This is a genomic window from Mycobacterium sp. SMC-16, assembly GCF_046250085.1.
Classification (GTDB): Bacteria; Actinomycetota; Actinomycetes; order Mycobacteriales; family Mycobacteriaceae; genus Mycobacterium; species Mycobacterium phocaicum.
Window position 1 is genome coordinate 2,612,562 of the sequence record NZ_CP176427.1, and the last position, 459,109, is coordinate 3,071,670.

The following is a 459,109-nucleotide window of genomic DNA, read 5'->3' on the forward strand; positions in this document are numbered from 1 at the left end:
TCCGACCACCAGGTGCACGTCCGGTACAAGAACCGGTACGGCCGCACGCGTTCCTATTACGCCGACTTCGAAGGCGTGCTGGCGTTCCTGCAGCGCCGCATGGAGCAGACCGAATCCGAGCAGATGAAGGAGCGCTACGAGGGCTTCATGCGGGACATCCCGTGCCCCGAGTGCGCCGGCACCCGCCTCAAGCCGGAGATTCTGGCCGTGACCCTGTCCGCGGATGACGACGCGAAATCCATTGCGCAGGTGTGTGATCTGTCCATCTCGGACTGCTCGACGTTCCTCAATGCGCTGACCCTCGGTACGCGCGAGCAGGCCATCGCCGGCCAGGTGCTCAAAGAGGTGCAGTCGCGGTTGGGCTTCCTGCTCGACGTCGGCCTCGACTACCTGACCCTGTCCCGGGCCGCGGGCACACTGTCCGGCGGTGAGGCACAGCGCATCCGGCTCGCCACCCAGATCGGTTCGGGCCTGGTCGGTGTTCTCTACGTGCTCGACGAGCCGTCCATCGGCCTGCACCAGCGCGACAACCGCCGGCTCATCGACACCCTGGTCCGGTTGCGCGACCTCGGCAACACGCTGATCGTCGTCGAGCACGACCTCGACACCATCGCGCACGCCGACTGGGTCGTCGACATCGGTCCCGCGGCGGGTGAGCACGGTGGCCAGATCGTGCACAGCGGCACCTACAAGGACCTGCTGAAGAACACGAAATCGCTTACCGGCGCCTATCTTTCGGGCCGGGAAGAGATCGAGGTCCCGGCCATCCGCCGACCCGTCGATCGCAAGCGGCAGATCACCGTCGTCGGCGCGCGCGAGCACAACCTCAAAGAGGTCGACGTGGCGTTCCCGCTGGGTGTGCTGACGTCGGTCACCGGGGTCTCGGGTTCGGGCAAGTCGACGCTGGTCAACGACATCCTCGCGACCGTCATGGCCAACAAGCTCAACGGCGCCCGCCAGGTGCCGGGTCGGCACACCCGGATCAACGGTCTCGACCAGTTGGACAAGCTGGTACGGGTCGACCAGTCGCCGATCGGCCGCACCCCGCGATCGAACCCGGCGACCTACACCGGTGTGTTCGACAAGATCCGCACGCTGTTCGCGGCCACGACCGAGGCAAAGGTTCGCGGCTACCAGCCCGGCCGATTCTCGTTCAACGTCAAAGGTGGCCGCTGCGAGGCGTGTTCGGGTGACGGCACCATCAAGATCGAGATGAACTTCCTGCCGGACGTGTACGTGCCGTGCGAGGTGTGCCAGGGCGCCCGGTACAACCGGGAGACCCTGGAGGTGCACTACAAGGGCAAGACCATCTCCGAGGTCCTCGACATGCCCATCGAGGAGGCCACCGAGTTCTTCGAGCCCATCAGCTCGATCCACCGGTACCTCAAGACGCTCGTCGACGTGGGCCTGGGCTACGTGCGGTTGGGCCAGCCCGCCCCGACGTTGTCCGGTGGTGAGGCGCAGCGCGTGAAGCTGGCCGCCGAACTGCAGAAGCGCTCCACCGGGCGCACCGTCTACATCCTCGATGAGCCCACCACCGGCCTGCATTTCGAGGACATCCGCAAGCTGCTCAAGGTGATCAACGGCCTGGTAGACAAGGGCAACACGGTGATCGTCATCGAGCACAACCTCGACGTCATCAAGACCTCGGACTGGATCGTGGACATGGGCCCCGAAGGTGGCGCCGGCGGCGGCACCGTCGTGGTGTCCGGCACCCCGGAAGACGTCGCGGCGACACCGGACAGCTACACCGGGCAGTTCCTCGCCGAGTTGCTGCCGACTGTCGTGCCGGATCCGCCGAAGACCAAGCGGCGCAAGGTGAGTGCCTAGCGAGACAGGGCGACGCTCAGCGGTGACGGGAAGCGCGGCTTGACGCGCACCCCGTCGAGCCAGTCGGTCAGCTCGGAAGCCTTGCGCTGCAGGACCTTCCGGGCGGGCGCGCCGACGTCTTCGACGAACTCCAGCTGCACCCGGCCAGCCACGTCCTGACCCCAGGCGCCGACGACGCGACCGTCCCACCACACCGTGGGGCCGGCATTGCCGGAACGGTCGAACAATTGGCCCGCATGCGGGCCGAGGTACCAGGACCGGGCCTGCCAACCCATGACGGTCGGGTCCAGCCCGGGCAGTAGTGCGCCCCAGGACGGAACCGGGGGAGTGGCGGCGAGATCGTCGGGCAGGGCGAACCCGATGTCGTCGCAGCCTTCCAGCGCGACCTCGACGGCATCGATGGCGTGTAGCCCCTCGCGGGCCCACGACAGCGTCTGGCCGAACCACCATTTGATATCGGCGGCGGTGGCCGGGCCGAAGGTGCGCAGCCAGGCCGTCAGTACTGCCACGCGGGCTTCGTCGGCCGGAAGGGCAGCGGCCCCATCCGGCAGCCAGTGCGACGCCGAGGACCACAGTGGCCGCGACGTCGTCCACATGCCGTCGTTGGGACCGCGCAGGATGTGCCCCTGCGCGGACAGCACGGTCATCACCCGTGGCGCGACGGGAGTGGTTCCGCCCCAGGTCTTTCCGGGTGCCGGATTCCAGCTGCCCGCCAGCTCGGGCAACGCGGCCCGGAGCGCACCGGTGCCGGCCGTCAAACCTGCTTCCAGGTGCCCACGCACCGCAGCCGCGGCGCGCTCCAGCCACGCCTCGCCGTCGGCCGCGATACCGGCTTTCTCGACATCGCCGATCAGCCGCTTGCGTTCGGTGGCCGCCACGCGATCGCTCGCGGCGGCCTGGACCGCGGGCAGGTCTGCGGTGTGCACCACCCACAGCGTCCGGCGCATCGCCATGTGCTTGACCAGGTGCCTGTCCTGGTACAGCGCGGCATCGAGATCGGTGACGGCGAAACCGGGCAGCCGCGCCCACAGCGACAGGTACGGGGTGGCGGGATCGGTGCCGTGCAGACCGACCAGTGCCCGGGTCACCTCGGCGGGACTCGCCGCCGCAGCGCTCAAAAAATGACGTTGCGCCAAGCGATTGCGGCGCTCGGCAATCGTGAAGGTACGCAAGTCAGTCGTCGTGCATCGAGCGACGAATCTGCTCGAGGCGTTCGGCGGCAGCCTTCTGGCGCGCTTCGTACTGTTCCTCGACCGACCGGCCCTCCGGGGTGTCCGCGGCCAGCTCGGCCGAGCCGATCGCGGTGCCGTACCGATTCTCGATCTTGTCGCGCACCGACTCGAAGGTCGGGACCCCGTCGGGGGTGTAGCCGGGATCGACGGGCGGCGACACCGGCAACGGTGCGGGCGCCGGATCCAATGGCACGATCTCGGCGTCGATGGGCTCGTTTTCGGCCATGGCTTCACCGTACCGCGCCGGAAACTTGGGATCGGTAGCCGCGGCGCCCGCGTGTACTTGCCGCACGACGACGCCACTGGGGCGTCGGACTGAGGAAGGAAAGCTCCCGCACATGAAGACCAATGGCATGAACATCAAGCGCACTCTGGCCGCCGGTGTCGGCTTGCTGGCCGTGGGCGCCACCCTGATCGGCTGCTCGAGCGACAAAGAGGCAGGCCCGAAGGCGTCCGGCCCGGGTTCGGTGACGGGTGGCGGCAACACCGTCGTCAAGGTCGAGGGCCAGGACCTGGCCGGCCTGGACCTGAAGTCGGTGACCTGCGTGAAGCAGGGCGGCAGCATCAACATCGCCAGCGCACCCATCGGTGGCGGCGCGCAGGGCCTCGGCGTCGTCATGACCGACGCCTCGCCGCCGAAGGTGCAGTCTCTCGGCCTTGTGGTCGACGGCAACGCGCTCGCGGTGTCGGAGATGGGCGGCATGAAGACCGGTTCGGCCGACGTCAAGGTCGACGGCAGCACCTACACGATCACCGGGCAGGCCGCCGGTGCCGACATGAAGAACCCGATGGCGGGGATGATCTCGAAGAACTTCGAGATCAAGGTGTCCTGCGGCTGACATGTCCGCAAGGGCCACAAGGACGGCGGGTGCATCCCTTGCGCCCGCCGTCCGACTTATGATGCGGCCGTGTCGATCACCGGCGAACTCGCCCGCTCCCGCGCGCTGATGTTCGCCGCCGACGAGCCGACAGCCAGAGAACTGCTGCTGTCGCTGATGCCCGCCATCGAAGCGGCCGACCGCGACGACCAGATGCTCGAGGTCTTCGCGCAGCTCGGCGAGATCTATCTGATCCGCAGCGCCCTGGACGGCGTGCGCGAATGTATCCGGCGCATCGATGACTGCCTCGACATCTACGCCTCGATCCTGGCCGGCCGCGCGCCGGCCGAGATCGTGGCGCAGATGACCATGACGCCGGAGGACGCGGACCACATGCTCAGCCGCTACCGGCGCCGGGCCACCTTTCTGCGGACCGGCCTGGCCGCCGCCATCGGAGACCATGAAGGGGCGGCGCTGTCCCTGACCGCGCTGGACGGCCCGTCCTCGTACCCGGATCTTGACGACGAACACACCTACCTCCTGACCCACGCCCGGATCCTGTGCGCGCTCGCGTTGTGCGACGACGATCTGCACGTCCGCGCGGTGCCGTTGTGGGACGGGGTGCTGGCCACGATCGCGACACCCGCCGACGACCCACAGCGCGAATATCTCTGGCTCACCGGTGCTCTCGGCTACGCGCGGTTCTGCATCGAAACCGGCAAGGTCGACGAGGCCTTGCCGTGGCTGCGCCGCGCGGAGGCCAGGGCACAGGCGCGTGGCTGGGAATTTGCCACCGCCCGAGCCCAATTGGAGCGGGCGGCGGTGAGCTGGCTGGCCGGCGACCAGCAGGGGACCGAGGCGCTCGTCACCGCGGCGTATCCGGAGATCGCCCGGCAGGCGCGGGCTCACGAGGTGTCGCGCTGCTGGCTGTACTTCGGGCTGACCCGGCTGGCCGCCGGTGCCCTGCAGGCCGCCGATGAATGCTGGGGCCACGCCGAACGGCACTGGCGTGAGCTCGGTAAGCCCCTGCACGTGCACCGTATCTTGTTGCAGCGCAGCTGGATCGCCGTCTTCCGGGGCCGATACGACGAGGCTCGCGCATTGATCGATCAGGCCCGGGCGTGCCTGGATTCCTCGCCGCGCAGCAGCTGGCTGCAGTATGCGCGGCTGGATGACCAGCTCGGCACCGTCTGGCGCGCGGAGGGACTCGCGGACCTCGGCTTCGACGCCGCCGGCGATCCCGCCGACACGTGGGCGCAGGCCGAAGCCCGCTACCGCGGCGGGCTCGGGACGTGGTCCGCCGAACCGGGTACCGACCAATACCGTTCCGGCATGGACAAATTGGCGGCCGCCGCCGACCTGAAGTTGCCGGCCGCGCTGGCCGTCGACTCGGTGCGCTACTCGATCACCGACGCGGACGCGCGGGCCCGCTGGGCTGCGGGGGTGGCCGCACCTCTGCTGGCCGGAGCGTTCGCCGTGGCCTGGGAATCGCAGGACCCGGCACTGGTAAGTGAATTGATCGAATATCACAGCGCCCGCGGCGCGTTCAGCGTGGATGCGGCGACGGGTGCCACGACGGAGTGGGCCTCGGCCACGACGGCGGCCGCGCCGGTTCTCGATGTCGACGAACTGGCCTCGGTCGCTTCCGGTCCGGTTGCGGTGGGGGCCGCCGGCCTCATCCGGCTCGGGCCGCTGCCGCCGCTGCAGATGGAACCCGGCGGCGAGCCGGTGCTGGCGCGCTACCGTGAGCTGGCGCGGTCGCGCTACGGCCGCGCGGTCATCGCCGATCAGGAGGCGTGGTCGACATGCCCGTAACCGAGGACACCACAACGATGTTGGTGCTCCGCTTCGCCGACATCGGGAGCGCGACGTACGTCAGCCTGCGGGTGGTCGGCTCACCCGAGCGTCTGGTCACCTGGATGGTGGCCGAGGACGTTCTTCTCGCGGTGATCGCTGCTCTGGCCGAAGCACTCCCGGATCCGCTTGAGGGTGAGCAACTTTCCGCGGCATTGACCCGGTCCCTGGCGACCGGCCCGTTCGCCGCGGTGGCGCGCGAGCGGGAACTCGCCCGGCTCCTCGGGGCACTGCTCCCCGACGAAGCGTGGGATCTGCTGCGGCAGTACACCGGCGACCCCGAGCTACCGGTGCTCTTCGTATCGCCGAGTGCCCGCTTGAGCCGGGTGCCATGGGGCCTGCTCGCGCAGCCCAGCGGCACTGCCGACCAACGCCTGATCGAACTCGCCGACCTGCTGCTGGCGGTGCCTGCGAACATCGCGAACGCGCCGCGCAGACAATCACTGCCGGCCGGCGGACAGCCCCTTCTGCTGCTGGACCCGAAAGTGCCCGGCCAGCGGCCGGATTCAGCGCTCGGCTCGGTGCTGGGCCGGCCAGCGCCGGACACGGAGCTGGCCCGGCACTTCGGCGAGCGACCAGCACTGCCGGCGGTCACCGCCCCGGTGGAGCTCTTCCGCCGGGCCGACGCCGACCGGCACTGGCTGGCCACCCAATTGGCGCAGCAGCCGTCACGGCTGGTGTACGTCGGGCATGCCAGTGCCGCCCCCGACCGCGACGGGTCGGCAGAGCAGGCGGCCCTGCATCTGGCTGAGCCCGAGCCGCTGACCGCCGCCGACATCATGGTGATGGGCCTGCCGATCCCGCCCCGCGTCGCGCTTGTGGCCTGCGCATCCGGCGCCGACTACCGGTTCGACGAGGCCACCGGTCTGGTCGCGGCGATGATTCTCGGTGGCGCACAGGTGGTTACCGCGACGCTCTGGTCCCTGCCCACGGCTGCCGGCTACCGGACGGCGACAGCCACCGACGGCGACCCCATGGCAGAGGCGATCATCGCCGTCGACACCGCACACGAGTCGGCAACCCCGGCCCGCGCTGTGAACCACTGGCAGCGAGAGTGCCTGCGCCGCTGGCGGACCGGCGGCGCCGCATTGAGCCCGGTCTACTGGGCTGCCATGATGTCCTTCACCGTCGATGGAGCGCGCTGATGACTGCTGGGCCACAGCCACGTCGCGCCGTCATCGATGCCGCGTGGCGCGAGATCGGGCCCGGTCTCGAACTGCTGAGCAGCCCCGACGGCGGCCCGTTGAGCCGCGCGGTGAAGCGCATCGTCGATCCGCTGGTGCTTCGGCTGCGCGCACACCCCGAGTACTCGGCGCCCGTCGTTGCCGCCGACATCGCCGACGAGATGCGTCAGGTCATCATCGACCACGCGGTCCAGTTGCGCGCTGCGGCGCAGTGGTTCGCACTGCTGAAGGCGCAGCGCCGGCGCGACCGGATCACTACCGGCAACGCCCAGGAGCTCTACTTCCCGGTGTGTTTCGAACTGGCCGCGACCAGAGGTGAACCGGGACAGGATGATTCAGGCGTCGTCGTGGCAGCGCTGCGCGACGTGCACGGCGACCGCGACCGCACCGCGGTCGAGCGGCTGCACGAGTACCTCGCCGATCCCGCGGTGCTGGAAACGTTGTCGCGTCAGCTCGATGCCGGCTGGGACGACGTCACGGCGGGTGACGCATCGTGGGAGCCGTTCCTCGCCGGGCTCACCACGGTCCTCGGGCCGTCCGGCGGTCACAACGCCGATGCTGCGCGCCAACGGGTCTGGACCGCACTGATCGGTGACACCGCCCCGTACAACTTCGGCGCCCGGATGCGCGACGCCGCGGCCGCCGCGCCGTGGTCGGTCGATCAGATCGGGTTGTGCGCTGCCGCACCGCAATCGAAGCCGGCGGTCACCGGCTCCCGCGCGGCAGAACGTCCCCTCGACCGCAGCATCGTCGACCGGGTTCGGGCGACGCTCCGTCGTGCCCTCGATCGCGACGAGTTGCCGGACCTGCCGACCCTGTGTGCCGAAGAGGCGGACCGCGCGGCCTCGCCGTGGGGGCTCCTGGCCGAGGACAACCAGGCCACCCTCGTCGCCGGCATCGAGGTCGGGGTGGACCTGGCGCCGCTCGAGGTGAATCACCGGACGCGCTACCACCTTTCGGGTCAGATCCAGGCGCGGCTCCGCAAAGAGGCGTACGTGCTGCACGCCCGCCGGTATCTGATCGACGGCGGCCCGGTCCACCCGCGGCAGCAGCAGGTGGTGGACGACCTGGCGGCGTTCGTGCGTCCCTATGTCTCGCGGTTGTGGGCCCGGCTGCACGGCCGTGACGTCTGGCAGGAATCCTGCGACGACGCGGGCGAGGTACGGGGCCTGCTGGACGGGGTCGCCCGTTCGGTGAGCCTCGATCATCGGCAGCGCATCAAGGCGATGCTGGAATTGGAGGCGGCCGGATGAAACTCACTGTCGAGTCCGGATTGTGGGCTTTGGGCTCCGAGGTCGCGCCACCGCCCGAGGTGGCGGTACTCGAGGTCAGCGGCGCGGTCCTCGCGTGGACGATCCACGACCCGGCGCAGGCGGTCCGCATCACGTTCACGGATCTGCCTGCGGCCGACTGGTTGTGGCGGCTGGTCGGGGAAGCCGGACACGTCGCGGTGGTGACCGCCGCCGAGACCGCCGACGTCGTGCCGCTGCCCGAACCCCTTGCCGCCCTTCGCCGCCTGGCGGTCGGACACTGGTTACGGCGGTGGTGGCCGGCCAGTGCCCGCGACGGCATCGGCCCGCTGGACGCCGCCGTGCTGGACGCCGAGGTGGCGCTCGCGACGGCGGCGCTGCAGGACTATTTCTCCGAGGACACCCTGGATTCGGATATCGCCGGGCTCCTGGCACCGCATCGCGAGGCCCTGGCGAGGACGACGGCCGCCGGGGATCCCCGGATTCTCGACCTCGTCCGCAGCTGCGTCGGACTCGCCGACGAATCGGGGCTCGGGGACTGGTCGGAAGTCCTTGCGGGCCAGGGACCGCCGCGGCAGGACGACTATGCGCTCGCGGCCGGGCAGCCCGGCGCCGGCGGCGACGGTGCCATCGCGAACGGCGTCGCATCGGTCTCGTGGACCGCGGTGCCACCACGGACTTTCGATGCGGCCGAGGGCACCATCGACTGGTCGGTGCGGGCGCGTGACGGTGCGGTCGTCGCCGACATCCGCGTGGCCACCATCGGTCCCGCGGACGGAATCCCGGTGCGCCTGGACTCGGGTTCGATCACCGGCGACGGCACACTCGACATCGACGGAAACGCCACCCTGCCGCTGCCGGCCACCGAAACCCAGGCGTGGGGCCATGATTGGACGGACACCACCGTGACGGTGGGTGCCGGGGCCGGCGAGACGGAAGCGGTTCGGGACCGGGTCCGGCGCTACGTGCGGGCCCGGCTCGCGGCGCCCGGCCCCGACGCGTTCCTCGCCGAGATCCTCGCCGCCGAAGCCGACTACTAGGTCACCGACGCGCGGCCTCGACCGGCATGGCCGGCGCCGTCGCACTGGGCAACGGCAGTCGCGGCACGTCCGGTGTCCCGAGTTGACCGGCCAGCCACGGCAGCGCTGCGCTGAACGCCTGCGCGGCGAACGGCCAGTCGTGCTTGCCCGGCTGTTCGACCACCGCGCACCGGATGCCACGGCTGCTACCGACGCCGCACAGCGAATGTGCCGCAACCGTTTGCGCGGGCAGCGCGCTGCGGGACAGTTCGGGTCCGTTGATGTCGTACCAGGCCGCGATGTCGTCGTAGGTACGACGGGACATCACCGTCATCGGGTCCCAGTCGGCGTATCTGGCGGTGCTGCCACCGAACAGCCGTTGCACGGTCTGTGGCCGGTCACCGGCGTTGGGTGCGATGTCGCCGGCGATGTCCTGGAACGCGCTGAACAGATCGGGATGCATCACCGCCAGGTCCACCGCGCAGGTGCCACCCATGGACCAGCCGACGATGCCGCGGTGGCGGCGGTCGGTGCTCACCCCGTAGTTGGTGGCCATGAAGGGCAGCACGTCCTTGATCAGGTGATCGGCAGAGTTGCCGCGGGGCCCGTTGACGCACTCGGTGTCGTTGTTGAAGGAACCGCCCGGGTCGACGAACACCAGCACGGGGGCGTTGCCGTGATGCGCGGCCGCGAAGTCGTCGACCGTCTTGATCGCGTTGCCGGCCCGCAGCCAGTCGGCGGGGGTGTTGAATTCGCCGCCGATCATCATCACCATCGGCAGCGGGGGCGGCGGGTTGCTGGCAAACCACGCCGGCGGTAGGTACACGTACTCGTCGCGGTGTTTGAATCCCGATGCGGCCGAGCCGGTTTGGACCGCAACGACACTGCCCTTGCTCGGTATCTGCCGGGCCTTCTGCATCGCGACCACGGTTTCGGGCCGCGTCTGGTTGGGCAGCGGCGCTGAATTGACCTGCTCCCACGCGGTGTCGAGATTTGGGAAGTACCCGACCCAGGTGTTGAGCGTCAGTCCGGTGGACAACACACACAGCGGCACCGAAAGCACCGCGAGCCCGCGGCGCCACCAGCGGGTGGCGTGCCAGCCGACGATCAGCAGCACCACGGCGGCACCGGTGACCGCGGTCCAGATCCAGAGCCGCGTCGGTGCCGGTCCGTCGGACCAGCCCTGCGATGCCATGACCCAGCGTGCGGCGGCGGTCAGCAGCAAGCCGGACACGGCGGCGAAGGGCAGCCAGACGGCGCGCCACCGGCTGTTACGCCAGCCGACCGCGAGGATCAATACCGCCACTGCGAGGGCCTGGACGGTGAAGGGCAGCCAGCCGTGCATCAACGAAACATGTTGCTCGCCATAGAGCCCGGCGTTCGTCGCCCCGATCGTCACGACGTCAGCGTGCCGCGCGAAGCTGGGAGGCTCCTGTGTTCAGCGGGGCTTCGCGAGCGGGAACGGCAGCGTCTCGCGGATGCTGCGCCCGGTGATCAGCATGACGACGCGGTCGACACCCATACCGAGGCCACCGGTCGGCGGCATCGCGTATTCCATGGCCTGCAGGAAGTCCTCGTCCAGCTCCATGGCCTCGGGATCGCCGCCGGAGGCCAGCAGTGACTGTTCCTCGAGCCGCCGGCGCTGTTCCACCGGATCGGTCAGCTCGCTGTACGCGGTGCCGAGTTCGACACCCCAGGCCACCAGGTCCCAACGTTCGGCAACGCCCGGGATGCTGCGGTGCGGTCGGGTCAGCGGCGATACAGAGGTGGGGAAGTCCTTGTAGAACGTCGGTGCCTCGGTGCGGTCTTCGACGAGGTGTTCGTAGAGCTCCAGTACGATGGCCCCGGCGTCCCAATGGGTCCGGTACGGGATCGTCGCGCCGTCGCACAGCTTGCGCAGCGTCGCCACGTCGGTCTCCGGGGTGATGTGCTCGCCCAGCGCTTCGGACACCGCGTCGTGCACCGTCTTGACCGGCCAGATGCCCGAGATGTCAACGGGCACAAGGCTGCCGTCGGGTCCAGGGCGCATGACCACCTGGGTGCCGTTGGCCGCGGCCGCGGCGTTCTGGATGATCTCGCGGCAGCCGTCGATCCAGACGTTGTAATCGGCGTGCGCCTGGTACGCCTCCAGCAGGGTGAACTCGGGGTTGTGGCTGAAGTCCACACCCTCGTTGCGGAACGCGCGGCCCAGCTCGAAGACGCGCTCGACGCCACCCACGCACAGTCGCTTCAGGTACAGCTCGGGCGCGATGCGCAGATACAGATCCAGGTCGTAGGCGTTGATGTGGGTCTCGAACGGCCGGGCGTTCGCGCCACCGTGAATCTGCTGCAGGATCGGGGTCTCGACCTCCAGGAAACCCTTGCCCACCAAGGTTTCCCGGATGGCGTGCAGCACCCGGCTGCGCGCGGTGATCAACTCCCGCGACTCGGTGTTGATGGCCAGGTCCAGGTACCGGGTGCGGACGCGGGCCTCGGGGTCGGTCAGGCCCTTCCACTTGTCGGGCAGCGGTCGCAGGCACTTGCCGATCAGCCGCCAGCTGTGCACCAGCACCGACACCGTGCCGTTGCGGCTGGTGCCCATGACGCCGGAGACCTCGATGAGGTCACCGAGGTCGATGGCGCCGGTGAATTCGGTCACGGTGCTGCCGGTCAGAAGTGAATTGTCCAGCAGCAGTTGGACTTCGCCGGACCAGTCGCGCAGTTGCGCGAACAGCACGCCGCCGTAGTCGCGCAGCCGCAGCACACGTCCGGCGACGCAGACGGCGGTGTCGGCGGTTGCCTGCACCGCCTCGGCGACCGTGTGGCTGGGCGCCTGCCCGACGGGGTAGGCGTCGATGCCGCCCGCCTGCAGCGCCTGCAGCTTGGCCATCCGGACCCGCACCTGGTCGGGCAGGCGGCGAGCGTCGGCGGTGTCGGAGGCCCCGGCCGCGAGGTCGGCCACATCGGGTGCACTGCCGTCGGCGTGCAACCGCCCCGAATCGATCAGATTCTTGGGGGCCGCGGTGTGGTGGCCGGTGTGGGGCTGCTCGTCGCGCCGGGAGAACGGCAACACCAGGAAGCCCTCGGCGATCACCGAGGCGACGCCGACGCGCGGGATCAGCCGCGCGTCTTCGTAGCAGGCGTAGCGCGGCACCCACTCGGGCAGGTACCTCATGTTGGAGCGGTACAGCGTCTCCAGCTGCCACCAGCGGGAGAAGAAGATCAGCAGCGCACGCCACAGACGCAGGATCGGGCCGGCGCCCAGCTGCGAACCCTGCTCGAAGGCCGAGCGGAACATCGCGAAGTTCAGCGAAATCCGGGTGACGCCAATCTCTTCCGAGCGCTGGCACAGCTCGCTCACCATCAGTTCGATGGTGCCGTTGGGGGAGGCGGGGGAGCGGCGCATGAGGTCCAGCGAAACCCCGTTGTTGCCCCACGGCACCAGCGACAGCATGGCGACGACCTGGCCGTCACCCTGAACGGCCTCCACCAGCAGGCAGTCGCCGTCGGCGGCGTCGCCGAGGCGGCCCAGCGCCATCGAGAAGCCGCGCTCGGTCTCGGTGTCGCGCCAGGCGTCGGCATGCGTGATGACCTGAGCCATCTCGTCGGCGCTGATGTCGCGGTGCCGGCGCATGCGCACCGTCAGCCCGGCGCGCCGGGCGCGGGTGACGGCCTGGCGGACGGCCCGCATGTCCGGGCCCGACAGCCGGAAGTTCTGCGGATGCAGGATGGCTTCGTCACCGAGCTGCAGGGCGTTCAAGCCGCCCTGTCGATAAGCCTCGGCGCCCGTCGAGCTGGCGCCCATGACGCCGGGTGCCCAGCCGTAGGTCTGGCACAGGGCCAACCACGCGTCGATGGCCGCCGGCCAGGCCCGGGGGTCGCCGACGGGATCACCACTGGCCAGGCAGACGCCCACCTCGACGCGGTAGGTGATGGCCGCGCGGCCGTTGGGCGCGAAGACCACGGCCTTGTCGCGGCGGGTGGCGAAGTAACCGAGTGAGTCGTTCTTGCCCCACAGTTCGAGCAGGCCGCGGATCGCGGACTCGTCCTCGCCGGTGAGGGCGTTCTCGGCGCGCTGCGACTGGAACAGCACGATCGCGGCAACCATCAACGCCACCGCGCCGAAGAGGCCGAACAGCGCGTTGAGGAACGCGTGCGGATGCCCGCCCTCGAACGCTTCCTTGCCGACCGCGGCGAAACCGCTGACTCGGTTCACGGCGTAGGCCAGCCGGTAATCGGGGTCCAGCGGCGGCCGGCCGGGGAACATCTCCAGCAGGCCCCAGGCCGCCAGGATGCCGACGGCCATACCCGCGACCAGCGTGAGGGCCGCCTTCAGTAGCGCGCCGCGACGAACCTTGGCCCAGAACTGGTTTCGTGACAGCAGCAGCAGGACGATGACGCCGATGTGGAACACCAGGCCCAGTGCCTCGCCGAAATCCTCGACGACGGTCGGGACGTCGTCCGGGAAGTTGTCGGACAGCAGGCCGTAGATGTTCCAGCCGATGTGGCCGACCATGTAGATCAGCAGGATCCACCAGGCGATCCGCTTGCGCGCCGCCAGCGCGGCGGCCAGCAGGACCAGCACGAACGACCAGGCGAAGCTGGTGTCCGGGAAGTTGAACAGGTAGTCGTTGACGAACTCGCGGGGGATGTGGATCATCCACCGGATCAGCGGCGACAGACTGGCGAACAGCGACAGCGTCGCGACGACACCGACGGTCCAGCCGGCGACGGCCGGCACCCATCCCAATGTCGTCGGGCGCTGCTGCGATCTGCTCGGCGTCAACGTCATAAGTTCGGACAATATGCGGTGAAACCTGGAAGTGTCTGCACAGCCCCTGAGCTACCAGACCGGGCCGGTGTACTTCTCGCCCGGACCCTGCCCGGGCTCGTCCGGCGCGACGCTCGCCTCGCGGAACGCCAGCTGCAGGCTCTTGAGGCCGTCCCGGACCGGGCCGGCGTGCAGTCCCAGATACTCGGCCGAGGCCTGAACCAGGCCGGCCAGCGCGGTGATGAGGCGACGGGCCTCGTCGAGATCGCGGTGCGGGCTCTCGTCGGGATCGGCGTCGGCCAGCCCGAGCTTCTCGGCGGCCGCGCTCATCAGCATGACGGCGGCGCGGGTGATCACCTCGACGGCGGGGATCTCGGCGAGCTCGCGCACCTGGTCACTGGTTAGGTTCGGGTCGGTCATGACTGCTAGAGTGTCATGCGCGACCGTCCTGGCTTACGTCAGGACAGCAAGTGGAGTCCCACTCCCACCGTCGGCCTCGCGGCTTGACGGTCCGGTCACAGGCACATTGTGCCTGTTCTGCGTTGTGCGCAGACGGCGTGAGCCGTGATCGGTCGGCATTGGGCCCTGCTATATGCAGGGCTTTTCTGTTCATGCGAACAGATGGCTGAGCCGGGTGTGACCTCTACTGAACAAGTAATGGAACAACCCGGGAGGCCCCATCAGCACTGAGACACGCGTCAACGAGCGCATTCGCGTACCTGAAGTTCGGTTGATCGGACCGAACGGCGAGCAGGTAGGGATCGTGCGCATCGAAGATGCCCTCCGCGTCGCCCAGGACGCCGATCTCGACCTTGTCGAAGTTGCGCCAGGCGCCAAGCCGCCGGTCTGCAAGATCATGGACTACGGCAAGTTCAAATACGAGACGGCTCAGAAAGCACGTGAGTCTCGCAAGAACCAGCAGCAGACCGTCGTCAAGGAACAGAAGCTGCGTCCCAAGATCGACGACCACGACTACGAGACCAAAAAGGGTCACGTCGTCCGCTTCCTCGAAGCAGGGTCGAAGGTCAAGGTGACCATCATGTTCCGCGGACGTGAGCAGTCGCGGCCCGAACTGGGCTACCGACTCCTGCAGCGGCTGGGCGCCGACGTCGCCGAATACGGCTTCATCGAGACGTCCGCCAAGCAGGACGGCCGCAACATGACGATGGTGCTGGCTCCGCACCGCGGCGCGAAGACTCGCGCCAAGGCGGCGCACGACGCCGACGCGCCGGCCGGACGGCCGGCCCCTGCGGCACCTGAATCTGACGCAACCGCGTAACAGCAGTCGCGATCGCTCGCAGCGGCCTCAAGCCGCCGCGAGCGACCGCATGGAAAGAAACTGAGGACACATGCCCAAGGCCAAGACCCACAGTGGCGCATCGAAGCGGTTCCGCAAGACCGGAACCGGCAAGATCGTGCGCCAGAAGGCCAACCGCCGCCACCTGATGGAGCACAAGGCCACCAAGCGCACCCGTCGTCTCGACGGTCGCGCCGTGGTTGCTGCCAACGACACCGCGCGTGTCGCCAAGATGCTGGCCGGCTAGTACCGCCGGCTCCCCTGAACATCGAAGGATAAGGAAAACTCATGGCACGCGTGAAGCGCGCACTGAACGCTCAGAAGAAGCGGCGCACAGTACTGAAGGCCTCGAAGGGTTACCGCGGGCAGCGCTCGCGGCTCTACCGCAAGGCCAAGGAGCAGCAGCTCCATTCGTTGACCTACGCCTACCGCGACCGTCGCGCCCGCAAGGGTGACTTCCGCAAGCTGTGGATCACGCGTATCAACGCCGCGGCTCGCGAGAACGGCGTCACCTACAACCGCCTGATCCAGGGCCTGAAGCTGGCCGGCGTCGAGGTCGACCGCAAGAACCTGTCGGAGATCGCCATCAGCGATCCCGCCGCGTTCACCGCGCTGGTCGAGGTGGCCAAGGCCGCTCTGCCTGCTGACGTCAACGCCCCGTCCGGAGAGGCTGCCTGAGTCTGACTACAGACTCAGCGCTCACCGAGCGATCTGCCCGGGTGGTCGCTGCAGCCAAGCTGCAGCGCCACGTCGGGCGCAAACGCGCCGGGCGCTTCCTTGCCGAGGGACCCAACCTCGTCGAGGCAGCGCTGCGGCGCGGACTTGTTTCTGAGGTCTTCGCGACGGCCGCCGCGCTGGAGCGCTTCGGCGCACTGCTGGACGGTGCCCCGGTCGCGGTGATCACCGAGAAGGCCGCAAAGGCGTTGTCGGAGACCGTGACGCCCGTCGGGCTCATCGCCGTGTGCGCGCTGCCCGAGACGTCGTTGGCGGACGTGCTGGCGGCAGAGCCACGGTTGCTCGCGGTGCCGGTCGGCATGTCCGAGCCCGGCAATGCCGGCACGCTGATCCGCATCGCCGACGCCATGGGCGCCGACGCCGTGGTGTTCGCCGGGCACAGCGTCGACCCCTACAACGGGAAGTGCCTGCGGTCCTCGGCGGGCAGTATCTTCTCGCTGCCGGTCGTGGTGGATCCCGATGCGGCCGCGGTGGTTTCAGCGATTCGGGCCGGCGGCATCGAGGTGCTCGCGACGGCGCTGGACGCCTCCGTCGACATCCGCTCCGCCGACCTGTCGGCACGTACCGCGTGGCTGTTCGGACCCGAGGCGCACGGCCTGCCCGACGAGGTCATGGCGCTGGCATCGCAGCGGGTGCACATCCCGATGCGGGGGAGCGCCGAGAGCCTCAACGTGGCAGCCGCAGCGTCGATCTGCCTGTACGAGAGCTCCCGGGCCCACTCCTGATCCGGCCTCAGGCGAGCAGCCCCTTGGCGACGTGCGTGATCTGCACCTCGTTGCTGCCGGCGTAGATCATCAGCGACTTGGCGTCACGCGCCAGCTGCTCGACGCGGTACTCGGTCATGTAGCCGTTGCCACCGAACAACTGGATCGCGTCCATCGCGACGTCGGTGGCGGCCTGCGAGCAGTACCACTTCATCGCCGACGCCTCGGCCAGCGGAATCTGGCGGCCGGCCTGGCCGGACTCGATGACGCGGAACAGCATGTTGCGCACGTTCATTCGCGCCACCTCCATGCTGGCCAGCTTGAGCTGGATCAGCTGGAACTGCCCGATCTCCTTGCCCCACAACGTGCGGGTCTTGGCGTAGTCGATGCACAGCCGCAGACATTCCTCGATGATGCCCAGCGACATGGACACCACGCCGACGCGTTCGGCCGAGAAGCTCGACCGGGCGCTGTCGCGGCCGTCGCCGGCCTTGTTCTCCTCGGTCTCGCCGAGCAGCCGGTCGCGGCCCAGCCGCACGTTGTTGAAGAACAGCTCGCCGGTACGCGAGGAGTGAATACCCATCTTGCGGAACGGCTTCGACTGGACGAAGCCCTCCATGCCGCGGTCCAGCACGAAGGTCAGTACCTTGCGGTCGCGCTTGTCGGCCCCGTCACCCTCGTCCAGCTTGGCGTAGACGACGACGACGTCGGCGTCGGGACCGTTGGTGATGAAGGTCTTCTGGCCGTTGAGGATGTAGTCGTCGCCGTCACGCACGACGTAGGACTTCATGCCACCGAAAGCATCTGAGCCCGAATCGGGTTCGGTGATGGCCCAGGCGCCGACCTTCTCGTAGGTCACCAGTCCGGGCAGCCAACGCTCCTGCTGGGCCAACGTGCCGCGGCTCTGGATGGTGGGCACCGTCAGACCCAGGCTGACGCCCACGCCCGTCACCAGACCCGAACTGACCCGGCACAATTCGCTGATCAGCACCATGCCCATGCCGGCCTGGTCGGGTCCGCCGCCGAACATCCCGCCGGACGCCCGGGGCTTGCCGTCCGAGGCCTCACCGGACCGCAGTCGGGACAGCCGCCGCTCCAGCGACTCCTTGGCCATGACGTCGATTCCGAAGGTGGCGAACAGCTTCCGGATGATCGGGTAGGGCTCCATGTCGCCGCCCTCGAGCTCGTCGAGGTGCGGGCGGATTTCCTTGTCCACGAACTCGCGAACGGCGTCGCGCACGGCAATATCGACGTCGGACCAATCAAGCATGTATTCAGGCAGCCTTTCCGGACACTGAGCGGCCCGCGCGCGGACGCAGACCGGCCAACGAGAACGTGGTGTGCACCAGTGACCCGGCGCGTTCCATCAACGATTTGTGACGTGGCACATAATGCATCGGCAGGCCCCAGCGGTCTTTCGGCGGGGCCATGAATCCCGGCGCCTCGACCAGTGGTGCGTCGGCCGGCACGCGCCCGGCGGCCCGGCGGTAGGCGGCCAATGCCCTTGGGTGCAAACGGATTTCGTCAGGGACGGCGAGGAAAGCGAGTTCGACGGCCTTGCCCAGCAGCCGCAGCACCACCTCGTCGCCGGGCGTCCAGCGCATGCCGGCCCGCTCCCGGACCGCGGGGTCGAACACGCCGGCCGCCACCCATCGCTGCCCGGCCACCAATGGCTTGAACATCTGGTCCCACACCGGGGTCGGCATCAGGACGAACCACGGCTTGGGAATCCGGATGGTGAAGATGTCAAGGGTGGCCCGGTTGACCTCCAATTCCTCGGAACACTTGTGCTCCCAATAGGTTTGGAAGTCCTCCCAGGTCTCCGGGACCGGCCGCATGCTCATGCCGTACATCCGGTACCACTGCACGTGCTCGTCGAACAGCTGGCGCTTCTCGGCTTCGGTCAGCCCACCGCAGAAGTACTCGGCGGTCTTCAGGATCAGCATGAAGAACGTCGCATGGGCCCAGTAGAAGGTCTCCGGGTTCAGCGCGTGATAGCGGCGGCCGTCGTGGTCGACGCCCTTGATGGTCTCGTGATAACCGCGGATCTGGGCGCCGGTGTCGGCGGCGCGGTCGCCGTCGTAGACCACGCCCATGATCGGGTACACCGAGCGGGCGACCCGCTGCAACGGTTCCCGCAGCAGGATCGAGTGATCCTCCACGCCGGCACCCAGCTCGGGATACATGTTCTGGATCGCGCCGATCCACACGCCGAGGATGCCGGTGCGCAGGTCGCCGAAGTACTTCCAGGTCAGTGATTCCGGGCCGAGTGGTTCGGCGACGGGTGTCGTCCGTGGGGTCATGGTGGCCTCGCTCAACGTTGATACCGAGGGTTCTGTGTCGTCACGATAATCGTGACAACGTATGTTGTCCACGATTTGGCGCCGGTGTCGCGGTGACCGTTACAGAGCGTCCATCGGGTCGCCATAAGTCGGTGACCAGCCGGTTTTGCGACGCGCGCCCAGGGTCGTTGCCGGTGCTGCGGACCGCCACCTAGGGTGGCGTCGTGGAAGTCGAATCGTTCGAAGAACGATCCGACGGTGTCGGAGAGATCGGCCCGGCCGCACACGCCGGGCCAGGATCAAGTGGACCGTTGGGGTGGTTGCAGAACACCAATCACAGTCCGGCTGTCATCGGATTCATCCGACGGGCGCGCCGTGCACTGCCGGGGGACCCGGAATTCGGTGACCCGCTGTCGGTCGCCGGCGTCGGTGGGCCCAGCGCGGCCGCCCGTGCCGCCGATCGGTTGCTCCCTCGTGGTGGGGCGTCCCACGAGGTGAGTCTTGCGGGGCTGCAGGTGTGGCAGGCCCTCACAGAGAGGGTGTCCGGACGCCCGGCGAACCCCGAAGTGACCATCGTCTTCACCGATCTCGTCGGCTTCTCCAAATGGTCGCTGAGTGTTGGCGACGAGACCACGCTGCGGCTGTTGCGCCGGGTGGCTCAGGTCTTCGAGCCACCACTGCTGGAATCGGGCGGCCACATCGTCAAACGCATGGGCGACGGCTCCATGGCGGTGTTCAGTAATCCGGTCACCGCGCTGCGATCGGTGATCCGCGCGCTCGATGCGCTCAAAGACGTCGAGATCGACGGGTACCACCCCAGGATGCGCGCCGGCATCCACACCGGACGGCCGCAGCGCATCGGGTCGGACCTGCTCGGCGTCGACGTCAACATCGCGGCGCGCGTCATGGAGCGGGCCACCAAGGGCGGCTTGATCATCTCGCAGTCCACGCTCGACCGGATCGACCAGCAGTACCTCGACGCCCTGGGTGTGACACCCAAGAAGGTGCGCAAGCAGCTGTTCGCCGCCAAGGCGTCGGGTGTGCCCGAGGACCTGTCGATGTACTGGATCAGGCAGCGCAAGGACGCCGGATCCGAACCCGACGACGGGGAGCTCGCTGAGGCCTAGGATCGGCCCGGTGCGGCGCCGCCTGTCCCGCGTTCCGGTCACCGTCGTCTACGCCGCGCTGTTGGTCGTCGTCACCGTGACCCTGGCGGCGCTCGGCCCGGCGGTGCATGACCGGGTGGTCGGGTACGCCAGTACCAATTTGCACAATCTCGGCGCTGGCCGAATCGACACGCTGTTCGCCAGTGCGCTCATCGCTGATGACGGCCGGTTCTTCCTGTGGCTGCCCGGACTCATCTGCCTGCTCGCTGTCGCCGAACTGGCCTGGCGCAGCCGCCGCCTGCTGGCGGTGTTCCTCGTCGGCCATATCGGAACGACGCTCGTCGTCGCGGCCGGGTTGGTGGCCGCCGTCGAGCTGGGGTGGCTGCCGTGGTCGATCAGCCGGGTTGCCGATGTCGGGGTCAGCTACGGGGTGTTGACGGTGGTCGGAGCGCTGACCGCGGTCGTGCCCGCCCGCCTCAGAGCGGTGTGGCTCGCGTGGTGGCTGGCCGGTTCGGTCGCCGTTCTCGCGGTCAGCGACGACTTCACGGAAGCCGGTCACGTGGTCGCGCTGGCGCTGGGTCTGGTGCTCGCGCGGCGCCTGGCCGCGCCGGTGCGCTGGACGCCGGCGCAGGGCGCCCTGTTCGGCGTGGGCGCGTGCTTCGGCTACGCCGTACTGGTCCACACACCGGAGCTGGCAGTGGTCGGGGTCCCTGCGAGTGCGGTGGGCGCGGCGCTCGTCGCTATGATCTCCGGGTGGCTGAGCAGGGTGAAGAACTAACGGAAGCAGCATTGACCGCGGCGGTCGACGCCGCCCGTCTCGCCTTCGAACAGGCCGCTGACCTCGACGCCCTGGCGCGCGCCAAGACCGAGCACCTCGGGGACAAGGCGCCCATCGCGCTGGCCCGTCAGGCACTGGGCACCTTGGCCAAGGAAGACCGCGCCGACGCCGGCAAGCGCGTCAACGTCGCCCGTAGCGCCGCGCAGCAGGCGTACGACGACCGCATCGTGGTGCTGCGCGCCGAACGCGACGCCGCCGCCCTGGTCGCCGAGCGCATCGACGTGACGTTGCCGACCACCCGGCAGCCCATCGGCGCCCGGCACCCGATCACGATCCTGGCCGAGAACGTCGCCGACACCTTCGTCGCGATGGGCTGGGAGCTGGCCGAAGGGCCCGAGGTCGAGACCGAGCAGTTCAACTTCGACGCGCTGAACTTCCCGCCGGACCACCCCGCGCGCAGCGAGCAGGATACGTTCCACATCGCGCCCGAGGGCTCACGGCAGGTGCTGCGCACCCACACGTCGCCGGTGCAGATCCGCGCCCTGCTGGACCGCGAACTGCCGGTCTACATCGTGTCGATCGGCCGCACCTTCCGCACCGACGAACTCGACGCCACCCACACCCCGGTGTTCCACCAGGTCGAGGGACTGGCCGTCGACAAGGGTCTGACGATGGCCAACCTGCGCGGCACCCTTGATGCGCTGGCGCGTGCCCAGTTCGGCCCCGAGGGGCGCACCCGGTTCCGTCCGCACTTCTTCCCGTTCACCGAGCCGTCGGCCGAGGTCGACGTCTGGTTCCCGGACAAGAAGGGCGGTCCCGGCTGGGTGGAATGGGGCGGCTGCGGCATGGTCAACCCGAATGTGTTGCGGGCCTGCGGTATTGACCCCGACGAGTACTCCGGATTTGCCTTCGGTATGGGATTGGAGCGAACCCTGCAGTTCCGCAACGGAATTCCCGATATGCGCGACATGGTGGAGGGCGACGTGCGCTTCTCCCTGCCGTTCGGGGTGGGTGCCTGATGCGCGTTCCCTACAGCTGGCTGCGGGAAGCCGTCCAGGCCGGGGCGCCGGGCTGGGACGTGTCGCCGGAAGAGCTGGAAGCCGCCTTCATCCGGATCGGCCACGAGGTCGAGGACGTCATCGCCGCGGGGCCGGTCACCGGTCCGCTGACGGTCGGTCGCGTCGTCGAGATCGAGGAACTGACCGAGTTCAAGAAGCCCATCCGGGCCTGCAAGGTCGACGTGGGTGAGGCGCAGCCGCGCGACATCGTCTGCGGCGCACGCAACTTCGCCGTCGGCGACCTCGTCGTGGCGGCCCTGCCCGGCACGGTGCTGCCCGGCGAGTTCAAGATCGCGACCCGCAAGACCTACGGCCGGGTGTCCGACGGCATGATCTGCTCGGCCGCCGAATTGAACTTCGGCTCCGACCATTCCGGCATCATCGTGCTGCCGCCGGGCACCGCGGAGCCGGGCGCTTCGGGCGCCGAGGTACTGGGCCTGGACGACGTGGTGTTCGACCTCGCCATCACCCCGGATCGCGGCTACTGCCTCTCGATCCGCGGCATGGCGCGCGAGATCGCCTGCGCCTTCGACCTGGATTTCGTCGACCCCGCCGACGTGCCGGCCCTGCCCGCCGAGGGCGAGGCCTGGCCGTTGACGGTCCAGCCCGGCACCGGTGTGCAGCGTTTCGGGCTGCGCCCCGTCGTCGGCATCGACCCGACGGCGGTGTCGCCGTGGTGGCTGCAGCGGCGCCTGCTGCTGTCCGGTATCCGCGCCATCTCGCCGGCCGTCGACGTCACCAATTACGTGATGCTCGAGCTCGGCCACCCGATGCACGCCCACGACCGCAAGCTGATCACCGGCGGCTTCGACGTGCGCTTCGCCAACCCGGGGGAGACCGTCGTCACCCTCGATGATGTTGAGCGCAAACTGGATCCGGGCGACGTCCTGATCGTCGACGACGTGGCCACCGCGGCCATCGGCGGCGTCATGGGCGCCGGCACCACCGAGGTCCGCGACACCACCACTGACGTGCTGCTCGAAGCGGCAGTCTGGGATCCGGCCGCGGTGTCGCGCACCCAGCGCCGCCTGCACCTCGTGAGCGAGGCCAGCCGCCGCTACGAGCGGTCTGTCGACCCCGCGATCTCCCGGGCCGCGCTGGACCGCTGTGCCGCGTTGCTGGCCGAAATCGCCGGTGGCACCGTCGAACCCACTCTCACGGATTGGCGTGCCGAGCACACCGCACCGGACTGGTCGCAGCCGCCCGTCGCCATCGCCGTCGATTTGCCCGACCGCATCGCCGGCGTCAGCTACCCCGACGGCACCACGGCCCGTCGCCTCATGCAGATCGGCGCGCACGTCACCGTGTCCGGTGCTTCCGCCACCGTCGTGCCGCCGAGCTGGCGACCCGACATGAAGCAGCCCGCCGACCTGGTCGAGGAAGTGCTGCGGCTCGAAGGACTCGACGGCATCCCGTCGGTGCTCCCGCAGGCACCCGCCGGCCGCGGCCTGACGGCGGCACAGCAGCGTCGCCGCGCCATCGGTAAGTCGTTGGCGCTCAACGGCTTCGTCGAGGTGCTGCCGACGCCGTTCCTGCCTGCCGGTGTGCTGGACGCCTGGGATCTGCCGGCCGACGACCCGCGCCGCGCCACGATCTCGGTGCTCAACCCGCTCGAAGCCGACCGGCCCGCACTGGCCACCACGCTACTGCCGGGCCTGCTGGAGGCGTTGGTGCGCAACGTGTCTCGCGGTGCCGCCGATGTCGCGCTGTTCGGTATCGAGCAGGTCGTGCAGGCCACGCCGCACACCAAGGCCCTGGCGCCGATCCCGGTGGACCGGCGCCCGACCGAAGCCGAGCTCGCCGAGATCGACCAGGCCCTGCCGTACCAGCCGCTGCATGTCGCCGCGGTGCTCACCGGCCTGCGTGAGCCGGCCGGCCCGTGGGGTCCGGGTCGTGTCGTCGAGGCGACCGACGCTCTGGAGACCGTGCAGATCATCGCCCGGGCGTGCGGCGTCGAGGTGACGCTGCGGTCGGCCCAGGAACTGCCGTGGCACCCGGGCCGCTGTGCCGAGGTGCTCGTCGGTGACACCGTCGTCGGCTACGCCGGCCAGCTGCACCCGGCCGTCATCGAGCGGACAGGTCTGCCGAAGGGCACCTGCGCGGTCGAACTGAACCTGGATGCCATCCCGGTCGTCGAGCGCGCCATCGTGCCGTCGGTGTCGCCGTACCCGGCGGTGTTCCAGGACGTCAGCCTCATCGTCGCCGACGACGTGGCGGCCCAGGCCGTGGTCGACGTCGTGCGCGAGGGTGCGGGCGGACTCCTGGAAGACGCGCGGCTGTTCGACGTCTACACCGGCCCGCAGATCGGGGAGGGTCGCAAATCCCTGACCCTGGCCCTGCGGTTCCGGGCGCCAGATCGGACACTGACCGAGGACGAGGCCAGCGCGGCTCGCGACGCCGCGGTCGCCCTGGCCACCGAGCGTCTCGGCGCCGAGCACCGGCGCTAATTCGACTTACCGCGAGCGGGCGTGTTTGTACGCAGACACGCCGCCTGCGGCGTGCATTTTGGGGCCGCTCGCCGGAGCTGCGTGCGCATCGTAGGCATCGGTCAGATCATTGTTGTTGGCCCAACACGGTGTGCAGTTGATTGCGGTTGGTGATGCCGAGCTTGGGGAACATCTTGTAAAGGTGGGCCGCAACGGTTCGGTGTGAAACGTAGATGCGGTCGGCGATCTCCCTGTTGGTCAGCCCTGCGGCGGCCAACTGAGCGATCTGAAGTTCTTGGGAGGTCAGGTCGGAGGCCGGGCCCTGACGAAGAGTCCCGGCAGGGGTGGCCACGCCTGCCGCACGCAGCTCGGCGGCGGCCCGATCGACGAGCGGTGCCGCGCCGGCGGCGTCGAACACGGCCAGCGCCGACGACAGATGGGTGCGCGCCTCGGTGATCCGGCGCTGTCTGCGCAGCCATTGCCCATATGCCAGATGCGTTCGGGCCGTTTCGAGTTCGGCATCCGCGTCATCTCCGGCGGTCAGAGCTGCCAGAAAATGGTCCTGTGCCGCATCATCGGTCTGGGCCAACAGCGCGTGTGCGCGATGCGCGAGCATCAACTCCAGGCCGGTCCCCAGCTGTCGCGCCTGATCCTCGATCTCCGCGAGCAGCGGTCGCACCAGTTCGGCTCGGTCGCTGCCGGCCGCGGCCTCGGCGAGATCGGCGACGGCCCACCGCTGGGATGTCCTGTGCCCGGTCATTTTCAGTAGGTGTCCCAATGCCTCGGCCGGATCGGCGGTAAACAGTGACAACAGGCCCGCTGCCCAGTGCGCGTCGTCATGCCACAGGATCGCGGGATCGGGAGCCAGCAGTCGACGGGCGGTGGCTATGGTCTCGTGGGCCTGGTCGAACCGGCCCTGCCATACCTGCACCCGGGCCAGGGTGGCCGCCGCCGAGGCCGCGGTCATCGGTAGCTTGATGTCCCGGGCCAGCCGCAGCGCATTCTCGGCCGCGATGGCCGCGGCCTGGATTCGGCCCTCTTGCAACAGCAGGTGCGACGCGCCGCGCTGACTCTCGCATTCGTCGGCGGCTGACCCTGAGGTCCTGGACCTGCTCTGGACCAGCTTCCAGCACTGCATGGCATGCGTGCGGTCGGCGACCGCCTCGGCGGCGAACCCGAGCGCCATCAACAGCAAGGGGTCGTCGGCAACCTCGTTTACGAACCGGGGCAGACGGGTGCGTAGGGCCTGACCCGCGCCGGTGTCGTCCAGCAACGCCATTGCCATGCATACCGCCGGATCGTCCGCGCCGCGATCGAGGCGGCTGATGGCCGCGACGATGTCGCGACGGGGCTCCTCGGCGAGGCCGTGCATGCGGCACTCGATGGCTGCAGCCCACAGCAACCGACGCTGTGCGGCGTCGCCGTCCGTGAACTTGCCGGCGAGCGCCACGAGTTCGGTCGCCGACTGGCCCGATAGCGCAGCGGTCGCATTGAGGACGAATCGGGTGATGGCCAATTGCTCTGCGCTGCAATGCTTGGCACCGAGATTCTCGGCTTCGCCGAGAATGCTGATGGACTCGGCGGTCAGTCCGGAGCTGCGGGCGATCTCGGCCGCTTCGGTCAACCGGCGCACCCGAGAAGACGGTTCTGGGGACAGCACGGCCGCCCGGCGCAGGGCCGCGGCGGATTCGGCGCCGGCACCGCGCGCATGGGCGTGCCGCGCGGCGCCTTCCAAAGCTGTGGCAACTTGCTCATCGGTGCCGAATGTGGCTTCCGCGCGGTGCCATGCCGCGCGGACCAGGTCCACCGTCGCGTCGGCGAGTGCCCGGTGGACGACTGTCCTCGTGGACAGCGGAGCTGCGCCATAGACCGTCGATCGGATCAACGGATGGCGGACGTGGATCCGGTCGCCGCCCGCCCTGATCAGGCCCGCCCGCTCGAGCGGGGCCAATTCATCGGTGAGTACCAGGCCGAGTAGATCAGCTGCGACGTCGATGTCACGTAGCTGGCCATCACTGGCCGAGATCAATAGCAGCAGCAGGCGGCCGTTGTCGGTCAGGTCGTCGAGCTGGGACAGGAAAGCTCGTTCGACCCGGCGGGTCGTGGGCAGCGGCTCACCGGAGAAGGTGGCGCTGCTGCCGCGCTCGCTCAGGGCGCCGGACAGTTCGATGACTGCCAGCGGGTTGCCGCCTGCCTGCTCGAGTACCCGTTGCTGGAGCAGGGCGTCTGCGTGCTGGGCGGTGGTGCTCAACAGTTGACGGGCATGTTCGGGAGCCAAGGGACCCAATGACAATCGAGGCAGACCGTCCAGATATGCGGTGGCGCCATCGAGCCCCGTACGTTCGGCGCACAACATCATCAGCGGTGCATTACTGAGCCGGCGCGCCACGAACGCCAAAACCTCCAGCGAAGACTGGTCCAGCCACTGGACGTCATCGATGATCAGGACGATTCGGCGTCGGTTCGCCGATTCTTCGAGGAGTCCGAGTACCGCCAGGCTGACCATCAGCCGATCTGGCGTCGGGCCTTCGGCCAGGCCAAAAGCGGTCAGCAGGGCCGTGCGCTGGCGGGGTGGTAATGCCGGGGTGTGGTCGAGCACCGGGTGGATGAGTTCGTGGATGCCGGCGAAACCCACTTCGCTCTGGCTCTGCAGGCCCGAACAGCCCAGCCTGCTGTAGCCGTTGGCCACCGCCCAGTCGGCGATCGCCGATAGCAACGTGGACTTGCCGATACCTGCCTCACCGTCGACGACAAGCGCTGCGCCATTTGTAGAGATCGCGGCGAGCGTGTCGGTGACGCTCGACAACTCGGTTGACCGACCGATTATCACCGTTGCCAAGCTAGCAGTCTGAATTGGCATTGCCAACCCAGGTATGGTGTGAGGATGCGCACCGACCCGTGGTCCGACGACGCCTGCCCGATAGCCCGCACGATGGCGGTGCTGGGGCAGCGGTGGGCCATCCTGATCGTCCGCGAGGCATTGCTGGGGCGGTCCCGGTTCTCCGAATTCCGCGAGCAGCTCGGGGTGGCCTCCGATGTACTCAGCGCGCGGCTGGCCGAGTTGGTGGCCGCCGGCATCCTGGAGGTCGAGGATTATCGGGAGCCCGGCGAGCGTACGCGCAGTCGCTACGTGCTCACCGACGCCGGACACGATCTGGTGACAGTGCTCGCCGCGATGGGGCAGTGGGGCCGCAAACACCGGGTCACCACCAAACGCAGCGGCTACCGGTTCATCGAGAAATCCACCGGCGAGCATGCGCTGGTGGTCTTTCAGCGGCACGACGGCATCGGTGTACCCATCCGTGACGTGACACTCATCGACCCGCTCAGCTCCGAATGAAGTCCAGCAGATCTCGATTCAACTGCTGCTGATAGTCGCCATGAATACCGTGGGGGGCACCCGGATTACACCCGTAGGGTGCCGTACCGCACCAGCTCGATCGATTTCGACGCCGCATCGTGGATCGGGACGATCTGATCGTCGTCGCCGTGGGCGATCAGGATCGGCGCTTCGAGGGCCCGCAGATCCCCGGTCAGGTCGGTCTCCGAGAACGCCTTCACGCAGTCGTACGCCGATGCGAGCCCCGCCTGCATGCCCTGGCGCCAGAACTGGTCGATCAGTCCCTGGGAGACGGTGGCACCGTCCCGGTTGAAACCGTAGAACGCGACCGCGAGTTCCCGCCAGTACCCGGATCGGTTGTCCAGTACGCGGGCCCGGATGTCGTCGAACGCCGACAGCGGTGTGCCCTCAGGGTTTTCCGCTGATGCCACCATCACGGGAGGCACCGCGCCGACCGTGATCACCTTGCGCACCCGGCCTGCGCCGTGGCGTGCCGCATACCGCACCACCTCGCCACCACCGGTGGAATGCCCCACAACGACGACGTCGGACAATCGGAGTCCGTTGATCAGCGCCGCCAGGTCTGCGGCGTAGGTGTCCATATCGTTGCCAGACCACGTCTGCTCGGACCGGCCGTGCCCCCGACGGTCGTGGGCGATGGCACGGAAACCGTTGTCGGCGAGGAGTTTCAGTTCCACATCCCACGCGTCGGCGCTGAGCGGCCAGCCATGACTGAAGACCACCGCCGGCCCGGATCCCCAGTCCTTGTAGTACAGCTGCGCCCCGTCGGAGCCCTCGATGAATGGCATGGGTGCCAGTCTGGCCTCAGCTGTCAGACGCGGCCATCAGTCAAACGACCATCGCGACACGCGGGCCCTCGTCCGCATACCCCCGTAGTCAATTGACGGATACCGGGAGCCGGGCCGAGAACGCAGGCTGGTGACAACGACGACAGCAGGGAGACACCACATGACGGAAGCCTCCACCGCGGTGGGCGCTGCGCACGCCGCCAACCTGGACATCGAGGTCGACGGTGAACGGTTCGCCTACCGGCGCTTCGGTGGTCCTTCGGCCACGGTGCCGCCACTGGTGCTGCTTCAGCATTTTCGCGGCAATCTCGATTACTGGGACCCAGCATTCCTGGACGTGCTCGCGGCCGACCGTGAGGTGATCACCGTCGACCTGCGCGGCGTCGGAGGCTCCACTGGCGCCACACCCGACAACATCGCGGACATGGCGCGCGACGCCCTCCGGTTCATCGACGCGCTCGGCCTGAAATCCGTTGATCTGCTCGGTTTTTCACTCGGCGGTCACATCGCCCAGGAGATCGCGCTGGTGCGTCCGCGATTGCCGCGCCGGCTGGTGCTCGCCGGCACGGCGCCGCAGGGTGCTCCCGATCTGCACAGGTGGTCCGAGGACGTCTACGCCTACGCCTGTGCCGACGAGATCACCGCCGAAGGATTCATCGCGCTCTTCTTTTCCGGCTCCGAGAAGAGCGTCCAGCGCGGTTGGGAGTACCTGGCGCGCACCCACGCTCGAGACACCGACCGTGACGCCGAAACCACTCTGGCCTGTCGTGACGCGCAGTACCAGGCGCTGATGACTTGGGGCATACCGGAATCGTCGAAGCTGGAACGGCTTTCGGCCATCACCCAACCGACGCTTGTCGCCAACGGCGACAACGACACCATGATGTCGACCAAGAACAGTTACTTGTTGGCCGAGAGGATCCGCGGCGCCCAACTGCGCATCTATCCCGATGCAGACCACGGATTCCTCGACCAGTATCCGGTCGAGTTCGGCCAGCACGTCCGCCAATTCCTCGGCCGCTAAGGAGAATTCATGACCGACCTGCTCACCTCTGTGCTGAATGCCTACGGCGGCGTCGACCGTTGGCGGGAGTTGACCTCGGTCACCGCGCGCAAACGGTTCGGGGGCGCCATCTGGGACATCAAGGCCGTACCCGGCATCGTCGACGACGGTGAGATCACGGTCTGGATCAAAGACCAACGCACCTCGCTGTCGCCTTTCACTGCGCCCGATTTGAAGACCGCCTACACGCCGCAACGGGTCGGTATCGAGACAACAGCCGGGGACATCGTCGAGATGCTCGACGATCCCAGAGCATCGTTCGCCGGGCATACTCTCGAAACACCGTGGAGCACATTGCAATTGGCGTACTTCACCGGGTACGCCATGTGGACCTACACGGCCGAGCCGTTCAATCTCACCTTTCCCGGTGTGCGTACCGCAGAGGGCGAATCCTGGACCGAGGACGGCCAGCAATGGCGCACCCTGCACGTCGACTACCCCGACGCGATCGCCACCCACAGTCCCCACCAGATCCTGTACATCGATTCCGACGGACTGATTCGACGTCGCGACTACCAGGTCGACATTGCCGGGGGATCCCCGGGCGCTCACTACGTTTCGGATTTCGATGAGATCGGCGGTCTGGTCATCCCACGCACCCGGATGATCTACGTCCGCGACGCCGACAACCACCCGCTACCGGAGCAACTCGTGGTGTCCATCGAACTGACCGATATCACCGTCAACTGAAGGGAATGCCCATGACATATTTGTCCGATCAAGCAGAGGATCGCTTCGTCGGGGGCCCTGACGGCGAACGTTTCCACTACCGCCGATTCGGGAGGACCGGCGGAGTCCCGCTGGTGCTGTGCATGCGCCTGCGCGGAACTGTCGACCATTGGGATCCACAACTGCTCGATGCGCTGGCCGCCGAACGTGAGGTCATCGTCTTCGACAATCGGGGGACCAGCCTCTCCAGCGGTGCCGCGCCGACCACCATCGACGGGCTTGCAGACGGCGGTATCGCGTTCATCCGGGCGCTCGGGCTGACCGAGGTCGACGTGCTGGGATGGTCGTTGGGTGGCATTGTCGCCCAGGGCATTGCGTTGCGTGCACCGGAATTGGTGCGTCGGCTGGTGGTCGCGGGCAGCACGCCGGCAGGAGTGCCGGACCAGCCGGCCCCCGGGCCCCGGGTGGGGGAGATTCTCGGCCACCCCGTCAACGACGATGAGGACTACCTGTACCTGTTCTTCCCCGAAACCGATCAGGGTCGTGCCGCCGGACTGGCTTCATTGCGGCGCTTGGACACTCGGTTGCTGCAGTCCCAGGCCGCGGTGCAAGGGGACACCTATCGGGCCCAGTTGAGTGCCATCGCCGCGTTCGGTGGTTACTACCTGCGGCTGGCCGAACTGAAGCTGCCGGTGCTGGTCGTCAACGGTGCCCATGACGTGATGATCAATTCCTATGCGACCTACGCGATGTCGCAGCAACTGCCGGATGCCAAGGTGGTGCTCTACAGCGACGCCGGCCACGGATTCCTGTTCCAGCACATCGCGGATTTCGCGCACGACGTCAACCGGTTCCTGGGATGAGCGCCATGAGAGCTGTCAGCCAGGACGAACTCGGCGGGCCCGAGGTGCTACACGTGGTCGAGATCGACCGTCCTACACCAGGAATTGGGCAGATTCTGGTCCGGGTGCACGCCGCCGGTGTGAACCCGGTTGACGGGGTGAACCGTCAGAGCGGGGTACTCGTCGGGGCGACACCGTTCGTCCTGGGCTGGGATGTGTCCGGCACTGTCGAAGCCGTGGGTTTCGGCGTCACCCTCTACCGGCCCGGTGACGAGGTGTTCGGCCTGTTGCCATTCCCTCTGGGGCACGGCGCCTATGCCGACTATGTCGTCGCTCCGACTCGGGTGTTCGTGCCGAAACCGGCGAACCTCGACCATGTTCAGGCCGCCGCGTTGCCGCTGGCCGGGTTGACGGCCTACCAGGCACTGGTGGACACCGCCGGCATCGGAGAGGGCACCCGGGTGCTGATCACCGCCCCGGCCGGCGGGGTGGGACATCTGGCGGTGCAGATCGCCAAGGCATTCGGCGCGTATGTCATCGGACTGGCGTCACCCGATAACGTCGAGATAGTGACCGGCCTCGGCGCCGATGAGGTGATCGACTACACCACAACCGATTTCGCGACGGTGCTCAGCGATGTGGATGTGGTGTTCGACCTCATTGGTAACGACTATCAGCGCAAGGCGCTGCAGGTGCTCAAACCCGGCGGCACGCTGGTCTCGTCGCTGCCGCAGTCTCTGCCGGAGGTCGTCGCCGACGCTGTCGCGCGAGGTATCCGGCCGGCCGGACTGTTCGTCGAGGCCGACCGGCTGGGCATGACTGCGCTGGCAGAGCTTGCCGGCCGCGGGGCGCTGGTCCCGACGATCGCGGCCACCTTCCCGCTGGAACAGGCCGGGCAGGCGCAGTCCTACCGTGTCAGGACCGGCAAGGTGGTGTTGACCCTGTGATGGCGAACGAAGCTGGAACCGACGTCGTGGAGAGCACGGCGATCGAAGCCGATCTGCTCGTCATCGGTTTCGGTAAGGGTGGCAAGACGCTGGCCGGTGACGTCGGCCGGACAGGCCAACGGGTGGTCCTGGTCGAGCAGGCGGCGCAGATGTTCGGCGGCACCTGCATCAACACCGGTTGCGTGCCGACGAAGTCGATGGTCCATCAGGGCGAGAAGAACGCCGCGACAAACCTCCCGGGTGAACTGGCTTATGCCGCAGCGGTTGCCGCAACAGAGCGGTTGACCGCGGGGCTTCGTGCGGCCAACCTCGCTGCACTGGAAAGCATTCCGTCGGTCACGGTGCTGATCGGCACCGCCATGTTCGTAGATGCCAACACGGTGCAGGTCAGTTGTGATGCAGGTGCCGTGACGGTGAGCGCTCGTCAGATCGTCATCGGAACCGGGGCGCGCGCCGGCACCGCGGAGATACCCGGCCTGGCTGCTTGTCCGGTGGCCGTCACCAACGTCGAGCTGTTGCATCAGGCGGCTCGCCCGGAACGCCTCGTCGTTCTCGGTGGTGGATTCATCGGCCTCGAATTCGCGTCGATGTATGCCGCGTTCGGCTGCTCGGTCACGGTCCTCGAGAGGAATCCGGCAGTGCTCGCAAGCGAGGAGCCTGAGATCGCGGACATGGCGCGTTCACTGCTGTTCGCGCGCGGCGTAGATATCCAAACCGGCGCCGATGTCGTCGACGTGCAGACGATCCTCCGTCCCGGAGCCGCGCCGATGGCTCGTGTTCGGTACCTGCGCGATGGACGACCGGTGAGTGTCGACGCCGACACTGTTCTCGTCGCGCTCGGGCGCACCCCGAACACGGCTGCATTGCGCCTCGACCGGGCGGGAGTCGAGACGACCGACAGGGGTGCAGTGGTCGTCGATGACTACCGTCGAACCACCGTGCCGCACATCTTCGCCGTCGGTGATGTCACTGGGGGACCCCAATTCACCTATATCTCACTCGATGACTACCGCATCGTCGCCGACCAGCTATCCGGGGTCGATGAACCGCGGCGGGCGTCGCAGCGAACGGCAGTGCCTACGTGTCTCTTCCTCACCCCGCCGCTGGCCCGGGTGGGATTGACCGAGTCGCAGGCGCGCATTGCGGGTCACGACGTCCTCGTCGCCGCAAGTCCGGTCGCAAATCTCGCAACCGTGGCCCGTGCACGTATCGTCGAACAGACCGAAGGAATGATGAAGGTCGTCGTCGATGCCACCACCGGCAAGATTCTCGGCACCACACTGTGGTGTCATGACGCCCAGGAAGTGATCAACATCGTCGCACTGGCGATGCGGCACGGTATCACCGCGCGTGCACTGCGCGACGAGATCTACACGCACCCTTCGATGTCGGAGTGCTTCAACCAGCTACTGGGACTATTGGCCTGAGCGCATTGCCCGGTGCGGGCGGTGCCCGCGCAACCACGCGAGGCACCGCCGCTACCGACTACCCGGCGTCGGCCATCGTCAGGACCACCCGAAAGCGCGCTTCATTGCGCATCATCCGGTCGTAACCGGCGGCCGCATCCCGCAGCGGCATCGGTTCAACCCACGGCCGAATGCCATGCAGGGCAGCGAATTCCAGGGTGTCTTCGGTATCCGCTGCGGTACCGGCAGGATGTCCATGAATGGTGCCTGAGGCGTTGATCAGTTGTAGCGGAGTGATGTCGAGTGGTTCGGCGAGCACGGCAAGCGTGAGTACCTCACCGTGTGGCGCGAGGCCGTCGCCCGCAACGCTGATCGCGGTCCGATTGGTGGCCGTCGCCGCCACCACCCGCGCGCCACCGAGCTTGCGCAGTTCGGCGGCCACGTCGGCGGCGGTCGAATCGATGTAATGGTGAGCGCCCAATTGATAAGCCATATCGGCCTTTTCGGCGCCGCGTGCGATGGCCACGGTCCGGAATCCCATGCGTGCGGCGAACTGCACGCCCAGGTGACCCAGTCCGCCGATGCCCAAGACGGCGACCACGTCGCCTGGGCGTGCACCACTGTGGCGCAGCGAATTGAACATCGTCACTCCGGCGCACGCGAGTGGTGCGGCTTCGACGGCGGTGAGGGCGTCGGGGATCCGTGCCAGTCCGGACTGGTGCACGAGCAGCATCTCGGCATAGCCGCCCGGAAACCCGGCCCCGGTCACCTTCGAGCGCGTGCAGTGCACGAAATCACCGCGGCGACAGCGGGAACAGCTCCCGCAGTAATACCCGAACCAGCCGACTGCGACGCGGTCGCCGATCTGCCAGTCGAGCACTCCGGGCCCGACCGCCACGATGTGACCGGCGACCTCATGACCGGGCGTCACCGGAAAGACCGTGTCGGGCAGGTGGCCCGCGGCGATCTGAGAGTCCGAATGGCACACGCCGCAGGCTTCGACGCGGACCAACACCTCGCCGTCGCCGGGTTCGTGCACCGGCCGGTCCGCGAGTGTGATTGCACCACCGGGTTCGGTGACCTCGACGCTCCGGTATGTGGCGACCATGAATGTGACTCCTTTGCGACAGAAACGGATCAGGCGGGGGTGGCGACGTCGAGCACCACGCGGAACCGGGCGCGGCCGGACATCATCCGGTCATACGCACGGGGTGCTTCGGTGAAAGGCATGGGCTCTACGAGCGGCGCGATCTGGTGCGTGAGGCTGAACGCCAGGTTGTCTTCGTTGTCGATCGCAGAACCGGTCAGACTGCCGAGGATGCTGCGGCCCCCGAAGATCAGGTCGGATGTGTGAACAGGCAGCGGCTCGGGGGATGCCCCGACAACGACCAAACGTCCGCGGGGCCGCAGTCCGGCGACCAACCCTGCCATCGACGGTCCGCTCGACGCCGTCGCGATGACGGCGGCGGCACCGCCGAGTGCGTTGAGCGTCGATGCGACATGTTCGGTTGAGCTGTCGATGAAGTGGTCGGCGCCCAATGTCTTTGCCAGCTCCTCCTTCCCGGTGCCGCGCGCGACGGCGGCGACCTGGAATCCCATCTTCTTTGCGTACTGGATGCCGAGATGGCCGAGCCCGCCGATGCCTTGGATCGCCACCAAGCTGTTCAGCGGTGGCCCAGCGGCGCGTATCGCGTTGAACACTGTGACACCCGCGCAGAGCAGCGGGGCTGCGGTGATCGCGTCGAAACCGTCTGGGACACGGACCAATCCGGTGGACCGGGCGTACATGATCTCGGCATAGCCGCCGTCTGTGGTGGTACCCGGCTGTGGTTGATCACTGCAGTTGACGAAGTCTCCGCGGCGGCAGAAGTCGCACTGCCCGCACTGCCCGCCGAGAAACCCCACTCCGACGCGGTCACCGGCCTGCCAGCGTGGATCGACGCCGGTGCCGACAGCGTCGATGATGCCGATCACCTCATGTCCCGGCACCACCGGTTCCTGCGGGTCGGTTCGCTGCCCCTCCACGGCGAGCACGTCGCTGTGGCACACCCCGCAGGCCAACACGCGGATGCGGACCTGCCCATGGTCCGGCTCCCGAAGTTCCCGTTCCACGAGGGTGAATTGCCGCTGTCCGGTCACCTGATACGCCCGATATGCCGTCACCACGTCAGGACATCAACCCGGACCGAATCGCGGTATCCGCACGGTGACCGTCGTTTGGCGTGCGGCGGGCGTGACGGTTTTTCAAGTGATCTGGCCAGATTGGCAAGGGTTGTCCGCCGCGGCCGGCAGTCAGATTACTTATGCCGCGCTTCGCGATGCACGGCGAGAATCACCGGCATGAACGAATTGTCGAGCGCTGAAATGGCATTGGCCGCGATTCTCCCGGTGCTGGCCGCCGCCGTCGGCGAGAGTGTGCGATTGCCGACGCCCTGCCCGGGATTCGATGTGGCCGCGCTGGCGGATCATCTGGCGGGAACTGTGACAATGGTGGGCGAGGCGGCTGGGGCGCAGGTTTTCGTCACGCAGAACGCGGGCATCGGGACACGCATCTCGCAGACCACGAATTCGGTGATCGACGCCTGGCGCGCTCGGGGCACGGAAGGCGACGCGATGTTCGCCGGCAGGGTCATGCCCGCGCACCTGGCGTTGGGAGTGCTGTCGGTCGAGTTGGTGGTGCACGGTTGGGACTTCGCGCAGGCACTGGCACGCCCGCTGGCTGTCGCCGCCGCACACGCCGACTTCGTGCTCTCGCTTGCACAGCGCATCATCACCCCGGACAGTCGGCGTACTGCGGGGTTCGACCCTCAGGTACCGGTAACCACCGATGCCGAGGCTCTTGATCGCTTGGTCGCTTTCACCGGGCGTCATCCGCGACAACACGTTGCGTGACTCCAGAAGGCGCAGTAATTGGTTTGCAAGTTGATGCATAACCATGCAGAATCGCTTGTATGACTTCTGTGGCGGTGGCCGGCGCCAGTGGGTATGCCGGCGGCGAGATTCTGCGGCTCCTGCTGGGCCATCCGGCCTACGCCGACGGTCGCCTCACCATCGGTGCGCTGACTGCCGCGGGTAACGCCGGCACCACGGTCGGTGACCATCACCCGCACCTGCTGCCCATCGCGCAGCAGGTGCTGCAGCCCACCGAGGTCGACGTTCTCGCCGGGCACGACGTCGTCTTCCTGGGTCTGCCGCACGGACATTCGGCCGCGCTCGCGCAGCAACTCGGCCCGGACACCCTGATCATCGACTGCGGCGCCGACTTCCGGCTCACCGACGCCGCCGCGTGGGAGAAGTTCTACGGCTCCGAGCACGCCGGCAGCTGGCCCTACGGCCTGCCTGAACTGCCGGGCGGCCGGGACAAGCTCGTCGGCACCAAACGCATCGCGGTACCGGGCTGCTACCCGACCTCGGCGCTGCTGGCTCTCGTCCCCGCCGTCGCGGCCGGGCTCGTCGAGCCCAACGTCACCGTCGTGGCGGTCAGCGGCACCTCGGGCGCCGGCAAGTCCGGCAAGGTCGACCTGTCGGCCGCCGAGGTCATCGGCTCGGCCCGGGCCTACAACGTCGGCGGCGCGCACCGGCACACCCCGGAGATCGCCCAGGGCCTGCGCGCCGTCACCGACAAGGACGTGACGGTCTCGTTCACCCCGGTGCTGATCCCGACATCGCGCGGCATCCTCGCGACGTGCACCGCGCGCACCACGGCGTCCGTCGAGGAGATCCGCGCGGCGTACGAAAAGGCTTATGCCAGTGAGCCGTTCATCCACCTGCTGCCGGAAGGACAGCTGCCCAAGACCGGTTCGGTCGTGGGCAGCAACGCCGCGCAGATCGCCGTCGCGGTCGACGAGGACGCGAAGACCCTTGTCGCTCTGTGCGCCATCGACAACCTGACCAAGGGCACCGGCGGCGCGGCAGTACAGTCCATGAACATCGCGCTCGGCTGGCCGGAAACCGAAGGACTATCCACCGTGGGAGTAGCACCGTGACCGACACCCCGTCCCTGCATCGCAACCAGGGCGTCACCGCGCCGGAAGGCTTCCGGGCAGCCGGAATCGCAGCCGGCATCAAGGCTTCCGGGAAACCGGACCTGGCGCTGGTGTTCAACGAGGGACCCGACCTGTCGGCCGCCGGGGTCTTCACCCGCAACAAGGTGCGGGCCGCTCCCGTGCAGTGGAGCGAACAGGTCCTCAAGAGCGGCCGGTTGCGGACGGTCATCCTGAACTCCGGTGGCGCCAACGCCTGTACCGGCCCGGGCGGTTTTCAGGACACCCACCAGACCGCCGAGGCCGTCGCCGCCGCGCTGAGTGACTGGGGCACCGAGACCGGGGCCATCGAGGTCGCGGTGTGTTCGACGGGCCTGATCGGGGATCGGCTCCCGATGGACAAGGTGCTGGCCGGTGTCACCGAGATCGTGCATGAGATGGCCGGTGGGCTGTCGGGCGGTGACGAGGCCGCGCGGGCCATCATGACCACCGACACCGTGCCGAAACAGGTTGCGCTGCACCACCCGGGCAAGTGGACCATCGGTGCCATGGCCAAGGGTGCCGGGATGATGGCGCCGTCGCTGGCGACCATGCTGGTGGTCATCACCACCGACGCCGTCGCCGACGCTGAAGCGCTGAACCTCGCCCTCAAGAACGCGGCCGGCAGAACCTTCGACCGGCTCGACATCGACGGCAGCTGCTCCACCAACGACACGGTGCTGCTGCTGTCGTCCGGCGCCAGCGAAATCCGGCCCAGCCAAAGCGAATTGGATGAGGCGGTCCTCGCCGTCTGTGACGACCTGTGCGCGCAGCTGCAGGCCGACGCCGAAGGCGTCACCAAGCGCATCGCGATCACCGTCAAGGGCGCGGCCAGTGAGGACGACGCCCTCGTGGGTGCCCGAGCGCTGGCGCGCGACAGCCTCGTGAAGACCGCGCTGTTCGGGTCCGATCCCAACTGGGGCCGGGTCCTGGCCGCCATCGGCATCGCGCCCATCGAACTCGTGGCGGACCGGATCAGCGTGTCGTTCAACGGTTCCGCGGTGTGCATCGACGGTGCCGGCGCGCCAGGTGCCCGCGACGTCGACCTCTCGGGCGCCGACATCGAGGTCGTCGTCGACCTGCAGATCGGCGAGCACGAGGCCACCATCCGGACCACCGACCTCTCGCACGCCTACGTCGAAGAGAACTCGGCGTACAGCTCATGAGCACGGCCGGGCTCTCGACCGCGGTGAAGGCGGCGGTGCTTGCCGAGGCGCTGCCGTGGCTCAAGCAGCTGCACGGCAAGATCGTCGTGGTCAAGTACGGCGGCAACGCCATGACCGACGACACCCTCAAGGCGGCCTTCGCCGCCGACATGGCGTTCCTGCGCAACTGCGGCATCCAGCCGGTGGTCGTGCACGGCGGTGGTCCGCAGATCAGCGCGATGCTGAAACGCCTTGGTATCGAAGGTGATTTCAAGGGCGGCTTCCGCGTCACCACGCCCGAGGTCCTCGACGTCGCCCGGATGGTGCTGTTCGGGCAGGTCGGCCGCGAGCTCGTCGGGCTGATCAACGCCCACGGCCCGTACGCGGTCGGCATCACCGGTGAGGACGCACAGCTGTTCACCGCGGTGCGGCGCAGCGTGACGGTCGACGGCGTGCCCACCGACATCGGTCTGGTCGGCGACGTCGAACACGTCAACGCCGAGGCCATCCTGGATCTCATCGACGCGGGCCGGATTCCGGTGGTGTCCACCATCGCTCCCGACGCCGACGGCGTGGTGCACAACATCAACGCCGACACCGCCGCGGCCGCAGTCGCCGAAGCGCTCGGCGCCGAGAAGCTGCTGATGCTCACCGACGTCGAAGGCCTGTACACCGACTGGCCGGACCGCACCTCGCTGGTCACCGAAATCGACACCGCCGCACTGGCACAACTCTTGCCGAAGCTCGAATCCGGCATGGTGCCCAAGATCGAGGCATGCCTGCGGGCCGTGGAGAACGGTGTCCCGAGCGCGCACGTCATCGACGGCCGGGTCGAACACTGTGTCCTCGTCGAGCTGTTCACCGACGAGGGCACCGGAACCAAGGTCGTGTCACCCGCATGAAGGGAACCGAAGCAATGCAAGCCCGTTGGCAAGCGGTGATGACCAACAACTACGGCACGCCGCCCGTCGCGCTGGTCAGCGGCGACGGCGCCGTGGTCACCGACGCGGACGGCAAGAGCTACGTCGACTTCCTGGCCGGCATCGCGGTGAACGTGCTGGGACATCGTCATCCGGCGGTGATCGAGGCCGTCACCACGCAGCTGAACACGCTGGGCCACACCTCGAATCTGTACGCCACCGAACCGGGTATCGCGCTGGCCGAAGCCTTGGTGGCCCAGCTCGACGCGCCGGCGCGAGTCTTCTTCTGCAACTCCGGCGCCGAAGCCAACGAAGCCGCGTTCAAGATCAGCCGGCTCACCGGCCGCACCAAAATCGTTGCGGCCCAAGGGGCGTTCCACGGCCGCACCATGGGCTCGCTGGCCCTGACCGGCCAGCCCGGTAAGCAGGGGCCGTTCCTGCCGCTGCCCGGTGACGTCACCCACGTGCCGTACGGCGACGTCGAGGCGCTCGAAGCGGCCGTGACCGACGAGACCGCGGCGGTGTTCCTCGAACCGATCATGGGCGAGGGCGGCGTCGTCACCCCGCCGGCCGGCTACCTGGTCAAGGCACGAGAGCTCACCGCGAAACATGGTGCGCTGCTGGTGCTCGACGAGGTGCAGACGGGAATCGGCCGCACGGGCGCGTTCTACGCGCACCAGCACGACGGCATCACGCCCGACGTCATCACGCTGGCCAAGGGCCTCGGCGGCGGTCTGCCCGTCGGCGCCTGCATCGCCATCGGCGATGCGGCCGAACTGCTGCAGCCGGGCATGCACGGCAGCACCTTCGGTGGTAACCCGGTGTGCACGGCTGCGGGCCTGGCGGTCGTCAAGACCCTCGCCGATGACGACCTCGTGCACCGCGCCGACTCCGCCGGCAAGACGCTGGCACACGGTATCGAGGAGCTGAACCACCCGCTGGTCGACCACGTGCGTGGCCGCGGGCTATTGCTCGGCGTCGTCCTGACCGCGCCGCAGGCCAAGGCTGTCGAGAACGCCGCGCGCGACGCGGGTTTCCTCGTCAACGCCGCGGCTGCCGACGTCGTGCGGCTGGCGCCGCCGCTGGTCATCACCGACGCGCAGATCGACGCGTTCCTGACCGCCCTACCCACCGTTCTCGACACCGCAGCAGGGGAGTCCAAGTGATCCGCCATTTTCTCCGTGACGACGATCTGACGCCTGAAGAGCAGGCCGAGGTCCTCGCGCTGGCCGCCGAACTCAAGAAGGCGCCGTTCAGCCGTCGTCCGCTCGAGGGCCCGCGGGGCATCGCCGTCATCTTCGAGAAGAACTCCACCCGCACCCGCTTCTCGTTCGAGATGGGCATCGCCCAGCTCGGCGGGCACGCTGTCGTCGTCGACGGTCGCAGCACGCAGCTGGGCCGCGAGGAGACCCTCGAGGACACCGGCGCCGTGCTGTCGCGCTACGTCGACGGCATCGTCTGGCGCACGTTCGCGCAGGAGCGCCTGACGGCCATGGCGTCGGGCGCGACCGTACCGATCGTCAACGCCCTGTCCGACGAGTTCCACCCCTGCCAGGTGCTGGCCGATCTGCAGACCATCGCCGAGCGCAAGGGCAAGCTGGCCGGGCTCAACATGAGCTACCTCGGCGACGGCGCCAACAACATGGCGCACTCGCTGATGGTCGGCGGCGTCACGGCCGGCCTCAACGTGACCATCGCCGCGCCGAAGGGCTTCGAGCCCGACCCGCAGTTCGTCGAGGCCGCCAAGAAGCGCGCGGCGGAGACGGGCGCGACCGTCACCGTCACCACCGACCCGCAGGCCGCCGCCGACGGCGCCGACGTCCTCGTCACCGACACCTGGACCTCGATGGGCCAGGAGAACGACGGCCTGGACCGCGTGCGGCCGTTCCGCCCGTTCCAGGTCAACACCGCGCTGCTGGGCCGCGCCAACGATGACGCCGTGGTGCTGCACTGCCTGCCGGCGCACCGCGGGGACGAGATCACCGACGAGGTGATCGACGGCCCGCAGAGCGCGGTGTTCGACGAGGCCGAGAACCGTCTGCACGCGCAGAAGGCCATGCTGGTCTGGCTGTTGGAGCACAACGCACGATGACCGCACCGACCCGGGCCGGACGACAGTCGCGCATCGTGGCGCTGCTGTCGGCGAACCCGGTGCGCAGCCAGACCGAACTCGCGGCCCTGCTCGCCGCGGAGGGCATCGACGTCACCCAGGCCACGCTGTCGCGGGACCTGGAGGAACTCGGTGCGGTCAAGCTGCGCGGCGCCGACGGCGGCACCGGCGTCTACGTCGTCCCCGAGGACGGCAGCCCCGTCAAAGGCGTCTCGGGCGGCACCGAGCGGCTGTCCCGACTGCTCGGCGAGCTGCTGGTGTCCACCGACGCCAGCGCCAACCTGGCGGTGTTACGTACGCCACCTGGGGCGGCGCAGTACCTGGCCAGTGCAATAGATCGGGCGGCTCTGCCTTATGTTGTGGGCACGATCGCCGGTGATGACACCCTTTTGGTTGTCGCCCGCGAACCGATGAGCGGCGCCGAGCTCGCCGCCACCTTCGAGAACCTGTAGCAGTACTAGAACAAGGAGATTGACACATGTCCGAGCGCGTCATCCTGGCGTATTCCGGCGGTCTGGACACTTCGGTCGCGATCAGCTGGATCGGCAAGGAGACCGGCAAAGACGTCGTCGCCGTGGCCATCGACCTGGGCCAGGGCGGCGAGGACATGGAGGTGGTGCGTCAGCGTGCCATCGATTGCGGCGCCGTCGAGGCCGTGGTTGTCGATGCGCGCGACGAGTTCGCCGACGAGTACTGCCTGCCCACCATCAAGGCCAACGCGCTGTACATGGACCGGTACCCTCTGGTGTCGGCGATCTCGCGCCCGCTGATCGTCAAGCACCTGGTCGAGGCGGCCCGCAGCCATGGCGGCACCGTCGTCGCGCACGGCTGCACCGGCAAGGGCAATGACCAGGTCCGCTTCGAGGTCGGCTTCAACACCCTGGCCCCCGAGCTGGAGGTCATCGCCCCGGTCCGCGACTACGCCTGGACCCGCGAGAAGGCCATCGCCTTCGCGCAGGAGAACGACATCCCGATCAACGTCACCAAGAAGTCGCCGTTCTCGATCGACCAGAACGTCTGGGGCCGCGCCGTCGAGACCGGCTTCCTCGAGGACCTGTGGAACGCCCCGACCAAGGACGTCTACGACTACACCGAGGACCCGACGGTCCACTTCAACACCCCTGACGAGCTGATCGTCAGCTTCGACAAGGGCCGCCCCGTCGCCATCGACGGCCGCCCCCTGAGCGTGCTGCAGATCATCCAGGAGCTCAACTCCCGCGCCGGTGCGCAGGGCGTCGGCCGCCTGGACGTCGTCGAGGACCGTCTGGTCGGCATCAAGTCCCGCGAGATCTACGAGGCCCCGGGCGCCATGGTGCTGATCACCGCGCACACCGAGCTCGAGCACGTCTGCCTGGAGCGCGAGCTCGGCCGCTACAAGCGCGGCGTGGACCGCAAGTGGGGCGAGCTGACGTACGACGGCCTCTGGTACAGCCCGCTGAAGGCCTCGCTGGAGGCGTTCGTCGAGCACACCCAGCAGCACGTCTCCGGCGACATCCGCCTCGTCCTGCACGGTGGCCACATCTCGGTCAACGGCCGTCGCTCGGGTGAGTCGCTCTACGACTTCAACCTCGCCACCTACGACGAGGGCGACAGCTTCGACCAGAGCGCGGCCAAGGGCTTCGTCCAGCTGCACGGCCTGAGCTCCAAGATCTCCGCCAAGCGCGACCTGGGTCTGTAAATGTCGGGCAGCACGACCAACGAAGGTTCGCTGTGGGGTGGCCGGTTCGCCTCCGGACCGTCCGACGCGCTTGCCGCCCTGAGCAAGTCGACGCACTTCGACTGGGCGCTGGCGCCCTATGACGTCACCGCGTCCAAGGCGCACGCCCGCGTGCTGCACAACGCCGGGTTGCTCACCGACGAGCAGCGCGACGGACTGCTGGCCGGGCTGGACAGCCTGGGGAACGACGTCGCCGACGGCTCCTTCGGGCCACTGCCGACGGACGAGGACGTGCACGGCGCGCTGGAGCGCGGTCTGATCGACCGCGTCGGTGACGACCTCGGTGGCCGGTTGCGCGCCGGCCGGTCCCGCAACGACCAGGTGGCCACGCTGTTCCGCATGTGGCTGCGCGACGCCATCAAGACCGTCGGCAACGGCGTGCTCGACGTGGCGGCCGCGCTGGCCGGCCAGGCCGAGGCGCACCCGACGGCGATCATGCCCGGCAAGACGCACCTGCAGTCGGCGCAGCCCGTGCTGTTGGCCCACCACCTGCTCGCGCACGCGCACCCACTGCTGCGCGACGCCGACCGGCTGCTGGATCTGGACAAGCGGGCCGCGGTGTCGCCCTACGGATCCGGTGCGCTCGCCGGTAGCTCGCTCGGCCTGAACCCTGACGCCATCGCCGCGGATCTGGGATTCCATGCGGCCGCGGACAATTCGATCGACGCCACGTCGTCGCGTGACTTCGCCGCCGAGGCGGCTTTCGTCTTTGCGATGATCGCCGTGGATCTGTCTCGGCTGTCCGAGGACATCATCCTCTGGAGCACAACGGAATTCGGCTACGTCAAGCTGCACGACTCCTGGTCGACCGGCAGCTCGATCATGCCGCAGAAGAAGAATCCCGACATCGCCGAACTGGCGCGTGGCAAGTCCGGCCGCCTCATCGGCAACCTGGCCGGTCTGCTGGCGACGCTCAAGGCACAGCCGCTGGCCTACAACCGGGATCTGCAGGAGGACAAGGAGCCGGTCTTCGACTCCGTCGCGCAGCTCGAGCTGCTGCTGCCCGCGATGGCCGGCCTGGTCGGCACCCTGACGTTCGACACCGACCGGATGGCGGCGCTGGCGCCGCTCGGTTACACGCTGGCCACCGACATCGCCGAATGGATGGTGCGCCAAGGCATTCCGTTCCGCATCGCGCACGAGGCGGCAGGCGCGGCGGTCAAGGCCGCCGAGGCCAGGGGAGTCGGACTGGAAGAACTCGCGGCCGACGAGCTCGCGGGCATCCATCCGGGGCTCACCGCCGAGGTACGGGACGTCCTTACCATCGCCGGTTCGGTCGACTCCCGTGATGCCCGCGGTGGCACCGCGCCGGCCCGGGTCGCCGAGCAGCTCACCATCGTTCGGGATCGGGCGGCGCAACTGCGGTCGCAGCTGGGGTAGGCGCCGGTGGACGTCGAGGCGGTGGTGCTGCGGGCCCAACTGCTCGGCGACGTCGGCCAGTGGCAAGCCGCCGCGGACCTGTTGTCGTCCGCCCTTGCCGAGCACCCACACGACGGACAGCTGCTCGCGGCATTCGCCGTCGCGGCCTACAACGTCGGAGATCTGGACCGTGCCCGCGCCGCGGCAGAGGCGGCGACAGCGCAACACGACACGTCGCTGTCGGCGTTGCAGGTCCTGGCGCGCGTCAGCCTCTCGGTGAGCCGCACCGCGGACGCGGTCCGGTATGCCCGCCGGGCTGCAGGCGCGCATCCCCATGACGCCGACGCGCACATGCTCCTGGCGACCTGCCTGGCGCAGGTGCCGGATCGGCGTGCCGCGCTGGCGGCCCTGGATCGAGCGTTGGAACTCGAATCCCATGACGCTGAGCTGTTCTTGGCCGCGGCACGCGTGGCCCGCCGGTGCGGTGACGACCGTGCTGCGCAATTCATCGCCACCGGATTGGACCTCGATCCAGCCAATGCCGATCTGCAAACCGAGGCCGCCGCGGCTCGGACTTTCGCCGGTGAGCGCGTGGCGGGTCTGTCCGCGGTTCTGGTCGACGCACCCACCCACGACGCAGCGCGACACACTCTCGCGCAGACCGTGTGGGGCACCATCGCGCGGCTTGCCAGTGGCGTGTGGATCTATACGTTGGCGGTGGTCCTGTTCTCCGCGTGGGTGCCGCCGTCGGCGTTGCGTCATCTGGCGCCGGTGTTGATGGCGCCGCTGCTGGTGCACTGGACTCGCACCTTCTTCCGGGTGCGCAAGCAGCTTCCGCGCGGCTACCTGGCCCGGCGTCTGCGGCACAGTCCGATTGCGTTGGCCGGCATCGGATTGGCCGCATTCGCCGCGATGATCGCCACCTTGGCACCCGTGCTGATCGTCGTCGGATGGAGCCCGGACGGGGTACGCCTCGGGTACTACGCCCTGATCGCCGCGTGCCTGCTGGCTGGGCTCGCGCACGTCATGGTGACCATCGGGCGCCTTCGGAGCGACCGCGACGTGAGTCTGGGCGACCATCTGGCCGAGCAATCGGGCTACTGGTTGGTCTGGCTGCTCGGCTTGGGGCTGCCGGTCGGCCTCGGGTGGGCGTGTTACCCATTGGCAGCGCAGCCCGGCGCGCTGTGGTTCGCGCTGATGGTGCTGCCGATCGTGTTCGGGGTCCGCTGCATGGAGTACATCGTGGCGCTGGCCGGCCGGGGTCTGCGGTGGCCGGGGTATGTCATGGCGGCGCTGTTCCTCGCCGGTTGTGTGTGGCTCGTCTTCTGGTGCGGTTACCGCGCGGCGAGCATCGATTTCGTGTATCGGCCGGGCCTGTTGTCACCCGGCCGCTGAAGCAGCCGACACCGCCGATCGGTTGCGGGCCGCCTGCAGGGCTGAGCCAGTCCGCGGCCGTAGGCTCATGCGGTGCCAGTTCGCAGCCGCGCCGCCGTCTACGCCAGACGTCGCAAACGCCGGATGGCGAAGGTCGACCACGACCTGACGACACAGCAGTGGGCTGTCCTGCAAGAGATTTGGGGTGGTTGTGCCTACTGCGGCGCGGACGACGCCGACCTGCAGAAGGACTGCGTGCAGCCCATCTCCCGCGGCGGGCGGTACACGCTCGACAACGTGGTGCCGGCGTGCCGGTCGTGCAACGCCAGCAAGTGCAATGCCGAAGTCACCGGCTGGTTACGCCGAAAGAAGTTGGACGAGGGCAGGTTTCTGCTCCGGAAGGCCACCATCGCCAGGGAACTGGCGCAATACGCCGACTCCTGACGCCGCCCGACGCCTACGCTGAGCCGATGGCCGCTACGCAGACGCCCGAAGTGCGCCTGGCGGAGCTCGTCGCCTCGCTCTCGCTCGCCACCGATCTCGGTCTGGGACAGCCGCAGGAGCATGTGTTGCGCCAGACGGTCATCGCGACGCGCCTGGCCGCGGCCGCGGGCATGGCGCCCGAGCTTCAGGCCGCTGCCTTCTATGTGTCGCTACTGGCCTGGATGGGATGTGTTGCCGACTCGCACGAGCTGGCGCACTGGTTCGGCGACGACCTCCAGATGCGGGCCGACAGCTACCAGGTGGACAAGGCCGGACCCGGCATGGCGCGGTTTCTGCTGGGCCACCTCGCGCAAGGGCAGCCGGCGTTGCAGCGCATCACCATGGTCGGCCGCTTCCTGGCCCAGGGCGTCGCCGAGATGCCGAAACTGTTTGTCAGCCACTGTCAGACGGCCAGCGACATCGCGGACCGCTTGGACCTGCCGCCCGAGGTGCGCGCCGCACTGCTCGACGCCTTCGAGCGCTGGGACGGCAAGGGTGTGCCGGGCCGGGCCCGGGGTACGCAGATCCAGCCGGTGACGCGCGTCGTCCACATCGCCGACGACGCCGAGGTGCACCACCGCACCGGCGGCGTCGACGGCGCGCTGGAGATGTTGCGCAGCCGCCGGGGGACCGAGTTCGACCCCGAGCTGGTGGACGTGTGCTGTGCCCGGTCCGACGAGATCTTCGGGGGACTCGACACCGTCGACGCCTGGGCCTCGGTGATCGGAGGCTGCGCGTCGCTCGATCGCACCATCCCCGACGCCGAATTGACCGCGGTGTTGCGGGTCTTCGCCGACTACGCCGACCTGAAATCGCCCTGGTTCCTGGGCTATTCACGCCGCGTCGCCGAACTCACCGCAGCGGCGGCCAGAGCGGCCGGACTCAGTGCCGACGACGTCGCCCTCGCCGAACGCGCGGCGTTGGTACACCGGATCGGGGCCATCGGTGTCTCGACGGGCATCTGGAACAAGCCGGGTCCCTTGACCATTGCCGAACGCGAGCGCGTTCGCACCGTCCCGTATCTCACCGAACGGGTGCTGTGCCGGCAGCCGCGGCTGTGCGAGATCGGCGCGGTCGCCGCGGCCGGCCATGAACGCATGGACGGCAGCGGGTACCCACGCGGGCTCACCGGCACGGCGATCCCGGCGCCGGCCCGGCTCCTGGCCGCCGCGGCGGTCTACCAGGCACTCGGCGAGGATCGTCCGCACCGGACCGCGTTGGCACGCGCCGACCGCGCCGAAGCCCTGCGCGCGGAGGTCACCGCAGGGCGGCTCGACGGCGCCGCAGTCGGCGCGGTGCTGACCGCCGCGGGCTGCCGGCCCACCCGCCGGACCCCACTCGTCGCCGGTCTGACCGGCCGCGAACTCGAAGTCCTCGAGCAACTGGTCCGTGGTTCATCGAATCGGCAGATCGCCCAACACCTTTCGATCACGCCACGCACCGTCGGCACTCACGTCGAACACATCTACACCAAGATCGGGGTGTCGACGCGCGGTGCCGCCGCGATGTTCGCCATGCACCACGGATTGGTCAGCGCCGCCGAATAGATCGGGTATTCACCCGATGTGCCGAGGCGCCGGCGGGCCGTAGAACCGATACATGAGCAACGACATCGGCACGGGATGGGCTGTGGCGGGCGCCTTCCTGGAGGCTTTCGCCGGCCGGGATTTCGCGGCGCTCGCCGAATGCCTAGATCCCGAGGTACATTTCCGCGCCCTGATCCCGCCCGGCCTCGTCGACGTGACCGGCGCCGACGACACCGTCGAGCGCTTCCGGCACTGGTTCGGCGCCGACACCTTCGAACTGGTCGATGCTTCCGTCGGCCGCGTCGGCGACCGCGTCGCGCTGAGCTGGCGGGTTCGCACCTCGCCACCGGGCGACCCGACCGCCGTCAAGATCGTCGAGCAGCGCCTGTTCGCCGCCGCCGATGACCGCATCCGTTCAATCGACTTGCTGTGCTCAGGATTTCAGCCCGAACAGAAGGAGAACCGCTCATGAGCTCGAAAGTGGCGATCAGCCTCACCACCGGTCTGGAGGACGCCGAGAAGGTCACCATCGCCCTGCTCATGGCCGTCGGCGCGGCCGAACAGGGACACCCGACGATGATGTTCCTGGCCAAGGAAGCCGTGCGCCTCGCCCAACCGGGATTCGCGCTCGGCGTCGCATGCGACGGCTGCCCACCACTGCCTGACCTGATGGCCCGCTACGCCGCCGCCGGCGGCAAGTTCCTCATCTGCCCGATCTGCTTCAACGCCAAAGCCCTTGACGCCGAACACATCGTGGCCAACGCGGACCTCGGCGGCACCATCCCGCTGTGGCAGTGGATCGGCGACGAACCGGCCACCACGTTCAGCTACTGACGTCCTCGGACAACTCCATCCAGCGGTCCTCGAGTTCGGTCACTTCACCTTCGAGCTCGCGCAGCGAGCCCGTGAGGCGTTGCAGCCCTTCGTAATCGCCTTGGTCATGCTCAGCCAGACGCTGGTGTGCCGTGTCGATCTGGCCGGAGAGTTTCTCCAGTCGCCGCTCGATGGCGGTGAGTTCCTTCTGCGCCGCGCGCAGCTCGGCGCCGGACAAGCCCCCGGCTGAGCCGGCGGCCGCCACCGCCGCCGGCTTTGTCACCGCCGCACCGGTCTGCGCCGCGTGCGAGGCCCGCAGCCGCAGGTACTCGTCGACCCCGCCGGGCAGGTGGCGCAGACGACCGCCGAGGATGCCGAACTGTTGATCGGTGACGCGCTCCAGGAAGTACCGGTCGTGGCTGACGACGATCAGCGTGCCGGGCCAGGAGTCCAGCAGGTCCTCCATGGCCGCCAGCATGTCGGTGTCCAGGTCGTTGGTCGGCTCGTCGAGGATCAGCACGTTTGGCTGTTCCAGCAGGATCAGGAGCAGCTGCAGCCGGCGCTGCTGCCCACCGGACAGGTCCTTCACGGGGGTGGACAGCTGAGCACTGGCGAAGCCGAGACGCTCCAGCAGCTGGCTGGGGCTGAGTTCCTGTGCCTTGGAACCGGATCCGAACGTGTAGGTGGTGGCGAGCCGGCTGAGCACCACCCGTACGGGCTCATCGAGATGCTCGGCGAGCTTCTCCACACCCTGGGTGAGCGCGGCGATCTGCACCGTCTTGCCGTGCTTGACCCGGCCTTCGGTCGGCTCGACCGACCCGTCGATCAACCCGAGCAGCGTCGACTTGCCGGCGCCGTTGACGCCGAGGATGCCGGTGCGCTCGCCCGGCGCGATGCGCCACTCGACGTCCTGCAACACCTGCCTCTCGCCGTAGGTCACCGACGCGTCCAGGATGTCGACGACCTGCTTGCCGAGGCGTGTCACGGCCAGCGACTGCAGCGCCACCTTGTCGCGGATCTCGGGCACATCGGCGATCAGCGCGTTGGCGGCGTCGATGCGGAACTTCGGCTTCGACGTGCGCGCGGGTGCGCCGCGGCGCAGCCACGCGAGTTCTTTCCGGGCCAGGTTCTGCCGCCGGGCCTCAGAGGCGGCCGCCTGCCGGTCGCGCTCCACGCGCTGCAGGATGTACGCCGCGTAGCCGCCCTCGAACGGTTCGACGATGCGGTCGTGCACCTCCCAGGTCGCGGTACAGACCTCGTCGAGGAACCACCGGTCGTGGGTGACGACGAGCAAGCCGCCGGCGTTGGCGGCCCAGCGCTTCTTCAGATGCGCGGCCAGCCAGGTGATCGCTTCGACGTCGAGGTGGTTGGTCGGCTCGTCGAGGATCAGGACGTCGTGGTCGCCGGCGAGCAGACGGGCCAGGGCCACGCGGCGGCGCTGTCCGCCCGACAGCGTGCCGATCACCGCGTTCCAGTCGAGGTCGCCGAGCAGCCCGGCGATGACGTCGCGGCCGCGCGCATCGCCGGCCCATTCGTGCTCGGGGACGTCGCCGACGACGGCATGCCCGACGGTGTCGGTGTGGTCGAGGGTGTCGGCCTGGTCGAGCATCCCGATCCGGACGCCGCCGCGCACCGTCACCCGCCCGGAGTCGGGCTTGAGCCGGCCGCCCAGCATTGCCAGCAAACTGGATTTGCCGTCGCCGTTACGGCCGACGATGCCGATCCGGTCGCCCTCCTCGATCCCGACCGTCAGCGAATCGAAAACCACACGGGTCGGAAATTCCAGATGCAGGGCTTCGGCCCCGAGTAGATGCGCCATCAGGCGCAGATTCTAGGCGTCGGCCGCAGGTGCCTCTGCCACGCCGTAACCACGAGGTAACCAGCGCGTTGTGCCATGATGGCGTCGTAATCGGGGGATTTGTACTTATTTGACCAAAAGGGAGTACCCGGTGGTGGACTTTTCGGTGATCACCGGGCCGGTGGAGCGGTTGGTAGCTACCGCTCAAAACGGCCTGGAAGTGCTGCGCTATGGCGGTTTGGAGACGGGCGCCGTGCCGTCGCCGTTCCAGATCGTCGAGAGCGTGCCGATGTACCGCCTGCGGCGCTACTTCCCGCCGGACGCGCGTCCTGGCGCGGCGCCGGCCGGTTCGCCGGTGCTGATGGTGCATCCGATGATGATGTCCGCCGACATGTGGGACGTGACGCGCGACGACGGCGCCGTCGGCATCCTGCACGCCGCCGGCCTCGACCCGTGGGTCATCGACTTCGGCTCGCCGGATCAGGTGGAGGGCGGCATGGACCGCAACCTGGCCGACCATGTGGTGGGGCTCAGTGCGGCCATCGACACCGTCAAGGAGACCACCGGCAAAGACGTCCACCTGGCCGGCTATTCGCAGGGTGGCATGTTCGCCTACCAGACCGCCGCGTACCGGCAGTCCCGCGATCTGGCCAGCATCATCGCCTTCGGGTCCCCGGTGGACACGCTGGCCGCACTGCCGATGAACATGCCGGCGAACCTGGCATCGGGCGTCGCGGACTTCATGGCCGACCATGTCTTCAGCCGCCTCAACATCCCGGGTTGGCTGGCGCGCAACGGTTTTCAGATGCTGGACCCGATCAAGACCGCGCAGTCGCGCCTCGACTTCTTGCGCCAGCTGCATGACCGTGAAGCGTTGTTGCCGCGCGAGCAGCAGCGCCGGTTCCTGGCCAGCGAGGGCTGGATCGCCTGGTCCGGCCCGGCCATCGCGGAGCTGCTCAAGCAGTTCATCGCGCACAACCGCATGATGACCGGCGGCTTCGCCATCCACGGCAATCTGGTGACGCTGTCCGACATCACCTGCCCGGTCCTCGCCGTGGTCGGCGAAGTCGACGACATCGGTCAGCCCGCCGCGGTGCGCGGTATCAAGCGCGCCGCCCCGGAGGCCGACGTCTACGAATACCTCATTCGCGTCGGGCATTTCGGTCTCGTCGTGGGTTCCAAGGCCGCCGGCCAGAGCTGGCCGACGGTGGCGTCGTGGGTCAAGTGGCTCGACGCCGGCGGACCGATGCCTGCCGACGTGGTACCGATGCCGTTGCAGTCCGAACTGCCGCGCGAGTCGGTGCCGCTGGCGATCCGCGTGGCCCACGGTGCCGCAGCCGCGACGGAGATGGCGTTCAGTCTCGCCAACACCGCGGCCGACGCCGTGGTGACGGCCGGTAAGTCGACGCGGGCGCTGGCCATCGAGACCGTCCGGACCCTGCCGCGGCTGGCCCGTCTCGGCCAGATCAACGACCACACGCGAATCTCGTTGGGCCGCATCATCTGTGAGCAGGCCCAGGGCGCGCCGGACGGTGAGTTCCTGCTGTTCGACGGCCGCGTGCACACCTACGAGGCAGTGGACCGCCGCATCAACAACGTCGTCCGCGGACTGATCGAAGTCGGTGTGCGGCAGGGCGTTCGGGTCGGCGTGTTGATGGAGACCCGCCCCAGTGCGCTCGTCGCCATCGCGGCGCTGTCGCGTCTCGGCGCGGTGGCCGTCCTGATGCCGCCCGATGCCGACCTGGCCGTCGCCGCCCGCCTCGGTGGCGTCACCGACATCATCTCGGACCCGGCGAATCTCGATGCGGCCCGGCGGCTTCGGACGCGCGTGCTGGTGCTCGGTGGCGGCGAGAACCGCGATCTGCACCTGACCGACGACGCCGACGTCGTCGACATGGAACAGATCGACCCCGACGTCGTCGAGCTGCCCGGCTGGTACCGGCCCAACCCCGGCTACGCGCAGGACCTGGCCTACATCGCGTTCGCGAACGTCGGCGGCGAGCTGGTGGCCCGGCAGATCACCAACTTCCGCTGGGCGCTGTCGGCATTCGGCACCGCATCGGCGGCCAACCTGGGCCGCGGCGACACCGTCTACTGCCTGACGCCGCTGCACCACCAGTCCGGCCTGCTGGTCTCGCTCGGCGGCGCCGTCGTCGGCGGTGCGCGCATCGCGCTGTCCCGTGGTCTGCGGCCCGACCGCTTCGTGCACGAACTGCGGCAGTACGGCGTCACCGTGGTGTCCTACACGTGGGCGATGCTGCGCGACGTCATCGACGACGCGTCGTTCGTGATCAACGGAACCCACCCGGTGCGCCTGTTCATCGGCTCAGGCATGCCGGCCGGGTTGTGGCGCCGTGTCGAGGAGGCGTTCCAGCCCGCACATGTCCTGGAGTTCTTCACCACGACCGATGGTCAGGCCGTGCTGGCCAACGTGTCGGGCGCCAAGATCGGCAGTGAGGGCCGGCCATTGCCGGGCGGCGGTCAGATCGCGTTGGCCGCCTACGACGTCGACGACGACCTCATCCTCGAGGGCGACGACGGCTTCGTGGCGCTCGCCGAGCCCAACGAGGTGGGTGTGCTGCTGGCCAAGCCGCGTGGGCCTGTCGACCCGACCGCGTCGGTCAAGCGTGGTGTCTTCGCGCCGGGGGACACCTGGGTATCGACCGAGTTCCTGTTCCGCCGCGACGACGACGGCGACTACTGGATGGTCGACAACCGCCGTTCGGTCATCCGCACTCCGCGCGGCGTCGTGTTCGGCAAGGAGGTCGGCAATGCGCTCGGCCGTCTCGACGCGGTCGACATCGCCGTCACCTACCGAGTGCCGGTTGCCGATCGGGAGCTGGCGGTCACGGCGTTGAGCCTGCGTCCGGGTGGCAGTGTGCTGCCCGCCGACCTCCGTGAGGCGTTGGCCGAGCTGCCGGTCGGCGTGGTGCCGGACCTCATCCACGTGGTGCCGGAGCTGGCGCTCAACGCGTCGTATCGCCCGGTGCTGGCCGAACTGCGGGCCGCCGGCGTGCCCGAATCGACGGACAACTCGTGGCAGTTCGACGTCGACAGCGACTCGTTCGTGCCCTTCACCGCGGCCGCCCAGGCCGAGTTGACCGGGACGAGCAGTCTGTCGTGACAGCCTGCCGGTCCTGGTCGTCGCTGTTAGGCTGCGGTTTGTCAGTCGGGGTTCACGCCGTCGGGCGCAGATATCGAATGGAGAACGCATGACGTCACACACCAGCCGGAGGCGGCGTGGTGTTGCCGGCGCGATTCTGGCGGGAGCTGTGGCTGCCGGGATGATGATCACTCCTGCCGCGGCACACGCCGACATTCTGGACGACCTGGACGCCCAGTACGACATCGGTGCCAGCGGCGGTGATCTCTCGAAGCTGCTCCACACCGCGCTCAAGCTGCGTTCGCAGGGCTTCGGTCCGTCGCGGGGCAACCTCGCCGATATCGAGGCGGCGCTCGACCAGCGTCCCAACCAGGTGCCGCTGATCCATGCGCTGCAGGACACGGTGAAGTTCCAGAAGCGCAATCAGGCGCGCGCCGCCGGCGCGAAGCCGCAGAACCCCATCGTCATCGGTGGTCCGGGTGGCCTGCCGCCTGGCCTGGTGCCGGGTACCGGTGGCTCGCAGATTCCGTTGGGTGGCTGACGCACGGTGATCGACGAAGCGCTGCGCGCGATTTTGGTGTGCCCGCAGGACCGGGGTGAGTTGCTGCTGGTCGGGGACGAATGCCTGTACAACCCGCGGTTGCGCCGCGCGTACCGGATCGACGCTGGGGTACCGGTGCTGCTCATCGACGAGGCGGTCGACGTCACCGACGACGCCGAGCATCAGCGACTGCTCGCAGCTGCCCAGCGTTAGCTCAGGGCCGGCAGGTCGCCGGTGAGGTAGCGCTGGAGGTTGGGCGCGATCGTTTCCGCGATCTGTTGCACGGGAAGCGATCTGAACGGCTCCAGTTGCAGGATGTAGCGGGCCATCACGACGCCCATCAGCTGGGAAGCGACGAACTGCACGCGGGTTCGTCCCGTGCCGGGCGGATTGTCAACCCGCGCACCGACTTCGGCGGTGATCACGTCTTCCAGGAAAATCCGGATCAGGTTGACGTCGTCGCCCGCGAGCATCGAGCGCAACGCCGCGATGAATCCCACGCCGAGCTCCGAATCCCAGATCGGGAACAACAGCGACGGCAGGGTGTGGCCGAGTTCGTCGACGGGGGTCTCCCGTAACGGGCCCAGCACCATCTGCGGATCGATGGGAATGTGCACTGCCGCTGCGAACAGCTGCTGCTTGGTCCCGAAGTAGTGATGCACCAGCGCCGCGTCGACGCCGGCGGCAGCGGCGATCGCCCGCACCGACGTGTTGTTGAAACCGTTGCGGGCGAACAGGTCCCGCGCACACGACAGGATCGTCTCCTTGGTGTCCGAGGTTCCGGTGGGACGACCGGGCGGCTTGCGGCGCGGCCGCGGCTGTGTCGTGGTCATGGGGTCCGACGACGCAGGGTCGCGGCGGCCAGGCACATGGTGACGACCGCGAACGCGATCACGATCACGATGTCGCGCATTGTGGTGCCGGTGATGTCGGGGTGGCCGGCCACCTGCTGGAGAGCTTCGAGCGCGTAGGTCGCGGGTAGTGCGTCACTTATCCACCGTAACCAGTCGGGCAGCATTTCGCGGGGAACGATGATGCCGCACAACAGCAGTTGCGGCACGATCACCACCGGCATGAACTGCACGGCCTGGAACTCGGTACGCGCGAACGCACTGCACAACAGGCCCAGTCCGACGCCGAGCACCGCGTTGATGATCGCGATCAGGAAGACCAGGGCGGGACTGCCCGCGGTGTCGAACCCGAGGAACCAGAACGAGACCAGGCAGGCCAGCGTCGCCTGGGCGGCCGCGGCCACCGAGAATGCCGATCCGTAGGCGGCCAGCAGATCCAATCGGCGCAGGGGAGTGGTCAGGATCCGTTCCAACGTGCCCGAAACCCGTTCGCGCTGCATGGTTATCGAGGTGATCAGGAACATGACGATCAGCGGGAAGACGCCGAGCAGGATCAGACAGGCGTTGTTGAACGGCGACAGCGTGCCGGGACGGTGCGGCAGATCGTCGAACATGAAGTACATCAACGTGATGACGGCGCTCGGCACCACCAGGATCATCGCCATGCTGCGATGGTCGGCGGCGAGCTGACGCAGGATGCGGGCCGTCGTGGCCAGGTAGGGCTGCAGCGTCAGCCGGCTCTGGCCGCGGTGCTGCGCCGGATGACGGTCAGGAACGCTTCCTCCAGCGACGAACATCCGGTGTCCTCTCGTAGTTGGGTGGGCGTGGTGTGTGCGAGCAGACGGCCGTCGCGCATCAGCAGCAGTTCGCCGCAGTGATCGGCCTCGTCCATCACATGGCTGGACACCAGCAGGGTGGTGCCGCCGCGGGCCAGTCGGTCGAACTGGTCCCAGAGGTCGACCCGCAGGACCGGGTCCAGGCCGACCGTCGGTTCGTCGAGCACCAGCAGGTCAGGTTTGGACACCAATGCGCAGGCCAATGAGGCGCGCGTCCGCTGCCCACCGGACATGTTGCCGCACAACGCCGTTCGGTGATCCTCCAGGCCGACGGCAGTGATCGCCTCGTCGGCCGCGGTCTTGCACGAGCCCGTCAGCGCCGCGAAATACCGCACGTTGTCGATGACGCGCAGATCGTTGTAGACCGTCGGCTCCTGCGTCACGTACCCGACGCGGCGGCGCAGGTCGGCCGATCCGCCGGGTTTCCCGAGCACGGTGACCGTGCCGTTCGTGATGATCTGTGTACCGACGATGGCGCGCATCAGGGTGGTCTTGCCGCAGCCGGAGGGGCCGAGCAAGCCGGTGATGCTGCCACGCCGGACCTGCAGGGACACGTCGTCGATGGCGCGCCGCTTACCGCGGACCACGGTCAGGTTCTCGATCCGAATTGCCACGTCAGCGGCATGACCATTTAATTCACCAACCGATGAACTCATCATAGGATGAATAATCCGCTCATGGCGACGACGTGTCAACGGCCGGCTCGGACCGGGCAGAATGGCGGGCCATGAGTGCCGAGCTACTCGCCGTCGATCCGGTGACCGCGGCTCGACGGCTGCTCGGCGCCACGTTGTACGGCCGGGGCGTCGTCGCGACCGTGGTCGAGGTCGAGGCCTATGGCGGCCCACCATCGGGACCCTGGCCGGACGCGGCTGCGCACTCGTTCCGTGGGCCGACGCCCCGGAGCTCGGTGATGTTCGGGCCGGCCGGGCACTTGTACACCTACCGCAGTCATGGAATCCATGTGTGCGCCAACGTGGTTTGTTGCACTGATGGCGTGGCCGGTGCCGTACTGCTCCGTGCGGCTCGCATCGTCGGTGGTGACGGTGTGGCCGCGAGTCGGCGGCGGGCCGGCATCACGCCCGCGGCGTACGCCCGGGGCCCGGGCAATCTGTGCGAGGCGCTCGGAATCACCTTGGCGGACAACGGCATTGACCTGATGGATCGCCGATCACCGGTTCGGATCGAACTTAATCCGCCGCAGGAGGCGAGCGCCGGGCCGCGAGTGGGCGTCAGTCAGGCCGCCGACCGCCCATGGCGGTTCTGGTTGCCGGGTACCCCTGAAGTGTCGAACTACCGGCGCAGTCCCCGGGCGCCGGCACTGGGCGACAGCGACTGATGGCGGTGGCCGACCTGCTATAGGGGAAGATCGACGTCGTGAGTACTGGCATCCTCGATGAACTGGACTGGCGCGGCCTGATCGCGCAATCGACCGACCGCGAAGCGCTCGCCGCCGCGACGACGGATGGGCCGCTCACGCTCTATGCCGGCTTCGACCCGACCGCACCCAGCCTGCACGCCGGACACCTGGTTCCCCTGCTCACGCTGCGGCGATTCCAGCAGGCCGGCCACCGACCCATCGTGCTGGCCGGCGGTGCCACCGGCATGATCGGCGATCCCCGCGACAACGGTGAGCGGACGATGAACACCGCCGACACCGTCGCCGACTGGGCCGAACGTATTCGCGGTCAGCTGGAGCGCTTCGTCGAGTTCAACGACTCCGGCAACGGTGCGATCGTCGAGAACAACCTGTCCTGGACCGGGCCGATGTCGGCCATCGAGTTCCTGCGTGACCTGGGCAAACACTTCTCGGTCAACGTCATGCTCGACCGCGACACCATCAAGCGGCGCCTCGAAGGCGACGGCATCTCCTACACCGAGTTCAGCTACATGCTCCTGCAGGCCAACGACTTCGTCGAGCTGTACAAGAAGCACGGCTGCAGTCTGCAGGTCGGCGGCTCTGACCAGTGGGGGAACATCATCGCGGGCGTCCGCCTGGTGCGCCAGAAGCTGGGCGCGACCGCACATGCGCTGACGGTTCCGCTCGTCACCTCGGCCGACGGAAAGAAGTTCGGCAAGTCGACCGGCGGCGGCAATCTGTGGCTCGATCCGGAGCTGACCAGCCCATATGCCTGGTACCAGTACTTCGTGAACGCGGCCGACGCCGATGTCGTGGGCTACCTGCGCTGGTTCACCTTCCTGTCCGCCGACGAGCTCGGTGAACTCGCGATCGCTACCGCGGAGCGTCCGCACGAGCGGGCTGCGCAGCGCCGGCTGGCTCGGGAGCTGACCACGTTGGTGCACGGTCAGGCGGCGACCGACGCCGTCGAGCTGGCGAGTCAGGCGCTGTTCGGCCGCGCCGAGCTGGCGGATCTCGATGAGTCGACGCTGTCGGCGGCGCTGACCGAGGCCAGTAATGGCCAGGTCGCGGAGCTGGCACCAGGTGGTCCGGACGGGATCACCGATCTGTTGGTTGCGACGGGGCTGTCGAAGAGTCGTGGGGAAGCGCGCCGGACGGTCGCCGAAGGCGGCGTCTACGTGAACAACGCACGAGTGGAAAGCGACGAGTGGGTACCACAGCAGTCGGACTTTCTCGGTGAGCGCTGGCTGGTGTTGCGGCGTGGCAAGCGCCACATCGCAGGGGTGCGGCGGGTTGGCGGCTCCGGCCAGGTGTGACGCCCCCTCTGACCAGGGGAAACGTTCCGCTGACCTGGCGATTTGACTCGCTGTTAGCCCTGCCGTAACTTATTCCAGGTCAGAGCGACACGGACAAGCGCCGGAGAGCGAAGACCAAATCCGAGAGTAACACCCATTAAGTTGGGAGTTCCTCACTGCCCGCACTACGGACCGCGGCTTTTAGCCGCGGGTTTGTTGCGCGGTCAGGCCGGGCGTGTTGTTTGAGAACTCAATAGTGTGTTTGGTGGTTTTTGTTTGTTGTTTTTTGACCATGCCTCGTGTTTTCCCGTTTGTGGGGTGTGGTTGTTTTTTGATGCCAGTTTGTTTGGTGTCTTTTGTTTAGGTCAGATTGTTCTGAACTTGAAATTCTGCTCTGTCTTTGGATGGGGAGTTTTTGTTTGGAGAGTTTGATCCTGGCTCAGGACGAACGCTGGCGGCGTGCTTAACACATGCAAGTCGAACGGAAAGGCCCTTCGGGGTACTCGAGTGGCGAACGGGTGAGTAACACGTGGGTGATCTGCCCTGCACTTTGGGATAAGCCTGGGAAACTGGGTCTAATACCGAATAGGACCACGCGCTTCATGGTGTGTGGTGGAAAGCTTTTGCGGTGTGGGATGGGCCCGCGGCCTATCAGCTTGTTGGTGGGGTAATGGCCTACCAAGGCGACGACGGGTAGCCGGCCTGAGAGGGTGACCGGCCACACTGGGACTGAGATACGGCCCAGACTCCTACGGGAGGCAGCAGTGGGGAATATTGCACAATGGGCGCAAGCCTGATGCAGCGACGCCGCGTGAGGGATGACGGCCTTCGGGTTGTAAACCTCTTTCAATAGGGACGAAGCGTGAGTGACGGTACCTATAGAAGAAGCACCGGCCAACTACGTGCCAGCAGCCGCGGTAATACGTAGGGTGCGAGCGTTGTCCGGAATTACTGGGCGTAAAGAGCTCGTAGGTGGTTTGTCGCGTTGTTCGTGAAAACTCACAGCTTAACTGTGGGCGTGCGGGCGATACGGGCAGACTAGAGTACTGCAGGGGAGACTGGAATTCCTGGTGTAGCGGTGGAATGCGCAGATATCAGGAGGAACACCGGTGGCGAAGGCGGGTCTCTGGGCAGTAACTGACGCTGAGGAGCGAAAGCGTGGGGAGCGAACAGGATTAGATACCCTGGTAGTCCACGCCGTAAACGGTGGGTACTAGGTGTGGGTTCCTTCCTTGGGATCCGTGCCGTAGCTAACGCATTAAGTACCCCGCCTGGGGAGTACGGCCGCAAGGCTAAAACTCAAAGGAATTGACGGGGGCCCGCACAAGCGGCGGAGCATGTGGATTAATTCGATGCAACGCGAAGAACCTTACCTGGGTTTGACATGCACAGGACGCCGGCAGAGATGTCGGTTCCCTTGTGGCCTGTGTGCAGGTGGTGCATGGCTGTCGTCAGCTCGTGTCGTGAGATGTTGGGTTAAGTCCCGCAACGAGCGCAACCCTTGTCCTATGTTGCCAGCGGGTTATGCCGGGGACTCGTAGGAGACTGCCGGGGTCAACTCGGAGGAAGGTGGGGATGACGTCAAGTCATCATGCCCCTTATGTCCAGGGCTTCACACATGCTACAATGGCCGGTACAAAGGGCTGCGATGCCGTGAGGTGGAGCGAATCCTTTCAAAGCCGGTCTCAGTTCGGATCGGGGTCTGCAACTCGACCCCGTGAAGTCGGAGTCGCTAGTAATCGCAGATCAGCAACGCTGCGGTGAATACGTTCCCGGGCCTTGTACACACCGCCCGTCACGTCATGAAAGTCGGTAACACCCGAAGCCGGTGGCCTAACCCTTGTGGAGGGAGCCGTCGAAGGTGGGATCGGCGATTGGGACGAAGTCGTAACAAGGTAGCCGTACCGGAAGGTGCGGCTGGATCACCTCCTTTCTAAGGAGCACCATTTACATGCCCTGATCCAGGGTTTCCCCCATCCCCGCAACAGTGCGGGACTTGGTGGTTGGGATTGTCGCCGGCGCCTGTAGTGGGCTTGTCCGGCGGGTGCATATGACGACAAACGTGCGGCCGGCTGGAAAGCGTTGGTCGTGAAGAATTGCCAGACACACTGTTGGGTCCTGAGACAACAGGCCCGTTCGCTCCCCTCCTCATGTGGGGGTGGGAGACACCGCTCCGTTGGGGGTGGTGGGGGTTGTTGTTGCCTCACCGGTTTTGGTGGTGGGGTGTGGTGTTTGATTCGTGGATAGTGGTTGCGAGCATCTAACGCGCGCAGTATTGGTTGCCGGCGGCTTTCGGGTCGTTGGTTTTTCCTTCTGTGTGTGTTGATGTGCAATTTTGATTCTTGTTTATCAATTGGTTTTTGTGCGTAAGTGTTTAAGGGCGCATGGTGGATGCCTTGGCATCAGAGGCCGATGAAGGACGTAGGAGGCTGCGATAAGCCTCGGGGAGCTGCCAACCGAGCGTTGATCCGAGGATGTCCGAATGGGGAAACCCAGCACGAGTTATGTCGTGTTACCCACGCTTGAATATATAGGGTGTGGGAGGTAACGCGGGGAAGTGAAACATCTCAGTACCCGTAGGAAGAGAAAACAATTGTGATTCCGTGAGTAGTGGCGAGCGAAAGCGGATGAGGCTAAACCGTATGCATGTGATACCGGGTAGGGGTTGTGTGTGCGGGGTTGTGGGACCTATCTTTCCAGGGCTATCCCTCTGGAGGGCAGTAAGAAAATGTCGTGGTTAACGGAAGTGGCTTGGGATGGCCTGCCGTAGAGGGTGAGAGTCCCGTACGTGAAAACCCGATGTCTGCCTTGATGGTGTTCCCGAGTAGCAGCGGGCCCGTGAAATCTGCTGTGAATCTGCCGAGACCACTCGGTAAGCCTAAATACCTTCTGATGACCGATAGCGGATTAGTACCGTGAGGGAATGGTGAAAAGTACCCCGGGAGGGGAGTGAAATAGTACCTGAAACCGTGTGCCTACAATCCGTCAGAGCCCTCCTTTGGTGGGGTGATGGCGTGCCTTTTGAAGAATGAGCCTGCGAGTCAGGGACATGTCGCGAGGTTAACCCGTGGGGGGTAGCCGTAGCGAAAGCGAGTCTGAATAGGGCGTATCCCGTAAGGGTGTAGTGGCATGTTCTGGACCCGAAGCGGAGTGATCTACCCATGGCCAGGGTGAAGCGCGGGTAAGACCGCGTGGAGGCCCGAACCCACTTAGGTTGAAGACTGAGGGGATGAGCTGTGGGTAGGGGTGAAAGGCCAATCAAACTCCGTGATAGCTGGTTCTCCCCGAAATGCATTTAGGTGCAGCGTTGCGTGTTTCTTGCCGGAGGTAGAGCTACTGGATGGCCGATGGGCCTCACCAGGTTACTGACGTCAGCCAAACTCCGAATGCCGGTAAGACAAAAGCGTGGCAGTGAGACGGCGGGGGATAAGCTCCGTGCGTCGAGAGGGAAACAGCCCAGATCGCCGACTAAGGCCCCTAAGCGTGTGCTAAGTGGAAAAGGATGTGCAGTCGCGAAGACAACCAGGAGGTTGGCTTAGAAGCAGCCACCCTTGAAAGAGTGCGTAATAGCTCACTGGTCAAGTGATTGTGCGCCGATAATGTAGCGGGGCTCAAGCACACCGCCGAAGTCGCGGCATCCGCAAGGATGGGTAGGGGAGCGTCCTGCATCCGGTGAAGCAGCCGAGTGATCGAGTTGTGGAGGGTGTGGGAGTGAGAATGCAGGCATGAGTAGCGAATAGGCAAGTGAGAACCTTGCCCGCCGAAAGACCAAGGGTTCCTGGGGCAGGCCAGTCCGCCCAGGGTGAGTCGGGACCTAAGGCGAGGCCGACAGGCGTAGTCGATGGACAACGGGTTGATATTCCCGTACCCGTGTGTGTGCGTCCGTGATGAATCCATTGTGCTAACCATCCAAATGGCACGTGATGATCCTTTCGGGGATCACGTGTTGCCGGCTGCGTGGGACCCTGGTGGGTAGTAGTCAAGCGATGGGGTGACGCAGGAAGGTAGCCGTACCGGTCAGTGGTAATACCGGGGTAAGCCTGTAGGACGAACGATAGGCAAATCCGTCGTTCATATGTCTGAGAGGTGATGCATAGCCGAGTGAGGCGAATTCGGTGATCCTATGCTGCCAAGAAAAGCCTCTAGCGAGTGCACACATGGCCCGTACCCCAAACCAACACAGGTGGTCAGGTAGAGAATACTAAGGCGTACGAGTTAACTATGGTTAAGGAACTCGGCAAAATGCCCCCGTAACTTCGGGAGAAGGGGGACCTCCATACCGTCAAGGCCCTTGCGGCCGGCAGCGGGAGGGGGTGGCACAAACCAGTGAGAAGCGACTGTTTACTAAAAACACAGGTCCGTGCGAAGTCGCAAGACGATGTATACGGACTGACGCCTGCCCGGTGCTGGAAGGTTAAGAGGACCTGTTAACTCCTTCGGGGGTGAAGCGGAGAATTTAAGCCCCAGTAAACGGCGGTGGTAACTATAACCATCCTAAGGTAGCGAAATTCCTTGTCGGGTAAGTTCCGACCTGCACGAATGGCGTAACGACTTCTCAACTGTCTCAACCATAGACTCGGCGAAATTGCACTACGAGTAAAGATGCTCGTTACGCGCGGCAGGACGAAAAGACCCCGGGACCTTCACTACAACTTGGTATTGGAGTTCGGTACGGTTTGTGTAGGATAGGTGGGAGACTGTGAAGCGCACACGCCAGTGTGTGTGGAGTCGTTGTTGAAATACCACTCTGATCGTATTGGGCTTCTAACCTCGGACCGTCTATCCGGTCCAGGGACAGTGCCTGGTGGGTAGTTTAACTGGGGCGGTTGCCTCCTAAAATGTAACGGAGGCGCCCAAAGGTTCCCTCAACCTGGACGGCAATCAGGTGTTGAGTGTAAGTGCACAAGGGAGCTTGACTGCGAGACCTACAAGTCGAGCAGGGACGAAAGTCGGGACTAGTGATCCGGCACCCCCGAGTGGAAGGGGTGTCGCTCAACGGATAAAAGGTACCCCGGGGATAACAGGCTGATCTTCCCCAAGAGTCCATATCGACGGGATGGTTTGGCACCTCGATGTCGGCTCGTCGCATCCTGGGGCTGGAGCAGGTCCCAAGGGTTGGGCTGTTCGCCCATTAAAGCGGCACGCGAGCTGGGTTTAGAACGTCGTGAGACAGTTCGGTCTCTATCCGCCGCGCGCGTCAGAAACTTGAGGAAACCTGTCCCTAGTACGAGAGGACCGGGACGGACGAACCTCTGGTCTACCAGTTGTCCCACCAGGGGCACCGCTGGATAGCTACGTTCGGACAGGATAACCGCTGAAAGCATCTAAGCGGGAAACCTCTTCCAAGACCAGGTTTCTCACCCTTTTAGAGGGATAAGGCCCCCCGCAGACCACGGGATCGATAGACCAGACCTGCACACTTAGCAATAAGTTTAGGGAACTGGCACTAACCGGCCGAAAACTTACACACACCCAAAAAACCAGTGCGTAAGCAAGAACATTGCACATCAACGTGCCCGCAACCACACCACAATCAGAGTCGAACAGACCACACCCCACCACCAAACAACCCCCCTCCCGGGGATTGTCACGGCCGGTAGAGGATTAAATAAATAGAGTTACGGCGGCAACAGCGGCAGGGAAACGCCCGGTCCCATCCCGAACCCGGAAGCTAAGCCTGCCAGCGCCGATGATACTGCCCTGCACGGGCGGAAAAGTAGGACACCGCCGAACACAAATTAGGAATCACCCCCCACATTTATGTGGGGGGTGATTCTATTTGAGGAATTTCCATTTCTCGGCTCGGAAATGTGCCCCGGGCCGGCAGCCGATTGCTTCGGTGCCGGTGCCCCGAGGGCGAGTTTCGCGAGCAAAGTTCGGCCGGTGACAGATCGGGCCGTATTCTGACCTGAGATTTCGTAGGGAAAGGTTCCAGTGGTCGACAACAGGCAGGGCGGCGATCGTCGCCCCTCGCGCAGAGACGACGGCGACGCACGACGGGGGCAGCGCCCTCAGCGTGACCGCACGCAGGCCCCCCGACGCCCCGGTTCAGATCGGAACGGCCGGCCGCCGCAGTTCCGTGACGAAGCGTCGGATCGCCCGTCTGGTCCCCGGCTGCCCGACGACGTCGAAGCCAAGCAGCTTTCGCCCGAGGTCCGTCGTGAACTGACGACCCTCGACAAGGCGACCGCGGACTACGTGGCCAAACACCTCGTCATGGCCGGCGACCTGCTGGAAGAAGATCCGGAAGCGGCTCTCGAGCATGCACGTGCCGCGCGGAACCGGGCGTCGCGGATCGCGGCGATCCGTGAGGCTGTCGGTATCGCGGCCTATCACTGTGGTGACTGGGCGCAGGCCCTGTCGGAGTTGCGTGCGGCCCGACGGATGGGCAGCAAGTCCCCGCTGTTGGCCCTGATCGCCGACTGCGAGCGGGGTGTCGGCCGCCCCGAGCGCGCCATCGAGTTGGGCCGCAGTCCTGAAGCCGAGCAGCTCACCGGTGACGACGCCGACGAACTCAAGATCGTCCTGGCCGGTGCGCGGTGCGACCTGGGCCAGCCGGCGCAGGCGTTGGCGCTGCTGTCGAACCCACCGTTGGATTCCACTCGGACGGGCCAGACCGCGGCTCGCCTGTTCTACGTGTATGCCGAGACACTGCTGGCCCTCGACCGCAAGAACGACGCACTCCAGTGGTTCCTGCACGCGGCGGCCGCGGACCTGGAAGGCGTCACGGACGCCGAGGACCGCGTCGCCGAATTGGGCTGACGTGGCGACGCTGGCTCAGCTGCACGACTGTCTGCTCCTGGATCTCGACGGCACCGTCTTCCGTGGTCATGAGGCCACCGAAGGTGCTGTCGATGCCCTTGCCGCGATCACGTCCCGCAAGCTCTACGTGACCAACAATGCGTCTCGAACCCCGGCCGAGGTGGCCGACCATCTCGATGCGCTCGGTTTCTCCGCGCACGCGGATGACGTGGTGACGAGTGCCCAGAGCGCGGCGCATCTGTTGGCGCTGCAACTACCCGCCGGCGCCAAGGTGCTGGTCATCGGAACCGAAGCGCTGGCTGCCGAGGTCACCAATGTCGGTCTGGAGCCCGTGCGGCAGTTCAGCGACGACCCGGTCGCGGTGGTCCAGGGCCATTCGCCCCAGACCGGTTGGGCCGACCTCGCCGAAGCCGCGCTGACCATCCGGGCCGGTGGCCTCTGGGTGGCGGCGAACAGCGACAAGACGCTGCCGTCGGAGCGGGGACTGCTGCCGGGGAACGGCTCGATGGTCGCCGCACTGCAGACCGCCACCGAACAGGTGCCGCAGGTCGCCGGCAAGCCGCAGCCGACGTTGATGAACGACGCTCTGGCCCGCGGCCGGTACGAGGCCCCGTTGGTCGTCGGGGACCGGCTCGACACCGACATCGCGGGGGCCAACGCCGCCGGCCTGCCCAGCCTGATGGTGCTGACCGGCGTGAACAGCGCAGCCGACATGGTGCATGCCATCCCTGCCGAGCGCCCTGACTTCCTGGCGCCCGATCTGCGCTCGTTGGCTGTGTCCTCGGATGCCTTGCGTGTCGGGCCGCATCCCGGGTGGCGGGTCGAGATGTCGGGCAACGATGTCACCGTGCACGCCACCGGCGAATCCGTCGGCGACGAGTTGTCGGTGGTCCGCGCGACGGCCGGCGCCGTGTGGGCGGGTGCCGTCTCCGGCCGCGTGCGGATCACCGCGGGGGACGACACGGCACGTGCCGCATTGGATCGGTGGTCGCTGCTCGACGGCACCGATCCGCTAGCGTGAACATCGCTATGAGTACCGATCCTGACCAGATCCGCGAAGATATCGCGGTCCTGCTGTCCCATCTGCCGGATCTGTCCGGTGAGGGTGATGAGACGCCGGACCTCGAGGCTGTCGCGGCGGGTTTGGACCACGCCCACAATCTGCTGGTCCGGGCCCTGGAATCGGTCGAGAAGGGGTGAAGAGCACGTGACGCGACGCGCACGTGTTGATGCCGAACTCGTCCGGCGGGGGCTTGCCCGGTCTCGTCAACAAGCTGCCGAACTGATCGAGGCCGGCCGCGTGACGATCGACGGCATGCGGGCATCGAAGGCATCGACGGCCGTCACACCCGCGGCCAATCTCCTGGTCGCCGAATCCACCGAACGCAGCTGGGTGTCCCGTGGTGCCCACAAACTGATCGGTGCCCTCGATGCGTTCGGCGTGTCACCCGAGGGACGGCGTTGCCTGGACGCCGGTGCGTCCACCGGTGGATTCACCGAAGTGCTGCTCGACCGCGGAGCACGCGAGATCGTCGCGGCCGATGTCGGTTACGGGCAGCTGGCCTGGTCGTTGCGGTCCGACGATCGGGTCATCGTGATGGAGCGGACGAACGTGCGGGAGCTGACGGCCGAGGCCATCGGCGGTCCGGTCGACTTGGTGGTGGCCGATCTGTCCTTCATCTCGCTGGCCACCGTCCTACCGGCACTGACCGCATGTGCGTCGGACCTAGCCGATATCGTTCCCATGGTGAAGCCGCAGTTCGAGGTGGGCAAGGACCGGGTCGGGGCCGGTGGTGTGGTGTCCGACCCGGAATTGCGTGCCGACGCGGTGTTGACCGTCGCGCGGCGGGCCGCCGAACTCGGCTGGCATGCGGTGGACGTCACGGCCAGCCCATTGCCCGGCCCGTCCGGCAACGTCGAGTACTTCCTGCGACTGCGGACCACCACTGATCAGCCGCTGAAGGACGACGCCCTGGTCGCAGCCGTCGGCCGCGCGGTTGCCGAGGGGCCGCAGTGACGCGCGAACGCACCGTCCTGCTGGTGATCCACACCGGCCGCGACGAAGCCACCGAAACCGCAACCCGGGTCGAAAAAGTGCTGGGCGACAACGGAATCGGTTTACGCGTGCTCGCGGCCGAGGCCGTCGACCGCGGTGCGCTACACCTGGCACCGGACCACATGCGGGAAATGGGTGTCGACATCACGGTCGTCGACCCGGACAGCCACGCGGCCGAGGGCTGTGAGCTGGTCCTGGTGCTCGGCGGCGACGGCACCTTCCTGCGGGCCGCCGAATTGGCCCGCAATGCCGAGATCCCGGTGGTCGGAGTGAACCTCGGACACATCGGGTTCCTGGCGGAAGCCGAGGCCGAGGCCATCGATCACGTGCTCGAGCGCATCATCAACAAGGACTACCGGGTCGAAGAGCGGATGACGCTCGACATCGGGGTGCGCGTCGACGGCGAGATCGTGCAGCGTGGCTGGGCGCTCAACGAAGCCAGCCTGGAGAAGACCAGCCGGTTCGGCGTGCTGAACGTGGTCCTTGAGGTCGACGGCCGCCCGGTATCGGCGTTCGGCTGCGACGGGGTACTGGTTTCGGCCCCGACCGGCTCGACGGCGTATGCCTTCTCGGCGGGTGGCCCGATTCTGTGGCCGGACCTGGAAGCAATCCTGGTGGTACCCAACAACGCTCACGCCCTGTTCGCCCGCCCCATGGTGACCAGCCCCGACGCATCGATCGCGATCGAGGTCGAAGCAGGCAACAATGACGCCATGGTGTTCTGCGACGGCCGTCGCCAGATGGTGGTCCCGGCGGGCGGCCGGCTGGAGGTCACCCGGTGTGACACCTCGCTGAAATGGGTTCGTCTCGACAGCGCCCCGTTCTCTGATCGTTTGGTGCGCAAGTTCCGGTTGCCGGTGAAAGGGTGGCGCGGCCAGTAATGCTGACCGAGATTCGCATCGAGGCGCTGGGCGCCATCAGTGCGGCCACTGCCGAATTCGGCCGTGGTCTGACTGTGCTGACCGGGGAGACCGGCACCGGTAAGACCATGGTGGTCACCAGCCTGCACCTGCTGGGTGGCGCCCGCGCCGATCCCAGCCGGGTGCGGTCGGGTTCGGCCCGCGCCGTCGTCGAAGGCCGTTTCACCACAACCGAACTCGGTGACGGGGTGTCCGAGCGCGTCGACGGGATTCTGGAGGCCTCCGGCGCGGACCGCGACGACGACGGCAGCGTCATCGCCGCGCGGTCGGTGAGCAAGGACGGGCCGTCGCGTGCGTACCTGGGTGGGCGCAGTGTGCCGGCGAAGTCGCTTGCGACGTTCACCACCGAACTGCTGGCCCTGCACGGACAGAACGACCAGCTGCGTCTCATGCGCCCCGACGAGCAGCGCGGCGCACTGGACCGCTACGTCGACGTGACGGGGCTGCTGGCCAAGTACCGCAAGCTGCGGGACGAATGGCTCACCGCCCGAAGGGATTTGATCGACCGGCGCAACCGTGCGCGGGATCTCGCCATGGAGGCCGACCGGCTGCAGTTCGGTCTGGGAGAGATCGACGCGGTCGCGCCGGAAGCCGGCGAGGACGACGCATTGGTGGCCGATATCCGCCGGCTGTCCGAATTGGACGCGCTGCGGGACGCGGCCCAGACCGCACGCGCCGCGCTGTCGGGGGAACTCGGCGACGGTCCGTCGGACGACGCGGCCTCGGCACTCGATGCTGCGGCGCAGGCCAAGTCTGTGTTGTCGGCGACGGATGACTCCGTGCTGCGCGCCCTGGGCGACCGGCTGGGTGAGGCACTCGCGGTGATCGGTGATGTGTCCGGCGAACTCGGCGACTACCTTTCCGAGTTGCCCAGCGACGCAAGCACTTTGGAATCCAAGCTGGCGCGCCAGGCAGAGCTGCGCAACCTCACGCGCAAGTACGCCGCCGATATAGACGGGGTACTGCAGTGGGCCGCCGACGCCCGGCAGCGGCTGTCCCAGCTCGACGTCTCCGAAGAGGCCCTGGCTGAACTGCAGAAGCAGGTCGACGAACGGCACGACAAGGTCGTGCTGGCTGCCGCCGAGGTCACCAAGGCCCGCACCAAGGCATCGAAGTCGCTGGCGAAGGCCGTCACCGCCGAGCTCGCCGGCCTGGCGATGGGTGGCGCCGGATTCAGCATCACGGTGTCGCCGCTGGAGGCACGCGCCGACGACAGCGCACCGCTGACGCTGCCCGACGGCACCGCCGTGCACGCCGGCCACGATGGCGTCGACGCCGTCGAGTTCGGTTTCACGCCGCACAGCGGTTCGGACGTGCTGCCGCTGGCCAAGAGCGCGTCCGGTGGTGAGTTGTCGCGCGTGATGCTGGCGCTCGAAGTCGTGTTGTCGGCGTCCGCCGAGGGCACCACCATGGTGTTCGACGAGGTCGACGCCGGTGTCGGTGGCCGCGCCGCCGTGCAGATCGGCAAGCGCCTGGCCCGGCTGGCCCGCACCCACCAGGTCATTGTCGTGACGCACCTACCGCAGGTCGCGGCGTACGGCGACGTGCACCTGGTGGTGGAGAGCGGCCCGAAGTCGAGCCGCGTGGTCCGCCTCGAGGACGACGACCGGGTCGCCGAGCTGGCCCGCATGTTGGCCGGACTCGGCGACACCGACAGTGGTCGCGCGCATGCCCGCGAGCTGCTCGAGGCGGCGCAGCAGGAGCACGCCGCGCCGTAGACGTCAGGCGGGGTTGGCGGGCGAGAGCTCTGCCTGACCCCACCGCAGCGGACTGACGTCGCTCAGCTCGACCACTTCGTCGACCGTGAACTCCACCGAACATTGCGGGCCGTCGTCCCAGATGATCTCCGCGGTGCCCGTCAGCTGCAGGGTGTTCCCGGTCTGCCAGTCCGGGATCAGCAGTCCACAGCGAGGATTGGCGCTGATGTTGCCCAGCGTCATGAACATCGAGTTGCCGCGGTAGTCCGGCCACCGCAGCCGGTTCGGCGAAAGCACCTGCAGGAACCCGGGATTGCCGCCGCGGTGCGACGCGTCGGCGTTTCCGTCAGGATCGGCCGATCCGATGAAGAAGGTGTCGGTGCGGCCGACGATCTGCTGCAGGCGCTCGTCGAGGACCTCGGCGTGGCGGACAGTCGGGCGGTGCGTCGCCTCGGCGACACCCGCTATGTGCCGGCGCGAGATGTACTTCGGGCAGTTCGAGTACACCTGGTCGGGATGGATGCGCAGGCCGTCTGCGGTGGGTCGGGCCTGCCCATTCACCCGCATCCGGCGGCGGGTCTGCGGTTCGATTGCGATCATGCCGACCTGTTCATCCGGCCTGCGGAGAACCTCGTGGAGCGGGTCACCCGGTACCGGTAGAGCGCCGACCGCGATGGTCCCGTCTGCGTCGGCGTGCATGAACCCGGCCGGACCGGTGACCAGGCTGGCCCACACCCGGCCCGCGTCGTCGGTCGCGGCGAGCACGACCATCGGCTGTTCGGCCAGGAAGGCCGCCGCGGCGGCCGGAATCTCCGTACGGATCATCCGGCCGACGCGGACAGCGATCTCCGCCTGGCCCATGCGCCGCTGCACTTCCAGTTCACCGGCGTGGTAGGCAGTCACGGCGCGACTCAGAAGAATCCGCAGGTGGGGGCGGCGCCGCTCGGTGCCGGCGCGCTCTCGGCGCCGCCCGGCGCGTAGATCTCGAGCCGGATGCCGTCGGGATCGGTGAAGAAGATGCCGCCCGAGGCCGCGCCCTCTCCGTGCGCCACCACGCCGTCGTGCGCGAACGTCACGCCCAGCTCTTTGAGCGCGGCCTCCACGGTCTGGACCTGCTCGATGGTGTCGACCTGGAAGGACAGGTGGTGCAGGCCCGGGCTTCGGGTGGAGAACGCGCCGTCGCTCTGCTGCCACAGGGTCAGCCGCAGGGTGCCTTCGGAACCCAGGAAGGCGAAGCGGTGGTCGCCGTCGTCGCTGATACCCAGTTGTTCGAAACCCAGAGCGCGCCGGTAGAAGTCGACGGATCGCGACAGGTCGGTGACGTTGAGCCCGACGTGGCCGGGCGCGAGCTTGGGTGTGATGGCAGTGGTCATCGATTCCTCCGGTGTAACTGTTTATCTGACATTTGAAGGTTAGAATCGGAGTCGCAACGTGTCAACCACTAAAATTAAAATAGACGGTTAGTGGACTATCGGGAGGCTGTCGATGCAGGAGAGGCGGTTAATCTCAGCTATGCGTGATCCGCGCCCGCACGTCGGCGAACCTCTGGCGCTGGACCTGCTGAACACCCGGTGGATGTCAGCGGAGGGGCCGCAGGATCTCCTGATCGACGTGGCAGGACTCCGATGCTGGCTGGTGGCCAATGATCTCGATGACCGTTGCACAGCCGACGAAAAGACCCGTGCGGCGCTGGTGCGGGCGCGGGAGGCGATCCTGCAGGTGGTCGCCGACGGCTCGGCCGACGACTTGAACGCGGTCCTGGGCCACGGGCGTATCCGGCGGTCGCTCGCCGACTCGGGGCCGCAGGATGACGTGGATGTGTCGCGATCCGAATGGCTCCCCGGCTGGCTCGCCGCCGACAACCTCCTGCAGCTGCTGGCCGAATCGGCCGGCCGCATCAAGCAGTGCGCGCATCCGCATTGCGTCCTGTGGTTCTACGACACGTCGAAGAACGGCACGCGGCGTTGGCACTCGATGACCACGTGCGGCAACCGCGCCAAGGCGGCTCGGCACTATGCGGCGAAGCGAGATTGAGACCATTCGGCTGTTACGGATGTGACAAAAGAAAACTTCTGAGGCTGTTGTTACGGCGCGCCTCCACCTCTACTTGAGGGTTCATCGACAGAATCGACGCATGAAGATGGCAGCGCTGCTCACCCGAAATGCCGGACCCAAGCCGGGCGTGACTGGAACCGCCCGCGTTGACCGTGACATCGACCGACTGCTGCGACGCGTCGGTCCGGGGGACATCGTCATCCTCGATGCACTCGACCTCGACCGCATCACCGCCGACGCGCTGGTGGAGGCCGAGGTCGCCGCAGTCGTCAACGCATCGTCGTCGATCTCCGGCCGCTATCCGAACCTCGGGCCGGAAGTGCTTGTCGCCAACGGGGTTACGTTGATCGACGAGACCGGGCCCGAGGTCTTCAAGAAGGTCAAGGACGGCGCCAAGGTGCGGCTGCACAACGGCGGCATCTACAACGGAGACCGCCGCCTGGTCCTCGGCAACGAGCGTAACGACGAGCAGATCCACGAGATGATGCACGAGGCCAAGAGCGGCCTCGTGGCGCATCTGGAGGCCTTCGCCGGCAACACCATCGAGTTCATCCGCAGTGAGAGCCCGTTGCTGATCGACGGTATGGGCATCCCCGACATCGACGTCGACGTGAACCGCCGGCACGTCGTGGTGGTGACCGACGACCCGAGCGCCGAGGGCGACCTGAAGGCCATCAAGCCGTTCATCAAGGAGTACCAGCCGGTGCTCGTCGGTGTCGGCGCCGGCGCGGACACGCTGCGCAAGGCGGGCTACCGGCCCGCGCTGATCGTCGGCGATCCCGAGGACATGAGCGCCGACGTGCTGCGGTCGGGCGCCCAGGTGGTGCTTCCGGCCGACGCCGACGGCCACGCCAAAGGCCTTGAGCGCATCCAGGATCTGGGCGTCGGGGCCATGACCTTCCCGGCCGCCGGTTCGGCCGCCGATCTGGCGCTGCTCCTCGTCGACCACCATGGTGCCGCGCTGATCGTCACCGCCGGCCACCGCGCCAACATCGAAGAGTTCTTCGACCGCACGCGGCAGTCCAGCACCCCGTCGACGTTCCTCACCCGCCTGAAGGTGGGGGAGAAGCTGGTGGACGCGAAAGCCGTTGCGACGCTGTACCGTAGCCGGGTTTCCGGCGGCGCCATCGCGCTGCTGGTGCTGGCGATGCTGGTCGCCGTCATCGTCGCGCTGTACGTCGCGCGCGCCGACGCCACCGTCCTGCACCTGGTGACCGACTACTGGAACCGCTTCCTGCTGTGGGCCCAGGGTCTGGTGAGCTAGCTCCGGACGATGATCTCCCTACGCTCGCATGCGATCTCACTGGCCGCGGTGTTCCTGGCGCTGGCCATCGGGGTGATGCTCGGTTCCGGTCTGTTGTCCAACACGCTGCTGTCCGGACTGCGTGACGACAAACACGAGTTGCAGAACCAGATCAACGGCCTCACCGACGAGAAGAACGCGCTGAACCAGAAACTCAGTGCGGCAGGCGAGTTCGATGCCCAGATGTCGCCGCGCATGGTGCACGACGCGCTGGCGGGCAAATCGGTCGTGGTGTTCCGCACCCCGGACGCCGCCACCGACGACGTCGACGCGGCCGCGAAACTGATTGCGGCCGCAGGGGGTTCGGTGACCGGGACCATCGCGCTCACGCAGCAGTTCGTGGACGCCAACGCCTCGGAGAAGCTGCTGTCGGTGGTGAACTCACCGATCGTGCCGGCCGGACGTCAGCTCAGCACCCGGACCGTCGACCAGGGCTCGCAGGCCGGTGATCTGCTGGGCATCACGCTGCTGCGGGACCGTAACCCCGCGGTCCTGCCCGTCGACGACATGCAGCGCGACACCGTGCTCGCGACGCTGCGCGACACCGGGTTCATCACATATGGCTCTCAGCGCATCGGGGTCGCCGACAGCGCGCTGATCGTCACCGGCGGCGCCCTGGGTGACGACGCCGGCAACCGTGGGGCCACGGTGGCCCGCCTGGCCTCGGGCCTGGCGCCGCACGGCGCGGGCACGGTGGTGGCGGGCCGGGACGGCTGCGCGTCCGGCACCGCGGCCGTCGCCGTCGTGCGCTCCGATGCCGGGCTGTCCGGTGCGGTCGGCACCGTCGACGACATCAACAGCCAGGCCGGCCGGATCACCGCCGTCCTGGCGCTGCAGCAACTCATCGCCGGCGGTCATCCGGCGCAACTCGGGATCGGTCGCGGCGCCAGCTCGGTGACGGTCCTGCAGTAAAGCGAGCCGTGGCGACCGTCACCGGCGCGTCAGTCCCAGCTCGGGCCGGTCGGTGATAGGGTGAAATTCCGTGGGTCGGCAGGCCCCAGGTAGCTCAACCGCTACGTTGCCCCATCACCACGGAGGTCGTTCTTGGCATCGCTACGCAGGCACCCACAGGCCGCGACGAAGCACATTTTTGTCAGCGGCGGGGTCGCTTCCTCGCTCGGTAAAGGTCTGACCGCCAGCAGTCTCGGCCAATTGCTCACCGCGCGTGGTCTGCACGTGACGATGCAGAAGCTGGACCCGTACCTCAACGTCGATCCCGGCACCATGAACCCGTTCCAGCACGGCGAGGTCTTCGTCACCGAGGACGGCGCCGAGACCGACCTCGACATCGGCCACTACGAGCGCTTCCTGGACCGCAACCTGTCGCGCTCGGCCAACGTCACCACCGGTCAGGTGTACTCGGAGGTCATCGCAAAGGAGCGTCGCGGTGACTACCTCGGCGACACCGTCCAGGTGATTCCGCACATCACCGACGAGATCAAGAGCCGCATCCTCGAGATGGCGCTGCCCGACGCCAAGGGCAAGCGCCCCGACGTGGTCATCACCGAAATCGGCGGCACCGTAGGCGATATCGAGTCGCAGCCGTTCCTGGAGGCGGCCCGCCAGGTTCGCCACGACGTCGGCCGGGAGAACGTCTTCTTCCTGCACGTGTCACTGGTGCCGTACCTGGCGCCGTCGGGCGAGCTGAAGACCAAGCCGACGCAGCACTCGGTGGCCGCGCTGCGCAGCATCGGTATCACCCCCGACGCGCTGATCCTGCGCTGCGACCGCGACGTGCCGGAGCCGCTGAAGAACAAGATCGCGCTGATGTGCGACGTCGACATCGACGGCGTCATCTCGACGCCCGACGCCCCGTCGATCTACGACATCCCCAAGGTGCTGCACCGCGAGGAGCTCGACGCCTACGTGGTGCGCCGGCTGAACCTGCCGTTCCGCGACGTGGACTGGTCGGAGTGGGACGACCTGCTGCGCCGCGTGCACGAGCCCAAGGAGACGGTGCGTATCGCCTTGGTGGGCAAGTACATCGACCTGTCCGACGCCTACCTGTCGGTGGCCGAGGCGCTGCGTGCCGGCGGGTTCGCCCACCACTCGAAGGTCGAGATCCGCTGGGTCGCCTCGGATGACTGCGAGACCGAGCAGGGTGCGGCCGCCGCGCTCGGCGACGTGCACGGCGTGCTGATCCCGGGTGGCTTCGGCATCCGCGGTATCGAGGGCAAGCTCGGCGCCATCAGCTACGCCCGCCGTCAGCGGCTGCCGCTGCTGGGCCTGTGCCTCGGGTTGCAGTGCATCGTCATCGAGGCCGCCCGGTCCGTCGGCATCAGCGGCGCCAACTCGGCGGAGTTCGACGAGCACACGCCCGACCCGGTGATCGCCACCATGGCCGACCAGCTCGACGCCGTGGCCGGCGAGGCCGACCTCGGCGGCACCATGCGCCTCGGCGCGTATCCGGCGGTGCTGCAGGCGGATTCGATCGTGGCCAAGGCCTACGACGCGACCGAGGTCTCGGAACGCCACCGGCACCGCTACGAAGTGAACAACGCCTACCGTGACCGCATCTCGGAGAGCGGGCTGAAGTTCTCCGGCACCTCGCCGGACGGTCAGCTGGTCGAGTTCGTCGAGTACGACGCCGATCTGCACCCGTTCCTGGTCGGCACGCAGGCGCACCCGGAGCTCAAGAGCCGCCCGACGCGTCCGCACCCGCTGTTCGCGTCGTTCATCGGGGCGGCGCTGGACTACAAGGCCGCCGAACGCCTGCCGCTCGAGGAGATCGACTCCGAGGTGCACGGCGCCGGATCGCATGCGGAGGGTTCGGACGAGGATGCCGAGCAGCTGCAAGAATCCCGTGGCTGACCACGATTTCGCCACGCTGTCGAGCGAAACCGTCTATGTAGGAAAGATTTTCGCGTTGCGGGCCGACGAGGTCGCGATGCCCGGTGGTGGCTCGGCGCGCCGTGAGGTGGTCGAGCACTACGGGGCGGTCGCGGTCGTCGCGCTCGATGAAGACGGCAACCTGGTACTGGTGTACCAATACCGGCACCCGATCGGGCGGCGGCTGTGGGAGCTGCCCGCCGGGCTGCTGGACATGGGCGACGAGCCCGCGCACGTAACCGCGGCGCGGGAACTCGAAGAGGAAACCGGCCTGGCCGCCGCGCACTGGCAGACCCTGATCGACGTCGACTCGACGCCCGGATTCAGCGACGAGAGCGTACGGATCTTCCTGGCCACCGGGCTGACCGAGATCGGCCGGCCGCATGCGCACGACGAAGAAGCCGACCTGGTGGTCAAGCGGGTGCCGCTGGGCGATGCCGTGCAGATGGTGTTCACCGGCGAGATCGTCAATGCCCTTGCGGTGGCCGGGATTCTGGCCGCCGCGCACCGGCCGGCCGAGTTGCGAGCGGCCGACGCGCCCTGGATCGACCGCCCGACCGCATTCCGCAGCCGGCGGGAACAAGGCTGATGACGCCGGCTCCGGCGGGGGTCCGCTCACGGCTGGAGGTGCAGGTCCAGGGCTACCTGAACCACCTCAGCATCGAGCGGGGCGTCGCGGCCAACACGCTGAGTTCCTACCGGCGTGACATCCGCCGGTACACCGCCCACCTGGCCGGCCGCGGTATCGACGACCTCGGTGCCGTCACCGAAACCGACGTCAGCGAATTCCTCGTCGCGCTGCGGCAGGGCGATCCGGAGAACGGCGTCGCCGCCTTGTCCTCGGTCTCGGCGGCGCGGGCCGTCATCGCGGTGCGCGGGCTGCACAAGTTCGCCGCCGCCGAAGGGCTCGCCGACATCGACGTCGCGCGTGGCGTGAAGCCGCCGACGCCGGGCCGGCGGCTGCCCAAGAGCCTCAGCTACGACGACGTCATCGCGCTGCTGGACGGCGCGGGCGGCGACAGCGACGCCGACAATCCACTGACATTGCGCAACCGGGCGCTGCTGGAGCTGCTGTATTCGACCGGGGCCCGCATCTCCGAGGCCGTCGGCCTCGATCGCGACGACGTCGACACCGAGTCCCGGTCGGTGATGCTGCACGGCAAGGGCGGCAAGCAGCGGCTGGTACCCATCGGCCGGCCCGCCGTCACGGCGCTGGACGCCTACCTGGTGCGGGGCCGGCCCGAGCTGGCGCGCCGCGGCAAGGGCACGCCCGCCATCTTCCTCAACGCGCGCGGCGGCCGGTTGTCGCGGCAGAGTGCGTGGCAGGTGCTGCAGGATGCCGCCGAGCGGGCCGGTATCACGGCCGCGGTCTCGCCGCACACGCTGCGCCACTCGTTCGCCACGCACCTGCTCGAAGGCGGCGCGGACGTACGCGTCGTGCAGGAACTGCTCGGCCACGCGTCGGTCACCACGACGCAGATCTACACGCTCGTGACGGTCAGCGCACTGCGCGAAGTGTGGGCCGGGGCGCACCCGCGCGCCAGGTGAGGATGACGATCGGCCGGGGCTAGCATCCGGTCATGGCCTTCTACGACGTCATCGAGACGACCGGCAAGGTGATCGACGCCGTCGGTGTGGCGGTGATCGTCGGTGGTGCGGTGCTCGCGCTGGCCGCGACGGTCGGCCGGATCCGCGGCGAGGGCGGCGCCTATGACGCGTTCCGGCGGCAGCTGGGCCGCTCGATCCTGCTGGGCCTCGAATTTCTCGTCGCCGCCGACATCATCCGCACGGTGGCCGTCACGCCGACCGCACAGAGCGTTGCGGTGCTGGCCGGCATCGTCGCGATCCGAACGTTCCTGAGTTTCTCGCTGCAGGTCGAGATGACCGGCTCGTGGCCGTGGCAACGCCCGGTCAAGGCAGCGGACGACGGTCAGCCCAAGTAGTCCGATTCGAGCACCAGGTCGGGCAGCGTCTTCTGGTACTCGACGTGGGTGGGGTGTTCCCGGGTGCGCCAGAGCCTGCCCTCCTGGTCCCGCATGTACGCGCGGTACGCGGGAGCGCCGGGCACCTTGACGTTGTCCGCCACGACGACAGCACCGCGGTGCAGCCAACCCCGCGCCAGGATCGACTCCAGATCCTTGAGGTAGGCCGCCTTGTCGTGGTCGATGAACACGAAATCGAGGTTGCCCGGCCCGAATCCACAACCGGCGAGGCGGTCGAGCGTCGCGCCGCCGTCGCCGATGGTGCCGACGACGCAGGTGATCCGGTCCGCGACACCGGCGTGGGTCCAGATGCGGCGGGCGATCTCCGCATTGTCGGCAGACAATTCGACGGTGAAGACGTGTGCGTCCGGCGCAGTGCGGGCCATCAACAGGGCGCTGTAGCCGCAGTAGGTGCCCAGTTCGAGGATGCGCGTCGGGTTGGCACGGATGAGCGCGGACTCGAGGAGTTGGCCTTTTTCGTCGCCGACGTTGACCAACATCGACTGTTCCCGGGCGAACGTGTCGATGGTCGCGAGGACATGATCGATGTCGCCGCGGCGGGCGTTGGCTTCCACGTAGGCCGCGGCGGCGGCCTCACGGCCGTCACCCCACTGCCCGGTCTGGACGAACTTTCTCATCCCGAGCGCCATCCGGACCAATGACCACCGCTGCTTCCAGCTCATGGCAGTCACATTAGGACAGCGGGTCTGCCGTCGTCAGCGGCGTGGCACCGTTAAACTTGCCCGGATGTTCGCTATGGGAGTCACGCCGCTGATCGGCGACGCATGACCGATGTCCCAACAGGCGTGGGGGGCCTGAGCTCGGTGGAACCGGTTTCGATGCCGCTTGATGTCGATGGCGCGTCCGCGACCGCAGATCCGGAACCCGCGATCGGCCTGACCGGACGTCCCGCGCGACACATCCCCGAGCCCAAGCCCAAGAGTGTGCACGGCCCGGCCAAGGTCATCGCGATGTGCAACCAGAAGGGCGGCGTCGGCAAGACCACGTCGACCATCAATCTGGGCGCCAGCCTGGCCGAATACGGCCGTCGCGTGCTGCTGGTCGACCTCGATCCGCAGGGCGCGCTGTCCGCCGGCCTCGGCGTCCCGCACTACGAGCTCGAGCACACCGTGCACAACCTGCTCGTCGAGCCGCGGGTGTCGATCGACGACGTGCTGATCAACACCCGGGTCAAGGGCCTGGACCTGGTCCCCAGCAACATCGACCTGTCGGCCGCCGAGATTCAGCTGGTCAACGAGGTCGGCCGCGAGCAGACGCTGTCGCGCGCGCTGTACCCCGTGCTGGACCGCTACGACTACGTGCTGATCGACTGCCAGCCGTCGCTCGGACTGCTCACGGTGAACGGCCTGGCGTGCGCCGACGGCGTGATCATCCCGACCGAATGCGAGTTCTTCTCGCTGCGTGGCCTCGCGTTGCTGACCGACACCGTCGACAAGGTCCGCGACCGGCTGAACCCCAAGCTCGACATCAGCGGCATCCTGATCACCCGGTACGACAACCGCACCGTCAACGCGCGTGAGGTCATGGCCCGGGTGGTGGAGCGCTTCGGCGATCTGGTGTTCGACACCGTCATCAGCCGCACCGTGCGCTTCCCGGAGACCAGCGTCGCCGGTGAACCGATCACCACCTGGGCCCCGAAATCCGGTGGCGCCCAGGCGTACCGGGCGTTGGCTGCTGAGGTCATCGACCGGTTCGGCGCGTGATTGCCGAGGCCGACGTCGCTGGCGGTGAAGTGACCGGGCAAGAGGACGCCAAGAAACCGGGGTTCCAGGTCCGGCTGACCAACTTCGAGGGCCCCTTCGACCTGCTGCTGCAGCTGATCTTCGCGCACCGGCTGGACGTCACCGAGGTCGCGTTGCACCAGGTCACCGACGAGTTCATCGCGTACACCAAGGCGATCGGCAGCCAGCTTGAGCTGGATGAGACGACGGCATTCCTGGTCGTGGCCGCCACGCTCCTGGACCTGAAGGCCGCCCGGCTGCTGCCCGCTGCCGAAGTCCACGACGAGGACGACCTGGCACTGCTCGAAGTGCGCGACCTGCTGTTCGCGCGGCTGCTGCAGTACCGGGCGTTCAAGCACGTCGCGCTGATGTTCGCCGAGCTCGAGGCCGCGGCGATGCGCAGCTACCCGCGGGCCGTCACGCTCGAGGACCGGTTCACCGAGCTGCTGCCCGAGGTGATGCTGGGCGTCGACGCCGACCGGTTCGCCCAGATCGCGGCGGCCGCGTTCACACCGCGTCCGGTGCCGTCGCTGCGCGTCGATCACCTGCACGTGCAGGCGGTGTCGGTGCCCGAGCAGGCCATGAAACTGATGGGGCTGCTGGAGAGTCGCGGCGTCGGGGAGTGGGCGTCGTTCACCGATCTGGTCGCCGACTGCGACGGCGGCATGGAGATCGTCGGCCGGTTCCTGGCGCTGTTAGAGCTCTACCGTGCCAAGGCGGTAAACTTCGAGCAGATTGAACCGCTTGGAGTGCTGCAAGTTTCGTGGACCGGTGAGCGGCCGACGAACGAGCATCTGGCAGCGGCGGTGGAAGAAGACCAATGACGGACAACGACGCGGTGATCGCCGCGGATAGCAGCGTGGGCGAGGACGTCGAGCCTGACGCCGGTGTGACCGACGCGGCCGCTGTCGCCGAAGGTGACGAACTCGACACCGAGATCAGCGATGACGAGCTCGGGTGCGCTCTGGAGGCCCTGCTGCTGGTGGTCGATACCCCGGCCCCGGTCGACTCTCTGGCCTCCGCGCTGGACGAGACGATCGAGCGGGTCGAGGACAAGCTGCGCCGGATGGCCGCCGAGCTGGCCGAGCGCGGCAGCGGCATCGACCTGCGCGAGGCCGGCGGCGGCTGGCGGATGTACACCCGCGCCCGGTACGCGCCCTACGTCGAGCGGCTCATCCTCGACGGCGCCCGGTCCAAGCTGACCCGGGCGGCGCTGGAGACCCTGGCAGTCGTGGCCTACCGGCAGCCGGTGACGCGCGCCCGGGTGAGTGCGGTGCGTGGCGTGAACGTCGATGCCGTCATGCGGACCCTCGCGGCGCGCGGGCTGATCATCGAAGCCGGCACCGATGCCGACAGTGGCGCAACGACTTTCGCCACGACGGAATTGTTCCTGGAGCGGCTCGGTTTGACCTCGCTGAGCGAGCTGCCGGAACTCGCCCCGCTGTTGCCTGATGTCGACGTCATCGACGACATCACCGAGACGCTCTCTGAGGAGCCGCGTTTCGCCAAACTCGGCGGAACCCCTGTGCCGGCTGCGGAGCCGGCCAAATTCGACGTAGATCGGGACTGACATGGCCAACGAAGAAGGCGTGCGACTGCAGAAGGTGTTGTCGCAGGCGGGAATTGCCTCTCGCCGCGTCGCCGAGCGGATGATCCTGGACGGGCGGGTGGAGGTCGACGGCCAGATCGTCACCGAGCTCGGCACGCGGGTGCACCCCGATCGGCAGGTCGTCCGGGTCGACGGCACCCGCGTCCTCGTCGACGAGGACCTGGTGTACCTCGCGCTGAACAAGCCAAAAGGCATGCACTCCACCATGTCTGACGACCAGGGCCGTCCCTGCATCGGTGACTTGGTCGAGCATCGCGTGCGCGGCAACAAGAAGCTCTTCCACGTCGGCCGGCTCGACGCCGACACCGAAGGGCTGATCCTGCTGACCAACGACGGCGAGCTGGCGCACCGGCTGATGCACCCGCGGTACGAAGTGTCCAAGACGTACCTGGCGACCGTGCAGGGGACCGTGCCCCGCGGGTTGGGCAAGAAGGTCCGCGAGGGCGTGGAACTGGACGACGGCCCGGTCTATGTCGACGAATTCGCGGTGGTCGACATGGTCGCCGGTAAGTCGTTGGTGAAGATCGTGCTGCACGAGGGCCGCAATCGCCTCGTGCGCCGGTTGATGGCCGAGGTGGGTTTCCCGGTGAAGGAACTGGTGCGCACGCACATCGGCACAGTGGCGCTGGGGGACCAGCGGGTCAACAGCCTGCGGGCACTGACGCGCAAGGAAGTCGGCGAGCTGTACCAGGCGGTGGGCCTGTGAACGCCCTCGTCATTGCCATCGACGGCCCAGCGGGAACCGGGAAGTCCTCGGTGTCAACGGGTTTGGCGCACGCACTCGGCGCCAACCACATCAACACCGGTGCGATGTACCGGATCGTGACGCTCGCGGTGCTGCGGGCCGGCATCGACCCGGCCGACGCCGACGCCGTCGTCGCGGTGTGTGAGAAGACCGAGTTCTCCGTCAGCTTCGACCCGGACCACGACACGTCGTACCTTGCCGGCGAGGACGTTTCGGACGAGATTCGCGGCGACGCGGTGACTCTCGCGGTATCGGCCGTGTCGGCGATCCCGGCCGTGCGGACGCTGCTGGTGCGGCGGCAGCGTGAGCTGATCGCGGCGGCCGGCTCGGTCGTCGTCGAGGGGCGCGACATCGGCACCGTCGTCAAGCCCGACGCCGATCTCAAGATTTTCCTGACCGCCTCGGCCGAGGAGCGGGCCCGTCGGCGCAATGCGCAGAACGTCGCAAACGGCTCGGGTGACAACTACGAAGCGGTGCTTGCCGACGTGCAGCGCCGGGACCATCTGGACTCGACGCGCGCGGTCTCGCCACTGCAGGCGGCCGACGATGCGATCGTCGTCGATTCCAGCGATATGACCCAGGATGATGTGGTGGCACATCTGCTGGATCTCGTGCAGCAGAAGGTAGGTGTGCGTCAATGAGCGACGACGACGGTGTGTGGTTCGACGAAGGTGACTGGGAAATCGGCTCGGAGGGATTCGAGGCCGAGGTCGACGAGTACGCCGGGCCCCCGCCCGTGGTGGCCGTGGTCGGCCGCCCGAATGTCGGCAAATCGACTCTGGTGAACCGCATCTTGGGCCGTCGCGAAGCGGTGGTGCAGGACATCCCGGGCGTGACCCGCGACCGCGTGTCGTACGACGCGCAGTGGGTCGGGCGCCGGTTCGTGGTGCAGGACACCGGCGGTTGGGAACCCGACGCCAAGGGCCTGCAGATGCTGGTCGCCGAGCAGGCCACCGTGGCCATGCGCACCGCCGACGCGATCATTCTCGTGGTCGACGCGGTGGTCGGGGCAACCTCGGCCGACGAGGCCGCGGCCAAGCGGTTGCAGCGCTCCGGCAAGCCGGTCTTCTTGGCGGCCAACAAGGTTGACAACGAGAAGGTCGAATCCGAGGCGGCGGCGCTCTGGTCGCTGGGGCTGGGACAGCCACACTCGATCAGTGCGATGCACGGCCGTGGCGTGGCAGACCTGCTCGACAGCGTGCTCGAGGTGCTGCCCGAGGTCTCCGAGATGTCCGGTGGGACAGGCGGTCCGCGCCGTGTCGCGCTGGTCGGCAAGCCCAATGTCGGTAAGAGTTCGCTGCTGAACAAGCTGTCGGGCGACGAGCGGTCCGTCGTGCACGACGTCGCCGGCACCACGGTGGACCCGGTCGACTCGCTGATCGAGTTGGACGGCAAGACTTGGCGTTTCGTCGACACGGCCGGTCTGCGCCGCAAGGTCGGCCAGGCCAGCGGGCACGAGTTCTACGCCTCGGTCCGCACGCACGGCGCGATCGACGCCGCCGAGGTCGCGATCATGCTGATCGACGCCTCCCAGCCGCTGACCGAACAGGACCTGCGGGTGCTGTCGATGGTCATCGAGGCCGGGCGCGCACTGGTCATCGCGTTCAACAAGTGGGACCTGGTCGACGAAGACCGGCGCTACCTGCTGGACAAGGAGATCGAGCGCGAGCTGGTGCAGGTGCAGTGGGCTCCGCGCGTGAACATCTCGGCGAAAACGGGTCGGGCCGTGCAGAAGTTGGTACCGGCGCTGGAGTCCTCGCTGGCGTCGTGGGACGCCCGTATCCCGACCGGGCGGCTCAACACCTTCCTCAAGGAGATCGTGGCCGCCACACCGCCGCCGGTGCGCGGTGGCAAGCAGCCGCGCATCCTGTTCGCCACGCAGGCGGCCTCGCGACCGCCGACCTTCGTGCTGTTCACCACGGGCTTCCTGGAGGCCGGCTACCGCCGCTTCCTGGAGCGCCGGCTGCGTGAAGAGTTCGGCTTCGAAGGCAGCCCGATCAAGATCAATGTGCGGGTGCGCGAGAAGCGCGGGGCCAAGCGCTAGCCGCCGACTCGCCGCCGGACCCGTTTAGGGTCCGGCGGGAGGTCTGAGGTAGGCTTTCCAACCGTTGCCGGTTCGTCCGGCAGCGCCGCGGGCTGTGGCGCAGCTTGGTAGCGCACTTGACTGGGGGTCAAGTGGTCGCAGGTTCAAATCCTGTCAGCCCGACAAAGTTTTTGCAGGTCAAAGGCCTCGCGGTGGCCCCGATGGCGCCGTCTCACCGCCGCACCCACCCGAGGACACCTTGATGGCGATCGCCGATGTTTCTGCCTACGTGCACCTCAGCAGTGAGGACGTCGAAGAGATCGGCTACGAACTCGACGTGATCCGCCGGGACGTCGAGGAGTCGCTCGGGGCGAAGGACTCGGCGTACATCCGGCGGGTGATCCATTTTCAGCGGGCGCTCGATGTCGCGGCGCGGCTGATGATCGCCGGCAGCCGGTCCAAGATTGGCTGGGTCGCCGGCACGTGCGCGCTGGCGTATGCGAAGTCCGTCGAGAACATGGAGCTGGGCCACAACATCTCCCACGGCCAGTGGGATTGGATGAACGACCCGGAAATCCACTCCAATACCTGGGAGTGGGACATGGTCGGACATTCCGCGCAGTGGCGGTACTCGCACAACTATCGGCATCACGTCTACACCAACGTGCTCGGCATGGACGAGGACATCGGTTACCGCCTGCTACGGGTGACGACCGACCAGGCGTGGCGGTGGGCGCATTTGTTCACCCCGCTTGGAAACCTGGTGCTGGCAGCGACGTTCGAATGGGGTATCGCCCTGCACGGCCTGCACTCGGAGCGGCTCCGGGGTGAGACGCCAGACGCTGTCGCGGTGGAGAAGCGGAAGTTTCTCGCCAAGAGCGCGCGCCAGCTGGGCAAGGACTATGTGTTCTTCCCGGCGCTGAGCCTGCGCCGGTGGCGTCGCACGCTGGCTGCCAATGCCGTCGCGAATGTGCTGCGGAACCTGTGGGTGTACGTGAACATCGTTTGCGGGCACATCCCCGACGGGGCCGAGACGTTCGACCCCGCGGTGGTCAAGGACGAAACTCGCGGCGAATGGTATCTGCGACAAATTCTCGGGACGGCGAACTTCAACGCAAGCCCGCTGCTGGCGTTCTCGGGTGGGCACCTGTGCTACCAGATCGAGCATCACCTGTTCCCTGATCTGCCGAGCAACCGGTTGCCTGAAGTGAGCGTCCGGGTGCGGGAACTGTGCGCGAAGTACGACCTGCCCTACAACACGGCATCGCTTCCGCGCCAGTACTTTCGGACGCAACGGATCATCCACGGGTTGGCGCTGCCCACCTGGCTGCTGCGTGTGGGACGGCGGCGCGACTAGCCTGACGCCATGACCGTGAACTCGAAAGTTTCGCGCTCCTGGCTGCTCGTCAACCCGTCTCGCGAACCCGACCTCGGGGCAGTCCTGGCGACGACACAATGCGACGAGGTCATTCTGGATCTCGAAGACGCCGTCGCTCCCGATGAGAAGGAGGGGGCTCGGGAGCGGGTCGTCGAGTTCCTGAACGCCGGGGCGCGGGCATGGGTCCGGGTCAATGATGCGTCGAGCGATTTCTGGTCTGCCGACTGCCGTGCGCTGGCGGAGTGCCGCGGGGTCAAGGGCGTTGTGCTGGCCAAGACCGAGGGCGGAAATCACATGTGGGACACCGCGAACCGGCTCGGCGGTGAGTCGCCGGTGATCGCATTGATCGAGACGGCGCGCGGGCTGGCGCGCGTGCACGACATCGCCGCGGCGCGACCGTGCTTTCGCATCGCGTTCGGCGTCAACGACTACACGCTGGACATCGGGGTCGAGCAGGACCCGTTGGCGCTGGCCTACAGCCGCTCGCAGCTGGTCATCGCGTCGCGCGCCGCGCACATCCCGGGTCCGATCGACGGGCCCACCCGCGATCCAGATCAGCTGGCCGAGGGCGTGGCGCTCACCCGGCAGATGGGTATGACGGGCAAGCTCGCGTTGCGCTCGTCCGATGCCGAGACCATCAACGCCGGACTGAGCCCGTCCGAAGCCGACATCGGCTGGGCCCGCGAGTTCGTCGAGCAGTTCAACGCGCGCGGCGGAAAACCGAAGGACGGCAGCGACTTACCCCGATTGAACCGCGCCCGGATCATTCTGGAGAAGGCACGCCAACTCCGGCTGATACCGGACTGAACGCCGCAGCGGAACGGCGCCGTCAGGTCAGCGGCACCCACCCGCGCGGGTCGACATCCGTGGGTACGGCACGGACGTAGAAGCAGTTGCTGAATCCCATTGCACCTTCGCAATGGTTGAAGATGCCGTTGCCGTCGGCTTGCCCGTCGCAGTATCCGCCCCAGGGGGTGTTGAAGCATTGTCCTGGTGTGGCGTGGGCTACGCCGATGGGGCTGAGTGCGAACGCGGCGGCAGCGATTGCGATTGCGATTTTCATCAGCCCATCCCTCCTTCTGTCATGAGGTTTGATCTGTCGCGAGGCTCTGGTGAGTTGCCGTCACCGGGCCCATATAAATTCCGATGGTAGGCCGACTTCCGGAGTGCCGGCACCGTTATGTGTGCAGGCAAACAGCCTCTCCAGCGGACTTCCGAGACAGCTGTGACGCATGAGGTGGAAGGGGATTCTGTGCCGGCGCGAGGGCGCAATTGCCCAAGCCGCCAACAGGTTTCGGTGCGGGCACCGTCTGCTGCTCGACGACGTCCAGTTTCGGCGACGCGGCCGGCCATGACCTACGCGCAGCCCGCCACCGCGGGGTCGCGTACGTTCTTAGAGAATTACAGCCGAGTACCCAGCCCAGCATTCGACGAAAGCCATCATGTCCCAGGACCAGAACACAGACGTTCCACCGAACCACCTCTCCATCGATCCGCGCAGCCCCTTCTACAACGAAGAGGCGCTCATCCGTGGCGTCGGCATTCGCTTCAACGGCGCCGAGAAGACCAACGTGTACGAATACGACGTGGCGGAGGGCTGGGTGCGGGTGGAGGTCCCGACCGCCAAGGATCGTCGCGGCAACCCGATGGTCGTCAAGCTCAACGGCACGGTTGAACCGTATTTCCGCACCTAGCAAGTAGCTGAACCCCGGTGGATATCTCTGCTGCGCCGACCATCACGGCGGCGGTCCCTGGGTCCTTCGAGTGGGATGTGTTCCATGAGCGTCATCCGAAACTGATTCGTCAGGTACTGGACTCGTCGCCGTACACCTCGGCCGAAGAGGCGAAGCTGCAACAGCTGCTCGCCGAGAGCACCACCGGCGTCCTCGCGCCGTTGCCCGAGACCGCGCACGACCGGCAGGAGTGGCTCGTCTGGGGCGAGCACCTCTACGGACGACCGTGGGGTGAGGTGCCATTCCTGTGGAGCGAGAGTTACTTCTACCGCCGATTGCTCGGGGCCCTCGGCTACTTCGGGACGGGCACCTGGCGCAGCATCGACCCGTTCGCTCCGGCCAAGAACGCCGAGTTGACGGGACCGGAGGTCGACCGAGAACTGAGCGCCTTCGCCGACCTGGCGGACGGGTCGGACGACCGGCGGCACGAGGCACTCCTGGTCGCCGCGCTGTGGGGCAACCGCGCCGACCTCAGTTTCCAGCTGCAGCTGAACACCGCCGGCGCGGACGCCCAGTCGGAGGGCATCCTCGTCGACGACAGCGCGTTGCTGTGGTCTGCCCTCACGTCGCGGGACAACGCGGTCGTCTGCGTGGTCGCCGACAACGCCGGACGCGAGCTGTTGGCGGATCTCGTCCTGGCCGACAGCCTGCTCGGTCAGCGCTTGGCGGCCGAGATCGTGCTGTACGTCAAGCCGCATCCGTACTACGTGTCGGATGCGACCATGGCCGACGTCCTGGCGGTCATCGGGCGCCTGCGGGCCGAGTCCCGGCCGCAGCTGAGCGAGATCGGTGACCGGCTCTGGGCCGCTGTGCGTAGCGGCCGACTCCAGGTGCGCACCCACAAGTTCTTCTGCGCGCCTCTGTCCTTCCATGACATGCCCGACGACCTCGCCGCCGAATTCGCGACCGCCACGATGACCGTGATGAAAGGCGACCTCAACTACCGGCGCCTCGTCGGAGACCGATACTGGCCCGCGACAACACCGTTCGACCACACCGTCGACTATTTCCCGTCTGCGGTCACGGCCCTCCGGACGTTGAAATCGGAAGTTGTCGTGGGTCTGACGGCGGAGCAACTCGCAGGTCTGGATGAGAGTGGACAGCCGTGGCGGACCAGCGGCAGGCACGCGTTGATCCAAGTTCACGAGCCGTAGCGCGCCGCATACGCTGGCCGGTGTGATCGAGGACCAGAACGAGGACGACGACGGCGAGCTCCAGATCAGCGGCCCGGTGCAACTCCGTCGCGAGCGGTGCGCCACCACGACCGCCGATCAGCGCCTGCTGGACCGGCGCGGACCCAGCGATTGGGTGCACACCGATCCGTGGCGGGTGATGCGCATCCAGGGCGAGTTCGTCGTGGGCTTCGACGCCCTTGCCGAGATGCCCAGGGCCGTCACGGTTTTCGGCTCTGCCCGGACGACACCCCATTCGCCCGAATACCGGTTGGGTGAGGAGTTGGGCGTGGCGCTGGTGCGGGCCGGCTACGCGGTGATCACCGGGGGCGGCCCGGGGGCGATGGAAGCGGCCAACCGCGGGGCCAGCGAGTCCGGCGGCTACTCGGTCGGTCTGGGCATCGAGCTGCCCTTCGAACAGCGCCTCAACCACTGGGTCGATCTCGGGATCAACTTCCGCTACTTCTTCGTGCGCAAGACGATGTTCGTCAAATACGCGCAGGCGTTCGTGTGCCTGCCCGGCGGATTCGGCACGCTCGACGAACTGTTCGAAGCCCTGACCCTCGTCCAGACCCGCAAGGTCACCGCGTTTCCGATCATCATGCTGGGCGTCGACTACTGGTCGGGCCTGATCGACTGGATCCGCAACACGATGCTGGCCGAAGGCAAGATCTCCGAATCCGACCTGGACCTGATCCACTGCACCGACAGCGTGGCCGAAGCGGTGGACATCATCGTCGCGTCGGCGCGCTAGCCGGGCCGTCCTCAGTCGCGCTTCGTCTCGTAACGCAGCAGGACGGTGCCGCAGGGAAAGGTGTGGTTCTCCAACAGTCGCAACGAGATCCACGAGGGCAGCGCCGGGAAGAACGGGGTGCCGCCGCCGACCGCGGTGGGCACGAGCACGATCCGGAACTCGTCGACCAGCCCGGCCTGCACGACGGGCGCGGCGAGCGTCGCGCCGGCCACCTCCAGATTGCCGTCGGTTTCGGCTTTGAGTTTCGTCACCACCTCGACCGGGTCGCCGCGTTCCAGGCGGGCATTCCAGTCGACGGAATCCAGGGTGCGCGAGAACACGACCTTTGGCATATCGCGCCAGATGCGGGCGAAGTCGACGATCATCGGCCCGGCGTCGGGATCGGCGTCGGCGGTCGGCCAGTACGCGGACATGAGCTCGTAGAGCCGCCGGCCGTAGAACGACAGGGCCGTCTCGCGCTCGAAGTCGTTCCAGTACTGGTGCAGTTCGTCGCTCGGTTCGGACCAGTCGATGCTGCCCTGTGCGTCCGCGATGTATCCGTCCACCGACACGTTGAAGCCGTAGATGAGTCTGCCCATGTAGATCAGACTGCACGCGGAGGCAAGACTCATCGGTTGGGAACAGGGCGCTTCTCAGCCGAGCAGTTCCACAGACCTCTGGAGATCGGTCACCAGGTCCCGGTAGGCGGCGTCGCGGTCGGGCGACGGCAGGCGCAGGATCGAGGAGGGGTGCGCGGTGGCGATGGCCACGGTGTCGTGGTCGGGGACCGTGTCGGGCGGTAGCTGCAGCGTCTCGCCGCGATGCTGGGTGAGGCGAAAGTCGTTGCCCAGGAGCGACTGTGCAGCCGTCGCGCCGAGCAACACGACCACATGGGGTTCGACGGTGCGCAGCTCGGCCAGCAGCCAGGGTCGGCAGGCGACCACCTCGGTTCGGTTGGGCTTCTGGTGGATTCGGCGCTTGCCGCGATCGGTGGCCTTGAACTTGAAATGCTTGACCGCGTTGGTCACGTACAGCCGGCCGCGGTCGATCCCGGCGTCGCCGAGCGCGCGGTCGAGAAGGCGGCCGGCCGGCCCGACGAACGGTTGACCGCGACGGTCCTCCACATCACCGGGCTGTTCGCCGACCAACATGATCGCGGCTGCATCGTCGCCGGCGCCGAACACGGTCTGCTGCGCGTGTTGGTACAGCCCGCATCCGTGACACTCGCCGGCCGCCGTGCGTAGCGCCGGGATGTTGAGCACCCCGGGAAGATAATCGGCTGCGCTGGTTTCGGGCATGCTCTTGATTACCCGGACTCGAACGAGCCAATCGTGCCGTCCGCCGGCGCGGCGCGCGCCTACCGCAGGGACTCGGCGCGCTTCTTGACGCCGTCGGTCATGCCGCCGAAGCCCTTCTTGAGGGCACGGCCCATGATGCCGGCGACGATCGGTGACACGGGGCCGAACAGCTGGAAGTGCGAGTCGTACCGGGTGCGGCCGTCGGGCAGCGGCGTCAGGCGATGCGAGCGCTCGCTGCGGAGCAGCCCCAGCGGGGCGGGCTTCATGTTGTAGCTGAACTCGACGCCCGGGGTGAAAGTGTTGATGAACTCGCGCTGCTTCTTGGGCGGACCGATCAGCACCACCTTCATATCGATCGGGCTGCCGGGCTCGAACGTCGACGAGCACTCGGTGACGAAAGGATTCCACTCGCCGTAGCTGGCCCCGTCGGTGAGCACCTGCCAGACCACCTCGGCCGGTGCGTCGATCTCTACTGACCTGTCAATCGCGAAACTCACAGACACACCGTACGGGAGCGGGTGTACACCTGCCGACAACTGTCCACTCATCGGCGGGACGCAGCGGCAGCACCTCAGGCGGCTCGGGTCCGCTCCTTCTGCGCTTCGGCCGCGATGTTCTTGATCATGCCCGTGAAGATGATGCCGTGAAACGGCATCAGGGCATACCAATACAGCCGTCCGGCAAGGCCTTTGGGAAAGAAGATGGCGCGTTGGTGGAGTCGGGTGGAATCCCCGCGGGCCTGCAGTTCCCATTGCAGCCAGGCTTTCCCGGGGGCGCGCATCTCGGCGCGCAGCCGCAGCAGGTGCGGCCGTTCGATGCGCTCGACGCGCCAGAAGTCGAGGGCGTCGCCGGTGTAGAGGGTGTTCGGGTTGCGCCGGCCGCGGGCCAGGCCGACACCCCCGGTCAGGACGTCGAGCCACCCGCGGATGGTCCAGGCGAGCGGAAACGAGTACCAACCCCGTTCGCCGCCGATGCCCTCGACGACCCGCCACACCTGGTCGATGGCGGCATCGCTGTCGATGCTGCGGTCGTCGGTGTAGATGGCGTCGCCGGTCCAGCTGGGATCGGAGGGCAGGGGATCGGCGGGTGCGCCGGTCGGCGAGGCGTTGGCCCACGTGGTTTCCACTTCGCCGTTCTTGATGCGCCGCAGCGCCAGCCTGACCGCTTCGCGGTATCCGGTGGTACCGCCGGGTGGGGGCGGGATGACGGCATCGATGTCGTGCTCGGCGACCACGGCGTCGGTGCTCAGGGACTCGATCAGGGCGCGGCCGATCTGCGGTGGAACCGGGGTCACCAGCCCTATCCACAATCCGGCGAGTTTGGGTGTGAGAACCGGCAGGACCAGGATTCGGCGTTTGGCCAGTCCGGCGACGTCGGCATAGATCTGCATCATCTCGCCGTAGCGCAGGACGTCGGGGCCGCCGATGTCGTAGGTGCGGGAGCTCGGTAGCTCGGCGGTGGCGGCGGCCAGCAGGTAGTAGAGGACGTCGCGGATGGCGATGGGCTGGATGCGGTTGTTGACCCAGCGCGGCGTTGTCATCACGGGTAGCCGGTTGGTCAGGTGGCGGATCATTTCGAAAGACGCCGAACCGGAACCGATGACGACGCCGGCCTGCAGCACGAAGGCCGGGACACCGGAATTGATCAGGATTTCTCCGACCTGGCTGCGAGACCGTAGGTGGGGGGACAGCCGATCGGATGCAGTGTGCAGTCCGCTGAGGTAGACGATGCGTTTGACGTTGGCGCCGCGCGCCGCGGCCGCGAGATTCTCCGCGCTCCGGCGTTCGGCTTCGCTGAATTCGCCGTGGTTACCCATCGAATGCACGAGGTAGTAGATGACGTCGATGTCGCGGCAGGCGTCCCCGAGGGTGTCGGCGTCGGTGAGGTCACCTCGCACCACCTCCACGTCGGCCGCCCAGGGCACGTCACTGATCTTGTCCGGGTTGCGCGCCATCACCCGTACCCGGTGACCGGCCTCGATGACGCGCGGCACCAAACGCCCGCCGATGTATCCGGTGGCGCCCGTGACCAGCACGCGCAACGACGGGGTGGGTTGATCCGCGTCTGTCACAAACTCTCCTCGGCTACGGCGGCACGCTGACCGTTACGACATTCCCGTAACCGCCAGTTCCTACTCAGTGATTCGGAGACGGGCCGCGCGCGGATGGTCGGCCTTCGATGCAGATTGTTTACTTCGAACGCGGATGGGGCATTCCGGTGCGGACATGCCGTATGTGCGGTGTCCGTCTTGGAAAGGTCCGACCATATGACGATCGATTACGACAGCCCGCAGCAGCTGGTGCGCACGCCGCAGCAGGTCAGTGAATTCATCTGTACCCGTTGCATTCACGTTCGACAGCTCAGCGAACTGGCGGCTGATCGATCGCTGGGCCGCATTTGTCGCGAGTGCGCCTGATCGAGATCTGCTGGTCGGCCGACTCGACCCGCCCGCGCTAGCCTGGCGACCATGTCCAGCACGTTTTTCGACAACCCCGTCGTGCGCGCCCTCAACAAGGCTGCGGTCGGTCTGACCACCCTTCCTGTCGTCGGCGGCATCGTCGGACGCAGCCTTGTCGAGATCCGCTACACGGGTCGCAAGTCGGGGCGCAGCTTCCAGACGCCCGTGAACTACCGGCTGTCCGATGACGAGGTCGTCATCGGTGTGATGTCCCCGGACTCCAAGAGTTGGTGGCGCAATTTTCTCGGCGATGGCGGCCCCATCACGCTGCTCAACTTTCGCGGCACCGACCGGGTGGGACACGCGACCGCGTCGCGCGACGACAAAGGACGGGTCACAGTCCGGGTCAAGCTGGACTGAGCGTCGACTCGACGCCCTCAGTTGACCCGAGCGCATGAACGCCGCGGCGGTGAAGTGGCATGATCCCGGTGTCGACATCCGCAGGAGGCGAGAACGTGCCGCTGGCTCATGTCCCGGGTACCGCCGGTCTGGCGATCGGGATCGGAGACCCCGCCGGCGATGACGCCGAGGTCTGGTTGCAGCAAGCGACTTTCACGTTGGTCGACCGCCCATGCGCGGACCGCAGAACCGTGCAGGTGCCCGATGTCGACGCGGCGCTGGCGCAGATCACCGAACGCGTCGAGTCGTGGCCGCAGACGGCCGCGGTGTGCGACGACGTACTGCGGGCGTTCGACCCAGCAGCGCCGACGTTCGCCGGGATCATCACCGAATCGCTGGCGTATTCGACGTTGCAGTCCGGCGCGGAGTTCGCCCGTTGGCTGGCCGAGCGCGGACCGAAAACCGTTCCGCTGCTCCCGGATCCGGTGGTGTCGGATCGCGACGGCGACACGCTGCACGTGGCCTTCAACCGCCCGCAGCGGCACAACGCGTTCTCGACCGATGCGCGGGCGGCACTTCTCGAGGCGCTGGAGGTCGCTCGTCTGGACACCTCGGTGACCGCCCTGGTGCTCACCGGGAACGGCCCGTCCTTCTGCAGCGGCGGCGACCTCGCCGAATTCGGGACGTTCGACGATCCGGCGTCGGCACACCTGGCCCGCACACGCTTCAGCCCGGCCCTGGTACTCGACGAGATCACCGCGCGATTGGGCGCGGCGTGCCAGGCCGTGGTTCACGGCCAGGTGCTGGGTAGCGGCCTGGAGATGGCCGCGTTCTGCGGGCACGTCACCTGCCACCCGGACGCCACCCTCGGCCTGCCGGAGCTGGCACTGGGACTGATCCCCGGCGCGGGCGGCACGGTGAGCATCACCCGCCGGATCGGCCGCTGGCGCACAGCGTATTTGGTGCTGTCCGGGGCGACGATCGACGCGGCGACGGCGCTGGACTGGGGCTTGGTCGATGCGGTTCGTGCGTGAGTGACGAGGCGGCGCGGGACTGGTCGGCCAGCGGGTTGGCCGCGCTGACGGGCCTACCCGACGGGCCACCGGACGTCAGTCGTGCGGCGGTATTGAGTCGGGCTGGGGCGGTCGCGTCCACGCTGTCCGGGCAACTCGGCATCGCGGTTGATGCCGCGGAACTCCTCGCGGGACGGGCCGCGTTGTCGGGACTGCACCGGCGGGGACGGATCAGCGCCGGGGGCGCCACGCGGCTGATCGCCGGCAGGGACGGCTGGTTCGCCCTGACGCTGGCGCGGCCTGACGACGTCGCTGCGGTGCCGGCGCTCCTCGAATCCGAGGTGCCGGTTGAGCATGTGTGGTCGGCGATCATCGAGTGGGCCGGTCGTCGCCAGGTCGCCGCTGTCGCCGAGCCCTCACGTCTGCTGGGCCTTCCGGTCGGCGTGCAGGCGGAGACCACCGCCTCCGCACCGGTGGTGCGTCGACACGGCGCCCGAAACCCATTCCAGGACTACGGCCGGTTGCTTGTGGTCGACCTGTCCTCGATGTGGGCAGGCCCGCTGTGTGGGCAGCTGCTGGCCCGGGCCGGCGCGACGGTGATCAAGGTGGAGAGCCCGTCGCGGCCGGATGGCACCCGGCAGGGCGAACCACGATTCTTCGACTGGATGAACGCCGGAAAGCTCTGCTGTGCTGCTGATTTCGGCCAGCCGGCGGAGCTGCGACAGTTGTTGGCGGTGGCCGATGTGGTGATCGAATCGTCGCGCCCGGACGCACTGGTACACCGGGGCCTGGGGCCGGAAGACATCCCGGCGCGGGATGGCCGGGTGTGGCTGCGGGTCACCGGCCACGGTACGGAAGGGGCCCACGCCCACTGGGTGGGCTTCGGTGATGATGCCGCGGTCTCCGGTGGTCTGGTCGGCTCCGATCCGGCGGGCAGCGGGCCCGTGTTCTGCGGTGACGCGATAGCCGATCCGCTGACGGGGATGCATGCCGCGCTTGCGATGGCGGAATCGCTGCGGCGCGGTGGTGGAGAGGTCATCGAGATCGCGCTGGCAGCGGTGGCGGCCGAGTACGCCGCGCTACCCCTGACAGCCGGTGACTGCATAGGTCGGGCGGCCGAGCCGATGGCGCCGGCGTTGACGTCGCGGGCCGGAGAGCTGGGCGCGGACAACCAGCGGGTGCGGGACATCGTGCGCGAAAGGGCTTCTGGGACATGCTGATTCAACGAGCCACGATGCTCGACGGCCGCACTGTCGATATCCGGCTGGGCCGGCGGATCGAGGCCCTTGCGGACAGCCTCAAGCCGATCGCCGGCGAGGACATTCTCGACGCGGCCGGCGGCACCGTCATCCCGGGGCTCCACGACCATCATGTTCACCTGCGTTCGGCGGCAGCGGCATTGACGTCAGTGCGGGTGGGCCCGGGGGAGGTGCGCAGCCGCGACGCGCTGCGTGCGGTCCTGGCGCAGGCCGACGTCGGCGTGGACGGTTGGATTCGGGCGGTCGGCTATCACGAGGCCGTCGCCGGCCCACTGGATCGTGCAGTGCTGGACGAGGTGTCACCGAATGTGCCGGTGCGCATCCAGCACCGGAGCGGGGTGCTGTGGACACTGAACTCGGTGGGGTTGATAGCCGTCGGCCTGCCCGACCACCCCGACGGCCGGTTGCGGAGCGCGGACCCGGGCTGGACGCACGCGTTGCAGCGCAACGACGCCGGGCTCGGCGAGATCAGCCGGCGTCTCTCCGCGTTCGGTGTCACCGGTGTCACCGACGCGACCCCCGACCTCACCGCCGAGGATGTGCTGGACTTCGCCGAGGCGCGCCGCCACGGCGAACTGCGCCAGCGCGTCGAAGTCCTGGCACCCGCCAAGCGCATTCTGCACGACGACGATCTGGACCTCGACGCACTCGCCGACTGGATCGCCGCTCGGCACAGTCAGGGCGGAATCGTTGCGCTGCATTGTGTTACGGCCATGCAACTGGTCGTCACGATTGCCGCCCTGCGACAGGCGGGGGCGCGCGCCGGGGATCGCATCGAGCACGGCGCCGTCATCCCCGACGACTGTCTTGGCGAGTTGCGTGATCTCGGCGTGCTGGTGGTGACCCAGCCGAACTTCGTCGCCGAGCGCGGCGAGCAGTACCTCACCGACGTACCCGCAGACGAGCATCGCCAGCTGTGGCGCGTGGCGTCGCTGTGCGGCGCGCAGATACCCGTCGCGCTGTCCACCGATATGCCGTTCGGGGATGCCGATCCGTGGGCGGCGATGCGTGCCGCGGTGCACCGCAGCACGCCCGCCGGCAGCGTGCTCGGGGCGAATGAAAGCATCGACGCCGCAACGGCATTGGGCATGTTCCTCGGCACACCCGAGCAGCCGCACCTGCCCCGGCAGCTGACGATGGGCATGCCTGCGGACCTGTGCCTGCTGGCCGCCCCACCGCGCGACGTCCTGGCCGCGCTGGACGCCTCGCTGGTGGCGGCCACCGTCTACGACGGCGCGGTGGTGTACCAGGCGGGCTAGTGCGCCGGTTCGAGAACCTCGTCGTCGAGCACTCGGCTCAGCAGGTCCTGGCGGGCCTCGACGTACTGCGTCTTCAAGGTTTCGACCAGCTGCGCGACGGTGAGGCGTTCCTTGATGCTGCCCACACCCTGACCGGCGCCCCAGATGTCCTTCCACGCCTTCGCGTCGGTGTTCCCGCCGGAGCCGAAATTCATTGCGGAGGCATCGGATTCGGGCAGGTTGTCCGGATCCAGGCCCTGAGCGACGATGCTGCCGCGAAGGTAGTTGCCGTGCACGCCGGTGAACAGGTTACTATAGACGATCTGGGATGCGGTGGAGTCGACGATCATCTGCTTGTACTCGGGCACCGCGTTGGCCTCGTCGGTGGACAGGAAAGCCGAACCGACATAAGCGAAGTCGGCTCCCGCGGCGAGCGCGGCAAGAATGGACCGGCCGTGGGCGATGGCGCCCGACAGCAGCAGCGGACCGTCGAACCACTCGCGGATCTCGCGAACCAGCGCGAACGGGGACTGGGTGCCGGCGTGGCCGCCGGCGCCGGCCGCGACGGCGATGATGCCGTCGGCGCCCTTGTCGATGGCCTTGTGCGCGAACTCATTGTTGATGATGTCGTGCAGCACGATGCCGCCGTAGGAGTGCACCGCGTCGTTGATCTCGGGTCGTGCGCCGAGCGAGGTGATCACGATCGGGACCTTGTGCTCGACGATGACGCTCATGTCGTGTTCGAGCCGGTCATTGGACCGGTGCACGATCTGGTTGACGGCGAACGGCGCGACGATGGCGTCGGGATTGGCGAGTGCGTACGCGGCGTTCGACTCTTCGATCTCATCCAGCCAATCGCCGAGCAGGCTCGAGGGCCGGGCGTTCAGCGCGGGAAACGAGCCGATGACACCGGCCTGGCACTCCGCCTTCACCAGTTCGGGTCCCGAGCACAGGAACAACGGCGACGCGACCACCGGCAGGGACAGGCGCTGTGCGAGGACGGGAGGCAGACCCATGGTGATAGCCCTTCGAATCGGAAACCGTGGTTGTGCAGGACTTTAGCCGTGCCGTGCGGGTTATGCAACTAGTGGCATAATCGAGCGGGGTGGCTGGCCGATTGATGAGGATGATCCTCGAACCTGTTGGCAATGGGATGAATTCGGCAACGTTCGGTGGTCGGCCAGATCGCCACCGCGGCTTTATGCAACAGTTTGGATAACGGTCGTGACAGAACTATTGCTGCGCTCCGCCGGCGGCAACCCGACTGGACCTACGATCACGCCATGTCGCTGCAATTCGCCATCCTGACCGCGCTCACGGAGCGGGCATCGACCGGTATCGAACTCACCCGCCGGTTCGATCGGGCATTCGGCTACTTCTGGCCGGCGACGCACCAGCAGATCTACCGGGAACTCGACAAGCTCAAGAACTCTGGGCTCGCCGAGGCCTCGACTCCCGACCGCCCCGAGCGCGGCCAGCCCAAGCGATTCAGCATCACGCCGGCCGGCCGGCGGGCTCTCGGCGAATGGCTGTGTGGCATCGACGATCCCGCGCCGGAGCGCATGGCCATCGCTGTGCGCGTGCGTGCAGCCGCAGCACTCGGTGAGACCGGGGCCGTGCGTGCCGGTATCGCCCACCACCTTGCCGTGCACGAAGCGATGCTGGCCAACTACCGCGAGATCGATGCCCGCGACTTCGCGGCCCCGGTCGCCGACGCCGACGTACTCCGCCACCTCGTGTTGAAAGCGGGTTTGCGTACGGAGCAAGCCTGGGTGGACTGGTGCCGCGAAGCACTGGACGTGCTGGACAGGCTCACGTCGTCCGACGCCCGCACCTGAGGGCTACGCGGCGGGCTTCTGCCAGAGGAGTAGGTAACGCCAGAAGAGCAGGCGCCGCACGTGGGCGCCCGGAAGAAGCTCGGCCGTCTGTGCGGCGACTTCGCGCGTCGTCAGCGGTGGATCCAGGACCACCGGCATCGCGTCGTGATCGGGCGTCTTGGCGAACCCGGTGCCGGTCTTCAGCAGCCGTTCCGCGCGAAACCGGACACCGAGCGCGCGATGCGCGAGCGCAGCCGCGAGCTCCTGCGGCCACTCCCGCCGCAGGTCGGTTCGAGGCAGCGCGATCGCCGCGAGGACGCCGCCCGGCCGCAGTGCTCCGGCCAGCTGGGGCAGCACGGTGTCGAGTGGCATGTGGTGCAGTGCGCTGATGGACACGATCGCGTCGTAGCCGGTCGCCGGCAGCCCGTCGGTCAGCACGTCGGCCTGAACGCAGTTCACGTTCGTCGGCGTCCGGCGCCGCGCCTCGGTGATCATCACTGCCGAACGGTCAACCGCGTCGACGCGGTCGCTGCGCTGGGCGAGCTGGACGGCGAATCCGCCGGCTCCGCAGCCGACGTCCAGGACACGTCGGCACCGCGGCGGTAGGTGCTGCAGTAGCAAGCCCTGGTAATAGGCGTTGTGGTCCCAGTCGAGCAGGCTGCGCGCGTTGGCCACCGCCGGCGTCACACCCGCGCGGCGACCCGAACCGGGATGGGACCTTTGGCGACCGTCGTGTACGGCGATTCGAGTGGGAAGTCGTCGTGCAACGACTCGATACGGTTCGACCGCACGATGGTGGCCAACGCGAGTGTCGTCACCAGCATCGCGAAATGCTCACCGATGCAGGACCGCGGGCCCGCGGCAAACGGGATGAACTGCCACCGGTCGCGGGTCTTGGCGTTCTCCGGGCCGAACCGGTCGGGGTCGAAGGCCAGCGGGTGGTCCCACAACGTCGGGTCCCGGTGCACGGCACTGATGCCGATGGCCACGATGCTGCCGGCTTCGACGCGGTGGCCGTCCACCACCATGTCCTGCAGCGCCGTCCGGCCGACACCGGCCGCCGGCGGGCACAGCCGCAGCGACTCGTTGAGTACCTGCGCGGTGTAGGTGAGCCGGGGCACGTCGTCGGGGGTCAGCTCCCGGTCACCGATCGCGGCGACCTCGGCCGCCACGCGATCCTGCATCTCGGGATGACGCCCGAGCTGCCACAAGGCGTACGTCAGCGTCGTCGCCGTCGTGTCGTGGCCCGCCAGCATGAAGATGAGCAGGTCGTTGCAGATGTCGTCGTCGGACAGCTGCCGGCCGGTGTCGGGGTCCGAAGCCGCGAGCAGCGCCTTGACCAGCGGCGCATCGCGATCCGGATTCGCCCGGCAGTCCTGCAGGACGTCCATGGTCATCTTGCGCATCCGGGCGACGGCGGCACGTGCGCGACGGCGTCCCGGCGTCGGGAGCCACTTCGGCGCCTTGACCGGTCGCAGAGCGCGATCGGCCGTGTAACGCGAGGCCACATGCATGTTCTCGGCGATGGTGTTGCCGTGCTCGTTGATATCGAGACCGAGAATCGAGTAGCCGAGGGAGCGCATGGCGAGCCGGCGGCACTCGGCGTCGAGGTCGACGTCTCGAGCGTCACGCCAGCGGTCGGCGATCGACTGAGCGGCCTGGGACATGTGTCCGCCGAACCGGTCGACGTGCTGCTTGGTGAACACCGGCTGCAGGGCGCGCCGGCGCGGCGGCCAGGCGCTGTTCGGCAGGACGAAGAGATTGTCGCCGACCACGTTGCGCACTTCTTCGTGGATCGTGGAGCGCTCGGCGAGGTTGTCGGTGCGGCCCAGCACGTCGCGGATCCCGGCGGGAGAGGTGACGAGCACGATGGGCGGCGCGACGCGCTTGGGTACGACGGCGATGCGGCTGACGGGCCCGCCGGCTTCACTCAGCAGGACCAGCCCGGTGTGCAGTTGCCGGGTGGCGAACAACTGCCGGAACGGCAGCGGATTCTTCGGCGCGAGCGGCAGCGTGCCCACGTCGCGGGCGTCGATGGTTGCAGTCATGTCAATAAGAATTATGCCGCGCCCGGTGCGCGTGGTCGAGAGATTCTTCGGACAGGTGCTGCCGAGTCGCCGGCCGACCCGCGGCCCGGCAGCGACGCCGCACACCCCCGGCCGGTGAGTGACTTTTGGCCGTAGCACCGGGTAGTCGGCGTCCGTACCGTTGAAGGTGTCGGAATTGCACCTTCGTCTGGAGCGGACCCCATGACCGAGTTATCTCCTCGCCCTTACATTTTGGTCGGCATCGATGGCTCGCGGTCATCGTTGGAAGCGCTGCTCTGGGCCATCGGTGAGGCACAGCTGCGTAATTTGCCATTGCGGCTGGTTCACGCCGTCGACTACGGCAATTTCGTCATGGGCTTCAATCCGGGCGCCTCGGAGAGCTTCTTCAAGTTCGTGGAGACGTCGGGCCAGAACTTCCTCAACGAAGCCAGGGAGCGGGTGCAGGCGCTCGCGCCCGAGGTGGAGGTGTCCGTCCACAATCTCGTCGGCCGCCCCGCACAGCTGCTGGAGGAACAGTCGAAGGACGCCTTCCTGACCGTTGTCGGATCCAGTGGGCTGCACGGATTCACCGGCCTGGTCGCGGGGTCGGTGGCGGTGTCACTGACCGCGCACGGCCACAGCCCCGTCGTCGTGGTCCGCGCCCCCGGCCAGCATGCCGGTGGACCCGTCGTCGTGGGGATCAGCGGTGCGCCCGACAGTGAGGAGGCGATCGGCTGGGCCTTCCAGGAGGCGTCACTGCGCGGTGCGAAACTGCTCGCCGTTCTTGTATCGAGTTATGTGCCAGCCTATTTCGACTACATCGAACCCACGTGGGAAGAGCTGCCGGGACCGGCCCGTGAGGACCAGCAGGCGATGTTGCTGGCCGAACGGTTGGCCGGATGGCAGGAGAAGTTCCCCGAAGTCACGGTCCGTCGCGTGGTCGCTGCCGGCCACCCCGGGCACGTCCTGCTGGGCTACGCGCAGCGCGCGCAGTTGATCGTCACCGGCACCCGCGGACACGGAAACGTGGCCGGGTGGTTCCTCGGGTCGACGAGTCACCGGCTGGTTCAGCATGCCGAGTGCCCGGTGCTGGTCGCCCGCCCGCAGGCCCGGTAGTCAGACCGTTGACAGGGCAGGTGGCCGTTCGCGGTCACCTGCCCTCAGACATTTCACGCCCGCGCAACGAGCACAGACGGATTGTCGGAGTTGGAGTCCGCGTGAGAGCCGACGATCTTCACCAGCTCAGCGGCCTCGCGGGCGCCGACAACGACCACGCTGATCGGTTCGGGCGTCGTCCGGAGGAATCGCATGAAACTGGTCGCGACGGGTACCGTCGAGATGTACACGTCGGGGTAGAGGTCGTGCCACACCGCGCAACGACGCAGTAACTCCTGGCGGGCGCTCATCCCGGTCTCGGGCGGACACACGCCTACCGCGAGAATGGGCCGTCCACGTAATTGCGCCTCGGCGACCGCCGCGGCCAGCACGTCGTGATTCTCTTCCCAATCATTGACCTCGACAACGATCGACCCCGCCGGGAGCCGTCGGCGCGGTGCATAACTGCGGACCACGGCGGCCGGGCACTCCGCGCCCTCGGCCACACCCGCCGCGGTCGATCCCAGCAGCGCCTTTGCGAAGCGGCCGATCCCGACGGAGCCGACGCACACCATGGCAGCGTGGCGGGATTCGCTGACCAACACGGCCGTTGGGTCGCCCACTACAACGGCGGTCTCGATCTTGACCTGCGCGGCGGTGTCGTCGATGGCGGCGTGCGCCGCGCGTAGACAGGTGCGTGCGTATTCGATGGTCATCCGATCCGAGCGCTGCGGGCCTTGCACGCAACTCACCAGCCGTAGCGGCACATCTCGGGCGATGGCCTCGGCGACCGCCCAGTGCGCGGCGTACACGGCAGCTGTCGAACCGTCGATGCCGACCACGACGGAGTCGCCACTGTGGGCCTCGATCATCTTGTCTCCCGGTGCTTTTGGCGTGCTCCGCAGTGGTCTGCCAGGGCGTGCGGAACCGTAGATGTGTCATCGAATCCTCACGCGGGTAAGCATTCGGAGTCGAGGGCACATAGGCCCTCGGGCCGCCGCATGAGTCACCAGGGTCGACGGCATGGAGCGGTGGCGAGTGGTCACTCAACGAGTGACTTTCGGCCATAGCAGCCGATGGGCCGCACTCGTACCGTCGTGGCATCGGACAATAGCGTCATCGGAGGACAACGTGACCGAATTATCGCCCCGTCCTTACATTTTGGTCGGAATCGATGGATCCAGCTCATCGTTGATGGCCCTGAACTGGGCCGTCAACGAAGCACAGTTGCGCAACCTTCCGCTCCGGTTGGTGCACGCCGTCGACTTCGAGAGTTTTGCGATGGGGTTCAATCCGGGTGCCTCGGAGGGGTTCTTCAAATACCTGGAGACGACCGGCCAGCGTTTCCTCGATGAAGCAATGGACCACGTGCAGGTGCTGGACCCTGACCTCGAGGTGACCCTGTCCAGGGTGGCCGGGCGTCCGGCGCGGGTGTTGGCAGAGCTGTCCAAGGACGCGTTCCTGACTGTCGTGGGTTCAACGGGACTGAACGCGTTCACGGGTCTGTTGGCCGGCTCGGTGTCGGTCTCGTTGACTGCACACGGACACAGTCCGGTTGTCGTGGTCCGTGCGCCCGGGGTTCCCGTCACGGGATCCGTCGTGGTGGGGATCAGCGGCTCTCCGGACTGCGAAGAGGCGATCGCCTGGGCATTCGAAGAAGCCTCGATGCGCGGTGCAGAACTCGTCGCCGTGCTCGTCTGGAGCTATATGCCGGCCTACTTCTACTACGAAGAACCGCCTTGGAATGATCTGGCCGGACGCGCTCGAGAGGAACAGCAGGAGATGCTGTTGGCTGAACGACTGGCAGGGTGGCAGGACAAGTTCCCCGATGTCGTGGTCCGTCGCATCACGGCGATCGGCAACCCGGGGCAGGTCCTCCTGAGCCACGCCCAGCGTGCCCAGTTGGTCGTCACGGGAAGTCGTGGCCGCGGAGACGCCACCGGACTGCTGCTCGGGTCCACCAGTCACAAACTGATTCACCAGGCGAATTGCCCGGTGCTCGTTGCTCGGCCGCACGCTCGCGAGTCCACCCGATGACCAGCGCCACACGTCAGCTGAGCAATTCGTCACCGGCTACCCGCCTGCGATCGGTCGATGCGTACTGGCGCGCGGCGAACTATCTCACGGCCGGTCAGATCTACCTGATGGGCAACCCGCTGCTGCGAACACCATTGGCCCGACAGGACATCAAGCCCCGTCCGTTGGGCCACTGGGGCACTTCGCCCGGGCTGAACTTCATCTACGCGCACGTGAATCGCGCCATCATCGAGCACGATCTCGACGCGATGTACGTCATCGGTCCCGGTCATGGCGGGCCCGCGCTGTTCGCGAATGCCTGGCTCGAGGGCAGCTACAGCCGAACTCGTCCCGACATCACCCGTGATGGCCACGGGATGGCGACATTGTTCCGCGAATTTTCTTTTCCCGGTGGCGTTCCCAGTCATGTGGCGCCTGAAGTTCCGGGCTCCATTCACGAGGGTGGCGAGCTCGGGTACTCCCTGGCGCACGCCTACGGTGCGGCGCTCGACAACCCGAACCTGTTGGTGGCGTGCGTAATCGGCGACGGCGAAGCAGAGACCGGCCCGCTCGCGGCCAGCTGGCATTCCAACAAGTTCATCAACCCGGCGACCGACGGCGCAGTCCTGCCGATCCTGCACCTCAATGGATACAAGATCGCCAATCCGACGGTCCTGGCCCGGATCACCGACGCTGAACTCGACTGTCTGTTGCGGGGATACGGGCACCATCCGATCTACGTCAGCGGTGACGATCCGCACCAGCTGCATCAGGACATGGCGGCGGCACTGGATCGCGTCGTGGCGATGATCGACGAAATCCGGACTGCGGCGCGCGTGGCCTCGGCGCCGGCGCGCCCGCAGTGGCCCATGATCGTGCTGCGGACACCGAAAGGCTGGACCGGACCACGATGGGTGGACGGCCTGCCCGTCGAGGGCACGTGGCGTTCGCATCAGGTGCCCCTCGCCGACGTCCGTACCGACCCCGAACATCGTCGACAGTTCATGGACTGGCTGCACTCCTACCGCCCCGACGAACTGTTCGATGAAACAGGTTGTCCCACAGCGCTGGTCACCGATAACGTGCCGGCGCCCGAACATCGGATGGGTGCGAACCCTCATGCCAACGGTGGCCTGTTGCTGACACCGTTGCACCTGCCGGCCGCCAGGGAATTCGCCGTGTCCACGGTCAGGCCCGGCGACACGACGGCAGAACCGACCAGGGTGCTCGGCAAGTATCTGCGTGAGGTCATGGTGCGCAACGCCGGCTACCGCAACTTCAGGTTGTTCGGACCCGACGAGACCGCGTCGAACCGGCTCGGTGCGGTATACGAGGTCAGCGACAAACAGTGGAGCGCCACGGTTCTGCCGAGCGATGAGCATCTGGCTCGCGACGGGCGCGTGCTCGAAGTCCTGTCGGAGCACATGTGCCAGGGCTGGCTGGAAGGCTATCTGCTGACGGGGCGCCATGGCCTGCTCAACAGTTACGAGGCCTTCGCCCACGTCGTCGACTCGATGGTGAACCAGCATGCCAAGTGGCTCAAGGTAAGTCGGCAGTTGCCGTGGCGTGCGCCGATCGCGTCCCTGAACTACCTGATCACGTCGCACGTATGGCGTCAGGACCACAACGGCTTCTCGCACCAGGACCCCGGTTTCATCGACCATGTCGCCAACAAGCGCGCCGAGATCGCCCGCATCTACCTGCCGCCGGATGCCAACACCTTGCTGTCGGTGGCAGCGCATTGCCTGGCCAGCCGGGACTACATCAACGTGATCGTCGCCGGGAAGAATGACGCTCCGGTGTGGCTGACGGCAGAGCAGGCGGCGGTGCACTGCGCACGCGGCGCGGACATCTTCGAATGGGCCAGCACGGACGGAGGCTCGGTCCCGGACGTGGTGCTGGGCTGTGCGGGCGACGTGCCGACTCTCGAGGTGCTCGCCGCCGTATCGATACTGCGAAAGCACTTGCCGGAGATAAAAATCCGCGTCGTCAACGTGGTCGACCTGTTCCGCCTCCAGTCGAACACCCAACATTCGCACGGCATGACCGATGCGGAGTACGACACACTGTTCACCACCGATCGGCCCGTGATCTTCGCCTACCACGGCTACCCGTCGTTGATTCACCGGCTGACCTACCGTCGCCGCAACCATCAGCACATGCACGTGCGCGGATATCTGGAAGAGGGCTCGACGACAACGCCCTTCGACATGCTGGTGCTGAACAAGATGGATCGCTTCCAACTGGTGATCGACGCCATCGACCTGATGCCCGGACTCGATGGTCCGGCGGTGCGCACACTGCGCGCGGACATGGTGGCGGCTCATGACCGCCACCGAGAGTGGATCCGGACGCACGGTGAGGATCTGCCCGAGGTCACGGACTGGCGTTGGGAGCCCATCGGTGGCTGAGGGTGCCAGGCCGTCGGTCGCCCATGGCGACCCGCAATTCAGTGCGGAAGCGAACTGACCACTGATCGTCGAGTGGCCGGGCTTGTGGCGCGCGCGACGACGAAAGTCAACGTCAGGAGAAACGTGCCGACAAGGGCAACATGGATGCGCTCGAACAGCCCCGTCCAATCTGTGTCCGCGAGCGCAGTGCCGATTTCGATGCCGCCGAGTATCGCTCCGATTGCCGCACAGGTGAGGCCCGCCGATCCCAGATGACGCGTGGCCGGCCGACTGCTCAACGCAATGCCATACGCCGCCATCGCGAACAGGACCGCGGTGAAACCGACGACGCCGGAGACGGTGTGCAACTGAGACAGCTGTGTCGACAATGCGGCGTGATCGGCTGCCCAGCACCGGGGGTCGACCGACGGGGCGCAGCTCATGGGGGACAGGGCGTCGACGATCGAAGTGGCGGCGGCAACCGCCAGCGCTGTGCTCCCGAGTCGCATCGGTGACGAGGGGTGCCAGATGACCAGGACGCCCGCGAGTATCGCGAGGCCGATGCCGGCGACCAGGTCACCGATCCGGAAGACCTGGTAGTACGGTTGGCCGGCGACTGCCAGCTCACTGATGTAGGACCGGGTGGGGCTCAGCGGAGACCCGACGACCCATTGAAGCGGGAAGTCGCAGTAACCGAGGAGTCCGGCGAGCACGGCGACAGTCCAGGGTCGTAGTGCCGGCCGGAACCTGGTGTAGGTCACCGTCGCAGCCATACCCTCAGCCCGATCTCGAGAAACCTGGTCAGGCCGCGGGTTCCGGGGTGCAGGTCCCCACCGGAGTCGACTCAGCCCGTTCCTTGATCCCGAGCAGCATGCCGCGAACCGTCAGCGATATCACCGGACCGGCCGCTTCGGTGACGAAGACCTGGCCGGGGTGACGGAGTCCCGCCCTGGTGCGCACCAGCAGGCGGCACTGGTCATCCCAATGGGGTTCGAGATGGAAGGACCACACCGCGTCCCACGGGAAATCCGGCGGTGTCCCACGCAGCACGATCGCCCGCTTGTCGACGACGCTCGCGACCCGCAGCAGGACGCCCCCGCGTCGGCCGAGCCATCCCGGCGGGGTGAGGCGCACCGGGTTGCCGGGTTCGAGTCGTTGCCATTCCGGACGGATGGCGTGGTCGCCGTGGTAGTCGCGACTGAGCAGGCTTTCCAGCGTTTCATAGGTATAGAAACCGGCGCGGTCCTCGCCGAGTTGCATCAGCCAGGGCCACACGACGCGCACCGGTGCGTCGATCAAGATGCCCTCGGTCGACTGCAGCGCAGGTGAGCGCACGAGCTCGTCACCCGGCAATCGTCTTGCGCATTCTTCCTTTGTCGTACCCCAGTTGCGGTAGTACCGGCGTGCCGCGTACAGCAGTGCCGCACCGCAGACCGCGGCCTCGGCAATGTGTGTCCTCGTCATAGGACGACTGTGCGCTCAGCGGGCTGCGGCGACTAGGGTCTTGGGTCCTCAGCTTGACCGCCGCCGGTGATCCACGCCCTGGCGTCTTCGACCCGGCCTTCGGGAAACGGCCGGATCTCCGCAGCGATGAAATGCGCAACCAGGTGCTGTGCAATGCCTGCCATCGGTGAATCGGTCACGACGGCAACCTTTTTCACGTGTTGGTGATGGTCATGGACGAATCGCAGGTGGGTCACCATCGCGCCGAAACTGTCCCACCCCGGGAAACGGGGAGCATCGATGATCAGGCCGGCAAGGTCGTCGCCGTGCTCGATCTTCGGGTCGACGGTGTGGGCGAGCGCGGCGAAATCGCCGGTGCTCAAGGGTGATTCGGGACGAATGGTGAGGATCGAGTTGTCCGAGTCCCATTGCTGATCGATCACGGTCCAGTCCTTCGCTGTGGGTCGCGGCATAACGCGTTGCGCGACAGAGGGTAACGCCTGGGTCTAGCCGCTGAGCAGCATCAGGTTGCCCAGCCGGCGGGTGTGCGTCGCAGCAGACGCGACGGCGATCAGGTGAGTGATTCCGTGCTCGATGCCGCGGGCGAGTTCGTCAGCCTCGAGCTCGGCGTCGTAGTCACCGATGACGCCGAACGTCAGGCGGTCGGCGTAGCTCATGATGGCGATACCGGTGCGCATTCCCATCGCAATCGGGGGCACCGGCACGAGCGCGGCGATCTTTCGGCCCATCAAGCGCATTCGCCGGTTCGGGCCGGGGACGTTCGTCGTCACGGCCACGACGCCGTGTTGCGGCAGCCGGCCCAAAAGCCGCACGGCAGAAGCCATCACCGGAAACGGAATCAGATTGGCTGCGGCAACCACGAAGGAGCCGGCTTGGCGCTGCCCACTGCCTTTCGCTGTCGTCAGCCTCTTGTGGACCAGCCGAAGCTGTTCGAGCGGATCCGGCCGATCAACGGGTAGGTCCGGCAGCAACACAGAAACCCGGTTGTCGGGCACGTGGAGTAGTTCGGCCGGCCGGACGGAAACCGGCACGACGGTGCGGATCGGCCCGGCCGAAGGTTGCATGTCGTGCTGCAGCATCGCGGACCGGAAACCGTCGGTGATGGCAGCCAGAGCCACGTCGTTGACCGTGACGCTGAACCGTTTGGCGACCATCCGGACATCCTGCAGCGAGACCTCGACAGCACTGAATCGGCGCATGTCGCTGAGTTGACCGTTGAGGGGTTGAGTCGACGTGGTGAGCACGCCGGCCACGAGTTGAGCGGCCCCGAACGCCATCCGCACCCCACTGCGCGCCGTCGACCGCACCATCCGCCACGCATCAGTGCCGAGCGTGATCGGATTGAAGGCGCGCGACGGACGCTGGTCCGATACCGAAGGGAGGTTGGGGATTTCATCGTGGTCCGCCCACTGGTTGTCGCAGATGCCTGCGAGCATCGCTGTCGCCGCGACACCGTCGGCGATGCAGTGGTGCAGCTTCACCACGATCGCCCAGCGACCATCAGCCAGACCGTCCAGCATCCACGCTTCCCACAATGGCCGGGATCTGTCGAGGCGGCGCTCCATCAAGCCCGCCACCGCGCGATGAACCGCGGTGTCATCACCGGGCGCTGTGACGGTGAGCCGGCGGACGTGATGGGTGATGTCGAAATTGGTTGCCGGTACCCATTCCGGCGCACTGAGGTCGAGCGGATAGGAGTGCAACACCTGTCGGCAGCGGGGGAGGGTGGCGCAGCGCTCGTCGAGCACTGCCTGCAGTTCGGCGAAGTCCGGTGCTGGGCCCTCCATGATGGCGACCACCGCGACGGCAAGATTGGCATGACTGTCGGAATCCTCCGCCTGCAGGAATCCGGCATCGAGAGCGGTGAGCTGGTTGTCGTTCATCGATGTCCTTTACGGGCCGGCCCGCCAACGGTGCGGTATTCGCGAATGATGTTGCGCCTGTCGGCGGTTCGAGAGCAGGGCTGATGGACCGCGGTCGTAGGGACCTTCGGCACCTGCCACGCCCGCCGTGGCTGGTAGAGCCGAGTGTCGTTGGTGCGCGTCAAGACTCGGAAGGCACGGCGACGGACGGGGCTGAGCGCCGATCCGGCGACCATCCGATGACGGTGAGATACAGCCCGGCCAGTCCGGTGACGATCACGCCGGCCTGCCACCACGGTGCGCCGGCCAGCACCTCCTGTCCCGTCGTGAGGTACGCCCCGGGGAACGTCATCAACGCCACACCCTTGAGTACCGTCAACCAGCCCAGGACCGACACGGTAGCGGCGGCAGCTCCGCGCCAGTATGGGTGCAGTGTGACGACGACAAGTCCCATCGGTAAGACGAACGCGCCGGTGATCCAGGGCCATACGGAGTTGTCCCCGAACGTGTGCAGCAGTGTCTTGACGTAATCGGCCCGGGTGACGAGTGAAGCGGCCGCGACGACGAGGTAGGGCCCGAGCACCCGGGCGAACATCCGGGTGCGGTGCGCGATCATCGATCCGCCTCCTCGTCGCTAGCTGCCTGTGAGCCCATCGCCGGGTTGTCTTCGTGCAGAAGGGAAATGACGTCCGTCAGCGCTCGGCGCGGGGTCGCGGGCAGCGGATCGGCGTTGAGGGGTGCCCAGCCGACCCGGATGAGCATCTGCGGGAACAACTCGTCGCCGAAAACGTCCGACCGGACGATGGCTCGGCATGCGGGATTCTCCAATGCCTCTGTGACTGGGCACGTTGACAGTCCCTGTGCGGTGGCAGTCAGCAGAACTGCGCTCGTTGCTTCGCCGGCCCGCAGTCGATCGATCGGAGCGTCGGTCGTGGTGCCGAGCGCCAGTAGCGAACCGTTGTCATCGGTGGCCGTCGTACCTGCGGCCTGGTTGAGCACGGGTCCGGCGAAGATGCGGCTGGGCAGCGCGGCGCTGTGGTCGGGTGTGGGCGTACTTCGAGCGGGCACTCCGGCGACGGACGCGTAGCGCCCGCTCCAGACCGTCAGTTCGGTGAGATAGTCCGGATCGTGCACATGATGCGAAACAGCTTGGCGCAGTGCATTTGTGAGGACGTCATTGAGCTTCACCCGGCGGAGTCCGATGCCCAGACGGGCGGCACGCGCGGTCATCAGAGCGATGTCGCCGAGTGGCACGGGCCAGCCGCTGTAGTAGCGCCTGTCGGTTCTGCGCCGCGGAATCGCGGCGGCGAGCGCGATGTCGGGTTGCTCCGGGGTGCAGGGCGTCAACTCGATCGCGGCGAGATGATCGGGTTCGGCCGGATTGGGGAATCTGCGCACCGCCGGCTGCCAGCCCAGCGCGTGGAAGGCCACGGTCGCGTGGTGCAGGGCCGCACCGCAACTGATCAACAGGTCGCGTCCGTCTGGGTCGGTATGAATCAGGTGCAGTGACGACTCCGCATACAGGTGCACACTGTTCGAGCCGATCCGCCACCGCCACGGCTGCGTGTTGTGGACCGAGGGGGCACGCGTTGCCAGCGCCATGGCTGCGCAAATCGTCTGATGATCGGGGAACGTCTCGGACATCTGATTCACCTCGCAAGACCTGTCGTCGAGATCGACGCGGAGCGATTCAGGTCGCGCCCACTGCTCGTTTCTCATACGACGATCCTGCAGGTGGCCCGACACGAGCGACAGAGCATTACGTCACTTGCCGTAGGGCCTTTGCCGACGAGCGCGTGCGGTGGAGCGGGCCTGTCTTCGTTGGCGGCCAAGGGCAGTGGTCCTCGACGGCTGACTCGCCCGTCAGGGCAGCGGCGCCCACCACCGCAGGACTGTGCCGGCGTCGACGCCGGGTTCGAGGGTCATGTCGCCGCCGGTGTCCTGCGCCCGTCGGCGAAGGTTCGCGAGGCCACTTTCGGTGATTCCCTCGGGCAGCCCCTGACCATTGTCGGCGACCTCGATACGCAAGTCGTTGTCGACGTTGACGGTGACGCTCACGGCGCTGGCCTTACCGTGACGAACGGCGTTGCTCACCGCTTCGCGGACGACGGCCTCGGCGTGATCGGCCAGATCGGGTTCGATGACCGAGAGCGGACCGTCGTAGCGGACCGTGGTGTGCAGTTCGTGGCTGGAGAAGGAGGCGACAGCGGCATCGAGGCGCTGACGTAACCGGGTGGTGGAGGCGGTGCTGCCGTGCAGATCGAAGATCGCCGTGCGGATTTCGGTGATCACTTCCTGGAGGTCGTCGACGCAGTCGGTGATGCGCCGCTGCACATCGCTGGACTTGGCGCGTGGGATCGCGCCCTGGAGCGTGAGACCGACCGCGAACAGTCGCTGGATGACGTGATCGTGCAGGTCGCGGGCGATGCGGTCACGATCTGCCAGCACGTCCAGCTCGCGCTTCTGACGCTGGCTGGCAGCCAGCTGCCAGGCGAGCGCGGCCTGGTCGGCGAACGCGGCCATCGTGTCCAGCTGATCCGGAGTGAAGTCCGGCCGGCCCGCACGCCGCAGCACGATCAGCACCCCGATGACGCTCTCGGTGGTGCGCAGGGGCAGCACCAGTGCCGACGTCATGTCGACCGCTATCGCTTCGGGCAACTCCGCGGCCCGGCAGATCAGGGGCGTCCGATCGTGAAACGCCCGGCCGATGGGTCCGTCGGCCCCCAGTGCCCCCAGCGATGCGTGGACATCGCCGACGACGTCGATGACCTGGAGTTCGGTGATCTCGCTACTCGGCGCATCGTCGTCCTCGGGAACCGCGATCAGCGTCGCATCCGCGTCTGTCAGGGAGCGTGCTTCCGCCGCGATCTGGCGGAACACCCGCGACGGCTCGGTTCCGGACAGCAGGGCGGTACCGATGTCGCGGGTGGCCTCGATCCAGGCCTGGCGTTGCTGCGACTGGCGGTAGAGCCGTGCGTTGTCGATGGCGATGCCGGCCGCCGCGGCCAGCGCTTGGGCGAGCACTTCGTCGTCTTCGCTGAAGGGCTGCCCGGACGCCTTCTCGGTCAGATACAGGTTGCCGAAGACTTCGTCGCGGATGCGCACCGGTACACCGAGGAACGTACGCATGGGCGGGTGGTTCTCGGGAAACCCCACCGAGGCAGGGTGGGTGCGAATGTCTTCCAGCCGAATGGGTTTGGGCTCGTCGATCAGTACGCCGAGCACGCCGCGCCCTTGGGGAAGCGGGCCGATCTTGCAGCGGGTTTCCTCATCGATGCCCTCGTAGACGAATTCGACGAGCTCGTGGTCGGTGCCCCGTACCCCGAGGGCGCCGTACCTGGCGTCGATCAGCTCGATCGCGGTGTGCACGATGGTGCGCAGCGTCTCGTCCAGTTCGAGACCGGACGTGACCGTGAGCATCGCCTCGACCAGACCGTCGAGCCGGTCACGGCCCTCGATGATCTGTTCGACGCGGTCCTGAACCTCGGTGAGGAGTTCACGCAGCCGGAGCCCAGAGAGTGGCGCTCGCAGCGGATGGCCGGCGCTGCTGTCTTGGCGTGTCACATGGGTGATTCTGCCATCGCGGCAGTCGCGCGCCAGGAATTTGACGCCGCGGGCATATCAGTCGTCAGAGCGCCGCGGCCGGTCCAGCTTCGACACGAACACCGCGGCCTGGGTGCGACGTTCCATGCCGAGTTTGGCGAGCAGCCGCGACACGTAGTTCTTGACCGTCTTCTCCGCCAGGAACATTCGGGCGGCAATCTGCTTGTTGGTCAAGCCTTCACCGAGCAGATCCAACAGCACCCGTTCCTGATCGGTCAGGCCCGAAAGTGGGTCGGACCGCTCGGCGGCGTTGCGAAGCTTCGCCATCAACGCCGCGGCGGCACGATTGTCCAGCAGGGACCGGCCGGCACCGACGGCCTTGATCGCCTCGGCCAGTTCCATGCCCTTGATGTCCTTGATGACATATCCGCTCGCGCCGGCCAGGACCGCGTCGAGCATGGCCTCGTCAGAGGTGAACGACGTCAACATCAGGCACCGCAGTTCGGGCAGCCGCGACAGCAGATCGCGGCACAGCTCGATGCCGTTGCCGTCCGGCAGACGCACATCGAGGACGGCGACATCGGGCCTGAGCGCGGGAATCTGCGCCATCGCATGCGCCACGGTGCCGGCCTCGCCGATGACCTGCAGATCGGGGTCCGCACTCAACAGGTCGATGAGTCCACGGCGCACGACTTCATGATCATCGACGAGGAATACTGTGACCATTCGCGTGCCCTTCTGCGCGCCACCGGCGTGCTTTCAGTGTTGACGTCCTGTCCATGACGATAGGCCAGGCTCCGGCTACAGGCGCTGATTATGTTGGCAGATCAGTGCCGTGCAGTTCACCTGGGGCGAGGCCGAACGTGCGGTTCCCACGATCTCACCCATCCCAGGTCTGCGATGTCTGCCGATCACCAGCAACTGGATCGAATCGGCTTGGCGATCAAGATAATTCATCGTAGAACCACGGATTGCGACAGGGTTGAACTCGACGTCCGGGTTGGCCAGGCGGTGCCGGGCCAGACGTCGGTCCAGACGTGCCTGCACGCCTTCGTCGTGCACTTTGTCCCGTCCGTCCGACGGTGCCGTCTGCCGCACCGCGAGCACCGTCAGGGGCGCCCGGCGCAGCCGGGCCTCGCTGATCCCGGCCTCGAGAACCACGGCGCTGTCGGGACTTTCATCGACCTCGACAACGACGTGCCGGGGCTGCATCACCCCATGGTGGTTGCCGCTACGGACGATGGCCACCGGGCACGGTGCGGACGTGGCCAATGTCGCCGCGGTGGAACCGAGTCGGTGCCCCGTGGCATGCGCGATGCCGAGCGAGCCGAGACACAGCAGATCGGCAGATCGGCTGGCGTCCAACAGGACACGGGAGGGATGCCCTTGCAGTACTTCCCACTCCACTTTGACCGGCTTCTCGGTGGACTCCACCGCGACCAGCGCGCGCCGCACGGAGACGTCGGCGCACGCCAGGTCTTGAGCTTCCTGCTGAGGATCGACGGCACCATGACCCCGTGGCTCGACCACGTACAGCAGGCGCAGGGGCACATCGCGACTGACGGCTTCATCGACCGCCCACAAGGCAGCGTCGACCGACCACCGCGAGCCGTCGATGCCGACCACGACGGCCGATGACGGTGAAGCTGACTTGTACATCTCCACACTCTCCTGACTCCACCGAGCTGACTATTCGTCGACGGTAGGTGTGATGGCGGTGTCGGCGGCAGGGGCATTGGTCCCTAGTCACCGGTCACAGTGACCTCTTGAGCCAGGCCGCTCGACCGCGACCATGGGTCCATGTGCCCTAGTGAACGGCCGAGGTGACGTGCCATCGTCGATCACATGAAGATGCAGCCGGCTACCGGTTTCGCGCTTGCCGCCGCGCTGTGCGTAGCGGGCCGACTGATGCGGAAGCGGGCTGCCGAACCCGGTGCTCCGTCGTCACTTCCGATCGTCAGGGCCATGTGGCCGGAAGCGGAAGACATCCGTCAGGTGGCGTCGCGGTGTCGGTGGCGGGACGTCCTCCAGGGCTGGGGCGGTGCCGATGCGGACCAACACCTGGGGCAGCGGGTGACCGGTGAGCGTGCTGATGATGTCGCGGGTGGCCGGGTGCTCGGTCAGATGGGTGAGCGTGCAACTGGCTAGGCCCGCGACGGTGGCTTCCAGCAGCACTGTCGACAATGTCTCGCCGCACGCCAGGACGTCCTCGCGGGTGTCGCCGAGAGCGGAGACGACCACCACGACGGCCTGGTCATCGCCGGTGTGTGGTCGTCGCTCGCGCGCATGGATCACCGGGAAAGAGCGTCCGATGTCCACCCGGTCGCTTTCTGCGGCCGAGATCAACGCACTGTGCGGGACGCCGGTCGTGGCTTCGAAAGAGGCGGTCCACCAATCTAATTCGGCGTGATAGGTGGCATCGTACATCCGGAGCACGTCGGTCAGGTGTGACGCCTCAGCCAGTTCGGTGCGTTGCTGGGCGGCCAGGACGTCAATCCGGGTGGGGCGATTGCCCACCGCCTGCCGCAGCAGATTTTCCAGTGCCTTCCGGTCGTCGACGGCGCCGAACGGAAGTCGGTCGGTTCGTCGGCTCAATATTGCGTCCGCTGCCCGCCGTTGTGCCGGAGTGACGTCGCGGGCCGGGCGGAAGCGGATGTTCGCGAGGTGCTGATGGTTGTCCGGATCGGGAAAGCGGTCGACCTTGGTGGTCCAACCGGTTGCGGCCATCGCCACCCTGAGATGATCCAATGCCGCGCCGCAGCTCAACAGTGCCTGGCGCCCTGAACGGTCGGTGGTGAGCAGCCGGTCGGTATCGAGGTACAGCTTCAGCGTGGCGGCTTCGAGAACCCATTTCCACGGCTGGCTGTTGTGGATCGACGGTGCCCGGCAGGCCAGAAGCACCGCACCTTCGATTTCCGCGAGGGGAATGGTGGCTTTCGTCATGAGGCGTCCTTCACGGCAGCAGGGACGTGCACCTTGAAGCCTGCGGCGGTGTGGACGCTGCGCACAGGGTCGGAAGTCATCAGTAGCGCAGCCGCCGCAGCTTTCCCGGCAGAGCATTTTTCGGACCTCCCCAGGGACCTTCGACACTAGGCCCGGTGCAGGCGGTGCGGTCAGATGTCTTCGGAGATCGACGGATCTCCGGACCACTACGGCACAAGGACTTCCGATGAACACCCAGGCAACAGTCAATCCGGTCGTGGTCGGTATCGACGGGTCCAAACATGCGCGGCGTGCGGCCCGGTGGGCTGCACTCGAGGCGGCGAGCCGCGACACCACTTTGCGGCTGGTCCACGTCATCGACGCGGAAGAACCTGACCGTCAGCAGAGCATCCACCGGGCGCAGCACGCGTTGCACAAGGCCTGGAAAGCGGTGGCCGACACGCACATCGACGTCAAGCTGGAGTCGGAGATACTCTCCGGCAGTCCGGCTGACTGCCTTGCCGAAGAATCCCGCCGTGCGGCGCTGGTGTGCGTCGGCGACCGCGGAACGCACGACACGCCGGATGCACCCCGCGGATCCACGGCCGTCGAGCTGGCCCGCAACGCTCCGGGCACGGTAGCGATCATCCGCCGGACACACCGAGAGTTCGACCATCGCAAATGGATCGTGGCCGTACTGGACGAATCAGCCTCCGCCACGGCCGTACTCAAGGCTGCCAAGGCGGACTCGGCATGGCGGGATGCGCCGGTCCTGATGTTGGAGCCCTGGTCGCATTCGGGTGAGCCGGCCGATGTCAGGCATCCGGTGCATGTCGCTCTGGCGCGATACCTGAGAGCCGCGGCCAACGCTCATCTCGAGTCGGTCACGCTGGCGATGCCGGGACATCTGGGCAACTTGTTACGGCAGAGTGCGTGCATCGACCAGCTCGTCATCGTGCCCGGCGACGACACGGAACTGGTGGCGGAACTGACCAGTGACGATATGCGCAAGACCTTGAAAGGTTCGGACTGCACGCTGTTGTTCGTCCGGCCATCTCATCGCGTACCGAATGGTGATGTTACCGCCCGTCAACAGAATTCGATCGAGCTGTCGGCGGCGCAGCCATGACCGTGCTACATCAGCCGGGCTGCAACACCGCGCGTCCGGACTGGATCACCGGGGTTGCGGCGAAACTTGCTCTTCGAGAGGGGCGCCACGACAGTGCGCGGGACATGGAGATCATGGGCTGGTGCCGGGAGGCTGCGATGCAGTTCGTGGACGCTCGTATTCGGGCGTTCGTCCCGCTGTTGGTCGAGCGCATCGTGAGCGACCGCATCCGCCGGGAACGTGATCGGCGCCGCTAGAACAACCGGGCAATTGGCTGCCGGGCAGACGCACGACGCGCGGGTGGCTCGCGGCGGGTTGGTTATCTGCGGGGAGAAATCTCGATGGCGAACGACGCTTGCTGACGCCGGGTGATCCAAACGCCGAACTCGCTGAGCGGCCCCAACAGCCAGTACTTGCGGTTCATGATCTTGCGCACTCTTGGACTGTCCGCGAAGTCGAGGATCCGCGCGGTGCCCTCGACCGCGGGCGCTCCCGGCGTGAGCTTGCCGCGAACATCGCAGGGCTGCAACGTGACTGAGGCATTGCGGCGTATACGTTTGACCTTATACGCGCCGACTTCGGAGAAGAAGTAAAGCTTGCCGTCGTCAGGGGCGATCCAGACCCGCGACGACACCGGAGTGCCGTCCTTGCGGTAGCTCGTGAACAACACGTAGTTCGCCCGGCCCACGGAGTCCCACTCGGTGCTCATCCGTCCACCATGCCGCACTCCTCATCGTGGCAGGGAAGTGGCGCCGCGAACACGGGCTTGTGTGCCACATTCCGCCCCGATTTGACACACAAACTCAGTCTCGGGGGCAAACACGCAACTTGTTCTTGGACCGCTGTCTACCCTCTTGGCTAACCGACAACCGGAGGAGGCCGCGATGCCGCTCAACCCCAAGGACTCGTTCGACGCCGCACGCGACGTCGCCGTGCATTCCGTGGAGAAGGCGTCGGACATCGTCGACAATGCCGCGGACATCATCAGAGGCGAAGTCACAGAAGGTATTTCCGGAATCGTTCAGAACTCCGTCGACATCGGCCGGCACGCGGTCGAGACGCTCAAGGAGGTCGTCACCGGAGGCGGTGTCGATACCGACGCCGAAGCGTGATCCTGTTTTCCAGCGAATGATCGCTGGCCGGGGATAGGGTGCGGGCGACAATGGCCGGCGAGTCCCTGGGAAGGACGGACGATGAAGGTTCTGGTGACCGGGGGGACGGGCTTTGTCGGTGCGCATATCGTCGCCGCGCTGATCCGGGACGGACACGAGGTGCGGATGCTGGTGCGCCGGGCCGAGCAGGTGTCGATATCGCTTGAACCGCTGGGTGTTTCGGTGGATGACATCGTCGTCGGTGATGTGCTGGACCCCGAGGTGGTCGCCGCGGGACTCGACGGCGTGGACGCCGTCGTGCACGCCGCTGCGGTATTCAGTCTCGACGCGCGCCGGGCCGCCGAGATCACCCGGACCAACCTGCGCGCAACGGAATTGGTGGTGGGCGGTGCGGTGGAGCACGGCCTGGATCCCATCGTGCACATCTCGTCGACGGTGGCCCTCACCTGCCGCGACGGCGGCGGGCCCGACCTGCCGCTGGGCGACGTCGACCGGCCCTACGCCAAGTCCAAACGTGAATCAGAGGTACAGATTCGGGCGCTGCAGTCGACCGGGGCGCCCGTGGTGGCGGTGTATCCCGGCGGCGTGTTGGGGCCGCACGATCCATACCTGGGAACGCAGTCCGAGCTGTTCGCGTGGATCGTGAAGGGCTGGCTTCCGGTGTGGCCGACGGGCGGTGCCCACTATGTCGACGTCCGCGACACTGCCGATGTGGTCGCCGCATGCCTGGTGCCGGGCCGAGGTCCGCGCCGCTACGTGGTGCCCGGGCATCACCTCACCGGCGACCTGATGCACGGCACGCTGCACAAGATCACCGGACGGTGGCTGCCGTTCGTGACCACACCGTCCATCGTGGCCAAGCCCTTCAGCCGGTTCGTGGAGCTGTTCAACAAGGTGTTGCCCGACAGCGTGCACCTGCCGGCGGACGTCGAGACCGTCGAACTCGCCGAACGCGACACCCGCTTCGACACGTCGCCCACCACCGAGGACCTCGGCATCGTCGCCCGGCCGTTCGAGGAGACTGCCCGCGACACCCTGTTGTGGCTCATCGAAATCGGCGCGCTGGCAAGCAGATACGCCGGAAACCTGCGCTGAGCTAGTGTCCTGCGCCGGGAATTCGTTGAAGATATGAACCGAGTCGTTCGAAGATCTCGTCGGCGGTCTTGGTCCAGTTGAACGGGCGGGGGTTGTCGTTCCAGTCTGCGATCCACTCGCGAATGTCCTTCTCGAGGGCCTGAATTGAGCGGTGAACGCCGCGGCGCAGTTTCTGGTCGGTGAGTAACCCGAACCACCGCTCGACCTGGTTGAGCCACGACGAGTAGGTCGGGGTGAAGTGCATGTGGAATCGGGGATGGGCGGCAAGCCATTTGGTTACTGTCGGCGATTTGTGCGTCGAGTAGTTGTCGCAGATCAGATGGACGTCCAGGTCAGCGGGCACGGTGTTGTCCAACTTGGTCAAGAACTTCTTGAACTCGATCGCGCGGTGCCGGCGGTGAATCGAGCCGTAGACCTCGCCGGTGGCCACATCCAGGGCGGCGAACAAGGTGGTGATTCCGTGCCGCACGTAGTCATGGGTGCGGCGCTCGGGCATGCCGGGCATCATCGGCAGCACCGGCGCGCTGCGATCCAAGGCCTGGATCTGCGATTTTTCATCGACGCAGAGCACCAGTGCCTTCTCCGGCGGGTCCAGATACAACCCCACGACGTCACGGACCTTGTCGACGAACTGCGGGTCGTTGCTGATCTTGAAGGTGTCCACCTGATGCGGCTTGAGGCCGAACGACTTCCAGATCCGTCCGACCGTTGACTTCGACAACCCGGTCTCAGCCGCCATCGAAGACCGCGACCAGTGCGTGGCGCCTTTGGGTTGACGCTCCAACGTGGCCACGATCAGCTGCTCGACCGCCTCGTCGGTGATCTTGCGCGGCGCACCAGGACGCGGCTCATCGGCCAGACCCTCCAGTCGCGCCTCCAGGAACCGTCCACGCCATTTGCCGACCGTTTGCGGCCACACACCTTCATCAGCGGCGACTTCCTTGTTGGATTTCCCTGCCGCGCAACCCAACACGATCCGACAACGTTGGGCCAACGCCTGCGAGGACTTCGATCGACGGGCCCACCGCTGCAACGTCTCACGTTCGTCGTCGGTCAACACCAACTCGACTACCGGCCTACCCCTGGTTCCCACCCGCCAATTCTACAATTAATCAACTAATTTACGGCGCAGGACACTAGGGCGTCGCGGTCGCGGCGGCGGCCCGGTCGGTGAGCAGGTCGTAGATCGGGCGGGACCCGAGCGCGATGGCGACCAGCAGCGCCGTCGCGCAGGCACCGAGCATCGGCGGCAGTTGGTTGGTGCTGCCCGTGAGCTCGGTGGCGAGGATGAGTCCCGTCACCGGCGCCTGGACGGTGGCTGTGAAGAACGCCGCCATGCCGATGAGGGCCAGTGCGGCCGGGGCGGGTGCTGAATGCGGCGCCAGCTGCGTCGCGATCAGGCCGACGATCAATCCGACATCGGCGCCGAGGACGAGCATCGGCGCGAACAGACCGCCGGGCGTGCCCGCCGCATACGAGACGACACCGAGGATGAACCGCAGCACCAGCACCGCGGTGACGGCACCGATGGCACCGTGGCCGAGCAGCGCCTCCTGGGTGAGCTGGTCACCCCCACCGGCAAGGTCGGGGGAGTACCAGACCAGTACCCCGACACCGGCGCCGATGAGCGCGGCCCGGACCTCGACCGGCCACCGGCTGGTGTCGGCGGTGCGCAGGCCGAACATGATGGCCTTGTTGTAGAGGACGCCCAGCACGCCGGCGATGACGCCGACGGCCAATACCCACCAGGAGCCGGCCAGCTGCGGATCGGCCAGGGGCGGCACCTGGAATTCACTGCCGGAGCCGACGAACGGGAGGGCCGCCATGAACCCGGACGCGGACGCGATGAGGGTGGCCACCGTGGTGCGCGGGTCGAAGCGCTTGACGAGTTCTTCCAGGACGAAGACACCGCCGGCGATCGGCGCGTTGAACGCGGTCGCCAAGCCGGCGGCAGCTCCGGCGGCGGCGAGGACGCGAAGGTCGGCTTGGGAGCGCCGCGTCGCCGAGGAGACGATGATGGCGATGGACCCACCCATCTGCACCGACGGTCCTTCGCGCCCGAGGGCGAGGCCGGACCCGAGGGACAGCAACCCACCGACGTACTTGATCGGGAGGATTCTGAAGCGGCCCGGCTCGGCGCGGCCGGCGACGACAGCCTCGACGCGGGGGATGCCACTGCCCTCGGCGTGCGGTTCCACACGGCAGACCAACGACGCGGCCACCGCGGTGCAGACGGCGCAGATGGCCACGACAACGATGGGGCCCCACCAACTTCCGTGCGACCAGTGCGACAGCGAGGTGCGCCACTGCGTCGCGTAGTCGAGCAGCGCCCGGAAGCTGCCTGCCGTCAGACCGGTCAACGCACCGACGACTGCCGCGGCGAGGACGAACCCGATGACGTTGCCGGCGCGTCCCTTATCCATCACAGCCCACCACGGGCGACCAACTGCGCGGCGATGACATTGCGCTGGATTTCGTTGGTGCCCTCGCCGACGATCATCAGCGGGGCGTCGCGGAAGTAGCGTTCGACGTCGTATTCGGTGGAATAGCCATAGCCACCGTGGATTCGGACGGCGTTGAGCGCGATCTCCATGGCGATCTCGGACGCGAACAGCTTGGCCATGCCGGCCTCCATGTCGCTGCGCTCGCCACTGTCGTAGCGTTCGGCGGCATACCGCGTCAGCTGGCGCGCGGCCGTGAGTTTGGTGGCCATGTCCGCCAGGTAATTGCCGACCGACTGGTGTTTCCAGATCGGCAGACCGAAGCTCTCGCGCTCCTGCGCGTATTTGAGCGCGTCCTCCAGCGCGGCGGTGGCGACGCCGAGGGCCCGCGAGGCGACCTGAATCCGGCCCGTCTCAAGGCCTTTCATCATCTGACCGAAACCCCTGCCCGGCTCGCCACCGAGGGTCGAGGACGCGGGCGTGCGGTAGCCGTCGAACGTCAGCTCGCAGGATTCGACGCCCTTGTAGCCCAGCTTGGGCAGATCACGTGACACCGTCAGCCCGGGGCCGTGCTCGACGAGTACCACCGAAATGCCTTTGTGCCGTGGCTCGACGGTGGGATCGGTCTTGCACAGCAGCGCGATCAGGCCCGACCGGCGCGCATTGCTGATCCACGTCTTGGACCCGCTGATCACCAGGTCGTCACCATCGCGGCGCGCGACGGTCGACATGTTCTGCAGATCCGAGCCGCCGCCCGGTTCGGTGAGGGCCATGGTTGCGCGCAGCTCGCCGGTGGCCATGCGCGGCAGGTACGTCTGCCTCTGCGCCTCGGTGCCGAACAGGCCGATCAGCTTGGCCACCACGGTGTGCCCGCCCATGGCGCCGGCGAGGCTCATCCAGCCGCGTGAAAGTTCCTGCGTCACTTCGACATAACACGGCATCGACACCGGGGAGCCGCCGTATTCCTCGGGGATGGCCAGCCCGTAGATGCCGATCTGCTTCATCTGCTCGATCCACGCCTCGGGGTAGGTGTTGGCGTGTTCGACGTCGCGCACCGTGGGCTTGACGTCGCGGTCGATGAACGCGCGCACGGTTTCGACGAGCAGGGCCTCTTCGTCGGTCAGGTGAGTGGACACGGGCACTACCTTGCCAGGGTCGTGCCGGTCACGAAGCCGGTCGGTCTAGGCGAGTTTGCGGTGCGCGGCCTGCTCGACGAACAGCGGGATGAAGTCCCGCACTGTGTGATCGTGGAAATCGGCGTGGATCCGGCGCACCACGGCCGTCACGGTCCGGGGGTCGATGTTCGGATAGGTGATGGTCAATTGCGCCACCAGCGCGTCGATGGCGGCGTACTCGGCTGCACGCGTGGTCGTGGGATCAACCTCGGCCTCGACGTCGATCTCGACCAGGTCGGTGGCCTGGTGCTCGATCGCGAACGCGTCGAACGCGGCGACCACGCGTTCGGGCGTGGCATCGGGGTGCTCGCGGGCCAGCGCGTCGAGCGCAATCCAGCAGGTGGGGCCCAGAATCGTGGTGGGTGGCGGCCGTTCTCCCCGCGTGATGGCCGCGGTGAGCAGATCCCGGAAGGTCTGCTCGGCGAGGCTCGTGGGTTCTTCGGACATGCCAGCGACTGTACGGACCGATGGTTACCGCCAGGCGACGCGCACGTGAGATCGACTTTTCACACCACGGGGTGGGACAGGCGCGGTCGGTGACCGGTGATCGCACCCACAATCGGCGGCGACTGTCGACAAAGGAGCGCGGATGTACCTGCACATCGACCCCACCGAGGTCCCACCAGCAGTCGAGGTGCGGGAACCGGATGACTTCACGGCCTTCAAGGTGGTCGTCGAGGTGCCCGAGCACGCCTGGGTTGCGCCGGATGTACTGACCGCCCTGGCCGGCCGCGGTGACGACGACGCGTGGCGGCAGAATCTGGCCGGGATGCTGGCATACGCCGCGAGCAAGGGCTGGTGTGACGACGCCGGACGGGTCCGGGCGCACGTCGAGGTGACTAGCGCAGCACCGCACCGGGATTGAGAATGCCCTGTGGATCGAGTGCGTCCTTGATGCGCCGCGTCAGGGCCATGACGTCGTCGCCCAACTGATTGGGCAGCCAGTCCCGCTTGAGGCGTCCGACGCCGTGCTCGCCGGTGATGGTGCCGCCGAGCCCGATGGCCAGCTCCATGATGCGGGCGAACGCGCGCTCGGCGCGGTCGGTGGCGTCGGGATCGGTGGGGTCGTACACGATTATCGGATGCGTGTTGCCGTCGCCGGCGTGCGCCACCATGTAGATCTGCACATCGCAGGTGTCGGCGATGTCCTCGACCCCGGTGACCAACGCCGGCAGTTGCGGGATCGGGACGCCCACGTCCTCGAGCAACAAGCTGCCCAGCTTCTCGACCGCGCCGAACATGCCGCGGCGGGCGGCGGTGAACGCGGCTCCCTCGGCCGGATCGTCCGTGGCGAAAACCTCTGTGGCGCAACACTTCTCGCATTTGCTGACCATGGTCGCCACTTCCGCCGCGGCGGCTCCCGGCGCATCGGACTGCATCAACAACATGGCCCGGGCGGACCGGTCCAGACCCATCCGCATGTGGTCCTCGGCGGCGTTGATGCTCGCGTGGTCCATGAATTCCAGCATCGCCGGCCGGATTTCAGCGGTGATGGCGACCACCGCGTTGGCGGCGTCCTCGACGGAGTCGAACAGGGCCACCACGGTCGACGCGGGCGGTTGCGCCGGGATCAACCGCAGCGTGAGCTCGGTGATGACGCCCAGAATGCCCTCGGACCCGATGAACAATTTCGTCAACGCCAGTCCTGCAACGTCTTTCAGCAGCGGGCCACCGAGCCGTAGCGCCGTGCCGTCGGCCAGCACCACCTCCATGCCGAGCACGTAATCACCGGTGACGCCGTACTTCACGCAACACAGACCGCCCGCGTTGGTCGCTGCGTTGCCGCCGATCGACGAGATGTCGATGGACGACGGGTCCGGCGGATACCACAGGCCGTGTTGGGCGGCCGCGCGCTTGACCTCGGTGTTGGTCAGGCCCGGCTGCACCACCGCGGTCCGGGTGGCCGGATCGATCCGGATGTCCCGCATCCGTTCGGTGCTGAGCACGACGGAACCGTCGACGGCGTCGGCCCCGCCGGACAGGCCCGATCCGGCGCCGCGCGGCACCACGGCGACATGGTGTTCGGCGGCCCACCGCAACACCTGCTGAACGTCAGCGGTACTGGCGGGACGCACCACGGCGACGGGGGTGCCGGCGTGCGGATCGGCTGCCGAATCCCGGCGGTAGCGCTCGATGATGTCGGAATCGGTGATCAGCGCGCCGTCGGGCAATTCATCGGCGAGACGGTTCAGGGCGGCGTGCATCGTCGGACTGTATCGAGATCACGGCCCCGATGGACCGAACTGGTCCGCTGGGCGGATTTGTCGACGTTGCCTGCATCGACACCACGGCGGGCCTACGATTTGCCCGTGTTGCTCACCGAGGGTCAGGTTTTCGCCGGTTACACCATCCGGCGGAAACTCGGCGCGGGCGGGATGGGCAGTGTGTACCTCGCTTCGCATCCGCGTCTGCCGCGGCTGGACGCCGTGAAGGTGCTGTCGGCCGAGCTGACGTCGGATCCGGAGTACGGACCGCGGTTTCTGCGCGAAGCGGACCTGGTGTCCACGCTGTCGCATCCCAACATCCTCGGCGTCCACGACCGCGGCGAGTGCGACGGCCAGCTCTGGATTTCGATGGACTACGTGGCCGGGACCGATGCCGCACAGCTGCTGCGCGAGCACTATCCCGCCGGCATGCCGCCCGAGGTGGCGCTCCCCATCATCCATGCCGTGGCCTCGGCGCTGGACCATGCGCACCGGCGGGGGCTGCTGCACCGAGATGTGAAGCCGGCCAACATCTTGCTGGATGCCGAGACCTCCCGCATCTACCTCGCCGACTTCGGGATCGCCCGGCCCATGAATGACTCGGCGGGGCTCACCGCGACCAACATGGCGGTAGGGACGGTCGCGTACGCGGCGCCGGAGCAGCTCCGGGGCGAGGGGATGGACGGCCGCACGGATCAATACGCCTTGGCGTGCACGGCATTCCAGCTCCTCACCGGGAACCCGCCGTACGCCGACAGCAACCCGGCGGTGGTCATCACCAAGCACGTCACCGCACCGGCGCCGTCGCTGGGGGAGCACCGGCCCGAACTCCGTGGCCTGGATCCGGTCCTGGCGCGGGCCATGTCGAAGACGCCTGCGGCGCGTTTCGCCAGCTGCGGTGAGTTCGCGCAGGCCCTGCAGCAGCAGTCCCGCCAACCAATGCCGATGGCCACCAACGACTTCCGCAATCAGCAGACCATGGCCGCGCCGGCACCCCCACCGTCCACACGGCACGCACCGCAGCCGCTGAACCTGCCGCCACAGCAGTTCACCTCGCCACCGCCGCGGTCGTCACGGTCCGGGGCGCTCATTGCGGTCCTGGCGGTGGTCGCCCTGTTGGTCGTCGCCGGCGTGGTGTTCGCCGGGGTGCAACTGTTCGGGGGTGGCGACCACCCGATCGGGACGCCGCCGACGCACACCATGTCGCCGACAGCCGCGGGTACCGGCTTCAGCGGCAGGTACCGCGCCGAATACGGCCCGGCCACCGATCTCCAGGGCACGGCGATCCCCGGCGGACCCGCGATCACGGGCCAATGGGACGTGCGGTCGTCGTGCGGCGCCAACGGGTGCATCGCCAACGCGTCGTACACCGGAAAGAGCGCCGTCCCCGTGGTGTCGAACATGACGTTCGACCAGATCTCGGGCGACTGGGTCGCCGTCGGGACCGGGGCCGTGAAATGTACCGACGCACCGGGTGAGGCGCCGACCGAGGTGTGGGTGGTCTTCACGTTGACCCCCAAGCCCGACGGCACCTTGACCGGTGAGACGACGCGCAGCGCCGTCAACGGCTGCAGCAGCGTGAAGCGGACAGTTACCTTCACCCGCACCGGTGACGGCGAGTTGAGCGGCGTGTCCGACCCCGCCGGTCTGCCGCCGCGCACCACATCACCGGCCTCGACATTGCACGGCCGCTACCACGAGAACATCGTGTACACGGTCGGCGGCTTCGGCCCGGGGGCGCCGGATCTGCAGGTCCGTACGCAGTGCCTGCGCACGGGAGACCGGTGCATCAGCGCTTTCCACGCGATGGACGGTGTGGTCACGCTGATCTTCGCCGCGGGTAAGTGGACGCGTACCGAGGAGGGCACCGTCCCGTGCGCGCTCGGGGGGACCACGCACGTCAAGATCATCGCGGAATATCCGCTACCGACCGATCTTCAGGATCCGATCCCGACGCTGGAGGGTCGAGGCACCAACACTTCGACCGGCGGCGAATGCAAGGGTGGCGATTTCACCGACAAGTTCGTACGCACCGGGGACTGACTGCGATTTGCGTTCCGGAAGTGCCGATCGGGCGGCGGACTCGGGCCGGCCGATTTAAGCTGACCACCAGCGATTTCGCCCAGATCATCCGGGCGCTGCGTGGTGACGAGTTCTCGGGGAGCTGACCATGGCTGAGCCGCCGGTGATCGAGATCCGCGAATGGGGCCGGCCCGCTCGCCGGATGACGCTCAGCAGGCCGGTGCAGTTCGGCCGCGAGTGCGACGGCGTCAACCTCGCCGACAGTGAGGTGTCCCGCCGCCATCTGCGCCTGGTTCCGACGCCGACGGCGCTGTCGGTCGTCGACCTCGGCAGCAGCAATGGCAGCACCGTCAACGGGGTGCCGCTGACCGGACGGGGCACGCTGTCGACCGGCGACGTGATCCGCTTGGGACGCACGGAGATTCTCGTCGTACACGCTCCGAAGCTGTCGAGTGGGGAGCCGGCGCCGGTCGCCACGGCCGCCCACGACCCCACCCGGACCATGCAGGTGATCAAGCTCGTCGACGTCCCGGTCCCGGCGGCCGCGACGGCCGAGGTCCGGCCGGCGGGGCTGCGGCTGGCCGAGCGGGCCCTGGGCATCGATCCGACCGGAACCCGGGACCTGTTCCCGTCGTATGCCGAACTGCCGCACAAGATTTCGCGCCGGACATGGCTCGGGATCCGGGTCATCAGCGTACTGGCGTATCTCGCGGTGGTGGTGACACTGTTCGTCCGGCCGGCCGCGGGACTGTTCGTCTTCTTCCGCGTCATCGTGCCGCTGTGGCCGGCGTTGTTCTTCATCGCGCCAGGGGTGTGGCGCAATATCTGCCCACTGTCGGCGTCGAATCAACTGCCCCGGGTGGCCGGGTTCAGCCGGGCGGCCACCGCGCCCGGCCGGTGGACGCGCAACAGCTTCCTGATCGCCGCCGGCCTGTTCTTCGGTATCGCGGGAGCGCGATTGGCCGGCCTGGACCGCAGCGGACCGGCGATGGGCGTGGTGCTGGCCGTCATCATCGCGTCGGCGTTCGCCGGTGGGTTTCTGCTCAAAGGCAAGAGCGGCTGGTGTTCCAGCATCTGCCCGCTGCTGCCGCTGCAGCGCACGTATGGGCAGACGCCGTACGTCACCTCGCCGAACAGTCACTGTGAGTCCTGTCTGGGCTGCGCGAAGAACTGCTACGACTTCAAACCCCGGGCGGCCTGGCAGGCCGACATGGCGGACCCCGAGCCGCGGTGGAGTGCGCCGCGTGTGCTGTTCGCCGCCGCGCTACCGGGATTCATCATCGGCTTCTTCACCGTGCATGCCCAGCAGGGCGGTATGGCGACCGAAAAGTACGGTGTGCTGGCGCTTTTCGTGTTGGTGAGTGTCGGGCTGTGCTATGTGCTGCAGGCCGTCACGCCGCTGAGTCAGGCGATGGTGACGGCGATCTTCGCCGCCGTGGCGATCAATTCGTACTACTGGTTCTCCGGTCCCATCATCGCCGACTCGGTGCGGCAGATCACCGGTGTGGACGCGCCGTGGCTGCGGTGGCCCATCATCGTGGCGATCGCGTTGCTGACGGTGTGGTGGCTGGCCCGAACGCGGGTCAGCGAGTTGCAGTTCGCGTATGTCAGCGGCGCGCGGCCCGAACCGGTGCTGTTGAACCAGCCGAAGGTGCCGGCGCGCGCTGGCGGCGACGCCGGCGAAACAGGCGCTGTGCGAGTGCGTTTCGAGTCAGACGCCGAGCCCGTCGCGGCGGACGTCGGGATGAGTCTGCTCGACGTCGCGGAAAGCAGCGGACAGCCGATCGAGGCGGGCTGCCGGATGGGCGTGTGTGGTGCCGACCCCGTGTCGATCGTCGCGGGGATGAGCTGCCTGTCGCCGGCGGAAGCCGACGAACTCAAGACGCTGAACCGGCTGGGCCTGGGCAAGTCCAGCAGGATGGCGTGCTGCGCCCGGATCCAGCGCGGCCATGATGGCGGTGTCACGGTGTCACTTACGCCCGAGCGCGCCGACACCGCGGCCAGCGGGCCGGTCAGCTATGACCGCTCGATCGTCAGCATCGTGGTGATCGGCAACGGCATCGCGGGGGTGACGGCCGCGGACTTCCTGCGCCGGGGCCACCCCGACTGCGAAATCCATCTGGTGGGAGCCGAACCGCACGGTCTGTACAACCGCATGGGCATCTCGCGACTGGTGTACGGCCGGTCGGCGATGCAGGGGCTGTACCTGCTGCCCGAGCAGTGGTACGACGACCACGGGGTCACCGCCTGGCTGAACACGTGGGCGTCCGGCATCCATCTGCGTTCGCGGGTGGTGCGGCTGGGCACCGGCGAGACGCTGCCGTACGACAGGCTGATCCTGGCGATGGGGTCCAGCGCCGCGGTACCCGACATTCCCGGCCTGAACCGGCCCGGAAGCGTCGTGTTGCGTTCGGCTGCTGACGCCATGCGGATCCGCGCGTACGTGCAGGAACGGCGGGCCCGGCACGCCGTGGTGGCCGGCGGCGGCCTGCTGGGGCTCGAGGCGGCATACTGCCTGCACCAACTCGGGCTGCAGGTGACCGTCTTGGAACGCGGCACGCGGCTGCTGAGCAAGCAGATCGACGCACGCTGCTCGCAGCTCGTGGCCGAGCATTTCGCCCGCGCCGGCATCACCATCGCGCACAAGGCGGAAACCGCGGAAGTGCGTGGCGCCCCCGCCGTCACCGGCGTGCGGTTCAAGGACGGCCGCATCCTGTCGTGCGAGTTGTTCCTGGCCGCCACGGGCATCCGTCCCAACATCGAATTGGCAAGGGACGCAGGCCTACCCGTCGGCAAAGGGGTCGTGGTCGACGACCGCATGCAGACCCGGGTACCCGGCGTCTACGCCGCCGGTGATGTCGCCGAGCACGGCGGCCGCGTGCTCGGCCTGTGGCCGGTGGCGACCGAACAGGCCGAGGCGGCGGCGGTCAACGCGCTGGGCGGCGACCGGACCGTGCCGGTCGAGACGCCGCCGACGATCCTCAAAGGTGTTGAACTGGAGCTCTTTTCGATCGGCCCGGTGGACCCCGGCGCAGGTGACGAGGTGGTGGTCATCGATCGGCCGGCGGTCCCGTCCTACCGCAGGCTGGTGGTGTCGAAGGGCCGCGCGGTCGGGGCGACGGTGCTGGGCCACCACCCGGCCGACCTCGCGGCCGCGCAGAAAGCGGTCCGCGAGCAGCGCCGCGTCGGTCCGGTGGCGCTGGGGGTGCTGCGGACGGGGAACTGGGCCATTCTGTCCGATGCCGACAGACTCGCCTACTGACTCTGGGCCGGCACCTGGTAGGTGAGAATCTTCTGGCCTATCCGCAGGTAGCAGCCAGGTAGCAACTCGACAGGCTGGTCGCCGATCTGCGTCCAGGTCTGGTCTCCGGGCGCCGCGATGTGGGTCCCACCGACGGTTTGCGCGTCGCGGACCAGAACCATGCCGCCGTTGACGGTCACATAGGCGTGGACGCGCGACACCTGCGGGTCGTCGGGCAGGTTGATCGGCGATGCGGCCCCGCTCACCACCGCGGGGTCGATCAGCGGATTGCGGCCGATGATGTACGTGCGGTCCAACGGGTACACGGCGCCGTCATCGGCGGTCAGGATTCCGGTGACCGGACGGGCGCGGGTGGTCGCGGGGGCCGGCTGAGGTGCCTGCTGCGCGGCGGACCGCGCGAGTATCGACTGCAGTACGAAGCCGCCGCCGGGCACCACGCCGGCGACCAGATCGGTATCCGCGCAGGGTACGAATGTCGTTGCGGCGCCGCAGATCGTGATCCGGTCGAACCAGGGCGCGACCGGTTCGTCGACCAGCGGCCGGCCGCCACTGCCGAGACGCCGCTGACCGCCGCCCGCCTCGACGTCGGCGATCACCTCGCCGCGCACGATCAGGTGCAGACTGTCGCCGGCCGGTACCAGCGCGCCGAACGCCGGCACGGTGTCGGAGTCCGGACCGTGGGCTAGTCCGGCGAGCGCCTGAGGCAATGCCTGCGGCGCGACGGTGGCGAGCAGCTGCAGGAGCGGGCGGGCCCGGGCGCCATCGGGGAGGTATGTCAGCACGTCGCCGAATCGGGCGACCAGACCTTCTCCGCGGCCGATGGCCACGTAGTGCTGCTTCTGTTCCACCTTGTCGCCGCCTCGGTAGGTTGCCGCAGATGCTGATGATAAGTCAGCGTCGGACCCCGTGCCATGCGGCGATTCACCTGCGGCGGCGCGTGCTCGTGCCCGTCATCAGGTCCCGGCAGTGTCCCTGAGTTCAATCACGGTGGCGATCTGCCGTCGGCTACTGAACTCAGGGACCTCGGACGGCCTCAGACGGTACCTGGCTTCAATCGCGGTGGCCGTGAGCACCTCGTCGTTGACTTCACGGATCGCCGTCGTCTTCCAGGTAGCTGCAACGACACAACGGGTGCCTGCAGGAGCGACAAAGGTGCAGGTCAGACCCGACGATGGAAACACTCCGCAATACCGGGCCGCCGACCTGAAAGGAAGCACCGACCATGAAGATCACCGTCAAGCACTTCGCGCCCTGGCTGGCTGCTGTCGCCGCCGTCGGAGCTCTCGCCATGGCACCCGTCGCCGCCGCAGACCACGACGAAGCCGACCCGACTGCCGGCGCGCTGGATCAGCCTCTCTGATCGCGCGCCCGGCGACCGGCCCGGCTCCACCAGATCAGTGTTTCTGCCTTCCAAGGCTTTTCGACGAGAAGGCGGTATCGAGGGGTGACACTGGCGGGAGCCGGGCCGTTTCGGCTGCTCGGTGTAGTCAGGCGATGAGGGCGCGGATCGCGTCGCCCGACAGATCGAGTTTCGGCAGGAACCGCGGTGGTGAGTCACTCAGGTCGGCGACGGGCAGGTCGGTGAAGGTCGAGGTCAGGATGGCCATCACGGTGGCGGTGCCGGCGTGGGAGTTCAGTTGCGCGACAAGGTCGAAGCCGCTCTCCTCACCGAGGTTCACGTCGACCAGCGCGATATCCGGCCGGAGTCGTTCGACGGTGTGCAGCCCGTCCGAGATGGATTGCGCGGTGCCGACGACGTCGATACCGCCCTGCCGCAGGAGTGCCGTCGCCGCGGCCAGGTAGTCGGCGTTGTCGTCGACGATGACGCATCGCAGAGATTGGCGGTTCGTCATGACTGCATTGTCTCCCGGGTGATGGCGTCCGGGCATTCCTGCTAGCTGCCATCTGTGCCGGCGACGGCGGTCTCTTTCAGCGGCATCTCCGCGACGAGCGTGGTCCCGACACCGGCGGTGCTGGACAGGCGCAACTTGCCGCCGAGGGCGGCCACCCGGTCCTCCAGACCGAGCAGGCCGCTACCGGCGTCGAGGGACGCGCCGCCGACCCCGTCGTCGGTGACCGTGATGCGCAACGATGTCGCGTCGGTGTCGACGTGCACGGTGACCACCGACGCCTGCGCGTGCTTGGCGGCGTTGGTGAGAGCTTCGGCGACGGTGTAGTAGGCGGCGATCTCGACGGCCTGGGGCAGCCGCACCGGGACATCGACGTCGACCTCGACGGGCAACGGCGCGCGCCGGCCGAGGTCACGCAGTGCCGGACGCAGTCCGCCGCGCGACAGGATCGCCGGATGCACCCCGTGCGCGAGTTCGCGCAGCTCGTCGCTCGCGGTGCGCAGGCCGTCGCCGATGCCGGCGATGCGGGAACGCAGCTCGGCGGGATCGTCCGGGATCGCCATCTGGAGGGTTCGAACCTGCAGGGCCAGCGTGACGAGCCGCTGTTGGGCACCGTCATGCAGGTCGCGTTCGATACCGCGCCGCGCGTTGTCGGAAGCGGTGACGATACGGGCCCGGGAGGCGACGAGCTCGGCGCGCGCGTGCGCGTTCGCGATGGCCGTGCCGATGAGTTCGGCGAAGTCCCTCAGGCAGTCTTCGGTGTCGGCGGGGAGCGCGTCCGGACCGGATGTGCCGACAATCATTGCGCCCCAGAGCTGTCCGTCGACCGTGATGGGTACGCCGACGCACGCCTGTAGCCCGAGATCACGGACGAGCGCCGCCGTCGAACCGCCGGCGTCGTCGTGGGTGTCCTTGCGCGCGGGACCGCCGGTTGAACGCACCATCGCGATGACGTCGTCGCCATCGACGGCGAATGTGGTCCCGACGGCGATCGTGGTGAGTCCCGGTTCGTCGTGTGCGGCAACAAGAGTCGCGGTGCCCTCGGACTCGTACCGGACGAGCCCGGCGTTGCGGACATGCAGCACCGCGGCGACTTCATCGGCCACACCCGACAGGACGTCGGACGGCGACCTGCCTTCGGCGATCTGGGTCGCGACCCGTCGCAGTGCGCCCTGCTGGTCGGCGAGTTCGCGCACGCGCTCGGTGGCCGCGCTGGCGACCTGCCAGCTCTGGTGCGCGTCACGGGCGCGGGTACGGAGTTGCCAGCCAAGGACATTGGCGAGCCCGGCGATGGGCAGGAACACCGAGAGCGTGAGAACGTCGATCGGCTTGAGGGGCAGGAGCGGGCCGCCGTCCAGATGCACCTGCAGGTAGGCGACGGCACTGGCGACAGTGGTGAGCAGCGACAGACCGAGGCCCCAGCCCGCGCTCATGATCAGCACGCCGAACATGAACACGATGGCGTAGGTGCTGTGCGGCGGCGGGTCTCGCAGAAGCCGAACCACCCCGACCTCGCCGGCGATCAGGCCGGTGGCGACCAGCAGCCCGACGTACCACGGCGGGGTGGAGACAGCCGGATTCCATCGTGCCGGATTCATCGGCCGCCTCCCGTCTGGTCACCTGGTTCGGTCATCGAACCCTAACCGCGGTCGGGACCGCGCCGGCGGCCAGTTGACCGACGTGTCAGAACGACTGGTCGATGTGGCCTGCCGGCGCGTTCGAGTTGTGCTCGCCGTTCTGGTACTGGCTGTAGGAATCGGTACCGGAGGGGACGGTCGGGTTGGTGTCGGCGGCGGCGACAGGCGCCACCACGAGTGCCCCGCCGACCGCGGCGATGGACAACCACACGGTGATGCGCTTCAGGGAGTTCTTCATGATCGGGGCTCGCTTTCGGTCGGACGGGAGGGTGGGGGCAGGGCAGGTCAGTGGTTGCGGAACAACAGGAAGCCGTAGTCGCCGCCGAACGGCTGCTGCAACTGCCCGGCTTCCTGCGCCGCCGGGCCGGGTGTCGCCACGATCTGGGCGTTGCCGTTGCTCTGGGTGACGGAGGATCCGGTGGGCAGGGTGGCGGCCGCCGCGGTCGGGGCGGCGACGATGGCCAGGGCCGCCGCCGCGGTCGCGGCCAGCGGGATGATCCGGGTGCGGGTGATGTGCATTGTCCTCTACCAGCTTTCGTTGTTCTGATGTCTGTGGTTGGCCGTGTCCGGCTGCTCTTCAGATTGCTCCGGAACGTCGTCGGCGTCGTCGATGCCAGCGCCCAATTCGGGGGTAGGGCTAGCTGCAATACGGGCCCCCTGCCAGTGGGCCCGGGACCGATTCACAGGACTGCGGGCGACGCTGGACGGCGGCCAGGCAAGATGAACGCAATGAGCGGCACGTCCGGCGTCTGACGGCACGGCGGCCAGGGGTCGAGACGAACAGGACATACGTGGACGCAGTGGGTGCACGGGAGGGGACGCGCGTCGTCGTCGCCGATGACGACGTGTTGCTTCGGGAAGGTGTGGCGAGCCTGCTGACCGGCGCGGGTTTCACCGTCGTCGGGCAGGCCGGTGACAGTGGCGAGCTGCTCGCCTTGGTCCGGGACACGGTCCCCGACCTGGTGGTGACCGATATCCGGATGCCGCCCACCCACACGACCGAGGGCCTGGACGCCGCCAAGGTGATCCGCGGCGAGTTGCCCGACGTTGCGATCCTCGTGCTGTCGGCGCATGTCGACGTCGAGCACGCGATGGAACTGCTCAGCGGCGGCCAGCGCATCGGCTATCTGCTCAAGAGTCGCGTCATCGACGTGACCGACTTCCTCGAGACACTGCACCGCATCACGGGTGGCGCGTCGGTGGTGGACCCCGCCCTCGTGCAGGAACTGTTCGCGGCTCAGCGCCGGGAAGATCCGCTGGCGGTGTTGACCGAACGCGAGCACGAGGTGCTGGCCCTGATGGCGGAGGGCCGGTCGAACGCCGGCATCGCGCATCAGCTCTGGGTGACCGAAGGCACCGTCGAGAAGCACGTGCGCAGCATTCTCAGCAAGCTGAACCTGCCCGACACCGGCGAAGATCACCGCCGCGTGCTGGCCGTCATCACCTTCCTGGATTCGCGCTGACCGGCGGGGTCGCCAGGCCGCCCAGTGCCCAGATGGTCAGGTAGGCCAGCCCGAAGAACGCGGCGACCGCCAGCCCGACCCCGGTCGACTGCACGTAGGACAGCGGTGCGCGCACCCACTCGAACGTGGCGGCCACGACGGCGTGGGGCCGGGTGACCAGATCCCAGGAGTTCCAGCGCTGGAACCGGCCGATCACCACGCCGATCGCACACAGCCCCACGGACGTGACCACGGTCAGCCAGCCCCAGATCGGGCCGAACTCGTGGTCGATCCGCCTGTGCACCAGCAGCAGCGACACGGTGCCGAGCAGGATGCCGGTCCACGCCGCGAACCCGTACTGCAGGACGTGGCGCCACAGCTCATCCTGCTCACCCAGATGCACCAGGTCGGTGACGAGGTATGGCGCGTTCGGCAGGAACGCGAGCCAGCCCAGCCCCAGCGGAAGCAGCCAGCGGCGCCGCGTCACCGCGGCGAAGGCGGCGGCGAAGAGCATCGGGATCCAGGCCAGGAACATGTTCCAGACCAGGAACCACGTCGGGTAGGACAGTGGCGCCGCCGGATCGGTGACCCCGAGGACCAGCGTCAGGGCGGTGGTGGCGAGCAGGGCGGCGACCAGCAGGTACCCGCGGAAATCGATCACCCGACCAGTGTGCCTGCGATTCGGGCGAGTTTCGGGTTCGAGGTTTCACCCGGTCGGGACCGGGGTATGTGAACCGGCGAGGGCAGCGCCTGCCCGGAGCTGATCGAGCGGAGCCATGGAGAGGAGCAGTCCTTGACGGACGCGAGCGACAACTCAATACGGTCGATTCGACGTGCGGCGGCGATCGGTACCGAGGCGCCGACGGCAGCGGGCGTTTGCATGATCTGCGCGTCATCCCGCTATCCAACGAGGTAGTGGCACAGACATTTTGACGAGGTTAGTCGGCTACCGCGGAAGGCGGTAGCCGGCTAACCGGACCCTGCATCACGAAATCGATTGGAAATCAACAGGAAACTCCAGATGACGCTGCCGGAGCGGGGTCTGCGGGGCGGGTACTTTCGTGTCCGTCAATCGGATCGCTGACCACTCCGCGAGCAAACATATTGCAACAGAACAAATTTGAATCATCCGCACGTCGACGGTGCGCATCGGGTACGGTGGAACCGGAGACGTCCACCAAGGGAGCTGACTTCCACCATGTGCGGCATTGCCGGCGAAATCGCCTGGGGCCGTGGTGCTGATCTGGCGGCGGTTGCTGCCATGACCGACCGCATGGCACCGCGGGGCCCGGACAGTAGCGGATTGTGGGTGCGGGACGGGGTGGCGTTGGGTCACCGGCGTCTGGCCATCATCGATCTGTCCAGTCACGGACACCAACCCATGCATGATCCGGAGCTCGGCCTCACCGTCGTCTTCAATGGGTGTATCTACAACTATCCCCAACTGCGCCAGGAACTTTCGAGCAAGGGCTACCGCTTCTTCTCGCACAGCGACACCGAGGTGGTGCTGAAGGGATACCAGGAGTGGGGCGAGCGCGTCGTCGAGCACCTGTACGGGATGTTCGCCTTCGCGGTCGCGGAGATCGAGTCCGGCCGGGTACTGCTGGCGCGTGACCGCCTCGGGGTCAAGCCCCTGTACTGGTGCGAGGCCGCCGGGGGAGCGCTGCGCTTCGCGTCGTCGCTGCCGGCGCTGGTGGCCGCAGGCGGCGTCGACACCGATCTCGATCCTGTTGCGCTGCAACACTATCTGAGCTTCCACTCCGTCGTGCCCGCGCCGCGCACCATCCTGCGCGGCGTGCAGAAGCCCCGCCGGGCACTGTCATGCGCATCGAACGCGATGGCACGCGCACGGAGACGACCTACTGGGAACCCGTTTTCGAGCGGTCGCTCGAGCGGGCCGACTGGACCGAGAACGACTGGCGGGACGCCGTGCTGGCGGCGCTGCGCACCGCGGTCGAACGCCGGCTGGTCGCCGACGTGCCGGTGGGCTGCCTGCTGTCCGGTGGCCTGGACTCCAGCTTGATCGTGGGGCTGCTCGCCGAAGCCGGCCAGCACGGCCTGGCCACCTTCTCCATCGGGTTCGAATCCGCGGGTGGTGAGGAAGGCGACGAGTTCAAGTACTCGGACATCATCGCCCGCCAGTTCGATACCGACCATCACCAGATCCGCATCGACTCCGCACGCATGCTGCCTGCACTCTCCGGCGCCATCGAGGCCATGAGCGAGCCCATGATGAGCCACGACTGCGTGGCGTTCTACCTGTTGTCGCAGGAGGTCAGCCAACATGTGAAGGTCGTGCAGTCCGGCCAGGGGGCCGACGAGATCTTCGCCGGCTACCACTGGTACCCGCCGATGGCGAGTGCGGCCGACAATAACCCGGTCGACGCGCTGCAACGCTACCGCGCCGCGTTCTTCGACCGCAGCCACGACGCGGTCAACCGGCTGCTGCAGCCCCAGTGGCGGCTCGAGCACGACTCCGCGGGCGCGTTCGCGCTGCAGAACTTCAGCCATCCCGGGGCGGCCACCGCGACCGACCGGGCGCTGCGGCTCGACACCACGGTCATGCTCGTCGACGACCCGGTCAAACGCGTCGACAACATGACCATGGCCTGGGGTCTGGAAGGTCGCGTGCCGTTCCTCGACCACGAGCTGGTCGAGCTCGCGGCGACGTGCCCGCCCGAACTCAAGACCGCGCAGGACGGCAAGGGCGTGCTGAAAGACGCTGCGCGCAAGGTGATTCCGGCCGATGTCATCGATCGGCCCAAGGGCTACTTCCCGGTGCCCGCACTCAAGCACCTCGCCGGCCCCTATCTCGAGCTGGTCCGCGACGCGCTGCACAGCCAGGCCGCGCGCGATCGTGGTCTGTTCGCCCCCGAAGCGGTCGCCGGGATGTTCGACGATCCCAACGGCAATCTCACGCCACTGCGCGGGAATCCGTTGTGGCAGATCGGACTGCTGGAACTCTGGCTCGCCAACCACGTCGACGGAGTGGCCCGATGATGACACCGCAGACCAGCGATATGGCCGAGGGCGTCGTACAGGACATGGGTTGGGGGCGGCTGGTTTTCGGCCAGACGTTCCGCGATCCCGACGAGTTCGGCACAGCGCTGCGGGAGGAGGGCAGCGGCCGCCGCGACATCGGGATGTACCTCGACGCGCCGCACGTCTTCGTGGCGCTGCACGCCCACGAGTTCTTCATCGACCCGAGTTTCACCTACCGGCTCGACCTCACCACGCCCATGCAGTACCGGCCGCCCGATGTTCCGGGATTGACGGTCCGGCAGGTGAATTCGATCGAGGACTGCATCGCGATCAACCACATCTACGTGCGGTGCCACATGGTGCCGGCCGACAGCGACCTGATGTGGAGCAACAGTCAGGACGCGCCGCACGTGGTGTATCTGGTCGCCGTGGACGACGAGACCGGGCAGGTGGTCGGCACGGTCACCGGCATCGATCACTGCCAGCTGTTCGGGGATCGGGAGAACGGCTCCAGCCTGTGGTGCCTGGCGGTCGAGCCGACCGTCACCCGGCCCGGAACCGGCGGCCTGCTGGTGCGCTCGCTGATCGAGGAGTTCATCCGGCGGGGACGGTCGCAGATGGATCTGTCGGTGCTGCACAACAACGACGGCGCGATCGCGCTGTACGAGCGCATCGGCTTCACCCGGGTGCCCGCCGCACTCGGGATCAAACGCAAGAATGCCATCAACGAACCGCTGTTCGCCCCGGTGCGGCCGGAAGAGCAACTGGGACAACTGAACCCGTATGCGCGGATCATCGCCGACGAGGCGATTCTGCGGGGCATCGCAGTGGACGTGCTCGACGCTCAGGGCGGCTACCTCCGGCTCACGCACGGTGGCACCAGCATCGTCACCCGCGAATCGTTGTCCGAGCTGACCAGTGCGGTGGCGATGAGCCGGTGTGACGACAAGCGGGTCGCCAGGGCGGTCGTCGCGGAGGCGGGTATCCGGGTGCCGGAGGGCTGCACCGCGACTTTCACCGACGAAGACTGCCGTTTCCTGGAGAAGGTGGGCTCAGCCGTCGTCAAACCGGCGCGGGGCGAACAGGGCGCGGGCATCACGGTCGGCGTCACCAACCCCGACGACCTGAACCGCGCGATCGGCCTGGCCATGCAGCACTGCCCCGACGTGCTCATCGAAGAGTGTTGCGAGGGTGAAGATTTGCGCATCGTCGTCATCGACGGCAAGGTGATCGCCGCGGCCATCCGCCGACCGCCCGAGGTGATCGGCACCGGCACCCACACCATCCGCCAGCTCATCGAAGCGCAGAGCCGGCGCCGGTCGGTGGCCACGCACGGGGAATCGGTGATCCCGCTGGACAGCGTCACCGAAGACACCGTGCACAAGGCGGGCTGGCAGCTGGACGACGTGCTGCCCGCCAACGAACGCCTGATCGTGCGCCACACGGCGAACCTGCACACCGGCGGGACGATTCACGACGTCACCGACGAGCTCAACCCCACGCTGGCGAAAGTGGCGGTCGACGCGGCGGCGGCGATCGAGATTCCGGTGACCGGAATCGATCTGATCGTGCCGACGGTGTGCGGCGAGGAGTACGTGTTCATCGAAGCCAATGAGCGGCCGGGCCTGGCCAATCACGAGCCGCGGCCGACAGCGCAGGCGTTCATCGATCTGCTGTTCCCGCGTACCGCGGCCACCCCGTGGGCCTGGCATCCCGACCCGATCGAGCAGCACTGAGTGCTGTTTCGCAGAACCATTGTGGTCGTTGGACAACGTGATGTGAACTGGAGAAATGATGACTGAGCCCGACGATGCCGAAAACGTGACGATGTCGCCGGACGACCGCATTTGGATGGTCGACACGCTGTTGGCGTTGCTACAGACGCCGAGCCCATCGGGGCGCACCGACGCCGTGATGCAACTGATCGGTCAAACGCTGACCAAACTCGGTGTCCCGTTCACCCTGACGCGGCGCGGTGCACTCATCGCCGAACTGCCAGGGCGGTCGCAGACCACCGACCGCGCCATCGTGGTGCACGCCGACACCATCGGGTGCATGGTGCGCGAACTCAAGGACAACGGGCGGCTGGCGCTGGTGCCCGTCGGCACCTTCTCGGCGCGATTCGCCACCGGTGCCCGGGTCCGCATCCTGCCCGACGACAACGACCAGTTCTTCACCGGAACCGTGATGCCCCTCAAGGCGAGCGGCCATGCGTTCGGTGACGAGATCGATACGCAGCCGACCGGTTGGGACGACGTCGAGGTCCGCGTCGACCGCAGCGTCTCGTCGCGCGCGGACCTCGAGCAGCTGGGGCTCAACGTCGGCGATTTCGTCGCGTTGGTCGCCAGCCCCGAGCTGACGGAGGACGGCTTCGTCGTCTCCCGGCACCTGGACGGAAAGGCCGGCGTCGCCATCGCACTGACGCTGGCGAAGGTCGTCGCCGAGCGCAACATCGTGCTACCGCACCGGACCACGCTCATGGTGACGATCACCGAGGAAGTCGGCCACGGCGCCAGTCACGGCCTGCCGCCCGACGTCGCGGAACTGGTGTCGGTGGACAACGCGGTGTGCGCACCCGGCCAGCAGTCCCTCGAACACGGCGTCACCATCCCGATGGCCGACATGCACGGGCCGTTCGACTATTACCTGACCCGCAAGTTGTGCAAGCTGGCGCAGGAAAAGGGAATCACCCACGCCCGCGACATCTTTCGCTACTACCGCTCGGATGTGGCGGCGGCCATCGAAGCCGGCGCCGCCACCCGGGCAGCCCTCGTGGGATTCGGGCTCGACGGCAGTCACGGCTGGGAACGCACCCATCTCGATTCGCTCGAGGCGACGTATCTGCTGCTGTACAGCTGGCTCCGGACGCCGCTGACGTTCGCGATGTGGGATGCCCAGCCGTTCGGCGATCTGGAAGATTTCCCCGCCGAGCAGGCCGCGGCCAGCGAGCAGTGGGTGCCACTGTCGCGCGGCGACTTCGCCGACCCGGGCGCGGCGTCACAAGGCCACCATTGGCCGCCCGAAGAGGGCAGCGCCGACGTCACCCCGCACTGATTCGGGCGCAATCGGCGGGTTTACTCCGCCGCGGATTGGGTAGCAGAAGCTGGAACACCGGCCGGACAACATTGGAGGGGGATTTTCATGACACCGCCGTCGACGCCAGCCACCGATGACGTCATCGACTACGTCAAGGCCCAGCACCTGACCACGCGCGAGCTGTTCGGCAAGACGCTGCGCGCGGCCGACGTCACCACGCGCCGGCGGCACTTTGCGGCGCTGCGCGCGGCGCTCACCGCGCAGGAAGTGAGCGAGGAGCTGCTGGTCCACCCGAGGGTCCGGCGTGGACGGGTCGTCGAGTCGCTGCGCGGCGAGACGGACGACACCAAGGAACTGCTGGACCAGATGGCGCGGCTGGATCCGGCGTCGGCAGAATTCGAGACCGCCCTGACGGACCTGCAGCAGGCCACCGAAGACCACACCCAGCGCGTCGAAGCCGAGGAATTCCCCCTGCTGACCCGCCGGTGATCAGCGCGGCGCGGCCTGCTCGACGCGGGCTTGCGCTGGAGAGCGGCCGAGCTTGCTCATGACGAATTGTGCTGCCTGGTCGGCCATTCCGTTGTCCGAGTACGCCATATGGGCGGCGTTGTCACCGCCGCCCGTCGAGCACACCGGGTCATCGGCGATGCACAGGTCGAGGGTCTTCGACACATACCGCGAACCCACCGTGATCGGGGGCGCGCCCGTGTAGACCATCTGCAGGAAGCCGGACGACGGTTTGCCGAACAGCACGACCGCCGCCACGTGGTCTGCCACGAATGCCGGCATCGGGCCGGTGATGCCCATCGGCAGGGTGACACCGGCGGGGACGGCGTCCTCGGTGATGTAGGCCGCCACCGCCGCGCCCTGGGAGTATCCGCCCAGCACGATCTTGGTGGTGGGACAGATGGACGCGGTGCTCTGGACTCTGTTGGTGGCGTCGACGACGCCGTCGGCGGCGGTAGCGAAGTCGAGCGACGCCGGGTAGTCCACGGGGGACACGTCGACCGTGCGGCCCGCGGCCCGTGCGGTGAGCGCGTCGACAAAGGCCTGGCCGGGCGTGCCCACGCCCGGCGGTTCCATGGTGCCGCGCGCGAACACCACTTGAACATCAGGGCAGGGTTGCGCAGCTGCCGGGGCGCCGCCGGCCGGCACCGCCAGCATCAGGGAGGTCAGGGGCACCGCGGCGGCGATGCAGCACGTGATGGTCTTCATGACGGAATCCACCGATCCTCGGCTCACCGGTCGGATCGCTCCATTGCGGTCGACGAATACGGCGTAGTTACCCCGCGACCTGAAGAGCTAAACCAACGATGACATCACTCGTCCGGCGCGGGCCGGAGAAACCGTTCGCCGAATTGCCGGCGGCCGCTGTTCGCCGCCGGCCTGGCGCCATGGTCTGCCGCCTGCGCGCAATGCTCGCAGCAATACTGCCGGCCGTCGATCCGCAACGCGTGGCCCAAGATTCGGCATCCGCAGTGGTGGCATGTCGGCGCCACCATGGTGGCCATGCATTCGATGCAGTCGAAGCTGGCGGTGCGCCCGTTCCAATTCACGGTGAACGACTGGTCGCAATCTGTTCCGCAGGTAATGCACACCGACATCAAAAGAGCCGTTCCTGTCAAAGGTTTTCAAGTGCTGCTCATTGCCGACCCCGGGCATACCCTGGGCGGTTCTCGGCGAAACCTGTTCCAGCAGAAAAGTTTTTCGTGCTCTGACCAGGTGTTATGGCCGGTTGGTGCGGCGTCGCGGTGGTGCCCCGATGGCTTCGGCGGTATGGTCGGTTACAGCGTCCAGATGGCGCGGTTGCTTAGACCGAAGCGACAGCAGCTGAGAGCTACCTGTGCGGCATGCGGCCGCGGTCCAGATCAGGGCACGGCCGTGTGGATGCCGTAGGTAGCGATCGGTGACGGCAGATTGCCGGTCCACCTGACAGGTGGAAACAACACGCATGCACGGCGCCGAGTCTAGGCTCGGCCAGCCGGATCTCCCGATGTGTGTTGTGGGCCCGGGGAAGGCACGTCATGTCAAATTCGTTGCTGGAGAAGCGTTTACCTGATGGAGCCCGGCACGCCGACGAATATGCGGATGTCCCGGAATTGTTGGCGGAGCTACGCGCGCTGCCGGCGGAATCCGACGAATTCGCTCGGCGGCGCGAACAGATCGTGTTGCGGTGCTGCCCGTTGGCGGACCGGCTGGCGCGTCATTTCGATGGCCGCGGAGAAAACCTCGATGACCTCGTTCAGGTTGCCCGGGTTGGGCTGATCCAGGCGATCAACCGTTTCGATCCGGACAACGGGGCGGGTTTTGTGGCGTTCGCAGTCCCGACGATCATGGGGGAGTTGCGCCGGCATTTCCGCGACTATGGCTGGAAAGTCCACGTGCCGAGGAGCATTCGCGACATCCGTCAGCAGATCAAGGGCGCGACAACGGAACTGACGCAGCGGTTGGGGCGGTCGCCGAACACCAGTGAGCTGGCGGACGCGTTGTCCGTTTCGCCGGAACAGATCATCGAAGGCCTGTTGGCGGCCAATGCTTATCAGCCGCAGTCGCTCGACATGCCCGTCGTCGACAATGACGACAATCCGCAGTCGCTCTCCGACCTGCTCGGTGATGTCGACGAAGGATTCGAGCGGATCACCGACCGCGAATCGGTCAAGCCGGTGCTGCAATCGCTGCCGGTCCGCGAACAACGCATCCTCTATCTGCGGTTCTTCGCAGCCAAGACGCAGCGCCAGATCGCGGACACGATCGGCGTCTCGCAGATGCATGTCTCGCGGATCCTGGAACGGACGCTGCGGGAGATTCGCGAACAGGTCGCGCAGAGCTGACGTCCCGAAGGTCGCGCAATTGCTCGACGCGCCGGTGCGCCAAGGACTTTCGCCCCGAGAGCACCAGCGTCGTCGATCGTCTGTTGGTCGCTGAGCTGGGTCTCAGTGACGATCAGCCGTGGCCACCGCCGCACCCGACTCCGGGAATACAGCCGCTACCGCCGGGAATGCCGCCGGGACCGGCGTTGACGCCACCGGAGCCACAGGCTGTGCCCCATTGAGTGGGCACGCAACCGGCACCTCCCGGGCCGCCTCCGGGACCACCGTTCACACCACCGGAACCGCACTGGCCGTTGACTCAACCACCGCCACCCGGGCCGGGGCCGGGATCATCGGCGGGCTGCAATGGGTAGCTGGTCAGTACCGGATGGGCGCCGACGGTGCTCGGCACGATATCGGCTGACACGAATGAGGCGGCCACGCCGGCCGTTGCGAACGCGCCGGCCGCCAACAGGGGAATCATTTTGTCGGTGAACATGTCTGGTTCATTGCCGCCTTACGGCGCAGTCAAACATCGGGGCCGTCAGATTCGCGGGATCGGTCGTCCGCGCATGCGGGCGGGAAGCTACTACGTTGTGTCGTAGGTCACGTGGGCTTGAACTTGCATTGATCATGCTTATTTAAATAGCCTGGCTGACAGGTGGAAGACGGGCATCGAAGCCTTCGATCCAGGTCGCGCCGACGCATTCACGACGAAATGAGAGGTTCTGCCATGTTGTCCACGTCCGCGTTGTCCCCGGCCCATGCCGAGGTCGTCAAGGCCACCCTGCCGGTGGTCGGGGGTGCGATCGGCGAGATCACGCCGGTCTTCTACCGTCGCCTGTTCGCGGCACATCCCGAATTGGAGCGGGACCTGTTCAACCGCGGCAACCAGGCGAACGGCTCGCAGCAGAAGGCATTGGCGGGGTCGGTCGCGATGTACGCCACGCTGCTCGTCGACCCTGATGCGCCCGGTGCGGACGTCATCGAGCGGATCGCGCACAAGCATGCGTCCCTGGGTGTGGCGCCGGAGCAGTACCCGGTGGTCTATGAGCACCTGTTCGCGGCGATCGTCGAGGTGCTCGGCGCCGACGTCGTCACCGCGGACGTTGCCGAGGCGTGGACCGCGGTGTACTGGTCGATGGCCGACATGCTGATCGGCCGCGAACGTGAGTTGTACGAGGCGGCCGGCACCGATCCGGAGCATGTCTGGATGCCCGTCAAGGTTGTCGACAGGGTGCAGCAGTCACCGGTGACCGTGGCCTTCGGGCTCGCCGCCGTCGATGGCGGCAAGCTTCCGGATTTTGCGCCGGGACAGTACATTTCGGTGGCGGTGCAGCTGCCCGACGGGGCGCGGCAGATTCGTCAGTACAGCCTGTCGCACGCCGGCGCCGACGACCGGTGGCGCATCTCGGTGCGCCGCGACGGCGCGGTGTCGTCGTACCTGCACGAGTACGTGTTCGAAGGTGACGTGCTGCAGGTCTCGCACCCCTTCGGGGACATCACCCTGGACAGTCCGGCGGAGACACCGCTGTTGCTGATCTCGGCGGGCATCGGCATCACGCCGGTGCTGGGCATGCTGTACTTCATCGCGGCCGAGCAGCCGGGACGCCCCGTGACCGTCGTGCACTGCGAACGCACCCGTGCCAGTCACGCCCACCGTGCCGAACTCGCCGATCTGGTCGCACAGATTCCCGGTGCCGCGCTGCACACGTGGTACGACGGGCTGCCTGACGGCTATCCGCTGACCGAACCGGATCGTCGCGGCCGAATTGACCTGAGCGCCATCGAGTTTCCGTCCGACGCCAACGTCTACATCTGTGGGCCGACGCCATTCATGGAAGCGGCGGTCCGGCAGCTGGGCGAAGCCGGTGTGCCGCGGGACCGCATCTGGTTCGAAGCGTTCAGCCCGCTGGCCGTCTAGCGTCGTCGCTGATGAGTACGCCGGCTGCGATCCAGATCGCCATCACCTTCGTCTGGTTGGGGATGGTGCTCGCCATCTCCTTCCTGGAGGCGCCACTCAAATTCCGCGCGCCGAACGTCACACTGCAGATCGGCCTCGGCATCGGGCGCCTGGTGTTCCGCGCGCTGAACACCGTCGAGCTGGTGTTCGCCGCGGCAATTGTGCTCGCAGCCTTGATGAATCGGCCGCCGATCGCCGTCACGGCCGCGTTTGCCGCGGCCGTGGCGGCATTGGCGGTGCAACTGGTTGCGGTGCGGCCGCGGCTGAACCGCCGCTCCGACGAGGTGCTGGCCGGGCGCGAAGGCCCGCGGTCCCGCATGCACCACGTCTACGTGGTGCTGGAGTTGATCAAGGTCGTCGCGCTTCTCGTCGCGGGTATCTGTTTGCTCTGACGAGGATGTCGGAGGCGCTACGTAACCTGGGCGCATGATGCAGCAAGTGCACTTCTTCACCCTGGCCACGGTCGATCTCGATGCCACCCGGCAGTTCTACGGCGCGCTGGGCTGGGTGCCGGCGCTCGATGTGCCGGGGGAGATCATCTTCTATCAGACGGCCCCGGGCCAGCTGCTCGGGTTCTTCCTCGCGGACAAGTTCAACGCCGACCTCGCACAGGCTGCCGACCACTCACAGGTCAGCGGAATCACGTTGGCGCACAACGTCGGCAGCCAGGACGAGGTCGTCGAACTGGCGGCCGCCGTGATCGCCGCCGGCGGCACCACGCTCAAGCCGCCCCAACCCGGACAGTTCGGCGGCGTGTTCCACGCGCATGTCCAGGACCCGAACGGCGTGATCTGGGAGATCGCACACAATCCGAACTGGCGCGTCAACGCCGACGGCACCGTCAGCCTGAGCTGACCCGCTACATCTTGATGGCGGGCAGGAGCCGGATCAGGTTCCAGGTCCGGTTGCGGCGCGCGCAGAGGCTCGAGATGCCCAGTGCGCCGAGCCAGATGCACACCAGCACGATGATCGCCTGCCACAGCCGGCCGTCGATGCCGCCGAGGATCAGTTGACGGAGTCCGTTGACGCCGAAGGTCATCGGATCGAACTTGTGCATGACCTGGAACGGTCTGGACGTCGTCTCGACCGGGTACATGCCGCCGGCACTGACCATCTGCAGCATCAGCAGCGCCATGATCAACACGCGACCGACCGCCGGTCCGACCAGCGCGTTGATGGCCTGCGTCGCGGCGACGAACGCCACGGACACCAGCACCATGAACGCCAGCATCGCCACCGGATGCGCCACCTCCATGCCGAGGGCGAACCGCACCACGCAGTACAGGATGACCGACTGTCCCAGGGCGAGCACCGCCGCGGGCAGATAGCTCGCCAGCACCACGCGGATGGCCAGCACCTCTGCGGCGATCGGGCGGTTCTGCAACGGCCGCAACACCATCCACAGCACGAGCGCGCCGAAGAACAGTGCCAGCGTCAGGAAGAACGGGGCCATGCCGGTGGCGAAGTTGGGGGCGCCGTTCTCGTGTGAGGACTCCAGATTCACCGGGCCGCCGATGGTGTCGGCGATGGCCTGCTTCTGCTGCTCCGTCCACGTCGGCACCTGCTTGGCGCCGTCGGCGAGCTTGGTGGCCAATTCGTGGTTGCCGTCCTTGAGCTGCACGGTGCCGGACTTCAACTGGCGCGCCCCGTCATCGAGTTGCACTATGCCACTTGCCAATTGCGCGTTTCCGCTGGCCAGTTGCTGAGCGCCGTTGCGCAGTTGGTTCAGCTTGTCGGTGAGCTGCTGACCGCTGCTGCCCACCTGGTCCAACGCCGTTCGCAGCGGGCTGCCGGGGGAGCGCAGTGTCTCGGTCATCGAGATCGCGGCATTGCGGCCGTCGGTGATCTGCTGACGGATCTGTGGCGTGAACTGATGGCCGTTCAGCTGGTCCTGGACGCCGCGCAGCGTGTTGACCGCGCCGACCGAGACGGGGTCCTGGTTCACCGAAAGTTGTTGGATCACCGAACCGATCGCCGCCGCCGCGGTGTCCTGTGCGGTGGCCAGGGCGCCGGCCTGATCGGCGGCCTGCTCGAGTGCCGTCGCGCTCTGCTGCAACTGTTCGGTGCTCCCGCCGACCTGTGACAGGGCCTTGGTCACCTTCAACAGAGGGTCGGTGGCCTGGGTGATGCCGGAAGAGAGTTGTTTGGCTCCCGCGGACAGCTTGGCCGAGCCGTTGCGGGCGTCGTCGAGGCCGCCGACCAATTTGCCCGCGCCGGTATCGACCTGCGCGGCACCGTCGGCCAGTTTCTGCGCCCCGTCGGCCGCCTGTTTGATGCCGGTTCCGGACGAAACCACCACGGACAGAATCTGATTGACCGCCTGGCCGGAGATGCGGGTCGACACCGCGTTGAGCACCTGGCTGGTGGCCGTGCGGCCGATGGTCGAGGAGATGTAGTTGTTGGCGTCGTTGTACACCGCGATCAGCTGGGCCTTCTGGGGATTGCCGCTGACGGGTGAGGCGATGGCCTCGCTGAAGTTCTCCGGGAGCTCCAGCATGAAGTAGAACTTGCCGTGCTCGACGCCGTCGCGCGCCTCCTTGTCGCTCACCACGTGCCAGTCCAGGCTGTGATCGGCCGTCAGGCTCTTGGCGATCTCGTCGCCCGCGTTGACATGGACGCCCTCTACGACGGCGCCGCGGTCGGCGTTCACCAGGGCCACCGGCATCTTGTTGACCTGGCCGAACGGATCCCAGAACGCCCACAGGTACAGCGCGCCGTACACCAGCGGCAGCAGCATCAGCACCACGATGGCGGCACGCGTCATGCGGCTGCGGCCGAATCGTTTGATCTCCGAGCCGAATGCGAGTCCAGCAAGCATGGTCAGGCCTTTCCGGTGTGCATGCGGCGGTCATGCAGAACGTGGTCGGGGGCGTCGTCGCCCAGCGGATTGGTCACCCCGACGACGACGGTGCGGTGTTCGGCCAGGGCGCCGAGCCGCTGCACGGCGAGGGCACGGCGTTCGTTGTCGCGGACCTGCTCGAGGTCGCCGACGATCAGCACCGGCCGGTCGGACATCAACGCCAGGGTGATGCGCAGCAGGAAGAGTTCGAGATCGGAGAGCTCGATGATGAAGGTCTTCGGTGACAACAGCGGTAGGTCGTCGCCGAAGACCGCAGTCATCTCCGGGACGTCCGACTGGACCGGGACCCAGGCCGGGAACGGCGACACCCAGCGGCGCTGTTCGGTGAGCACGGTCTGCACCGTCACCATGTCTTCCAGGTCGTCGATGTCGGCGAACGCGGCGATGGCACAGTGCTTCCGGATGCCGCGCGGCCCCGTCGCGCCGTTGACGGTGACGGTCCCGTGGGTCGGCTTGAGCCGGCCGGCGAGCGACAGCAACAACGTGTGCTGAGCCGGACCGCCGGGCATCTGAATGGCGTGGAAACCCGGCCGCAGCTGCAGGTCGACATCAGAGAACAGCGGGCCGTGTTCGCCGACGACAGCGAGACCCTCCGCGGTGATCACCGGCGGGCTGTCCGCTGCGTCGGGGGCGGCCGTCGTCTCGTCGTCCATTGCTGCTCATCTCCGGGGTCGAAGTAACGATGGCCAGTAAATCAGCGTGCCGGGGCAGAAACTCCGATAGCGGCGTTCTCGCAGGTGTGATGTCACGCGGGATCCGTGCCGATATGCCGTGGCGGACACAAGCGTCTGGGCGGCTTCGCGGATCGCTTGCAGGTAATGTCTGTGCGGCTCGTCACTCGACGTCTGTCAAGAACTAAATTCTTGATATAGGGCAGCCATGATTTCGTGTACGAGAGTCCCATTGTTATTGTTCCGTTATGCATCGCTTCGGGGGCGTTCTGGCAGCGTGTCTGCTCATCGGTTCATTGCTTGCGGGAATGCCCGCAGCCCATGCGGACGGCGACGAGCCGCAGTACGCCGAGTTCTATCTGCCGCCTGATCCACTGCCACCGGGCAAGCCCGGTGATCTGATCCGGACCGAGCCGTCGCGTCTGGTGCTCGAACCGTCGGGCCAACTCGGCGCCATCATGGCGACCGGGACGCGAATCATGTACCGCAGCACCGACGCCCGCGGAAATCCCGTCGCCGTGACCGGCACCTACTTCGAGCCGTACAACGACTGGCCGGGCAAGGGACCACGGCCGCTCATCAGCTACGCGGTCGGCACCCAGGGCCAGGGCAATCAGTGTGCGCCGTCGCGGCAGTTCAACCAGGGCATCCACTACTCGGGTGGCTGGGACATCATGGTCAACTACGAAGAGGCGTTCATCGCCACGATGGTCGCCCGCGGTTTCGCGATCGTGATGACCGACTACGAGGGTCTCGGCACCCCGGGGATGCACACGTACGTCAACCGCGTCGCGGAGGCCGCCGCGGTACTCGACGCCGCGCGCGCCGCCAAGAAGCTGCCGGGCACCTCACTGGATCCCGATGGGCCGGTTGCCTTCTGGGGTTACTCGCAGGGCGGCGGGGCCGCGGCATCGGCGGCCGAACTGGCGTCGACCTATGCGCCGGAACTGCACGTCGTGGGCACCTACGCCGGGGCGCCGGTGGCCGACCTCAAGGAACTGTTCCCGTACACCGATGGCAGTGCGTTGGTCGGCGTGGTCGGCTACGCGCTCAACGGTGAGATCTACGCCTACCCGGAGTTCGCAGACCTGATCCGCTCCAAGCTGACCCAGCGCGGCAAGGACATGCTGGAGAGCGTGTCGAGGCAGTGCGTCGGGCAGACCATCGTCGACTTCATGTTCCGGCACCTGCAGCCGTATTTCACCGAGGACATCAACGTGCTGATCGAGGAAGAGCCGTTCAAGTCGCTGTTCGAGATGCAGAAGCTCGGCAAGTACAAGCCCAACGCCCCGGTGCTGATCAACAGCAACCGATACGACCCGCTCGTGCCGTGGACGGCCGCCAATCAACTGGGCCGGGACTGGTGCGACAAGGGCGCCGACGTCGAGTTCCGCACCAACGAGGAACCGCCGTTCCTGAACAAGCTGGTGATCAACCACGCCTTGCCGATGCTGGTCGACGGCGAGCCGGCGATGCAGTGGATCGCGGCGCGGTTCAACGGTGAACCCACGGCGCCGAACTGTGGGACGTACTGAGCCGACGGCTCAGTCGCTGCCCGCGGCCGAGGCGCGGATGACCCGGTCGCGGCCGCGGCTCTTCGCCTCGTACATCGCCACGTCGGCGCGGTGGATGGCCGATCGCAACCCCGCCTTGTGCCCGAGTTGAGACACCCCGATGCTCACCGTTCCCGCGAGAACAGCGTCGTTGTGGCTGAAGGTCGCGGCGGCGAACGCCACCCGGAGCCGGTCGGCGATGACCGCCGCCTGGCTTTCGTCCACGCCGGGCAGCATGGCGCAGAATTCCTCGCCGCCGATCCGGGCCAACAGGTCGCCGCTGCGCAGGTTCGACCGTGCCACGCACGCGAATTCGGACAGCAGCCGATCGCCGGCCTCGTGTCCGAAGACATCGTTGACGGCCTTGAATTCGTCCAGATCCATCACGATGACCGAGCACCGCAGCTGCCGTGCGACGCATTCCTCGGCGAGGCGCTGCGCCTGGATCATGAAACCGGCGCGGTTCAGCGTGCGGGTGAGCGAGTCGAGCATGGCCGCGTCGGCCAGTTGATCCTCGAGCCGCTCCCACCCCATCAGCGACAGACACAGGTTGATGGCCATGACCGCAAAAGCGAAGAAGAGCATCGGAAACGACACGGCCGGGGCGGTCGTGGCGAACTGGACGGCGCCGGCGTCGAGATGGAGGCTGACCGAACGCGCCACGGTCGCCGCGGCCGCAACGACGTACAGGCCGATCAGGATGCGGCGTGACGCCAGGCGCTCGACGCGCTGGGCTTTGATGCCGTCGACGACGCTCAGTGCGAAATACCCGGCCAGCACCAGGGCGGTCAGCGACACGCGGGCCGGGATGCTGACGGTGAACGGCGGTATCAGCTGGAACGCCGCCAGTACCGCCAGGGGTCCCGCAGCCATCAGGCGGCCGCGGACCGGCTGTCCGTTGAAGGCGCACAGGCCACCCCAGATCAACGACCAGCAGGTGATGATCAGGACGTTCGACACCGTCACCGACAACACCTCGGGCACCAGCCCGCGCGCGCTCAGCAGCCCGGCGCCGACCGCACCTGCGAAGTTGCCCGCACCCCAGAGCTGCACCGCCGGGTGTCGCCGCTTACCGGCCCCCACCCAGACATGCAGCAACCCGAAGATCAGGGCGGTCATGGAGACGACCATCCACAGGGTGCGCACGTCGGGATTCATGTCGCGCTATCGGGTGCGCCAGGCGGCGTGCGGCGTCGGGATCGGCTGAGGCATAGCGCAAACTTACTCGCCGCTGCCGACGGCTGTCGGCAGCATTGGGTAGGGTCCTGCCCGTGAATTTGAGCGTCAAGTCTGTCGTCAAGTCCGTGAACGCCCGCCTGGCCGAAGAGTTGGCCGTCGCCGAAGGTCGGGTTGACGCCGCGGTACGGCTGCTGGACGAAGGCGCGACCGTGCCGTTCATCGCGCGTTACCGCAAGGAAGTCACCGGCAGCCTCGACGACGGCCAGCTCCGCACGCTGGAGGAGCGGCTCCGGTACCTGCGCGAACTGGATCAGCGGCGCGACGCCGTGCTGGCCTCGATCGAAGAACAGGGCAAGCTGACCGACGACCTCAAGGCGGCGCTGCTGGCCGCCGAGACGAAGTCGCGGGTCGAAGACATCTACCTGCCGTACAAGCCCAAGCGCCGCACCAAGGCCCAGATCGCCCGCGAGGCCGGCCTGGAGCCCCTGGCCGACCAGCTGCTCGCCGATCCGACGCTCAACCCCGATGACGTGGCCGCCGAGTTCCTGGGTGAGGAGGTGGCCGACGTTGCCGCCGCACTCGACGGGGCGCGCCACATCCTGGTCGAGCGGGTCTCGGAGGACGCCGAACTCGTCGGCGCGGTGCGCGAGAAGTTCTGGTCCGACGGCACCCTCACGACCAAGCCGTGGTCTGAAGAGGCGGCGAAAAGCCCTGCTGCGCAGAAGTTCCGCGACTACTTCGAGTACTCCGAGCCGCTGGAGGACATGCCGTCCCACCGCGTGCTGGCGGTGCTGCGCGGCGAGAAGGAAGAAGCACTGTCGCTGAACTTCGACGGCGGCGACGAGACGCTGTACCAGGCCATGATCGCGCAGTCGCTCGGTGTCGACATGGGCGCCGGCGGCGCCGCCACACCGTGGCTGACCGCCACGGTGGGCTGGGCCTGGCGCACCAAGCTGATGTTCTCGGCCGCCGTCGACGCCCGGATCCGGCTGCGGCAGCGCGCCGAGGAGGACGCCGTCGCCGTATTCGCCAAGAACCTCAAGGACCTGCTGCTGGCCGCGCCCGCCGGGACGCGCGCCACCCTCGGGCTCGACCCCGGGTTCCGCACCGGTGTGAAGGTCGCGGTCGTGGATGGCACCGGCAAGGTCGTCGACACCTGCGCCATCTACCCGCACCAGCCCCAGAACAAGTGGAACGACGCCAAGGCGACGCTGGCCGCCCTCGTCGCGCGGCACAATGTCGAACTGATTGCCATCGGAAACGGCACCGCGTCCCGCGAAACCGATGCGCTGGCAACCGAACTCATCGCCGACCTCAAGGCGGCGGGAGCGTCCGGGCCCAAGCGCCTGCCGACCAAGGCCATGGTCAGCGAGGCGGGTGCCTCGGTGTACTCGGCGTCGGCCTACGCCGCCCATGAGTTGCCCGAGCTGGACGTCACGCTGCGCGGCGCGGTCTCGATCGCCCGGCGCCTGCAGGACCCGCTCGCCGAGCTGGTCAAGATCGAGCCGAAGTCCATCGGTGTCGGGCAGTACCAGCACGACGTGACGCCCGGAACTCTGGCCCGCAGCCTCGACGCGGTGGTCGAGGACGCCGTGAACGCCGTCGGCGTCGACCTCAACACGGCCTCGGTGCCACTACTTGCCAAGGTCTCCGGCGTGACCGAATCTCTCGCCGAATCGATCGTGTCGCACCGTGACAAGACCGGACCGTTCCGCAGCCGCGCCGGCTTGCTCGACGTTCCGCGCCTGGGCCCCAAGGCCTTTGAGCAGTGCGCCGGCTTCCTGCGCATCCGTGAAGGCGACGACCCGCTGGACGCCTCGGGCGTGCACCCCGAGGCCTACCCGGTGGTGCGGCGCATCCTGGACCGCGCAGGCGTCACTCTCGCCGAACTGATCGGTGACGAGCGCAAGCTGCGGGCGCTCAAGCCGGGCGACTTCGCCGACGAACGATTCGGCATCCCCACCGTGACCGACATCCTGGGCGAACTGGAGAAGCCGGGCCGCGACCCGCGCCCCGCGTTCTCGACCGCGACTTTCGCGGCCGGCGTCGAGAAGGTGTCCGACCTCAAGGTCGGCATGGTGCTGGAAGGCGTGGTGACGAATGTGGCCGCCTTCGGCGCCTTCGTGGACGTCGGCGTGCACCAGGACGGTCTGGTGCACGTGTCGGCGATGGCCGACCGGTTCGTCTCCGACCCGCACGAGGTGGTCAAGTCCGGTCAGGTCGTCAAGGTCAAGGTGCTCGAGGTCGACGTCGAGCGGCAGCGCATCGGGCTCAGCCTGCGACTGAATGACGATCCGCAGCGCACCCGCGACGGCAAGCGGCCCGAGTCGGGCAGCGGGCCCCGGCGCGACGGCGGTCAGCCGCGCGGACGCGACGGCGGCAACCGCGGCGGTAATGGTGGCGGCAACGGAGGCGGCCAGAATCGCGGTCAGAATCAGGACCGTGGCCGTAATCCGCAGCGCGGCAACGGCGGTGGCCGCCGCGAGTCGGCGCCGTCGGGCTCGATGGCCGACGCGCTGCGCAAGGCGGGTTTCGGTAAGTAGCGCCGTTCTCGCGAGCTGGGGTTACCTCCAGCTCGCGAGAAGCGATCAGGAATCGAGAAGCAACGGCGATCGGCGCCCGGTTAGCGTGTGGACATGCCCAGCAGAACGCATGCCGCTGACAGCCATGACCTCATCCGCGTAGTCGGTGCCCGGGAGAACAACCTCAAGGACATCAGCGTCGAGATCCCCAAGCGGCGCCTGACGGTGTTCACCGGCGTGTCCGGCTCCGGCAAGAGCTCGCTGGTGTTCGACACCATCGCCGCGGAATCGCAACGGCTGATCAACGAGACCTACAGCGCTTTCGTCCAGGGGTTCATGCCGTCGCAGGCCCGCCCCGATGTCGACGTGCTGGAGGGGCTGACCACCGCGATCATCGTCGATCAGGAACGGATCGGCTCCGACCCGCGCTCCACGGTCGGCACGGCCACCGATACGGGGGCGCTGCTGCGCATCCTGTTCAGCCGGATCGGCGAGCCGAACATCGGTTCACCACAAGCTTTTTCATTCAACGTCGCCTCCATCAGCGGGGCCGGCGCGGTGACCATGGAGCGTGGCGGACGTACCGTCAAGGAGCGGCGTGACTTCAACATCGTGGGCGGCATGTGTCTGCGGTGCGAGGGCCGCGGCGCGGTCAACGACATCGACCTCACCGCGCTGTACGACGACAGCAAGTCGATCAACGAGGGCGCCATCACCATTCCCGGCTTCAGCATGGACGGCTGGTACGGCCGAATCTTCAACGGTTGCGGCTTCTTCGATGCCGACAAGCCGATCAAGAAGTTCACCAAGAAGGAACTCGACGCCCTGCTGCACAAGGAAGCGACCAAGATCAAGGTCGACGGCGTCAACCTCACCTATCTGGGTCTTCTCCCGCAGATCAAGAAGTCGTTCCTGAGCAAGGACGTCGAAGCGATGCAGCCGCACATCCGGGCGTTCGTCGAGCGGGCGGTCACCTTCACGACGTGCCCCGAGTGCGCGGGCACCCGGCTGTCGGAGCTGGCGCGCTCGTCAAAGATCAAGGGCGTCAACATCGCTGAGGCCTGCGCCATGCAAATCACCGACCTGGCCGAATGGGTGGGCGCGTTGGCCGACGACAAGCGTCTCGGCGCCGGCGTGGCGCCGCTGTTGGCGACGTTGCGCCACACCCTCGACTCGTTCGTCGGGATCGGGCTGGGTTATCTGTCGCTGGCACGGCCCGCCGGTACGCTGTCCGGCGGAGAGGCGCAGCGGGTCAAAATGATTCGTCATCTCGGCTCGGCGCTGACCGACGTCACCTACGTGTTCGACGAGCCGACCATCGGCCTGCATCCCCACGACATCACCCGGATGAACGAACTGCTGATCCAGTTGCGGGACAAGGGAAATACCGTACTGGTCGTCGAACACAAGCCGGAAGTGATCGCCATCGCCGACCACGTGGTCGACCTCGGCCCCGAGGCGGGCTCGGGTGGCGGCCAAGTGGTCTACGAAGGCACGGTGAAGGGGCTGCGTGATAGCGGCAGCATCACCGGGCGGCACCTCGACGACCGGGCGGCGCTGAAGGAATCGGCGCGAGAAGCCAACGGCGCGTTGGAGATTCGCGGCGCCGATACCAACAATCTGCAGAACGTCGACGTGGACATCCCGCTCGGCGTGCTCGCCGTGATCACAGGCGTGGCGGGCTCGGGCAAGAGCTCCCTGATCGATGGTTCGGTGGCCGGGCGCGAGGGCGTCGTCACCATCGATCAGGCGCCGATCCGGGGATCGCGACGCAGCAACCCCGCCACCTACACCGGACTGCTCGACCACATCCGTAAGGCGTTCGCGAAGGCCAATGACGTCAAACCCGCACTGTTCAGCTCGAATTCGGAAGGCGCCTGCCCGGCGTGCAACGGCGCCGGGGTCATCTACACCGACCTGGGCGTGATGGCGACCGTCGAATCCCGCTGTGAAGAGTGCGAAGGCAGGCGGTTCGGCGCCTCGGTGCTCGAATACACCCTCGGCGGGCAGAACATCGCCGAAGTGCTGGCCATGCCCGTCGCCGACGCGGAGCGGTTCTTCTCCGACGGTGACGCAAAAGTGCCGGCCGCCCAGAAAATCCTCGCGCGGATGGTGGATGTCGGGCTGGGCTACCTGACGCTCGGGCAGCCACTGACCACGCTGTCCGGCGGCGAGCGGCAACGACTCAAGCTCGCCGCGCAGATGGGGGAGAAGGGCGACGTCTACATCCTGGACGAGCCGACCACCGGCCTGCACCTGGCAGACGTCGAGCAGCTGCTGGCGCTGCTCGACCGGATTGTCGACGGCGGTAAGTCCGTCATCGTCATCGAACATCACCAGGCCGTCATGGCGCACGCCGACTGGATCATCGACCTGGGTCCCGGCGCAGGTCACGACGGCGGCCGGGTGATCTTCGAGGGTTCGCCGGCAGATCTGGTCGCGGCAGGCAAGACACTCACCGGATCGCACCTGGCCGACTACGTCAAATAGCAGTCAGGGCTGCTACCGCTGAGCGGTCGCAGCCCTGACTGTGAAGCAGAGGGGTCGTTGAACGGTTAGGCGGGCATCTCCGGGCCCTCAGGGGCCGGAGCGGGAGCTTCGGGAGCCGGCGCCGGGGCCTCGGGGGCGGGCGCAAAATTGGCGGCTTCGACGATCTCCGGGGCCGGGAGGTCGGCCGGACCCGCCGGAGGCGCCAGCGGGGCGTCCAAGGGGCCGTCCAGGGGCAGATCGGCGGGGATGTCCTCACCAGGCGCCATGGGCAGGTGCATGTGGTGGGTGAACTGGCGCTGGAAGGCGCCGCCGCCACCGATCCGGACACCGCCGCCCTCGCCGCTGGACACCGGGGTGCCGTCCGGCAGGGTGACGGCCGTGTGGCCGCCGTTCCAGCCGATGTTCAGCGCGCCCGGCGCGGTGCCGGGCAGGAAGCCACGGGCCCGCAGCGCGGCCTCTTCGTTGCCGGTGTTGAACCGGCTGCCGTAGACGGGACGGCCGGTGGCCGCGTTGGCCACCCAGGAGGCCAGTCCGGAGCAGTCGGTGCCGCGTGCCGTGTCTCCACCGGAGATGTACGGCGTACCCGAAACCTGGTTGACCAAAGCCAGCAGCGATGCGGTCGCAATAGCAAACATGACGACGAACGCTAGCAACGGAAAATCGCGACGGTCAAAATACTGTGGCTGCCATCACGTTTCGCGAATCCTGTGGTGTGCGTTACATCCCGGTTTATTCGCATCATGTTGGGGCAGAGGCGATTTCGCGTATTCGCAGGTGAATGCACAAAACATACTGCCATACACAGCTTTTGCGCAAATGCAAGGTCGCAACGGTCGTCGCGTGGTCGTGACCAGCTAATTCCGAAACGGCTCTGCGAGGCGTTTGTGTGGTTTTGGCGCCGATTTCGACGCCGGGCCGGGCAGCTCGTGCCGCCGATTCGGCGGGAACTGGCTGATCATCTGAAACGGTCAAGTTACGGTGGGTCGATGTGGCTGTCGCGGTCCCGGTTCGAGCTGAGGGAAGAGGTGCCGGCGGCACCGGACGACGTCCGCACCTTCTATACAGATCTGGCGAACATGAAGCTGGTCCATCCACTCGTCGTGGCGGTGGACTGTCTCGCCGATCAGCAGGATGCGCGGGGCCGCCGTCGTGACTACCGGGTGCGAGATCGCATCCCATTCGGCCCGTTCAGTCTGGGTGTGACCTACCGGGCGACGGTGCTGATGGCGCCCGACGGCGTCGTGCACACCGAAGCGCGCCAATTTCCGTCAGTGCGACTCAACGGCACCGTCACCTTTGCGCCTGCCGGCGCCGGCACCGCCGTCACCGAGGCTGTAGATATAGAGGCGCCTTTTCCGCTCATGGCCTTCACTGCTGCGCAGGCGGAGAAAGCGCACGCGGCGATGCTGGCGACCATTCGGCGTCATTTCGAGGCAAGTTCGGGCTGATCCAGGCTGCTGGATGGGGTGCCGTGCTGGATGGCCGGATTTCCCTTGCCTTGCCGGCGACGTTCTGGAAAAACTTTGGTCACTTTGTTTTCACTGGTTGCAGTGGGTAACTAGTGGCTCATTCGTCACAGCGAATTGTCGGTGATTCGAACTAGTGTTCGATGTATGGGATTGACCGATCCAGCCGCTGTCGAGGAGGCCTACGCCGCCTACGAAGCGGCGCACGCTCGGCTCGCGTCCCTGGACTACACCGGTCTGGACGTGCGGACATTGCTGGAGTTGCAATCCCGCCGCGAAACCCTGAAGTGCGCCGCCGAAGCCGTCGATCACCAGATTCTGGCCGCCGCGCAAACCCAGGCCACGGCCAAGGAGATCGGGGCCAAAGACTGGCCTGAGGTGCTGCATGTGCGGCACCGCATCAGCCGGGAGGAGGCCCGCCGCCGGGTCCGCGACACGGATAATTTGGGCCCGCGCTCGGCCATCACCGGGGAGCCACTTGGTCCGGTGTGGGAACTGGTCGCCGCCGCCCTCGCGGAGGGCGCGATCAACAGTGAGCACGTCGCGGTGATCACCTGGTTCTTCGGCAAGCTGCCGCTGTGGGCGGCCGACCCGATCACCGTCGCCCAGTGCGAGACCGATCTGGTGGCCGATGCGAGGGTCAAAACCCCCGAAGACCTGCGGCGCGCGGCGGCGGACTTGTTGTACCGGCTGGATCAGGACGGCCCCGAACCTCACGACGACGAACCCGACCCGAAACGCTCATTCGTGATGAGTAAGCAGCGGCCCGACGGCCGTACCGACGTCACCGCCCAACTCGACCCCGAAGGCCGGGCCTACTGGGAAGTGCTGTTCGACAAGTACGCCGCCCCGGGCATGTGCAGCCCCGCCGACCCACAGCCCTGCTACTCCGGTACCCCCACCCAAGAGCAGATCGACGCGGATACCCGCACCCTGGCGCAGCGCCAGTACGACGCGTTCACGTTCGTGGGCCGGATGATGCTCGCTACCGGGACATCGGGTGTGCACAACGGGTTCCCGGTCGCGGTGGTCGCCAACTGCACCGTCACCGACCTGGAAAAGCGCACCGGAATGGCGCTCACCCACACCGGCACGAAACTGCCGATCAGGGATTTGATCCGGATGGCCGCCCAGGGCTCGGACAACTACCTCGCGGTGTTCGATGAGCACACCGGTCAACCCCTGTATCTGGGTCGGGCGGCCCGCACCGCCAGCACCGCCCAACGCCTCGCACTGTTCGGCCGCGACCACGGCTGCACCCGACCCAACTGCACCGCCCCTGCCTCGCGCTCCCAGGCCCATCACATCAGCAACTGGCGCGATGACGGACTGACCAACATCGACACCATGACCCTGGCCTGCGGCCGCGACAACCGCCTCGTCGATACCGGCGGCTGGAGCACCACCATGGGCCCCGACGGCAGAACCCACTGGACCCCACCACCACTACTCGACGTCGGCCAACCCAGGACGAACCAGTCTCACCACCCGACGCTCTACCCGGCCGAGAGCGGCGACGAGGGCGGCGAAAGCGACAGGCCCGCAAGCTGATACGGCGCACTGAGCTGGTCGCGCCGGGCCGGCGCGCGCCTTGGGTGGGATCGACGGCGCCGTCGCGTGAGCCGCAGGACTGCGGCACCACGCTGCGCGGCGCCACCGACTACCAGCGGATGACGACAACCACGAGAGGCGAAGATGTTGCGTTGCAGCCGAATTGGCTACGCATTACCGCCAGAGGTAGGAAGCCGACGGCAGTTCACCAGCGCTGAGTGCGCGGTGTGGCGATCAGGCCGGGTGGCGTGGTCAGGTGCCGCTCCGGTCGGGCGGTGGTCAGGCGCCGAACCGGTCAGGCCGGGAGACGGTCAGCTCGGGAAGAACCCGTCACCGGTCTTGAAGCCGGGCTGCCAGCCGGCGGGGCCGAGGCACAGCAGCGGGCGGCCGTCGGGGGCCTGCGCCGCGGTCTGCGGGCCCGGGCACGGAGAACCGATGTCCTTCACACCCTGGATCGCATAGGAGTAGCCCCAGAATCCGGTGTCGACCGGCGGCCACTGGTTGGGAATCCAGTGGCAGGCCATCGATGCGCCGCCCGGGCCGCGGCCGAAGATGAAGATGTCGTGGTTGTCGCATGGTGCGCCGTTCACGGCCTGGTAGTTCATGCCGGGGACGTCGGTGGGGTAGCGGCCGGGATCGTCGCTGCCGCCCAGTGCCGGATCGGCGCTCGCGAACGGTGCCAGCCCGATGGCGGTTCCGGCGATCGCTGCGGCCACCGTCAGTACCCGAAACATCCTGGTCATCTCCCCTCGCACTACTGTCACACGACAATGTGGCAAAGCGTAGCGTGTCAGCCGCGTCGCCGGGGATATTGTCGGCAGGTCAATATCAGTAGGGTTCGTGCCGCGCCGTCTGCTCGTCGTCGTGTGGCGGGGGACCGGCCTGCTCCGGCGCGTCCAACACGCTCACCCCGATGCCGTAGGGCAGGAATCTGACCTTGCGACACGGATCGGTGTTGTTCTTGTTGGCTCGCAGGGCCTCCAGTTCGGAGGGGTAGACCTCCTCGACGTGCGCCCCGCCGTCCGCGGCCACGGTGTACACCACCCACACGCCGTCGCCCGTGTCTCCGGTGGTCTCGGGCTGCGTGGCGTGCCGCGGCGTCCGGGTCAGGTCGTTCACCACGTTGGCCCAGGCGGCACCGCGGCCGAGGCGGTCGAACACGCCGCGGATGCCCTCGCCCGTCTCACGCAGGACGCGGTCGAACTCTTCCGGATCAATGCCGAACGGGCCGTTGTTGCTCATACCGACCAGTGTGCGCGACTTCGGCGACATCTGCCACGACGATGCGGTCGGCCATCCCCTCGCAGCCGAACTCGGCGGTGGTGGACGATGGAGGCATGTCCGTACCGCAATCGCCGACCCGCGACGACCTCCTTGCCACCGTCGAGCGCTCGCCCGCCGCCACGGCCGCGCACGACAAGGCCGCCTGGGTGGGTCTGTTCAGCGCCGATGGCCGGGTCGAGGACCCGGTCGGCTCGCGGCCGCACGTCGGGCACCGCGCCATCGGGCAGTTCTACGACACCTTCATCGGGCCGCGCACCATCGTGTTCCACCGGGACGCCGACATCGTGCTGGGCAACACCGTCGTGCGCGACCTGGAGCTCGAAGTGCACATGGGTAGCACGGTGCAGCTGCGCATTCCGGTTTATCTGCAGTACGACGTGGTGACCGAGGGCTCCGACCCGTCGCTGAAAATATCTCGGCTGCAAGCATTTTGGGAGCTGCCCGGGATGGTGGCCCAGTTCGTGCGCTGCGGTGCCGCGGCGCTGCCGGCAGGTTTGGGGCTCTCGGCGGCGCTGTTGCGCAACCAGGGCCCCGGCGGAGCGGTGGGTTTTCTCGGCGGCCTGCGCACCGGAGGGACACGAGCAAAGCGCGCGCTCACGGGGCTGCTGGCCGACGCCGCGACGGGCGACGAGCTGGCGGTCAAGCGGCGGCTCAGCGAGCCGGTGCAGATCACCCGTGGCTCCGAGGCCCGGCTCAGCGTCTCCGAACTGGTCGAGGAGCTCTCCGGATGCCGCGTACAGAAGGTGATCGCCGCGGGCAGGTATGTCCTGGCCGGCGTCCACCGGGACGGCTACCGCGGTGTGGTCATCGCGGAGCTGGCTCTCGCAGGCCGGGGCATCATCGGCCTGCGACTCTTTGCCGAATGAAGCCGCCAGTTGCCGCTGCTTCCGTCCCCGACATGAGAACGTAGTCACACCATGCCAGTGCAACCACAACACGAATACATGTCCTACGAGGAATTCGGTCGACGATTCTTCGAGGTCGCCGTCAGTGAGGAACGTGTCGCGGACGCGATCGGAGGCATCGCCGGTGAGGCCTTCGACATGGGTCCCATCGCCCAGGGTCCCGGCGGACTCGCGAAGGTGACCGCGCGCGTGCAGATCAAGCACCCCGTGGTGGCCCGGACGCTCGGTGAGGAGATCACCTTTGCAATCCGCATCCCGCTGGAAATCGACATGACGCTCGACCTGCGCATCGACCGCCCCCGGTTCATGGTGTTCGGTGAGATCAACCTGACCGCGACCGCGCGGGCCGCGCACCCGCTGCTGCTGGTCATCGACGTCAAGACGCCGCGGTCGTCGGACATCGCCATCCACGTCACGTCGTCGTCGATCCGCGCGGAGCTGCTGCGCATCGTCGGCAACGTCGACGGCGAGATCCGGCGGTTCATCGCCCACCATGTCGCAGGCGAGATCAACAGCGCAGATGCCAAGGTCATCGACATCGGAACGAGGATCGCGAGCGCCTGGACGGGCGTCTGAGACGGCCGCGAGGCGGCACCGGCAACCTGCGTCCCCTATGATGAGGGCATCATGAAGAGCACATTCGGTACCGCCATCGCAATCGCAGCTACCACCGCCGGCATCGTGGGCAGCCTCGTCTCGGCCGGTCCGGCCAGCGCCGATGCGGGTGTCGACGCCTTCAACAACGCGCTCAGCAACGCCGACATGATGCTGCCGAGCGGCTCTGATCCGGTCGCCCTGGGCCAGTCGGTGTGCCCGATGCTCGCTCAGCCCGGCCAGACCCTGGCCGACGCCGCGGCCAAGGTCGCCGACACGTCCGGCATGTCGCTGGGGCCGGCGACGATGTTCACCGGCTTCGCGATCTCGTCGTTCTGCCCGGGGGTCGTCGGTGCTCTCGGACGTGGCGAATCGCCGCTGCCGCTCGGGCTACTCGGCCTCGGATAGAGCGGGTCGGGCGTCGAGCGGCGCCATGACCGGGCGCTTCGGCTCGAGCCCCTTGCCCCGAGAACTGCCCAGCGTGTGCCGCCACACCCAGGGCATCAGCATGTTCTGCGCCCACATCAGTTGGGAGTACATCCGCTCGCGCAGTCGCGGCAGGACGAGCTCGCCCTCGACCTCTGCCCAGCGGTGATCGCTGCCGGGCAAACCCAGCGCCTCGGCCGCGGCGTCGGCGAACAGCTGATGGCCGTGCGGGGAGCCGTGTACCCGGTCGATGGCCCAGGTCGCGGGGTCCAACATCGACGTGGCCGCAGACAGGTCGACCAGCCGGAAACCGAAGTGGGCCGAGTCGGTCCGGATCACCTCGTTGATCCGGCGCAGCCGGCCGCTCAGCACCCGTCCGACCGGCAGGATGCGGGCGATATCGGGGAACGTCGTCGTGACGACGGTCGCGCCGGTGGCGGCGAGCTCGGTATGTACGCGCCGCATGTCCTCCAGCGCTTTGTCGAAGCTGCGTACCGGCCGCGTGACGTCGTTCATCCCGATGCAGCTGGTGATGAGGTCGGGGTTCATGTCCCGGGCCAGCGGCAGCTGCCGGTCCAGCACGTCACTGATGCGGCGGCCCCGCACCGCGAGGTTCGCGTAGTGGAGTCCGGGCTGTAATGCGTTGAGTCGCCACGCCAGGCGGTCGGCGAAACCGTGGATCCCGGTGTTGTCATCGCCGTCCAACAGGCCCTCGGTCTGGCTGTCGCCGAGCGCGACGTATCGGGAGTAGCCGATGGTCACGACCGTGACTGTAATGAAGGATCGGCAGAACTTCAGCGCAGCGGATCAGCCCGGCCAGATCACGTCGAGCGGACGGCCCACCACGCTGAGTTGGTTGATCACCTCGTCCAGCACGGCGCGTGGCAGGTCGAACCGCCACTCCGGCAGCGTCGCCCCGACCCGCACCACACCCGGACCGACCTCCACCGAGGTCAGGGTCATGCCGTACGGCAGTTCGGGCAGCCGCACCGGGTACGCCGGCGCGAGCCCGGGCACGGGCACCCGGGCAGAGCCCAGCGTCAGGCCGCGGGGCTTGAGCCACAGCGTGTTGCCGTGGAGCTGGGGATCGACCTCGACGACCCCGGAGCGGAAGCGTGACAACCGGATTCGGGCGACGCCGTCCTCGCCGATCTCGGTGCTGATGCGCGGTTCGGCGGCCCGGATCAGCTCGTCGAGCGAGTCGGACGGGACCTCCACCGTCAGCTCGACGGGTGCGGCGGCCAGCATCGGTGGCACCGAGGGCCGGATGTGCAGGTTGTTCAGCTTCGCCGATATCGAATTGAGCACGGTGCCAGCCCATTTCACCTTGTGTGCGGTGATGTCGACGGTGCCGATGTGGCCGACGGCGAAGATGCCGGCATCCCACCGGGAATCGAACTCGGCCACGGTGAGTGCCAGGTCGCTGGTGGCCAGGCGGACGGTGATCCGGCGCCCGATCACGAGCGGCCGCACCGTCAGCAACGCCGTCCGGTAGGCGGCGGCCGCCCCGGTGCTCACCGGCAGCACCGCGGCGGTCGACACCACCGAGGTGAACAGATCGAGCGGTCGGAGCGGGTCCCACCGGCGCGGCGGACGCGTCATGGGCTCCAGCATGCCTGGATCTGCCGCCCGGGCACCACTCGGCGCCCGGGGCACGGGCTCCCGGTAGCGTCGAGTCGTGGCTGAGTCTGATGAGCTGTACCGGCAGCGCGACCGAGCTGATTCCTTCGGTGGGGCCGCCCGGTCCTATGACCGACATCGGCCACGCTACCCGGAGGCCATGCTCGACGAACTGGTCAGGACGGGTTCGGGCCGGGTGCTCGACGTCGGCGCCGGGACCGGGATCGCGTCCCGCCAACTGATCGCCCACGGGGCGGAACTGGTTGCGCTGGAACCGGATCCGAGAATGGCCGAGATCGCCGCCGAGCACGGCGTGACGGTCGAGGTGGCCACCTTCGAGGACTGGGACGACGCCGGCCGGACGTTCGACGTCGTGTTGTTCGCCCAGTCGTTCCACTGGGTCGACCCGGCCGCGGCGCTGCCGAAGATCCGCCGGTTGCTCGCCCCGGGCGGGCGGCTGGCGCTGGCCTGGAACCGGCTGTTCCCGGTCCAGCCGTCGCGTGCCGACTTCGCCGAGGTGTACCGCGACTTCCTCGATGCCGCTTCACCTTTGGTGACCGCGACGCCCACCGGAGGGACCGGCTCGGGCATGGACAGCGACGACGTGGTGGCCGACCTGGAGGCCGCCGGATTCACGGTGCGGCAGCTGACCTACGCCCGTGGTGAGCAGTACAGCCGCGAGCAGTGGCTGGATCTGGTGTTCACCTACTCGAACCACCTCGTGCTGCCCGCCGACCGGGCCGCGGAGCTGCGGACCCGGCTGGCTGCGGTGATCGGCGACGGCGGGGTTCAGGTCGGCGGCGACACACTGCTGATCCTGGCGCAGCCGAGGTAGGTCGCCGCTAGTCGCGGAGGCGGCGGATGGGCCGGGTCTCGATGGCGTTGAGAGTCAGCGCACGGCGGCGAATCCGCCAGCCGTCGCCGCTCGGCGCGTACTCGTCGTCGTACCGCAGGTGCCACAGCAGATCGGTGACGTCGCCGTCGGCACCGCGGGTCCAGTGATGGGCGACGCACGTGATGCGGCCCCGCGCGTGGTCCGTGGCGTCGGTGTAGACCTCGCCCACGATCTCGTGCTGGGTTCGGGCGACACCCGACAGGGCGGCCATCGCGGCGCGCACCCCGTCGTGCCCCTGCTCGCGCCGAACCGGGTCGAGCGATCGGGGCGGGTCCGGGAGGACCAATTCCGCTGTGCTGGTGAAGAGTTCGACGACGTCGTCGAACCGGCGGTCATCGACGGCCGCGGCGTAGCGGTGCACCAGGTCCATCAGTGCCAGCCGGTCGGCCACCGTCAGCGGCACGGCGTCAGCCCGAGTCGCTCGGCGCACGCCGACAGCGTGTCCCTGGCCTCGTCGATGTCGGTGACCGGTGGCATGGCCAGCACGATACGGTCGGCCCCGAGCTCCGCGAGCCGGCCCGCCCGGTCGGCGTCGACCTTGGGTACCAGGTGCCCGAGGGAGAGTTCGAGGGCGTCGGGGTCCCGACCGGCCCGCTCGGCCGATTCCCGCATCAGCGCGATCAACCCCGACAGTTCCGCACCGGCGACGCCGAGGGGCTGCAAACCGTCGCCGCGCCGGCCGGCCCGCCGGGCCGCGGCCCGGCTGTGCCCGCCGATGTGGATCGGTATCGGAGAAACCGGCTTGGGATAGCAGGCTGCGTGGGCGAATTGGAAGAACTCACCGGAATGGGTGGCACCGCCCGGCTGGTCCGACCACAGCAGCCGCAGCACGTCGATCTGCTCGTCGGCCCGGCGGCCGCGGTCGTCGAACGGCGCCCCGCATGCCTCGATCTCCTCGCGCAGCCAGCCCATGCCGACGGCCAGGCGAATCCGCCCGCCGGACAACGCATTCAGCGTGGCGACCCGCTTGGCCAGCACCACCGGGTGGTGGTTGGGCAGCACCAGCACGCCGGTCGCCAGACCCAGTGTGGTGGTCTGCCCGGCCAGGAATGTCAGCAGCTCCAGTGGATCCGGGACCGCGCAGTCGGCGGGAATGTCCACCCGCCCCGAGGCGTCGTACGGATACACACTCGAGTACTCGGTCAGCAGCACCGTATGTTCCACGGCCACAATGGATTCGAAGCCGCAGCTCTCCAGGTGGCGGGCGAACTGCGTCATCCAGACCGGATCGGCGGTGACGCCGGCCGCGACCGGGGCGACCACGGCGAACCTGGGTGACATCAGCGTCTCCGCTCGCTACGACGAATCTCTTCCCAGCACTGCAGTCGCGTCATGCCGGTCTGCTCCATGCACTCGCGGATCGGCGTTTCCTGTTCCGGCGCAGGCGTTTCCGTGGTGGTCGGGGCGGTCGGGGTCACCGTCGGCGGGGCAGTGGTGGTCTCGACCGTGACGGTGCTGGTTACCGTCTCCTCGGTGGGTGCGGCCGGAGACTCGGTGGGCGCCTCGGTGGGCGACGGCACGGTCGTCGTGGTGGTCACCGGAGGAGCCGTGGTGGTCGTCGCCGCGGGACGGGGCGCTGCCGGCTGTTCGTCCTTGGCGCGGGTGAACTCGATGGCCGCGAAGACGAGTGCGGCGATCAACAGCACCGTGAGCACGACGGGCAGCACGAGCGAGCGGCGCGACCGGGTGGACTTGTCGGCGTGCAGGACCTGCGTCTGGTCGGACGTTGCGGGCGCCAAGATGGTGGCATCCGCGCCCGCAGCGCCCAACCCGTGCTGAAGGGCGCGGGCGAAATCGGCGCACTTGTCGAACCGGTCCCTGGGATCCTTGGCGAGTGCCTTGGCCAGCACCGGATCCAGGGCGGTGAGATCAGGCCGGCGCTGTGAGAGCGAAGGCGGGGGAGCGCTGAGGTGCTTGCCGATGATCACCGCGGCATTCGAGTTCTCGAACGGCGGCGCGCCGGTGAAGAGCTGAAATGCCGTGGCCGCCAACGCATATTGGTCGGCGCGACCGTCGATGACGCTGCCCGTCAGTTGCTCGGGAGCGGCGTAGAAAACGGTGCCGACGGTCATGTTCGTCGCCGTCAGCCCCACGGAATCGTTGGCGCACCGCGCAATGCCGAAGTCCGCCAACTTGATTCGCCGGCTCGCCGGATCGGTGTCGCTGATCAGGATGTTGGCCGGCTTGACGTCGCGGTGCAGCAGGTCGTGCTGGTGCGCGTAGTCGAGCGCATCGGCGACGGCGCTGATGATCGCGACCGCCTGATCGTCGGATACGCCGCCGGCGCTCCGGAGCAGCCGGCTGACATCGGTGCCATCCACGTACTCCATCGAGATCCACAACTGGCCGTCGAACTCGCCGCGGTCATACACCCCGACGATGTTCGGATGCGACAACGCGGCGGTCAGATCCGCTTCGCGCAGGAACCTCTCGCGGAACTCCTGATTGGTCGACATCTCGGGCCGCAGGACCTTGAGCGCGTCCTGCCGGGGGAGTCGCGGGTGCTGGGCGACGTAGACCTCGCCCATTCCGCCCGAACCCAGGCACCGGACGATGGTGTACCCGGCGAAATCGGTCCCCTCGGCCATTGGCATTGGGGCATCGTAAACCGGTGCCGTCAGGCCTCGGCTAAAGGTCCAGCGTCAGCGGGCCGTCGCCCTGGGCGCGCGACACGCAGATCAGCGCCTGCCCGGCATCGCGTTCGGTCTCGGTCAGCAGGCCGTCGCGGTGGTCGACCGCACCGGCGAGCACCTTCACCCGGCACGTGCCGCAGAAGCCCTGTTGACACGAATACGGGGCGTGCACACCGGCTTTGATCAGCGCCGTCAGCAAGGTTTCGTCGGCCGCGACGGCGACGGTCTGCCCCGTCGAGGCGACCTCGACCTTGAACTCGTGGCCGTCGGTCACCGGCGGCGCGGCAAAGCGCTCGAAGTGCAGTTCGATGTCGTCGGCCCCGACGAGCCGGGCCCGGATGGCATTGAGCATCGGAGCCGGCCCACACGTGTACACCGAGGTGCCCGGCCGGCAGTCGCCCAGCAGGTCGTCGGCGGTCGGCAGCCCGTCGACGTCGTCGGTGCGGATCTGCACCCGGTCACCGAACCGCGCCAGCTCCTCCAGGAAGGGCAGGCTGTCGCGGCTGCGGCCGACGTAGAGCATCGACCAGTCGATGCCGAACTGCTCGGCACGCGCCAACATGGGCAGGATCGGCGTGATACCGATACCACCGGCGATGAACCGGAGCGTGCGGGTCGGCGAGCCGAAACCCGGGACCGCCAGCGGGAACGCGTTGCGCGGACCCTTGGTGGTGATCACGTCGCCGACGCTGAGCTGGTGTGCCTCGATGGAGCCACCACCGCCATCGGGTATGCGCCGCACGGCAATTCGGTACGCGCCCTGCTCATCCGGATCGCCGCACAGCGAGTACTGGCGGACCAGACCGCTGGGCAGGTGGATGTCCAGGTGCGAACCCGGGTGCCAGCGGGGCAGCTCCGAACCGTCGGCACTGACGAACGTCAACGCCACCACGTCTTGGTCGTGCGCGACCACCTGACGGTCGGCGATCTTCAGCGCGATGGTGCGTTCGACGACGACGGGGACCGGCGGCTTGCGCAGCCGTGTCGACACCCAGAACGTGCTGGTGACCACGGCGTCGGCCAGCGTGATCAGCGCGTCGTGCCGGAGCAGGCCCATCACGCTGGGCGGCGCCAGCCGTGACCGGAAGCGGCGCGTCTTCACGGGTGTGCGGCGCGGGCGGCGGGCGAGGCAGCGAGATACGCCACGGCCTGCGCGGTCGAGCCCATTTCTTCCGGGCTGTAGTTCGGCTTGAAGTACACCAGCGTCTGGGTCAGCAGCAGGTTGCGGTACTTCGGCAGCAGGCCCAGTTTGGAGTCGCGCATGCGGAGGCGCTGCGATTTCCACCAGCCGAGCTTGAGCTGCGGGTCACTCTTGACCAGGAACCGCATGCCGCGCTGGAAGAACACGTACATCAGGACCGCGACGACGCTCATGGCGCGGATGCGATCGAAGTAGCTGTTGCGGAAGTACATCGCGACTTCGTGAGCCACCGAGCGGTGCTCGACTTCCTCGGCGCCGTGCCAGCGGAACAGGTCCACCATGACGGGATCGGCGTCGTGGTCGTCCCACGTGCAGTTCAGGACGAAGTCGCCGAGCACGGCGGTGTAGTGCTCGACGGCCGCGATGAACCACAGCCGCTCGATGAGGTTGTTCATCTTGCGGCGCGGATCGTCGGTCTTGGCCGGAGCGAGGATTTCCTCGAAGACGAACTCGACCTGGTCGAGCAGCGGCGTGACATTCATGCCGCTGTTCACCAGGTAGTCGTTCATGACGGTGTCGTGCGCCTCGGCGTGCATGGCCTCCTGGCCGATGAAACCGCGGACGTCGTCGGCGAGCTTCGGATCCTTGATCAGCGGCAGCGCCTCGTTGAAGGTCTCGATGAACCAGCGCTCGCCGGCCGGCAGCAGGATGTTCAACAGATTCACCACGTGCGAGGCGACAGGGTGGCCGGGAATCCATGACATCGGCTTGTCCGCGGTCTCGAAAGCCACGTTGCGGGCCTGGATCTGCACCGGGCCCGGGTCGACCTCGTGAGCGAAACGCTGTGGTTGCAGCATGGAAAAGCTACCTCCGGATCCTCAAGCATCGTTGCAAGTGGATTCAGTGTAAGCGTTTTATGTGGGAACGGCGGTACTGGGTTTTGCCGCGAGACGACGAAACGGCATCCCAGCAGGCATAAACAGTGTGTTGACCTGCGGAGATGCCGTCTCGGCAAAGGGTTACATACCGGGGATGGACATGCCCGGCTGCGGGCCGACAGGCGTCGCCTGCACCGTCGTCACGCCGTTGGCGCCGACGTTCGGGCCCTTCGGAGCACCGGGCGCCCCTGCGGGGGCGCCGCCACCGGCCGCAGGCGCACCGGCGGAGGCGTTCTCGACGGCCTTGGTGGTGCAGTTCAGCATGAGGATGACGCGGCCGTGGCTGCCCATCTTCTCCTGATCGACGATGCACTGCGCCTGCGGCACATCGCTGCCGACCGAGCCGCCGAACGTGGCCCGGACGCCCTGGCTCTTGAGAATCGACACGGCGCGTGCGTAGGACTCGCCGACCACATTCATGGAGTTCGAACCGCCGGGATCCGACGCGGCCACCGACGAGCCGAACATCGCGGTGGCACCCACCGCCACCGCACCTGCTGCCACGGCACCTGCCGTCAGCATCTTCAGCTTCTTCACCTGACCTCCTCGAGTACAGCGAAGATAGCGCAGATGGCGGGGTGGAGAAACTCGAATCAACTCAATCCCGGCGTCACCGCGTCGGCCATCACCTGCGCCAACGCGACCGCACGGGGATCGGAAAACAGGTCTTCGAGGAGAATTTTCCGGCCGTCGGGACCCGTCAGCGGCACCCGCCAGTTCGGATATTCGTCGGTGGTGCCGGGCTGATTCTGGGTCCGCACGTCGCCGACGGCGTCGGGCAGCGCCAGCGCCAGCAGTCGCGACGGGGTGCGGGTGAGGTACCGGTACAGCGCGAGGACGATCTGGTCGGCATCGATCGCCTCGGGTGCGTTCGGCGGTAGCAACCCCGCCGCCCGTAGCACGTCCAGCCAGTGCTGCTGATCGGCACGATCGGCCGCGACCTCTTCTTTGTAGGGGCGGGTCAGCAGCCCCAGGTCGCGGCGCAGGCGCAGATGTGCGCCGGCCAGGTAGCCGGCCGTCGGCGGCAGGTCATGCGTCGTCACCGCCGACAGGCAGTATTCGCGCCATCGTGGCGCGGGCAGCGGTCCGCCGTCCTGATCGGCCTCGAACCACAGGATCGAAGTGCCGAGCAGGCCGCGGTCGCGCAGGTAGTCGCGAACCCACGGCTCGACGGTCCCCAGGTCCTCGCCGACCACGACCGCACCGGCCCGGTGTGCCTCCAGCGCCACGATGCCGATCATCGCCTCGTGGTCGTAGTGGACGTAGGTGCCGTCGACCGGCGTCGCACCGTTGGGAATCCACCACAGCCGGAAGAGGCCGATGATGTGGTCGATGCGGACCCCGCCGGCATGCCGCAGCACCGCCCTGACCACGGCGCGGAACGGCTCGTAGGCGCGCTCCATGAGTTCGTCCGGCCGCCACGGCGGCTGCGACCAGTCCTGCCCCAGCTGATTGAACTCGTCGGGCGGCGCCCCGCCCGACACCCCGGTGGCCAGCACATCCTGCAGGGCCCAGGCATCGGCGCCGCCCGGATCCACACCGACCGCCAGATCGTGCACGATGCCCAGCGACATCCCCGTCTGCACCGCGGTGGCCTGCGCGGCGGTCAGCTGGTCATCGAGCTGCCACTGCAGCCACCGGTGGAAATCGATACGGCTGCTGTGCTTTTCGGCGAACGCCCGCACCGCGGGATGGTCCGGGTGCTGGAACTCCGCCGGCCAGTCGCGCCAGTCGTCACCGTGTTTCTCGGCCAGCACGCACCACGTCGCGAAGTCGTCGAGCGTGCGGCCGGTCCGTTGCCGGTAGGCGTCGTAGGCGACGGCCCGGCCAGCCGAGCGAGTGGCCCGGTACACCTCCTTGAGGGCATTGCGCTTCGACTTCCAGGCCGCATCGCGGTCGATGAACTCGTTCTTGTCGGCGCGGGACTGGGCGTCGGCCCGGGCTTTGCGCAGCGTGGCCGGTGTGCGGACGGCGGTGTATTCGGGGATGGCCTGCACCCGCAGATAGAGCGGGTTGGCGAACTGGCGCGAGGTCGGCAGATAGGGCGACGGCTCCATGGGCGCCACCGGGCCGGCGGCGTGCAACGGGTTCACCAGGATGAAATCGGCGTGGTACCGCGCGGCCGACCACACGGCGAGGTCGGCGAGGTCCGTGAGATCGCCCGTGCCCCAAGAGTTCTGCGAACGCACGCTGTAGAGCTGCGTCGCCAGACCCCAGGCCCGGCCACTGCCCAGGCGGCTCGGCAGCGTCAGCGCATCGGGGGTGACGATCAGGACGGCGTCGGCGTCCGCGGCGGTGCCGGCCTGGACGTGCAGCCGGTGGTAGCCCAGCGGGAGATCGGCCGGCAGTTCGAAGGTGGCCTCGCCCACCAGCCGGCCATCGAGATCGAATGGCGGCCGGTTGTTCTCCAGCTGGCGTAGTCCGGCCCGCACCGAGCCGTCCTCCAGCCGGATCCACACGCCGACGGGGGCGCCGTGGGTGACATGGACCCAGAAACTCGACGGCTGGCCGGCCCGGGCGACGATGGTGGGGGACAGGGTGCGCTGCCAGTACGCGCGTTCGTGGTCGGCCAGGGCCGCCGCGCATGCGTCCTCGGAATCGGCAGGCATGCCCAGCGCCGCGAGGACAGCGACCAGCGTGGTCGCGGCGACGGCGTGTTGCGCGCCGCTCCAGTCGATGTACTCGGTGGCCACACCGTGGCGTCGGGCGAGCTCGACGAGCGACGCGGTGCGTTCAGTCATGCGCGCCATCTTGCCGGGATTCGGCGCACCATGGGAGCTGAGCGCGGACTGTCACGAACCCGGCCGGCGTGCGGTACGCGTCCGGATACGCTGCGCGAGGAGGTGTCGACGTGAGTTCCGATCTGCTGTCCGACGTGCTGCCCACCATGCTGCACGACCCGGTCTCGTACGCCATCCCGTTCTTCGTGGTGGCGCTGCTGCTGGAATGGGGCGCGGCCCGCAAGCTTGCGTACGACGAGCAGCAGCAGCGGCCGCCGTCGGGCGCGTACCTGCGCGCCGACGCCTGGGCCAGCATCTGGATGGGCGCGGTGTCGCTGTTCACCAGCGGTGTGCTGAATTTCCTCGCGCTGGTCGGCTACGCGGCGCTGTACGTGTATGTCGCGCCGTGGCAGCTGCCGGCCGACGCCTGGTACACGTGGGTGATCGCCATCCTCGGGGTCGACCTGATCTATTACACCTACCACCGCATGGCCCACCGGGTGCGGCTGTTCTGGGCCACCCACCAGGCGCACCATTCCAGCGAGTACTTCAACCTGTCCACCGCGCTGCGGCAGAAGTGGAATCCGTCCGGCGACCTGGCGATGAAGGCGGTACTACCGGCACTGGGCGTGCCGCCCTGGATCGTGTTCGCAAGTTTCTCGCTGAACCTGGTGTACCAGTACTGGATTCACACCGAGCGCATCGGAAAGCTCTGGCGGCCAATCGAATTTCTCTTCAACACGCCGTCGCACCACCGTGTGCACCACGGTAGGGACCAGCAGTACCTCGACAAGAACTATGGCGGCATCCTGATCATCTGGGACCGGATGTTCGGCAGCTTCACGCCGGAGACCGCGCGGCCGAACTACGGATTGACCAAACCTGTTGGCACGTACGACATCTGGAAACTGCAGACGCATGAATATGTCTCGATGGTCCGAGATGTGCGTCAGGCCAACGGGTTCGGGAATCGGATGGGCTACGTTTTCGGCCCGCCCGGATGGCAGCCGGCAGGACCCGGGCCCGGACCGGTTCGCTGACGCGGGCGTCAACGCTGTCGGAACGCTGTGATTTCTCGGCGATAACTCATTGTTTGCCAACTGTTTTGATTTCGGCGAGCGCAAACGCTGGCGTTCCCCGGAACCGTCGGTACTGTCGATGAGCGACAGGGGTGAATCGAACCAAAGGAGCAGGACTTTCATGGGTGACACACTTCAGAAGGGCGAGAAGCTCGAGGTCGGCCAGTCGCTGACGTCGAACAACGGTGCGTACCGGCTGGTGCTGCAGGACGACGGCAACCTGGTGCTGTACGCAGGGGAGCAGTCCGTGTGGGCCACCGCCACCGACGGCCAGGACGTCAAGCGCGCCGAGGTGCAGGAGGACGGCAACTTCGTGCTGTACACCCCGGACAAGCCGGTGTGGGCCAGCCAGACCGCCGGTGCCGACAATGTCCGCCTCGTGCTGCAGGATGACCGCAACCTGGTCCTCTACAGCGGCGACGACGCCAAGTGGTCGTCGGAGACGCACACCGACGAGGTGCCTGCGGCGCCGGTCGAAGCCGCGCCGGAGCCGGCGCCCGAACCCGAGGTGGCGGCCGAGCCCGCCGCCGCCGAGGTCATCGCCGAGCCCGAGCCCGCCCCGGCGCCCGAGCCGCCGGCGGCGCGCACCTACACCGTGCAGTCCGGTGACACCCTGTGGGCCATCGCCGAGCAGTTCTACGGTGACGGCAACCGCTACCCGGAGATCGCCGGTGCCAGCGGAATCGACAACCCCGACCTGATTCAGCCCGGTCAGCTCCTGACCATCCCCTGACCTGGACAGAGCCTGGCGGCCCGGATCGAGAGATCCGGGCCGCCAGTGCGTTTCAACGTCCGATTTCGCGGGCAGTTTGTTTGCTGGTGCAGGGCGGCCGCCGGTCGCCGGGGGCGGGGGCTTTCCCGTCCCGCGTTCGGGTTTGCGGGGTAGGCTGGCGCGACGTCCGTCCCGAGGTGATGGGAGCAAGGTCATGTTTGTGGGGGGTTTGCGGGCCGCGGTAGTAGCCGCGGTCGCCGTGCCGATGTTCGCCGTGGGCGCCCCGGCGCCGATCGCGTCGGCTGATCCCGGAGTGCTCGTCTATCCGGGCATGGAGATTCACCAGGGCACGACGCGCTGCACGCTGGGTTATGTGGACCCGGTCGCGCGGACCGGCTACACCGCAGGTCACTGCCGTGGCAACGGCCCGGTGACCGACAAGGACGGCCGCTTCATCGGCACCATGATCACGTTCCGGGACAACACGCCGGACGGCGCCACGATCGCGACCGATCATCAGATCTCCGACTGGGAGTCCATCAACATCGCCGGCGACGTCATGGTGAACAACATCCTGCCGGGCGGGCGGATGCTCGTCACCGATCCGGCGGTGAATCCGCAGCGCGGCGCCCCGGTCTGCCACTTCGGTGTCGTCACCGGTGAGACGTGCGGCACCGTCGACGCCGTGAACAACGGCTGGTTCACCATGTCCAACGGCATCGTCAGCCAGAAGGGCGACTCCGGCGGGCCGGTCTACACCGTCACCCCGGACAACCGGGCGGTCCTCGTCGGCGTCTTCAACAGCACGTGGGGCCATTTCCCCGCGGCCGTCTCCTGGAGCGCGACAGATCAGCAGACCAATGACGCCGTCGTGCAGCAGGCCTCCGACGGCTGACGCGCTGTTGCGTTGATATGTAACCCTTGACTTATATAAGTCGCGGCTATAACTTGGCGTGGTGCACGCCTTCGATGTCCTGGGGGACCCGGTTCGCCGCCGGATCCTGGAACTGCTGGCGCACGGTGAACAGACCGCGGGCGCCATCGCGACGACCATCCAGGCCGAGTTCTCCATCAGCCAACCGGCGGTATCGCAACATCTGAAGGTGCTGCGCGACAACGGTTTCGCCAGTGTGCGCCCGGACGGTCAGCGGCGGCTTTATGCCGTGGACGGCCGGGGCATGCAGGACATCGACAACTGGCTGGCCGGGTTCCGCCAGTTCTGGCGACCGCATCTGGACGCGCTGGCCACCGAGGTGGCGCGCGGAAAACTCAACCGCAAGGGGGAGTCATGATCGACGTCACCGCACAGATCAACGCAGTGGAACGCAGGGTCGGCACGCGGACGTGGCAGGCGGGCGAGGCCCGCGTCGTCACGATCAGTCAGACGTATCCGACCGACGTGGCGGACCTGTGGGACGCCTGTACCAATCGGGACCGGATTCCGCGGTGGTTCCTGCCGGTCACCGGCGACCTCACGGTCGGTGGCGCGTTTCAGCTGGAGGGCAACGCCGGCGGCACGGTGCTGACATGCGATCCGCCACGCACCTTCACCGCCACCTGGGAGTGCAACGGCCAGGTCAGCTGGATCGAGCTGCGAATCCTCGACGCCGGCGACGGTTCGGCGCGTCTGGAGCTCGACCACATCGCCTCCGCCGATGACGACGAGTTCTGGGCGCAGTACGGTCCCAGCGCCGTCGGTATGGGCTGGGACGGCGCGCTTCTCGGGCTGGCCATCCACACGTCGACGGGGGAGGCCATCGATCCGTCGTTCGGTCCGCAGTGGACCGTGAGCGACGAGGGTCGCCGGTTCACGCGCGAATCGGGCGCGGCCTGGTGTGCAGCAGATATCGCCGGCGGCACCGATCCGGGGCAGGCGCGCGCCGCGTCGGCCCGGTGCATCGCGGCGTACCTCGGCGTCGACGAAAACGGCTAGAAACTAGAACACGTTCTAGCCATGGTCCCGACTCGACGTTATTGTCTAGTCGATCACTGATCAGACACGTGTCCAGGTTGCCGGATTCGACCGCGCCGGACACCACTCGAGACCGGCCCAGGAGAGACGATGCAAACAGTGCCCGAGACCGTGAACGCCGCCGACGTCACCGAATGGTCCGACGAGGCCGACGTCGTGGTGATCGGCTTCGGTATCGCCGGTGGCTGTGCCGCGGTCAGCGCTGCGGCCGCGGGCGCCAAGGTCCTCGTGCTGGAGAAGGCGGCCGGCGCGGGCGGCACGACGTCCATGGCAGGTGGCCATTTCTACCTGGGTGGCGGCACGGCGGTGCAGCAGGCCACCGGCCACGACGACACTGCCGACGAGATGTACAAGTACCTGGTCGCCGTCGCCCACGACCCCGAGCACGACAAGATCCGCGCCTACTGCGACGGCAGCGTCGAGCACTTCAACTGGTTGGAGGACTTGGGCTTCCAGTTCGAGCGCAGCTACTACCCGGGCAAGGTGGTGGTGCCGCCGGGCACCGAGGGGCTGTCCTACACCGGCAACGAGAAGGTGTGGCCGTTCTGCGAGCAGGCCAAGGCCGCGCCGCGCGGGCACTCGGTCCCGGTGCCGGGTGAATTGGGCGGGGCCGACATGGTCATCAAGCTGCTGCTGAAACGCGCCGACGAGCTCGGCGTCGAGATGCGCTACGAGACCGGCGCGACCAACCTCGTGGTGGACGACGCCGGCGCCGTGGTCGGTGTCCGCTGGAAGAACTTCGGCGTGACCGGCACCGTCAAGGCCGGCGCGGTGGTCATCGCCGCGGGCGGTTTCGCGATGAACCCGGAAATGGTCGCCGAACACACGCCGGCGCTGGGCCAGAAGCGAAAGACCAAGCACCACGGCGAAGTCGAGCCCTACATCCTGGGCAACCCGAACGACGACGGGCTGGGCATCAAGCTCGGCGTGTCGGTCGGCGGTGTGGCCAAGAACCTCGACCAGCTGTTCATCACCGCGGCCGCCTACCCGCCGGAAATCCTGCTCACCGGCGTCATCGTCAACCAGGACGGCCGGCGCTTCGTCAACGAGGACTCCTACCATTCGCGCACATCGGCTTTCGTGCTCGAGCAGCCCGACCAGGTGGCGTATCTGATCGTGGACGAAGCGCACACCGAGATGCCGGCCATGCCGTTGATCCGGTTCATCGACGGCTGGGAGACGATCGCGGAAATGGAAGCGGCACTGGGCATTCCGGCCGGCAACCTAGCGGCGACGCTGGAGCGCTACAACGCCAATGCCGCGACCGGCGCGGACCCCGACTTCCACAAGCAGCCGGATTACGTTGCGGCCCAGGACAATGGGCCGTGGGCGGCGTTCGACCTGTCGCTCGGCCGGGCCCTGTACTCCGGGTTCACCATGGGCGGACTGTCGGTCAGCATCGACGGCGAGGTGCTGCGCGCCGACGGCAGCGCGGTGCCGGGCCTGTACGCCGCGGGCGCCTGCGCGTCGAACATCGCGCAGGACGGCAAGGGCTATGCCAGCGGCACCCAGCTGGGTGAAGGATCGTTCTTCGGCCGCCGGGCCGGAACCCACGCCGCCACCCGCTGATCAGACGCGGGCGGGTGCGCCGTCCTCGTCCTCGATCCGGGTGAGCCGCCAGGTGCCGTCGCCCAGCAGTTCCAGCTCCTGCTGGTGGTGCTGCTCGACGGTGCTGCGGTGGCTGACGCTGACCACGGTGGTATCGGGCAGTTCGGTCCGAACCAGTTGGTACAGCATCATTTCCAGGCCCTCGTCGAGTGCTGACGTGGACTCGTCGAAGAACACGGCTTTCGGCCGGGTCAGCAGCACGCGGGCGAAGGCGACGCGCTGCTGCTCGCCCGGGGACAGCACCTTGGCCCAGTCGTCCACCTCGTCGAGACGGTTCGCCAGGTGCGGCAGCGCGACCTTGCGCAGGACCTCCTGCAGGTCCTCGTCGGTGTGGGTCCCGACCTTGCTGGGGTAGGACACCACCGCGCGCAGATCGCCGAGGGGCACATACGGCAGCTGGGACAGGAACAGCGTCTCGTTCTCGTCCATCGGGAAGTGCATGGCGCCGTGACAGAACGGCCACAGCTTGGCCAGGCTGCGCAGCAGGGTCGTCTTGCCGCTGCCGGACGGGCCGGTGACCACCAGTGCTTCGCCGGGGTACAGGCACAGGTCGAGCGGAGCGATGAGCTCGCGGCCGTCCGGGGTGCTCACGGTGACCTTCTCCAGCGTGATGGTGTCGTCGGGGCAGTCCTCGGTGGCGAGCTCGGGCAGGTGCCGGGCCGCGTCGTTGGCCGTCACCAGGCCGTGCAGACGGATGATGGCGGCGCGGTAGCCGGCGAACTGGTCGTACACGTTGCGGAAGAAGGACAGTCCGTCCTGGATGCTGCCGAACGCCGACGCCGTCTGGTTCATGTCGCCGAGCTTGATCTCGCCGGCGAGGAAACGCGGGAACTGCAGGACGTACGGCAGCGGCACGATGATCTGGCTCATCGACAGGTTCCAGCCGTTGAGGCCGATCATCCGGTTCACGTAGCGCTTGTAGTTGTCGACGACCGGTGCGAACAGCCGGCGCAGACCCGTCCGCTCGGCGAGCTCACCGTGGTAGAACGCGACAGCCTCGGCCGCGTCGCGCATGCGCACGAGCGCGTAGCGGAACGCCGCGTTGAAGCGTTCGTTGTCGAACGACAGCCAGATGATCGGACGGCCGATCCAGAACGCGACGACCGATGCGATCAGGACATAACCGAGGCCGATCCAGAACATCGCCTTGGGGATGGTGAGGCCCGCGATGGTCAGGGTGCCCGACAGGTTCCACAGAATCGCGGTGAACGAAAGCATCGATGCGATGGCGTTGATGGCGCCGAACAACAACGTCGAGGTGGTCATGTTGTTGGGCGTGTTGGGCAGTGGTCCCACGCCGGCGGTGAAGATGTCGATATCGCTCTGGATGCGCTGGTCCGGGTTGTCGATGGTGTCGTCGATGAACCGCGACCGGTAGTACGCCTTGCCGTCGAGCCAGTCGCCGGTGAGCCGGTCGGTCAGCCAGGCGCGCCACCGCAGGATGAACCGCTGCGTCATGAACAGGTCGAGCATGATGCGGCAGACGTGCAGCACGGCCAGCAGCGAGAAGATGCCGATCGACATCCAGAAGCCATGGGCGCCCGAGTCTTTGACCGCCTGGTCGTGACCGGCCAGGCCGGAGGCCACCACCTGGAAGCTCGTCATCAGATCGTTGCTCTGATAGCTGAAGAGCACGGTGAGCCGCACGCCCGTGATCACCGACAACAGCAGTGCCGCCAGCCACAGCCACACGATGATGCTGTCGCGGCCGACGAAGTACGCGCCCGTGATGCGCCAGAACTGCCTACCCCAGACCGTGAACCGGCCGATGGCGGTCACCACCACCAGCGTCGATACCGCAGCGATCAGCCAGGCTTTCGCGATCCACCACAGCGAGGTCGTGAGCTCACTGCCCCATTCGAGGGTCGGGGTGAACAAATCCATCCCCGCAAGGTACCCGTGCTCTGTTGACGTGCGCGCTGCGACAGGCATGGACGTGAGACGCCGGTCACCTTCTGCAGGTCTCCGGCAGGTGGATGGTTGCAGAAGTGCCGCCGGACCGGACCGGTACCTTTGACCTGTGGCGAAAACGAGCACCGCGAAATCCGGCCGGCTGAGCAGCAAGTTCTGGAAGCTGCTCGGTGCCTCCACCGACAAGAACCAGAACCGATCGATGAATCAGGTTCGGGCGTCGGCCGAATTCGACGACAAGGCCGCGGGGCTGGACGACGAGCAGATCACCAAGGCCGCCAAGCTGCTCGAGCTGTCCGAGCTCGCCGATGCCGCCGACATCCCGCAGTTCCTGGCGATCGCCCGCGAGGCCGCAGAGCGCACGACGGGCCTGCGCCCGTTCGACGTTCAGCTCCTCGGCGCGCTGCGCATGATGGCCGGCGACGTCGTCGAGATGGCCACCGGTGAGGGCAAGACCCTGGCCGGCGCCATCGCCGCTGCCGGTTACGCGCTGGCGGGACGGCACGTGCACGTCATCTCGGTCAACGACTACCTGGCCCGCCGTGACGCCGAGTGGATGGGACCGCTGCTGGCCGCCATGGGCCTGACGGTCGGCTGGATCACCGCCGAGTCGACGGCCGCCGAGCGGCGCGCCGCCTACGAATGCGACGTCACCTACGCCTCGGTCAACGAGATCGGGTTCGACGTGCTGCGCGACCAGCTCGTCACCCACGTCGACGACCTGGTGTCGCCGCGGCCCGACGTCGCACTCATCGACGAGGCCGACTCCGTCCTGGTCGACGAGGCGCTGGTGCCGCTGGTGCTCGCCGGCACCACGCACCGCGAGACCCCGCGCATGGAGATCATCCGGCTGGTCGGGGAGATGACCTCCGAGAACCGGGTCGACGACTCGCTGCAGTACTACGACACCGACGCCGACCGCCGCAACGTGCACCTCACCGACGCCGGCGCGCGCAAGCTCGAGAAGGCGCTCGGCGGCATCGACCTGTACTCCGAGGAGCACATCGGCACCACCCTGACCGAGGTCAACGTCGCCCTGCACGCCCACGTGCTGCTGCAGCGCGACGTGCACTACATCGTGCGGGACAACGCCGTTCACCTCATCAACGCCTCGCGCGGCCGCATCGCGTCGCTGCAGCGCTGGCCCGACGGCCTGCAGGCCGCCGTCGAGGCCAAGGAAGGCATCGAGACCACCGAGACGGGCGAGGTGCTCGACACCATCACCGTCCAGGCCCTCATCAACCGGTACCCGACGGTGTGCGGCATGACCGGTACCGCGCTGGCCGCCGGTGAGCAGCTGCGCCAGTTCTACCGGCTCGGGGTGTCGCCGATTCCGCCGAACACGCCGAACATCCGCGAGGACGAGGCCGACCGCGTCTACATCACCGCGGCTGCCAAGAACCAGGCCGTCATCGAGCACATCCAGGAGATCCACGCGACCGGTCAGCCGGTGCTGGTCGGTACCCGCGACGTCGCCGAATCCGAAGAGCTGCACGCGAAGCTGGTCAAGGCCGGCGTGCCCGCCGTCGTGCTGAACGCCAAGAACGACGAGGAAGAAGCCGCCGTCATCGCCGAGGCCGGCAAGCTCGCGACCGTCACCGTGTCCACCCAGATGGCCGGCCGCGGCACCGACATCCGCCTCGGCGGCTCCGACGAAGCCGACCACGACGCCGTCGCCGAGCTGGGCGGCCTGCACGTCATCGGCACCGGCCGGCACCACACCGAGCGCCTCGACAATCAGCTGCGCGGCCGCGCCGGCCGCCAGGGCGACCCGGGTTCGTCGGTGTTCTTCTCCAGCTGGGAGGACGACGTCGTCGTCTCGCACCTGGAGCCGGAAAAGCTGCCGATGCAGACCGATGAGGACGGCCGGATCATCAGTGACCGCGCCGGCCAGATGCTCGAGCACGCCCAGCGCGTCGCCGAGGGCCGGCTGCTGGACGTCCACGCCAACACCTGGCGCTACAACCAGCTCACCGCGCAGCAGCGCGCGATCATCGTGGAACGCCGAGAGACGTTGCTGCGCACCACAACCGCGCGTGACGAACTCAAGGAGCTGGCGCCGGACCGGTACCAGGAACTGGTCGACGAGGTCGGTGAGGACGAGCTCGAGCGCATCTGCCGGCTGATCATGCTGTACCACCTCGACCGCGGCTGGGCCGACCACCTGGCCTACCTGTCCGACATCCGCGAGAGCATCCACCTGCGCGCGCTGGGACGTCAGGACCCGCTCGACGAGTTCCACCGCATGGCGGTCGACGCGTTCGCGTCGCTGGCGGCCGACGCCATCGAGGCCGCGCAACAGACCTTCGAGACGGCCAACGTGCTGGCGGACGAGCCCGGCCTGGATCTGTCCAAGCTGGCGCGCCCGACGTCGACGTGGACGTACATGATTCACGACAACCCGCTGGCGGACGACACGATGGCAGCGCTGAGCCTGCCCGGGGTATTCCGTTAGGTTTAGTCGCATGACGACCAGCGATCCGGAAGCCGGCGCGGCCGACCGGGTGCTGACGATTCCCAACGCGCTCAGCGCGTTGCGGTTGCTGCTGGTCCCGGTGTTCCTGTACCTGCTGTTGTCGGCGCACGCGAACGGCTGGGCCGTCGCGATCCTGATGTTCAGCGGCTTCTCGGACTGGGCCGACGGCAAGATCGCGCGCCTGGTGCCGAACCAGTCGTCGCGGCTGGGCGAGCTGCTGGACCCGCTGGTCGACCGGATCTACATGCTCGTCGTGCCGGTCGCACTGGCGATCGCGCACGTCGTGCCGTGGTGGTTCGTGCTGACCCTGATCGGCCGTGACGCCGTGCTGGCGGCCACGCTGCCGCTGTTGCGCGGCCGCGGGCTGACGGCGCTGCCCGTCACCTACATCGGCAAGGCCGCGACGTTCGCGCTGATGTCCGGGTTCCCGCTGGTGTTGCTGGGGCAGTGGCCCGACGCCTGGAGCCGGGTGGTGCTGGCCTGCGGTTGGGCGTTCCTGGTGTGGGGCATGGCCATGTATCTGTGGTCGGCGGTGCTGTACCTGATCCAGGTGTCGATGGTGCTGCGGGATCTGCCGCCGATGACGAGGTCCGCCGCGTGACTGAAGCCGGGACTCCCCGGGACCGGGCGCTGGGCGGCTACTGGCCGGAGGCCGGCCGCAACAGTCACGTCGCCGACGAGCCGGTCCGGATTCCGGTGCCGTCGCTGCTGCGTTCGCTGCTCACCGACCACCTGGACCCCGGTTACGCCGCTGCGGCCGAGCGCCGTGCCGCCGCGGGCGACGGTGCCCGGCGCAGCCGCCCCCGGTTCGCCGACGGCGCCTGGCTGCTGGTCGGCGTCGCCGCGGTGTCGGTGGTATTCGTGACGGCGGCGCAGCATGCGGTGTCGATGGCTCCGGCCAACGACCAGACTCAACACGTGCTGTCGGCCAACGCGCGCACCGCCGAGGAGCGGACGCGCGACAGCACCGCCACCCGCGACGCGCTGGCCGGCCAGGTCGAGGCTGCACGCCGCAGCCGGCTGGCCGGCGACGCGAAAGGCCGTGAACTGCTGGCCGCCCTGGAACAGGCCGAGTTCGGTGCCGGCGTGACCGCGGTGACCGGACCCGGCCTCACCGTCACCGTCACCGAGCCGCCGCCCAGCCCGAACCTGTCCGACGTGTCCAAGCAGAGGGTTGCCGGTAGCCCGCAGATCATCCTGGACCGGGACCTGCAGCTGGCCGTCAACTCATTGTGGGCGGCCGGTGCCGAGGCGGTCTCCGTCGGAGGTGTGCGGATCGGGCCGAACGTGACCATGCGGCAGGCCGGCGGTGGCATCCTCGTCGACAACCAGCCGGTCGCCAGCCCTTACGTGATCGTCGCCATCGGGCCGCCGCACGCCATGCAGGAGGTGTTCGAGCAGACGCCCGCCATGCAGCGGCTGATGCTGCTCGCCCAGTCGTACGGGGTGGGCATCAGCGTCCAGACCCGGGACCGGCTCACGGTGTCGGCCGCGTCGGTACGAGATGTCAACTTCGCCAAGGAGATCGGACCAAAGTGAGCAGGGGTACATGATCGGGATCGCGGCACTGGTGGTCGGCATCGTGGTGGGATTGATCTTCCACCCGAGCGTGCCCGAAGCCGTCCAGCCGTATCTGCCGATCGCCGTGGTGGCGGCGCTGGACGCGGTGTTCGGGGGATTGCGGGCCTACCTGGAGCGCATATTCGATGCGAAGGTCTTCGTGATCTCGTTCGTCTTCAACGTCCTGGTCGCCGCGGTGATCGTGTACGTGGGCGACCAACTGGGCGTGGGCACGCAGCTGTCCACCGCGATCATCGTGGTGCTCGGTATCCGCATCTTCGGCAACGCTGCGGCGCTGCGCCGCAGGTTGTTCGGGGCGTGACGGTGCTGGGGCGAGCGGAGCGACGGGGAAAACGACAGCATGGCTGACGAACAGCACGCGAACGAGCACCACGCGGACGAGGAACACCACGGGCGCCACGAGCTGCCCGACGGCGTCCCGGCGCGGCTGCCGCGCACCCGCTCGCAGTTGATGTTCGGCGCGCTGGCCGTGCTGCTGTGCGCCCTGCTCGGGGTGGCCATCGCGACGCAGGTGCGTCAGACCGAATCGGGCGACGCCCTTGACACCGCGCGGCCCGCCGACCTGCTGGTGCTGCTCGACTCGCTGCAGCAGCGCGAGGCGTCCCTCAACACCGAGGTGGCCGACCTGCAGAAGACGCTGTCGTCGCTGCAGGCGTCGGGCAACAGTGATCAGGCCGCCATCGAGAACGCGCAGGCGCGGCTGCGGGCCCTGTCGATCCTGATCGGCACGGTCGCGGCCACCGGCCCGGGCGTCACCATCGCCATCCAGGACATCGCGCCCGGCGTGTCGCCGGAGACCTTGCTCGACGTCATCAACGAGCTGCGCGCCGCCGGTGCCGAGGCCATCGAAATCCGGTCCGGCGGCGGTGACCAGCAGACCGCGGTGCGGGTCGGGGTCGACACCTGGGTGACCGGCACCGCGGGCGCGCTGGTGGTCGACAACGTGACCATGAACCCGCCGTATTCCATTCTCGCCATTGGTGATCCGCCGACGCTGGCGGCCGCGATGAACATCCCGGGCGGGGCGATGGACAGTGTGAAACGGGTTGGCGGCACAATGACCGTGCAACAGGCCGACACGATCGACGTGAGTGCCTTGCGGCAACCGAAACCGCGCCAATACGCTCAGCCCGTCAAGTAGACGCCGGGTCTGATCGTGGAGCCGTATCGTATGTACCCCATCAACACACTGACCTGAAACTGCAAGGAGCGTCGTGAGCGAAACGCCAGCCGATCTGCTGTACACCACCGAGCACGAATGGGTGCGCCGTACCGGCGAGGGCACCGTGCGGGTCGGAATCACCGATTTCGCGCAGGGCGCGCTGGGTGACGTGGTCTACGTCGATCTGCCCGAGGTCGGTACCACCGTGGCCGCCGGCGACGTGTTCGGCGAGGTCGAGTCGCCCAAGACGACCTCGGAGCTGTACGCCCCCATCGCCGCGAAAATCGTTGCGGTCAACGGTGATCTGGAAGGCTCGCCCGACCTGGTCAACTCCGATCCGTACGACGCCGGCTGGCTCATCGAACTGCAGGCCGACGCGGCCGAACTGGACGGCCAGCTCGCCGGTCTGCTCGACGCGGACGGCTACCGGGCGACCCTTGACGACTGACCCTTTTGTTAGGGTGCTGCGGTCCGGTTCGGCCGCGGCGACACCAAAGTCGGCTCGGCGGATCCGGCGGTGGCGGGCACACTGGCCCGCGCCGCGCGGTACGGTCAATAGTGAGACCTACGCGACATCGATGACTGCTGGCAGCACCTGCCGGCTGGTCGTGCAAAAGAGCGCCACAGCAGCCAGTAGAGGAGCAGCGCGTGACGGATAACGACAGCGGTTCGGGGACTGATTTCGGGTCCGAGGAGGCAACGGTGGAGACCACATCGGTCTTCCGTGCGGACTTCCTCAATGAGCTCGACGCCCCGGCTTCGACGAGCGGCACGAGTGCCGTCTCCGGAGTTGAAGGACTGCCGGTGGGCTCGGCCCTGCTGGTGGTCAAGCGCGGGCCGAATGCCGGCTCGCGATTCCTGCTGGATCAGCCGAGCACCTCGGCGGGCCGTCATCCCGACAGCGACATCTTCCTCGACGACGTGACGGTGAGCCGTCGCCACGCCGAGTTCCGGCTCGAGTCCGGCGAGTTCCAGGTGGTCGACGTCGGCAGCCTCAACGGCACCTACGTCAACCGCGAGCCCGTCGACTCGGCGGTGCTGGCCAACGGGGACGAGGTCCAGATCGGCAAGTTCCGCCTGGTGTTCCTGACCGGCCCCAAGACCGACGACAGCTCGGCTGGTTAGACCGGCGGTCAGTCCATGACGCAGCCCGACCGCAGTGCAGTGGCCGGGATGTCGATCGGAGCAGTGTTCGATCTGCTCCGGCCAGACTTCCCGGATGTGACCATCTCCAAGATCCGGTTCCTGGAGGAACAGGGTTTGGTCACGCCCGAACGCACTGGGTCGGGCTACCGTCGTTTCACGGCCTATGACTGTGCGCGGCTGCGGTTCATCCTGTCCGCGCAACGCGATCAGTACCTGCCCCTCAAGGTCATCAAGGCCCAGCTGGACGCCCAGCCCGACGGCGCGCTGCCGTCGAACGGATCCGCTTACGGCGTACCGAAACTGGTGCCCGATCCCGACAGCGACCGGGCTGGTGGCCCGGCGGACGTCGCGCCGGCCCAGGTCCGGCTCAGCCGTGAGGATCTGCTGCGGCGCTCCGGCATCAAACCCGAGCTTCTCGTCGCACTGGTCAAGAGCGGCGTCATCATCCCCGGCCCGGCCGGGTTCTTCGACGAACACGCCGTGGTCATCGCCCAATGTGCCCATGCGCTGGGCGAATACGGCGTCGAACCGCGGCATCTGCGGGCCTTCCGGTCCGCGGCCGACCGGCAGTCGGATCTGATCGCCCAGATCGCCGGCCCCATCGGCAAAGCCGGCAACGCCGGGGCCCGTGACCGGGCCGACGAACTCGCCCGCGAAGTCGCGGCGCTGGCCATCACCCTGCACACCTCGCTGATCAAGTCTGCGGTGCGCGACGTTCTCGATCGCTGAGGACTAGACTCGAATTCGTTGATGGCACACGGATTGCGGAGGGCAGACGCAGATGGGCGAGGTTCGTGTGGTCGGCATTCGGGTGGAGCAGCCGCAGAACCAACCCGTGCTGTTGCTCCGCGAATCCGACGGTGATCGGTACCTGCCGATCTGGATCGGGCAGTCCGAGGCGGCAGCCATCGCGCTCGAGCAGCAGGGCGTGTCACCGGCGCGTCCCCTGACGCATGACCTCATCCGCGATCTGATTGCCGCGCTTGGGCATTCGCTGCGTGAGGTCCGCATCGTGGATCTGCAGGAAGGCACCTTCTACGCCGACCTGGTGTTTGACCGCGACATCACCGTCTCGGCGCGGCCGTCGGACTCGGTGGCCATCGCCCTGCGCATGGGCGTGCCGATCTACGTGGAGGAAGCGGTGCTGGCCGAAGCCGGTCTGCTGATCCCGGACGAGAGCGACGAGGAATCGTCGGGCGGCGCCGTGCGGGAGGACGAGGTCGAGAAGTTCAAGGAGTTCCTCGACAGTATTTCGCCGGACGATTTCAAGGCCACCTAGAAGGTTTGGCGGCCGGTCCGTGTGGGCGTTATCACGGATGCATCTCAGTTAGGTCAGCGCGTGTCGACACTCGGTGCGCCGTTTGCAGATTCGATGAATCCGCGCCACATACTTTCCTCGTTCTGGCAATAGTCCGAATGGCGGCACCGCCGCCGATGGGCTGAAGTGGCCCGGCGGGAAGCGTATGCTCGACACATTCGAGCAGCGGACATGCCCGCCGAGCAGCAGTGGCCGCCAGGCAGGGTTAGTTCGATCGGCGAGAGGATCAGGCAGTGGGCGACGAGACGCCACGTCAAGAGCAGTTGGACCTGACGACCAACGGCGCGCCTGAGCAGGCCGCCCCGACGCCGGCTCCCGTGCCGGTGCAGGCAGGCCTGTTCCCTGACGAGTCTGTGCCCGACGAACTGGTCGGCTACCGCGGGCCGAGCGCCTGCCAGATCGCCGGCATCACCTACCGCCAGCTCGACTACTGGGCCCGCACCTCGCTGGTCGTCCCGTCGATCCGGGGCGCCGCCGGCTCCGGCAGCCAGCGCCTGTACTCGTTCAAGGACATCCTGGTCCTCAAGATCGTCAAGCGTCTGCTCGACACCGGCATCTCGCTGCACAACATCCGCGTCGCGGTCGACCACCTGCGCCAGCGCGGCGTCCACGACCTGGCCAACATCACGCTGTTCTCCGACGGCACCACGGTGTACGAGTGCACGTCCGCCGAAGAGGTCGTCGACCTGCTGCAGGGCGGCCAGGGCGTGTTCGGCATCGCGGTCTCGGGTGCCATGCGTGAGCTGACCGGCGCCATCGCCGACTTCCCGGGCGAGCGCGCCGACGGCGGCGAGTCCATCGCCGCACCCGAGGACGAGCTGGCATCGCGCCGCAAGCAGCGCGACCGCAAGATCGGCTGAGCTCCGTCTGTTCGCGGCCTGTGGTGACTGACCGGTAGACTGGCGCGCGCATCGTCCCTGCGCGGGAGAGTTCTGTGGCCGCCAGCCATGGACGCCGAAGGAGCAATACCTCTCCATCAACCTCTCAGGCCCCCGGACCGCGCCGGAGCCCGATGCCTCTGGAAAGTGGCGAGCTGTGACTCGCCCGCCCATGGGGAAAGGCCGACCACCGTCGGGCCGAATCTCTCAGGCACCGACGACAGAGGGGGAGGGAACCCCCTAACGTCTGGAGACGCCGTCATGACCGACCGCACGTCCCGTTCCTCTGCCGAGCACCACCAGCTTCGCTTCGTCGACCGGCACATCGGTCCGGATGCCGACGCGGTGGCCACCATGCTCGGGGTCATCGGCGTCGACTCCCTGGAAGAGCTCGCCGCCAAGGCGCTGCCCGCGGGCATTCTCGACGCGCTGTCCAGCGTCGGCCTGGCCCCCGGCCTCGACGAGCTGGCCGCCCCGGCCTCGGAAGAGCAGTCGCTGGCCGAGCTGCGCGCACTGGCCGAGACCAACACCGTCGCGGTGTCGATGATCGGTCAGGGCTACTTCGACACCCTGACCCCGGCGGTGCTGCGCCGCAACATTCTCGAGAACCCGGCCTGGTACACGGCCTACACGCCGTACCAGCCGGAGATCAGCCAGGGCCGCCTCGAGGCCCTGCTCAACTTCCAGACCATGGTCACCGACCTGACCGGCATGGAGATCGCCAACGCCTCCATGCTCGACGAGGCCACCGCCGCGGCAGAGGCCATGACGCTGATGCACCGCGCGGTCAAGGGCGACTGCCGTCGCCTGGCCGTCGACGTCGACATCTACCCACAGACGGCGGCCGTGCTGGCGACCCGCGCCGAGCCGCTGAACATCGAGATCGTCACCGCCGACCTGCGCGACGGCCTGCCCGAGGGCGAGTTCTTCGGCGTCATCGCCCAGGTGCCGGGGGCCAGCGGATGCGTCAATGACTGGAGTCGACTGGTCGAACAGGCCCATGAGCGCGGCGCGCTCGTCGCGCTCGGCGCCGACCTGCTGGCGCTGACGCTCGTCACCCCGCCCGGGGAGATCGGCGCCGACGTCGCGTTCGGCACCACGCAGCGTTTCGGGGTGCCGATGGGCTTCGGCGGTCCGCACGCCGGCTACCTGGCCGTGCACGGCAAGCACGCCCGCCAGCTGCCCGGGCGCCTGGTCGGCGTCTCGGTCGACGCCGACGGCGCCAAGGCCTACCGGCTGAGCCTGCAGACGCGTGAACAGCACATCCGCCGTGACCGGGCCACCAGCAACATCTGTACCGCCCAGGTGCTGCTCGCGGTGATCGCCGCGATGTACGCCAGCTACCACGGGCCGCGCGGCCTGACCGCCATTGCGCACCGGGTGCACGGCCACGCCCTCGCGGTGGCCATGGGCCTGAAGGAGGCCGGCGTCGAGGTCGTCCATGCCGGGTTCTTCGACACCGTCCTGGCCCGCGTGCCCGGCAAGGCCGAGCAGGTGCAGGCGGCCGCCAAGGACCGCGGCATCAACGTCTGGCTGGTCGACGCCGACCACATCTCGGTGTCGTGCGACGAGGCGACCACCGCCGATCACATCGACGCGGTGCTCGCGGCGTTCGGCGCGACCCGCGGCGGCCACCACTGGAACGGCCCGGAAATCCATACGCGCACTTCGGAATTCCTCACCCACCCGGCCTTCTCGCGGTACCGCACCGAGACCGAGATGATGCGCTACCTGCGCTCGCTCGCCGACAAGGACATCGCGCTGGACCGCAGCATGATCCCGCTGGGCTCATGCACCATGAAGCTCAACGCGGCCGCCGAGATGGAACCCATCACCTGGACCGAGTTCGCGCAGCAGCATCCGTTCGCCCCGGCCTCGGACACCCCGGGCCTGCGCAAGCTGATCGCTGACGTCGAGTCCTGGCTGGTCAGCATCACCGGCTACGACTTGGTGTCGCTGCAGCCCAACGCCGGCTCGCAGGGGGAGTACGCCGGTCTGCTGGCCATCCGCGCCTACCACGAGGCCCGCGGCGAAGCCGGCCGCAACATCTGCCTGATCCCGTCGAGCGCGCACGGCACCAACGCCGCGTCGGCCGCCATGGTCGGCATGAAGGTCGTCGTCGTGGCGTGCCGGGAGAACGGTGACGTCGACCTGGACGATCTGCGCGCCAAGGTCGCCGAGCACGCCAGTGACCTCGCCGCGCTGATGATCACCTACCCGTCCACGCATGGGGTCTACGAGCACGACGTCGCCGACATCTGCGCCGCGGTGCACGACGCCGGCGGTCAGGTGTACGTCGACGGTGCCAACCTCAACGCGATCGTCGGGCTGGCCCGGCCCGGCAAGTTCGGCGGCGACGTCAGCCACCTGAACCTGCACAAGACGTTCTGCATCCCGCACGGCGGTGGCGGTCCGGGCGTCGGCCCGGTGGCCGTGCGCTCGCACCTCGCGCCGTACCTGCCCGGCCACCCGTTGGCCGCCGAACTCGCCGACGATCACACCGTGTCGGCGGCGCCGTACGGCTCGGCGTCGATCCTGCCGATCACGTGGGCATACATCCGGATGATGGGCGCGGCGGGCCTGCGCGCGGCCACGCTGACCGCGATCGCCTCGGCCAACTACATTGCACGCCGCCTCGACGAGCACTACCCGGTGCTGTACACCGGCGAGAACGGCATGGTCGCCCACGAGTGCATCCTGGACCTGCGGGCCATCACCAAGGCCACCGGCGTCACCGTCGACGACGTGGCAAAGCGCTTGGCGGACTACGGTTTCCACGCGCCGACCATGAGCTTCCCGGTGGCCGGCACGCTGATGGTCGAGCCCACCGAGAGCGAGAGCCTCACCGAGGTCGACGCCTTCATCGCCGCGATGATCGCGATCAAGGCCGAGATCGACCAGGTCGGTTCCGGTGAGTGGCCGGCGGACGACAACCCGCTGCACAACGCGCCGCACACCGCCGAGTGCCTGCTGGTCGACGAGTGGAAGCACCCGTACACCCGCGAGCATGCCGCCTACCCGCTGGGCAAGGGCTTCCGGCCGAAGGTGTGGCCGCCCGTGCGCCGCATCGACGGCGCGTTCGGTGACCGCAACCTCGTCTGCTCCTGCCCGCCGATCGAGGCTTTCGCCTAGTCACGGTCTGTGCAAAAACGTCCCGCTCAGAGCTTCTGAGCGGGACGTTTTTGTACGTACGCAGCGGCGTGTCGCGTACAGACACGGCCGCTCGCGAAAAGGAACCAGCTAGGGCAGGGCAGCGGCGACGGCGTTGGCCAGTTCCGGCGCCGCAGAGGTCGGCATGCCGGTGAATGTGCCGCCGGTGAGCTGCGCGACGGCCTGCCACGTCGAGCCGTCCGAGTCGCCACCGATGTCGATGACGTTGACCGCCACCGGGCGGGCCGGATCGAACGCCGACTTGATGTAGTCCTGCAGGCCCTGGCCGTCCAGTGACTGGTCGGTGTGCGGGCCGGACGTGATCAGCAGGATCGAATTCGCCTGGCCGTCGACGTATTTCGACATGGCGTCGCCGTAGAGCATGCGCAGCGTCGTGAACGAGACGTGACCGCCGCCCGACGAGCTCTGGTTGTTCAGGTTCGAGATCAGCTGCGACGCATGCGCCTGGTCGCTCAGCGGAGCCGCCGGAATCTCGTTGCGGCCCGATACCCCGTCGAACGTCCACAGCCCCACCGAGCTGTTCGGCGACATCGCCTTGAGTCGGTCCATGAGCGCTGTGGTCACATTGCCGAGGCGGGTCTTGGCGCCGTCGCTGGTGGGCATCGACTGGTCCAGCATGATCGTCACGGCGGCGGCCTTCGACGTGCCGCCGACGGCATTGGCCAGCGTGGCGCGCGTGCCCGGATCGCCGACCGACAGGGCGTCGGACAGGGAGCCGAGGTTCACCACGTCGTTCTTCGGGGGATTGCCGCCGTCGACGCGGAAGCCGGCCTTGGACAGCTCGGCGAGCTGTTCGGGCTTGCGCAGGAAGCGTTCGAACTCGCTGGCCGCGGTGACCGCCTCGTGCGACAGGCCCTCGCCGGCGAGCAGCACGGCCGGGTAGTCGGCGACCGCCGGCGCGCCGGGCGGCAGCCAGGCCGCCAACTTGCCCTTGGCGTTGTCGGTGCGTTGCGACCGCTGGTAGAGCTGCTGTTCGGTGGTGACGACCGCGTGCACCGGCGCCGTGGCCGGGTCACTCGCGGAGATCAGCGCGTCCAGCGCCGTAGAGGCCTTCGGGTCCGCGAGCTTCGGCTGCGCGGCCGTCAACCGGTGTACCGCACCGGCGCCGGCGTTGACCGGACCACCATTGGCCGCCGCGGCGGCGACGGCCTCGGCGGCCAGATACGCCGCGTCACTGTTGTCGGCGGTCGGCACGGCGAGCCGCAGCGAACCCCAGCCCGGCAGGCTCAGGCCGTCCAGCGCCGTCGGCGTCGTCTGCAGGGCCGGCAGCGTGCCCCAATTCTGCTGTGACAGCGCATCTTTGAGCTGCGGCCGGACCGCCAACAGCACCGGCGAGGTCGCCAGCGACTTGGCGTCACCGCTGACCGCCTGCTCACCGGCGCCGGCCACCAGCCGGGCTGCCGACACCGAGCTGGCCGGAACCCACAACGCGGGCCGGGGCCCGAGGTTCGACGGCCACTTGTTCACCACGCCGTCGACGACGGTGGTCGGATCGCTCGCCTTGACCTCGACCTTGACGCACTTGTCGCCGATGGGCGCGGCGGACTGGCTGTACTTGCCGGCCAGCGAGTTGAGCGCGTCGGAGATCGACGGGTCGGCCAGCACGGGGACGCTGACCGAGCCGGACACGCACCGCGCCGAGGCCTCGCGGCTGCGGTCGGACAACACGCTGCCGAAGAAGCGCCACAGGATCACCGCGGCGACGACGACCACGACGGTCACGAGCGCGGCGATGACGCCGACGCTGACGCCGCGGCGCTTGGTCTGGATGGCCCGGTGGCTCCCGGTCCATTCGCCGCCCTCCCAGTCGCCGCCGTGCGAGCGGACCGAAGCCCGGCGCGGGACGGACGGGAACGCCTGGGTGATGCTGTCGGCGCCGGTGAGGTCGGGCTGGTCCGAGTAATCGGGTTCGCCGTAGCCGGCGTCGGGCTCGTCGGTCTCGTACCGATCGCCGTTGTCGGCCGGCGGTGTGGCGGGGGGTGGGGTGGCAGCACGCGGGGTGTCGGCAGGAGGCATCCCATGCATCTCGGCCCAGTCGTCCGGCACCCGGAATCCCATCGCGCCGGTCGCGGTGTCGTCGGCTTCCGGGATGTCCGGCGACAACGCGTCGTAGTCAGAGATCGCGTCGTCGCGTGACTCGTCGGCGTTCGATTCGTCGTCGTCGGGAGCTCTGTGCCTACCCATTGGTGTCTGCTCCTGGTGTCGGCGTGCAATCGGCGGACCCGTGTCGAGTGACGCGGGCCCGCCGAATTTTAATCAACGATGATGGGAGAGTTGACCGTTCACGAACCGGCGTGTGCGGCCTTGAACTCCCGCCGGCGCCGATGCAGGATCGGCTCGGTGTAACCGTTGGGCTGTGCGCAACCCTCGAGGATCAGCTCCTGCGCGGCCTGGAAGGCGATGCTGCCCTCCGGGTCCGGGGCCATCGGCAGGTACGCCGGGTCGCCCGCGTTCTGCTCGTCGACCACCGCGGCCATGCGGCGCAGGCTCGCCTTCACGTCGTCCTCGGTGATGACGCCGTGCCGCAGCCAGTTCGCCAGCAGCTGGCTGGAGATGCGCAGCGTCGCGCGGTCCTCCATGAGGGCGACGTTGTGGATGTCCGGCACCTTGGAGCAGCCGACACCCTGGTCGATCCAGCGCACGACGTAGCCGAGGATCGACTGGCAGTTGTTGTCGACCTCTTCGTGGATCTCTTCGGGCGCCCAGGCCAGTTCCTTGGCCAGCGGGATGGTCAGCAGTTCGGCGCGGGTGGTGCGCTTCTTGCCGGCCAGCTCTTCCTGCACCTCGCGCACGTCCACCTGGTGGTAGTGCATGGCGTGCAGGGTGGCGCCGGTGGGCGACGGCACCCACGCGGTGGTGGCGCCGGCCTGCGGCTGGGAGATCTTCTGCTTGACCATCTCGGCCATCAGGTCGGTCATGGCCCACATGCCCTTACCGATCTGGGCGCGGCCGGCGAGGCCGTCGGCCAGACCGGCGTCGACGTTGGCGTCCTCGTAGGCCTTGATCCAGGTCTGGGACTTCATGGCGCCCTTGCGGACCATCGGGCCCGCCTCCATCGAGGTGTGGATCTCGTCGCCGGTGCGGTCCAGGAAGCCGGTGTTGATGAACACCACGCGGTCGGCGGCGGCCTTGATACAAGCGTTGAGATTGACCGTGGTGCGGCGCTCCTCGTCCATGATGCCGACCTTGATGGTGGCCGCGGGCAGGCCAAGGACGTCCTCGACACGGCTGAAGAGCTCGCAGGTGAACGCGACCTCTTCGGGGCCGTGCATCTTGGGCTTCACGATGTAGATGGAACCGGTGCGGCTGTTGGTCAGCTCGCCGTTCTCCTCGGACGACTTCAGGCCGTGCATGGCGATCAGGCTGGTGAACAGCGCGTCCTGGATGCCCTCGGGGATTTCGTTGCCGTCGGCGTCCACGATGGCGTCGTTGGTCATCAGGTGACCGACGTTGCGGACGAACAGCAGGCTGCGACCCGGCAGGACCAGTTCGCCCTCGCCGTCGGGCGTGGTGAAGACGCGGTCCGGGTTCAGGGTGCGGGTGAAGGTCTTGCCACCCTTGCTGACCTCTTCGGTCAGGTCGCCCTTGTTCAGGCCCAGCCAGTTGCGGTAGCCCAGCACCTTGTCGTCGGCGTCGACGGCCGCGACGGAGTCCTCGAAGTCCATGATCGTGGTGATCGCGGACTCCAGCACGACGTCCTTGATGCCGGCCTTGTCGGTCGAGCCGATGGGCGACGACGGGTCGACCAGAATCTCGATGTGCAGGCCGTGGTGGACCAGCAGCACCGACCACGCCGAGTCGCCGAGCTTGCCGGTGTATCCGACGAACTCTTCGGGGCTGGCCAGCCCGCTCGACAGCCCGTCGCCAAGTTCGGCCTGCAGTTGGTGCTCGTCGTCGATCTTCAGACCGGTGATGTCGGCCCACGAGCCGGACGCCAGCGGGACGGCCTCGTCCAGGAAGCCGCGGGCGTAGGCGATCACCTTGTCGCCACGCACCTTGTTGTAGCCGCCCTTGCCGGCCTCGGCGCCGCCCTCGTCGGAGATGACGTCGGTGCCGTACAGCGCGTCGTACAGCGACCCCCAGCGGGCGTTGGCGGCGTTGAGCGCGAACCGGGCGTTCAGGATCGGCACGACCAACTGCGGTCCCGCGGTGCTGGTGATCTCCGGGTCCACGCCCGAGGTCCGGATGCAGAACTCGCCCGGCTCCGGCTGCAGGTAGCCGATCTCGGTGAGGAATTCCTCGTAGGAGTTCTTGAACTCATCGGTGTCGACGGGATCGATGACCCGGGCCCGGTGCCACTTGTCGATCTGCGCCTGCAGATCGTCGCGGCGGGCCAGCAGCTCCTGGTTCTTCGGGGTCAGGTCGGTGACGACCTTGTCGACACCCGCCCAGAAGCTGTCCGGATCGACCCCGGTGCCGGGGAGAGCCTCGTTGGTGATGAAGTCGTGCAGTACGCGGGCCACCCGCAGATTTCCCACCGTCACACGATCAGTCATTTTCTTCTTCCTCCTAAGCAGCCCACACGGCGACCATCCACTTTACCCGTGGGTAACCGCAGCTCACCGGCGTGTCGGCCAATGAGAACCCGGTCACACCGTCATTGCGGTGCCGAGCCGGGCAAACCGATGGCCGGGACACCGGGCGTGTGCAGGCGTCCGGCCAGCCACGGCAGGGCCGCCGCGAATACCTCTGCGGCACTGGGGAACGTGTGGTCACCGCCGTGCGGGACCACCGAGCACTCGATACCGGCGGCGCTCACCAACGCGCACATGTAGGTGGCGACGGCGGTATGGCTTTCCGGATTGTCCGGCGGCTGCACATTCGTCGGCGCGCCGGCCTGCGCGGGTTGATACACCACCGGCCCGTTCTCCGACACCGCGAACCAGCCGGCGACGCCGGTGTACGGGCCGTGCGCCCGCACCACGGTCGCCGGATCGAACTGGGCGAATGCCGCCGCGTCACCGCCGAACAGCCGCGCGATGGTCTGGGGTTCCGAGCCGGCGTTGGGCCCGACCTGGCCGTCCATGTCGACGAAGGTCTGGAACAGCTCGGGGTGCATGACCGTGGTCATCACCGCGCACGTGCCACCGGCGGACCAGCCGACGATGCCCCACCGCGATGGGTCCGGGCTCGCCGAGAACGTCGAAGTGACAAACGGCACAACATCTTTGGTGAGATGATCGGCGGCCATACCGCGGGGCCCGTTGACGCATTCGGTGTCGTTGGAGAACTGGCCGCTGGTGTCGACGAAAACCAGGATCGGCGCGTTGCCGCCGTGGGCGGCCGCGAAATCGTCGGCGGTGCGCTGGGCGCCGCCTGCCGTCGGCCAGTCGGCGGGCCACCCGAACTCGCCGCCCACCATGACCACCGCCGGCAGCTGCGGGGCGTCCTTGGCGAACCAGGCGGGCGGCAGGTAGACCAGCTCCGGACGACTGCGGAAGCCCGACGCGGTGGTGGGGATCTGCACCGACACGAGGACACCACGGTCCGGATGTTCGCCGGAGCGGCGCATGTTCAGTGCGGTCTCCAGGTCGATCTCGCCGCGCAACTCGGCGCCGGTGGCGCGCTGCCACAGGGCCTCGACCGTCGGCAGGTACCCGGTCCACGTATTCACCGCCAGGCCCGCGCACACCGCGCACAGCGGCACCACGGCGACGGCCACCGCCCGGCGCCACCAGTGCAGGCCCGGCCACCCCGCGACGGCCACGACGAGTGCCACCCCGGTCAGCACGATCCACACCCACAGGGACGTCGGGGCCGGCCCGCCGGCGAGGCCCTGGTCGGAGATGAACCAGCTGCACGCCAGCGCCAGGACGACACCGGTGCCGACGGCCACCGGGAGCCACAGCCGCAGCCAGCGCGGAGACCGCCGCCCGACGGCGACGACGAGCGCCAGCACCGTCACCACCTGGATCAGGGTCGGCAGCCAGCCGTCGAGCAGGCCGATGTTCATTCGGCGTCCCCGAGGTCCGCCGGCGGCGGGGGCGCGGGCTGCTGATGATGCGGCGCCTCGGTCTCGGCGGCGGTCTGTTCGGCGGTCGAGGTCACCTCTTCGGTGTCCGAGCCCGACTGCTCGGTGTCGGTGTCGTCGGAGTGCGAACTGGCCGTCGACGTCGGTGTGGTCGACGTCGGGGTCGCGCCGGGGCAGGTGTTCGGCGCGGGCACCCCGTTGAACCGGTCGGTGATCCAGCCCAGCGCGTCGGCTTCGTCGGGCTGGACGTAGTCGATGACGTCGCCCATGGCGCAGGCTCGTTCGACGGCCGCCGCGGTCTGTTCCGGCGGCACGAGCCCGTCGGGTGCTCCCGGGGTGATCAGCATCGGCGCGGCGGCCGGCGCCTGCGGCAGCGTCGCCTTGCGCAGGTAACCGCGCAACGCATCGGCCGCGGCCGGTGTCGTCGGGCCGAGGTCGTTCGGCCCCAGCGAATCCAGCACGCCGGTGCGGTCGGCGACCGCCGGGCCGCGGCAGGCCGACAGCGTGTCCCAGTGGTCGCGGGCGGCGCCGCGGCGGTAGTCCTCGATGGGGAATCCGGGGTAGGCCTGCGGCATGATCGCGAGGTACTGCTGCAGCATCAGCTGCTGGTCGCGGTTCAGGTTCCCGGCGGCCGACGCGTCGGCCAGCCATTCCAGCGCCGCGGTCGGGGCCAGCGCGACCGCGCCCTGCGGACGGAGGCCGCCGCCGTAGTCGGTGGCCAGCTCCGCGGCCGCCCAGGCTGCTTGTCCGCCCTGCCCGGTGCCGACGGCGACCCAGCTGGTGGACGCGGCGGAGACCAGTTTGCGCGTCGCCCGCGCCAGGTCGATCAGGTTGAAGCCCTCGGTCGTGGAGTCCAGATACGGGTGATAGGTCTCGTCGAGGCCGATGCCCTGATAGTCGGTGATCGCCACGAGGTAGCCGGCGCCGACCATGAGCCGCACGGTCGGCAGCAGGCCCAGCAGGCTCGGAGACGACGACGGCGCGCAGTCGGACTTGATGCCGCTGCCCGGGTTGGCGAGCGCGATGATGCGCCAGCCGCCCTCGGGCGGCTGGCCCTTCGGCAGGAACACCGAGCCCGTCACCTTCGGGTGACTGTCGTTGATGCCCGACGTGGAGACGTAGGTGATCCGCGCGGAGATGGCGGTCAGCCCGGCCAGTTCGGGGTCGACGGTCGTCAGCGGCTGCGCGGCGACGAGCGTGCCGGGGCCGGCGCCGCTGTAGTCGCCCGGCAACACCTGACCGCTGCGCTGCGTGCCGCGCCCGGGCGCCTCATCGGAGCAGCCGGCGACGGTCAGCACGGCAGCCAGGGCCACGGCCGCGATGCGCAGCATGCGCCGGGCCGTCACAGCAGGCCGCCGTCGGTGTCGTATTCGAGCAATGTCCGGCACCCGGCCAGTAGCGAGTCCCGCAGCGGCACAGCGAGATTGGCGATGTCCTGCTGACGGCGCACATACTCGGCGCGGCCTGCGGGGTCCTCGATGGCGATGGGCTCGATGCCGTAGTCGCTCAGGTCGTACGGGCTGGCCTGCATGTCGAGGACGCGTGCGTCCGCCGCGAGGTCAAGGCAATCCATCAACAGATTCGACTCCAGCAAAGGTCCGAGCTTGTAGCTCCATTTGTACAGATCCATGTTCGCGTGCACACAGCCCGGCTGCTCGGTGGCCGTTTGGGCGTGTCGCGTCAGGGCATCTGCGTTCCGTGGAACAGCGGCGTCGGTGAAGAACCGGAAGGCATCGAAGTGGGTGCACCGCAACGGCATCGACTCGACCACGGCATCGGTGTCCGCCGCGCTCAGCCGCAGCGGCACCTGGGCGTGCCGTACCTCGTGAGCGCGGTACACCATGGCCCATTCGTGCAGGCCGAAACAGTTCAGCCGCGCCGGGCGCGCGGCCGTCGCAGCCAACAGGTCGGCGACGAACCCGACGGTCTCGCGGCGGGTGGCGAGGTACTCGGGCGTCACCGTCACGGCGTCGCCGCGCCCGCCGTACCCGGCCCGGTCGGCGAATCGCAGCGCGCCGGGGCCGGTCAGCGCTCGGCCGAAACCCGGGTGCCAGCGTCGCAGCTGCCGGGGTTTGAGGCTGTAGTACGTGAACAGGAAGTCCCACACCGGGTGCGGCTCGCCGGCCCGCATCCGTCGCTCGTGTGGCGCCAGGAAGGCGTCGACGCGGTCGAGGTAGCGCTGTTCTTGCGGTGCCCAGTCGTCCTCGCCCAGGACCCGAAGTGGCGCGCACACATTGTCAGACACGGTGGGTACCGTCACGCACCACGCCGACGAGGTCTTCGACCAGGTCTTCCAGCGCCACCATCGCGGTGACGTAGCCGTCGGTCGTCACCAGCGACAGGTGACTGTTGTTGCGGCGCAGCCACGACAGCGCGTCGGCCACCGGCAGCGTCGAGGCCACCATGGGCAGCGGGCGCACCATGGACCGGTCGAGCACCGCGTCGTTGTCGTCCATGCACGGCAGCACGTCCTTGATGTGCAGGTAGCCGAGGTAGGCGCTGTGCCCGTCGGTGACCGGGAACCGGGAGTAGCCCGTCTCGCGCAGTGCCTGGGCCACCGCACCCACCGTCGGGCCGGTACCGGGCGCGGCGATCGGCACCGCGCGGATGTCCTGCAGCGGTATCGCGACGTCCTTGACCGTCCGGGTCCGGATGTCCAGCGCGCGCTTGAGCCGGACGTGTTCCTCGGCGTCGAGCAGCCCCTCCGACAGCGACTCGGTGAGCATCTCGGACAGTTCGACCGACGAGACCGTGACGTCCAGTTCGTCCTTGGGCTCCACCCCGAGCAGGCGCAGCGTGCTGTTGGCGCACCAGTTGTAGAAGATGACGAACGGCCGGGCGATGCTCATGTAGACCAGATACGGCGGGATCAGCAGCATCGCGGCCTTCTCGGGCCCGGCGATGGCGATGTTCTTGGGCACCATCTCGCCCAGCAGTACGTGCACTGTCACCACGATCGCCAGGGAGACGCCGAACGACACCGTGTGCAGCACCGTGTCGGGCACGCCGACCGCGTCGAAGGGCTCCTCGAGCAGGTGCGCGACGGCCGGTTCACCGACGCGGCCCAGCAGGATCGAGCAGATGGTGATGCCGAGCTGAGCGCCGGCCAGCATCATCGACAGTCGCTCACCTGCCCGGAGCACGGTGACCGCGCTGCGCTTGCCCTGTTCGGCCAGCGCCTGCAACCGGTCGCGCCGCGCCGAGATGAGCGCGAACTCGGCGCCCACGAAGAACGCGTTGGCGCCCAGCAGCACCATGGTCAGCAGGATGCCGAGGACGTCATTCATGGTCGGCTCCCGACTCCTCGGCGCCCAGCTCGGTGAGTTCGAGCTGGTCGATGCGCCGGCCGTCCATCCGGATCACGGTGGCCTTCCAGTGCACCGGGTCCAGTTCGGGGTTGTCCGGGTCGAATTCGGTCAGGACGACGGTGTCGCCGACGTCCGGGATGTGGCCGAGCTCCTTGAGCACCAGGCCGCCGATGGTCTCGTAGTCGCCTTCGGGCGCGCGGAACGGGGTTTCGGTGTCGACCTCGTCGATGCGCATCAGACCGGACACCAGCCAGCCGTCGCGCACCTCGACGACGTCGGGGGTGGCGTCGTCGTGTTCGTCGCGGACGTCGCCGACGATCTCCTCGATGAGGTCCTCGACGGTGACCATGCCGGCGGTGCCGCCGTATTCGTCGACCACCAGTGCGGTCTGGACGCCGTTGGCCCGGATCTGGGTCATCACCGCATCACCGTCGAGGGTCGACGGCACCGTCGGGACGGGCCGGGCCAGCTGCGCCAGCCGGGTGCCGGCCCGCAGCTCGACGGGTATCGCGAAGACCTGTTTGACGTGCACGATGCCGACGGTCTCGTCGAGGTCGCCGGCGACGATCGGGAAGCGCGAGAACCCGGTGCGGATGGCCGTCTCGATGAGGTCGGCGACGGTGTCGGTGACCTCCAGCGACTCGATCATGGACCGCGGCGTCATCAGCTCCTCGGCGGTGCGGCCGCCGAATTGCAGGGAGCGGTCGATCAATTCGGCCGTCTGCGGGTCCAGTGATCCGCTCTCGGCGGAGTTGCGCACGAGCGCCAGCAGCTCCTGCGCGGACCGCGCCGAGCGGAGTTCCTCGGCGGGCTCGACCCCGAGCCGGCGCAGCACCCAGTTGGCGGTGCCGTTGGTCAGCTTGATCACGGGGGAGAAGACGAGGGAGAAGAACCACTGCAGCGGCACGGTGGCGCGTGCGGTCGGTACCGGCCGGGCCACGGCGAGGTTCTTGGGCACCAGTTCGCCGAACACCATCGACACCGACGTGGCGATCAGCAACGCGAGCGTCAGGGCCACCGCGTCGGTGAACTTCTCGGGCAGTCCGACGGCGCGCAGCGGACCGTGCAGCAGCCGCGCCACCACGGGCTCGGCGAGATAACCGGTGATCAGCGTCGTGATCGAGATGCCGATCTGGGCACCCGACAACTGGAAGGACAGGTTGCGGTGCGCGGTGCGGACGATGCCGTCGCGGCGCCCGCCGTCGCGGGCGTTGGCCTCGACGGTGCTGCGCTCGAGCGCGGTCAGGGAGAACTCGGCGGCGACGAAGATCGCCGTCCCGAGGGTCAGCAGGATGAACGCGGCCAGGCTCGCGATGGTCAGCGCGGTGGTCACCGTGCACCACCGCTCGGGGCGCCGGGCTGACGGCCCGGCCGGCTACTGGGAGGTTCGGAGTCGATGGACTCGGGACCCGGCTCGGGGAGTGCCTGATCGGCCTGGCACGCTCCCGCCTGGCTCGGGACGGTCAACGCCCCAACGGGTGCCTGCGGCACGTGCTCCCTTTCGCTGAATCGGTATCGACGGCCGACCGACGCCTGCTGCGTTCGGCGGCCGTAGGCCAATGGTAGCTGGTCGGCCCTTTCGGACCTGCTCACCAACCCGTCGGCAGCGGGTGCCCTTCGGCGAATCCCGCGGCCGACTGCACCCCGAGCACCACCTTCTCGTGCAGTTCGGCCAGGTTTGCCGCGCCGACGTAGGTACACGTGCTGCGGACGCCGGAGGTGATGTGGTCGAGCAGGTCCTCGACGCCGCCGCGGACCGGGTCCAGCGCCATCTTGGACGACGAGATGCCCTCTTCGAACAGGGCCTTGCGGGCGCGGTCGAACGCACCGTCACCGGCCGTGCGCGCTGCCACCGCGCGCTTGGAGGCCATGCCGAAGCTCTCCTTGTAGACGCGGCCCTCGCGGTCCATCAGCAGGTCGCCGGGCGACTCGTACGTGCCGGCGAACCACGAGCCGATCATGACATTAGAGGCACCTGCGGCCAGCGCCAGTGCCACGTCGCGCGGGTGCCGGACGCCGCCGTCGGCCCATACGTGGCCGCCGAGTTCCTTTGCCGCCGCGGCACATTCGACGACGGCGGAGAACTGCGGACGGCCCACGCCGGTCATCATGCGGGTGGTGCACATGGCACCCGGGCCGACGCCCACCTTGACGATGGACGCGCCCGCGTTGATCAGGTCGCGGGTGCCGGCGCCCGACACCACGTTGCCGGCCGCCAGCGGCAGGCCGAGATCCAGCGCGGCCACCGCCGACAGGGCGTCGAGCATCTTGGCCTGGTGCCCGTGCGCGGTGTCGACGACCAGGACGTCCACACCGGCTTCGGCCAGCGCCCGCGCCTTGGCGGCGACGTCACCGTTGATGCCGACGGCCGCCGCGATCCGGAGCCGGCCCTGGGCGTCGACGGCGGGGGTGTAGATACCGGTGCGGATGGCCCCCGTGCGGGTGAGCACACCGGCCAGCGAACCGTCGGCGTTGGTGAGCACCGCGACACCGGTCTGCGAGTGCTCCAGCAGGTCGAACACCTTGCGGGGTTCGGTGCCCGCCGGCGCGGACACGAAATCGGTGCTCGCCACGTCGCGGACCCGCGCGAACCGGTCCACTCCGGCGCAGCCCGCCTCGGTGACCAGGCCGAGCGGCCGGCCGCCGTCGAGGACCACCGCCGCGCCGTGCGCCCGCTTGTGGATCAGGGCCAGCGCATCCGAGACCGCGTCGTCGGGGGCGAGCACGACCGGGGTGTCGACCACCAGGTCGCGGCTCTTGACGAAGTCGACGGTGCCCCGGACCGCATCGATGGGCAGGTCCTGCGGCAGCACGACGATGCCGCCGCGGCGGGCCACGGTCTCGGCCATCCGGCGACCGGCGACCGCGGTCATGTTGGCGACGACGATCGGGATGGTGGTGCCCGTGCCGTCGGTGGTGGCCAGGTCGACGTCGAAGCGAGACGTCAGTTCCGAGCGCCCAGGGACCACGAAGACGTCGTTGTAGGTCAGGTCATACGGGGGCCGGTGGCCGTCGAGAAACTGCACGCCTCCAGCCTAGGCCTCGACCTCGGTACGGTCGCCGCTCCAGAGGGTGTGGAACTTCTTGCCCTCGGGCGCGTCGGTGCGGCCGTAGGTGTGGGCGCCGAAGAAGTCGCGCAGGCCCTGCGTCAGCGCGGCGGGCAGCCGTTCGGTGCGCAGCGCGTCGTAGTACGACAGCGACGACGCGAAGCCCGGGACCGGGATGCCCAGCTCGGTGGCCGTCACGACGACGCGGCGCCAGCTGTCGATGCCCGACTCGACCGCGCTACGGAAGTACGGCGCCGCCAGCAGGGTGGCGAGTTCCGGTTCGGCGTCGAACGCGTCCTTGATCCGGTTCAGGAACTTGGCGCGGATGATGCAGCCGCCACGCCAGATGGTGGCCAGGTCGCCGGGCTTGACGTTCCAGCCGTATTCGGCGCTGCCGGCCTCGATCTGGTTGAAGCCCTGCGCATACGCGACGATCTTGGAGGCGTACAGCGCCTGCCGCACGTCCTCGATGAATTTCGTGGCGTCGCTGGGCTTTTCGCCGAGGTGGCCCGAGGCCAGGCCGACCGTCGCGCGCCGCTGCGGCACCGAGCCCGACAGGGCGCGGGCGAAAACGGCCTCGGCGATGCCGGTGATGGGGATGCCGAGGTCCAGCGCCGACTTGACGGTCCAGCGGCCGGTGCCCTTCTGCTCGGCCTCGTCGACGATGACGTCGACCAGCGGCTTGCCGGTCTTGGCGTCGACCTGCTTGAGCACCTCGGCGGTGATCTCGATCAGGTAGCTGTCCAGGTCGCCCTTGTTCCACTCGGCGAACACGTCGGCGATCTCGCCGGCCGCCATGCCGAGGCCGTCGCGCAGCAGCTGGTAGGCCTCGCCGATGAGCTGCATGTCGGAGTACTCGATGCCGTTGTGCACCATCTTGACGAAGTGGCCGGCGCCGTCGGGACCGATGTGCGTGCAGCACGGGACGCCGTCGACGTGCGCGGAGATCTCTTCGAGCAGCGGCCCGAGCGAGACGTACGACTCGGCGGGCCCGCCCGGCATGATCGACGGGCCGTTGAGTGCGCCCTCCTCGCCACCGGAGATGCCTGCGCCGACGAAGTGCAGGCCGCGCTCGCGGATGGCCTTTTCGCGGCGGATGGTGTCGGTGTACAGCGCATTGCCACCGTCGATGATGATGTCGCCGGGCTCCATGGCGTCGGCGAGCTCGTTGATGACGGCGTCGGTCGGGTCGCCGGCCTTGACCATGATGATCACGCGGCGCGGCTTCTCGAGCGCGTCGAGGAACTCGGCGATGGTCTCGCTGCGGACGAACTTGCCCTCCGCGCCGTGCTCGGCCAGCAGCGCGTCGGTCTTGGCGACGGAGCGGTTGTGCAGCGCGACGGTGTAGCCGTGGCGGGCGAAGTTACGGGCGAGATTGGAGCCCATGACGGCCAGGCCGGTGACCCCGATCTGGGCGGTAGCGGTGGTTGATTCCGGGTTTCCCGACGAGCTCACGGCTGGCCCTTTCGTTGTTTGGTTGTGGCGCACAGCATTTCGGACCGGCCGGGGCCGGCGCGGCGTCATCCGCCACCGAAGCTGATGCTGCCAGTCGCAAAGTCTACGAGAAGAACAACCGGTGCAATTCAGTGAGCCAGGGCACTGCCACGGCGACGGTCGGTACGACCAGGACGGCGGCGGCCGCCAGGTACGCGGCGGCGGCCACCCACGAGCTGTTGGGTTCGCCGGCCAGGCGCTGCACCCGCAGGACGGTGGTCGGCCCGCCGGCGGCGAGGGCGCCCTTGGGCGCCCGCCCGGACGCGCAGGCCACGAGGGCGCGGGCCAGCGGCGTGGGGCCGGTGGCCCGGACGGCGGCGTCGTCGGCGAGCAGTTCGATGAGGAAGCGGACCGCGTCGAGGGCGCTGGCGCTCCGGACGAAGCGGGGGAAGGCGGCGTGCACGGCGATGAACATCTCGAGCACCAGGTCGTGTCGGGCGCGCAGGTGTGCGTGTTCGTGGCTGAGGATGGCGGCGATCTCGCTGTCATCGAGGTGCTTGAGCGCACCTTCACTGAGCACGACGCGGCTGCGGACGCCGGGCAGGCAGTAGGCGAGGGGCTGCTGGACGTCGAGGATGCGCAGGCCGTGGCCGATCAGATGCCGGGCCTGGGGTGCGGGTGCGGTGTCCCGCGAACAGTCGAGGAGGTCGACGATCATCCGGTGGTGGGCGCGCCGCCGCCGGGTCGCGATGGCGACCTGGACGAAGGCGATGGCCAGGCGCGCGCCGACGACGAGGGTCAGCGCGAAGACCGCGACGTGCGTGATCCACAGCGGCCAGCCCATGACGCTGATCTCGCTGGTCGCGGTGGTTGTCGGCTTGCCGTCTGGGCCGGGCGCGAAGAGCCTGCTCGCGACGGCGATACCGGCGCTGAACGCGGACAACACCGCGGCGATGGCGATGGATTGCCACAACACGATCGCGGCCCGGGGGGCCCGCTGTGGCCACGAAGCGCGTGCCAGCAAGTCGGGGACCGGCCCGACCAGCATCAGCGCTACGAAGGAGAAGGCCAGAGCGGACACGCGCTTAGTGTCTCTCAGGCGGTGCCGGAATTGCCAGTCGCCGGTGGGATTCGGTGCTTGGCTTCCAACTCATCGAGGGCGCGCCGGAGCGCGTCGGCCTCGTCGACGCCGACGCGTTCGACGAAATGCACCAGCGCCGCGACGCGGCTGCCGGAGTCCGCGGCCTGGTCGAGGGCGTCGACCATCAGCCCGGCGACCAGCTCGTCGCGGCCGTGGGTAGGTGCGTAGCGGTGCGCGCGGTCGTCACGATGCTGGACGACCAGATTCTTCTTCGCCAGGCGCTGCAGCACCGTCATGATCGTGGTGTAGGCCAGGTCCCGGCGCTCCGCGAGGGCTTCATGCACCTGACGCACGGTCTGTGGCTCACGCGAGGACCACAGGTGGTCCATCGCCTCGCGCTCAAGCTCGCCCAGTCGCGTCAATTTCGCCATGTCCTATTTCACTCTTTCGGCAGTGTTTCCAGGGTACTACGCATTTACTACCGTGCGTCGTATCCATTTCGGATGTTCTCCCCAACGCCCCGGCGGAGCGTTGGGGTTCCCGGTCAGGGCCATTTTTCGGCCACTTGTGAGTCCCGTCACAGCGGTTTACATCTCGCGGGTCGTCACTATAGTAAGGCTAACCTAACCTAAGGATGTGTTCATGCCCTCCGCTGTGATTGACCCACTGATCGCCACGATGGACATCCGCCGGATGCTTCCTCTGCACGAGTCGAGCCGCCGGCTGCGCGAGTTGTGCCCCGGCGATCCTCGGGTCTACGGCGTCGCGGTGATGGACGACATCTCACGGCGCCGGTGGTGGCCGCTCGCCGAAGCCGTGACGGGTGACCGCCTGCAGACGATGTACGACACGGCGGTAGGCGACACCGGCAGCGAGGCGGTGGCTGCCCAGCAGGTGGCGGCGATGCTGGCGCACGTCGTCGTCGGACGGGTCGTGCCGCTGCTGGTGTTGGAAGGCCGGGCCTGGGATCCGGGCCTGGAGAACCTGTGGGTCCACATCGACTCGGAAGGCGGCATCGACTGGGTCGGCGTCGCGGACCCCACGCTGCGGGTGCTGCCCGGGGACCCGGTGTTCGGCGGCCGGGGCGTGCCGGCGACGCGCCGGATCGGGGAGGGCGTCGTCGCGTTCCCCGGCGAGGAGGCGCTCGCCACGTGGTTGGCCCACCGGTGCCACCGCGCGCTGAATCCGCTGTTCGCGAAGCTGTTCGACGTCAGTGGTGGCCTGCTGGCGGTGTCGGCGATGTGGCACATCGTCGGCGCGTCCGTGGTCAGCACGGCGACCCAGGTGCCGCTGTTGGCCGGGGTGGGCGAGGCCGACGGTATGCGGCGCGCGCAGGCGGTGCTGGACACCCTCGTCGGGTTTGGTGTGCCGGTGCGCGGGCTCGATCGGGTGCAGCTGGCAAGGGCTTGCTAATTAGGCAAGCCTTGCCTATTCTTTAGGAGTCGAAAGACCACCGGACCGCGCCGGAATCCTGAGGGCTGCAGTGATTCCCGGTCCATTCGAAGAGCAGGCCCCGCACCATCGGTGCGGGGCCTGCTCGCTTTCGTGCCACCCGGGTGTCCAGACCGCCGCCGCCGGCGCTCGTGTAGACAGCTATTCGTGACGACATCTGCGCCTGAGGGCCTGGGCAAGGGCTTTGACAACGAAATCGGACTGACCTACCTGGAGATCACGCCGGACGGTGGCCGCGCCCAGCTGACCATCACCGACAAGATTCTGCAGCCGTGGGGGATCGTGCACGGGGGTGTCTACTGCGCCATCGTCGAGGGCCTGGCCAGTGTGTCCGGCCACGTCTGGCTCGCCGAACACGGTGGCGGCACCGTCGTCGGCGTCAACAACAACACCGACTTTCTCCGCGCGCTCAAGGCCGGAACCGTCACCGCCACCTCGATGCCGATCCACCGGGGCCGGCGCCAGCAGTTGTGGCTCGTCACCATCACCGACGAGGACGATCGGCCCGTCGCGCGGGGTCAGGTGCGGCTGCAGAATCTCGAGGGCTGAGCCCCCGGGGTGCGGTGAGGGGCCGAAAACTCCCGCCCGACATGCCATTCCCGGCGTGCCGTGGCAATATCGCCCCTTATGCGTTTGACGCCGCATGAGCAAGAACGCCTGCTGATTTCGTACGCCGCCGAACTGGCGCGCCGACGGCAGGCCCGAGGGTTGCGCCTCAATCACCCCGAAGCCGTCGCGGTGATCACCGATCACTTGATGGAGGGCGCCCGCGACGGGCGGACCGTCGCGGAGCTGATGGCCAGCGGCCGTGAGGTGCTCAGTCGCGACGACGTCATGGAGGGGGTCCCGGAGATGCTGCCCGACGTCCAGGTGGAGGCCACCTTTCCGGATGGCACCAAACTCGTCACCGTCCACTACCCGATCGCCTGAGGCCCGACGATGACCGAGCGCGCGACTGCCGAAGGAACGGGGCTGGTCCCCGGCGAAATCCTCTATGGCGACGGCGATATCGCCATCAATGCCGGTGCGCAGCGGCTGACCCTCGACGTGGTGAACACCGGCGACCGGCCGGTGCAGGTCGGCAGCCACGTGCATTTCCCGCAGGCCAATTCCGCGTTGGACTTCGACCGGGCCGCGGCGCACGGCTACCGGCTCGACGTGCCGGCGGGCACCGCGATCAGATTCGAACCCGGTGTGGCCCAGCGGGTTGCCCTGGTACCGCTGGGTGGGACGCGTGAGGTGTACGGGCTGTCGCTGACGCCGCCCGGAAAGCTGGATGGCTGATGAGCGCTCGCGCGACGAACGGACGGCACGTATGAGTTCCCTATCCCGCGCCCGGTATGCGGCGCTCTTCGGGCCGACGACGGGCGACCGGATTCGCCTGGCGGACACCGATCTGCTGATCGAGATCACCGAGGACCTCAGTGGCGGTCCCGGGCTGTCGGGCGACGAGGCCGTCTTCGGCGGCGGCAAGGTGCTGCGCGAGTCGATGGGCCAGGCGCGTACGACGCGGGCCGACGGTGCGCCGGACACCGTGATCACCGGCGCGATCATCATCGACTACTGGGGAATCATCAAGGCCGACATCGGGATTCGGGACGGCCGCATCGTCGCCATCGGTAAGGCCGGCAACCCCGACATCATGTCCGGGGTGCACCCCGATCTGGTGGTGGGGCCGTCCACCGAGATCATCGCCGGAAACGGACGCATCCTCACCGCGGGCGGCATCGACTGTCACGTGCACTTCATCTGTCCGCAGCTGCTGGAGGAGGCGATCGGCGGCGGCATCACCACCATGATCGGTGGCGGTACAGGGCCGGCCGAGGGCAGCAAGGCCACCACCGTCACGCCCGGCGCCTGGCATCTCGGGCGCATGCTGCAGGCGCTCGACGGCTGGCCGATGAACATCCTGTTGCTCGGCAAGGGCAACACCATCAACCCCGACTCCATGTGGGAGCAATTGCGCGGTGGCGCAGCCGGTTTCAAGCTGCACGAGGACTGGGGCACGACACCGGCCACCATCGACGCCTGCCTGCGGGTGGCCGAGGAGGCCGACGTGCAGGTGGCCCTGCACTCCGACACCCTCAATGAGATGGGTTTCGTCGAGGACACCCTGGCCGCCATCGCCGGCCGGGCCATCCACGCGTACCACACCGAGGGCGCCGGCGGCGGCCACGCGCCCGACATCATCACGGTGGCCAGCCATCCGAACGTGATGCCCAGCTCGACCAACCCGACGCGGCCCCACACCGTCAACACCCTCGACGAACACCTCGACATGCTGATGGTGTGCCACCACCTCAACGCCGCCGTGCCGGAGGATTTGGCGTTCGCGGAGAGCCGGATTCGGCCGTCGACCATCGCCGCCGAGGACCTGCTGCACGACATCGGCGCCATCTCGATGATCGGCAGTGACAGCCAGGCCATGGGGCGCATCGGCGAGGTGGTGATGCGGACGTGGCAGACGGCGCACGTGATGAAGAAGCGCCGCGGGCCGCTGCCCGGCGACGGCGCGGCCGACAACAACAGGGTCCGCCGCTACGTCGCGAAGTACACCATCTGCCCGGCGGTGACCCACGGTATCGATCACGAGCTGGGTTCGGTGGAGGTCGGCAAGCTGGCCGACCTGGTGCTCTGGGAGCCCGCGTTCTTCGGCGTCCGTCCGCACCTGGTGCTCAAGGGCGGCGCGATCGCCTGGGCGGCGATGGGCGACGCCAACGCCTCGATCCCGACGCCGCAGCCCGTCCTGCCGCGGCCGATGTTCGGCGCGCACCCGACGGTGGCGGCGGGTCTGGCGGTGCACTTCGTCTCGCCCACCGCGATCGAAGACGACCTCGCGGCCCGACTCGGCTTGCGGCGCAGGCTCGTTCCGGTCAAGAACGTCCGTGGCCGGGGCAAGGCAGACCTGCCGCTCAACGACGCCATGCCCGACATCCGCGTCGATCCCGACACCTTCACCGTCCGCATCGACGGTGAGGTCTGGCAGGAACAGCCCGCCGCCGAGCTGCCCATGGCGCAGAGATACTTCCTGTTCTGATGGATGGTGGTTTGGCCACCCTGCTGGCGCTGGCGGATTCGCGGTTGCCGACCGGCGGGCACGTGCACTCCGGCGGCGTCGAGGAGGCGGTCACCAGCGGACTGGTGACCGACGTCGTGACATTGCGGGCGTACCTGCGCCGGCGCATCCGGACCCAGGGGCTCGTCACCGCCTCGATCGCGGCGGCGGTCCACAGCGGGCTCGACCCGGTGGTCGCCGACCGCGAAACCGACGCGCGCACACCGGCTCCCGCCGCGCGGCAGGCCTCCCGGGCGCAGGGGCGTGGGCTGCTGCGGCTGGCGCGCCGGGTCTGGCCGGACACCGACTGGCAGAGTGTGGGCACCCGGCCGCACCTCGCGGTGGCCTCGGGCGTGGTCGGGCGCGTCAGTGGCCTCGACCCCGAACGGACCTGCGCCACAGTCGTTTACACCACCATGACGGGCTCCGCGACGGCGGCGCAACGCCTGCTCGCGCTCGACCCTGCCGACGTCGCCGCACTCACCTTCGAGCTGTCGGGGCTGTGCGACGCGACCGCCGCCGAAGCCGCGAAGGGTATCGCGGACCTGTCCGATCCACTGCTCGACGTCCTGGCGCAACGGCACGCCGGCCGCGACCGTCCCCTGTTCGCCTCTTGAGCCGAAAGGTCCACCATGCCACCACATTTCATCGACGGTCAGCCGCACCATCACCACGACCGGCCCAAGCGCGAGCGGCAACCCGGTGAGCCGCTGCGCATCGGCGTCGGGGGCCCTGTCGGCTCCGGTAAGACGGCACTGGTGGCCGCGTTGTGCCGGCAACTGCGCGACGAGCTGTCGCTGGCGGTGCTGACCAACGACATCTACACCACCGAGGACGCCGACTTCCTGCGCCGGCACGCCGTGCTGCCCGACGAGCGGATCGCCGCGGTGCAGACCGGCGGCTGCCCGCACACCGCGATTCGCGACGACATCACCGCGAACCTCGACGCCATCGACGATCTCATCGAGGGCAACGACAAGCTCGACCTCATCCTCGTCGAGTCCGGGGGAGACAACCTGACCGCGACGTTCTCCTCGGGTCTGGTCGACGTGCAGATCTTCGTCGTCGACGTGGCCGGCGGTGACAAGGTGCCGCGCAAGGGCGGGCCCGGCGTCACGTACTCGGATCTGCTGGTGGTCAACAAGACCGATCTCGCGCCGATGGTGGGTGCCGACCTGGACGTCATGCGGCGCGACGCGGGCCAGGTGCGCGGTGACCGCCCGACGGTGCTGATCTCGCTCACCGAGGACCCGGCGGCGTCGTTGGTGCAGGCCTGGGTACGCGAGCAACTCGCCGGCGCCGGGGTGACGAACGCCTGAGTCATGCACACCCAGGTTCTGATCGTCGCGGCCCCCGGCCGGGGCCCGCGCATCGAGTGCGTCGGCGGGGTGGCCGCGCGCCGCACCGCGCCCGACGCCGTCCACCTGGTGTCCACGGCCGCAACGCCGTTGGGCGGTGACACCATCGACGTGCGCGTCGTCGTGGAGGTGGGTGCCCGGCTGCGGGTGCGCAGTGTCGCCGCGATGGTGGTGCTGCCCGGCGCGACGTCGATGCAGTCCCACTCGGAGTGGGAGCTCGAGGTGGCGGGGGAGCTCGATCTGGACCCGGAGCCGACCGTCGTCGCCGGCGGCAGCCGCCATCAGGCTACGACGCGGCTGCAGATCGCCGAGGCGGGCCGGGTGCGGCTGCGCGAACGGGTGCAGGTCGGGCGGGCCGGCGAACAGCAGGGATTCTGGGAGGGCGCACTGCACGTCGATCACGATGCGCTGCCGGTGGTGCGGCACCGCGTCGAACTCGGCGCCGGTGCGGTCGGAGACGACGAGATCGCCACCGCACGCGCCTATGTCAGCGAATTTCGGTACCCCGAAAGCGATTTCGGCGTGGTTCGCACCGCTGAGCGATACGAACCACGCCGAGATCAGGTGGTCATGGCCCTGGCCGACGGAGGTTGCCTGTCGGCCTGGCAGGGACCGCGTCTCTGATCAGGAAGCCACCGGGTCGGGCGTGGCTTGGACCGACGACGCGATCTCTTCCAATTCACCGATTCGGGTGCGGGCGTAGGCCTGCTGCTCGGTGATGGTCAGCTGACCGCGCTGACGGCTCATGAACGTCACCGTCCACGACAGCAGGGTGGCGATCTTGGTCTTGAAGCCCACCAGGTAGATCAGGTGCAGCCCGAGCCAGGCCAGCCAGGCGATGAAGCCGCCGAATTCGAGCTTGGCCTTCTCCCCGAGCGGGATCTGCGCGACGGCGTTCCACTTGGAGACGGTGGCCATCGAGCCCTTGTCGAAGTACGAGAACGGTTCGCGCGGCTTGGGTTTGGTGCCGTGCGCGCGGGCCTTGGCCTCGTTCTTCAAGATCGCGGCGACGTGCTTGCCGCCCTGGATGGCGCCCTGCGCCATGCCCGGGACACCGTCGACGAAGGCCATGTCGCCGACGACGAAGACGTTCGGGTGGCCCGGGACCGAGAGGTCCGGGTTCACCTTGACGCGGCCGGCCCGGTCGATCTCGACGTCCGACTGGTTGGCCAGGTCGCGGCCCAGCGGGCTGGCCTGCACGCCGGCGGACCACACCTTGCATGCCGACTCGATGCGCCGGATGGTGCCGTCCTTGTCCTTGACGGTGATGCCGTTGCGGTCGACGTCGGTGACCATGGCGTTGAGCTGAATCTCGACGCCCATCTTCTCGAGCCGGTTCTTGGCCTTCAGGCCCAGCTTCTCGCCCATGGGCGGCAGCACCGCGGGCGCGGCGTCGAGCAGGATGACCTTGGCCTCGGACGGGTCGATGTGCCGGAAGCTGCCCTTGAGCGTCTGGTCGGACAGCTCCTGGATCTGGCCGGCCATCTCGACGCCGGTCGGGCCGGCGCCGACGACCACGAAGGTCAGCAGCTTCTTGCGGCGCTCGGGATCGCTCGACCGCTCGGCCTGCTCGAACGCACCCAGGATGCGGCCGCGCAGCTCGAGCGCGTCGTCGATGGTCTTCATGCCCGGCGCCCACTCGGCGAAGTGGTCGTTGCCGAAGTACGACTGACCGGCGCCGGCGGCGATGATCAGGCTGTCGTACGGCGTGCTGTAGGTGTGGCCCAGCAGGATCGAGTCGACGGTCTGGTTCTCCAGGTCGATGTGCGTCACGTCGCCGAGCAGCACCTGGGCGTTCTTCTGCTTGCGAAGGATCAGTCGGGTCGGTGGGGCGATCTCACCTTCGGAGATGATGCCCGTCGCCACCTGATACAGCAGGGGCTGGAAGAGGTGGTGGGTGGTACGGGCGATCAGCTTGATGTCGACATCAGCGTGCTTGAGGGCTTTGGCACTGGTCAGGCCACCGAAGCCCGAACCGATGATGACGACCTTGTGGCGATCCGTTGCCGTAGCTCCGGGGTGAACCATGTTGAGGGGCTCCTCGACGTACTACTACAAGACTGTTTACATCCACCAGGCTAGTCGTAGCTGAATCGATCAATGCAGTGAGATGCCCCACCGGGCCCACTTTTCACCTGACCTGCAGGTTCACTTCGCCAGTAGCGGCCTGAGCAATTCCGCGACGGCGGTGATGCCGCCTGGCTGATAACCGTTGAGGCTCGTAACCGGGCTGATGATGACGCCGTCGATGCCCGCATCGAGCACCTTGGTCTTGATCTGGTCGGCCACCTGCTCCGGGCTGCCGTAGACGGCCTGCTGCTTGAAATCATCGGGGATGACGTCGGCGGTGACGTTCTCGTCGATGATCGCGATGGCGAGGTGGCTGGTCTCCAACGTGGCGGGGTCGCGGCCAATCTTCTCGCAGGCCTCTTTGACCACCTGCACCTTGCGGGGCAGCTCGTCGAAGCCCGCGATGACGTTGAGGTGGTCGAAGTGCTTGGCGGCCAACGGAATGGTCTTCTTCTCGCCGCTCCCGCCGATCATCAGCGGGATGTGGTCGCGGAAGCGCGGCTCTGCCATCGCCTCACGCGTCCGGTAGTACTTGCCCTCGACGGTGGGCCGTTCCCCGGCGAGCATGGGCAGGATGATCTCGAGCGCCTCGTCCAGCTTGTTGAACCGGTCGGTGAACGTCCCGAACTCATAGCCCAGTGAATCGTGCTCGAGTTCGAACCAGCCGGTGCCGATGCCCAGGACGGCGCGGCCCTGACTGATGACGTCGAGCGTGGTGATGGCCTTGGCCAGCAATGTCGGGTTGCGGTAGGTGTTGCCCGTGACCAGCGTGCCGAGCTGCACCTTCTCGGTGGCCACGGCGAGCCCGCCGAGGGCGGTGTAGGCCTCGAGCATCGGCTGGTCGGGGGTGCCGATCATCGGCAGCTGATAGAAGTGGTCCATCACGAAGACCGAGTCGAAGCCCGCGGCCTCGGCTTCCTGCGCCTGGGCGATGACGGTCGGGTACAGCTCGCTGACACCGGTGCCGTAGGAGAAATTGGGGATCTGCAAAGCGAATCGAATCGTCACGATTCGACCCTAGTCACCAACCATGTTGCCGCGTCGCGGTTTTCGCCGGGCGCGAAGCCCGGGCGAATCGGGAATAAATCCTCGGGTCAGGCGAAGGTCGCGAGCGCGCCTGCGCTCACGTGCAGCGTCTCGCCGGTGATGTGGCGGGCGGCGGGCGTGGTCAGGAAGAGCGCGAGCTTGGTCAGCTCGGAACCGACGGTCGCGCCGCTGGTCTCGACGCCGTCGTAGCCCGCTTCGGAGCCACGGCCGGCGGCGACCACGTTGATGGTGATGCCGCGGATGCCGAAGTGCTCGGCCTGCCCGGCGGTCCAGTTGGACACGGCCGCCTTGATCGCGGCGTCGGCGGTGCCGTCCTTGGGGCACTCCGGCACGACGGTCACGATGGCACCGCCGGAACGCATCTGGTCGCCGAGGATCTGGACGGTCAGCACGGCCGACAGCAGCGAGGAGTCGAGGGTGTTGCGCCACACGGCGGCGTGCTCGGCCAGGGTGTAGGTGCGCGGGTCGCCGGCGGACCAGACCGGAGCCGGGACGTTCACGATGGTGTCGAGGTGCTGCGGCAGCTTGTCGCGCATCTGCTCCAGCGCGGCGCCGTCGGTGTTGTCCAGCACGATCGACTCGACTTCGAGTTCTTTGGCGGCCACTTCGAGCTCGTCGCGGCGGGCGCCGGCGATGACGACGTTGTGCCCGGCGTCGCGGAATCCTTCGGCGATGACGCGGCCGAGGTCGGTGTCGCCTCCGGTGACCAGAACGTCCATGAGCAGGGCCTCCTCGTGTGCAACGCTGAACGCGGTTGCGGCCATGTTACTGGACAGTAGCTAGCTGACGAAACTCGCCACGCGGAGGAATGGGCCCTAGGGTTTGGCGAATGTGGCTCATGCGCAAGTTGATGCGTGCTGTGGCGGTGTTGGCGCTGTTCGGCAGTGTGAGCGCGCTCTCCGCGTGTGATTCGGGTTCGAAACCGTCGGGCCCTGTGGTCAACGTCTACGCGGCCGCGTCCCTCAAGCAGGCGTTCACCGCGCTCGCCGACCGCTACGAGAAGGACAACCCGGGCGCGGACGTGCAGTTCAACTTCGCGGGCTCGTCATCGTTGGTGGAACAGTTGACGCAGGGGGCCAAGGCCGACGTGTTCGCCTCGGCCGACGCCAACAACATGACCAAGGCGGCCAAGGCCGGGTTGCTCGCGGGCACCCCGGTGAACTTCGCATCCAACACGCTGGTCATCGTGACCCCGCCGGGTAATCCCAAGCAGGTCAACAACTTCGGTGACCTGGCCCGGCCCGGGCTGAACGTCGTGGTGTGTGCCCGTCAGGTGCCGTGCGGCACGGCGGCGCGGAAGGTGGAGAAGATCGCCGGCGTGGAACTCAAGCCCGTCAGCGAGGAGACGTCGGTGACCGACGTGCTGAACAAGGTCACCAGCGGCCAGGCCGACGCCGGCCTCGTCTATGAGACCGACGCCAGATCGGCAGGTGACAAGGTGTCCAAGGTCGACATCCCGCAGGCGGCGTCGGCGGTGAACATCTACCCGATCGGGGTGCTGAAGTCATCGGCCGACGCGGCGGCCGCCCAGCGGTTCGTCGACCTGGTCACGAGTGACACGGGCCGCCAGACCCTGGCGCAGTTCGGGTTCGCGAAGCCTTGAACCCTGGGCTGCCGCGCTGGATCTACGTCCCCGCGGCACTGGGTGCGTGGTTCGTCGTCCTGCCGCTGATCGCGGTCGCGGCGAAGGTCGACTGGTCACGGTTCCTTGAGCTGATCAGCAGCGAGTCGTCGGTGATCGCGCTGGTCCTGAGCCTCAAGACCGCAGCCGCCAGCACCGTGCTGTGTGTGTTGCTGGGGGTGCCGATGGCACTGGTCCTGGCGCGCAGCGGGTCGCGCGTGGTGCGCTGGACCCGCCCGCTGATCCTGCTGCCGCTGGTGTTGCCGCCCGTCGTCGGCGGTATTGCGCTGCTGTACGCCTTCGGCCGCCTCGGGCTGATCGGCAGGTACCTCGACGCCGCGGGGGTGCACATCGCCTTCTCGACGACGGCGGTCGTGCTGGCGCAGACGTTCGTCTCACTGCCGTTTCTGGTGATCGCCCTGGAAGGGGCGGCCCGGACGGCCGGGTCGCAGTACGAGGCGGTCGCGGCGACGCTGGGCGCCCGCCCGACCACGGTGTGGCGCCGGGTCACGCTGCCGATGCTGGCGCCCGGCCTGGTGTCGGGTGCGGTGCTGGCCTTTGCGCGGTCGCTGGGGGAGTTCGGCGCCACGCTGACGTTCGCCGGCTCCCGTCAGGGCGTGACGCGCACGCTGCCGCTGGAGATCTATCTGCAGCGCGAGGCCGATGCCGACGCGGCCGTGGCGTTGTCGCTGGTGCTGGTCGTGGTCGCGGCCGTCGTGGTGCTGGCGATGGGTGGCGCCCGGTTCAGTCACGGGCCTTTCGAGGCGGAGGGCCGGCAGTGACGGGCGGTCTCGCGGTACGCGCGATCATCGAGGCTCGCGGCATCGACGTGGAGTTCGACGTCGCCGCAGGCGAGGTGCTGGCCGTCGTCGGACCCAACGGCGCGGGAAAGTCCAGTGTGCTGCACGTGATCGCCGGTCTGCTGCGGCCCGACGCGGGCACCGTGAGGGTGGGCGAGCGCCTGCTGACCGACGCGGCATCGGGCGTGCACGTCGCGGTGCACAACCGGCGGGTCGGCCTGCTGCTGCAGGACCCGGCGCTGTTTCCGCACCTGACGGTCGCCGGCAACGTGGCCTTCGGGCCACAGGCCCGCCATCTCCACCGCCGGGGCGCACACACCGAGGCGCGGCGGACGGCCGGACGCTGGCTGGGTGAGGTCGGTGCCGCCGAACTGGCCGATCGCCGGCCGGGCCAGTTGTCGGGTGGTCAGGCGCAGCGCGTCGCACTGGCCCGAGCGCTTGCCGCCGAACCTGACGTGCTGCTGCTCGACGAACCGCTCTCCGGTCTGGACGTCACGGCCGCCTCGGCGATGCGCCGCCTGCTGCGTGGCGTCCTGGGGACGGGCGGGCGCAGTTCGGTGCTGGTGAGTCACGATCTTCTCGACGTCGTCACGTTGGCGGATCGGATCGTGGTCATCGAGGGCGGCCGCATCGTCGAATCGGGCGCCGTCGCCGACGTGCTGACCGCGCCGCGGACGGCGTTCGGGGCGCGGTTCGCGGGCGTGAATCTGGTCAGTGGGCGCGCCGGTGACGACGGCGGTTCGGTGCTGGCCGCGGGGCAGACATGGCGCGGAGTGTGGGGGCCTGCCGTGACGCCGGGCGGTCCGGCGATCGCGGTGTTCGCTCCGGCGGCGGTGTCGGTGTGCCGGGAGCGGCCCGCCGATGACGTCAATGTCGTCGCGGTCGGGGTCGCGGAGCTGGATCACCGTGGACCGGTCATCCGCGTTCGTGCCGAGGCTACGGACGACGGCGGCGGGGGTCTGGCGGCCGACATCAGCGCGGAGGTGGCGGCTGGTCTACGGCTGATTCCGGGGGAACAGGTGTACTTCGGCGTCGATCCGCGGGACGTGGCGATTCGGCCCGCCTGACGGCACGCCCGGAGCGTCCCGGGCCACGGCGGGGCACCGCGGCGCCTCAGCAACCGAGCGATATTGCCGTGGTCTGTCCGGATACCGGAAGCGAGCTAACCAACTCGCGAGGGAATTAGCCGCAACTCGCACTTGCGTCACGCCGGTAACACTGTATTTTCGTCCCCATGCGACACCCGGATGCGCGGACAAGTGCCCGCAAACGCCTTCCGAAATCACTGACTGCTGCTGTGGCAGGTGCGGCGGCCGCGGCGATCGCGCTGCCGAGCGCGATCTCGTATGCCGACCCGGTGCCGCCAGCTCCTGCGCCCGCCCCGGCGCCTGCTCCGGCACCCGCCCCGGCCGGGGAACCGGCACCTGCTGCGCCTCCGGCGGTCGACGCTCCGCCGCCGCCCGCAGTGGACCCGGCCGCACCGCCGGCCGACCCCAATGCACCGCCGCCACCTCCCGCGGCTCCCGGCGCACCGGCCGTACCGCCGGCCCCGGGCACCGCTGCGGGTGCGGCTCCGGCTGCCGCCCCAGCGCCGCCGGCTGAGCCCGGCCGGGTCAACAACGACGCCGGTGGCTTCAGTTACGTTGTGCCGCAAGGCTGGAAGATCGCCGACGCGACGCAGCTGTCCTACGGTCAGGCGCTGCTGACCAAGGCCCCGGCCGCGGGTTCGGAGCAGGCCCCGAGTGACACCAGCGTGCTGCTGGGCCGTCTGGACCTGAAGCTGTTCGCCGGCGCCGAGTCGGACAACGGCAAGGCCGCCAACCGGTTGGCCTCGGACATGGGCGAGTTCTTCATGCCCTTCCCCGGCACCCGTGTCGGCCAGGAGACCACGGCGCTGACCGCCGGCGGGCTGCCGGGCGCGGCATCGTTCTACGAGGTCAAGTTCACCGACACCGGCAAGCCCAACGGCCAGATCTGGGCGGGCGTCGTCGGCAACCCGCCGCCGGACGCCACCATCCGCAGCCAGCGCAACCCGCAGCGGTGGTTCGTCGTGTGGCTGGGTTCGGGCAACCACCCGGTCGACAAGGCCGCCGCCGTGACGCTGGCGCAGTCCATCCGCCCGTGGAACCCGCCGCCTCCGCCGCCGGTCGATCCGAACGCGCCGCCCAAGCCCGCCGATCCGGCCCACCCGATGGTCGGCGTGCCGGTGCCGGTGACGAACGCGCCGCCGGAGATGGCCCCGGCCGGATAGTCGCCCAAAGAATTGAGGACCGTGCCCAACCGGGCGCGGTCCTCAATTCTTTTCGGTTCGGTTTCTATGTCGTGCTCTTCGACTTCACGAAGCGGTAGATGAGCACCAGGATCACCGCGCCGACCAGCGCGCCCCAGAAGGAGTGCTCAATCGGCGGGCGGAAATCGAGCTTGTGGGGCGCGTAGACAACACTGCTCAACGTGCCGCCGACATAGCCGCCGGCGATGCCCAGCACGCACGTGAGAATCCACCCCATCTCGTCCTTGCCGGGTACGACGAACCGGGCGATGGCTCCGACGATGAGGCCGAGAAGGATCAACCAGACGATGTGCATCATTGTCATGACCTTTCGATTGACTGATACATCTCGAGGCTAGCCCGGTTCGGCGCACGACAAACACGTCTGAAACGCAGCAATCTGGTGACGGTTCGGGGGCCAGTCGCGGGGCGGGGCGGCCTAGCTGAAATGCCAGACCGCGGCCGCGGCGAGTGCGCCCATGCCGTTCAGCGACCAGTGCAACGCGATCGGCGCGAGCAGGCTGCCGGAGCGGCGCCGCAGCCAGCTGAAGACGAATCCCGCGGCAGCGGTGGCGACGACGGCCATGGCCACGCCGGCGATCATGCCGACCACCCCGCCACCGAGAACCCGGGTGAATCCGACGTTACTGCTGGTCAGGCCCAGCGAGGTCGCGATGTGCCAGAGCCCGAACAGCAGCGAGCCGGCGGCGGCCACACCGCGGAACCCCCAGGCCCGGTCGAGCGTGCCGTGCAGTACGCCGCGGAAGGCCAGCTCCTCGGGGATCACGGTCTGCAGCGGAATGATGATCATCGAGGCCAGTAGGGCGCCGGAGATCGTCGCGTAGTGGTTGTTGAGGAACATCGGCCGGGTCCACGGCAGCAGCACGCCGGCGGCGATCACCGACCCGACGAGCAGGATCGCACCGAGCGCGTAGCGCATGCCGGTCCGCCAGTGCGCGCGGCCGAGACCGAGCTCGGTCCAACCGAGACCCCGTTTCCGGACCAGGGCCACCAGGCCGAGCGCCGCGAGCGGCACGACGACGATGTTCGCCCAGGGGGTCGTGAAGTGGGCCAGCAGGTTGGTCGCGACCAGGACGGCCACCACGACGGCCACATCGATGTAGACGCGCGGGTGCCGCACGGCTGGTGAGCCGGTCGGTAGGCAGGGTGCAGCGGCGGCTGCCGAGGCGTCGATCATCTGTGCCCAGTGTACTGATATGGGGCAATGGGCCAGGTCACAACAGTTGGCGACGATTGCCGGACTGGAGCACGACGACAGCACGGCATTCAGCGACGGTCCTTCCACTGTCGGTATTCCGCGGGCAGACACACCGCGCAAGGGCGGTATCCGGCAGCGGCGGCGGTGTCTTCGTCGGCGAAGAACACCCGGTGGGTGCGGTAGCCGCCGGCGGCGATGGCGCGCAGTGCCGATGGGCAGTCGAGGCGCCCATAGAGCTTGCTGCGCCGGTGGCCGCCCAGGCGCCCCGGCTCCGCGCTGGGATAGGGGCGGCCGTGGGCATCGATGAGGGTGTAACTGCTCACGCCGCGTCGTGGAAGATCAGGCCCAGCGTCATGCGGGATCCTGAGCGCAGGGTCGAAACACCATGGCGCACAGGGCCGACGGCCCATCCGCGTTTCGATGCCACCGGCCGCTCGCGGGTGGTGATGACCAGCCCGTGGCCGAACGGAATGGAGAGGGCCGAGCCGCGCGACTGAGCGCGCGGCCGCTGCTCGTAGAGGAGGAACTCGCCGCCGGTGTAGTCGACCTCCGGCCGGGTCAGGTTGATGACGACCTGGAGCGGAAAGACCAAGTCCCCATACAGATCCTGGTGCAGGGCGCACCAGCCGCCGGCGCCGTACTTCAGCAGCAGCGCGGTGGTCCGCGTCTGGCCCGCCCGGTGGCAGGTCTCCAGCCAGTCGTCGAAGCTGTCGGGCCACGGCGGGTCGCGGCGTAACCTCGTCCACCAGTCCCGGGCGATCGGCAGCAGCCGCGGGTAGAGGGCGTACTTGAGCTCGGTGACGATCTCGGGATAGGGCCGGTGGAAGTAACGGTACTGGCCTTCGCCGAACCGGTAGCGGGCCATGTCGATGGTCGACCGGAATCGGGTCGCATCGGGGTAGATCGCCGCGAGTCCGGCGGCCTCGGCCGGGGCGACGAGAGGTCCGGTCAGCGCGCCGCCGACGGTCTCGAGCTCGGTGCGGACGGCTGCCCAATCGGTGGCGGCGACGCGCTGCTGCCAGACGTTCACGCCGCAGCCTCCAGATCGAGCAGCAGACGCTTGGCCGCCGGGCCACCGAGGTAGCCGCCCATCCCGCCGTCGCTGCGGACCACCCGGTGGCATGGAACCACCACGGGCAGAGGGTTTTTCGCGCATGCCGTGCCCACGGCGCGGACCGCTCTGGGGCTGCCGGCCAGTGCGGCGACGGCGGCATAGCTGGCGGTCTGCCCATAGCCGATCTCCGGCAGGTGGTGCAGCACCGCGGCGCGGAATCCGGCGGCCAGCCGCCAGTCCAGCGGGACGTCGAAGGTCCGACGGGCGCGGGTGAAGTACTCGTCGAGTTCGCGGGCCACCGCGTCGAGCCGGGCCGGCGCCTGCAGGATGCGCGGGCTCACCTTGTCGGCGAGCTGCTGCAGCACGGCGTCATGGTCTTCGACGGCATAGGCGACGCGGATCAGGCCGTGGTCGGTGGCTGCCAGCAGCAGCGGCCCGACGGGGCTGTCGACCGTGCGGTACGCGACGTCGAGGACCCCTTCGCGCTGGGCGGCGGCCGCCAGCCGGTTGTGCAATTCAGCCATCCGGCCCGGGTCGATGTCGGTGCTGCGCGTCAGGTCGCTGGTGATGGTTTCGGCGTTATTCATGGGTGTCTCTTTTCCCGAGCGCCGTGACTCCGATGAGTTCGGCGCGGTAAGCGCGTCGTAGCGTGGCGATGCCGTCGCTGGCGGCGCGGCGGGCGGCCGCGGCGGTGCCGCCGAGAATCTCGGCGATCTCGTTGTAGGGCAGGCCCCCGAGGTAGTGGTAGGCCACGGCGTGCTTCTGTTTGGGTGGCAGCCCGTCTACCGCGGCCGCGAGATCGTCGAAGTCGCGGACGTCGCCGGGACGTGCCGGCTCGGGCACGACGTCGGTGGGAATCGGCTGGCGCGTCCGCGTTCGGGTGATGTCGATGGCCTTGTGGTGCGCGATGGTCACCAGCCAGGCCTCGAGATTCGCGTCCACCGGCAGATCGGGGTAGGCCTTCAGGGCCGCCAGGAACGTCTCCGACCAGGCGTCGTCGGCGTCGTGTGCGCCGACGATGGCGCAACAGACCCGAAAGACCGTCGTGCCATGGTCACGCACCACGGTCTCGAAGGGCGGTTTGGCTTTCACACCCAGTAGACGCTCCGTCGTCGGCATTTGTGAGGTCTCGATCCTCACCGATTTACCGATGCTAGGTGGCGCGGGTGGCCCGTCTAGTTGGTCGACGGTGTGGGTGGTGGTTCGAAGGGTTGGTACCACCACCATTGGGCGCGTTCCCCGGTCGGTCCGGGGCACGGCGGCACATCAGGGCGGGCTGTGGTGGGTGGCCGCGCAAGGGATCCACCGTCCAGTTGTCGGCCCGCGGCATCGGTGACGACCAGCCGATCGGCCGGACCGGTGATGGTGATGACCCGCTGGTGATGCATCCGGTGGTGATACGGGCACACCAGCACCAGGTTGTGCAGCTCGGTTTCCCCGCCGTTCTCCCAATGAATGATGTGATGCGCGTGCAAGCCGCGGGTGGCCCCGCACCCGGGGACCCGACAGCAGCGGTCGCGATGCTCCAGCGCGCGACGCAACCGACGACTGATGGTGCGGGTGCTGCGCCCGGCCCCGATCGGCTGACCATGTTTCTCGAGCCACACCTCGCACGTGGCGTCGCACAACAGCAGCCGGCGTTCCTCATCGGTGAGCACCGACCCCAGATGCAAGGCGGCCGTGCGCTGTTCGAGGTCCATGTGCGCCACGACGGTGGTGCGCTGCCCGTGCGGCCGCCGTGCCACGTCGGCGTCCCAGCCGGCCTCGACCACACTCATGAACGCATCCACACCGTTCGGGAACGGCGGTGCCTGCTCCGACACTTCCCCTTCGGGGTCTTCGTGGTCGCGTTTCCAGTCCGCCACCAACGCATCCTGATGCGACGCCATCGCCGCATCGAACTTCGCCGCCTCCAACTTCGGCAGCCGGATCTTGTACGTGACCGAGCCGTCGTCGTGGCTGGTCTTGGCGATCGACCGCGGCGCCTCGGGCTTCGATTCCGGCTCGGGCTCGGGGCGCGGTTCCAGTTTCACCGCAGTCCGCAACTGCGTGACCGTGGCGGATTCGGCGAACTGCGCGTAATGCTCATCAGAACCCTCGCCGGCATGCTCGGCGACCACCCCGACCTGATCCAGCGACAACCGGCCCGCACGCATCGCCTCAGCGCAGCGCGGGAACTCCTCCAGCCGGTGCGCCACCGCCACCATCACTTCCGCATTACGCGGCGACACACCGGTTTTCCACGCCATCATCGACGCCATCGACCGGGCACCGGTGGCACCCCAGAGCCCGTCACGGTCGATCTCGGCGGCAATCTGCACCAGCCGTGCGTCGATCGCGTTGCGCTGACCGGTCAGCTCACCGATCTCCGCGAAGAACGCATCCATGCGCTCGCACGGCGACGACTCAACATCGAAAGCCGTTGCGGTGCTGGACATGACACCATCAAACCAGAGGGGCCCGACAAAAACGGCGACGCGCTATCCGGCCAACGTGGCCAGCGAAACCGACGGATCGGCGAGCGCCCCGACATCGACCGGCCGTCGAGACCGGATGAGCTGCTTGATGTCGTCGAGGCCTTCCCAGATGTTGACGTTCATGCCGGCGAGCACGCGGTGGCCGCCGTCGAGCCAGAACATCGTGAACTCGCGCGTCCCGAGATCGCCGCGCGTGATGGCCATCTGGTACTGCGGCGCGTATCCCACATATTCCATGCCGAGGTCGAACTGGTCGGTGAAGAAGTACGGCAATTCGTCGTAAGTGCCTGGCGTGCCGAGCATTCCGTCGACAGCTACCGCCGGCTGCTTGAGCGCGTTGGCCCAGTGTTCGGTACGGATGGGGACGCCGAACAGCGGATGCTCGGCCGCCGCGATGTCGCCGACGGCGTAGATGTCGTCATCGCTGGTCTTGAGGGATTCATCGACCGCGACGCCGCCGTCGGCGATCACCAGCCCGGAGCGTTCCGCGAACTCGACGTTCGGCTCGGCGCCGACGGCGACCAGTACCGCGTCCGCCTCGACGGTGGATCCATCGCCGAGCCGCAGCCCCGTCGCTTTGTGGTCAGCGGTGGTGATCTCGTCGACCGTGGTGCCCAAGCGCAGATCGACGCCGTGGTCCCGGTGCAGCCCGACGAACACCTCACCGGCTTCCTTGCCGAGGGAGGCCTGCAGCGGCAGCGCGGCGGTTTCCACCACCGTCACGTCGGCGCCGAGTCCGCGGGCACTGGCCGCGACTTCGAGCCCGATCCAGCCGGCTCCGATTATCGCCAGCCGCCGGCCTTCGGTGAATTGGGCCAGCAGCTCGGTGGCGTCGTCGACGGTGCGCAGGTAGTACACGCCGTCGGCGTCGGACCCCGGGATCGGAGGCTTGCGGGAGCGGGATCCGGTGGCCAGCAACAACTTGTCGTAGTGCTCGTGGTCGCCGGAGTTGAAGGCCACCATGTGCGCCGTTCGATCGAGCGTCGTGACCTCGGTGCCGAGTTTCAGATCGACGTCGTGCTCGGCGTACCAGCTCTGCGGCTGCACCGTGAACTCTTCGACGGTCTTCTTGCCGGCCATGTATTCCTTGGAGAGCGGGGGACGCTCGTAGGGGAGCCGTTCTTCGGCGCCGAACAACACCACCTGTCCGTCAAAACCCTTGCCGCGCAGGGCTTCCGCGGCTTTGGCGCCCGCCAGCCCGCCGCCGATGATCACAAAAGTGGGTGAGCCGGCCATTCGAGATTCCCTTCATCGATCTGAATTCGTGGTTGCGAAGCTAGGTTTCGATACGTTGGCGCACGCTGTCGTCGAGCGAAGCGCGCACGAGTGCCGCCGCCAGCCGGGCATTCCGGTTCGGGGCGAGACTGCTGAGCTTCCGGGCGTCCGTCGGCAGGCCCAGGTCCTTGGCGGCGGCGAGCGCGCGATCGTCGAAATATGGTTGCGCCCAAGTCCAGACGTCCTGGATCTCGCGCAGGAAGATGTCGGCGCCCGTCCGGCCGATACCGTCGAACCCCTGCAGGGCCTTGGCCGCGGCCTTCACATCGTGGTGGGCCCGGATCCGGAGGTTGCGCAGGTCGCCGCCGTACTCGTCGTTGACCCGGGTGGCGATGCGGGTCATCCGGGTCGCCGAGCTCTCGTCGTATCTGGCGTAACCGACGCGCCCGAATGCCTTGATCATCTTGCCGCGGTCGGCCTCGAGTACCGCGGCCGGCGTGCGCAGCCCCGCGCGGAACAATTCTCGCGCCGCGGCGACCGCGGTTTCCGTGGCGATGGGCTTGCTCGCGAGCATGCACAGTGACAGCAGCTTGAACAGTGGCATCGGCTTGTCGCGGAGCGTGATCCCGGCTTCTTCGGCATACGTCGTACCGGCTGCGTCGAGCAGCCGCGCGACGATCTGCCGATCCCGTGCCATAACCCCCGCATACCCAACGGCGCGGAGCGCAAACGCTACTTCGGTGGCAGGGTGCCCGCGTAATCGACGCCGCGGTCGACCCAGGTCTGCAGCTGGCGTTTGGTTTTCAGGCCGTCGGGCGCGACGCGCAGCCAACCGCGCATCTCGCGGCCGCCCATCACCATCAGCCCGACGTGCGCGCGTCCCAGCAACTTCTCGCTGTCGTCGGGCGCAACCCGCACCAGCAGGCCACTGTCGTGACTTGCGGCCACGGACATGTGGCCGTTCAGCAGGAACGCCAGCCCGCCGAACATCCGCTTCTCCTCGATGCCGCGGACCGTGCCGAGTAATTCACGGATCCGGTTGGCCAGATCCTCGTCATAGGCCATGCCGTCAGTCTGCACCAAGAAGCCGTCGGCTTTGGCTATCTTGCCGCTGCACGGTCAGCGAACACGTTAGATTCCACACGTGCTGATCGCGGCGTTACGGGACCTGCAGTGGCGGCGCCGTCGATTTCTCATCGCGGTCGTCGGCACTTCCTTCGTGTTCGCGATGACGCTGGTGCTCACCGGGCTGGCCAACGGATTCCGGGTGGAGGCCAGCAGTACCGTCAACTCACTGGGCATCGACTACTTCATGATCCAGAACGGGGCGGCCGGGCCGTTCCTGGGTTCGTCGCCGTTCGCGCAGACCGAAGTCGAACGCGCACAGCGGCTTCCGGGCGTGCAGGCGGCCGCGGCGGTCGTCTACGCGGGGACCACGGCCCTCGACAACGGAACGCCGCGCACCATGAATCTGTTCGGCGCACCCACGGGCGGGCCCGGCATGCCGGCGATGTCGCAGGGCCGCCCGCCCGCCACGCCCGACGAGATCGCGGTGTCGTCGACGCTGGGCCGCAAGATCGGTGACCAGATGCACATCGCCTCCCACAACTTGCAGGTCGTGGGGATCGTCAACAACTCCACGGTGCTGGCGCAGCAGCCGAATCTGTTCCTGACAACCGTGGGGGCGCAGCGCCTGGTGTACGGCGGTCAGCCCGTCATCGCGTCGGTGGGTATCCGCGGCAATCCGGCCAAGGCGCTCGACGGCTACCGGCTGGTGGACCGCCGTGGCGCCATCGACGACATGATGCGGCCGTTGAAGGTCGCGGTGGACGCCATCAGCATCATGGCTGTCCTGCTGTGGGTGGTGGCCGCGACGATCATCGGCATGTTCATCTACATGTCCGCGATGGAACGCACCCGCGACTTCGCGGTGTTCAAAGCCGTTGGGGTGAAGACGAAGTCGATGATGGCCGGGCTGGCGATGCAGGCCGTTTTCATCGCCGTGTTCTCCGCGGCGATCGGCGTGCTGCTGGCGATGGTGCTCGGGCCGATGTTCCCGATGCGCGTCGACGTCCCGGCGGGTGCGTACCTGTTGCTGCCGGTCGTGGCCATCACGATCGGGCTGATCGCCAGCCTGGCGGGCATGCGGAGAGCGGTGACGATAGATCCGGCGATGGCATTCGGGGGGCCATAGACCATGAGCGGCTTACAGATTCGTGACCTGGTGGTGGAGTACGGCAAGGGCGCCGACAAAGTCAGGCCCATCGACAATTTCGAACTGGAGCTGTCGGCCGGTTCGCTCGCGATCCTGCTGGGGCCCAGCGGTTGTGGGAAGACGACGCTGCTGTCGTGCATGGGCGGAATCCTCAAACCCACTTCGGGTGAGATCCTGTTCGACGGTATCGACGTCACCAGACTCGGACCCAAGGCGCTGACCGACTACCGCCGCAACACCGTCGGCATCGTGTTCCAGGCGTTCAATCTGGTGCCCAGCCTCACTGCCGCCGAGAACGTCATGGTGCCGATGCGTGCCGCGGGGATGAGCCGCGGCGCGGCCCGTCAGCGCGCCGCGGAACTGCTGGACCGGGTCGGCCTGTCGCACCGGATGACGCACCGCCCCGGTGACATGTCGGGCGGACAGCAGCAGCGCGTCGCGGTGGCCCGCGCCATCGCGCTGGATCCGCCGCTGATCCTGGCCGACGAGCCGACTGCGCACCTGGATTTCATCCAGGTCGAAGAGGTGCTGCGGCTCATCCGGGAACTCGCCGACGATCGCGTCGTGGTGGTCGCCACGCATGACAGCCGCATGCTGCCGCTGGCCGACCGCGTCATCGAACTCGTCCCGACGGTCGCCAGTACCGAGCGTGAGCCCGAGGTCTTCGAGCTCGACGCGGGCGACCTCGTGTTCGAGCAGACGACGATCGGTGACCTGATCTACGTCGTCAGGTCGGGCCGGTTCGAGATCACGCGCGAGATGCCCGACGGCGAGACGATGCTGCTGTTCACCGCCGGCCCCGGCGAGTACTTCGGCGAGATCGGGCCGCTGTTCGGGATTCCGCGCACGGCGACGGTACGCGCCCTCACCGACGGGGTCGTCGTCGGCTACACCGTCAAGGACTTCCGGGCCCGGCTGGGGCCCGACCGCATCCACGAACTCATCGAGCACCGTGCGATCCATCTGGCCGACGAACCGCCGTCGGCCGACATCGCCTGAGTCTCAGTCCAGGTCGACGCGGACCGACAGCAGGTCGGTGCCCATCACCCGCACCACGGCGCTGTTCAGCTGGGGGAGTTGCCGCGCCGCTCGACCGGGTCGTCGTCGGGGACCAGGTGCGCGGTGCCGCTGCGCCACTCACCGTTGATGCGCACGCGCACAGCGGGATTCGCCTTGATGTTGCGGACGAAATCGGCGTGGTCGCCGTGCTCGGACACCAGCCAGAACGCGCCGTCGATCACCCGGCCGCCGATCGCGGTGTGGCGTGGCTCGCCGGACTTGCGGCCGATGGTTTCCAGCATGGTCACCGGCAACTGCCGGCCCACCGGGTTGACGAGGCGACGCTGGACGGTGTGGACCACACGCCGTTTCACTTGGTTGAAGTTGGGCATGTGCCCATCTAACGCGAGCAGGCCCAAATGTCCCACCACCATGAGGTGAACAGGAACATTTGGGCCTGCGCGTTGGGGTTACGCCGCCGCCGTGACCTCAGCGGCCGGCTCCAGCGCCTGGGCGATGATGTCGGCGACGTCAGTCATGGGCCGCACATCGAGTGCGTCCAAGACCTCGGCCGGCACGTCGTCCAGGTCCGGTTCGTTGCGTGACGGGATGAAAACCGTTGTCAGCCCGGCACGTTGGGCTGCCATCAGCTTCTGCTTGACCCCGCCGATGGGCAGCACCCGCCCGTTCAGCGTGACCTCGCCCGTCATCCCGACATCGGACCGCACCTGCCGTCCGGTGGCCATGGAGACCAGCGCGGTCACCATCGTCACACCCGCGGACGGACCGTCCTTGGGCACCGCGCCCGCGGGCACGTGGACGTGGATGCGGCGATCCAGCGCCTTTGGATCGACATCCAGCTCCGCCGCGTGTGACCGGACGTAGGACAGCGCGATCTGCGCCGACTCCTTCATCACGTCGCCCAGCTGACCGGTCAGTTGCAGACCCGGTTCGCCATCGTTGGATCCGGCCTCGATGTAGAGGACGTCGCCACCCATGCCGGTGACGGCCAGGCCGGTCGCCACGCCGGGCACCGCGGTGCGCTCCGCAGACTCCGGCATGAATCGCGGACGGCCCAGGTACTCGACCAGATCCGGTTCATCAACCGTGACCGCGTCAACACCCGACGCCAGCCGCGTGGTGACCTTCCGCAGCGCCTTCGCCAGCAGTCGCTCGAACTGCCGCACACCCGGTTCGCGCGTGTAGTCCGCGGCGATCTTGCGCAGCGCCGCGTCCGTCACCGTCACCTCGTCGGTGGTCAACGCCGCCCGTTCGGCCTGCCGGGGCAGCAGGTAGTCGCGGGCGATGGCAACCTTGTCGTCCTCGGTGTAGCCGTCGATCTGCACCAGCTCCATGCGGTCCAGCAGCGCGCTGGGGATGTTCTCGATGACGTTGGCCGTCGCCAGGAACACCACATCGGACAGGTCCAGATCCAGATCCAGGTAGTGATCGCGGAACGTGTGGTTCTGCGCCGGGTCCAGCACCTCCAGCAGTGCGGCCGCCGGATCGCCGCGGTAGTCCGAGCCCACCTTGTCGATCTCGTCCAGCAGCACAACGGGATTCATGGAGCCGGCCTCGCCGATGGCCCGCACGATGCGGCCCGGCAGCGCGCCGACGTAGGTGCGCCGGTGGCCACGGATCTCGGCCTCGTCGCGCACACCGCCCAGGGCGACGCGGACGAACTTGCGGCCCAGGGCGCGTGCCACCGACTCACCCAGCGACGTCTTGCCGACACCGGGAGGGCCGGCCAGCACCATGACGGCGCCCGAGCCACGACCGCCGACGACGGCCAAGCCGCGCTGGGCGCGGCGGGCCCGCACCGCCAGGTACTCGACGATGCGGTCCTTCACGTCGTCCAGCCCATGGTGGTCGGCGTCCAGAATCTCCCGGGCGGCCGTCAGATCCGTCGAATCCTCGGTGCGCTCGTTCCACGGCAGTTCCAGCACGGTGTCCAGCCAGGTCCGGATCCAGCCGCCCTCGGGGGTCTGCTCGCTGGACCGTTCCAGCTTGCCGACCTCGCGCAGCGCCGCCTCGCGCACCTTCTCGGGCAGATCGGCGGCCTCGATGCGGGTGCGGTAGTCCGCGGGCTCCTCGGCGCCGGCGCTACCGTCCAGCTCGCCCAACTCCTTGCGGATGGCGTCGAGCTGCTGGCGCAGCAGGAATTCCTTCTGCCGCTTGTCCATTCCGGCGCGGACGTCCTCGGCGATCTTGTCGTTCACCTCGACCTCGGCCAAGTGCTCGCCCGTCCACTCGATCAGCAGGTGGAGGCGACGACTCACATCTGAGGTCTCCAGCAGCTCGCGCTTCTGCACGTCGGTCAGGTAGGACGCGTAACCCGCGGTGTCGGCCAGTGCCGACGGTTCGCTGATCTGGTTGACGGCGTCGACGATCTGCCACGCTTCGCGGCGCTGCAGGATCGCCAGCAGCAGTTTCTTGTATTCGGCTGCCAGGGTGCGGGTTTCGTCGCTCGCGGCGGTCTCGGTGATCTCATCCACCAGGACCCACAGCGCACTACCCGGGCCGGACGTGCCGGACCCGATGTGTGCACGCCGCTCACCACGGACGACGGCCGCGGTTCCGCCGCTGGGCACCCGGCCGACCTGGACGATCGACGCCAGGACGCCGTGGGTGGGGTAGCGGTCGTCGAGGCGGGGAGCGATCAGCAGCTTCCCGGCCTCGCCGGCGGGTGCGGCGGCCTGGGCCGCGTCGACCGCGGCACGTGCGGCCTCATCGAGTTCGATGGGCACGACCATGCCCGGCAGGACGATCGGCTCGGTGACAAACAGGACGGGAACAGCGATGGGCGCTGTTGTGGCGTCAGACATCCGTACCTCCAAAGTTGAATCTCCTGCGCTCAACCTTTGGGGTCGGTGATTTGTTCCGCGGTCTCCAGCACGGGTTCGTTCCGCTCGTCCCACCTGGCGCGGGCCCGCTTACCGACGATGAACGTCGCGGTCATCAGCACGCCGGTGGTCGCGAGCGAGAACGCCGAGGCCAGGGCATTGGCGACGTCCACCGACGTGGCGAAGATGATCGCCAGCTGCACGCCGGTGCCGACGATCAAGCCGGCGCCCCACATCGCTGAGAGCAGAATGTGCACCCGTCGGCGATATGTGAGGGCAGCCACGCTGGTGTCCTCCGGTCCGCCCTGAAGCCGTTCTGCCACAACCTGCGTGAGCGGTGTGCCGATCACGCAGCTGCCGAGGAAGACCAACCCGCCGATGCCGCCGACCAGCGTGGTGCCGGCGAGCAGCAGCCGGGCGTCCGAGGTGCTCAGTCCCACCGCCAGGCTGAGCCCGAAGTTCAGCATCAGATAGCCGGCGAACGGATCGAGGCGCCGGGTCCGGATCGCGTCATAGGCGACCTTGCTGCCGGCCAGCACGGTGGCGGTGAGCAGGGCCACATACTCCGAGACCCCCGCGGCACGCAGTCCGTAGTACGCGGCCAGTGGCGGAGCGATGTCCAGGAGGATGCCGCGAATGATGGGTCTCATGGACTGCGCCTCGCTCACGGCGACGACACTATGCGGCGATCCTAAGTGGCAGCCAAAGCGGGAGCCTGCCGTCTCGGGGGTAACGGCAGGCTCCCGTGGTTACTAGTGAAACACCGTGACGGCACGGTTCCGTGGACCGATGCCGAAGAGAGACATCGCAATTGGCTAACGGTTGTGACTCGGAACAGGGCTCACGGCCGGAAGCAGGCCTCGTACAAGCCCTTCATGGTGTCGGCCAGGTCGTCGACGGGGCCGTCGACGGGCACGCCGGGTGCCACGACCGAAATGGGCAGTGCCGCAACGGGGGAGGGCGCGACGCCCCACTCGGCGAGCCAGCCGCCCAACTGTGCCGACGACGTCGCGTACACGATGCGCCCCAGGCCGACCCAGGCGTGCGCCGCCGAGCACATCGGGCAGTGTTCGCCAGAGGTGTACGTCACCGCGGCGGCCCGCTGCGCGGCATCGAGATTGGTTGCCGCCCAACGGGCGATGGCGAATTCGGGGTGCTGGGTCTGATCTCCGCCGGAGACCCGGTTGCGGTCCTCGAAGACGACGACGTCGTCGGCGTCCACCAGGATCGAGCCGAAAGGCTGGTCGCCGTCCGCCAGTGCCTCCCGGGCCAGCTCGACACAGCGGTTCAGGTGGCGCAGATCATCGGCGGTGACGGTCATGGCGTGGAGTCTACGGAGTCACAGATCGTCGATGCTGATGATCCGATCCTGGATGGCGCGCGCCACCAGCGCGGCTTTGGTGCCGGCGGGGCGCCCGGCGGCGATGTACTTGGCCCGGATGCGCTGGAGATGCGTACGCACGGTGCTGGGCGCCAGGAACAGCTGCTGGGCGACGAGTTCCTTGCTGTCGGTCCGGAACCACGCCAGCAGCACCTCCTGCTCTCGCGGCGCCAGCACCGGCCGCAGGCAGAAGTTGCGGTCGTCGAGAGCGGCGGCGACGTTCGGGCCCACGTAGGGGAACGGGGTGACGGCGGCCCGGATCGCCTTGAGCAGGTGCTCGCGGCCCGCGGTCTGGAACAGGTAGGTCCGGGCGCCCGAGTCGATCGCGGTGCGGATTACGTCGCGGTCGGTGAGATGCGAGTACACCACGACGTGGTAGCCGCGGTTGGTGAGGTCACGCACCGCGGCCAGGCTGTTCGCGTCGTCCGCGGCCAGGCCCAGTACGACGACGTGGGCGTCGTCCGGGGGAAGGGGGTGGCGGCGCAGGAATTCTCCGGTGTCGACGTAGTAGGCCGTAGTGCTCGAACCGAGTGCGTGATCGTCGCGGAGCCAGGTCGCGATGCCGGCATGAACGACTTCGTACGAGTCGACGACGGCCACGCGCGAGACCCGGCACCCGGCGAACGGATCGATCCTCATCGGCCTGCGCTCCTCAACATCGGGATCCCACCCCCGTCGCCCGCGGTTTCGGGATCGCATTGCCGCATTGCCCAATTGAATTTGCTGCGAGTAGGCGGTCGGCGTTGGATTCAGACTCTAATCCGCAGGCTGCACGATGTACAGCATTGTTCCGCCGGAATACGCAGATTTTCGCAGTGTGCCGCGGCGCCTGTTCGGCGATCTCTCGAATTCGAGCCAATGACACTGGTAGACGTGCATCCTTGGCGGAGTGGTCCCAGGGGCAGCGCGGCGTGTCGGGTGGTCGCTTGGTCGAATCTCGCGATTCCTGGCAGGCCCGGCGTGGCGGACCGCCGGTCTCGGTAAATGCGGCCCAGGTTGCTCGTGGTCAATTTGCTGACACTGAATTGCGTGGTAGCTGTTGCCCTCGGGCGCCGCGGCGACCCCGGCCGCGCCGTGAATTGTCGTAGGCGTCCGAAATCTGTTGCCGCGCAGGCAATGGGACCCCACTCTCGACAGCCCGATTAGAACGTGTTCTAGTTCAAGGGTGCTCGAGGACACATTGCAGAAGCTGAGCGCCGACGAGGTGGCGCGAATGCGAGCCGTCTACGAACCGCTGACGCAGTCCGTACGCGAACTCATCGACGCCACCATCCGGACAGAGGTCGCCGCCGAGGCCATCGCCGCGGTGCAGGCCGAGATCGACGCCGCCACCGCCCAGCTCCGGGCGCAGCAGCTCGAAGGCTCGTTCGGGATCCGGTTCGGCGCGCACGGCAGCGAAATGCCCTGGGGCAACGCGGTGATCGGGCTCCGCAATCCGATTGCCCCACCGGTGGTCCTGATCCGGGCCGGCGACGGCAGCGTGTCCGCCGACTTCCACCTCGGCGCCGCATATGAGGGGCCGCCCGGCCACGTCCATGGCGGGGTGTCGGCGATGATCCTCGACCATGTGCTCGGCGAGGGCGCGAGCCTGCCGGGGCAACCGCGGCTCACCGGCACGCTCACCATGCGCTACCGGCGCATGACGCGGCTCGGCGACCTGCACACCGCGGCCCGCATCGTCCGGACAGAGGGCATCAAGACCTATGCCGTCGGGCACATCGCCGATGCCGAGGGCATCACGGTGGAGGCCGAGGGTGTGTTCATCACGCCGCGCTGGGCGCGGGACTGACGGGGAGATTCGATGGAGAAGGTCATGGTCACGCTGCGGCGTGACACCGCCGACGACGCCTGGTGCGAGCGTCTGCGCACCGAGGTCGCCGGCGAGTTGCTGGCGCTGGGGGTGCCCGGGCTCGCGGTCAACGTCAAGGACGGCGCGGTCCGGGACTCCCTGATGCTCCTGACGACACTCGATCCGCCGGTCGTCGCGGTGGTCAGCGTCTGGACACAGCAGTACTACGGCGCGCAGATGACCGCGGCGCTGGATCGACTGCGGGCCGAATGCACCGAACTGGCCGCATATCTGGTCACCGAATCGGTGCCGATGGCCGGTCCGGCCATCGCCGTCGGTGAGCGCACCACGGGCCTGGCGAACGTGGCGCTGCTGCGGCGTCCCGACGGCATGGACGAGCGAGAGTGGTTCCGCCGCTGGCACCTCGACCACACCCAGGTCGCGATCGACACCCAATCCACGTTCGGTTACACGCAGAACGCCGTGGTGCGCGCGCTGACGTCCGACGCCCCGCAACTCGGCGCCATCGTCGAGGAGCTGTTCCCCATCGAGGCGACGACGAGCCTGCACGCCTTCTTCGGCGCCGCCGACGACGCCGATCTGGCCGACCGCGCCGGCAAGATGGCCGCCAGTACCTCGGCCTTCGGCGCCAACGTCAACATCGACACCGTGCCCACCAGCCGCTACATCATGCGAAACCCGTTTGGAGACAACCTGTGACCGACGCCGCGCTCGTTCAGATCGACGACACCAACCGGGTCCGGACCCTTACCTTGAACCGGCCCGACGCACTCAACGCGTTCAGTGAAGCGCTGTACGACGCCACGACCATCGCACTCAAAGAGGCCGCCGCCGACCCGGACGTCTCGGTCGTCCTGCTCACCGGCGCCGGCCGGGCGTTCAGTGCCGGAAACGACCTCGTCGAGATGCAGGAGATGGTCACCAACCCCGAATATCAGATGGGGGAGTACGGATTTCCCGGCCTGATCGAGGCGCTGACGGCGTTCCCGAAGCCGCTGATCTGCGCGGTGAACGGCGTCGGCCTGGGCATCGGCACCACCATCCTCGGCTATGCCGATCTGGCGTTCATGTCGACGACGGCGCGGCTCAAATGCCCGTTCACCAGCCTGGGCGTGGCGTCGGAGGCGGCGTCGTCCTACCTGCTGCCGCGGTTGATGGGCCGGCAGAACGCCGCCTGGCTGCTGCTGTCCTCGGAATGGGTGAGCGCCGAGGAAGCGCTGCGCATGGGTCTGGTGTGGCGGGTCTGTGAGCCCGACGACCTGCTGCCGGAAGCCCGGCGCCATGCGGAAATCATTGCCTCGCGGCCGCTTTCGAGTCTGATGGCCGTCAAGCACGCGATGGTCGAGCCGACGCGGGAGGCGATCGTCGCGGCGACGCAGCGCGAGTCCGGTCAGTTCGCCGAGTTGCTCGGCGGGGCTGCCAACGCCGACGCGCTGAGCGCGTTCGTGGGGCGGAAGGGCTAACCGGCCTTGTGCACCGGGCAGTCGGTGCGGGCCGCTTCGATGATGGCCCGCACGGTCCGGCGGCAGCGGCCGCAGTCGAGGCCGGCGCCGCATTTCTCGGCGATCTGCTTCGACGTGGTCGCACCATCCGCGACGAGTTCGGTGACGACCTGGCTCGTCACTCCGGTGCACAGGCAGACGAACATCAGTCGGCCGCCTCGATCGACGTGATGTGGGCCAGGGTCCCGACGAACACCGTGGGATAGACGCCGAATCCGGCGGCCGACATCCATTCGGCGGCGGCGTCGGGGTGGTCGATCCAGCGGCGGGCGGCGGCCTCGTTCTCGATCTGCTGCAGGATCAGCACCTCGTGGCCGTCGTCGAAGGCGCGGTACACCCAGACCTTGCACACTCCGGCCTCCCGGAACCGGGCAGCGGCGTCGTGCACCTTGTCCATCAGGGCGGGCACGTCCTCGACCGCGGTCACGACGCCGACGACGACCGAGGCGACGGCATGCTGCCCCGGTGGTGGTTCGGCGAGATCGATCTTCTCGACCACTTCACCGGCGAAGATCGCCGGGATGTCGTCCACACCGGAGGCGTCGAAGAATTCGAATACCGCCGGCGAACGCAGAACTTCACGGACGGAATTCGCATTATGGATTCCGACGGTGGCCAATACGCGGCCCGGTTCCCACAGCGATGAATAGACGACGACGTGATGCGCGGAGAGTTCCGTGAGAATTGAGCGGTGCGATTTCAGTCGCTCCCACATCGATTCCACATCATCGACCCGATAATCCGCGGCAAGAATGAGCGAGTGCAGCGGTTGCTCGCTCATCGTGTCCTGCCATTCTGGGTCGTTCGGGACCGCGGACGGACGCCGCGGGGGTTAGTGCAGTCTAACCTTACTTAGGGCAGCCAGTCCATAGCTGCTGGCCAGCGGCGGAGTTGCGAATCTCCAAACCCGGGATTCGGCGACGAATCGGGCCGGAAACACCGACCGATCCGGTCGCCTGCCCGGGGTTACTCGACTAGGTTTGGAACAGGCACGTTGTTGTTCCGCGCCAGTGACACTTGACCCAGCCCGATGGTGTTTAAAGGAGCCGAAATGCAAGGCGACCCCGAGATCCTCAAACTGCTCAACGAGCAATTGACGAGTGAACTCACCGCGATCAACCAATATTTTCTGCATTCGAAAATGCAGGACAACTGGGGCTTCACGGAATTGGCGAAGCACACCCGTGACGAGTCGTTCGAGGAAATGCGCCACGCGGAAACTCTGACCGATCGCATTCTGTTGCTGGACGGCCTGCCCAATTACCAGCGGTTGTTCTCGCTCCGCGTCGGGCAGACGCTGCGCGAGCAGTTCGAGGCCGATCTGGCCATCGAGTACGAGGTGGTCACCCGCCTGAAGCCCGGCATCATCATGTGCCGCGAGAAGGGCGACGCGACGAGCGCGAACATCTTCGAGGCCATCCTCGCCGACGAGGAAGGCCACATCGACTATCTGGAAACGCAGCTGGAGCTGATGGACAAGCTCGGCGAGCAGCTCTACGCGGCACAGTGCGTGTCGCGCCCGCCGTCATAGGTGGTCCCCGTCGGCCGCGGCCTCGCCCATCTGGGGCGGGGCCGTTGTCGTTTGCGCCGGATTGATTCTCGGGAAAAACTAGAACTTGTTCCAGTTTTGGCGTAGCGTGCGAAAAGTGAGCCGAATCGGAGATTTCACCGACGAAGACGTAACCGCCTGGGTGGTCAAGTCACCCGACATCGGCACGGCCATGGCGGGTTTCACCAACGCCGTCTACACCAAGGGCCGCCTGCCGCTGCGCGTGCGTGAGCTCGCCCGCGTGGTGATCGCGCTCGACAACGAGTGTGTGGTGTGTCAGAACACCCGCGATTCGGCGGCCGAGGCCGAGGGTGTCGACGAAGACCTCTACAACCACGCCGGCGTGTGGCAGACCTGGCCCGGCTACTCCGACCAGGAGCGCATCGCCGCCGAGTTCGCCTACCGCTTCGCCTCCGACCACACCGGGCTGCGCGACGACGAGGACTTCTGGGCCCGTGCCGCAGAGCATTTCAGCGACGAGCTGATGACCGACCTCGCCCTCTCGTGCGCCATGTGGCTCGGGATGGGCCGCATGCTGCGGACCCTCGACATCGGCCAGGCCTGCAAGATCACCCTCTGAGAGGGAGAACTAGACCAGGCCGGTCGCGTCGAAGATCCACGACATGTCAGCCGTCGCGAAGTTCTCCAGCCAGGACGGCGGGGCGAAGTTCGTCAGCCCGCTCATATCCCAGTAGTCCTTCCACAGCGTCACCTTGCCGTTCTCGACGCGGTGCACGGTGACGAACTTGAGCACGGCGGATTCGCCGGTCTCCCAATGCCATTCCTCGTGATGCTCGTACATGGCGTCGGCGCCGTTGGTCAGCAGCAGGCCGTCGAAGTTCTCGTACGAGGCCAGCGGTTCCAGGCCGATCTTGAGGCGTTTGACGATGTCCTCAGGGCCGCGGGCCGCGGCGGCCGGGCCCACCGGCATGTCCAGGTAGATGCAGTCGTCGGACACGAACTCCTTCAGCCGGTCCCAGTCCCGCGCCGACAGCGCCTTCCATAATCCGTGGATCGTATCCTCAACCGACACTGGCGAACTCACCTTCCTTGGCAACGGGCAGGGCTGGGGTCTGACGGGCGAACCGCAGGAAGCGGCCGGTGCGGGTGGTGCCCACCAGGTCGGTCGGCACCCCGTCGCGCACGACCTGCCGTCCGCTGACGAACACCGCCGCGACGGTGGCATCGTTGCGGTTGACCATGCGTGACAGTCCGCCGTACTGCTCGACGGGGTCCTCGGCGTAGGCGTCGAGCGAATCGTCCAGCCGTTCGGGATCGATGACGACGAGGTCGGCGCGGTCTCCGACGCGCAGGTGCCCGGCGTCCAGGCGGTACCAGTCGGCGAGTTCACCGGTCAGTCGGTGCACGGCCTGCTCGACGGTCAGGAAGGGGGCACCGGCGCGCTCGGCGTCGCGCACGTGCCGCAGCAGGCGCAGGCCCATGTTGTAGAACGCCATGTTGCGCAGGTGTGCGCCGGCGTCGGAGAAACCGAGCTGGATACCCGGGTCGCGGGCCAGTTTCTTGAGCACCTCGGGGCGGTGGTTGGAAATCGTTGTGCGCCAGCGGATATCGCGGCCGTATTCGAGTACCAGATCCAGGAAGGCGTCCACCGGATGCAGCCCGCGGTCCACGCCGACCTGGCCGAACGTCTTGCCGATGAGAGCTTCGTCGGGGCAGCCGACGATCTCGGCGTCGAAGAAGTCCCGGTGCCACACACGCACACCGAACTTGTTCTCGTAGTCCTTGCGGAACTGGCGGCGGTACTCGTCGTCGCGCATCAGGTCATTGCGCTCGACCTCGTCGCGCAGGTGCAGAGCCGCTGCGCCCGAACCGAATTCCTCGAACACGACGAGGTCGATGCCGTCGGCGTACACCTCGAACGGCACCGGCAGGTGCTGCCAGCGGAAGTCGCCGCCCAGCTTGTTCACCAGCCGGGCCACCGGTCCCATGATGGTGATGGCGTAGGGATTGGCCTTGATGTCAGCGGCCGACAGCAGGCTCGTCTTGAGATTCTCGCGGAACAGGCCGAGCGACTGCGCCAGCTGCGACACCAGGTTCAGCGGGTTCTGCAGGTCCGGACCCGACTGCAGGATGCGGCCCGAGCGACGCAGTTGCGTCTTGAGCCGGCGAAGTTCGCGGGCCCTGGCATAGGTGGACGGCAGGGTGCGGGACCGGCAGGTGTCGCCGTCGATCTTGTCGAAAAGCAGCTGCTGCGAAGACATTCCGACGAATCCGGCCTGCAGCGCGGCCGCCAGCATCTGCTCCATCTCAGCCTGCTCGCCGCGCGTGGGCCGGACGTCCTTGCGGGTGGCGCGGTCCAGGCCCATGACGGCGGTGCGCATGTCGGAGTGCCCGATGAACGCGGCCACGTTGGGCCCCAGCGGCCGGTCCTCGAGCGCGGTGACGTAACCCGCTGCGGTGTCCCAGGTCTTGTTCGCGTCGACGACGGTGATGACGTGATCACGCGGGATGGCCTCGACCCGGCCGAACAGATCGCCGGCATCTTCGCCGCCGACGTGGACCGTGGACAGCGAACAGGAGCCGAGCATCACGGTGGTCACGCCGTGCCGCAGCGACTCGGCCAGTCCGGGGCCGGCGAGCACCTCGACGTCGTAGTGCGTGTGGATGTCCAACAGGCCGGGTGTCACCCATTTGCCGGTGGCGTCGACGACGTTCTGGCATCCGGTTTCGTCGAGGTCCACGCCGATCGCCACGACGTGTCCGTCTCGGATTCCGATGTCCCGGACCGCGGATGGCGCGCCGGTTCCGTCGAACCAACGGCCGCCCGCGATGATCGTGTCGAACGTCGCTGCAGAGGTCACCTGACGATAGAAGCGTGCCGGCCAGGCCCATGTCAATGAAAAAGTGAACACTTCCTAAAAAATGTCTACTCGTCCTGGGGAAACCTTGTGACGGCGCTCAGGATCAGGGCGGATACTGGCTCGGGTGACCCCCTTGCAGCGGTACATCGCCGAGGAAATCGCCACCGACCACGTCGACGGATTGCTGTCCCGGCGCGAGGCGCTGCGCCGGCTCGCGCTGCTGGGTGTGGGCACGGCCGCCGCGACCGCACTGCTGGCGGCATGCGGCGAGAGCCGGGGACCGACGGCGGCCACGACGTCGACGGCGGCAGGCAAGCCGTCCATCGAGCCGGGCCCACCGCCGGGGATCGAGAACGCCGTGCAGACCACGCCCATCACCTGGGCCGACGGCACGCTGCAGGGGGCGTGGGCCCCCGCCGCCCAGCCCCGCGGCGCAGTGCTGGTGATCCACGAGAACAAGGGGCTGAACGACTGGGTCCGGTCGGTGGTCGGCCGCTTCGGTGGCATCGGATACTCGGCGTTGGGCATCGACCTGTTGTCGGCGCAGGGCGGCACCGCCACGTTCAAAGATCCCGCGGAGGCCACTGCGGCACTGGGGAAGATCCCGCCGGACCAGTTCGTCGCCGACCTGCGCTCCGGGCTCGATGAGCTGCAGCGGCGGGCGCCGGGCATGAAACTCGCGGTGCTCGGATTCTGCTTCGGCGGCGGGCTCACGTGGCAGCTCCTGGCCGCCGGTGAGCCGAGGCTCTCGGCGGCCTTGCCGTTCTACGGGCCGCTGCCGGACCCGCACGACTTCGCCGGCTCGAAACAGGCTGCGGTACTGGCCTTTTACGGCGCCAAGGATGCTCGGGTGACGGCGAGCAAGGACGCGGCGGCCGCCGCACTCGAGCAGGCCGGCACGGTTCACCAGATCGTCGTGGAGCCCGACGCCGATCATGCGTTCTTCAACGACTCGGGCCAGCGGTACAACCCCACCGCGGCCGCCGATGCCTGGGCGCAGACGCAGTCCTGGATGCAGAGGTACCTGGCATGACGACGCGCCTGCCGGTGGTGCTGGTGGCGGCGGCGCTGGTGGCCGGCGCGGTTGCCGGGTGCGCGACCCCGGCGCCGGCGCCGAACAGCACCCCGACGTCCAGCGCGGTGCCGGTGACCGGGCCGGTGCAGGGGCCGGCGATCACCATCACCGCGCTCAACTTCGGCGACCCGCTCACGGTGGCGCCCGGCGCGCAGGTCACCGTCGTCAACAGTGACGACGTCGCGCATACCGTGACGTCGAAGGTCAAGGGGCAGTTCGACGTCAAGGTCGGCGGCAACGCGCAGACGACCTTCAACGCACCCACGACACCGGGCCGGTACCCGTATTACTGCGTGTACCACCCGGGGATGGTCGGTGTCCTGATCGTGCAGTAGCGCCTCAGTGCGGCGGTGTCCAGCTGACCGGCAGGCGCTTGATGCCGTGGATGAACTGCGACCACAGCCGGTCGGGCTCGTCGGTGGCCTTCAGGTCGGGCACGCAGCGGTGAATCTCCTCGAACGCCACCGCGATCTCGCGACGGGCCAGATTCGCCCCCAGGCAGAAATGGGCGCCACCGCCGCCGAAGCCCAAGTGCGGATTGGGGTTCCGGTGCACGTCGAAAAGCCAGGGCCGGTCGAATTTCGCCTCGTCCCGGTTGGCCGAGCCGTACCACAGCGTGACCTTCTGTCCGGCTTGCATTTTCACGCCGCTCAGCTCGAAGTCCTGCGTCAGGGTCCGGCGCATGTAGACGACGGGGGAGGCCCAGCGGATGATCTCCTCGACGGCGGTGGGTGCCACCGCGTCGTAGTCGGCCCACCACTGTTCGCGCTGCTCGGGGAACCGGCTGAGCGTGAGCACCCCGTGGCTGATCGCGTTACGCGTGGTCTCGTTCCCCGCGACCACCAGCAGGATGAAGAAGGACGCCACCTCACTCGACGTGAGGCGTTCGCCGTCGACCTCGGCTTGCACCAGGGCAGTGGTCAGGTCGTCGTGCGGGTTGACGCGCCGGTCGTCGGCCAGGGCGGTGGCATAGGCGCCGATGTCCATGGCGCACCGGAAGAACGCCTCGTAGTCGGTGGTCAGATCGGGATCGCCGAACCCGAGAATGATGTTGGTCCAGTGGAAGATCCGTTCGTGATCCGGCTCCGGGATGCCCATCATGTCGCAGATGATCTGCAAGGGCAGTGGACCGGCAAGGTCGGCCACGATGTCGCCCTGACCGTCCGGGTGACGTTCGATCATGGATTTCACCAGGCTGCGGGCCCGGTTGCGCACCGACGCTTCTGTGCGTGCCACGACCTTCGGGGTGAACGCGCTGCGCACGATGTTGCGCAGCCGCGTGTGCCGCGGGTCGTCCATGACGATCATCGAGCCGAAATACTCGGCCAGCTCCGGCGTCTGCTCGGCGATCGTGATGCCGCCGGCGGAGCTGAAGATGTGTGGGTGGCGGCTGGCGAAGAACACGTCGTCGTAGCGCGTCAACGCCCAGTGGCCGGGACCTGATTCGAACCCTTCCTGGGCCAGTTCGGCGTGGAAGGCGATGGGTGCCTCGCGCCGCAGCGTGGCGAATGCACCGTCGCGGATCCCGTCGTTCCGGCCCCAGAACCGGACCGAACCGAGGTCGATGTCCGACAGTGCGAGGTCGGCCGGCGGTGCGCCGTTGTCGAGTAACGCGATGGCCATCTTCGGAGCGTAAAGCCCCGTCGGGCAGTACCGCGGCAGAATCGGCTGCGAAGAATCCGCCGAACGTGATAGCACCTTGTGGTGCGCAACCCACATGCAGGACAACCGTTTACGACCTCCGACGAGGACATCGCCAGTGCGCTGATGGACGTCAGCATCCCCACGCTGATGCTGTCACTGGTGCACATGTCCGGTGATCCGGAGCTGATCCGCGGCGCCCTGCGCCCCGCCGGGCTGTTCCTCAACGAGGTCCAGGGTTACATGTCCGAGGACGACAAGGCGGCCGTGCGCACCCTGGCGCTGAAGGTGATCGCGGACTACCGCGACCGCGGGTGCCCCGAGCCCGAGCCCATCGGTGCGGAGCTGCTCAAGGAGATGATGGAGTGGCTCGTCTGCGAGCCGGTGCCCGACGAGTACGTCCCGATGGTGTTGGAGGAGATGGAGCTCGACGGGAGAGATGTCCGCGGCGGCGCGGCCGGGCGTGACGCCGAAGCGGCGGCGGACTTCCCCGTGCTCGTCATCGGCTGCGGCGAATCGGGACTGCTCGCGGGAATCCGCCTGAAAGAGGCGGGAATTCCGTTCACCATCATCGAACGTGCCCCCGGTGTCGGCGGCACCTGGTGGCACAACAGCTATCCCGGTGCCCGCGTCGATGTCGGAAACCACTTCTACTGCTACAGCTTTGAACCCAGCGACCACTGGACGCAGTTCTTCGCCGAACAGCCGGAGTTGCAGGCCTATTTCGAACGCATCCTGGACAAGTACGGCATCCGCCCGCACGTCCGGTTCGAGACCGAGGTCACCGGCGCGCGATGGGATGACGCGACCGAGACGTGGCAGGTCACTGTCCGCAACGCCGACGGCACGTCGGACACGGTGTCGGCACGCGCCGTGATCAGCGCCGTCGGGCAACTCAACCGTCCCTATCTGCCGCCCATCTCGGGGCGCGACGATTTCGCGGGCCCGTCGTTCCACTCGGCGCAGTGGGATCACGACATCGACCTCACCGGCAAGCACGTCGCGATGGTCGGCGCCGGCGCCAGCGGCTTTCAGATCGCCCCGTCGATCGCCGGGAAAGTCGCTTCGCTCAACATCTTTCAGCGCACCGCGCAATGGATGTTCCCCAACCCCAACTACCACGCCCTGGTCGGCGACGGCGTCAGGTGGGCACTGAAGCACCTGCCGTTCTACGGGCGCTGGTACCGCTTCCTGCTGTTCTGGCCCGGCTGCGACAAAGGCCTGGCCGCGGCCCGTGTCGACCCGGACTACCCGGACCAGCAGCGTGCGGTCAGCGAGATCAACGACGTCACCCGAATGATGTTCACCGAGTGGATCAAAGGCCAGATCGGTGACAATCCGGACCTGCTGTCCAAGGTCATCCCGGACTACCCGGCTACCGGTAAACGGACGTTGCAGGACAATGGCAGTTGGCTCAAGACCCTGACGCAGGACCATGTCGAGCTGATCCGCACACCCATCGCCCGCATCGAACGCGATGCCGTCGTGACGGACGACGGCGCACGACATCCCGCCGATGTGATCGTGTATGCCACCGGTTTTCATGCCGGAAAGGTGTTGTGGCCCATGACGATCGTCGGCCGCGACGGCCGGGTGCTGGCCGAGCAGTGGGGGGAACGGCCCACCGCGTACCTCGGCATCACCGTGCCCGGGTTCCCGAATTTCTTCTGTATGTACGGCCCCGGCACCAACCTGGCCAGTGGCGGCAGCCTGATCTTCCATTCGGAATGCCAGATGCGTTACATCTCAGAATGTCTGGACCTGCTGCTGACCGGCCACGGGCGGTGGATGGAACCGCGGCCCGAGAAACTCGCCGACTGGGTGGAGCGCAGCCAGGCCGAGATGCGCACCATGGTGTGGTCGCAGCCGTCCATCAAGCACTCGTTCTACAAGAACGCCGACGGCGAAATCTACACGCTCAGCCCGTGGCGGCTGGTCGACTACTGGACGTGGACGCGCAGCGCCGACCCGCAGGACTACGCCTTCGGGTGAGCGGCCGGCGCGGCGAAAAGCCGCGTTGAACCCGGCCGGTAGCGGGTACGTGTTCCTGATACCGGTCAAGTCGCCACGCCCGGCGGCCGGCCGCGTGGAACTGGAGGTACGGACCATGGTCACCATCGCATCCCCTTCGACATACCGACTGCCGCACACCGTCTGGCGCCTGGCCGCCACGATCGTCGCGGCGCTCATGTTGCTGGTCCTGGCCGGCGTGAGCGTCCCGAAAGCCCGCGCCGACGACCGGCTGCAATTCACCGGCACTCTGCTCAGCGGCGGTACGTTCAACGGCGCGAGCCTGGCCGGCCGGCCGGCGGTGCTGTGGTTCTGGACGCCGTGGTGCCCGTTCTGCAACGCCGAGGCCCCCGGCGTGCATGCGGTGGCGGCGGCCAACCCGAACGTCGCGTTCGTCGGGATCGCGGCGCACGCCGACCCGGGCGCGATGAGCGCCTTCGCCGGGAAGTACGGACTGAACTTCCCGATCATCAACGACGCCGACGGTTCCATCTGGGCGCGCTATCAGGTGCCCTGGCAACCGGCCTATGTCTTCTACCGCCCCGACGGATCCTCGACGTTCGTCAACAATCCGACGTCGGCGATGCCGGAATCTGAACTGGCCGACCGGGTTTCGGCATTGACCAGGTGAACGGGCTGTCACTGGCCTTCGTGGCAGGCGTCGTCGCGGCGCTGAACCCCTGCGGTTTCGCGATGCTGCCCGGCTATCTGGCGCTGGTCGCGCAGAGCGGCCGCACCGGACCGGCGGCGGCGCTGATCCGTGCGGTCACCGCCACCGTCGTGATGGCGCTGGGTTTCGCAACGGTTTTCGCCGCGTTCGGGGTGCTGGCCGTGTCGGCCGCCGATCTGGTGCAGCGCTATCTGCCGTGGGCGACGCTGGTCATCGGCGTGGTCCTGGTGATCGTCGGGGTTGGTCAGGTGCTGGGCCGGCCCCTGGTGTCGTTGCGGTTGGCCGGGGCGGCCGCGGGCGGCGCACCCGACGGCCGGCTCGGGTCGATGTTCGGTTACGGCATCGCGTACGCGCTGGTGTCGGTGTCCTGCACCATCGCCCCGTTTTTGGCGGTGACCGGGATCGGCTTGCGGGACAAGAACATCGGTGCGTCGGCGGGCTACCTGGGCGCCTACGTCGGCGGCTTCGCGGCCCTCGTCGGGGTGCTGGCGGTGACTGCTGCGGTGTCCGGGGCGGCGGTTGCGGACCGGTTGCGGGGCTGGACGCGCTGGGCGCCGATGATCGGCGGTGTGCTGCTGGTGATTTCCGGTCTCTACGTCGCGTACTACGGCGGCTACGAGCTGCGATTGCGGGGGAGTATCGGGGCGGATCCGGTGATCGCGGTGGCCGGCCGGATCCAGCAGCAACTCGCCGGCTGGGCGTACCGGCTGCCGTGGCCCCTAGCCGCCGCGGCGATCACCGCGGCCGTCGTGGCCGTCATCCTGGGCGTCCGGAACCGGCGACGACGCCACGTCGCCCGCGGTCGCGACAGCTGAGCGCTACCGGTTGACGAGCGGGAAGGCCGGCGCGCAGCCGCGTTCGATGGCGTGTGCCCAGGCGTCCTGTTCGGCAGAGGCCCGCAGGTGCCGGTGGCGCGCGGTCCAGCCGCAGGTGCAGGTTGCGTAGGAGCAGCCGAGGCCGCGGACGTGGACGCCCACCTCGCCGTGGGACACCGCGGTCGGTGTGGTGAGTGGGGGTGCCGTCATGATGCTGACCTCCTGGCTGGTCTTGCCGACGATTCTCCCGCCGCCCGATCACGGGGAGCAGTAGCGACAGGTCACAACTAGGCCACTGCATACCTCCACCGGCCTGCCTTCAAACGTGCGGCACATAACCGGGCCACGCCGTGCGGCCTCGGCGGAGATGGCAAATACTGATAACGGTTTGAACACAGCGCCGTGGCCAACTGGCAAATCACCGCAGGTCGGTGGCTTGCGGACGGGTGCATTGTGGCGCAGGTTACGGGTAAAGTCACCGGTCAAAGGGTGGCTTGTCTCACCGCGATTCCGGATAGTTCCCGCACGCCGAAGCGCGCGTCGTCGCCGGTCGTGCGCCGCCGTTATGCGTTTTTTTGAAGGGGTTGTTTGCGTGGACGCGGTGCTCGGGTTGGCCATGACTCCGTCGTCCATCGGCCTGGTTCTGGTCGAGGGCAACGACGTTGACGGTTTCACCATGGACCACGACGCCGTGGAGATCATGAACTCCGACGACGCCACCGCGGCCGTGCTGCGCAGCGAGGCGCTCGCGGCGACGCGGGGACTGCGGCTCAAGTCGATCGGACTGACCTGGAGCGACGACGCCGACGCCGAGGCCTCGATGCTCATGCAGTCGCTGTCGGAGTCCGGTTTCGACAACGTGGTGCCGGTGCGTTTCCCCGAGGCGAACGAGGCGGTGGCCCGCGGTATCGCCGACGCGCTGGGCTGTGGCACCACCGCGGTGTGCACCATCGAGCCGGAGTTTGCGATCACCATGATCGTGCATGCGGCCAGCGGCGCCGTCCACACGGCCGTGAACCACTCCATCGGCTCGCGGGCAGGGCTGACCAGCTGGCTCAGCGCGGTGTTCGCCCGTGCGGACTGGCAGCCGGAGGCCCTGGTGGTCATCGGTTCCGCAGGTAACTTCGAGGCGATCCTGCCGGGACTGCAGGACGCGCTCTCGGTGCCGGTCTTCACTCCGGAAGAAGCGGACCTGGCCCTCGCCCGCGGCGCGGCGCTGGTGTCGGTGCGGTCCGGCGACGCCGACCTGTCGGAGCCGTATTACTTCGGCGACGTGCCGCGCCCCGACGAATGGGCCGGCGAGGATTTCGGCTGGGATCCGACCTTCGACGCGTTCGAGGACGAGTTCGAGCGACCCGCGTTCGCGCCGGCCGGGCGGCACCGCTCGAGCGGTCCGTCGCGGTGGGAGAAGGTGCCTACGTCGCCCGCGCTGCCCCTGACCATGCTGGCCGTCGGGTCGACGGCGTTCGTGGCATCGGTGTCGATGGCGGTCACGCTGCAGTTCCTGCCCTCGCACGGCGCCGCCTCGACGTCCGTCACCAAGAGCCCGCGGCCCGCGGCCGCCGAGCAGGCTGTCGCGCCTGTCGAGCCTCCGACGGTGCACGTGGCGCCCGCCGCCGAGCCGTCGGCCGAGCTGTCGGCACCGGTCGAGGCCCCGCTGTCCGATGCGCCGATCGTCGAGCCGCAGGCGGCTCCCGTCGTCGAACCCGAACCGGCAGCGCAGCCCGACGGCCTGCCGCCCGCCGACGTGCCACCTGCCGCCACGGACATCCCGCCGGTGGAGATGCCGTCCAATGCGGTCGCGGTCGCGGTGCCGGCGGAAGCCCCGGCTCCGGCCGTTCCGGCGCCTGCCGACGCCGCGCCGCCCGCGGAGCCCGCCGCGCCGCCGCAGTAAACCCTGAGGTCGTTCCACATTCGCCGGGCCAGGAGCGCGCGCTGACCGAAGTAACGTCCGGAGCCGAACTACGATATGTAGTGAACGTATCTCGGACCGGAGGATGGACCCCTTGCCCAAAACTGTGCGTTATGCGCTGGCCGTCGCCGCATCTGCGGTGATGATGCTGAGCGGCTCCGTGGGTGCTGCTGTCGCGGCGTTGCCCGAGGCCCTTCCGGTCGCCACGATCACGCCGAGCGGCGGCCCCGCCGTCGGTGTCGGGATGCCCGTCACGGTGACGTTCAGCCGGCCGGTCGCGGACCGGGGACGCGCCGAGCGGACCATCGAGTTCTCGTCACCGAAGATGACAACGGCGCCCGCCGGGACGTTCTCCTGGCTCGCGGACAACAAGATGCAGTTCACGCCGAGCACGTACTGGCCCGCGCACTCGTCCATCACGGTGTCGGTCGGCGGGTTCAAGCAGTCGTTCGAGACCGCCACGGCCACCCTCGGTGTCGCGAGCATCAGCGGGCACACCTTCACGGTGAGCATCGACGGTCAGGTTGTGAAGACCATGCCGGCGTCCATGGGCAAGCCCAAGCATCCGACACCGGTGGGGTCGTTCACCGCGATGTCCAAGGAGAATCCCGTCATCATGGATTCGCGGACCATCGGCATCCCGCTCAACGACCCCGAGGGTTACAAGCTGACGGTCTACTACGCCGTGCGGGTGACCTCGGGCGGCGTCTACGTGCACGCGGCGCCGTGGTCCGTTGCGCAGCAAGGCAGTTCGAACGTGAGTCACGGCTGCATCAACCTGAGCACCGACAACGCGCAGTGGTACTACAACCAGGTCAACATCGGCGACCCGATCGTCATCAACTCCTGAGCGCCTGCGCCGTCGCCTCGTCGGCGGGCAGGAACGCTTCGATGCTCAGCTCCACGGCGGTCAGGTCCAGCGCCGTGCCGAACGTGGTGACGGTGCTGATGAAGGTCAGCACCTGACCGTCCGGGCCGTCGATCACCAACGGCACCGCGACACCGCCGAGATCGGACGAGTCGACGTCACCACCGGGGTAGGCCTCGATCTCGGTCAGCAGGTCGTGAAGCTCCTGCGACGCGCTGGCGGAAACTTCGCGGCGCAGCCGTCCGAGCACGTGGTGCCGCCACTGTCCGAGATTGCGGATCCGGGGCGCCAGCCCGTCCGGGTGCAGTGAGATGCGAAGCGCGTTGGGCGATTCGAGCAACCGGGGAGCGACGTCCTGGAGCAGCACCGCGATGCCGGCGTTGGCGGCGACGATGTTCCACAGGTGGTCGACGGCCAGGCAGGGGAACGGCTCGTATGCGGCGAGGACGCGATCGATCCCGGTGCGTACCGCGCTCATCTCCGGGTCGTCGAGCGACCGCTCGGCGAACACGGGTGCATGACCCGCGGCCAGGAGCAGCCGATTCTGTTCGCGCGCAGGGACATCGAGCACGCTGCCGAGCTTGAGCACCATGGCGCGGCTCGGCGTCGACCGGCCGGTCTCGATGAAGCTGAGATGGCGTGCCGAGACGTCCGCCTCGATCGCCAGGTCGAGCTGGCTGATGCGCCGCCGCTGGCGCCACTGCCGCATCAGCGCTCCGAAGGGTTGCGGCGAATGTGGCGGGGCGGCGCTGGCGACGGTCACGATCCCAGTGTCGCGGTTGGCCGTCCCGGTGGCGACTACCTGTCAGGTAATTGCGGCGATTACCTGGTGCGGACAGTCTCGAATCATGCGCACGAACCCCGCAAACCAACCGCCGACCCAGTCCCCGCCAGTCTGGCTGCGGGCCGTCATGGCCGCCGACCGAACCGGATCGGCCTGGTACGTCGGTACCGGATTCTTCTTCGCGCCGGTATTGCTGCTGGTGTCGCCATGGCCCGCGCTGACGAATGTGCTGTGGGTGGTCATCGCCGTCACCGGCTTGTGGCTCGGTCTGCTCGGCGTCGCGATGGCGACCGGTCTCGCGATGGTGCTGCGCTCCGGCGCGGAGCTGTCCGACGATTACTGGCAGTCGCTGCTCGATTATCCGGACGGGCCCAAGATCACTGCGCGACAGCTGATTTCGCGTTAGCGCCGGTGTAGTCGACCTGCCAGTGCTTGATGCCGTTCAGCCAGCCGGACCGCAGCCGCTCCGGCTCGCTGAGCGGACGCAGGTCCGGGAGATGGTCGGCGATGGCGTTGAACATCAGGTCGATCGTCATGCGGGCCAGGTTCGCCCCGATGCAGTAGTGAGCGCCGGTCCCGCCGAACCCGACGTGCGGATTCGGGTCCCGCATGATGTTGAACGTGTACGGGTCGTCGAACACTTCTTCGTCGAAGTTGGCCGACCGGTAGAACATCACCACCCGCTGGCCCTTCTTGATCGGCACTCCGCTGAGCTCGGTGTCCTGCGTCGCGGTGCGCTGGAACGAGGTGACCGGCGTCGCCCAGCGGACGATCTCGTCGGCTGCCGTCGCCGGACGTTCGCGCTTGAACAGTTCCCACTGGTCCGGGTGCTCGGCGAAGGCCATCATGCCCTGCGTGATGGTGTTGCGGGTCGTCTCGTTGCCCGCCACCGCCAGCAGGATGACGAAGAATCCGAACTCGTCGTCCGAGAGCTTGTGGCCCTCGACGTCGGCCTGCACCAGCCGGGTCACCAGATCGTCGCGCGGATTGGCGCCCCGGTCGGCGGCCATGGCCATGCCGTACATGATCAGCTCGACCGACGCCGTGATGGCGTCATTGCCCGCGAATTCGGGGTCCATGTCGCCGACCATCTGATTGGACCAGTGGAACAGCTTCTTCCGGTCTTCCTGCGGTACCCCCATCAACCCCGCGATCGCCTGCAGCGGCAGCTCACACGACACCTGCTCGACGAAATCGCCGTAGCCCTGGGTGGCCGCCTCCTGCACGATCTGTTGTGCGCGCCGGCTCAGCTCGTCGCGCAGTAATTCGATGGCCCGCGGCGTGAACATGCGCGAGATGATCTTGCGCAGGTGGGTGTGGTGCGGCGCGTCCATGTTCAGCAGCACGAATTTCCCGCGCTCGATCTGCTCGGTGACGGTGCCGTCCTGGTACCGGGGAATGGCTGTCTTCACCTGGCTGGAGAACACGTCGCTGCGGCGGGACACTTCCTTGACGTCCTTGTGTCGCGTCACCACCCAGTAGCCACCATCGTCGAAGCCACCCTTGCCCATGGGCTGTTCGTTCCACCAGATCGGCGCGACGTGGCGCAGTTCGGCCAGCTCCGTGACCGGCAGCCGCTGCGCATAGATATCGGGGTCGGTGAAGTCGAATCCGGCTGGGATATCGGGTGCCGCCATGTGACGCTCCTCACTCTGCAACGTGTTCCAATTTAGTACCGCGTGCCGGTCGGAGCCGCAAGGTTATGCCGATAATTCGGCGCAGATTCTGGGCGAATGTCGATGCCCGCCGAAGGGCCGCGCACTATTCGTCGTAGCCGATCCGGCTGGTGCGGGACCGTCACGGCGCGGGACGCCGGCAGGGATTCGTACGGCCGCACCACATTGATCCGGCAAATTCCCAGCAATACCGCAGTCACCTGTAGCACCATTGGTTACCGCAGACGGACGGGAGGGCAACACATGAGAATCCTGGACAGCGTCAAGTTCCGCGCCGTAGGTCTGGCCTGCGCAGCGTTGCTGCTGCCGATCACGCCGGCGGCCGCCGCGTGGGCCGACGACACCACCGCGCCGGTCGACCAGTCGGCCGCGCCGATCGATCCGCCGCCGCCCGCGGATCCCAAGCCGGCTCCGGTCGGCAAGCCGGTCCCGGTGGCAAATGCCGCACCGGTGCCGCACCTGTCCAGTCCCGAGAATCTGCCGCCGTACACCACGACCACCGCGGAAGGGTCGCAGGACACCGACCAGCTGTCGTATCTGCGCGATGTGTGGCATGCCGTCCAGGAGCGCGAGATCAGCCCGAAGCAGGCCCTCGTGCTGCTGGCGCAGCGCCCGATGGACGCCGACGCGGCACCGCCCGCGGGGATGCCCGCCGGTCCGCAGGCGCCGGTCGCCGCTCCGGCGCCCGCCCCGGAGGGCCCGGTCGGCTAGTTCGGCCGGCCGGCGTCGCGCACTGCCGTGAGTGCCTGGTCGACAACCCGGTAGCACTCGCACGCGATCTGCCGTAGTCCGGCGCGGTCGACGATCTCGATGTTGCCGCGCCGGTAGGTGATCAGGCCCTCGCGCTGCATCCGCGCCGCTGTGTCGGAGATCGTCGGGCGCTGCACGCCCAGCATCTGCGAGAGGCTTTCCTGGGTGCTCGAGAACTGTTGGCAGTCGTAGCGGTCATGAGCGGCCAGGAGCCAGCGCGCCAACCGGGCCCGCGCCGAGTGCTGGCTGATGCACAGCACGTTCTGCGCCATCTGGATGAGCAGATAGTCGGTGAACCGGTCGATGGCGTCGTGCCACGGCCCGCCTTCTGTGGTCGCCCGGAGAAATTCCGCGACCGGAACGTAGGCGGTGTCGCCGGCGCACCAGCAGATGACGGTCTGGCGGCTGTTGCGCGCGCCCAGGTGGCCGGCGATGCCGACCAGGCCTTCTGATCCGACGGTGCCCACTTCGATCCCGGCGCCGTGTTCCGATTCGGCCAGGACCGAATAGACCGAATCGAGGGGAAAGTGGATGTGGCTCAACGGGTTTCCGGCCCGTTGCGCGACATGACCGATGGGGCTGAAGTCGACCTGGATGTGCGGCAGCAATCGATCGAGGCGGTCGCTGTCGAATGTTGCGAGCACCGCGTTGCGGTGCAGATCGCTCACCGCAGCCCCATGCCCACTCATGCAAGCTACTCGACACGTGCGCCGTCCCGATACGGTCTCGCCGCTTTCGGTGTTTGCTATGTCAGAGAGCTGACATAGCGGCTAGTATTTGCGGGCCGACGGTCAGCACGGCCTGGCATAGCCCTCATAGAGATCGAAGATTGGTTCCGTATGCCTGATGCACTGGCCGATGATGCCGATGCCGACAACGCGTCCGAGCACTGGGAAGTCGCCGCGGTATTGGCCGGTGGCGATTCGCCGAAAGCCGGCGGATTCAAGTTCTTCGTCGCCGATCAGCGGTGGGTGTGGTCCGAAGAGGTGGCCCGCATGCACGGGTACGCGCCGGGACAGGTGGAGCCCACGACCGAGTTGCTGCTGAGCCACAAACACCCCGACGACCGGGCCCGGGTGGCCGAAATACTGGACCGCGTGCGGTCGGGAGGCCTGTTCAGCAGTCGGCACCGGATCATCGACGTCGATGGCAAGACCCACTGGATGGTGGTGGTCGGTGACCACGTGACCGACGAGTCGGGTCAGGCGATCGGGACGCAGGGCTACTACGTCGATGTCACCGAAACCATGCAGGCCGACCTCACCTCGGAGATCAAAGAGGTCGTGAAATCCCGTGCCACCATCGAGCAGGCCAAGGGCATCCTGATGGCGGCATACGGCATCGACGCCGACCGCGCGTTCGACATCCTGACGTGGCGCTCGCAGCTGACGCACGTCAAGGTCAAGACCGTCGCGGCACAGTTTCTCGAGGCCGTCATGCGGGAGGGGCTGTCGCCCGAAAGCGTCAGCACCATCGACCGGCTGCTCCTGCCGAACGACCCGGTCGCCACCTAGTCAGGCCGTCAGCGCCTCGATCCGGGCCGGCACGTGCTTGTGCCAGGGGGTCCCGGCGAACGAGTCGCGCCAGTCCGCCGAGGTCAGGTTGTTGGGCGCCACACCGGGCACCCGCTTCCCGCCGTCGGCCTCGGTGAAGTCCACGCCGAACCCGTTGGGCAGCGAGGCGTGGCCGGGCAGCATGACGTCGGTGACCTCCACCGCGGCTTCCGCGGTGCCGGCGGCCGTCGTGATCCGGGCCCGGCCGCCGTCGACCAGTCCCAGTGCCGCGGCGTCTTCCACGCTGACCCGCAGTGCGCCGTCGGCGTCGCGCCGGCGCCAGTCCGGGTCCCGGATGATGTCGTTGGCGGTGAACGCCCGTCGCTCGCCGGCCGAGAGCACGATCGGGTACTCGTCGGAGATCAGCGGCGGCCGGTCGGTGGCGAGCGCGCCGAGTTCTGTGAGCATCTCGGGTATCTCGAGCGCGAACCGGCGGTCGGCGTGGGTGACCAGGCTCCAGTCGTCCTCGTATTCGTGCACCGTGAACGTCACCCCGGACCGGCCTTCGAGGATCGCGGTGAACAGCGCGTTGCCGTCCGCATGACCGGCCCGCCGGACCGCGTCGGGATACGTCATCGCGGCCTTCTGCGCCAGCCCCCACAACGCGGCCGCGCCGGCCAGTCCGTCCGGCAGCGTCGGGCCCAGGGTTTCGTACAGCACGTACGGCAGCACCCGGCCGAGCGACGGATTGGCGCCGACCGCGCCGAAGAAGGCTCCGAGATAGGCGTCGAGGCCCTCGCGGGCGGCCCGGCGCAGCGGGTCGAGTTCGCCGTCGTCGACGACGCCGAGCGCGCGGACCAGCCGCGCCCAGATCTCGGGTTCGGGCAGGGTGCCGGGCAGCGGCGTCATCAGCCGGTGGCGCAGATGGAAGGTGTTGTGCGGGAACTCGAGGTTGAAGAACGTGGCCTCGGGTTTCTCGAACTGGCTCGCCGCCGGCAGCACGTAGTGGGCCAACCGGGCGGTCTCGGTCATCGCGACGTCGATGACGACCAGCAGCTCCAGCGCGCCGAGCGCTTCCTGCACCGCGGCGGAGTCGGCGATCGAATGCGCGGGGTTGCTGCTCTCGACGATCATGGCGCGGAAGCGGTCCGGGTGGTCGGTCAGGATCTCCTGCGGCACGACGTTGGACGGCAGCAGCCCGGCGATGATGGGCGCGCCGGTCACCGGCGAGCGGCCCACGCCACCCGCCGCGAACAGTGGCGCGAACGACGAATGCAGATGCTGCGCACCGCGTTTGGCGAAGTTGCCGGTCAGGATCCACAACATCTTGTTGAGGTAGGAGCACAAGGTGCTGTTGGGCGCCTGCTGCACACCGAGGTCCTCGAACACCGAAACGCTTGCCGCTGCGGCAATCCTGCGCGACGCGGCGCGCAACAGGTCGGCGTCGACGCCGCAGCGCCGGGCGAACTCGTCGACGTCCACAGCGCGCAGGGCGTCCCGCACCGGTTCGACGCCGGTGACGTGTTCGGCGAGAAACGCCTCGTCGCAGAGGTTTTCCTGGACCAGGACCGCGGCCAGGGCCGACAGGCACCAGGCGTCCGTCCCGGGCCGGACCCGCAGGTGGAAGTCGGCCATCTTGGCGGTGTCGGTGAATACGGGATCGATGACGATCATCGACCGCTGCGGGTCTTTCGCGATGTCCTGCAGCACGGTACGGGCGCGCGGGAAACTCTGCGACATCCACGGGTTCTTCCCGATGAACACCGATACCTCGGCGTGCTCGAACTCGCCGCGGGTGTGTCCGCCGTAGAGCTGTGCGTCGACCCAGAACTCACCGGTCTTCTCCTGCGCCAACGCATTCGACCGGTACCGGCTGCCGAGCGCCTTGAGGAAGGCGCCGCTGTAGGCGCCGCCGAGGTGATTGCCCTGGCCGCCGCCGCCGTAGTAGAAGATCTTGTCGCCACCGTGCTCGTCGCGGATCCGCGCGAAGCCGTCGGCGATCTCGGAAATCGCGGTGTCCCAGTCGATTTCCTCGTAGGTGCCGTCGGGCCGCCGGCGCATCGGCGAGGTGAGACGGTCGCGGTTGTTCTGGTAGTGGTCCAGCCGCAGTGCCTTGTTGCAGGTATAGCCCTGCGAGGCCGGATGTGCCTTGTCCCCGCGGATTTTCGACAGCGTCCGGCCCTCGAGCTGGACGACGATGCCGCAGTTGCACTCGCACAGGATGCAGGCGGTCGACTGCCAGTCGGCCTGGGTTTGGGTCATGACGGCGCCTTCCGTTGGGTGAGGGCGGCAGTTACGAGGGTGCGCAGCTGCGGATGCACGAGGTCCAATGGGGTGATGGAAGCGGTGGTGCGGGCCACCAGCACGGCGCCTTCGATGGCGGTGGTGGCGAGCATGGCCAGTTCGGCGGCTTGTTCGGCGGATGCACCGTCGGCGCGCAGCTGTGCTTCGAGCTGGGCGAGCCAGCGGGTGAAGGCAGCGGCGGCCCGTTCTATGACGGGCGGGTTGTCGGCCTCGACCGCGACCGCGACCACGGGGCAGCCGGCCCGGAAGCCGGTCTCGGTGAGTTGCGTGCGGAAGCCGTCGACCAGCACGTCGAGTGCCTCGAGTGCGGTGCCGGCCTTCGCGATCCGGCGGGCGATGTGCTCGCTGGCGAAATCGATTGCCTCGCAGAGCAGTTCGGTGCGACCACCCGGGAAGTGATGGTACGCCGAGCCGCGGGGTGCCCCGCTGTGGGCGAGCACGTCCGAGATGGCCGTCGATTGCGCGCCGCGCTCGCGGATGAGCAGTGCCGCAGACACGATCATGCGTTCACGTGGACCAGACATCCGCGCCCTTCCGGTGGATTATGTATGCAACCATACATAATCCAGGGTCACGGGTCCATGCCCCGTGCCGAAATCAGTTACGCCTCGGATCGCAGTCGCATAGTGGCTGTTGCTTTTTCGGTGACTGATCAATCGCCTGCTATGTCCCTATTTGATGTGTCAGGCGATTGGTGGTCTGTACAGCACCCAGCTGGCCCTAGATGGCCGGTTGGGTGTTGTACAGACGATGGATGTTGATGACGGTGGCGGCGAGGTTAAGTTCAGCGGTCACCGCAGCCAGTCCGCGGCGGGCGAAGCGGCGGAGTTTGATCTGTTCTTTGAGGTGGGCGAAGACGGGCTCGACGGTAGCGCTGCGGCGTTTGTAGCGTTCGGCGTTGGCGGGATTGCGTAACCGGTAGCGCATCGCGTCTTGAGGATCGAGGTCCGGTGGTGGCTCCCCGCTGGTGGGGTCCTCACGTACGTCGGCGTACAGGTCACGGTTCTTGCCCGGGGCGATGAGCCGTTCGGGTCCAGTGGCGGTCAGGTTCTCGTCGGTGAAATAGCCCGAATCCATCAGCACCAGGCCGATCTTCTTGCCCAGCCCATCAGCCTGTGTGGTGGCTTCGGCGATGGCCGGCAGATAGCAGTGGGTGTCGTTGGCGTCCTGGCTGGTGTGTACGCCCAGCACGTAATGATCGTCGGTGACAATGAATTGGGCGTTGTAGGCCTGCACCGATCCGCCGCCGCTGCCTTCGGTCATCAACCGGGAGTCGGGGTCGGTGATGTTCACCGGATCGGCTACGGCACCGCGGGCATGCGCCCGGTCCGCACGCCGATCACGTGCTCGAGCGGCTTTACCGCGCAGGTCAGGCTGATGCCCGGCGGCGATGTCCGCCTGGACCTTGGCCAAGTCCTTCTGCGCGGCCTTGATCTTGCATCGGGCATCGCCGCGGGTCTTGGCCGCGGCAGCTCCTGGGACGCCTTCGACCTGATCAATATTGTTGCGGGCACGCTGAATTCGTGCCTGGTGGTAGCGCACCGGGTCCACATTGCCCGGGGGCCGCCCGACCGGGCCGCCAGCGGCGACCCGGGCCAGGTACTCCTCGGCGGCCTTCTGATCGTGCGCATCGGCTGCAGCGTCGGCGTCGCGGCGGCGCTGCAACTCAGAGACGGCTTTGGCGATGTTGGCCGCCCGGCCACTGTGACGGGCGAACTGCTCGGGCAGCCCCTGACCGCCGCCTGGCCCGTCGCCGGACTCGGCGTCTTCGGCGGCATCAGTGGCCACCGCCTCGTCGACCACGGTCTGCGCGATCTGGGCGCTGATCCGCTCGACCTCGCGTTGCACCGATTCCGATGACCGGTTGGCTCCTCGGGACGCGTTCGCGGCGATCTTGCTGCCGTCGATGGATACCACCCCGACCTTGACCATCCCCTGCGCCGAGCACAACGCCAACACCTGGGCGAACAGGCTTGTGAACGCGTCCTGATGCGTGGCGCGGAACCGGGCGATCGCGCTGTGATCGGGAGCGTCCTGGGCGCACAGCACCCGAAAAGCCACATGGTCGACACACAACTGCTCGATACGCCGCGATGAGCCTTCCCCACTGGCATAGGCATAGATCAGCAATGCCAGCAGCATGTCTGGGTCATACGCCCGCCGGCCGGCACCGCCCAGCTTGCGGTTAGCGTGGAACGCCGCGGTATCCAGCGCCTTCACGACCTCGATCACGAACCAGACCAGATGATCTTCCGGCAACCAGTCAATCATGTTGGGCGGCAACAGAAACTGCTGGTCACGTACCACCGGACGATACCCACGAGCCACACCCAAGTATCGCGAGAATGGCACCCTCAGTCACGCACCGCGGCCCGCGATTCTGCAACAGCCACATACTGACCACGATCCGAGGCGCAAACGGCGTTGTGCTCGGGTAGCTACGCCTCGATCACACGGACGCGGCTTCGTTCAGTTCCTCGAGCCGGCCGGTGGCCTCCAGGTACTCCTGCACCCAGCGCTCGATCACCGCGGCGGTCTTCTCGACCTTCGTGAACTGGCCGACCACCTGGCCGACGGGGTTGAACGCGACGTCGACGCTCTCGTTGGGGTACTTGTGCGTGGCCGCCACCGCCATGCCGGAAACCATGTACTGCAACGGCATTCCGAGCGGCTTCGGGTTGCCTTCCTTCTCCCACGCCTCGGTCCAGTCGTTGCGCAGCATCCGCGCCGGCTTGCCGGTGAACGACCGGCTGCGCACGGTGTCCTTGCTGCTGGCCTTGGCGTAGGCGGCGTGCTGCTGCTCGGAGTGTTCGCTCTCCTCGACCATCACCCACTGTGAACCGGTCCACGCGCCCTGTGCGCCGAGCGCCAGCGCCGCGGCGATCTGCTGGCCGCTGCCGATGCCACCGGCGGCCAGCACCGGCACCGGCGCGACCTCCTTGACCACCTGCGGCCACAGCACGATCGAGCCGATCTCACCGCTGTGCCCGCCGGCCTCGCCGCCCTGGGCGATGATGATGTCGACGCCCGCGTCGGCGTGCTTGCGGGCCTGCGACGGCGAGCCGCACAGCGCGGCGACCTTGCGGCCCTCGGCATGGATGTGGTCGATCATGTCCTTCGGCGGGGTGCCCAGCGCGTTGGCGATCAGCGTGCACTTCGGGTGCTGCAGCGCGACCTCGACCTGCGGGGTCGCGGTGGCCTCGGTCCAGCCGAGCAGCTGCAGGGCGTCGTCGTCGCTGTGGTCGACCGGCACGCCGTGGTCGGCGAGGAGCTTCTTCGCGAAGTCCAGGTGCTCCTGCGGCACCAGCGCGTTGAGCTGCTTCTTGAGCACGTCGGGATCCAGGTCGACCTGATCCATGCCCTCGTACTTGTTGGGGATGACGATGTCGACGCCGTAGGGGTGGTCGCCGATGTTCTCGTCGATCCACTTCAGCTCGATCTCGAGCTGTTCGGGGGAGAAGCCGACCGCGCCCAGGACGCCGAAGCCGCCGGCTTTGCTGACGGCCACGACCACGTCGCGGCAGTGGGTGAAGGCGAAGATCGGGTATTCGATGCCGAGTTGGTCGCAGATAGCGGTACGCATTGGGGTTCCTTGTGCTGGGGCCGAGGCGGAAGCGGCAAAACTGAAACGTGTTCTAATTTAGTACCGCGTGACGGTCCGGCGCGCAAGGCTACGCGCGGATTCGGGCCCAGATTTCGGGCGACGACCGTTCCAGAAGCTCAGCGACGGGTGAGTCGTCGTAGCCAGCCCGGCCGAGCGCTGGGCGCGGCGGCCGCGCGGACCACCGTCCACCCGAGTCGCTCCGCTTCGGCGGCCAGCCCGGGCCGCGGATTGACCGGAATCGGGTGCCCCACGACGCGCATCAGCGGCAGGTCCTCGTCGCCGTCGGCGTAGAAGTAACTCTGTTGCAGGTCAACCTGATTCGCCTGGCTGAACGCCTCGACCGCGGCGGCCTTGCGGTGGCCCCAGACGATGGGCCGCACGATGTCGCCGGTGAGGGCGCCGTCGGCATCGACGGTGAAGTGGTTGCAGATGACGTGCTCGACCCCGAGATAACGGGCCAGCGGCATCACGTGCATGGTCAGGGCCGACGAACTCAGCACCACCGTGTGGCCGGACCGCTGGTGGGCGCGCACGACCTCGCGCATGGTCGGGAAAATCCTGGCCTGCACGTGGCTGTGGAACAGCTGCTCGCCGAGTGCCTCCTGCTCGGCGAGGGACTCGCCGCGCAGGTAGCCGGCGGCGCGCACCAGCAAGCGCTCGAACTCCATGCGGCGCAACTTGTATCGCACCGTCGCCTCGAGAATTCCGGTGAGCTCACCGAAAGCCGCCTGCCGCTGCCGGAACCGGTGGGCGGCATGCACGGTCGCGATGAAACCGGACACCAGCGTGCCGTCGACGTCGAAGAACGCGCCGACGTTCGACTTCTCCGCGCCGGCGTCCGCGGTGTCATCGGCGTCGATCGCAGCGATCGGCCCCGTGATCGGCCCGGCGTTCGGCGCAGACATGCTGACCAGTATGCCGGGCCTCCCGGCTACCCATCGGCCGCACGGTAGCGTGACCCGGCATGGGACGCGTGGACGGAAAAGTTGCACTGATCACTGGCGGCGCTCGGGGGATGGGCGCGGCGCACGCCCGGATGCTGGTCGGCGAGGGTGCCAAGGTCGTCATCGGCGACATCCTCGATGAGCCGGGCGAGGCGCTGGCCGCCGAACTCGGGGACGCCGCCCGCTACGTCCACCTCGACGTCACCGACGCCGAGCAGTGGGCAACCGCGGTCGCCACTGCCACCGAACAGTTCGGCCTGCTGAACGTCCTCGTCAACAACGCCGGCATCAGTGCCCTCGGCAAGATCGGCGAGTTCGACATGGCCAAGTGGCAGAAGTGCATCGACGTCAACCTCACCGGCACCTTCCTGGGCATGCAGGCGGTCGTCGCGCCGATGCGGGAGGCCGGCAGCGGCTCGATCATCAACATCTCGTCCATCGAAGGCATGCGCGGCGCGACGCTGCTGCATGCGTACGTCGCGTCCAAGTGGGCCGTGCGCGGGCTGACCAAATCGGCGGCCATCGACCTGGGCAAGGACAAGATCCGCGTCAACACGATCCTGCCGGGCTTCATCCGCACGCCGATGACGAAGTACTTCCCCGACGACATGATGATCGCGCCGCTGGGCCGTCCCGGGCAGTCCGATGAGGTAGCGACCTTTGTGGTGTTCCTGGCCAGCGACGAATCGTCGTTTGCCACCGGTAGCGAGTTCGTCGTCGACGGCGGCCTGACGACCGACGTGCCGCATAAGTTCTGACCTCAGCGATTCCGGAACTGCCGGTCTGACGGGGCACAATGAGGTGCCCCCACATCGCGCATTCGGTTGTAGAAGCGCGTTCAGATGCTGTCATTTCGGAGGGAGCAGGGCTATCTCAACCGAGTTGCGCCGCGGTGCAGTGCTGGGTGCCGTCATGTCTCTGGTGCTGCTGTTCGCGTGCACCGGTGATCTGCCGCGCCTGCTGAGGCCCATGAGCGCAGCCGCCGAAGTGGAGCTCGCGCAAGGCTGGCAGCTGTCGTCCGCGCAGGGCATGGTGGCCACCGGCGCGCAGCTCAGCCTCGACGGATTCCCGGCCGCCGGACCCGGCTGGCACCAGGTGCGGCACATGCCGGCGACGGTGCTCGAGGCACTGCAGGACGACGGCACCTACCCGGACCTCTACTACGGCGACAACCTGCTGACGAAGGTGCCACAGGACCTGTACAAGCAGGACTGGTGGTACCGCACCACATTCGTCGCACCGGCGGGGCACTCGACGTACCGGCTCAACTTTCCCGGCATCAACTACCGGGCCGAGATCTGGCTCAACGGGCGCCAGATCGCCGACAGCAAGCAGGTCGCGGGCATGTACGTCGATCACACGCTGGACGTGTCGAAGTGGATCGACCGCGGCCGCAGCAACACCCTCGCCGTCAAGGTCACCCCGGAGCGGGCGCTGCAGGACGTCGACGGTGTGGAGCTGGCCGACAGCTGGTTCGACTGGATCAACTGGAACTACCTGGGCTACCAGGGGCCCGGTAAGAACCCGGCGAACGGCAACTCGTTCGTGGCGGACCGCAACGCCGGCATCCTCAAGCCCGTCACCCTGAAGATGTCCGGCGACGTGGCGATCACCGATGCCACCGTGAACAGCCAGCTGCCGCTGCCGCGCACCGACAGTGCCCAGCTGAGTGTCCGGTCGGGTCTGACCAACTATTCCGGCGAGCGGATCAACGGTGTCGTGCGGGCGACCATCACCCGCGCCGGCAAGGCGGACATCGACATCGAGCGGCCGGTGTCGCTCGGTCCGGGGGAGAGCCGCGACGTCACGTTCAGCCCCGGCGACTACGAGGCGCTGCGGGTCTCGCACCCGGACCTGTGGTGGCCGTACACCATGGGCCGGCCCGACCTCTACGACCTCCGTATCCAGTTTCTGCAGTACGGCCAGGCCACCGACGAGTTGAAGCAGCGCTTCGGCATCCGGTCCATCGAGCAGGGGCGCGACGGCAGCGAGGAGTTCCCGCAGCTGGGTTCGGGCGGCAACTTCTACCTCAAGGTCAACGGCCGCGACTTCCTGGCGCGCGGCGCCACCTACACGCCCGACCTGCTGTACCGCGACGACCCCGACCGCGACAACGCGATCCTGCGCTACGTCAAGGATCTGGGTCTGAACATGATCCGGATGGAATCGAAGATTCCGGGTGCGCGCTTCATCGAACGGGCCGACGAACTGGGCATCCCGCTGATGGTGGGCTGGATGTGTTGCAACCAGTGGGAGAAGTGGCCGCAGTGGGGCCAGGAGGACCACCGGGTCGCGCAGGACAGTCTCCGGTCGCAGATCATGATGCTGCGATCGCACGCGTCGGCATTCGTCTGGGCCAACGCCAGCGACGGGCACCCGCCCGCCGACATCCTCGCGCAGTACCACGAGATTCTGCGAAAGCTGCACTGGCAGAACGCCGTTGTCGACACGGTGTCGTCCTACACGACCGATTCCTCGGGTAACCGGCTGTGGGACGGCATTCAGATGGCCGGTCCCTACACATGGCGGCCGCCGGCGTACTGGTTCGACGGCGACTATGCCGCCGCCCGCGGTGCGTCCGCCGAGCAGGGCGACAACGAGCACATCCCGCCGTTCGCGAGTCTGCGCAAGTTCATCCCGCCGGACAAGCTGTGGCCGATCAACGACATGTGGTACTTCCACGCCGGTTCCAACCCCGGCAACGAGGCTCTCGCGAGCATCCGTGACGCCGTCGTGCAGCGCTACGGGTCCTCCACTGGCGCTGAGGAATTCACGCGCAAGGCGCAGTTGGCGCACTACGAGGCGACGCGGGCCCAGTTCGAGTCGTTCGCCGCCCTGGGCTGGGCGGACCGCAAGATGACGATCTACTGGATGCTCAACAACCACTGGCCGTCGTTCTTCGGCAACATCTTCGACTACTACCTGCGGCCCGGCGGTGCGTACTACGGCGCGAAGAAGGGCCTGCAGCCGCTGTCGGTGACGTTCGATTCGTACGCGACCGGCGACCACAGCACCGCCAAGATCAGCATCACCAACCAGAGCCCGGAGAACGCCGTCGGGCTCCGGGTCCGCACCCGGATCTACGACATCAACGGGAACGTTCGTGACGACCGCACCAGCGATCCGTACGACGTCGTCTCCGGTGCCGCCGCCGTGGCGATGACGCTGCCGCGCGAAGTGCCCGACTCGCGCGTGTTCTTCGTGCGGTGCGAGCTGCTGAACCCGGTCGGTGAGGTCATCGCCGACAACGACTACTGGCAGTCGCAGCAGGACGACATCGGTGACCCCCGCAAGGACGTCGCCTTCGAGCTGCACCAGACCGCGTGGGCCGACATGACGCCGCTGAACTACATGACGAAGGCCCGCCTGGAGGTCAGCGCCGCCGGCACGGTGAACGGTGACGGCCAGCAGGTCGTCGACATCACGCTGCGCAACCCGACCAAGCAGGTCGCGTTCTTCGAGCGGGCCGAGCTGACCACCGCTCCCGACGCCGACGAAATCCTGCCCATCGAGTACAGCGACAACTACGTCACGGTGTACCCGGGGGAGACCGCGCACGTCCGGGGGCTGGTGCCGAAACCGGGCGTGAACGCGGGCTGGGTCCGGGTCGGCGGCTACAACACGCCGCCCGTGACGGTCCCGGTGACCGGCAGCCGTCCGCCGCAGGACTCGGCGGAGGCGGCCGCGCGGGCCTCGGTGGCCGACCCCGGTCTGGCCGAGCCCGACGTCCGGCCCGCGGCGCCCGACGCGGTACCGCGGGTCCCGAGACCGGGCGCATAGGACATGATGGTGAGTCGACGTGAAGGAGAAACACATGGCTGACGAACGCTCCGCACTGGCCGAGCGCACCGCCGCAAGCGGGTGGCAGCGGCACACGGACGACCGCGTCGACGTCTACCTGCGTGGCGCGTCCCGGGTCCGTGTGATCTGGCGCGGTGACGACGCGATCAGCGGCGGCACGCGGTTCCAGGACGACATCATGGAGCAGTACACGCGCGAGCTCGACACCGTGCGCGCCTGGCTGGCGGTCTGACCCGGCCCGCAGCGCCGTACCCTGATCGCCATGGGCGTGCGTGCGGGCATCGTGGTGACCGGGACCGAAGTTCTCACCGGCCGGGTCCAGGACCTCAACGGGCCGTGGCTGGCCGATCGGCTGCTCGAACTCGGCGTCGAGCTGGCCCACATCACCATCTGCGGTGACCGGCCCGAGGACATCGAAGCGCAACTGAATTTCCTTGCCGCACAAGGTGTCGACCTGATCGTCACCAGTGGCGGGCTCGGGCCGACGGCCGACGACATGACCGTCGCCGTGGTGTCGAAGTTCTGTGGCCGCGAGCTGGTGCTCGACGAAGCGCTCGAGGAGCGCATCGCGGAGATCCTGCGGTCCTTCATGGGCCGGTTCCCGGGCGCCGATTTCGAGGCGGTGCGGGCGGCCAACCGTAAACAGGCACTGGTGCCGGCGGGCGACGGCGTCGAGATCCTCGACCCCGTCGGCACGGCACCGGGTGTCGTGGTCACCCGGGCCGGCGGCGCACCGACGGTGATCGTGCTCCCCGGACCGCCCCGCGAGCTGCGGCCGATGTGGAGCCGCGCCATCGAGACGGCGACGGCGCAACGTGCGATCGCCGGCCGCACGGTCTACCGCCAGGAGACCATCCGGATGTTCGGGCTACCCGAGTCCGGGCTGGCCGAGACCCTGCGGGAGGCCGAGACCCTGGTGCCCGGCTTCGCGGGGCTGGAGATCACGACGTGTCTGCGTCGCGGCGAGTTGGAGATCGTCACCCGCTACGAACCCGATGCCGCCGACAGCTACCGGCAACTGGCCGCGTTGCTGCGTGAGCGTCATCCGCACGATGTCTTCTCCGAGGACGGCGCACTGGTCGATGATCAAGTGGCGCAACTCCTTTCGGGCCGCACCATCGCGACGGCCGAGTCGTGCACGGCGGGTCTGCTGGCGGCGCGCCTGGCCGACCGGCCCGGCTCCTCGGCCTACCTGGCCGGTGGCGTGGTGTCGTACTCGAACGAAGCCAAGGCCGACCTGCTCGGCGTCGATCCCGCGCTGATCGCGGCCCACGGTGCGGTATCCGAACCGGTGGCCGAGGCCATGGCGGCCGGGGCGCTGCGGCGGTTCGGCGCCGACGTCGCCGTGGGCATCACCGGCATCGCCGGTCCCGGCGGCGGTAGCGACGAAAAGCCGGTCGGCACAGTGTGTTTCAGTGTCGGTCTGGCCGACGGCGCGTACCACACGCGGACCTTTCACCTGCCCGGCAACCGGGCCGACGTCCGGGAGCGGTCCACGACCGTCGCAATGCACATGCTGCGCCGCGTCCTCAGCGGTCAGCCCGCGACGGTCTGACCGCCTCTACTGCGCGGCCAGGTCGGCGGCGTCCCAGACCTCGAGAATCTTGGTCAGGATGTCCTCGGGCACACCGAGACCCGCGAGGTGACTCTCGCCCGGCAGCGTGTACATCTCGGCGTCGGCGATGCGCGCCACCGCGTGCTGGCCGTGGGCGTAGGGCACGATGTGGTCGGCATCGCCGTGCCACCAGCGCACCGGCACCTTGATGTCCTCGAGCCGGAAGCCCCAGTCGCGGGCGAACACGACGATGTCGGCGAACGGTGCGGCGAGTTGCTTGCGGCTGCCGTTGAGCAGGTCGTCGAGGAACATCGCCTTGAACTCTGGGCGGCTCAGCAGGTTCCGGTCGCCGTCGGGGGAAATCCGGGCGTACAGATCCAGGGCGGGGGAGCCGAACGGCCCGATCAGCTTGATCAGCGAGCCGGCCACCCAGCGGATGGGGGTGTCGGCGACCTCGATGATCGGCCGGACGATCTTGGCCAGTTCCATCAGGCCGCTGCTGATGCCGTCCTCGCCGATCAGCGGTGCGACGCCACCGAGCACCGCGGCCATGACCACCCGGTCGGGCATGGCGGCCGCGGTGGCCAGCGTGTAGGGGCCGCCGCCGGACAGGCCGATCACCGCGAACCGGTTGATGCCGAGGGTGTCGGCGATGGTCCGCAGATCGTCGGTGAACCCGAGCACGTTCTCGTACTGGTGCGGCGTCGAGGATCCGATGCCGGGGCGGTCGATGCCGATCAGCCGGATGTTCTTGCGGGCGGCGAAACTGCGGGCCTCGGTCGGGATCTGCCGGCGCGCGCCGGGCGTCCCGTGCAGCCAGAACACCGCCCGCCCCTGCGGGTTCCCGAACTCGGCGAAACCGATCTGGCGGTCCTCGCCGACGGCGATGTTGCCTTCCAGCTTCGGGCGATCGATCGATATGACCATTACCGAATTGTTGCACGCAGATTTCCGCCGCAGTGGGCGGCCTCAGGGGCGCGGGTAGCGGTCCGCCCAGGGTGCGGCCTGCTCCAGCTGCCGGGCCAGTTGCAGCAAGATGGTCTCGTCCGGCGCCATCAGCTGGACACCGATGGGCAGTCCCTCGGTGGTGCGGCCCAGCGGCAGGGAAATGGCGGCCCAGCCCGTCACATTGGCCAGCGACGTCCAGCCGGTGGTGGCGAACTCGACGTCGAAGAATTCCCGGGTGCCGGCGCGGGGCTGGTCGAGTAGGCCGTACGGCGGCGGTCCGGACAGCAGTGTCGGCACCAGCAGGACGTCGTGGCCGGCCATCCCGGCGGCGAACCGCCGGGTCTGGTCGTGGATGGCCGCGATGGCTTGGGCGTAGGCCAGGCCGGTGGTGGCGAATCCCTCGCGGATCATCATCCAGGTGCTCGGTTCGAACTCGTCTTCGCGCGGCGGGCGCCCCAGGTGCGCCGCGGCCAGCTCATGTAGTTGGACGTTGCTGACCCGGTGCAGCACCGCGACGGCGTCGGCGACAGCGTCTGCATCGATGCTCGGCGCCGACGGCTCGACGTGGTGGCCCAGGGCCGCCAGCAGCGCGCCGGTGGCCTCGACAGCGGCGGCGACCTGCGGGTCGGTGCCCGGCCCCGGGAGCGGCGAATCCACCGCGATCGCGATGCGTTGCGCCGCCGGGGTCTGCGCGATGGCGTCGAGGAACGGCTGGGCGGGCAGGGGAGCCGAGTACGGGTCGCCCGGCGCGCCACCGGTGACGGCGTCGAGCAGCGCCGCGCAGTCGCGGACGGTGCGGGTGAGGGCGTGCTCGTTGACCAGTCCCTCCAGCCCGTGCCCGGCGCTGGGCGCGAACGAGGTCCGGGCGCGGCGCGGTTTGAGGCCGACGACGCCGCAGCATGATGCCGGCACCCGGATCGAGCCGGTCCCGTCGCCACCGGAGGCGGCGGCCACGATGCCGGCGGCGACGGCGGCGGCGGACCCGCCGCTCGACCCGCCCGGGGTGACCTCCGGTGACCACGGATTGACCGTCGGCCCGAACAGGGACGGTTCGGTGGTGCAGTGGTTGCCCCACTCCGGGGTGTTGGTCTTGCCGAAGATCACCAGCCCGGCATCCAGATACCGCTGGACGATCCAGGCGGTCTGGTCGGCGACGTGGCTGCGCAGCGCCCGTGACCCCATGGCCTCCGGGGCGCCGGCCAGCGACGCCCCGAGGTCCTTGAGCAGGAACGGCACCCCGGCCAGCGGTCCGGCCGTGCCGGTGCGCAGCGCGCCGGACTCGTCGAGCCGGCGCGCCTGTTCGCGGCCGCGGTCGAACAGGTCGGTGACCACGGCGTTGAGCGGGCGCGCCGATTCGAGCCGGGTGATCGCGGCCTCCAGCAACTCGGCGCTGCTCACCGCGCCGCTGGCCACCAGCTGCGCCTGCCCGATGGCATCGTCCATGCGATCGGTCACCCGGCCTTGCTGTCCACGCGGGTCTTCCACAGACTCGCCACCGTCGTGATGACGAGCGTGACGATGATGACCGCCAGCGACAGCAGCGTGGGAATCTGCGGTACGTGCACGGGCTCGCCGCCGTTGATGAACGGCAGTGTGTTCTCGTGCAGCGCGTGCAGGACCAGCTTCACGCCGATGAACGCGAGGATGAAGGCCAGGCCCTGCGACAGGTACACCAGCCGCTTGAGCATGTCGCCGAGCAGGAAGTACAGCTGGCGCAGCCCCATCAGCGCGAAGACGTTGGCGGTGAACACCAGGTACGGCTCCTGGGTGAGGCCGTAGATCGCCGGGATCGAGTCGAGCGCGAACAGCAGATCGGTGGTGCCCAGCGCGATGATGACGAGGATCATCGGGGTCAGCACCCGCTTGCCGTTCACCACGGTGTGCAGCTTGCTGCCGTCCCACTGGTCCGAGGCCTTGAGGTATTTGCGGGCGAACCGCACCATCGAGTTCTCGGCGTCGTCGTCGTGCTCGGTGTCGCGGGCCAGCTTGATCGCGGTGTACACCAGGAACGCGCCGAACAGGTAGAAGATCCACGAGAACTGCGAAATGGCAACGGCGCCAAGGGCAATGAAGATGCCACGGAAGATCAGCGCCAGGATGATGCCGATCAGCAGCACCTCCTGCTGCAGGACCCGCGGCACCTTGAAGCTGGCCATGATGATCAGGAAGATGAACAGGTTGTCGACCGACAAGCTGTATTCGGTGAGCCAGCCCGCGAAGTACTCGACGCCGTATTCGCCGCCGTGGAACTGCCATACCCAGATGCCGAAGGCGACGGCGAGGCCGATGTAGAGCGCCAGGTAGCCGGCGGTTTCGCGGTTGGTGGGTTCATGTGGGCGGCGGCCGATCACCACCACGTCGAAGAGCAGTACGGCGATCGTCACCCCGAGGGTGATGGACCATTCCAGCGTTGAAACATTCATGCGAGGGTGCCTCCGGGCGTCAGAAAACGACCGAGGTCTCTACCACCGCCGAAGCGGCCCGCGGCACCGGCTGCCCGACATTGGGCAACGTGATGACGACACCGCGGCGAAGGAATACTCCCCTCGAGAACCATTATCGCAGACGCCGGCGTCACGCCGTGACCAGGACGGTCAACTGCGCCCCGTCGCGCTCGACGCGCATGCCGGCACGGCGGGCGACGGCGGCGACGCCGGCGGCATCGCTCGGTTCGGCGCGGCTGCCGGCGAGCGCCCGGGCCAACCGGCCCTTGTGGGCCTTGTTGAAGTGGCTGACGACGGTGCGCCGGCCGTCGGGGTGTTCGGTGTAGACGTCGACGGTCACCGCGCCGGGAATCTTGCCGAGCGCCTCGTACGAGCCGGACCGCAGATCGACGATCAGCTCCTGTTGCTGGAATTGCGCCAGCACGGGTTCCAGGACCGGCTTCCAGCGGCTGGCGAGAGTGCCGCCGGCGGGCAGTTTCGACGCCGCCGAAAGCCGGTACGCCGGAATCGGGTCATCGGCGCGCAGCAGTCCGAACAGCGCCGACCCGACGGCCAGCCGCGAGCGAGCGCGGGTCGCGGTGGCGCCGCGCAGCGAGCCGACGTCGAGGGCGTCGTACAGCACCCCGGTGTAGCGGTCGATGGCCGGCATCGTCGGGGCGCTGCGCAGTTCGGCGTTGCGCTGGATCTCCGAGTCCTGTGACGCGGAGATGGCGAGGGCCTTGCGGCTCGCCTCCGGGCTGGCTGCGAGCTCGACGAGTTCATCGACCAGTGCCGCGCGCAGTGGCGTGAGTTCGGGCACACTGAGCGCGCCGAGCCGCAGCGGCGCTCCGTCTCCACCTGGGCGCTTGGTCTCAGAGGGCGGCAGCAGCACGATCACGGCGAAGACGGTAGCCGACGCTGGTTGGTACGACGCGTACCATCTACCTGTCAATCGTAGGTGTTTGCTTTGCCGCTGTGGTCGAGGTGGCCTAAAGTTCGGTACCTACTGACGTCGGGGCAGAGGTCGGTGGGCCGAGGTTCGTACCTGCGGTGATTACCAGGGAAATGCTGGGGTGGTTATGGGTAGGAACGCCAAGTTCGCCGTTGACATGCGGGTTCGCGTCAACCGTGGCGACGCCAAAGACGTGCGTGGGGTGATCGTCGAGGACTACGGCGATCATGCGGGCTATTCGGTCGATGTCGGTGAGGACCATATTGTCGACGCGGCACGCCGCTGGGCCGTCCTGCTGGACAGTGGCACTCTCGTTTTCGCCGACGACGCCCATCTGAAGCCGGAGTAATTCCGGTCATCCGGAAGCGATGAGCAGCGGGACCAGCTGCTCGGCATCTGTCCACGACCCGTGCTGCCCGATCAGGGCAGATTCCAGCGGCTCGACCGTCCGACGTACAAATCCGGCGTTGTCCCGGGCCGCTGCCACGACATCGCCGATGCGGCTGCGCGCCGCGTCACTGACCCGCGCGCCGAACCAGCCCTCTTCGATGGCCTGCTCCCGGGTACGAACCCAGGCCTTGGCGCCCAACGTTTCTCGCCACCCGTCGGCGACTGCACCGGCTGCCCCGTCGGCGACATAGACGTGCCGTGCGCGCGCCTCCCCGGCGACGGCGACGACACCGTCCAACAGGTCCGGGCGCGCATCGATGTCGACGACGTCGGCCTCGGCGAGGTTGACCATGCCGTGGTCGGCGACGACCGCCAACAGCCCGCCCGCAGGCAGGGCATCGACGATCGATTCGACCAGCCGGTCCACCTGCCGCAACTGCATGCGCCACGCCGTCGACCCCGCGCCGTACAGATGGCCGAGCATGTCCAGGTCGGCGTGGTAGCCGTAACAGAAGCCGCCGTCGGCGACCGCCTGCTGCACTCGGGCCGCGAGGTCGCCGAGGCGATGCACCCCGACGTACTGGCCACCGCGCAGCACCGCGCGGGTCAGGCCGGAATTGGTGAATTCGGCGCCCGAGATGACGCTCACCGCCACGCCGGCGGCCGTGGCCTGACCGAACGTGGTCGGTAGCGGTTGCACTTCCTCGGGCACCAGCGCGTCCCGCAGATCGGCGCCGAACGGATGGGGCGTCCAACGCAGCGCGTTCACCACACCATGGTCGGGAATCCGGAACGAGTAGCCGACCATGCCGTGTTCGCCCGAGCGCCGGCCGGTGCCCACCGCCGCCAGCCCCGCCGCGGTGGTGGCGGGGTAGCCGACGCGCAGATTCCGGCCGCGAAGTCCTGCCAGTACCGGCGCGTCGTCGGCGAAGGTGTCGAGCAGCTGGGCGCCGAGACCGTCGATCAGCAGGACGCACGCGCCGCGGATGCTGCCAGGCAGGTCGATGGGAAAGTGCACACCGTCGCGTTGGGCTCCGGTCACGCCCATCGCGGCCAGTACGGCCGGCACCACGTCGGCCAGATGCGGAGTGTCGGGCTGCGGGCTCGGGACATCCATGGCCGCGAGCTTAAGGATTTCCCCGACGAAGTAAATGCAATTACCGCCATCGGCACCGAGGGTGAATTCCTATTCGGCGTCGTGAATAGGGGAAACGCAATTATCTCGCGCCGCGAGCAAATGCGTCGTCAGCCGCCCCAGCCGCGGGAGCCGTCCCAGCCGCCGCACAATCCGTTGATGCAGCCGTGGCCGAATCCGCCGGTGACGGGGTTCCAGCCGCCACAGCCCCGCCAGTTCGCGCCGTCGCCGCAGCCACCGCCGCCGCCCTGGCCATCGGGTCCGCCGTAGCCGTTGTCGGCTACCACGGTCCGGTCCGCGCCGATGCTCCCGGAGAGGGTCATCGCTGCGGCCGGAGCGGCAACTATCGCTGCTGTGGCGGCCACCGCGGCGACCGCTGATGTCGTGAATTTCCGCCTAATTAGCATGTCTACAGAATGCTCCCGGGCGGCCGAATATTCCAGTCCCCGGCGCCCTTCCATTGTTTTCTGTGAGCAGAGTTACTGCCGGGCACGCCATTCCGGCGGAAAGAGAATTCCGGCGCTCGGCAGTGCCGTCCAAGAAAGTCACAGGTTTCCCGTCGGGACCTGGGTCGTCGCCGCTGTTACCCTTTTCCCGTCATGAGTGTTGTGCCGAGCGGTGAAATCAAGGCACTGTCCGGCCTGCGCATCGTCGCTGCAGTGTGGGTGGTGCTGTTCCACTTCCGTCCGCTGTTGAAGCAGGCGTCACCGCCCCTGAGCGACGCACTCGCCCCGATCCTCGACTGCGGCGCGCAGGGCGTCGATCTGTTCTTCATCCTCAGCGGCTTCGTCCTCACCTGGAACTACCTCGAGCGCATGGGACCGGCGTGGTCGACGCGGGCGACGCTGCATTTCCTGTGGCTCCGCCTGGCCCGGGTCTGGCCCGTCTACCTGGTCACCATGCATATCGCCGTGGCGTGGATCATCTTCACGCTCAACGTCGGTGACTTCCCGTCGGCGGAAGCCGCCACCCTCACCGGCCCCAACTACCTGCGCCAGCTGTTCCTGGTCCAGCTGTGGGTGGTGCCGTTCTTCGACAACTCCAGCTGGGACGGCCCGGCGTGGTCGATCAGCGCGGAATGGCTGGCCTACCTGCTGTTCGGGCTGCTGGTCATCGTGCTGTTCCGGGTGGCCCGGGCCAGCCGCGCGCGCACGCTGCTGTGGCTGGCCTTCGGCGTGACGCTGCCGCCGCTGCTGTTCCTGGCCGCCACGGGCGAGTTCTACACACCGTGGAGCTGGCTGCCGCGCATCGTACTGCAGTTCACCGCGGGTGCGCTGGCGTGTGCTGCCGTGCGCAAGCTGAACCTGACCGATCGGGGCCGGACCATCGCCGGCGTGCTGTCGGTGGTGCTGCTGGCCCTCATCGTGGGTCTCGTGTACTGGTTCGACGCCCATCCGATCCCGACCATCCGCGATGACTTCGGGCTCGTCGACGTCTTCTTCCTGCCGCTCGTGGTGGCTCTGTCGGTCGGCACCGGAACCTTGCCCGCGCTGCTGTCGACCCGCGTCATGGTCTACGGCGGCAAGGTGTCGTTCAGCCTGTACATGGTCCACGAGCTGGTGCACCAGGCCTGGAACTGGGCCGCGGCGCAGTACCGCATCGACATGTTGCCGAGTTGGGGCACCAAATTCATCGTGCTGGCGCTGCTGGCCGGCTCGTTCGCCGGTGCCGTGGTGCTGTTCCACTACGTCGAGGAGCCGGCGCGGCACTGGATGCGGCGCATGGTCGGGCCGGCAGATGACTCGAAAGCTGTTGTAACACAACGTAAACTCCAGGCGATATCTGACGACGAAGAGCCCGCCGAACGCGCAGGCTGACCGCAGTACGTCGTAGTTCCAACTCATCATGGGAGACCAGTGCGCCATCTGACCGCCTTGTTGCTGACCGCTGCGCTGTGGGCAGTGTCCGTGGTGGGCGCGCCCGGTGCCGCACACGCATACCGGTACGTGCGCCCGGGGATGCCGCCCGAACGCGTCGCGGTGATCAGCGATTCGTACACCAACGGCACCAATTTCGGTGGCCAGGGGCCGCGCAGCTGGACCGCGCAGGCGGGCCGGAACCTCGATGCGTGGGGCGTCCCGATCGCCGCCGATGTCGCCGCCGAGGGCCGGGCCGGCTATGTCGTACGCGGTGACCACGGCAGCATCTTCCTGGACCTGACGAGGCGCGCCGTGCGTCCGGACGACGCCCTGGTGGTGTTCTTCGGCTCCCGCAATGACCAGGGCGTCGACCTCATGCAGCTGTCGGGGATGGCGCATGACGCCTTCGCCCAGGCGCGGGCGACGGCGCCCGGCGCCAAGCTGCTGGTGATCGGGCCACCATGGCCGACGGCCGACGTGCCGCCGGCGATCCTGCAGATCCGCGATGTGCTCGGCATGCAGGCCGGGATGGCCGGCGCCACGTTCGTCGACCCGATCGCCGAGCGCTGGTTCGTCGACCGTCCGGACCTGATCGCGACCGACGGCGTCCACCCGACCGACGCCGGTCATGACTACCTGGCGGGCCTCATCGCGCCGCGCATCCGGTCGGAACTGCCTACTCGTTGATCGGCAGGTCGTCCCGCACGTCGTAGCGGACGTCGTTGCCGCCGTCCTCGCGGGCGCGTTCCATCGCCTCCTCGGCCACGGCGAGCAGCGCGTCGATGACGATCTCGGGAGGGTGCACCGTCAGCGGAGCCAGCGGGGTGCAGACCACGCCGATACTCGCAGTCACCCGGGAGGGCGTGGACTTCATGGCTCCCTGCACGCGGTCGATCAGCGGCGACGCGTCGGGGGTGGCGAAGGTGTCCGCGACGATGAACTCGCTGTCGGAGATGTGCGCGGCGATGGCGTTGCGGCGCACCGTCTCCCGTAGCGCCTGGCTGACGTCGATGCGGGCCCGGTTTGCGCGCCGCTGGCCGGACATCGAGGACAACAGCGGGAAGCTGTCGATGCTGACCACGGCGAGCACCATGTGCCGGTCGTCCTGCCGGTTGCGGGCGGCGAGCAGGTTCGCGGCGCGCGAGTACAGGCCGTCGGTGTTGAGCAGCCCGGTCAGCGGTTCGATCTCGCTGTGGTGGATGTCGGTCGAGCTGAGCCCGATCGCGACGCGGCAGGTGAAGAACACGAAGACGTTGAGCAGCGCGATGATCAGGACAGCGCACGCCGCCAACGCGGGGTCGTCCACCCCGACGCGGACTCCGAGGTATCCCAGCGTGAGCCCACCGAGGAGCCAGGGACCGGCCAGCACGCTGGGGCGGTGCAGGAAGGCCACATAACCGCTGGAGAAGATGAACGCGCTGGTCGCCAGCAGCCCGAGCACCGGATCCGTCATGATCAGGCAGGCCGCGCTCATCGGGATCGCGCCGAGGGTCACGGAGATCGCCGAGAACTGCTGCGAGGGCCAGGAATGGCGCAGCCAGACGGCGCCGACGCCGAGCGCGAAGACCCCGATGATGACGGCGATCGCCTGGCGCACCGGGCCGTGCGGGCCGGCGGGGCTGAGCATCAGCACGGCGGGAACCATGCCGAGCACCGCGTTGAGGGCGGCGATCACCCGGCAGGTTCTGGTCTGCAGTCCACGGACGGCGAGCAGTGAGGTGAGCCAGTAGTAGTGATTTTGTCCGGCAGCGGTCATGCGGGTACCCGGCGGTCTCCCGCGTCAGCCGGCCGGCGAACCGGGGGGCCTGTCACGCTGCGTTGCATATGCAGCAGATTAACAATCGCGTGACTCGGTTTCGGTGGCCGTCGGCAAACTCTGCGCATACGTTCAGCCTCAGGCACTGCCGCCCTCGGCGAACTGGGCAGTGTGATTCGCCGGTTCGGGCGATTTCCCTGCGGGCGCGCGGCGGGTCGCCTAAAGTGTCTGCGGAACAACGGCTTTGACCTCTGCGAATGGCAGTTGGCGCCGGTTCCCCGTCGCGAATCAGCGTGACAGACATCACTGTCAAGTCTTGACTCAGTCCAAAAAAGCGCGTAGAAGTGAACACGTGACGACCGACTACACGGAGCAGCTGCGTTCCGCAGATCTCCGTGTGACGCGGCCCCGCCTCGCAGTCCTCGAGGTGGTGGCGGGCCGTCCGCACGCCGACACCGAAAGCGTCTTCGACGCGGTTCGCGCGATCCTGCCCGACGTCTCCCGCCAGGCGGTGTACGACGTGCTGGCCGCGCTGACCACCGCCGGGCTGATCCGCCGCATCCAGCCCTCGGGGTCGGTGGCCCGGTACGAAACCCGGGTGGGGGACAACCACCACCACGTCGTGTGCCGCTCCTGCGGCGCCATCGCCGACATCGACTGTGCCACCGGGGAAGCGCCCTGCCTGACCCCGTCGGACACCCACGGCGTGCTCGACGGTTTCGTCGTCGACGAGGCCGAGGTCATCTACTGGGGCGTGTGCCCCGACTGTGCCGCGGCAACAGCTTCGCGATCACATCCGTGATCGCGGCCGATTCACCACCCTCGAAAGGAAGTGCAGTGCCTGAGGAAACTCACCCTCCGATCGGAGAAGCACAGACCGAGCCCGCCGAAAGCGGTTGCCCGATGCGCATCAAGCCGCCTGTCGAGGGTGGTAGCAACCGGGACTGGTGGCCCAACGCCGTCAACCTGAAGATTTTGCAGAAGAACCCGCCGGCCATCGACCCGACGGACGAGGGCTACGACTACCGCGAGGCCGTCAAGACCCTCGACTTCGATGCTTTCCAGCGTGACTTCGATGAGCTGCTGACCAACTCCCAGGAGTGGTGGCCCGCCGACTTCGGCCACTACGGTCCGCTGTTCGTCCGGATGTCGTGGCACGCCGCCGGTACCTACCGCGTGGAGGACGGCCGCGGTGGCGGCGGTCGCGGTATGCAGCGCTTCGCCCCGCTGAACAGCTGGCCCGACAACGTCAGCCTGGACAAGGCCCGTCGTCTGCTGTGGCCGTTGAAGAAGAAGTACGGCAAGAAGATCTCGTGGTCGGACCTCATCGTCTACGCGGGTAACCGCGCCATGGAGCACATGGGCTTCAAGACCGCCGGCTTCGCGTTCGGCCGCCCGGACTTCTGGGAGCCAGAGGAGGACATCTACTGGGGCTCCGAGCACGAGTGGCTGGGTTCGCAGGACCGCTACGCCGGTACCGACCGCACCAAGCTGGAGAACCCGCTGGCCGCCAGCCACATGGGCCTGATCTACGTCAATCCCGAAGGCCCGGAAGGCAATCCGGACTACCTGGCCGCCGCCATCGACATCCGCGAAACTTTCGGCCGGATGGCGATGAACGACATCGAGACCGCGGCCCTGATCGTCGGTGGCCACACGTTCGGCAAGACCCACGGCGCCACCGACATCGAGAACGGCGTCGAGCCCGAGGCTGCCCCGCTCGAGCAGATGGGTCTGGGCTGGGCCAACCCCGGCGTCGGCAACGAGGCCGTCAGCAGTGGCCTCGAGGTCACCTGGACCCACACCCCGACCAAGTGGGACAACTCGTTCCTGGAGATCCTCTACGGCAACGAGTGGGAGCTGACGAAGAGCCCGCAGGGTGCCAACCAGTGGAAGCCCAAGGACGGCGGCTGGGCCAACTCGGTCCCCATGGCACAGGGCACCGGCAAGACGCACCCGTCGATGCTGACCACAGACCTGTCGATGCGGTTCGACCCGATCTACGGCGAGATCACCCGCCGCTGGCTGGATCATCCGGAGGAGCTGGCCGAGGAATACGCGAAGGCGTGGTTCAAGCTGCTGCACCGCGACATGGGTCCGGTGGTGCGCTACCTCGGACCGCTGGTGCCGAAGCAGACGTGGCTGTGGCAGGACGTCATCCCGGCCGGTAAGCCGCTGTCCGAGGCCGACGTCGCCACCCTCAAGACCGCGATCGCCGAGTCGGGTCTGTCGGTGCAGCAGCTGGTCAACACCGCATGGAAGGCGGCGGCCTCGTACCGCTCGAGCGACATGCGTGGTGGCGCCAACGGCGGCCGCATCCGGCTGCAGCCGCAGCTCGGCTGGGAGGTCAACGAGCCCGACGAGCTGGCTCAGGTGATCCGCAAGCTCGAGGAGATCCAGCAGGCGTCCCCGACCGGTGTGTCGTTCGCCGATCTGGTGGTCCTCGGCGGTGTCGTCGGCCTCGAAAAGGCCATCAAGGACGCCGGTTTCGACGTCACGGTGCCGTTCACCTCGGGTCGCGGTGACGCCAGCCAGGATCAGACCGACGTCGAGTCGTTCGCCTACCTGGAGCCCAAGGGCGACGGTTTCCGGAACTTCGTCGGCAAGGGCGACACCCTGCCGTCCGAGTACCGGCTGATCGACCGCGCCAACCTGCTGGGGCTGTCGGGTCCGGAGCTCACCGTCCTCATCGGCGGTCTGCGGGTCCTGGGTGCCAACCACGGCGGTTCGGACCTCGGCGTGTTGACGCAGAACGTCGGTCACCTGACCAACGACTTCTTCGTCAACCTGCTCGACATGTCCACCAAGTGGGCGCCGTCGCCGGCCGATGACGGCACCTACGTCGGCACCGACCGCAGCAGCGGCGCGCCGAAGTGGACCGCCAGCCGAGTCGACCTGCTGTTCGGCTCGAACTCGCAGCTGCGGGCCCTGGCCGAGGTGTACGCCGAGGACGACAACAAGGAGAAGTTCGTCAAGGACTTCGTCGCGGCGTGGACCAAGGTGATGGACGCCGACAGGTTCGACATCTAGTCACAACCTGACTCAGTACCCCGTGGGCCCTCGGGCTCACGGGGTACTGTGCTTTTCGTGCTGCTCGACGAACTCCGCTGGTTCGTCGTCCTGGCCGAGACCGAGCACGTCACGAGTGCCGCCGCCGAACTGGGTGTCGCGCAACCGACGCTGTCGCGAGCCCTCGCGCGGCTGGAAAACCAGGTCGGCACACCGCTTTTCGACCGCATCGGCCGCCGGCTCCGGCTGAACGGATACGGGCAGATCATGCTCGAACATGCCCGCCGCGGCATCGCCGAGATGGATGCGGCGCAGAGCCGCATCGACGCACTGCTCGATCCGGACAGCGGCCTGGTGCGATTGGCGTTTCTGCATTCGACCGCGAATTGGTTTGTCCCGGAGGTGCTTCGGCAGTTCCGGGCGCTGGCTCCGGCGGTGCGCTTCGAGCTGTTCCAGGGCGCAGCCCACGATATCGCGGAGCGGCTGCGCACCGGGCAGGCCGATGTCGCGATCACGTCGCCACGGCCGACGCAGGTGCCGTGCACGTGGCGGGTGCTCTACGTCGAACGGTTGTGCCTGGCGGTGCCCGCTGATCACCGCTTGGCGGGCCGTGCCCGGATCCGGCTGAGCGAGGTGGCCGACGAGACCTTCATCGCGCTCGGGGCGGATTTCGGGCTCCGCCAGCTGACGGACCAGGTGTGGGCCGAGAGCGGCATCACGCCCGAGATCGCTTTCGAGGCCATGGAGATTCCGACGATGGAAGGCCTGGTCGCGGCGGGCTTCGGGGTCGCCGTGGTGCCGGTGCCGCGGCCCGGTCGCGGCGCTCCGTCGGTGATCTACATCCCATTGTCCGACACCCGGGTCAAGCGGGAGATCGGCATGGCGTGCGTCAGGGGCCGCGAATTGTCGCCTGCCGCAGCACGATTCGCCGAGGTCGTGACCACGACGGCGGCTGATGCGAAAAACGTATGAATCAAACGCCATTAATGTATTGGACACATTATCGGGGCGCTTTCTAGCCTGCCCAGGTGACTGTTGAAGCGCCTGTCTGGACCGGCCATGTGCGCGGCTCCACCGACTACCGCAGACTGCTCGGTGCGCTGTTCTGTGCCGGTGTGGCGACGTTCGCGCAGCTGTACTCGCCGCAGGCCGTCCTGCCGCTGATCGCCCGCAGCCTCAACACCGGCGCGGCGGCGTCGGCGCTCATGGTGTCTGCGTCGACCATCGGTCTGGCCGTCGGAGTCATCGGGTGGTCGACGCTGGCCGACCACATCGGCCGGGTGCGCGCGATGTCCTACTCGGTTTGTGTCGCAACAGGTTTGGCTCTCCTGGTGCCGTTCGCGCCGACATTCCAACTGCTGCTGGCGGGACGTTTCGCCGAAGGCCTGGCACTCGGGGGAGTGCCGGCCATCGCGGTGGCCTACCTGACCGAGGAGATCGAAGCCGGCCACGCCGCGCGGGCCGCGGGCACCTACGTCGCCGGCACCACCATCGGCGGCCTGCTCGGCCGACTGGTGGCGGCGCCGGTGGCCGAGTTCACCGACTGGCGGTGGGCGATGTTCGTCGTCGGATTGCTCTGCAGCGCAGCGGCTGTCGGGTTCATGCGGCTTGCTCCCGAGCCTCAGGGGTTCGTTCCGGCCGCCGAGGAGACCGAGGGCTCGCTGGCGCACCGGTTGGCCGCCAACCTGCGCAACCCCCGGCAGTTGGTGCTCTACCTGCAGGCCTTCCTGCTCATGGGCGGGTTCGTCGCGATGTACAACTTCCTCGGCTTCCGGTTGAGCGCGGCACCATTCGGCCTGCCACAGACCGTTGTCGGCCTGGTGTTCGTCGCGTACCTGGCGGGTACCTGGGCATCGGCGTGGGCCGGGGCCGCGGCCAGCCGGTACGGCCGGCGCCCGGTGCTGCTGGGCAGCGTCGCGGTGATGGGTATCGGCGTGGTGATCACCTTGAGTCACAACCTGTTTGCCGTCCTCGCCGGTCTGCTGGTCGCCACCGCCGGGTTCTTCGGCGCGCATGCCACCGCATCGGGCTGGACCGGCCAGTTGGCCACCGTGGGCAAGGCGCAGGCCGGCTCGCTGTACAACCTGGCGTACTACGCCGGTTCGAGTGTCATCGGATGGGTCGGCGGTATCGCCTTCGACGCCGCCGGCTGGACGGCCGTGGCTGCCGTCATCGTGGGACTGGAGATCGTCGCCGGGCTTGCGGCGGCTGCCGTCCTGCGGGACTAGTGCTGGTTCGCCCGCTGGTGGACCCGGTCCTTGATCGCGTCCGGCAGCGCGTCGGCCGGAAGCAGTCGCGGCAGCAGCTCGGGTTCGAGGGTCAGGGCGCGGAACACCAGGGCGACGGTGACGTCGTGCGCCGGACGCGAGACCACCGTGATCGATGCGCCGACCCGGAGCACGCCGGGCGTCACGATCCGAAGATAGGCCCCAGGTAGGGCCTCCTTGGTGAAAGTCTTGACCCAGCCGCGGATTTCGAGCCACTCGGCAAAAGTGCGGCACGGGATGCGGGGCCGGCTCACTTCCAGGAGCGGGCCGCCATCGCCGATCTGCCAGCGTTCGCCGATGAGGGCGTCGTTCACGCCGAGTCCCGCGGTGGTGAGGTTCTCGCCGAACGAGCCGTTGGCCAGCTCGCGGTCGAGGCGCACCTGCCAGTCGTCGAGGTCTTCGCGCGCATAGGCGTATACCGCCTGGTCGTCACCGCCGTGGAACTGCTGGTCGCCGATCGTGTCGCCGACCAGCCCGCTGCCGAGGCCACCGTGCATGGGCCCGGGCGCGCGCACCGGTACCGGCTCGGACGTCGGCCGCTTGTCGATTCCGGTGGACAGCTGATCCTTGTCGGGGCTGGGTCGCGGTACCGCCAGATTCACCGTCAGGATCGCTGCCATGCGCGCAAGCCTAGAGGCGCCGCGCCACCAGATCCGTCGCGCCCGGTTACCTTTCGATCACATTTTCGATAAAGATCGCGCGCTGACCTGCATTTATGTGGGATAAGGCGCGCGCGTGGGGTTAAAGTGACGTTAGTGAAATTTGTGACGAGAGGGACCTCCGGGGACACGACCCCTGCGTAGACCACGCGGCGTCGTGCGTCCCGGTGGCGCACGACGAGAGGCAGCCGAAATGCGACGGATGATTGTGACGCTGGCGAGCGCAGCACTGCTGGCGACGCCCATGGCGGTGGCGGCCCCGCTGGCATCGGCGCCCCTCGCGTCCGCCGACACCACCTGGACCGGCGGCACCCACCGACAGGCCATCGACTTCGTCATCCAGCGCGCGCTGTCGCAGCGCGGGGTGCCGTTCGTCTACGGCGGCGGCAACGCCAATGGCCCGAGCCTGCCTCCGGCCAGCGTCACGACCGCGGCCGCCCCGGTCGCCCAGCCGGCGCCTCAGGTCGGCCTGCAGCCGATGGGCGTCACGCAGCCGGCGGCGGCGCCGCAGACCAACGCACTCATCCCCGGCCTGTCGGGTCTGTTCGGCCAGTCGCCCACGGCGAGCGCCATCACGCCGGCGCCGACCACGCCGGGCTTCGATGCCTCGGGCCTGGTCCAGTACGCGTTCGCCGGCGTCGGCATCAAGCTGCCCCGGTCGTCGGGCGAGCAGTACAAGGTCGGTCGCAAGATCACGGCGGACCAAGCCCTCCCCGGTGACCTGCTGTTCTACGGCCCGGCCGGCTCGCAGAGTGTCGCGCTGTTCGTCGGCAACGGCCAGATGATCGAAGGCACCGAGCCGTCCGTGTCGCTGACCCAGGTGCGCACCAACGGCATGGACCCGTACCTGAGCCGCATCATCGAGTGGCAGTAGCCGCTGCGACCAATCGCGAGCGCCTCGGATCTCAGCCACATACTGACTGCGATCCGAGGCGTAAGTGGCGCAGCAGCACCCCCGCGCTGCGGGCGTGACGCAGTCTTGACAGACTGTCGGGTATGGCACAGATAACCCTGCGTGGAAACCCCATCAACACCGTCGGTGACCTGCCCGCTGTCGGCTCCCCGGCTCCTGCGTTCGCCTTGACCGGAGCTGACCTGGGGCCGGTGACCAACGAGCAGTTCAGCGGTAAGTCCGTGGTGCTCAACATCTTTCCGTCGGTCGACACCCCGGTGTGTGCCACCAGCGTGCGGACCTTCAACGAGCGGGTCTCGGCCGACGGCGCCACCGTCGTGAACGTGTCCAAGGATCTGCCGTTCGCCCAGAAGCGCTTCTGCGGCGCCGAGGACATCGAGAACGTCTCCACCGCCTCGGCGTTCCGCGACAGCTTTGGTGAGGACTACGGCGTGACCATCGCCGACGGACCCATGGCCGGTCTGCTCGCGCGCGCCATCGTCGTGATCGGCGCCGACGGCAACGTCGCGTACACCGAACTGGTGCCCGAGATCGCCCAGGAACCCGACTACGACGCGGCGCTGGCTGCCGCCAAGTAATACCGGCTCTTCGACGGACGGGGTGGGTGCCACGGGCACGCGCCCCGTCCGTGTTTTTGCATCGGGCATGATGACCTGGTGCAGCTGCGATTACCGATACCGGCTTTGTCGTTGCGAGTGATCGTCGTTGTCGCCGCGTTGTCGGTGGTCGCGACGGTGCTGATCATCGGGACCTGGGTGTGGATCGGTGTCACCAACGACCAGTACAGCCAACTCGATCGCCGGCTGGACTCGCTGAGCAGTCTGCCGGACGTCAACACCCTGCTGAGCATCGCCAGGCAGAGCCCCACCGGCACGCCGCAGTCCGAGGGCTCACTCGTGCAGACCGTCCGCATCGGCGCCGCCACGGTCTCGATGCCTGCGGACATCGTGCTGCCGCAGTTCGACGCCGGCTATGCCAACACCACGATCAACGGCGTCGAATACCGGGTCCGCACCGTGACCACGGGATCGGCGTCGATCGCGCTCGGCGCGCCACTGGCCGAGGCGCAACGGCAGATCCGCACGCTGCACATCCGCATCCTGGCCATCTGCAGCGGCGTCATCCTCGGCACGTTCCTGGTCGGCGGCTCGATGTGGTTCGTGATGATCAACCCGTTCCGGAAACTCGCGCAGCAGGCCCGGCAGATCAACGCGCAGTCGAAGCCCGAAGAGGTCCACGTGCGGGGCGTCTCGGAGGCCGTGGAGATCGCCGAGGCCGTCGAGGGCATGCTGGCCCGCATCGGTGAGGAGCAGGAACGCACCAAGGCCGCGCTGGAGTCGGCCCGTGACTTCGCATCGGTGGCATCGCACGAATTGCGCACGCCGTTGACCGCGATGCGCACCAACCTCGAGGTGCTGTCCACGCTGGATCTCGAGGCGGAGCAGCGCGCCGAAGTAATCGGTGACGTCATGCGTACCCAGAGCCGCATCGAGGCGACGCTGACGGCACTGGAACGGCTCGCCCAGGGCGAGCTGACCACCGCCGACGACCTGGTGCCCGTCGACATCACCGAGTTGCTCGACCGGGCCGCTCACGATGCGGTGCGGGTGTACCCCGATCTCAACGTCGCCCTGGTGCCGTCCCCGACGGTGCTGATGCTGGGGCTGCCCGTCGGGCTCCGGCTGGTCGTCGACAACGCGATCGCCAACGCCGTCAAACACGGTGGCGCGACCCGCGTACAGCTGTCCGCGGTCAGTTCGCACGACGGGGTGCAGATCGCCATCGACGACAATGGCACCGGCGTACCGGAACACGAACGTGACGCGGTGTTCCACCGCTTTGCACGCGGATCCACCGCGTCACATTCAGGTTCCGGCCTCGGTCTCGCCTTGGTTGCGCAGCAGGCCGAACTGCACGGTGGCACAGCGTCTTTGACGCAGAGTCCACTCGGCGGTGCCCGGCTGCTGCTGGAACTGCCGGCGCCGCGCCCGCACTCGGACTGAGCTAGATGCAGGCGGCGAAGATGCAGAATCCGCCGTCAGGTTCCCAGCCGCCGTTCCAGGTGCCCGGCGGGTTCCAGCCCCAGGCCGGCGGCGGTGGTGGCGGCGGACCCCACCCGGGTCCCGGACCGTTCCAGCCGGGCCCGTGACCCCAGCGGGCCGGGACCGGTGCCATGCCGGTGTCGGCAGCGGCGGTACCGGCGCCCAGCCCGAGGGTTCCGGCAGCGACGCCGCCGGCGACGGCCAGGCCAACAATGAGCTTTATCGATTTCATAGCTATCCCATTCCTCGACTCAGGTGAACCCGCGGCAGTCGCGGGGTCACTGTTTCTCGGTCTGTACCCATTATCGTTAGCCAAGCTATGTATGGCCTGTGCCCGTCTTAGGCATCACCTTTCGGTGTCTAGATGCAGGCACCGAACAGACACACACCGCCGTCCGGCTCCCAGCCGCCGTTCCAGGTGCCGGGCGGGTTTCCATCCGGCGGTGGTGGCGGTCCCCAGTTGCGGTCGCGTGGTGGCGGTCCCCAGTGATGGTCGGGCGGCGGTGGTCCCCAACCGGGGCCAGGTGGGGGTGGCGGCGGTCCCCAACCGGGGTCGGCGGTGGCGACGCCGGTACCCAGCGTCACGAGGCCGGCGCCGAGGCTGCCGGCGATTGCCAAGCCGGCAATCATCTTGGTGGGTTTCATGATCGATCGTCTCCGTTCGTGGCGGACTGTCCGACCATGGAACGGCAGCAGGTTGTGGATCAGCTGTGCCTGACGTAAGTGGCAGGTCCCGGTTTGGCATCGTGCCGCTCCCTACAATTGGCCGATGCCCGCCAATCCCCGGTCCGCCCGAGTCGGAGCCGCGCAATGCTGATCGGCGTCATCGCGGCGTTGGTCGCCTGCTTCAGCTACGGCACGGCGTCGGTGCTGCAGTCCCGTGCGGCACGACAGGAAGGCGAGGCCGCCGTCGCCGCTCCGACCTTCCGCTCGACCGTGACAGCGATCCTGGCGCCCCTGTTCCTCGCCGGCATGCTCCTGGACGGGCTGGGATTCCTGGGCAGTCTGGTGTCGGCGCGGCTGATCCCGCTGTTCCTGTCGCAGACCATCATGAGCGCCAATCTCGCGGTGACCGCCGTCTTGAGTGTGCTGGTGCTCGGGGTGCGCCTGCGCACGCGCGACTGGACCGCCATCGCGATAGTCCTTGCGGCACTGTGTGTCCTCGGTTTCAGCGCCGGTGAACTCGGCACCGAGGTACCGGGCAGGCACATGCACTGGAGCGTCCTGGCGGCCGCGGTGCTCATCTTCGTCTTCGGGGTGGTGCTCGTCCGGGTGCTCGGCACGAAGGCTGCGGTGCCGGCCGGCTTGATCGCCGGGATCCTGTACGGCGCCATGGCTGTTGCGGTGCGAATCGCGCACGGGCTGGACCCGTTCCAGTGGCACACGCTGGTCTCCGACCCGGCGGCGTGGGCGGTGCTGGTCGCCGGCGGCGGCGGCTTCTACCTGTTCACCGTCGCACTGCAGATCGGTTCGGTGAACGGTGTGGCCGCCGCACTCGTCATGGGGGAGACGGTGATTCCCGGAGTGGTCGGTGTCCTGCTCCTGGGCGATGTGGCCAAGCCCGGCCTCGGGTGGCTGGTCGGGGTTGCCTTCGCCACCGCGGTCGCCGGTGCGGTCGCGATCGCGATCTTCGGTGCGGCAGAACAGGAACCGGCGGTTTAGTCCTCCTTGCGGATCAGTCGCCCGAGAGCCTCGCGGTCCGGTGCCAGCAGTTCGTCGATCCGCGCCTTGTTCACGTCGGCGACGATGATCTCGCCGACCTCCTGGTAGACGTTGCTGAACAGGCCGTGCGACTTCATCTTCTCGGTCTGGTAGATGTTGTCCTCCGTCGGCGTCACGTAGTAGACGATCTCCGACTTGAACCGGTGGATCAGCCACACGTGGATCAGATCCATGAGCCGCTTCTGCCGCAGCTTCTCGGCGAAGGTGTTCTGGTCGCGCACCGTGAGGATGTTGCGGCCGTAGCGGTCCTTGATCGGGTCGACGACGACGTTCGCCAGTGGCTCGTCACCGCTGCCGTAGATGCCCAGATCCAGGACGTCGGAACCGGCGCGGCGGGGACGCAGCTGCACGTGCAGCTTCTCGCCGATCTGGTAGTGATCGCTCCACATGGCCAGCCACTCTTCGAGCAGCTTCTTGGGCACCTCGGTCTGAACCAGGTGCTGATGCTGCGTGGAGCCGGCACCCATCGCCTTGGTGGTCGCGGTCCGGCCCGACGACGCGGCCAGCGCGGCATCGCTGCGCGGCCCGCCGACGAGGGTTTGCGGTGTGCGGTAAGGAGATTCGACGAGCCGCATCTTGCGTTGCAGCCGGGCCAGTGCCAGCATGCCCTCCTGGCGCAGGGATGTTGCGAACTCCTCGCACGCGACACCGTCCACCTGGTGGCCGCCGTAGGTGATGAAGTTGAAGACGAACCCCATCTTGCCGAGTTCTTCTGGGAATGCCCGCATCTCGTCGTCGGTCATGCCGGTGGTGTCCCAGTTGAACGACGGCGACAGGTTGTACGCCAGCATCTGGTCGGGGAATTCGGCATGGATGGCCTCCGCGAATTCCCGGGCGTCGGCCAGGTCCGCGGTCTTTGTCTCCATCCACAGGATGTCCGCGAAGGGCGCGGCCGCAAGGGATTTCGCGATCGCGTACGGGATGCCGCCGCGCACCTGGTAGTAGCCCTCGGGGGTCTTGGCGAGCTCGCAGTCCCACGCCACGTCGGCGCCGAGTTCGCGGGCTTTCTCCCGCGCCGCGTACAGCGACGCGCGGGCCGCGAACTTGCGCCACTCCTCGGGGCTCACCGTCGTGGCCTCGCCCTCCTTGGCGCGGAACTGCAGCACTTCGGCCACCGCCTCGCAGTAGGTGTTCAGGCCCGAATCCGCCTGCCACGCCTCGACGAACTTCGACTCGACCTTGTCGAAGACCGAGTCGACGGACTGCCCGGAATTCTGGTCCCAGGAGGCGGCCGCCTCGTCGATGAGGCCCGCAATGCCGTGGCTGTCCAGCCAGGCCTCCGCGGTGGCGTACTGCCCTTCGGGCAACGCGTAGAGCAGGTGCCCACGCAGATCGGTGACACCCTTGTCGTGGAAGCGGCGCACCATCGCCAGGAAACACGACTTGTAGGACGGGATGTTGAGATTGGTGGCGCCCAACAGGAACGGCTGATCGCGCTCGTCGGCTGCACTGTCGATGAGGTTGGCGGCCTCGGCGTCGGTGCGCGCCACGATGATTCCCGGCACACCCATCATGTCGAGCTGGAAGCGCGCGGTGTTGAGACGCTTGAGCTGTTCGTCCGACGGCACCAGCACCTTGCCGCCCTGGTGGCCGCACTTTTTGGTACCGGGCCGCTGATCCTCGATGTGGTAGCCGGGGACGCCCGATTCGACGAAACGGCGAATCAGGTTGCGTACGTGGGCATCTCCACCGTGGCCGGTGTCGGCGTCAGCGATGATGAAGGGCCGGTAGTCGATCGCCGGGGTGGCCGCCCGCTGTTCCTCGGTCATCTGCAGGCGCAGGTACTGCTGGTTGCGGTCCGCGGTCAGCAGGGCGCGCACGAGGCCGGCGGCCTCGTCGGGCACCTGGCTCAGCGGGTAGCTCGCCAGGTCTGGCCCGGGGTCCTCGCTGATCGAGCCCTTTGCCGAGGTGGCCCAGCCACCGAGGTAGATGCCTTCGATACCGATCCGCTTCATCACCACGGCCTGGCCGGGGGAGTACGGCCCGAACGTCGTGATGCTCTTCTTCTGCGCGAACAGTTCGCGCAGCCGCGGATAGAACGCCTCGGCGGCCTGCCGGGCCACCGGGTAGTCGGACGGGATGGTGCCGCGCTGTTCGACGACCTGCCGCGCGGTGTAGAGCCGCGTGATGCCGTCGAAACGGGGGCTGTCGAAATACTCCTGCACGTCGGCGACGTTCTGCTCGAAAGACGTCGCAACTGCTTCGAGAGTCATGGACTGCTCCTTGCTGAGCTTGTTTCCGATGAGCTCTCCGAGCCTATCGCCGCGGGGCGGCCGTGAATACGCGATCAGACATTCACATCGAAGCCGAGGCCGACGTCGCAGGCGGCCTGGCCGCCCCGGATGCCCCAGTTCTCCAGCGCGCTCTCGCGCAGCAGGATCGTGATGTGGTCGGCCGGAATGTCGAAGGCGGCAAGGCGGCCAACGATCTCTCTGTACAGCTCGCGCTTGGCCGCCACCGACCGGCCGGCAAAACAGTCGATGGTCACCAGGGTGTACCGCTCGGGGTGCGCGAGATGCGGCGCGTGCGAAACCCGGTGCGGCTCATGGGCCACCAGCCGGACGTGTTTGTCGCCGACCGGGATCCGGAACGCGGCGACCAGCGCATCGTGGACGGCGTCGATGAGGGCGACCTCATCGGACCGGCTGTACTGGCGTCGGACCTCGATCAGGGAACTCGGCATGGCGCTGATCGTCACACCCGGCGGCCGTCAGCGCACCTGAATTTCCGCTTCGGTCGCCGCATCGAACCGGACGCGGTACACGGCGGGCCAGTACTTGCCCGTGATCAGGAACTGTCCGTTTCCGTCGGGCCCGCCGAGGTGCGCGATGCCGTTGAGCACCCCGGCTTCGCCGTGCCAGGCAGCCTCGCGCAGACCGGTGGCGTACACGACCGCCCTGACGACGCCGGTGGCGGCGTCGACCTCGATGATCTGGTCGGTGGGGAACACGTTGGCCCAGATCCGGTTGCCGACGCAGTCGAGGCTGTTGAGCCCCGGCACTCGAATTCCGTTGTAGGTCACGGCCAGAGTGCCGGTTTCGCGCATGTCGTCGAGACGGTGAACGCGCAGTACCGCGGACCCGTCGCTGCGGATCAGCCGGTCGCCGGCGCGGCACAGGCCCCAGCCCTGACCGTCGAGCGGTACCTCCCGCAGCATGGTCAGCGTGGCCTTGTCCCACTCGATGGCGACGCCGTTCTCGTAGGTCAGCTGCCACAGGTGCGCGCCGGCGTCGGCGATGCCCTCACCGAAATAGGTGGGCGGCAGCGGGACCACGCGACGCAACTGGCCGGTATCGGCGTCGAGTTCGCGCAGCTCGGATTTTCCTTCGAGACCCGTGCTCTCATACAGCGTCGCGCCGTCGACGAACATGCCCTCGGTGAAGGCGACGGGGTCGTGATCGAACCGTTCGAGTACGACGGGTTGGAGTCTGGCGACCTGATCGGCCGCGGCGGTGGGGATCCCCGCCACCACGATCAGGAGCGTGCCGACGGCCGTCAGCGTCACGGCGGTGATCGCGGCGGTGTGTTCCTGTACCCAGTGGCGCATCCGCTCCAGGCCCTTCTCGGCGTACCGCGAGGCCACCAGGTGCGCCACGATGGGAGCGGCGGTGGTGGATCCGGCCAGGGCGACGAAAAAGCCGATGGCACCGGCTTTTTCGGTGGGTGCGGTCAGCAGGGCGTCGATGGCCACGCCGCCCGCGACGCACGCCAGGATGAACTTCGGGTTCGCGACGGCGAAGACCAGTCCGGTGACGCCGGTGACCAGTGGCGACGCGGACTGCAGCCGGGTCAGCCAGCCCGTCGCCTGCGCGTAGTGCCTGCGCCGCAGCCACGTGACGACACCGAGCACGACCAGCACGATGCCGATGCCGAGCTGCAACCGCGAACTGGTCGCGGCGGCGTGCGACTGCCCGACGGGCGAGACCAGCACCACTGCGCTGATGACGGCGGCCATCCCGACGAGCCACCCGCAGAGGTAGGTCAGGCCGGTGCTGCGGGGCCGGTCCGAGTACAGCAGGAGCAGCACCGGCGGCAGGACCGCCATCGGGGACAGCGCCACGATGAGCGCGTCGGGGATCAACCACGTCACACGAGCCATCCTGCCCAAGTGTCCGCCCGGCGCGGACGTCCGGCCGGTGATCGGGCAGGCTGGAGCACACGATGGCACCCCGCATATCTCTCTTGGACGACCCCGCCGACCTGTCCGCGCTGCGCGCGACGGGCGCTGACCCCGACGAACTGCTGGCGTCGTTCGCCGCGTGGGCCGAGGAGTCGGGGACCGCGCTGTACCCGGCGCAGGAGGAGGCCCTGATCGAGCTGGTGAGTGGCGCCAATGTGGTGCTGGCGACGCCGACCGGCTCGGGCAAGTCGCTGGTGGCCACGGGCGGGGTGTACTTCGCCCTGGCGGCGAACCGGCGCAGCTACTACACCGCGCCGATCAAGGCCTTGGTCAGTGAGAAGTTCTTCGCCCTGTGCGACGTCTTCGGCGCCGCCAACGTCGGCATGCTCACCGGCGATGCCGCGGTCAACGCCGGCGCGCCGATCATCGCGTGCACGGCCGAGATCCTCGCGAACATCGCGCTGCGGGAAGGTGCCGACGCGGACATCGGGCTCGTGGTGATGGACGAGTTCCACTTCTACGGTGACCCCGACCGCGGCTGGGCCTGGCAGGTGCCGCTGCTGGAACTGCCCAGGGCCCAGTTCCTGTTGATGTCGGCGACGCTCGGCGACGTCACGGTCCTGCGTGAGGACCTCACCCGCCGCACCGGCCGGCCGACGGCTCTGGTGGCCGGCGCCGAGCGCCCGGTGCCGCTGTTCTACAGCTACGCCACCACCGCGATGCACGAGACCATCGCCGACCTGTTGCAGACCAAGCAGGCGCCGATCTACGTCGTGCACTTCACCCAGGCCGCCGCGCTGGAGCGGGCGCAGGCGCTGATGTCGGTCAACGTGAGCACCAAGGAGGAGAAGGCCGCCATCGCCGAGCACATCGGGGGCTTCCGCTTCACGACGGCGTTCGGTTCGACGCTGTCACGGCTCGTGCGCCACGGCATCGGCGTGCACCATGCCGGCATGCTGCCCAAGTACCGGCGCCTGGTGGAACAGCTCGCCCAGGCCGGGCTGCTGAAGGTCATCTGCGGCACCGACACCCTCGGCGTCGGCATCAACGTGCCGATCCGCACCGTCGTCTTCTCGGCGTTGTCGAAGTACGACGGCACCCGTACCCGGCTGCTCAATGCCCGTGAGTTCCACCAGATCGCGGGCCGCGCCGGGCGGGCCGGCTACGACACCGCGGGCACCGTCGTGGTGCAGGCCCCCGAGCACGAGGTGGAGAACCTCAAGCAGTTCGCCAAGGTCGCCGACGATCCGAAGAAGCGCCGAAAGCTGGTGCGCCGCAAAGCGCCCGACGGCATGGTGCCGTGGGGTGAGAACACCATGAAGCGCCTGGTCGAGGCCGCGCCGGAAGCACTCACGAGCAACATGCGGGTGTCCACGGCCATGATTCTCGACGTCGTCGACCGTCCCGGTGACCCCTGTCTGGCCATGCGCCGGCTGCTCGGTGAGAACCATGAGCCGCGCAAGAGGCAACTGCGGCACATCCGTGAGGCGGTAGGGATCGCGCGCTCACTGCTGCAGGCCGGCGTGCTGGAACGGCTGGCCGAACCGGAACCCGATGGGCGCCGCTACCGGCTCACGGTCGACCTGCCGCCCGATTTCGCACTGAACCAGCCGCTGTCGACTTTCGCGCTCGCTGCGGTCGAGCTGCTCGACCCGGATTCGGAAACGTTTGCGCGCGACGTGGTTTCGGTGATCGAGGCGACGCTGGAGGACCCGCGCCAGATCCTGGCGGCCCAGCTGAAGAAGGCCCGGGGTGAGGCCGTCGCGACGATGAAGGCCGAAGGCATCGAATACGACGAACGCATCGAACTGCTCGACGACATCACCTATCCGCGTCCGCTCGATGAGCTGCTGACGCACTGCTTCGAGGTGTACTGCCGGAGCAACCCGTGGGCCGCGGACGGGCACCCGGCCCCGAAGTCCGTCGTGCGCGAGATGTGGGAGCGGGGGCTGACGTTCAAGGAGTACGTCAGTGCCTACGGCCTGACCCGCACCGAAGGCGCGGTGCTGCGGTACCTGTCCGATGCTTTCAAGGCGCTGCGCTCCGGAGTACCGGCCACCGCCCGGACCGACGAGTTCACTGACATCGTCGAATGGCTGGGTGAGCTTGTGCGCCAGGTCGATTCGAGCCTGCTCGACGAATGGGAGCAACTGACCAGCGCCGATCAGGTCGACGAGGTGGCGGTCATGGCGCCGGTGCGGCCGCTCACCGGCAACGAGCGGGCATTCACCGCTATGGTCCGCAACGCGCTGTTCCGGCGCGTGGAGCTGTGGGCCCGGCACCGCTGGGACGAGCTCGGGGCCCTGGACTCGGGGTCGGGGTGGACGGCGCAGCGCTGGGAAGAGGTGGGGGAGCAGTACTTCGCCGAACACGAGGACATCGGCACCGGGGCCGACGCGCGCGGCCCCGCGATGCTGATCTTCGACCGGGCGCCCGACGTGTGGCGCGTCCGGCAGATTCTGGACGACCCGGCGCACGATCACGACTGGGGCATCGACGTGGAGGTCGACCTGCGCGCGTCCGACGAGGACGGCGCGCCGGTCATGCGGGTCGTCGATGCGGGGCTTTTCGGTAGCTGAGCGCGCTTCTCGGGCAGACTGGGCGCATGACCGCCCCTGCCGCCGAGCCCGTCAGCGGCACCCGTGGGTTCCTGCCTGCGGTCGAAGGCCTGCGGGCGGCCGCGGCCCTGGGTGTGGTGCTCACGCATGTGGCATTGCAGACGGGCTACACCGACGGGGTTGCCGGCCGGTTGCTGGCGCGCTTCGACCTGGCGGTGGCCGTGTTCTTCGCGTTGTCGGGTTTCCTGCTGTGGCGTGGTCACGCCGCTGCGGCGCACGGGCTGCGACCCGAACCGGAGGCGGCGCCGTACTACCGGTCCCGGCTGGTCCGGATCATGCCCGCGTATCTGCTGACGGTGGTCGCGGTGTTGACCCTGCTGCCGGACGCCCACCGCGCGGACCGGGCGGTGTGGCTCGCAAATCTGACCCTGACGCAGGTCTTCGTCCCCAAGACGCTGATCGCCGGGCTCACGCAGATGTGGAGCCTGTCGGTCGAGATGGCCTTCTATCTCGTGGTGCCCGTGTTGGCGATCCTGGTCGCGAAAGTGTCACTGCGCCTGCGCGTTCCGGTGATCGCGGGCGTGGCGCTGCTCAGTTTCGGTTGGGGTTATCTGCCGATCCCGGCGTACCACGGGGCCAATCCGCTCAACTGGCTGCCGGCCTACGCCTCGTGGTTCGCCGTGGGGATGTTGTTGGCGGAGTGGATGTTCCGGCCGTACGGCTGGGCACATCGGTTGGTTCGGCAGCGCTCGATCCTGATGGCGGTGGCGGTCGTCGCGTTCCTGGTGGCGGCATCGCCGCTGGCCATGCCCGGCGGCCACCAGCACGCAACCCTCGGCCAGTTCATCGTGCGGACGGCGCTCGGGGCCGTCATCGCCTGGGCCCTGCTGGCGCCGCTGGTCCTGGACGTCCCGGACGGCCGGCACCGGGTACTGGCCAGCGCCCCGATGGTGACGCTCGGCCGCTGGTCGTACGGCCTGTTCCTCTGGCACCTCGCCGCCCTCGACATGGTGCTCGCCATGATCGGGCAGACGACGTTCCCCGGCGCGCTACCGGTCGTGATGGTCCTGACGACGACGTTCGGCTTCGCGGTGGCCGCGGTGAGTTACGCGCTGCTCGAGGAGCCGTGCCGGCTGGCGCTGCGGCGCTGGGAAGCGTGGCGGCAGGCCACAGTGACGGTCTGACGCTTCAGGTGGTGCGGTGCAGGAACCCGTGCAGGGTGGCCTGCACCAGTTCGTCGACGATCGCGTCGCGCGACGGCGGGGCGTCTCCGAAGAGCGTCGAGCGGAGGGCCACCATCCCCACGATCATGGCCACCGTCGAATGCGCGGCCAGGTCGGGTTGGTCCGAGGTGAGGCCACGCAGCTGCATGCCCTCGGTGCTGATCCGGCCCAGTGTCGCGAGGGCAGCCCGGATGTCGGCGAGGCCGGCACTTTCCATCTCGTCACCGAGGTCTTCGGCGGCAACGAGCGTGAGCAGCAGCCCGCGGTGTTCGGCGAGGACGTCATAGAGCTGACCGACGAAATGCCTTGCCAGGGTTTGTTCATCGGTGTCTTCGGGCCGCAGGGTCTGCCAGGTGCGGGCGAAGCCGTCGACGAAGTCGGTGAACGGCAGCACGATCGCCTCGCGGAACAGGCCTGCCTTCGAACCGAAGTACCGGAACAGCAGGTGCTCGGTGACGCCGGCCGCGTCGGCGATCTCCCGCGTGGTGGTGCTGCGATAGTCCTTGCGGGAGAAGAGGTTCTGCGCCTCGGCGAGCAGTAGCCGACGGGCCTCGCCGCGCGGGCGGCGGGGCGTGGGCGTAGCTGTCGGCGTTTCGGGCAGGGCCACGGTGTTCAAACATAGCGGCCCTTGACGCTCATTTTGTGGATAGTGTCTACTATCCAAAACTCTGGTTCTCCCACCAGAAAGGACCGCGATGGGCGCAGTCGTCATGCTCGGCACATTGTTCGGGCTGGTGCTCGGGGTCTACGCCGCGGTGCTGCGGTTCGATCCGCAGGCCCGTCGTGGCACTGACGGTGGCGAGCCGCGATGAATTCCGGGCTGACACCGCTGATGACGACTGCGATCGCATTCGCCTACGTGGGCGGACTCGCCTTCGTGCTGCTCGGGGTCTACCTGAGCGTGCGCCGTCGCCGGTTGCATCCCCTTCTGCTGCTGTGCATCTCGGCACTGTCGTTCTCGTGGATCGAGGCCCCGTATGACTGGGCGATGTATGCGCAGTTCGCGCCGGCCATTCCGCGGATGCCGGCCTGGTGGCCGCTGAACATGACGTGGGGTGGGCTGCCGGCGCCGGTCCCGATCGGCTACATGTCGTACTTCGCGCTGCCCGCGGTCATCGCCGCGGCCATCGGCCGATGGCTCTGCCGCCGCTGGCAGTTGCGCCAGCCGACGACGATGCTCACCGTCGGCCTGGTCGTCGGCTTCTGCTGGGCCTTCGCGTTCAACGCCATCCTCGGGGCCCGGCTCGGCGTGTTCTACTACGGCCGCGTCATCCCGGGTCTGGGCCTGTGGGAGGGCACCCGGAACCAGTACCCGATCTACGACTCGCTGGCCATGGGCATCCAGATGATGGTGTTCACCTACCTGCTGGGCCGCACCGACGGCACGGGGCGGAGCGTCGTCGAGGTCTGGGCCGACAAGCGGGCGGCCACGCGAACCCAGTCCGCCGTGCTGTCCGTCGTCGCGGTCGTCGTGGTGGGCAACCTGCTCTACGGCGCCGTGTTCGCGCCGCATCTCGCGACCAAACTGGCGGGCTGGGTGACCGCCGGACCCGAGGCCGAGCTGTTCCCCGGGGTTCCCAATCAGCCGATGACAGGACGGTAGATGATCGAGGCCGAATTATATTACGACCCTTTCGATTACCTCATCGACGACGATCCGTACCCCATCTGGGCGCGGATGCGGGCCGAGGCGCCGTTGTACTACAACGAGAAACACAATTTCTACGCACTGAGCCGTTATGCCGATGTCGCGCAAGCACTTCCGGACTGGAGCAGTTACCGTTCCGGGCGCGGCACCACGGCGGACATCCTGTTCAGCGGCATCGAGGTGCCGCCCGGCATCCTGCTGTTCGAAGATCCACCGTTGCACGACCTGCACCGCCGGCTCCTGTCGCGGGTTTTCACGCCGCGCCGGATGCTCGCGGTCGAGGGTCTGGTGCGCGAATTCTGTTGCCGCGCCCTCGATCCACTGCGCGACGCCGACGGCTTCGACTTCGTCACGCAGCTGGGCGCCGTCCTGGCGATGCGGACGATCGGATATCTGCTGGGCATACCCGAGTCCGATCAGCAGATGATCCGGGACGGCACCGACGAGCGCATCGCCGTCGGGTCCGACGGCAGTGGCGGCGACGTCAGCGCGGCGATCTTCCAGGACTCGATGGTGGCGTTCGCCGAGTACATCGACTGGCGGGCACGCCATCCCTCCGATGATCTGATGACCGATCTGCTCACCGCCGAGGTCGAGACAGCCGATGGGGTGCAGCGGCCGCTCGAGCGCGGCGAGGTGCTGGCCTACACCGCGATGATTGCCGGCGCCGGCAACGAAACAAGCGCCCGGCTCATCGGATTCATGGGTCAGCTCCTGGGCGAGCACCCCGATCAACGGCGCGCCCTGGTGGCCGATCCGGCGCTGATCCCGGCGGCGGTGGAGGAGACGCTGCGCTTCGAGGCGCCGTCGCCGGTGCAGGCTCGGTACGTGGCACGCGATGTCGAATGGCACGGGCGGCGGGTGGCCGAGGGCTCGTACCTGTTGCTGCTCAACGGATCGGCGAATCGGGATCATCGGCACTTCGCCGACCCGGACCGCTACGACATCCACCGCCATGCCGGGCATCTCAGTTTCGGCCAGGGCATCCACTTCTGCCTCGGTGCGGCGTTGGCCCGGCTGGAAGCGCGCGTCGCGTTCGAGGAGGTGCTCGCGCGGTGGCGCGACTGGGAGGTCGACTACCCGAATGCGCAACGGGCCCGGACCTCGAGCGTGCGCGGCTGGGCGCGGATGCCCGTGAGAACCGTACCGACCTAGAGTTGCGGTGTGCGATTCAAGCGTCAGGGGCCGCTGGACCAGATGAACGCCGCGGTGGCCGATCTGGAATTGCCCGAGGCCGTGTACAAGACGTGTCCGTGGCAGCCGCGGGATCTCGTGACCGAGGGCCTGCGGCAGTGGTTGCGGTGCTGCGGCGCGGCCATGCGGGACGGTCAGGTGATCGGTATGCCGTCGCACGCCGTCGACGAGGCCTGGCACGGCCTGATTCTCTGTACCGCAAGGTATTCGGCGTTCTGTGACGCGGCGTATGGCCAGTTCCTGCACCATCATCCCGAAGGCGGGGCGCCCGCCGGTGCCGTCTCGGAGCCGATGCACGAGCAACTCCGTCGGACGGTCATCGCCTGGGAGAAAGTCGCCGGACCCGATGAGGTCTGCGTGCTGTGGGACCTCGACGAACGGGTCGGCGTCGACAAACCGTGGGGAATCGCGGCGGCGCGGGTCGAGGAAGTCAGGTCGGCATACCGGGCTTTTCAGGTCCGAACGAGATGACGGGGGCCGGTACACGCGATAGCCTGACCCGTTACGGACGCCGGTGAAAGGACAGACGAGCATCTTGAAGACCGAGCGACAGCGTTTCCAGCCGCCAGTGATCGTCGGCGGCATTCTGCTGGCCGGTGCGCTCGCTGCGGCCGGTCCGGCTGCGGCGGACCCCGCCACACCGACGACACCCGCACCCGGTCAGCCGGTCGTGGAGCCCGCGAGCGGTCCCAGCGGCCCGGTGGCCGCGCCGCCGATCGGCGCTCCGACGGTGCCCGAGCTGCAGGACCAGACCTACGGCGCGGGAAGCACTCCGGGCCAGCTCGGCTACCTGCGGGACATCTGGCACACGTTCCACAGCGGCAACCCGATCGAGGCGCTCACGATGCCGCCCGAGGAGGCCCCCGGGCCACCGCCCGGTGCGGGGCCGGCGCCCAAACTGCCCCCGGGCTTCATCTCACTGACCGATCCAGGGTCGTCGAACCCGATCGTCGACACCGGACCCAAGACCGGCGGACCGGCGCTGCCTCCGGGCTATTACCCGTTGAACGGCCCGCCGCCGCCCGGGTATTACGACGCCCCGGGTTCGGCGCCGGCGACCCCGGCTCCGGGTGGTCCCGGCGCGGCACCACCGGCTGCCGGATTCGCGCCCACCCCATCGCACTGAGCGCGCGGGGTAATGTGATTACACACGCTAAGTAATCACAGAGGAGCATGCGCATGTCGACCGTCAGAAAGACCTTGTCCGCCGCAGCCGTCGCCGGTTCGCTCGCCGCGGCCGCGCTCGGCATCGGTATGCCGCTGGCCGCCGCTCAGCCGCCGCCACCGGCGCCCGGACTGGGTGAGGAGCCGCCGGCGTGGGCCCCGAAGAAGCCGGCTGAGGCGTGGGACGGTCAGCCCGTGGTGTGGACCTCGGCATGGGGAGGTCGCTGGGGCGTCTGGATCAACGACGGCTTCATCCCGCTGACGTCGAACCCGGTCACCAACGGCGGATAACCGCCGTCGTCACCATCGTGCTGCGACGTTGGTACCGATCTGGTTGGCGATCTGGACCGCCGTGTCCGCCGGATCGGGACTGCACGTGTTGATGTCGATGATGACGTTGTTCTTGTGTGCCAAGGCGCGGCCGCACGCCCAACCGGGTGCGGCCGCGTCTTGCTCTGTAGAGACCACGCTGAGTGTGTCGTGCGCGTTGGTGATCGGCCCGACGGACCACTGCGACTGACTCTGCGTGTGCGTGTACTGCTTGCACGCCGGCCACAGCTGCGCCGACGTGTTGAAGAACTCCTGCGCCTTGTCCTGCGTCGGGAACAGGACCACAGCCTGCTTCAGGTAGTGGGTGAACTTGTCCCCGTCGTTCATGCTCTGCTCGCGCTCGGCCCAGAAGCCACTGCCCGCATACACCGCGGCTTCTGCGGCGCCGTCGATGACGAGACACTCGGGCGGCGCCATCGTGGCACTGTTGTCCGACATGGTGGCCTGGGCGCTGAGCACCGTCATGGCCGCCGACCCCATGGTCGCGTTGACCTGCTCGGGGCTGAGCAGCAGACCATCCAGTTCACGTTCGACCAGGGGCCGGGCCACGAGCGGCGGCGTGGTCACCGGCACTGCCGTGCCCGCGGTGCTACCACATCCTGCCGTCAGGGCAGCGACCATGACAACGGTGACGGTGCCGACTGAGCTGCGCATATATCCTCCCGTCGCGGCAGCGGCGACCTACTGACATGCTGCGCTGTCCTCCCCAGCGCGGCACTCCAACGCCTCCATTGTGGCGTCAGTTCAGGTCGGGGCCGCCTTTGCTCGACGGTGTTTCGCGGTAACGATGAACCAAGTTCTTGATAACAGGTTCGCCGCGAAGCCGCAGCCCGATGATCAGTTCGACACGTCGAGGATCTTGATCGCGAAGACCAGCGAGTCACCCTTCTCGATGCCCGCACTCGGCTGGCCGTCGGGGTAGCCGTCGGCCGACGTCATCGCGACCGCGACGGTGGAGCCGACCTTCTGCCCGGCGATGGCCTTCTGGAAGCCGGGCACCACGCGCATGAGCGAGAAGGTGGCCGGCGCGCCACGGTCGTAGGCGCTGTCGAACTTTGATCCGTCACGGCCGTTGAAGCCCGCGTAGCAGACCGAGACCGTCGCGGTTTCGGGGACGACGGGGCCGGTGCCGGCCTTCAGCGTCTGTACCTGGGTCTGGTTCACGCTGAACGGGCCCTTGACGGTGACGACCGGGGCCGCAGTGTCGGTGGATCCCGTCACGGCCACGCTGCCGGTCGCGCCGTTGAGCGTCCACTCGGGTGCGCCGCCCTGTCCTTCTGCCGTCGGGCAGGTGCGGGCGGCCGCGGTCGAGGAGTTGTCGAGCGCGGTCGCCGCGCTCGGGGTCGTGGTCACCAGCGGCGCCTGGGTGGTGGTCGCCGCCGGTGCCTTTTCGTCGGAGCCACACGCGGTGAGGGCGACGGCGAGTGAGGCGGCGCAGGCGGTCAGTGCAACGGTGGAAGACACGCGGGAGAAGTTCACCGGTGCCACGCTACCGGGGCGGGATCGGGATGAGGACCGCGACCAGGAAGTCGGATTTGTCGGTGAAGACCCGCAGATCCCAGGTGGACAGCAGTAGATCCGGCGTGAGGCCGGCTTGGCTGGCGTCCTGGAAGAACTGGTTGAACTCGTAGTCGCGGCCCGCGCCGAAGCCGATGACCACGCGGCCGTCGTCGGCGAGGTGGGCGCGGAGCCGGGAGAGCACCTGCACCCTGGTGCTCGGGGCGACGAACGTCATCACGTTGCCGGCCGACACGATCAGGTCGAACGGTTCTGGGATCCCGCGGGCCGGCAGGTCGAGTTCGGCGAGGTCGCCCACCAGCCAGCGTGGTCCGGGGTGGTCCGCTTCGGCGGCGGCGATCAGAGCGGGATCGACATCCACCCCGACGACGTCGTGCCCGGCCGCTGCGAGGTATCCGCCGACCCGGCCGGGGCCGCAGCCGGCGTCGAGGATCCGCGCGCCGCGGGCGGCCATCGCGTCGATCAGGCGGGCTTCGCCGACGATGTCCTCACCATCCCGAGCCAGGGTCCGGAACCGTTCGATGTACCACTGTGAGTGGCCCGGATCGGCTTCGACCTTCTGCATCCACAAGCTCTGCTCGCCCATATGTCCCATTGTTGCAAGCCCGGTCTTCAGTGGCTGCCGACCACGCTCTTGGCGATCAGCATCGTCGCGGCCTCCCGGATGTGGTCTGCGTCGATGCCGGCCCAGGCGAGCAGCTCGCGTGTCGTTCCCGACCCGGGCATCCCGCGGACCGCCAGATGCGCGAGGCGGATATCGGCCAGCTCGTGAGCGACGAGGGCGTCGAGCACCGCCGACCCGAGACCACCCTCGGGGTGGTGATCCTCGGCGACGACGACGCGGCCGCCGGTGGCGCCGACGGCTGCGGCGACGGTCGCCGCGTCCATCGGCTTGACCGAGTAGCAGTCGATGACCCGCGCGGTGATGCCTTCGCCGGCGAGTTGGTTTGCCGCGCTGAGGCATTCGTGCACCGTCACGCCGGCGCCGATCAGGGTGACGTCGTCGGCCTCGGATACGCGCAAGAGCTTGGCACCGCCCACCGGAAACTCCTCGGTGGCGTCGTACAGCACCGGGTAGGCGCCACGCGTGGTGCGCAGGTAAGAGATTCCCGGTGTCTCGGCCATCGCGTGCACCAATGCGACGGTGCTGGTGGCATCACTCGGGTAGAGCACGACGGCATTGTGGACGGCGCGCATCATCGCGATGTCCTCGAGTGCCATCTGCGAGGGACCGTCTGCGCCGATTTCGACACCGGCATGGGAACCAACGAGTTTCACATTCGCGCCCGAGATCGCGCCCATGCGAATGAAGTCGTAGGCGCGCGTCAGGAACGCCGCGAACGTGGACGCGAACGGGATGTAGCCGCGGACGCCCAGGCCGGTGGCCGCGGCCACCATCTGCTGTTCGGCGATGAACATCTCGAAGTAGCGGTCGGGGAATTTCTGCGCGAATTCGCCTGCGTGGGTGGAATTTCCGACCTCGCCGTCGAGTGCGACCACGTGACGATTGCGACTGCCGACGGAAACCAGGGCAGCACCGTAGGCCTTCCGGGTGGCGACGTCCGAGCCGAGCTCATAAGTGGGGAGGTCCACGGCCTCGACGGCGTCCCACTCCTCCGTCGGCGCGGGAGCCGGCGGCTCGAGGCTGCGCACGATCAGCCGGCGCCGGCCGCCGAGTTCGGCGATGGCCCGTTCGGCCATGTCCTCGGGGAAGGGTTTGCCATGCCAGTCCGGGCTGTCCTCTACCTCCGAGAACCCTTTGCCTTTGACGGTTTTGGCGATGATCACCGTCGGCCGGTCCACCGCTTCCGGCGCTGCCACGCTTGCCAGCGCGTCATCGACCGCGGCGAGGTCATGGCCGTCGATGACCAGCGTGCGGGCGCCGAAAGCCTGACACCGCCGCTCGTAGGCCGCGACGTTCCAGCCGAGGTCCGTCGGGCCGCGCTGTCCCAGCCTGTTCACATCGATGAGGGCGACCAGGTTGTCCAGCTTGTAATAGGACGCCTTGTCGAGTGCTTCCCACATGGAGCCTTCGGCCATCTCGCTGTCGCCGCACAGCACCCAGACCCGGTAGGGCAGGCCATCGAGGTATTTCCCGGCCAGCGCGAGTCCGATGCCGTCGGGCAGCCCCTGGCCGAGTGAGCCGGTTGCGACGTCCACCCACGGCAACACCGGGGTGGGATGACCTTGCAGGCGCTGCCCGAACCGGCGGTAGCCGTCGATCAGCTCTTCGTCGGTGATCGCACCGACGGCCGCGTACGCCGAATACAGCAGCGGCGACGCGTGCCCCTTAGAGAAGATCAGGTGGTCGTTGGTGACGGCGGCCGGATCGCGCCAGTCGTAGCGCAGATGGCGGGCGATCAGGACAGCGACGAGATCCGCCGCCGACATGCTCGACGTGGGATGACCGGATCCCGCGCTGGTACTGGATCGAATCGAATCCACCCGCAGGCGGGCGGCGAGTTCGGCCACGGTGTCCATGGGAGTTGTCGGTGGCGGCGCAGGTGGTGTCGTGTTCACAGTGGGCTGGTACCCGATGTCGAGCCCGGTACACCCTATTCGGGCTTGAGATGCCGCCACCAGCACGTGATGTAGAGACTCATCGACGCCACCAATATCACGATCACCCACAGCACGACCGACACGTCGATCCATGTTCCGATGGGTGGCGCGTCGGGCAGTGCGTTGCGCAGTGGCACCACGGCGAAAAGCATTGCGGCAAACCATGTCGTCATCGGCGGCTGGAACCTGCGGCGGTTGCGCGCGGTCTGAACGGCCACGACCGCACCCAACGTGGCAATGGTGATGAGTGCGCCGACGAGCACCGCGGCGAACGCGGCTGTGCTCGGCGAGCGTTGCGCGTCGACGCGACGGACGCCCGGTATGGCGCCATTCCGGTCGGCCGGAGTATGGAACATCCAGCCCGGCACGCGATCAAAGAACGCGGGCGTCACGCGGATCGGTACATGCGACGCGCCACGGAACAGTTCGACGGTGATCGGGCCTGATCGGTAGCGATCGAACGGGTAACCGCCAGGGTCGCCGGACAGGATCAGCGCGACCGGGAACACGTCGGGCACCATCCCTTTCGTCCATGTACGCCGGGTGGGCGTGACCGCGGATTGCACTGCGACACTGAGGTCTTCGAGCAGGCCATGTGTTTGGGGATCCAGTAGCGCCGGTCCGGGCACCACTGTCACGTTGGCGACCATGTCGCCCTTGACCGAATGGACCTCGTTCAGGTCGATGGTCACGGTGGTGCCGTCTGTTGTCGGCGTCGCTTCGCTGAGCTGGCTGGGGTGTCCCAGTCCGGTGCTCGCATACAGCGCAATCGTCGTGATGTACAACGCGATGACGACCACCACGCCGGCGATTACCCGCACCTTCATCGACGCCCCCTCCTGCGCTACTGACAGGAGTGTAAATTAGTCCCGCGGCTGGCTGTCCAGATCCAGGCACCGCGCGGATTCGACGATCTGGGCTCCCATGTTGCGCTGCATCATCTTCAGGGCCGCTTCGCCGAGTTGCGGGTCGATATGCGCGACCGCGTCTGGCGGGACGATGACGTCGTAGTGCCGCAGGTGCCCGTCGAGGGCGCTGTAGAGAATGCACTGCTCGGTGACCTGTCCCGTCAGGATCAGCGTCCCGACACCACGCTGCCGCAGCAGGTAGTCGAGCGCGGTCGCATAGAAGACGCTGTGCCGCACTTTGGTCAGGAAGGTGCTGCCGTCCGTCGGGGCCAGCGGCCTGACGAGTTCGGGATGACGCCCGGACAATGCGGCTTCGACGATGCCCTCGCCACCGACGCTGAAGTCCTCATGGTTGTCGTTGACGTACACGACGTCCACACCGCCGTGTGACCGCGCCGCAGTGAGCAGCCGGTGCAACGGATCGAGCATCTCGGCGACGTTCGTCGCAAGGTCCTCACCGTCTTCGTGCCGGTAGTCGTTGAACATGTCGATGATCAACAGGGCGGTGTCACTCACCGATGGTGCATACCCGGACCACACTGCGGGCACACCTGCCGCCGTCACTACGCCGCGTCGCGCAGGATTTGTTGCAGCCCTCGCAGCGGGTCTCCGGCATCGGGTGGTGGCAGGGGCGGCGGGAGCGTCGACGAGGCGTCCGCGGATGCGGGTGGCGGCGCCGGCGGCGGTGCCTCTGGACGCGGCGGTGGCGGCGCGGTCGGCGGACGGTCCGTCGTCGCGAGCTTGGCGTCCAGGCGGGGCAGGGCCTCGGCACGGATCCGGCGGCGCTCGGGGTCCGCGTCGGTATTGCCGGCGAAACAGTTGGCGGGCGCGTGCGTGACGACGTCTCTGGCTGCGGTGTAGCGCCGGACGGCGGTGTCACGGTCGCCCGCTGCGGCGGCCTGATCCCCGAGGGTTTCCCGGATCAGCTCGAGGTTGACCCGGACGGGGCACGACCGGTCGGCCGCGGTGCGAGCCAGGGCATCGCCGAACTCGCGGTCGGCGTCGTCGAGCCGGTGCTGCAGCACCGCGAGGCTCCCGCCGGCGTAAGACGTCCGGGCCGGTTCGATCACGTTGAACCGGTGCAGGATTGCGACGTCGTCGGACAGCGCAGCGGTATCGCGGTGTACGTAATCGGTGACCACCGAATCGCCGACCACTGCGACGGAGGCCAGCTTCGCGGCGAGAATCAGCACGACCGCGACGACGGGTGCCGAGACCAGGAGTAGTCGGCGACGCAGCCTCTGTCGGTCGGTTTTCACAGCCGCACCCGATCCAGTCGGGTGCGGGCGACTTCCCGCAACGTGAGAAACAGCTCGACGAGCAGGAGCACGGCGGCGAGCCCGGAGAGCACCCAATAGAGTTCCGTTCCGCTGTCACCCTGGGCGGTGGGCTGTTCGGCGGGGCGGCCGACGTCGCTGAGTGCCTCGGCCGGCAGTCCCGCTTCCGTTCGCTGTACATACGGCACGCCGATCTGCTGGGCAACGGCGGGCAGCGTGGGGGCTGCGTCGTCGCCGTAACCGAGCACCGCGCCGCCGGCGACCACGCCTTCTGGTAGATCGAATTCCCGTTGCGGCGTGGCGGATTCCGGCGTCCCGGCGCCGAGGTAGTAGACGAGGTTCTTGGCGTCCGGGTATTGCTGGACTGCACTGAGCAGCTGGTAGCGCAGCACCGTACTCGCCGCGCCGGCGTCGGGCGGTGTCAGCTCCGTGGTGCGATACGTGGCGGGCGTCGTGACGACGGGCTTCAGGCTCCACCCATCGGCCGACAGCGGCCACTCCACTGCCGGCCCGGAAGCGAATCCGACGACGGCGAACCGCGCCGTCGGGTAGCGGTCGATCAGTTGCGCGATGTCGGCGCTCGCCTCGGCCGCGCGGGAACGGCCGTCGGGCCCCGGTGCGGTCATGTTCGACGAACGGTCGACGACCAGGAAGATGTTCGGCTCGCGGGCGCCCGCGGTCTGGGGCGGCGGCGCTGTCGCGCCGATGGTGGGGCGGATGGCGGCAGCGATCAGCAGCAGCGCGGTCACCCCGAATCCGGCCCAGCGCCACGTGCGCCATCGCGCGTGTTGGGTGCTCCGGCGTCGCCACCATGCGGCGGCGCACGCTGCGAGGAGGGCCACCAGGAGCACGACGTCCGGCGTCTCGACCGGTTTGGCGGCGACGTTCGTCCGATCCGCCGGCGGCGGATGTCGGGTGATGTCGCGCAACGACGCACCGATATCGGTAGCAGAGTGTGACCAGCCGCCGGTGTCGTGCACGAGCCCCGAAACCGTGCCCCCGCCATCGCCGACGATGATCGCGTCGACCTGAATTTTATTGGCGGCAGCCAAGTCTCGAAGCGCGGCGGCGGTGAAGAGCCGGCCGGCATCGCCGTTCGATGCTTCAGGCCCGACATAGATGAGTGACCGGCGCGTTGTCGATGAGCCGGCGGCCGGCGGGAACCCGGCCATGCACAGCGCCAGCAGGTCGTCGGTGTTCGGGGTGTAGCCGGTGTAACGCACCGGCGCCACAAACGGTCTGGCGTCGCTCCGCTTGATCTGACGGGCGTACGCGGTGAACTCCGCGGCAGCGTACTGGTAGTCCCGAGTCAACGGGACGACACGGCGATTGGCAGACGTGAGCCCGATCCGCTCGGTGCTGAATCCGCGGGCGGAATCGGCGAAAAACTGCAGTGTCGAAGTCACGGCCGCATCGGTCGCCGGGGCCCCGGCGCAGATCATGATGTCCTGTGGCGCAGCGGCTTCGGATCGGTGGTTCAGTGCGGGCAGCCCGGTCGGTCGTGCCGTGGCCACGACGGCGGCGCCGAAGCCCACCACGAGCAGCGCGACGGCGGACCACACCGAGATCGCGTTCCGGCGTCGCGCCCGGCGATACTCGGGCAGCCGCGTCAGGCGGTCGGTGTTGGCCAGCGGCCGCAAGTCGCCGGGGCGGTGGCGGTGTGGCCACAGCACGGCGAACGCCACACCCGCCGCCAACGCAACGCATCCGGCGATCGCCACAACCCGCCAGGTCAGCTCCATCGCATGACCAGCCCTTCGGCAGTCACGCAGGCATCGCCGACATCGACGGTCGAGCGCGGATTGAACTGCACGTCAACGAGTTCGGACAGCAATGGTGCGGCGGCGCCCGCGGGGCCGGCCGCGATGGCGCCGACATGCATGTACTGCACCCGCAGCCCAGTCGCCGAACGCAGGAACCGGCGGAGTTCGCGGCTCAGCGCCGCCGCGGCGGCCGGCGCCGAGAGGTCCCCGGATCGATGGCGGCGGGCGATGCCGCGAATGTCCCGGACCGCGCGCAGCTTGATCATCTCGTCCCGCACGACGCGGATCAACCGCACCTCGCCGATCCGCCGCGATGCCGACGTCACCATGAACAGCCAGGCATACCAGGCGATCACGCACAGAATCAGTGCGGCCGCGAGCCACGGCAACCACGCGGAATAGGGCGCGGGGCCGATCACGTACCGCAGCAGATCCTCATCTGGCACGTGCGTAGACCCCCGTCATCGCCGTCAGCGCAGGTTTGATTCCGGTGCTCCCACCGATTCGCGCATGTGGCACCCCAGACACGGTCAGGAACTCCGAAAGATTCTGGCGCCGTTCGTCTTCCGAGCGCCGATAGGCTTCAGCGACAGTGCGGTCCAATGCGGCCGGCGGCAGCAGCAACTGACCATCGGCGGCGTCGTAGCTCCGGCCGCTTTCGCGTCCCACCGGCGGCATGTCGGTCACCAACGCCCACAGCACGTCATGCCGGGCTGTCAGTGATCGCAGCACGTCGCGCAAGGCGTCACTGATGTCCGGCTCGTCGGACACCACGAACACCAGCAGCCGGTGCCGGTAATGCGTTGCGAGCCAACGCAGCTGGACGAGCAGATCGCTGCGTGCGGGTGCCTCTCCGGCCAGCTGCAGGTAGTGGTGCAGCATGCGCTCGATATGGGTCTCGCCGCGGCGCAGCCGCGTGTCGATGCAGCCCCGGCGGTCACCCGTGACCAGGCCGATCTCGTCGGATCGGCGCAACGTCATCAGCCCGATCGCGCCGATGACATGCATGATGATGTCCTTCTTGAGTTCTCCCGACGGCGCCAGCGCCGACACATTGCGGCCGGCGTCGGCGACCACCACGATCTTGTGGTGTTTCTCGGACACGAACTGCTTGATGAGGGTGTGGCCGGAGCGGGAACTCGCCTTCCAATCGATGTCGCGGACGTCGTCGCCCGGGACGTAGGGGCGTAGTTCGTCGAACTCGAGGCTCCGGGTGTGGATCAGCGCGTAGCGGCCGCCTTCCAGCAGGCTGCCCGGGTCGCGGCCGATGTGAATTTTCGCGGCGTCGAGGTGTTTCCCCATGTCGGCCTCACGGCACCGGGACTGTCTGAAGTACCGCGTCGACCACCGCGTCGGGCGTGATCCGCGCGCTCGCGGCCTCGAAACCGAGAATCAGCCGATGGCGCAGCACCCGGTGGGCGAGCATCGAAATATCTTCGGGTACAACGTGTCCGCGGTCGTGGATGACGGCGAGCGCGCGGGCGGACCGGCAGAAGGCAATGGTCGCGCGGGGGCTGGCGCCGTATTCGATGAGTCGGGCGAGGTTGGACGGTAGGTGTTGGGCGGGTTCACGCGTGACGGCGACGAGCCGGCTGGCGTACGCGACGAGTGCGCGATCGAGGTGGACCGAGCGAACGATCTCCTGCACCCGGCGGACGTCGTCGAGGGATACCACCGGGGCCGGATGACGGTCGCGGTCGTATCGTCCGGCGTCCATGCGGTCGATCATCTCGATCTCGTCGGTGATCGACGGGTAGTGCACGAGCTCTTTGAGCATGAACCGGTCGGTCTGAGCCTCGGACAGGGGATAGGTGCCTTCCTGGTCGACGGGATTCTGGGTGGCCATGACGAGAAACGGCTCAGGTAGCGGGTATTCGACCCCGGCGATCGTGGTCTGGCGTTCCTCCATCGCCTCGAGCATCGCGCTCTGGGTCTTGGCGCTCGATCGGTTGACCTCGTCGAGCAACACGATGTTGGCGTGCACCGGGCCCAGCTGCGTGGTGAACGAGTTGGTGTCGGCCTCGAAGATCTGCGTGCCGATGATGTCGCTCGGCAACAGATCCGGCGTGCACTGGATGCGGCGGAAGCTGCCGCCGACCGATCCGGCCAGCACCCGCGCCGCCGTCGTCTTGGCCAGACCGGGAACGCTCTCGAGCAGCAGGTGACCACCGCCGAGCAACGCGACGAGCATCGTTTCACGCAGGTGCTGCTGGCCCACGACCTGGTGTGAGAACGCCGACGCCACGGCGCCCACGATGTCTCGCGCCTCGGCGATATCGCCTTGGCCGGGCTGCATTCTGGGTAGCGTCATCGGTCCTTCCACTCACGGCTTGAGCATCACCTTCACGGCACCGTCCTGTTTCCTCTGGAAGATGTCGTAAGCATGTGGTGCATCATCAAGGGGCAGAACATGACTGGCGAACGTGTCGACGCCCAGCGGGTCGTCGTCGCCGAGCAGCGGCAGGATGTCGTCGACCCATTTCTTGACGTTGGCCTGGCCCATGCGCAACTGAATCTGCTTGTCGAACAGCGTCAGCATCGGCAGGGGATCCGCCATCCCGCCGTACACGCCGATCAAGGAGATGGTGCCGCCGCGGCGGACGATGTCGATGGCCGAGTAGAGCGCATGAAGTCGATCCACGCCGAAGTCCTGCATCATGGGTTTGGCCACCATGTCGGGAAGGGTCCCGGTCATACGCTGAAGCGCTTGTGCCACCGGCGATCCGTGGGCTTCCATACCCACCGCGTCGATCACCGAGTCGGTGCCGCGGCCGTCGGTCAACGCGCGGATGGTGTCGCCGACGCTGCCGTCAAGCGCGTCGAGGTCGACGGTGTGGATGCCGCGCAGCGTGGCCCGAGCCAGCCGTTCCGGAACTCGGTCGACGGCGATCACCCGATACCCCACGTGTTGGGCGATGCGCGCGCACATGTCACCGATCGGCCCCAAACCGAGCACCGTGACGCTGCCGCCTTCCGGGATATCGGCGTAGGCGACGGCCTGCCACGCCGTGGGCAAGACGTCCGACAGGTAGACGAAACGCGAATCCGGTGGTCCCTCAGGGACTTTGATGTGGGTGAACTGCGCCTGCGGCACCCTGAGGTATTCGGCTTGGCCACCCGGTACCTGGCCGTACAGCTCCGAATAGCCGAACAGTGCCGCGCCTTTACCGTGGTCGCGAACCTGCGTGGTCTCGCATTGCGTGTACAGCTGCTGGTCGCACATGTAGCAATGCCCGCAGGAGATCTGGAACGGTACGACGACCCGGTCACCGACAGATAGCCCGTCGACGTCGCTGCCGACCTCACGAACGATGCCCATGGGTTCGTGCCCGAGAATGTCGCCCTCGTGCATGAACGCGCCGAGCACCTCGTAGAGGTGCAGATCCGATCCGCAGATGTTGGTCGAGGTGACCTCGATGATGGCGTCGGTAGGTGTCTCGATCCGGGGATCGGGCACTGTGTCGACGCGGACATCTCGTCGGCCATGCCAGGTAACTGCCTTCACAGAAGACTCCCATCTCCGGTAGCGACCATCGACGGGGCCCGTTGACGGTTTGCAAGAATTGAGCTGTGGCTACCCCAACTCCGGTATCCCAAAACCCGAGGCCAGGACCGGTGATGACAGCAGACAGCGCATTTGAAGACTTCGTCGACCTACTCGACTACCCGATGTTCGTGGTCACGGTGCAGGCCGACGGTCAGACCGGCGGATGCCTCGTCGGCTTCGCTACGCAAGCCAGCATCGACCCCCCGACATTTCTCGTCGGGCTGTCCACGCAGAATCACACGACGTCGGTCGCCCGGACGGCGACGCACCTCGCGGTGCACCTGCTGCCCCGCGACGAGTTGAAGTTGGCCGAACTGTTCGGCGGCGAGACCGGCGATGCCGTCGACAAATTCCGGCAATGCGACTGGCATGTCGGACCGGAAGGTACGCGCATCCTCGATTCCGCGCTTGCATGGTTCGTCGGCGAGATCATCGGAAGGTTCGACATGGGCGACCACATCGGCCATCTACTCGCGCCTGTCGCGGGCGGAAGCTCAGGCGCCGAAAGCCGGCCGGTGTTCTTCGCCGACGTCAAGGATCTCAGCCCGGGGCACGGCGCGTAGGCAAGCACAACCGCCGGGCGATCTCGCCGTACCGCTCGAAACGGTCGGAACCGCCGAGCGCGTTGTAGAGGACCACGCGGCTGGCCACGCCCTCGTACTTGGCAATCAGCTTGTCCGCCAAGTCATCCCACGTGGATTCGGTGGCGAACGCGGCGATGTGGTCGTCGCTGATCTGCGCCATCATGCCCGCCATGTCGCCGGCTTTCTGCTTCTCCCGCAGGCGCGCCGGGGTGCCTTCGAAGCCGGCCTCGTCCCAGATGAACGCGTAGTTCGGCGTGCTGCCGTAGAAGCTCATGCTGGCGCGGACGAACTCGCGTTCGTTGTACCGTTCCTCGTCGGTGTCGCCGACGATCGTCATGGCCGGGATGATCGTGTCGATGTCGGCAGGGGAGCGGCCCGCCTTCTCGGCGCCGGCAGCCACGTTGGGCAGCACGTGGCGGGCGACGTAGCCCGGCTCGCCGAGTGGGTGGATGTGCACGCCGTCGGCGACCTCACCGGCCATGCGCAGCATCCACGGGTTCACCGCGGCGATGTCGACCTTGGGATCGGGCGCATCGATGGGGCCGGGGCTCCACTGGGGCGTGATGAAGTCCATGTCGTAGAAATCGCCGTGATGGTCGAGCTTGCCGGTCCGGAAAGCCGTGAAGCATGCCTTCACGGCGCGCACGTAGTCGCGCAGTCGCGGGCCCGGCTGTTCGAAGGGCATGCCGTAGCGGCGCACCACGTGCGTCCGGACCTGGGTGCCGAGACCGAGCCTGAACCTGCCGCCGGTGGCTTCCTGGAGTTCCCAGGCCGAGGCGGCCGTGACGAAGGGACTGCGCGGAAAGGCGACGGCGACACCGGTGGACAGCTCGAGGCCGGGAGCGGCCTGGGATGCGACCGCCGCGCTCAGATATGCGGTCCGGCCGGTCTCGGTCAGATGCAAACCGGAGAATCCCGCTGCCTGCGCGCGCTGGGCGAGTGCGCCCATCTGAACCAGAGGCTGCGGAACTGTCATCACGTCGACGTGCACAGTGGGCAGCCTACGGCCGCGGCGCTTGCCGACGGCGAGATACGCAGCACCACAGGAAAAGTCGCGGTCCGCGGCACTTGTCGTGGGCAAGGTGTACATTCGAACGTATGAGCGAAGTTATCGTGGGCCCCGACGCCGATGAGGCGGCGTTGTCGGGTCGCATGGCGGAGCTCGAGCGGGTCAAGGCGCGTGCGGCGGCCGAGCAGGCGCGGATTGCGGTGGCGTTGGAGGCCCGACGGGTGATGGCTGCGCGAGCGGGTGGGCCGCGGGTGTCGCGGGCCGCGCTGGGTTCGGAGATCGGGTTGGCGCGGCGTGAGTCCCCGCATCGGGGTGAGCGGTTGATGGCGATGGCCCGCATCCTGGTCGCGGACATGCCGTGCACGCTGGCCGCGTTGGAATCGGGTGTGCTCTCCGAGCACCGAGCCGAGCTGATCACCAAAGAGGCCGAGTGCCTGTCGGTGCTGGATCGCCGGCTGCTGGATGCCGAATTGTGCGCCGACCCCGCCGCCCTCGACGGTAAAGGTGATGCGGAGATCACCGCCGAGGCCAAGCGGATCGCCTACCGGCTCGATCAGGAGGCGATCGTGCAGCGGATGCGCCGCGCGCCGGCCGGGCGCCATGTCCGGTTCCGGCCCGCCGCTGACGGCATGGCCACCGTGAGCGTGCGGCTGCCGGCCGCCGAAGGCCGCGCCATGCATACCGCGCTGTCCGATGCGGCGGCGAGCACGCTGGCCTCGACACTGCCGGGCACGACGGTACCGGCCGGGCTGGGCCGCACCCACGACCAGATCATGGCCGACCTGATGGTGCAGCGGGTCACGGGCCGCAACCCGGTGCAGTCGCCGGTGCCGGTGACGGCGAACCTGGTGCTCTCGGATGAGACCCTGCTCGCCGGTGGCTCAGAACCGGCGCATCTGGAGGGGTACGGGCCGATCCCGGCCGAAATCGCCCGCGATCTCGTCGTGGCCGGCGCGCTCGATGCCCAGGGCGCGGCCGCGGTGCGGCGCCTGTACGCCCAGCCGGGCACCAACAAGCTGGTCGCGATGGAATCGAAATCCCGGGCGTTCCCGAAAGCCCTGGCCCGGTTCATCGCGCTGCGGGATCAGATCTGCCGGACCCCGTACTGCAACGCCAGGATTCGGCACACCGACCACATCCGGCCGCACGCGCAGCATGGCCCCACCAGCGTGCACAACGGTCAAGGCCAATGCGCGCACTGCAACTACGTCAAAGAAGAACCCGGCTGGCAGTCACGCACCACATACGACCGGCACGGCCGCCACACCGTCACCCTGACCACCCCGACCGGCGCGGTCTACACCTCCACCGCGCCTCCAGGGCCCGAAGCGCTGCGCGTCTTCACCCGCGATGTCTACATCGCGCGGATCCACCCTGCGGCGTAATGGCAAGTACTAGCGTCTGGGCAGCGGCAGTTCACTTCGGAGGGGGTAGGCGTCATGCGGGTGCTGGTCACGGGCGGGACCGGGTTCGTCGGTGGTTGGAGTGCGAAAGCCATTGCGGACAAGGGGCATTCGTGAATCACCCCGGGTTTGATGCACACCTTCTTTCGAGGGAAGGTAATTCGCATCATGCCGAAGAAGTACGACGAGGAGTTCAAGGCCCGGGCGGTGCGGTTGGTCGCTGACCATGCCGACGAATACGACACCCGCACGGCCTGCATCACCGCGGTCGCCAAGCGGTTGGGGGTGTCCTACGAATCGCTGCGACGATGGGTCAACCAGGGCGAGGTCGATACTGGGGTCCGCGAGGGTGTCCCGTCCGATACCGCACGGGAGTTACGGGAGCTCAAACGCAAGAACAAGGAGCTTGAGGAAACGATCGAAATCCTCAAGGCGGCAACAAGTTTCTTCGCGCGGGAGAGCGACCCGCGACGCCGCTGATCTGTGCGTTCATCGCCGAGCATCGTGCTCGGTTCGGGGTCGCTTCGATCTGCCGCGTGCTGTCCGAGCATGGCTGCCAGATCGCCCCGAGAACCTTCTACGCCTGGCTCACCAGGCCCCCGTCCGCGCGGGCCTTGTGGGACACCGTGATCACGCAGGTGCTGGCCGGCTACTACGAACCTGACCGGGCGGGCCGGCGTAAACCGGAGTCGTTGTACGGCGCGGTCAAGATGTGGGCGCACCTGCAGCGCCACGGCATCACGGTAGCCCGCTGCACAGTGGAACGCTTGATGCGCGCCAACGGCTGGCAGGGCGTGCGCCGGCGCAAGAAGGTCCGCACCACCATCGCCGATCCGGCCGCCGGGCGTGCCCCGGATCTGGTGGACCGCCAATTCCGAGTCCCCGCCCCCAACATGCTGTTGGTGGCTGATTTCACCTACGTGCCGCTGGCCACCGGGGTGTTCGTCTACACCGCATTCGCCATCGACGCGTACGCCGGGCGGATCGTGGGCTGGACCTGCTCGACCAGCAAGGCAGATCTGTTCGTGCGCCAGGCGATCCGGCACGCCGCTGAACTCCGGCGCCGTGAAGGTAACCCATTGTCGGGCAACACTATTCATCACTCCGATGCAGGTTCGCAGTACACATCGGTGCGGTTTGGTGAAACGCTGTTGCTCTCCGGGCTGTTGCCGTCGATCGGATCCGTCGGCGATGCCTTCGACAACGCCTTGGCCGAGACCACCATCGGCCTGTACAAGACCGAAGCTGTCCGTGATGACTCACCGTTTCGGCGAGGGCCACTGAACAGGCTCACCGACGTGGAACTGCTCACCGCCGACTGGGTGCACTGGTACAACACTGACCGGCTCATGCACCGTCTCGGACGCATCCCGCCGATCGAATACGAGACCATCTACTACGCTGCAGCGACAGCCCAATCAGAGGCTGCACACCAATAAAACCGGTGTGCATCAAACCCGGGGCGGTTCATTCGGTCCGCTTCCTGGTGCGCAACGCGTCTCGGCTGCAAACCAGTGTGGCCAAATTGGGCGTCGACGTCTCTGACCATGTGGTCGGCGACATCACCGATCGCGACTCGGTGCTGCGCGCGCTGGACGGGTGCGATGCCGTGCTGCACGCCGCGGCGCTGGTCGCCACCGACCCGAACCAGACGGCGCAGATGCTGAGCACCAACATGGACGGTGCGCGAAATGTGCTGGGCGGCGCCGTGGAACTGGGCCTCGATCCGATCATTCACGTCTCGAGCATCACGGCACTGTTCAATCCCGATGTCGACAAGCTCGAGGCCGACCTTCCGGTGTTCGGCGGCACCGACGGCTATGGGCGGTCCAAAGCGCAGGTCGAGATCTACGCCCGCGGAATGCAGGACGCCGGGGCTCCGGTGAACATCACCTATCCCGGCATGGTCATGGGTCCGCCGGTCGGCGACCAGTTCGGCGAGGCCGGCGAAGGTGTGGCCCAGGCACTTCAGCTCGGGGCGATTCCGGGACGTAGTGCGGCGTGGACCGTCGTCGACGGTCGGGACCTGGCCGATCTCCACGCGGCGTTGCTCGAGCCCGGCAAGGGACCCCGCCGTTATATGGCGGGCGGCCACCGCATTCCGGTGGACGAGCTGGCTCGGCTGCTGAGCGAGGTCGGTGACAAGACCATGTTGTCCGTTCCGATTCCCGACACCGTGCTGCGGATGGCCGGTCAGGTACTTGATCGGCTGGGACCGTTGCTGCCGTTCCAGACGCCGTTCACCGAAGCGGCGATGCAGTACTACACCCAGATGCCGGACTCGGACGACACCCCGAGCGAACGCGACCTCGGTGTCACCTACCGCGATCCGCGCATCACACTGGCCGACACCGTCGCCGGCCTCCGCAATCTGGGCCGCTGAGGTGAATGATGGCTGAAGTCAGGACGTTTCAGGTCACCTTCGACTGCGCGGTACCTGAGCGCGTGGCGCAATTCTGGTGTGACGTGCTGGGGTACGTGGTGCCGGCGCCGCCGCCGGGATTCGCATCGTGGGACGACTTCGATCGCGCGCTGCCACCCGAGCATCAAGGTTCGAAGTTCGCCTGCGTCGATCCAGAGGGGATCGGGCCCCGCTTGTTCTTTCAGCGCGTTCCCGAAGGCAAAGCGGTGAAGAACCGGGTGCATCTGGACGTGCGGGTCGCCACCGGGCTGGCCGGGGACGAGCGCCTTGCGGCGCTCGAGACGGAGTGCGAGCGGCTCGTCGCGCTCGGGGCGGTGCGGGTGCGGCTGCTGCCCGCCGATGACATCAACGAGTCGTGCATCGTCATGCAGGACGTGGAGGGTAACGAGTTCTGCCTCGACTGACCTCAGTCCGTTTATGGCTGCCGGCGTGGGGTATTCACCAATGACTGACCGCAACGATGACGCTGACCGGGAGCCTGGCCGCCGGACTGTTCGGTGTCGCCGGCGGTATCGCAACAGTGTCGCCGACCGAGCTGGGCAGCGGCGTCGCGGCCGCCGAGCCGAACGTGCCGCCGGCCATTCCACCGCCGTGGGCTCCGGTACAACCGAACCCGCCGTGGTGGGCTCCGGGCGCATCCGTGGTGTGGAGCCCGGCCATCGAGCGCTGGGGCTTCTGGTGGTTCGGCAATTTCATGCCGATGTAGGCAGGTTGCCGTAGCCACCGGAACGAGCCGGCCGTCGCATCTCAGAAAAGAAATGCGGCGGCCGGTTCAACGGCGTAGATGTTGATGAAGTCAAGTTGACGACGACAAGAGGGGTGCCAGGGTGAGGCAACAGGTTGCGATTGGTGCGGTGGGCATGGCCGCCGTCTTGGGGCTGGCCGGGTGCAGCGACGAGAAGCCGTCGTCGGAGACGACGAGCTCGACCAGCAGCACAAGCAGCACAACCAAGACGTCGTCGACCTCCAGCGCGACGGCCTCGCCCGCCCAGCCTCCGACCGGCAATCCGCCGCCGGGTCAAGCCGAGGTGACCGTTGACGGGGCGCGCCAGAACATCACGGGAAATGTGGTGTGCACCAACGCGGTCGGTAATTTCAACATCGCAATCGGACAGCAGGTTTCCGGAGTGGCGGTGGTGTTGACGCCCGACGCCGCGACCGTGCACTCGGTGATCCTGGGCAACGTCAACGGCGTCATTCTCGGTTACCAGCAGGGCATGTCGGGCGGTCAGGCCACCGCGACCAAGGACGGCAACACGTACATCATCAGCGGTAGCGCTACCGGGGTGACGGCAGCGCTACCGCCTGTGATGGTGACCAAGCCCTTCGAGATTCGCGTTACGTGTAGTTGAGCGTCACGCCGCGATCTGGGTGACGTTGAGGTGCTTGTGCGCCTCGGGCCGCGGTCGTCCCATCATCGAATGCGACCGGCCGTAGACGAAGTAGAGCACCACGCCGATGGCCATCCAGATCAGGAACCGCAGCCACGTCTCGACTTCGAGGTTCAGCATCAGCCACAGGCAGGACAGCGCCGCCAGGATCGGGACCACGGGGACGAAGGGCACGCGGAAGCCGCGCTTGAGATCCGGCCGGGTCCGGCGCAGGATCGGCACACCGATCGCCACCAGGATGAAGGCGACAAGCGTGCCGATGTTGACCATGCCCGCGAGCGTGCCGAAGTCCACGAACGCGGCCAGCACCGCGCACACCACACCGACGATGACGGTCAATCGCACCGGGGTGCCGTGCTTGCCGGTGTGCGAGAGCCGCTTGGGGAGCAGGCCATCGCGGGACATCGCGAACAGGACGCGGGTCTGGCCGAGGAACATCACCATGACGACGGTCGAGAGGCCCGCCAATGCGCCGATGGAGATGATGTTCTTGGCCCAGGTGTCACCGTGGAGGGCGAATGCCGTTGCGAGGGTGGCATTCTCCCCTTGGAGCTGGGTGTACGGCACCATGCCGGTGAGGACGAAGGACACCGCGACGTAGCAGACGGTGACGATGGCCAGCGCGCCGAAGATGCCGCGGGGGACGTCGCGTTGCGGGTTGCGGGTCTCTTCGGCCGCGGTGGCGACGACGTCGAAGCCGATGAACGCGAAGAACGCGATGCTGGCGGCGGTCAGCAGGCCCAGCCACCCGAAGCTCGTACCGCCAGTTCCGGTGAGCCAGGCCAGCATTGACTGGTGCACACCGTCGGCCTTCGCCGAGGGCTGCGCCGCCGGGATGAAGGGCGTCAGGTTCGAGGCCTTGAAGTAGGTGGCGCCGACGACGAGGATCAGCACGATCACGGAGAGCTTGATCGCCACGGCGACGGCCGAAACTCGCGATGACAGCTTCGTTCCGGTCGCCAGCAATACGCCGACGATGGCGATGATCACCAGCGCACCCCAGTCGAACTTGACGGACCCGAGGTGCACGACGGGCGACACCGTCCCGCCGAGCACGTGGCCGAGATACTGCGACCAGCCTTTGGCGACAACGGATACCGCGAGCGCGAATTCGAGTATCAGATCCCAGCCGATGATCCACGCGACCAGCTCGCCGAAGGTGGCGTACGCGTAGGTGTAGGCGCTGCCGGCGACGGGCACGGTCGAGGCGAACTCGGCGTAGCACAGCGCGGTGAGCCCGCATGTGATCGCCGCGATGACGAAGGCGACCGACACGGCCGGCCCCGCCATGTTGCCCGCGGTCTGAGCGGTAAGGGTGAAGATGCCGGCGCCGATGACGACGGCAACGCCGAAAACAGTGAGATCCCTTGCCGTCAGGTCTTTGCGGAGCTTCGAATCGGGTTCATCGGTGTCCCGGATCGACTGCTCGACCGACTTGGTGCGGAAAAGCCCGCCGCCGGCGCCCATCAGATGGCCCCGTCGAGCCGCTGTTCGGCGAACAGGTTCGCCGCGGCGCCGATGCTGATGCCCGTCTCGTTCGCGGTGGCGATGATGTCGCGGCAGCGGTCGAAGATGCGGATCACGTCGGCTTCGACGGCTGCGCGGTCCGCGCTGTGCAGCTCACCGGCGACCTGAATGAGGCCGCCGGCGTTGGCGACGAAGTCAGGTACCCAGGTGATGCCGCGACGGCCGAGCAACAGCTCGACGTCGGGCGTCGCGAGCTGGTTGTTCGCGGCACCGCAGACCAGTTTCGCCTCGATGGTTTGAGCGCTCATAGGCGTCAGAGTAGCCCCGAGGGCACACGGAGCATAGACATCGACCGGGGCGTCGGCAACTGAATTGACGACGCGCACCGAGGGGTGATCGCTCGACAGGCGCTGCAGTGCCGCGTCGTTCACGTCGGTGGCGAATACGTCGGCGCCATCGGCGAGCAGCAGGGCGATGAGTTCCCGGCCGACCTTGCCGACACCTTCGACACCGACGGTCCGGCCTGCCAACGTGGCTGCGCCCCAGACGGATTCGGCGCCGGCCCGCATGGCGTTGAAAACGCCCAGCGCGGTGAGACGGGCGCTGTCACCCGAGCCGCCGGCGACGGCGCTGCGACCGGTGACGTGCGAGGTGTACTTACCCATGATGTCGAGATCGTCGGTGTTCGTGCCGACGTCGCCCGCGGTGACGTACCGCCCGCCGAGGGTGTTGACGTAGCGCGCGAAGGCCGCGAACAGCGCTTCGCTCTTGTCGCTCGTGGGATCGCCGATGATGACCGATTTGCCGCCGCCCAGGTTCACGCCGGCCGCCGCGGCTTTGTACGTCATGCCCCACGACAGCCGCAGGACATCCTCGAGCGCCTCGAACTCGTCGGCGTATGGGTACATGCGGCAACCGCCGAGGGCAGGACCCAGCGCCGTCGAGTGAATGGCGATGATGGCCTTGAGGCCGGACTCGGCGTCCTCGCAGAACACGACCTGCTCGTGGCTGCGGGAGCTCAACTTGTGCGAGCGACCGAACACTCCGACGGGGGTGGACATAGCTGTCACTACGGATTCCTTTCTGCTGCCGCATGTTTGGCGGCCTGGTTGACACTGCCGCAGGGGTGGCGGCAGGACATCTGGGGTGGCGGCCGGTCAGGCCGGGATGCCGAGCTCGCGCAGGCGTGCCCAGTACAGCTCGACGTTGCCGAGTTTGACGTCCTCGTAGCCGCGGACGGTGTCGGGCAGTCCGGCGGCCTCGACGGCCGTGGCGTAGTTGTCGACGGTCAGCTCGGCGGCGAGGCGCAGCACCATCGCCGTGTAGTGAGACAGCAACTGCCGCTCCACTTTCCGGACGTGGGCATAGCCGAACGGATCCAGCTTGGTGCCGCGCAGCACCTTGGCCTTGGCCAGCATCTTCAGTGCCGCATGCGATTTCGGTCCGAAGCCGACCTTCTTCGTGCGGCCCATGGCGCGCAGGACGGGCGGATGCAGCTTGTAGGTGAGGTTCTCCCCACCGGGCACCTGCGCCTGCACGTCGGCCAGGAACGCCGGATCGACCAGCAGCCGCGCGACCTCATACTCGTCCTTGTAGGCCGTGAACTTGTGCAGCCCACGTGCCACGGCCTCGCTGAACGCGGTGTTGTCGGTGATGGTGCGCTCCAGCTGCCACACGGCCTGAACCGTTTCGACGTAACGCCGGGCGACCTTGGCGTTCTGGTAACCGACCAGCTCGCCGGCCCGCAGTTCGACCCGTCGGCGCACCTCCCCGTCGAACGTGGTGCTGGCCAGCAGCTCCGGGCGCGCCAGCGCGGGCACGGCCTTGGGCCGGGCGGCGTCGACGGCGGCGGCGAACGCGGCCGGATCGGCGACCGCGACACGGCCCCAGCGGAACGCCGCCACGTTGGCGGCGACCGCGACACCGTTGATGCCGATGGCCTCCTCGATGCTGGCCCCGGGCAGGCGTAGGCCGCCGTTCTGGAAGGCGGCGCCGACGACCAGGAAGTTGGCTGCCGCGGTGTTGCCGAACAGGGCCTGCGCCGCGGCGAGGGCATCGAAATGGGTCAGCGTGCGGGTGGCGGCGGTGAGCCGGTCCAGGAGCGACTGCGTCTCCGGGTACGCGACCGACTTGTCGTACACCATGTCGCCCGTCGGCGTCTGGCTCGTCGACGCGACGGCGATGGTGCGCTCGGCACTGCCGTAGCCGAGGTTCCGGTTGTCGGTCGCGGTGAGCAGGTCGATCGCGATGATGCAGTCGGCGCTCCCCGAGGTGAGCCGGTTGGACGGCTCCAGGGCGCTGGTCGAGAACCGCAGGTGCGACACCACCGGTCCGGCTTTCTGGCTCAGGCCGATCTGGTCGAGGCTCTCCACCTCGTAGCCCGCGCGCAGCGCGGCAGTCGCGAGCACCTGGTTGACCGTGACGATGCCGGTGCCACCGATGCCGGCGAGCAAGACGTTCTGGGTGCCGGTCGGCACGCCGAATCCCGGATCCGTGACGCGCGGCGGCTCCGGCGCCTTACGCCGGGATGTCTTGCGGCCCTTCTTCTCCGGGGTCAGTTCGACCGTGACGAATGACGGGCAGTCGCCGTCGAGGCACGTGTAGTCGGTGTTGCACGACGTCTGGTCGATCCGGGTCTTGCGACCGAATTCGGTGTCGACCGGCTGAACGGACAGGCAGTTCGACTTGGTGCCGCAATCGCCACAGCCCTCGCAGACCGCTTCGTTGATCACCACGCGGGTGTTGCGGGTGGGCAGGGTGCCGCGCTTGCGCTGGCGGCGGGCGTCGGCGGCACAGTGCTGGTCATAGATGAGCACGGTGACGCCCGGGATCTCCCGCAGCACCTTCTGCGCCTCGTCGAGCCGGTCGCGGTGCCACAGCCGCGTGCCCTTGGCGAGGGCTTTCTTGTTGTGCCGCTTGGGTTCGTCGGCGCAGATGATGATCTGCTTGACGCCTTCGGCCGTCAGCTTGTGGGTGAGGCCCGCCACGACCAGCCCGCCTTCGACGTCCTGCGCACCGGTCATGGCGACCACTTCGTTGTAGAGCAGTTTGTAGGTGATGTTGACACCGGCCGCGATGCAGGCCTGCACCGCGAGCTGTCCGGAGTGGAAGAAGGTGCCGTCGCCGACGTTCTGGAACAGGTGCGGCACATCGGTGAACGGGGCCTGTCCGATCCACTGGCTGCCTTCGCCACCCATCTGCGTCAGACCCACCACGGCGCTGTCACTGCGGCCGGACATGGTGACCAGAGTGTGGCACCCGATGCCACCGCCGCCGATGGAGCCCTCCGGGATCGCGGTGGACCGGTTGTGCGGGCAACCGCTGCAGAAGTACGCGGTTCGCTTGGCGGACAACACTTCCAGCGACAGCGGCGGGGGAGGCGTGCGCTTGAGTTCGACGTGATCGCGCAGTACCCGGCGCAGCGGCGCGAGCAAGCGTGCCGCGGTCAGCTCGCCGCCGAGCGGGAACAGCGGCGCGCCCGCGGCATCGTGCTTTCCGATGATCTGCGGGGCACCGGTAGTGCCGTAGAGAATTTCGCGGACCTGGGTCTCGATGAAGGCCGTCTTGTCCTCGACCACGATCACCTGCTCGAGGCCCCGGGCGAATTCCCGGACCGCCTGCTGGCCGACGGGGTACGGCATCCCGATGCGCAGCAGGCGAATTCCGGCGCGGTGCAGTGCCGCGTCGTCGACTCCGAGGTCGAGCAGCGCCTGGCGGACCGCGTCGAATGTGGTGCCGGTGGCGGCGATGCCGATCTTGGCGCGGGCCGGGTCGACTTCGAGGACGTCGAGGTCGTTGACGTCCCCGAAGGCGCGCACGGTCGCCCAGCGTGGACCGTAGAGGTCGGCTTCGGCGATGAGGCTGTCGGCCGGGGCCGCCATCGGTCGCTGAACGTAAGTGAACGGCTTTCCGTCCCAGAGGATTTCAGGTGCGGTGATCGCGATGTCGGCCACGTCGGCGTCGACGGTCCAGGCGCCGTCGGCGACGTCGGCGACGATCTTCATCGCCACGACGCAGCCCGAGGCGCGCGACAGCGCAACACCCTGCATGCCCATCGTGATGATCTCTTCGGCGTTGCGCGGGAACAGGACCGGGATGCCGAGAGCGGCGAGGGACCGCTCGCTGACGGCGGGCACCGTCGACGATTTCGATGCCGGGTCGTCGCCGACCAGCAGGAGCACGCCGCCGCGGGGGTTGACGCCGTACATGTTGGCGTGGCGCAGCGCGTCGGTCGCGCGGTCGACGCCGGGTCCCTTGCCGTACCAGACACCGATGACGCCGTCGTGGGTGGCCTTCCCGGCGGGCAGGTCGGTCTGGCTGCCCCAGACCGAGGTGGCGGCGAGTTCCTCGTTGAACCCGGGGGTGAAGACGACGTCGTGTTCGGTCAAGACGCTCGGCATGCCCAGCAGCATCTTGTCGACGCCGCCGAGGGGGCTGCCCTGGTAACCGGAGACGAACGTCGCGACGCGGCGGCCGGCGCGCAGGTCACGGACATGCTGCTCGACCATCATGCGGGCGATGGCCTGAACCCCGGTCAGCAGGACGGGGCCGGCGCCGGAGCGGTACCGGTCATCGAGGTCGTAGGGCGCGGCGGGTTCGGCCGCTGCGAGTTCGGATCGGGACAAGACACTGGTCATCGACAACCTCCACACTTTCCGCCACTCAGATCGCCAGCCATAAACGCGAACTATTAGCAATCAGTGCAGCGAAATCTGCCCCTGTGGGTGATCTACGTCAACAGTCGACGAAAATATTGATCAGACTGCTCAATTGTGACGTGGCGCACTGTGACGCACGCATCATTTTGTTCGACGTTGTGTCACGTGCTGCACCAGAGGCAGCGATCGGTATTCGACGGGTGTCGCCATCGCGAGCATGGTTTCGGAGTGCTTGACACCGTCGATCCGGTGCACCCGCTGGATGACGCTGAGCAGCTCTTCCTGCGTCTGAGCGGCGATGCGGGCGAGCAGATCGGCCCGCCCCGTCGTGGCGTGGACCTCCAGCACATGGGGGACGTCCTGCAACGCTTCGATGATGGCGTTCATCTTGGTCTGGTCGGTCTCGATGAAGACCAGCGCGTGTACCGCGAACCCGAGCTGCGACAGGTTGATGTTGGGCGGGTAGCCGCGGACCAGGCCGGATTCCTCGAGCCGTTTCATGCGCGCCTGCACGGTGTTGCGGGCGACCTTCAGCCGCGACGCCAACTCGAGAATCGGCGTCCGCGGATCGGCGGCCAGCTCCGACAGCAGCGCGGAATCGAGTGCGTCGAGCTTGATGGTCATGCGCCATTTTCCCACGGGGGCACCGTGGGTCACGCCGATTCGGCGACGCTCACCTGTGCTTCGCACCGGACATCGAAGTTGACGGAATTGGCGATGAAACACAGGTGATGGGCTCGCTCGTGGACCCTCGTGAGGGCCTCGCGGTGCCGGTCGTCGGCGATCTCGACAACCGGACGCAGCACCACCTCGGTGAAGTACCCGCCGCCGTCCGGGGTTTGCGCCATGGTGCCCGACGGCTGGTCGGTGTATCCGGTGACGACGATGCCCTCCTGCGAGCACAGCGCGAGGACCCACAACATGTGGCACTGCGACAGCGAGGCCACCAGGAGCTCCTCGGGGTTCCAGCGCTGTGGGTCGCCGCGGAACGCGGGGTCGGCACTGCCTGCGATCGTGGGCTTGCCGTCGGCGCTGACGTCGTGTGCGCGGTCGTACTCGCGGTAACCCGAGGTTCCGGTGCCGGTGTTGCCGGTCCATGTCACCTCGAGTTCGTAGTGGTGCGTCTTCGCCATGGCGGGCATCCCCTTCGTCGCTGCGCTCGCGTACCTCTGTTCTAGCGCACGCGCCCGAAGGTCAGTGCTTGCTCCGCCCGTGGTCGCCCTTCGCCTTGGTCTCGGACTGCTTGGACTCGGACGTCTTGCTGTCGGACGTCTTGCTGTCGGACGTCTTGCTGTCGGACGTCTTGGTCGTCGACTCGTCGCTCTTGGCCTTCTTGGCCGGCTTGCTGGTCCCAGATTTCTGCGCCGTGGTTACCGACGAATCGTCCTGCTTCGTTTCCGATTTGGTGGCCTTGCCAGACCGCTTCCCGGTGACATCGGCAGCGGCCGGTTTCGCGGTGGGTTTCGATGCTGTGCTGGCTGATTCGGCGGTGGCGCTCGGCTCGGCAGTGGAGCGGGTCGCGACCGCCGCGGTCGGCCGCGGCGCGTGAGTGAGCACATTGGCCAGACCCTGGACCGAGGACACGACGTTGGCGACGGCCGTCAACGGATTATGCCCACTGAGGACAGAACCGACGCCCGTGGTGGACAGGGTGGCGACGGCGTAGTAGACGCCGACCGCTGCTCTGGCCACCCTGACGACGTAGATCACAGGGGTCAGCGGCGCGAGGTGGGGCGCCAGCGTGGCCGTCACGGTCTTGGTGGCACCGGCGGCAGCGGCGCCTGCCTGTCCGATCCCGCTGACCAACTGCCGCACCTGAGGTGACGACGCGGCGCCGGGGAAGTCGGTGACCGCGCTGACCAGACTCTGCAGGTGCGCCGTCGTCGACGTCACCTTCTGCACGGCCTCGTACTCACCGGTGCTCTGATCGACCTGCGCGCTCAGCACCAGCAGCGGGAAGTCCGGTGTCTGCCAGTAGATTACGTCGGTGGCGACGGCCTGGGCCGCACCTCCGAGGTTGCCGGCGTACCGAATCGGGTTGAACGCGGCATCGATGGTCGCGGCCGTGAGCGCGTACCGGTACTCGGCGCTGTGCACCGTCGTCGGGTGCGCCGTCGGGTGCGTCGTCGGGAGAACCGGTGCGGCACTGGTGACCACGACCGCGGCCGAGCACACCACAGACAGCGTCACGGTCTGCGTCTTGATCCACATGCGAATTACCTCCTCGATTCCCCGCCGCGGCGAGACTTCCGAAAACCGAACCCCCGCTGAGGTTTCGGTGCTTTCTCTTTGCCTTCTTCGTGTTTGGCGGCCGCCGGGTTGGCCCTGCGCAGAGCCTTCGACGCCAGGGCAGTGATCGACGGCCGCGGAGCCCGATCGCGCGGCGCGACCTCCGGGCGGCGGACGTAGGCGCGGTCGATCTGCGGGCGGAGCAGGGCGTCGATGAGAGACGTGTTCAGTCCGGCATCGCGCAGCGGCTGTGTGAGCGGCAGCCGGGCCGTTGGCACGACGTAATGGGTGGTGGTGCCGCCGGCGGCGTTGGTACGGATGGTCTTGAGCGTTCCCGGCGTCGCCGGGTTGGCCGCCGACCCGTAATCGGTGTGCACGAATCCGATTCCCATGACAGCGTTGAGGACGGCCAGACGTGTTGGCTTGTCCGGCCAATCGGAGAAGCCGTCGTACTCGCGAACGATCTCGGTGGTGGGGTACGCGCTTGCCCGTGGCACATTCGGCGCGAACAGTTGCAGTGCCCGATTCTTGGTGGTGATACCGCCTGTGGTGTTCTGCGGGTCGCCGAAGGTCACGAACTGCAGATTGTCCTCACGACCCCCACCGAATGAATCCCGTAGCGACTGTGCGAGTTTCACGTAGTTCAGGACGATGGCGCCCTGGCTCAGACCGGCCAGGGTGACGGCGGCGCCGTCGGGAACCGTGGCAAGCGATGCGTTCACCTTGGTGGTGCCGATGACAGCGTCCGCGGCGAACAGGAGGCCGGCGGGGTACCCGATGCCATGGATGGTGCCGCTGGAGTCCAGGTATCCGTCGGCCAGTCCGAGGGCTTCCTGGGAGGTCGGCGACACGTCGCACAGGCACGTGCCCTGCAGGTAGAAGGTGACGCCGGGGCTTTCATCCGATGCCGTCGCCGACGGTTGCACACTGATCGTCATGCAGAGTGCGACGACGAAACCTATTGCACTGCAGCGGTTCAGGCCGGCCACGGGGCAGTTCCTATCTGTGCACGAGGAGGGGATTGCGGTTCATACGCAGCGCGCGACCAATCGGGCGACGATGTCGCCCGCGGTGACGTACGTGGATCTCGCTGATGAGTCAGCGGCGGTAATGGCGGCGTGGAGCGAATGATTCTCGCCGGCGCGTCTGATGTGCCCTGCCGTCCCCGACTACCCCCGTTTGGTACCTCAGTACAACTTGACCAGGCGAAATTAACACCGCTGCAGCATTTTTGCATGCCATGAGACGCAGGTCACCGCCGGAACACCACCCAGCGCATCGCGACGTACATATAGACCGCCTCGCAGCCTCCCGCCACCATCCGGGCGACGTGGTACTCGACGCCGAGCGCCGACAATCCCGTCGAGACGCCCAGGATGAAGGCCAGGTAGTTGACCGCGACCACCACGACGTAGATGGCGAGCTGCGGGCCGACCGCGCTGTGCGAGCTGAAGTTGAAGGTTCGGTTCAGCACGTAGCTCAGCCCGAACGCGCACCCGTACGACACCGTGACCGCCACCGCCAGCGGCGATCCCAACCCGTCCCGCAATGCGGTGAGCAACAACAGGTCGATCGCGAACGTGCCGCCGTTGATCAACGCGAACCCTAGGAACGTCGGAGCGACAACCGATTCGAGCCCGAAGGGCAGCCGGCTGACGACCAGTTCGCAGCCACGGTGGAAGCTGTCGACGGCGCGCTGCAGGCCACCTGCCGCGTCGACGGTCACGCGGGCACTGTGCCATGGGCCGGCGTCGACCAGGTAGCTGGCAGGCGAACTCTGCGCTTCGGGCTCGGGCGGCGTCCCGTAATCTCCACGCCGATGAGCCTGGCCACGATCACCCAAGCCATCGCGACCTTCGCCGTCACCAACATCGACGACCTTGTGGTGCTCGCCGTGTTCTTCGGCCAGGCGCGTGGCCACCGCAGCGCGGCCATGCGGGTGATCGCCGGGCAGTACCTGGGTTTCGTGGCCATCGTGGCGGTGTCCGTATGTACCGCGCTTGCGGGTGCGGCACTGCTGCCGGCTGGCGTGCTGCCCTATCTCGGCCTGCTGCCGATCATGTTGGGGCTCAGGGCCGCTTGGGTGGCCTGGCGGCACCGGGGCGGCGAACCGCCGGATGGTGAGGGCGGGCCGGCACCGTGCGCTCCGGGTGTCTGGCAGGTCGCCGGTGTGACGTTCGCGAACGGCGGCGACAACGTCGGTGTCTACGTGCCGATGTTCGCGGTCGCCACGGCCGGCACGGTCGCGTTGTACGTGACGGTGTTTCTCGTCGGGGTCGGGGTCTGGTGCGTCGTCGGCCGATACTTCGCCGCCCACCGCGTCGTCGCCGACACGTTCACGCGGTGGGGACACCTCATCCTGCCGGTGGTGCTGATCGCCGTCGGGACCACGATCCTCGTCGAAGGCGGCGTGTTCGCGCGGTAACCGCAGTAAGTTCACCCGGGTGACCAGCAGACGACTGTCCCCGCTCGACTCGATGTTCCTGGCGGCCGAATCTCCCGAGACGATGATGCATGTGGCCGGGCTCATGCAGTTCCGTCCGACATCGGGCGACGCCGGGGACATCCTGGATCTGCTGCGCGACGAGATCTACGGGTCCAACGAGATCGAGCCACCGTGGAACATGAAGCTGCAGACGCCATGGTTCCTGCTGAATCCGCTGCAGCGCTGGGTCGAGGACCCGAAGTTCGACGTCATGTATCACGTCCGGCGGTCCGCGTTGCCCCGTCCCGGCGACCAGCGCGAACTGGGAATCCTGATCTCCCGCTTGCACGCTCGGCAGCTCGACCTGACGCGACCGCCCTGGGAACTGCACATCATCGAGGGCCTCGATGACGGCAACGTCGCGTTGTACGTGAAGATGCACCATTCACTCGTCGACGGCTATACGGCGATGAAGACGCTGATCCGGTCGATGTCGACCGACCCGTCCGATACCGACACCCCGTTGTTCTTCCGGAACCCGGTGCCGAAGCGGGAGCGCAAGAAGGACGAGAAGGACAGCGGCCTCATTCCCGACATCGGCGGGCTGCTGCGGTCCATCACCTCGGAGTTGTCGACCGTCATCGATCTGCCTGCCGCGTTCGCCAAGCTGGCGGTGACCGCCGTCAGCAGGAGCAATCCGCTTGTCGGCCCGGGCCAGGCGCCGCACACCATCTTCAACGGCCGCATCGGCCGGAGCCGGCGGTTCGCCACACAGCAGTACGACATCGCGCGCTTGCGGGCCGTCGCTGACGCGGCGGGCGCAACCCTCAACGATGTCGCGCTCGCGATCTGCGGCGGTGGACTGCGTGACTATCTCCTCGGACTCGACGCACTGCCCGAGAAATCGCTGATTGCCATGCTGCCGGTCAACATTCGGCCGAAAGACGATCCCGGCGGCGGCAACGCCGTCGGCGCCATTCTCGCAACCCTCGGTACCGACCTCGCCGACGCCCGCGAGCGGATCGAGACCATCAGCGCGTCGACGAAAGCGGCCAAGGACCAATTGTCGGGAATGACCAGTACGGCGATTCTCGCCTACACCGCGGCGCTGATGGCGCCGTTCCTCGTGCAGACCGGGGCGGCGACCGTGGGTGCCCCGAAGGTGGCCCCGGCGTCCTACAACGTCATCTTGTCGAATGTGCCCGGGCCCGACTATCCGCTGTACTTCCGGGGCAACGAGCTCGTGTCCACCTATCCGGTGTCGATACCCGTCCACGGCGTCGGCCTGAACATCACCTGCCAAAGCTACTCGGGCACTTTGAATTTCGGCTTCACCGGCTGCCGTGACTCGATGCCGCACATGCAGAAGCTGGCAATCAAGACCGGCGAGGCGTTGGTGGCGCTGGAGCAGGCCTATGGTCTGCTGTGAAAACAGTGTGTAAAAGCAATTGACCCAAGTGCCGAAACGAACCTTCACAGCAGACGCAAGGGTGCTACCTTCACCGGACCAGTTAGCGCCGGAGAGTGGGTATGAAATGAGCGTAACGACGACGCGATTCGCTCGCATGTCAATGGGGGCAGCAACGTTTGGCGTTGCATCCGCGGTGGCGGCTTTGATCAGCATGCCGCTCGCACACGCCGACGAACTCACGTGCTCGGATGGCCTGGTCGCCTCCGAAGGCACCTGCGTGGCCCCGGCCGACGCCCCCGCAGCCCCGGAGGCGGCACAAGGTCCGTTCAACGCGCCGGAATCGTCGCTCGACGATCCCAGCTTGTTCACGCCGCCCTACGAGCTCACTGAAGGCGAAGTCGCTTCGCCCGGGTACAACGGCGGCGGCCGGCGGTAAGCCTCGCATGATCGAGGCCGGGCACCCGAGCCGTCGTGGGGTACTCCTCGGCGCGGGTGCCGTCGGTGCGGGGATGGTGGTTGCCGCCTGCGGCGGTAAAGAGGCGCCGCCGTCGGGCGGCCAGTCCGCGGGCAGTGAGTCCAAGGCCGCATCACCATCGGTGAAGACCGCCGAGGTACCGGTGGGCGGCGGCGTGGTTCTCCCGGAGGCGAAAGTGGTCGTCACCCAGCCGAAGGCCGGGGAGTTCAAGGCGTTCAGCGCGGTGTGTACACACAAGCAGTGCACGGTGTCGAAGGTCGCCGACGGCACCATCGACTGTCCTTGTCACGGAAGCACATTCAGTATCGCGGACGGCGCCGTCGTGAAGGGTCCGGCGGACGAGCCGCTGGCCCCGAAGACGGTGACGGTCACCGGGGACACGCTGACCGTCACCTGACCTCAAGCCCGGCGGCTACACCGAGCCGTCGCAGCCGCGGACACCGCCCGTCGTGACCTTGGGGGACGTCGGGCCGAAGCCACCGATCGAGCGCGGCGACGTGGTCTGCGATTGCACCGAGACGCTCGGCTTGGTGGGAGGTTCCGGCTGCGGGTTGAACGCCTGGGCCGTGCCCGAGGCCAGTCCGAAACAGATCAGCGTCAAGCCGCCCGACAGCAGAGCAGTGCCCGCGACCTTCTTGATGGCGCTGGTGATCATGGTGTCTCCCTCTCGCTGGTTCGGCCTGTGTCGACCGCTGACAGCAATGGTGAGACGCGGCCCTTGGCGAATTCTTGGCAGATTCCTGCGGATGGCGGCTATCGCCGCCATCCGCTGTGTGTCAGCATGGAAAAGCCGGTCGTAGTAGCTGGAGCTGATATGGACGTCATCAAGCTGTTCCAAGCCAAGCGGTTACCCCATCTCGCCGGGGTCGCCACGGTCGTCGTATCCGCTTTTGTGAGTGCCCCGGCGCCGCCGGTGTCCGCCGATCCGTGCCCCGACGTCGAGGTGGTGTTCGCCCGCGGCACCAGCGAACCACCGGGTGTCGGGATGGCCGGCCGCGCGCTCGTCGACGCGCTGCAGGCACAGGCAGGGAACAAGTCGATCGCGGTGTATCCGGTCAACTATGCGGCCAGCAGCGACTTCGGCAACCGACTGGACTTCGTGCAGAGCGTCGTGGACGGCGTCAAGGATGCCGCCACGCACGTCGAGGCCACCGCGGCGAACTGCCCGAAGACCAGGATCGTCCTCGGTGGATATTCCCAGGGCGCGGTGGTGTCGGGATTCACGACCGCGAACGCGCTCCCGAAGGAGATCCCGGCGGATTTGGCGGAGTACACCTGGTACGCACCCAAGCCGATGCCGCCGGCGATCGCGAACCATGTTGCGGCGCTTGTGCTGTTCGGGAAGCCTTCGCCCGAGTTCATGACGGACATCGGCGCGCCACCGATCGCCATCGGTCCTGCCTATGTCGCCAAGACGATCGAGTTGTGCGTGCCCGACGACACCATCTGCAACGGGGCGCCCGCCGGTGGACCGTCGTTCGCCCACATCACCTACGGGTCGAACGGAATGGCCGACCAGGCCGCGACTTTCGTCGTCAGCAGGCTGTGACCGCGTTCCTGCTCGTTCCGGGCGGCGGTTGCGATCCGTCCTACTGGCGATTTGTGTTGCGCGAGTTGGCTGTTCGCGGGCATCGCGGCATCGCGGTCGACCTGCCGTGCGCCGATGACTCGGCCGACCTGAACGTGTATGCCGACGTGGTCGCGGCACACTCACGCGCCGACGGCGAACCGCCTGTGGTCGTGGCCCATTCGTTCGGCGGCTTTACCGGAGCGCTGGCCTGCCCGCGGGTCGGCGCGGCAGAGTTGATCTACGTCTCGGCGATGATTCCCCAGCCGGGTGAATGCCCCGGCGATTGGTGGAGCGCAACCGGATGTGTTGCCGCGCAACGGGAAGCGGCTGCCGCGGGTGGTTACGACGCCGATGACGCCGTTGCGCTGTACTACAACGGTGTAGACCCCGCGGTGATCGCCGCGGAGATCGAACGCCCACAGTCGGAGACCCCGGCGCTGAAACCGTGGCCGGCACAGGCACTTCCGCAGGTTCCGACGCGGTTCCTGCTGTTCCGCGACGACCGGTTCTTCCCCGAGCGGTTCATGCGGCGCGTCGTCGCGGACCGTCTCGGGATCGAACCCGAGGTCATGCCCGGCGGCCACATGGCAATGCTGTCGCATCCGGTCGAGTTCGTCGACCTGCTGACGATCCCGCGCTGACAGTTGAGGTCAATCGTGCAAGGCGTCACGCGCCCGGCACAGGTAAGCCTCTTCGATGGGGTTCGCGGTCAGACGGGCGGCTCTGTCGTAGGCCTCCGCCGCCTCGGCTGTGCGGCCCAGGCGAGACAGCAGTGCCGCCCGGACCGCGTGGTAGACGTGATAGTCCGCGAGGGCGAGCGCGTCCACCAGGTTTAGTGCCGTCTGCGGATCCTGCGCCTCGGCGACCGCCACGGCGCGATTGAGGGCGACGACGGGTGTGGGGGCGATCGCCATCAGCTGGTCGTACAGCGCCAGAATCTGGCACCAGTCGGTCGCGGCGGCGGTCGGCGCGGCACTGTGCACGGCGTTGATGGCGGCCTGGATCTGGTACGGCCCGGGCTGGTTCCGACGCAGGCAGCGGCGGACCAGGGCCTGCCCCTCGGCGATGAAACCGCGGTCCCACCGGCGGCGATCCTGATCGGCCAGCAGAACCAGACTTCCGTCGGCAGCTGTGCGCGCCGGGCGTCGCGCGTCGGTCAGCAGCATCAGCGCGAGCAGCCCCCACACTTCGGGCTCGTCCGGCATCAGCTCGGCCAACAATCGGCCGAGCCGAACCGCCTCGCCGGTGAGATCGGTCCGCACGAGATCGTCGCCCGAACTGGCGGTGTGGCCCTCGTTGAAGATGAGGTACACCACGGCGAGCACCCCGTGTACGCGCTCGGGTAGGTCGCTGTCGTGCGGTACCCGGTAGGGGATACGCGCGTCGCGAATCTTGCGCTTGGCGCGGACCAGCCGTTGCGCGACAGTGGTTTCCGAGATGAGGAAGGCACGGGCGATCTCCTTGGTGGACAGGCCGCCCAGCAATCGGAGCGTGAGCGCGACCCGCGCGTCGAGGGCGAGTGCCGGGTGACAACACGTGAAGATCAGGCGTAGCCGGTCGTCGTGCACGGGGCCTTCTTCGGGTTGCTCGTCATCGGCTGCGGGATAGAGCAGTGCCGCCTGCGCGTGTCGCTCACCGCGAGCGGATTCCCGGCGAAACCGGTCGACGATCGTGTGCGCGGCGGTGGTGATGATCCATCCGGCAGGGCTCGGCGGCAGGCCGGCCTGCGGCCAGCGATCCACCGCTTTGGTGAACGCGTCCTGGACCGCCTCCTCGGCGAGGTCGATGTCACCGAATCGGCGGACCAGGACAGCCACCGCACGCCCGTACTCCCGCCGGAACACCTCGGCGATCTCTGCGGGCGGCAGCTGCGACACGGTTTCGGTCAGCCCCTCAGATCGCCCCGGAATGGTCGCACCTCGATGGGTAGCAGCCGCACGGCTTCTGCCTGCCTGCGCGCCCAGCCCAGCGCGGCATCCAGATCGGGCACGTCGATGATGGTGAAGCCGCCCAGATGCTCCTTGCCCTCGGCGTACGGGCCGTCCGTCGTCAGGACCGCGCCGTCGCTGACCCGCACCACCGTCGACGCATCGGGATTGTGCAGACCCCCGGAGAACACCCACACGCCCGCGGCTCTCATGTCGTGCTCGACCGCGTCCAGCGCATCCATGATCGGTCCCAGCACCTCGGGCGGCGGCGGATCGCCGACCGGCTGATGCATGGCAAGTAGGTAGTGCATACCGTCACTCCTCGATCTGGGGGCGGCCGGTGCCACCCCTCACCTTCTACACGAACGACCACCCCGAATATCGACAGATCCGGGATTACCCTCGGGAAGCGTGACTTCCGTGCAGCGGCCGGTGCCGCCCATGAATGCCGACGAGCGCACCACACTCGAAGGTTGGCTGGACTTCTACCGCGCGACGTTGGCGTCGAAATGTGACGGCCTCGACGAAGATCAGTTGCGCACCGCCTCCGCGCCGCCATCTGAGCTGACCCTGCTTGGGCTGCTGCGGCACGCCGCGGAGGTGGAGCGCAACTGGTTTCGCCGGGTGCTCGCCGGTGAGCAGGCACCACCGATCTTCGGGCCGACGGATCATCCCGAGGGGCACGACGGCGGCTTCGAGCTGTCGTCGGAGTCGTCGTACCCGCTCGCATTACGGATCTGGCAGGACGAGGTCGCCCATGCGCGTGCCAACTGCGCGGTACGTCGGCTGGATGACGTCAGCCCGTTCATGGGCAGCGAGGTGAGTCTGCGCTGGATCTACACGCACATGATCGCGGAGTACGCCCGCCACTGCGGGCACGCCGACATCGTCCGCGAACGGATCGATGGCGCCACTGGCGTCTGAGTCGCCGGTCAGAGGACGTAGAGCATCTCCTGGTACGTCGGCAACGGCCACAGGTCGTCGGCCACCACAGTTTCCAGCGTGTCGGCCGCGGCACGGATCGCGTCCATGGCGGGCAACAGCGCGACTTGCGCGTGCTTGGCCTCGTCATAGGCGGTCGCTGCCGAATGATCCGTCAGCGCCGTCTTGAGTGCTGCCAGCGCGTCACTGAGGGCGCTGATCGGCTCCGAGATCGACTGCAGCAGAGTCAAACTCGGTGTCATGCCGGCTGCGGTCAATGCCGCGACGTTCTGCGCGAGCTCGGTTTGGTAGCGCACAGCGGCCGGCAGGATGATGGTGGAACCGATCTCGAGCGCCAGCTTCGCCTCGACGCCGATCGTCAGGGCATATTGCTCCAGGCGCACCTCGTAACGGCTGTGCAACTCCCGCTCGTTGAACACGCCGTACTTCTCGAAGACCGCGATCGCCTCGGGCGTGATGAGTTCGGGGATGGCATCGAGCGTGGTCTTGAGGTTCGGCAGCCCGCGCGCAGCGGCCTCCGCCTGCCAGTTCTCCGAGTAGCCGTCGCCGTTGAAGACCACGGCGCCGTGCTCGGTGACGATGTCGGTCAGCAGCTTCTGCACCGCGGAGTCGAACTCCTCACCGTCGGCGACTGCCTTTTCCAGAACGGTTGCGCAGTAGTCCAGCGAGTCGGCCATGATGGTGTTCAGGACGATCATCGGCACCGCGACCGTCTGACCCGAGCCCGGCGCCCGGAACTCGAATCTGTTGCCGGTGAATGCGAACGGACTGGTGCGGTTACGGTCACCTGGGTCGGTGGGCAGCACCGGCAGGGTGTCGACACCGATGATCATGCTGCCCTTGCCCTTTGACGATGTCGCCGCGCCCTTGGCAATCTGCTCGAAGACGTCGGCGAGCTGATCACCCAGGAAGATCGAGATGATCGCCGGCGGTGCCTCATTGGCACCCAAGCGGTGGTCATTCGTCGCCGACGCGACCGAAACCCGCAGGAGGCCAGCGTATTTGTGCACCGCGCGGATGACGGCCGCACAGAACACCAGGAACTGCGCGTTCTCGTGGGGCGTGTCACCCGGCACCAACAACGAGCCCAACTCGGCGTTGCCGACCGAGAAGTTGACGTGCTTGCCCGACCCGTTCACCCCGGCGAACGGCTTTTCATGGAACAGGCATTCCATGCCGTGCTTCTTGGCGATGGTCTTGAACACCGTCATCAGCAACTGCTGGTGGTCGGAAGCGATGTTGGCCCGCTCGAACATCGGGGCCACCTCGAACTGTCCGGGGGCGACCTCGTTGTGGCGGGTCTTGGCAGGAATGCCGAGTTTGAACAGCTCCCGCTCGGTGTCCATCATGAACCCCAGCACCCGGTCGGGCACGGCACCGAAATAGTGATCGTCGAACTCTTGCCCCTTGGGCGGTTTGGCGCCGAATAGGGTACGACCGGCGTTGATCAGGTCGGGCCGGGCGAGGAAGAAGTGCCGGTCGACCAGGAAGTACTCCTGCTCAGGACCGCAGAACGAGACGATCTTCTCCAGATCCTTGTGGCCGAACAACGTCAAGATCCGCTCGGCGTGGATGCCCATGGCCTGCTGGCTGCGCAGCAGCGGCGTCTTGTAGTCCAGCGCCTCGCCGGTCATCGACACGAAAACCGTTGGGATACAGAGGGTGTTGCCGTTCGGGTTCTCCAGGATGTACGCCGGGCTGGTCACGTCCCAGCCGGTGTACCCGCGGGCCTCGAACGTCGACCGCAGGCCGCCGGACGGGAAACTCGACGCGTCGGGCTCGCCCTGCACCAGGGTCTTGCCGGCGAACTCGGCCAGTGCCTGCCCGTCGGAGACCGGTTCGAGGAAGCTGTCGTGCTTCTCGGCGGTCAGGCCCGTCATCGGATAGAACACGTGCGCATAGTGCGTCGCGCCCTTCTCCAGCGCCCAGTCCTTCATCGCGGCCGCGACGGCATCGGCGACTGTCGGATCGAGCTTGGCGCCCTTCTCGATGGTCGCCACCACCGACTTGTAGATCGCCTTGGGCAGGCGGGCCTGCATCTCGGCCTTGGTGAAAACGTTCGTCCCGAAGATCTCGCCGGGCGCTTCAGCAGGGTCGAAGGTGTACGCCGGAGGCGTATAGGCCTGGACGCCCGCGATCGCGCGCAAGCGGGTGGCGTTTCCGCTCAATGGAATTCCTCTCCCCACGTGAATGACCGCTTCACCCTAGGGACGCCTCATGGCGGCAGTGTTACGTCGATGTCAAAGGCGACGTTCAATACCCGTCAGACCCGGCGGCCGACGTCCTGGCTCAGAATCTTGGGCCAGGTCTCGACGTCCTCCGGGGTGTGCGCGAACGTCAGGGTCGACCGCGGCATCAGTGCGGCAAGCGCTTCCGCGGTCGAGGCGGGATGGGCCGGGTCGTCGATCCAGGCCAGGATCGTCGTCGGCACGTCGATCCGCGCGATGGCTTCCGGCGCCGGCAGGTCACTGAGCGCGGCGCCGCGAAACAGCGACGGCAGCAGGGCGTCGGCGACGTCGGGCACCGTTTCGGGCGCACCCACGGTGGCCGGCGGCCGGGTCGCGCCACGGGTGGCGGCGATGAACGCCCCGACGCCCTCCGTCTCGATGAGTGTGGCCGCAGCCTCGTAGTTCGCGGCCTGTGCGCGCCGGGTCTCCCACGCCGTGGCTGGCACCATCAGGGTCAGTCCGGTGAACCGTTCCGGCTCACGGGACGCCGCGTGCAACAGCGTTCCGGTGCCCATCGACGGGCCGACGCCGTGCACCGGTTCGCCGGGAAACCACCGGTCGAGCAGGTTCAACAGGTCAGCGGCGAGCTGTTCCCAGCGGTAGTCCGCGGGGACTTTCCGACCCGTCGACTTGCCGTGGCCGCGCGCGTCATAGCGCAGCAACCGGGTCCCGCTGAGCCCCCGGCCGAGGTCGAGATTGAGCACACGATCGCGCGCGCGGCTGGAGGTGAGTCCGTGCAGTTGGACGACGGGGTGGCCACCTTCGTCGCTGAGTTCGACCGCAAGTTCGGCGCCGGGAACTGCGAAAGTAGGCATCAGGCAACTCTTTCCGTAACCGATCGCCTCGCCGTGGAGTCGACCCGCCGACCGAGCACTCAGGCTATCTGGGGCGCTAGGGTACCGCCATGCGGCTCACGAACGTCTCGCACCTCCGCCTGCCGTTCGGGCGTCTGTGGGGCTACGACGTCGCGGTGTCCGCGCCGGGTCGGTGTTTGCCGGTGTCCTTTGACCAGCGGATTCACGTGGCGGCAGGGGCCCGGCCGGGTTCGTGGATGGCGTTGTCCATCCGTCTGCCCGCGCGGGTGAGCCGGGAAGCCCTGGCCGACGCCTGGCTGGCGGTGGTGGCCCGCCACAACACGCTGCGGACCGCATTCTCCGTAGGGCCGGACGGCGATCCGCAACTGCACGAGATCGAAGTCGGTCCCGGCGGCTGGGTCGAGCATGAGATTGCTGCCGGCCAGGCGGTGAATGACGCCCTGCGTGGTGTCCTGGATGCCGCGTGCTCGCCGTATCAGCAGCCCTCACACCGGTTGTGTCTGTTGGAAACGGCGGCAGCACTGACCGTGGTGATAGCCGCCGACCACAGTCACGTCGACATGTGGTCGATGCTGGTGATTGCCCGGGACCTGCTGGCGCTACTCGGCGGTGCGGGCTTCGGCCGTGCTGCTGCGCTGCCGCCGGCGCCCGCATTCGTCGAACACACCCAGGCGCTGCTCGACCGTCCCGCGGCACCGGACCACGTCCGGCAGACCTGGGCGCGCGTCATCGCCGACAGCGGAGGGGTGATGCCGCGATTCCCGCTGCCGCTGGGCGAACCCGAGTTGGGGCCGGAACGCGTCGAGGTCCGGGACGTGTTCGACGTCGACGCCGGTGCGGCGTTCGCCGTGCAGGCCCGCAACGACGGGGTGTCGACGCTGGCGCTGGCGGTGGCCGCGATGACGGCCGTGACCCGGGAGCTGGCGGACGCGCCGCTTCGCGCCGTTTTCCCGGTGCACAGTCGCTTCGACACCACCTGGCACGACTCGGTGGGTTGGTTCATCACCAATTCGGTACTGGAGTCGACGGTCGCCGAGCCACGTGCCGCGGCCAACGCCGTCAAGGAGGCAGTGCAACTCGGTTCCTGGCCGCTGGCGGACGTGCTGTCCCCATGGGGCGGCATGCCGATGTCCCCGGGCATGTTCGCGATCTCGTGGCTGGACCTGCGGCGCCTTCCGGTCCGCATCGATGACGTCGGCCTGGACGCCCAGTACGTGAGCGCCGCCATCCAGACCGACGGGGTCATGCTGTGGTTCATCCTGGACGAGTCGGGTTTGCATCTGCGGTGTCGCTATCCCGACACCCATGAGGCGCGCACGAATGTCGGGGCATGGCTGGACCTCTTGGTGACGCGCCTGCAGGCGCAGGCGCGGACGTCGGTTCGGGGACTGCTGCAAGTGGGGGACCGCAGTTTCCGGGTGGAACGGGCGGCCCGTGACGACGTCGCGTCGATCGTCGCGCTGCTGTCCGACGACGAATTCGGTCCGGATCGGGAAACCGCCGACCTCGAAGACTACGAGGCGGCCTATGACGTCCTCGTTCGTGACCATGCCAACTACCTCGGGGTGGTTCGCAACTGTTCCGACGTGATCGTCGCCACCGTCCAGTTGACCGTGATTCCGGGTCTCTCCCGCGGTGGCTCGACCCGGCTGCAGATAGAAGGACTGCGGGTCACCGCTGCCGAGCGCCGAAAGGGTCTGGGTACAGCCCTGGTGCAGTGGTCGCACGAGTACGGCCGGGCGCACGGTGCACGGCTGGCGCAGGTGGCCACCGACGAAGCGCGCGAACAGGCCCGGGCGTTCTATGACCGACTCGGGTACCACGCCGCGCACGTCGGCCTCAAACGCACCATCTGAGTCGGCGCTCACGACCCGCGGGAAGCACGGGCCACAGTGAGCAGTCCAGCGACGAGAAGCGCTGCGCCACAGGCACTGACCGTCGCCGGCCAACCGAATGAGATCACCGCTGCCGCGCCGAACGCCGTCCCGAGGCTGCCACCTACGAAGTAGACGAGCATGTACGCGCTGTTGAAGCGGGCAGGCGCGGACGGATCGATCGCCAAGATGGTGGCCTGATTCGCTACCTGCGCCGCGAACAGACCGGCATCGAACACGGCGAGAGCGGCCATGGTCGCCCAGGGACTGCTCAAACCGACGGCAAGCACCGGACAGGCGGCGGCCGCGACCGCGAGGCCCACCAGGATCACCGGCCGGAAACCCAATCGGTCCGTGTACACGCCGGCAACGCGCGTCGCGAAGATCCCGGCAATCCCGGCCAGGGCGTAGAGGCCGATCTGCTTGGCAGACAACAAGTACGGCTCTTGCGACAACGCGACGGCGATTCCCGACCAGACCGCACAGAACGCGAAGAACCACAGGGACCCGCGCAGGGCGCCACGGCGCAGCACCCGGCAGCGCAGGAAGAGCCCGGGCACCGACGCCAGTTCGGTGAGGTAGTTCCGCTCGAGTGTGCCGACCGCTGTCGGCAGGAACAACAAGCAGGCACCGGCGACGCCTATGGTGACCGCGGCGACAGTGAGAAGCATTGCGTGCCAGCCGATCACGTCGGTCAGCCAACCGCCGGCAATCCGGCCGGCCAGGATTCCCGCCGAGATGCCGGCGGTGACGATCCCCAGAATGGTCGCGCGCCGACGCTCGGGCGCGAACCGTCCGACAACGGAACTCAGACCCGCACCCACAGAGGAACAGGCACCGGTCACCAGCAGTCCCACACCGAGCAGCCACACGGTGTCAGCGACGGTGGTCAACGCCAGCGCGCCGCCGAGCGCCAGGAATTGCAGTGCGACCACCCAGCGGGGCGAGAACCTGTCCACCAGCGGGACCAGCAGGGCGAGTCCCAGCAGATAGCCGACCGGCCCGCAGGCCAGCGCAGCCCCCACGGCCGCCGGACCGGAATCGAGCGACCGCGCGATGTCAGCGATGGCCGGCTGCAGCGGGTAGATGGTCGCGGTCCCCAAGGCGGCGGCCAGCGACATGAAAAGGACTGTGGTGCCGGTTATTACCGGGTCTCTATGTGCGGTTGTGGTCACGCGTCGACGTTATTGGCGGCGTCGCGTGCAGCGCTGGCGGAAATCCGCCATCGCAGTCGGCTCAGCTCTTCCAGACCACCTTGTCGGTGCCGCCGGCATCGCGGTACACGACGCTGTCGGGCGCGGTTCCGTTACGGACGTCGAAGTAGATTCGACCCGTCGTGTAGCTGCCCGGAGCGATCGGCTGGTTGGGCAGGCCGCCGGCCTCGTTGCCCTTCATGTCCGCATATGTCGAGCTGTTGACAGCGCGCGCGTTGAAATCGGAGATGTTCGGCGTCGGAGCGCCGCTCACGGCGCGTGCTGTCACGTCCGAGTACCAGATGCCGTCGTTGTGGCCACTGGGCTGCAGGTTGATGACGGTGTACTCGATCGCCCCACCGGGGCTGGGAATCTCCGCGCGCTGGCCGAACATCACCGCCGTCGGGTCGGCGATGGCCGGGGTCGCCGTCAGGATTCCGGCTGCCGCGATACCGACAGCGGCTGTCATCGTTTTCGATGCGATCTGCGAGAACGCCACGTGAAGCTCCTTCCGTGATGCTCCTGTTTTCAGGAGTCAGCTGTCATTGGTCCTTCTGAAGGGGTATCCAGAGGTGCCCACGACGAAACGGAGGGGCGTGAAGACCGGGCCTGCCGCCGGGGGGCGTTGCCTAGATTGGGCATCGGCGCCTCTGCCTGAAGGGCGCCCACGGTGTGGCCCCGGCGGCGTACGGCCCAGCCTTGGTGGCGGAGGTACCAAGCGGCTGCGGCTTCCGGAGGACTGCGCTGTACCGGCGTCATGCAGCGCACCGGCCCGCGCCGTGGTCGCCGAGATGTGTATTCCAAAGACCGACCAGCGCACCGGGGCTCGTGTAGGGCACACCCGATCGCCGGTGGCGTCGGTTGCTGACGGCAAGGAGCTTCGGCGGCGCAGAAGATGGCGTCGACTTCGGCGATCAGCGCTATCACCATCGTGGGGTCGTCCACACCCAGAGACTGGGCCAGCTCTTCTGGCGCGCTGGTGTCAGGCGCCGCCGGCGCCGCAATCATGCTGTACTGCATCACTTTTCACCTCCTCGCACCGTCGGCATGGCACCGACCATTCAAGAATGTGTCGCGACGAATTCGGTTGCCGGGTGCCGGTGCCGAGCGGGACAGCGTCCCGGCCCGGCACCGGCACTTCGACTCGGTCAGGCGTGCACCGGCTCCTTCTTGTTCGAGGTGTCGGTGACAGGGCTGCCGTCTTCGGTGATCACTCGATTCTCATCGATCGCCTTGGCGTTGCCGCCTCTGCTCACGGTGATCTTGCGGGGCTTGGCCTTCTCGGCCACCGGGATCACGAGCTGAAGGACGCCGTCGCGGTATTCCGCGGTGATCCTGCCGGTGTCAAGGTTGTTGCCCAGCACCAGTTGTCGAGAGAAGACGCCGCGCGGCCGTTCGGCGGCCAGCATTTCGCGTGACGAATCCACAGGCGCCCGTTCGGCGCGCACAGTCACCACATTGTTCTCGATGTCGAGATCGAGCGAGTCGGTGTTGATGCCGGGCAGGTCGAACTCGACGTGGAACTCATCACCGTCGCGCCAGGCGTCCATGGGCATCGCGGCCGGCCGGGCTGCGGTGCCGAGAACCTCTTGGGTGAAGCGATCCAGCTGTCGGAACGGGTCAGTACGCAGCAGCATCGTGGCCACCTCCATCTGTCCTTTCTCTTATGCCATCTATGCGCTTCCAGCTCGATTATCTGTATCGGCTGGCATAGATTTGTTTTAGCACTCGACGCCGGTGAGTGCAAGCAAGTGGAGGCAGAATTTTTGGAGCGCCAAGCGGGACCGGGAGACGGTCTCGCGATGGTTGCAATCGCGCAAAGGTACGGCAGCGCACCTGCGGCGCGATGGAGGACGCGCGCGGGGGAGCCTTAGTCTGGGCTGCGATGACTGGACCGGACTCCCGTGTGAAGCGCTGCCGCGCAGCGCTTCACCTCGTCGTGTCCGCGCTGACGGTCATCGTCCTCGGACTCGCCGGCAGTCCGGTGGCGCACGCGGCCGCGGCCGGGGCGCGGTTCGTGGTGCAACACACCTGGCAGGACGGCTTCATCGCGCGCTTCGTTGTCACCAACTACAGCACCGTGCCGATGGCAGATTGGAAGATCGAGTTCGACATGCCGATGGGCCAGTCGATCTCGCACGCGTGGAGCAGCACCTTCACCCAGTACGGCACGCACTATGTGATCAGCCCCGCCAGCTGGAACCGCGTGATTCCACCCGGGGGCACCGCCAACGGTGGCATTCGCGGCGTGCTGAGCGGCACCTACACACCACCGTCGAATTGTGTGCTCAACGGCCAGGTCTACTGCTCCTAGCGTGATGGCGGCCTGATGACGAGCGAAGCCCTGACGGACTGGCTGCTGGACTCGGACCCGGCGCTGCGCTGGCAGGTCGAGCGCGATCTTCTCGGTGCCCCGGCCACGGTATGGGAGGCAACCCGGTCACGGATCGCGACCGAGGGCTTCGGCGCACGTCTGCTCGCGCTGCAGGACGCAGACGTGCGGTGGGCCGGGGGCGCGTTCTTCCCGGCGGACTACGACTTCGACGACCCCGATGGCACAGAGGATGGCCAGCCGTGGACAGCCACGACGTGGACGTTGAATGCACTGCGCGAGTGGGGACTTGACGCATCGGTGTTGCGGGATCGCCGCACCGCCGAATTGCTCGACGAGTACTGCCGCTGGGAGTACGACGACCTGCCCTACTGGTCCGGTGAGGTGGACTGCTGCATCAACGCCTGGACCCTGGCCAACGGCGTGTGGCTCGGCGCGAACGTCGACGGCCTCGCCGCCTGGTTTCTCGAGCATCAGCTGCCGGACGGTGGGTGGAACTGCGACTGGGTCGAAGGTTCGACGCGCTCCTCGTTCCATTCGACGCTCAACTCGCTGAAAGGACTGCTGGCGTTCGAGGCTGCCACCGGGGGAGAGGCCGAGATCAGCGCAGCGCGCCGGCGCGGGGAAGAGTACCTCCTCGAACGCCGGTTGCTCTACCGGCTGACGACGAATCAGCCAGTGGGGCAATGGATCAACGATTTCAGCTATCCGATGCGCTGGTCCTACAGCGCACTCAACGCGGGTGAGTACTTTCGGCGCGCGGCACTGCACGATGACATCGGGCGGGACCCTCGGATGAGCGCGGCGATCGACATCGTGCGAGCCGCCCGGCAGTCGGACGGCACCTGGCTGCAGACGGGCCGCCGGCCGGGGCGGGTGTGGTTCGAAGTCGATGTGCCGGCGGGGCAGCCGTCGAAGTGGCTCACCCTGTACGGGGCGCGGCTACTCGACTGGTGGGACAGCGCGGCATAGCCGCGTCAGATAGCGTGCGGACCAAGCTCTTTGGTCAGGTGCGAGAAGCGCGGAAGGCCCGCGGACTCATCCCATGCCAGCGGCGGAATGCCTGCGAAAAGCTCGACAACTCCACGTAGCCGAGCCGACTGGCAGTCTCGGCGACCGTCAGGCGGCCCCCGATCAACATCTCTTCCGAGAGTCGCTGGCGGATCTCGTCGAGCAGTTCGCGGTACGACGTGCCTTCGGTGCCGAGCCGGTGCCGTAGCGTCCGCGGACTCATCAGGAGCGCATGAGCGATCTCGTGCGCATTCGGCGGCTGCGCCGGGGACGCCAGCAACAGGTCACGAACCTGGCCCGACAGCCCGGTCCGGCTGCGCCGCTCTTCGAGGAGATTGCGGCACTGCTCCTGGGTAGCGGCGGAGTTGTAGGCGTTGGCCTGGGGCAACGGGATGTCGAGCAAGCCGACGGGCAGGATCAGCAGGTTCTCTGGCGCGTCGAACTCCGGCTCGGTGTCGAATGCCGCGATGTAGCGATCGAGATCGGCCGGGCGGGAATGGGTGAACCGAACGCCGAAGGGCGGCAGTTCCGTTGACAATTCGCGTTTGATCACCGATATCGCCGTGGCCAACCGGTCGATATCGAATCGCCGGACGCGGTCCGGTGTTCCCGGCGCCTCCATGACGAACTGGAACTCGTCGCCGACCACCCGGGTGCCCAGCGTCGACGAAGCGAACGTCAGGTCGAGATAGCGCACTCCGACGTCGATCGCACTGCGCAACGTCGGGCTGCTGATCAACGCGAACCCGAAGATTCCGTAGGTGGCGAGACGGTAGCGGAGCCCTACCTCGACACCCAGGTCATCGGGATAGTCAAGTGCCTCAAGTAGATTCGTCACCACGGTCAGTTCCTGGCGGGCGGTGACCTCGGCTCCCGGGCGTTGTAGGCCCCGGACGGTCAGCCGTGAGCCGGCCAGGCACGTTTCCGGGCTGACGCCGCGTTCGCCGGCCAGGCCGAGCAGCACGCCGACGCTTGCCGGCGTACGCGGAATATCCCAGTCGACCACGTTGCCAAATCTAGTAAGTTGCCGCGCCAAGATCGTTTGGCTTCGCCGAATTCACTGCGGGAGTATCGGTTTCGCCCAGCAGGCGGGCGCGAAGTGCGGCGACCCTGGGTGCGTCGATGCCGATCTGGCTCAGGTAGGCGTCGAAGCTGCCGAACTGCTCGTCGACCGTCCGCCACGACGCGGCGATGAAGTCGCCATGGACCCCGAGGATCTTGTCCGAGAACCGGGAGAGGTCACCGTTGCGGGCGAGCACATGCTTGCGCAGTGGTTCGACGGACTCGTTGCTGCGCAGATAGTCGGCCAGGATGTCGGCCTCGCGGACACCGGTGGCACGCAGGAGGGCGGCGACGATCCAGCCCGCGCGATCCTTTCCGGCCGCGCAGTGAATGAGGACGCCACCCGGTGCTTCCGCTATCACGCCGATTGTGTACGCCAGTGCGTGCTGTCCCGTCGGCAGCAGCGGAAAGCGGCTGTAGGCGTACTCGAGGGCGGCCTCGAACAACTCGGGTGTGACCGCCCGGCCGGGCTCATGCGGGGCGTTCTGCTGCCCGTCGTCGTGTACCGACGCGACGTGCAGCGTGACTCCCGCCGGTAGGACGTCGCGCCCGTTCCACGCGATCTCGCTGTCACTACGAAGGTCGATGACGTCGGTGATTCCCAGTGCGTGAAGATTCTTCTGACCGGCGTCGTCGAGCGCACACAGTTCCGACGATCGGTAGAGCACACCGGGCCGTATCGCGCGTCCGTCGCCGGTTCGTAGTGCGCCGACGTCACGAAAGTTCCAGGCACCGGAGAGGTGGTACTGATCGACGACGGCCACGGCCGGTAGCTTACATCTGCCCTCGGCATTGCCACTTCGAGTAAGTATTCAGCCACTTAGGGTCTCCCATCTGCACGTTTTGGTTCCTAGCGTCATTGCCAACGAACAGTCGATGCGAGGAGGCCCCGATGGTTGCAGTCAACGACACCGCAGAGCGCCTGGCCGGCGGCTGGGGCGGCACCGTCCTTCGCTCCGGGGGAACGGTCCGCCGTTCGACCGGGCACTGGACGCCGGCCGTGCACGCACTTCTCGAGCACCTCGAGTCGGTCGGCTTCGAGGGTGCGCCCCGCGTGTTTGGCGTCGATTCCGAAGGCCATGAGGTGCTGACCTTCATCGAGGGACAAACGGCCGCCAGTGCCGCGGGCTGGCCCGCATGGTTGCGCTTCGAAGCGAACCTGGTGCGGGTCGCGCGTCTGCTGCGTCAGTTCCACGACGCCGTGGGGAGCTTCCGCCCGGGGCCCGACTTGCAGTGGCGTGACGGCAGTCGCGGTCTGCGGGCTGGCGAGATCATCGGGCACAACGACGTCAGCCTCGCGAACCTGGTGGCGGACTCCGCCGGCCGAATTCACTCACTGATCGACTGGGACCATGCCGGACCGACCACTCGGCGTCGCGAACTGGCTTATGCCGCATGGCATGTCGTTGGTCTGCACGCACGCGATCACGCCCGTGCGCGCGGTTGGTCCAAGGCCCCCGATGCCGTGCGTCGTCTGCACATGTTCCTTGACGCGTACGGACTCGACGACCGCGAAGGCTTCGTCGACGACATCATCAGCCGCATCGACGAGGCCGTTCGCTCGTGCCGTGCCGCGGTGGACGCCGGCGACCGTGGTGCCCGGCCGTTCGTCGCGCTGCTGGAGAGCGACCTCGAGTTCGTCCGGCGACACCGCGACGCACTGGAGCGAACCGTGCCCGCATGACACAGCAGTGGCCGAAGGCCGATCCACAGCCCCGAATTCCAGATCTGACAAGACGGAGGACATCGTGAACATTCTCGATCAGGCAATCACCAAGGCGCAGGAAGCGATTCTCGATCCGGTGCTCAACCGGGCCCAGTCGACCATCCCCATGCCGTTGCAGATCAAAGGCATGCACCTCTATCAGAAGACGAAGAAGTCGGTGGTCGGCGACAAGACGCCGGTCTTCGTCGAGAGCCCGATTCCGGCTGTCGAAGATGTCGCGCTGGCGGACATCGACGTCAGCAACCCGTTCTTGTTCCGCCAGGGCCGCTGGCAGTCCTACTTCAAGCGGCTCCGTGACGAGGCGCCGGTGCACTACCAGCCGAACAGCCCGTTCGGCCCCTTCTGGTCGATCACCCGGTACGACGACATCGTCACCGTCGACAAGGACAACGAGCGGTTCTCCGCGGAGCCGCAGATCATCATCGGCGACCCGCCCGAGGGCCTGGACGTCGAGATGTTCATCGCCATGGACCCGCCGCGGCACGATGAGCAGCGCGGCGCCGTGCAGGGCGTGGTGGCGCCCCAGAACCTCCAGGAGATGGAAGCACTCATCCGGTCGCGCGTGCAGGAAGTGCTCGACGGCCTGCCCGAGGGCACGCCGTTCGACTGGGTCGACACCGTCTCGATCGAGCTGACGTCACGCATGCTGGCGACCCTGCTCGACTTCCCCTACGACGAGCGCCGCAAGTTGGTCTATTGGACCGACACTGTGGCCGGCAGCGCCTCGGCCACCGGCGGCGAAGCCGACATGGATGAGATGTTCAGCGCCGCAGCCGATATGGCGCGCGCGTTCAGCGCCCTCTGGCACGACAAGAAGGCGCGGTTGGCAGCCGGTGAGAAGCCCGGGTTCGACCTCATCACGCTGATGCAGTCGTCTGAAGACACCAAGGACCTGATCGATCGGCCGATGGAGTTCCTCGGCAACCTGATCCTGCTGATCGTCGGCGGCAATGACACCACCCGTAATTCGATGACCGGTGGCGTGCTCGCGCTGAATCAGAATCCCGACGAGTTCGCCCGGCTCAAGGCGGATCCGGGCCTCATCACCAAGGCGGTCCACGAGATCATCCGCTGGCAGACCCCACTGGCGTACATGCGCCGCGTCGCCAAGCAGGACACCATCTTGAACGGCCAGTTCATCCGCAAGGGCGACAAGCTCGTGATGTGGTACGCCTCGGCCAACCGCGATGAGCGCAAGTTCGAGAATCCGGACGACTTCATCATCGGCCGCCACAACGCCCGCCATCACCTGGCGTTCGGCATCGGCATCCACCGCTGCATGGGCAGCCGTCTGGCCGAGCTGCAGCTCAAGATCCTGTGGGAGGAGCTGCTGGCGCGCTTCGAGGACATCGAGGTCGTCGGGGAACCCGAGTACACCCAATCCAACTTCGTGAAGGGGTACTCCAAGATGATGGTGAAGGTCACCAGGAAGCGGCCGGCCGCCACGGTGTGAGGGAGGACAGCGATGGGCTCGTTCGATGTACTGCTGGACGACGAACGGGCCCAGCTCGACGCCTTCCTGGAGGACTACCGCCGCGCCGTCGAGCTGACTCTCGAGGGCCTCACCGAGGAGGAGTCCCGCCGACGGCTCGTCCCATCGGCGACGACGCTCCTCGGCCTGCTCAAGCACGTCACCTGGATGCAACGCGTGTGGTTCGAGGCATGCGTCGGCGGCGTCTCCCGTGAGGCCCTCGGCCTGGTGCAGAGCGTCGACGAGTCCTTCCAGCTCAGCGGCGACGACACCATCGCGTCGGTCCTGGCGGCGCACCGTGATGCCTGTACGAGAGCGCGGGCGGTGGTTGCCGACATTCCGCTGGACACCATCGTGACGGGACACCAGGCCGGGCCGCGAACCTTGCGCTGGGTCATGTTGCAGGTCCTGCGCGAGCTGGCGCACCACTGCGGGCACGCCGACATCCTGCGCGAACAGATACTTGCCGCTCGCGGGTGAGCGACGCGCATATCCTGGTTCGTAGACGCCGCGCGTGCGACGCCCGGACCTCCGGGAGGCAGCGATGTTCGAAGAAGCGCAGTTGTATGCGCCGGTGACGCGTACGGGAGATGACGTCACCGTCCATCTGGCTGCGGACCACCCAGGTGCCGTCGACCCCGAATACCGGGCCCGCCGCAACGCGATTGCCGCGCTCGCCATGGACTGGCAGCCCGGGACGCCGCCGCCCGTCGCGACCTACACCGACGACGAGCAGGAAGTCTGGCGCATCGCGTGTGCCGAGCTGCACCGGCTGCACCAGCGCCGCGCCTGCACCGAGTACCTGCAGGGCCGGGAGCGGCTCGGACTTCCCGAGGATCGGATCCCGCAACTCGTCGAGGTCAATGAGAAGCTCGGGCCGCTCACCGGGTTTCAGTACGTGCCCGCGGCCGGCCTCGTGCCGCTGCGCGAGTTCTACGGACTCCTCGCCGACGGAATCTTCCACTCCACCCAGTACATCCGGCATCACTCCGTGCCGCTCTACACTCCCGAGCCCGATTTGATTCACGAAGTGGTCGGGCACGGCAATTGTCTGGCGCACGAACGGTTCGCGGCGCTGTACCGGCTGGCCGGGCAGGCCGCGCAGCGGGTGAAAACGACTGAGGCACTTGAATTCGTCTCGAAGGTCTTCTGGTTCTCCCTCGAATTCGGTGTGGTCCGTCAGCACGGCGAAGTTCGCACCTACGGCGCCGGGCTGCTGTCGTCATACGGGGAAATCCAGCAGATCGACGTCGCGGATCTGCGGCCACTGGACATCGCCCGGATGGGTGTGCAGACCTACGACATCACGCACTATCAACCAATTCTCTTCTGTGCCAGAGGATTCAGTGAGATCGAAGATGTCGTCGGCGGCTTCTTCGCCGACGTCGATGACGAGATGGTGGCGCGCCTGGTGCACGACGCCGCCCAGGTCACGGGTAGGTGATGGCCGAGTCGATGACGCTGACGCACTCGCCGAACCCGATGGTGGCCGCGCCCGGGCGCTGAGCCCGTGCCCTGAGCCTGATTTCGTCACCGTCTTCGAGAAACATGCGTGTTTCCCCATTGGGCAGCGTGATCGGCTGAGTGCCGCCACCACTGAGCTCCAGCAGGCTGCCTTCGGAACCCGCACCGGGTCCGGAGAGCGTGCCACTGCCGAGCAGGTCGCCGGGCTGAAGGTTGCAGCCGTTGCTCGTGTGGTGAGTCACCAGTTGCGCGACGGTCCAGTACATATGACGGCTCGACGAGCGAGTGATCGGGGTTGGTGCATCCCCGTCGGCCCGCATCCGCACGGTGCTGAGCTGGACCTCCAGCGCGATGTCGAGGCCGCCGCCGGCGCGATGCCGCGGGCTGTCGAGATAGGACAGGGGAGCGGGGTCGTCGTCGGGGCGCTCGAACGGAATCCGGAACGGCGCCAGCGCTTCTGGAGTGATCACCCACGGCGAGACCGTGGTGCCGAAACTCTTGGCGAGGAAGGGGCCCAGGGGCTGGTACTCCCAGGCTTGCACGTCGCGCGCCGACCAGTCGTTGAGCAGGCAGTAGCCGGCGATATGCGATTCGGCGTCATCGATGCGCACCGGCGTGCCGAGCCGGTTTGGCGGGCCGATCCACACGCCGAGCTCGAGCTCGAAATCCAGGCGGCGGGTGGGCGCCAGCACGGGGGCCGGTGCGTCGGGAGCCTTCAGCTGTCCGTGCGGGCGGACGATCGGCGTGCCGCTGACCCGTACGCTGGAGGCCCGCCCGTGATAGCCGATCGGGACCCATTTGTAGTTGGGCAGCAGGGGATTGTCGGGGCGGAACAGGGCACCGATGTTGCGGGCATGGTGAATGCCGACGTAGAAATCCGTGTAGTCGCCGATGCGGGCGGGCAGCAGGACGTCGACATCGTGCAGCGGGGTGAGCAGCGCCGCGACCGCCTGTTGATGCGGCGTGCCCTCGACAAGCAAGGCGTGCAGCGCCCTGCGAAGCGCTGTTCGGGGACCAGATCCCAAGGCGAACAAGGCATTCAAAGAGGCGTCCGCCGCCACCTCCGCGGCAGTCTGTGCCTCATCGTCCAGTAACCCCGAAGCCGCCAGTCCCGACAGCTCCAAGACCATGTCGCCGACCCGGACGACACCGCGAGGTTCGCCGACGGCACCGGCCACCACGCCGAACGGGAGGTTCTGCAGGGGAAACTCACTGTCGGGACCCGCCGAGGTGACCCAACTTCGCCGACGCGGGTCGTGGGTGAAATCCAGTGCTGTCACGGCGTGCCCGGCTGGAAGCGCTTGGCCAGGCCGCGCCAGCAGTCGGCGTAATCTTGTTGTCGCTGTGGCGAATTCGCCGCGTAGGCCGTGACCTGCTGCGGGAACCGGGTCTCGAACATGAAGGCCAGCGTGTTCTCCTGCTTGACCGGCTTGAGTTCCTCGGTGCTGGCGGCCTGAAACGCGTTGGCGTCCGGACCATGTGGGGTCATGCTGTTGTGCAGGCTGACGCCGCCGGGCACGAAGCCGTTGGGCTTGGCGTCGTACACACCGCGTACGAGTCCCATGAACTCGCTCATGACGTTCATGTGGTACCACGGCGGCCGGAAGGTGTCCTCGGCGACCATCCACCGCTCGGGGAAACAGACGAAGTCGACATTCGCGGTTCCCGGCGTCTCGCTCGGTGAGCTGAGCACCGTGAAGATCGATGGGTCGGCGTGGTCGAACAGCACCGGGCCGACGGGGGAGAACCGCCGCATGTCGTACTTGTAGGGCGCGTAATTGCCATGCCAGGCAACCACATCCAGCGGTGATTGGGCGATGTCGGCCCGCCACAGCGTGCCGCCCCATTTCACGTACATCGTGGACCTGATGTCGCGATCCTCATAGGCCGCGACCGGTGTGAGGAAGTCTCGCGAATTGGCCAGGCAGTTGGCGCCGATCGGGCCGCGTTCGGGGAGAGTGAAAGGGCCGCCATAGTTTTCGCACAGGTAGCCACGGGCCGGACCGTCGGATACTTCGACCCGCATCTTCACGCCGCGGGGGATGACGACGATCTCACACGGTTCGGCGTCGATGATCCCGAACTCGGTCCAGAACCGTACGTTGCCGCGCTCCAAGACGAACAACATCTCGGCGTCGCCGTTGTAGAAGTAGGCGTCCACCATCGACGACGTGATGGTGTAGATGCTGCACGCGAATCCGCTGCGGGTGTTGACGTCCCCGCCGGTCGTCATCGTGTGGACGCCGGTGATGAACGTCCTGTTCTCGACCGCGGGATCCGGCATCGGCTCAGGGTTCCAACGCATTTGGGCAATGGGAACGGCAGGAGCATCGTCGGGTGCGGAGCGCCAGTGTTCGCCGGGCACGGCGGTGAAATCGCCCCAGTGGGCCACGCTCGGCCGAATCCGGTACAGCCAGGACCGCTTGTTGGCGGCGCGGGGTGCGGTGAATGGTGACCCGCTGAGTTGCTCGGCGTAGAGGCCGTAGGCGCACCGCTGCGGTGAGTTGCGGCCGACGGGCAGCGCGCCGGGCAGCGCCTCGCTTTCGAAGCTGTTGCCGAAACCGCTCTGGTACTCGGCCATCACAGATTCCCGCGCTTTTCCTGCTCGCGCTCGATGGACTCGAAGAGCGCCTTGAAGTTGCCCTTGCCGAACCCCAGTGAGCCGTGGCGTTCGATGAGTTCGAAGAACACCGTCGGCCGGTCTCCCAGCGGCTTGGTGAAGATCTGCAGCAGATAGCCGTCTTCGTCACGGTCGACCAGGATGCCGCGCTGCTGTAGTTCCGCGATCGGCACACGGACCTCGCCGATGCGGGCGCGCAATTCCGCATCCTTGTAGTACGTATCGGGGGTGTCGAGGAACTGCACGCCCTGCCGGCGCAGCTCATCGACACTGGCGAGGATGTCGTTGGTGGCCAGCGCCAGGTGCTGGACCCCCGGTCCGCGATAGAACTCGAGGTACTCGTCGATCTGCGACTTGCGCTTCGCCACGGCCGGTTCGTTGAGGGGGAACTTCACGCGGTGGTTGCCGTTGGCGACCACCTTCGACATCAGCGCCGAGTAGTCGGTGGCGATGTCGTCGCCGATGAACTCGGCGAGGTTCACGAACCCCATGACCCGGTTGTAGAAGCCGACCCACTCGTCCATCTTGCCGAGCTCGACGTTGCCGACGACGTGGTCCAGAGCCTGGAACAGCCGCTCGGGAGCACCGTCGCGTCGGACCCGACCACTTGTCGCCGGCTGGTAGCCAGGCAGGTAGGCGCCGCGGTAGCGGGTTCCGGCGACATCGCGCTGAACCAGTGTGTGGCGGGTCTGCCCGTAGGCCGCAATGGCCGCGACGCGCACAGCGCCGTGCTCGTCAGAGATGTCGTGTGGTTCCTCGAGGACGGTGGCGCCGGCTGTCCTGGCCTGGGCAATGCACTTGTCGACGTCGGGCACCTCCAACGCGATGTCGACGACGCCGTCACCGTGATTGGCGTGATGGGCGATCAAGGGGCTGTCGGGACTCACCGCGCCCTTCAGCACGAACCGGACGGACCCCGAACGCAACACGAACGCCTTGTGGTCGCGATTGCCGTTCTCGGGCCCCGAGTAGGCGACCAGTTCCATGCCCCACGTCGACTGGAAGTAGCTCGCTGCCTCTGTGGCATTACCGACCACGAAAACGATGGCGTCCCAACCGGTTACTGGGAATGGATCGTCCGTCGGGTCGTATTCCACCAGGCCCACCAGCTGCTTGAGCTGGTTGACGTCGAGCCGGGCCTGCTTCTCCTGGTCGGTCAGGGCGCTCTGGTTCGCCATGTGGACATTCTTCTCCCAAATGCGGGATTACTGGATGAATTCGCGGCCGTGTTCAGCTACCACCGCGTTCGGCGGCGGGAACCTCGGCCAGCGCACAGTGATAGTGGTGGTTCTGGGGTTCCTCGGCCGGTTCTTCGGCGAGCAGATCGTTGGAGATGGTGGCGAACGCGAGCACGCCACCGAGGGCGGCAAGGCCGGCTGAAATCAGCATCGCCGTGTGGAAGCCGGCGGTGATCGCGGCGGGCGATCGGAAAGCGTCGCCCGTCAGCCCGGACAGCGGGGGCAGCAAGGCGACGGCCAGCAGCCCCGCGGTGCGCGCCACCGCGTTGTTGACTCCGGAGGCGACGCCGGCGTGGCGCTCATCAGCGGCGGCGAGGGCGGCGGCCGTGACGGGAGCGACCGTCGCCGCGAGTCCCAACCCGAAGACGACCACGGCGGGCAGTACGACGGTGCCGTATGAGGCGCCCGGGCCGATCCGCGTCATCAGCACCATGCCGGCCGCGATCACGAGCGGGCCGATGGTCAGTGGCAGTCGCGGGCCGATGCGCTGGGCGAGTGCGCCAGATGCCGACGACAGGGCCAGCATGATCGCAGTGACCGGGAGCGAGGCGGCGCCGGCCGCGACCGGGGAGTAGCCGAGCGCGGTCTGCAGCACGACCACGAGCAGGAAGAAGACCCCGCCGAGTGCGGTGTACACGACGAAGGTCACCGCGTTGGCACTCGTGAACTGTCGTGAGGAGAAAATGCCAAGCGGCAGCATGGGATTCGCGGTGCGCCGTTCGATCACGACAAATGCGACCATTGCGACGGCACCGAGCACCCCGGCCGCGAGCACGACCGGAGAATCCCAACCGCGGTTGGGCCCTTCCACGAAGGCGACCGTCGCGCCGGCCAGCCCGGCAGTCGCCGTCGTCGCGCCGGCGTAGTCGAGGCGGCCGGCGCTCGACGGGGCGCGACTCTCGGGGACGTGGCGCAGTGCCAGCCAGGCGACCAGAGCGCCCAGCGGCACGTTGATGAGAAAAATGGCGCGCCAACTGATCGCTTGTACGAGGTAACCGCCGAGCAGCGGGCCGATTGCCGCGGCGACCCCGCCCAGCGCCGACCATGCGCCGATCGCCTTGCCGCGGTCGGCCGGCATGAACACCGACTGGATTATGGCGAGGCTGCCCGGCGTCAACAGCGCACCGCCGACGCCTTGCAAAGCCCTTGCGGCGATGAGCATTTGGGCGGTTGGCGCCAGCGCACAGATCGCTGATGCCACCGCGAACCATGCCACACCGACGACGAAAATCCGCTTGCGGCCCAACCGGTCACCGAGGCTGCCCGACAGCAGGATCAAGGCTGCCAGCGTCACCGAGTAGGCGCTGACCACGAGCTGCAGCCCGCCAACTTCGGTGTTCAGGTCGTGGCCGATCGCCGGCAGCGCCACGTTGACGACCGTCGCGTCCAGCTGGGCCATGCCGGATCCCAGCACCGTCGCGGCGAGGATCCAGCGCCCCGCCGCGCTGCTGAAACGTACGCCCGAGGAGGTGTTTGCGAGCATCGAAGTCCCCATTGAATCGCTGACGTGCCGTGAGCACCAACCTACCGCGCTGGAAAGTGATTACCTGGCAAAGATTTCCACACGTTTGAAGTGTCGGTCTGCCCGCTACAATCACGACCGCCAGACCCAGCCCGCGTTACACCATCCGGCCATATTGTTGCGTCTACGCATGCTCTAATGGTCCTCATGGCAGGTTTGACGGAGGGGAGCGTCGATCCGGCGTTCGCCGCTGTGCGAGATATCTTCGAAGCGAGCTTCGCCGACGGACAGAACTGGGGCGCGGGCGTTTCTGTCGTGATCGATGGCAGGCCCGTTGTCGACCTGTGGGGCGGCATCGCTGACCCGCGCACGGGACGGCGCTGGCAGCGCGACACGGCTTGCGTCACCTTCTCGTGTACCAAGGCGGTGACCGCGACGGCCGCGCTGATGGTGGCGGAGCTCTACGGTGTCGACCTCGAAGCACCTGTGGTGACGTGGTGGCCCGAGTACGGCGCGGCGGACAAGAGCCACACCACGGGGGAACAGCTGCTCTCGCACGCCGCCGGTCTACCCGCTGTGGAGCGCCCCGTTTCGATCGAGGAAGCTGCCGATCCGGAACTGATGGCCGGTCTGCTCGCCGCTCAACAGCCCCTGTGGGAACCGGGATCGAAGCACGGCTATCACGCGTTGACGTTCGGTTGGCTCGCCGGCGAGATCGTCCGACGGCACGCCAAGAGGACGGTGGGTGAGTTCGTGCGATCGCACATCAGTGGAGATCTCATGATCGGCACCAGTAGCGCCGCCCTCGATGGCATCGCCCGGACCGGCTTTCCCGACGCGAGCGAACAGCAATGGGCAACGGACACCGCCGCAATCCCCGCCACCACGGTCGCACGCCTCGTCGAGGCATACCGCGATCCGCAATCCTTGTTCACCCGCGCGACCGCCAATCCACCTGCGCGCTACAACCATCCCGGTGTTCTGGCGGCCGGCTGGCCGGCGAGCGGACTGATAACCACTGCGCGTGCACTAGCGGATTTCTATGCGCTTCTGAGCGCCGGGGAGCTGTTGCCTCCGGAGAATCTGGCTGACGCAATCCGTTTGCGGCACAGCGGTTCTGATGCCGTCATGGTTCTCGATTCCAGCTACGGCCTGGGGTACATGCGGCCGTCGCAGTTGTTCTCGTTCCCCGATAACGCCGGACCCGGAGCGTTCGGGCATCCTGGCGCCGGCGGCGCGTTCGCGTTCGGTGACGTCGACAATCAACTGGCGTTCGCGTTCGTGCCCAACCTCCGTCGCGACGCGCTCGCCGGGGATCGTCGTGCAAACGATCTCGTCGAAGCGACCTACGCCGCACTGTAAACGCGTTGCTCAGCCAGGAGTCGCATCCCGCCGCCGGCCGAGTTGCCGGAAGCCCGGGTGCACGGCCGGCGTCAGACCTTGCTGGTCGGCGACGGCGGCGAGCAGTTCGCCCAGCGTCTTGCGTTGTTGACTGGACAGGCCGGCGGTCAGGTCTTGTTCGTGCTCACGAGCGATCTCCGAGAGCGTCCGCATCAACTTCTCACCCGATTTGGTCAGATACAACGCGTACAGGCGCCGGTCGGTCGGGTTGCGCCGGCGTTCGACCTCGCCCCGGGACTCGAGCTCGTCGAGATATACGACCACTCTGCTGGGCAACAAACCCAGCAGCGTGCTCAGTTCCTGCTGACTGAGGCCCGGCTGAGTGGCGATCATCCGCAGGATGCCGGCATGCGGGGGAGTCAGCTTCACGGCCTCGAGACGTTCGGCGAACAACTGAGCGGCGTGGTGGCCGAGCTGGGCAAGCAGGAATGCGACACCGCCCCGCTGCTGGGCGCCGGAAGCTGATGACATGGACGAACAATACATGGCCGAAACCGTTCAATTCGTGAATGAGGTTGACGCATCTAATTCACCAAGAATATCGTTCAATACATGAACGATTACGCGCACGATGGACCACCGGTGCCAAGCCGGGCGCCCCAACAGAGCGGGCCGCCGCTGTGGCTTCTTGGCACGATTTCACTCGGCCTGCTGCTCTGCGGCGTCATATTGGGTGTCGCGCTTGGCGGCACACCGCCGCTGCCGTACCAGAATTCAGCGGCAGTGCAGGATTACTTCCGCGCGCATTCGTCGTCGGCACAGGTGGGCGCGGTGTTCGTCTTCGGGGCGTCGGTGCCGCTCCTGATCTACGCCGCCACGGTCAGCGCACGGCTGCGGCAACTCGGCGTCACCGCGCCCGGTGCCACCATCGCCCTGGCCGGCGGGGTACTGGCTGCTGGGGGATTGGGGCTGTCGAGCATGCTGCTGTGGACGCTATCGCGGCCGGAGATCATCACCGACGGCCCACTGATCAATGCGCTCTACTATTTGGTGTTTCTCACCGGCGGCGTGGCACACGTCGTGATGCTCGGACTGTTGACAGCAGGCATCGCGGTCCCGGCGCTGATCCTGCAGCTGGTACCGCGACCCGTGGCGTGGGCCGGCCTCGGGATTGCCGCGGCCGCCGAGCTCGCGACGATTGTCCTCATCTGGCCGCCGGCCTCGCCCCTCCTGCCGCTCGCCAGGTTCTCGGCGCTGATCTGGCTTGTCACCGTTGGCGTTCTGCTCCCGAAGCGACGTGCCGCCCGCAACCGGCGAGAGCACGCAGTCCCTGGCGGGCCGTCATGAGACTCAGCGTCAGCGTCACCAACTTCTCGTGGCCGCAGGGGCCGACCGCGATCCGCGCAAACCTGGCCTCGGTTGCCGAAATCCTCGATGGCACAGATGTTCACACGCTCTGGGTGGCCGATCATCTGCTGCAGGCCGACCCGGCCGGCCGACTGGATGAACCGATGCTGGAGGCGTACACCACCCTCGGCTTCCTGGCGGCCTCGACCGCGGAGCTACGGCTCGGAACACTGGTCACCGCAACAACATTTCGCGACCCGGCGGTGTTGATCAAAGCCGTCACCACCTTGGACATACTGTCCGGCGGGCGAGCCTGGTTGGGGCTGGGCGCCGGCTACAACGCCGACGAGGCACGAGCGCTCGGGCTGTTCCTGCCACCGACCGGCGAACGATTCGACCGCATGGGCGAGCTCCTCGCGCTGGCCCGCCGCATGTGGGACGGCGACGAATCCCCTTACGAGGGGCGCTACTACCGTGCTGAGCACCCCATCGGCCGGCCGCTGCCGATCAGGCGGCCGCCCGTGTTGATCGGCGGCACCGGCGAGCGCCGCACCTTGCGCATGGTCGCCGAGTACGCGGACGCCTGCAACCTTTTCGATATCCCCAACGGGGAGAGCGTGATTCGCCATCAACTCGAGGTGCTGGAGCGGCACTGCGCCGAGATCGGGCGGCCGCCTGAGGAGATCGAACACACCCTCACAACGGCTTTGACTCCCGGCGAGACGGCCGACGACCTGGCCGAACGTTGCCGGAATCTGGCGGGGCTGGGAATTGAGCACATTGTCGTGATCGCCCGCGGCCGGCCGTGGACACCCACCGAGCTCGACGTCGTGGTCAGGGCTGCGGGTCAGCTGGCGAGAGTCTCGGCATCAGCCCGGGCGCACCGGTGAAGGTCCCAGAGAGACAGGCAAATAGCTGATCCCTCGCAGCAGAGTGCTGTCGTTCGTGGCCGGCGTACCAGCGAGAGCCAGACGCGGGAAGCGCTCGAACAGCGTCTGCAGGCCGATCTGCAGTTCCATGCGTGCCAGGGGAGCGCCGAGGCACACGTGACTGCCGGTGCCGAAGCTGACGTGATCGCGGGCGTTGTCGCGTGCGGCGTCGAATTGGTCCGGGCGTTCGAACACGGCTGGATCGCGGTTGGCGCCGGCGAGGAGCAGGAAGACGGCGGTCCCCTTGGGCACCGGGTATCCGCCGACCTGAACTTCCTCAGTCGCCACTCTGACTCCGATCTGGGAGACGGAGTCGTAGCGCAGCATCTCCTCGACGGCGTTGGGCCAGCCCTCCGGATGGGCTCGGAGTCGCTCCAACTGGTCGGGATGATTGATCAGCGCCACCACGGCGTTGCCGAATTGATGTGCCGTAGTGAGGAATCCGGCGCCGAGAAGAAGGCCCGCGAACGTCCTGACCTCGAAGTCGGAGAGTTCGGTGTCCTGGACGACGGCGGACAAGATGCTGTCGCCGGCGCTTGCGCCGCGGAGGTGCTCGATGTGGGTGGCAAGGTAGGTCTCGAGCTCGCGGAGCGCTGCGACGGCGGTCTGGAAGTTACGCCACGACGGTGCTGTGGTCGTGATCAGCTTGGAGGTCGACTCACCCATCTCGTAGAGGTAGGGCGCCTCCGCGCGGGGAATGCCCAGCATGTCCGCGATGATTTCGATGGGGATCCGGGACGCATAGGCTACCGCCAGATCGCATTCGCTGCCGCCGTCGTCCAGCTCGTTCAGCAGCCTTTCGGCGACGTCGTGGATGCGGTGCCGAAGCCCGTCGATGGCTTTCGGGGTGAATGCCCGGGATACCAGGCGTCGCAGCCGGGCATGGTCGGGTGCGTCGACCATCAGAAGTGACGGCGGCTCCACTGGATTGATCACGCCGGGATTGGTCTTCTCGAAGAGCCGCTGGACAGTGCGGAACGGCGATCGATCGGTTGGCTTTGCGGTTCGGTACCTGTTGTCACGCAGGATTTCTCGGGTGATCTGGAGATCTGCGGTGACCAGTGCGTTGCCGCCGAATATTGGCGACATGCGGCCCTGTTCGCGAATCTGCTCGATAAGGTCATACGCGCGATCATGCTGACCGTCGTCGAGCAGCAATCGGGCAAATGGGTCTCCGCGGCGTGAAAGCAGCTTCAGTGTCGCGCGGGGGAGCCCGTACCCCATCAGCCAGTGTGCCCGGGTCTTCATATCCAGATTCACGTCGTTCGCCCCCGCCGATCGCCTACCGCTCAGGCTAGACCGAAAAGCCGCCCGCATCGCCCAGGATCGAAATCATCGGTAGTAGCCATCACTGGCCAGGATCTCGACGCCGCGCCAACCCCAGTAGACGCGGTGGGCCTGGATCAAGCCGTCCTCGATCTCCATGACCTCGACGAAATCCATCTGCTGACCGTCCGGCGTCTCGCGGGGATACTCCCAGGTGGCACGGTGGCCGTCGGTGAAGAAGGCGGCGCGGAAGTAGTGTCGCTCGTCCGGGGTACGGGCCACCACCTCGGTCAGGAAAGGCCGGAGCTCCGTGTGGCCCCGGCAGACCCCCGGGCCGCCCAAGATGTGCGCTGCGACAGGGCTTTCCAGCGTCGCGTCCGGTGCGTAGCACGCCAACAGTGCCTCGACATCGTGGTTCGCCAACGCTTCTTCCCAAGCACGTGTCACTGCTTCGATGCCCGGACGATCGACTTCGTCAGAGTTTTCAGCGTTCATGGATCCAGAATGCGCCGCCGATACTTCGGCGCTGGCCGAAGTGGCGGCACCTCCGAATCGCATGACGAAAAATGGTTGGCCGCGGTTGGCGGCCGCTGATACTTTCTTGGCAGGCCAGGCAAGAGGACGAGGAGGTGGTACCCGTGAACGTATCGACGTGGGTGCTCCTCACCAGGGCCACAGTCGGGCGATAGGTCGTCCCGGGAGCGCCGTCTCACGAGCACTCCCGAAAGGCACGACCATGCACTTCATTTCCGAACATCATCTTGAGGGCGGCGGCGTCGAGCGCACCTTCAGTCTCAACGACATCCCGGGCATCCTGTGGACGCCCGAAGCTTCACCCGCACCCTTGATCCTGCTGGGTCATCCCGGCGGTCTGCATCAGATGTATCCGCGACTCGCGAACCGCGCCCGCGACGCGTTGGCGCACGGTTTCGCCGCTGCCACCATCGAGCTGCCGGGAAGCGGTGATCGCCCCCGCCTGGCGGATCTCGAGCGGGCCCGCGCCGATCTGCACCGGGCGCTGGGCGCGGGCGAGCCGGTCGACGACATCGTCGACCGGCTCGTCATCCCGTTGGTCGATACCGCCGTCCCGGAATGGCAGTCCGTGCTCGATGCTCTCCTCGCGCTGCCCGAGATCAGCGGTCCGGTCGGCTTCTCCGGCGGGGTGCTGGCCATCGGTATCCGGTTGGCCGTGGTCGAGCCGCGCATCGTTGCCGCGGGTTTGTTCGCCGGCAGTTTCGTACCCCGCGCCATGTTCGACGAGGCCCGTCGAATCACGATTCCCCTGCACGTCCTGCTGCAGTGGGACGACGAATCGAATGACCGCCAGATGGCGCTCGACGTGTTCGACGCTTTCGGCTCACGAGAGAAGACGTTGCAGGCCAACATGGGTGGGCACACGGGCGTCCCCTCGTTCGCCGGGGAGGACGCGGCGCGTTTCTTCGCTCGACACCTCACACCGGGCGGCGCGCGGTGCTGAAGTGCCTCCGTTATGGTCGTGACCGGGCCGGGGCATCAGCTGCAACATGACGCGCACCACACCGAAGACGTGAGGGGAACCTATGGACACGAGCACGTACCGCCGCACCACCATCGCCGGCCTGGCCGCCGTCGCACTGGCCGTTGCCGGCTGCAGCAATGGCACGAGCATCGGTGTGTCGGCTCAGGAACCGCAGGTCGCCTTGGTCGTGACGTCCGAAGTTCCGGCGCCGCCCGCCGAAGTGAAGCTCATCGGTGAGCGGGACGTCGAGGTCACGCTGACCGGCCCGATCGCGGCAAAGTACGCGTCGGCGAGCGACAAGCAGAAGTCGGCTCTCGGCAAGCCCCTGACCGGTGACCACAACGCCGGAACCCGCGACAGCGGCGTCGTCTTCCAGCAGTTCCAGGGCGGCGCCATCGTGGCCAAGAACAGCCAGCCGGGCACGCCCGCGTACATCATCTGGGGCAAGATCCGGGAGGCCTGGAATGTCCAGCGCGATGCGGACGGCGTGCCCGCGGCCACCGGCACCAACGGCTCGGCCGGCCCCCTGGGCGTCGTCACCAGTGACGAGACGCCTGTCGGCGATCAACTCGTCGCGACGTTCGAGCACGGCAAGATCACGTACAACACGAAGACCGGTCAGGTCGAGGTGACGGTCAACGGCAAGGTCGTCCCGTCCGGGCTGTAGAACGCGACGCTCAGCTCGATGACGCCAGGATCTGTGCGCTTCACCCCAGGATCGCCCGCGCAGCGCGTTCGGCGATCAGCATCACCGGCGCGTTGGTGTTCCCGGACGTGATGGTGGGCATCGCCGACGCGTCGACGACGCGCAGACCCGCGACGCGATACACCCGGCAGTCGGTATCGAGCACCGTGGCTGCTGAACGCGGAAGACCTTGTGTGTCAAAGGCTCCCATCGCACAGGTGCCCACCGGATGGAAGATGGTCGTGCCCAGCTCGCGGGCTGCCTGCTGCAGGTCGTCGTCACTGGCCACTTGCGGGCCGGGAAGCAGCTCGTCGGGCCGGTAGCGCGCGAGGGCCGGCGCCGCCATGATCTCCCGGGTCATCCGGAGGCCCTTGACCGCGGCTTGGTGGTCGGCTTCGGTCGACAGGTAGTTGCACATGACCTTCGGGTTCGTCAGGGGATCCGCGCTGGCGATCCGCACATGACCCCGCGAGGTGGGGCGCAGATTGCACACCGAGGGAGTGATCGCCCCAAAAGAGTGCAGCGGGTCGCCGAACTTGGGCAGGGACAAGGGCTGCACGTGCCACTCCAGATCCGGACTGGCCAGTGCCGGATCGCTTTTCGCGAAGGCCCCCAACGTCGACGGTGGCATGGTCATCGGTCCGGAGCGCAGCGCCAGGTACTGAAGCCCCATGCCGCCACGAGTGACCAAGTTCCGGTACAGCGTGTTGACCGTCCGGGCGCCCTGGATGCGGTACACCGTGCGCAGCTGCAGATGGTCCTGGAGGTTCTCGCCGACGCCGGGCAGGTCGACGGCCACCGGCACGTGATGCTCGGTGAGCAGCCCGGCCGGACCCAGACCAGAGGCCTGCATGAGTTGCGGTGACCCGATCGCGCCGGCGCTCAGGATCACCTCATGCCGGGCGTGGACATCGACGATCTGGCCGTATTTGCGCAGCCGCACACCGGTGGCACGGTGTCGGGCGGTGGTCCAGGCGCCGCGACGCTGATGCTCCTGGACGCCGTCGTCCATCAGCAGCTGCACGGCCTGGCTGTCGGTATAGACGGTGAGGTTGGGCCGGCGGGCGATGGGATGCAGGAACGCGTCGGCCATCGACCAGCGTCGGCCACGCTTCTGGTTGACGTGGAAATACGCGCTGCCGGAGTTGTCGCCCCGGTTGAACTCGTCGATCGGTGCGATGCCCACCTCGGCAGCGGCCGCTTGCCAGGCGTCCAGGATCTTCCAGCGCACCCGTGGCCGCTCGACGCGGATCTCGCCGCCGACGCCGTGCCACTCGTCGGCTCCGCCGAAGTAGTCCTCCAGCTGCTTGTAGATCGCCAGCGTCTCGCCGACGCCGTCGGAGCCACCCCAACGCCAGCGATCGTCGCCGGTCGCCTGCGCCCAGAGGTCGTAATCGCTGGCCTGCCCCCGCATGTGGATCATGGCGTTGATCGACGAGCACCCGCCGATGACGCGGCCGCGTGCGTAGTGGATGCTGCGGCCGGCCAGACCCGGGTCGGCCTCGGTGGCGAAACACCAGTCGGTGCGAGGGTTGGCGATGGTGTACAGGTAGCCCACCGGCACCTTGATCCAGAACCAGTTGTCCCTGCCGCCTGCCTCGATCAGCAGCACCCGGTGATCGGGGTTGGCGCTGAGCCGATTGGCGAGCAGACAGCCGGCACTGCCTGCTCCCACGATGACGAAGTCGAATTCGGCAACTGGGCTCATTCCGGAATCGGTCCTCCAGGGCGTCGGATTGGTGTCTCAGTCTGCGTTATCACCATCCGGTCCGTACACATCCCGCCGCTGAGCCCACGGCGGTGTCGCGGCGCTCGCCCGGTTGGCTATCTCCGACGCGGCGACATTCCCAGTTTGCACCCCTGGCAACCTGGATGAACATGTGATGCAATCATTCGTCAGCAAATGTGCGCCGCGCAGCGATCAGCGGCTGCGAGGGTTTGACGACTGCGGACGTCCAGGTAACCCGTTGGGGGGAGATGCACCATGCGTTGGGTCAAGCAATGGTGGCGTCAGTCCGATCACTACGACTGGCTCATGGGGTACGTGAAGTTTCGTGGGCTGTCAGGCCTCGTTCGCACGATGATCGCCGCCGTGGCCATCATGAGCACCTTCATCCCGATTGCGCTGATGACGGTTCCCGAGGGACCGGTCGGCGTCGTCCCGCGACTGGTCACCCGCGCGGCCACCGTCGGGTTGGTGCTCGCCGGCCTCATCTGGGTTGTCGGGCTGCCCAGCCGACGACGGTCGACGATCTTCGCCGCGATGGTCACGGCCTGTATCGCCGCCGTTGCGCTGTCCTGTAGCGACCCGGCCGTCGCCATCCTGGTCTGTACCACGTTCGGGATACCTGCGGCGTACGTCGCATTCACCCACCGGGCCATCCACGCGGCCTTCAACTTCCAGGTGGCGATGATCGTCGCGACGGTCGAGGCCGTCCGACTGACCACGTCCGGCCGACCCGTCCTCGCGGTGTGCGCAGTGTGGTTGGTTTTCGTTCTCACGGTGACGGTGCCTGCCAGCATTCAGATCGTCGTCCACGCCCTGGTGACCGACCTCATCCGGGCGGACTGTGATCCACTGACATTCCTGCTGAACCGGCGTGGTTTCGGCATCAAAGCCCAGGAGCTGATCCATCGGGACCGGGGCACGTCCGCACATCTCATGGTGACGGTGATCGATCTCGACGGGTTCAAGCTCCTCAACGACAGCCGTGGCCACCTGTTCGGTGACCGTGCGCTGATCGCCGTGGCCGACATCCTCCGGAAGCAGGCCAGCCATGATGCGGTGATCGGCCGCAGCGGTGGTGATGAGTTCCTGATCGCCGACACCACGCACCGACCCCATCAGTCGTCGGCCGCCGAACGCCTGCGTGCGGCGATCGCCGCCACTCCGTATGCCATCACCGCCAGCGTCGGAGTGGCAACGATCGCGCTCTCAGATGTCGACGACTCCGCTGCCGCCACGATCATCGACGACCTGGTGATGTCGGCAGACCTGGAGATGTACGTGGCGAAACGCTTGGGCGGCAACGCATCCAGGCACGCTGACGGTTCGCACGGACAGACCGCCGTACGTCTCGCGGAGTAGCCGCCCTTTCTCAGAGTTGACCGACTCCGTCCGTATCGACGGGGTTCACCCGGGACACCACCAGCGGGTCGGCCGGAGTGAAGGGGAACGTCGGCAGGTCATCGATGTGGGTGTTGAATGCCGCGGCCAGGACCTCACGCGAATAGGCGCTGGCAGAGGCTTTGAAGCCGATGTCGGCGGGGAACGGCTGGTCGAAGAAGATCAGGAAATGCCAGTCGTCGGCGCCGATGTTCTCGATGTGGTGGGGGTAGGCGCGGGGGATGAAATACATGTCTCCGGTGGTGAGGTTCCACGTGTCCAGGGTCCCGTCCGGATTCATGATGGTCATGCGCGCGTCGCCGTGCTGCACGTAGCCCATCTCCGCGGTGACGGGATGCCAATGTGGTTCGCGCATACCGCTTTCGGTGACGCGCAGCGAGTACATCGAGATGTCCTTCAGCGCAGGCCAGAACTGGTCACGGGCGAAGCGTGCGTTCCCGCTGGCGTAGTTGAGACCGGGCGCTTGGGCCTCGATGTCGAACTTGTGCGGGTCGTTGAAGTGAGCAGCGGCAGGGATACTCGGGTCGCCGGTGCGGGCTGCCAGTTTGTGGTCGACGGTGCTACGGCGGATCTTGCTGATGTCGGACGACGGCAGGTCGTACGTATTGCCCAACACGGCGTCGGTGAACGCCCCGAAGGTGGCGCCCAGCCCGAAGTCCTCCGGACGTTCGTTGCGGAAGGCGATGATGAACTCGGCGACGTCGGTACCGATGTTCTCGATGTGGTGCAGCGCACCGGAATCGATGTGGAACATCTGCCCTGCGGTGACGATGAAGTTCGAGAACACACTGTGGTTGTCCAGGACCGACACCAGCGCGGTTCCCGAGACGCAGTAGGTGAGTTCGTTGGCGTTGGCGTGCCAGTGGGGCGTGCGCATGGCCCCCGGATTGAGCAACAGGCGCTTGATCGACAGATTCTTCAGAATCGGCATGGCATCAGCGGTGACCCGGCGCATCGAGCCGTGTTCGGATTCCTCGACGATCTCGCCGTCGAGTAGCGAGACGGTGTGGCTGCTGCGGGCGATGGACGTTGTCATGCGGAGCCTCCTCGTTGGTCAAGCGGATACAGGTCAGTGTTGTCGGCGGGGAGCGTGCCGTCATGGACGGCGGCGGTAATCCGTGGTGGCGGCGAGCGCTACCTCAGGTATTCCTGCTGGCGGTAAGGCTCGTATCACCCGGATTGAGCAGAACCCTTGGTGACCGCCGACCGACTTGCTAACTTCCGGCGGTGCGCTACATACGAGGAGCCGTCCTGCCGGTGTTGCTGCTCGTCGCTCTGATACTGGCGGCGTGCGGATCGCCGAGTAGCAAGGACGGCGAGAATCCGGTCAAGGCGGCGGGCGTGCTGCGCGTCGGCACCGAAGGGGTGTATTCACCGTTCAGCTACCACGACCCGGCCACGAACGAGCTGGTCGGATACGACGTCGACGTCGCCAAGGCCGTCGCCGGCAAGCTCGGTGTGCGTGTCGAGTTCGTCGAGACGCCGTGGGACTCGATCTTCGCCGCGCTGGAGGCCAACCGATTCGACGTCGTCGCCAATGAGGTGACGATCAATCCCGAACGCAAGGCGAAATACGACCTCTCCGAGCCGTATTCGGTGGGGGAGGGCGTGATCGTCACGCGTGCGGACGACAACTCGATCAAGTCGCTCGACAACCTGAAGGGCAAGGTCGCCGCCGAGAACGCCACCAGCAATTGGTCTGAGGTCGCCCGAAAAGCCGGGGCCCGTGTCGAGACCGTGGAGGGCTTCACCCAGGCCATCAAGCTGCTCAACCAGGGGCGCGTCGACGTCGTCGTGAACGACAGCATCGCGGTGTACGCCTACCTCGCCGAGACCGGGGACAAGTCGGTCAAGATCGCCGCCAACACCGGCGAGAAGAGCGAGCAGGGCTTCGCCGCCCGGAAGGACAGCGGGCTGTTACCCGATCTGAACAAGGCGCTCGACGAATTGCGGGCCGACGGCACTCTGGCCCGGATCTCGCAGAAGTACCTCAAGGCCAACGCATCTGGCGGACCCGACACCGACCGGGCGCAGCATGTGGCGCGCTCGACATGGGCGCTGATCGGGGACAGCCTCGTGCCGTTGGCGAAGGCCGCAATGACCAAGACCATCCCGCTGACGGTGATCAGCTTCGTGATCGGTCTGGTGATCGCGTTGGCGGTGGCGCTGGCACGGTTGTCGTCGAACGTGGTTCTTGCCAACGTGGCGCGGTTCTACATCTCGATCATCCGCGGTACTCCACTGCTGGTGCAGCTGTTCATCGTGTTCTTCGCGCTGCCGGAACTGGGTGTGAAGATCGATCCGTTCCCTGCCGCCATCATCGCGTTCTCCCTGAACGTCGGCGGTTACGGGGCGGAGATCATCCGCTCGGCCATCCAGAGCATTCCCAAAGGTCAATGGGAGGCCGCCGAAACCATCGGCTTCAATTATGTTGGCGCGCTTCGGCGCATCATCCTGCCCCAGGCCGCCCGGGTGGCGGTGCCGCCGTTGTCGAACACGTTGATCTCGCTGGTGAAGGACACGTCGCTCGCCTCGACGATCCTGGTCACCGAACTGCTGCGGCAAGCTCAGATCATCGCGGCGCCGACGTTCGAGTTCTTCGCGTTGTACGGCACCGCCGCGGTGTACTACTGGGTCATCTGCCTGGCGCTCTCGTTCGGCCAGGGTCGTATTGAACGCCGGCTGGAAAGGTATGTGGCGCGATGACAGAGAACCGCGTGGTCGCCGAGGGCGTCCACAAAGCCTTCGGCGACAACAAGGTGCTCAAGGGAGTTTCGTTCACCGTCGAGCAGGGCACGGCGACGGCCATCATCGGGCCGTCCGGATCGGGCAAGACGACGCTGCTGCGCACGCTGAACGCCCTCGACCGGGCTGACGCCGGGGTCATTCGGGTGGACGATATCGAAATCGACTTCTCCACGCCCACACCGAAACCCGAGGTGCGCCGGTTCCAGTCCCGGAGCGGCTTCGTGTTTCAGAACCACAATCTGTTCCCACACAAGACGGTCCTGCAGAACGTGACCGAGGGCCCGGTCATCGTGCAGAAGCGGCCCAAAGCGGAAGCAGAGGCCGAAGCCGTCACGCTCCTGGAGCAGGTGGGGCTTGCCGCCAAAAAGGACCAATACCCGTATCAGCTGTCCGGCGGGCAACAGCAGCGCGTCGGCATCGCCCGGGCGCTCGCCTTGAAGCCGAAATTAGTGCTGTTCGACGAGCCGACGTCGGCGCTCGATCCCGAACTCGTCGGCGAAGTGCTCTCGGTGATCAAGGATCTCGCGGTCGAGGGGTGGACCATGGTGATCGTCACCCACGAAATCCAGTTCGCCAGGCAGGTTTCCAATCAGGTGCTGTTCACCGATCAGGGCATCATCCTGGAGCGGGGCACGCCCGACGAGGTGATCGGCAACCCGAAGGAAGAGCGCACGCGGCAGTTCCTGGACCGCATCCTGAATCCGCTGTAGCGCGATTCAGCTCGCGATCACGCACCATCCCGCCATGCGACCACCTCTTTGAGCGAGGTCAGGTCGTAGTTGTTGTCCGCTGTCAGTTCGGTCTGGAACAGCGTGACGCCGGCCTCACGGAAGGCATCGGCAGCCTGGGCGTTCGTCCACAGCGTCGAGCGTTCGATGTCAGATCCGTTGCGGCCGAATGTCGCTGCCAGCTCGTCGACGCGGTCGCTGGATTTGCGGAACGCCTCGATGTCCTGGAATGCGTGCCAGATGTCGGCGTGCCGGGCGACGGCGGGTAGGGAGCGCTTGGGCCCGGTGCCGCCGATGAGAATCGGAATCTTGCGGACGGGCGGCGGAATCAGGGCGGCGAGCCGGTTCTCGATGCGGATCAGGCTCTCGTCGAACATGTCGAAGCGCGAACCGAAGGTGCCGAAGTCGTAACCGTAAGTGGTGTAGTCCTTTTCGTACCACCCGGCGCCCAGACCGAGGATGAGGCGACCACCGCTGATGTGGTCGACGGTGCGCGCCATGTCGGCCAGCAGATCCGCGTTGCGGTAGCCGACACCGGTGACGAGGAGCCCGATCTCGGCATGTGAGGTGATCTCGCCCCACGGAGCGAGCGCGGTCCACCCCTCGAAGTTCGCGACGTCGGGCTGGTCGTCGAACAGGACGGGCTTGCCGTCGACGATGGCCTTCATCGCCGGGCGATGGAAGTGGTCGTAGCCGAAGATCACGTCGACACCGAGGTCGTCGGCGGCCACGACGGCGTCGCGCCAGGTGGCGTAGTCAGGCGTGCCGCCGGGCTGGATCTGTACAGCGACGCGGACGGGACGAGTCATGGATGCTCCTTGGTCGGGGAAGGGGCGACTCTTGAGCCAAGGTCCCCGCGTGCGGGTTTATTCCGGGTCAGGCGTTTCCAGCCTTGAAGTGGTTGGTGCACCTCGTCTTTGGGGAGGTCATGGCCGGTCAGGTCCACGCTCATGCGCAGGCGGTTTCGGCCACGGTGCCCTCGGGTACCCAGCCGAGCGGTGCCGCCAGACGCGGCGGCGCAGGCAAGGAGTACACCATGCGCGCTGAGGAAGGCGATGAATCGATCGCCGAACTGGCTGACTACGCCGAGCAGGCCGAACAGAATCTGGACGAGAGTATTGCGCCGCTCGAGGGCAAGAAGGTGGCGATCCTCGCCACCAACGGCGTCGAGCGCCGAGAGCTGCAGGAGCCCCGAAATGCGGTACAGGCCGCCGGTGCCAGCACCGAATTGATCTCGCTGCAAGAAGGCTCCATCGACATGCGTGACAACGACCTGAAACCCGGCGGCACCGAGCCCGTGGAACGCCTGGTAGGTGACATCACACCGGACGAGTTCGACGCGCTGCTCATTCCGGGCGGCACGGTGAACGCCGACAAACTGCGCACCGACGACAAGGCGGTCAAGTTCGTCCACGACTTCGTCGAATCCGGCAAGCCGGTCGGCGTCATCTGTCACGGTCCGTGGACGCTGATCGACGCCGGCGTCGCCAAGGGCCGGACGCTGACGTCGTACCCCAGCCTTCGGATCGATCTGCAGAACGCCGGAGCGACAGTTGTCGACCGCGAGGTCGTCATCGACGGGAATCTGATCTCCAGTCGTGGCCCCGATGACCTACCGGCGTTCTCGTCGGCCGTTGTGGAAGCGCTCGCCGGCACCTGACATCAGGCTTACTGAGCGCTGTCGTCCGGCGAAGAGTCTCCGCTGGAACCGATCGCGGACATGTCGGCGTAGCGGGCCCCGGTCACTGCGTTACCCGCATCCCCGAGCGCGCTCACCTGCTCGGCGGTCAACGTCACCGACAACGAGGCGAGGTTTTCGTCGACCCGCGCGGCGCGGCGCGTGCCCGGAATCGGGACCGCCGCAACGCCGAGGTCGTCGGCGCGATGACGCAGCCACGCCAACGCAACCTGTGCCGGCGTCGCTCCGACCGTGGCGGCGACCGACACCACGGCGTCGACGACCGCCTGATTGGCCTCCAGCGCTGATCCGGCGAAGCGCGGCATCGTGCGCCGGAAGTCGTTCTCGCCCATATCGGCCGCCGACCGCACGGAGCCCGTCAGGAAGCCGCGGCCCAGCGGAGAGAACGGAACGATACCCACGCCGAGCTCGGCAGCGGTGGGGACGATGACGGACTCGATGTCGCGGGTCCAGACCGACCACTCGCTCTGCAGCGCGGCGATCGGGTGCACCGCGTTCGCGGCGCGCAGTTCGGCCGCGCTGACCTCAGACAGCCCGAGGTGACGCACCTTGCCGGCCGCGACCAATTCGGCCATCGCGCCGACGGTCTCCTCGATCGGCACGGCTGGGTCGCGCCGGTGCAGGTTGTACAGGTCGATCACGTCGGTCTGCAGGCGCTGCAGGCTCTCGTCGATGCACTGGCGTACGTAGGCCGCGTCGCCCCGCGGACTGATGCGACCCTGCGCGCGGCCGGCCGGATTGCCCTGGATGCCGAACTTGGTCGCCAGCGTGACCTCGTCGCGGCGGCCGGCGAGCACACGAGCGATCAGCCGCTCGTTGTCCCCGTCTCCGTAGATGTTGGCGGTGTCGATGAAGGTCACCCCGGCGTCGATGGCGTGGTTCAGCGTCGCCAGTGATTCATCCTCATCGATGGCTCCGCCGTACACCGGTGTCAGCGCCATTCCTCCGAAACCCATTGCACTGGTGGCCAATTGGTCGCCGAGCAAGACCGATTCGGGCATGTGTCATCCTCCTCCAGGTTCGATGGGCGTCCTAGAGTCCAACCTGAGGCATCGCGAATCTGTTCCGCGGATCGGCCGGCAATGGTGGGTGACAGCGAGCGAGAACCCCCGTCGCTATCGGCGTCGATTGAGAGTGTTGCGCAGTTGTTTGGCCAGATCCCGGTTCTCGATCGGCTTGCCGAGGTAGGGCGCTATCGCGCGCGCGATTCGCACCACCGCGAGAGGGCGCGGCGGGATCTTGTAGAAGTGGTTGCCGATGATCAGCCATCCGCCACCATCGCCGGCGACGCCGCCGAGGATGTCGCCGACGAGGTCGGGCACGTCGGGGAAGTGGCGAACGTGGTCGCCGATCACGGACACCGAGTCGTCGCCGAGATTGGTGACATAGATTCGCTCTTCGTCGGAACTGACCGCGAGAGCCCACGCATCTTCGCCGACCTCGAGCGTTTCGGTGACATCGTTGGTGGCGGCGTTGATCACCTGCAATGAGCCGGGGCCGGGGTAGCCACGGTTGGTGATGTAAACCCGGGCGCCGTTGGGGCTGACCGCAACGCCGATCGGTGAGTTCCCCACAGGGATGGTCTCGGTGACGGTATTGGTCGTCGAATTGATCACCGAAACCGTTCCGATGGGAGCCGCGTTGGTGACGTAGACGCGGGAACTGTTGGGGCTGACGGCAACACCGCTGGGCAAATCACCCACCTCGACGGTCTTGATCACCGTATTGGTGGCGGTGTTGATCACCCACACGGAACCGTCCAGGTCCCAGTTCGTGACGTACGCGCGCGCACCGTTCGGGCTGACCGCGACGCTGTGGGGATGTCCGTCGACGGGGATCGTCGCCGTGACCGTGTTGGTAGCCGTGTCGATCACCACGACGTCTCCGGACGTCGCCGGACTATGGGCCGCGGCGACATAGGCACGAGCGCCGTTGGGAGTGAGCGCGATTCCGCCCGCGAAGTCACCGACGGGAATGTTCGCTGTGATGGTGTTGGTGGCGGTACTGATCACCGAGACCGTGCCGGCGTTCTCGATCGTGACGTAGGCACGTGTGCCGTCGGGGGAGATCGCCACCGAGTCGGGGAGGTCCCCGACGGGAATGGTGGTGGTGACCGTATTGGTCACGGTGCTGATGACCGAGACGGAGTCGCCGCCGCCGTTGAGGACGTAAGCGCGGCCACCATCGGGAGTGAGTGCTACCCGACTCGGGGAGCCGCCGACAGGGATGGTCTTGATGACTTCGAGCGTCATGGCTTGCCTTCCGGTCGAATCGAATTGACCTGACCCAGCGCCAGCCAAGCTACAACAGGGAGATGCGCTCGACACCCGAATGGCAATACTGCCGACGACGATGAGTTGTCGGCGCCGCAGCGGTCTCAATGTAGACAAGGGCAATCGCATGAACCGACCGACGGAACGGAACTTGACGTGGCACGAACGAATCTCTCGATGTCGATCTCGGCCGACTGGTATGTCGCCGGGCCCCATCAGAGCGAAGAGAATCCGATAGGGGTGGGCGGGCTCGACCTCCATGATTGGCATATCGGTGCCACCAGAGATCACCCCCTCAACCGGCAGGTGATGTCCGAGATGCTGGACGGCATGGGCGCAACCATCATGGGGCGCAACATGTTCGGACCGATTCGTGGGGAATGGGACGGCTCGGACTGGCAGGGCTGGTGGGGTGACACTCCGCCGTATCACTGCCCGGTCTTCGTGCTCACGCACCACGCCCACGACCCGATCGAGATGAAGGGCGGTAAGACATTCCATTTCGTCACCGACGGCATCGAATCCGCGTACGCACAGGCGCAGGCGGCTGCCGGCGGGAAGGACATCTCGATCGCCGGCGGCGCATCGTGCGCACGCCAGGCGATCAAGGCGGGCTTGGTGGACGAGATCGACCTGCAAGTGTCGGCGGTCATCCTCGGTTCGGGGGAGCGCTTGTTCGACGGATTCCGGCCCGGCCTACCGAAGATGGAGCTCGTGCGGGTGCTGCAGGCCCCCGGCGTGGCTCATCTGCGCTACCACGTCACCCGATCACCTGAAGGAAGCTGAGATGTCGACATCGGAGTGGGAAGGCACCGTCGTCAAGAAATCCCGGGCGCTTCTCGACGGGGCGAATCTCTACCGGCGCCTGCGCATTCGGCGCGACGACGGGCAGACGATCACGGTGCGCGTCGACCGTGCGACGTGGAAGGAGCTATCCGTCGGGGACAGGGTGAGCAACACCGCGGGAGGGCGGTTCGTAAAAGACGTAGGTCGGGAGTGAGCGCCGCAGACGCGGTGAGTGTTTACCTGTGGCGGGCCGGGGGTAGCCGGTCGGAGTTCAAGCGTGTTTGCAATCACCACCGCGACGACGGGCGGACCAAGGTCGTCCTCAAACCGCCATGGCCGGCCGACCTCGCCAGACACCATCGAAGGAGGAGCCGGCGAGCACTCCCACCGATCACCCAGCACCTGTACGCAGCGGCTTCTGACTCATTCTGGCACCGACCTGATGCGTTACGCACCAAGCGGATTGAGCTGATCGGCGGTGGCGTCGTCGGCCGCGGTCGAGTTGCTCAGATCCGCGTACCGTTCGTCAGAAACGAGCAGGTCGCGCCCGGCCGCGGTGGCGTACCGGTAGGCATCTGGGCCGACCAGCAAGCGAGCCGGCGGAGTGTCCATCTCGACGATGTCGAGCAACAGCGCCGCGACCTTTACCGGATCGCTGGCGCCGAGGTTGGCGGATTGGCTCAGCTGCGCCGCGGCTCCCACTGTGTCCCTGTACTCGTCGCGTACCGGGGCGATGCGCATCGACGAGCCCGACCAATCGGTACGCATGCCACCGGGCTCCAGCACCGTCACCTTGATGCCGAGCGGAGCGACCTCCTGTGCGAGGACCCCGGAGTAGCCGGTGACGGCCCACTTGGAGGACTGATAGGCAGCCAGGCCCGGCCGCGCCAAACGTCCACCGACGGAGGATATTTGGACGATATGGCCCGCACGCTGCCTCCGCATGATCGGAAGCACGGCCTGGGTGAGCCGTACGACGCCGAAGAAGTTCGTCTCGACCTGGGCGCGGAAGTCGTCGACGTCAACGTCTTCGACGGCAGCCATGTTGGCGTACCCGGCGTTGTTGACCAAAACGTCGAGGCGACCCCAGCGTTGGATTGCGGTGTCGATGGCACTGCGGACCTGCTCGTCGTCGGTGACGTCGAGCGGGACAACGGCCAGACGCTCAGGTTCACGGGCAGCGAGATCGTCGAGCGCTGATACCGAGCGAACACCCGCGACGACGTGATGCCCGGCTGCCAGCGCCGCTTCGGCGATGGCGCGCCCGAGACCGCGGGAAGCTCCGGAGATGAGGAAGACATGCGACATGACAGTGACCTTTCTTTGTTGACTGGTGGTTTCAGTTGACGTTGCGGATGGTGCCGCCGTCGACGCGGAGATCGGCACCGCTGATGTACGCGGCATGGGAGCTGGCGAGGAAGCAGACCGCGGCGGCGATCTCCTCAGGACGGCCGAGTCGGCCGATGTCGTTGGGGAACCATGTTGTGGCCGCGGCTTTTTCAATGTCTTCCCAGGAGGTTCCCCAGCCGTGCACGGCGCCGGCCTGCAGCACCATGGCCCGTGTGCTGTCGGTGAGGATGGCTCCGGGCGCGACGATGTTGGCGGTGACGCCGGTTCCGGACAACTCGCGGGCGAGCGAGACGGTCAAGTTGTGTCGCGCAGCCAACGTGGCGCTGTAGTGCGGCTGCTGGGCGACCGGTTGAACGGCGAGACCACCGCCGATCTGGATGACCCGGCCCCAGCCCCGTCGGCGCATGCCCGGGACAAGATGGTCGATCATCCGCACGACGGACACGACGTTGGTCTGGTGGATTCTCGCCCACTCGTGGGTGGTGAGTTCCGCCCAGGACGAACCGTCGTAGTCGCCGGCATTGTTGACCAGGATGTCGATCTCGCCCGCGGCATGCGCGACGGCTGCGGCGCCTTCGTCGGTCGAGAGGTCGCCGAGTACGGCGACCGCTTCACCGCCGTTGGCGCCGATCGCGGAAACGACCGCTTGCGTCCGGTCGGCGTCACGTCCGTGTACCACCACGGACGCGCCCTCTGCAGCCAGCATCTCAGCGATCGCGCGACCGAGACCCGCACTCGAACCGGTGACCAATGCGCGCTTGTGCCTCAATCCGAGCTCCACCCGGGTCCTCCTTGTCTACATCTGTATACCTTCGATGTATACGAACGTAGACTTAGGCGGGTTCATTCCTGCTTCGAAGCTCAGACTCGCGAACCGCCGATGAGCGCGGCGATGGCCGGCTCAAGCACCCTTTCGATGTCCGCGGGCTTGCTTTTGCGAAGCGCGCTCGTCCCGACCACGCCGCGCATCATGAGCATTCCGCTGATCAACGCGAGCAGGATCTCGCCGCGCAGATTCTGATCGGGCGAGTCGAGTTGCCGAGCCAGCCGGGCGCCAACGTGGCGTTCGATGGCGTCGCGCACGATCGTCGTGGCGACCGGGCTCGAGGCGGACCTCAGCATGATCATGAACGGCGGTGGCGCATCGTCGCCGGATCCGGTCCTCGCCACCAGGGCCCGGACAGTGTCAGCGACCAGATCGTCAGATCGCTCTCCGATGAAAGTGGGTGTGGCAAAGGACGTTTCGACCGCCTCGGCGAACAGCCCTTCCTTCGAGCCGAAGTACCTGTTGACCAGCATGGCGGTCACGCCGGCGTCGTGCGCGATCTGGCGGACGCCCACGCCGTCGTATCCGGCGCGGGCGAAATTCTGGATCGCCGACCGCAGGATCGCCTCACGGGTAGCGGCCGCATTGCGCGTAGGCGAAGTGGATGTGGCCATGTGGGTATCTCCTCCCGGCGATGCACCAAGCATCGTTATTGAAGCGGGGAACTCGCGATCGGCTGCAGCGTTTGCGTGTGCGTCGCGACGATGAGCGACGTATCGAAATGCCGGTGGTCCTCGACGAAGTCATCGCTTGCGCGGTAACTCTCGGCGAGGCGGCGGGGATCGCCGCCCGCATAATCGACGAGTGCGATGACGCGAGGCTCGCTCGACTCGGGGTCCGTCCAGACGCCGCGCACAGTGATGCCGTACTTGCGCAGCGTGCGAATGTGGCGAGGCCAGAAGTCCGAGACGTAACTCTCCAGCGCGGCGGCGTCAGTCAATGTGTAGGTTCGCAACTCCACGCGGCAAGTCTACAGTCGTCGATTCGGCTGGATGTCGTTCTCGCCGACGGGGTGCGCCGGACGCGGGGGCTCCGCGATCCAAACGACGCGATGCGCTTCTTTCGGCGTCGAGGATTGGAAGTCTCGATCTCGGGGAATAACGCAACGACAGCCGAGAGGGAGGCAAACATCACCATGAGATTGACAGCTGACACGAGCATCCGCCCGCAATCGCGAGCATCGTGGCGTAGGCACTCAGCCTGGATCGGCCTGATCGCCGGCGTCGCGGTACTTCCTCTCGCCACGGGATGCGACACCGACGAAGGCAGCAAAACGACAACGACCAACTCGACGACTACCACCACGGTGACGACGACGCCGACGACCATGTCACCTACGACTTCACCCGGCACCGGCACCGCCCCAGGCGGAGCCACGGGTGGTGGTGGCCCTGAAGGTGGCGGCGGTTCGATCCCGGGCGGCCCGACCGGCAGCGGGGGACCCGGTGGCGGGGGCGGCAGCGTGCCCGGTGGACCCACGGGTGGCGGCGGCCCGGGCGGCGGCGGTGGCTCAATTCCGGGCGGCCCGACGGGTGCTGGCGGTCCTGGTGGCGGAGGCGGCAGCATTCCTGGGGGGCCGTCCGGCGGCGGCGGTCCCGGCGGCGGTGGAGGCTGTGTGCCCGGCGTGGGGTGCGTCTCGGTTCCTTGATCCGAGGCGGATGTCAGCGCAGTCCCGGTACGCGAGCAGCGCTCCCGTACCGGGACTTACGCGAGAGCGCGTCGCTGTATGTGACCAGCGCTGCTGACGAGTGAGTTCGGCGGGACATCCGATGCCACCACCGCGCCCGCGGCAACGACCGATCCCGAGCCGATCGTGACTCCAGGAGCAATGGTCGCGTTGGCCCCGATCCACACATTTGTGCCAACGTGGATCGGGGAGACCGTGATGCCGTCGAATCGGGCCGCCGGTTCGACGGGATGGCCGGCAGTGCAGAGGGTGACGCCCGGCCCGATCAATGTGCGGTCTCCGATTGTGATGCCGCCGAGGTCAAAAAACGAGCAGTTCTGGTTGACGAAAACCCGGCCACCAAGACGCAAGTTGAGGCCGTAGTCGCAATAAAACGGCGGGTAGATCGTCGTGGTTTCCGGCAGCGACCGCCCCAGGATTTCCTTCAGCAATGCGTTGCGGCCATCCACATCCGAGTGCCGCAGCACATTCAGTTGCGACGTCAGGTCCATGACAAGCTGGACCCGTTCCACCACACGGCGCGATTCGTCGGTACCTCTGGGGATCAGCCGCGCGGTGTTCTTCTTCATATCTCGATCCTGGCACCGACCGCAGGCATCTCGGCGAGCGACGCGCCTTGTTGCCGAACTTGGCAACTGACTTCGCCGGCGGGCGGAAAGCGTTGCACGGCAACCGAAATCCTTCACTCCAATGGCTCGGGGGTGAAGGTCACGTCGACTCCGCCAACGGTCATCGTCACCTGACCTTCGATCACCATCACCTGTGCCGAGACCCGTCGATCGACGCTTTGGGCCAGTTGCTGCACCGACTCGTGCGGTATCTGCAGCACCGACAGGTTCGCCAGCCCCGCCACTTTGGGACCGACGGTTCGCCACCAGGTGGCCACGCCGGCGGCGAACGGGTAGAGCAGCACCTGGTCGGCCTGGCTGGCCGCCTTACCCAAGACGCGTTCGTCGGGCTGGCCGACGTTGATCCATTCCAGGATCCGGCCGGTGTAGTCGGCGAGCCGCACGTCCGGTACGCCAGGGGTGGACAGGCCCGGCCCGAACGCCAACTCGCCGTCGACGTCGCTGAGTCGGTGTGCACGAAGCCCAAAAGCCAACAACCGCACGACCATCCGCTCATCGGTCTCACTGGGATGGCGGGCCACGGTCAACGCGTGGTCGGCGTAGTAACCGTGATCGACATCGGAGACGCCGAGTTCAACTTTGAATACTGTTGCAGAAAGGGCCACGTCATAGTGTCCACCCGGCCGGCACCTGCCCTGCAATCGGGCCGCCGGTCAATTCGAATCGCCACAGGGGAGAAGTGGCGACTCCGCCCTAGCCGACTGGCGGTTGTGAGCCATTCGGCCCGTACGGGCCGTTCTGGCCATTTCCGCCGCCGCCCCCGGCAGCGCCGCTACTGCTCTGCTCGGGTGGGGTCGCGATGACATTGGCGTTTCCCGGCGCCTGGCAGACGGTGGCACTGCCTTCATCCGCACACGGGGCGGAGCCGCCGTCTGCGTAAGCGGCCGGCGCGAGTACTACCGCGGCTGCCGCGCCAGCGGCGACGAGCGTCGACGTAATCGAGATGTTCGACAACATGAGTTCTCCTGTGGTGGCTGCACATTCGTTGCCGCAAAGAGCCGAACCAAGATATTCATGCCGCTTCTGGAGCGGTCAGGGCTCTGCGGCTTTCTCCTGTAGTGGCTACCCGTGGCCGCCCGACAACAAACGTGGTGGCGACGGCCCGAGCTGCGCCGAGCTACGGCCAGCGACTACGCAGCTGTTCCGGCGTCCACGACGGCCATCGGGGCGTGTCGACGCTCAGTCCGCCACTCATCTGCGCCACGATCTGCGGTCCACTGGCCGCGGAATTGTCGTAAACCGCTGTGCTGTCGACGCGAACGATCGCTGCAGCCACCAATGTCCACAGCCGGCGATACCGTTCCCGGATCTTCTCCTCGGGCACATCGTGGCCACCGGCGGCGACCCGGTAGCGGACGCGGTGAACGGCCAAGTTCTCCGGAATCAGCACAATGTGCAACACCACGACATACCCCGCATGACGGGCCGCATCGATCAGCTCCAGCTTGGAGGGGTGCGAGAACACAGTCTCGGCGATGAATGAACGCCCCTGCTCGATCAACGCTTCCCGCGTCGCCGCGGCGATCCGCGCGGCCTCGTAGGCGTGGCCCAAAGCGTCGGTAGGCCAGCGCTGTTTGGCGATCTCATCCGCGTTGACGAGCACGCTGCTCGGTAGCAGCGGAGCCAGCGTGAGTTCGACGAACGTCGATTTTCCGGCACCGTTCGAGCCGACGACGAGGTCCAGGCGTTTCACCGACGCAGCGAGTGCACCGCACCAACCACGGACTCGGTGCCGTCCGGGCGATGCTCGACGATCTGGCCGTCCTCATCCAATGCCACCGTGGTGATCCCACGCGAGGCGAGCACGGCACCGTAATCGGTGCGGGCCAGACTCTCCTCGATCGCCGCGGAAACCTCGGCATTGAACACCACGCCTTCTTCGGTGTTAAGAACGGCGATGTCGATCTGACCGGCGAGGGCAGCCTCCACCCTGCGTCGTGAAGCGGTGTGCTGGGTCGATACAGCACGGCCCACCCGCGCCCAATGGTCGAGTTGCTGCTTGGCGGAGCGACTCTGCCGGGCACCCTCGGCGGCCGCGGCCTCGAACAGGTCAGCGGACACCCGGGTGACCCGATCGGCGACGTCGGACATGACCTACCTCCCGTGTAGCATGTTGCTACCAACGTAGCAGATTGCTACTGTACGCGTCATCTTTCCAGGGCACCGCCCGATAGAAGGGCCAGAGGCGGACAATTGCTCCATGTCCACTGCGTTCTGGATCGTCGTTGCAGTGCTTGCCGTTGGGACTATCGCCGGCGGGTTGTTGCGGATTCGAACCTGGTTACAGCAGCCGGCCCCGCCCGTAGTGATCGAGGCCGCACACCGTCACGACGATGAAGACGACTAGCAGCGTGAACCGAACACATACGTAGGGGTGTTGGGTGACAACGAATCTGAGACTATTGACAACATCTTGAGACTCGCCACCTCGAAGATCAAATACTCACGGATCGTGAACAGGGACAGATGATTTGAGACTTTGTTCATCGGGTCTGCCTTTTGGGCTGCCTGTCAGAACCCGTACAGGTGCTGCCTGGCGTTGAATGCCGCCGGTCCACCCTCGAGGATCGATTCCGCGAGCGCACGGATGGTGGCGTCGTCGAGCGATCCAATGCCGCCTTCCACTGGCTTGCCGTTCTGACCGCTGCCCTCCAAAGCGACGATGAGTTCCGCATCGCCGAGGACCGGAACATTCGCGTTGTGTGTGCTCGCGATGATCTGGCGCTTGCCCTTAAGTTCGCGGAGGTTCTTGACGATCCCGTCGTACACGAACCTGTTATCGAGATCGTCCTCGGGTTGATCAATGACGAGTGGTGCACGTGATGCTCCGAGCAGGAGCAGCAGGAGGGCGGTGGCCCGCTGCCCCTTGGATAGGTCGTCCATCTTCTTGAATTCCCGTGTGCCCGTTCCCGCCCCGATGTCGAGCTGCACTTCCACCGCATTCCCGACCGACAGCTCCTCGATCTGGCGGAAGAGAGCTTCCCCGGCATCGACCACTCCGCGGGCCTGCGCACCACGGATCGAGAACTTGGCTGTGAGTTCAGCCTCACCCTTGCGGGCAGCCTCAACGAACGCACGGGTCGAAAAGCCTTCAGCGTCAACGGCTGCCATGATCTGCGTCCGTTGCCCGCTGACCGCGTCTTCGATCAGCGACTTGATGTGGCGACGGTCCTGGGCCGCGATTGGCTTCACGATGACGACGCCACCTGTTGCTGCGTTCGCAGTTCGGATCGCATCGTGCAGGGCTTCCACCCGCTTGTTCTCGTGCTCAGCGAGTTCCTGGAGAAGTGTCTTGCGGGAAGCGACCAGTTCCTTGATGTTGGCGTCGATGCTGGCCCGCCGAGGCTCCTTGGCCTTGAGGTCTTCAAGCGCCTTCGTCGTCGTCAGGTACTTGTCGGGCTCAAGCCCGTCTTGAACGAGCTTCCGCAGCACCTCTGCGTGATCGTCGCGCTGCTCGCGGACAGCATTCGTCCAAGCGATTTCGGCCGAGGCGATCGCAACGTCGGCAGCTGCGATGGCTGCTTCGGCCTGAGTCGCGAGGGCCTTTAGTATCTCCGCCAACGTGTTCGTCGCAGATCGAACGAGTCGGAGAGTTTCCGCTTGTGGCGATTCTTCAAGCCCGTCGTAGGACGCGCCGAGCTTCGCCATCAGCTGTGTGTCCGTCAGCCCCGTGAGGGTCGACTTTGCGTCGGCAACGCGCGAGTGTCCTTCGGAGAACACCGCCTCGTCTTGGTTCATCCGCGTGACCTCACTCAACCGAGTAGGCACGTCGGTCTCCTGAAACTGGCGCACTTGCTCTTCCAAGCGCGGGATGTCGGCGAGTTCTTCCTCGAGTTCGGCCTTGTCCTTCTCCGCGCGCGCGAGCTTCTCGCGGCTTTCCTTCAACGTTGCCAGCGTCGCGTTGTGCTCGGCAGTCAGGTCTCCGTTGCCTTGAAAACGGTGGAGCATACTGGCGACGTTCGCGCTGTCGCTTGTCAATTCCGCCAGCTCATGTTGTCCGAAGATCTCGACGTCGCCGATCACGTCAGCCGGTTGAAGGCTGGTGACCGTACCACTGGAGTCCTTGACGACCGGAGTGTTGTGGACAGACCGCTCGATCGTGAATGCCTGGATCATCGGCGAGGTCGCCTCCACAGCGAGTTTCACGACGGTCCCTGCCCGAAGCACACCGCTGACGATCGCGTCGTGGTCTGCCTTGGCTGAGGCGCCAATCGGCGTCAGCCCGAGAACGTAGCGAAGGCTCTCGATGGCGGTGGACTTCCCCGTTCCTCGCCCACCGATCAACGCGGTCAGATCCGGCGAGAGCGGGATCGTGACGCCGTCCAGGAAGCCGCCGACCCACGATATTTCCTTCAAGAGAGGGCGAGTCTCTCCTTTGGGGTCAGCGAGAGCGATCCGGGTTTCGGGGGTACGGACCGCGATCTTGAGGCTCTCGACGGTCAGGGTGCTCACTTTGAACCAGGTGGAGCCACCCTCTGTCTCCAGAGCATCTGGGTGGGAGATGTCGTCGGCGTGAATGACTGCGAGTGGGTGCCGGCGGTCGAACGGCTTGCGGCGTTCGATGATGGCTTCCTGCTCCTGCGCAGCAGCCACGCTGGGTGTGATCCCCAAGGCATGGAGCTGTGGATGGTTGATCAGCTTTGCGAGTGGATTGCCCTGCCGGCCCGTAAGCATTCCGCTGTTCGCCACGTTGGCGTGCGCAGGAATGACCAGCGCACCGCGATCCGACATCTTCTCCAAGATGTCCTCGAAAGGCTGCCCGACGGTGCCGTTGTTGCACCCTGGGGTGACACCGCACGCACCGATGGCCGCGTTCACATCGGCAGCAGCGGTTCCGGACTCGAAGATGACGAGCAGATGGAAGCCTTCAGCCGTATTTGCCTCGAACCCAGGCAAGGCAACGACTCCGCGAGCCGTCGCGTCTTGAATGAGTCCACGGGCCGTGTCGACCGCCCAGTGATCGGTAATCGCGATGAGTTCGATGCCAAGCTCGTCACATTTATCGAGAAGCGCCTTGTTGTAGTCAGCCTCCGAGGCGAACCTGGTTGAGGGCGAGTTTCGCCCCTGGTACGCGTAGGGGTTGACCTGCAGAGCGGCGCGAACCCAATGAGCTCCGGGCATCAGATCGCCCGCTCAGTCGGACGCAGGAATGCCCAGACCACCTGCTGGCTCATTCGTCGAGCGCCTTCACGAGGGCATCTTGCGCGTCGCTGTAGAAGATGAATGAAACCCTCGTCGCGACCTCGTCACTGACGTCGAGGAGTTGGCGGCGGGCAGACACCGGGAGCAAGAGGGCTGTGGCCCCCTTCTCCATCGCGTGCTCGGCAAGTTGCGCGGCATTGTGAACGGTCTCGACGCCGCCGCCCAGCGACAGGTTACCGACGGCGATCAGGCCGCCGCGGACCGACCGCTGGAGCATTGCGGAGGTGAGAGCCAGCAAAATCGGGAGCCCGAGGCCGGCGCCGGTCTTGGCAGCGTCGAGGGCTCGGATCTGAGCAGTGAGATTGTGCTCGCGTGGGTCGCGGTCACCCACGAGTTGTCTCGCCTGGGCGATGAGGTTCTGTTCGGCGACCTTGAAGCTCTCGCGGAGAGTCGCGGGCGCGGCTTGGTTGAGCAGACCACGTGCGCCTGAGCCGGGCGTGTCCGCCGCCTCGATCCGGTAAAGCCCTGGGCCGACGTCGCCGTCGCTCTCGGAAATCGCCCACACTTGTCCGGGCGGTAGCGGATCGAGCCCAATCGAGTCTGGGCTCGCCAGCTCGGGCGTCGAGACGAACTGCTCGACTCCCTCACCAAGGCGGTAGCCGAACTGCGTGTTCCGGAACTCGGCGGCACCGATACGCCGCTGCTGCTCCTTGACTCGACGGCGGCATTCCAAGGCAATGCGAACGGCCCATTCGAGGTCCTCGTCGCAGATGGCGGCCTCAGCATCGGGGTAGAGCAGTTTGAGCAACCCGTCGACGGTCTTGTTGACGGCCGAGAGGTCACGACCGGACAGCGCGTCCGAGTAGTTCACGCGGCCCTGAATGGACGCGAGCCGTGACTGGTCGCGCAGGCGCGACCAGCACTCGGAGAGAAAGTCGCTCACAAGCCCGAAGTGATGGGTGAAGTACGTCGGGTTGAGCTTCGGGACATCCCAACCGGGCAGGTAAGCGTGGATGCGGTCCATGAACGCGGTGTCGTCGCGCATCTCCGGCGGCAGGGGTGAGAGCAAGTGGCCGATGCGCTGCTGATGAGCAACATCGACGTCGAAGTTGCCGACCAACACGATCGAGCCGTCAGCACGGATGGACTCACGACCACGGGAGAACTCGCCGGACTCCATGTAGCCCTTCATGATATTGACGCCGTCCTTCTGGTCGAAGGAGACGCCGGATACTTCGTCGAAGCAGACCACGTCGTACTGCGCGACGAGGCCGCGCTGCCCAGTTGCGTTGTTCACAAACATCCGGGCGACGGTCGCTTTACCGCCCGAGATCAGGTGTGCGTACGGCGACACCTGCTGGAATAGGTGCGACTTGCCCGTACCTCGCGGCCCCAGTTCGACCATGTTGAAGTTTCGCTGCACAAACGGGACCATTCGCAGCAAAAGCACGTTCTGCTCGCGTTCGCTCAGCTGCGCAGGCTCGAAGCCCACGGACCGGAGCAGAAGGTGTTTCCACTGCTGGGTCGTGAACCGCGACCGGCCTTCAGCCAGTCGTGACAGCGAGTCGCGAGTTGAGAGCTGGATGGGGCGCAGCGACCCGATGGCGAAGGGTTTGCCGTTGTTCTCCTCAGCGATCGCGGCGTCGTAGGAGAGGTCGACTTCGGCGTAGAAGCCGCCAGTGAGCATGCGTTCGTTGTCCCTGACGACGGCGTCGTCGATCCTCACATCGCGCAGAGCGAGGCTCGGCAGCTCGGCGAGGTAGGCATTCGACTTCGCGTCGAGTCGGGCCTTGACTAGGTCGATGAGCTTGACAGTCATGCGCTCGCGAGCGCGTGACTTGAACAGCTCCTCCTCGCCGGCCCGGACGGTGCGGTCGGCGAGCAGACGGCGTACAACCTGGAGGCCCTCTTCGATTTCCTCGGGGTCGGTCGTGGCGCAGTACCGCCCAATGAGGAACTCGCCCACGTACGTCGGGACGGGATACGCCCCCTTGAACTGTTGCGCTAGATCCTTGCGAACGACGTAGCCCTCGAACACCGAGGCCGCTGTCTCGTCGATCTCGTCGAGCGTGATCGCCTCAGTCATTCCGCGCCTCCCACCGTAGTTTGTGCTTGGGCCAGAACCCCACCGCTCTGGTCAAGAAGTACGACCCAGGCGACTGCCCCACCAGGAGCCTGTTCTTCATCGACGAGAACTTTGATCTCGCCCGGTTCTGTGGGCGATTTCGGACCACCAACGGTGCTCGACGCGTCGGCTGGGCGGAGTCGGATTTCGGCGACGATATCGGCCTCGGCGGGGACGTAGTCGACGCGGCAGCGCTGTCCAGTCCACCGGATGGCATCAACCTGGACGGGCGCAACGGCCGTATCGCCGCGCGTCACCGTGACGACGGGAATCACACACTCCTGCAGGCTCAATCCGCCGTGCTCGTAGAGGCAACCCGCCTCGAACGCCGAAGTTCCTGGTGCACTTACCATGTCGACGGACGAGTCCCATGTCCAGGGCACAATCGGGAAGTCCGGGCGCGCCGCCGCCGCCTTTAACCGAGCCACACGCGGCTTGCGCGCCGCATCACCTTCCGTGACTTGTAGGGGGAGAGCGACCTTCTGTGCTGGCTTGCCAGGCAAGAGGAACCCGTGGTCAGTGACAATGACGACCGTTTGCCACCCCGCGTCGAGCAACCCGCGAACGCGCTCGGCGACGAGGTTCAACTGCTGGTCGACGAGGTCTGCAAGCGCATGTCCGTGGGAATGCCCAAGCGAGTCAATCGAATTCGTCTGCGTCCATGCTTTTCCGGTCGGATCCCCGACCTTGGCGGCGTCCCATTCGAGGAACTGAACATCTGCGCTCACCAGTGCCGAACGCAGGACCGCGCCCTTGAGGGATCGACCTTGGTCGTCAGCCGCATCGAATGCTGTGCCACCGCCCACGGCGATCGCGATAGGGGCGACCGCTGGCTGCCCAGTTGGTGTCACGCTGGGGAACGCGGCCAACCGCGTTTCGACAGAGACAACGAGCGGTGACAGCCGCCGAGTCACTCGAGAGGCCAGGTCGAAGCGCAGCGCGTCGACGTAGACGACGGCAGTTCCCGTGTCGATGTCGAGGCCGATCTGCCGGGGATAATTGGTCGTCGCCGCGATCTGGAAGGCCCGCGCGGACTCATCGACCCATGGGTCGTAGAGCGCACTGAGCGCGGTCGAGACTGCGGCCCGGTCCTGGGCTGTCTTGGCCGCCGCAATGGCTCGTAGAGCGAGGTCGTCGATCGTGTGGCCTTCATCGCCATACCAGGCGACCTGAGCCGTGAGATCTGTCGCTGTTGATGCGGCCACAACACGACCCGCTAGTTCGGCGAGGTGCCCGACAGCGCCCGCCAGCGGTGCCTGCCCGAGGGCGGCCCAGACGTTGTCCTCCCGCTCCGAGTGTGCGGCAACGAGTTCGACGATCCGGCGCTTCGGGTCGGGGTCAGCCGTCAGCCCACCTAACGCGATCCGCAACGCCTCCTCCTGGTCGCGATTCCATGACGGCCACGAATCGGGATGGGCGTCAGGGTCTCCGAAGAGCGGCACGACCGAGGGGCGCGCTTGATCGAGTAGTTCGGGGATGTTCGGATAGCGGGCGGGATTCTCCGTGAACCGCTGCCAGACGGCACTCCACTCGCCGGCCCTACTGCCAAGCTTGCTGGCCGCGGTGAGCGAGCCGTCCTTCTCGGGGCTGAACCCGTAGACGGATCTGCAGGAAGCGTTGAGTGCCTGCCATCGCGCGCCTTCGAGCGAGGCCCGAACCGCGTCCGGGTCGTTCATCCATTCGAGCAGGGTGCGTACCGCGTCATCGAGCACGAGGTGGTGCAGGCGCGACGAGTCCAGGCGCCCCATGCGCTTGAGGTCATCGATGTCCTCGAAAAGAAACTTGTCCAGCACCTGCGCGAATGCTGTTCTCGTCGCGGCGTCGCCAGCGAGATCTAGCCCTGCACCCTGTCTTGACGCGAGGAACGAGTGCGGCGTCCACGGTGCCTGACCGAGCGCAGACGGCCACCAGTTGGAGCGGATTGAGATCTCCGCGAGCGGTGCAAGCGTGTCGTCGAGGGCAGATGCTTCGGCCACAGAACTGCGGCTGACACCGGGTAGGTAGATCACCCACGGGTTGCGCTCACCGTGCCCCGCTAGGTGAGTCGGAAGGTTGGCTGACTCAGGCGATGCGAGAACGGCTCGAAGCCAGAGTGCGGGTCCTTGAGCGCTTGCAGGATCGTATTCGCCGAGAACGAGGATAGGCGTCGCCTCCTGGAGGCTGCGGATCACAGGCTCCCACGCGCGTTCGGGGTCGGCCCACAGCACGGCCATCGGGGCAGAGATCGCCCCCGCGTTGAAGGCGGCGGCATCACGGAGCGCTTTGGCGACCACGGCACGTACCAGCGTCATTCGGTCGACTCCGCGGCTCTCCGGGCTGCGCGGCGCTCATCGAGTGTCGGGTGCAGATCGTTGTGGCGCTCTGATCCGTCGGGATTCGTTCCGCGATCTTTCTTCCAATGCACATTGACCTTCGACCGGAGCACCCCGGCGGTCACGAACGGCCGGATGTTGACTCGGACGCCGTCGTCAAGGTCTGGCTCCCAGCCGATCGGTTGCTCGGCCATGGACTTCCACCGCACGTACACGTCGTGGGGCGGCGCACCTTCGAGGATGAGCTTGAGCTTGCGCTGGAGACCCTCAGCTGCTGCGAGTCGCGCGTCAGCGCCAGCCCGTTCCGCTCGAGTCTCATGCTTCTGCCGGTCGATCCACGCGCCGAGCGATGTGAACGTCAACTTCTCTAGATTCCGCCGGTCGAGCTTGTGGTAGTTGACGATCGCCGAGAACCCATCCTTGCGGCCATCCCAGATGTGCCAGAGGAATGGCCGGTTGTCGAAGACTTTGACGTGCTGAGCGAAGAACGAATCTCGGAGCCAGTCTTCGAGCCTGCCATTCTTTCCGCATGCATCCATCACCAGCTTTCGCTCACGCGCACTCGACCAATCGCTGCCGTACTCGACGGCGAGGACTTCGCGGAGCCGTGTAGCGAGATCCGGTTCACCGGGGAGAGCTGCCAGTGACGCTATCCCGTCGACATCTGCATAGAAGGTAAGACTGTCGTCTACTTGGGATGGCCACCGATATCCAAGGATGCGTCCAATGGCCACTTGCAGCGCGTGCAAGGCATCCGCGGGGTTGCCGCGAAACAGCCACTGTGTTGGATCGTTCGTGGCAGGTGCCGGTAACGGGTCGGACGCGTCTGCGACGGCCTGCCAACGCTCTAGGTCGAAAGGCACCTTAACCATCGTGGAGACAGTAGCTATGACCTTCTGGTTGATCGCACGTACCGCTTGCCGATATTCCTCGGACTGAACGAAGTGCCAGATTGCAGAACAGTATTCCGGAGAAGACGGAATGAAGACTGCCGGGCTATCGAGAAACAGTGATCCTGTGTACAGGGTTGAAGGAAACTTCCCGGCACGAGAAAGACAAATTCCATCCTTCCGCCACGCGTTTTTTCCCCTGATCCATGTGCCCTGCCGCCCCTCTCCAAGACGTTCCGTTATGAACTCATAGAGTTTTCCGGCCCCAGACTCCCACAAGAGAACCTCGTCGCGGCCGCCGTACGGAACGCTCTCGCCCACCGTTCCGGTGAGGCGATCCCATCGGCTATCGATTGTCGGAAATTCCCAGAATTTTCGGACGAAGCGATTGTTGTCGCCCGTGGCAATCCCAAGGTGTGAGGTGCAATAGTTCGAGAGATAGGTCGCCCCCTGTGCATTTCGGAATGCGATGGCGGTATTCGGGTTTCCGAGGTGAACATCTTGCTCACGCATCAAGAGAGGATCCCGAGCAAGGGCACTCGGACGGTCGCCTAGCGGATAATCGGCGACGTCGATTGTTGCGTGAATACTCGGCAATTCGTGCGGAAGCTGGATCATCAGAACCGGCTTAACTACCTCGCCGGTAAGTCCGGAGAAAGCTCCAGGGCCGAGGTTGGCCAGCACTCGAATCGATGACTCCTTGAGCTTTCGCTTTCGGTAGTCGAGATAAGGGCTAAGCGTGAGCCACGTGCTGGGGAGGACAATCGAGATCACGCCGTGTGCGTCAACAAGCTTCGCAGCGCGCTCGACGAAACTGACGGCCAACTCTGCGCTAGCGTCAGGAAAGTGGAATGAGCAGTAGTCGTGGAGACGTGCGCTCATCTTCTGATCATTTAGGAATGGCGGGTTGGTAGCCACCAGCGTGTACATGCCACCCAGGAGAGCCGCGGCATTGACAACGTCCTCGGCGGTATGGCCAAGCACCGTTTCTGCGTCCTGGTCCGCTTCATGGGCCGTTACAAGCGCATCGCGGACGCGGTTCCAGCCGACAGTGGTTGTCATGTCTCGACCGATCAGCGCACCAACTTCAGCCGAAGGGCGCGGGTCGATCAGCGAGCCGAGCGTGTCAGCTTCTCGGAATCTGCCATGTAGTCGGCCGAGGAGCCCGCGAAGTTCCGTGTCGGTACCGGCGAGTGCCTCCCAGTCCTCACGTTTGCCACGAACCGGAATCCCGGAGCAAGCAATCTGCGGAGCGGGAAGTTCGCGGAACCCACCCTGTTTCCACGCTTCAAGCGCGACGTTGAAGGTTGCGATCTGGGTGCATCGTGGATCGAGTTCGAGGCCGTGGAGGTTGTCGCGAAGGACCGCATCCTGCGCATCGGCCGGGGTGAGACCCTCCTCCTCGGCGCGCATGCGCCAGAGCATTCCGAACATGGCCACGAGGAAGTGCCCAGAACCGCAGCAGGGGTCCATCACCGTCACGTCAGCTGCACATTCGGGCCACTCATTGAACGAGCCGGCGGCAGGTGTGCCGTCGTCCTCATTGAGCCGGAGGTACTCCCACGAATCAACGAGCGGTGACTCGGGGTGACGGGCTACCCACCAAGCGCCGAGAGAGTTCTCCAGCAGGAAGCGCACCATGTAGTCCTCGGTGAACAACTGCGTCACGGGCGAGATGTCGGCACCGCCGATCTTGACGCCGGAGTCGTTGACTCGTTTTTTCTCGGCCGTCTGCCAGAACTGGTAGACCCAGCCGAGAGCATCCTCCGTCGTGAACACCTCCGCCGGAATCTCGAGCAACAGTCGCTCCAGTGTGTTCCGGTGTTCGGCCGCGAACCCCACCTGGACTGCAGGATCGGTGAGGCGGAACACACCGGGCAGGATCTCGGATGCGAAGCGAGCGGCAACAGCCCACGCGTCGGGCTCGCCGAGGTCAGATGCGAGATCGCCGCAGTCCTCCAAAGACAATGGGATGTCGCGGTACTCGGGATGCCGCAGGAGTCCGTTTGCTTCCAGGAAGCGTGCGAACAGCAACCGGTGCCACTGCTCATAGGCGACGTCGTGAACGAGGTTCGTCAAGGACAGACCCGCGTGCGAGGTGTTATCGCCGAGTTGGCGAGCCTTGTCGCGAAGTGCAAGGCGAAGCTTGTTCTGCTGTTCGCTTAGGTATGCGGGCCGGCTCGGCTCGCTGACCGCGAGTGCGCGCAATGCATCTTCGGCTGCGCGTTGTGCCGCCTCGCGGGCACGTTGCGTCTGGGTGTCAAGGAAGCGCCGCTGTTCAGAGTTGAGGACAGTGATCGTTTCGGTGCTCATGGTCAGCCCTTCACCACGACAGTGTCGTTGCCGCTGTTCAGAGCGTCGAGAAGCCGAGTGCGCAGGTCATCGATGTACCGCTCGATCTCGTCCACGTTGTTCAGGCTCGCCGTCGACACCCGCACGGTGGTTGTCTTGGCCGCAGGCGTCGTGAGTTGGATCGCAGCCTCCAGCGCACGAGAAGACCGCTGTGGGATTGCGTCTAGTTCAGCGGTCCACCCTTGGAGCGGCCGGGCCTGTGCGGCCACCAGAACGGCCGACGGATCGGCAAGGTTGGGCTCGGGCTCGGCTCCGAGGTGGTGTTCCGCCAGGAGAGCCTCGCGCTGCGTCTCGTCGAGAGCCGTCCACGCGGGCTGCTGTGCGAGGCTCGCCACAGCCGTCGCGCGGGCATCGCGCAAGGCAACTGCTGCTTCGTGGATGGCATCGCGAAGTGTGTCGGCGAGGTCCTTGACGATCGGGGCGACGGGGTCGGCGTCGACGAGTAGATCGCGGCTCGCGGCCAGCGCGTCGAGCCGGTCACGGGCCGCCGCCGCCGGCTCCAGGCCCGCAGCCGACGTCGCAAGCGAACGCGCCAACTCTAGCGAGGGTGTCCGGCTCTTGAGCCTCAGTTCCAGGTCCCGCAGCCGCTCGTTGAAGCTCGTCAGGTCACTCTTCGCAGCGAGAAGGGCGTGCACACGGTCGTTGCCCGAGGTGCTCACGATCGCCTGGATGTTGCCCGGGACAGCGATGTCCGGGCGCGGAGCGGGTCCGCTTATGTCCTTCGCGCGGCCGACGAGCGACTTGACGGCCTGCTCGACCGCCGAGTCGAGCCCATCGTTGTCGGTCGAAAAGCCGAGGTTGCTCAGCAGCTGGCGCGCCTGAATCTTCTCAGCGGGCTTGAGAACTGTCACTTCGCGACGAAGCTGCACATTGCCGAGACGGGTTTGCTTCAGTACGTCGGCAGTAGTCGCGTCGCTTCCGTTGAGCGTCGCTCGGATCACCCCGGTGTCGAGGAGCACCCCGAGGGCGGCCATGAGTGCGTCCCTCGGCCAGCCGAGGGGCTTCGAGGTGACGGCCTTTTCGACGTCACTAGCTGCAGTCCCCGCTGGGCCGATGCGATTGAGTACCTCCTTGACGACGCGGTGCTGCTCAGGGTCGCCGTCATATTGGACTGCTTTGAGGGCGTCCACCGCCGATCCGCTCTTCACCCGGGCGATGACTTGCGGCCACCGGTTGTCGTCAGCCTCGGTGAACCGTGGGAAGAGCCGTGTCGCAGCGGCCTGCGCGCCTGCCTCGATCCCCTCGCGCAGGGTGACCCCGCTTGGTGCCGTCCCGCCGCCAAGTAGAACGTTCGCCTTGGAGATGACATCGCGGACGTATGCGTTCACCTGGTCTGTGGCCCGGTTGAGGCGCGTCTGCATTGCGCTCCGGGCCTGCCTGCCCTCGTCGTCCTGCGGAATTCCCTGCTGGTCGATCACCCGTTGCGCAGCGAGCTTGTTGCGGACCGCTGCAGCGAAGGCGGGAGCCTGGAGACGGGCGAGGTGAACAAGGACGATCGGCGAGTCGACGCCGAGGCTTCGGGCGGCCTCGTCGAACTGCTTCGCGGTGATACCTTCGTCCCACTCGGAGCGCAGCCACACTGGGATCGCCTCGGAGTCCGGCGGGAGCGACGGGTCGGCGTGAAGGGCGAGCTTGCGCGACTCCTTGGCGCGACCCTGCTGGATAGTCGCGGGCAGCGCCCGATTGACCTCCGCGAGCAGCAGGGAGTCGCGCTCGGTGCTCACCTCGCTGTCGGTCACTTGCGCGTGGTGCCTGCGGAAAGCTTCGTCCCACTCGCGGCCCGCCTTGGTCTGAAGACGGAACTCCTCGCCGTCCTGTTGAAGAATGCCCTCTGCGGCGAGCGCTTCGAGCACTGTGGGGACTTTCTGCCGGAGCCGGTCCCCGTCGTGGGCAAGGTCTTCGACTAGCAGATCGACGATGTGGTCTGCCGTGGCGCGCACGCCAATGTCTCCGTGCCCGGACGTCGGAAGCAGACCGATGAGGTGGATGAGGCCGAGGATGCGTCCCCGCAGGTCGTCCTTCTGTCCCTGCTCGTGGATCAGCGTCTGCGTCTCCTTGAGGAGCAGCCCTGCGCCGTTCAGGTCTTCGTTTTTCTGTGTATAGAGGAAGTCGGCGCCTACCGCCGTGCCGACGGATTTGGGAGCGACCATGCGGTTCGCCTCGTGCACGATGCGGAGCTGGGAACGCAGTTGCCCGGCGCGGCCGGCGTCGGCCTGGCGGAGCACACTTTCCCAGAACCGACGACGCACCGGGAGCAGCGGGTAGTCTTCGGCGAGGTCCTTGTCGTCAGCGGCGGTGTGCTGGATCTTGCTGCCGATAAGCTGCCGGGAAATCTGCCCGGCGACCGACGCCAACGTGGTGTCGAGACCGGGCTTCTTCGCGGGCTCCTTGCTGAGCAGCACACGGCGGACGACGGCGTCGACGTCCTGGTTCTTGAGGACGACCTTGACGGTGAAGCGGTCCTGGATCTTCTGGAGCGTCGAGTCGGCCGTCAACTCTTGCTGGCCCGTTGCCACGAGTAGTACCCGACCGTCGAGTTCGCGAGACACCGACTCGACGAGGTTTTGAACCTCCATAGCTCGGCCGCCGTCGCCGCTGATGTACTGCTGCACCTCGTCGAGGACGATCAGCGACGGCGGAATGTGTCCGTCGCCGGCGTATTGAAGGATCTTCTTGAGTAGTTCGACCGTCTCATCCGTGGAGAATGAGCGTGCGCTCGTCGGGAACTGACTGCTCAGCTGGCCGCGCACATCCTTCGCCGAGCTTGCAAACTCCGGATCGACCGCGAGGATGGCATTCGCGAGCTGCCTGCTGAGGTGATACTCGGCCAGTTCCTCGATGATGTCGCCGTCATTGGCCACGATGTGCTCACGGACAGCGTCAAGGTGCCCGTTGTCGGCCAGCCACAATGCCACTTGAGCGGGCGCGACACGCGTGGGCAGCCCAGCTGCCCCGAGGACGATGGAGAGAAATACCGAGTTGAGGGTGTCGCCGCTGCGGTCAAGCGCTCCTGCGGCCGCCCACGGTGCGGCGCCATCTCGGCGGCCGAGCGTCGTCAGCTCGGTCAATTGGTCTTGGATACCTGGCGGGGTGTTGGCCAGTCCTCGCGCAGTCGCACCGTTCGGGAACTTCGTGTCGGCCCACAGGTGCTGCAGAACGCGGACTAGGTGCGATTTACCGCTGCCGTAGAAGCCCGAAACCCAGACAGCAGGCTGCGTCGTTCGGTTCCGGTGACCGGTGTAAGAGTCGAGGATGCGCTGGAGACCGTGCTCATACTCGCCCTCGCAGACAAAGCTCTCCAACTCGTACTTGAGGACATCCCACTGATTGGAGTCTTCGGGACGGTCGACATTGGTGACACCGTCGTTCGGAATTTCGAAGCTCAGCGGGGGTCGCACGAAAAGTTCGTTGTTGATCGTCACGAGATGTCCTTCTGCGGATCGATGACGCGGGCGCGGTAGTTGAACCCGTCGCGCGCGTCGAGCAAGCGGAATGAATGAGTCTCTGGGTCGTGAAGCCCTGGAAAGAGCACGAGGAGGCGGCCAGTCACAGCGGAATCGACGGACTTGATCACGCTCGATGCCCGGAGGAACGGATAGATCGAACCGATCCCCACCAGTGCCACGACGGCATTCGTGGGAGCCGCTTCGAGGGCATCGCGGATGCGCGTGACCAATGTCGTCTCGAACTGGTCGAGGATCGACTGCGTGAGATCGCTCGGCTCCTCGTAGAACGCCTCCGCATGCCGATGCGAAGACAGCCAGCGCCCAAAGTCGTCGCTGACGTCAACGACGAGCCAGTCGCGGCCCGCCTGGGTTGTCGTCAACTCCATGCTCGGAAGAGCGTGCCGCATCCGGCGTTCCAGGTCAGGCGGGTAGACCAGCATCCAGACGCGCTCACCGCCTGAGACGTTGTCCTGCCACGTTAGGGACAACTCGGCTTTGTACGCATCGACAAGATCGGCGACTGGGCTCATCCAGCACCACCTACGGCGGGGAACGATACATCGATGACGTTGCCTGCGACGAGGAGGTCGACGAGTCCCTGGGTGTGCGCAGCGCGCAGCGCCTCCAAGGAGTGGCCATGTGCGAGTTCGAGGATCTGCGACCAAGGGTTGTCGAGAACGCCGAGGCCACGCCCGCCGGCGAGGTGTCCCAGGTATGCCGCGTAGGCGATGGCCGCCGGGCGGGCTTCCACTTCGGTCCGCACCTTCTTGGCGCGACCCGCGAGGTGGCCGGTCTGGGTCCAGCAAGCCCCGGTGTTGCGACCAGTCTTCGCGAGCGTCGACGCCGACATTTCGTGGCCGAACTGTCCGGCAACAGCTTCGGTTAGGTCTGCCGACGTCACGCTCGAACCCGCAGGGAGGTCCGAAATCGCGGCGAACGAAGCGCGAAGCACCTCGTCACGGGTGAAGGCCAGAAGCCCCGCAAGGAGCGAGCGCGACGAGGGGTCGATGTTCCAGAAGTGCCGCAGCGCCGCGAACTCCGAGCGGCCAGGGTCTAAGAAGTACAGCTCGCGGAGATGGCGGAACGAACGCTGCCGACCGGCCTGAGTTGGACGGCCGAGGACGTTGCCTTCTACGACCGCCTCGCGGTACCGCTCGGCGGGCGCATCCGACGGCACCTCGCGCAGAAGCTCAACCAGGTGGGGGATGCCGATCGTATGGCTCGCAGTTGTCCGCAGCGTGCCGAGGACTGAATCGCTCTCAGCGATACGGGAACTCGTCATCTCTCGGTATTTCTCCTTCCCCACACGCACACGGCGCCATCAGTCCACAGCTCCGCATCTCGACTGCCCGATGCGATGCACTCCATCCCGGGTGTCATTGCAGCAGGAGCCACTGACATTGAGCAGTCATGAGACGCCTTCCCCCGCCGCACCGCCACGGCGCACCCAGTCGTCGATCTCGCTTGCTTGGAACTTCCAGAGGCGCCCAACCTTGTGGGCCGGCATGGCTTTCTCAGCGATCCAGGTGTACACGGTGTCCTTGGTGATCCCGAGGTGTGCGGCGATGTCGTCTGCGGACAGCCACGGCTCAGCCACGTCGATCCTCCCTCGGACAGCGTGACCCGGGCAGGTCAACGGCCTCAGAGCTTATCGGAGGTCGGGCCGTTTTAACTGGGTTTTTCCGGGCGTGGCCTAATCGAGCCGGGTGTGACTGGGTGGGTTACACCGCAACGGACGAGAAGCCGATGAAGTCCACGGACCAGGAGCCGGTGATCCGCGCCGATTCAGCAGGTCCCCAGGGGACTCGGAAAGTTGCGGCGCCGAGGAGTGCGATAGTCAAGCCACACTGCGGACGTGTGATTGAAGCAGTTCCTGCAGATTCTTGACCAGCAACCATCGGTCGTCTCCAGCCCAATCGAGACTGTCAGTCAGGGCGCTTCTGACCTCGTGCCGCTTGCGGCTGCCTTGATTGGCCAAGGTGATCAGTTGAGGTCGAGTCACGGCGCGAAGCGCCAGCACGGTCTGCGGGAACAGAGCGATCCGGTCATCGGTACCGACGGTGAATTTGGGTTGGTCAAGAGCTCGCCGGAGTCTTTCTGGCTGGGCGTTCTCACCAATCATGTACGCATGGTCGCGTACGGCGTCCCAGGTGCCTTCGTACAGCTCCCGGGTTACGTCCCCTGATCGGACCATGCGGCGCAGGGCCTGCTCGGCCTTCCAGAGGTCGGCGTCGAGGACGGCAGCGCGTTGAAGTTTGCCTAACCATTGGCCGTGCCGACGGCAAAAGGCGAATCGGATGTGGGGGTAGGTCGCTACCGCTGTGCCGGCGGTGCATGACAGGCATGCGGTGCCGCTGGTGGACTGCTTGTCCCAGGGGCCGCGGAGGTTCCGGTGCCCGATGAGCGCCCATGCGTGCGCTGATTCGAATCTTCCAGGTTCGGGTCCACCCAATTCGGAAATCATGACTCCGAGTTCGCGCGCACCGCAGCCTCCGGTGCGCCGTCGTTGTCGGACAATCGTTTCCATCCACGGACGGTCGATTGAATTCGCTGTGCATAGCCGCGTGAAATACGACCCAGGGGTCTCGAGGTGAACCGGGCGGACGGGCACTGACTGGCGTGGCAGCTCGTCGAGATTCATGCAACGCCGATCTGCCCGACCCCGACAAGGTGCTCCTGCGTGATGATCTCGCTGCCAGTGTCATCACGGTCGGTGATCGCGTTCGCCATCGCGAGGGCAAGAATGCTTCGAAGGTCGCCGATTTTTCCTCCAGTCATCGTCAGCAGGATGTCGGCGTAGGGGGCGAGATGAGCGGGTTCGGCATCGAGCAAATGCATTGCGTCGCCGAGTGAGTTGACCAGCGAGGCCCAGTGACCGCGTGAGGTGTCGTCGCTGCTGAGGAATGGACGCATCTGTGTCACTTGGCATCTGGCCATGATTTGCTCTGCTGGCCGGCTGGAGAGTCCTTCGAGCAGGTCGACGCCGGCGAATACGCAGATCGCCCCCGAGTCGTTCATGATCGTCTTCAAGGAGTTGACCGCATCGTCACCGGTCTTGCCGTCGAGTTTGAGCATCTGAAGCTCGTCGATGATCAGCATCTGGGTGTGTCGCCGACGCAGAGCGTCGAGAGCCTGATCGGTGAGCTGGTGTTGCGTGGCGGACTTGAAGTTATGCGGGATCCCGTAGAAGTTGAGGATCGAGCTGGCGATCGACTTCGGGGATGCCTTCGGCTCCATTTCGATGTAGGCCACGGGTGCACGTCCGGTCTCCCGGAAGTCGGGCGCGCGTTTGCCTGCCCACTGCTCGACTTCGGCAGCGAGGCGGATCAATGCAGTGGTTTTCCCGATGTGTGGCGGGCCGGTCAGGACGATGCCACGCTCACCCACGGTGCTGGGGTCATGGACGCGCAGTAGTGATAATCCGGTCATGGTCAGTCGCCGCAGCGCTGGGGTCCTCACGATCAGTCCGTTGCTGAACCATTGCAGCCGCTGGTCGTCATAGAGAACCTGTTCAGCTTCGGTGCACCGGTCGAAGTCGGTGCGGCTAAGGACGTCCGGCCGGATGATGCGGTTATCGATCCGCTGACGCAGCCCTTCCAAGGTTGTCTTGCGGCCAGGTGTCGCAAATGCGTTGTGGATCATCGTCTTTGGCCTTTCATGCAACCGTATAGTCGTCGGGGTGTTCACGCACCGGCACGGCAGTCGGAAGCTGCATTGGTTCGACAGCTGCTGGGCGGGGGAGCGGGTCACGTTTGCGATTAGCACGTTCGGCAGCACTCTTTGTGGCCTTCTTCTGCGCGGCTTTGCCCGACGAGGTCCTTTGTGTGCCCTTGTCGGTGCCAGAGCGTGTCGCTTTCACACGATGAGATTCGGCGTCGAGGAAGTCCTGCGCCCACTGAGTGTGCGGATCGTCCGCCTGGGCCGTCGCGGAGAGGCTCGCGGTGGTGCTCGTACCGAAAGGCAGGGCGGCGAGCCGAATTGATCGCGCGAAGCAAGTGATCCATTCACCGTTGTCGGGGTGGCGAACCCAGATCCGTTCTGTGTCATAGGGATCTTGACGAATCTCGTGCTTGCCTGGCCGTCCCCGGACTTCGTTGAGATCGGGGGAGTCGTAGATCTCGTTGCTCAGGTGGATGCCGTCTGATTGGAAAGTCCGGTCGTGCCGGGGCATCAGTGAGATGTAGTCGGACTGGGAGATCGGGATCGGGATACCGGCGCTGGCGTCGAAGGTCGCCGAGTACATCTGGTTCGGCGTAAACGTCCGTCCCGGATGTTCGCGAAGCACCAGTCCCTTGTGCGGACGATTCTGATAGACGGTGACGATGAACGACCACATGCCGTCGACCAGCTGCGTGAAAGGTATTGGTGCGCGCGGGTTGCGGCCACGATGGTCAGGGGAGTTGCCGACGTAGGCATCCAGGCGCGACAGGAACAGGCTGTTCATGCTCTTGAAGAACCGCTCGACATGAGGCTTCGCCGTCGGAGAATGCGGTGGTGCGTCCACGACGCTCCACCCGAGCATTTCTGCGGCGACCCGGCTGGCCAGAAAGTCTTTGCCGCGGTCCATAGTCAGCGTCTCGATGGAAATGAACGGCATCGCCGGAGCATCCCCGGCGGCCTGTCCCATCGCGATCATTTCACTCGAAGGGAGCGTCTTCGAATTCGACAGCCACAGTGCCGGATTCATGCGATCAATGGCACGACGTGGTGCAGCGATCCGAGCGAAAAGCACGGTGTGGTCGGTAGACGATGGCGCACCGGCGTGAATGTGGAAGCCGGCAACGCTCCCGGAATAGACGTCGACCGCAGCGGTCATGTAGGGGCGGATGATCTTGCCGTCGGGCATCGCGGTTTCGATGTCGAGGGTGTTCGAATCGATCTCGACGTATTGCCCTGGGTAGAAAGCGAGGATCGGCTGGAATGCTCGGTTTGGCCGGTTCGATTCTGATCGGCGGTGACTGGCGGTCTTGGTCAGGCCGGCTGCTTCCAGCATCGGGGTAAGCCAACGTCGTATCGTGCGGTCACTTGGCCAGTTGACGTCTTTCCCCGGATTGTCCTGGCGGACAAGATGTTTGACCTTATCTATGAAATAGAGGACATCGCGGCTGGTTGCACCGAGATGATCAGCGATGACACGCTGAGCGGCTTCCTCGATCTCAGGTGCGATTCGCCGTGGTTCCTGACGGCGCAGGAGCCGCCGGTCGACGAGCCCGGCGATACCTTCCGTTCGGTACTTGGCGACTTTCCGGAACAGGCTTGGCCGCGACGTTTTGATTCCCGCGGCATCGAGTTCAGCAAGCTTGCGCTGCACGCGTTCTTCAAGGGTCGTCTCTGGGCCGTAGCCGTCACGCGGCTGGGCATCCGGGTCGTGTGGATCGATCAGGCCGGACTGCACCTCGTTCACGTGTTGCAGCCAGAACAGGACATCCTGACGAACTTCCGACGCAAGCATTGCGAGCTCAACGCGGTTGCGCGCCGCCCGGGCATGCTCGGTGTCTGCATGATGATGCTCGAAGGACTCTTCCTGGGAGATCGTCGCGAGATCGACCCAGACGGGCGAGCCGCTTGCCACGGGGTTCAGACGCGTACCACGCTCACCGTGGGCGTCGACTATCCAGTCGCAGCCATCCCAGGTGACGATATCTCCGAGATTCACGCTCCGCAGTTGCATGGTTCTCCCTTGTGGATGGCGTGTTCCCTGTGAATGAGTCCAGCGTGTTTTAGAGTCCCGTGGCCCGGTTTCGGGCCGAGAAGGGACGATGAGATACATGGCTGGACGCAAGCGGCATTCCGCGGAGGACATCGTGCGCAAGTTGCGCCGCGCGGACGAGTTGGCTGCCGAGGGCAAGACTGGCGAGGAGATCGCCGCCGAGCTGGGCGTATCGCCGGCGACGTTGTACAACTGGCGCCGCGCCTACGGCGGGATGGACACCGACGCCGCCCGCGAGCTCAAGGAGCTGCGCGAGCAGAACGCCCGCCTCAAGCGGCTGTTGGCCGAGGCTGAGCTGGAGAAGGACGCGTTGCGGGAGGTTGCGAAGGGAAAATTCTGAGCCCAGCTGCCAAGCGCCGCGCCGTGGACATGCTCAAGGACACCTTGAGCATGTCGGAACGGTTGGCGTGCAAGGCCGTTGGGCTGGCCCGCTCCACTTACAGAAACCTGCCGATGGCGCTGACCCCGTCCGATCCGGACGCCGATATGCGGGTTTGGTTGCGCTCGTACGCCACCAAACACCCGTGTCATGGGTTCCGGCGTGCCTGGGCGGCGTTGCGGTACGACGAGCGCCGTGAGGTGAACAAGAAGAAGATCCACCGGCTTTGGCGCGAGGAAGGTCTGCAGGTGAAGGTCACCTCGCCGCGCAAGCGGTCGGGGGTGTCATCGTGCCCACCGGAGGTCATCGCGGATGCGCCGAAGGTGGTGTGGGCCATCGATTTTCAGTTCGACTCCACCGTCGACGGCAAGGCCATCAAGATCGCGTCGATGCTTGACGAGCACACCCGTGAGTCGCTGCTGAACATCGTCGAGCGGTCGATCACCGCGCAGCGACTGGTGGCCGAGTTGGAGAAGGTGTTCGCCGCGGCCGGCGGGCCGCCGATGGTGTTGCGGATGGACAACGGCCCTGAGTTCATTTCGGCTGCGCTGCAACAGTTTTGCGACGGCAAGGTCGGGTTGTCCTACATCCCGCCGGGCACGCCGTGGAACAACGGCTACATCGAATCGTTCAACAACCGACTACGCAAGGAGTGCCTCAACCGCAATCACTGGAACACCCTGATGGAGGCCCGAGTGGTGATCGGGGACTTCAAGGCTGACCACAACCTGCGGCACCGGCACTCGGCGCTGGGCTACCGAACACCCGCCGAGTACGCTGCCGTCTGTACGTGCAGTCACACCCCGATGGCCTGCGAAATCAACTGAATCTGGATCAACAAACCCGACTCTAATTCCGGGTGGACTCAGAATCGGGGACTCGCCATGGACGCTTTCAAGTAGGCTCGACTCGGTAATAACCTGGTCAAAATCAGTGCGTAAATGCCTGTGCCACAGCAGATGTCGAATATGTGCGGCTGCAATATACGGTCGCTTGAGATCGGCTTTGAGCGCTCCGTCGCGGAATGTGCATCCGTCGGCGAACACCGCGACCAACCGGTCAAGCTCGGGCTGCGTTGGGTGATAACGCGTATGCCGTGCTGCACGAAGCCATTCGAGATTGCGCAGCTTGGTCGGGTGCAATTCGTGCAGCACCTGATGCTTCCAGCCGACCGTGCGACACACGTCCGCCGTCTTCGCGAACTGCTCGACCGTCGCATCGGTCATGCGACCCGATGGTTTGACGTCATAGAGGACCTGGTCACCGCTGCGGAGCGTGGCGAAGAAGTCAGGGAAGTGGGTCGAGCCGTCGGCGAAGCTGATTTTCATGGGCTGCGAGGCGATCTGGCGAACCAGGCCGTCGAAGTCCAGCGACAGCAATGATTCGGCTTCCAAGCCTGATTCGCACCACACATGCGTGCGCTGCGAGGCGAAATACTGCCGCGAATGCCGATTCAGCCGGTTCTGAAACTGGACGCCGGAACGCCAGGGCAGAGCTCGGTGGAAATGCTCATGAAGCAAGGCGGGCGACACTGCAGCCGATCGTTCGTTCCCGTCGGCGGTGATCCACGAGACCGTGTCGATCCCGATCTGCGCCGACGAATCTGCCGATGACTCCACGGACGTGCAACTGGACATGAGCCAGACCATATTGCGGGGGTACGACAAGCTGACGGGCCCGACAGTCTCAACTGTCTGTCACTGAGTCTCAACTAGGGTGTCAAAGTCTCAAATAGGTTGTCATCCGACAAGGGCCGGGGCGGGTGCAGCATCGGACCACGGCAGACCACTATTCGAGTAACTGACATAATGTCGATTATCGGCGTTTGGCTTTCGCCTGGTACGCGAGGGTGGACCAAGACCGTCGATCTCTTCGCCTGATCGGCGGAGTCGCTCACGGACCATCACATGCTTAACCATCACCCGGAACACTCATGGCGCGTATCCGCGCGCTGCAAGCCGCACAAGCGTCGCGGCGCCGGCGGCCGTTCCTCCAAGGACCGGTTGTCACGCGTCGACACCCCGGGTACGTCCGGAGATACTAGCGCCACCCACTCGGCTGCGACGACTCTGATCGAGCCACCCTGTGCGACAATAACGATACGTCACAGTGACGTTTCACCAGCGGCTCGCCGGATGCTTGAATGTTGTTACCCGCAAAGGTTTTTCAAAGGCATAGCCCATGTCGATGCATCGTCACATTGGTGCGCCGGATGTCCGTTCTCATTGAATCTGGGGCACATTTACTAGTCTGACCTGCATTGCCCCAGATTGGATGAGAATTTCGATCGCGACGTTTCTCATTGAATCTGGGGCTACCCTGCTTCCGCGCCCGGCTGCGAGCGCAGCAGGGTAGCCGGAATGGTCTCCTGTCGATTCCGTTGGCTCGGGTACGTCTTCGGTATAACTACTGTGATCGTGTCTCTCGTGACACACGATCATGATTCTGTGGTGCGCTCGCTCGTGTTGGTAGTTCGGGTGCCGGCTGCGGCCTTTGAGCACCTTGGCCACCGCCCGTTTTAGATTGTCATAGCGGATACGGGCCGGGACATCACCAAAGTGGTTGAACGCCAACACATGCCGATGCAGGAGCGCCTCCTGGCCCTGAGTGGTGAAGTTGCTCCGAGCTAGAGGGCGAACGCTCCGCCTTTGATGAGGATGAGGGCCCCGATTGTGATCAGTGCAACGGGCAGAACGATGTGGCCCCAGCGTGAGAGTGCTTTGGCGATGATCGGGTGGGAGGCGAAATATCGGCCGGCCGCGCACCAGATGGCCACACCGATGAGGAACACGATGATGTAAACACCGATGGTGGCGATCGTTGAGACGGCGAAGATCGGAACGTACACGCCGATGTTGTCGCCGCCGTTGGCGAAGGTGATGACTGCGACCTGCCAGGTGCCAGGCGTCAACAGTGTTGCGGGATCATCGGTCGGCGCCGGTTGGGTGCGGCGATCCCGCCAGGCCAGCCATGCCGCCCGCAGCCCCAACACGATGGGCAGCAGCCCGAAGTACGGCAGTGCGGCTGGAGGAAGCAGCGTGGCACCCAGGAGTGCGCCGCCGACCGAAACTGCCAAGATGGCGGTGAAGCCGAGGTACTGACCGGCGGTCACTCGGATGGCTGCGCCACGATGACCGGGCGCCTGGCCGAACATCACCGCGAGGACCACGATGTCGTCGATATTGGTGATGGCGAAGGTGGCGATCGCCTGAACGAGTGTGGCTGGGCTCAGCACGGCCAATGCGACCAGCTTCGAGTGAAATCCCACCGCATCGGGTGAGCCTACTGCTCAGCAGGCCCCGCGCTCCCGCGCACCAACGACCTCCAGTGGGGCGGAAATTCATGACGACTGCCGGGGTCAACGGACTTGACGAAATACATGCCTCCGGTGCCACGGAGGTGGCTCCTAGAGGTATCGACATACGTCATCGGCGCTGCATGATTCCGGGTCGACGCTTTCGGCGCCCTGCCGCAGCCGGGCGATGGTCTCGCGCAGTGCCACCAGTGCGCTGATCTGCTCGTCGAGGTCGGTCAGTCGGATGTCGAGCAGGTCGCGCACGTGCGTGCACGGCGCGTGGCCGCTGTCACGGATGTCGAGGATCTGCCGAATCTGGGCGAGGCTGAACCCGGCGGCCTGTCCCCGTCGGATGAAGCCGACCCGGGCGATCGTGTCGGCGGCATAGTCGCGATACCCCGCCGGGGAACGTTCGGCGGGCGGGAGCAGGCCTTCGTCTTCGTAGTAGCGCAGCGTCGCGGTGGTGGCCCCGGTCGCCTCGGCGAGCTTCCCGATTCTCACGATGTCTCCTCAGAACACTTGACCTTCAAGCCTACTTGAAGGTCAAGGATGGGTGCATGAGTCAGGGATTGGACCTCGCGGTCATCGGTTCCGGCGGCGCGGCGATGGCCGCGGCGATCCGCGCTACCGCGCTCGGCAAGTCCGTCGTCATGATCGAGCGCGGCATCTTCGGTGGCACGTGTGTCAACACCGGCTGCGTGCCGTCAAAGGCCCTGATCGCAGCGGCCGAGGCCCGGCATACCGCAGCCGACACTGCCCGGTTCCCGGGGATCGCCACCACGGCCGGCCCGGTGGACATGGCGGCCCTGATCGCCGGCACGCACGATCTGGTGGAGTCGCTGCGCTCAGAGAAGTACCTCAACGTGGCCGAATCGTATGGCTGGCAGCGCATTCAGGGCCAAGCGCGGTTCGCCGGAACCCCGGACGCGCCCGTCATCGAGGTCGGCGATGCCACCATCGAGGCCGAGCACTACCTGATCGCCACCGGCGCGAACCCAGTCATCCCGCCCGCATTCGAGGGCGTCGCCTACCTGACCTCGACCACCGCGATGGAAGTCACCGAGGTCCCGGAGTCGCTGCTGGTGATCGGCGGCGGCTACGTCGCGTTGGAGCAGGCGCAACTGTTCGCCCGGCTCGGGTCAACGGTGACGGTGCTGGTCCGCTCCACGCTGGCATCGAAGGAAGAGCCGGAAGTCGGCATGGCGCTGCTGGAGGTGTTCGCCGACGACGGCATCCGGGTGGTGCGCCGCGCCACGGTGAGCGAGGTCGAGCAGGCCGACGATCAGGTCACGGTCACCGCGACCATCACCGGCGGAACGCAGCAGTTCCGTGCCGCGAAAGTCCTCGTCGCCACCGGCCGCCGTCCGAACACCGACGGCCTGAATCTCGAAGCGGTGCAGGTCAAAACCGGCGAGAACAACGAGGTCGTGGTGAGCGACGGGCTGCAGTCGTCGAACCCACGGATCTGGGCGGCCGGCGACGTGACCGGGCACCGCGAGTTCGTCTACGTCGCCGCCCATCACGGCGCGATGGTCGCCGACAACATCTTCACCGACGCCGGCCGCAGGGTCGACTACCGCCATCTGCCCCGCGTGACGTTCACCAGCCCCGCGGTCGGTGCGGCCGGGACGACCGAGGCCGAGCTCCTCGCCGCCGGGACACGGTGCGACTGCCGGGTGCTGCCGCTAAAACATGTGCCGCGTGCGGTGGTCAACCGAGACACCCGCGGTTTCATCAAACTCGTCGCCGACGCCGGCACCGGCCGCATCCACGGCATCACCGCCGTCGCCAAGGATGCTGGCGAGATCGCCGCCGCCGCGGTCTACATCCTCGACGCCGCGATGACCGTCGACCAGGTCGCCGGGTCCTGGGCCCCGTATCTGACCATGGCCGAAGGCATCAAAATCGCCGCCCAGTCCTTCAGCGCCGATATGTCCCGACTGTCCTGCTGCGCATCCTGACGCATGGCTCACTCGAAAGGTTCCTGATGCCCAATTTCCTTGACCGCCTGACCATTCCGGAAGAGTCCGGGCTCGACCCGACGATGCTGGTGCCGTTGCTGCGGCTGCTCGCCGCCGGCGAGCCGGTCACCGTGGAGGCGCTCGCCGCGGCCGTCGGCCTCCCGGTTGACGAGGTGACCCGGCGTCTGGCCGCGGTACCCGACACCGAATACGACGAGCAGGGCCGCATCGTCGGCCAGGGCCTGACCCTGCGCCCGACCCGCCACCGATTCACCGTGGCCGGCCAAGAGCTCTACACCTGGTGCGCCCTGGACACCCTCATCTTTCCCACCATCCTGGACCGGCCCGCCAGCATCGAATCCGAATCACCCGTCAGCGGGCACCCGATCAGGGTCTCGGTCGGCGAAAACGGTGTCACCAGCGTGCAGCCCGAGACCGCGGTGGTCTCGCTGGTCAACCCCGACGACCTCACCTCGATCCGGTCCTCATTCTGCAACCAGGTGCACTACTTCACCTGCGCGCAGGACGCCGCGCCGTGGCTCGCCGAGCACCCCGAAGGTCAGATCGTCAGCGTCGCTGAGGCCCACCAACTCGGCGCAGCCCTGACCACACAAATCCTTACCCAGCTCCATACCCCGCCAACTGCCCACCCCGGCTGCTGCAGCTGACCAGCCGCACCCAACCTGATGAGGAGAAATCAATGAATCAACGTCCACGAAGAAATCCCGTGCTGCTGGGTGCGGCAGCGGTGCTGGTGACGGCCCTGTGTTGCGCCGCGCCAGTCCTGATCGCCGGCGGCGCGCTCGCCGCCGTGTGTGGACTGCTCGAGAATCCATGGGTCATCGGGGCAGCCGTCGCGCTGCTGCTGGCGGCTGTGGTCGCCTTCGCCCGCCGCGGTCAACGCGGCGATCACTGCTGTCCCGCCGACAGCCATTCACCCGCGACGCACACGCTCGACGACCTGACGAAAGGAAGCATCGACAATGTCTGAAACGCGTTCGTTTACACCCCACAGGTGGGCGGGCGTTACGGCTGTGATGCTGGCAGCGGGCGCGCTGACCGCGTGCGGCCAATCGGCCACAACCAGCAATCCGACCTCACCGCCACACGCCAACGCCACAACCCAGGCGACGGCGGCGACACTGACCACGGTGGACGGCAAAACCGTCGAACTGCCCGCTGCCGCCCCGACCGCGATCCTGTTCTTCTCCTACGGGTGCGGCGAATGCGTCGGCGGCGGTAAATCCCTGGCCGCTGCTCGGGCGGCCGTGGAGAAAGCCGGAGGCAGCGCCAAGTTCCTAGCCGTCGACATCGTCCCCACCGAGAAACCCGCCGATGTTCGCCACTTCCTGGACCAGATCGGCGGCACCAGCCTGCCCGCGGTCGTCGATACTAACGGGGCCCTGACCAGCCGCTACCAGGTGACCGCGCCGACCACCGCCCTCGTCATCGACCCGTCCGGGCAGATCAGCTACCGCGGCCACGCCCCGTCCCAGGATCAGATCCTGGCCGCCCTCGGCAGCAGCGCCGCACGGTGAACCTGCTCGCGCTCGCGTTTACCGCTGGCATGCTCGCCCCGGTCAACCCCTGCGGGTTCGCGCTGCTACCGGCGTGGATCACCGGCACCATCGCCACCGGCGGCACCGATGCGGTGCTCGTGCGGCTGGCCCGGGCACTGCGCACCGGGGCCGTCCTGACCATCGGGTTCACCGGCACCCTCACCCTCGCCGGTATCGCGATCAGTGCCGGTGCCCGGACCCTGGTGACGGCTGCTCCCTGGCTCGGGATCACGATCGGGCTCACCCTGGCCATCTTGGGCGGCTTCATGCTCACCGGCCGCACCATCGGTCTGCGTATGCCTGCCCGGACGCGTCATCGGCCGGACTCCCCAACAGCCGGTGGTGTGCTCGCGGCCGGAATCGGCTACGCCCTGGCGTCACTGTCCTGCACCTTCGGGGTACTGCTCGCGGTGATCGCCCAGGCCCAGGCCACCAGCGGATGGGGCGGTCTGCTGGCAGTGTTCACCGCATACACAGCCGGTGCCGCCACCATCTTGATGCTGGTCAGCGTCGGCACCGCCATCGCCGGCACGGCCCTGACCCGGCATCTGGGTATCCTCGCCCGCCACGGGACCCGCGTCACCGCCGTTGTCCTCATCGCCACCGGCGCCTACCTCGCGTGGTACTGGCTGCCCGCGGCCACCGGGCACACCGCCAGCGGCGGCAACCTGCTCACCGGCTGGTCGGCCACCGCGACCGGATGGCTGCAGGACCACGCCCTCCCGGCCAGCGTCATTGCCGCCTTCGCTGTGGTGGTCAGCGCGGTGGCCGCGTGCTGGACCACCCACCGCCGGCCAATCACCGGCAAGCAGCGCCGCCGGTGATGATTCACCGGCCGATACACCCAGCCAGATACCACTGTCCCTAACGATTAGAAAGCCGATAGATACAACCGTCGGACACAGTCAGATGCACACCACAAGTGCCTTACTGATAAGGCACATTCAAGACTGCCGACCCCTAAGCGCGACACGCCAGTTCTGCGCCGTCTGAGCGTGTCGTCAATACGGCAGTGGCGAATAGGCGTCGGTACTGCGCCCATTGCTCGACGGGGGTGGCGTCGGCATGGTGGGCGCCGGTGCGTTCGTTGATGCGGTCGAGCAGTAGCGTCGGCCAGGCGGGTTCCGTTGGCGTCCTGGGCTGTTCAACCCGAGGGCGAGCTGTGAGCAATGTTGCGGCTACGGCGATCACATCGGGGTAGGCCACCACGTGCGCTTCTAGGCCATTCTGCAGAATCCCCGCCGCCACGTGACGCTCTGCGTGAGCCCAGAAGACCAGGATGTGGCGGGCGTCGCCCAAGGCGTCATGAAGGTCGACCTCTGAATACTGACGGGCCAAGCGCCGATGCGTGCGCCCGGCACTGAGCACCGTGGGCCGGTCACGAAGATCCACCTGGTCGTCAAGAACGCGCGTTGGTGAACCGATCCAGCGTCGGTGACGGTGGCATACGGAGACATGTGCAGGCAGGTAGCAGTAGACGGGTTCGTGTATTCCCTTGCGTGCCATACATCTTTGACACAAAGGGCGGCGGAGATATTGCTTGAGCGCGGTGGGGTCGCCAGCAAGCCCGCAGAGACGGGACCGGATTACCTGCTCAGGTTGGCCGCTGACGACGGCCAACCAGTCCGGTCGCGGCCGGGCTGCGCATGATTCGGCGACATGGCCGCGCAGTGTGGAGACGCCGATATGGTTGGCGCGGGCCAGCCTGTCGATGTAGGACGATACGGCTTCCCAACGGAACGGTGCGATCGTTCGCGGGAGCCGCTGGCGTGGTCCGCGCGGCCACGGCCTGACAGTTGCCACGTCAGCTGGCCGTGCGGGCCGCGGCCGTGTGGGCGGCGTAGTCGATCAAAATATCGTCCATGGCCTCGCGGGTGATGTGCTCGGTGCCGTCGAGCATCGCTTGGATTGCTGAAGCCCGGATCAAGTGGGCCAGGCTGCCGATCATCCCGCCGGTGCGGCGGTGCAGGTAACGGGCCTGGGCGACAAGGCTTCCCGGTTCGTGTCGATGCAGACGCAAGGTACCTTCCATGGCGGCGACGAGTTGTCGCCACTCCTTGGCGTCGGGGAATGCGCTGGTGTGGATCACCCCGCAACGGCCGGCCAACTGCCGTCCCCGCGTGCCGGTGAACAGCCCCGAGCGTTCCACTTCGATCCCGGCGTAAACGAATGTCGCAGGCAGATGCTCGGTGAAGTATTTGAGGTGGTCGGACAGTTCTTCGCCGGCGCGGGTGTCGAGGTTGAGGTTGTGGATTTCATCGACCACCACGATGTCGGTACGGGCATCGATGAGCACCTGGCACACGGCATCGGAAATATCGGTCACGTTCATCCGCTGATTGAGCGTGGGAAGCCCCAGAAACCGTGCGAACTCCATCGCCAACTTGCGGGGCGACCCTTTCGGCGGGGCCGTCACATACACCACCGGAATCCGGCTCTCATCGCCGGGAAACCGTGCACGGGTGCGCAATTCGTGAAACCGACCCAGTTGCTTGATCGCCGTAGTTTTCCCCGTCGCTGCCCCGCCGGAGATGATCAGCCCGCGCCGGGCCCCGATCTCGCGCTGGTTGAGCAATGTCAACAGCCGGCCCTGATGGGTGATCGCTTCGATCGCCGACGTGGTGACCACCACCAGCTCCGAATGATGCGCAACCCGGGCCTCGTTGTAGGCCGTCCGCTCGTCCTCACCGAGGCTGGCCCACTCGTCGTCGGCGAGCAACGTGAACTCCGGCGGATCGGCATCAACAAAACGCCGCCAGCCCTCCAGCGTCGTGGTCGGCTGGCGGCGATCCTCTAACTGACCCACCGCCGCAATCTCGGTCACAGTCGCCACGTTTGGGCCTCCTTGCGTGCATCAAACACCGGCAGGGGTATGACCTCCGCCATCTCGCCGTCATCGTCGAAAGTCTCGTTGTCGGCGGCCCGTTCCGACGGTGACGGGCCATGATGTTCGGATGATTCCGTCGGGTCCGGCCAGTCCCGGCCGGCGCTCGCGGCGCTGGTCCGTCCAGTCACTCGGCGCTCGGCTTTCGTCTGCTGCTGCGGCCCAGCGGCGGCGCGGTCCAGCAAGTCCTCCGCGATGGCCGCAATCTCCGCTTCCTGGGTCTTCTGGGCCCCTCTGCGGTCGGCTACGGAGCGGGCGTGGCGCCACAGTGTCTCGCCGAACGGCACCGGCGAGGACCGAAGGTGCGTCCACGTCGCGGCCAGCCATCCGTCTTCGTGGTGATTGCGCACCCAAATCCTCGACACGTCATACGGGTCGTAGTGCACTTCCCACTGTCCGTTACGGGCATCGACCCCGGAATGCTGGCGCCGGTATGGGTTGAGCGCCTTGGCGTCATAGGTGCGATGGTTGATCCGGACCCCGTAACTGTTGATTGTGCGCCACTGCACGGGAAGCAATTCGATATAGTCGTCGGCGTCCAGTGGGACCGGTACATAGCCAGCCACCTCAACGAGGGCAGTGTATTTCTCGTTGGGAGACAACGCTTTCCCCGGCGTCACCGGATCCCGCAGGCCATCGTGGGGGCGGTTCTGCCACACCGCGATGATCCACTCGTCCAGCAGCGCCTGCAGCTCAATCATCGACCACACCGCGTCGTCCTCGGCGTTTTTCCCACGCCGCTCCACCGATGAACCGACGTAACCGGCCACGTACTGTGCGAACAGGGTGCCCACCGACTGCAATGTCCGCTCGATCTTCGGCTTATCGGTCGGGCAGTCGGGATGAGCCGGCTGCAGATTGATCCCCAATGTGCAGCACGCTTGCCGAAATGTTTGGGACAGATACGCTTTCCCGTGATCGCAGACGATCGTCTCGGGAGCGATCACCGGCCTGGCCGCAGCATCGGCCAGGCGCTGATCGACACTGGTCAGGCTGTGGTGCGGAAGTACCGACCGGGACATCCGCAGCGCATCGGCCCATCCCGGGCGCATCGGTTCGGGCGTCAATGCCCGCGCCAAGAGCAGTGACGCGTCCACTGCTTTGGTCGTCGGTCGCAGCACCGCGGCCGGGATGGACCGCGTAGCGTTGTCGACCATCGCAGTCAGCTCGACTCGGTCTACCATGCCGTCATCGAGCACTACCCGTACATCCAGAAGGGTTGAATCGATTTCCACCATCTCGCCGGGGCGCACCACGGTGATCGACCCGAATGGGCCATCGGGCTGCTTGGACAGCGATCGCCGCGTCCGTGCTGACCCGAACGTGTGCCGTCCTTCCGCGAGGCGCTTGACCAGCCGGTAGAAGGTGGGCTGCGACGGCATCGCGGGCGCGTCGTCGGCACCATAGGTGGCCACCAGCGTCTTGGCGACCCGCCGTTGCAGACGCTGCACCGTTCCCGTTGACAGGTCGGTCTCGCCCTCGATCGCATCCCGCACCGCGGCGACGACACGGTCGTCCACACGGCCGAATACCGCGCGCCGCCGATTATGGCGCCCGTCAACCACTCCCAGGAGCCCGTCCCGTTCGTAGGCAAATCGGCGACGCTGCAACGCATTCCGACTCACGTCGTGGCCGGCGGCACGCAGCTCGTCCAACTTGGCCAGCTCACGCTGCCGCAGAGATCGTTTCGCCGTGTCGAACTCTGGGCGGGGACGAATGCCCGCGGCCGTCCCAGGCGGGCGGCCGCTGAGGATCTCCACGATGTGGCGCTCCCACCACCGTGCTTGCTCGACGGCTGCCTCGGGAATGCCAGCCAGCATTTCCTCAGAACACAGTGGCGGTCGCGACCCCGACACCAATTCCAATGCCGGATCAACCATCAGCTGCGAGAGCGGCACCACAATCTGCTCGCCGACAGCGTCAACCAGTCGAGCTGATCCGCCCGACAGGGTTACGACGGTGAAAACACCTGCTGATAAACGGATTTCGTCTCCCTCTCGGACGACACCCGTTCGCACGTCAGGTCACCACCCGGTCCCGAGGCCAATCGCCGTGTCGTCGCCAAGTGCCGCTCCTTGCAGATCGGCAACTAAACGGCCGTGCCAGAGCAGATGAAACAGTACGGGCAGCACCACCAAAGGAGTCCCGACCGCGTGCACACCAGCCATCAACGGACGGACCCGAGCGAAGACCTCCGCCAGTTGATCAGCCAAACCGATCTTCAATACTCGCGGATGCCGATAACCCGACAACCAACGTAGATTCGCCCGCAGCACTGGATCGAGGGAACCGACACGCAGGTAATCCCAACCGACCATCGCGCACGTGGCGGCAGACCGATCGAACACGTCCCGATCAGCGTCAGAGATCCGGTCGTCCTCACGAACGTCGACTACGACGACAGATCCATCGCGGCGCCGCACGAAGTAGTCAGGAGCATGCCGCGTGCCGTCACGCCAATGAATCCAAAATGGTTGCGACAGAACACCAACAACATCCGGATCGGCATCCAACGCCATCAACTGGTCACGTTCTACCCAGGACTCGTGACCTACATGTGCGCCGGTTGTGGCGAACCACCACAGCCCGGGAAAGTTACGCTGACCTCGAAACGAGGGGAAATTCCGCACTGGTGAACAGTCCAACTCAAACCGGGTTGCAGCACATCGGTCCAGCGATTGCCGCGTGCATCCCTCGCGGGTGTTGAACTCCAAGTCCACTGCACTCGCTACACCTGGCCCAGCCGAAACAGCCGACGTCAGCACACATAAACGCTAAGCCTCGTGCCCCAGATTCAATGAGAAAGACACGCACTTACCCCAGATTCAATGAGAATGCCCCAGAATCAATGAGAACGGACAGGAGTGACGGTCGGCCACACAACCTCGCGTTGTGAGCCTGAATGGGTCGAGCGCCGCCCGAGGATCGACATGTCGACAGGGTCGCCCCGGCCGCCCCCATTCTGTAGTGCGGGTTCAGCCATGGCTATTCGTCACTGTGACGAATAGCCATGGGCCGCAATGGAGTTGGTCATTCGCAGGCAACGTCGCTGCCACCGCCCGACGATAAGCTCGACCGAAAGCCACGTCCGGCCTTAGTCGCGGGGCGTGATGGCACCCATTGAATCCCGACAATCTGCGCGACGCGTGAGCGTTGAGGCAACGGTATACCGACGCGCACCGCAGCACCTGACTTACACTGCTGTCAATTATGCGGGAGGGTCGCCTATGAAAGTCCGGGTAGTCGCCAGCGTGGCGGTCATCGTCGCCCTGTATCTCACGACGATCGCACTGTACGCGAGGACCGGCCTCGGACACCCAAGCCAAATCAGCGAGCCGATACCGACAGGCGATGGCACCACCGTCACCATCGACTTGAACGAGGTCCATTCGGTCAAAGGCGACATGGTGGCCAACGTGACCGTCGTTCCCGGTCCGGCGCTGCTGGACCCGCAAACGCACAGCCTTACCGAAGATCTCAGTGTCGCAGTGCAATCCGCAGTGACACCGACCCGCCGCACATGGACGAAAGGCATGGTGCCCGACGTCTTTCCCGTGGCGCTGATCCTGTCCGGCGACCCTGGCAGCTATCCATTCGACCATTACCGCTCGGGCCCGATCACCGTCGAACTGTTTCGCGGTGCGTCACACGTACCGATACGAGTGACGCCCGCGTTCTTCGATCGGGTGCCCGGATGGATGTTCCACATTCCGGCCGGCAGCAACGACGCCGCACCGGGTGTCTACCGCGTCAAGGCGCAGCGCTCCCCCAGCACAGCCGCATTCGCCGCAGTCCTCGTCGGCGCGCTCGTCACGATTGCCGTACTGGGAGCGGTGGTCGCGGTACAAACCGCACGCAACCGCCGCAAGTTTCAGCCGCCCATGACGACATGGTTTGCCGCAATGCTTTTCGCAGTGGTGCCGCTGCGCAACGCGCTGCCCGACGCTCCACCCATCGGAACGTGGATCGACGTGTCCGTAGTGCTCTGGGTGATCGTGACACTGGTGGCCTCGATGAGCTTGTACATCACCTGCTGGTGGCGCCACCTCAAGCCCGAATAGAACGGCCGCCGGCAGACACTCCTAACGGCTGTCCAGTTCCTTCAGGAAGTCGTCGATCGCCGGCCACGTCTCGGTGACACCGGCCGACAATGCGACCAAGCCGAGATGGCTGGCTTCCACAGTGGCGAACCGAACATCGGCCGACTTCAGCATGGTCACCCCGTTGTGCACGCATTCCCACGGCGCGATGGCGTCCCGGTGGCTGCCGAACAGTTGGATCGGCAGTGTCAATGACGTCAGGTCAAGGGTCCGGCCCGCGACATTGACGACGCCGGTGGCGATCTCGTCGTGGTAGATCAGCCGGCCCCACATCTGAGATACGGCGCGCCCCGGATATCCCGGGAACGCGTCCTGGAAGCGGTCGATCACTTCGGCCCTGGCCAAGGCTTCGGTGTTGCCCAGGTTGTTGAGGACGAACCACGGTCGCTTGAGTTCGCGATCCCAGGACGTCGCGCGGTAAGCGGCCTGCACCACCGGAGCGGGCACCCCGCCCATGGCGCGCAGGACGGTGGTGACCGCATAGCCGTTGGTGGGCTTGGTGATTCGTCGGACTTCCGGGTAGCCGGGGATTCGGCCGTAATCCAGCGGCGTGCCGATGCCGGTGATCGAACGGATGGGCAGGTCCTTGTTGGCAGCCGCGGTGAACAGGCTGAGTGTGCCGCCGAGGCTCCAACCGATCAGGTCGAGTTCCTGAGCCCCGGAATCGATGAGCACCCGCTCGATGGCTTCCGGCAGGATGTCTGCGAAGAAGGCCTCCAAACCGAGATGCCGGTCAGCCCAGCCGATTTCGCCGTAGTCGACCACATACGGGGTACGGCCCTGTTCCAGCAGGTGAGCCACCAGCGATTGACCCGGCGACAAGTCGTAGCAGGTCGCCGAAGCGGCCAGTGGTGGTACCAGCAGAACCGGCACCAGTGCGGACTCGCGTCCGTCCGACTGGCCGTAGCGCCGCAGTTGGCGGTGCGGTTCATCGAACAGCACCACATGCTCGGTCGGCTCCGGTGGGCAGACACCATCGCCGAGCGTGATGGCGAACAGGTTGCGCGCCGAGGTCGCAAGCGAGGGCATGGTCGGGCAGTCTATCTTCTGCCTCCCCGCCCAGAATGGTTGGGAATAGGCAGGGCTACAAACGCGATTCAATCCTCGTGAATCCAAAGCCTTCCCGGCAGGGCCGTCGCCAGCGGCGTCCTGACGCCGTCTCGCCGTCTGGGATGATCGAGACGTGACCGATGTGCTCGCCGATCCCGTCAACGCCGCGCTGGACGGCCCGCACAGCCGATTCCGTGAAGTCAGCGGACGAATCCAGCGATATCACCCGGACGTGTCGGTGTTCTATGGTCACCCACGCGAGCTGACCGACGAGGACTACAGCCACGTCGCCCGCCTGGCCGGGCCCACCAAGATTGCGGTACTTCGCGACCGCGCCACGCCACTGCCCGCGGGATGGTCCGTCGTCGAGACATTCGGTTTGGTCCAATTTGAAGGTAGCGGCGTCGATACCGCGCCCGAACCGGCGGCGATACCGCTCACAGCGGCCGACGTACCCGAGATGACCGCTCTCGTCGAGCAGACCAAACCCGGGCCGTTCCTGCCCCGGACCATCGAACTCGGAACGTACCTCGGCATCCGTACCGCCGACGGTTCGCTTGTTGCGATGGCCGGCGAGCGGATGCGTCCGACCGGCTACACGGAAATCAGCGCAGTCTGCACCGCCCCCGAAGCCCGCGGACAGGGCCTGGCATCCCGCCTGATCCGCGCGATCGCACACGGCATCCGCGAGCGCGGCGAAACTCCGTTCCTCCATACCTCGAGCGACAACCCGGCTCAGACGCTCTACAAGGCGATGGGTTTCACCCTGACGCGCACGGTCCCCCTCGAGATCATCCGCATTTCCTGACGCCCCAGAGCAGTCAGGTCTCGTCTCACATGGGTCTGAGGCCAGATGTGATGGCCGTAACACGTGTTGATTAGGTGTCCTACTTGCCTGTTTCAACCCTTAGGTATAAATTTGCTCAAAATCGCATTCGTTAACAGATACAGCATCACGCGAGACCACCGTCGGTCCGCGTGTGGATCCTGAACTGGCAGGTGAATCCTGCAAGCAGCCAGGGATCGAACCCGCCGAGTGAGTCCCGCCCAGCAGAGAGCGCCCCGGTAGCCATGTCGACACCAACCGTAGAAAATGCGCAGGTAAAGTCGGTAATCAAGTCGTCCACCGGTCAGGTCGACACAACAAACCAGCTCAATCTGCAGCCACCACCGGCTACCACAAGCGGCAACCGGGGCAGGTCAATCCGTGAGCAACGTCACGCAAAATATGCACGCCAGCTTATTTTCAGCGACGCACTCGTTATTTGCTCTGCCGTCATCCTCGGGCAGATTTTCCGCTTCGCCGGTGCCGACGCGCGCCCTGTCTACGTCTCCCTCGACGGCGGTCCCCACATCCGCTACCTCGTCGTGTCCGCCATCATCGCCATCGCCTGGATGGGTTTTCTGTCCCTTGGCAGCCGATCAGCCAAAATCGTCGGCCGCGGATTCGATGAATACGTCACCCTCGCTGCGGCCACGCTGCAGCTGTTCGGCCTCATCGCCATCGCCTCGACGCTGTTGCACTTCGACATCTCGCGCGGCTACCTGGCCATCGCTCTGCCCACGGGTCTGGTCGGTCTGATCGCCACCCGCTGGATCTGGCGCAAGATCCACGCGAACAAGCGCCGCCATGGCTACAACCAAAGCCGCCTCCTCGTTGTCGGCGCCACGAGTGCCGCCGCGGACATCGCCACCGAGTTCGCGAAGGATCCGTGGGCGGGGTACCACGTCGCCGGATTCTGCACCCCGATGGGACCCACCCACGCCAAGGAAGTCATCACCATCGCCGGCCGCGACATCCCCATCGTCGGCACCGACGAAGCCATCCTTGCCGCAGTCCTGCACACCAACGCCGACACTGTCGCCCTGGCAGCCACCCACCATCTCAGCCCCACCGACATCCGCCGGCTCATGTGGGAACTGGAAACTCATGGTATCGATCTCATGGTCGCTCCCGGCCTCATCGACATCGCCGACCAACGCCTCACCAGCCGCCCGGTCGCCGGCATGGCCGTCTTCGAGATCACCAAACCCCAATACAGCCGTGCCAATTCGCTCATCAAGCGCACCTTCGACATCGCCTTCGCCGGTGCCGCGCTACTGGCGGTGGCCCCGCTCATGCTCGTCACCGCGCTGGCCGTCAAGCTCACCAGCAGTGGCCCGATCTTCTACAAGGCGGAGCGCATCGGCCTCGACGGCATCCCGTTCAAGATGACCAAGTTCCGCAGCATGTACCAAGACGCCGACACCCGCCAAGCCGACCTGATCGCTGCCAACGGCGGTGGTGCCATGTTCTTCAAGATGAAAGACGACCCCCGTGTCACCCCCATCGGCAAAATCATCCGCAAATACTCCATCGACGAACTCCCCCAATTCCTCAACGTCCTCACCGGACACATGAGCGTCGTCGGACCACGACCCCAAGTCCGCCGCGAAGTCGACACCTACGACGACCTCGTCAGCCGCCGCCTCACCGTCAAACCCGGCCTCACCGGACTCTGGCAAATCAGCGGACGCTCCGACCTAGCGGTCGAAGACGCTGTGCGCCTGGACCTTTCGTACGTCGAAAACTGGTCCCTACTACAAGACCTGCTCATCATCGCCAAAACTGTCCGTACCGTCCTGACTGGCAGCGGCGCCTACTGACAACCGTGGCAACCTACCCACAAAACTCCTGGACCTCGAGCGAGACCGACCCCGATCAACTTCGCTCGAGGTTCAGGCTCGTGAGGAGATGCGGCCGTGGGCACCTCGGCCGCCAGTCCGAGCCCACTATCGGCTTCAGGCAACAGTCCGATGACTCGGGACGGTTGTGATGAAATCAACCAGGCGGCAGGGCAAGGCGCTTTCGCTGACGGTCGCGGGCTTGGTCGTCGGAATTGTCGCCTCCCCGTCAGCGAAGGCAGATCAGCCGCCGCCGCTGGTGAACGATGCACGGCCAGCGGCATCGGGCGCCTCACATGGTCATTCGGTACACGGTGCACATGTGTCGAAAGCGATGAGTGATGGCCGTGATGCCCAGCAGACACCGCTGATGTCCGCCAATCCGTCTCCCCGACCGCGTAAATCGCTGCGTACGGCCAACGTACCCGCGCATAAGGCACCAACCAACAAGAGCCGCCCACTGGAGACCGCGCCGCTATCTCCGGATCAACCAGTTGCCGGATCTAACGAACCCAGTCGAGTCGATGCCCGTTCGCTTCGTCAGCAGGACACCACGATCTTCCCGATTTCCATGAACTCCGCGCTGACATCCAGCCCGCAGTCGAGTGCACGGCAGCGAGGCGACCTTTCAATGCCATCGGCTGACATCGCACCGGTGAGCGTGCGGCGCGCTGTCCGCGGGCGAACCTGGCCGGCCACCACCAGAGACACCGACGTGGTAGCAGGCCCATCACGGTGGGGCACGCTACAAGCCGTCGATATCACCCGGTTCATGCCGACTTATTCATCGCCAGCAGATGGCGTGCGCAGTCCCCTTACAGTCTCCTCGCAGGCACCAATTCCGGGGCTGTCAGATCCGGATATACCGGGAGGAGGATGTCTGATCAGTGGTGCACTCCCCGGCGTTACCGGGATGTTGATCCTCACCATGGTTGGCGTCGCACTCGGTCGTCGGCACACGAAACTGGACGACACTGCCGGTGTCGACCGTCTCCGCTTCATGCCGTGAGGGCAGGACGATGCATCTGAGCGGTTGGATCAACGCATAGCGCATATCGACTGTTAGCAATCGGTTCAGCGATGGACGGCCCTGTCACCATCCGAGTTGCTTCCGGACCAAGGCTGGCCACGAATCCGTCTCGAGACCATGAGTCACCAGGAGCGCCAGCGCAATTCGCTCCATCCCGAACCCGACGCAGGCGCTGTGTGCCGTCGCACCATCGGAAGTCGAGAGGCCGAAGGTCTCACCGAAGTGGTCACGGTGACAGTTGGCTGAGACAACTGCGGTGCCCTCGTCGAGATCCCCGTAGAGGCGCACAACCAACTCAGTCTTCAAGTTCTCGTCACGCTGGTTGGCCGCCAGCATCCGGCCGGCTCGCCCAAAGAAAGGATCATTGGCAGCTTCCGAGCGGGCATCGACCCCGAGCGATGTCAGTACGTCCATGCCGTGCGCCACCCACGAATTACGGTGCACCTCAGCCTGTTCAGGCGAACCGACACGAACGTACTCATGCATCCGGAAGGCCTGCATCCGTGCGGGATCGATCGCTGGTTCGTGCCGGAAGCAGTAGCCGTAGATGTCCATCAGCGCACCGCCTTCCGGCAGCACCTTCGGCAACGTTCCATAACTGGGGTGGCATGCGGCCGAAACCAGCATGGTTCCGGCCGGACTCAGATGCCCGTCCCAGGACATGCCGGCATCACGATCAGCCAGCAGGGCCCGGTGCTCGGCGTTGCCGCCGGTGAATGTCGACACGGCGCCGGTGAGGTTCGGAAAGGACGCAATATAGTCGGTCTTCTCAAACGCCTCGCGCGGATACAGCGGTGGAAAACGCAGAACCACCGCATTGTCACCGTGCACTTCGGCACCTTTGGCGCGGACCGCGATGTCGATACCATCGATGATCTTCTCGAAGGCACCGCTGCGGCCATACAACCCGTCGATCCCGAGCGGGACGAGCAACCCGGCTTCAGTCAATGAATCGCGAAATTCCTTGCGGGCGAGTTCGAGTGAATCGGAAACCATGTGCTGATCGTTACCCCCGGTAGGCCAACACGAGGTTGGCGTTATTCAAGCGAATGCGCTCATTGGAGACCATGAGCTGCGGTCCGAACGCGTCCCGCAGCAGACGTCCCATGGACAATGCATGGTCCTCACGATATCCATTGAGTCCCACAATCCTCAGAGCGTCGGTGACCACTTCGATGACAGCAGTCGACGCCGCGATCTTCAAATTGTTCATCGCGAGGGTGAAGCTGATCGTGGCCTCGTCGGCGTTTGACTCGACCAGCGCCTGATACCGCCGCACTTCGTGCTGCACCATCGACTCGAAACCCTGATGCGCGACAGTCAGATCGGCCAGCAATGTCGCCTGCGGTACGGATTTGCCGGGCGACTTGCGCGCAGCTTGCCGAACGGTGCTACGCGCCTTGGCGTAGGCAGCATCGGCGATACCCAGCCACACTGACGCCCACAGCGTGTGCGACGCAGGCAGCATCGTCGTGGCGAGGATGCTGGCAAAGTCGGCCTGGATCACATTGTCGGGCGACGTCCGAGTCGACAAAAGGTAGCCCGGACTGCATGTCCCCCTAAATCCCAGGGTGTTCCATGTGCTGGTGCGCTCCAATTTCGTGTCCTGGGCGGGACATAGCAGTAGTACCTGATCATTCGCCGAGGCGTCGGGATTGCGTCGCGCCGTGGCACCGATGTAGTCCGCGTGCTCGGCGTACGAGATGACTGGTGCGTTCTTCTCCAACTGCACGCCATCGCCGTCGCTCACCACCGCGCACGTGGATGCACCCAGATCGCCACCAGTAGTCACCTCAGTGGTTGCTGAAGCAATAAGTGATTCATTTGCTGCAATCAACTTTGTCAGCTCGGCGGGCGGCCCCGATCGGGCATATTTGGCTAGCACCAGCGCCTGCGTCTGATGCATTGCGAAGACCATGCCCGCCGCGCTGCAGGCGCCACCCAGGGCGCGCGCGACGACAGCCAACCGGCCGATTGGGAAGTTCCGGCCCCCAAGTTCGACCGGCAGGCCACAAGACAACAATTTTGCGTGCTTGAGAGCCTCGACAGCCTCGTGAGGAAAGCGCGCGTCCCGATCAACGTCGTCAGCGGCCGCGGCCGCCGCTTGCACAGCTTCGGCGAGGCCGGGCACCACAGCCTGGTTCAACGTTGCGACGCCGTCACGGTCGGACATGGACGCTTCCCCCAAAAGTTCTCGACGCATTCCGAATCCGTGGTGGAATGCCATTCGCTACAGCACTGACAGCTAACTCAAAATTCAGTTTGGCCTGTATGATAGCCCCATGCGGGAGACTATTGAGCGGGTCCTGGCGGCCCATGGTCGGATGGCCGTCGACCCAACCGGAGTGGCCGATGATGCCGACCTCTACGAACTCGGATTGACGTCACATGCATCAGTGAACGTGATGCTGGCTCTGGAAGATGAGTTCGACATCGAATTTCCCGACGAGGCACTGAAGAAATCCACGTTCGCCTCGATCAAGAACATCGAGGCGGTCGTCTCCAGCCTCGCTGGGTGACGACCGTGACACTTGCCGCGGTGCCCCAGACAGCGACAGCCCTGCGGATCGACGCAACGCCCGCCAGCCATGCACAGCATTTCACGCACGGCGCCGACCGCATCTGGACCGAGACCAACTGCTACCTGGATCTCTGGATCGAGATACTGAATTGCCTTGGGCTGAACCCTGTTCCCGCGTTCGCAGCACTGTTGTCCGCCGATCACGACGGCCTGTCCTGGACGTTCGGCAAGCAGCAACCCGACGAGCTGCGGCGGCTGTACGGCTTGGAGGTCGGCGAAGAAAACGTGTGGCTTCCCGTTCTAGACATCGTGGAGACAGGCCCACAGCGCGGTGTGCTCCACACTGTTGAGGTGGACAGCTGGTGGCTGCCGGATACGGCTGGAACCGCGTACCGCGCAGAGCACGTCAAAACCACCATCACCCCGATCTGGATCGACCGTCCCGCGCGTGAGCTGCGGTACCTGCACAACGCGGGGCTGTTCGAGTTGACCGGCGAAGATTTCGATGGCATCTTCGGCCTGACCGCGGAATCCGCGCTGCCGCTTCCGCCATACATGGAGGTGATCCGGCACTTCCCGCATTGGGCTGAACCCGGTGCTCTTCCCGCCATCGTGCGCGACCACCTGCGTCGCCGACCGCGCGGCAATCCGGTCGATCGACTGGCCGCCTGCGTCCACAATGCCGCCAGCTGGCTACCCGAGGCCGGTATCGCACGATTTCACCTATGGGCGTTCGCTTCGTTGCGCCAGTGTGGCGCCACCGCTGAGCTGCTCGCCGACTTGGCCGAATATCTCGACACCGAGTTCCCGGGCGCGGCGGTCGCCGCCGGATGTCTGCGCAATGTGGCGAGCAACGCCAAATCGGTGCAGTTCAAGATGGCTCGTGTCGCCAACGGCCGCAAGGTGGACGTGACTCCGGCGCTCGATTCGATGGCCCAGGACTGGCAGATCGGAATCCAGGTCATAGCCGACGCGGTAGGTTAGGCCGATGCTGGCCCGGTGGCAGGTCCTGCGTTGCGCGCCTGATGCATTCATACACCCCGACGAATTGGCCGATCAGTGGGAAGCGGCATCAGTTCTGGACGCACCCTCGACAGTGGCCGGCCTCCAGAGCGGTAACCCGGATGATTTCGACTGGTGGTGCCGTACCACGTTCACCGTTGACGAGGCAGCTGATGTCGCGTTCGCCGGCCTGACGTTCCCGGCGATCGTGTTCTTGGACCGTACACCTGTCATCGAATGTGAGTCGATGTTTCTACCGGTCCGGATCGATTGCGAGGCAGGCAAACACGAAGTGGTGATCCGCTTCGGTTCGCTGAACCGTTGGCTGGAGACTCGGCGCCCGCGCGGCCGCTGGCGCTCAACAATGGTCGCATCGCCGGGCCTGCGCTGGGCGCGGACCACATTGCTCGGGCGCGCCCCCGTGTATGGGAACACCCCTGCTCCCGTGGGTATTTGGCGTCCAGTCAAAGTGATCCCGGCGCGCCTGCGCACGGACATCGTGGCGCGGGTCGAGGGCGACATCCTGACCATCGCCGGAACCACCAATGCGAAGTCGATCCATATCGCCCTGTTCGATCCGGCCGGCAGCCTGATTGCTGAACATTCGGTGCCACCGACCAATGGCGCCGTAGACATCGATGTCGCGGTCGCCGACCCCGTACGCTGGTGGCCTAACGGCTATGGCCCTCAGCATCTTTACCGGGTCCGCGTGGCAGCGGACGGCGTCGAGATGATTGATCAGCTGATCGGGTTCCGGACGGTTTCGGTATCGACCGACGGATTCCAGATCACCGTGAACGACACCCCGATATTCTGCAGAGGCGTGACCTGGTCCCCGCCGGACCCGTTCCGGATGTACGCAGAAGACGAGGAAATTCGCTCTCAGGTAATGGCTTTCGCCTCTGCTGGCGCGAACATGGTACGGGTCGTCGGCGGGTTGGCATTCGAACAAGACGAGTTCTGGCAGGCGTGTGCGGAAGCGGGTCTATTGGTCTGGCAGGATGCGATGTTGGCGACGTTCGACCCTCCGGCCGAGCAGGGCGAGTTGATCGCGCGCGAATTGGGATCAGTTCTGCGTCGAGTGTCAGGGAACCCCGCACTGGCGGTGGTCAGCGGTGGTAGCGAGACTCTCCAGCAGCCCGAGATGCTCGGACTGAGCGCACAGGAATCCGCCATTGAAGTCATCGACACACTGCTCCCTGCGGTCGTCGTAGAGCATTCGGATGCCCACTATGTCCGATCTTCGCCCTCACCCGCCCCTGGCAGCGCGCAGCTCGCTATCCGCCCCGACACCGGTGTGGCCGGATGGTTCGGGGTGGGCGGTTACCTGCGGCCGCTGGCGGACGTGCGCAGCGCGGGGATCCGATTCGCAGCCGAGAGCCTGGCGTTCTCCAATCCACCCGAGTCCGCTCATGTGGAAAGGCATTTCGGTTCTGCAAGCGTTGCTGGACACCATCCGGATTGGAAAGCGGGTGTGCCCCGAGACCGGGGATCCTCGTGGGACTTCGAGGACGTTCGGGATTTCTACGTCCGTGAGATCTTCGGGGAAGACGTCCTGGAGGTTCGGCGCACCAGTGCCGAACGGTACCTCCAACTGGGCCGACTTGCCGTCGCCGGCACAATGCGCGAATGTTTCGGCTTCTGGCGACGTTCCGACTCGGGTTGCGGGGGCGCTCTGGTGTTGTCCGGCAGGGACTTGGTGCCCGGCGCCGGTTGGGGCCTCCTGGACTCCGACGGCGGGGCCAAAGCGGCATTAGCAGTGCTGGCCCGCACCTGGGCACCGGTGTCGGTCATCGTCGCGAACGATGGGCTGGCCGGCATCCGGATCGACGTACACAACGACACCAGTACGCCGCTGAACGGCGAATTGAGATTGACTGCAACGAATTTCACAGGTATCGCGGTCGATGCGACGTGCCGTGTGGCGGTGCCGCCCGCTTCGTCGGTCACATACTTCGACTCCGAGATATCTGGTCACTTTCGCGATCTGTCACATGCGTTCCGCTTCGGACCGCCGTCCGCAGACGCAGTGCAAGCCGTCGCGGTGTTCGACAACGCCCGCACCGCGCGCGACGTGTTGGTGATCAACCCGAGAGTCGGGCAAGCCGCGTCAGCAGTGACGGCCATGGTGTCGAGATCATCGCCCGACAACTGGGTACTGAATGTGACGTCAGAGGTCGCGCTCCGTTATGTCGAGGTCGACATTCCCGGCTGGACACCCGGTGACAACTATTTCGACCTGGCACCGCGGCTGCCCCACCAAGTTCTCCTGGCGCGCGAGGGCGGCAGCGAAAGGCCCACCGGCACAGTCGATTCGATAGATCTGATCACCCGCGTTCCCGTCCAGACATGCGAATGAACCCGCCTGAGGCGCAGGTTCCGGGCGCGCAGATTCGGGTGGGCTGCGACGTCGTGAGCCTCGGGGAGATCAAGCACTCGCTGTCAGCGTTCGGACAGCGGTTTCTTGACAAGATATATACCGCCGATGAGCAGGCGGCGTGCGCCGGCCCCGATCAGGTGGCCCGCCTCGCTGCTCGATTTGCCGCGAAAGAGGCTGCAATCAAGGCGTTTTCGCAGCCTGATGCAGCCTTTGCGCCGCGCGAAATCGAGATAGTCACGACTGCCCGACTGCCCGCTTTGCGACTCTTCGGCGCTGCGGCGATGCTGGCAGCAGAGCAGGGCTGGAACCAAATATCTGTGTCACTGACGCACTCAGACTGCCACGCTGCCGCAGTGGTCGTGGCGGTGTGCTCGGGAACAACCCACGGCTGAGTGGTCATTGGTGGCTAATGCCACGTAACCGAGGAGAAACATACAATACCGTCAATACGCGAAAACCATCTCGCCAAATGCGGTTTGTTATCAAAGTGATAGCTGGGACCATTGTTTTGATAGCGACTTGACTGCAGGATGTGACACGTTCTGATCGCCACAACCTCAGGAGCGCGTCATGGCAGTTCGCCGATGGACCGCGCTCGCCGTCGCAGTGGTGTTTCCGATCGCCGTAGCCGCACCAGCCCACGCAGCGGACGCCGCAATCGCCGGAACCACTTTGTCTGTGTCACCCACCGGATCCGCGACAGCGCTCTCTGACGGCACCGCGACGAGCGGAGCAGCACTTGCCTTCATCGCCAAAGGGACTGCGACGGCAACGCTGTCCATGCCCGTCACCGCCGCTGCGACCATCACAGTGCGCGCCAGAGGCGTGCCCTGCAACGGCTCACCCAACATGGTGGTCGCGATCGACGGTTCGCGAGTCATCAAGACCAGTGTCAAAGAGACGACGTGGACGAACTTCAGCACGAATCGCACGGTGCCTGCCGGATCACACGCTCTGACGATCACGTTCACCAATGACAATTCGACGAGCACTTGCACTCGCGCATTGCTCATCGACACGATCACCATGACCCTGGCCGGTTCGTCCACGACCACGCCACCGCCCGTGCCGGCCGGCACCGGGACCGCCGGCGTGCCGTTCACGTCGACGAGCACTTGGCGCACCGCGTTGAGCACCGCGACACCGGTAGATCCCAACAGCGCCAACATGGTTGCATACGCGGCGCGCAATAGAGCCGGTTACGCAAACCTCGTTCAATACGCGGTGCCGATCTACGTGGCCACCACGTCGACGCCCCGCTACAGCGTCGCTTGCACCATCAGCTCATGGGGACCGTGCCCATTCACCGGACACCAGATCCCGATCCCGTCTGGCGCAGTTCCATCTCCAGGATCGGACGGTGCGATGGTGGTCATCGACGAAGCCAGCCGCAACATCTACGAGTTCTGGCAAGCCAGGCAGTCCGGCGCCTCGTGGGTGAGCTCATGGGGTGCGGTGAACAGCCTCGACGGATCCGGCTGGGGCGGAGCCAGTACCGGTTCGGGCGCATCGCGACTCGCCGGAGTCATTCGGGTCGCCGAGATTCAACAGGGCAGCATCACCCACGCCTTGGCACTGCAGACCGACAACGTCTGCGCATCTATATATCGCGCCCCCGCACTCAAGACCGACGGGAATTCGACCGCAACCAATTGCATACCCGAAGGCGCGCGCGTACGGCTGAACCCATCGGTCAACCTCGCGTCATTGAGTCTCACGCCAGCCGAACGTACCGTCGCCACTGCGCTGCAGACCTATGGCGCCTACGTGATGGACAGGGGCGGATCGTCGATCAGCGTAAGCTTCGAGCGGGACACCACGGCGGCCGCGAATTCGATCGGTGCCGTATACCAGTCCGCTGGCTTGCGGTGGGACTACGACAGCATGCCCGACATCCCATGGAGCAGTCTGCAAGTGCTGGCGAGCTGAACCCGTATCGGTTCGCAATTTCGTGCTTCGCGCGACGTCGACTAGGAACAGTCCGCCTACGCTCAGGTGACCAGGCCTCTTCACGGCCGTTGATCCCATGGTCCGGACGAATCAGCCGCGCCGAGGCGCAGCCTATCTACGTGACCGGCAGTGATGGTCGCCAGCGCGGTCTCAGCAAAAGCGAGTACCAGATTGTGCGCTGCACGTCGCCGCCGCCGCCGTCACGCCGACCAACAGGTCCGATTGAAAACAAACTGACGTCCTAGCAAATAAATACTCATGGTCTGATTTGGCTGCGTACTGCACACTTCTCGTCATCTACGTCAATTTCTCAAATTATGGCGAATATTGTTGTGGCGCAGCGTGGTTCAGACTTTTGGAATTGTTTGCGAATCTCGATACACCACCGTCAATGCTCGCCATCATCGTTGCGACAACTGCGGACCTCGTAGCTCAAAACCGCATGCAGCGTCGAAAGGCCGGGCAAATGGACATCGGATTGGGCATCGGACGCGTAGGGGCATTGGCTGTTGCGCTCGGGGTCGGTATGGCCATCGCCGCCGTGCCGGGTATCGCAACGGCAGAGACCGATTCGGGTGCGACATCGTCGAATCCGCCCAAATCCGCATCCGTCGGCGCGCCGACGACAAGCAGCCAGAGGGTCGGGGCACCCAATAAGACTCACACCCCCGCCAAGCGGCGGCCCGGGCCCCGCGGCGCCGGCAGTGCCCCAAAAGGCCACGACGACGATTCGCCGAGCAGTCGACCGGTGGTGAACTCGACCGCGTCCACGCCGTCGCGAGATGGCAGTGCCGCCCCGCGCCCGGCAGCGGCTTCAGCCGCGGCCCGGAAGTCCTCCGCCGCTGCGGCGCCCCCAGCACCATCGCCTGTCGTGGCCGGAGGCGCCAACATCGACCGACTGGCCGTCTCGCACTACAACACCTCTCTGACAACAACCACGCCGCTCACAAATCTGAGCGCGGGGACTTTGACTGTCGGCCCCACCGCACCAATGGACACACCACTCGTACCGCTCGACTCGGCTGCGCAGTTGGGCCTGCTGGCCTGGACGCGTCGCCAACAGACTCAGACGGCGGCGACTACCGTCGCCGCAACGGCCGCAGTTCGACCGTTGACCGCGGTGGCGGTCACGGCTCCGCCGACGGCATCACCCACGCAGACGTCGCCGAACCCGACTACGGGCGTGGTGACTGGATCGATAAACGGCACAGACACCGCCGGAAACACGTTGAGCTACAAGCTTTCCGGCCAGACAGCGAGCAGCGGAGCCGTTGTGGTTGACGCCGCGACGGGCGCATTCACGTACACGCCGAGTCTGGCCGGCCGAGTGCTCGCCGGACTTGCGGGCGGAGCCACCAAGGACACCTTCACAGTCGCCGTCAGCAACGCCTCCACCTCGACATCGGTAACCGTCACCGTGCCAGTCTTACCCGCGACCATTGTCCCGTCGGCAACGCCCACCACCGTGGGCACCGGCCCGGTCGCGCTCGCAGTATCCGGCACCAAGGTGTATGCCGCCAATTCGGGCAGTTCCACATTGTCAGTGATCGATCGGACCACCGGCGCGGTGACCAGCATCCCGGTTGTCGGCTCGCCTTCGGCGATTGCGCTGAGCAGCGATGGCAGCCGCGCGTATGTGGCCGGAAACGGCGCAGTGTCGGTGGTCAACCTCACCACGAACTCCGTTGTGGCGACGGTGAATACCGGAGGTGGAACGGCTTACGGCATCGCGTTGTCCGCGAATGGTCAACGCCTGTACACAAGCAACTCGGGAACCAATTCGGTAACCGTGATCGACACCTCGACAGCGACCCCGAAGGTGCTGAGCACGATTTCGGTTGGTAAAAGCCCGCGCGCGATGGCGCTCTCGGCCGACGGAACCCGGCTGTATGTCGCAAATTGGAATTCCAAGTCGGTCTCGGTGGTCGACACCGGAACGAACAAGACGGTGGCCTCGATTGCCGTGGGCAGCAACCCCTTCGGAGTGGCTGTCTCGGCCGACGGCCGCCAGGTGTACGTCACGAACAACGGCAGCAACTCGGTGTCGGTGGTCGACACCGTGGCAGCGCGGTCGGTGTCGACCATCCAGATGGGTAGCAAGCCCCTCGGTCTCGCTCTGAGCCCCGACGGCACCATGCTGTTTGCTGCCAATGCCACAGACACGGTGTCTGTGATCAACATCAGCACCAACAGGGTGGTGGGCGCTCTCACCATCGACAGCGCGCCAGAGTCGAACTGGCACGGCATCGCATCCGGCCCGGATGGCCGGCAGCTCTACGTGTCCGATATGGCCGACAACGCTGTCCGGGTGCTGAACCTCAACAGTCCGCCCGTTGCCGGAGTTCCCACGGTGGGCACACCCGACCCGGCCAGCGGTGCAGTCAGTGGCACGCTGAACTTCGTTGATCCCAACAACAATTCGCTCACCTATAGCATCACTCAGCCCACTGCCGGCGTTGTCACGGTCACTTCGGCGGGCAACTACACCTTCACCCCGACATCTGTTGCCCGAATCGCCGCCGGACAGGCTGACGGGGCCAAGACCGCGGTGTTCGCTGTTACTGCCAGTGATGGCAGCCTGTCGGCCACGGTGTCGGTGTCAGTGCCTATCCTCGCCACGACCACCCCGACGACACCGACTGTGCCGGAATTCAATTCAGCGACCTGGCTCTGGAACGCGATATCAGGCGGAGCGGTACTCAACACCAATTCGGCAGCGTGGGCCGCTGCGATTTCGGGGGGTCAGCACGTCTTCGACATCAACGCCTACAGTGTCAGCGTGGTCGAGGCATCTCAGGTCACGGCCAACACGCCCCGCTACACCATCCAGTTCACCAATGCCCCGGCCTGGGGGCCCAGTCCGTTCGGGACGTATCAGGTTCCGATTCCGCTCGGCACCCCCGTTCCTACGGGCAGCGACGGTCATCTCGTCGTGGTCGACCCAGTCACCAACATGGTATTCGGCCTGTGGCAGGCGAAGTACAACGCAACGTCGAATACCTGGTCGGCATCGTGGGGCGGCATGACTTCGTTGACCGGCAACGGGATTGACACGTCCGGTTCGGCCACCGCCACCGGGTTCTCGCGGCTGGCGGGAATCGTCATGGCCGACGAGTTCAGCGCTGCGGCGGCGAACAACACCGGTCTCAACCATGCGTTGTTCTTCTCGTCGTCCTTTGCGGCGAATTCCTACGTCTACCCAGCCGTGAAATCCGATGCGTTGGCGTCGACGCCGCTCATTCCCCAGGGAACCCGGTTCATCCTCGACCCGTCGATCAACGTCGATGCGATTCCGGGAATTACGGCCGGAGAGAAGGTCATTGCTAAGACCTTGCAGACGTACGGCGGGTATATCGGGGATGCCGGCGGCGCTCCCCTGGCGCTGATCGGCCAACTGGACCCCGGAAATGCGGCATACACCGGAGCCGGCATCGCATGGGACTACTACAACATGAGTCACATCCCGTGGACATCACTGCAATTCCTGGCCACGTGGAACGGCGCCAGCCCGGCATGAGGGATCCGGCGCGATGCGACTGGGAGTGACGGCTGACTGATCCCATCATGGTTGAGCGGGTGTCGCGGTGGGCTTCGTCTGCAGCACCAACCAGCACGCTGCCACCGCGACGACGAACTGGATGGCAAGAAACGTGCCGAGAGACGTCGGCCCGACGACGCTGAACTCATGATGAAGCGAGCCGATGGCCAATAGGCCCACCGTGATCAGGATTCGGCTCCGCGGCATGTCACTGCGGTGTGCAAGACCCAGCAGATCGGCAGCAGCGCACGACAGCGGCAACAGTGCCAACGCGGCCAAGCGCTGTTCATTGTGTGCGAACCCGGTCCAGGCCGGATCGATCATCAACGGCTGAACTACCAATGACGCTGCGACAACCAGTGAACCCCAGCACCGGAACGTCACACGGCGCCACCCGAGGCTGATGACGAGCACGATGATCAGGGCGACAGGCACGATCAACGGGGCCATGGTGCGCGCAGCGTGGGTGATCAGTTCTGAAGCGGCAGCGGGTAAGTCGGCGATTCGTTTCAGGACTGAGTCGTGCAGGAGGGACGGCTCGTAAGGGATGGTGAAGCGAGCGGTAAACGCTCTGACTCCGCTGTAGAGCGCCGTGGTCAAGACGACCGCGACGGCAGCGATCGTGACGCGCACGCGGATCGATACCGATGACCGCCAGGCCGGATCCAGCAAGACCCACAGCGCCAACACCGGTGCGACACCGATCGCGCTCTGTCGCCCGAGAACCGCGACGACCAGGCCGGCCAACACCTGAGGTACCCGTCTGCTGCGAACGCCGTAAAGGCTCGCACCCAGCCCGATCACAAATACCAGATCGCCCAGCATGCTCGTCTGGATGAGGTAGGGCCGCAGGGCATACGGGCTGAGAGCCAATAAGCCCGCGGCAATGCTGAATTCGCCCAACGAGCAACTCTGAAGCAGCGCAAGAATCACCGCACCGAGGACCACGAGCACCCCCGCGAGGGCTACAGCGTATGCCGCGCCGAGCGGCAGCCCCGTGGCCCAGGAAAACAGCCCGACGGTGTAGTGGACGACAAATCGGCCGGTATAGGCCGAGCCGATGTGGCCATGGGGCAGATGGGGTGCCGCGCTCGCGATCTCGCGGTAGTCGATCGAATCGTGGGTCGGCGGTGCGCCGAGAGCGGAGTTGCTGACCAACAAGAATCCGGCAAACGCCACGAGGATCCAGAGCCGTGGATTCAGTCGGGTACTCAAGCGTCTTCTTTCCAGCGAACGTGCAAGGACTCAATCAACTGCCGTGCCACCACCGACCCCGGTCCGGGTTGAGCACCCCGCGCCAAGGGGTCGGCCCGGATAGCTCCCGGAAACGTCGAACCGAGGACGTGCGGGATGCGGCGCTACGTTTGCTGAAAATGCCACATCACGACAAAACATACCATTCGTTCGTTGTCTCGGCACTCCGCGTCAACAGCGGACAGCGACGTCCGAATCGCCCCGGCAACGGAGCTCTGATCGGTCGACGCGAGTTGGCGACGCCGGTGCGGCAGAATGCCAAGCTGGCGACCGGGACCGGCCGGGAGGCAGCTGATGTCGCCGTGCAGGAACACTTGCGCGTATCGCCACAGCTTTGCGGCTAGGTTGTTGTTACCGATGATCGGCCGGCGTTACTCGCCTTGAGCCCCACCAGTCACGAAAGGCCTCCCAAATGACCCGTGCTGCGAACGATGCCACGGCGGTCGGGACCGCCACCGTGTTGCTCAGCCTGGTCGCGGTGTCGCTGGCCGGGTGCGCACCCACGCCGCCACCGGCCTCCGACGGCAAACCAGGGCCCCACCAGATCACGGTGGCTGCAACCGATCATGAATGCACGCTGTCAAAAACCTCGACCGAGACGGGCCGGACCGACTTCGTTGTCACGAACAACGGCACCAAAGTGACCGAGTTCTACCTGTACGGTGCCGGCGCCCGGGTGCTGGGTGACGTCCACAACATTCAGCCGGGGCAGCAGCGAAACCTGTCCGTGGCCCTGAACGAACCCGGCTACTACTTCACGGCCTGCAAGCCCGCACTGATCGGCGACGGCATCAGCGCCGATTTCAAGGTTGACGGAAACCCCATTGCCGCGGACCGACAGGACGAGGCCGAGCAGAGCTACAAGCGATACGTCAGCAACCAGACCGGCGCCCTGGTGACCGCCACAGCGGCCCTTGTCGGCGCCGTCAAGAAGGGGGACGTCACCGGCGCTCAGGACCTGTACCCAACGGCACGGACGTACTACGAGCGCATTGCGCCTGTCGCACAGCGGTTTCCGAACAACCTCCAGACTCGGATCGACCTCGGCCCGGCCGAAGTGCATCCAGACGACAAATGGACCGGCTTCCACCGGCTGGAAAGGGATCTCTGGCTGAGCGGCCTACAACCTGATACCAACGCGGTGGCCGACAAGTTACTGGCCGACGTCAAAGAGCTCGATTCGGGTCTGACGAGTCCGGAATGGGCAGTCAGCGCCGACGAGGTGGTTCACGGCGCCCAGACCGTGCTGGCGACATTGGCCAAGGAAGCCATCACCGGTGGCGGTGAGATATTCAGTCACACCGATTTGTGGGACGTTCAGGCCGGCGTGGACGGTTGCCGCGTCGGGGTGGGTTCGGTACGGCCGGAAGTCGACCAACGTAGTCCCGAGCTCGGCAAGCGCATCGACCAGGCGTTTGCCAACGTTCAAGGATTGCTGGACAGACTGCAGTGGAACGGCGGCTTAGGCTTCGGACCCTACGACAGGGTGGCAGAGCCCCAGCGGCAAGAGCTTTCGCGCGCGATCGACGCGTTGAACATCGAGGTCGGCCAAGTGCCCAGCACTGCCGCCTCGCGATGAGCGCTGTCGGTGACCACCGCGATTACCGGCCTATTGCGAAAGCCTGGTCGTAGCAAGCGAAGACGGCGTCGCGCGCGTACATCGTGCCGAATTGTCCACGGGCGCCCTCCGATACCGCGCGGTTGCGTGCAGGATCAGTCAGGTCACAGAGGGCCTCGGCGAACTGCTCGGCCTGATCGGCCACCAGCACCCCGTGTTCCGTGCCGGTGGCGAACCCATCGGCACCGATATTCGTGGACACCACAGGCAATCCCCGGCCCAGCGCTTCGATGACTTTGAGTTTGATACCTGATCCGAACCTCAGGTAATTGACCAAGCCTGCCGCCGATGACAGGACCTCGGTGAGATCGGCGACGTATCCCTCCAGCGTCACGGACTCGCCCTGCCGCCCCACGATTTCGGCCAGCTCCGGTCCGCAGTCTCGCCCGATGATCCGCAGCCGCGCTTTCGGCATCCGGCCCAGCACCAAAGGCCAAACGTCAGTCAGGAACGCACGCACGCCATCCTCGTTGTGCGGTAGTGACAGCAACCCGACAAACACGAATTCCGGAGCTCCACCGTATTGGCGCGCACGGTACGGCGGCGGCTTGACCAACGGAGGCACCGCCATCACGTCGGCAGTTCCGCGGTGCGCGACTCGAGCCCGCAAGCGGGCTGCTTCACCGTCGTTCACCAGCAGATTGCGACGAAACCGCAATGCCGCGCGATCCTCGCTGCGCCGAGCCAGCAAACCTTCCATTCGCAGAAGCATCCGCTGCGGCAACTTGCTGTCGGCCAGCGGCCGCAATGGGCCGGGCACATGCTGCTCGAAATTGCCGAGCGGCCGGATCGTCACATCCGGGTACCGATTGCCCGCATCGAGCATCGCTGCGTATCGCTCGGAAAATAGGTCATCCAAATAACACAATTGCCAATCAGCACGCGCCGCATCGGCATACTGCGCCATGCGAATCGTGTCATAGATTTCGAAATCAGGGCCGATGCGGGCTATCGCTGCAGCTACTGCGCGTGCCACATCTGGTGAATACAGCAAAGATTCCTGTAGGGTCGATCGTCCAAACGGAAGGCGGGTGGACACCGCAGTCAGCGCCGCCCTTCGGCTCGGGCGCGGCAGTGGATGCAGGGTGACCGGAAACGCCTGCTGGGCGCGACCGCCGACGAGCAGGTAATGCACGTTGCCCGCGCCGAACCGCTCGCGGAAATACTCCAGGAAACCCGCCAGCACCACCTTCTTGCCGGCATCGGTCGGATACGGATCGACGGCACTGACCAGAGTCACCGACACCACAGCACCTGCCTCGATTCGCTACGCCGCCCCTACCCAACACCAGCAGCGGAAGTGTTCCCCACCTTACGGCGGTAGCCTGACACAAGCACCGCAAGGATGCAGTTTAAGCAAACATGTAGATGATCGACCAGCGCACAGAAAGTGGGTCCCCGACGGCGAAGTCTTCGACTCCTCCGAATACACTGACCACACGCCGGAGGATAGCTCGTCCCCAAATCGCGCTAGACAGTCTCAGCGCTTTTGAATGGAGTGATCGAAGTGATGGGACGCCACACGTCTGCGCGAAGGGTCGCAGCACCGGGGCTGTCAGAAAATTCGGCGACCGTCAGGGAAAGTGTGACGGAACCAGTCTCGGCCGATCCGCCGGAAGACACATTTCCGGAGTCCGCGGCAGCCAAAGCGGCGAATCTTGGCAAACAGACGATCTGGAACTACCTCGTCTTTGCGGTGAGCAAGAGCTCCACGCTGTTGATGACGATCGTCGTCGCCCGCCTGCTCACTCCCGAGGAATTCGGCGTCTTCGCCTTGGCGTTGTTGCTGGTCAACCTATTCGATTACGTCAAAGATCTCGGCGTCGGCCCAGCGCTGGTGCAGGTTCACCACCCGTGGAAACGAATCGCCCCGACCGGATTGACCCTTTCGATCGGAATAGGCGCCATCACCGGTGCACTTCTCGCCGCGACGGCGAGCAGCACCGCACGCCTGCTTCACCACCCAGACATCGCGCCGCTCATTCAGGTCCTTGCTGTCGCCCTAGGGATTTCGGCACTCGGCGTCGTCCCACTGTCTTGGATGCGACGCGATTTGAGCTTTCAGCGACGCTTGATGCCGGAGTTCGTCGGGGCCGTTGTCAAGACAGCGTTGACCATCTGGTTCGCGGCGACCGGCCACGGCGTATGGAGCCTGGTCTACGGCCAGATTGCCGGTGTCTCGATCACCACGGTCATGTACTGGTGGAGCGCTCCGACCTTCATGGCGCCGCGATTCCAATTGAGTGAAGCACGGGCGCTACTTCGATTCGGCATCCCGGTAACCGGAGTCACACTGCTCGCGTACGCCATCTACAACGTCGACTACCTGGCCATCGGAACCCGGCTCGGCACAACCGAACTCGGCCTCTACACACTGGCGTATCGAGTGCCCGAGCTGGTCGTGCTCAGTCTGTGCTCGGTCATCAGCGATGTGCTGTTCAGTTCGATGTCGCGCCTGCAACACGATCGGCGGGCGATGTCGGCGCAGTATCAGAAGGCGTTGAGTGTGGTTGTCGCACTGACAATCCCGATGGGCATCGGCCTGGCCGCCACAGCGCGACCGTTACTGGAAACGATGTACGGCACACGGTATGCCGCCGCCACGCATATCCTTGTGGTGCTGGCGTTGTACACCACGGTTTACTCGGCTTCCTTTCATGCGGGAGACGTCCTCAAAGCGGCGGGCCGCCCCGGCCTGCTGACAGCCATCAATGCTGCCCGGCTCGTGCTGCTGATCGGGCCCGTCTGGTGGGCTGCGGGCCACAGCGCCACGTTGGTGGCCGTCGCGCTTCTCAGCGTGGAAGTCGTGCATTTCGTGATCCGAATGATCGTTGTTCGCAAGGTGATTCCCCTAGGGTGGGCATCGGTTCTCTCGGTGATCGGCCGCCCGTTGGCCGCGGCTGTCCCGATGGGCGCCGCGCTATTCGGTATCGACGCTCTGCATATCCGTCTACCAGCACCGATCCAGCTTGCCGTTCTGGTTCTACTGGGCATGATTATCTATGCTTCGGCATTGTGTCTCACCGCACCTCAGCTGGTTCGGCCAGTCGTCAACCGGCTGGCGATAATGATTCGAAAGGGCCATCCATGAGTCGTCCGAAACGCCTGTGGCTGAACCCGCTTGTCGCGATCCTCGCGATCATCGGCGGGGTCCTGGGCGGAGTCGCCGGCACCCAATTGCTAAATTCAGCGACCTATCGCGCGACTGCACAGGTGGCCCTGGTTCCCGGGCCCGACTTGACGACAGCGGATTCGTCGGCCTATTGGGAGGTGCTCACTCAGGGACAGGTTCCGCGCACGGCGGCGACGGTCTTGTCCGATCCACGTTGGCAGGCAGGCGCCGCCGCAGCAGCGGGCGTCGACCCGTCGAAGCTGACGTTGTCCGCAGGCGCGGTACCGGAGACAACCATCGTGTCGATCACGGCCGACGCACCGTCGGAACACGCGGCGCAAACCGCTGTTGCCGATCTGCTCGAAAAAGCCACGCCTGAGGTCAAGGCGGTTTCGGCACCGTTCCAGCTCCGCGTGATCTCGCCGCCTAGCGCGGTGGAGATGGCGACGTCACCGATCCAGCTGATCCTGACCGGCGCCATCGTCGGCCTCATCGTCGGCGCCGTGGTCGGTATCGGGGTGACATGGCTACGCTCGCGCCGCGGCACCGCGTAACCGAGGCCTGGTCCACGCGGTGGATCGTCGGCGTCCTCGTGGTCATGGTGGTCATGGAGATCGCCAACATTTCCGAGGTCGCTGCGCAGTACACAAAACCCCCGCTGTTCAAGACCAGCATGGCGTTGGGTGCGGTCGCGGTCGTTTTCGCCCTACGTGATACTGAATCCCGAGCACGACTCAATCGCTGGACAGCCATCGGTGTGGCCCTCGTCGGCGTGTACCTGGCCGGTCAACTGATCGCGATGGTGGGCACTGTAGACCTGACCGCATCACAAGGCGTCTTATGGCGATCCGTGGTGGATTTGGTCTATCTCCTGATCATCCTCGTACTCACCCAAGCCACCGGTAAGCCGTGGACTGTGGCGATGGCGGTGGCCGCCACCCTGGCGGTGCTGTCGATTCTGACGATTGTCAATTACCTGAGCGGCGGACATCTGACGTTCGGTGGGCTCGCTTCAATTTCGCAAGCACAAGGGCAATTGATCACAACCCAGCGTTTCGGCGGCCCCTACGGTGACTCGAATTTCTGGGGCCGCCTGTTGGTCCTCGGCCTTCCCATGGGCTGGGCATTGGCACAGCGCAGTCGCCTCGCCGGCAACCAGTTGCTCAGTTTGTTCTGGCTGTTCACCACCGTACCCATGGTGATCGCCGTCTACCTCACGCAATCGCGCGGCACGTTGCTGGTGGCTGGTCTCGCGGTGGTGTTGTGGTTCATCGCTTCGGGCAAGCCGGCCAAGCTCGCATTGATTCCCCTTGCCATCGCAGTGGCGTTTGTAATTCCTGGCATCGGCAACCGCATCATCGCGCTGGGAAGCGACTTGTTCAGCGCCGACCGTAAGTACGATATCGATCCGTCTGTACTCGGCCGCCAAGCATCACAAGAAATGGCCTGGCAGATGTTTCAGCAACGGCCCGTCTTCGGTTTCGGACCGGCTACGTTCGGCGGCCAAGTCCCCTTCTACACCGACAGAGTGTCTACCGCGGTTCACGAAGGACTCGTGGCCCCGCACAATCTGTATGCGCAACTGCTCGCCGAATCCGGCGTCGTCGGCCTGATCACCTGGCTGATCATGCTGGGTGGCGTGTTCACGATCCTCGCACTGCGGATCTCTTCGGACCCCATTTCGGTGGATCGGGCACTGGCAGCGGCGACGCTGACCGGCGTCGTCACTTGGTCGGTCGCCAGCATCTTCCTGCACCTCGCGTACTTCCGCTCGTTCGCGATCGTGTTGGCCCTGGCCTGCGCACTCGGGCCTGCCGAGCCGGTACCAACTGCGATCAAACGGCGGATGCTACGGACCACCGCAACGTGGATGGTCGCGGTGATCGCCGGCGCCGCAGCCGCCGGCGTCACCATGCTGACGAGGACCACGCCAGCAGTGCAGGCCGCCCAGAAGGCGATCGTGGTGCCCGCCGGCCGACTAGACGGGTGGTCCTCCTACGCCATGAACGTCCGTGCTCGCACAGCGTTCCTGCCGACGATGGCCGAAGTCATGCACAACACCGAAGCCCCTGCCAAGATCGACGTCGACCCGGTCCGCGGAATTTTGACCTTCACCGTCACGGGTTCCGACGGCGATGCCGCGAGACGAAACCTTGCCAACGCGCTGGCGGTGGCGCGTACCCGTATCGATGACAACGTTGGTCACATGCAGTACAGCATCGCGGCGATAACCGATGTACAGCTGGAGCCCGTATCTCTGCGGTCCAAAGTGACGATCGTCTACGCCGCGGTTTGGGGTCTGGTGATCATGGTGCTCACCCGACTCGCCATCGGTCTCCTTGCCCGCCGCTTCCGGGTCAGCAATCCCGAACTGCCGACCGAGGCTGAGCACGAGTCCGCTGGAGCACCAGCGTGACGGACAACCGCACGGTGCTGGTCGAATTTTCCCCGTCGGGCGGCCTCTTCCAATTCGCTGCCCAACTCGGGGCGGCGCTGGCGGACCGTGGCGAACACGTTGAGCTGTGGACCGGTCCGGACCCCGAAATCACCTCCGAGGAAGCCAGATTTCTGGTCCGCTCGGTATTGCCCACCTGGCACCCCAATGACAACGACGACGCCGGTGGCCGTTTGCACTACTTGTTACGCCGTGGCACGCGCGCGGGTCGGCTTGTCCTGGCCTGGCTGACGCTGGCGGTCAAGCTGCGCCGGCGGCCGCCGCGCGCCGTGCTGTTCTCGCAGTGGCGGTTCACCTTCGAACCGTGGTTCGTCGTCGCAATCTGCAAGCTGCTGCCGCGCACAGTGTTCGCGATAGTCGCCCACGAACCGCTCCCCCGATCCGACGCGAAGGACACCAGCACCCCGAAGCAGGGACACCTGCTGCAGGCATCGTTCGCCGCCGCGTGGCGGCACATGGACGCTGCCTTCGTTCTCGGTCCGCGGACCCGGCAGATCGTCATGGAACATTGGCGGCCCAGCTGCGACGTCGTCGTCATTCCGCACGGCGACTCAGGCGTGATCAATCGAGGCCGCCCCGTGGTACCGGTCACCCAAACGGAACCGATCGCGCTGTTCTTCGGCACCTGGACCACCTACAAAGGCATCGACGTCCTGATCGAGGCCTTTCGCCGGGTCAAGACCGGCATGCCGACCGCCCGCCTGGTCATCGCGGGGGCGATCGGTGCCGACGTGAACGGCCCCGAACTGATTGCCAAAGCTGCAGCAGTCGGCGCGGAAACCCGTCCTGGCTACTGCGCGATGGATGAAGTGCAGAACCTCTTCGACTCCGCCAGGGTTGTTGTCACGCCCTACATCCGAGCCAGCGCAAGCGGCGTCGCGCACCTCGCGTACACGTTCGGTCGTCCGGTCATCGGCACCACCGTGGGCGATCTACCGGCCGCTATCGAAGACGAAGTGACCGGCCTGCTCGTGCCTCCGAACGACCCTGCGATGCTCGCCACAGCAATCCTCAAATTGTTGCAGAATCCCCAGTCAGCGGCCACACTCGGGGAGGCCGGGAGAGCCGCTGTGCAACGTTCCTGGGCTGTCGCAGCAGCCGCGATCAGCAATGAATTGACGGCGGCCACTGAACTGATCGGGTCGACAGAATGCGAGCCATGAGGACCAAGCGATTGCGACGGCGGGCCGCCGCCATCGGCATCGGAGTAGCGGTGGCGAGTCTCGCCACGACCCCGATCACCTCGCATGTCACAGCAAGTGCATCAGATTTTGCCCAGCCGTTTGCTGCGGACAGCCCGTTCCGAACGCTCATCCCGGCCGATGCTCCTGTCGACCCCAATAGCGCCGCGATGATCAGTGCCGTGGCCTGGGACCACAGCGCGAATGCTTCGACCATCGAATTCGGCATACCGATATATACCGCCGGCCCGAGAACGCCCCGATACACCGTCCCGTGCACCATCCCCGAATGGGGTCATTGCCCGTTCGACGGCCTTCAGGTACCGATCCCCGACGGGGCGCGACCGCAGGAGGGCTCGGACGGCGCCATGGTGGTGATTGACCCGGCATCCCGGACCATTTTCGAGTTCTGGCTCGCGAAGCCCGGCAACGGTTCGTGGACGACCGGGTTCGCCGCCGTCAACAGCCTCGACGGCTCCGGCTGGGGCGGCGCCAGCACAGGTTCGGGCGCCTCCCGGTTGGCTGGTGTGGTTCGCGTCGCAGAGATCGCGCAGGGCTCGATCCCCCATGCGCTCGCGATGCAGAGCTACAACGTATGCGCCAAGGTCTTTCGCCCACCGGCGTTGAAGACCGACGGCCAATCAACAAAGTCCGACTGCCTGCCCGAGGGCGCCAGGGTTCAGCTGGACCCGAGCCTGGATTTGGGCAGCCTGAACCTTACTCGTGCGGAGCGCCTCGTCGCCGAGGCTCTGCAGCGATACGGCGCCTACATCATGGACGTCAGCGCATCCGCCCTCAGTGTCAGCTTCGAACGCGATGACTCCGCCGCGCCCGGAACTGTTGGGGAAACATACGCGGCAGCCGGACTGCAATGGGATTACGACGGAATGACGAATATCCCCTGGAAGAAACTACGGGTACTCAAATGAGGCCGATTCGGGTGCTGACCCTGATCGATGGATTCCGGATGGGTGGCGCCGAAACGCTGCTGGCGCACTTGGCCGTCGCCATGCGCGACACCGAGGTCGAGATGGACGTCGTCGGCCTCGATCGTGCCTCGGTCAACGCCGAGAAGACGATGGCGATCCTGTCCGAAGCCGGCGTGCACCCTCACTCGCTGGGTGTACGCCGATTGCTGGATCCCACCGGTATTCCCCGCCTGGTGCGCGAGATCCGCAGGGGTGACTACGATCTCGTGCACACGCACCTTGAAATGGCGGCAACCTTCGCGGTGCCGGCAGCGAAGCTGACCGGCCGTCCGGTGGTATGTACGTTCCATCACGTCACGCAGCGCTGGCCCGGCCGCGCGCACTGGCGCGAGCAGATCGCGGCTGAAGCCGCGACGCTTGGCGATCGAGTGCTGTTCGTTTCCGACGCCAGCCGTACATCGTGGGCAGACGTGCACCGCCGAGGGCGCATCCCGAGAAACTGGGATGTGCTGCACAACGGAATCGACGTAACCAACTTTCAGCCCGGGGAGGTCAAGCCCGCGGTTCGCGCGGAATTGGGCGGTGGCCCCGCGCCGCTCGTCGTGTTACCTGCAGCGTTCCGCTTTTTCAAAGGCATCCCGGTGGCAATAGAGGCGTGGCCGCAGGTTTTGCGCAAACACCCCGACGCAATTCTTTCACTCGTCGGCGGTGGGCCCGACGAGGCCGCATTCCGGAAATTGGTCAGCGACGCCGACTTGGAGCAGTCGATCGTGTTCGCCGGCGTTCGGTCAGACATGCCGGACGTCTACCGCGCTGCCGATGTTGTGCTGCTGCCATCGACGTTCGGCGAGAATCTGCCCACTGTCCTGATCGAGGCGTCGGCGTCGGGTAAGGCCATCGCGGCATCACGCATCGGCGGCATCCCCGACATCATCCTCGATGAAGGAACTGGGCTGCTGTTCGAGCCCAATGAACCGGCAGCCCTGGCCGCTGCGGTGAATCGACTACTGGACAATCCTGACTTGCGAAAAACGCTGGGCCAAAACGCAATCGAGCGCGCGCGCAACGAATTCTCGTCAAGTTCGTGGGCCCGCCGACTCAGCAACCTCTACTCTGATCTGGTTGAGCGTAAGCGTTGAGCGCCAAGGCGATCGACTACCTGGTGTCGCGATTTCCGATCATTTCGGAGACATTCATCGTCCGCGAGCTCGACGCCCTCGCAACCGGGGACGAGCGGGACGTCGGGCTGCGGTCGTTGTTCCCGTCTCCTGACCCACAGGTCCACGACATCGCGCGGCCATGGGTCGACAAACTGGCGCAGCCGGGCATGGGGCGAAGCATTGTCGGCCTGTCGTGGGCACTCCTGCACCACCCGCTGATCACCATGTCGATTCTGGCCGACATCGTGCGCGGCTACGGTCGACGGCCCGCATTGTTGCTGCGCGCCTTGGCTACCGTCCCGATCGCCACCGCTCATGCCCGAGAATTGCACGCATCCGGCGTGGCACGGCATATCCATGCGCACTACGCGACATATCCCGCCTTGGCCGCTTGGATCTGCTCACGCCTGGCTGGTGTGTCCTACAGCGTCACCGTGCACGCACACGACCTTTACGTGGACCAATCTATGCTGAGCCGCAAACTCGACGGCGCCGATTTCATCGTCACGGTGTCCGAGTACAACCGCCGTCTACTGTCGAAGTACACCGTCACCCCGGTGCAGGTGATCCACTGCGGAATCAACACCGCCGCATACCAATTCCGCCCCCGTACCATCCCGGAACGCGGCGCCATCAGGGCACTGTGTGTGGCCTCACTTCAGGAGTACAAGGGCCACGAGGTGCTCCTCCGCGCACTGTCCCTCGGCGGGCCCGGCGTCGATCGGATCGAACTCGATCTGATCGGCAATGGACCGCTGGACAATGAATTGCAGGCGCTGGCGGCACAGCTCGGTCTCTCAAAGCGCGTCCGGTTCCAAGGCGGACAGTCCGAGGCAGCAGTGAAGCAAGCGTTGGCGGACGCGGACTTGTTCGTGTTGCCGAGTATCATCGCAGCCAACGGCCAGATGGAGGGCCTGCCGGTCGCCCTTATGGAGGCACTCGCGAGCGGAATACCAACGGTGTCAACAAGTTTGTCGGGAATCCCGGAACTGGTGGTACCCGAACAGACCGGGCTGTTGGCAAGGCCGGCGGACGCACAGAGCCTGCGTGACACCCTGGAACGGCTGATCGCGTCCGGCCCCGTCCTCGATGACTACGCCCGCGCCGGACGCCGCCTCGTCGAACAGCAATTCGACATCGCCTCTACCACGGCAGTATTGCGGGCACTCTTCGCCAAGGTCTAGGCAGTTTATTGGCCCACAAGCCACCATCGCAGCTCACCGTGAGCTATTCTCGCGAGACCACACAGCGAATCCACTGAAAAGATCGGCCGGGTGTGCCGTGAGTGACGCTATTAATGTGCGGTCACGGGGCCACCGCGGCGCGCCGCCCCGCCGGCAATCCGGCGTGTTCGTCTTCCTCGACCACGACTCGCTCTGGCACAGTTTCCATCAAGTAGCGGCCCTGATCCGCCGCAACGGCATTCCATCCATCAGAATCACCACCGCCACGGCCGGCAGGCTCGAACGTCTTGTCCAATCGCTGCTCTATGCGCGGTGCTACTACCTGCCGGACATTCAGGAATTGGAACATCTACCGGAACTTCTCGAGCCGTTCACCGTGGCGCAGGTGTTCCTGACGGAACCCATGATGGTGGGCCTGCCCGACGATCTCTATGACAGCCTGCCGGCGGCAGTGGCCGACGATGTTCGACGCAGGGTGACATACAGTGACAAATCACGTGCCGCATCTTTTGCCGCCGCGTTGGGAATCGAGACTCCCCAGCAATTGGCGGCGTGCGCGGTCACGCCGACCGACGCGGCCGAGCAACTCGGTCTACCGCTCGTCGTCAAGACCAAGCTGGGAGCGTCAGGCGCGGGCGTGGTGATCGCGAGGACCATCGGCGACATCGAATCTGCCGTTGCCAGGTTGGATCTCGGAGGCGACTGCTTCTTCGAGCGATACGTCGCGGGTCAGATCGTGTCGTATGCCGGAGCGGTATTCCAGGGACAGATCGTCCAGGACATGACTCATCAGGCCGTCAAACTCCCCACCGATCCGACGTGTGCGCCACTGGCTTTCGAAGTGGTCAATGACGAAGTTCTGCTCAGCGTCGGCCGGGCGCTTTGTCAGGCGCTGAATCTCAGCGGGCCGATCAATCTACAGAGCATCCGTGATGCGGCCGGGAAACACTGGCTGATCGACCTCAACCTCCGGCCCTACGGCCCGATGCTTTCCTTTGAGCAGGACAAGGTCGATACCGCCGCTGCGTTTCTCTATGCCACCGCGATCAGCAGTGCGTGTCCTCGACAACGGACCGCGGTGCCGGGAACTCGAGTTGAGGCCTTTCCCTACGATGCCGGAGGAATTGTCAATACCTGTGGATCGGCTTGTTTCAGGCGACCTCCGTTCCAGTTGATTCGGTCGGTGCCGAGTCCGCCGACGGGGTGATGTCGGTGGGTCGCTCGAGCAGTTTGCCTTTGTGGAAGATCGCGCCGGCCCGGACCAGAGCGACCAGGTGCGGTGCGTTGACGGCTCGCCAGCGGGCTTGCGCGGCGTCGATCAGCTTGTAAGCCATGGCCATTCCGGCGACGCGTGAACCCGGCCCCTTGGTCACCTTGGTCCTCAAACGTACCGTGGCAAACGTTGATTCGATCGGGTTGGTAGTGCGCAGATGGACCCAGTGCTCGGCCGGGTACTTATAGAACTCCAGCAGCACATCGGCGTCATCGACGATCTTGGCGACCGCCTTGGGGTACTTGGCGCCGTAGTCCACCTCGAACGCCTTGATCGCCACCTGCGCGTGGTCGATATCCTCGGCGTTGTAGATCTCCCGCATCGCCGCGATCGCCCCCGGATGAGCCGACTTTGGCAGGCAGGCAAGAACATTGGCCTGCTTGTGAAACCAGCACCGCTGCTCGCCGGTGGCCGGGAACACCTCACGCACGGCCTTCCAGAACCCCAGGGCCCCATCGCCGACGGCCAGCACCGGTGCGGTCATCCCGCGACGTCGGCACGACCGCAACAGATCAGCCCACGACTCGGCCGACTCCCGGTACCCGTCGGTGAGCGCGACCAGCTCCTTGCGGCCGTCAGCGCGCACACCGATCATCACCAGCAAACAGAGCTTCTCCTGCTCCAGGCGCACCTTGAGATGGATGCCGTCGACCCACAGGTAGACGTAGTCGGTGCCCGACAGATCACGGGCCTCGAAGGCCTTGGCCTCGTCCTGCCACTGCGTGGTGAGTCGGGTGATCGTCGTGGCCGACAAGCCGGCACCCGAGCCCAGGAACTGCTCCAACGCCGGACCGAAATCACTGGTCGACAAGCCATGCAGATACAGCAACGGCAACACCTCGGTCATCTGCGGCGACTTGCGCACCCACGCCGGCAGGATCGCCGAGGAAAACCGTTGCCGCTCACCAGTGTCCGGGTCAACACGTTTGTCATTGACCCGCGGCGCGGTCACACTCACCGCGCCCGCCGCGGTGAGCACCTCGCGCTCGCGGTGATAGCCATTGCGCACCACCAGCCGGTGCCCGTTCTCATCAAGCTCACCGGCATGAGCCTCGATGTAGGCGGCGACCTCAGCCCGCAACGCTGCGGCCAGCATCTGGCGGGCACCGTCGCGGACAATCTCATCGAGCAACGACCGCGACGAGCCAGCATCCTCGTTGGATGAATCCGCATCGTGAACTACCGTGAGCATGGGCGTACCTTCCCGAACCAGCGCGCCAACGCCGGCTCTTGATCAGACCTTCGACATTCAGATCATCCTCGGGAAGGTGCGCCCTTTCCTACGCCGCCTCGCCGAGGCTCATCCACAGGTTCTGATCATTGCTCACGATGCCGAGAATCTCATCCGAGGCGGGCAGCCGTGGCGCGCCGTGGGCCTGTATCTTCTTCGTTCGTCGGCATTTTGGCGAATCCTTGGCGCAAATTATGTGCTGTACGTCTTACTGGCCGCTGCCGCTCATCGGGCTGACGCCATGCGGGCGCGTACGTGCAAGAAGAGCGGCTCCGCAATTGCGGAATTGACCGCGGCCGTCACGGCGACGCGGAAAATTCTCGTCGCGCCGCATCCACCAAGTACTTCCGCATAAATATTTGCAGTCCGCGATGTAGGACAGCGTGATCCCCGCCGGGCACGGCGGTCAGCTTCGGCGTCGACCCGCGACGTGCCAGTCGATTCGCCCCAATTGGGCCACGATGCGCCTGATACCACTCGTAGTCAGATGGGGACAAGACGAGCTCAGTACGCACACCCTTTTTCATAAGGGGAGTCATCAGCACTTCGGGAGCCTGCGTGTAACCCAAGTGTCCCAGAAGCAACCAGCCTGGATATGGCAGGTCGTCCCGTAGCAGTTTCTTGACGGTTTCCCACGTCCGCTGTCTCAGTCGCGGTGGGTTGTCGGGTGCCTCGGCCATGTATGCGAAGCGTTCGGCCACACCATCGACTCGCCGCCACGAATACAGCAGGAGATTCAGGAGCACCACCAGACGCACGCCATATCGCGAACCCGCGTACGCGGAATTCCATGCACCGGAGCAGATCCCAGTCATCATCAGGTTGCGAGACGGCACCCCCAGTGCATGGACGGCAGCCGTCACGTCAGATTGAGCGGCTGCTGAATGGATCCCGGTGTATTGGTCGTTCGCGATACCCGTCTCACCGACACCGCGGCGGTCGTAGCGCACCACGTTGACACCTAGCGTCGCCAGCTCCCGCGCTGAATCTGGCCAGATCCGCCCTGAGCCCACACGATGTTCGCAAGCCGTGTTGTGGATCAATACAGTGGGACCGTCCTCACGAGTTCCGGCGATTGCAGTTCTGATGCCAAACAACCGGTCAGGCCCGAGCTCGACGAACGACTCGACAATCTCCCGACCGTCGGGCAACACCTCGACGACGGCGGAACCCAGCAGGCCAGGACGAAACGGTACCGATTCCGACGCGCTGTTCGCATCCATCCACTTCTCGATCGCAGCCACCGTATCCGTCGGGATTTTGAAGAACACGCTTCGCGGCTCGAGAAACTCCGGTTGCCCAGAAATCACCTGCGCTTCGCAGGCCTGGACGTCGAGGCCGGCGAGCCGACGGTCACCGACATATTCCGGTCTGGTCAGCACCAGCAGGCGAGCAGCGTTGACCACACTCGGCATCTTCAAAGCGCTCAACTCAGCAGCAGCGGCGGACGACAACGGCATGCCGAGGAGTTGTACTGCGCCTACCTCGTCGGGCAGTTCGTCCGAGCCGCCATCGGAAACTGATACCCGGTAGAGCGACTGCTGTTCGCGCACATACCGACGACCATCGGTCACGGGGTCCCACAGGACCACGCACTCGAGCCCGGCAACCGACTCGGCGGCCACAGCCGCCAGCAGTGCGCCGGCTCGCACGCCGACGAGCGATACCCGCTGAACCCCAGCGGACCTCATGTAGTCGACCGCGGTTCGGACGCCCTCGACAAAGTCCGTCACAGCACTGTCGCGAGACTGCGCTCCGGTCGAGTCCCCGGTACCCGGGTAATCGAACCGCAACACCGCAAAACCCTTGGCGCACAACTCCTGCGCCAACAACTTCAACCCTCGATACGAATATAGCTGCTGCCTGCCGAGCGGCGGACAGATGATCACGCCCGCCCGCGCAGCTCCACCCTCAGGCGAATGCACAACGCCAAACAGTCGCGATCGCTCTGGTCCGAACCACGTCGGCTTCCCCCTCATGGCCGATTCCGGCCCTGTCTGCCCATCCACCGCGCCCCCGGTAACAAAAGTATTTGCCCAATCTACATGTATGTGCACACTATTGCGTCATCGCCGCCGTCTGTCGCGCACGTCCAACCCCCCGTTGCGAAGTGGACGAAATTGGGCTCGACAACACCAGTGTGCGCTTATGGACAGCAGTTTTAGCCAAATCGTGACTAGCCTGCCGCACCAGTTTCAACTCTCGGAACGTATTGTTTGGCGGCGAAAGCACGATGTCGCCCGGACCACAGTCCGCTGAACCCGGAACATTTGCCATCATCGACAATTTAGAGGGTTTGACATGACGACCAAGGGGCGGGGTGCAAAAACGTGGACGGCACTGACTCGAGCGGTGAGCATCGCGTCCACCGCGATACTGATCGCGCCGACGGCAGGTGCTGAATCGTCTTTCACGGGGGCCGCAGGCCGCCCATTCGCGAGCACAAGCGTGTGGAACAGCGCCATCACATCCAACCCGGCGTTGATAAGCAACTCCGCGGCCATCGTCGCCAGACTCAGCATCGGCCAGCACGTCGCCAATCTCAACGAGTTCGGAATACCGATCTACAACGCATCGGCCTCGTCGCCGGTCGTCTCCGTTCGATGCACACAAGCTTGGGGTCCATGCCCATTGCCCACCGCGGTGCGTCTACCGGCAGGTGCACTGCCCAACACAGGCAGCGACCATGCGCTGATCTCCATCGACTGGACCGCGAATCCCCCTGTTTCGTACGACTTCTGGGGTGCTGCGCAGCCGTCCGGCGGAACCATTTCGACCAGCTGGGGTGGCATCACGTACGACCTTGCAAACGGTTCGGGCATCGGGCCGGGCGGCGGCACAAGTGGATCCGCCACAGCCACAAACGTTTCGCGACTCGCCGGCGTCGTCAGGATGCGCGAAATCCAGGCAGGTTTGATTCCGCACGCACTGGCCATTGCATCGAGCCTCGCGTGTCCGGGGTACTTTCGCTACCCCGCATCGCATACCGACGGTTTCGACGCAAGCGCGAACTGCGTCCCCGAAGGCTCACGGGTTCAACTGGATCCGTCGATCAACGTCGGCGCACTGCCTTACGGGCAACAAGTGATCGCGAAGGCACTCCAGACATTCGGTGCGTACGTCGTCGACAATGCCGGGGCGTCCATCGCGGTGGTTTTCGAAAGTGATCCGAGCCTGATCGGCAAGCCCGGCCAGATTCCGGCTGCCTACCAAAGTGCCGGTCTCGCATGGGACTACTACGACATGAACGCGATTCCGTGGAGCCGCTTACGCGTGCTGCAGCAATGGGACGGCAACGTCGATGTCACCCCGCCGACCGCACCGGCGGGCGTCACTGCCGTCAGCGTCGCCCCGACCAGCGTCACGGTGGCCTGGCAGGCATCGAACGACGGACAGGGTTCCGGAGTCGTCGGTTACTACCTCTGGCGTGGCGACCCCTCGGGACAGTACTGGACCATGGTGGCGTCGGGATCGTCGGCTACCCTCGCCGACCGATCGGCCCTACCCGGCCAGACCTACCTGTACGGAGTGCGCGCTCAAGATGGTGTCGGCCGGTTGTCTTCGTCATCGAACATCATCTCGGTGCGGACACCTGTCGGTTGATCCGACCGGCAGATGACGGCCGAGCACGCGGTTGGATCACCAACCGAAATCACAGCGCAGACAGCAGTTCCGTCAGCTCCGTGTACATCCGGTCAAGCGCCGCCTCCACAACTTCCCCCGACACGGTGGCTTCGCAGTATGTGACGGAGACGTTGCGACTGTTGGTGGTGTCGGAAATCAGTAGCGTCATCGCATCGGGTCGATCGAGGTCGACGAACGCAGTCGCCAGTTGCGGCGCATCACGCACCCACGGTAGGTGATCGAATGGAAGCCGGCCCATATCACTCACGGACAGCCGAATCCGTTCTGTGCCAACGTCTGGTTCTGCGGCTCTCGTGCGGGTAAAGCCACCCAACAACGAGCGGAGCGCGCCGATCCCGATGGACATGATGGGCCATCCTGTTTCAGTCACTTTGCGCAGCTGAGCCGTGATCTGGTCCGGCGGCAATGTACCTATCCTAAGTGGAATCCCGATCGCGAAATTTCCCAGGGCGGCCGCATATTCGCGAGGCAGGTACCGCCGGCAATTGAACAACACCACCACATGCTCGTCGATGGGCAGCTGCACTGATCGCAGCGCGGCGAGCCACAAGGCTGACATCACCGCCACCCGCGTCGAGTCGGGCGCATGCTTGTCAACCCAATCCTGCAATCGACCGATCTGGCGCGCATCGAACCGACGTGTGGCGACTCGCCTCAACGACCGCCAATCGGCCACGGCGCCGGCTTCGGAAATACCAGAAGTTCTGCGCCGCTGTTCTTTTCGCAGAGTCCAGAGCGATCTCAGCAGCGCAGGGCGCCTAGCGTAGTGCCGCCACAACGCCCGCCAAACCACGGTATGCGGCAGATCCGACGGCAACTCCGGTAGTCCGGCAGCCAGCGCACCGATGATGCTCAACCCGTAATGTCCGTCACCGACCGCGTGTGGGTATTCGACGGCAAGGAAACCGCCGGAGACGAAGACGTCGGTTGGATTCCGCCGACCCTGGCGGTGTCCGATCCCGGTGAGAAAGGCGCCGAGATCGATTGAGGCAGTGTCTGCCACGACGTGAACCGCATCGTCGATGAGATCAGGACGGTACGGCCAGCACGCTTGGCTCTGGCTTGGCGCGATCGCAATCCTGGGGGTTGCCGAACTTGTGACTATCGTCGACAGTCGGGATTGCACCTCATCGGCGGTGAGCCCCTCCAAGGGTCCGACGACTGCAACTATCCGACTGCCGGACCAAGACCTGTCCAAGGGAGTGGAGCGATACACCCCGGTCACGTTGCCCCACCAGCGCTTTCGCATCGACATCAACATGCGGCTCCCCGCCATAATGGTCGCCACCGGTCCAAAGTTACCGCAGACGCGAAAACTTCCCGCGTCAGATGGTCATTTCGACATCATCGAACTCCATTTGCGTCGCTACGCAGCTCTGGGCAAATCGCCACGCCTGCTGCGCCGGGTTGATGGCATGATGGCGCCATGGCCCAGCTGACCCGGCGCGCCTTCATCGGTTGCGGCGCCATCGCCGGCGCCGGAGCCGTCGGCGCGTATGTACTGGGCACGACTGTTCGCCGGCCCCGTGCCACCGCACATCCGGCCCCCGCAACGAGCGGAGCCAATACTTTCCTCTCCGAGGCGCGGGGCGGCGTGTCAACCAGGTGGGCCATCGCACGGCCACCCGGCCGTGGTGGGCCGCTTCGCCCTGTCATCGCGTTGCACGGCAGGGGCAGCAATCTCGACGAGACCATGTCGGCAGACTTTCCGGACCGCCTGGATGAGATTGTGAAGGCAGGATTGCCGCCGTTTGCAGTCGTCGGCGTCGACGGCGGCGACAACTTTTGGCACAAGCGGGCCAACGGAGACGACCCGGGAGCCATGGTGCTCAATGAGCTGATACCGATGCTGGCCGGGCAGGGCCTGGATACGTCGCGGGTGGGGTTCCTGGGCTGGTCAATGGGCGGGTACGGCGCACTTCTCTTGGGCGCCCGGTTGGGTCGCGCCCGGACGGCGGCGATCTGCGCTGTCAGCCCAGCACTGTGGACCTCGCCTGAAACGGTGCCGGAGGGAGCCTTCGACGGCCCGGAAGACTATGCCGCGAACTCGGTATGGGGACAGCGCTCGTTGGCCTCGATTCCGATCCGGATCGACTGCGGTGAGAGCGACGGGTTCGCTGCCGCAACCAGAGCTTTCATCGCTCAATTGCCGAACGGCGCCGCAGGCGGTCTCTCACCCGGCGGTCACGCCCCCGCGTTCTGGAACCCACTGATGCAAGACGAACTCGCGTGGCTCGCGCCGCTCATGGCCCGATGATTGGTGCAGACTCTCAGCGCTTACTCGCTCTCGGTGCGCCCATAGATCCGCACAATTTCCGAGAACGCGGGTCACAGAACTCGGCCCGCTAGATGCTCGCTGCGACGGGCCGCGGAATGCTCGGCGGAAAGTCTCGCCGTTCACGAAGCCAGGCGGGCACGCGATCAGCGGCGATGGGCGTGCTGTAGAGATAGCCCTGCACAACGTCGCACTTGAATTGCTTGAGCCGAGCGGCAGTTTCGCCGTCTTCCACGCCCTCAGCGACGACGCGGGCACCCAGATGATGGGCCAGCGAAATGATGGAGCGGACGATTTCGGCGGCACGATCGTCCTTGAGGACAGATGCGACGAACTGCCGGTCGAGCTTGACTTCGTCCACCGGAAGGTCGCGCAGGTAACTCAACGTTGAATAGCCGCTGCCGAAATCATCGATCGCGACCCGTACTCCGGTGTGGCGCAACCCGTTCAAGACGTACTGAACGCGTCCCAGCTTGCTCAGCATGAAGTCCTCGGTGATCTCCAGCGTCAGGTCGGCCGCAGAGATCCGGCGTTCTTCCAGCGCCTTGGCGATCCGCCGGGGCAAGGCGATGTCAGTGAGGCAATTGGCGAATACGTTGACTGCCACGGGAACAGCCAGTCCCTCACCGCGCCAGCGGGCAACGTCGTCAAGCGCCCGCTCGATCACCAGATCGTTCACCAAGGTGGTCAGGCCATGCGAACGCACCAACGGCAAGAAGCGGTCGGGGGCCAGCAGGCCGAGTTCGGCATGGGGCCAACGCAATAGGGCTTCCACGCCCATCATGGCGCCCGAGATCAGGTCGAACTTCGGTTGGTAATACAGGCAGAGTGCCTCACTGTCGATCGCCTGGCGTAGCTGGCCCAGCAGCCGGACCGTCTCGGTCGGCCGTGCTCCCAAGGCCGCGGTGCGCGTTGTCGTCGCAGCGTCGTCGTCAATGTCGCTGTCCCTGCCGTGGATGTACGCACTTCGCAGGTGCGAGTTCTTGGCGATTTGAACGGCCGCCGCCGCTCGCGCGAGCAGATCGTCGGCAGTCAGGTCGGCTTCGCCCTCGGTGGCCACCGCCAGGCCGACGCTCGGTCGGATCAGCAGGTCGTGCCCGTCGATGATGAACGGGTCGGCGAATGCCTGGACCAGGCGGTCTGCCACGGCCCGGCCGCGCTCGACACCGCCGTCCATGAGTACCGCGAACTGCCCGCTGTCCAGCCGTGCGATGACATCGTCGAGGCCGACGCTCGATCGGATACGGCCGGCGGCCAGGTTCAGCAGGTCGTCTCCCGCACCACGGCCATAGGCCGCGGTCACCAACGCCAACTCGTCCATATCGAGACGCGCAACCGAAACGCCTTCGGCGGCATGGCCGGTCCGGGACAGCAAGGAAGACAGTCGGTCGCGCAACGAGATCGCGTTGTCGAGGCCGGTCACCCGGTCCTGCTCCAAGAGTTCTCGCGCGGCGGCCCGTAGGCGTTGGTTCTCGTTGAACGTCACAATCTGACGCACCACAACCCCGAGGCCATCCCGCACATCAACGCGATCAAGGACGCGGTGTTCGACGCCCTCAAGGCGACACCGATGTCGGATGCCAAGATCTACATCGCCGGTATCGGCTCCACCAACAAGGACATCCAAGAGGGCACCAAGTACGACCTGTTGATCTCCGCGCTGGCGGCAGTCGCGCTCATCCTGCTGATCATGGTGATCGTGACCCGCAGCATCGTGGCCGCGGCCGTCATCGTCGGTACCGTCGTGCTGTCCCTCGGCGCCTCGATCGGATTGTCGGTCCTGGTGTGGCAGTACATCTTCGGCATCCATCTGTACTGGGTCGTGGTGCCGCTCGCGATCATCCTGCTGTTGGCCGTCGGCGCGGACTACAACCTGCTGCTGGTGTCCCGGTTCAAAGAGGAGATGCATGCCGGCCTCAACACCGGCATCATCCGGTCGATGGGTGGCACCGGCAGCGTCGTCACAGCAGCCGGTCTGGTGTTCTCCGCAACGATGGCGGCGTTCATCTTCAGCCCCCTCGTGATCCTCGGGCAGATCGGTACGACCATCGGTCTGGGTCTGCTGTTCGACACGTTGGTGGTGCGATCGTTCATGACACCGTCGATCGCCGCACTGCTGGGCAAGTGGTTCTGGTGGCCGCAGATCGTGCGCCAGCGCCCGGTCCCCGCCCCGTGGCCGTCGCCGCAGAAGTTCGACGACGACGACCTGTCGCTCAGCGAGCGCTGACCGAACCGCGTCGGACGGCGTGCTGCGCGGCACGCCGTCCGGAGAACACACAGTCGGCGAGCGACAGCCCACTCACGTAGGAGTTGGCACAGATGCCGATAGCCGTGCGTCCTGCCGCGAAGAGGCCGTCGATCGATTGTCCCTCAGCAGTTTTCACGGCACCGGTGTCTTCGTCGACGATGAGGCCGCCGAGGGTGAACATCGGGCACGGATTGATCAGGCTGCGCTTGATCGAGATCGCGATCAGCGAGTACGGACCCTGTTCGATGGGGTGCACGTATTCGGCCGGCTTGCCCATCGGATCCGGGCGCCCCGCTGCCGCGGCCTCGTTGTGCTCAGCGACTGTCCGGCACAGTCCAACCGGGTCGACGCCCGCCTTGGCGGCGACAGCTTCGATGGTGGCCGCCTCCACGCGATCGGTCCGCAGCATCGCCTCCATCTGCAGGCGCTGGAACCAGATCGCCTGCTGCGGAAGCTGTTCGCGCGCCTGCTCGAGCAGCGTCCGGTCGGCCAGGATCCAGCCCCGCCCATTGTGGCCTTGCACCATCGCGTTGCCGATGGCTGCGCCGTAACGGGTTTCGTCGATGAAGCGCTGTCCGTGTTCGTCGACGACAAGGCCGCCGAGCATCGCACTGGGCGGCGTGATGAACCGCCACGCTGATACGTTGTCCAGCCGATCCACGGCCGCACCGACGTCGACAGCCAACCGCATGCCGCTGCCGTCGTCCGCGCTGGTGCCGAGCTGCAGGCCATCGCGATAGTCCGGAGCGTGCTGCTGGATCAACTCGCGATTGGCGATATATCCACCGGCGCAAAGGATTACCCCGTTGCGGGCATGAATGTCGACCGTTCGGGCGTAACGGCGTTCGAGAGCGGCGAGCCGCCGGTCCATCGCCGCGCGCAGCGGCGGGTAGTAGATACCGGGTTTCACGGACAGCGCGGCGTATGTCGCGTAGCGACGCTGCACCCACGCCGGAGCCTGCGCCAGGGTGCTGGTCCGGACCCCCACGACCCGGCCCGCGGCATCGGTCAGAAGTGACTCGGCTCGCGTGTGGAACATCGTGCGCACGCCCGCCCGACGCGCTGACGCCACCAGCGGCTGATAGATCTTTTTGCCCGACGCGCCTGCACCCTTGGCCCGGTGGCCGCGCTGCACCGGCGGCGTGAGCGCACGAAAGTGCCCGGAGTTCTCGCTACCCGAGTAGTAGAGGTAGTACTTGTTGTTGGGGTAGGACGTCTTGTAGGGACATACCGAGGCCTCGAACGGCACGCCGTGTGCGGTGAGCCAGTCGATCATCGCAGGGCTACCGTCGACGAACCGCCGCAGTGTTTCCGGCCGCACCGAGTCGCCGACTTCGGCGTGGAGGTATTCGTACATCGCATCGGCAGTGTCATCGATGCCGGCCTGTTGCTGGACCCACGTGCCACCGCCTGCGTAGATGATCCCGCCGGACACCTGCGTGGCGCCGCCCCCGTTGAAACGATCGATGGCGAGGACGTCCGCTCCCTGAGCCCGCGCCTCGAGCGCAGCGCACAGGCCCGCGGCTCCGTAGCCGACCACAACGACGTCTGCGGTGACGCTGCTCATGGTGATCCCTTCCGACAGGTCTAGAACTCACGGTTTAGACTCTGAGTACAACATATCAGTTTAGATGTCGGTTCCACCGTCGCGAGGTCCCGCGGATCGCTCCCTCGTACACTTCGACTCGTGGTTGAACAGACCGGACGCGCAGTGCCCGCGGCAGTGGCGAGCAAGCTCTATGCCGCGGCCGACCTGATCGCCGCCAAGGGCCTCGAAAACACGAAGATCGAAGAGATCGCCGCCGCGTCCGGTGTCCCGAAAGCCACGCTGTACTACTACTTCACCGGCAAGGACGACATCCTCGGCTTCCTGCTGCGGGATTCACTGGGCGACCTGGCTCGTGACGTTGCCGCGGCCGCCGATTCCACGGGAAGCGGGCGGGAACGGCTCATTGCCGTCATCACCGCGCAGGTCGCGCACACCATGAATCGGCCGGGGACGAGCATGGCACTGGTCGGTGACCTGGGCCGCGCCATCCGACTCCCCGACCTCGCTTCGGCGGTCCAGCATGCGTTCTACGAACCCATCGCGCGTGTGCTCGAGGCCGGTGCCGCCGACGGCACCCTGAAGCGTGTCGCGGAGCCACACACCGATGCGGTCAGCATTTTCGGGGCGGTCATGATGACAGCGCTGTTGCACAACGCCGTCGGCTCGGGAAAGACGCAGCGCGACGTCGCCGGTGCCGTCATCGACTTCGTCTTGAACGGCGTTGCCCCGGCGCGCTAGTCACGCCGCACGCGCCGGCATCGTGCCGTGGGTGGCGGTCGATACCTACCCCGGGAGTAGGAAGTCTTCGACCGATCTCCGACCACGGCACGATCCGGGCGGACACCTCACCTTCATAGGCTGTTGAACACGTAGTGCGCCAATCTATTTCACGCACGAGCAAGAAGGTTCACAGTGAAAACCTTAGCGACCGTACGGGGCGAATTCGCGCGAGCCGTGGCCATCTCGGCAGCATTGAGCGCGGCCATGACGATGGTGGCCACGTCGGCGTCCGCATCGCCGGCACATCGAATGTTCCTGCTCGCCAACCTGCACACCTGCGACTTCCAGCTGGTGACAACACAATTGGGTCGCGCAAGCGCAAAACCCTTCGCCGAGATCACCTCGGACGGTCGCATCGCGGTCGCCCATATCGACTTGACGAACGGCGCCGACGACGCGCGGTACGTGGTGCGGGTGATCCCGGCACCGCACGCCGTGCTGGGTTGTCTGCCCGGTGACCGCGGCATCACCACGGGAACCCTCGTCACCGATGCCTTCGGCAGCGGCAGCATCACGCTGCAGGCGCCCATCCCGGCCGGCGCCACCGGCATGTGGCTGGCCGTGGACCTACCGTCTGCGCATTCGCAAGTCCCGGAGGAGTTCTACAGCAGCAACTACATCGCGCCGGTCTGATCGGTCGCCGAATCGTCCGGCCACGGGGTTGTTCGGTACGCCACCACTACGGCGCACCGATTCCCTTGACGAGCAGGACGACGGCGTCGGATCCAGCCCGGCGATCGACCGAGATTTCCTGGTACTCAGGTGAATTCGCCCATGCACGGAACGACGACTCGTCGGGGAACGACATCAGGACCACCTTCTCGCGATCCCAGTCGCCTTCGATGACCGCGGGTGCCTCGTCTGCCGCGAGGATGGTCCCCGCGTATTGCGCGAAGACGCCCATGAACCGACTCTGATACCTGTCGTAGGCGGGTCGATCTGTAAACCGAAGCTGCGCAATGGCGTACACCGTCATGCGGGCACGCTACCCCGTCGGCGCCGTCAGACGCCGGTCCAGGCGCTGGCGATGCGCTTACCGATGTCGACGACCTTCGCCTGCTGCGCTTCGGGCGCCTCGATCCGGCGGCCGACCTGCTTGGCGATGACGCGCTTGATCTCCGAGTCGACGTCGGCCACGATCCGCAGCAGCTCACCGCGCAGTGTCTGCGACGTCACGTTCACGGTGATGTCTTTGCGCTCCGGCTTCGGGATATCGATGATCAGCAGCAGCGGCTCGGCAGCGCGAGCCGTGGCGATCAACGCGATCTCGCCCGTCACCTCGAACCGGGACCGGTCCACGCGCAGGTCGATGAGCAGATCGATGTCGAGGGGAATGCGAACGTCGAAAGCGATCATGTCGCCGTCTCTGCGTGTCACCTGTGGCTGCTCGATGCTGACCCGCGCCGTCACCCGCGCGATCCCGGCGGGGCCGGCCGGAAAGGGCCCGAGCTCAAAGGTGTCGCCGGCCATCGTGC

The 459,109-nt window shown here is 66.9% G+C and carries 431 protein-coding genes, 1 tRNA gene, 3 rRNA genes, 7 pseudogenes and 1 riboswitch (2 of these 443 only partly in view); of the genes and pseudogenes, 235 read left to right on the forward strand and 207 right to left on the reverse strand.

What is annotated here, in order from left to right:
* Positions 1–1,830, forward strand: partial view of an excinuclease ABC subunit UvrA gene (uvrA, locus tag ACJEIK_RS12625; RefSeq protein ID WP_409431545.1) — the 3' portion only. The gene continues 1,071 nt to the left of window position 1, outside the view; the window shows 1,830 of its 2,901 coding nt (coding positions 1,072–2,901); its start codon lies off the left edge, out of view; it ends in the stop codon at positions 1,828–1,830.
* On the opposite strand, the gene ACJEIK_RS12630 is transcribed toward uvrA, so the two are convergent.
* A complete protein-coding gene (locus tag ACJEIK_RS12630; RefSeq protein WP_409431546.1) occupies positions 1,827–3,002 on the reverse strand; it encodes a winged helix DNA-binding domain-containing protein in 1,176 nt (391 codons plus the stop codon). The genes uvrA and ACJEIK_RS12630 overlap by 4 nt on opposite strands.
* Position 3,003: 1 nt before the next feature.
* Positions 3,004–3,288, reverse strand: coding sequence for a PspA/IM30 family protein (locus tag ACJEIK_RS12635; RefSeq protein WP_409431547.1), 285 nt, complete (start codon positions 3,286–3,288; stop codon positions 3,004–3,006).
* 127 nt (positions 3,289–3,415) lie between these two features.
* On the opposite strand from ACJEIK_RS12635, the gene ACJEIK_RS12640 reads away from it, so the two are divergent.
* From ACJEIK_RS12640 to ACJEIK_RS12660, 5 genes are all read left to right on the forward strand, one after another.
* Complete coding sequence (locus ACJEIK_RS12640; protein WP_226522186.1) at positions 3,416–3,901, forward strand: lipoprotein LpqH; 486 nt, start codon at positions 3,416–3,418, stop codon at positions 3,899–3,901.
* Between the two features lie 69 nt (positions 3,902–3,970).
* Entirely contained in the window at positions 3,971–5,695 is a 1,725-nt protein-coding gene (locus ACJEIK_RS12645; protein WP_409431548.1) for a hypothetical protein, read from the forward strand.
* Positions 5,686–6,879, forward strand: a complete 1,194-nt coding sequence (locus ACJEIK_RS12650; protein ID WP_409431549.1) for a CHAT domain-containing protein — start codon at positions 5,686–5,688, stop codon at positions 6,877–6,879. The genes ACJEIK_RS12645 and ACJEIK_RS12650 overlap by 10 nt, the downstream gene beginning before the upstream one ends.
* Entirely contained in the window at positions 6,879–8,171 is a 1,293-nt protein-coding gene (locus ACJEIK_RS12655) for a hypothetical protein (protein ID WP_409431550.1), read from the forward strand. The genes ACJEIK_RS12650 and ACJEIK_RS12655 overlap by 1 nt, the downstream gene beginning before the upstream one ends.
* Positions 8,168–9,208, forward strand: a complete 1,041-nt coding sequence (locus ACJEIK_RS12660; RefSeq protein WP_060998873.1) for a hypothetical protein — start codon at positions 8,168–8,170, stop codon at positions 9,206–9,208. Before ACJEIK_RS12655 ends, ACJEIK_RS12660 begins: the two co-directional genes overlap by 4 nt.
* 1 nt (position 9,209) lies before the next feature.
* On the opposite strand, the gene ACJEIK_RS12665 is transcribed toward ACJEIK_RS12660, so the two are convergent.
* The 3 genes from ACJEIK_RS12665 to ACJEIK_RS12675 all read right to left on the reverse strand — a co-directional run bounded on the left by ACJEIK_RS12665 (position 9,210) and on the right by ACJEIK_RS12675 (position 14,357).
* Positions 9,210–10,532, reverse strand: coding sequence for an alpha/beta hydrolase family protein (locus ACJEIK_RS12665; RefSeq protein WP_061010612.1), 1,323 nt, complete (start codon positions 10,530–10,532; stop codon positions 9,210–9,212).
* Positions 10,533–10,625: 93 nt separating this feature from the next.
* A complete protein-coding gene (lysX, locus tag ACJEIK_RS12670) occupies positions 10,626–13,958 on the reverse strand; it encodes a bifunctional lysylphosphatidylglycerol synthetase/lysine--tRNA ligase LysX (protein ID WP_409431551.1) in 3,333 nt (1,110 codons plus the stop codon).
* A 51-nt stretch (positions 13,959–14,009) separates the two neighbouring features.
* On the reverse strand, positions 14,010–14,357 hold the full coding sequence (locus tag ACJEIK_RS12675) for a DUF1844 domain-containing protein (RefSeq protein ID WP_061003551.1): 348 nt from the start codon (positions 14,355–14,357) through the stop codon (positions 14,010–14,012).
* 259 nt (positions 14,358–14,616) lie between these two features.
* Here ACJEIK_RS12675 and infC point away from each other — a divergent pair, with 259 nt between their 5' ends.
* The 4 genes from infC (at position 14,617) to ACJEIK_RS12695 (ending at position 16,694) form a co-directional block, all read left to right on the forward strand.
* Positions 14,617–15,216, forward strand: a complete 600-nt coding sequence (infC, locus tag ACJEIK_RS12680; RefSeq protein ID WP_082762265.1) for a translation initiation factor IF-3 — start codon at positions 14,617–14,619, stop codon at positions 15,214–15,216.
* A gap of 70 nt (positions 15,217–15,286) precedes the next feature.
* Positions 15,287–15,481: a 50S ribosomal protein L35 gene (gene rpmI, locus ACJEIK_RS12685; protein ID WP_020103309.1), complete on the forward strand. Its 195-nt coding sequence runs from the start codon at positions 15,287–15,289 to the stop codon at positions 15,479–15,481.
* 41 nt (positions 15,482–15,522) lie between these two features.
* Positions 15,523–15,912 (forward strand): 50S ribosomal protein L20, encoded by a 390-nt coding sequence (rplT, locus tag ACJEIK_RS12690; RefSeq protein WP_029121325.1) that lies wholly within the window; start codon positions 15,523–15,525, stop codon positions 15,910–15,912.
* A 41-nt stretch (positions 15,913–15,953) separates the two neighbouring features.
* Complete coding sequence (locus tag ACJEIK_RS12695; protein WP_406784940.1) at positions 15,954–16,694, forward strand: TrmH family RNA methyltransferase; 741 nt, start codon at positions 15,954–15,956, stop codon at positions 16,692–16,694.
* 7 nt (positions 16,695–16,701) lie between these two features.
* On the opposite strand, the gene ACJEIK_RS12700 is transcribed toward ACJEIK_RS12695, so the two are convergent.
* Both ACJEIK_RS12700 and ACJEIK_RS12705 read right to left on the reverse strand, forming a co-directional pair.
* Positions 16,702–17,943, reverse strand: coding sequence for an acyl-CoA dehydrogenase family protein (locus ACJEIK_RS12700; RefSeq protein ID WP_138249687.1), 1,242 nt, complete (start codon positions 17,941–17,943; stop codon positions 16,702–16,704).
* Positions 17,944–17,947: 4 nt separating this feature from the next.
* Positions 17,948–18,976, reverse strand: a complete 1,029-nt coding sequence (locus tag ACJEIK_RS12705) for an oxygenase MpaB family protein (RefSeq protein WP_409431552.1) — start codon at positions 18,974–18,976, stop codon at positions 17,948–17,950.
* Between the two features lie 203 nt (positions 18,977–19,179).
* Between ACJEIK_RS12705 and ACJEIK_RS12710 the strand changes: the two genes are divergently transcribed.
* From ACJEIK_RS12710 to pheT, 4 genes are read left to right on the forward strand one after another with little or no spacing between them, the layout of a single operon-like run.
* Complete coding sequence (locus tag ACJEIK_RS12710) at positions 19,180–20,082, forward strand: adenylate/guanylate cyclase domain-containing protein (protein WP_409431553.1); 903 nt, start codon at positions 19,180–19,182, stop codon at positions 20,080–20,082.
* A gap of 10 nt (positions 20,083–20,092) precedes the next feature.
* Positions 20,093–20,839, forward strand: coding sequence for a rhomboid-like protein (locus ACJEIK_RS12715; RefSeq protein WP_409431554.1), 747 nt, complete (start codon positions 20,093–20,095; stop codon positions 20,837–20,839).
* Positions 20,815–21,858: a phenylalanine--tRNA ligase subunit alpha gene (gene pheS, locus ACJEIK_RS12720; protein ID WP_029105651.1), complete on the forward strand. Its 1,044-nt coding sequence runs from the start codon at positions 20,815–20,817 to the stop codon at positions 21,856–21,858. Before ACJEIK_RS12715 ends, pheS begins: the two co-directional genes overlap by 25 nt.
* The gene (gene pheT / locus ACJEIK_RS12725; RefSeq protein ID WP_409431555.1) at positions 21,858–24,344 is read left to right on the forward strand and encodes a phenylalanine--tRNA ligase subunit beta; all 2,487 of its coding nucleotides are present in this window, start codon (positions 21,858–21,860) and stop codon (positions 24,342–24,344) included. Before pheS ends, pheT begins: the two co-directional genes overlap by 1 nt.
* 106 nt (positions 24,345–24,450) lie before the next feature.
* On the opposite strand, the gene ACJEIK_RS12730 is transcribed toward pheT, so the two are convergent.
* The gene (locus ACJEIK_RS12730; protein WP_409431556.1) at positions 24,451–27,153 is read right to left on the reverse strand and encodes an AAA family ATPase; all 2,703 of its coding nucleotides are present in this window, start codon (positions 27,151–27,153) and stop codon (positions 24,451–24,453) included.
* A 54-nt stretch (positions 27,154–27,207) separates the two neighbouring features.
* Between ACJEIK_RS12730 and ACJEIK_RS12735 the strand changes: the two genes are divergently transcribed.
* Positions 27,208–27,663 (forward strand): winged helix-turn-helix transcriptional regulator, encoded by a 456-nt coding sequence (locus tag ACJEIK_RS12735; RefSeq protein ID WP_409431557.1) that lies wholly within the window; start codon positions 27,208–27,210, stop codon positions 27,661–27,663.
* Here the strand turns inward: ACJEIK_RS12735 and ACJEIK_RS12740 are convergent.
* Positions 27,650–28,472, reverse strand: a pseudogene (locus tag ACJEIK_RS12740) (alpha/beta fold hydrolase). The gene ACJEIK_RS12735 and the pseudogene ACJEIK_RS12740 overlap by 14 nt on opposite strands.
* A gap of 160 nt (positions 28,473–28,632) precedes the next feature.
* Here ACJEIK_RS12740 and ACJEIK_RS12745 point away from each other — a divergent pair.
* Genes ACJEIK_RS12745 through ACJEIK_RS12765 form a run of 5 tightly spaced genes read left to right on the forward strand, consistent with a single transcriptional unit; the run spans position 28,633 to position 33,420 of the window.
* Complete coding sequence (locus tag ACJEIK_RS12745) at positions 28,633–29,496, forward strand: alpha/beta fold hydrolase (RefSeq protein ID WP_061007336.1); 864 nt, start codon at positions 28,633–28,635, stop codon at positions 29,494–29,496.
* A 9-nt stretch (positions 29,497–29,505) separates the two neighbouring features.
* On the forward strand, positions 29,506–30,225 hold the full coding sequence (locus ACJEIK_RS12750) for a hypothetical protein (protein ID WP_061007335.1): 720 nt from the start codon (positions 29,506–29,508) through the stop codon (positions 30,223–30,225).
* 11 nt (positions 30,226–30,236) lie between these two features.
* Complete coding sequence (locus tag ACJEIK_RS12755) at positions 30,237–31,067, forward strand: alpha/beta fold hydrolase (RefSeq protein ID WP_061007341.1); 831 nt, start codon at positions 30,237–30,239, stop codon at positions 31,065–31,067.
* A 5-nt stretch (positions 31,068–31,072) separates the two neighbouring features.
* A complete protein-coding gene (locus tag ACJEIK_RS12760; RefSeq protein WP_061007340.1) occupies positions 31,073–31,993 on the forward strand; it encodes an NADP-dependent oxidoreductase in 921 nt (306 codons plus the stop codon).
* Positions 31,993–33,420 (forward strand): dihydrolipoyl dehydrogenase family protein, encoded by a 1,428-nt coding sequence (locus ACJEIK_RS12765; RefSeq protein ID WP_135355143.1) that lies wholly within the window; start codon positions 31,993–31,995, stop codon positions 33,418–33,420. Before ACJEIK_RS12760 ends, ACJEIK_RS12765 begins: the two co-directional genes overlap by 1 nt.
* Before the next feature lie 58 nt (positions 33,421–33,478).
* On the opposite strand, the gene ACJEIK_RS12770 is transcribed toward ACJEIK_RS12765, so the two are convergent.
* Positions 33,479–34,507, reverse strand: coding sequence for an alcohol dehydrogenase (locus tag ACJEIK_RS12770; protein ID WP_409431558.1), 1,029 nt, complete (start codon positions 34,505–34,507; stop codon positions 33,479–33,481).
* Between the two features lie 29 nt (positions 34,508–34,536).
* Entirely contained in the window at positions 34,537–35,565 is a 1,029-nt protein-coding gene (locus ACJEIK_RS12775) for a zinc-binding dehydrogenase (RefSeq protein ID WP_409431559.1), read from the reverse strand.
* A gap of 174 nt (positions 35,566–35,739) precedes the next feature.
* On the opposite strand from ACJEIK_RS12775, the gene ACJEIK_RS12780 reads away from it, so the two are divergent.
* The 14 genes from ACJEIK_RS12780 (at position 35,740) to ACJEIK_RS12845 (ending at position 48,889) form a co-directional block, all read left to right on the forward strand.
* The gene (locus tag ACJEIK_RS12780; protein WP_020103331.1) at positions 35,740–36,291 is read left to right on the forward strand and encodes a TIGR03086 family metal-binding protein; all 552 of its coding nucleotides are present in this window, start codon (positions 35,740–35,742) and stop codon (positions 36,289–36,291) included.
* Positions 36,292–36,350: 59 nt separating this feature from the next.
* The gene (argC, locus tag ACJEIK_RS12785; RefSeq protein ID WP_064857960.1) at positions 36,351–37,385 is read left to right on the forward strand and encodes an N-acetyl-gamma-glutamyl-phosphate reductase; all 1,035 of its coding nucleotides are present in this window, start codon (positions 36,351–36,353) and stop codon (positions 37,383–37,385) included.
* Positions 37,382–38,587, forward strand: a complete 1,206-nt coding sequence (gene argJ / locus ACJEIK_RS12790) for a bifunctional glutamate N-acetyltransferase/amino-acid acetyltransferase ArgJ (protein ID WP_207546778.1) — start codon at positions 37,382–37,384, stop codon at positions 38,585–38,587. The genes argC and argJ overlap by 4 nt, the downstream gene beginning before the upstream one ends.
* Entirely contained in the window at positions 38,584–39,468 is an 885-nt protein-coding gene (gene argB / locus ACJEIK_RS12795; RefSeq protein WP_064857959.1) for an acetylglutamate kinase, read from the forward strand. Before argJ ends, argB begins: the two co-directional genes overlap by 4 nt.
* Positions 39,465–40,652, forward strand: coding sequence for an acetylornithine transaminase (locus tag ACJEIK_RS12800; RefSeq protein ID WP_267323387.1), 1,188 nt, complete (start codon positions 39,465–39,467; stop codon positions 40,650–40,652). The genes argB and ACJEIK_RS12800 overlap by 4 nt, the downstream gene beginning before the upstream one ends.
* Positions 40,649–41,578, forward strand: coding sequence for an ornithine carbamoyltransferase (gene argF, locus ACJEIK_RS12805; RefSeq protein WP_135355142.1), 930 nt, complete (start codon positions 40,649–40,651; stop codon positions 41,576–41,578). The genes ACJEIK_RS12800 and argF overlap by 4 nt, the downstream gene beginning before the upstream one ends.
* Positions 41,575–42,048 carry an arginine repressor gene (locus ACJEIK_RS12810; protein WP_133428208.1) on the forward strand — a complete coding sequence of 158 codons (474 nt, stop codon included), beginning with the start codon at positions 41,575–41,577 and terminating at the stop codon, positions 42,046–42,048. The genes argF and ACJEIK_RS12810 overlap by 4 nt, the downstream gene beginning before the upstream one ends.
* A 26-nt stretch (positions 42,049–42,074) precedes the next feature.
* Complete coding sequence (locus ACJEIK_RS12815; protein WP_267323386.1) at positions 42,075–43,274, forward strand: argininosuccinate synthase; 1,200 nt, start codon at positions 42,075–42,077, stop codon at positions 43,272–43,274.
* On the forward strand, positions 43,275–44,693 hold the full coding sequence (argH, locus tag ACJEIK_RS12820; RefSeq protein WP_061007326.1) for an argininosuccinate lyase: 1,419 nt from the start codon (positions 43,275–43,277) through the stop codon (positions 44,691–44,693). It begins immediately after the preceding gene.
* A gap of 6 nt (positions 44,694–44,699) precedes the next feature.
* Positions 44,700–46,067 carry a tetratricopeptide repeat protein gene (locus ACJEIK_RS12825; RefSeq protein WP_409431560.1) on the forward strand — a complete coding sequence of 456 codons (1,368 nt, stop codon included), beginning with the start codon at positions 44,700–44,702 and terminating at the stop codon, positions 46,065–46,067.
* A 123-nt stretch (positions 46,068–46,190) separates the two neighbouring features.
* Positions 46,191–46,490 (forward strand): HNH endonuclease, encoded by a 300-nt coding sequence (locus tag ACJEIK_RS12830; RefSeq protein WP_061007324.1) that lies wholly within the window; start codon positions 46,191–46,193, stop codon positions 46,488–46,490.
* A 26-nt stretch (positions 46,491–46,516) separates the two neighbouring features.
* Positions 46,517–48,076, forward strand: coding sequence for an HD domain-containing phosphohydrolase (locus ACJEIK_RS12835; RefSeq protein ID WP_267323383.1), 1,560 nt, complete (start codon positions 46,517–46,519; stop codon positions 48,074–48,076).
* 52 nt (positions 48,077–48,128) lie between these two features.
* Positions 48,129–48,527, forward strand: coding sequence for a nuclear transport factor 2 family protein (locus ACJEIK_RS12840; RefSeq protein WP_061007322.1), 399 nt, complete (start codon positions 48,129–48,131; stop codon positions 48,525–48,527).
* Positions 48,524–48,889 carry a DsrE family protein gene (locus tag ACJEIK_RS12845; RefSeq protein WP_061007321.1) on the forward strand — a complete coding sequence of 122 codons (366 nt, stop codon included), beginning with the start codon at positions 48,524–48,526 and terminating at the stop codon, positions 48,887–48,889. The genes ACJEIK_RS12840 and ACJEIK_RS12845 overlap by 4 nt, the downstream gene beginning before the upstream one ends.
* Here the strand turns inward: ACJEIK_RS12845 and ACJEIK_RS12850 are convergent.
* The gene (locus tag ACJEIK_RS12850) at positions 48,879–50,687 is read right to left on the reverse strand and encodes an ABC-F family ATP-binding cassette domain-containing protein (protein ID WP_064860758.1); all 1,809 of its coding nucleotides are present in this window, start codon (positions 50,685–50,687) and stop codon (positions 48,879–48,881) included. The genes ACJEIK_RS12845 and ACJEIK_RS12850 overlap by 11 nt on opposite strands.
* Before the next feature lie 130 nt (positions 50,688–50,817).
* Here ACJEIK_RS12850 and ACJEIK_RS12855 point away from each other — a divergent pair, with 130 nt between their 5' ends.
* The 3 genes from ACJEIK_RS12855 (at position 50,818) to ACJEIK_RS12865 (ending at position 54,523) form a co-directional block, all read left to right on the forward strand.
* The gene (locus ACJEIK_RS12855; protein WP_207546871.1) at positions 50,818–53,790 is read left to right on the forward strand and encodes an acyl-CoA synthetase; all 2,973 of its coding nucleotides are present in this window, start codon (positions 50,818–50,820) and stop codon (positions 53,788–53,790) included.
* A gap of 88 nt (positions 53,791–53,878) precedes the next feature.
* Positions 53,879–54,310 (forward strand): hypothetical protein, encoded by a 432-nt coding sequence (locus tag ACJEIK_RS12860; RefSeq protein WP_064860759.1) that lies wholly within the window; start codon positions 53,879–53,881, stop codon positions 54,308–54,310.
* Between the two features lie 6 nt (positions 54,311–54,316).
* Positions 54,317–54,523, forward strand: a complete 207-nt coding sequence (locus ACJEIK_RS12865) for a Trm112 family protein (RefSeq protein ID WP_064860760.1) — start codon at positions 54,317–54,319, stop codon at positions 54,521–54,523.
* Here the strand turns inward: ACJEIK_RS12865 and ACJEIK_RS12870 are convergent.
* The 3 genes from ACJEIK_RS12870 to ACJEIK_RS12880 are packed head-to-tail and all read right to left on the reverse strand — an operon-like array spanning position 54,520 to position 56,656.
* Positions 54,520–55,143 carry a TetR family transcriptional regulator gene (locus ACJEIK_RS12870; RefSeq protein ID WP_064860761.1) on the reverse strand — a complete coding sequence of 208 codons (624 nt, stop codon included), beginning with the start codon at positions 55,141–55,143 and terminating at the stop codon, positions 54,520–54,522. The two genes, ACJEIK_RS12865 and ACJEIK_RS12870, sit on opposite strands and share 4 nt — an antisense overlap.
* Positions 55,140–55,958 (reverse strand): ABC transporter permease, encoded by an 819-nt coding sequence (locus tag ACJEIK_RS12875; protein WP_166428180.1) that lies wholly within the window; start codon positions 55,956–55,958, stop codon positions 55,140–55,142. The genes ACJEIK_RS12870 and ACJEIK_RS12875 overlap by 4 nt, the downstream gene beginning before the upstream one ends.
* Positions 55,892–56,656 carry an ABC transporter ATP-binding protein gene (locus tag ACJEIK_RS12880; protein ID WP_061007314.1) on the reverse strand — a complete coding sequence of 255 codons (765 nt, stop codon included), beginning with the start codon at positions 56,654–56,656 and terminating at the stop codon, positions 55,892–55,894. The genes ACJEIK_RS12875 and ACJEIK_RS12880 overlap by 67 nt, the downstream gene beginning before the upstream one ends.
* Positions 56,657–56,724: 68 nt before the next feature.
* Between ACJEIK_RS12880 and ACJEIK_RS12885 the strand changes: the two genes are divergently transcribed.
* The 11 genes from ACJEIK_RS12885 to recN all read left to right on the forward strand — a co-directional run bounded on the left by ACJEIK_RS12885 (position 56,725) and on the right by recN (position 70,108).
* Positions 56,725–57,336 carry a DNA-3-methyladenine glycosylase gene (locus tag ACJEIK_RS12885; RefSeq protein ID WP_061007313.1) on the forward strand — a complete coding sequence of 204 codons (612 nt, stop codon included), beginning with the start codon at positions 56,725–56,727 and terminating at the stop codon, positions 57,334–57,336.
* A 38-nt stretch (positions 57,337–57,374) separates the two neighbouring features.
* Complete coding sequence (tyrS, locus tag ACJEIK_RS12890; RefSeq protein WP_406784959.1) at positions 57,375–58,673, forward strand: tyrosine--tRNA ligase; 1,299 nt, start codon at positions 57,375–57,377, stop codon at positions 58,671–58,673.
* A 395-nt stretch (positions 58,674–59,068) separates the two neighbouring features.
* A 16S ribosomal RNA gene (locus ACJEIK_RS12895) occupies positions 59,069–60,585 on the forward strand.
* Between the two features lie 431 nt (positions 60,586–61,016).
* Positions 61,017–64,122: ribosomal RNA gene (locus ACJEIK_RS12900) — 23S ribosomal RNA — on the forward strand.
* 149 nt (positions 64,123–64,271) lie between these two features.
* Positions 64,272–64,385, forward strand: a 5S ribosomal RNA gene (gene rrf, locus ACJEIK_RS12905).
* The 16S, 23S and 5S rRNA genes sit together here, the layout of an rRNA operon.
* 201 nt (positions 64,386–64,586) lie before the next feature.
* Positions 64,587–65,414: a tetratricopeptide repeat protein gene (locus tag ACJEIK_RS12910; protein ID WP_082934674.1), complete on the forward strand. Its 828-nt coding sequence runs from the start codon at positions 64,587–64,589 to the stop codon at positions 65,412–65,414.
* A 1-nt stretch (position 65,415) separates the two neighbouring features.
* Positions 65,416–66,435 (forward strand): HAD-IIA family hydrolase, encoded by a 1,020-nt coding sequence (locus tag ACJEIK_RS12915; RefSeq protein ID WP_409431561.1) that lies wholly within the window; start codon positions 65,416–65,418, stop codon positions 66,433–66,435.
* Between the two features lie 8 nt (positions 66,436–66,443).
* On the forward strand, positions 66,444–66,614 hold the full coding sequence (locus ACJEIK_RS12920; RefSeq protein ID WP_090562517.1) for a hypothetical protein: 171 nt from the start codon (positions 66,444–66,446) through the stop codon (positions 66,612–66,614).
* Between the two features lie 7 nt (positions 66,615–66,621).
* Positions 66,622–67,431, forward strand: a complete 810-nt coding sequence (locus ACJEIK_RS12925) for a TlyA family RNA methyltransferase (protein ID WP_061007159.1) — start codon at positions 66,622–66,624, stop codon at positions 67,429–67,431.
* The gene (locus ACJEIK_RS12930; protein WP_061007160.1) at positions 67,428–68,351 is read left to right on the forward strand and encodes an NAD kinase; all 924 of its coding nucleotides are present in this window, start codon (positions 67,428–67,430) and stop codon (positions 68,349–68,351) included. Before ACJEIK_RS12925 ends, ACJEIK_RS12930 begins: the two co-directional genes overlap by 4 nt.
* On the forward strand, positions 68,351–70,108 hold the full coding sequence (recN, locus tag ACJEIK_RS12935) for a DNA repair protein RecN (protein WP_064858829.1): 1,758 nt from the start codon (positions 68,351–68,353) through the stop codon (positions 70,106–70,108). The genes ACJEIK_RS12930 and recN overlap by 1 nt, the downstream gene beginning before the upstream one ends.
* A 3-nt stretch (positions 70,109–70,111) precedes the next feature.
* On the opposite strand, the gene ACJEIK_RS12940 is transcribed toward recN, so the two are convergent.
* Positions 70,112–70,948, reverse strand: a complete 837-nt coding sequence (locus ACJEIK_RS12940; protein WP_064858867.1) for a pyridoxamine 5'-phosphate oxidase family protein — start codon at positions 70,946–70,948, stop codon at positions 70,112–70,114.
* A gap of 50 nt (positions 70,949–70,998) precedes the next feature.
* Positions 70,999–71,460 carry a VOC family protein gene (locus tag ACJEIK_RS12945; protein WP_061007162.1) on the reverse strand — a complete coding sequence of 154 codons (462 nt, stop codon included), beginning with the start codon at positions 71,458–71,460 and terminating at the stop codon, positions 70,999–71,001.
* Positions 71,461–71,599: 139 nt separating this feature from the next.
* Here ACJEIK_RS12945 and ACJEIK_RS12950 point away from each other — a divergent pair, with 139 nt between their 5' ends.
* From ACJEIK_RS12950 to ACJEIK_RS12980, 7 genes are all read left to right on the forward strand, one after another.
* Positions 71,600–72,121 carry a CGNR zinc finger domain-containing protein gene (locus ACJEIK_RS12950; protein WP_135355894.1) on the forward strand — a complete coding sequence of 174 codons (522 nt, stop codon included), beginning with the start codon at positions 71,600–71,602 and terminating at the stop codon, positions 72,119–72,121.
* Positions 72,122–72,221: 100 nt separating this feature from the next.
* Complete coding sequence (gene steA / locus ACJEIK_RS12955; RefSeq protein ID WP_061007164.1) at positions 72,222–73,406, forward strand: putative cytokinetic ring protein SteA; 1,185 nt, start codon at positions 72,222–72,224, stop codon at positions 73,404–73,406.
* Between the two features lie 9 nt (positions 73,407–73,415).
* Entirely contained in the window at positions 73,416–74,357 is a 942-nt protein-coding gene (locus tag ACJEIK_RS12960) for a copper transporter (RefSeq protein ID WP_061007165.1), read from the forward strand.
* A 132-nt stretch (positions 74,358–74,489) separates the two neighbouring features.
* The gene (locus ACJEIK_RS12965) at positions 74,490–76,256 is read left to right on the forward strand and encodes a CTP synthase (RefSeq protein WP_064858832.1); all 1,767 of its coding nucleotides are present in this window, start codon (positions 74,490–74,492) and stop codon (positions 76,254–76,256) included.
* The gene (locus ACJEIK_RS12970; protein WP_409431562.1) at positions 76,249–76,863 is read left to right on the forward strand and encodes an NUDIX domain-containing protein; all 615 of its coding nucleotides are present in this window, start codon (positions 76,249–76,251) and stop codon (positions 76,861–76,863) included. The genes ACJEIK_RS12965 and ACJEIK_RS12970 overlap by 8 nt, the downstream gene beginning before the upstream one ends.
* Positions 76,863–77,822: a site-specific tyrosine recombinase XerD gene (xerD, locus tag ACJEIK_RS12975; RefSeq protein ID WP_061007168.1), complete on the forward strand. Its 960-nt coding sequence runs from the start codon at positions 76,863–76,865 to the stop codon at positions 77,820–77,822. Before ACJEIK_RS12970 ends, xerD begins: the two co-directional genes overlap by 1 nt.
* Positions 77,823–77,854: 32 nt before the next feature.
* Positions 77,855–78,217: a DUF1622 domain-containing protein gene (locus ACJEIK_RS12980; protein ID WP_061007169.1), complete on the forward strand. Its 363-nt coding sequence runs from the start codon at positions 77,855–77,857 to the stop codon at positions 78,215–78,217.
* Here the strand turns inward: ACJEIK_RS12980 and ACJEIK_RS12985 are convergent.
* Positions 78,205–78,939 carry an O-methyltransferase gene (locus ACJEIK_RS12985; protein WP_409431563.1) on the reverse strand — a complete coding sequence of 245 codons (735 nt, stop codon included), beginning with the start codon at positions 78,937–78,939 and terminating at the stop codon, positions 78,205–78,207. The two genes, ACJEIK_RS12980 and ACJEIK_RS12985, sit on opposite strands and share 13 nt — an antisense overlap.
* 156 nt (positions 78,940–79,095) lie before the next feature.
* On the opposite strand from ACJEIK_RS12985, the gene ACJEIK_RS12990 reads away from it, so the two are divergent.
* The 9 genes from ACJEIK_RS12990 to ACJEIK_RS13030 all read left to right on the forward strand — a co-directional run bounded on the left by ACJEIK_RS12990 (position 79,096) and on the right by ACJEIK_RS13030 (position 86,560).
* Positions 79,096–79,980: a ParA family protein gene (locus ACJEIK_RS12990; protein ID WP_204158607.1), complete on the forward strand. Its 885-nt coding sequence runs from the start codon at positions 79,096–79,098 to the stop codon at positions 79,978–79,980.
* Positions 79,980–80,822 (forward strand): segregation/condensation protein A, encoded by an 843-nt coding sequence (locus ACJEIK_RS12995; RefSeq protein WP_409431691.1) that lies wholly within the window; start codon positions 79,980–79,982, stop codon positions 80,820–80,822. The genes ACJEIK_RS12990 and ACJEIK_RS12995 overlap by 1 nt, the downstream gene beginning before the upstream one ends.
* Positions 80,819–81,568 carry an SMC-Scp complex subunit ScpB gene (gene scpB / locus ACJEIK_RS13000; protein ID WP_061007173.1) on the forward strand — a complete coding sequence of 250 codons (750 nt, stop codon included), beginning with the start codon at positions 80,819–80,821 and terminating at the stop codon, positions 81,566–81,568. Before ACJEIK_RS12995 ends, scpB begins: the two co-directional genes overlap by 4 nt.
* A 1-nt stretch (position 81,569) precedes the next feature.
* Positions 81,570–82,313 carry a pseudouridine synthase gene (locus ACJEIK_RS13005; protein WP_061007174.1) on the forward strand — a complete coding sequence of 248 codons (744 nt, stop codon included), beginning with the start codon at positions 81,570–81,572 and terminating at the stop codon, positions 82,311–82,313.
* Positions 82,310–82,993, forward strand: coding sequence for a (d)CMP kinase (gene cmk, locus ACJEIK_RS13010; RefSeq protein WP_409431564.1), 684 nt, complete (start codon positions 82,310–82,312; stop codon positions 82,991–82,993). Before ACJEIK_RS13005 ends, cmk begins: the two co-directional genes overlap by 4 nt.
* Complete coding sequence (gene der / locus ACJEIK_RS13015; RefSeq protein WP_061007176.1) at positions 82,990–84,396, forward strand: ribosome biogenesis GTPase Der; 1,407 nt, start codon at positions 82,990–82,992, stop codon at positions 84,394–84,396. The genes cmk and der overlap by 4 nt, the downstream gene beginning before the upstream one ends.
* An 88-nt stretch (positions 84,397–84,484) precedes the next feature.
* Positions 84,485–84,558, forward strand: a tRNA-Pro gene (locus ACJEIK_RS13020).
* Between the two features lie 79 nt (positions 84,559–84,637).
* Entirely contained in the window at positions 84,638–85,732 is a 1,095-nt protein-coding gene (locus ACJEIK_RS13025) for a fatty acid desaturase family protein (RefSeq protein ID WP_409431565.1), read from the forward strand.
* A 9-nt stretch (positions 85,733–85,741) separates the two neighbouring features.
* Positions 85,742–86,560: an HpcH/HpaI aldolase/citrate lyase family protein gene (locus ACJEIK_RS13030; protein WP_409431566.1), complete on the forward strand. Its 819-nt coding sequence runs from the start codon at positions 85,742–85,744 to the stop codon at positions 86,558–86,560.
* Positions 86,561–86,582: 22 nt separating this feature from the next.
* Here ACJEIK_RS13030 and ACJEIK_RS13035 read toward each other — a convergent pair whose 3' ends face one another.
* Positions 86,583–86,816, reverse strand: a complete 234-nt coding sequence (locus ACJEIK_RS13035) for a hypothetical protein (protein WP_406784972.1) — start codon at positions 86,814–86,816, stop codon at positions 86,583–86,585.
* Between the two features lie 379 nt (positions 86,817–87,195).
* On the opposite strand from ACJEIK_RS13035, the gene ACJEIK_RS13040 reads away from it, so the two are divergent.
* From ACJEIK_RS13040 to ACJEIK_RS13050, 3 genes are read left to right on the forward strand one after another with little or no spacing between them, the layout of a single operon-like run.
* Complete coding sequence (locus ACJEIK_RS13040) at positions 87,196–87,447, forward strand: DUF3297 family protein (protein ID WP_061007180.1); 252 nt, start codon at positions 87,196–87,198, stop codon at positions 87,445–87,447.
* A 17-nt stretch (positions 87,448–87,464) separates the two neighbouring features.
* Positions 87,465–88,640 (forward strand): damage-control phosphatase ARMT1 family protein, encoded by a 1,176-nt coding sequence (locus ACJEIK_RS13045; protein WP_409431567.1) that lies wholly within the window; start codon positions 87,465–87,467, stop codon positions 88,638–88,640.
* Positions 88,641–88,665: 25 nt separating this feature from the next.
* Entirely contained in the window at positions 88,666–89,412 is a 747-nt protein-coding gene (locus ACJEIK_RS13050; RefSeq protein WP_409431692.1) for a TIGR00730 family Rossman fold protein, read from the forward strand.
* 11 nt (positions 89,413–89,423) lie between these two features.
* Here ACJEIK_RS13050 and ACJEIK_RS13055 read toward each other — a convergent pair whose 3' ends face one another.
* From ACJEIK_RS13055 to ACJEIK_RS13070, 4 genes are all read right to left on the reverse strand, one after another.
* Positions 89,424–89,990: a dihydrofolate reductase family protein gene (locus tag ACJEIK_RS13055; RefSeq protein WP_409431568.1), complete on the reverse strand. Its 567-nt coding sequence runs from the start codon at positions 89,988–89,990 to the stop codon at positions 89,424–89,426.
* A gap of 54 nt (positions 89,991–90,044) precedes the next feature.
* Positions 90,045–90,689 carry a UdgX family uracil-DNA binding protein gene (locus tag ACJEIK_RS13060; RefSeq protein WP_409431569.1) on the reverse strand — a complete coding sequence of 215 codons (645 nt, stop codon included), beginning with the start codon at positions 90,687–90,689 and terminating at the stop codon, positions 90,045–90,047.
* A gap of 59 nt (positions 90,690–90,748) precedes the next feature.
* The gene (locus tag ACJEIK_RS13065) at positions 90,749–91,186 is read right to left on the reverse strand and encodes an SRPBCC domain-containing protein (RefSeq protein WP_061007185.1); all 438 of its coding nucleotides are present in this window, start codon (positions 91,184–91,186) and stop codon (positions 90,749–90,751) included.
* Positions 91,187–91,260: 74 nt separating this feature from the next.
* Entirely contained in the window at positions 91,261–92,760 is a 1,500-nt protein-coding gene (locus ACJEIK_RS13070) for an SDR family oxidoreductase (RefSeq protein WP_237163064.1), read from the reverse strand.
* A gap of 195 nt (positions 92,761–92,955) precedes the next feature.
* Here ACJEIK_RS13070 and ACJEIK_RS13075 point away from each other — a divergent pair, with 195 nt between their 5' ends.
* The 5 genes from ACJEIK_RS13075 to ACJEIK_RS13095 are packed head-to-tail and all read left to right on the forward strand — an operon-like array spanning position 92,956 to position 97,017.
* Positions 92,956–93,105: a DUF4193 family protein gene (locus ACJEIK_RS13075; protein WP_110783747.1), complete on the forward strand. Its 150-nt coding sequence runs from the start codon at positions 92,956–92,958 to the stop codon at positions 93,103–93,105.
* 51 nt (positions 93,106–93,156) lie between these two features.
* Positions 93,157–93,507, forward strand: a complete 351-nt coding sequence (locus tag ACJEIK_RS13080; protein ID WP_409431570.1) for a hypothetical protein — start codon at positions 93,157–93,159, stop codon at positions 93,505–93,507.
* Between the two features lie 59 nt (positions 93,508–93,566).
* On the forward strand, positions 93,567–94,520 hold the full coding sequence (locus ACJEIK_RS13085) for an enoyl-CoA hydratase/isomerase family protein (RefSeq protein WP_409431571.1): 954 nt from the start codon (positions 93,567–93,569) through the stop codon (positions 94,518–94,520).
* Positions 94,517–95,719, forward strand: a complete 1,203-nt coding sequence (locus ACJEIK_RS13090; RefSeq protein WP_409431572.1) for a CoA transferase — start codon at positions 94,517–94,519, stop codon at positions 95,717–95,719. The genes ACJEIK_RS13085 and ACJEIK_RS13090 overlap by 4 nt, the downstream gene beginning before the upstream one ends.
* Entirely contained in the window at positions 95,713–97,017 is a 1,305-nt protein-coding gene (locus tag ACJEIK_RS13095) for an amidohydrolase family protein (protein ID WP_409431573.1), read from the forward strand. Before ACJEIK_RS13090 ends, ACJEIK_RS13095 begins: the two co-directional genes overlap by 7 nt.
* Here ACJEIK_RS13095 and ACJEIK_RS13100 read toward each other — a convergent pair.
* Entirely contained in the window at positions 97,014–98,012 is a 999-nt protein-coding gene (locus ACJEIK_RS13100) for a nitronate monooxygenase family protein (protein ID WP_073696427.1), read from the reverse strand. The genes ACJEIK_RS13095 and ACJEIK_RS13100 overlap by 4 nt on opposite strands.
* A gap of 267 nt (positions 98,013–98,279) precedes the next feature.
* Between ACJEIK_RS13100 and ACJEIK_RS13105 the strand changes: the two genes are divergently transcribed.
* Complete coding sequence (locus ACJEIK_RS13105; protein ID WP_406784967.1) at positions 98,280–98,834, forward strand: PadR family transcriptional regulator; 555 nt, start codon at positions 98,280–98,282, stop codon at positions 98,832–98,834.
* 3 nt (positions 98,835–98,837) lie between these two features.
* On the opposite strand, the gene ACJEIK_RS13110 is transcribed toward ACJEIK_RS13105, so the two are convergent.
* Positions 98,838–99,500: a class I SAM-dependent methyltransferase gene (locus ACJEIK_RS13110; protein ID WP_406784966.1), complete on the reverse strand. Its 663-nt coding sequence runs from the start codon at positions 99,498–99,500 to the stop codon at positions 98,838–98,840.
* Entirely contained in the window at positions 99,497–100,861 is a 1,365-nt protein-coding gene (locus ACJEIK_RS13115; protein WP_409431574.1) for a cytochrome P450, read from the reverse strand. The genes ACJEIK_RS13110 and ACJEIK_RS13115 overlap by 4 nt, the downstream gene beginning before the upstream one ends.
* Before the next feature lie 201 nt (positions 100,862–101,062).
* On the opposite strand from ACJEIK_RS13115, the gene ACJEIK_RS13120 reads away from it, so the two are divergent.
* The gene (locus tag ACJEIK_RS13120) at positions 101,063–101,956 is read left to right on the forward strand and encodes a universal stress protein (RefSeq protein WP_061001409.1); all 894 of its coding nucleotides are present in this window, start codon (positions 101,063–101,065) and stop codon (positions 101,954–101,956) included.
* A gap of 53 nt (positions 101,957–102,009) precedes the next feature.
* Here the strand turns inward: ACJEIK_RS13120 and ACJEIK_RS13125 are convergent, their stop codons facing one another.
* Positions 102,010–102,807, reverse strand: a complete 798-nt coding sequence (locus tag ACJEIK_RS13125; RefSeq protein ID WP_061001408.1) for a universal stress protein — start codon at positions 102,805–102,807, stop codon at positions 102,010–102,012.
* 259 nt (positions 102,808–103,066) lie between these two features.
* Between ACJEIK_RS13125 and ACJEIK_RS13130 the strand changes: the two genes are divergently transcribed.
* Both ACJEIK_RS13130 and ACJEIK_RS13135 read left to right on the forward strand, forming a co-directional pair.
* Positions 103,067–103,972, forward strand: coding sequence for a universal stress protein (locus tag ACJEIK_RS13130; RefSeq protein ID WP_409431575.1), 906 nt, complete (start codon positions 103,067–103,069; stop codon positions 103,970–103,972).
* A complete protein-coding gene (locus tag ACJEIK_RS13135; protein WP_061001406.1) occupies positions 103,969–106,362 on the forward strand; it encodes a phosphoketolase in 2,394 nt (797 codons plus the stop codon). The genes ACJEIK_RS13130 and ACJEIK_RS13135 overlap by 4 nt, the downstream gene beginning before the upstream one ends.
* 38 nt (positions 106,363–106,400) lie before the next feature.
* Here ACJEIK_RS13135 and ACJEIK_RS13140 read toward each other — a convergent pair whose 3' ends face one another.
* The 10 genes from ACJEIK_RS13140 to ACJEIK_RS13185 all read right to left on the reverse strand — a co-directional run bounded on the left by ACJEIK_RS13140 (position 106,401) and on the right by ACJEIK_RS13185 (position 116,153).
* Positions 106,401–107,114, reverse strand: coding sequence for a DUF998 domain-containing protein (locus ACJEIK_RS13140; protein WP_061001405.1), 714 nt, complete (start codon positions 107,112–107,114; stop codon positions 106,401–106,403).
* 28 nt (positions 107,115–107,142) lie between these two features.
* Positions 107,143–107,805 carry a hypothetical protein gene (locus ACJEIK_RS13145; protein ID WP_061001404.1) on the reverse strand — a complete coding sequence of 221 codons (663 nt, stop codon included), beginning with the start codon at positions 107,803–107,805 and terminating at the stop codon, positions 107,143–107,145.
* 32 nt (positions 107,806–107,837) lie between these two features.
* On the reverse strand, positions 107,838–108,227 hold the full coding sequence (locus tag ACJEIK_RS13150) for an STAS/SEC14 domain-containing protein (RefSeq protein ID WP_064858873.1): 390 nt from the start codon (positions 108,225–108,227) through the stop codon (positions 107,838–107,840).
* Between the two features lie 63 nt (positions 108,228–108,290).
* Entirely contained in the window at positions 108,291–109,688 is a 1,398-nt protein-coding gene (locus tag ACJEIK_RS13155) for a wax ester/triacylglycerol synthase family O-acyltransferase (RefSeq protein WP_061001403.1), read from the reverse strand.
* A gap of 160 nt (positions 109,689–109,848) precedes the next feature.
* The gene (locus ACJEIK_RS13160; RefSeq protein WP_061001419.1) at positions 109,849–110,262 is read right to left on the reverse strand and encodes a hypothetical protein; all 414 of its coding nucleotides are present in this window, start codon (positions 110,260–110,262) and stop codon (positions 109,849–109,851) included.
* Between the two features lie 17 nt (positions 110,263–110,279).
* Positions 110,280–111,311 carry an Acg family FMN-binding oxidoreductase gene (locus ACJEIK_RS13165; RefSeq protein WP_409431576.1) on the reverse strand — a complete coding sequence of 344 codons (1,032 nt, stop codon included), beginning with the start codon at positions 111,309–111,311 and terminating at the stop codon, positions 110,280–110,282.
* A 219-nt stretch (positions 111,312–111,530) separates the two neighbouring features.
* Entirely contained in the window at positions 111,531–113,240 is a 1,710-nt protein-coding gene (locus ACJEIK_RS13170) for a GAF domain-containing protein (protein WP_166428186.1), read from the reverse strand.
* 48 nt (positions 113,241–113,288) lie between these two features.
* Positions 113,289–113,936: a hypoxia response regulator transcription factor DosR/DevR gene (dosR, locus tag ACJEIK_RS13175; RefSeq protein ID WP_061001401.1), complete on the reverse strand. Its 648-nt coding sequence runs from the start codon at positions 113,934–113,936 to the stop codon at positions 113,289–113,291.
* Between the two features lie 75 nt (positions 113,937–114,011).
* Entirely contained in the window at positions 114,012–114,869 is an 858-nt protein-coding gene (locus ACJEIK_RS13180) for a universal stress protein (RefSeq protein WP_064858876.1), read from the reverse strand.
* Between the two features lie 285 nt (positions 114,870–115,154).
* Positions 115,155–116,153, reverse strand: a complete 999-nt coding sequence (locus ACJEIK_RS13185; protein ID WP_061001399.1) for an Acg family FMN-binding oxidoreductase — start codon at positions 116,151–116,153, stop codon at positions 115,155–115,157.
* Positions 116,154–116,379: 226 nt separating this feature from the next.
* Between ACJEIK_RS13185 and ACJEIK_RS13190 the strand changes: the two genes are divergently transcribed.
* Positions 116,380–117,261, forward strand: a complete 882-nt coding sequence (locus tag ACJEIK_RS13190) for a universal stress protein (protein ID WP_409431577.1) — start codon at positions 116,380–116,382, stop codon at positions 117,259–117,261.
* Positions 117,258–117,497, forward strand: coding sequence for a three-helix bundle dimerization domain-containing protein (locus tag ACJEIK_RS13195; RefSeq protein ID WP_064858858.1), 240 nt, complete (start codon positions 117,258–117,260; stop codon positions 117,495–117,497). The genes ACJEIK_RS13190 and ACJEIK_RS13195 overlap by 4 nt, the downstream gene beginning before the upstream one ends.
* Before the next feature lie 62 nt (positions 117,498–117,559).
* On the opposite strand, the gene ACJEIK_RS13200 is transcribed toward ACJEIK_RS13195, so the two are convergent.
* Positions 117,560–117,949 (reverse strand): PPOX class F420-dependent oxidoreductase, encoded by a 390-nt coding sequence (locus ACJEIK_RS13200; RefSeq protein ID WP_409431578.1) that lies wholly within the window; start codon positions 117,947–117,949, stop codon positions 117,560–117,562.
* Between the two features lie 175 nt (positions 117,950–118,124).
* Between ACJEIK_RS13200 and ACJEIK_RS13205 the strand changes: the two genes are divergently transcribed.
* Positions 118,125–118,352, forward strand: a complete 228-nt coding sequence (locus ACJEIK_RS13205) for a hypothetical protein (RefSeq protein WP_061001395.1) — start codon at positions 118,125–118,127, stop codon at positions 118,350–118,352.
* A gap of 81 nt (positions 118,353–118,433) precedes the next feature.
* Positions 118,434–119,447 (forward strand): NAD-dependent epimerase/dehydratase family protein, encoded by a 1,014-nt coding sequence (locus tag ACJEIK_RS13210; RefSeq protein WP_409431579.1) that lies wholly within the window; start codon positions 118,434–118,436, stop codon positions 119,445–119,447.
* A gap of 1 nt (position 119,448) precedes the next feature.
* On the opposite strand, the gene ACJEIK_RS13215 is transcribed toward ACJEIK_RS13210, so the two are convergent.
* Genes ACJEIK_RS13215 through ACJEIK_RS13230 form a run of 4 tightly spaced genes read right to left on the reverse strand, consistent with a single transcriptional unit; the run spans position 119,449 to position 123,510 of the window.
* Positions 119,449–120,540, reverse strand: coding sequence for an IS630 family transposase (locus ACJEIK_RS13215; protein WP_036429724.1), 1,092 nt, complete (start codon positions 120,538–120,540; stop codon positions 119,449–119,451).
* A 43-nt stretch (positions 120,541–120,583) separates the two neighbouring features.
* Entirely contained in the window at positions 120,584–121,870 is a 1,287-nt protein-coding gene (locus tag ACJEIK_RS13220; protein ID WP_409431580.1) for a ClC family H(+)/Cl(-) exchange transporter, read from the reverse strand.
* Positions 121,870–123,024, reverse strand: a complete 1,155-nt coding sequence (locus ACJEIK_RS13225) for an acyl-CoA dehydrogenase family protein (RefSeq protein ID WP_409431581.1) — start codon at positions 123,022–123,024, stop codon at positions 121,870–121,872. Before ACJEIK_RS13225 ends, ACJEIK_RS13220 begins: the two co-directional genes overlap by 1 nt.
* A 45-nt stretch (positions 123,025–123,069) precedes the next feature.
* Positions 123,070–123,510: a three-helix bundle dimerization domain-containing protein gene (locus ACJEIK_RS13230; protein ID WP_135355989.1), complete on the reverse strand. Its 441-nt coding sequence runs from the start codon at positions 123,508–123,510 to the stop codon at positions 123,070–123,072.
* A 142-nt stretch (positions 123,511–123,652) separates the two neighbouring features.
* On the opposite strand from ACJEIK_RS13230, the gene ACJEIK_RS13235 reads away from it, so the two are divergent.
* Positions 123,653–123,928 carry a hypothetical protein gene (locus ACJEIK_RS13235; RefSeq protein WP_133427567.1) on the forward strand — a complete coding sequence of 92 codons (276 nt, stop codon included), beginning with the start codon at positions 123,653–123,655 and terminating at the stop codon, positions 123,926–123,928.
* Here ACJEIK_RS13235 and ACJEIK_RS13240 read toward each other — a convergent pair.
* Entirely contained in the window at positions 123,903–125,267 is a 1,365-nt protein-coding gene (locus tag ACJEIK_RS13240; protein ID WP_409431582.1) for an FAD-binding oxidoreductase, read from the reverse strand. The two genes, ACJEIK_RS13235 and ACJEIK_RS13240, sit on opposite strands and share 26 nt — an antisense overlap.
* Before the next feature lie 105 nt (positions 125,268–125,372).
* Between ACJEIK_RS13240 and ACJEIK_RS13245 the strand changes: the two genes are divergently transcribed.
* Both ACJEIK_RS13245 and ACJEIK_RS13250 read left to right on the forward strand, forming a co-directional pair.
* Entirely contained in the window at positions 125,373–127,310 is a 1,938-nt protein-coding gene (locus tag ACJEIK_RS13245) for a serine/threonine-protein kinase (protein WP_409431583.1), read from the forward strand.
* A 127-nt stretch (positions 127,311–127,437) separates the two neighbouring features.
* Complete coding sequence (locus tag ACJEIK_RS13250) at positions 127,438–130,551, forward strand: FAD-dependent oxidoreductase (RefSeq protein ID WP_135355986.1); 3,114 nt, start codon at positions 127,438–127,440, stop codon at positions 130,549–130,551.
* Here ACJEIK_RS13250 and ACJEIK_RS13255 read toward each other — a convergent pair.
* Positions 130,545–131,399 carry an FHA domain-containing protein gene (locus ACJEIK_RS13255; RefSeq protein ID WP_135355985.1) on the reverse strand — a complete coding sequence of 285 codons (855 nt, stop codon included), beginning with the start codon at positions 131,397–131,399 and terminating at the stop codon, positions 130,545–130,547. The two genes, ACJEIK_RS13250 and ACJEIK_RS13255, sit on opposite strands and share 7 nt — an antisense overlap.
* 374 nt (positions 131,400–131,773) lie before the next feature.
* Here ACJEIK_RS13255 and ACJEIK_RS13260 point away from each other — a divergent pair, with 374 nt between their 5' ends.
* On the forward strand, positions 131,774–131,911 hold the full coding sequence (locus tag ACJEIK_RS13260) for a hypothetical protein (RefSeq protein WP_167837936.1): 138 nt from the start codon (positions 131,774–131,776) through the stop codon (positions 131,909–131,911).
* Positions 131,912–132,038: 127 nt separating this feature from the next.
* Here ACJEIK_RS13260 and ACJEIK_RS13265 read toward each other — a convergent pair whose 3' ends face one another.
* From ACJEIK_RS13265 to ACJEIK_RS13280, 4 genes are all read right to left on the reverse strand, one after another.
* Positions 132,039–132,404, reverse strand: a complete 366-nt coding sequence (locus tag ACJEIK_RS13265; RefSeq protein ID WP_061001386.1) for a two-component system response regulator — start codon at positions 132,402–132,404, stop codon at positions 132,039–132,041.
* A 41-nt stretch (positions 132,405–132,445) separates the two neighbouring features.
* Positions 132,446–133,999 carry a histidine kinase gene (locus ACJEIK_RS13270; RefSeq protein ID WP_135355984.1) on the reverse strand — a complete coding sequence of 518 codons (1,554 nt, stop codon included), beginning with the start codon at positions 133,997–133,999 and terminating at the stop codon, positions 132,446–132,448.
* An 85-nt stretch (positions 134,000–134,084) separates the two neighbouring features.
* Positions 134,085–134,276, reverse strand: coding sequence for a hypothetical protein (locus ACJEIK_RS13275; protein WP_061001384.1), 192 nt, complete (start codon positions 134,274–134,276; stop codon positions 134,085–134,087).
* 47 nt (positions 134,277–134,323) lie between these two features.
* Complete coding sequence (locus ACJEIK_RS13280; protein ID WP_135355983.1) at positions 134,324–134,557, reverse strand: hypothetical protein; 234 nt, start codon at positions 134,555–134,557, stop codon at positions 134,324–134,326.
* Positions 134,558–134,838: 281 nt separating this feature from the next.
* Between ACJEIK_RS13280 and ACJEIK_RS13285 the strand changes: the two genes are divergently transcribed.
* Positions 134,839–135,501, forward strand: coding sequence for a response regulator (locus ACJEIK_RS13285; protein ID WP_061006544.1), 663 nt, complete (start codon positions 134,839–134,841; stop codon positions 135,499–135,501).
* Here ACJEIK_RS13285 and ACJEIK_RS13290 read toward each other — a convergent pair.
* Positions 135,479–136,141 (reverse strand): DUF1361 domain-containing protein, encoded by a 663-nt coding sequence (locus tag ACJEIK_RS13290; RefSeq protein WP_346416248.1) that lies wholly within the window; start codon positions 136,139–136,141, stop codon positions 135,479–135,481. The two genes, ACJEIK_RS13285 and ACJEIK_RS13290, sit on opposite strands and share 23 nt — an antisense overlap.
* Positions 136,142–136,678: 537 nt before the next feature.
* On the opposite strand from ACJEIK_RS13290, the pseudogene ACJEIK_RS13295 reads away from it, so the two are divergent.
* The 4 genes and pseudogenes from ACJEIK_RS13295 (at position 136,679) to ACJEIK_RS13310 (ending at position 141,987) form a co-directional block, all read left to right on the forward strand.
* Positions 136,679–138,480: pseudogene (locus tag ACJEIK_RS13295) on the forward strand (N-acetylglutaminylglutamine amidotransferase).
* Positions 138,480–140,198, forward strand: coding sequence for an N-acetylglutaminylglutamine synthetase (gene ngg, locus ACJEIK_RS13300; protein ID WP_293018821.1), 1,719 nt, complete (start codon positions 138,480–138,482; stop codon positions 140,196–140,198). The pseudogene ACJEIK_RS13295 and the gene ngg overlap by 1 nt, the downstream one beginning before the upstream one ends.
* Before the next feature lie 55 nt (positions 140,199–140,253).
* A complete protein-coding gene (locus ACJEIK_RS13305; RefSeq protein ID WP_133427559.1) occupies positions 140,254–141,516 on the forward strand; it encodes an osmoprotectant NAGGN system M42 family peptidase in 1,263 nt (420 codons plus the stop codon).
* An 87-nt stretch (positions 141,517–141,603) separates the two neighbouring features.
* Positions 141,604–141,987, forward strand: coding sequence for a hemerythrin domain-containing protein (locus ACJEIK_RS13310; RefSeq protein WP_135355980.1), 384 nt, complete (start codon positions 141,604–141,606; stop codon positions 141,985–141,987).
* On the opposite strand, the gene ACJEIK_RS13315 is transcribed toward ACJEIK_RS13310, so the two are convergent.
* Positions 141,988–142,713, reverse strand: a complete 726-nt coding sequence (locus ACJEIK_RS13315; protein WP_209841004.1) for a cutinase family protein — start codon at positions 142,711–142,713, stop codon at positions 141,988–141,990.
* A 104-nt stretch (positions 142,714–142,817) separates the two neighbouring features.
* Positions 142,818–143,102, reverse strand: coding sequence for a hypothetical protein (locus tag ACJEIK_RS13320; RefSeq protein ID WP_064860106.1), 285 nt, complete (start codon positions 143,100–143,102; stop codon positions 142,818–142,820).
* Here ACJEIK_RS13320 and ACJEIK_RS13325 point away from each other — a divergent pair.
* Both ACJEIK_RS13325 and ACJEIK_RS13330 read left to right on the forward strand, forming a co-directional pair.
* The gene (locus ACJEIK_RS13325; protein ID WP_165605572.1) at positions 143,008–143,394 is read left to right on the forward strand and encodes a hypothetical protein; all 387 of its coding nucleotides are present in this window, start codon (positions 143,008–143,010) and stop codon (positions 143,392–143,394) included. The two genes, ACJEIK_RS13320 and ACJEIK_RS13325, sit on opposite strands and share 95 nt — an antisense overlap.
* A 128-nt stretch (positions 143,395–143,522) precedes the next feature.
* Entirely contained in the window at positions 143,523–144,329 is an 807-nt protein-coding gene (locus ACJEIK_RS13330) for a SigB/SigF/SigG family RNA polymerase sigma factor (RefSeq protein ID WP_064860107.1), read from the forward strand.
* Positions 144,330–144,441: 112 nt separating this feature from the next.
* Here the strand turns inward: ACJEIK_RS13330 and ACJEIK_RS13335 are convergent.
* A pseudogene (locus ACJEIK_RS13335) lies at positions 144,442–144,792 on the reverse strand (PE-PGRS family protein).
* A 249-nt stretch (positions 144,793–145,041) separates the two neighbouring features.
* On the opposite strand from ACJEIK_RS13335, the gene ACJEIK_RS13340 reads away from it, so the two are divergent.
* From ACJEIK_RS13340 to ACJEIK_RS13350, 3 genes are read left to right on the forward strand one after another with little or no spacing between them, the layout of a single operon-like run.
* Positions 145,042–146,232: a globin domain-containing protein gene (locus tag ACJEIK_RS13340; RefSeq protein ID WP_064860109.1), complete on the forward strand. Its 1,191-nt coding sequence runs from the start codon at positions 145,042–145,044 to the stop codon at positions 146,230–146,232.
* Between the two features lie 11 nt (positions 146,233–146,243).
* Positions 146,244–146,663, forward strand: a complete 420-nt coding sequence (locus ACJEIK_RS13345) for a hypothetical protein (protein WP_064860110.1) — start codon at positions 146,244–146,246, stop codon at positions 146,661–146,663.
* Positions 146,664–146,697: 34 nt separating this feature from the next.
* Positions 146,698–147,126, forward strand: a complete 429-nt coding sequence (locus tag ACJEIK_RS13350; protein WP_064860111.1) for a VOC family protein — start codon at positions 146,698–146,700, stop codon at positions 147,124–147,126.
* Positions 147,127–147,130: 4 nt separating this feature from the next.
* On the opposite strand, the gene ACJEIK_RS13355 is transcribed toward ACJEIK_RS13350, so the two are convergent.
* Both ACJEIK_RS13355 and ACJEIK_RS13360 read right to left on the reverse strand, forming a co-directional pair.
* Complete coding sequence (locus tag ACJEIK_RS13355) at positions 147,131–149,089, reverse strand: YhgE/Pip domain-containing protein (protein WP_064860112.1); 1,959 nt, start codon at positions 149,087–149,089, stop codon at positions 147,131–147,133.
* Between the two features lie 2 nt (positions 149,090–149,091).
* A complete protein-coding gene (locus ACJEIK_RS13360; RefSeq protein ID WP_064860113.1) occupies positions 149,092–149,784 on the reverse strand; it encodes a hypothetical protein in 693 nt (230 codons plus the stop codon).
* A 266-nt stretch (positions 149,785–150,050) separates the two neighbouring features.
* On the opposite strand from ACJEIK_RS13360, the gene ACJEIK_RS13365 reads away from it, so the two are divergent.
* Complete coding sequence (locus tag ACJEIK_RS13365; protein WP_162563629.1) at positions 150,051–151,337, forward strand: lipase family protein; 1,287 nt, start codon at positions 150,051–150,053, stop codon at positions 151,335–151,337.
* A gap of 9 nt (positions 151,338–151,346) precedes the next feature.
* On the opposite strand, the gene ACJEIK_RS13370 is transcribed toward ACJEIK_RS13365, so the two are convergent.
* Complete coding sequence (locus tag ACJEIK_RS13370; RefSeq protein WP_064860114.1) at positions 151,347–152,513, reverse strand: GGDEF domain-containing protein; 1,167 nt, start codon at positions 152,511–152,513, stop codon at positions 151,347–151,349.
* Positions 152,514–152,626: 113 nt separating this feature from the next.
* Between ACJEIK_RS13370 and ACJEIK_RS13375 the strand changes: the two genes are divergently transcribed.
* Positions 152,627–155,077, forward strand: a complete 2,451-nt coding sequence (locus ACJEIK_RS13375; protein WP_409431584.1) for a Tex family protein — start codon at positions 152,627–152,629, stop codon at positions 155,075–155,077.
* A 93-nt stretch (positions 155,078–155,170) separates the two neighbouring features.
* Positions 155,171–157,546, forward strand: coding sequence for an ATP-binding cassette domain-containing protein (locus ACJEIK_RS13380; protein ID WP_409431585.1), 2,376 nt, complete (start codon positions 155,171–155,173; stop codon positions 157,544–157,546).
* Between the two features lie 65 nt (positions 157,547–157,611).
* On the opposite strand, the gene ACJEIK_RS13385 is transcribed toward ACJEIK_RS13380, so the two are convergent.
* A complete protein-coding gene (locus tag ACJEIK_RS13385) occupies positions 157,612–158,181 on the reverse strand; it encodes a peptidoglycan endopeptidase (protein ID WP_409431586.1) in 570 nt (189 codons plus the stop codon).
* 351 nt (positions 158,182–158,532) lie between these two features.
* On the opposite strand from ACJEIK_RS13385, the gene ACJEIK_RS13390 reads away from it, so the two are divergent.
* Positions 158,533–158,994: an SRPBCC family protein gene (locus ACJEIK_RS13390; protein ID WP_064860527.1), complete on the forward strand. Its 462-nt coding sequence runs from the start codon at positions 158,533–158,535 to the stop codon at positions 158,992–158,994.
* 165 nt (positions 158,995–159,159) lie between these two features.
* Positions 159,160–160,563, forward strand: coding sequence for an HNH endonuclease signature motif containing protein (locus tag ACJEIK_RS13395; RefSeq protein WP_135355699.1), 1,404 nt, complete (start codon positions 159,160–159,162; stop codon positions 160,561–160,563).
* Positions 160,564–160,874: 311 nt separating this feature from the next.
* On the opposite strand, the gene ACJEIK_RS13400 is transcribed toward ACJEIK_RS13395, so the two are convergent.
* The gene (locus ACJEIK_RS13400; protein WP_060999803.1) at positions 160,875–161,297 is read right to left on the reverse strand and encodes a hypothetical protein; all 423 of its coding nucleotides are present in this window, start codon (positions 161,295–161,297) and stop codon (positions 160,875–160,877) included.
* 94 nt (positions 161,298–161,391) lie between these two features.
* The gene (locus ACJEIK_RS13405) at positions 161,392–161,805 is read right to left on the reverse strand and encodes a hypothetical protein (RefSeq protein ID WP_060999829.1); all 414 of its coding nucleotides are present in this window, start codon (positions 161,803–161,805) and stop codon (positions 161,392–161,394) included.
* A gap of 95 nt (positions 161,806–161,900) precedes the next feature.
* Here ACJEIK_RS13405 and ACJEIK_RS13410 point away from each other — a divergent pair, with 95 nt between their 5' ends.
* Genes ACJEIK_RS13410 through ACJEIK_RS13420 form a run of 3 tightly spaced genes read left to right on the forward strand, consistent with a single transcriptional unit; the run spans position 161,901 to position 163,754 of the window.
* A complete protein-coding gene (locus ACJEIK_RS13410; protein WP_060999830.1) occupies positions 161,901–162,713 on the forward strand; it encodes a nuclear transport factor 2 family protein in 813 nt (270 codons plus the stop codon).
* A 51-nt stretch (positions 162,714–162,764) separates the two neighbouring features.
* Positions 162,765–163,328, forward strand: coding sequence for a hypothetical protein (locus tag ACJEIK_RS13415; RefSeq protein WP_036420306.1), 564 nt, complete (start codon positions 162,765–162,767; stop codon positions 163,326–163,328).
* A 51-nt stretch (positions 163,329–163,379) separates the two neighbouring features.
* Positions 163,380–163,754, forward strand: coding sequence for a DUF732 domain-containing protein (locus ACJEIK_RS13420; protein WP_409431587.1), 375 nt, complete (start codon positions 163,380–163,382; stop codon positions 163,752–163,754).
* Here ACJEIK_RS13420 and ACJEIK_RS13425 read toward each other — a convergent pair.
* The gene (locus ACJEIK_RS13425; protein ID WP_409431588.1) at positions 163,737–164,534 is read right to left on the reverse strand and encodes an SGNH/GDSL hydrolase family protein; all 798 of its coding nucleotides are present in this window, start codon (positions 164,532–164,534) and stop codon (positions 163,737–163,739) included. The two genes, ACJEIK_RS13420 and ACJEIK_RS13425, sit on opposite strands and share 18 nt — an antisense overlap.
* Positions 164,535–164,579: 45 nt before the next feature.
* Positions 164,580–165,374, reverse strand: a complete 795-nt coding sequence (locus ACJEIK_RS13430) for an LmeA family phospholipid-binding protein (protein WP_234789760.1) — start codon at positions 165,372–165,374, stop codon at positions 164,580–164,582.
* Between the two features lie 94 nt (positions 165,375–165,468).
* Here ACJEIK_RS13430 and ACJEIK_RS13435 point away from each other — a divergent pair, with 94 nt between their 5' ends.
* Positions 165,469–166,227 carry a class I SAM-dependent methyltransferase gene (locus tag ACJEIK_RS13435; RefSeq protein WP_409431693.1) on the forward strand — a complete coding sequence of 253 codons (759 nt, stop codon included), beginning with the start codon at positions 165,469–165,471 and terminating at the stop codon, positions 166,225–166,227.
* A gap of 7 nt (positions 166,228–166,234) precedes the next feature.
* On the opposite strand, the gene ACJEIK_RS13440 is transcribed toward ACJEIK_RS13435, so the two are convergent.
* From ACJEIK_RS13440 to malQ, 7 genes are all read right to left on the reverse strand, one after another.
* A complete protein-coding gene (locus ACJEIK_RS13440) occupies positions 166,235–166,717 on the reverse strand; it encodes a nuclear transport factor 2 family protein (protein WP_409431589.1) in 483 nt (160 codons plus the stop codon).
* Complete coding sequence (locus ACJEIK_RS13445; protein ID WP_409431590.1) at positions 166,681–167,568, reverse strand: LLM class F420-dependent oxidoreductase; 888 nt, start codon at positions 167,566–167,568, stop codon at positions 166,681–166,683. The genes ACJEIK_RS13440 and ACJEIK_RS13445 overlap by 37 nt, the downstream gene beginning before the upstream one ends.
* Positions 167,568–168,881, reverse strand: a complete 1,314-nt coding sequence (locus ACJEIK_RS13450; RefSeq protein ID WP_409431591.1) for a serine/threonine-protein kinase — start codon at positions 168,879–168,881, stop codon at positions 167,568–167,570. The genes ACJEIK_RS13445 and ACJEIK_RS13450 overlap by 1 nt, the downstream gene beginning before the upstream one ends.
* A gap of 34 nt (positions 168,882–168,915) precedes the next feature.
* Positions 168,916–169,977, reverse strand: coding sequence for a PDR/VanB family oxidoreductase (locus ACJEIK_RS13455; protein WP_060999839.1), 1,062 nt, complete (start codon positions 169,975–169,977; stop codon positions 168,916–168,918).
* A 41-nt stretch (positions 169,978–170,018) separates the two neighbouring features.
* Positions 170,019–170,918 (reverse strand): metal-dependent hydrolase, encoded by a 900-nt coding sequence (locus ACJEIK_RS13460; protein WP_409431592.1) that lies wholly within the window; start codon positions 170,916–170,918, stop codon positions 170,019–170,021.
* A gap of 162 nt (positions 170,919–171,080) precedes the next feature.
* Entirely contained in the window at positions 171,081–171,536 is a 456-nt protein-coding gene (locus ACJEIK_RS13465; RefSeq protein ID WP_060999815.1) for a hypothetical protein, read from the reverse strand.
* A gap of 56 nt (positions 171,537–171,592) precedes the next feature.
* Positions 171,593–173,740, reverse strand: a complete 2,148-nt coding sequence (gene malQ / locus ACJEIK_RS13470; RefSeq protein ID WP_409431593.1) for a 4-alpha-glucanotransferase — start codon at positions 173,738–173,740, stop codon at positions 171,593–171,595.
* 146 nt (positions 173,741–173,886) lie between these two features.
* On the opposite strand from malQ, the gene ACJEIK_RS13475 reads away from it, so the two are divergent.
* The 6 genes from ACJEIK_RS13475 to ACJEIK_RS13500 all read left to right on the forward strand — a co-directional run bounded on the left by ACJEIK_RS13475 (position 173,887) and on the right by ACJEIK_RS13500 (position 179,051).
* Positions 173,887–174,759, forward strand: coding sequence for a sterol desaturase family protein (locus ACJEIK_RS13475; protein ID WP_060999843.1), 873 nt, complete (start codon positions 173,887–173,889; stop codon positions 174,757–174,759).
* A 160-nt stretch (positions 174,760–174,919) separates the two neighbouring features.
* Positions 174,920–175,531: a LysM peptidoglycan-binding domain-containing protein gene (locus ACJEIK_RS13480; RefSeq protein ID WP_064860523.1), complete on the forward strand. Its 612-nt coding sequence runs from the start codon at positions 174,920–174,922 to the stop codon at positions 175,529–175,531.
* A gap of 193 nt (positions 175,532–175,724) precedes the next feature.
* Entirely contained in the window at positions 175,725–176,405 is a 681-nt protein-coding gene (locus ACJEIK_RS13485; RefSeq protein WP_064860708.1) for a hypothetical protein, read from the forward strand.
* Between the two features lie 61 nt (positions 176,406–176,466).
* The gene (locus tag ACJEIK_RS13490; RefSeq protein WP_409431594.1) at positions 176,467–176,802 is read left to right on the forward strand and encodes an ArsR/SmtB family transcription factor; all 336 of its coding nucleotides are present in this window, start codon (positions 176,467–176,469) and stop codon (positions 176,800–176,802) included.
* On the forward strand, positions 176,799–177,443 hold the full coding sequence (locus ACJEIK_RS13495) for an SRPBCC family protein (RefSeq protein WP_060999822.1): 645 nt from the start codon (positions 176,799–176,801) through the stop codon (positions 177,441–177,443). Before ACJEIK_RS13490 ends, ACJEIK_RS13495 begins: the two co-directional genes overlap by 4 nt.
* Before the next feature lie 129 nt (positions 177,444–177,572).
* Positions 177,573–179,051 (forward strand): FAD-binding protein, encoded by a 1,479-nt coding sequence (locus ACJEIK_RS13500; RefSeq protein WP_060999824.1) that lies wholly within the window; start codon positions 177,573–177,575, stop codon positions 179,049–179,051.
* On the opposite strand, the gene ACJEIK_RS13505 is transcribed toward ACJEIK_RS13500, so the two are convergent.
* Positions 179,052–180,974 carry an ABC transporter ATP-binding protein/permease gene (locus ACJEIK_RS13505; RefSeq protein WP_060999827.1) on the reverse strand — a complete coding sequence of 641 codons (1,923 nt, stop codon included), beginning with the start codon at positions 180,972–180,974 and terminating at the stop codon, positions 179,052–179,054.
* Between the two features lie 136 nt (positions 180,975–181,110).
* On the opposite strand from ACJEIK_RS13505, the gene secA2 reads away from it, so the two are divergent.
* From secA2 to gcvP, 11 genes are all read left to right on the forward strand, one after another.
* Positions 181,111–183,456: an accessory Sec system translocase SecA2 gene (secA2, locus tag ACJEIK_RS13510; RefSeq protein WP_061009960.1), complete on the forward strand. Its 2,346-nt coding sequence runs from the start codon at positions 181,111–181,113 to the stop codon at positions 183,454–183,456.
* A 10-nt stretch (positions 183,457–183,466) separates the two neighbouring features.
* The gene (locus ACJEIK_RS13515) at positions 183,467–184,078 is read left to right on the forward strand and encodes a CDP-alcohol phosphatidyltransferase family protein (RefSeq protein WP_409431595.1); all 612 of its coding nucleotides are present in this window, start codon (positions 183,467–183,469) and stop codon (positions 184,076–184,078) included.
* Complete coding sequence (locus ACJEIK_RS13520) at positions 184,075–185,016, forward strand: DUF881 domain-containing protein (RefSeq protein ID WP_409431596.1); 942 nt, start codon at positions 184,075–184,077, stop codon at positions 185,014–185,016. The genes ACJEIK_RS13515 and ACJEIK_RS13520 overlap by 4 nt, the downstream gene beginning before the upstream one ends.
* 10 nt (positions 185,017–185,026) lie before the next feature.
* Entirely contained in the window at positions 185,027–185,359 is a 333-nt protein-coding gene (locus tag ACJEIK_RS13525) for a small basic family protein (protein ID WP_053856224.1), read from the forward strand.
* A gap of 39 nt (positions 185,360–185,398) precedes the next feature.
* Positions 185,399–186,199, forward strand: a complete 801-nt coding sequence (locus ACJEIK_RS13530; RefSeq protein WP_409431597.1) for a DUF881 domain-containing protein — start codon at positions 185,399–185,401, stop codon at positions 186,197–186,199.
* Positions 186,200–186,272: 73 nt separating this feature from the next.
* A complete protein-coding gene (gcvH, locus tag ACJEIK_RS13535) occupies positions 186,273–186,668 on the forward strand; it encodes a glycine cleavage system protein GcvH (protein WP_061002587.1) in 396 nt (131 codons plus the stop codon).
* A 200-nt stretch (positions 186,669–186,868) separates the two neighbouring features.
* Positions 186,869–187,345, forward strand: coding sequence for a glycogen accumulation regulator GarA (gene garA, locus ACJEIK_RS13540; protein ID WP_020100157.1), 477 nt, complete (start codon positions 186,869–186,871; stop codon positions 187,343–187,345).
* 15 nt (positions 187,346–187,360) lie between these two features.
* Positions 187,361–188,095 carry a MerR family transcriptional regulator gene (locus ACJEIK_RS13545; RefSeq protein WP_409431598.1) on the forward strand — a complete coding sequence of 245 codons (735 nt, stop codon included), beginning with the start codon at positions 187,361–187,363 and terminating at the stop codon, positions 188,093–188,095.
* A gap of 52 nt (positions 188,096–188,147) precedes the next feature.
* Positions 188,148–188,645 (forward strand): bifunctional nuclease family protein, encoded by a 498-nt coding sequence (locus tag ACJEIK_RS13550; protein ID WP_409431599.1) that lies wholly within the window; start codon positions 188,148–188,150, stop codon positions 188,643–188,645.
* Positions 188,646–188,917: 272 nt separating this feature from the next.
* Positions 188,918–189,544, forward strand: a complete 627-nt coding sequence (locus ACJEIK_RS13555; RefSeq protein ID WP_020100160.1) for a MerR family transcriptional regulator — start codon at positions 188,918–188,920, stop codon at positions 189,542–189,544.
* Positions 189,545–189,596: 52 nt separating this feature from the next.
* Positions 189,597–189,694: riboswitch (glycine riboswitch) on the forward strand.
* Positions 189,695–189,823: 129 nt separating this feature from the next.
* Complete coding sequence (gene gcvP / locus ACJEIK_RS13560) at positions 189,824–192,694, forward strand: aminomethyl-transferring glycine dehydrogenase (RefSeq protein WP_409431600.1); 2,871 nt, start codon at positions 189,824–189,826, stop codon at positions 192,692–192,694.
* A gap of 108 nt (positions 192,695–192,802) precedes the next feature.
* Here gcvP and ACJEIK_RS13565 read toward each other — a convergent pair whose 3' ends face one another.
* From ACJEIK_RS13565 to ACJEIK_RS13615, 11 genes are all read right to left on the reverse strand, one after another.
* Positions 192,803–194,917, reverse strand: a complete 2,115-nt coding sequence (locus ACJEIK_RS13565) for a hypothetical protein (protein WP_409431601.1) — start codon at positions 194,915–194,917, stop codon at positions 192,803–192,805.
* A gap of 98 nt (positions 194,918–195,015) precedes the next feature.
* A complete protein-coding gene (locus tag ACJEIK_RS13570) occupies positions 195,016–197,229 on the reverse strand; it encodes a malate synthase G (RefSeq protein ID WP_409431602.1) in 2,214 nt (737 codons plus the stop codon).
* Positions 197,230–197,330: 101 nt separating this feature from the next.
* The gene (locus ACJEIK_RS13575) at positions 197,331–198,686 is read right to left on the reverse strand and encodes an alpha/beta hydrolase (protein ID WP_409431603.1); all 1,356 of its coding nucleotides are present in this window, start codon (positions 198,684–198,686) and stop codon (positions 197,331–197,333) included.
* Positions 198,683–200,050 (reverse strand): lipase family protein, encoded by a 1,368-nt coding sequence (locus tag ACJEIK_RS13580; RefSeq protein WP_061009964.1) that lies wholly within the window; start codon positions 200,048–200,050, stop codon positions 198,683–198,685. The genes ACJEIK_RS13575 and ACJEIK_RS13580 overlap by 4 nt, the downstream gene beginning before the upstream one ends.
* A complete protein-coding gene (locus tag ACJEIK_RS13585; RefSeq protein WP_409431604.1) occupies positions 200,047–200,949 on the reverse strand; it encodes a 3-methyladenine DNA glycosylase in 903 nt (300 codons plus the stop codon). Before ACJEIK_RS13585 ends, ACJEIK_RS13580 begins: the two co-directional genes overlap by 4 nt.
* Entirely contained in the window at positions 200,942–201,991 is a 1,050-nt protein-coding gene (locus ACJEIK_RS13590; protein WP_135355716.1) for a hemolysin family protein, read from the reverse strand. The genes ACJEIK_RS13585 and ACJEIK_RS13590 overlap by 8 nt, the downstream gene beginning before the upstream one ends.
* Entirely contained in the window at positions 201,984–203,345 is a 1,362-nt protein-coding gene (locus ACJEIK_RS13595) for a hemolysin family protein (RefSeq protein WP_135355717.1), read from the reverse strand. The genes ACJEIK_RS13590 and ACJEIK_RS13595 overlap by 8 nt, the downstream gene beginning before the upstream one ends.
* Positions 203,346–203,601: 256 nt before the next feature.
* On the reverse strand, positions 203,602–205,038 hold the full coding sequence (locus ACJEIK_RS13600; RefSeq protein WP_135355718.1) for a GuaB1 family IMP dehydrogenase-related protein: 1,437 nt from the start codon (positions 205,036–205,038) through the stop codon (positions 203,602–203,604).
* A gap of 9 nt (positions 205,039–205,047) precedes the next feature.
* A complete protein-coding gene (gene gndA, locus ACJEIK_RS13605; RefSeq protein WP_409431694.1) occupies positions 205,048–206,445 on the reverse strand; it encodes an NADP-dependent phosphogluconate dehydrogenase in 1,398 nt (465 codons plus the stop codon).
* A 172-nt stretch (positions 206,446–206,617) separates the two neighbouring features.
* On the reverse strand, positions 206,618–207,574 hold the full coding sequence (locus tag ACJEIK_RS13610; protein WP_135355720.1) for a M56 family metallopeptidase: 957 nt from the start codon (positions 207,572–207,574) through the stop codon (positions 206,618–206,620).
* A 14-nt stretch (positions 207,575–207,588) separates the two neighbouring features.
* Positions 207,589–208,005, reverse strand: coding sequence for a BlaI/MecI/CopY family transcriptional regulator (locus ACJEIK_RS13615; protein WP_133427524.1), 417 nt, complete (start codon positions 208,003–208,005; stop codon positions 207,589–207,591).
* A gap of 211 nt (positions 208,006–208,216) precedes the next feature.
* On the opposite strand from ACJEIK_RS13615, the gene ACJEIK_RS13620 reads away from it, so the two are divergent.
* From ACJEIK_RS13620 to ACJEIK_RS13655, 8 genes are all read left to right on the forward strand, one after another.
* On the forward strand, positions 208,217–208,987 hold the full coding sequence (locus ACJEIK_RS13620) for an iron reductase (protein WP_133427523.1): 771 nt from the start codon (positions 208,217–208,219) through the stop codon (positions 208,985–208,987).
* Positions 208,988–209,173: 186 nt separating this feature from the next.
* Complete coding sequence (locus tag ACJEIK_RS13625; RefSeq protein WP_135355721.1) at positions 209,174–209,575, forward strand: PaaI family thioesterase; 402 nt, start codon at positions 209,174–209,176, stop codon at positions 209,573–209,575.
* A 78-nt stretch (positions 209,576–209,653) separates the two neighbouring features.
* Complete coding sequence (locus ACJEIK_RS13630) at positions 209,654–209,956, forward strand: urease subunit gamma (protein ID WP_135355722.1); 303 nt, start codon at positions 209,654–209,656, stop codon at positions 209,954–209,956.
* A 42-nt stretch (positions 209,957–209,998) separates the two neighbouring features.
* On the forward strand, positions 209,999–210,310 hold the full coding sequence (locus ACJEIK_RS13635) for an urease subunit beta (RefSeq protein WP_064857634.1): 312 nt from the start codon (positions 209,999–210,001) through the stop codon (positions 210,308–210,310).
* Positions 210,311–210,341: 31 nt separating this feature from the next.
* Complete coding sequence (locus ACJEIK_RS13640) at positions 210,342–212,063, forward strand: urease subunit alpha (RefSeq protein WP_135355723.1); 1,722 nt, start codon at positions 210,342–210,344, stop codon at positions 212,061–212,063.
* Positions 212,063–212,698 carry an urease accessory protein UreF gene (locus tag ACJEIK_RS13645; RefSeq protein WP_133427519.1) on the forward strand — a complete coding sequence of 212 codons (636 nt, stop codon included), beginning with the start codon at positions 212,063–212,065 and terminating at the stop codon, positions 212,696–212,698. Before ACJEIK_RS13640 ends, ACJEIK_RS13645 begins: the two co-directional genes overlap by 1 nt.
* A 15-nt stretch (positions 212,699–212,713) precedes the next feature.
* Positions 212,714–213,400: an urease accessory protein UreG gene (ureG, locus tag ACJEIK_RS13650; protein ID WP_064857627.1), complete on the forward strand. Its 687-nt coding sequence runs from the start codon at positions 212,714–212,716 to the stop codon at positions 213,398–213,400.
* A gap of 3 nt (positions 213,401–213,403) precedes the next feature.
* The gene (locus ACJEIK_RS13655; RefSeq protein ID WP_133427518.1) at positions 213,404–214,063 is read left to right on the forward strand and encodes an urease accessory protein UreD; all 660 of its coding nucleotides are present in this window, start codon (positions 213,404–213,406) and stop codon (positions 214,061–214,063) included.
* On the opposite strand, the gene ACJEIK_RS13660 is transcribed toward ACJEIK_RS13655, so the two are convergent.
* The 3 genes from ACJEIK_RS13660 to ACJEIK_RS13670 form a co-directional block, all read right to left on the reverse strand.
* Positions 214,064–215,467: an NAD(P)/FAD-dependent oxidoreductase gene (locus tag ACJEIK_RS13660; RefSeq protein WP_133427517.1), complete on the reverse strand. Its 1,404-nt coding sequence runs from the start codon at positions 215,465–215,467 to the stop codon at positions 214,064–214,066.
* Positions 215,468–215,587: 120 nt separating this feature from the next.
* On the reverse strand, positions 215,588–216,517 hold the full coding sequence (locus tag ACJEIK_RS13665) for an LLM class F420-dependent oxidoreductase (RefSeq protein WP_267325765.1): 930 nt from the start codon (positions 216,515–216,517) through the stop codon (positions 215,588–215,590).
* Between the two features lie 86 nt (positions 216,518–216,603).
* A complete protein-coding gene (locus tag ACJEIK_RS13670; RefSeq protein WP_267325892.1) occupies positions 216,604–217,275 on the reverse strand; it encodes an SDR family oxidoreductase in 672 nt (223 codons plus the stop codon).
* 131 nt (positions 217,276–217,406) lie between these two features.
* Between ACJEIK_RS13670 and modA the strand changes: the two genes are divergently transcribed.
* From modA to ACJEIK_RS13690, 4 genes are all read left to right on the forward strand, one after another.
* Positions 217,407–218,159 carry a molybdate ABC transporter substrate-binding protein gene (gene modA, locus ACJEIK_RS13675; RefSeq protein WP_135355771.1) on the forward strand — a complete coding sequence of 251 codons (753 nt, stop codon included), beginning with the start codon at positions 217,407–217,409 and terminating at the stop codon, positions 218,157–218,159.
* Positions 218,156–218,959 carry an ABC transporter permease gene (locus ACJEIK_RS13680; protein WP_135355726.1) on the forward strand — a complete coding sequence of 268 codons (804 nt, stop codon included), beginning with the start codon at positions 218,156–218,158 and terminating at the stop codon, positions 218,957–218,959. Before modA ends, ACJEIK_RS13680 begins: the two co-directional genes overlap by 4 nt.
* Entirely contained in the window at positions 218,956–220,044 is a 1,089-nt protein-coding gene (locus tag ACJEIK_RS13685; RefSeq protein WP_135355727.1) for a sulfate/molybdate ABC transporter ATP-binding protein, read from the forward strand. Before ACJEIK_RS13680 ends, ACJEIK_RS13685 begins: the two co-directional genes overlap by 4 nt.
* A gap of 167 nt (positions 220,045–220,211) precedes the next feature.
* Positions 220,212–221,228 (forward strand): APA family fibronectin-binding glycoprotein, encoded by a 1,017-nt coding sequence (locus ACJEIK_RS13690; protein ID WP_267325766.1) that lies wholly within the window; start codon positions 220,212–220,214, stop codon positions 221,226–221,228.
* 64 nt (positions 221,229–221,292) lie between these two features.
* Here ACJEIK_RS13690 and ACJEIK_RS13695 read toward each other — a convergent pair whose 3' ends face one another.
* From ACJEIK_RS13695 to ACJEIK_RS13740, 10 genes are all read right to left on the reverse strand, one after another.
* Entirely contained in the window at positions 221,293–221,565 is a 273-nt protein-coding gene (locus ACJEIK_RS13695; protein WP_061009519.1) for a GlsB/YeaQ/YmgE family stress response membrane protein, read from the reverse strand.
* 120 nt (positions 221,566–221,685) lie between these two features.
* Positions 221,686–222,444, reverse strand: a complete 759-nt coding sequence (locus tag ACJEIK_RS13700; protein ID WP_409431605.1) for a CPBP family intramembrane glutamic endopeptidase — start codon at positions 222,442–222,444, stop codon at positions 221,686–221,688.
* Positions 222,445–222,533: 89 nt separating this feature from the next.
* Positions 222,534–222,788: an Ada metal-binding domain-containing protein gene (locus ACJEIK_RS13705; protein ID WP_064857621.1), complete on the reverse strand. Its 255-nt coding sequence runs from the start codon at positions 222,786–222,788 to the stop codon at positions 222,534–222,536.
* Entirely contained in the window at positions 222,785–223,495 is a 711-nt protein-coding gene (locus ACJEIK_RS13710; RefSeq protein WP_064857620.1) for a 2OG-Fe(II) oxygenase, read from the reverse strand. Before ACJEIK_RS13710 ends, ACJEIK_RS13705 begins: the two co-directional genes overlap by 4 nt.
* Positions 223,492–224,043 (reverse strand): methylated-DNA--[protein]-cysteine S-methyltransferase, encoded by a 552-nt coding sequence (locus ACJEIK_RS13715; protein ID WP_061001940.1) that lies wholly within the window; start codon positions 224,041–224,043, stop codon positions 223,492–223,494. Before ACJEIK_RS13715 ends, ACJEIK_RS13710 begins: the two co-directional genes overlap by 4 nt.
* Before the next feature lie 55 nt (positions 224,044–224,098).
* The gene (locus tag ACJEIK_RS13720) at positions 224,099–224,638 is read right to left on the reverse strand and encodes an RNA polymerase sigma factor (RefSeq protein WP_409431606.1); all 540 of its coding nucleotides are present in this window, start codon (positions 224,636–224,638) and stop codon (positions 224,099–224,101) included.
* A 56-nt stretch (positions 224,639–224,694) separates the two neighbouring features.
* Positions 224,695–225,957, reverse strand: coding sequence for an HNH endonuclease signature motif containing protein (locus tag ACJEIK_RS13725; RefSeq protein ID WP_406803396.1), 1,263 nt, complete (start codon positions 225,955–225,957; stop codon positions 224,695–224,697).
* A gap of 42 nt (positions 225,958–225,999) precedes the next feature.
* Positions 226,000–227,232, reverse strand: coding sequence for an NAD(P)/FAD-dependent oxidoreductase (locus ACJEIK_RS13730; RefSeq protein WP_135355731.1), 1,233 nt, complete (start codon positions 227,230–227,232; stop codon positions 226,000–226,002).
* Positions 227,233–227,272: 40 nt separating this feature from the next.
* Positions 227,273–227,908, reverse strand: coding sequence for a hypothetical protein (locus ACJEIK_RS13735; protein WP_064857617.1), 636 nt, complete (start codon positions 227,906–227,908; stop codon positions 227,273–227,275).
* A gap of 35 nt (positions 227,909–227,943) precedes the next feature.
* Positions 227,944–228,276 carry a TfoX/Sxy family protein gene (locus tag ACJEIK_RS13740; protein WP_064857616.1) on the reverse strand — a complete coding sequence of 111 codons (333 nt, stop codon included), beginning with the start codon at positions 228,274–228,276 and terminating at the stop codon, positions 227,944–227,946.
* Between the two features lie 79 nt (positions 228,277–228,355).
* On the opposite strand from ACJEIK_RS13740, the gene ACJEIK_RS13745 reads away from it, so the two are divergent.
* Both ACJEIK_RS13745 and ACJEIK_RS13750 read left to right on the forward strand, forming a co-directional pair.
* Positions 228,356–229,405, forward strand: a complete 1,050-nt coding sequence (locus ACJEIK_RS13745) for an ABC transporter permease (protein ID WP_064857615.1) — start codon at positions 228,356–228,358, stop codon at positions 229,403–229,405.
* Between the two features lie 3 nt (positions 229,406–229,408).
* On the forward strand, positions 229,409–230,425 hold the full coding sequence (locus ACJEIK_RS13750) for an ATP-binding cassette domain-containing protein (RefSeq protein WP_064857614.1): 1,017 nt from the start codon (positions 229,409–229,411) through the stop codon (positions 230,423–230,425).
* Positions 230,426–230,428: 3 nt separating this feature from the next.
* Here the strand turns inward: ACJEIK_RS13750 and ACJEIK_RS13755 are convergent.
* The 5 genes and pseudogenes from ACJEIK_RS13755 to ACJEIK_RS13775 all read right to left on the reverse strand — a co-directional run bounded on the left by ACJEIK_RS13755 (position 230,429) and on the right by ACJEIK_RS13775 (position 235,288).
* Positions 230,429–230,817, reverse strand: a pseudogene (locus ACJEIK_RS13755) (nitroreductase/quinone reductase family protein).
* 78 nt (positions 230,818–230,895) lie between these two features.
* Complete coding sequence (lon, locus tag ACJEIK_RS13760; protein ID WP_409431607.1) at positions 230,896–233,250, reverse strand: endopeptidase La; 2,355 nt, start codon at positions 233,248–233,250, stop codon at positions 230,896–230,898.
* Positions 233,251–233,279: 29 nt separating this feature from the next.
* A complete protein-coding gene (locus ACJEIK_RS13765; protein WP_409431608.1) occupies positions 233,280–233,918 on the reverse strand; it encodes a VC0807 family protein in 639 nt (212 codons plus the stop codon).
* 191 nt (positions 233,919–234,109) lie between these two features.
* Positions 234,110–234,589, reverse strand: a complete 480-nt coding sequence (locus ACJEIK_RS13770; protein ID WP_409431609.1) for a nucleoside deaminase — start codon at positions 234,587–234,589, stop codon at positions 234,110–234,112.
* 18 nt (positions 234,590–234,607) lie between these two features.
* On the reverse strand, positions 234,608–235,288 hold the full coding sequence (locus tag ACJEIK_RS13775; RefSeq protein ID WP_162563359.1) for a LuxR C-terminal-related transcriptional regulator: 681 nt from the start codon (positions 235,286–235,288) through the stop codon (positions 234,608–234,610).
* A 526-nt stretch (positions 235,289–235,814) separates the two neighbouring features.
* Between ACJEIK_RS13775 and ACJEIK_RS13780 the strand changes: the two genes are divergently transcribed.
* Genes ACJEIK_RS13780 through ACJEIK_RS13790 form a run of 3 tightly spaced genes read left to right on the forward strand, consistent with a single transcriptional unit; the run spans position 235,815 to position 237,922 of the window.
* A complete protein-coding gene (locus ACJEIK_RS13780; RefSeq protein ID WP_061001235.1) occupies positions 235,815–236,438 on the forward strand; it encodes a PaaI family thioesterase in 624 nt (207 codons plus the stop codon).
* Positions 236,439–236,450: 12 nt separating this feature from the next.
* Positions 236,451–237,158, forward strand: a complete 708-nt coding sequence (locus tag ACJEIK_RS13785) for an EthD domain-containing protein (RefSeq protein ID WP_267325775.1) — start codon at positions 236,451–236,453, stop codon at positions 237,156–237,158.
* Positions 237,155–237,922, forward strand: coding sequence for an enoyl-CoA hydratase/isomerase family protein (locus ACJEIK_RS13790; RefSeq protein WP_133427437.1), 768 nt, complete (start codon positions 237,155–237,157; stop codon positions 237,920–237,922). Before ACJEIK_RS13785 ends, ACJEIK_RS13790 begins: the two co-directional genes overlap by 4 nt.
* On the opposite strand, the gene ACJEIK_RS13795 is transcribed toward ACJEIK_RS13790, so the two are convergent.
* Positions 237,919–238,107, reverse strand: a complete 189-nt coding sequence (locus ACJEIK_RS13795) for a bacterioferritin-associated ferredoxin (protein ID WP_061001233.1) — start codon at positions 238,105–238,107, stop codon at positions 237,919–237,921. The two genes, ACJEIK_RS13790 and ACJEIK_RS13795, sit on opposite strands and share 4 nt — an antisense overlap.
* The gene (locus tag ACJEIK_RS13800) at positions 238,107–238,742 is read right to left on the reverse strand and encodes a hypothetical protein (RefSeq protein WP_061001232.1); all 636 of its coding nucleotides are present in this window, start codon (positions 238,740–238,742) and stop codon (positions 238,107–238,109) included. The genes ACJEIK_RS13795 and ACJEIK_RS13800 overlap by 1 nt, the downstream gene beginning before the upstream one ends.
* A gap of 270 nt (positions 238,743–239,012) precedes the next feature.
* Between ACJEIK_RS13800 and bfr the strand changes: the two genes are divergently transcribed.
* Complete coding sequence (gene bfr, locus ACJEIK_RS13805; protein WP_061001231.1) at positions 239,013–239,492, forward strand: bacterioferritin; 480 nt, start codon at positions 239,013–239,015, stop codon at positions 239,490–239,492.
* Positions 239,493–239,607: 115 nt separating this feature from the next.
* Positions 239,608–240,090 carry a carboxymuconolactone decarboxylase family protein gene (locus ACJEIK_RS13810; RefSeq protein WP_064859364.1) on the forward strand — a complete coding sequence of 161 codons (483 nt, stop codon included), beginning with the start codon at positions 239,608–239,610 and terminating at the stop codon, positions 240,088–240,090.
* A gap of 9 nt (positions 240,091–240,099) precedes the next feature.
* Here the strand turns inward: ACJEIK_RS13810 and ACJEIK_RS13815 are convergent, their stop codons facing one another.
* Positions 240,100–240,543, reverse strand: coding sequence for a nuclear transport factor 2 family protein (locus tag ACJEIK_RS13815; protein WP_082934737.1), 444 nt, complete (start codon positions 240,541–240,543; stop codon positions 240,100–240,102).
* Positions 240,533–242,332, reverse strand: a complete 1,800-nt coding sequence (locus ACJEIK_RS13820; protein WP_064859366.1) for an N-acyl-D-amino-acid deacylase family protein — start codon at positions 242,330–242,332, stop codon at positions 240,533–240,535. Before ACJEIK_RS13820 ends, ACJEIK_RS13815 begins: the two co-directional genes overlap by 11 nt.
* Positions 242,333–242,456: 124 nt before the next feature.
* Between ACJEIK_RS13820 and ACJEIK_RS13825 the strand changes: the two genes are divergently transcribed.
* Together ACJEIK_RS13825 and ACJEIK_RS13830 are read left to right on the forward strand one after the other, a co-directional pair.
* On the forward strand, positions 242,457–243,365 hold the full coding sequence (locus ACJEIK_RS13825; protein ID WP_061001228.1) for a dienelactone hydrolase family protein: 909 nt from the start codon (positions 242,457–242,459) through the stop codon (positions 243,363–243,365).
* Positions 243,362–243,742, forward strand: a complete 381-nt coding sequence (locus ACJEIK_RS13830) for a cupredoxin domain-containing protein (protein ID WP_061001227.1) — start codon at positions 243,362–243,364, stop codon at positions 243,740–243,742. Before ACJEIK_RS13825 ends, ACJEIK_RS13830 begins: the two co-directional genes overlap by 4 nt.
* 4 nt (positions 243,743–243,746) lie before the next feature.
* On the opposite strand, the gene ACJEIK_RS13835 is transcribed toward ACJEIK_RS13830, so the two are convergent.
* Positions 243,747–245,030, reverse strand: a complete 1,284-nt coding sequence (locus tag ACJEIK_RS13835) for a cytochrome P450 (protein ID WP_409431610.1) — start codon at positions 245,028–245,030, stop codon at positions 243,747–243,749.
* Between the two features lie 81 nt (positions 245,031–245,111).
* On the opposite strand from ACJEIK_RS13835, the gene ACJEIK_RS13840 reads away from it, so the two are divergent.
* The 3 genes from ACJEIK_RS13840 to ACJEIK_RS13850 all read left to right on the forward strand — a co-directional run bounded on the left by ACJEIK_RS13840 (position 245,112) and on the right by ACJEIK_RS13850 (position 248,543).
* Entirely contained in the window at positions 245,112–247,040 is a 1,929-nt protein-coding gene (locus ACJEIK_RS13840; protein ID WP_406801470.1) for a flavin-containing monooxygenase, read from the forward strand.
* A gap of 169 nt (positions 247,041–247,209) precedes the next feature.
* Entirely contained in the window at positions 247,210–247,689 is a 480-nt protein-coding gene (locus ACJEIK_RS13845) for a redoxin domain-containing protein (protein ID WP_204158302.1), read from the forward strand.
* Positions 247,686–248,543: a cytochrome c biogenesis CcdA family protein gene (locus tag ACJEIK_RS13850; RefSeq protein ID WP_082762027.1), complete on the forward strand. Its 858-nt coding sequence runs from the start codon at positions 247,686–247,688 to the stop codon at positions 248,541–248,543. The genes ACJEIK_RS13845 and ACJEIK_RS13850 overlap by 4 nt, the downstream gene beginning before the upstream one ends.
* A 3-nt stretch (positions 248,544–248,546) precedes the next feature.
* On the opposite strand, the gene ACJEIK_RS13855 is transcribed toward ACJEIK_RS13850, so the two are convergent.
* Entirely contained in the window at positions 248,547–248,753 is a 207-nt protein-coding gene (locus ACJEIK_RS13855) for a hypothetical protein (RefSeq protein WP_061001225.1), read from the reverse strand.
* A gap of 382 nt (positions 248,754–249,135) precedes the next feature.
* Here ACJEIK_RS13855 and ACJEIK_RS13860 point away from each other — a divergent pair, with 382 nt between their 5' ends.
* The gene (locus ACJEIK_RS13860; RefSeq protein ID WP_064859371.1) at positions 249,136–250,437 is read left to right on the forward strand and encodes a hypothetical protein; all 1,302 of its coding nucleotides are present in this window, start codon (positions 249,136–249,138) and stop codon (positions 250,435–250,437) included.
* 103 nt (positions 250,438–250,540) lie between these two features.
* Entirely contained in the window at positions 250,541–251,305 is a 765-nt protein-coding gene (locus ACJEIK_RS13865; protein WP_061001223.1) for a L,D-transpeptidase family protein, read from the forward strand.
* On the opposite strand, the gene ACJEIK_RS13870 is transcribed toward ACJEIK_RS13865, so the two are convergent.
* Entirely contained in the window at positions 251,295–252,032 is a 738-nt protein-coding gene (locus tag ACJEIK_RS13870; RefSeq protein ID WP_061001247.1) for a helix-turn-helix domain-containing protein, read from the reverse strand. The genes ACJEIK_RS13865 and ACJEIK_RS13870 overlap by 11 nt on opposite strands.
* A gap of 139 nt (positions 252,033–252,171) precedes the next feature.
* Here ACJEIK_RS13870 and ACJEIK_RS13875 point away from each other — a divergent pair, with 139 nt between their 5' ends.
* Positions 252,172–252,513: a hypothetical protein gene (locus tag ACJEIK_RS13875; protein ID WP_061001222.1), complete on the forward strand. Its 342-nt coding sequence runs from the start codon at positions 252,172–252,174 to the stop codon at positions 252,511–252,513.
* Here ACJEIK_RS13875 and ACJEIK_RS13880 read toward each other — a convergent pair.
* Positions 252,485–253,744, reverse strand: a complete 1,260-nt coding sequence (locus ACJEIK_RS13880) for a cytochrome P450 (RefSeq protein WP_061001221.1) — start codon at positions 253,742–253,744, stop codon at positions 252,485–252,487. The two genes, ACJEIK_RS13875 and ACJEIK_RS13880, sit on opposite strands and share 29 nt — an antisense overlap.
* Positions 253,745–254,026: 282 nt before the next feature.
* Between ACJEIK_RS13880 and ACJEIK_RS13885 the strand changes: the two genes are divergently transcribed.
* Positions 254,027–254,494 carry a hypothetical protein gene (locus ACJEIK_RS13885; RefSeq protein ID WP_409431611.1) on the forward strand — a complete coding sequence of 156 codons (468 nt, stop codon included), beginning with the start codon at positions 254,027–254,029 and terminating at the stop codon, positions 254,492–254,494.
* On the opposite strand, the gene ACJEIK_RS13890 is transcribed toward ACJEIK_RS13885, so the two are convergent.
* On the reverse strand, positions 254,491–255,222 hold the full coding sequence (locus tag ACJEIK_RS13890; protein ID WP_138249380.1) for a Crp/Fnr family transcriptional regulator: 732 nt from the start codon (positions 255,220–255,222) through the stop codon (positions 254,491–254,493). The two genes, ACJEIK_RS13885 and ACJEIK_RS13890, sit on opposite strands and share 4 nt — an antisense overlap.
* 150 nt (positions 255,223–255,372) lie before the next feature.
* Here ACJEIK_RS13890 and ACJEIK_RS13895 point away from each other — a divergent pair, with 150 nt between their 5' ends.
* Entirely contained in the window at positions 255,373–256,047 is a 675-nt protein-coding gene (locus ACJEIK_RS13895) for a PAS and ANTAR domain-containing protein (RefSeq protein WP_110783740.1), read from the forward strand.
* On the opposite strand, the gene ACJEIK_RS13900 is transcribed toward ACJEIK_RS13895, so the two are convergent.
* The 5 genes from ACJEIK_RS13900 to ACJEIK_RS13920 form a co-directional block, all read right to left on the reverse strand.
* Entirely contained in the window at positions 256,048–258,288 is a 2,241-nt protein-coding gene (locus tag ACJEIK_RS13900; RefSeq protein WP_409431612.1) for a molybdopterin-dependent oxidoreductase, read from the reverse strand.
* The gene (locus ACJEIK_RS13905; protein WP_409431613.1) at positions 258,285–258,854 is read right to left on the reverse strand and encodes a TetR/AcrR family transcriptional regulator; all 570 of its coding nucleotides are present in this window, start codon (positions 258,852–258,854) and stop codon (positions 258,285–258,287) included. The genes ACJEIK_RS13900 and ACJEIK_RS13905 overlap by 4 nt, the downstream gene beginning before the upstream one ends.
* A 196-nt stretch (positions 258,855–259,050) precedes the next feature.
* Positions 259,051–260,589, reverse strand: a complete 1,539-nt coding sequence (locus tag ACJEIK_RS13910) for a transposase (RefSeq protein WP_409431614.1) — start codon at positions 260,587–260,589, stop codon at positions 259,051–259,053.
* Positions 260,590–260,779: 190 nt separating this feature from the next.
* On the reverse strand, positions 260,780–261,913 hold the full coding sequence (locus tag ACJEIK_RS13915; RefSeq protein WP_061001216.1) for a nitronate monooxygenase: 1,134 nt from the start codon (positions 261,911–261,913) through the stop codon (positions 260,780–260,782).
* A 137-nt stretch (positions 261,914–262,050) separates the two neighbouring features.
* A complete protein-coding gene (locus ACJEIK_RS13920; RefSeq protein WP_061001215.1) occupies positions 262,051–262,839 on the reverse strand; it encodes an HAD family hydrolase in 789 nt (262 codons plus the stop codon).
* A gap of 59 nt (positions 262,840–262,898) precedes the next feature.
* Here ACJEIK_RS13920 and ACJEIK_RS13925 point away from each other — a divergent pair, with 59 nt between their 5' ends.
* The 4 genes from ACJEIK_RS13925 to ACJEIK_RS13940 all read left to right on the forward strand — a co-directional run bounded on the left by ACJEIK_RS13925 (position 262,899) and on the right by ACJEIK_RS13940 (position 268,234).
* A complete protein-coding gene (locus tag ACJEIK_RS13925; protein WP_133427448.1) occupies positions 262,899–263,636 on the forward strand; it encodes a glucose 1-dehydrogenase in 738 nt (245 codons plus the stop codon).
* 154 nt (positions 263,637–263,790) lie between these two features.
* A complete protein-coding gene (locus ACJEIK_RS13930) occupies positions 263,791–266,658 on the forward strand; it encodes a glycosyl hydrolase 2 galactose-binding domain-containing protein (RefSeq protein WP_237162983.1) in 2,868 nt (955 codons plus the stop codon).
* 34 nt (positions 266,659–266,692) lie between these two features.
* Complete coding sequence (locus ACJEIK_RS13935; protein ID WP_036420352.1) at positions 266,693–266,911, forward strand: hypothetical protein; 219 nt, start codon at positions 266,693–266,695, stop codon at positions 266,909–266,911.
* Between the two features lie 24 nt (positions 266,912–266,935).
* Positions 266,936–268,234 carry a competence/damage-inducible protein A gene (locus tag ACJEIK_RS13940; RefSeq protein ID WP_409431695.1) on the forward strand — a complete coding sequence of 433 codons (1,299 nt, stop codon included), beginning with the start codon at positions 266,936–266,938 and terminating at the stop codon, positions 268,232–268,234.
* Between the two features lie 6 nt (positions 268,235–268,240).
* Here the strand turns inward: ACJEIK_RS13940 and ACJEIK_RS13945 are convergent, their stop codons facing one another.
* The 4 genes from ACJEIK_RS13945 to yaaA form a co-directional block, all read right to left on the reverse strand.
* Positions 268,241–269,161, reverse strand: coding sequence for an alpha/beta fold hydrolase (locus ACJEIK_RS13945; RefSeq protein WP_135355756.1), 921 nt, complete (start codon positions 269,159–269,161; stop codon positions 268,241–268,243).
* 42 nt (positions 269,162–269,203) lie between these two features.
* Complete coding sequence (locus tag ACJEIK_RS13950; RefSeq protein WP_409431696.1) at positions 269,204–270,625, reverse strand: amidase; 1,422 nt, start codon at positions 270,623–270,625, stop codon at positions 269,204–269,206.
* 8 nt (positions 270,626–270,633) lie between these two features.
* Positions 270,634–271,605 (reverse strand): TerC family protein, encoded by a 972-nt coding sequence (locus tag ACJEIK_RS13955; RefSeq protein ID WP_061005542.1) that lies wholly within the window; start codon positions 271,603–271,605, stop codon positions 270,634–270,636.
* Between the two features lie 151 nt (positions 271,606–271,756).
* Positions 271,757–272,503, reverse strand: coding sequence for a peroxide stress protein YaaA (yaaA, locus tag ACJEIK_RS13960; RefSeq protein WP_409431615.1), 747 nt, complete (start codon positions 272,501–272,503; stop codon positions 271,757–271,759).
* 181 nt (positions 272,504–272,684) lie between these two features.
* Between yaaA and ACJEIK_RS13965 the strand changes: the two genes are divergently transcribed.
* On the forward strand, positions 272,685–272,906 hold the full coding sequence (locus tag ACJEIK_RS13965) for a hypothetical protein (RefSeq protein ID WP_036420312.1): 222 nt from the start codon (positions 272,685–272,687) through the stop codon (positions 272,904–272,906).
* A 6-nt stretch (positions 272,907–272,912) separates the two neighbouring features.
* Here ACJEIK_RS13965 and ACJEIK_RS13970 read toward each other — a convergent pair whose 3' ends face one another.
* Both ACJEIK_RS13970 and ACJEIK_RS13975 read right to left on the reverse strand, forming a co-directional pair.
* A complete protein-coding gene (locus ACJEIK_RS13970; protein WP_409431616.1) occupies positions 272,913–274,064 on the reverse strand; it encodes an alkaline phosphatase family protein in 1,152 nt (383 codons plus the stop codon).
* Between the two features lie 128 nt (positions 274,065–274,192).
* Positions 274,193–274,489 carry a hypothetical protein gene (locus ACJEIK_RS13975; RefSeq protein ID WP_409431617.1) on the reverse strand — a complete coding sequence of 99 codons (297 nt, stop codon included), beginning with the start codon at positions 274,487–274,489 and terminating at the stop codon, positions 274,193–274,195.
* A 192-nt stretch (positions 274,490–274,681) separates the two neighbouring features.
* Between ACJEIK_RS13975 and ACJEIK_RS13980 the strand changes: the two genes are divergently transcribed.
* Both ACJEIK_RS13980 and ACJEIK_RS13985 read left to right on the forward strand, forming a co-directional pair.
* A complete protein-coding gene (locus ACJEIK_RS13980) occupies positions 274,682–275,899 on the forward strand; it encodes an acyltransferase (RefSeq protein WP_061005536.1) in 1,218 nt (405 codons plus the stop codon).
* 39 nt (positions 275,900–275,938) lie between these two features.
* A complete protein-coding gene (locus ACJEIK_RS13985; RefSeq protein WP_061005535.1) occupies positions 275,939–276,628 on the forward strand; it encodes an Rv0518 family GDSL lipase in 690 nt (229 codons plus the stop codon).
* On the opposite strand, the gene ACJEIK_RS13990 is transcribed toward ACJEIK_RS13985, so the two are convergent.
* Positions 276,618–277,697: a diguanylate cyclase domain-containing protein gene (locus tag ACJEIK_RS13990; protein WP_409431618.1), complete on the reverse strand. Its 1,080-nt coding sequence runs from the start codon at positions 277,695–277,697 to the stop codon at positions 276,618–276,620. The two genes, ACJEIK_RS13985 and ACJEIK_RS13990, sit on opposite strands and share 11 nt — an antisense overlap.
* Before the next feature lie 352 nt (positions 277,698–278,049).
* Between ACJEIK_RS13990 and ACJEIK_RS13995 the strand changes: the two genes are divergently transcribed.
* From ACJEIK_RS13995 to ACJEIK_RS14010, 4 genes are read left to right on the forward strand one after another with little or no spacing between them, the layout of a single operon-like run.
* A complete protein-coding gene (locus ACJEIK_RS13995; RefSeq protein WP_061005531.1) occupies positions 278,050–278,499 on the forward strand; it encodes a Fur family transcriptional regulator in 450 nt (149 codons plus the stop codon).
* A gap of 35 nt (positions 278,500–278,534) precedes the next feature.
* Entirely contained in the window at positions 278,535–280,727 is a 2,193-nt protein-coding gene (gene katG, locus ACJEIK_RS14000) for a catalase/peroxidase HPI (RefSeq protein ID WP_061005529.1), read from the forward strand.
* Positions 280,728–280,784: 57 nt separating this feature from the next.
* Complete coding sequence (locus tag ACJEIK_RS14005; protein WP_061005552.1) at positions 280,785–281,678, forward strand: LysR family transcriptional regulator; 894 nt, start codon at positions 280,785–280,787, stop codon at positions 281,676–281,678.
* 56 nt (positions 281,679–281,734) lie between these two features.
* The gene (locus ACJEIK_RS14010) at positions 281,735–282,934 is read left to right on the forward strand and encodes an MFS transporter (RefSeq protein ID WP_061010289.1); all 1,200 of its coding nucleotides are present in this window, start codon (positions 281,735–281,737) and stop codon (positions 282,932–282,934) included.
* On the opposite strand, the gene ACJEIK_RS14015 is transcribed toward ACJEIK_RS14010, so the two are convergent.
* Entirely contained in the window at positions 282,931–283,593 is a 663-nt protein-coding gene (locus tag ACJEIK_RS14015; RefSeq protein WP_061005525.1) for an MOSC domain-containing protein, read from the reverse strand. The two genes, ACJEIK_RS14010 and ACJEIK_RS14015, sit on opposite strands and share 4 nt — an antisense overlap.
* Positions 283,594–283,825: 232 nt before the next feature.
* Here ACJEIK_RS14015 and ripD point away from each other — a divergent pair, with 232 nt between their 5' ends.
* The 3 genes from ripD (at position 283,826) to ACJEIK_RS14030 (ending at position 286,548) form a co-directional block, all read left to right on the forward strand.
* Positions 283,826–284,506 (forward strand): NlpC/P60 family peptidoglycan-binding protein RipD, encoded by a 681-nt coding sequence (gene ripD / locus ACJEIK_RS14020; RefSeq protein WP_061005523.1) that lies wholly within the window; start codon positions 283,826–283,828, stop codon positions 284,504–284,506.
* 122 nt (positions 284,507–284,628) lie between these two features.
* Positions 284,629–285,123, forward strand: coding sequence for a thiol peroxidase (gene tpx / locus ACJEIK_RS14025; RefSeq protein WP_061005521.1), 495 nt, complete (start codon positions 284,629–284,631; stop codon positions 285,121–285,123).
* Positions 285,124–285,201: 78 nt separating this feature from the next.
* Positions 285,202–286,548 carry a sensor histidine kinase KdpD gene (locus ACJEIK_RS14030; protein WP_234785483.1) on the forward strand — a complete coding sequence of 449 codons (1,347 nt, stop codon included), beginning with the start codon at positions 285,202–285,204 and terminating at the stop codon, positions 286,546–286,548.
* Position 286,549: 1 nt separating this feature from the next.
* On the opposite strand, the gene ACJEIK_RS14035 is transcribed toward ACJEIK_RS14030, so the two are convergent.
* Together ACJEIK_RS14035 and ACJEIK_RS14040 are read right to left on the reverse strand one after the other, a co-directional pair.
* Entirely contained in the window at positions 286,550–286,819 is a 270-nt protein-coding gene (locus tag ACJEIK_RS14035; RefSeq protein ID WP_061005518.1) for a hypothetical protein, read from the reverse strand.
* Between the two features lie 128 nt (positions 286,820–286,947).
* On the reverse strand, positions 286,948–287,232 hold the full coding sequence (locus tag ACJEIK_RS14040) for a hypothetical protein (RefSeq protein ID WP_061005515.1): 285 nt from the start codon (positions 287,230–287,232) through the stop codon (positions 286,948–286,950).
* A gap of 165 nt (positions 287,233–287,397) precedes the next feature.
* Between ACJEIK_RS14040 and ACJEIK_RS14045 the strand changes: the two genes are divergently transcribed.
* A complete protein-coding gene (locus tag ACJEIK_RS14045; RefSeq protein ID WP_061005513.1) occupies positions 287,398–288,249 on the forward strand; it encodes a hypothetical protein in 852 nt (283 codons plus the stop codon).
* On the opposite strand, the gene aceA is transcribed toward ACJEIK_RS14045, so the two are convergent.
* From aceA to ACJEIK_RS14060, 3 genes are all read right to left on the reverse strand, one after another.
* Positions 288,246–290,522 (reverse strand): isocitrate lyase ICL2, encoded by a 2,277-nt coding sequence (gene aceA / locus ACJEIK_RS14050; RefSeq protein WP_064857639.1) that lies wholly within the window; start codon positions 290,520–290,522, stop codon positions 288,246–288,248. The genes ACJEIK_RS14045 and aceA overlap by 4 nt on opposite strands.
* A 74-nt stretch (positions 290,523–290,596) precedes the next feature.
* The gene (locus ACJEIK_RS14055; RefSeq protein WP_061005550.1) at positions 290,597–290,992 is read right to left on the reverse strand and encodes a tautomerase family protein; all 396 of its coding nucleotides are present in this window, start codon (positions 290,990–290,992) and stop codon (positions 290,597–290,599) included.
* A 27-nt stretch (positions 290,993–291,019) separates the two neighbouring features.
* Positions 291,020–292,399: a glutaminyl-peptide cyclotransferase gene (locus ACJEIK_RS14060; RefSeq protein ID WP_204158460.1), complete on the reverse strand. Its 1,380-nt coding sequence runs from the start codon at positions 292,397–292,399 to the stop codon at positions 291,020–291,022.
* A gap of 71 nt (positions 292,400–292,470) precedes the next feature.
* Between ACJEIK_RS14060 and ACJEIK_RS14065 the strand changes: the two genes are divergently transcribed.
* Complete coding sequence (locus ACJEIK_RS14065; protein ID WP_061010290.1) at positions 292,471–295,008, forward strand: DEAD/DEAH box helicase; 2,538 nt, start codon at positions 292,471–292,473, stop codon at positions 295,006–295,008.
* Between the two features lie 26 nt (positions 295,009–295,034).
* Positions 295,035–296,171, forward strand: a complete 1,137-nt coding sequence (locus ACJEIK_RS14070) for an acyltransferase (RefSeq protein WP_061010292.1) — start codon at positions 295,035–295,037, stop codon at positions 296,169–296,171.
* A gap of 4 nt (positions 296,172–296,175) precedes the next feature.
* On the opposite strand, the gene ACJEIK_RS14075 is transcribed toward ACJEIK_RS14070, so the two are convergent.
* Positions 296,176–296,817 carry a TetR/AcrR family transcriptional regulator gene (locus ACJEIK_RS14075; RefSeq protein WP_234785484.1) on the reverse strand — a complete coding sequence of 214 codons (642 nt, stop codon included), beginning with the start codon at positions 296,815–296,817 and terminating at the stop codon, positions 296,176–296,178.
* Between the two features lie 201 nt (positions 296,818–297,018).
* On the opposite strand from ACJEIK_RS14075, the gene ACJEIK_RS14080 reads away from it, so the two are divergent.
* The 5 genes from ACJEIK_RS14080 (at position 297,019) to ACJEIK_RS14100 (ending at position 300,507) form a co-directional block, all read left to right on the forward strand.
* Positions 297,019–297,813, forward strand: coding sequence for a spirocyclase AveC family protein (locus ACJEIK_RS14080; protein ID WP_061003672.1), 795 nt, complete (start codon positions 297,019–297,021; stop codon positions 297,811–297,813).
* Positions 297,814–299,013, forward strand: a complete 1,200-nt coding sequence (locus ACJEIK_RS14085) for a cytochrome P450 (protein WP_061003671.1) — start codon at positions 297,814–297,816, stop codon at positions 299,011–299,013.
* 9 nt (positions 299,014–299,022) lie between these two features.
* Positions 299,023–299,523, forward strand: a complete 501-nt coding sequence (locus ACJEIK_RS14090; protein ID WP_082762033.1) for a hypothetical protein — start codon at positions 299,023–299,025, stop codon at positions 299,521–299,523.
* A gap of 64 nt (positions 299,524–299,587) precedes the next feature.
* Positions 299,588–300,178 carry a hypothetical protein gene (locus tag ACJEIK_RS14095; protein ID WP_234785485.1) on the forward strand — a complete coding sequence of 197 codons (591 nt, stop codon included), beginning with the start codon at positions 299,588–299,590 and terminating at the stop codon, positions 300,176–300,178.
* Positions 300,179–300,231: 53 nt separating this feature from the next.
* Positions 300,232–300,507, forward strand: a complete 276-nt coding sequence (locus tag ACJEIK_RS14100) for a hypothetical protein (protein ID WP_061003681.1) — start codon at positions 300,232–300,234, stop codon at positions 300,505–300,507.
* A gap of 9 nt (positions 300,508–300,516) precedes the next feature.
* Here ACJEIK_RS14100 and ACJEIK_RS14105 read toward each other — a convergent pair whose 3' ends face one another.
* The 12 genes from ACJEIK_RS14105 to ACJEIK_RS14160 all read right to left on the reverse strand — a co-directional run bounded on the left by ACJEIK_RS14105 (position 300,517) and on the right by ACJEIK_RS14160 (position 312,079).
* Positions 300,517–301,200, reverse strand: a complete 684-nt coding sequence (locus ACJEIK_RS14105) for a sensor domain-containing protein (RefSeq protein ID WP_061003667.1) — start codon at positions 301,198–301,200, stop codon at positions 300,517–300,519.
* Positions 301,201–301,383: 183 nt separating this feature from the next.
* Positions 301,384–302,025, reverse strand: a complete 642-nt coding sequence (locus ACJEIK_RS14110) for an FKBP-type peptidyl-prolyl cis-trans isomerase (protein WP_110783834.1) — start codon at positions 302,023–302,025, stop codon at positions 301,384–301,386.
* A 10-nt stretch (positions 302,026–302,035) separates the two neighbouring features.
* On the reverse strand, positions 302,036–302,650 hold the full coding sequence (locus ACJEIK_RS14115; protein WP_061003665.1) for a bifunctional 2-polyprenyl-6-hydroxyphenol methylase/3-demethylubiquinol 3-O-methyltransferase UbiG: 615 nt from the start codon (positions 302,648–302,650) through the stop codon (positions 302,036–302,038).
* Positions 302,651–302,676: 26 nt separating this feature from the next.
* The gene (locus ACJEIK_RS14120; protein ID WP_234785486.1) at positions 302,677–304,584 is read right to left on the reverse strand and encodes a transketolase; all 1,908 of its coding nucleotides are present in this window, start codon (positions 304,582–304,584) and stop codon (positions 302,677–302,679) included.
* Between the two features lie 35 nt (positions 304,585–304,619).
* The gene (locus ACJEIK_RS14125; RefSeq protein WP_061003661.1) at positions 304,620–305,453 is read right to left on the reverse strand and encodes a DUF4436 domain-containing protein; all 834 of its coding nucleotides are present in this window, start codon (positions 305,451–305,453) and stop codon (positions 304,620–304,622) included.
* 36 nt (positions 305,454–305,489) lie between these two features.
* Complete coding sequence (locus ACJEIK_RS14130) at positions 305,490–306,050, reverse strand: cysteine hydrolase family protein (protein ID WP_061003677.1); 561 nt, start codon at positions 306,048–306,050, stop codon at positions 305,490–305,492.
* Between the two features lie 47 nt (positions 306,051–306,097).
* The gene (locus tag ACJEIK_RS14135) at positions 306,098–306,793 is read right to left on the reverse strand and encodes a hypothetical protein (protein WP_061003659.1); all 696 of its coding nucleotides are present in this window, start codon (positions 306,791–306,793) and stop codon (positions 306,098–306,100) included.
* Positions 306,790–308,553 (reverse strand): VWA domain-containing protein, encoded by a 1,764-nt coding sequence (locus ACJEIK_RS14140; protein WP_204161147.1) that lies wholly within the window; start codon positions 308,551–308,553, stop codon positions 306,790–306,792. Before ACJEIK_RS14140 ends, ACJEIK_RS14135 begins: the two co-directional genes overlap by 4 nt.
* Entirely contained in the window at positions 308,544–309,020 is a 477-nt protein-coding gene (locus ACJEIK_RS14145) for a hypothetical protein (RefSeq protein WP_061003538.1), read from the reverse strand. The genes ACJEIK_RS14140 and ACJEIK_RS14145 overlap by 10 nt, the downstream gene beginning before the upstream one ends.
* Positions 309,010–309,876, reverse strand: a complete 867-nt coding sequence (locus ACJEIK_RS14150; protein ID WP_061003536.1) for a DUF58 domain-containing protein — start codon at positions 309,874–309,876, stop codon at positions 309,010–309,012. The genes ACJEIK_RS14145 and ACJEIK_RS14150 overlap by 11 nt, the downstream gene beginning before the upstream one ends.
* A 7-nt stretch (positions 309,877–309,883) precedes the next feature.
* Positions 309,884–310,885 carry an AAA family ATPase gene (locus tag ACJEIK_RS14155; protein WP_061003540.1) on the reverse strand — a complete coding sequence of 334 codons (1,002 nt, stop codon included), beginning with the start codon at positions 310,883–310,885 and terminating at the stop codon, positions 309,884–309,886.
* A 12-nt stretch (positions 310,886–310,897) separates the two neighbouring features.
* Positions 310,898–312,079, reverse strand: coding sequence for a zinc-dependent alcohol dehydrogenase (locus tag ACJEIK_RS14160; protein ID WP_061003535.1), 1,182 nt, complete (start codon positions 312,077–312,079; stop codon positions 310,898–310,900).
* A 113-nt stretch (positions 312,080–312,192) separates the two neighbouring features.
* Between ACJEIK_RS14160 and ACJEIK_RS14165 the strand changes: the two genes are divergently transcribed.
* Complete coding sequence (locus ACJEIK_RS14165; RefSeq protein ID WP_061003533.1) at positions 312,193–312,684, forward strand: flavin reductase family protein; 492 nt, start codon at positions 312,193–312,195, stop codon at positions 312,682–312,684.
* On the opposite strand, the gene ACJEIK_RS14170 is transcribed toward ACJEIK_RS14165, so the two are convergent.
* A complete protein-coding gene (locus ACJEIK_RS14170) occupies positions 312,662–313,696 on the reverse strand; it encodes a TIGR03617 family F420-dependent LLM class oxidoreductase (RefSeq protein ID WP_409431697.1) in 1,035 nt (344 codons plus the stop codon). The two genes, ACJEIK_RS14165 and ACJEIK_RS14170, sit on opposite strands and share 23 nt — an antisense overlap.
* 107 nt (positions 313,697–313,803) lie before the next feature.
* Here ACJEIK_RS14170 and ACJEIK_RS14175 point away from each other — a divergent pair, with 107 nt between their 5' ends.
* From ACJEIK_RS14175 to ACJEIK_RS14200, 6 genes are all read left to right on the forward strand, one after another.
* Complete coding sequence (locus tag ACJEIK_RS14175) at positions 313,804–315,099, forward strand: DUF222 domain-containing protein (RefSeq protein WP_409431619.1); 1,296 nt, start codon at positions 313,804–313,806, stop codon at positions 315,097–315,099.
* A 186-nt stretch (positions 315,100–315,285) separates the two neighbouring features.
* A protein-coding gene (locus ACJEIK_RS14180) for an IS3 family transposase (protein ID WP_110767323.1) occupies positions 315,286–316,556 on the forward strand; the annotation gives its coding sequence in 2 pieces (ribosomal slippage) (positions 315,286–315,559 and positions 315,559–316,556; 1,272 coding nt in all).
* 5 nt (positions 316,557–316,561) lie between these two features.
* Entirely contained in the window at positions 316,562–317,500 is a 939-nt protein-coding gene (locus ACJEIK_RS14185) for an NAD-dependent epimerase/dehydratase family protein (RefSeq protein WP_324609724.1), read from the forward strand.
* Between the two features lie 8 nt (positions 317,501–317,508).
* Positions 317,509–317,943 carry a VOC family protein gene (locus ACJEIK_RS14190; RefSeq protein WP_064859199.1) on the forward strand — a complete coding sequence of 145 codons (435 nt, stop codon included), beginning with the start codon at positions 317,509–317,511 and terminating at the stop codon, positions 317,941–317,943.
* 56 nt (positions 317,944–317,999) lie between these two features.
* Entirely contained in the window at positions 318,000–318,245 is a 246-nt protein-coding gene (locus tag ACJEIK_RS14195) for a hypothetical protein (RefSeq protein ID WP_061001303.1), read from the forward strand.
* A gap of 121 nt (positions 318,246–318,366) precedes the next feature.
* The gene (locus ACJEIK_RS14200) at positions 318,367–318,891 is read left to right on the forward strand and encodes a lipoprotein LpqH (protein ID WP_061001304.1); all 525 of its coding nucleotides are present in this window, start codon (positions 318,367–318,369) and stop codon (positions 318,889–318,891) included.
* A 3-nt stretch (positions 318,892–318,894) separates the two neighbouring features.
* On the opposite strand, the gene ACJEIK_RS14205 is transcribed toward ACJEIK_RS14200, so the two are convergent.
* The 8 genes from ACJEIK_RS14205 to ACJEIK_RS14240 all read right to left on the reverse strand — a co-directional run bounded on the left by ACJEIK_RS14205 (position 318,895) and on the right by ACJEIK_RS14240 (position 329,010).
* The gene (locus ACJEIK_RS14205) at positions 318,895–320,397 is read right to left on the reverse strand and encodes an amino acid permease (RefSeq protein WP_061001305.1); all 1,503 of its coding nucleotides are present in this window, start codon (positions 320,395–320,397) and stop codon (positions 318,895–318,897) included.
* Positions 320,397–321,458, reverse strand: a complete 1,062-nt coding sequence (locus tag ACJEIK_RS14210) for a Glu/Leu/Phe/Val dehydrogenase dimerization domain-containing protein (protein WP_409431698.1) — start codon at positions 321,456–321,458, stop codon at positions 320,397–320,399. Before ACJEIK_RS14210 ends, ACJEIK_RS14205 begins: the two co-directional genes overlap by 1 nt.
* A gap of 96 nt (positions 321,459–321,554) precedes the next feature.
* The gene (locus ACJEIK_RS14215; protein ID WP_409431620.1) at positions 321,555–325,034 is read right to left on the reverse strand and encodes an indolepyruvate ferredoxin oxidoreductase family protein; all 3,480 of its coding nucleotides are present in this window, start codon (positions 325,032–325,034) and stop codon (positions 321,555–321,557) included.
* 162 nt (positions 325,035–325,196) lie between these two features.
* Positions 325,197–325,679: an Lrp/AsnC family transcriptional regulator gene (locus ACJEIK_RS14220; protein ID WP_061001308.1), complete on the reverse strand. Its 483-nt coding sequence runs from the start codon at positions 325,677–325,679 to the stop codon at positions 325,197–325,199.
* A gap of 29 nt (positions 325,680–325,708) precedes the next feature.
* A complete protein-coding gene (locus ACJEIK_RS14225; RefSeq protein ID WP_061001333.1) occupies positions 325,709–326,188 on the reverse strand; it encodes an OsmC family protein in 480 nt (159 codons plus the stop codon).
* A gap of 61 nt (positions 326,189–326,249) precedes the next feature.
* The gene (locus ACJEIK_RS14230; RefSeq protein ID WP_409431621.1) at positions 326,250–327,266 is read right to left on the reverse strand and encodes a hypothetical protein; all 1,017 of its coding nucleotides are present in this window, start codon (positions 327,264–327,266) and stop codon (positions 326,250–326,252) included.
* A 5-nt stretch (positions 327,267–327,271) separates the two neighbouring features.
* Positions 327,272–328,273 (reverse strand): PE-PPE domain-containing protein, encoded by a 1,002-nt coding sequence (locus ACJEIK_RS14235; protein WP_162563363.1) that lies wholly within the window; start codon positions 328,271–328,273, stop codon positions 327,272–327,274.
* Positions 328,274–328,536: 263 nt separating this feature from the next.
* Complete coding sequence (locus tag ACJEIK_RS14240; protein WP_061001312.1) at positions 328,537–329,010, reverse strand: GtrA family protein; 474 nt, start codon at positions 329,008–329,010, stop codon at positions 328,537–328,539.
* Positions 329,011–329,103: 93 nt separating this feature from the next.
* Between ACJEIK_RS14240 and ACJEIK_RS14245 the strand changes: the two genes are divergently transcribed.
* The 4 genes from ACJEIK_RS14245 to ACJEIK_RS14260 all read left to right on the forward strand — a co-directional run bounded on the left by ACJEIK_RS14245 (position 329,104) and on the right by ACJEIK_RS14260 (position 331,992).
* Positions 329,104–329,709 (forward strand): cadmium resistance transporter, encoded by a 606-nt coding sequence (locus ACJEIK_RS14245; protein ID WP_061001313.1) that lies wholly within the window; start codon positions 329,104–329,106, stop codon positions 329,707–329,709.
* A gap of 19 nt (positions 329,710–329,728) precedes the next feature.
* The gene (locus ACJEIK_RS14250) at positions 329,729–331,138 is read left to right on the forward strand and encodes a WS/DGAT/MGAT family O-acyltransferase (RefSeq protein ID WP_082761980.1); all 1,410 of its coding nucleotides are present in this window, start codon (positions 329,729–329,731) and stop codon (positions 331,136–331,138) included.
* A 193-nt stretch (positions 331,139–331,331) separates the two neighbouring features.
* The gene (locus ACJEIK_RS14255; RefSeq protein WP_133427491.1) at positions 331,332–331,556 is read left to right on the forward strand and encodes a hypothetical protein; all 225 of its coding nucleotides are present in this window, start codon (positions 331,332–331,334) and stop codon (positions 331,554–331,556) included.
* A 7-nt stretch (positions 331,557–331,563) separates the two neighbouring features.
* Entirely contained in the window at positions 331,564–331,992 is a 429-nt protein-coding gene (locus tag ACJEIK_RS14260; protein WP_061001316.1) for a Rieske (2Fe-2S) protein, read from the forward strand.
* 15 nt (positions 331,993–332,007) lie between these two features.
* Here ACJEIK_RS14260 and ACJEIK_RS14265 read toward each other — a convergent pair whose 3' ends face one another.
* A complete protein-coding gene (locus ACJEIK_RS14265) occupies positions 332,008–332,250 on the reverse strand; it encodes a hypothetical protein (protein ID WP_133427494.1) in 243 nt (80 codons plus the stop codon).
* A 159-nt stretch (positions 332,251–332,409) separates the two neighbouring features.
* Between ACJEIK_RS14265 and ACJEIK_RS14270 the strand changes: the two genes are divergently transcribed.
* Complete coding sequence (locus ACJEIK_RS14270) at positions 332,410–333,144, forward strand: cutinase family protein (protein WP_061001318.1); 735 nt, start codon at positions 332,410–332,412, stop codon at positions 333,142–333,144.
* On the forward strand, positions 333,141–333,806 hold the full coding sequence (locus ACJEIK_RS14275) for an alpha/beta fold hydrolase (RefSeq protein ID WP_409431622.1): 666 nt from the start codon (positions 333,141–333,143) through the stop codon (positions 333,804–333,806). Before ACJEIK_RS14270 ends, ACJEIK_RS14275 begins: the two co-directional genes overlap by 4 nt.
* A 9-nt stretch (positions 333,807–333,815) precedes the next feature.
* On the opposite strand, the gene ACJEIK_RS14280 is transcribed toward ACJEIK_RS14275, so the two are convergent.
* Positions 333,816–335,033, reverse strand: a complete 1,218-nt coding sequence (locus ACJEIK_RS14280) for an RNA polymerase sigma factor (RefSeq protein WP_409431699.1) — start codon at positions 335,031–335,033, stop codon at positions 333,816–333,818.
* A 17-nt stretch (positions 335,034–335,050) separates the two neighbouring features.
* Positions 335,051–335,404, reverse strand: a complete 354-nt coding sequence (locus tag ACJEIK_RS14285; RefSeq protein ID WP_061001321.1) for a YciI family protein — start codon at positions 335,402–335,404, stop codon at positions 335,051–335,053.
* Between the two features lie 130 nt (positions 335,405–335,534).
* On the opposite strand from ACJEIK_RS14285, the gene ACJEIK_RS14290 reads away from it, so the two are divergent.
* Positions 335,535–336,017, forward strand: coding sequence for a DinB family protein (locus ACJEIK_RS14290; RefSeq protein ID WP_082761984.1), 483 nt, complete (start codon positions 335,535–335,537; stop codon positions 336,015–336,017).
* Between the two features lie 8 nt (positions 336,018–336,025).
* Here ACJEIK_RS14290 and ACJEIK_RS14295 read toward each other — a convergent pair whose 3' ends face one another.
* Positions 336,026–338,203, reverse strand: a complete 2,178-nt coding sequence (locus ACJEIK_RS14295; RefSeq protein ID WP_061001322.1) for a glutamine synthetase III — start codon at positions 338,201–338,203, stop codon at positions 336,026–336,028.
* A gap of 95 nt (positions 338,204–338,298) precedes the next feature.
* On the reverse strand, positions 338,299–339,078 hold the full coding sequence (locus ACJEIK_RS14300; protein ID WP_061001323.1) for an alpha/beta fold hydrolase: 780 nt from the start codon (positions 339,076–339,078) through the stop codon (positions 338,299–338,301).
* Positions 339,079–339,167: 89 nt separating this feature from the next.
* Here ACJEIK_RS14300 and ACJEIK_RS14305 point away from each other — a divergent pair, with 89 nt between their 5' ends.
* Positions 339,168–340,934, forward strand: coding sequence for a GNAT family N-acetyltransferase (locus ACJEIK_RS14305; RefSeq protein WP_061001324.1), 1,767 nt, complete (start codon positions 339,168–339,170; stop codon positions 340,932–340,934).
* 8 nt (positions 340,935–340,942) lie between these two features.
* Here ACJEIK_RS14305 and ACJEIK_RS14310 read toward each other — a convergent pair whose 3' ends face one another.
* From ACJEIK_RS14310 to ACJEIK_RS14320, 3 genes are all read right to left on the reverse strand, one after another.
* On the reverse strand, positions 340,943–342,127 hold the full coding sequence (locus ACJEIK_RS14310; RefSeq protein WP_409431623.1) for an MFS transporter: 1,185 nt from the start codon (positions 342,125–342,127) through the stop codon (positions 340,943–340,945).
* A 61-nt stretch (positions 342,128–342,188) separates the two neighbouring features.
* Positions 342,189–342,644 (reverse strand): DUF1942 domain-containing protein, encoded by a 456-nt coding sequence (locus ACJEIK_RS14315; RefSeq protein ID WP_061001326.1) that lies wholly within the window; start codon positions 342,642–342,644, stop codon positions 342,189–342,191.
* 649 nt (positions 342,645–343,293) lie between these two features.
* The gene (locus ACJEIK_RS14320) at positions 343,294–343,782 is read right to left on the reverse strand and encodes an Hsp20/alpha crystallin family protein (RefSeq protein ID WP_234785450.1); all 489 of its coding nucleotides are present in this window, start codon (positions 343,780–343,782) and stop codon (positions 343,294–343,296) included.
* A 248-nt stretch (positions 343,783–344,030) separates the two neighbouring features.
* Between ACJEIK_RS14320 and ACJEIK_RS14325 the strand changes: the two genes are divergently transcribed.
* A complete protein-coding gene (locus ACJEIK_RS14325) occupies positions 344,031–344,459 on the forward strand; it encodes a cellulose-binding domain-containing protein (RefSeq protein ID WP_061001328.1) in 429 nt (142 codons plus the stop codon).
* Positions 344,460–344,474: 15 nt separating this feature from the next.
* The gene (locus ACJEIK_RS14330; protein ID WP_061001329.1) at positions 344,475–345,449 is read left to right on the forward strand and encodes a hypothetical protein; all 975 of its coding nucleotides are present in this window, start codon (positions 344,475–344,477) and stop codon (positions 345,447–345,449) included.
* Positions 345,450–345,483: 34 nt separating this feature from the next.
* Here the strand turns inward: ACJEIK_RS14330 and ACJEIK_RS14335 are convergent, their stop codons facing one another.
* Together ACJEIK_RS14335 and ACJEIK_RS14340 are read right to left on the reverse strand one after the other, a co-directional pair.
* Positions 345,484–346,494 (reverse strand): AraC family transcriptional regulator, encoded by a 1,011-nt coding sequence (locus ACJEIK_RS14335; protein ID WP_061001330.1) that lies wholly within the window; start codon positions 346,492–346,494, stop codon positions 345,484–345,486.
* 10 nt (positions 346,495–346,504) lie between these two features.
* Positions 346,505–347,314, reverse strand: a complete 810-nt coding sequence (locus ACJEIK_RS14340) for a tyrosine-protein phosphatase (protein WP_061001331.1) — start codon at positions 347,312–347,314, stop codon at positions 346,505–346,507.
* A gap of 128 nt (positions 347,315–347,442) precedes the next feature.
* Between ACJEIK_RS14340 and ACJEIK_RS14345 the strand changes: the two genes are divergently transcribed.
* The 4 genes from ACJEIK_RS14345 (at position 347,443) to ACJEIK_RS14360 (ending at position 351,191) form a co-directional block, all read left to right on the forward strand.
* Positions 347,443–348,234: a hypothetical protein gene (locus tag ACJEIK_RS14345; protein WP_133428344.1), complete on the forward strand. Its 792-nt coding sequence runs from the start codon at positions 347,443–347,445 to the stop codon at positions 348,232–348,234.
* 64 nt (positions 348,235–348,298) lie between these two features.
* On the forward strand, positions 348,299–349,729 hold the full coding sequence (locus ACJEIK_RS14350) for a cytochrome P450 (protein WP_409431624.1): 1,431 nt from the start codon (positions 348,299–348,301) through the stop codon (positions 349,727–349,729).
* 12 nt (positions 349,730–349,741) lie between these two features.
* Complete coding sequence (locus ACJEIK_RS14355; RefSeq protein ID WP_409431625.1) at positions 349,742–350,227, forward strand: DinB family protein; 486 nt, start codon at positions 349,742–349,744, stop codon at positions 350,225–350,227.
* A 64-nt stretch (positions 350,228–350,291) separates the two neighbouring features.
* Complete coding sequence (locus ACJEIK_RS14360) at positions 350,292–351,191, forward strand: phenylalanine 4-monooxygenase (RefSeq protein WP_061006483.1); 900 nt, start codon at positions 350,292–350,294, stop codon at positions 351,189–351,191.
* Here ACJEIK_RS14360 and fahA read toward each other — a convergent pair.
* From fahA to ACJEIK_RS14380, 4 genes are read right to left on the reverse strand one after another with little or no spacing between them, the layout of a single operon-like run.
* The gene (gene fahA, locus ACJEIK_RS14365; protein WP_409431626.1) at positions 351,178–352,491 is read right to left on the reverse strand and encodes a fumarylacetoacetase; all 1,314 of its coding nucleotides are present in this window, start codon (positions 352,489–352,491) and stop codon (positions 351,178–351,180) included. The two genes, ACJEIK_RS14360 and fahA, sit on opposite strands and share 14 nt — an antisense overlap.
* Complete coding sequence (hmgA, locus tag ACJEIK_RS14370; RefSeq protein WP_409431627.1) at positions 352,488–353,792, reverse strand: homogentisate 1,2-dioxygenase; 1,305 nt, start codon at positions 353,790–353,792, stop codon at positions 352,488–352,490. Before hmgA ends, fahA begins: the two co-directional genes overlap by 4 nt.
* Positions 353,792–355,009, reverse strand: coding sequence for a 4-hydroxyphenylpyruvate dioxygenase (gene hppD, locus ACJEIK_RS14375; protein ID WP_409431628.1), 1,218 nt, complete (start codon positions 355,007–355,009; stop codon positions 353,792–353,794). Before hppD ends, hmgA begins: the two co-directional genes overlap by 1 nt.
* Positions 355,010–355,061: 52 nt before the next feature.
* Positions 355,062–356,552 carry a DHA2 family efflux MFS transporter permease subunit gene (locus ACJEIK_RS14380; protein ID WP_409431629.1) on the reverse strand — a complete coding sequence of 497 codons (1,491 nt, stop codon included), beginning with the start codon at positions 356,550–356,552 and terminating at the stop codon, positions 355,062–355,064.
* A gap of 186 nt (positions 356,553–356,738) precedes the next feature.
* On the opposite strand from ACJEIK_RS14380, the gene ACJEIK_RS14385 reads away from it, so the two are divergent.
* Positions 356,739–357,893 carry a serine hydrolase domain-containing protein gene (locus tag ACJEIK_RS14385; RefSeq protein ID WP_409431630.1) on the forward strand — a complete coding sequence of 385 codons (1,155 nt, stop codon included), beginning with the start codon at positions 356,739–356,741 and terminating at the stop codon, positions 357,891–357,893.
* Positions 357,894–357,902: 9 nt separating this feature from the next.
* On the opposite strand, the gene ACJEIK_RS14390 is transcribed toward ACJEIK_RS14385, so the two are convergent.
* A complete protein-coding gene (locus ACJEIK_RS14390; protein WP_135356205.1) occupies positions 357,903–358,403 on the reverse strand; it encodes a MarR family winged helix-turn-helix transcriptional regulator in 501 nt (166 codons plus the stop codon).
* Between the two features lie 81 nt (positions 358,404–358,484).
* Here ACJEIK_RS14390 and ACJEIK_RS14395 point away from each other — a divergent pair, with 81 nt between their 5' ends.
* The gene (locus tag ACJEIK_RS14395; RefSeq protein WP_409431631.1) at positions 358,485–359,219 is read left to right on the forward strand and encodes a hypothetical protein; all 735 of its coding nucleotides are present in this window, start codon (positions 358,485–358,487) and stop codon (positions 359,217–359,219) included.
* Positions 359,216–360,109 (forward strand): TIGR03560 family F420-dependent LLM class oxidoreductase, encoded by an 894-nt coding sequence (locus tag ACJEIK_RS14400; RefSeq protein WP_409431632.1) that lies wholly within the window; start codon positions 359,216–359,218, stop codon positions 360,107–360,109. The genes ACJEIK_RS14395 and ACJEIK_RS14400 overlap by 4 nt, the downstream gene beginning before the upstream one ends.
* Here ACJEIK_RS14400 and ACJEIK_RS14405 read toward each other — a convergent pair.
* Both ACJEIK_RS14405 and ACJEIK_RS14410 read right to left on the reverse strand, forming a co-directional pair.
* Positions 360,089–361,396: a cytochrome P450 gene (locus ACJEIK_RS14405; protein ID WP_409431633.1), complete on the reverse strand. Its 1,308-nt coding sequence runs from the start codon at positions 361,394–361,396 to the stop codon at positions 360,089–360,091. The genes ACJEIK_RS14400 and ACJEIK_RS14405 overlap by 21 nt on opposite strands.
* Positions 361,397–361,480: 84 nt before the next feature.
* A complete protein-coding gene (locus ACJEIK_RS14410) occupies positions 361,481–361,909 on the reverse strand; it encodes a nuclear transport factor 2 family protein (protein WP_409431634.1) in 429 nt (142 codons plus the stop codon).
* Between the two features lie 241 nt (positions 361,910–362,150).
* Between ACJEIK_RS14410 and ACJEIK_RS14415 the strand changes: the two genes are divergently transcribed.
* Positions 362,151–362,891 carry an alpha/beta hydrolase family protein gene (locus ACJEIK_RS14415; protein ID WP_409431635.1) on the forward strand — a complete coding sequence of 247 codons (741 nt, stop codon included), beginning with the start codon at positions 362,151–362,153 and terminating at the stop codon, positions 362,889–362,891.
* A gap of 82 nt (positions 362,892–362,973) precedes the next feature.
* Positions 362,974–363,579 carry an LGFP repeat-containing protein gene (locus ACJEIK_RS14420; protein WP_061006493.1) on the forward strand — a complete coding sequence of 202 codons (606 nt, stop codon included), beginning with the start codon at positions 362,974–362,976 and terminating at the stop codon, positions 363,577–363,579.
* A gap of 40 nt (positions 363,580–363,619) precedes the next feature.
* Here the strand turns inward: ACJEIK_RS14420 and ACJEIK_RS14425 are convergent, their stop codons facing one another.
* Positions 363,620–365,305: a GMC family oxidoreductase gene (locus ACJEIK_RS14425; protein ID WP_409431636.1), complete on the reverse strand. Its 1,686-nt coding sequence runs from the start codon at positions 365,303–365,305 to the stop codon at positions 363,620–363,622.
* Between the two features lie 276 nt (positions 365,306–365,581).
* Between ACJEIK_RS14425 and ACJEIK_RS14430 the strand changes: the two genes are divergently transcribed.
* Positions 365,582–366,685 carry a sensor domain-containing diguanylate cyclase gene (locus tag ACJEIK_RS14430; protein WP_061006495.1) on the forward strand — a complete coding sequence of 368 codons (1,104 nt, stop codon included), beginning with the start codon at positions 365,582–365,584 and terminating at the stop codon, positions 366,683–366,685.
* A gap of 10 nt (positions 366,686–366,695) precedes the next feature.
* Here ACJEIK_RS14430 and ACJEIK_RS14435 read toward each other — a convergent pair whose 3' ends face one another.
* A complete protein-coding gene (locus ACJEIK_RS14435) occupies positions 366,696–367,760 on the reverse strand; it encodes a cupin domain-containing protein (RefSeq protein ID WP_061006496.1) in 1,065 nt (354 codons plus the stop codon).
* Between the two features lie 191 nt (positions 367,761–367,951).
* Between ACJEIK_RS14435 and ACJEIK_RS14440 the strand changes: the two genes are divergently transcribed.
* The gene (locus ACJEIK_RS14440) at positions 367,952–369,430 is read left to right on the forward strand and encodes an ABC transporter permease subunit (RefSeq protein WP_082934712.1); all 1,479 of its coding nucleotides are present in this window, start codon (positions 367,952–367,954) and stop codon (positions 369,428–369,430) included.
* Positions 369,427–370,182, forward strand: coding sequence for an amino acid ABC transporter ATP-binding protein (locus ACJEIK_RS14445; protein WP_061006497.1), 756 nt, complete (start codon positions 369,427–369,429; stop codon positions 370,180–370,182). Before ACJEIK_RS14440 ends, ACJEIK_RS14445 begins: the two co-directional genes overlap by 4 nt.
* A gap of 17 nt (positions 370,183–370,199) precedes the next feature.
* Here the strand turns inward: ACJEIK_RS14445 and ACJEIK_RS14450 are convergent, their stop codons facing one another.
* On the reverse strand, positions 370,200–371,009 hold the full coding sequence (locus ACJEIK_RS14450; protein ID WP_064859159.1) for an LLM class F420-dependent oxidoreductase: 810 nt from the start codon (positions 371,007–371,009) through the stop codon (positions 370,200–370,202).
* Positions 371,010–371,236: 227 nt separating this feature from the next.
* On the opposite strand from ACJEIK_RS14450, the gene ACJEIK_RS14455 reads away from it, so the two are divergent.
* Complete coding sequence (locus ACJEIK_RS14455) at positions 371,237–371,860, forward strand: type 1 glutamine amidotransferase domain-containing protein (RefSeq protein WP_234789662.1); 624 nt, start codon at positions 371,237–371,239, stop codon at positions 371,858–371,860.
* Between the two features lie 8 nt (positions 371,861–371,868).
* On the opposite strand, the gene ACJEIK_RS14460 is transcribed toward ACJEIK_RS14455, so the two are convergent.
* Complete coding sequence (locus ACJEIK_RS14460; protein ID WP_064859158.1) at positions 371,869–372,900, reverse strand: aldo/keto reductase; 1,032 nt, start codon at positions 372,898–372,900, stop codon at positions 371,869–371,871.
* 114 nt (positions 372,901–373,014) lie between these two features.
* On the reverse strand, positions 373,015–374,151 hold the full coding sequence (locus ACJEIK_RS14465; RefSeq protein WP_064859157.1) for a YncE family protein: 1,137 nt from the start codon (positions 374,149–374,151) through the stop codon (positions 373,015–373,017).
* A gap of 177 nt (positions 374,152–374,328) precedes the next feature.
* Here ACJEIK_RS14465 and ACJEIK_RS14470 point away from each other — a divergent pair, with 177 nt between their 5' ends.
* Complete coding sequence (locus ACJEIK_RS14470; protein ID WP_064859156.1) at positions 374,329–374,958, forward strand: dihydrofolate reductase family protein; 630 nt, start codon at positions 374,329–374,331, stop codon at positions 374,956–374,958.
* A 1-nt stretch (position 374,959) separates the two neighbouring features.
* Positions 374,960–375,172 (forward strand): hypothetical protein, encoded by a 213-nt coding sequence (locus ACJEIK_RS14475; protein ID WP_064859155.1) that lies wholly within the window; start codon positions 374,960–374,962, stop codon positions 375,170–375,172.
* Between the two features lie 233 nt (positions 375,173–375,405).
* On the opposite strand, the gene ACJEIK_RS14480 is transcribed toward ACJEIK_RS14475, so the two are convergent.
* The 8 genes from ACJEIK_RS14480 to ACJEIK_RS14515 form a co-directional block, all read right to left on the reverse strand.
* Entirely contained in the window at positions 375,406–376,266 is an 861-nt protein-coding gene (locus ACJEIK_RS14480; protein WP_064859154.1) for an SDR family NAD(P)-dependent oxidoreductase, read from the reverse strand.
* Positions 376,267–376,297: 31 nt separating this feature from the next.
* Positions 376,298–377,089, reverse strand: coding sequence for an SDR family NAD(P)-dependent oxidoreductase (locus ACJEIK_RS14485; RefSeq protein ID WP_061010194.1), 792 nt, complete (start codon positions 377,087–377,089; stop codon positions 376,298–376,300).
* An 80-nt stretch (positions 377,090–377,169) separates the two neighbouring features.
* Positions 377,170–377,748 (reverse strand): TetR/AcrR family transcriptional regulator, encoded by a 579-nt coding sequence (locus ACJEIK_RS14490; protein WP_064859153.1) that lies wholly within the window; start codon positions 377,746–377,748, stop codon positions 377,170–377,172.
* A gap of 35 nt (positions 377,749–377,783) precedes the next feature.
* A complete protein-coding gene (locus ACJEIK_RS14495) occupies positions 377,784–378,095 on the reverse strand; it encodes an NIPSNAP family protein (RefSeq protein WP_064859152.1) in 312 nt (103 codons plus the stop codon).
* Positions 378,096–378,838: 743 nt separating this feature from the next.
* Entirely contained in the window at positions 378,839–379,390 is a 552-nt protein-coding gene (locus ACJEIK_RS14500) for a DapH/DapD/GlmU-related protein (RefSeq protein WP_064859151.1), read from the reverse strand.
* 113 nt (positions 379,391–379,503) lie between these two features.
* On the reverse strand, positions 379,504–380,055 hold the full coding sequence (locus ACJEIK_RS14505; RefSeq protein ID WP_064859150.1) for a YaeQ family protein: 552 nt from the start codon (positions 380,053–380,055) through the stop codon (positions 379,504–379,506).
* Between the two features lie 512 nt (positions 380,056–380,567).
* Positions 380,568–381,143, reverse strand: coding sequence for a zeta toxin family protein (locus ACJEIK_RS14510; protein WP_064859149.1), 576 nt, complete (start codon positions 381,141–381,143; stop codon positions 380,568–380,570).
* Positions 381,140–381,541 (reverse strand): TA system antitoxin ParD family protein, encoded by a 402-nt coding sequence (locus tag ACJEIK_RS14515; protein WP_064859148.1) that lies wholly within the window; start codon positions 381,539–381,541, stop codon positions 381,140–381,142. Before ACJEIK_RS14515 ends, ACJEIK_RS14510 begins: the two co-directional genes overlap by 4 nt.
* A gap of 109 nt (positions 381,542–381,650) precedes the next feature.
* Here ACJEIK_RS14515 and ACJEIK_RS14520 point away from each other — a divergent pair, with 109 nt between their 5' ends.
* The gene (locus ACJEIK_RS14520; protein WP_110767311.1) at positions 381,651–381,797 is read left to right on the forward strand and encodes a hypothetical protein; all 147 of its coding nucleotides are present in this window, start codon (positions 381,651–381,653) and stop codon (positions 381,795–381,797) included.
* Between the two features lie 164 nt (positions 381,798–381,961).
* On the opposite strand, the gene ACJEIK_RS14525 is transcribed toward ACJEIK_RS14520, so the two are convergent.
* From ACJEIK_RS14525 to ACJEIK_RS14575, 11 genes are all read right to left on the reverse strand, one after another.
* Positions 381,962–384,571 (reverse strand): TrlF family AAA-like ATPase, encoded by a 2,610-nt coding sequence (locus ACJEIK_RS14525; protein ID WP_074362049.1) that lies wholly within the window; start codon positions 384,569–384,571, stop codon positions 381,962–381,964.
* 49 nt (positions 384,572–384,620) lie between these two features.
* Positions 384,621–386,678 carry a protease Lon-related BREX system protein BrxL gene (gene brxL, locus ACJEIK_RS14530; RefSeq protein ID WP_074362048.1) on the reverse strand — a complete coding sequence of 686 codons (2,058 nt, stop codon included), beginning with the start codon at positions 386,676–386,678 and terminating at the stop codon, positions 384,621–384,623.
* Positions 386,675–389,008, reverse strand: a complete 2,334-nt coding sequence (gene pglZ, locus ACJEIK_RS14535; RefSeq protein WP_074304480.1) for a BREX-1 system phosphatase PglZ type B — start codon at positions 389,006–389,008, stop codon at positions 386,675–386,677. The genes brxL and pglZ overlap by 4 nt, the downstream gene beginning before the upstream one ends.
* The gene (locus ACJEIK_RS14540; protein WP_079596429.1) at positions 389,005–392,232 is read right to left on the reverse strand and encodes an Eco57I restriction-modification methylase domain-containing protein; all 3,228 of its coding nucleotides are present in this window, start codon (positions 392,230–392,232) and stop codon (positions 389,005–389,007) included. Before ACJEIK_RS14540 ends, pglZ begins: the two co-directional genes overlap by 4 nt.
* Positions 392,233–392,234: 2 nt before the next feature.
* Complete coding sequence (brxC, locus tag ACJEIK_RS14545) at positions 392,235–395,693, reverse strand: BREX system P-loop protein BrxC (RefSeq protein WP_074304478.1); 3,459 nt, start codon at positions 395,691–395,693, stop codon at positions 392,235–392,237.
* Positions 395,690–396,247 (reverse strand): BREX protein BrxB domain-containing protein, encoded by a 558-nt coding sequence (locus ACJEIK_RS14550; RefSeq protein ID WP_074304476.1) that lies wholly within the window; start codon positions 396,245–396,247, stop codon positions 395,690–395,692. Before ACJEIK_RS14550 ends, brxC begins: the two co-directional genes overlap by 4 nt.
* Complete coding sequence (locus tag ACJEIK_RS14555) at positions 396,244–396,999, reverse strand: hypothetical protein (protein WP_409431637.1); 756 nt, start codon at positions 396,997–396,999, stop codon at positions 396,244–396,246. The genes ACJEIK_RS14550 and ACJEIK_RS14555 overlap by 4 nt, the downstream gene beginning before the upstream one ends.
* A gap of 126 nt (positions 397,000–397,125) precedes the next feature.
* Positions 397,126–397,314, reverse strand: coding sequence for a helix-turn-helix domain-containing protein (locus ACJEIK_RS14560; RefSeq protein ID WP_070917645.1), 189 nt, complete (start codon positions 397,312–397,314; stop codon positions 397,126–397,128).
* Positions 397,315–397,554: 240 nt separating this feature from the next.
* Positions 397,555–398,244 (reverse strand): hypothetical protein, encoded by a 690-nt coding sequence (locus tag ACJEIK_RS14565; RefSeq protein ID WP_074304472.1) that lies wholly within the window; start codon positions 398,242–398,244, stop codon positions 397,555–397,557.
* Between the two features lie 110 nt (positions 398,245–398,354).
* Positions 398,355–399,359: an ATP-binding protein gene (locus ACJEIK_RS14570; protein WP_236741111.1), complete on the reverse strand. Its 1,005-nt coding sequence runs from the start codon at positions 399,357–399,359 to the stop codon at positions 398,355–398,357.
* Positions 399,360–399,372: 13 nt separating this feature from the next.
* Positions 399,373–401,388, reverse strand: a complete 2,016-nt coding sequence (locus tag ACJEIK_RS14575) for a Mu transposase C-terminal domain-containing protein (protein WP_074362046.1) — start codon at positions 401,386–401,388, stop codon at positions 399,373–399,375.
* Positions 401,389–401,485: 97 nt separating this feature from the next.
* On the opposite strand from ACJEIK_RS14575, the gene ACJEIK_RS14580 reads away from it, so the two are divergent.
* A protein-coding gene (locus tag ACJEIK_RS14580; protein WP_109557130.1) for an IS3 family transposase occupies positions 401,486–402,633 on the forward strand; the annotation gives its coding sequence in 2 pieces (ribosomal slippage) (positions 401,486–401,753 and positions 401,753–402,633; 1,149 coding nt in all).
* A 129-nt stretch (positions 402,634–402,762) separates the two neighbouring features.
* On the opposite strand, the pseudogene ACJEIK_RS14585 reads toward ACJEIK_RS14580, so the two are convergent.
* The 3 genes and pseudogenes from ACJEIK_RS14585 to ACJEIK_RS14595 all read right to left on the reverse strand — a co-directional run.
* Positions 402,763–403,455: pseudogene (locus ACJEIK_RS14585) on the reverse strand (TnsA-like heteromeric transposase endonuclease subunit); the annotation flags it as partial.
* 977 nt (positions 403,456–404,432) lie between these two features.
* Positions 404,433–405,074 carry a cadmium resistance transporter gene (locus tag ACJEIK_RS14590; protein WP_079481877.1) on the reverse strand — a complete coding sequence of 214 codons (642 nt, stop codon included), beginning with the start codon at positions 405,072–405,074 and terminating at the stop codon, positions 404,433–404,435.
* Between the two features lie 138 nt (positions 405,075–405,212).
* Complete coding sequence (locus ACJEIK_RS14595; RefSeq protein WP_005148625.1) at positions 405,213–405,602, reverse strand: heavy metal-responsive transcriptional regulator; 390 nt, start codon at positions 405,600–405,602, stop codon at positions 405,213–405,215.
* Positions 405,603–405,658: 56 nt separating this feature from the next.
* Here ACJEIK_RS14595 and merA point away from each other — a divergent pair, with 56 nt between their 5' ends.
* Genes merA through ACJEIK_RS14620 form a run of 5 tightly spaced genes read left to right on the forward strand, consistent with a single transcriptional unit; the run spans position 405,659 to position 409,445 of the window.
* Positions 405,659–407,062: a mercury(II) reductase gene (gene merA / locus ACJEIK_RS14600; RefSeq protein ID WP_005148655.1), complete on the forward strand. Its 1,404-nt coding sequence runs from the start codon at positions 405,659–405,661 to the stop codon at positions 407,060–407,062.
* A 26-nt stretch (positions 407,063–407,088) separates the two neighbouring features.
* Positions 407,089–407,730: an organomercurial lyase MerB gene (merB, locus tag ACJEIK_RS14605; RefSeq protein WP_005148656.1), complete on the forward strand. Its 642-nt coding sequence runs from the start codon at positions 407,089–407,091 to the stop codon at positions 407,728–407,730.
* A 32-nt stretch (positions 407,731–407,762) separates the two neighbouring features.
* The gene (locus ACJEIK_RS14610) at positions 407,763–408,053 is read left to right on the forward strand and encodes a hypothetical protein (RefSeq protein ID WP_005148657.1); all 291 of its coding nucleotides are present in this window, start codon (positions 407,763–407,765) and stop codon (positions 408,051–408,053) included.
* Positions 408,054–408,099: 46 nt separating this feature from the next.
* Positions 408,100–408,600 carry a TlpA family protein disulfide reductase gene (locus ACJEIK_RS14615; protein WP_225433764.1) on the forward strand — a complete coding sequence of 167 codons (501 nt, stop codon included), beginning with the start codon at positions 408,100–408,102 and terminating at the stop codon, positions 408,598–408,600.
* Positions 408,597–409,445, forward strand: coding sequence for a cytochrome c biogenesis CcdA family protein (locus ACJEIK_RS14620; RefSeq protein WP_024444598.1), 849 nt, complete (start codon positions 408,597–408,599; stop codon positions 409,443–409,445). The genes ACJEIK_RS14615 and ACJEIK_RS14620 overlap by 4 nt, the downstream gene beginning before the upstream one ends.
* 136 nt (positions 409,446–409,581) lie before the next feature.
* On the opposite strand, the gene ACJEIK_RS14625 is transcribed toward ACJEIK_RS14620, so the two are convergent.
* The 4 genes from ACJEIK_RS14625 to ACJEIK_RS14640 all read right to left on the reverse strand — a co-directional run bounded on the left by ACJEIK_RS14625 (position 409,582) and on the right by ACJEIK_RS14640 (position 414,270).
* Positions 409,582–410,127 (reverse strand): hypothetical protein, encoded by a 546-nt coding sequence (locus ACJEIK_RS14625; RefSeq protein WP_226522004.1) that lies wholly within the window; start codon positions 410,125–410,127, stop codon positions 409,582–409,584.
* A gap of 298 nt (positions 410,128–410,425) precedes the next feature.
* Positions 410,426–411,454: an ATP-binding protein gene (locus ACJEIK_RS14630; protein WP_005148661.1), complete on the reverse strand. Its 1,029-nt coding sequence runs from the start codon at positions 411,452–411,454 to the stop codon at positions 410,426–410,428.
* A complete protein-coding gene (locus ACJEIK_RS14635; RefSeq protein ID WP_005148662.1) occupies positions 411,442–413,406 on the reverse strand; it encodes a Mu transposase C-terminal domain-containing protein in 1,965 nt (654 codons plus the stop codon). Before ACJEIK_RS14635 ends, ACJEIK_RS14630 begins: the two co-directional genes overlap by 13 nt.
* 123 nt (positions 413,407–413,529) lie before the next feature.
* Entirely contained in the window at positions 413,530–414,270 is a 741-nt protein-coding gene (locus ACJEIK_RS14640) for a TnsA-like heteromeric transposase endonuclease subunit (protein ID WP_011894084.1), read from the reverse strand.
* Positions 414,271–414,732: 462 nt separating this feature from the next.
* On the opposite strand from ACJEIK_RS14640, the gene ACJEIK_RS14645 reads away from it, so the two are divergent.
* On the forward strand, positions 414,733–415,566 hold the full coding sequence (locus tag ACJEIK_RS14645) for a DUF4436 domain-containing protein (protein WP_212814813.1): 834 nt from the start codon (positions 414,733–414,735) through the stop codon (positions 415,564–415,566).
* Between the two features lie 21 nt (positions 415,567–415,587).
* On the opposite strand, the gene ACJEIK_RS14650 is transcribed toward ACJEIK_RS14645, so the two are convergent.
* Positions 415,588–416,634 (reverse strand): alpha/beta fold hydrolase, encoded by a 1,047-nt coding sequence (locus ACJEIK_RS14650; RefSeq protein WP_212811431.1) that lies wholly within the window; start codon positions 416,632–416,634, stop codon positions 415,588–415,590.
* A gap of 154 nt (positions 416,635–416,788) precedes the next feature.
* Here ACJEIK_RS14650 and ACJEIK_RS14655 point away from each other — a divergent pair, with 154 nt between their 5' ends.
* Entirely contained in the window at positions 416,789–417,463 is a 675-nt protein-coding gene (locus tag ACJEIK_RS14655) for a GNAT family N-acetyltransferase (RefSeq protein ID WP_212811432.1), read from the forward strand.
* A gap of 170 nt (positions 417,464–417,633) precedes the next feature.
* Positions 417,634–419,301: a sugar transferase gene (locus ACJEIK_RS14660; protein ID WP_244872544.1), complete on the forward strand. Its 1,668-nt coding sequence runs from the start codon at positions 417,634–417,636 to the stop codon at positions 419,299–419,301.
* Between the two features lie 1,111 nt (positions 419,302–420,412).
* Here the strand turns inward: ACJEIK_RS14660 and ACJEIK_RS14665 are convergent.
* Positions 420,413–421,345, reverse strand: a complete 933-nt coding sequence (locus tag ACJEIK_RS14665) for an amino acid--[acyl-carrier-protein] ligase (RefSeq protein WP_064860118.1) — start codon at positions 421,343–421,345, stop codon at positions 420,413–420,415.
* A 10-nt stretch (positions 421,346–421,355) separates the two neighbouring features.
* Positions 421,356–422,522: an acyl-CoA dehydrogenase family protein gene (locus ACJEIK_RS14670; protein WP_064860131.1), complete on the reverse strand. Its 1,167-nt coding sequence runs from the start codon at positions 422,520–422,522 to the stop codon at positions 421,356–421,358.
* A 109-nt stretch (positions 422,523–422,631) separates the two neighbouring features.
* Here ACJEIK_RS14670 and ACJEIK_RS14675 point away from each other — a divergent pair, with 109 nt between their 5' ends.
* From ACJEIK_RS14675 to ACJEIK_RS14705, 7 genes and pseudogenes are all read left to right on the forward strand, one after another.
* Positions 422,632–422,868, forward strand: a complete 237-nt coding sequence (locus tag ACJEIK_RS14675) for an acyl carrier protein (protein WP_064860119.1) — start codon at positions 422,632–422,634, stop codon at positions 422,866–422,868.
* Entirely contained in the window at positions 422,865–423,854 is a 990-nt protein-coding gene (locus ACJEIK_RS14680; protein WP_234789728.1) for a DUF1839 family protein, read from the forward strand. Before ACJEIK_RS14675 ends, ACJEIK_RS14680 begins: the two co-directional genes overlap by 4 nt.
* Positions 423,855–423,858: 4 nt before the next feature.
* Entirely contained in the window at positions 423,859–426,231 is a 2,373-nt protein-coding gene (locus ACJEIK_RS14685) for a hypothetical protein (RefSeq protein ID WP_064860120.1), read from the forward strand.
* The gene (locus ACJEIK_RS14690; RefSeq protein WP_234789729.1) at positions 426,222–426,644 is read left to right on the forward strand and encodes a holo-ACP synthase; all 423 of its coding nucleotides are present in this window, start codon (positions 426,222–426,224) and stop codon (positions 426,642–426,644) included. Before ACJEIK_RS14685 ends, ACJEIK_RS14690 begins: the two co-directional genes overlap by 10 nt.
* Positions 426,645–427,101: 457 nt before the next feature.
* Positions 427,102–427,224 (forward strand): annotated as a pseudogene (locus ACJEIK_RS14695) (hypothetical protein); the annotation flags it as partial.
* 393 nt (positions 427,225–427,617) lie between these two features.
* Positions 427,618–428,181 (forward strand): hypothetical protein, encoded by a 564-nt coding sequence (locus ACJEIK_RS14700; protein ID WP_234789731.1) that lies wholly within the window; start codon positions 427,618–427,620, stop codon positions 428,179–428,181.
* Between the two features lie 289 nt (positions 428,182–428,470).
* A complete protein-coding gene (locus ACJEIK_RS14705) occupies positions 428,471–431,719 on the forward strand; it encodes a beta-propeller fold lactonase family protein (protein ID WP_406804873.1) in 3,249 nt (1,082 codons plus the stop codon).
* A 45-nt stretch (positions 431,720–431,764) separates the two neighbouring features.
* Here ACJEIK_RS14705 and ACJEIK_RS14710 read toward each other — a convergent pair whose 3' ends face one another.
* Complete coding sequence (locus ACJEIK_RS14710) at positions 431,765–432,955, reverse strand: hypothetical protein (RefSeq protein ID WP_131808814.1); 1,191 nt, start codon at positions 432,953–432,955, stop codon at positions 431,765–431,767.
* Positions 432,956–433,406: 451 nt separating this feature from the next.
* On the opposite strand from ACJEIK_RS14710, the gene efeO reads away from it, so the two are divergent.
* Positions 433,407–434,573 carry an iron uptake system protein EfeO gene (gene efeO / locus ACJEIK_RS14715; protein ID WP_082934829.1) on the forward strand — a complete coding sequence of 389 codons (1,167 nt, stop codon included), beginning with the start codon at positions 433,407–433,409 and terminating at the stop codon, positions 434,571–434,573.
* Between the two features lie 22 nt (positions 434,574–434,595).
* Here the strand turns inward: efeO and ACJEIK_RS14720 are convergent, their stop codons facing one another.
* Positions 434,596–435,858 (reverse strand): glycosyltransferase family 4 protein, encoded by a 1,263-nt coding sequence (locus ACJEIK_RS14720; protein WP_064860136.1) that lies wholly within the window; start codon positions 435,856–435,858, stop codon positions 434,596–434,598.
* 339 nt (positions 435,859–436,197) lie between these two features.
* Between ACJEIK_RS14720 and ACJEIK_RS14725 the strand changes: the two genes are divergently transcribed.
* The 8 genes from ACJEIK_RS14725 to ACJEIK_RS14760 all read left to right on the forward strand — a co-directional run bounded on the left by ACJEIK_RS14725 (position 436,198) and on the right by ACJEIK_RS14760 (position 445,840).
* Positions 436,198–437,703 (forward strand): lipopolysaccharide biosynthesis protein, encoded by a 1,506-nt coding sequence (locus ACJEIK_RS14725; RefSeq protein WP_064860124.1) that lies wholly within the window; start codon positions 436,198–436,200, stop codon positions 437,701–437,703.
* Positions 437,700–438,278, forward strand: a complete 579-nt coding sequence (locus ACJEIK_RS14730) for a hypothetical protein (protein WP_212811435.1) — start codon at positions 437,700–437,702, stop codon at positions 438,276–438,278. The genes ACJEIK_RS14725 and ACJEIK_RS14730 overlap by 4 nt, the downstream gene beginning before the upstream one ends.
* Complete coding sequence (locus ACJEIK_RS14735) at positions 438,248–440,140, forward strand: O-antigen ligase family protein (protein ID WP_064860126.1); 1,893 nt, start codon at positions 438,248–438,250, stop codon at positions 440,138–440,140. The genes ACJEIK_RS14730 and ACJEIK_RS14735 overlap by 31 nt, the downstream gene beginning before the upstream one ends.
* A complete protein-coding gene (locus tag ACJEIK_RS14740) occupies positions 440,137–441,342 on the forward strand; it encodes a glycosyltransferase family 4 protein (protein ID WP_082934830.1) in 1,206 nt (401 codons plus the stop codon). The genes ACJEIK_RS14735 and ACJEIK_RS14740 overlap by 4 nt, the downstream gene beginning before the upstream one ends.
* Positions 441,339–442,289, forward strand: coding sequence for a hypothetical protein (locus ACJEIK_RS14745; RefSeq protein ID WP_064860138.1), 951 nt, complete (start codon positions 441,339–441,341; stop codon positions 442,287–442,289). The genes ACJEIK_RS14740 and ACJEIK_RS14745 overlap by 4 nt, the downstream gene beginning before the upstream one ends.
* Positions 442,290–442,300: 11 nt before the next feature.
* Positions 442,301–443,428, forward strand: coding sequence for a glycosyltransferase family 4 protein (locus ACJEIK_RS14750; protein WP_244872546.1), 1,128 nt, complete (start codon positions 442,301–442,303; stop codon positions 443,426–443,428).
* Positions 443,425–444,633: a glycosyltransferase gene (locus ACJEIK_RS14755; protein ID WP_064860128.1), complete on the forward strand. Its 1,209-nt coding sequence runs from the start codon at positions 443,425–443,427 to the stop codon at positions 444,631–444,633. Before ACJEIK_RS14750 ends, ACJEIK_RS14755 begins: the two co-directional genes overlap by 4 nt.
* A 97-nt stretch (positions 444,634–444,730) precedes the next feature.
* A complete protein-coding gene (locus tag ACJEIK_RS14760) occupies positions 444,731–445,840 on the forward strand; it encodes a hypothetical protein (protein WP_409429908.1) in 1,110 nt (369 codons plus the stop codon).
* On the opposite strand, the gene ACJEIK_RS14765 is transcribed toward ACJEIK_RS14760, so the two are convergent.
* From ACJEIK_RS14765 to ACJEIK_RS14775, 3 genes are all read right to left on the reverse strand, one after another.
* Positions 445,785–447,098 (reverse strand): IS256 family transposase, encoded by a 1,314-nt coding sequence (locus ACJEIK_RS14765; protein ID WP_052536990.1) that lies wholly within the window; start codon positions 447,096–447,098, stop codon positions 445,785–445,787. The two genes, ACJEIK_RS14760 and ACJEIK_RS14765, sit on opposite strands and share 56 nt — an antisense overlap.
* A gap of 338 nt (positions 447,099–447,436) precedes the next feature.
* Positions 447,437–448,966, reverse strand: coding sequence for a serine aminopeptidase domain-containing protein (locus ACJEIK_RS14770; protein ID WP_234789599.1), 1,530 nt, complete (start codon positions 448,964–448,966; stop codon positions 447,437–447,439).
* A 447-nt stretch (positions 448,967–449,413) separates the two neighbouring features.
* Positions 449,414–449,659, reverse strand: coding sequence for a hypothetical protein (locus ACJEIK_RS14775; RefSeq protein ID WP_064858246.1), 246 nt, complete (start codon positions 449,657–449,659; stop codon positions 449,414–449,416).
* A 562-nt stretch (positions 449,660–450,221) separates the two neighbouring features.
* Here ACJEIK_RS14775 and ACJEIK_RS14780 point away from each other — a divergent pair.
* Positions 450,222–450,740, forward strand: a complete 519-nt coding sequence (locus ACJEIK_RS14780; RefSeq protein WP_212811439.1) for a fibronectin type III domain-containing protein — start codon at positions 450,222–450,224, stop codon at positions 450,738–450,740.
* Positions 450,741–450,789: 49 nt separating this feature from the next.
* Here the strand turns inward: ACJEIK_RS14780 and ACJEIK_RS14785 are convergent, their stop codons facing one another.
* Positions 450,790–451,785, reverse strand: coding sequence for a hypothetical protein (locus ACJEIK_RS14785; RefSeq protein WP_165605494.1), 996 nt, complete (start codon positions 451,783–451,785; stop codon positions 450,790–450,792).
* A gap of 94 nt (positions 451,786–451,879) precedes the next feature.
* On the opposite strand from ACJEIK_RS14785, the gene ACJEIK_RS14790 reads away from it, so the two are divergent.
* Both ACJEIK_RS14790 and ACJEIK_RS14795 read left to right on the forward strand, forming a co-directional pair.
* The gene (locus ACJEIK_RS14790; protein WP_131808694.1) at positions 451,880–452,221 is read left to right on the forward strand and encodes a hypothetical protein; all 342 of its coding nucleotides are present in this window, start codon (positions 451,880–451,882) and stop codon (positions 452,219–452,221) included.
* Positions 452,209–453,039 carry an alpha/beta hydrolase gene (locus ACJEIK_RS14795; RefSeq protein ID WP_064858242.1) on the forward strand — a complete coding sequence of 277 codons (831 nt, stop codon included), beginning with the start codon at positions 452,209–452,211 and terminating at the stop codon, positions 453,037–453,039. The genes ACJEIK_RS14790 and ACJEIK_RS14795 overlap by 13 nt, the downstream gene beginning before the upstream one ends.
* 88 nt (positions 453,040–453,127) lie before the next feature.
* On the opposite strand, the gene ACJEIK_RS14800 is transcribed toward ACJEIK_RS14795, so the two are convergent.
* Positions 453,128–454,480 (reverse strand): bifunctional diguanylate cyclase/phosphodiesterase, encoded by a 1,353-nt coding sequence (locus tag ACJEIK_RS14800; protein WP_165605493.1) that lies wholly within the window; start codon positions 454,478–454,480, stop codon positions 453,128–453,130.
* A gap of 75 nt (positions 454,481–454,555) precedes the next feature.
* Here ACJEIK_RS14800 and ACJEIK_RS14805 point away from each other — a divergent pair.
* Positions 454,556–455,284 (forward strand): annotated as a pseudogene (locus ACJEIK_RS14805) (MMPL family transporter); the annotation flags it as partial.
* Here ACJEIK_RS14805 and ACJEIK_RS14810 read toward each other — a convergent pair.
* Entirely contained in the window at positions 455,271–456,872 is a 1,602-nt protein-coding gene (locus ACJEIK_RS14810; protein WP_409429909.1) for an FAD-binding protein, read from the reverse strand. The pseudogene ACJEIK_RS14805 and the gene ACJEIK_RS14810 overlap by 14 nt on opposite strands.
* 120 nt (positions 456,873–456,992) lie before the next feature.
* Between ACJEIK_RS14810 and ACJEIK_RS14815 the strand changes: the two genes are divergently transcribed.
* Both ACJEIK_RS14815 and ACJEIK_RS14820 read left to right on the forward strand, forming a co-directional pair.
* Entirely contained in the window at positions 456,993–457,592 is a 600-nt protein-coding gene (locus ACJEIK_RS14815) for a TetR/AcrR family transcriptional regulator (RefSeq protein ID WP_409429910.1), read from the forward strand.
* 174 nt (positions 457,593–457,766) lie between these two features.
* Positions 457,767–458,267: a hypothetical protein gene (locus ACJEIK_RS14820; RefSeq protein ID WP_409429911.1), complete on the forward strand. Its 501-nt coding sequence runs from the start codon at positions 457,767–457,769 to the stop codon at positions 458,265–458,267.
* Between the two features lie 46 nt (positions 458,268–458,313).
* On the opposite strand, the gene ACJEIK_RS14825 is transcribed toward ACJEIK_RS14820, so the two are convergent.
* Entirely contained in the window at positions 458,314–458,610 is a 297-nt protein-coding gene (locus ACJEIK_RS14825; RefSeq protein ID WP_061007370.1) for a DUF1330 domain-containing protein, read from the reverse strand.
* A gap of 26 nt (positions 458,611–458,636) precedes the next feature.
* Positions 458,637–459,109 carry the 3' portion of a hypothetical protein gene (locus tag ACJEIK_RS14830; RefSeq protein WP_061007381.1) on the reverse strand. 91 nt of this gene lie beyond the right edge of the window, so the window shows 473 of its 564 coding nt (coding positions 92–564); its start codon lies off the right edge, out of view; it ends in the stop codon at positions 458,637–458,639.

Coding starts and splice junctions, on each gene's coding strand:
- ACJEIK_RS12635 (WP_409431547.1), bottom strand. CDS start 3,288: ATGGCCGAAAACGAGCCCATCGACGCCGAGATCGTGCCATTGGATCCG.
- ACJEIK_RS12640 (WP_226522186.1), top strand. CDS start 3,416: ATGAACATCAAGCGCACTCTGGCCGCCGGTGTCGGCTTGCTGGCCGTG.
- ACJEIK_RS12650 (WP_409431549.1), top strand. CDS start 5,686: ATGCCCGTAACCGAGGACACCACAACGATGTTGGTGCTCCGCTTCGCC.
- ACJEIK_RS12655 (WP_409431550.1), top strand. CDS start 6,879: ATGACTGCTGGGCCACAGCCACGTCGCGCCGTCATCGATGCCGCGTGG.
- ACJEIK_RS12660 (WP_060998873.1), top strand. CDS start 8,168: ATGAAACTCACTGTCGAGTCCGGATTGTGGGCTTTGGGCTCCGAGGTC.
- ACJEIK_RS12665 (WP_061010612.1), bottom strand. CDS start 10,532: ATGCACGGCTGGCTGCCCTTCACCGTCCAGGCCCTCGCAGTGGCGGTA.
- lysX (WP_409431551.1), bottom strand. CDS start 13,958: ATGACGTTGACGCCGAGCAGATCGCAGCAGCGCCCGACGACATTGGGA.
- ACJEIK_RS12675 (WP_061003551.1), bottom strand. CDS start 14,357: ATGACCGACCCGAACCTAACCAGTGACCAGGTGCGCGAGCTCGCCGAG.
- rpmI (WP_020103309.1), top strand. CDS start 15,287: ATGCCCAAGGCCAAGACCCACAGTGGCGCATCGAAGCGGTTCCGCAAG.
- rplT (WP_029121325.1), top strand. CDS start 15,523: ATGGCACGCGTGAAGCGCGCACTGAACGCTCAGAAGAAGCGGCGCACA.
- ACJEIK_RS12700 (WP_138249687.1), bottom strand. CDS start 17,943: ATGCTTGATTGGTCCGACGTCGATATTGCCGTGCGCGACGCCGTTCGC.
- ACJEIK_RS12705 (WP_409431552.1), bottom strand. CDS start 18,976: ATGACCCCACGGACGACACCCGTCGCCGAACCACTCGGCCCGGAATCA.
- pheT (WP_409431555.1), top strand. CDS start 21,858: ATGCGCGTTCCCTACAGCTGGCTGCGGGAAGCCGTCCAGGCCGGGGCG.
- ACJEIK_RS12735 (WP_409431557.1), top strand. CDS start 27,208: ATGCGCACCGACCCGTGGTCCGACGACGCCTGCCCGATAGCCCGCACG.
- ACJEIK_RS12745 (WP_061007336.1), top strand. CDS start 28,633: ATGACGGAAGCCTCCACCGCGGTGGGCGCTGCGCACGCCGCCAACCTG.
- ACJEIK_RS12750 (WP_061007335.1), top strand. CDS start 29,506: ATGACCGACCTGCTCACCTCTGTGCTGAATGCCTACGGCGGCGTCGAC.
- ACJEIK_RS12755 (WP_061007341.1), top strand. CDS start 30,237: ATGACATATTTGTCCGATCAAGCAGAGGATCGCTTCGTCGGGGGCCCT.
- ACJEIK_RS12760 (WP_061007340.1), top strand. CDS start 31,073: ATGAGAGCTGTCAGCCAGGACGAACTCGGCGGGCCCGAGGTGCTACAC.
- ACJEIK_RS12765 (WP_135355143.1), top strand. CDS start 31,993: ATGGCGAACGAAGCTGGAACCGACGTCGTGGAGAGCACGGCGATCGAA.
- ACJEIK_RS12770 (WP_409431558.1), bottom strand. CDS start 34,507: ATGGTCGCCACATACCGGAGCGTCGAGGTCACCGAACCCGGTGGTGCA.
- ACJEIK_RS12780 (WP_020103331.1), top strand. CDS start 35,740: ATGAACGAATTGTCGAGCGCTGAAATGGCATTGGCCGCGATTCTCCCG.
- argC (WP_064857960.1), top strand. CDS start 36,351: ATGACTTCTGTGGCGGTGGCCGGCGCCAGTGGGTATGCCGGCGGCGAG.
- argB (WP_064857959.1), top strand. CDS start 38,584: ATGAGCACGGCCGGGCTCTCGACCGCGGTGAAGGCGGCGGTGCTTGCC.
- ACJEIK_RS12800 (WP_267323387.1), top strand. CDS start 39,465: ATGAAGGGAACCGAAGCAATGCAAGCCCGTTGGCAAGCGGTGATGACC.
- ACJEIK_RS12810 (WP_133428208.1), top strand. CDS start 41,575: ATGACCGCACCGACCCGGGCCGGACGACAGTCGCGCATCGTGGCGCTG.
- ACJEIK_RS12815 (WP_267323386.1), top strand. CDS start 42,075: ATGTCCGAGCGCGTCATCCTGGCGTATTCCGGCGGTCTGGACACTTCG.
- argH (WP_061007326.1), top strand. CDS start 43,275: ATGTCGGGCAGCACGACCAACGAAGGTTCGCTGTGGGGTGGCCGGTTC.
- ACJEIK_RS12830 (WP_061007324.1), top strand. CDS start 46,191: ATGGCGAAGGTCGACCACGACCTGACGACACAGCAGTGGGCTGTCCTG.
- ACJEIK_RS12835 (WP_267323383.1), top strand. CDS start 46,517: ATGGCCGCTACGCAGACGCCCGAAGTGCGCCTGGCGGAGCTCGTCGCC.
- ACJEIK_RS12840 (WP_061007322.1), top strand. CDS start 48,129: ATGAGCAACGACATCGGCACGGGATGGGCTGTGGCGGGCGCCTTCCTG.
- ACJEIK_RS12845 (WP_061007321.1), top strand. CDS start 48,524: ATGAGCTCGAAAGTGGCGATCAGCCTCACCACCGGTCTGGAGGACGCC.
- ACJEIK_RS12850 (WP_064860758.1), bottom strand. CDS start 50,687: ATGGCGCATCTACTCGGGGCCGAAGCCCTGCATCTGGAATTTCCGACC.
- ACJEIK_RS12860 (WP_064860759.1), top strand. CDS start 53,879: ATGACGTCACACACCAGCCGGAGGCGGCGTGGTGTTGCCGGCGCGATT.
- ACJEIK_RS12870 (WP_064860761.1), bottom strand. CDS start 55,143: ATGACCACGACACAGCCGCGGCCGCGCCGCAAGCCGCCCGGTCGTCCC.
- ACJEIK_RS12875 (WP_166428180.1), bottom strand. CDS start 55,958: ATGTTCGTCGCTGGAGGAAGCGTTCCTGACCGTCATCCGGCGCAGCAC.
- ACJEIK_RS12880 (WP_061007314.1), bottom strand. CDS start 56,656: ATGATGAGTTCATCGGTTGGTGAATTAAATGGTCATGCCGCTGACGTG.
- ACJEIK_RS12885 (WP_061007313.1), top strand. CDS start 56,725: ATGAGTGCCGAGCTACTCGCCGTCGATCCGGTGACCGCGGCTCGACGG.
- ACJEIK_RS12920 (WP_090562517.1), top strand. CDS start 66,444: ATGAGTACCGATCCTGACCAGATCCGCGAAGATATCGCGGTCCTGCTG.
- recN (WP_064858829.1), top strand. CDS start 68,351: ATGCTGACCGAGATTCGCATCGAGGCGCTGGGCGCCATCAGTGCGGCC.
- ACJEIK_RS12940 (WP_064858867.1), bottom strand. CDS start 70,948: ATGGGCCAGGCGGAGATCGCTGTCCGCGTCGGCCGGATGATCCGTACG.
- ACJEIK_RS12945 (WP_061007162.1), bottom strand. CDS start 71,460: ATGACCACTGCCATCACACCCAAGCTCGCGCCCGGCCACGTCGGGCTC.
- ACJEIK_RS12950 (WP_135355894.1), top strand. CDS start 71,600: ATGCGTGATCCGCGCCCGCACGTCGGCGAACCTCTGGCGCTGGACCTG.
- steA (WP_061007164.1), top strand. CDS start 72,222: ATGAAGATGGCAGCGCTGCTCACCCGAAATGCCGGACCCAAGCCGGGC.
- ACJEIK_RS12960 (WP_061007165.1), top strand. CDS start 73,416: ATGATCTCCCTACGCTCGCATGCGATCTCACTGGCCGCGGTGTTCCTG.
- xerD (WP_061007168.1), top strand. CDS start 76,863: ATGACGCCGGCTCCGGCGGGGGTCCGCTCACGGCTGGAGGTGCAGGTC.
- ACJEIK_RS12980 (WP_061007169.1), top strand. CDS start 77,855: ATGGCCTTCTACGACGTCATCGAGACGACCGGCAAGGTGATCGACGCC.
- ACJEIK_RS12985 (WP_409431563.1), bottom strand. CDS start 78,939: ATGAGCTGGAAGCAGCGGTGGTCATTGGTCCGGATGGCGCTCGGGATG.
- ACJEIK_RS12990 (WP_204158607.1), top strand. CDS start 79,096: ATGCCGCTTGATGTCGATGGCGCGTCCGCGACCGCAGATCCGGAACCC.
- scpB (WP_061007173.1), top strand. CDS start 80,819: ATGACGGACAACGACGCGGTGATCGCCGCGGATAGCAGCGTGGGCGAG.
- ACJEIK_RS13005 (WP_061007174.1), top strand. CDS start 81,570: ATGGCCAACGAAGAAGGCGTGCGACTGCAGAAGGTGTTGTCGCAGGCG.
- der (WP_061007176.1), top strand. CDS start 82,990: ATGAGCGACGACGACGGTGTGTGGTTCGACGAAGGTGACTGGGAAATC.
- ACJEIK_RS13025 (WP_409431565.1), top strand. CDS start 84,638: ATGGCGATCGCCGATGTTTCTGCCTACGTGCACCTCAGCAGTGAGGAC.
- ACJEIK_RS13030 (WP_409431566.1), top strand. CDS start 85,742: ATGACCGTGAACTCGAAAGTTTCGCGCTCCTGGCTGCTCGTCAACCCG.
- ACJEIK_RS13035 (WP_406784972.1), bottom strand. CDS start 86,816: ATGAAAATCGCAATCGCAATCGCTGCCGCCGCGTTCGCACTCAGCCCC.
- ACJEIK_RS13040 (WP_061007180.1), top strand. CDS start 87,196: ATGTCCCAGGACCAGAACACAGACGTTCCACCGAACCACCTCTCCATC.
- ACJEIK_RS13055 (WP_409431568.1), bottom strand. CDS start 89,990: ATGGGCAGACTCATCTACGGCTTCAACGTGTCGGTGGACGGATACATC.
- ACJEIK_RS13060 (WP_409431569.1), bottom strand. CDS start 90,689: ATGCCCGAAACCAGCGCAGCCGATTATCTTCCCGGGGTGCTCAACATC.
- ACJEIK_RS13075 (WP_110783747.1), top strand. CDS start 92,956: ATGACGATCGATTACGACAGCCCGCAGCAGCTGGTGCGCACGCCGCAG.
- ACJEIK_RS13080 (WP_409431570.1), top strand. CDS start 93,157: ATGTCCAGCACGTTTTTCGACAACCCCGTCGTGCGCGCCCTCAACAAG.
- ACJEIK_RS13085 (WP_409431571.1), top strand. CDS start 93,567: ATGATCCCGGTGTCGACATCCGCAGGAGGCGAGAACGTGCCGCTGGCT.
- ACJEIK_RS13095 (WP_409431573.1), top strand. CDS start 95,713: ATGCTGATTCAACGAGCCACGATGCTCGACGGCCGCACTGTCGATATC.
- ACJEIK_RS13100 (WP_073696427.1), bottom strand. CDS start 98,012: ATGGGTCTGCCTCCCGTCCTCGCACAGCGCCTGTCCCTGCCGGTGGTC.
- ACJEIK_RS13105 (WP_406784967.1), top strand. CDS start 98,280: ATGTCGCTGCAATTCGCCATCCTGACCGCGCTCACGGAGCGGGCATCG.
- ACJEIK_RS13115 (WP_409431574.1), bottom strand. CDS start 100,861: ATGACTGCAACCATCGACGCCCGCGACGTGGGCACGCTGCCGCTCGCG.
- ACJEIK_RS13120 (WP_061001409.1), top strand. CDS start 101,063: ATGACCGAGTTATCTCCTCGCCCTTACATTTTGGTCGGCATCGATGGC.
- ACJEIK_RS13125 (WP_061001408.1), bottom strand. CDS start 102,807: ATGATCGAGGCCCACAGTGGCGACTCCGTCGTGGTCGGCATCGACGGT.
- ACJEIK_RS13135 (WP_061001406.1), top strand. CDS start 103,969: ATGACCAGCGCCACACGTCAGCTGAGCAATTCGTCACCGGCTACCCGC.
- ACJEIK_RS13140 (WP_061001405.1), bottom strand. CDS start 107,114: ATGGCTGCGACGGTGACCTACACCAGGTTCCGGCCGGCACTACGACCC.
- ACJEIK_RS13145 (WP_061001404.1), bottom strand. CDS start 107,805: ATGACGAGGACACACATTGCCGAGGCCGCGGTCTGCGGTGCGGCACTG.
- ACJEIK_RS13155 (WP_061001403.1), bottom strand. CDS start 109,688: ATGAACGACAACCAGCTCACCGCTCTCGATGCCGGATTCCTGCAGGCG.
- ACJEIK_RS13160 (WP_061001419.1), bottom strand. CDS start 110,262: ATGTTCGCCCGGGTGCTCGGGCCCTACCTCGTCGTCGCGGCCGCTTCA.
- ACJEIK_RS13165 (WP_409431576.1), bottom strand. CDS start 111,311: ATGTCCGAGACGTTCCCCGATCATCAGACGATTTGCGCAGCCATGGCG.
- dosR (WP_061001401.1), bottom strand. CDS start 113,936: ATGGTCACAGTATTCCTCGTCGATGATCATGAAGTCGTGCGCCGTGGA.
- ACJEIK_RS13180 (WP_064858876.1), bottom strand. CDS start 114,869: ATGTACAAGTCAGCTTCACCGTCATCGGCCGTCGTGGTCGGCATCGAC.
- ACJEIK_RS13185 (WP_061001399.1), bottom strand. CDS start 116,153: ATGACGAAAGCCACCATTCCCCTCGCGGAAATCGAAGGTGCGGTGCTT.
- ACJEIK_RS13190 (WP_409431577.1), top strand. CDS start 116,380: ATGAACACCCAGGCAACAGTCAATCCGGTCGTGGTCGGTATCGACGGG.
- ACJEIK_RS13195 (WP_064858858.1), top strand. CDS start 117,258: ATGACCGTGCTACATCAGCCGGGCTGCAACACCGCGCGTCCGGACTGG.
- ACJEIK_RS13200 (WP_409431578.1), bottom strand. CDS start 117,949: ATGAGCACCGAGTGGGACTCCGTGGGCCGGGCGAACTACGTGTTGTTC.
- ACJEIK_RS13205 (WP_061001395.1), top strand. CDS start 118,125: ATGCCGCTCAACCCCAAGGACTCGTTCGACGCCGCACGCGACGTCGCC.
- ACJEIK_RS13210 (WP_409431579.1), top strand. CDS start 118,434: ATGAAGGTTCTGGTGACCGGGGGGACGGGCTTTGTCGGTGCGCATATC.
- ACJEIK_RS13220 (WP_409431580.1), bottom strand. CDS start 121,870: ATGGATAAGGGACGCGCCGGCAACGTCATCGGGTTCGTCCTCGCCGCG.
- ACJEIK_RS13230 (WP_135355989.1), bottom strand. CDS start 123,510: ATGTCCGAAGAACCCACGAGCCTCGCCGAGCAGACCTTCCGGGATCTG.
- ACJEIK_RS13235 (WP_133427567.1), top strand. CDS start 123,653: ATGTACCTGCACATCGACCCCACCGAGGTCCCACCAGCAGTCGAGGTG.
- ACJEIK_RS13240 (WP_409431582.1), bottom strand. CDS start 125,267: ATGCACGCCGCCCTGAACCGTCTCGCCGATGAATTGCCCGACGGCGCG.
- ACJEIK_RS13250 (WP_135355986.1), top strand. CDS start 127,438: ATGGCTGAGCCGCCGGTGATCGAGATCCGCGAATGGGGCCGGCCCGCT.
- ACJEIK_RS13260 (WP_167837936.1), top strand. CDS start 131,774: ATGAAGATCACCGTCAAGCACTTCGCGCCCTGGCTGGCTGCTGTCGCC.
- ACJEIK_RS13265 (WP_061001386.1), bottom strand. CDS start 132,404: ATGACGAACCGCCAATCTCTGCGATGCGTCATCGTCGACGACAACGCC.
- ACJEIK_RS13270 (WP_135355984.1), bottom strand. CDS start 133,999: ATGAATCCGGCACGATGGAATCCGGCTGTCTCCACCCCGCCGTGGTAC.
- ACJEIK_RS13275 (WP_061001384.1), bottom strand. CDS start 134,276: ATGAAGAACTCCCTGAAGCGCATCACCGTGTGGTTGTCCATCGCCGCG.
- ACJEIK_RS13280 (WP_135355983.1), bottom strand. CDS start 134,557: ATGCACATCACCCGCACCCGGATCATCCCGCTGGCCGCGACCGCGGCG.
- ngg (WP_293018821.1), top strand. CDS start 138,480: ATGACACCGCAGACCAGCGATATGGCCGAGGGCGTCGTACAGGACATG.
- ACJEIK_RS13305 (WP_133427559.1), top strand. CDS start 140,254: ATGATGACTGAGCCCGACGATGCCGAAAACGTGACGATGTCGCCGGAC.
- ACJEIK_RS13310 (WP_135355980.1), top strand. CDS start 141,604: ATGACACCGCCGTCGACGCCAGCCACCGATGACGTCATCGACTACGTC.
- ACJEIK_RS13315 (WP_209841004.1), bottom strand. CDS start 142,713: ATGAAGACCATCACGTGCTGCATCGCCGCCGCGGTGCCCCTGACCTCC.
- ACJEIK_RS13325 (WP_165605572.1), top strand. CDS start 143,008: ATGCATTCGATGCAGTCGAAGCTGGCGGTGCGCCCGTTCCAATTCACG.
- ACJEIK_RS13320 (WP_064860106.1), bottom strand. CDS start 143,102: ATGTCGGTGTGCATTACCTGCGGAACAGATTGCGACCAGTCGTTCACC.
- ACJEIK_RS13330 (WP_064860107.1), top strand. CDS start 143,523: ATGTCAAATTCGTTGCTGGAGAAGCGTTTACCTGATGGAGCCCGGCAC.
- ACJEIK_RS13340 (WP_064860109.1), top strand. CDS start 145,042: ATGTTGTCCACGTCCGCGTTGTCCCCGGCCCATGCCGAGGTCGTCAAG.
- ACJEIK_RS13345 (WP_064860110.1), top strand. CDS start 146,244: ATGAGTACGCCGGCTGCGATCCAGATCGCCATCACCTTCGTCTGGTTG.
- ACJEIK_RS13350 (WP_064860111.1), top strand. CDS start 146,698: ATGATGCAGCAAGTGCACTTCTTCACCCTGGCCACGGTCGATCTCGAT.
- ACJEIK_RS13355 (WP_064860112.1), bottom strand. CDS start 149,089: ATGCTTGCTGGACTCGCATTCGGCTCGGAGATCAAACGATTCGGCCGC.
- ACJEIK_RS13360 (WP_064860113.1), bottom strand. CDS start 149,784: ATGGACGACGAGACGACGGCCGCCCCCGACGCAGCGGACAGCCCGCCG.
- ACJEIK_RS13365 (WP_162563629.1), top strand. CDS start 150,051: ATGCATCGCTTCGGGGGCGTTCTGGCAGCGTGTCTGCTCATCGGTTCA.
- ACJEIK_RS13370 (WP_064860114.1), bottom strand. CDS start 152,513: ATGAATCCCGACGTGCGCACCCTGTGGATGGTCGTCTCCATGACCGCC.
- ACJEIK_RS13380 (WP_409431585.1), top strand. CDS start 155,171: ATGCCCAGCAGAACGCATGCCGCTGACAGCCATGACCTCATCCGCGTA.
- ACJEIK_RS13385 (WP_409431586.1), bottom strand. CDS start 158,181: ATGTTTGCTATTGCGACCGCATCGCTGCTGGCTTTGGTCAACCAGGTT.
- ACJEIK_RS13390 (WP_064860527.1), top strand. CDS start 158,533: ATGTGGCTGTCGCGGTCCCGGTTCGAGCTGAGGGAAGAGGTGCCGGCG.
- ACJEIK_RS13395 (WP_135355699.1), top strand. CDS start 159,160: ATGGGATTGACCGATCCAGCCGCTGTCGAGGAGGCCTACGCCGCCTAC.
- ACJEIK_RS13400 (WP_060999803.1), bottom strand. CDS start 161,297: ATGTTTCGGGTACTGACGGTGGCCGCAGCGATCGCCGGAACCGCCATC.
- ACJEIK_RS13405 (WP_060999829.1), bottom strand. CDS start 161,805: ATGAGCAACAACGGCCCGTTCGGCATTGATCCGGAAGAGTTCGACCGC.
- ACJEIK_RS13410 (WP_060999830.1), top strand. CDS start 161,901: ATGTCCGTACCGCAATCGCCGACCCGCGACGACCTCCTTGCCACCGTC.
- ACJEIK_RS13415 (WP_036420306.1), top strand. CDS start 162,765: ATGCCAGTGCAACCACAACACGAATACATGTCCTACGAGGAATTCGGT.
- ACJEIK_RS13420 (WP_409431587.1), top strand. CDS start 163,380: ATGAAGAGCACATTCGGTACCGCCATCGCAATCGCAGCTACCACCGCC.
- ACJEIK_RS13430 (WP_234789760.1), bottom strand. CDS start 165,374: ATGACGCGTCCGCCGCGCCGGTGGGACCCGCTCCGACCGCTCGATCTG.
- ACJEIK_RS13445 (WP_409431590.1), bottom strand. CDS start 167,568: ATGTCACCCAGGTTCGCCGTGGTCGCCCCGGTCGCGGCCGGCGTCACC.
- ACJEIK_RS13450 (WP_409431591.1), bottom strand. CDS start 168,881: ATGCCAATGGCCGAGGGGACCGATTTCGCCGGGTACACCATCGTCCGG.
- ACJEIK_RS13455 (WP_060999839.1), bottom strand. CDS start 169,977: ATGGGCCTGCTCCGGCACGACGCGCTGATCACGCTGGCCGACGCCGTG.
- ACJEIK_RS13460 (WP_409431592.1), bottom strand. CDS start 170,918: ATGCTGCAACCACAGCGTTTCGCTCACGAGGTCGACCCGGGCCCGGTG.
- malQ (WP_409431593.1), bottom strand. CDS start 173,740: ATGACTGAACGCACCGCGTCGCTCGTCGAGCTCGCCCGACGCCACGGT.
- ACJEIK_RS13475 (WP_060999843.1), top strand. CDS start 173,887: ATGCTGCACGACCCGGTCTCGTACGCCATCCCGTTCTTCGTGGTGGCG.
- ACJEIK_RS13480 (WP_064860523.1), top strand. CDS start 174,920: ATGGGTGACACACTTCAGAAGGGCGAGAAGCTCGAGGTCGGCCAGTCG.
- ACJEIK_RS13485 (WP_064860708.1), top strand. CDS start 175,725: ATGTTTGTGGGGGGTTTGCGGGCCGCGGTAGTAGCCGCGGTCGCCGTG.
- ACJEIK_RS13495 (WP_060999822.1), top strand. CDS start 176,799: ATGATCGACGTCACCGCACAGATCAACGCAGTGGAACGCAGGGTCGGC.
- ACJEIK_RS13500 (WP_060999824.1), top strand. CDS start 177,573: ATGCAAACAGTGCCCGAGACCGTGAACGCCGCCGACGTCACCGAATGG.
- ACJEIK_RS13505 (WP_060999827.1), bottom strand. CDS start 180,974: ATGGATTTGTTCACCCCGACCCTCGAATGGGGCAGTGAGCTCACGACC.
- ACJEIK_RS13515 (WP_409431595.1), top strand. CDS start 183,467: ATGACGACCAGCGATCCGGAAGCCGGCGCGGCCGACCGGGTGCTGACG.
- ACJEIK_RS13525 (WP_053856224.1), top strand. CDS start 185,027: ATGATCGGGATCGCGGCACTGGTGGTCGGCATCGTGGTGGGATTGATC.
- ACJEIK_RS13530 (WP_409431597.1), top strand. CDS start 185,399: ATGGCTGACGAACAGCACGCGAACGAGCACCACGCGGACGAGGAACAC.
- ACJEIK_RS13545 (WP_409431598.1), top strand. CDS start 187,361: ATGACGCAGCCCGACCGCAGTGCAGTGGCCGGGATGTCGATCGGAGCA.
- ACJEIK_RS13550 (WP_409431599.1), top strand. CDS start 188,148: ATGGGCGAGGTTCGTGTGGTCGGCATTCGGGTGGAGCAGCCGCAGAAC.
- gcvP (WP_409431600.1), top strand. CDS start 189,824: ATGACCGACCGCACGTCCCGTTCCTCTGCCGAGCACCACCAGCTTCGC.
- ACJEIK_RS13565 (WP_409431601.1), bottom strand. CDS start 194,917: ATGGGTAGGCACAGAGCTCCCGACGACGACGAATCGAACGCCGACGAG.
- ACJEIK_RS13570 (WP_409431602.1), bottom strand. CDS start 197,229: ATGACTGATCGTGTGACGGTGGGAAATCTGCGGGTGGCCCGCGTACTG.
- ACJEIK_RS13575 (WP_409431603.1), bottom strand. CDS start 198,686: ATGAACATCGGCCTGCTCGACGGCTGGCTGCCGACCCTGATCCAGGTG.
- ACJEIK_RS13590 (WP_135355716.1), bottom strand. CDS start 201,991: ATGAATGACGTCCTCGGCATCCTGCTGACCATGGTGCTGCTGGGCGCC.
- gndA (WP_409431694.1), bottom strand. CDS start 206,445: ATGGGCTCCAATCTCGCCCGTAACTTCGCCCGCCACGGCTACACCGTC.
- ACJEIK_RS13615 (WP_133427524.1), bottom strand. CDS start 208,005: ATGGCGAAATTGACGCGACTGGGCGAGCTTGAGCGCGAGGCGATGGAC.
- ACJEIK_RS13620 (WP_133427523.1), top strand. CDS start 208,217: ATGCCCTCCGCTGTGATTGACCCACTGATCGCCACGATGGACATCCGC.
- ACJEIK_RS13630 (WP_135355722.1), top strand. CDS start 209,654: ATGCGTTTGACGCCGCATGAGCAAGAACGCCTGCTGATTTCGTACGCC.
- ACJEIK_RS13640 (WP_135355723.1), top strand. CDS start 210,342: ATGAGTTCCCTATCCCGCGCCCGGTATGCGGCGCTCTTCGGGCCGACG.
- ACJEIK_RS13645 (WP_133427519.1), top strand. CDS start 212,063: ATGGATGGTGGTTTGGCCACCCTGCTGGCGCTGGCGGATTCGCGGTTG.
- ureG (WP_064857627.1), top strand. CDS start 212,714: ATGCCACCACATTTCATCGACGGTCAGCCGCACCATCACCACGACCGG.
- ACJEIK_RS13655 (WP_133427518.1), top strand. CDS start 213,404: ATGCACACCCAGGTTCTGATCGTCGCGGCCCCCGGCCGGGGCCCGCGC.
- ACJEIK_RS13660 (WP_133427517.1), bottom strand. CDS start 215,467: ATGGTTCACCCCGGAGCTACGGCAACGGATCGCCACAAGGTCGTCATC.
- ACJEIK_RS13670 (WP_267325892.1), bottom strand. CDS start 217,275: ATGGACGTTCTGGTCACCGGAGGCGACACCGACCTCGGCCGCGTCATC.
- modA (WP_135355771.1), top strand. CDS start 217,407: ATGCGTGCTGTGGCGGTGTTGGCGCTGTTCGGCAGTGTGAGCGCGCTC.
- ACJEIK_RS13690 (WP_267325766.1), top strand. CDS start 220,212: ATGCGACACCCGGATGCGCGGACAAGTGCCCGCAAACGCCTTCCGAAA.
- ACJEIK_RS13695 (WP_061009519.1), bottom strand. CDS start 221,565: ATGATGCACATCGTCTGGTTGATCCTTCTCGGCCTCATCGTCGGAGCC.
- ACJEIK_RS13700 (WP_409431605.1), bottom strand. CDS start 222,444: ATGATCGACGCCTCGGCAGCCGCCGCTGCACCCTGCCTACCGACCGGC.
- ACJEIK_RS13715 (WP_061001940.1), bottom strand. CDS start 224,043: ATGGCTGAATTGCACAACCGGCTGGCGGCCGCCGCCCAGCGCGAAGGG.
- ACJEIK_RS13720 (WP_409431606.1), bottom strand. CDS start 224,638: ATGCCGACGACGGAGCGTCTACTGGGTGTGAAAGCCAAACCGCCCTTC.
- ACJEIK_RS13725 (WP_406803396.1), bottom strand. CDS start 225,957: ATGTCCAGCACCGCAACGGCTTTCGATGTTGAGTCGTCGCCGTGCGAG.
- ACJEIK_RS13730 (WP_135355731.1), bottom strand. CDS start 227,232: ATGGCCGGCTCACCCACTTTTGTGATCATCGGCGGCGGGCTGGCGGGC.
- ACJEIK_RS13735 (WP_064857617.1), bottom strand. CDS start 227,908: ATGGCACGGGATCGGCAGATCGTCGCGCGGCTGCTCGACGCAGCCGGT.
- ACJEIK_RS13740 (WP_064857616.1), bottom strand. CDS start 228,276: ATGGCCTATGACGAGGATCTGGCCAACCGGATCCGTGAATTACTCGGC.
- ACJEIK_RS13750 (WP_064857614.1), top strand. CDS start 229,409: ATGAGCGGCTTACAGATTCGTGACCTGGTGGTGGAGTACGGCAAGGGC.
- lon (WP_409431607.1), bottom strand. CDS start 233,250: ATGTCTGACGCCACAACAGCGCCCATCGCTGTTCCCGTCCTGTTTGTC.
- ACJEIK_RS13765 (WP_409431608.1), bottom strand. CDS start 233,918: ATGAGACCCATCATTCGCGGCATCCTCCTGGACATCGCTCCGCCACTG.
- ACJEIK_RS13770 (WP_409431609.1), bottom strand. CDS start 234,589: ATGACCGTCACCGCCGATGATCTGCGCCACCTGAACCGCTGTGTCGAG.
- ACJEIK_RS13775 (WP_162563359.1), bottom strand. CDS start 235,288: ATGAGGATCGATCCGTTCGCCGGGTGCCGGGTCTCGCGCGTGGCCGTC.
- ACJEIK_RS13785 (WP_267325775.1), top strand. CDS start 236,451: ATGGAGAAGGTCATGGTCACGCTGCGGCGTGACACCGCCGACGACGCC.
- ACJEIK_RS13795 (WP_061001233.1), bottom strand. CDS start 238,107: ATGTTCGTCTGCCTGTGCACCGGAGTGACGAGCCAGGTCGTCACCGAA.
- ACJEIK_RS13800 (WP_061001232.1), bottom strand. CDS start 238,742: ATGAGCGAGCAACCGCTGCACTCGCTCATTCTTGCCGCGGATTATCGG.
- bfr (WP_061001231.1), top strand. CDS start 239,013: ATGCAAGGCGACCCCGAGATCCTCAAACTGCTCAACGAGCAATTGACG.
- ACJEIK_RS13830 (WP_061001227.1), top strand. CDS start 243,362: ATGACGACGCGCCTGCCGGTGGTGCTGGTGGCGGCGGCGCTGGTGGCC.
- ACJEIK_RS13835 (WP_409431610.1), bottom strand. CDS start 245,030: ATGGCCATCGCGTTACTCGACAACGGCGCACCGCCGGCCGACCTCGCA.
- ACJEIK_RS13855 (WP_061001225.1), bottom strand. CDS start 248,753: ATGACGGCACCCCCACTCACCACACCGACCGCGGTGTCCCACGGCGAG.
- ACJEIK_RS13865 (WP_061001223.1), top strand. CDS start 250,541: ATGGACCCCTTGCCCAAAACTGTGCGTTATGCGCTGGCCGTCGCCGCA.
- ACJEIK_RS13870 (WP_061001247.1), bottom strand. CDS start 252,032: ATGCGGCAGTGGCGCCAGCGGCGGCGCATCAGCCAGCTCGACCTGGCG.
- ACJEIK_RS13875 (WP_061001222.1), top strand. CDS start 252,172: ATGCGCACGAACCCCGCAAACCAACCGCCGACCCAGTCCCCGCCAGTC.
- ACJEIK_RS13880 (WP_061001221.1), bottom strand. CDS start 253,744: ATGGCGGCACCCGATATCCCAGCCGGATTCGACTTCACCGACCCCGAT.
- ACJEIK_RS13885 (WP_409431611.1), top strand. CDS start 254,027: ATGAGAATCCTGGACAGCGTCAAGTTCCGCGCCGTAGGTCTGGCCTGC.
- ACJEIK_RS13890 (WP_138249380.1), bottom strand. CDS start 255,222: ATGAGTGGGCATGGGGCTGCGGTGAGCGATCTGCACCGCAACGCGGTG.
- ACJEIK_RS13895 (WP_110783740.1), top strand. CDS start 255,373: ATGCCTGATGCACTGGCCGATGATGCCGATGCCGACAACGCGTCCGAG.
- ACJEIK_RS13900 (WP_409431612.1), bottom strand. CDS start 258,288: ATGACCCAAACCCAGGCCGACTGGCAGTCGACCGCCTGCATCCTGTGC.
- ACJEIK_RS13905 (WP_409431613.1), bottom strand. CDS start 258,854: ATGTCTGGTCCACGTGAACGCATGATCGTGTCTGCGGCACTGCTCATC.
- ACJEIK_RS13915 (WP_061001216.1), bottom strand. CDS start 261,913: ATGCGTACCGCTATCTGCGACCAACTCGGCATCGAATACCCGATCTTC.
- ACJEIK_RS13920 (WP_061001215.1), bottom strand. CDS start 262,839: ATGTCTGCGCCGAACGCCGGGCCGATCACGGGGCCGATCGCTGCGATC.
- ACJEIK_RS13925 (WP_133427448.1), top strand. CDS start 262,899: ATGGGACGCGTGGACGGAAAAGTTGCACTGATCACTGGCGGCGCTCGG.
- ACJEIK_RS13930 (WP_237162983.1), top strand. CDS start 263,791: ATGTCTCTGGTGCTGCTGTTCGCGTGCACCGGTGATCTGCCGCGCCTG.
- ACJEIK_RS13935 (WP_036420352.1), top strand. CDS start 266,693: ATGGCTGACGAACGCTCCGCACTGGCCGAGCGCACCGCCGCAAGCGGG.
- ACJEIK_RS13945 (WP_135355756.1), bottom strand. CDS start 269,161: ATGGTCATATCGATCGATCGCCCGAAGCTGGAAGGCAACATCGCCGTC.
- ACJEIK_RS13950 (WP_409431696.1), bottom strand. CDS start 270,625: ATGGACGATGCCATCGGGCAGGCGCAGCTGGTGGCCAGCGGCGCGGTG.
- ACJEIK_RS13955 (WP_061005542.1), bottom strand. CDS start 271,605: ATGAATGTTTCAACGCTGGAATGGTCCATCACCCTCGGGGTGACGATC.
- ACJEIK_RS13965 (WP_036420312.1), top strand. CDS start 272,685: ATGGGTAGGAACGCCAAGTTCGCCGTTGACATGCGGGTTCGCGTCAAC.
- ACJEIK_RS13970 (WP_409431616.1), bottom strand. CDS start 274,064: ATGGATGTCCCGAGCCCGCAGCCCGACACTCCGCATCTGGCCGACGTG.
- ACJEIK_RS13975 (WP_409431617.1), bottom strand. CDS start 274,489: ATGCTAATTAGGCGGAAATTCACGACATCAGCGGTCGCCGCGGTGGCC.
- ACJEIK_RS13980 (WP_061005536.1), top strand. CDS start 274,682: ATGAGTGTTGTGCCGAGCGGTGAAATCAAGGCACTGTCCGGCCTGCGC.
- ACJEIK_RS13990 (WP_409431618.1), bottom strand. CDS start 277,697: ATGACCGCTGCCGGACAAAATCACTACTACTGGCTCACCTCACTGCTC.
- ACJEIK_RS14015 (WP_061005525.1), bottom strand. CDS start 283,593: ATGGCAGCGATCCTGACGGTGAATCTGGCGGTACCGCGACCCAGCCCC.
- ripD (WP_061005523.1), top strand. CDS start 283,826: ATGCGACGGATGATTGTGACGCTGGCGAGCGCAGCACTGCTGGCGACG.
- tpx (WP_061005521.1), top strand. CDS start 284,629: ATGGCACAGATAACCCTGCGTGGAAACCCCATCAACACCGTCGGTGAC.
- ACJEIK_RS14035 (WP_061005518.1), bottom strand. CDS start 286,819: ATGAAATCGATAAAGCTCATTGTTGGCCTGGCCGTCGCCGGCGGCGTC.
- ACJEIK_RS14040 (WP_061005515.1), bottom strand. CDS start 287,232: ATGAAACCCACCAAGATGATTGCCGGCTTGGCAATCGCCGGCAGCCTC.
- ACJEIK_RS14045 (WP_061005513.1), top strand. CDS start 287,398: ATGCTGATCGGCGTCATCGCGGCGTTGGTCGCCTGCTTCAGCTACGGC.
- aceA (WP_064857639.1), bottom strand. CDS start 290,522: ATGACTCTCGAAGCAGTTGCGACGTCTTTCGAGCAGAACGTCGCCGAC.
- ACJEIK_RS14055 (WP_061005550.1), bottom strand. CDS start 290,992: ATGCCGAGTTCCCTGATCGAGGTCCGACGCCAGTACAGCCGGTCCGAT.
- ACJEIK_RS14065 (WP_061010290.1), top strand. CDS start 292,471: ATGGCACCCCGCATATCTCTCTTGGACGACCCCGCCGACCTGTCCGCG.
- ACJEIK_RS14070 (WP_061010292.1), top strand. CDS start 295,035: ATGACCGCCCCTGCCGCCGAGCCCGTCAGCGGCACCCGTGGGTTCCTG.
- ACJEIK_RS14080 (WP_061003672.1), top strand. CDS start 297,019: ATGAATTCCGGGCTGACACCGCTGATGACGACTGCGATCGCATTCGCC.
- ACJEIK_RS14085 (WP_061003671.1), top strand. CDS start 297,814: ATGATCGAGGCCGAATTATATTACGACCCTTTCGATTACCTCATCGAC.
- ACJEIK_RS14100 (WP_061003681.1), top strand. CDS start 300,232: ATGTCGACCGTCAGAAAGACCTTGTCCGCCGCAGCCGTCGCCGGTTCG.
- ACJEIK_RS14105 (WP_061003667.1), bottom strand. CDS start 301,200: ATGCGCAGCTCAGTCGGCACCGTCACCGTTGTCATGGTCGCTGCCCTG.
- ACJEIK_RS14115 (WP_061003665.1), bottom strand. CDS start 302,650: ATGGGCGAGCAGAGCTTGTGGATGCAGAAGGTCGAAGCCGATCCGGGC.
- ACJEIK_RS14125 (WP_061003661.1), bottom strand. CDS start 305,453: ATGAAGGTGCGGGTAATCGCCGGCGTGGTGGTCGTCATCGCGTTGTAC.
- ACJEIK_RS14140 (WP_204161147.1), bottom strand. CDS start 308,553: ATGGAGCTGACCTGGCGGGTTGTGGCGATCGCCGGATGCGTTGCGTTG.
- ACJEIK_RS14150 (WP_061003536.1), bottom strand. CDS start 309,876: ATGGGGAAACACCTCGACGCCGCGAAAATTCACATCGGCCGCGACCCG.
- ACJEIK_RS14155 (WP_061003540.1), bottom strand. CDS start 310,885: ATGACGCTACCCAGAATGCAGCCCGGCCAAGGCGATATCGCCGAGGCG.
- ACJEIK_RS14165 (WP_061003533.1), top strand. CDS start 312,193: ATGACAGCAGACAGCGCATTTGAAGACTTCGTCGACCTACTCGACTAC.
- ACJEIK_RS14175 (WP_409431619.1), top strand. CDS start 313,804: ATGAGCGAAGTTATCGTGGGCCCCGACGCCGATGAGGCGGCGTTGTCG.
- ACJEIK_RS14190 (WP_064859199.1), top strand. CDS start 317,509: ATGGCTGAAGTCAGGACGTTTCAGGTCACCTTCGACTGCGCGGTACCT.
- ACJEIK_RS14195 (WP_061001303.1), top strand. CDS start 318,000: ATGACGCTGACCGGGAGCCTGGCCGCCGGACTGTTCGGTGTCGCCGGC.
- ACJEIK_RS14205 (WP_061001305.1), bottom strand. CDS start 320,397: ATGGGCGCCGGCGGCGGGCTTTTCCGCACCAAGTCGGTCGAGCAGTCG.
- ACJEIK_RS14210 (WP_409431698.1), bottom strand. CDS start 321,458: ATGTCCACCCCCGTCGGAGTGTTCGGTCGCTCGCACAAGTTGAGCTCC.
- ACJEIK_RS14215 (WP_409431620.1), bottom strand. CDS start 325,034: ATGACCAGTGTCTTGTCCCGATCCGAACTCGCAGCGGCCGAACCCGCC.
- ACJEIK_RS14220 (WP_061001308.1), bottom strand. CDS start 325,679: ATGACCATCAAGCTCGACGCACTCGATTCCGCGCTGCTGTCGGAGCTG.
- ACJEIK_RS14225 (WP_061001333.1), bottom strand. CDS start 326,188: ATGGCGAAGACGCACCACTACGAACTCGAGGTGACATGGACCGGCAAC.
- ACJEIK_RS14230 (WP_409431621.1), bottom strand. CDS start 327,266: ATGTGGATCAAGACGCAGACCGTGACGCTGTCTGTGGTGTGCTCGGCC.
- ACJEIK_RS14245 (WP_061001313.1), top strand. CDS start 329,104: ATGAGCCTGGCCACGATCACCCAAGCCATCGCGACCTTCGCCGTCACC.
- ACJEIK_RS14255 (WP_133427491.1), top strand. CDS start 331,332: ATGCCGCTCGCACACGCCGACGAACTCACGTGCTCGGATGGCCTGGTC.
- ACJEIK_RS14260 (WP_061001316.1), top strand. CDS start 331,564: ATGATCGAGGCCGGGCACCCGAGCCGTCGTGGGGTACTCCTCGGCGCG.
- ACJEIK_RS14265 (WP_133427494.1), bottom strand. CDS start 332,250: ATGATCACCAGCGCCATCAAGAAGGTCGCGGGCACTGCTCTGCTGTCG.
- ACJEIK_RS14270 (WP_061001318.1), top strand. CDS start 332,410: ATGGACGTCATCAAGCTGTTCCAAGCCAAGCGGTTACCCCATCTCGCC.
- ACJEIK_RS14285 (WP_061001321.1), bottom strand. CDS start 335,404: ATGCACTACCTACTTGCCATGCATCAGCCGGTCGGCGATCCGCCGCCG.
- ACJEIK_RS14290 (WP_082761984.1), top strand. CDS start 335,535: ATGAATGCCGACGAGCGCACCACACTCGAAGGTTGGCTGGACTTCTAC.
- ACJEIK_RS14300 (WP_061001323.1), bottom strand. CDS start 339,078: ATGCCTACTTTCGCAGTTCCCGGCGCCGAACTTGCGGTCGAACTCAGC.
- ACJEIK_RS14305 (WP_061001324.1), top strand. CDS start 339,168: ATGCGGCTCACGAACGTCTCGCACCTCCGCCTGCCGTTCGGGCGTCTG.
- ACJEIK_RS14320 (WP_234785450.1), bottom strand. CDS start 343,782: ATGCTGCTGCGTACTGACCCGTTCCGACAGCTGGATCGCTTCACCCAA.
- ACJEIK_RS14325 (WP_061001328.1), top strand. CDS start 344,031: ATGACTGGACCGGACTCCCGTGTGAAGCGCTGCCGCGCAGCGCTTCAC.
- ACJEIK_RS14330 (WP_061001329.1), top strand. CDS start 344,475: ATGACGAGCGAAGCCCTGACGGACTGGCTGCTGGACTCGGACCCGGCG.
- ACJEIK_RS14345 (WP_133428344.1), top strand. CDS start 347,443: ATGGTTGCAGTCAACGACACCGCAGAGCGCCTGGCCGGCGGCTGGGGC.
- ACJEIK_RS14355 (WP_409431625.1), top strand. CDS start 349,742: ATGGGCTCGTTCGATGTACTGCTGGACGACGAACGGGCCCAGCTCGAC.
- ACJEIK_RS14360 (WP_061006483.1), top strand. CDS start 350,292: ATGTTCGAAGAAGCGCAGTTGTATGCGCCGGTGACGCGTACGGGAGAT.
- hmgA (WP_409431627.1), bottom strand. CDS start 353,792: ATGGCCGAGTACCAGAGCGGTTTCGGCAACAGCTTCGAAAGCGAGGCG.
- hppD (WP_409431628.1), bottom strand. CDS start 355,009: ATGGCGAACCAGAGCGCCCTGACCGACCAGGAGAAGCAGGCCCGGCTC.
- ACJEIK_RS14380 (WP_409431629.1), bottom strand. CDS start 356,552: ATGCTCGCAAACACCTCCTCGGGCGTACGTTTCAGCAGCGCGGCGGGG.
- ACJEIK_RS14385 (WP_409431630.1), top strand. CDS start 356,739: ATGGCAGGTTTGACGGAGGGGAGCGTCGATCCGGCGTTCGCCGCTGTG.
- ACJEIK_RS14390 (WP_135356205.1), bottom strand. CDS start 358,403: ATGTCATCAGCTTCCGGCGCCCAGCAGCGGGGCGGTGTCGCATTCCTG.
- ACJEIK_RS14395 (WP_409431631.1), top strand. CDS start 358,485: ATGAACGATTACGCGCACGATGGACCACCGGTGCCAAGCCGGGCGCCC.
- ACJEIK_RS14400 (WP_409431632.1), top strand. CDS start 359,216: ATGAGACTCAGCGTCAGCGTCACCAACTTCTCGTGGCCGCAGGGGCCG.
- ACJEIK_RS14405 (WP_409431633.1), bottom strand. CDS start 361,396: ATGAAGACCCGGGCACACTGGCTGATGGGGTACGGGCTCCCCCGCGCG.
- ACJEIK_RS14410 (WP_409431634.1), bottom strand. CDS start 361,909: ATGAACGCTGAAAACTCTGACGAAGTCGATCGTCCGGGCATCGAAGCA.
- ACJEIK_RS14415 (WP_409431635.1), top strand. CDS start 362,151: ATGCACTTCATTTCCGAACATCATCTTGAGGGCGGCGGCGTCGAGCGC.
- ACJEIK_RS14420 (WP_061006493.1), top strand. CDS start 362,974: ATGGACACGAGCACGTACCGCCGCACCACCATCGCCGGCCTGGCCGCC.
- ACJEIK_RS14425 (WP_409431636.1), bottom strand. CDS start 365,305: ATGAGCCCAGTTGCCGAATTCGACTTCGTCATCGTGGGAGCAGGCAGT.
- ACJEIK_RS14430 (WP_061006495.1), top strand. CDS start 365,582: ATGCGTTGGGTCAAGCAATGGTGGCGTCAGTCCGATCACTACGACTGG.
- ACJEIK_RS14435 (WP_061006496.1), bottom strand. CDS start 367,760: ATGACAACGTCCATCGCCCGCAGCAGCCACACCGTCTCGCTACTCGAC.
- ACJEIK_RS14445 (WP_061006497.1), top strand. CDS start 369,427: ATGACAGAGAACCGCGTGGTCGCCGAGGGCGTCCACAAAGCCTTCGGC.
- ACJEIK_RS14450 (WP_064859159.1), bottom strand. CDS start 371,009: ATGACTCGTCCCGTCCGCGTCGCTGTACAGATCCAGCCCGGCGGCACG.
- ACJEIK_RS14455 (WP_234789662.1), top strand. CDS start 371,237: ATGCGCGCTGAGGAAGGCGATGAATCGATCGCCGAACTGGCTGACTAC.
- ACJEIK_RS14460 (WP_064859158.1), bottom strand. CDS start 372,900: ATGCCCGAATCGGTCTTGCTCGGCGACCAATTGGCCACCAGTGCAATG.
- ACJEIK_RS14465 (WP_064859157.1), bottom strand. CDS start 374,151: ATGACGCTCGAAGTCATCAAGACCATCCCTGTCGGCGGCTCCCCGAGT.
- ACJEIK_RS14475 (WP_064859155.1), top strand. CDS start 374,960: ATGTCGACATCGGAGTGGGAAGGCACCGTCGTCAAGAAATCCCGGGCG.
- ACJEIK_RS14480 (WP_064859154.1), bottom strand. CDS start 376,266: ATGTCGCATGTCTTCCTCATCTCCGGAGCTTCCCGCGGTCTCGGGCGC.
- ACJEIK_RS14490 (WP_064859153.1), bottom strand. CDS start 377,748: ATGGCCACATCCACTTCGCCTACGCGCAATGCGGCCGCTACCCGTGAG.
- ACJEIK_RS14500 (WP_064859151.1), bottom strand. CDS start 379,390: ATGAAGAAGAACACCGCGCGGCTGATCCCCAGAGGTACCGACGAATCG.
- ACJEIK_RS14515 (WP_064859148.1), bottom strand. CDS start 381,541: ATGTCCGACGTCGCCGATCGGGTCACCCGGGTGTCCGCTGACCTGTTC.
- ACJEIK_RS14520 (WP_110767311.1), top strand. CDS start 381,651: ATGTCCACTGCGTTCTGGATCGTCGTTGCAGTGCTTGCCGTTGGGACT.
- ACJEIK_RS14525 (WP_074362049.1), bottom strand. CDS start 384,571: ATGCCCGGAGCTCATTGGGTTCGCGCCGCTCTGCAGGTCAACCCCTAC.
- brxL (WP_074362048.1), bottom strand. CDS start 386,678: ATGACTGAGGCGATCACGCTCGACGAGATCGACGAGACAGCGGCCTCG.
- pglZ (WP_074304480.1), bottom strand. CDS start 389,008: ATGACGCTGGTACGTGCCGTGGTCGCCAAAGCGCTCCGTGATGCCGCC.
- ACJEIK_RS14540 (WP_079596429.1), bottom strand. CDS start 392,232: ATGAGCACCGAAACGATCACTGTCCTCAACTCTGAACAGCGGCGCTTC.
- ACJEIK_RS14550 (WP_074304476.1), bottom strand. CDS start 396,247: ATGAGCCCAGTCGCCGATCTTGTCGATGCGTACAAAGCCGAGTTGTCC.
- ACJEIK_RS14555 (WP_409431637.1), bottom strand. CDS start 396,999: ATGACGAGTTCCCGTATCGCTGAGAGCGATTCAGTCCTCGGCACGCTG.
- ACJEIK_RS14565 (WP_074304472.1), bottom strand. CDS start 398,244: ATGGAAACGATTGTCCGACAACGACGGCGCACCGGAGGCTGCGGTGCG.
- ACJEIK_RS14570 (WP_236741111.1), bottom strand. CDS start 399,359: ATGATCCACAACGCATTTGCGACACCTGGCCGCAAGACAACCTTGGAA.
- ACJEIK_RS14575 (WP_074362046.1), bottom strand. CDS start 401,388: ATGCAACTGCGGAGCGTGAATCTCGGAGATATCGTCACCTGGGATGGC.
- merA (WP_005148655.1), top strand. CDS start 405,659: ATGAGTCAGGGATTGGACCTCGCGGTCATCGGTTCCGGCGGCGCGGCG.
- merB (WP_005148656.1), top strand. CDS start 407,089: ATGCCCAATTTCCTTGACCGCCTGACCATTCCGGAAGAGTCCGGGCTC.
- ACJEIK_RS14610 (WP_005148657.1), top strand. CDS start 407,763: ATGAATCAACGTCCACGAAGAAATCCCGTGCTGCTGGGTGCGGCAGCG.
- ACJEIK_RS14615 (WP_225433764.1), top strand. CDS start 408,100: ATGCTGGCAGCGGGCGCGCTGACCGCGTGCGGCCAATCGGCCACAACC.
- ACJEIK_RS14625 (WP_226522004.1), bottom strand. CDS start 410,127: ATGGCACGCAAGGGAATACACGAACCCGTCTACTGCTACCTGCCTGCA.
- ACJEIK_RS14645 (WP_212814813.1), top strand. CDS start 414,733: ATGAAAGTCCGGGTAGTCGCCAGCGTGGCGGTCATCGTCGCCCTGTAT.
- ACJEIK_RS14650 (WP_212811431.1), bottom strand. CDS start 416,634: ATGCCCTCGCTTGCGACCTCGGCGCGCAACCTGTTCGCCATCACGCTC.
- ACJEIK_RS14665 (WP_064860118.1), bottom strand. CDS start 421,345: ATGGTTTCCGATTCACTCGAACTCGCCCGCAAGGAATTTCGCGATTCA.
- ACJEIK_RS14670 (WP_064860131.1), bottom strand. CDS start 422,522: ATGTCCGACCGTGACGGCGTCGCAACGTTGAACCAGGCTGTGGTGCCC.
- ACJEIK_RS14675 (WP_064860119.1), top strand. CDS start 422,632: ATGCGGGAGACTATTGAGCGGGTCCTGGCGGCCCATGGTCGGATGGCC.
- ACJEIK_RS14685 (WP_064860120.1), top strand. CDS start 423,859: ATGCTGGCCCGGTGGCAGGTCCTGCGTTGCGCGCCTGATGCATTCATA.
- ACJEIK_RS14690 (WP_234789729.1), top strand. CDS start 426,222: ATGCGAATGAACCCGCCTGAGGCGCAGGTTCCGGGCGCGCAGATTCGG.
- ACJEIK_RS14700 (WP_234789731.1), top strand. CDS start 427,618: ATGGTGGTCATCGACGAAGCCAGCCGCAACATCTACGAGTTCTGGCAA.
- efeO (WP_082934829.1), top strand. CDS start 433,407: ATGACCCGTGCTGCGAACGATGCCACGGCGGTCGGGACCGCCACCGTG.
- ACJEIK_RS14730 (WP_212811435.1), top strand. CDS start 437,700: ATGAGTCGTCCGAAACGCCTGTGGCTGAACCCGCTTGTCGCGATCCTC.
- ACJEIK_RS14735 (WP_064860126.1), top strand. CDS start 438,248: ATGGCTACGCTCGCGCCGCGGCACCGCGTAACCGAGGCCTGGTCCACG.
- ACJEIK_RS14745 (WP_064860138.1), top strand. CDS start 441,339: ATGAGGACCAAGCGATTGCGACGGCGGGCCGCCGCCATCGGCATCGGA.
- ACJEIK_RS14765 (WP_052536990.1), bottom strand. CDS start 447,098: ATGCTCACGGTAGTTCACGATGCGGATTCATCCAACGAGGATGCTGGC.
- ACJEIK_RS14775 (WP_064858246.1), bottom strand. CDS start 449,659: ATGCTGAGTCTGGCGACGATGGCCGCGGAGTTGCTTATCAACGCCGGG.
- ACJEIK_RS14795 (WP_064858242.1), top strand. CDS start 452,209: ATGGCCCAGCTGACCCGGCGCGCCTTCATCGGTTGCGGCGCCATCGCC.
- ACJEIK_RS14810 (WP_409429909.1), bottom strand. CDS start 456,872: ATGAGCAGCGTCACCGCAGACGTCGTTGTGGTCGGCTACGGAGCCGCG.
- ACJEIK_RS14825 (WP_061007370.1), bottom strand. CDS start 458,610: ATGACGGTGTACGCCATTGCGCAGCTTCGGTTTACAGATCGACCCGCC.